This window comes from Cellvibrio fibrivorans (genome assembly GCF_031457055.1).
GTDB classification, from domain to species: Bacteria; Pseudomonadota; Gammaproteobacteria; order Pseudomonadales; family Cellvibrionaceae; genus Cellvibrio; species Cellvibrio fibrivorans.
In genome coordinates this window covers 57,672-519,044 of sequence record NZ_JAVDVX010000002.1, presented here as the reverse complement: position 1 = coordinate 519,044, position 461,373 = coordinate 57,672, and the positions used below count along the sequence as shown (strand labels likewise).

The following is a 461,373-nucleotide window of genomic DNA, read 5'->3' as shown; positions in this document are numbered from 1 at the left end:
CCCGTCATACCAATTGCTAAACACCAGCACATTCAAGCCGGGCTTTTCGAAATAGTCTTTATCATTAAGGGTGAGATCGTCTTTTGCTTGGGCAGGCAAGGCGAGAGAAACAAACAAAACGGCGAGCAAACCCCGCCATTGACCGAGTTGATATGCCATGTACATCTCCAGTTTATTATTGGTGCAGACTTATAGTCTAGATGCACATAACCTACTGGTATACGAGATTTACACTTAATAACGGAGGTTTACTCGCTGCAAAATGCAGGCTGGGCTGACGACCAACCTACATTTAGTTAACCACACCCGAATGAAACCGAAACTCCTCATCCCCACCTTCAATCAACGTTTTTTCGAGTGCTAAAAATTCCTGCACTCGCGCAGAAATATCCGCGCCTTCAGCCGCACGTTTGGCGAGCGTTAGATAGTCTTCGTAGTGGCGGGATTCTGATTTAAGTAGTGAGAGGTAAAATGTTTGCAGTTCGTGATCAAGGTGCGGTGCGACTTTGGCAAAGCGTTCGCAGGAGCGGGCTTCAATGATGGCGCCGCAAATGAGTGTATCTATATAGCGACCTGGCTCTGAAGTACGAACCAATTTGCGCAACTCACCTGCATATCTGCCTGGAGTGATTTGATCATAGCTCACGCCCCTCGCCTTCATAATAGCCATCACCTGTTCGTAGTGACGAAGCTCTTCGCGGGCGAGGCGGGACATTTTGTTCATCATGTCAAAATCGCCCACGTAGCGGAACATTAAATTAAGCGCAGTGGATGCTGCTTTTTTTTCGCAGTTGGCGTGATCGAGCAATAACAGTGCTTGATTGTCCAAGGCATTTTTTACCCAGGCATCGGGAGTTTCGCAGTGCAGGAATTGCTGGATTTTGGTGAGAGCATTCATAAAGTAAAAACTATTTGTGTTGTTCGAGGGTTTCAGCGGTGACGAAACAAGGTGATATGTAGCGTTCATAGTGAGCGCAGGATAGTGCGTAAAAATCCTTGTCGATATTATCGCGAATCACCGTCAATGGTGTACCGACCCATTTCATTTGTAATGCAAGACCGTATTGAGATAAATCCTGAATCTGGCTGGCGCCTGCGCGCAATAAATCGAATACCCAGCAATAGGGATTTTGCTCGGGCTTGAATTGGATTTGCTGGTGTTTAATTTGCGTGAGCAATAACTTTTCGTCATTGACTTGAATCATGTTCTGCACAATTTGTGCGAGAAACGCTTCCAGCCGCTGCGCAATTAGCAAACGCTGCTCATGGGTGTAACTATTCCAATCGATAACTTCGTGGCCAAAACGTTTGCAGCCACGGCAGACACTGTCGCCAATGCCGGTGGAGCAAATTCCCACACAGGGAGTTTTTACGGGTTTTAATACAAGCATAATAATCGCGTTATAAGCGAACCGGTTTAACAACCGGCTCGCAGGTGTATAAAAATAAAAAACGAAGAAAATTAATAGGCTGAACCAGTAATATTTAATTCAATTTTCCACAATGAACCTGCGCCAGTCAGGTACAGGGTTTTCCCTTCCACCCCACCAAATGCCGCATTGGTGAGATTGGCATCGGTAGATGCTTGCGCAATTTGCTCACCCGCTGGGGTGTATACACGCAATTGACGTGCGATGTGTTCAGTCAAATAAATATTGCCCTTACAATCAATCGCCATGCCATCGGGAATCGTTAATCCAGTTACCAAATCTTTTCCTGTTTGTGGAACACCATCTACGATTGGATAAGCGCGCAGTAAACCTTGTTCACCACCGCCGTTTACGTAAAGCACATCTTCTGCGGGTGATAAAGCGATACCGTTTGGATTGCTAATGGTGTCATCAACCAAGGTCACTGTGCCATCAACTGCTACACGGTAAACACCGGTTTTTTCCTGGCCGCCTGGCGCAGCATCGCGCTGGAAAGCAGGGTCGGTAAAATAAATAGTGCCGTCTTTAGCGATGGCAATGTCATTCGGCGAATTAAATACGTTGCCGTTGAATTGTTCGACTACTGAACTGCGCTCGCCCGTTGCAGGATTAAAGCGCGAGAGACTTTTGTATTTGTGTGTTCCCGCAACTAACAGACCGTTGCTGTCTACTGCGAGGCCATTGCTGCCCGAATCTTCAATTGCAGTCGTCACTGCGCCACTCGCATCCAACTTTTGAATACGCGATGAAAATCCGTTGGTGAAAACAAAATCAGAAAAATACAGTGAATCTTTAATCCAAACCGGGCCTTCAAATAAACCAGGTTCTGTGCGAGTGGTATTCGCCGCTTCGATGCGTACCGGGGTCAACTCACCGGCGGGCGCTGTGCCATCGCAGGCTGCAACTGCAGGAGCAGCAACAGATATTTCTGCCGCAGCGGATGACACTACCGCATCACTCGCTACCGGAGCATCAGCTGGTTTTTTATCGCAACCCGCCAAGGTGGCGAGCAAACCAACCATCAGGCTGGAAATTAACAGGTTTTTTTGTGCCGCTTTCTTTGTCGCTATCATAGTGTCCTCATTTTTATTGGCAGGAGCCATTTTTATCGTTGCCATAGGTCATGTTGGGGTCATCAAACAAGCTCGCCACCTTATCACAATCGACTTTAAATACCGATTCCCACTGAGCGAGACACATGCCTGTAAACCGGTATGAGTTGCTTTGGGCGCATTAACAGGTTGCGCGGCTTGAGGTATACTTCCCGCCCGATTTACCGCTCTCACGAGCTTTTTTAAGGGCGCTGTTTTTTTGAGCGCACTTAGTCATCCATGAAGGCCATGGATAGTCTCCGGAAGCAGAGATCCTGCCGAGGGAGTAACCCCTACACTAATGAGGATAAAACCGTGCTTGAAGCCTATCGTAAACAGGTCGCAGAACGCGCCGCAGAAGGTATTCCACCAAAACCATTAAACGCCGAACAAGTTGCTGGATTGGTTGAACTGTTAAAAAATCCCCCCGCTGGTGAAGCTGAAGTATTACTGGATTTGATCACCAACCGCGTTCCGCCCGGCGTTGATGAAGCCGCCTATGTTAAAGCCGCTTTCCTAAGCGCGATTTTGAAAGACCAAGCTTCCTCCCCCCTGATCGATAAGCCTCTCGCGATAAAACTGCTCGGCATGATGCTCGGTGGTTACAACATCGAAACTCTGGTTAGCCTGCTTGACGATGCCACTTTGGCACCCCTGGCTGCGAAAGAGCTCAAGCACACCCTGTTGATGTTTGATGCATTCCACGATGTGGAAGAAAAAGTAAAAGCGGGCAACCCGCATGCGAAAGAACTGATGCAATCCTGGGCTGACGCCGAATGGTTCACCAGCAAGCCTAAAGTTCCCGAGAGCACCAAGCTCACCGTTTTCAAAGTCACCGGCGAAACCAATACCGATGATCTGTCACCAGCACCTGATGCCTGGTCACGCCCTGATATCCCTCTGCACTCACTGGCCATGTTCAAAATGGCACGCGATGGAATCACCCCTGATGAGCCAGGCAAAATTGGCCCGATCAAACAAATCGAAGCACTGAAAACCAAGGGTTATCCACTGGTATTCGTGGGTGATGTTGTGGGCACCGGTTCTTCACGTAAGTCAGCAACCAACTCTGTACTCTGGTTTATCGGTGAAGATATTCCGGGCGTACCTAACAAGCGTACCGGCGGTGTGTGTATCGGCAGCAAAGTCGCGCCGATTTTCTACAACACCATGGAAGATGCTGGCGCACTGGTGTTTGAAGCACCGGTTGATAACCTGAACATGGGTGATGTAATTGAGATTCGCCCTTACGAGGGGAAAATCCTCAACGCCACTACCGGCGCTGTGCTGTCTGAATTCAGCCTCAAATCAGACGTATTGTTGGACGAAGTTCAAGCTGGCGGTCGTATCCCATTGATCATCGGCCGTGGCCTGACCACCAAAGCGCGTGCATCATTGGGCTTGCCTGCAAGCACTTTGTTCCGCCTGCCAGAAGCACCGGCTGATAGCGGCAAGGGTTATACACTCGCACAGAAAATGGTAGGAAAAGCCTGCGGCGTTAAAGGTATTCGCCCAGGCACTTACTGCGAGCCCTACATGACTACCGTAGGTTCACAGGACACTACTGGCCCTATGACCCGCGACGAGTTGAAAGACCTGGCGTGCCTTGGTTTCTCGGCCGACCTCACCATGCAGTCCTTCTGCCACACTGCTGCGTATCCAAAGCCAGTGGATATCGAAACCCAACATACCCTGCCCGATTTTATTATGACTCGCGGCGGTGTTTCCCTGCGTCCGGGCGACGGCATCATCCACAGCTGGTTGAACCGTATGTTGCTGCCTGACACCGTAGGTACTGGTGGCGATTCACACACCCGTTTCCCAATCGGCATTTCCTTCCCGGCCGGTTCTGGCTTGGTAGCCTTTGCTGCGGCGACTGGCGTTATGCCACTCGATATGCCGGAGTCTGTTCTGGTGCGCTTCAAAGGCGAATTGCAACCAGGCATCACCTTGCGTGATCTGGTAAACGCGATTCCGCTTTACGCAATCAAAGCCGGTTTGCTGACAGTTGAGAAAAAGGGTAAGAAGAATATTTTCTCTGGCCGCATTCTTGAAGTTGAAGGTTTGCCTGACTTGAAAGTAGAGCAAGCGTTTGAAATCTCTGACGCATCGGCTGAGCGTTCAGCAGCTGGTTGTACTATCAAGTTGGACAAAGCGCCCATCATTGAATACATGACTTCCAACATCACCATGCTGCGCTGGATGATCGAACAAGGTTACGGCGATATCCGCACCCTTGAGCGCCGCGCACAGAAGATGGAAGCCTGGATTGCCAACCCTGAACTGATGGAAGCCGATAAAGATGCAGAATACGCGGCCGTTATCGACATCGATCTGGCCGATATCAAAGAACCAATCCTCGCCTGCCCTAACGACCCGGATGATGTGAAAGTATTGTCTGAAGTTCAAGGCGCGAAGATTGATGAAGTGTTTATCGGTTCGTGCATGACCAACATCGGTCACTTCCGCGCTGCAGGTAAATTGCTTGCCTCAACCAAAGACGAGTTAACGACCCGTCTGTGGATTGCCCCGCCCACCAAAATGGACGAGCATCAGTTGATGGAAGAAGGCTACTACAGCATCTATGGCGTTAAAGGTGCCCGCACCGAAATGCCAGGCTGCTCACTGTGCATGGGTAACCAAGCGCGTGTAGCTCCAAAATCCACCGTGGTATCTACCTCTACCCGTAACTTCCCCAACCGTTTGGGTGAAGGCGCTAACGTGTATTTGGCTTCTGCTGAATTGGCGGCTATCGCTGCGGTACTCGGCAAGCTGCCAACACCAGAGGAATACCAAAGCTACGCGAGCAAAATCAACAGCATGTCTTCCGAGATTTATCGCTACCTCAACTTCAACGAAATTGAGAGCTACCAAAACTCGGCTAACGAAGGCAAGCGTATTGCTGCGGTAGAGATCCAAACTGTTGCTGTGTAAGGCCGGGGAAAAATAAGACGCAAGTCTTAAACGAAAAAAACCCGCTTTTTAGCGGGTTTTTTTCATCTGCAATATATTGTGCCGCAAACCGGTTTTATTTCTCGAAACTGATGTCATGCAACCGCACTTCTGCTGCAGTCTTCTGTTCAGGTTTTATGTTGATATACAACTCGGTGAAGCCGCTGGTTTCTTTTAAGGGAATACTGTTGCGCCCATAGGTTTTTAGCTTGGAAGGTGAAATGGTACCTGAAGCCAGCACATCACCTTCGGCATTGCCACGACGAATTTCGAACAGCCATGTAGTCGGCTCTTTAAAAAACAGCGCTCCTATTTTTACGGATTTCACCGCGGTCAAATCATAGTGGCCAAACGCGAACCCAGAGACTTCTTCACTAGCGGGAACCATAATTGACTTAACATTATAGAATGTATCTTGCTTGGCTTCTTTGGTAGCAGAAGTTGGTACATACACACTATAAAAATCCAACCGCGCCGGAATAAGTTTGATTTGTTTACTTACCTCAATTGACGAGAAATTATTTGCGCCCTTGTCCTTGTACTTTGCAGTAAAAATATAAGCCTCACCACTTAAGGTGTAGGGTTTATCTGCTTTTAAAGATGCCGAATTTTTTTGATGAGATTTAAGATCAAAGGTGCCTGCCAATGCCAAACCTTTAGGCGAATGATCTTCCGCCAGCGATAACACATAAGTAGCTAGTGCGGTGCGTTCAGCTTCGCTCAAACCGGAGAACGCCGGCATATTCATTTCACCCCACACACCTGCGCCGCCATTACCGAGTTTATTCACCAGATACGCGATTGCTTTGGAATCTTTTTGATATTTTTTAGCAACATCGCGGAATGCCGGGCCAACCATTTTTTCATCCAGTTTGTGGCAACCCAAACAATTATTTGCATCAACCAACGCTTTACCTTGATCAACTAAATTAACGGCTTGATGCCCAAGTGCGGATTTTTTCTCCGGCTCTACATAAGTAAAAGTAACCAGTGGATTACCATTTTCTACCTCACCGACAGCACCATCCTCTTTATCATTAACAGAGAACGCATAATTGAACTGTTTGGTGTCAGGCCAGAAAAACGATTGGTTTTCTGTAGTAGAGAAACCAATCACTGGCGGCTCGTTACCAATTTCAAGTGGCGCAGTGAACAATGACTTTGCCCCCTGTGCATCGGTTACTGCTAATTCCAGATTGTATTTCCCCGGTTTATCCAACGCCAAATTCAATTCAACGGCATCACCTAAAGCACGTTCAGGACAGGCTGTATCGGCACAGTGCAACTTCCATGCATAAGTAATTTTGTCGCCATCCAAATCCACAGATTTATTCGCTGATGCATTAATGGTTGCCGGGACGCCAAATTGGGTTTTCTCTAACGTAATTTCCGCAACAGGTGGACGGTTACCGGCACCCACATATTCAATCCGAGCAAGGCGCGCATCCGGATTGCCAGTAAACCAAGACATACCATATTCAAGTACATACAAAGTACCATCGGGTGCAAAGCGTGCATCAATCGGCAATGCGTAATTAATTTGTGGGGCAAAAGGCTCAATTTTTTGAATGCGCCCTTGCTCATCAAAACTCACCACTTTTACCCAAGCGCGCATAAAATCGAGGATAAATAGTTTATTGTCGTAATACGCAGGATAGCGATTTACCGATTCAGGATAATCACCAGAGCGATAAATATCGGCCACCAGAGCAGTACGCCCGCCAGTACCCATTTCAGGAAAGACATCGGATGTTCCGTAGGGATAAGCGATAAACGCTGGCTGCGCGGGTGGTAATTGTTTTGCGCCGGTATTATTGGGCGAGTAGTTAACCGGATTGTTTACATCAACCAGATCACCTGGTTTTTTCGCAACATAATCGTACTGGTTATAGGGTTCGTTTTGTCCGATAACCAACGGCCAACCGAAATTACCTGGCGCCGTCACGCGATTAATCTCATCGTAACCACGCGTACCTTTTTCGTCGGAATCGTTGCTTGCATCGGGACCAACATCACCGTAAAACAACATGTTGTTACGTTTATCAAAGGTGATGCTATACGGGTTGCGCGCGCCCATTACATAAATTTCCGGGCGACCTTGAGTAGCGTCAGTGAATAAGTTTCCGGCAGGAATATCGTAACCACCTTCTGCTTTAGGCTTTATGCGTAACACTTTCCCGCGCAAGTCGTTGGTATTACCGGCACCACGCAACCCATCGTTCTTTTTCATGCCCGTGCGAAAATCGAGCGGTGCATAACCATCCTGATCGTGCGGATTGGTATTGTCGCCGGTAGAAAAAAACAATTCGCCGTTGTTGCCAAATTGCAAATCACCGCCGGTGTGGCAGCAGTTATTATCGATCGGGTACTGCAGGACTTTTTGTTCGGTTGTGGCATCGACTTGGTTGTTGCGCCACAAAAAATGTGACAACCGCTGCGCAACATTCCCGGCCTCATCCTTCACCGTGAATGCCGCATAGATGCGCTGGTTTTTATCAAAATCAGGATCAACCGCCACACCAACCAAACCCCATTCCTGAAACTTATCGTAACCAACCACCAACTTGCCCGCATCGCTGATTTGGCCGGTTTTATAATCAACGCGCTGGAAGGCGCCAGGGCGCAATGCAATTAACGCATCGCCATTCGGGAAAAATGCCAGCTTCACTGGCTCATCTAATTTTTCGACCAAGGTCTTTTTAATAAAGCGATTATTTTCCGGTCTGGATTTCGTGTAATCCAAACGCGGCTTAAAACCAGGGCGATGATTCAAACCTACCGCATAAGTCATACCGCCAAGCAAGTGCTGCAACAGGTTAGGATCAGAAAATGATTCACTGGTGTGCCCCATACCCGTATAAAACGCGCGGCCACCATCGTAATCGTGATACCAGGAAATGGGATGATCATGGCCGTGCCCGCCACCTTGGTAAGTTGACTCATCAACCTTGGCAACCACGTTGATAAATTCATACATATCGCGATAGTTGTACCACTCATCGGCCACGCTGATAGAGTCCGGCAAAGCCTCTGTTGATGCATGCTTTTTATCGACAAAATTCACTGTTGCTTGTTGCACATTACTTGGGGTATTGGGATGATCCTTAAAAACAGCACCCACTAAATTGCGATACCAAAACCATTCACCCTCCCATTCGGTATCTGCAGCAGCGTGGATGCCTACAAAACCACCACCCGCTTGAATGTAGCGCTCCATTGCCAATTCCTGATTTTCATCAAGCACATTGAGCGTAGTATTTAAAAATACGATTGCATTGAATTGGCTCAGTTCGGCATCGGTAAACACTGCCGAGTCTTCTGTCGCCACCACCGAAAATTGTTGCTCATTAGCCAATTTTTCAAACGCGGCTATGCCAGCGGGAATTGAATCATGGCGCCAACCAGCCGTCTTGCTAAACACCAAAATACGTGCGCCGCTAATGCTCTGCACCTGGCTTGCCGACGTAGTGGGTAGTGCAGTATTTGGCTGCCCTTCAGGTGCTGCTGTATCTGATGTCCCTTGCCCGCAACTGGCAAGTAAGAGAAGAAAAGTTAATCCGAGTAGCTGTTGAGTTTTAACAAGGGTGTACTGGCCGAATATACGCATGACCGAACCTTTTTTTAGATGTATTTTTAGTAGTGGTGATAACTAGTGAACAAGTAAAACCATAGGACTGGTATAACAAAAACGCACATCCCTGAAAATGAAAATGCCGCTGATAATATCAGCGGCATTTTGTTTTAGCCTGCAGGTTTACGCTTATAAACGCTTCTTATCCTACAAGTGTCAACTTACTTACACGCGGGAGTTTTCCAGCCAGCGCTGCAAGCGGCTTTCCAGATCATCGTAACGGATTGGCTTACTAATATGGTCATCCATTCCTGCAGCTAAGACTTCTTGATCAGAGTCGGATTGTGCTGCGGTTACTGCCACAATCGGCAAATGCCGGAGACTGTTGTTAGCACGTTCATATGTGCGGATTTTTTGAGTGGCAATTATGCTCTCCTGCTCTTTCATGTCGTAATCCATTAACACCAGATCAAAGCGCTCTTTTTCAACTATCTCAACCGCTTCTGAACCGTTATGCGCTATTTGTACATAGCACCCCAGCTTTTTGAGCATAGCGCTAATCACCATTTGATCTACACGATGGTCTTCAACCAGAAGCACGCGCGGCATCACCACCAATCCCAGTGTGTCCCGCTCTTGGAGTTTACGTTCGTCATCGATATTCAGGTTCAATAATTTTTGCACCGCAACGTCGTGTAAACGTCTGCGCATAATCGGTTTTTCAATCACACAGATTTGTGGGTGGCTGCGCAAATGCAACTTCATTTCCGGGCTATCGCTCTGCAATATACTCATCGCGATAATTTGTTTTACATCGGCGATATCGGGGTGGGCGGCAATTTCGCGCGATAGGGCCAAACCATTCATATTATTGAGTTTAGTAAAAATCAACACCAAATCGAAGGGCGTGTTGTTCGCAGCTTGTTCACGCAATTTTGCAATTGTTTGCTCCTGCCCCGATACAATGGTGGTACTCATACCCCAGGCATTAATTTCGTCGGCCAGTGCATTGGCATTGCTATCCGGCAAGTCAACCAACAACGCGCGCTTACCGCGCAACTTCTGCTCCGAGCCAAAACGGCGGTCTTCATGTGATACCACCTGCAGTGTGACATTAATAAAAATGCGATTGCCGCGATTTTTATTTTCACGCAAATGAATACTGCCACCCATACATTCTGCCAAGCCTTTACAAATCGACAGGCCTATGCCTTTTTGGTTGCTCTCATGGGCTTCAGGATCATTTTCTCCCGCGACATTTTTTTCGCTATCGCTGATGATCACTTGCAATTCACCAAGATCATCCTGCTCTTGATGGAATCGCGCTTCGATAAACACATGCTCAATCCGGCTGGCTTTGAGAGTGTGGTTAAGCAAGGTCGCCAGAATTTGGTTCAAGCGCGCCACATCCCCTTTTACACGCAGAGGCATATTCGGATCAAAACTGTAATAGAGTTCAATGCCTTGCTGATGTGCATCGAGCGTAAAATCCTGTACAAATTTTTCCAGCACACGGCGCAAGTCAAATTCAACTTCATCGAGCACCAGCGTTTTCGTGGTGATCTTGGAGAAATCAACCACGTTATTTACCAAATCGATTTGTCGGCCAGTCGCTTTGTTCGCAGTAGTGAGCAATTCACGGTGATGCTCGGAAAGTTGACTGTCGTCGATCAATGAAAGCGTGCTCATCACATCGCTAATTGACGAGCGAATCTCCTGCCCAAGGTTTACCAAAAACTCATTTTTTAATTCAATCTGCGCTTGCGAGGTACGCTTTTCATTTTCCAAACCTTGCGCGCGTTCACGCAGAGAATAATGTGCTTCCAGCCGCTCCCAGTAAGCAAGCGAGGTAACCTTTCCCTGATGGCTGAGCATCACGTAAAACACCAACATAATGCAGCCATATAAGGCGCCTTCCGCAGTGCCGAGCATAATGGCGGTGATAGCAGCGGGCACTTGCCCTATCGCTAAATACAAACTCAGAAAATGGCGATAAGGTGCAAAAACGTTGGCGACACTGGAGTAAAAAACAACGGAATAAAGCCACATCACCAAAGTTTCATCGCGCATCCCCTGCACCCAGGTAAGCGTAACCAAAATCACACTCCACCAGGCAGCGCCAAGGCAAGAGGCAAAAAAGTATTGGTTGCGCCAGCGCGTAGGAGCGCGGGCGTAAAGCGTATCGAAACGAAATAAATAATAACTGCGCACCAGTGTCACCAGCAGTAGCCCGGTCACCAGCACTATCGCCAGATTGTGTTCTTTTTCCTGAAAGTCGCCGAACGCAAGACAGAGAACAAAGACAATAAAATTGAGGATTAGACCGCGACGGCTGTATTTAGCAACGCGCGCATCGGTTTCGCGCATGATGGCACGGTCTTTTTGAACCTTGGTGACGGGGACAAAAAAATGGAACATGGTTAACCCACATTGATAATGATTGGAATCGGCGCTAACCCAGCAAGGCTAGCTGAGTACGTGCACAAATACTTCTTTAATCACAAATACCATAATCGCAAAACCCAATACACCAAACAGAATGAAGGTGCCAAACCGGCCCGCTTTGGATTTTTTGGCGAGATCCCACACAATAAAAAACATAAAGATAATCAGCCCGCCGCCACAAATGTACATAGCCCAGGTTTCAAATTGTTCGAGATTCATGGTCGATTAAGCCTGATAAACGCGTGAAGAGGATGAATGGGGCGGCATTGTAGCGAAAAAAACAAAAAGCCGCTGTATTAGCGGCTTTAGGGTTGAGGTTAAGCGTATTTGTTACAGCACTTTTACAAAAGCGCGATCAACTCGGGCACCGCATCAAATAAATCAGCAACCAAACCATAATCTGCCGCTTGAAAGATAGGGGCATCCGGGTCTTTGTTGATCGCCACTACTACCCGCGAATCGCGCATGCCCGCCAAATGTTGCACTGCGCCTGAAAGCCCTATCGCGATATACAGCTCCGGTGCCACCACTTTTCCGGTCTGGCCCACCTGCATATCGTTGGGGGCAAAACCCGCGTCTACTGCTGCGCGGGATGCACCAACTGCAGCACCTAGCTTGTCGGCCAGGCGGTAGAGCAGCTGAAAGTTCTCGCCGGCTTGCAACCCACGCCCGCCCGACACCACCACACGCGCTGAGGCAAGTTCAGGCCGCTCGGCCTGTACCTGTTGTTGCTCAATAAAACGGCTCATGTTTTGCGACGGAGGCGGTGTCATGGGCACTATAGCCGCACTGCTTTCTCCCAAAGTAACATCAGCAAAAGCACTCGCACGCACACTCAAGAGTTTCGTGAGCTGCCCGGTACGCACGCGGGCAAGCGCGCTTCCCGCATAAATGGGCCGGGAGAATTCGCAGTCTGAATGTATGGCAACCACATCAGTAACCGGCTGGATATCCATCAACGCCGCCACTCGTGGCAACAGGTTTTTACCGAAGGTAGTCGCACCCACACAGAAATACGTGTAGCCACCTGAGAGTTCAGCCAACCAGGGGGCAAGTGTTTCAGGCAACTGATGCTCACCGCTTTCGCCATCGGCAAGCAACACCTGGCGAACACCCGGAATACGCGCGGCCATACCAGCAACCGCAGCACAATCCTTACCGACCACCAATAGATCCACCTCAAGATCAACAAAATGACGCAGGCGCTCAATGGCGCCCATCACTTTGAGATTGATCAAGCTGAAACCACTAGTATCCTGCTCCACCAGCACCAATGCGCTTACATTATTCGATGACCTCATAGCACCTTGGCCTCCTGCCGCAGTTTATCCACCAGTTCCGCAACACTGCTCAACATGACGCCTTGCTGGCGCAGCTTGGGCGCTTCGAGCGCAAGAGTTTGAAGACGTGGTTGCAGGTCCAACCCCAGATCTGCCAAGGGGATTACTGCGAGCGGCTTCTGGCGCGCCTTCATAATGTTGGGCATGGTTGGGTAGCGCGGCTGGTTGAGACGCAAGTCGGTGGTGATCACCGCGGGAAGTCTCAGCGCAAGAGTTTGTAAGCCACCATCCAATTCACGCGTTACCCAGACCTCATCGCCTTTGCATTCAATACGGGAGGCAAAGGCACCCTGTGGAAAGCCACAGAGCGCTGCCAGCATCTGTCCGGTTTGGTTGTGGTCACCATCGATGGACTGTTTACCCAGCAACACTAGTTGAGGCTGCTCTTGCTGCACCAGCACATGTAGCACTTTGGCGATGGCGAGCGGTTCAAGGGGGGAATCAGTACTGATATGAAGCGCCCGGTCTGCACCCAGGGCGAGCGCACTGCGCAATTGCTCCTGCACTGCCTGTGTACCGATGCTCACCACCACAATTTCGGTGGCCACTTGTTGCTCTTTCAGCCGAATGGCAGCTTCAACGGCAATTTCGCAAAAGGGATTCATCGACATTTTGGCATTGGTGATATACATACCACTGCCATCAGTTAAAGGGCGCACGCGGACACCGGGGTCCACTACGCGCTTGATTGCCACTAAAATTTTCAAGGCGCTTTCCTTGTGATTAACGAGTTAAACAATTTGTATTGTACGGCGCAAATCACATTGCGTACACTGCCCGACGGCAACATTAACCCTGGCTGTTTATCGGATTTTTTATGCGCACTACCAAATTCATCTCTATCGCGTTTATGTGTATTTTTCTGTCCGCTTGCGTTTCATCGCTGCTTATCGGAAACCAACTGCAAAGCAAATTGATGTGGTCATTTTTAAAACCCTTGGTGGGCTTTGACCCCAACGAAGTTGACCTGTTTGAAACGCCCATGGTGAAAGACCGCATGACTGCACTGTTAGGTGATAAATACGAACCCACCATGAAACTTCTGCGTACCGCGCAAACTATCCAACAGGAAGGTGCCCTATTCTATGTCGCTTCGCGCTACGCACCGCCGAAAGTGCAAGAAATTACCGATAAAGCTGCCATGGTATGGAATGCCGACACCAACCAAATGGCAGTAATGTTAATTAAGGATGGCACGCCGGAAATTATTTCCGAGCAAATCGAAGGCGCCAAACAAGCCATCACCCCAGTACTCCCCAAAGAATTACAAAGTGCTTACGACAAAGCTCAGGCAGCCAAAAAATCCCTGGAAGAAAAACAAAAAGCACTGCTGGATGTACAAAAGATAGTAGAGAATCCCGTTGAAGCTGTAACCGACAATATCACTAAAAAAATCGATGAAGCGGCAAATAACTCAGTTGAAAAAGTCAAAACACAAACCACGGAGAATCTTCAGCAAGCACTGCCTGTTGCGCCAAAGGTAGACCAGGAGCAGCTGGAATTTGATGAAGCTTTGAAAAAAGAAGCCGAAGCACTGGAGAAAAAAGCGCAGTAAGCCCATGCCAATCGATACCCGGGCCCCACCGGAATATTTGTAACAAACTCGCCACTCAGGCATCTATAAGTTTATTAATACTTATGGATGCCTTCTATGCTTAACTTTACCTCACTTTTCCGCCTGCACAACAATCTAATAAACCATAGCGCCAATCTCGCTAGCCTCGCATTACGCCTATATCTCGCACCGATTTTTTGGATGGCGGGCATGAGCAAACTAAACGCCTTTGATAGCACCGTCGAGTGGTTCGGCAATTCCGATTGGGGCCTAGGCCTGCCCTTTCCATTTTTAATGACGGTGCTTGCAACAGCGGCCGAACTTATTGGCGCCGTGTTGCTAGTGCTGGGCTTGTTCACCCGCTTGATCAGCATTCCACTGATGATCACCATGCTCATTGCAATCCTTTGTGTTCATTGGGATAACGGCTGGCAAGCCATTGCCGATGCCAATGCGCCTTTTGCCAATGAGCAAGTGTTAGCGGCGCCCGAAAAGTTGGAGCGCGCTCGCGATATTTTACAAACACACGGCAATTATGAATGGCTCACCGCCAGCGGAAAATTTGTGATTCTTAATAACGGTATTGAATTCGCAGCAACTTATTTCATTATGTTACTGGCATTGGCAGGTTTGGGCGGAGGGAGATATCACAGCCTGGATTATTGGTTAAACCTTTATCTTGGCCGCCAATATCCTTTGTTAAAAAACGTTTCGTTAAATAGATAATCCGGTGTGCAAAGTGATTATGGTGAGTGTTAAGCTGGTGCCCATTGCGCAAACTGCGATGCGCAATTCGCCTCAGCCCACAATGAGCAACCGGATGACCACAACCACCTCAACCGATGAAAGCGAACTGATTGCACAACTGATTCACGGCGACGACCAGGCATTCCGCCACGTAATTGCACTGCACCATTCGCTCATGTTGAATATTGCCCGCGCCATCGCTGGCGATATCTTTGCTGACGATATAGTGCAAGAGGCCTGGGTTTCAGTGTATAAAAATATCGCCAATTTTGAACGGCGCTCATCGTTAAAAACCTGGCTGCTTACCATCGTGAGCAACCAGGCAAAAGCGCGTTTACGCAAAGAATCGCGGCAAGTATCACTGGAACAAATGGATGGTGAAGCTACAGGAAGCTATCTTGACGGCGCCAATTTCAAAGCAGATGGCCACTGGCAGCAGTCAATACCGCAATGGAATATTGAATCACCCGATGCGCTTTTAGAAGAGCAACAATTACAACACTGTATTAACCGCACGCTAAATCTCTTGCCACCCGCACAAAAAGCGGCGTTTATTTTGCGCGATATTGAACAACAATCGTTTGAGGATATTTGCAGTATCCTCGCCGTCAGCGCAACTAATGTAAGAGTGCTGGTACACCGCGCCCGCCTCACGCTCATGCAGGTAATTGACCGCTATCAGGAGACTGGCTCATGCTAAGTTGCAAACAAGTCGCCACAATCGCCAGCGATTATCTTGACAAGAGCACACCGCTTAAATGGCAAATTCGTTTACATTTATTGATGTGTGCCAATTGCCGCCGTTTTGTCCGGCACATGAAAATCACCCGCGAGCTAAGCAAACAAATGGTGCTCAATAAAACAGCGGATGATGTGGATACTATTTGGAATAAGGTGCAACAACAGATAAAGCAAGATTCACAATCTGACTAAATGCTCAATGGCCGGCTTTTGCACAGCATCACCGCCCCCCCAGCATGCTCACCGAAGGCGCTCAAGCCAAAAACGCGTGCACTACTGCAAATCACATCTATACTTCTGGCATAAAACCTGCTGAATCAACCTATTACATTCACACTGTCAATGCATTGACGGCCAATTTAGGGGGCAAACCCACAATGGACCAACTACAACAACTCATTCGCCAGGCGGAATTACAGCAAAAAAATTTGGAACTGGATTTACTATTCCGCAAAAACATGGACTTCTTTGAAAAGGCCGAGCCAAATATTTTTAATAAATATCACAATTACACACCTACAGAATTACAATTAATTTTTAATAACGAAGGCTATATCAACCTCTACAACATGGGCGAGAATACGCACGCGGTATATAGCAAAGACCCCTACGAGTTTTGCAAAGAGTATGTAGAAAAATATCAGGAGATGCCGACTTTTTACCGTGTTACTGCGCGCACTACGAAAGCCATAGATCCTGAAAATGATGCACATATCCACAACATGAATCCACTCATCGAATTCATGAATAGCAAAGAGGAGAAACAAACAAGCTTTTTACCTTTAGAAGCAAAAACCCAATTTATGCTGGTACATGGCATTGGTATTGGCTACCACATACCGATGATATTAGAGAAAACTGATGTGCAGCACATGTGCATTATTGAGCCTCACGAAGACAATTTTTATGCATCGCTGCACACCATCGATTGGCGAGCCATCTATGATTATTTTGATCGTGAATATAGTACATTCAATCTGATACTTGGCAAAACAGCCAACGATAGCTTTCATCTCATTCGCCAATATTTGAATCAAATAGGTCTGTTCAACTCAGCAAAACCCTATGTATTTGATCATTTAAGCAGCCCGGAGATGAGAGAATCAACCACTGTGTTTTTCGAAAAACTCCCAACAATGCTGGGAGCAATGGGATATTTTGATGATGAACAAGTGAGCCTTTCACATACCGTGGCAAATTATTCTGAACAAAGAAATATCCTACGTGACCACGTACAACTCAATCATCAAACAATTAACCGCCCCGTATTTGTTGTTGCCAATGGCCCGTCACTCGATCACTGTGTTGATTTTTTACGCACACACCAACATGAAGTCATTATTTTTTCATGCGGCACTGCCTTGGGCTCACTGCGCAAGGCAGGAATAAAACCCGACTTTCACATTGAAATGGAGCGCACTCGCCCAGTCGTTGAGTGGATTGAAACGTCTACCACACCAGAATACCGTGAGGATATTATTTGTCTGGGGCTTAACACCGTTCACCCAGACACCTACGCACTGTTCAATACCACAGGCATGGGAATGAAAAGTAACGATCTGGGAACGCATTTTATTTGCCAATACATTGGCGACAATGAATTCGTCGTGAACTTTGCACTATGCAATCCCACAGTTGGAAACACTGGAGTTGCTTACGCAGCGGCACTTGGCTTTAAAAATATTTACTTGGTTGGCCTGGATCTCGGCTTTGCAAGCGATGGAACCCATCACTCATCCTTAAGCAAACACTATGATGTTAAAGATGAGCATCAGGAAAGCCTCAATCTATACAAAGCTGAGACTGCTGGCAACAAAAAATTTCCCGGCAACTTTGGCGGCGAAGTTATATCAACACCCGTTTACGCACACTCACGCATCAGTATTGAAACCCTACTCAAGCAGTATCCACACATCAATTGTTATAACACTAGCAATGGCGTTTACATTCGCGGCACCACACCAATGCCTATTACCGACATCACAATTGAACCAAGCGAACCTATCGACAAAAAACTATTCAGCCACAATTTATACGAGAAATATTTCAACATTAAAGGATTAAGAAAAATTGAATCAATGGAAAAAATCGCAGAATATTTTAGACCTGCAATTGATTTTTGTGATGAGATGGAAAAATTGTTTTCCTACAAAGCTAAAAGCCGCGCAGACGCATTTAAAATGTTAGCCAAACAACATAAACGCGCCCTGCAAGTTGGCCTAAATAGCAAAACACAATACGCCTACTCCATCATGAAAGGCAGCGTTCACTCATTTGACTTTGTATTAGCCAAGTGCCTTTATAATGGAAAAAGCCAGGAAGAAGGGGTTGAGATATTCAATAAAGGAGTGGAACATTATCGACAATTTCTTGCTCAGGCAAAACAAAAAATTAAATCCAGCCTACTGAAAAAAGATGCAAGATCACGCAATTTGTCGCAAAAGCTAAAGCATTAAAAATACGCAGTTAGTAAAAAAACCGGGCTTGTTCTTCTTATGCAAGCCCGGGTTACGGTAACAAATCTTTAACCTTGAAAAAAAATTCTGCTGACAACCTATTGAACCCCTTGGAAATTTCATTGTTTTTTGACACCACATCACCGGGGCTTCTAACGACAGCTGTTATTACTTTTGTAAGATCATTCACAAAGCTGTCGCGGTTAGCATAAACTGCCCTTTCAAGCAGCCCTATTTCTTCATAAAGATCCCAAAGTTTTGGATAACTGATCAACGGAATAGCAGGGATATTCATCGCAATAGAACAGACATTGGTATGAAAGCGCATCCCCATGACCAACTCACAACGCTGGTACAATGAAAAGATATGATCACATGCACGCCAGCCACAAGCGAAGGGGGCAACGATTATCCGGTCACGACATAGACGGTCATCCAGATAGGTCATAAATTCACCAATGGACAACACATCGCGAAAAATATGCGGAAATAAAATAATTCGCAAATCAGGATTAGCGGCAAGCGAAGACTCTAAAAAGCGAGCATATTGCGTTAAAAATTCTTTCCAGGTAATACCGCCATCGACTCCTGCAGGAAAACGTAATGCCTCCATGTCAGAGGCAATATTAACCCCCCAAAAGCGCCCTTCCGGTAAATAAGAAGCAGACTCTGATTTACCTTTATAAAAAAAGCCACCATCGGGAACAATATCGACACCGGCCCACAAATCACTTCGATCCGGATAAGCAAGCTTGAGATTTTTTAGCGAACCATCATTGCGAAATGAAATAAGAACATTAGGCTGACGAATACATTGCGCAAGAAAACTGGAAAATTTAGCAAGATTTGCTGGCGTGCAACCTTTGTGAATATCAAAACCCACGCCATAAAACATTATTGGTGTAGCGATGGATTGTAAGTGCTCATTAGTAATATTGATGGTAGTTGCAGTGGCAGATTCATCCAACCAAGGCTCAAAGAAGTTGCCACCACCAACAATCACTAAATCATGCTCATTAGCCAGCGCAACAAAGTGTTCATCAAATGCCCAACGATGCTCGCCCGTATAAATACGATAACAATATCTGATTTCCAGTTCGGTGTATGTTGGCTTAACATCTAACACTGATTCAAGGCGTGAGCGCATTCCTGAGTGATTGGCATTATCGCCAATATTGCCTGTAAAACTTGCAACATGAAGTACTTTCATTAAATTCACATATCCACAAATGTTTTTTGCTTATTGATTTCCCATAATTGTTCACTTTGCAAGATAGCAAAGAATTTTTTACTGCTGTCACCCTCACCAAAATGTTGAATTGGCTCCCTGGGCAAGCTCTCAACAGAAGCAATTGCATTTTTGATAGCAGCAAACTCAGAAAAACAATTAATCACACTGGGTAGATTGGCACGATTGGCTTGGCGTGTACCTATATTAATTGCAGGCACCCCATAGTAAGGAGCCTCCATTAATGCAGAGCTGGAGTTACCAATAATAAACTCCGCATTTTTCAGTAATGTCAGAAAATAATCAAAACGCATTGAGGGGTATACTTTAAAACTTAAAGTATTATTTTCAATACGGCCATATTCATTGATAATTCGCTCACTACCGCTGTCGTTATTGGGATAAATGACAACATAGTTTTTTTCCGAATCAACAACTGCATTGACCAATTCGTGAATTTGCCGCTCTACATCGTGCACTTCCGTGGTGACGGGGTGGTATAGAAGAATAGAATATTTTTCGAAAGGAATACCGTACCAATTTTTGACTTCATCCAGACTAGGTAAATCGGGAGAAAATAAAGAATCCACATCAGGAGATCCTATAGGGTAAATATTTTTATCGATCTCCCCTAATTGTATTAGCCGCTGCTTGGCACGCTCATTAGTCACAAAATGCAAATGTGACAATTTGCTCACGGAATGACGGATTAAATCATCAATGGTACCGGAGACCTCACCCCCCTCAATATGCGCGACCAATATATTATTAAGGCTTCCAACAATAGCACCGGCCAATGCCTCTACTCTATCGCCATGAACAACCAGCATATCCGGCTGGATTTCTTTAACATAGTCAGATAAGCCAGCAATAGTTTTGGCTAAAACAGAATCCATGGTATCGCTGTAATTTTGATTGATGTACTGATAAATATTTTTATAGCCACGCCGCTCAATTTCCCGACAGGTATAACCATATTTACGTAGCATGTGCATGCCGGTTACAAATATATGGGCTTCAAACTCTGTGGAATTTTGAAGAATATCAAGCAAAGAACGAATTTTACCGAAGTCTGCACGGGTGCCCGAGAGGAATACAATATTTTTTCGCACGTATTAAATGACTCCTTTGACAGGTATAAACCCCTCAATTTGACGATATGCAAGCAACTGATCCGCTTCTATATCTTCCGCTGCCACTTTACCGATCACATCATCATAAAATTCGGCAAGGATTTCTCCAGTGCCTGGGCGTTTGACCCACAGATTATCTTCCGTAAATTTCTCACCTTTTTTCACTGGCTTGATGGTAACGACTGTGGCATATGCAAAATTAATGGTCGGCTGCTCTTCTTTAACAATACCTTTTCGACCACCGCGCATTTTGTGTAATAACGCAGAACCTTTTATTAGCTCACTCATCGCTTGAGGATCCATTGAACACACAATGTCAGGACCTTCGCGCGTCATCGAATCAGTGAAGTGTCGCTCCAGTAAATCTGCTCCTAAGGCGACAGCACCAAGACATGCATAATTTCCCAATGTGTGATCAGACAAACCAACAACGGCATCTGGGAATTCCTGTTGCAGTTCACGCACCGCCTCCAAACGCACCAGCTCCGGCGGCGTGGGATAAATATTGGTACAGTGCATTAGCGCATAGGGAATTTTGTATTCTCTAAAAATCGCTACCGCTTTGCGAATACTCTCGATGGTGTTCATACCAGTACTGAGAATAATCGGCTTCCCTTTTTTAGCAATGTGTTTGATTAGCGGATAATTGTTGCATTCACCCGAACCGATTTTATAAGCCTGAACATTCATCCGTTCAAGACGTTCAACGGCTGCACGCGAAAATGGCGTACTAATGAAGATTGCGCCTTTAGCTTGTACATATTCTTGCAGTGCAATTTCATCTGCTTCATTAAGCGCGCACTCTTCCATAATGTTATAAATCGGCTTGTCTGCATTACCAGGCTTTATACGTTTTGCTTCGCCAGCCATCTCGTCTTCAACAATATGGGTTTGGTGCTTAATGACTTCTGCACCCGCGGCAACGGCAGCATCTACCATTTGTTTGGCGACAACCAGAGAACCATTGTGATTGATGCCGATTTCGGCAATCACTAATGGCGGATAATCTGGCCCCACTAAACGGCCACCAATATTTACAACATTATTTTTCATTCTGTACTGCCCTCTCACGCAAACGCTGCTCTGCAATAACCAAATCCGCTGGAGTATCAATATCAAGACTGTCGAGATTCGACATAAGATACGGAATGATATGAGTGCGTGGAATTTTTTCTTCACGCATAAAATCATCCACTTTAAAAATATAAATTGCCCCATTGGGCATGTAGAGCGATGGCAGATCCTGGCGACGAGTATACGATGTATGCTCTCCAGCTAAGGGGTGCAAAAACTCACTGCCGCCCACATAGGCTTTCATATATTTATTACTGATTTCATAGACACTAATCAGACTATGACAGGTGGGGAAATCACGAAACTCTGCCAAGGCTTCGCGGATGTGCGCTGCCGTGCGCAGAGGCGATGTAGGCTGCAATAGCACAATAATATCTTTGCCTGCCGGTTTTATTCGGTGAATAAATTCGGCAATCACAGGATCGGTTGGAGACTCGTCGCGAGCGAGATGAGGGTCGCGTTTGAGACGCTCAGCGCCATAGTAATGAGCTACCGATAAAATCTGATCATCATCTGAAGAAACATAAGTGGTATCAATCACTCCGGCTTCCTGGGCAGCCTGCAGTGTATAAGCCAACAGCGGCTGATCGAGTAATGGGGCAATATTTTTTTGCGGAATGCCTTTTGATCCTCCGCGTGCAGGAACGAGCGCGAATACGTTTGGCATAGGAGTGTCCAACTTTTGACGTTTGCAATAGTAATTAGTTATATAGCAAAGGATCTGCCAAAGGTCACGGAATCGATCAAGATTAATTTGATAATGCGAATAGTTAACCCATCCTAAAGACTCTAGACGGGTTAACCATTAGCCACTTTTAGCAGTAAAGGGGAGACGATCCAAAATGCCGTCTAAAAAGTCACCAGTTGAATTTAGGCCGCGCACAATAGACTCCATTGCCTGGAACTGTGCCATTAATCGCGCACGATAGGCTTCACTGCGACGGTTCAGTGTTTCCTCATCATCCTTAACGTTATCAATATCTTTATTGATATTTGCTTCACGCTCTTTGATCAAGCCGGAGGTTTTAAGGTAGTCATTGATCATTGTGGTCATAGTGCCGGCAAACCCGCGGGAGAAGGTAATACTGCCGGAGGTAGTGCCTGGCTGCACTGTCATACTCAACCCTTCTGCCTTAGTGTTTAACGCAGGCAGCAACACATTGCCATAACCGAACGCCACTTCACCATTCACCGTTCCGCCTACGTTAGTACCTGTGGTACCAGCGCCAACGCTAATACCCAAATCAGTCATATCGGCACCAATAGTAGAAAACTCCACTTTGCTAGTTGAGCCATAAGAATCGGATGTGAATACCAACTTGCCTGCATCAAAACTGACTGCAAGAGTAGATTTAACAGCTTTGAGATTCGTATCCAAATTGATAAGACTTTGTAACTCAGTGGCCAGTTCTGCACCGGATGTATAGATTTTTCCAGCCGGAAGAGTGATGGTTGCCGTTTCAATATCATTCAGCTTGAGTTTAAAACTGTAATCTTTACCCGTGGTATCCAACGGAAAAGTCGCAACCATTGCACCTGCGGTCAGCTTACCCTTACTAGGTTGCTGGGTAATAACAACGTCGTACGTGCCAGGCTGACTTTTCGCGGAGTATTTAGTTACTTCAATCCCTGAAACGGATGCAGAGGTTTTAGGTACAAACAAATCCCTGACCAGAGCAAAATTATTGTCGATAGCCGCGCGAAAACCTGTATTACCTTCACTCTCGGTAATTTTCAGGGAACCATCCAATTCTGTGCGAATCCCCAAATTGGATAAACTGGTAAAACCACCACTTAATCCGGGAACCGATGCAGACAAAATATTGCGCAGCCCTTTCATCATGCTGGAAGCCAAAGGGTCCCGGTGCAGACTGCCATAACCTTTCGCCTCAGTATCAAAACCCACCAGTTTTTCTACTTCGGTTTTAAATGTATTGTAGGCAGTCACAAAATCACGGATGGTCTGTTCCGCAATAGATTTATCTTCGTTGATGGTGACGCTAACGGTTTCAGTGAGTGAGCTGGCAAATAGATCAAACTCCAGCCCCTCTACCACATCTTTGATTTGGTTGGATTCGCGGCTGACCAACAAACCATTCACTCTCACTTTCGCATCCAGGCCTTCCTGTAATTGCGTAAGGTTGCGAGTAGTTTCGTTAAAGTTAAAACTGGCAAGGCCAAGGGCTCCTGCATCTTCTGCAGCAGTAATTTCAATTTCATTTTTAGCGCCTGATTTGGAGGCTAATAATAATTTGAAAGAACCGCCATCACTCACAATACTGGCAGAGACGCCGATATTGGCCTTGTTTATGGCATCACGTAAACCGGTTAAAGAATTGTTGGTATCGTCAATAGTAATAGTGGCGCCGGTCTTGGTCGAATCTACTTCAAAATCATTTACTGCTGCATTCCATTCACCCAAACGGATTGTCAAAGTACCTTTTCCGATGGGGGCTGTCATGGAGGAGAAAGTGCCTGAGCTGAGCGATTGCGCCTGGGCAACCTGCTCCACTTTTAATTGGTAGCTTCCGGCGACTGCTTTGGCATCCAACTTGGTAATACCCAGCAACGTAGTCTCGGGAATCGAAAGGGCTTTCGCATTAAAGGTGTCTGCACTGCCCAGAGCTGCTGCGGCAGTTTCAAGTTTGGATAAGGAGCTACGCAGCAAGCCAAAATCAGAAATCTGGGTTTCAAGCAGGGTCTTTTTGGTGGTCAAGCGCTCAGCCTGCACCATTTTACTGGCTTCAGTTAGTTGGTCGGCCAATTTGTTGGTATCAATACCCGACCCGGTTCCCAATGCACTAATAATGCTGGAACCCGTCGAACCATTGTTGCTCGTTGTACTTGATGTACCACTCACCATTAATACCCCCACGCCATAAATTACCGCTGGCTATCTTAAATTACATAAGGTTAGCGGCAACCCATGGATAAACTTTAGCCGGTTTTGCCGCTTTTTTAGAGAAAACATTCTACTAATATAAGCTGAGCATAAACTGAGCCAATCTATTGATTTTGTTATTGATAATTAGCCTAACAAGACGGCCTGTTACTTCGCTATTGGCAGTGTGAAATAGAATCGGCTTCCCTTGCCTACCGTCGATTGGTAATCAATTTTACCCCCCATACGCTCGATAATAGATTTGGTGATACTTAACCCAAGGCCAGTGCCGTCGCGGCGGCGAGTATCAGACGAATCGACCTGCGCAAAGCGCTGAAAAATACGCTGGCGGAAATCGTCGGCAATGCCCTGCCCTTCATCGATAACTGACACCGTTAGTTCCTGCCCATCCACTGTTAGCTGCACGCGCACCACACCATCCAAGTACGAAAATTTGACGGCATTGGAAAGCAAATTAGCCATCACTTGCAGAAAACGATCTGTATCTATATTCGCTGCACATTGCATGGCGGCATCGTCGGTGGCATTCAATTGGAGGTTTACACCATAACGTTCGGCGTAGCCTTGATTGTGTTCAATAGACTGCTGTACGAGCGGATAAATAACACTGCGTTTTATATTTAGCACCAGATTGCCGAACTCCAGCTTATCCACATCCAAAATATCATTAACCAAACGCGCCAGACGTTCGGCATTATTGCTGGCAATGACGAGCAAATCCCGGATCTTGTCTGTCATCTCCCCCAAGCTGCCACTCAAGACTATTCCAAGCGCACCTTTAATGGAGGTAAGTGGTGTACGCAGCTCATGGCTCACCGTAGAAATAAATTCACTTTTCAAACGATCCACTTTTCGCTTGGCGGTAGCATCATGAATGATGAACGTGAAAAATTTTCGCTCTTGAATAGCAACCGGACTAATACTCAATTCAATTTCCAGGTCGCCACCATCGCTACAGCGCCCAAGTGTTTCTCGCATATACGACGTTGTGACGTCATCACCTTGCACGTTAAAACTATGTCGTAATACCGGCACTAAATCGGCGATATGTAAAGCGGAAAATTGCAGCAATGGGTATTTAAATAACTGCGCTGCCGCAGGATTGGCCTTTTGGATAAGCCCTTGTTCATCGACCACCAGAATGGACTCCACCGCATTTTCCAAAATAGCAGCCAATTCTTTAGTGCGTTGTTCAACCAGATTACTGATGTGCTGCGTACGCCCACTAATAAGCAGTAAAAAGCCACCGAGCAAACTGCAGAACAGTAAGCCGCCCGCCAGCACAAACCAGGATTGCAAACTGACATGTTCAGTTAAAAATTTTTCTGTTGGGCTAATGTTGATCAGCAATCGTCTGCCGCCTACCAAAATCTCCTGATTGAACACTAAATCTCGCGCATAGGCAGGCATATCGAATTCACCTGCACGATAAAATACTTGCGGTTTCTCCGGCTCAGTAACATCGATAATATGGAGTTGATAATCACCCGATGAAAAAGGTGTGAGCACCGAATAAATTAAATCATTCGTGCGCACTATCGCTGTAGCATAACCAATGAGTGACTCACGTCGTTCAAGTGTGGTACTCGTTGAACTAGTACGTTCATACACGGGGTAATACACCACAACACCCGGCGACATGAATTCATCCTGCAATAATTGCAAGGGCTGCGTCATCGCAAAATGGCCGCTATCCCGAGCGCGAATTAATGCTTCGTCGCGCACAGGATCAGATGCAACATTAAACCCGAGGATCACAGCATTTTTTTGCCAAGGTTCTACATAGGTAATGGAGGTATATTCCGGACGCTCAGGCGCGATAATAAAAGCACCGCTTGAGTCTTTTTCTTTGATAGAAAAATTTGCAGAGAGCTCAGTGCGCATAGTGGATTCATAGTCAGCACGATCCGCATGACGCACCCGCTGGTTCCAGGAAAATCCGGAAACGCCATGCTTCTCAATAACTACCTGATCGACATAATGGGAAAACTCGGCGCGTGTTACATGCTCAGACGCAACAAACAAACCGCGCAAAGTTGCCAGGGTATAGACCACTGAAGACAAACCAGTATCAACAGCCCCCGAAACCAAACGCGCCTGCTGTTCAAATTGGTCGTTAAGTTTTTTTTGTTCGTTGTTGCTGGACATAATAAATACCGCAACCACAACCAGACTACTTACAACCAACGGGACACCTACAGTAAGACGACGGCCGCGCCAAAAATGTCGTGGTTCCGCAAACAACACACACACCAAGGGCGTGGCAATTAACACACCTATTGCATCGCCAATCCACCAGGTCCACCAGCTGTACAGCATATGCTCCGCTGGAATAAGTCCGTTTCCATACAGGGTGAACACACCGATACTTGCACTCAAGCTCGTCGCCACTGGCCCGCCCAGCGCGAAAAATGCAAAGATTTTTCGCTCATCCGTCAAACTATTGGGGAAGCCGACATAGCGGCGAATCAACAATGTCCCCGCCAGACTTGCCACCGTACTGCCGCAGGCGATTTCCGCTGCAATCAACACAACTGGCAGAGATATTGAGCTTGCGGGACTGATGGAAATATTCAGCAGTGTCGACCCAAGGAAAACGCCGATTGCCATGGGAAAACCCCAGATCAATACCGCTCCCAAGGCAATTCCCATTGGCAAAAACAGACCCGATACAAATCCGGGAGGAATCGCTAGCAACAGTGATAGACGCCCGGCGGCAACGTACGCCAACGCAAGTAATAAAATGCGCAGCACAACCACTGTTGCTGGCGAGCGCAAAACTTTGGTGTGTAAACCCATAACCATTCAGCAAACCTGACTTTAAATTTACTTAAGCCTAGTCGACAGAAGCTCATATCAGGTCAAAAAGAATAAAAAAAACCGCAGCAAGCTGCGGTTTTTCAACTCAATCGACGAATCATATTTAGCGAAGCAACTGCAACACCTGCTCTGGCCGCGCGTTCGACTGTGCCAACATCGCTTGCGCTGCTTGTTGCAAGACTTGCGCACGGCTAAGCGCTGCAGTTTCTGCCGCGAAGTCCGCATCCACAATACGCGAGCGCGATGCGGATGTTTTTTCCGAGACGTTCGCCAGATTAGACATGGTGAAGTCCAACCGGTTGTTGATTGCACCCAATTGCGAACGGGTATCGTTGATTGTTGTCAGTGCCTTGTCGATAACACCAATGGCTTTTTGGGCTTTCGCTGCAGTATCGATACTGATAGAAGCGATTGCTGTACCAAATGAACCACCGCCGACAGAGTTGGCCTCCAGAAAACCAATTTCATCAGCAGTCGCATTATTGCCAAGCTCCACACTGATGGGATTACCATTAGCGTTAGTTAACTTTATGCCTGCCTCAACCACAAACCCTGCTGCGGCAGAACCATCAACCGAGATAGCAAGACCCGAGGCCATAAACTTCTCAAACGTAGCACCTGCAAAACCCTCTGCTGTTACACCAAAGGCACTATCAATAGTGGCAGTTGTAAAGCGAATCGCGCCCTGATCCGTTTCAAGTACGATTCTGTTACCTAACAAAGAAGCGGTCACACCAGTGGTATTACTCGCAGCATTGAAGGTATCCACTAATTGTTGTGCGGTAGTGACAGCCGACAAATTAACACTAACGCCGTTAAGGATAATACTGTCAGCAGAGCCTGCGAATGCGGTCTCAATACTCATACCACTCGTATCAATAGTCACTGTTGAAAAGGCATTTGCAGTAACACCTGTTTCTTCAGTTGCTTTATTAATTGCGTCTATTTTGCCAATCAGACTGTCGGTATTTTTATTGCTGATTACGACACCATTGATAGTGACATCACCCACTCCCCACGCTACCTCTGCAGCGGCGGTCGAAATGCTTGCCCCTTCAATTACTCCACCCACCTGATTTTCACGGAAGCCTAAATTGTGTAAGTCAGCAAGTACGCCAGTATTACCGCGGCTGATTTTGATTGGGCGATCATCTTCCGAGGTCAACACAATTTGCCCACGTTGGCTCAGGCCATCACCTACTGCTGCATCCATACCCAAAGCAGCTTGCAAATCAAGACCTGTACCGCCGTCAGACACAGTAATGGTGGCGCCAGTGTTATTACTGAGTGTGAGGACACCGCTATCGTTGACAGTTGCCTGCACTTCTCCACCAGTAATGCGAATAATGGTTTCTACCAACTCATCCATACTGGTCGTGTTTTCACGAATTTGGTAAACCTGCGTGGCACCATTCAATGCTGACACAGTAATGTTCAAGCCTTCACCGGCGTCATTATCAATTACGCCATTACCAAGTTGTGATGCTTGCAACTGCGTCATTGCGGATGCAGTTATACCGCTCACCCGTTCATTGATTGAAGCCAGGAATTCTGCAAGTGTATTCGTTTCTGCAGTGGCAGCCGAATCAAACTCACCAATAGACTGGCCATTAATTAAAATGTCCCCGTCTCTGATATCGGTCGGCGCAGTACCGGAAGCAAACATGGACAACGCGAACTCAGCACCCAATACATCCACGCTGACGGAACCCATTCCCAATGTTTTGGCATCCATCGCCTGCACTTTTAACTCGATGGTCTGGTTTGCATCAGAACCCACTTGCAGCTGAACTTTACCCAGGGAACCGTCCAGCAGTTTCTGGCCGTTGAATGATGTGCTTTTGGCGATGCGATCCATCTCCAAAATAAGTTGTTGTACTTCCGCATCCAGTGTTTTGCGGTCGGCATCTGAATAGATACCGTTTGCAGATTGGATAGAAAGTTCGCGCATACGCTGCAGGATATTGGTAGTTTCCTGCAATGCACCTTCAGCTGTCTGAATTAAGGACACACCATCATTTGCGTTACGGATTGCCTGATCCAGACCACGAATTTGCGAGGTCATACGGTTAGAGATCGCTAGACCAGCAGCATCGTCTTTGGCGGAGTTGATACGTTGGCCAGAAGACAAGCGTTCGGTCGCCCGATCGAGCGCATTTCCTGAGTTCATCAATTGACGCTGTGAATTCAAGGAAGCGACATTGGTGTTAATGACTAAAGGCATAATAAATCTCCTAATGATTGTTCCTGTTCACAGTTGCGTTTGCTGTGACAAGCCGACTGATGAAGCCCAGTGACATCGGTAATCAGATTCCGGGGTCGGTGAGAACTTCGTGGCAAGACTTGTAAGAAATTTATTACCAGCAGGATTTCTATACGGGTCGCCTAAACCCGATTTTGCACAGACCGTGCCAATGCATTTTTACAGAGAGCGTTCAGCCCACCAAAAGGTGTGCAATCGCGAAAGATAAAAGCAGGAAGGGGACAAAAAAATTGATTGAAAATTTTTTTTAAAAAAAACCATTTTTAAAAAAAAATAGATGTGTGAAAACGAAAAAAAAGGGCAGCTTTCGCTGCCCTATTTTTTATTAAACAAACCACAAACTACTTTCACAAAAACATCATAACTAACTATTTTTAAAGGGTTTTATGCTTGCGCACTAAACAGTTGCCCAGGTTCGTCCGGACTGTGTTGTTGCGCCAAGCGCAGAAAAGTTTCATCAGGAATTTGACGAATAACTTCTTGCGTTGTGCGATCCAACACCTTGACTACTGTCTCACCAGAGCTTGGGTCATAAGTGAAATTCAGATCACGTTGTGTTGATTGAATATATTCATTCATTTGCGCAACAGCAGCCTGAATTTTCTCCTGGATCGCCTTGGAATTGACGGCTTCTGGTGGTTGAGACATTGCCGCATCAGCGGCAAGCGGCAAATCGTTGCCGGTTTTTTGACCTTTTGCACTGCCCGCCTGTGGCGAAACCGGCACAGGCATAACCGGTACCGGGGTCGCAGCGACTTTAGTGAATTCATTCATACATTAGTCCTCACCAGGGTTACCCCCAGACGCTTGGATTAACAAGCGTTTGGGGGAACTAGTCAACTTATCTCAACAGAGACAGTACTTGTTGTGGACGAGCGTTGGATTGAGCCAACATTGCCGATGCCGCTTGTTGCAATACTTGTGAACGGCTCAGGCTTGCAGTTTCTGCCGCGAAGTCAGCATCAGTAATACGTGACCGCGCAGTCGCTGTTTTCTCTGAGATATTCGCCAGGTTAGATACGGTAAAGTCCAAACGGTTGTTGACCGCACCGAGGTTTGAACGTGTATCGTTGATGGTAGTCAACGCGTTATCAATTACCTTGATGGCTTTCTGTGCATTTGCTTGGGTATCAATACTGATTGATGCAATCGCAGAACCGAACGCGCCACCAGCAGTATTGTTTGCTTCAAGAATACCTATTTCACCCGCGCTGGCATTAACACCCAACTCAAAGCTAATAGGGTTACCGCTTGAACTGGTCAACTTGATACCGGCTTCAACGATCGTAGCTGCGGCAGTACCGCCCATCGCTGTAGCAGCGGTAGTTACTGTACCCAGTGTACCGGCCATAAATTCAACCAAATCCACACCGGCAAAACCGTCCGCAGTACCATTGAACACTGAAGCAGTTCCCGCATTGAAAGCGATAGCACCTTGATCACTCTTCAGGATTATGGTGTTGCCGTTAAGATTGGCAGTTACGCCGGTATTATTGGCATTGTCGTTCAGCTCAGTAACCAACTCCGCCAGAGACGAAACAGCAGTCAAATCAATTTCAACACCATTAATGCTCAGCGTGTTGTTGGTACCGGCGAAAGTAGTGTTGGTAATTGACACACCATTGAAGTCCAGTGTCGCAGAGGCAAATGCATTAGCCGTTACGCCGGTTTCAGTGGTTGACTTATTAATCGCATTAATTTTGCCGATCAAACTATCAGTATCTTTATTGGAAATAGTTACACCGTTAACTTTTACATCACCTACACCCCATGCCAAATCAGCACCAAGGGTACCAGCAGCAATACCAGCGCCTTCGATCACACCACCTTTGGTGGATTCACGGAAGCCGAGGTTGCTCAGGTCTTCCAAAGTACCAGTGCTGCCGCGAGTAATAGTAATTGGTTTGTCGGTATCCGAAGTTAACACCACACGGCCACGTTGTGACAATCCATCACCCACACCGGTTTCCATACCCAACGCATCGCCCAAATCCAAACCGCCTGCGGCCGCAACAGTGATTGTGCTACCAGTATTGTTGCTCAGTACCAGGCGTCCATCGTCACCCACTGATGCATTCACCGCACCGCCAGTAACGCGATTGATGGCTTCGGTAAGCTCAGCCATAGAGGTGGTATTTTCGCGCAATTGATAAGTCTGGGTACCGCCATTTACTTCGGTAACCGTAATATTCAAACCTTCGCCAGCATCGTTATCGATGATGCCGTTACCATTTGATGAAGCTTGTAGTTCAGTTAAGGCAGAGGCTGTCACACCGGTAATACGCTCATTAATATTGGCAACCAAGTCAGACAAGGTATTGGCATCACCTGATGCGCCAGTATCGAATGTACCAATTGATTGACCGTTAATTAAAACATCGCCGTCTTCGATATCTGCACCGAGTGAAGCGGCAAATACTGTGGCAGCCAGATTGATTTCATCGCCCAACAAGTCCACTGCAGTAGAACCCATACCCAGGGTTTTGGCATCCATCGCTTGTACCTTAAAGCTGATGGTTTGGTTGGCGTCGGAGCCTACTTGCAGGTCAACCTTACCTAAGGAACCATCCAACAGGTTTTGACCGTTGAATGAAGTGGTTTTAGCGATACGGTCCAATTCTGATACGAGTTGTTGAACCTCGGCATTCAGTGTTTGGCGGTCGCCAGCGGTGTAGATACCGTTCGCTGACTGCACGGACAGTTCACGCATACGTTGCAGGATGTTGGTTGATTCGGACAGCGCACCTTCCGCTGTTTGAATCATAGACACACCGTCGTTGGCATTACGGATTGCTTGGTCAAGACCGCGCACCTGAGAAGTCATGCGGTTTGAAATCGCAAGACCTGCTGCGTCGTCTTTTGCAGAGTTAATGCGCGCACCGGATGACAAACGCTCAGTTGCGCGATCAAGCGCATTGCCTGAACTCATCAACTGACGCTGAGCATTCAGAGAGGCGACGTTTGTGTTAATTACTAAAGCCATGATGAATCTCCTGGATTAATGTCTGTTCGCAGTCTGGCTGCTATAACAAGTCGGTTGATGAAGTCTGAGGACAACGGACTAATCAGCACTTCTAAACAGGTTATCGACACATACGGGAGTAGCTTTAGAATTTTTTTATGGCAGGAACCAACTATTTACACTGAGAATTACTAAATTTTATTGCAAAGGGTTATAAAGAAAAAAGAATCGTCAATTTATCGACCATAAGCATCTATCGCTCTTGCTGCACGAGAATTTTGACGCAATTCCGACGCGGTATTTTCACGATTAGCCTCAGCTAATGAAGCGAGCGCTTTATTTATTGCTTGAATTTCCTGAATCAAGCTTGCCGCTTTGGCTTCGAGGTCAGCTTGGGCAAGGGATTGCAGGTACTCTTGATCGTTAAGGGATAACAACCCTTGCTGGCGTTGTTGAACCAGAGTTTCAAAGGACTCCCAGTCACCCGCTTGGGCAAGGGATAAAAGTGCTTGGGATTGGCTGAGCGCACGGGTCAGGGGGTCTAGCAGGGAATCGATATCCATAAGCCGCTCTTCATAAAGGGACAACAGCAGACTAACTCTATAGAACAAGATTAGCAAAAAATAATTGGCCTGCGCACAAATTAACACTTACAGGCTATTACAACAGGCCAAATATTTATTCTCAGCTAACGCGTTTACCACTATAGGCATCTACTACTATAAATAGGTGAAGAGGGACAACTGACTTACTTTTGCAAAACTTTGATGAGATGCATTTAAAATTAGTGTCTGCATGGACAGTTGAATACTAGCCTCGCTCACATCCACACTTTCAAGACTGGCCAATACAGTTTTACTCGATAATGTAATATCCAGATTCAAGTCTTTTGCGCTTTCAAGCGTATTTAACCTTGCCCCGACCTCCCCTTGCACGGCAACCAAATTAGTCACTGTATTTTCAAGATTTGTCAGGGTTTTAGCGATCAGCTTTGCGAGCTCAGCCTTACTTACTGAAGTGTCTTGTACATTTCTCATGGCATCACTAAAGCGCGATAAGGTAGTCAATAAACCTTGTTTATCGGTAGATTCAACAAAAAAACTATCTCCAGGCTCCACCAACAGGCCACGTGTCGATGATGTGCCGATGCCTTGCGTATTTAAGCCCGTTACATCATCTAAAAAAGTGTTACCCCCTTTTATAGTGACCTTCGCATTAGACCCGGAAATAATACCCTGATCAGTCACCGTTAAACCCAAACGCATCAATTGCGCGGCATTGGCAGGATCATTAAATGCATTAGCCAGATCCGTTGCATTGGTAATGTTTTGATTAAACGTAATAAATTCAGTTTTCCCATTCACCTCCAACTGAAATGTTAAGGGAGTAACACTAAAATCGTGCGCAGCGGTAAACGCAAACGGTAAATTGACCGAACTGGTTCCACTCCCCTGTGTTGCAAAACCCAATGCAGTATCCGTATCTGCACTACCGTTACTGATTGTGATATTCAAGCCTGTCGGAGAATGAAACCCCGTAGCATCAACAGTAATACCTAAATTAGCTAATTTATCGGCATTACTATTCGGGGCGCCCACAGCACTGTTAAATGCTGCAGCCAAATCTGTCGCGTTAGTGACGTTTTGATCCAACAGCAAGGTTTCCGTTTTGCCTCCCACAGAAATGGAAATAGTGGTGGGAGTTAAAGAGAAGTCGAAAGCACCTATTGCACCAAAATCCAGATCTGCTGCAATTGCAGCCTCCCCAGGATAAGGATTACCCAATACTTGAAAACGCGCACCCGCCACCTCTATATCCACCCCGGCAATATAAGGTTGATCAACTAATAACTGTTTACCATTCGATTTTTGTGTAACGGTATAATTGATAGCAGCAGCTGTTTTGGTAAATGACACCACCAAATCATCAGGATACAAAGCATCAAATTCTGCCTGATCAAAGACCTGCCCAACGGTAATAATCGCTGGAGGATTGGATTTATTGGAGGCACTGGCTGAAGTATTAAATGTATTATGGCCGCTGGGGATATCAACAAATGCTTTTTTACCTGAATCACTCACAGCGACACTCACGGATGCAGACGCCTGCAAGCGTAATTGCCCCTCATCACCCAAATAATGAAAATTGCCTCCGCCATCGCCCACAAAAGGTTGGGTACCACTTTGATAACCGGCAAAAATATATTGACCGGAAGCATTGCGCGTATTTTGTAAATTCATCAACTCACTGAGGCGTGTATCCACTTCTGCCGCCAGTGCATCGTAGTTAGATGAAGTCATCACTGCAGTGTTACCGGCAGATACGGCCATCTCGCGCATACGATGCACGAGGTCCACAATACTTTGGAGATTGGTCTCTTCCAGATTCAAACTGTTTTCTGCCACATCAATGTTTTTTTTGTACTGTTCCGTACGCGCCAATTCCATATTCAATTGTAAAATGGTAGCTGCTGCAACAGGATCATCTGCAGGCGACAACACACGTTTACCCGTTGCAATTTGCTCCTGGGTTTTGGTGATAGCAGCTTGCGCCTGACCAATACCCAGATTGGCAATATTATAAATTTGTGTGGTAGATACACGCATAATGCATTCCTCAATAGCGGCAAAAAAGCGGCAAGGAATTGCCAATATTTTGCTGATATGAAACTCAACGCACAAACTGTTCCAACTTTTACAGAAAAGATGACGGGACAGGAAATAGCCACAGAGGAATTAAACAAGAAATGACAGAGTCTCAGTCACTGACAAGACTCTGATAAGGTCATGCTGTAAGGAGAAATTAACAGCGTGAATTATTACAAAGAACTCAACAAGGTATCAAACAATTCCCGAGCAACGGATATCACTTGCGCATTAGCTTGATAAAGTTGTTGGAATTTAATCAAATCCGCTGCTTCTTCATCCAAATTCACGCCGGAAATACCCTCGCGCATAGTTTGTGTTTGTTCTAGCAAGCTTTTACTAGCTTCAGTATTAATTTTTGAAAGGCTACTTTTCGTTCCCACCTCCTCAACCAATTTTGAGTAGCCATCAGCAAAGCTTAGGGTGCCGTCCTGCAGCGTCTTGATTGAGTCAAGAGCGGTCATCGCTAATGCATTACGGTTATCATTTTTTCCGTTGCTATTGAAACCTATTGTAAATGTATCCCCTGCTTTGGGTTGGCCATTGATTGCAACCTGATACCCGAGAAAAGACGAAGACGCAAAATCGGACAAACTACTATCACCAAACAATGGGCTATTAGTTGGTGATGTTTGCAGACTAATGCCATTAGCCATAGTGATATCAACACGGCCACCCACCGTTACAGTGCTTTGCTCCACGGTTCCCACTGTTAAGGGATCATCTTGCCCGGTTAAACGCACATTGGGATTTCCAGTACCATCATTGACATCAATGGAATTGATTCCCGCATTTGACGCAGATAAACGAATATCCAAATTAACGCCTGACGACGCTACCAAACGCAATTCCGGCATACCAGTAATTGGATGGTTGGTACTTTGTGCACGAATACCCAACGCTTTTAGATTTTCATTGGAATTAATTCGCTCCGCAATATAATCGTTAAATTCCGCTTCACTTACGTTTGGATTGGGGACATCGGAAGCAAAGGCATTGTTAGCGAAATTGTATTCCAGCAAATTTTCACCATTAACGGAAAGCTGTAATGGTGGTGCATAAGTAGTGTTATCAAAATTAATATCAGTAATGGTTGCAGTAGTAAACGCGTTGGCAGAAACACCCGATAGAGCACTAATCCTCGCAGCGGTTTGCGCAGCCGAAGCCCCAGGGGAGGTAGTAATGGTTTTGTTGGTAATTGCACCGGTTTGTGGGTCGCGAATAGTGAATCGCAATTGCTCAGCCAAATAACCATTCGATTGCGGCAAACTGGCCGCTGTCATAGGCCCGGGTAAATCGGGCGGCTCAGTTGCTGTTTGTGCAATGCGCCCTGCCGGTAAACCAAGCCGATCACCACTACCGGTAACACGTGCCTCACCGATATCGGTAGTAAAAATATTATTGCTTGCACCGGGAATAAACGTTTGGTCGCGCATGGCGGGAACCAAATCTTTTGGATTTGCCGGATCAGAATTATCCAAAACGTCGTAGGTCGTTTCAGAAGTAAAACGAATAATGATTGGTGGAGACAAAGTGCCAGGAGTACTGAATGCAGGCAAACGATTGCCATCAATATCGACCAGACTTAATACTTCACCCGCATTGATCAAACCACTACCCGAGTTGCTAGTATTGCCAGCCGTACGGATTGGAGCTGCAAAAGCCAAATCTTCTGGTCGTTTTATTTCCGCATGTATATCTCTGGAACCTTGTTTGGTTGGCTGGAGTGTAAACGTATCACCACCCTGAAAAGAGCCGCTGGTTAAATTTACCGTAATGCCATCGAATGAAACAGTGGCGGGATAAGCTCCAGTCAAAGTGCCCTGCTCCACCACATTTTTATCTGACAAACGGGTAATTACATAATTGCTGGTGTTAGGGACTATCTCAAAACGATAATCGCTGGTGGTCATCTGACTAATATCGTCAATGGTGACGGAAATATTGCGATCATACGGCTGCGCATTTTGTCCATGCACAACGCGATTAGCTGCTGATACAGGATCATTGATATCGCCAAATAATTTTTGACCGTAATCGCCATCCAGATCGATACCTTGTTGCTGCTGGGTATTGAATTGATCAGCAATTGCCAGCGCAATGCGCCCCAGTTCATTCATTGAGGGGTAAAGAACCTGCTCACGAAAACTCAACAATCCACCAACCTGACCACCGGAAATTTGCGCAGTCACATCAGCACTAGATGCATTGCTCTTTAGTTGGATTTTTCCGTCATTGCTGACACTGAATGAACTGACTTGAGTACCAACCACCAGTGGCTGGCCATTACCTATAAATATATTGACATCACCATCATCTTGTTTAATGACTTGTAGCGATACCAGCTCAGACAACTTACGCAATGCCTCATCGCGTTTATCCATCAAGTCATTGGGCTGATTACCATCACCAGATGCGCGTTTATCCGCAATTGCCTGATTTAATGATGCAATTGACTGCGCAAGCGAGCTCATTTGCGATGTAACAGTATCTATTTCACGATTCACACTCTTCTCAACATCATCCATGCGCTGATACAAATTATTAAAACGAATACTTAAACTTTCCACCTCGGTCACAATGAGTTGGCGGCCAGGTGTAGACGAAGGATCATTTGCGCCGTTTTGCATAGACGCAAAAAAAGTTTGCAGCGCCCCTGTTAACCCGGTACTCACATCAGCAAACAATTTATCCAGTTTACCAATATTGGAGTTATATTTATCGAGCTGATTAAAAGTCGATGTATCCTGGCGTAATTGTGCCGTTACAAATTCATTGACTATTCGTTCAATCGATACCGTAGTAACACCAGAACCGATAAACCCCGCACTACCGATATTTTGTTCCGGGCGAGTAGCATAGTTAACTTCCTGCCGCGTATAGCCCGCGGTATTGGCATTGGAAATATTATGCCCAGCGGTTCGCAGCGCATTCTGGCTAGCTTGCAACCCAGAAATGGCATTGGAGAGAATTCCAGACATAGGACTACTCCACTAATTTTCGGCCAGCAATGGCCGCGGTAGACAGTAAAGTTTGCGCCGACTGAGCCAGTTCATTAATCGTACGAATGGCATCACTATTTAGCAAACCTTTAATTTTTTTCGCGTAACCAGGATCAGTTGCATAACCTGCAGATTGTAAAGCGTCTGCATAAGCTGACGAATTTTTACCTGCACTCAGCGCTTGTTGGTAGCGCGGATTGTTCTTCATAAGATTGACGTAATCAGAAAAGCTTTCTGCGTAATTGGTGTATTTACGAAAATCTGACTTTTCATTTGTTGCTACACCATTGCGATACTCAAGAGTAGTGACATTAACTTTATCGCCCTGCCAACCCGTATTCGCTTTGATATTAAACAAGTTAAAACTATTTCCGCCTTGTTTGTCATGAATAACATGTTTTCCCCAACCCGTTTCCAACGCCACTTGGGCGATCAATACATCCGGATTAATATTCAATTCTGCAGCAGCTTTTTCTGCATGGGGTTTAAGCAACATGACAAAATTTTCCTGAGTGTTGCTTATACTGGCTTTTTGACCGGCGCGAATGTTAGAAGGTTGAACCTTATTCAGTAAAGCCGGCACAGCTACATAGTTGACAGAGGATATTGCAGATAGCTCATCACTCTTGGCATTTTCACCACCTAATAATGATTGCAATTGGGAGTTATCACTCATGCGCATAAAATCATTGATCCACTCATCCAGAGTGTCCGCATTTTCAACTTCATTAGACTGTGTAGCTATCGGTGATGTTGTTTGATGCTCAACGGGTTCAGGCAAAAGCCCGGTGTCATTACCGAAACGGGTCTGAGCGTCTTCGGGTTTCATTCCACCGCCATAATTTTTCAGCATTTGCTGGTAAAAATGATCTGCCAGCCCAATACCTGAACCACTGGTCAAATTGAGCACCATTTGCTGGTCAAGCATATCGCGATGAAAACGTGTGGTCTGACTATCAAAGTAATTGCCATCCCCGAATGCATCATTTGCTTCGCGCATGGTTTTTAGCATTTGTTGTACAAACATGGCTTCAAACTTTTTAGCTACCTCTTTTAATGCCTGCGGATCTTTGTCGCGCCCCATGGCCTTGATCGAATTCAATGAATTAGGATCGAAATAAGAATCCTTTACTTGCGACGCGCCAGCGCTGGCATCAATAGGCAACATTTAAATCACCACCAGTTCTGCTTTGAGCGCACCGGATTGTTTCAGCGCCTCCAAAATTGCCATCAAGTCACTGGGTGATGCACCGACGTTATTTACCGATTTCACTATGTCATCCAGATTGGCGCCAGGAGCAAATTTAAACATCGGATTATTTTCTTCTTCTGCTTGCACATTGCTACTAGGTACAACAACTGTTTGTCCTCCCGCAAGTGCATTGGGCTGGCTTACAGTAAGGCTTTCTGCAACGGATACCGTAAGACTGCCATGAGTCACAGCAACCGGTGATACGCGTACATTTTTACCGACCACAATAGTGCCAGTACGTGAATTGATAATGACCTTGGCAACCTCTTCGCCGGGAGTGACATCGATATTTTCCAGCATGGAAATAAAATCTACGCGCTGAGCCGGATTAACTGGTGAGCTGACCATAATAGAAACAGCATCTAACGGGCGAGCAACATCTGGCCCGAGCATGGCATTAATACTTTTTGCCAGTGCATTGGCAGTAGTGAAGTCTGCACGATGCAAATTAAACACAATTGGCTGGCCGCCAGCGAAATTAGTTTCCACCATACGCTCAACAATCGCCCCGCTTGGAATACGTCCCGCACTGGGAATGTTCACGGTAATTTTTGAGCCGTCATTACCTGAGGCACTGAGTCCACCTACAACCAAATTACCTTGTGCAACCGCGTAAACTTTTCCATCAAGACCTTTTAAAGGGGTCATTAACAAACTACCACCGCGCAAACTTTTCGCATTACTAATAGATGAAACCGTAACATCAATAGTCTGGCCTGGTTTTGCAAACGCGGGCAACTCCGCCTGAATCATTACGGCCGCAACATTTTTCATTTGCATACGCGCACCTTCCGGTACCGTAATGCCAAATTGTTTAAGCATGCTATTGAATGATTGGGTTGTAAAAGGAGATTGGGTTGTCTGGTCACCCGTGCCATCTAACCCAACCACTAAACCATATCCAACCAATTGGTTGGCACGTACCCCTGCGACACTGGCAATATCTTTAATGCGCTCGGCTTGGGCGACACTGCTCAATGCCAGAGCCACACCAAACAGCAGAAACAAAAATTTACGCATAAAAATACCTCAGGTTAAAAAACTACGCTTATATCAAATCACAAAGGCCATAAATCGCTATTAAAGAAACGCGACAACCACCCCATGGACTGGGAATTGGCCAACTCACCGGTACCGCTGTAAGAAATCTTTGCATTCGCCAAACGGGTAGAAACAATAGTGTTATCCGGTGCAATATCGTCTGGGCGCACCATGCCGCTGATGCGGATAAATTCGTCGCCACGATTGAGTGTGATCCACTTTTCACCTCGAACAATTAAATTTCCATTAGGTAAAATCTCCGCAACAGTAACGGTGATATTACCTTGCAAGCTGTTGCTTTGATCTGCGTCGGAACTACCATCAAAGGTTCGATCCTGTTCAAGCGTGGTGGTTAACTCATTACCTTTAATCGTTGGATTAACACCTAACAATGGCCCCGCATTAAAATCCACTGTGCTTTTTTTACCCGTTGCAACGCCAGAGGATTTTCTCGATACGGTCCGCTCGCTCAAGGTGACGGTAATAACGTCTCCCACAAAATGTGCTTTTCGATCATCAAATAAATTAAGACCATAAGCAGCCTGATACAGGGAGCCTTCAGTGCGTTGCGGCATCGGCATATTGGCTGCGATTGTCGGCGCATAGGCAGGATCATCTGGCATGGGTTTTTTGTTAGTAAAACAACCACCAAGACCGATAGAAACTAAAACCACAATCAGTTTGGTGAGGAGTTTTTTACGAAACAAAAGAGCGCGCATAATCAAATCACTCAATTAGAGATTTTGGGTAATGTATTGCAACATTTGATCGGCCGTAGAGACCACCTTGGAATTCATTTCGTAGGCGCGCTGGGTGGTAATCATATTCACCATTTCCTCTACAATATCCACGTTGGAATTTTCCAGCATGCCCTGCTTGATTACGCCCAAACCATTTTCACCAGGAGTGCCTTGAACCGGGTTTCCACTCGCTACAGTTTCCACAAATAAATTCCCACCAATTGGTTGCAAGCCAGAATGGTTAATAAAATCTACCAAGGTAATATCACCCAATTGTTGGGGTTCTACCTGACCGGGAGTGTACGCATTCACTGTACCCGTCGTGCCAATCGTAATTTTGTTGGCCCCTTCCGGAACAATAATCGCGGGCTCCAATAAATAACCATCAGCATTGACTAATTGACCTTCACCATTAATTTGCAGCTGGCCATTACGGGTGTAGGCAATAGTTCCATCGGGTTGGAGCACTTGTAAAAAACCATGGCCATCAATAGCAACATCCAATGATTGTTCGGTGACTTGCAATGTACCTTGGGTAAATTCTTTTTGGGTTGCAACAACCCGCACGCCCGCACCCAATTGCAAACCCGATGGCAATTCAGTTTCCTGGGTTTGTTGTGCCCCCGGTTGACGCTGGTTTTGATAAAGTAAATCTTCAAAAACGGCACGGTCACGCTTAAAACCGATGGTGCTGGTATTGGCCAAATTATTGGAGATAGTGGTTAACTGACGATCTTGTGCTGACAAGCCGGTTTTACTGACATAGAGTGCGGCATGCATGATATTTTCCTCGGGTTAATTACTTGTTATCTGCACAAGTATTAAAAAATGTTTGCATCAATTACGACATCTGCAGCAGCTGTGCAGAACTGGCTGAGTTCTCTTCCGCAGTCTTCATGATTTTTACTTGCATTTCATATTGGCGAGCGAGGCTGAGAATTTGCGTAAATTCCTCAATCGCATTGACGTTACTGCTTTCGAGCATGCCGCTACGCAAAGTGACTTCCACCGCTGGTAATGCAAGTTGCCCATCGCGCTGGCGAAATAAACCGTCATCACCTTTTTCAATCGCTTGGATATCGGGATTTACCAATTTGATTTGCCCGACCTGCACCATGGCTTCAGGCCCCTGCCCCTGCCCAACGATAGAAATAATGCCGTCGGCGCCCACCTGAACTTTTTCATTTTCGGGAATATTGATGGGTCCACCAGCACCCAACACTGGCAATCCATTGGCTGTACGCAGCATGCCGGTAGCGTCCACCGTCATATTGCCAGCACGGGTATAGGCCTCAGTGCCGTCAGGTGCTTGCACTGCGATGAAACCATCTCCCTGGATAGCCACATCAAGAGGATTGTTGGTAGCGATCATTGCGCCAGGAGTAAAGTCTGCGCGTGGGGATTCAGTCATCGCATAGGCTCGGGTTGGCTGGCCATCGCCGTAATACACTCCCATGCTGCGCGACTGCTCAAAGTCAGCACGGAAACCGGTTGTACTGAGGTTGGCGAGATTATTGGCGCGGTTGGCTTGCGCCAGCATGTTGTGCTTGGCACCGGTCATGGCGATAAAAAGCGCTTTGTCCACGATATGTCTCCAGTCGCTAGCAGTCTGGAACCTGGTAATTCAGGTGCTGCTAGTTTTTTGGCGGATTTGCCGTTACTGGAGGTTTTGCAAGAGCGGTGCCAATCTTTGCGATAAAACTAACACATTGAAATAAAAGGATATTTTTATAATTTTCTATGACGGCACAAGGTGATGCGCCTGTCTAACTTTAAGGAAAAATAGAAAGCGGCAAAGAGCTTCCGCTCTTTGCCGCTGTTTATTCTGATGGTTGGCCGCAATTTGTCGCGCCCTAATTGATTACCTCAAATTAATAATTGTTTGTGTAGTAGCGTTTGCCGTCTCAATGGTTTTTGCGTTCGCCTGATAGTTACGTTGCGCAATGATCAGGTTTACCAACTGCTCCGACAAATCCACGTTAGACTCCTCCACTGCACCGGCCGTAATATTGCCCAACTGCGCAGAGCCGGGTGCGCCGATAATCGCTTCGCCCGTTTCGAAGGTCTGCGCCCACATGGTATCACCCACTGGTTTTAAACCTTCAACGCTACTGAAGTTGGCCAATGCTACCTGTCCCAAGACTTGTGCCTCGCCGTTAGTGAAACGCGCAAACACAATACCGGTATTACTGATATCCAACCCGGCCAAGCGACCAGTGGCATAACCATTTTGATCCAATTCTTCTACCGCAAATACGCTGCCAAATTGCGTACTACCCGCTAAATCAATTAAAAAGTTGGAGCTTGAAGGCGGCTCTGCCACCGGGATTGTTCCACCTTGCAATACATTCAATGGAGCCAGCGCACCTATGGGTTCACCATCCTCACCTAACGGAGTCCAGTTAGAAATGAGCATCGCATCGGTTGCGAACTCATCAATCGTACCGTCCGGGGTGAAGTGGAGGTTAAATTCAGCCATTGTTGGCTCAGTATTTTGGGGAGACGGCAAAGACGGATCAGGATCACCTACATTTTGGCCATCAATTTGTACGTACATTTTCCAATGGTTAGCGGAGGTAGCAGGGTCTGCCGAGTCATAAGGCTGTTTTACAAAGTACTGGCGCATAACATGCGCATTTCCCAAGCTGTCATACACAGTAGTCGATGTTGCATGGTTAAAGGTTTTCTGATCAGTGGGGCTAAATGCATTGATGGGAATTGGGGTGAAAAAGTTAGGGATATTAATAGAACCAAACATGCTTCCACCAAAGACTGGCACTGTGGGGGCACTACTCAAAACGGAATATCCTTCTTGCATGGTGACAGTGACAGTACCGCCAACAACTACAGCGTTAACATCATCATTCACAATCTGTGATGCGCCTTGTGAACCTTGAACTTCAGCCGAACCACCGGCAGTGTCGAATGCAAATTCGAGGTCGCGCCCAGTCGCGGAGGTCACCACCAAATTGCCGTTGGTGTCCACTTCCGCAGAGATCCCAAAAAGAGTTGATGAGCTTAGATCATTAATCTCATCCATCAAGACTGACATATTGGTAGAGTCACTCAGTAACACCCCATTCAACTTGAATGAGCCATTATTGGAAAATACCTTGGGCGGAACAGCTAGAGGATCATCGGCAAATAAAGTCGCTGTGGTAGTAGCAGTGGCCGAAATTCCTGCCAATGCATTCAATGCCGATGCAGTTTCATTAGCACCCGCACCATATTCACTGATAAAGGGAAGATCAGTTCCGTTTGGACCGCGAATAATCAATGTCTGCGAACCATAATCATTGGTAACCTTGGGAATACCCTGGGTATGCGCGGTAGGATGTGCAACACCGGGAACGGCACTATCCACAGCATTTAGTGCCGTTGTTAAGGGGTTAACATCCGATGTGGGATCTACAGTGATAGTGATAGTAGAAGCAACACCGGTTGCCATATCGCGGAACGATAACTCACCTGTTATATCGTCCACGAAGGCTTGTACGTTCACAGCTGATGGACTGTCAAAGTTGGCAGAGTTAATTAAATTGGCCAGCGCTGCAGGAGATGTTGCGGCACCTGAATTTAAAATCAAATCCACATCATCAATAACCGTTCCTGTTGGATCTATGCGGGTAATATTAAATGATGTCGTATTGGTGGGACTAAAAGTAATAGGTACAAAACCGGTGGTGATATCGCCGACATTCAAGTTTGTGGTGGTAGCAACCTTAGCACCCACTTTTGCCAAATTGATGCCAGCACCATTAGTCGTAAATTCAGAGCCGGTAGTTTCCAAAACCAATTCATTAGAATCGAGATTGAGCGATGCACGCACAGCCGTTGTCTGACGAGGCTCCTGCGAACTTACATCAACACGTAAATCACCCAACACCCCGCTAACATTACCATCAGCATCCGCAGCGAAACCTTGTAACAGCGCATTTGTACCGTTAACGATGTAACCGTCTTTATCCAATCCAAAAGTACCGGCACGGGTAAACAAACGTTCACCATTTTTTTCCACTACAAAGAAGCCTTCACCATTGACCGACATGTCCAATTCATTTTGCGTAAATTTCAAATTACCTTGGGTAAATTGCTGGCGGATATTTTGAATAGTCACACCACTACCTGCAGTATTTGAACCGCCACCAAGCAAGGTGCTGGTATATACATCGCCAAATTCCGTGCGCGAGGACTTGAAACCAATGGTGCTCGCATTGGCGATATTGTTACCGGTCACTTGCAGATCGGTATTAGCCGCACGAATTCCGCTTAACGCTGTATTGAAAGACATAGTACACCTCGACCATAACGATTAATGGCTAAAAACTTAGTAAGTTATGACGCAACTTTTAGAAACTATTTAGTCAATTTTTAACGTAACTATTTTTAAACCAAATAATTTTTAAACCAAATAAATTTTAAACCCAACAAATATTAATTAAATTGTTTAACATCTTTGGCATCCACTGCGCCTATACCTGCAAGATTCAAAATAAGCGCACCATTCTCGCCAATAGTCACACTGTTCACATTAGCGCTGAGTGATGTATTCAATGCTTCAGATTTTCCATTTTGGGTCGCTGTGATTTCAAAACGGTACTTACCGGCGGCGGCAACTGAATCTTCATCGGCCTCCCAATCCAGCAATTCACCATTCACTTCCAGATTCTGACCATCCCAACGGAATACAGCTTCACCGGCTGGCACATCGCCGACAGGGATGGCTTGTACAAGTGAACCGGTGCTGTCATAAATACTGACTTTCATATCTTTGGTCGGATAGGTTAGGTCAACACTGCCCGCTACAATTCCACCTTTGACCAAGGTGCTGGTATCCGATTCCACCGTCACACTGCGACCAACCAAGGACGATGCTTGCAGCGCATTATTAGACATAAAACTATTGAAGCTGGTATTTAAACGCTCCAAACCTTCCACCGAACTAAACTGTGCCAGTTGCGCCACAAATTCACTGTTGTCTTGCGGACTTAATGGATTTTGGTTGTTCATTTGCGTGATCATCAATTCAAGAAACGCAGCCTGACCCAATTCGTTGGTGTTCTTTTTTGTTTCTTGTTTTTTAGTGATGCTGAGATTGTCGGTAACGTTGTTAGTTGCTGTTGCATTAGATACAGTCATGATTCAGCCCCTTATTGACCAAGCGTTAAAACGCGTTGAACCATTTGTTTGGCTGAATTCATCACTTCCACATTCATTTGAAATGAACGCGACGCGGCAATCATATTCGCCATTTCTTCAACCGGATTGACATTGGGGTAATACACATAACCTTCGTCATCCGCTTTTGGATGCGTAGGCTCGTAACGGCGTTGCAGCGGTGCATCGCTCTCTACAATTCCGAGCACTTGCACTCCCGCAGCAGCATCAACTTCGTTATCGCTGTAAGCGCCTTCAGTAACGCTGGCACGCATGGCATCTTGCTGGATGGCAGCAAACACAGGTTGGCGGCTGCGATAGACTTCATTCACACTGGAGCTGGCCGATTGCGCATTCGCCAGGTTGCTGGCGGTGGTATTTAGACGCAAACTTTGTGCGTTCATACCGGTCCCGGCGATATCAAAAATATTTCCAAGTGCCATGATTCAATACCTACAAAATGTGTTCAGAAAAAATGCTCACCAAAAACCAATAGCGGCTTTACTCGCCGCGAATCGCTGTGCGTAACCCGGTAAATTTACTGTTTAGAAATTGAAAGCTCGCCTGAAATGCCAAGGCATTTTTCATGTATTCCGCGTGCTCAATTTGATCTTCAACTGTGTTGCCATCAATGGATGGCTGTTGTGGTGTGCGATAGAGAACATCGCCTTCATCTGCCGAGAAACCACTAGCATCAATATGACGCGATTGGGTGGTAGAGAGATCAAAGCCTTGGGATGCATTCATCTTCTGGTTCAACGCTTGCTTAAAATCCAGATCTTTTGCTTTGAAATTCGGGGTATCAATATTGGCGAGGTTATTTGCAAGTACGCCCGCGCGCTCAGAGCGAAAGTGCAGCGCTGATTCGTGGATACCAAGTGCTTTGTCGAAAGAGATAGACATATCAGGTTCGCCTTCTTGAGATGACAGGTGGCAACCAAAGTGGTTGTAACCTTTTGTTATCTACAACAAAGCAACGCCTGTGCCAATGAACAAAAATAAGCATAACCTATTGTTTTTAAAGGATTATAAAAATCAAAAAGAAAGGTTTTTAAAAAGCGGCAACAGGCAAGCGGCAAAGGTTTTCCGCTCATGGAGACGAGCTGCAAGGGAACGGCAAATGGCGCCCAAAAAAGAAAACCGGGCTAATAGCCCGGTTTTAAGAAAATTCTGGCAATCCAAAAAACTAAATCGCTTTGTAGAGAATACCCGGCTCACAGCGCACCATTTCAAACAAGTCGGCCGCACCGGCCAAACCTTCTGACGAACCGAGAAAAAGAATGCCTTGCGGCTTTAAGGAGGCGTGGATTTTTTGCAGGATCTGCCGCTTCAAATCGGCATTGAAATAAATCAGTACATTGCGGCAGAAGACAATATCGAACTTGCCCAACGCAGCGTAGGAATCCATCAAGTTGAGCGAGCGGAAATCAATGCGCTCTTTCACCAGGCTTTTCACTCGCCACACGGTTGGCGTCGGGTTATCGAAATAACGCTCCAACCTTTCGGCAGATAAGCCGCGCAGTACCGATAGTTTATCGTATTCACCGCGCTTGGCCTGATCCAGTACAGTCGACGACAAATCGGTAGCAACGATTTGTACCTGCCGCACCAAATTACCCATCGCCTGACGCTTGTACTCCTCCACCATCATGCTGATGGAATAAGGCTCCTGCCCCGATGAACAGGCGGCAGACCAAATGCGCACCGGACCATACATGCGGTTATTGCCCGCCATTAATTGCGGCAATAAGGTATTTTTAAGATGGTCGTAGGGATAGTTGTCGCGAAACCAAAAAGTTTCGTTAGTGGTCATGGAATCAACCACCTGGTCTTTCAATTTGCGGTTGATCCCCAATTTTAATACGCGCACCAATTCACCAAACGAGGCGATATTATTTTCTTCCAGAATGCGGCGAATACGGTTGGTTACTAAATATTGTTTGTTATCGCCTAGCGAAATACCGCAGGCGTCTTCGAGGAATTGACGGAATTGATCAAACTCGGCTTGGTCAATATTGTCCCGACCTGCCGGCTTGGCAAAAGGTGACTCTTTATTAATCATAGGCTTCCAATGTAAAACAATTGCCGCGCGTCAATTCGCAACGGCAATACAAAGTCAGGCTTGCTCCGGTGGCAACAAACTTTCACCGGTAATCGCCAGAACGCGATCGTTCACGCGCTTTGCCAGCTCATCCGGATGGAACTTCGCCAGAAAATCATCTGCACCCACCTTCCGCACCATGGCTTCGTTAAATACGCCACTGAGTGATGTGTGTAGGATGATATGCAGCTTTTTCAGTTCCGGATGGTTGCGCACCTCAGCAGTAAAAGTGTAACCATCCATTTCCGGCATTTCGATATCGCAGATAATCATGATGAGTTCTGCGTAAGGATCTTTTCCTTCTTTGATCAAGTCTGTCAAATATTGGAAACCTTCCGCTCCATCTTTTTTGACGGTGGTTTTAATTCCCATGCCCTCAACTACCCGCTGGATTTGTTTGCGCGCAATAGTCGAGTCATCAATGATCAACACATGTTTTTGTACGACGCGGTCAGCTATGCCATCTTCAATTACACCCGCACTGACTTCTTCACGCGCAGGTGATACTTCGGCAAGAATTTTCTCTACATCAATAATCTCTACCAACTGTCCATCTACCTGGGTCACCGCAGTGAGGTAATGCTCGCGGCCCGCGCCTTTGGGTGGCGGATGGATATCACCCCAATTCATATTGACGATGCGCTCGACTGAACGCACCAAAAAGCCCTGTGCAGTGCGATTGTATTCAGTGATGATCACAAAACAGCTTTCGATATCCGGCAACTCGCGACGGCCGATCGCAAGATTCATATCCATTATTGGTATGGTGCCACCGCGGATATGGGCAACACCACGCACAACCGAGCTGCGACCGGGGATCGCATTAAGTTGTGGGCACTGCAGCACCTCTTTCACTTTGAAAACGTTAATGCCGTACAACTGCTGACCGCCAAGCCGAAACAACAGGAGCTCCAGACGGTTTTGCCCAACCAGCTGTGTACGCTGATTGACACTATCCATTACACCAGCCATGCAATTACCTCGTTTATTCTCAAATTTCCGGCTCAGGTCATCTGCAAATTGGCCACAGCTATACGGCACAGTATTTGCTTTGATGCTTAGTAAAGCAGCTTAGCGGCAAAAAAGTGTCAGGCTTTAGTCGTTAATGATCCAGACTGGCACTCAGTTCTTACCCTTGAGGATAGGACAAAATATGGAACTTCCTAGTTTTTATAGAACTTTCTTGCGGAATATTTTGCGCCATAGCCCGGGCGTAACTGCAGCATCAGCTCTATTGTTCGCCTACTCGTCTCCAATTGGTGCCGCACCAGTTTATCCACCACTGCAATTGAAACAGGACATAGCCAGTTTTTTGACGAAAGCATATTCAACGATTGAGCATGAACGTATCGACATCAGCGTAAGCAATCTGGACAACCGCCTGCGCCTGGAAACCTGCGCATCACCACCCATATTCACCACTCAGGACACGACAGGTTACGGGGGAAACATTAGCGTTAAAGCCACGTGCGAAAGCGGCAAGAAATGGTCAGTACACGTCCCGGCACAGGTCAATATTTACCGCCCAACGCCTGTGGCGCAGGGCAATATAGCTCGCGGCGAGCTAATCACCGGCGCGCACATCACCACCCAAGTGATGAATATCAGTGATATTCGCCAGGCTTTTCTGGCCACTACGAGCGACATTATTGGCAAACAAGCCAAGCGGAATATTAGCCGGGGCGAACCCTTTAAATCTGCCGCTCTCGATGCCCCCACTGCGATTAAGCGCGGTGAAATTATCATCTTGGAAGCGCTCGCGGGGAGTATCAAGGTCAGTAGCGCAGGCACCGCAATGACCGATGGCCGCATAGGTCAAACAATCAGGGTGCGCAATAACTCATCTGAGCGGATCATCAGCGGAATAGTTGTTCGGCAAGGGGTAGTCCAAACCCTCTGAATTGTGAAAGTTTTTTTAATTTATTGCTAAAGTTAAGCAACAGCTGGCCGATAGCCTGCTAGGGACTCTTTAAATACACAGCGTTGGGCTAAATTAAAGAGGATCCTTTGTCACGACATAGCAACCGCGGCATTTTTACAGTTAATCGCTGATGGGGTTAATCGCCATTGGCAAACAGGGGAACAAAATGAACTTTAACACCAACAACTCACTGGACTCTGTGGGCACCAAAGGTACCCGCAGCAAGCCCGCAACACCGAACACGGCTGAGGCAAAAGCACCTGTCCCTGCCGATATTGCCCCCTCAAACAAGGGCGTTGGCGATCAGGTGGTGCTGAGCCAAGAAGCGCAAACTTTGGGTCGCTTGCAGGCCAAAATCAATAATGCACCAGATGTTGATATGGATAAAGTCGCCGAAATCAGACGCGCCATTGCAGAGGGACGCTTTGAAATCAACGCTGAGCGAATCGCTGAAAACATGCTTAATCAAGAAAATCTGCTGAGTTAATACTCCGGATCGGATCGACTGAGGCCTTATAAAAGCTCTCCCCCGGCGCTTTTTATTTTGCCCCAGTCCGCGTTACGTTGTTTATGTAAGTTGCTTTTCCCACATGAAGAGGTTGCTATGTCTCTCGATATCACTTTACTGCGCCAGATGATTACGCAGGATTCTGCTGCTATTTCCCAACTCAAACACTTGTTAGCGCAAGAGCGCATCTTGCTTGAACAGCGCAAACAAGATGAACTCCCACAAATTATTGAGCAAAAGGCCATACTGGTCGAGCAGCTAAATAACAGTGCCAAGCAACGTCAACAAATACTAAACACACTCGGCTTACCGGCTAATGCAAATGGTTGGGATTTATTTTTGCAGCGCAATGCAGCTACCCTACCGCTGTGCGATGAATGGAAAATACTGGTGAGTGAGTTTGAAGATTGCCAAAAAATGAACGATATCAACGGCAAAATGATCGCTCGGTCACAACAAACACTAAGTCATCTGCTTGGCTTGCTACGCGGCAAAGTTGCAGCACCAGCACTGTACAATGCACAGGGTGCTAAAACCCAGCACACATCCTCCTACACAGTAGCCAAGGCGTGATAACCGCATAACAAAAAGGGCACAACCACGGGGTTGTGCCCTTTTTGTATTTAATGAAAAGCCACCTTGGATTCTGTAGCAAAACTTCTTACAATGCCCGCCGCTTAGCGCATCCGGTAACCCCCTACGCCGGTTCTTTCGCGTTAACCCATTCAGTCCTCATAGCTTAAACGGATAGAGCACCTGCCTCCTAAGCGGGCGATCCAGGTTCAATTCCTGGTGGGGACGCCACTTTATTATGGCTGTAAAAAAATACCTCATCGCCGAAAAACTTCCTTCATCGCCTTCTCCTGTGCAAGCTTATTAAACAGCTCATCCAGATAGAAGATTTTTTGTATTAACTTTTATCCAGTGTGATCGAAGTTAAATTCAGGCGCGACAAAAGTGAAACAACTAATTCCTCAGGCTCCGCAGATACATCAAATAATTCTCCAAGACACCCATTGGCACCCGCTTGCAAAAGAGATCGCTCTTCCATAACAGTCGTCATCTCGAATTCCGATTCATTAAGCGCGCGTGCGCCTTGCCTAACCTGAATACGACGAAGATTTTCCTTCAGAGACAAAGTAAGTAGAAAGCAACACAGTTTACTGTGGGGAGCGATGACCCTCAGTTTCTGTTGCAAATCATGAAGCTCCTCCGGCGAGCGCCAGATATGATTGATAACAAAATGTTTATAGCCATTGCCCTGATGGTGTTCGATTAGTAGCGACAACATCGTATTCAGATATTCAACTTCATCGGGCGGTGGCGGGTTCATGGCGATAACATAATCGCCATCCAGCATCACACATCCCTCTATTTGCTCCATGAGCGCTTCCGCAAGTGTTGACTTACCTATACCAAGAGGACCGTTAAGAATAATAATCATGCCGTTACTCATACTTTATTTTCACGATAACTATAGGTATTTTTTGTAAATTGGATTAAGCAAAACCCATGACCAAAAATTATGATGCTGTATTATTGTCAATATCCTGAAGTGGACGAATATCAATAACTCCTCGTGCGCGGGCACAAGGAGTATTTGAAACGAGTTCGATCACATCTTCCACACAGCTTGCTTCAATTACCGAAAACCCGGCAAGCGGGAGCTTGCGCACGGCGTATTCCTCTTCGGTAATTTCAAGATTGTAATTCCAATTGCGTACCGATGTAACTGCAGTTGTTACCGGCGCTACAAGATTTCCGCGCGCCCGAATTATGTCGTCGTAGGCGAGCGCTTCCTGCTTTTCATTGTCGTTCAACGAATTCCATCCGTCTTCATCGCCATACGCAAGGCACAAAAATCTCATATGGGTAAACTCACGGCCAAGGCGCGGGAGTAACGCTCACGTATTGGGCTCCGCCCTCAGAAGGCTCAGGCTCCAAGGTTTGCGCATCGAGCCCACAAGCAATTTTGCGAAACTCCTCCTGCACACGAGCAAAGGCCTCCTTGTGTAGGGAATGTTCCTTGTTAGGGTTATTTTCAATAACCCATTCGATCAGCGTGTTTATTTTACTGTTTAACTCCATAGCAAATGCCACTTTTTCCGGTGCTTTAGACATCACCTACTCCACTATCAATGAATGTTAATATCCGGCAAATATTCTTGCCGCATAAAATCCTGCCAACGCAGAAATGGCACTGACAAAGGCGCCCCACGCCATATCAACTAACGTGAGGGATAAAGACCAACCTTTTAATGTCGCCATATTGGTCAAGTCATAACTGCCATAGGCAATAACACCTAATCCCAAACCCAGACCGACAGCCATCAACCAGTTTTGCTCACGCAATGCCGGGCTGATCGCAAATAAAACCAACCCCGCGAGATACAGCATATAAAAAATTATTGCCGGAACGATTCTGATTTCTACAGCCATGAGCTCCCCCATGTGTGATTGATAGAAACTTTTAGCGATAAGGGTTAACCAAACAAAGTCCATTACACAAAATACAACCGCCGCACCGAGATAAGCAGCAATGTAGGGCATAGAAATTCACCATCACAAATTGATAATGATCGCAGCCGGGAGAAAAAAGGTCTGTGCGGTAGCTAACGTGAAAGGAGAAATCGACTCATTCGTTGCAGGTATTGATAGAGAGAGTAAATACTAATGAAAATCGCGCGATTTTAACGACAATGAATCAATACGCGCTGAACAGTCATGTAATTGGCCTGCGATAACATGAACCACCGGGCTGGAAACATTATCGTTATTCACTTCAACTGTGCCTTTGATTAACAATAATCTGGACGTCAGTAAAGCTTGGCGAAAGGTTTCCTGGGTGCCCTTCCAGATAATGACATTAATATTGCCTGTTTCATCTTCCAGCGTTAAAAACAAAGCACCACTGGCAGTGCCGGGGCGCTGCCGCCCGGTCACCAAACCGGCGACGCGGACAAAACTGCCGTGGCGGAGATCTTTAAGTTCGGCGTATGTTTTACAACGGTTAAATGGATATTCATTTCGCAACAATGACATCAAATGCGGGCGCAGGCTCAAGCCAAGCGTATCGTAGTCATTCAACACATCCTGCTCAACTGTGGGGGCAGCCGTAAACAAATCATCCTGATCAGTAGTTTCTGCATGATCCAGGAATTCAGAAAAAGAATTAATTGCCGCTGCTGCCCAACGCGATGCATGCCTGTCACCGGTTAAGCTGCGCAATACATCGGCAGATGCAAGATATTGCAAATCGATGGCCGTTAAAGTTGAGCGCCGAGAAAGATCTTTCAGCGAGTCGAATGGTTTTTCAGCTCGCCAGACCTCCAACAATTGTGCCTTATTGTGATCCAGATTTTTTATTTCACAAAAACCCAAGCGTATTCCAAATGGATGAGAGGAAACAGAATGTGCAACCTTTTCCAATCGATGCTCATAGTGACTGCAATTAATATCCACCGGCAATACTGCAATATCATGGCGCCGCGCATCTTGAATCAATTGCGACGGCGAATAAAATCCCATCGGCTGACTATTTAATAACGCACAATAAAATGCTGCAGGATGATGGCATTTTATCCAGGATGATGCATAAGCCAGCAGCGCAAAACTCGCAGAATGAGACTCAGGAAATCCGTAGCCACCAAAACCTTTCACTTGCTCAAATAAGCGAACAGCAAAATCCATTTCGTAACCACCTTGCAACATCCCATCAATAAATTTTTTCTCAAATTTCATTAACGTACTGTTTTTCCCCCAACTCGCCATTGCGCGACGCAACTGATCTGCTTCGCCACCGGTAAAACCGGCGGCCACCATCGCAAGGCGAATGACCTGCTCTTGAAAAATAGGAATTCCAAACGTTGCGCCTAATACTTCTTTTATCGCATCGTTGGGCGAGTCGTCGTCTTCAAGTCCATTCCTACGCCGCAGATAGGGATGTACCATGCCACCTTGAATTGGACCGGGGCGAACAATCGCAATTTGTACTACCAAATCATAAAACTTTCTCGGCTTCAAACGCGGCAACATCGACATTTGCGCACGCGACTCAACCTGAAAAGTTCCTACGCTATCGCCTGCGCACAGCATTTCATAGGTAGCAGGATCTTCAGGTTCAATATCCTTTAACGATTGAATTGCCGGATTGTAGCTGTGGATATAATCGAGTGCCTTGCGCAATACCGTCAGCATCCCCAATGCCAGCACATCAACTTTGAGCAAACGCATAGCTTCCAGATCTTCTTTATCCCATTGGATTAAGGTGCGATCTGGCATGGATGCATTTTCAATAGGAACCAAATCGCTAATTTTATCTTGCGCAATAATAAATCCCCCCACATGTTGGGATAAATGTCGGGGAAAACCGAGAATCTGGCTTACCAAAATAAAAAAATGCTTCAACACTTGTTGTTGCACTTGCAAACCGGAAGCTTCAATTCGTTTAACAAGATCGACAGGCTTATCCCACCATGCGAGCGACTTTGCCAGTAAATCAACCAATGTATCTTCCATGCCCAAGGCTTTACCCACATCACGCACAGCACTGCGTGAACGATAAGTGATAACAGTCGCTGCAATAGCGGCGCGCTCACGCCCGTATTTAGTGTAAATATATTGAATAACTTCTTCGCGGCGGGAATGTTCAAAATCCACATCAATATCCGGTGGCTCATCCCGCTCTTTGGAAAGAAAGCGCTCAAATAGGACCTTGATTTTGTCAGGTGAAATTTCTGTAATGAACAAGCAATAACACACCACACTATTGGCTGCAGAACCTCGCCCTTGGCATAAAATATTCTGCTGACGAGCAAACTGCACAATGTCATAAACGGTTAAGAAAAAATATTCGTAGCTTTCTTCTTCAATTAAACGCAATTCTTTTTCAATTGTTTCTTCTACATGAGAAGGAACGCCATTGGGCCAACGATCATGTTTTCCATAGTCGACTAGCTTGCGTAAATATTGAATGGGCGTGTAATTTTCAGGAACTAACTCTTCAGGATATTGATAACACAACTCCTCCATAGAAAAAGTACATAAATCAGCGATTGTGCAAGTTTCCTGCAGTAACGCATCTGGATACAGGCGCGCCAATTGCTCAAGGGATTTAAGATAAGCCTCGGCATTAGGTTCAAGCCGTGTGCCCAGCTCATCTATAGAAGTATTGTGCCGAATAGCAGTGAGTGTATCTTGTAGTGGTTTGCGCTCTTTGCTGTGCATCAACGCATGGCCACAAGCCACCAGCGGAATATTTTTCTTGCGGCTGAGCGCTAACCAGCGCGGAAATACTTCTTGCTCACCACCCCATAATTGATGATCAATACCAATCCATAACCGATGTTTAAAGGCGTTATAGAGTTGATCGATCACCGTTTCCGGTTCGATAATATCGCTGCCTAACTGCCCCAACCAGATGATTAAACAATGCTGCAAGCGGAAGCGCAGATCTTCAAAATGCGCTTCATATTCGCCCTTGGATGCACGGCGACGCGCAAGCGTGATAAAACCAGAGAGTTCCGCATAAGCAGTGCGCGTCGGAGCAAGTACGACCAAACGCATGCCATTACTGAGCGTAAAACGGCTGCCTACAATTAATTTAACATCCAATTCTTTCGCTGCAACAAAGGCTTTTACAACACCAGCCAATGAACACTCATCGGTAATCGCAATCGCGTCATAACCTAATTCAGCAGCGCGATGCACATATTCCGGCGGATGCGAAGCACCGGTCAGAAACGTAAAATTGGTCGTACTGAATAGATGGGCGTAGCGCATGGAAAACTACCCGTAAATACCTTGCACAAACCACTGCTTTTTGTGCAAATCGCGAAACACCCAGAGGCGCACATAATCGTTGCGCTGTGCTAAAAAATAATCGCGCGCACTTGGCGCTTTCCACCAATTACCTTGCAAGCGCTCAGGGCCAGAGAGCAAGGTTAAATATCCACGCCAATACAATCCCCGCTTGCGCACTTCAATTTCAATCGGCGATTTAAATAACCAACACGGCCGCAGCGATGCTAAATGGCGATCTGGCAATTTCTGGTTAGATGGCTGGTTAAGTGCAATGAGCTGATTGCTTTCTTCGGGAATATAACTATCGCGGTAGCTGAGCTTGTAAATGCAGGCATCACCCAACCGGGCTTTTAACTTTGCAGCAGTCGTCGTAAATGCCTGGCTATTATGTTTGCGCCTGGAATCAAACTCCAACAATTGCGAGTGCGTTTGAATGGGCTGGATATTGCGACAACTCAATGTGAGCGTATCCACCTCAAAAGGAAGGTCGCGGTTTTCCAATTGGATCAAGGTGAGGTCAAAAAATAATTGCCAGTGGCTTTGCGCTGTATCGGCGTAAATCGCCATAACCTCTTTGCTGTGATAAATATCGGCCAGCGTCCATTCAATTTGATGGGTTTCCCATTGGCGCTTGCGTAAAAAATCGGCTAATTGCTGCAACAAATGTTCGACCGGCACTTGCAGCTGGTCAATTTGATGGATGGGATATTCAAACTGGATTTCTTCATTAAAAAACTCCTGCGGCTTGTACATCACCACCGGTTTTTCAAATAGTGACGATTGCTGAAAATCCTGATCGATACCAAAAATATCGCATAGTGTTTTTGCAAACTCTTGCCCGAACCGTTTTTTGATACTGCTGATCGATTGCGCCGCAATTTGCCGAGCAATATCACCGAAAGTTATAAAACCGGTTTTTTCCAGCGTATCAACTTGAGCGGGATAATCATGCAACAACTGAATCGGCAATTGCTGCAATCGCTCCACAAAAACCGGTTTGCTTTCATTGCCGTGAATATCGTAATGAACAAAGGATAACAGCCAAGCCGCTTGCGCCGAGTGCGCCAAGCCTATCGCCAAAATCAGATTTTTTGCGGCAAAAAATTGCAGGACTTTTTCAACAAACGCGTGTACACCACCAAACAACATTAAGCAGCTGGAAATTTCCAACAACAAGCCCGACTGGGGAACCTGTTTGCTCGTATAGGTTTCGATATAAGGGGTAAACGCGTACAGCTGCGCTGAAAGTTCTGCCAATAATTTGTGTTCATGCCCAAGATTACGCTCTTGGTGAATGCATCCACTTAACAGCTGCGCGGTCGATGCATCCATGCCCTGCACTACACCTCTGGCTATAGCTGCAGCATTTGCCCAGATCACATGCCGCTGCTCAAGAATTGCTAAAGCGGCATCATGGTGGAGATCAATCGCAAGCGCGTGGGCAGGTAAATCCGGCAAGCGCAGTGCAAGCCAAAGGCGATCTGGACGAGAAGTTGCTCGCATAATTACTTACGGCCACGCCGCCCTCCGCGCTGGGGCCGAAGATGAACCACATTGGATTTGGGCTTGCCGGTTTGATCCAGCAAATGATGCGGCGCAAAACCTTGCCAATTATGTGGCAGCGGCAATAACACCGGCTGCATAAGCGCAGCCAGCTCACCTTTTTGTTTGAAGATACGCACCTGCAAATCCTGCGCTTGCAGGCTAATGGTCAGGCGCAAACTGGCTGGTGAACTTTGCTCGGCAGCTGCCGCCGGGCGAAATAACACATACAAACCCTGCCCTTCTGTCGCCGCCAATTGGCATTTGCGCAGCTCCGTGTAATTCAAAGATTGCGTTGGCTGCCACGCCAACACCGCCTCGCAGGCAGTGGCGCGGGTCAGCTCAATAAAACTGAACAGGAAATCAGCCTTGTTGCTGCTCTCCACTACCAATACCCGTTCCAGATCTATCCCCGCCTTGATCAAGGCTTGCGCAAAAGGCATGCAGGGAGGGTTGAGCAATACAATCAAACCCTGTGTATCAGTTAATGCCGGAGTCAACAAAAGCCATTCCGATTGCACAAAACCCTGCTGACAGACCTCAACCAAATTAGCGGACGGCCAGCCGCCACCCAACAACTGCGCATTCAGCGCGCTATAACCCGTATCCCGTGCGGGTGATGACGCGAGCCTGTGCGAGCCACCGCGCCAGATATCGCGACGGCAAAGCAATTGCTCCAAATCCGGGACGCTTGCCTGCGGATTATCGGGGGGATTGGGGGTCATAGTGGAGATTTTTCAGGGCTCGATAACTGTATTGATATACAGTATAGTGGCAACCCCCTGATCAGCGTCAAGCAAAAGCATTAGACTATTTTGCGCTAATCGAATCGCTCAATTGGGGTTGTATTATTTAACGTTCACAAAATGTCTTGTGACAATATGTTTTATAAATAAGGCCTTCGATCGCCTGGATTTACGCAGCAATGAGCCAATCAACAACAAACACAGCTGATCTCGCAGCGGATTATTACCTGACTAACTTCCAGTTTTTGGTGGATTGGGTATCGCAGCGCTATGCGGATTTACTCAGCGCCGACGAACTCCATTTTCTTGCTTGCTTCCAACAATTACCGCGCACCAGCCAATGCTTATTAGTGCGCTTATCCAGCCGTAAAGGCCCGTTATTTCGCTACGATAAATTGCACTATGCCGAGATAGAATCCATCGAACAGGCGGCGACTGAATTAATTGCAGTCGGTTTGCTCAGCGATAACGCCTTGCTCAGTATTGATGAAGCCGCAAACCTGCTTACCAAAGCCGAATTGCTCAGCCTGTTCATGGAGCATTTGCAGGGAGCAAAACAGGCGCGCAAAGAAGAATTAATTGCACAACTAAGCGCACAATTGCCTGAATCAAAAACCTGGGAAGACTGGACGAACCATCAACTTGGCAAAACTTATCGGCTGGATAACCAAGCCATTATCAGCACCTTATTGTTATTATTTTTTGGCAATGCCTATCAAGACCTCACCGAATTTGTATTGCAGGATTTGGGCTTGTATCGCTATGAAAATTACACTATCGATCACCAGCACCGCATTTTTAAAAATCGCGCCGAGTTGGAACAATACCAACAATTAATCCAGTTGCGCGATGAACTGCAGCTCGCAGCTGAAGTAGAACATTTGGCGAATCTTGCCAATCGCATTCCCGCGCAGCTAAACCATGCAGGCTTGCAGCGGCGCCGTGCGCGCTTGTGCAATCAATTAGCCTATGAACTGGAGCGTGCAAACAAGCACACACTCGCACTCCAACTTTATTGCCAGAGCCATTTACCGCCTGCGCGCGAACGTCGAATCCGCCTACTGGAAAAACAGGGTGATATTGCGGGTGCATGGCAACTGCTTGGTGAAGTGTTGAATTCACCTTGCGATGAACATGAGCTACAAGTTGCCCAACGGATGGCGCCGCGCCTTGCTAAAAAAGTGGGCGAAACTATTGCCAAACAAACACGCGCTCCGGTTATTGAGCAACAATTAATCCTGCCACAATTAGTTGATGAAAATAACAATATTCTGCGTGTTGAAGAAGTCGTTCGGCAATTTGCCCACACCGACGAATCGCCCTGCTTTTATGTCGAGAATTTATTACTGACCGGTTTATTTGGTTTGTGGTTATGGCCGGAAATGTTTCGCGGCATTGATGGCGCTTTTGCCAATCCGTTTCAAGCGGCGCCGCTGGATTTGTATCAGGAAAATTTTGTTAACAATCGCCCCGGCATTCAGCAATTGTGGCAATTATTGGATGACAACCAACATCACGATCATATCCGTGAATTCTGGCGCGATAAAAACGGCGTGGCCAATCATTTTGTGAGCTGGCAATTTTTAGAACAGGAGCTGCTTGATCTCGCGCTCCAGACAATTCCTGCCGCACATTTGAAAGCCATTTTTAAACGCTTGCTATTTGATATTAAAAGCAACCGCAGCGGCTTGCCCGACTTAATCCAGTTTTTTCCTTCCTCTAATAACTATCGAATGATTGAAGTGAAAGGCCCGGGCGACCGCATTCAAGACAACCAGCAGCGCTGGCTGGATTATTTTGCCGCAAACACAATCCCAGCCGAGGTTTGGTATGTTAACTGGCAATAAGCCCAAGGCGGTTGCGGTAAAAACATTGGTCGCATTTGCAGCCAAAAGCGGCAGCCTCGACCGCCGCTTTACACCATCACCGACAGGCCAAGAAGGGATCGAAGGCCATCAGCGGGTAACGAGCAATCGCTCATCCAATTATCAAACCGAAGTGAGCTTGAGCATCACTTACGGCGATATTACTTTTCGCGGCCGCGCCGATGGTTATGCACCCTCAGATCATTGCATCGAAGAAATTAAAACCTTTTATGGCGATGTATCGCGCATACCGGAAAACCATCAAGCACTGCATTGGGCACAGGCAAAATGCTACGGCTGGATGTATTGTGAAACCCACGGCTGCGATGAAATTAATCTCGCGCTGATTTATTTTAATTTAACCAATGAAAAAGAATATCGACTGGAAGAAACCTGGAGTGCCGCAGAGCTAAAGGAATATTGTGAAAATCTTGCCGAAAAATATTGCCAATGGCAGGCACAGATCAATCAACGCTTGGAGCGGCTCAATCACTGGATTGAACAGCTACAATTTCCCTATGGCAGCATGCACAGCTCACAACGGGTAATGGCAGAAGCTGTGTACAAAGCCGCTGCAATCGGGCGAGTGGTATTAGCAGAAGCGCCCACAGGCACTGGCAAAACCCTGGCGGGATTATTTCCTGCCATTAAATCCATGCCCCGCACACCGGTCGATAAAATTTTTTATCTCACCGCCAAAACTACCGGCAAACAATTAGCGTTGGAAAATATCCACCTGATTGCCAGTGATAAAAACGGCTCAGCCACACCACTGCGCACATTGGAATTAACCGCACAAGAAAAAGCGTGCCTTGAACCCGACAAAAAATGCATGGGCGATTCCTGCCCTTACGCGTTTGATTTTTACACCAAACTGGAAGCCGCCCGCCAAGCGGCTTACGCAACGCCCTTATTAGATAAACAAGCACTCACGGCACTCGCTTATGAATTTGAAATCTGCCCGTTTTATCTCAGTATGGAAATGAGCCGTTGGGTCGATATAGTGGTTGCCGATGTAAATTATTATTTTGATGGCACACCACTGTTATTAGGGCTTACCAACGAATTCGATTGGAAACCCTACTTGCTGGTCGATGAAAGCCATAACCTGATTGATCGCGCACGCGGTATGTATTCCGCCGAGTTAAACAGGGGTGACTTGATCAGCGCAAAAAAGCATTCGCCCGCACCGATTAAAAAAACATTGGATAAAATCAATAAACTCTGGCTTGCGCTGTTAAAACTCCTCCCGGAAAGCCCGGATCAATTTCTGTTACTGCCGGTATTACCAGAAAAATTGGGCATGGCGTTAACCGAGTTCACCAATAGCTATATTGAGTTCCTGCAGAAAAATCCCGACCATTCAGTGCAAGAAACGATTGCGCAAGAATTTTTCTTCGCTGCACTAAACTACCAAAAAGTGGTAGAAGTATTCGATGAAGACTTTTGTATTGATATGCAAGCCATGGGTACAAAAGAAGAAGTACTGACCCTGCGCAACCTGATACCGGCAACACCACTGGCCGCACGGTTGAGTTTTGCCCATTGCGCCTGCTATTTTTCGGCCACGCTGCATCCTGCGCATTATTATCAATCGCTGCTGGGTTTGCCTGATGATACGGTACATATCAATGTTCCCTCACCGTTCAAACCCGAGCAACTGCACGTCCAGATCGCAACCAATTTATCCACCCGCTACAAAGATCGCAGTGCAGCCATAGAACCTATTTGTAATTTGATCGAAGATCAAATCCACGCACAACCAGGCAATGCCTTGGTGTTTTTCTCCAGCTATGAGTTTTTACAAAAAGTAGAGACCGCTCTTCGGCCGCGATTGATCAACAGTAATATTCAATTGGTAGTGCAATCGCGCCGTATGAGCGAAGAGGACCGGCAGGAATTTATCGAGCAATTTAGCCAGCACAATAATTTATTGGGTTTGGCGGTATTGGGCGGCGCTTTCAGCGAGGGAGTGGATTTGTCGGGCGATGCATTAAAAGGGGTTTTTATTGCAACGTTAGGTTTACCACAAGTGAATCCGGTAAATGAGCACTTGCGTGCAGTGATGCAGGGTAAATTCGCGCAGGGATATGATTTTACTTACACCTATCCAGGAATCCAGAAAGTGATCCAGGCAGCCGGGCGCGTAATTCGAACTACATCAGATGAAGGTTATTTGTGGTTGCTGGACCAGCGCTTTCAACAACCGGAAATACGCCCTTTGCTTCCAGAGTGGTGGTTGATAGCGCAGGCCTAAACCGGCGTAAACCTACATCGCTCCGAGGCAATTGTTGCGCAGCAATATATGACAAGACATTACCGCACGTGGTCTAATGCCCATATTTTTCCACTTACCTCTATTTCTACACATTATGAATCTGATTTTATTATCGCCAAACGATTTACTCACCGATAACCGAGCCTGTATCAAAAATCCACGCCAGCTTGCGCATATTAAGCAAGTGCACGGCGCTACAGTGGGCGATCAATTAAAAGTCGGCCTGATAAACGGCAATCTGGGTATTGGGCTAGTTACAGAACTCAATGATACTGCGATATATCTGGATGTAGACCTGCACCAAGCGCCGCCGCGCGCATTGCCATTAACACTGGTGCTCGGTTTGCCGCGGCCAAAAATGATGCGCCGTATTTTACAAACGGTTGCAACCCTCGGTGTTAAACAATTGCATTTGATTAATTCCTACCGCGTGGAAAAAAGCTACTGGCAGACACCTTTTTTGGAAGCAGAAAACATTCGTGAGCAGCTAATTTTAGGATTGGAACAGGGTTGCGACACCCATTTGCCGGAAGTGCATTTACACAAACGCTTCAAGCCATTTGTAGAAGATGAGTTGCCAGCAATTGTTGCCGATACGCGCGCATTGGTTGCCCACCCTTACACAGAAACCGCCTGCCCCTGCCAAATAGAGTATTCGCTGACACTGGCCGTAGGCCCTGAAGGTGGTTTTATTCCGTACGAAATTGATTTATTGGAAAAGTGTAACTTTGAAGCCGTGCAGGTAGGCGAGCGCATTATGCGCGTAGAAACAGCGGTGCCTTATTTGCTGGGAAGATTGTTTTAACCTGAAAATACGTTGAAAAAAATGTCGATTCCAACGCATAGGTATCGACAATATTTATTTACTCACCCACTTTTTCATCATCAGCCAATATCACTTCAAATTCCGCCAAAGGCACCGCTTGGCTCGATAAATAGCCCTGATAGTAATTGCAACCGAAGGATTTCAGAATCGCTAGTTGCTCTGCTTCTTCCACACCTTCTGCCACCAATTCCATATCGAGCAAGCGCCCCATGGTAATAATGGTTTCAACCAGCACACGGTCGTTTCGATCATCGATAATATCGCGCACAAAACCCTTATCGATTTTTAAAGTGCTCACAGGTAAACGCTTGAGATAACTAATCGATGAATATCCGGTACCAAAATCATCCAGTGAAAAACTAATGCCGCGTTCACTCAACGTCGTCATGGTAACAATTGCATCATCAACACGCTGGATAACAATCCCTTCAGTAATTTCCATATCCAATGACGCTTCCGGGATGGGATATTTCTCCAAAGTCGCAATCACATCATCCACAAATGCAGCGCGACGGAATTGGCGCGGGCTGATGTTAATACTCATCTTCATACCCGGTTTCCATAAACCGGATTGATGCCATTTAACCAGCGTTTTACAAGATGCTTCCAATACCCACTGGCCTACATCGATAATCATGCCGGAGGTTTCCAGCACCGGAATAAAATCGACCGGCGACACCATACCCTTGGTAGGATGATTCCAGCGTAGCAGCGCTTCCGCACCCACGACCCGGCCGCTTTGGATATCAATTTTAGGTTGATAATACAATTCAAATTGCGATTCATCCAAGGCGCGATGCAGATCGCCTTCCATCGTCAATTGGCGGCTAACTTTATCGGCCATCTCTTCATTGAAGAATTCAATGGAGTCGCGCCCTTTTTCTTTTACTTGATACATCGCCGTATCGGCGTAACGCAACAATTCATGCACCGAATTATTTTTATCGGGATAAACCACCACACCCACACTGCAAGTAACGCGCAATTCCATGCTGTCGTACATATAGGGCTGGGAAATAATGGTGCGGATTTTTTCGCTGATTTCGCCCGCGCGCAATGCCGCTGTTTCGATATTTTGGTCGAGCACGGTAAGCACAACCACAAATTCATCGCCGCTCAAACGGGCAACCAAATCTTCTTCGCGCACTGACTGTTGTAAACGTGTGGCAACCACTTCCAACACTCGGTCACCCACTGGATGGCCGAGCGAATCATTAATAGTTTTAAATTGGTCGAGATCGATAAACAACACCGCACCAAAATAACCGTGACGTTCAGCGCGGCGCAATTCGTGCTCAAGGCGCTCAACCAGCTGCAGGCGATTAGGTAACCCGGTAAGGGCATCGTGGTGCGCCATAAACTCCATCTTGGCCTGCGCATTTTTGCGTTCGGTAATATCAACCGATACGATTAACGCGACTTTTTCATCGTAAAACGCGAGCGGCATAATGTGGGTTTGTAAAAATAATTGTTTACCGGTCGACGTGACAAAACGCTCTTCAATCACATCCAACTCTTCATTGCCGCGAATTACGCGGTAATCATTTTGCAGCATGGTATCTATATCAAATACCGAATTTTTTAACAGTTGGCGCACATGCAAATTACGCATTTGGTCAGGTGTATAACCCAGTTCATTGGCGAGGGCTTTGTTAGCAAATAAATAATAACCAGCGATATTGCGCGCACCAATCATTACCGGCAGGTGATCAATAATCTGACGCAAATGTTCTTCACTTTTACGCAACGCCAGCTCAACCGCACGGCGCTTGGCGAGGGAAAGTTCGACTATGGCCAATAATTGATTGGAACTGGCAATTAGCTGTGCCAATTCATCCTTGCGCTGCGCAGGCAATTGGGTGAGGCGATTTACGCCGGGATGATCAGGATTGATATTGTTAATTTCGCGCGATAATCGCACCAAAGGTTTAGTGAGGGTGTAATAAAACACTACGAACAATAGCAACACCAAAAACATGTTGCGCAACAAGCCGGTCATGAGCGCAGTTTGGGAGCGGTTATAAAAACCTTCCAGAGCCAAATCCATATCCACTGAAAAACGGATACTGCCCGAAGTGCCATCACTGTAGCCGGGTAATAATAAATTGGCGGTGTATTCGCGCGTATTTTCGGTGATCTTATTGGTGAGCCAGCGGGTTTTTACTTCCGGGCGCGTGCTGCTGCCTTGGGCGAGTACATTGCCGGTATCATCGTAGATGACTACTTCGTAAATAAATCCGTAGCGCAGCAAACCGTTCACCACTTCATAGGAAAGTTCATCATCGAGTGTGGATACGGAGCGTACAGCAGGAGGAGTTGCCACTTGTATAACGCGGTCAATGAGCGTTTTAAGTTCTTTTTCCTGATTTAAAAAATCGAGGTATAACTGTACTGAACTCAATAAAAAGCTCAACACAAAAGCCAAAATGATGCCTATTTTGGCAAGCTGGAATGAGATGCCATTAAAAAAGGAAGGCGCTTTATCTCTCATCGACCTAAGGTTTCCGGGAACTGAATCTAGTTATATGAAAGTGGGGGCAGATATTGCTCCGAGGCAGGTAATCTACACTTAACTTGGCGTGAGTATAGATCACTATTTTCAGTGGCGCCGAATCTATCGTGTTATTTTCTATAAGGAAATTCACTTTCCAACGACAACGATGCAGTCTCACTAAACGGCATTCCAAAAGTTTCAGCGACCCCGGCATGAGTAAGCTGGCCGCGATAAATATTCAATCCACCACGAAAACCGGCATCCGTTTGTAACGCCCCGATACCCGCATCCGCCAAGCGAATGACGTACGCGAGGGTCGCATTAGTAAGACCGAGGGTCGCCGTTCTACCGACTGCGCTGGGGATATTGGCAACGCAATAGTGCACAACACCCTCTTCAATATACGCTGGATATTGATGTGTAGTGGGTCTTGAGGTTGCAAAACATCCCCCTTGGTCGATAGCCACATCTACCAACACACTACCCTTTTCCATCTGCGCGATCAGAGCGCGGCTCAATAGCTTTGGGGCACCGGCACCAGCATTGAGCACACTACCAATTATTAAGTCTGACTGGAGCGCCAGCGTATCGATGCGCTCTTGCACTGCATATTCACATACAACACGGCCACGCCACAGCTCATCCAAATGGCGTAAACGTGCGATGGATTTATCCAGAATACGCACTTGTGCCCCCATACCAACAGCCATAGCAGCGGCATTTGCACCCACCACTCCACCGCCGAGGATCAACACATTCGCCGGTGCAACGCCGGGAATTCCACCTAATAAAATACCTTTTCCACCCTGCGCCATCTCAAGGTGATGCGCCCCCGCCTGCACCGCCATGCGCCCGGCAATTTCCGACATGGGCGCCAACAGCGGCAAACGCCCCTGCGCATCAGTCAAGGTTTCATACGCGATGCAACTGGCACCCGATGCAAGCAATGCATCAGTTAGCGCGCGATTAGCCGCGAGGTGTAAATAAGTGAACAACAGATGGCGGGCACTGAGCAGCGCATATTCTTCGGGTTGCGGCTCTTTGACTTTGACAATCAAATCGGCGCTGGCATACACATCCGCCAATGAATCGAGCAATAACGCACCGGCATGCTGATAGCGCTCATCGCTAAATCCCGCGGCCTGCCCTGCACCGCGCATCACGTAAACGCTGTGCCCACGCTGATGTAACTCGGCCGCACCTGCGGGAGTCAATGCAACGCGATTTTCGCCGGGTTTTATTTCTTTCGGGATACCAATACGCATCACTAATTCCCTCCTCAATTGCACTTCCACTAAATCGAGTATAGCCGAGGATGTTTATTCGACTCGTTCAGCCTGCAGCAAGTTGGCGCAACTTATGCTGTGTCTATCATGTACAGTTTATGTACAGTTTTTTTGACGCAACCTGGAACAGAAACCGTGCATAAATTGGCTGTTAGCATTTAGCTGCTGACAATTTGGGGCACTGCTGTGACAAAAATGGGGCGCATTGAGGTAGTTATGGGTATTTATGCGAGTGATCTACGCGAGTTAATCATCAAACCTTACTTACAGGGCCTGGGAGAATATTCAGAAGTTGCCGAAAATTTGTTGCTTGGCACTGCTGCGCAAGAATCTTTACTGGGATTACATTGTTATTGTGCCCAAACTAAAGGCTTGGGTTTATATCGCATTACCGCAGAAAAGCATCTAGAACTATGGGATACCTATTTAGTGCAGTTTCCCGAATTGGCTTCCCAGCAGCGCGGCTTGGCCAGCCAACAGCAATTCCTGAAGAATCCGCACGGCGAGTTGATGGGCAATTTAACTTACGCTACCGGTATGGCCTGGATGCTGTATCGCCGCAGTGCGATTGACACCAGCAAGCCCGCTGACATTTCTGCGCTCGCGCAATTCTGGGCGAACCATTTTGATAATGGTACAAATTGCCTCCGCAATGCAGATGACTTTATACAAACCTATCGTACCCTGGTGATGGACGGTTCGAAAAAACTGGTAGCTTAAGAGATCTCATTTAAAGGTATTACACGCCTCTACTTTACCCAGCTCAAAACCGCGCTTAAACCACTCCATCCGCTGCTTTGAGCTACCGTGGGTAAAACTTTCAGGACGCACAGCTCCACCGGCTTGTTGTAATTGATCATCACCAATCGCCGAGGCGGCATTTAAGGCTTCTTCGATATCGCCATCTTCCAACATTTGCCGTTCGGTATCAGCGTAGTGTCCCCAAATTCCTGCATAACAATCCGCCTGTAGCTCTAACTTTACTGAGAGCTGATTCGCTTGCGCTTTTGACATTTGCTGTTGCGCCTGTGTCACCTTCGCCGATGTTCCCAATAACGTTTGCACGTGGTGCCCAACCTCGTGGGCGATGACATAAGCCTGTGCAAAATCGCCGGGCGCGCCAAGCTTATTTTTCATATCCTCATAAAAAGCCAAATCGATATAAAGCTTGTTATCGCCAGGGCAATAAAATGGCCCCATTGCCGATTGCGCGTAGCCGCAAGCAGAGCTCACTGCATTGCGAAATAACACCAGCTTTGGCTCTTGATAAGTCAGCCCCAACTTTTTGAATTCCAGATGCCAGGTAGATTCAGTATCCGCGAGTATCACCGATACAAATTCAGCCAGCTCCTGATCTTTGGGGGAAAGTTGCCGGGAACTCACATCCATTGAACCTGGTGGCGCGGCCAGCTGAAGCAGATCGTAGCCCAAAAATTTGGCTCCAAAATACACCAAAACACCAATGATCAATAAAGCACGGCCAGTTTTCGTGCGCAGCAGAAAAGGCAAAATCCGCGCTATCGCTGACACCCCACCCATCGCCCCCATCGCACCTGGACTGGCGCTGCGCATATCTTCCACATTGTCACTGCGACGACCTTGTTTCCAACGCATAATTTATCCCTCGTGATGAATCAGTGGTTATGTGAATATTTAAGTGAGTAATTGAACAATCAAGTAAGTAGTTAAGTGAAATCAAAGCGCGCTACTATAGACTCTGACAACATCATAATGACAGCAACGCATTTCAAGCAGCTAATCCGTACAATTCAGGAGTTTTTATGTCTACAAGCCCCCTGGCTGGCCAACTCTTACCCGCAGACCTACTGGTAGATCTGCCCAAACTTATCGATGCCTACTACACCAATAAGCCTGATGTTGGCATTGCCGAACAACGCGTCAGCTTTGGCACCTCCGGCCATCGCGGCTCGTCATTTAATACCAGTTTCAATGAAAACCATGTGCTGGCCATTAGCCAAGCGATTTGTGACTACCGCAAACAGGCCGGTATTACCGGACCACTTTATGTTGGTATCGACACCCACGCGCTCTCTGAGCCAGCCCAGATCAGCGCTGTAGAAGTGCTCGCTGCAAATGGCATTGAGATTATGCTCGCTAAAGATGGCGAATACACACCTACACCCGCAATTTCCCATGCAATCCTCACCTACAACCGCAACCGTACGTCTGGTTTAGCCGATGGCATCGTCATCACCCCGTCACACAACCCGCCGGACAATGGTGGTTTTAAATACAACCCACCCAATGGCGGCCCAGCTGATAGTGACATCACCAATTGGATGCAAGCCCGTGCCAATGAATTGCTGGAAAATAATTTGCGCGATGTAAAACGCATGGACTACCACCAGGCAATCAAATCCGCGACAACCCATCATCACGACTATGTACACAACTACGTAAAAGATTTGATTAACGTAGTGGATATGGAAGCGATTCGCGGCGCAAATGTGCATATGGGTGCAGACCCTCTCGGTGGCGCTGGCGTTAATTACTGGAGCGCTATTGCCGATCACTATCAGGTAAATTTAAAAGTATTGAACACTGCAGTCGATAAAACCTTTTCGTTTATGACGGCGGATTGGGATGGAAAAATCCGTATGGATCCATCCTCAGCCTATACCATGCAAGGCATGGTGGAGCGCCGCAACTTATTTGATGTCGCCTTCGCATGCGATGCCGACCACGATCGTCACGGTATAGTTGCACCTAGCTGCGGCCTGCTGCCGCCAAATCATTATCTCGCAGTCGCGATTGAATATTTATTTCAAAATCGCCCACAATGGCGCGCCGATACCGCAATTGGTAAAACTGTTGTGAGTAGCGCGATGATCGATAAAGTCGCAAGAAAAATTGGCCGCCGTTTATATGAAGTCCCCGTTGGATTTAAATGGTTTGCGCCGGGTTTATTTGACGGTTCACTCGGTTTTGGGGGTGAAGAAAGTGCAGGCGCTTCTTTCTTGCGCATTGATGGCAGCGTCTGGACAACGGATAAAGACGGCATCATTCCCTCGCTTCTTGCCGCAGAAATTAAAGCAAAAACCGGCCGCGACCCTGGCGAGTGCTATAAGTTGCTTGCCGATGAATTTGGCCATGCAGCTGAAGCCCGCGTAGAAGCACCGGCCAATACAGCGCAGAAAAAAGCGCTGTCAAAGTTATCACCCGAGCAAATTACGTCCACTGAATTAGCAGGCGACAAAATCGAAACCATCCTAACAAATGCACCGGGCAATAATGCCAGCTTTGGCGGCATTAAAGTGATGAGTAAAAATGGTTGGTTTGCGGCGCGTCCATCGGGCACTGAAGAGATTTATAAAATTTATGCGGAAAGTTTTAAAGGAAAAGAACATCTGCAGCAGTTGATCGAGGAAGCCCAGGTGATCGTGGATAAAGCAATTTCGTAAATTTTTTTCTTTTTTCGCAGATAAAAACGCCCGATAATGTCGGGCGTTTTTATTTTACTCTTAGCTTTATGCAGGGCATTTTCTTGTTCTCAAACGAAGCTTGAAAGCGAGATGGCGGCATCATTAACTAATCGTCGGCAATGGAATCCAATCAGTTTCACCCGGCACCATCGCAAAACCACCATTCGTCCAACGCTCTGCAGCCGCACGTACTTTTTCACGGGATGAGGCAACAAAATTCCACAAAATAAAGCGCTCACCTGCCAAAGGTTCACCACCCAATAACATAATATTTGCGCCGCTCACTGTAGCGATCACCGAATCTTTATCCAGTACAGCCATGTGAAACTCTGGCACCAACTCGCCATTTACCGTGACACTCCCCCAGACAACATAAATCGCCAGTTCCTGCTGAGGAAAATCCGGCGAATACTGCGTATCAGCCCCAAGGGCAATATCAAGATAGGTCGTCACACTCGCAGTTTTAACTGGTGATTCAACATCAAATGCTTTACCAATAAGCACTTGGACACTCATGTTCGGTAGATTGATCGAAGGGATAACTTCCGCAGGATAATGTGCAAACGAAGGTTCGCAATCTTCCACCTCCGTTGGCAAGGCCAACCAAATCTGGATTCCCTCTACGCTCGTATTTTTTTCGCGCACATCATCAGGCAAACGTTCGGAATGCACTATTCCATTACCCGCAGTCATTAAATTAATCGCACCCGGTTCAATACGCTGATGAAAACCTAAACTATCTTTATGCATCATCGCGCCAGAAAATAAATAGGTGACTGTTGCCAATCCAATATGCGGATGCTGGCGCACATCACCAGCAGTTGTTCCCGCGTCAAAATGCGCAGGCCCCATGTGATCCACAAAAATAAAGGGCCCAACACGTTGCTGTAAACGTGATGGCAATAAACGTTTTACGGTGAAACCTATATCTTGTACGCGGGGAGGAATTAATAAAGTCATTGGAATCTCCTCTAACCAGTAATATTAGGGTTGATGATACGAGGTGATGTTGATAGTGGCATGGGACAACAATTTATGGATCGGACATTTTTCAATAATACCCAACAATTGTTGTTTCTGCTCATCACTTAAATTGCCCACAAAGTGGATATTTAAAGCGAGATTGTACTCACCACTTTTTTCTTTGCTGTCATCCCGTTCGATATCTATATTTATTCCTTCCAACGGCATACCGCGGCGCTTCGCATACATACTCAACGTAATCGCGGTACAAGCGGCAAGCGATGAATCCAATAAATCATGTGGATCTGGCGCCGAATCTTCACCGCCAATGCTGTCATCTACATCGGCGAATAATTCATGTGCATCAACACTGATGCGCTGGCGATAAGTACCCGAACTGTCTTTTTGTAATTTAATCATTTACTCACCCGACTCCCGATTTTTACTTACTGATTAACTCACTTGGAATTACAATTTGAGCAGCGCTTTCATTGCATTGGGATCATAGCCGCGCAACACTTCGCCGCGAATAACGATTAGCGGAATCCCGCTGCCGCGCAGTTGGTCATATTGCGCCTTGCCCTCAGTCGATTTCTCAATATCGTATTCCACAAAAGCAACATTATGCTGCTTGAAAAATTCGCGCGTCTTTTTACAGTAACCGCACCAATCAGTCGCATATAAAACCACACCTTCAGGATGCTGAGCAGAAAAATCGGGGGGAGGACTAAACTCATCACGCAACTTATTCCAATTAAAGAAAATACCCAGCGCTATAAGAACTAACAAATATTTCTTCATCGATTAAATCCGACAATTTAGTGGCATGTCTTTCAATTCCAAATCCGTGCGATTCTCCCCAACCGCTTTCATATTCAGCGGGACTGCCGCTTTACCACAAATCCAGGAAATTGGGCTTTCAGGGGACCCCTGCACTGTAATCGGCTGCACACTTAATGTCTTCCCCTTTATATTGGGATGCGCCTTGTTGCCAAAGTGAATATGAAATGCGCCGTCTTTATAATCGATGCGATCCACATAATTACCTAACAATTTATCGGCAGCAGGAATTCCGGCTTCTTTATTGTCTTTCAAAAAAACCTGCGTACTCTTGTGATAAAAAGCGACGAGCTTTTTATAATCTTCAATTAACTCCATTGACTCTATCACTTGCTTGCGCGCAATGGTCGGGTCGGGTGATGGCATTGCGATCATTGCCAATATGGCGATAATGGCAATCACCACCAGCATTTCTATCAGGGTAAAACCGCTATTTTTTTTCACACGGATTCCTTTACGTTTTTATCGAATAAATTTTGCTGCATACCAGCAGCTCGCATGTAACTCGTAACCCTGCTCTTTTGCCCACCTGATACCGGTGCGCACCAATTTTTCGGCAAACCCCTTGCCGCGAAATTCCGGGGGCACATAGGTACTATTAAAATCGATCGCCGCTTTAGCACCATTATTAAACAAGCGGTAAGCCAAAAGTGCTTCGCGACCTTCGTGCACAATCACAAAACGCTGCTCATCGGGTAAATGCTGGACATCAGCCATACAAAGTTCCAGAAATGTTGTACCAGTGTAGAGTAGACCATAAAAAAATCCCCCAGTGCTTGCGCAAATGGGGGATTTTTCCGATCAAAGACGATGCACCTTTATCCAATGCTACTTAGACCTTGCTACCCCAAAGATCATATTCATCCGAGTGCTCAATCAATACGTTGACCAAATCACCGGGTTTTACATTTTCTTCACCATTCAGGTAGACGCAACCGTCAATCTCAGGAGCATCCGCAAAACTGCGACCAATTGCGCCTTCGTCATCTACTTCATCGATCAATACCTGCAAGGTCTGCCCTACTTTTTGCTTCAGGCGCTCAGTTGAAATTTGCTGTTGCAACTGCATAAAGCGATCGTAACGCTCTTGTTTGATGTCGTCAGGCACATGATCCGGCAAGTCATTCGCCTTGGCACCTTCAACCGGCGAATACTGGAAGCAGCCGACGCGATCCAATTGCGCTTCCTGCAAGAAGTCGAGCAATTGCTGGAAATCATCTTCTGTTTCGCCGGGGAAGCCGACAATAAAGGTCGAGCGGATGGTCAAGTTAGGCACCTGCTCGCGCCAGCTTTTAATACGCTCCAGTGTTTTCTCAACTTGACCTGGGCGACGCATTTTGCGCAGCAAGGTCGGACTGGCATGCTGGAACGGGATATCCAGATATGGCAGCACTTTGCCCGCTGCCATCAATGGCATGACGTTGTCCACGTGGAGATAGGGATATACATAATGCAAACGCACCCAAACACCCAATTCGCCCAGCGCTGCAGCAAGCTGGTACATATCGGTCTTGAGCGGGCGACCATCCCAGAAATCGGTGCGGTGTTTGATATCAACACCGTATGCCGATGTATCTTGCGAGATCACCAGCAGCTCTTTCACACCCGCTTTCACCAAACGCTCGGCTTCACCCAGCACCTGGCCTATCGGGCGGCTGACCAGCTTGCCGCGCATATCGGGGATGATGCAGAAACTACAAGAGTGGTTGCAACCTTCTGAAATTTTCAGATAAGCATAGTGACGAGGAGTTAACTTGATACCTTGCGGTGGCACCAGATCAGTAAAAGGGTTGTGGGTTGGGTTCGGTGGCAAGTGCTCATGTACTTGCGACAACACCTCTTCATAAGCGTGAGCGCCAGTAATGCCCAACACATTTGGATGAACCTGAATGATTTCGTCTTTCTTGGCACCCAGGCAACCAGTTACCAGCACTTTGCCGTTTTCGGCCAACGCCTCGCCAATCGCGCCCAAAGATTCCTGCACCGCAGAATCAATAAAACCGCAGGTATTCACAATCACCATATCGGCATCGTTGTAGGTGGGCACAATGTTGTAGCCTTCCATGCGCAGCTGGGTGAGGATTCGCTCGGAATCCACTAGATTTTTGGGGCAGCCGAGCGACACAAAACCAATGGTATTTCCCTTGCTACTGGCGATCAGCGACTGGCTGGCGAGCGACTTAGCGGGAGCATCCAGGGTGGTGGTTTGCGACGGGTCGAAGGTATTTACAGTCATAGTGTCTCGTGAGAATGCTGGTACAAATGAGGGGGGCTTAAAAAAGTGGGCGGATTGTACCTGAAGCAAGCAAAACTTCCACCCAATATCGATTAAAAAACAACCAGAAAATAGCCTATGGTGGAAATACAGGCGTTTAGGCGAGCCAATGGCAAACCCTCACCCGTGGCGAGCACTTATATCAAGCCTGATAGCTCGACAACTGCCGTTTGATTTCCCTGTTAATTGCGAGACTCCCTCGGCTGAGCGGGGAGGCCGAAATTTCCTGATTCAGATCATCAAGCTGGAAACTGCCGACAATACTTGTTGGATTGGTTTGCCCGAGCCATCGCCCGTCGCAACGTGGCCTATTAAGATGGCGAAGACGATGAAGGGAATTAATAATGTAGACTACGTAGGAAAACTGTCATTACATCCGTTCAACTTCAACAAATTCACTATAAAGACCATCAACATCAAATACGGCAATTTTAAACTCATATTCACCGCGCAAGTCATCTAAGTAATAAGTGGCCGCATCTTTATCATTAATAATAACGCTTGTGAAATAGTTATCAATTTCTCGTTTATAGCGCAACTCATAACCACCTATTTCACCAATATCCATATAGTCACCATTCACGCGCTGATTCGGTGTAACCCAGTGGATTTCTACAACATTTTTTTCAGAAGATGCAGCGCTACTGGAAATTTCAGAGATAACACTGGAAACCAGAGATGAAGTTGTCGATGACATAGAACTACTAGCCATAAGCGAAGACACAGCCCGGGAGCTTTGCCCAACATAGCTTGTACTGGTCGTACCCGCACTATCGCTTCCACCACCACAAGCACTCAGAGCAAGCCCGGCCACAACAACCATGGTCGTTGAATAGCGCTTAAAAAAGGGCGTTTTTAGCCCAAAATTGATAAATAGCATCTAATTAACACCTCAATAAATATCACACTCATTCACTTGATGTTATTTAAATATTACATTCACCTTTGAACATTAATTTTAATAACATAAACAACAATCAGTGCAGACACCTATTAATTATAATTATTTACAATGCCATTTTATTAAAAGCACTACTCAATTTTACAATTCATTGCTTCTTGAAGGAATATTTTTCAAAATACTATTCAAAGCATTAATAATAACTACACTACGCGCACCTATGTTCATCCGCATAAAACCGCTACCGCCCTCACCAAATACCGTACCGGGATTCATACCTACTTTGCATGAACGTACAAAAAAATCGCGCAGTTGCGCATCGCCCATACCCAATCCCCTGCAATCGAGCCACAACAAATAAGTCGCTTCAGGTTTTATCAATTTAATCTGTGGAATTTCCCGTGCGATAAAATCGGCGGCAAAATCCCGCGTCGTTTCCAGATACTGCATCAACGCATCCAACCAATGATCACCTTCGCGGTACGCGGCCTCAAACGCCGCAATACTCAAGGGGTTGTAATTACCGACATGCAGGGTTTCAAACATATGTTTCATGGCATTGCGTTCGGCTGCATTGGGAATTACCAACGCCGACAAACCCAAACCGGGAATATTGAAACTTTTATTAGGTGCAATGGTGGTGATAAGTTTATCGCCCGGCTGTGCTAGGCGGCCAAGCATGGTGTGCTTAACGCCGGAATAGACCAGATCGCAGTGGATATCATCGGAGAGAATCGTTAAATCGTAACGACGACTAATCTCCAATACTTGTTGTAATTCGGCTTCGCTCCACACGCGCCCCACCGGATTGTGCGGTGTGCAAAGCATCAATAATGTTGCACCCTGCTGCGCGCACTGCTCAAGGTGTTCAAAATCCATTTCGTAGCGGCCATTAATTTCACGCAACGGATTATTAATCAGTTTGCGATTATTGGTCGTCACTGCTGAAAAAAATGGAAAATACACGGGGGATTGTACAATCACGCCCTCGCCCTCTTGAGCAAAAGCCTTAGCTGCCGCAAATAGCGATGGAACAACACCCGGTGCAAATACAATCCACTCCCGCTCAATCGTCCATTGGTGACGGCGCTGGAACCAATCAATAATCGATTGATAAATGCTTTCAGGGTAAAGCGTATAACCAAATACCGGATGATTGATACGTTCTTGCAAGGCCCGCGTTACACACTCAGGCACCGCAAAATCCATATCGGCAACCCACAGCGGCGACACATCGGTAGTCCCGAAATATTGTCGGCGCCCATCGAATTTTACAGAGTGAGTATTTTCGCGCTGAATTTTTTGATCAAAATTAAAATCCATTAATAAACCTTTAGCGATTATTTTTACAAAGTGGCCACAAGACAGGACCGATAATTTTATTTATGTTTAAACACGCTGCCGATATAGCAGCCAAACCCCTCTGAGATAACCAGCCGCCAAAAACAAGCAAATCACAGATGTAACCAGCATAAAAACCATTTTCTCTTTTAGTTCAGCCATATAAGGCGAATCGGAAAAAAATAACAAAGGCACCGCCAATAAGCCACGCAATAAAAAGATAATGCCTATTATCAGCAAAGCTGTTTTTAATAATGGCAACCGACGAATTGACCCAGCGCCAGAAAATGCATAGAGCGACCATATAAATAGCACTGCTGCGATACAAGCAGTTACGATAGCGGGATACCATAATCCCTGCTCGCTCATCATCGCCATAGGCTCGCCAGCGCCAAAAAAACGATACCAATCAGGGCCACCAACAATAATTGCTAGATGCAAAAGCGCCGCCGCAAACACCAGCCAACCAGTAATTTTTAAGAATGTCATTATTCGCATCTCCTTCGATTATTTTCACACCTCGGTTTGTCACCTCAACCGAAAATTGTATCGCTCTTATAAAAATGTCTCCGTGTCTAAATTTGAAATTACTTTAGCAGCAAAACCCGAACTATTAGTCTCGCGTCAAAAGCACATACCAACCACTAACATTTTCTTTGCCCGTATCAAAACCATGGGCGCTGCTAGATTGGAACTTCCACCAATCCTGTAAACTCATCTCGGCCTGAATATAACTCCAAACACCGGACTTGCTTTCATACAACCGGATCTCACAAAAGTTGGCCTTGCACTGAAAAGACTCAATATTTAAAAACTTCGAATAGGGATTACTGGCAATAGCATCTGAAATTTTATTCGAAATATCGCTATCTTGACTTGATGGGCTCTCTTGCTCAGAAAACTTTCGATATTTTTTAAGCAATGCTGAGTCATGACCTTTTAGATATTGATTAAATGGAGCCGGTACGAGCTTATCGATTTGTTCATCGGTTAACGGTCGCTTCTTGTCCGAACCAGAAGCGTTATTTGTACCAACGGGAGTTGGAGTCGACTGAGTGCTTGGAATTTGAGTTGATTCTGTTGACGATTGCGAATTGGTAGCAGCATCCACTTTCATTTCTGAATTGCTTTTAGATGCTGAAATTTGATCGGCTTCTGCAAACTCTTCCATATTTTGTGGAATATCATCACGCTGAATTATCGACTCAGAATTTTTAGTAGATGTTATTTCAGCAGCAACACTACTTGCCGGCTCTTTTGCGGTAAAGTAACCCGCAACGTAAGCGGTTAATACCATAATTAAAACGACAATATATTTCACATAATCTCCTTAATATTATTGGAATAAAAATCCACTTATAAACTTATTTGAAGCAGTAAGAATTTAATATGCCAGACATACCGTCCATCACTTGGATTGATAGACATTAGGCTCCCATTTTTCCATGTAATCGTCCGGATGAGAAATGGCGCCGAACCCAAATTGCTCATATAAGCCGTGAGCATCTTTAGTAACCAATACAAAGCGCCGAAGATTTTGCAAATCCGGGTGCGCAACAATTTCCTCCATTAACCACTTACTCAAACCTTTGCCCCGATGAGCATCCAGAATAAACACATCTGAAAGATAGGCGAAGGTTGCGGTATCAGTGATCACCCGAGCAAAACCAACCTGTTCATTTCGATCAGTGAATACCCCAAAGCACATCGCATAATCGATTGCCTTCTGCATAGTTTCAGCAGGTATTCCTTTTGCCCAGTAGGTATTTGAAATAAAAGAGTGGATAACGTTGAAATCCAGGTCGGATTTGTTGGTACTGATTTTATAGCCGGATACCATTTGCAAGATACCTTTAAAATTTTTTGATATGACAGCTCAGCATTTATCGATCTAGCAGATAAAAACGGCGGAAGCACATAGTGCATTCCGCCGTTTATACACACGATTACAATAGATTACAACTAACTGATCCGCTCCCAAAACGTAACCTCAGAAAGCGTATGCTGAAACTTGCGCTTGGTCTCTCGAATCACAAACGGCACCTCATGTGGACCTTTGATTAAGCGGAAGTGTGCTTTCAAATGCGCCTGCAAACCATCTAACGTCGTAAAACTCTCGCCGTCTTTTTTGAAGCCGCCGATCCATTCTTCACGCGGAGTGTGATCAGTCAACCACGTATAGGGCGATGTGAGCATAAGCACACCGCCGATATTCAGGCGCTCGTGAATACCGCTAAGGAATTTCGCAGGGCTGTAGAGGCGATCAATTAAATTGGCGGCGAGAATAAAATCGTAGCCGGTGAATTGGGGTTTAAGGTTGCACGCATCACCTTGCGAGAATTCGACTTTTTCTTTGAATTCACTCAAACCTAAATCGTTAAGTGACCGGGATTTGTAGGAAACCAATTCACCTTCATCGACAAGTGTATAACGCAGAGTCTCGCTGTTGGCGAGCTGTACACCTTGGCCGATAAAACGGGCAGAAAAATCAATGCCGTTAACGTGATCAAAATACCGCGCCAATTCAAACGTGGCACGACCGGATGCACAGCCTAAATCCAGCGCTTTTACTCTGGGTTTATCGCCCAGCTCTTGCACCGCCAAATCAACCAAGGCTTTGGAGAAATTGGCTACGCCAAAATATTCATCGCCGTAATGGAACTCAGCGTATTCAGACATTAATTTATCGGTTTCGTAATGGGAACTAGGCAAGGGTTTTACATCTCCGGAAACAACATAGCGGAAACCCGCGTGTTGGAAAAAATGGCGGCGGAATGCGTAGCGCGATGAGCGCAGGGTTTCATTGCCGCAGGAAATCCATGAGCCGCCTTTGATTAAATTGTGGCGCTCATCGAATGTGGGTGTGGTGAAGTCATCGTAAATTGGATGTACTTCAAAACCTTCAAACGGGTAAATCGGTGTTTCAGTCCATTGCCAAACATTGCCGACCACATCGTAAAAATCGCCATGGGCAAATTTGCTTACCGGAGAAGATGAAGCGGCGTAATCGAGATGAAGATTGGCAGCTGCCTTTTCTGCGCTGACTTCTTTTATTCCCGATTCATCATAAATGCGATACCACTCATCTTCAGTAGGTAAACGTACGGACAAACCGGTTTCCGATTTTTTCCAATTACAAAAAGCTTTGGCTTCGTGATAATTCACTTCTGCTGGCCAATCCCAAGGCATAGCAACTTCTTCGGTCATTAAACGTAAATACCAGCCGTTGGTTTTTTTAACCCAGAATGTTGGATGCTGGGCTTTGGTAAACGCGAGCCAGCCTTTACCCTCTTCTTCCCAGTTGTGGGAATTCAAATAACCACCGGCTTCTACAAATTGTAAAAATTCCTGATTGCTGACTAAAAACTTAGCAGCTTCAAATGCGTTTACTTCCGCTTCATGAACGCCGTATTCATTGTCCCAGCCATAATGCGGGTCGGTTTTATCTTTAGCCAAACACACTTGGCCAGCGCTAACTTTCACTAAGCTATTATTCGGAGCGAAACCAGATTCACGCAGCGGTTGCCAGTGCGGAGAAGTTTTCACGAACTCCAATTTATGTTGGCGGATTAGTACTGAAGAAGTTTCAAGATGAATGCGCTCATGCTCAATTCCCATGATGATTGCCCACCAGGGGTTTTCCCAATCAACCGGCATCTGCAGCGGCGCGTTATCGATTAAATCCAACACCAGAGCGCGCACCTGATCGCGATAAGCTTTTACCTCTGCAGGTGTTGGCCACTGGTAGTGCGCATCATTTAAATCATCCCAACTCATTTCATCCACACCAACAGCGAACATAGATTCAAAGCGGTGGTTGATGCGCTCGCTGATCATGCGCGTCAGTAATAATTTATTAACAAAAAATGTCGCTGTATGGCCAAAATAAAAAATCAGTGGATGACGCAAACTAATGGGTTTGGTGTAGAAGGCTTTATCGTTAGCGAGGCATTCAAACAGTGATTCGTAAGTGGTGAAAGTATCCAAAAAATAATGGCGCAAGGCGCGGCGCAGGCTAACTTCGTCGCCATCGCGGAGATTGGGGGTTCTGGCAAACAATGATGTGCGGGAGAATAAACGTGGGCTTGTTGGCGATAATTCGGTTGCGGCTCCTGATGATCTAGCCTCAGTGGTCTTGCGCAGCGTGGAATGTCCCGTATGCATCATAAACTCCTGATCAATATGGTCTTCTGGAAAAATAATCAGGGGAGAGCGTAGGCTTCCCCCCTGTAAGATGCTGTCAACTGTAAATGCAGTTTCAATAAACGCGAAAACCACTCAATTCGATCAGTCGCGCCCGACAAAATCCCGTGCAAACTGCCAAGCCACCCGCCCGCTCCGCGCACCGCGTGTTCTGTGCCACAACAAAGCGGCATTTTCGGCCTGCTTATTCCATTGGCCACCCAATTGGCTTACCCAATAATTGGCAGCAGCCAGATAATCATCTTGCGAGAAGGGATAGAAACTCAACCAAAGGCCAAAACGCTCAGAGAGCGATACCTTCTCTTCAATGCTATCGCTAGGGCGCACTTCGCCATCCTCATCGCTTACATCCAGATTGTCGTGCATCTTTTGAGGGATTAGGTGACGGCGGTTGCTGGTGGCGTAGAAAAGCATGTTGGCAGTAGGTGCTGCAATGGAGCCATCTAATACGGATTTCAATGCTTTATAGCTAATCTCACCCTCTTCGAACGATAAATCATCGCAAAATATAATGAATTTTTCCGTTCGCTCACCGACCAAATCGACGATATCGGACAAATGCAGCAAATCCGTTTTATCGACTTCGATGATTTTCAATCCCTGCCCTGCAAACTCATTCCACACAGCCTTGATTAAAGTAGATTTGCCAGTACCCCGCGCTCCAGTCAAGAGCACATTATTGGCTTCACGACCGGACATAAATTGGGCGGTGTTACGAACAATTGAAGCCTTCTGAGGCTCTATATTTTTTAACGCATCAAGGCTCACACGATGCGGATGCTTAACTGCTTGCAAATAGCCAACACCATTTGCCTGTGTCCGCCAACGAAAGGCGCTGGCACTCCAATCAGCCTTGGGGGGGATGACAGGTAAAACCGCTTCAACACGATCAAGTATCTGTTCCAGCCGGGAGATTAATACATCAATATTGGACACGCTTATTTCCTTCGGTAATTAAGAACTCAACTAGCCAAGCGACGAGTCTGGACTATATTGAAAGAAGTTTATTATCTCTACAAGTACAAGGTTTTTTATGTTTACCAAACAAGAACTACAGGTGATTGGAAAAACATTGGCGCAAAAGCGTGATTGGATAACTAAAAACCTGAACAATGCAGAAATTGAGAAAGCCAAGGCTCAGCTGATGCAAGACCTGCCACTGATTGAATCCACCTTACAAAAAGTGAGCGATAAGCTGCGCTCCTATGATGAACCGATTACCGAGCGGATCAATCATTACATATCAGCCAAGGCAGTATCTCCCATCCGCCAAGCAGCATTTGGCCGTCGCCAGGAATTGTTGCCAGGGCAAATCCGAGTGCTGGTTGTAGATGATGACCAGTTGATATGCGAGCTGATTAACGCATTTTTACGCGCATCAGGTATGTATCAGATTGATTTTGCCAACGATGGTTTGAAGGCGATCGGCGCCATGTACGACGCGAACCCTATTTATGATCTGGTACTCTGCGACTGGAATATGCCTACTAAATCCGGCATGGATGTGCACACTGCTATGCGCGCCGCAGAGCGCTACCTGGGTACTGTATTTATGCTGGTCACTGCAGTGACCGAAGCCAAACAAATCCGCGCAGCGATTGAAGACGGTGTAGACGATTATGTCGTCAAACCATTGGAGCAAGACAAACTGATCAAAAAAATTGCCCGCTTTTTCCCACAAGTTAAACTCCCCGATGCGGACTAGACAGTCCGCATCGGGCATCGCTAACCTTCCACTTCAAGCATAAAATCCAAGGCTGCCTGTTGACGAATAGCGCGGCGATGGTTGGCCATCAGCTTCTTAATTTTCTCCTGATCACACACTTGGCGATCCAGCATCACACGGCTTTTTAATTCACCGACCGGTTCAGCAGTTGGGCATTTGCTGAATACAAATTGGTTAGAAATCAAATCCATAAAGGGGCCGGATTTGCTACTCGGCATAATAAATAGCAGCTGCAAACCAAGGCTCTCGGTTAAATAGTTAATTACTTCGCGCGAGCGGTGTTCGTCCATTTTGGAAAAAGCTTCATCCACCAATACCATACGCAAATGGCTGTTGCCTTCATTGAACCGGAATGCCGACGTAATGGCCGCACTGCGGATGATATACGCAGGCGTTTCTAACTGCCCACCGGAACCAGTACCGTATTGGCTCAGCGCAATTGGCGCCTTGCCTTCCGGTTCCTTATAAATTTCATAGCGGCGATAATTGCGATAATCCGCGATACGCGTTAATTCGCGCAGGGCTTTTTGTTCATCCTCATCGAGCAACATTGTCATCAAGCGCTCGCGCACTTTCTGGTGTTTCTCATCGAGCTTCATGTTGAACAGGGTTTCACCTTCATCCAAGCTTGGGCTATCAATGACTGCCTTGAAGAACTGCCAATAGTCTTTAAATTCCGGAACCCACTCCCAATCAAAACGGAATCGTTCGCGGTCAGCACCAAAGCGATGATGCTCCAGCTCTTTGTTTAACTCTTCGAGAATTTTTTTACCGTCGTTGATTGCCTGGTAAATCGAATGACAGAGATTGGTCACAAAGGCGTTATTGAAACTTTCACGCAGGGATTCAATCTCTTGATGGCGTTGAGCAAGAATGTGGTTTTTATCGCGATTATAGAGCGCATCAAACTGGCGACGCATATCGCAGATAGCACGGAAATTCGCACTACCCAAATCATCGTTGTAATCAATATCAAACAGAATCGCATCGCTAGTGGAGCAGAACTGGTTATGCACCATTGCCGCTTGTTGCAAGCGATGTAGAATCGTTTTTAACTCAGCATTCACGCCCGCCAACTGGGATTCAAAATACTGGACGTTATGTTGCTCCACAGCTTCGTCAGCCGCTTGCAAACGGGCATCCGCATTAAACTCCGGCCAAAACGCAGTAATACCCTGCACATTAGCTTCGCAGGTATCCGCTTGAGCAAGGGTTTTATCTTGTTCTGCATCCAACTTGTGGCAAAGGTTATCGGCAAGCTTTAAATCTGCACGGCAATCAACCTGTGCGCTATTCAAGCGAGCATAAAGCTGATTTTGCTCCTGCAAACGCCGTTGCAACTCCTGCAATTCAGCCTCCAATGCCTTGGTATCACTTAAATCCAACTGTTGTAATTTGGATTCAATCGCCTGGATTTTGTTTTGCGCCGCAAGGATAGTTTGCAATGTTTCGGCGTACACAAGCGGTTTGAGCTTATCGATTGCTAACAATAATTCTTGCGTCTCTTCGGCGTAAGTCGTCGAGGCTTGCCATTCACTTACCAATGCATGAAATTCATTGCGCTTGGCTTCAAGTGCGCGTTCACGAGCGCCCTGGCCAAAGACCAATTCAGAGTCCGCCATATCACAGCGGAACATGGCGTAATTTCCGGAACCCATTGCATCTTTCGTAATGCCACGGCGGGTATTTTTTAATTCTTTGGCGTTTTCCACTCGCTGTACATTGCCATAGCTGGCTTTGATGTAAGCCTCTGCAGTGGCATGCGAGAAAGTCATTACCTGAATAATTGAGTTAGCAGGAACGTCATTGGTTTTATCCAAATCCTTGCGCGCTTTTTCACCCTGGATAATACGTGCGCGGTTGCCCTGCCCCGCCATATTGCGCACTATCGCAATAGCTTCCGCTTCATATTCTGCTTCAACGATAATACCGAAACGCGCTGCGCCGATATAACCTTCAATTGCTGCTTGCCATTCGCGATCAATCACATCCACATAATCGCACAGCACGCGCGCATCTGCTTTGGGGCATTGCACTGCGATGGCATCCAGCGCTGCGCGAACAAAACCTGGATAACTGACTTGACGGGATTCCAGCGTTTGAATTTCACGGCGTTTCACTTCAGTTTGTTTTTGCAAACGCTCTGCCTGCGCTTTGCGCTTATCGCGTTCTTGAGCCAATTGATCACGTAAATTGGTGCGCAATACCGCCGCATTGGCATCTACATCAAACAAGGTGGCAACAAAGGCATTGTGATGTTTTTGTAGTTCCAGCACTTTCGCCAGTTGCGGTTCAAGCGGACTCACTTCAATCAGATCGCGGTTTAGCAACTGGTGAATATCCAGAGTGTCTGTTTCACTGCACAGCATTTTTACCAAATTGGCCAGACTCGTTTCTTTTAATGCAGGCAATTCAACTGCAATAGAGGTCTGGCGCAGAGCCTGGGCAAATTGCTGCGCTGCCTCCAAATTGGTTTGCAATTGCTGATGCTGTTTACGCAACTCAGGAACTTGAGTCTGGATGAGTTTTTCTTGCGCGTGTTTTTCTTGCTCTAATTGATCCTTGTCGCGCAGTGCAGGCACACCCAAACGGCGCGCTGTAGCTGCAAGAATCAATTGATTAATCTCATCGCGCTGCGCTTCGCAGGTCGCCAACGTTTGTTGATGACTTGCCGAGGTTTCACGCAATAATTGTTGTTTGTGTTTTGCTTCCAAATACAGGGATTGCGAATCCGTATAGCGACGCTTTGCCACCGAATATTGCAGCACCTGCTGCTCCAACCAACTCGCGATAAAGTTGTCTGACCACTGGCGTCCCTGCGCCATACGCTCGATACCCTGACGCAGAGTGCGCGCATCTGCTTCCATGGTATGGATACGTTTCAACATGGTGGAAACAGTGCGGATCGCCTCGCCCAGGTCGCGATATTCCAAAATTTCATTGGCTACAAATTCATCGATACCTTTAATCGGTTTGTAAGCCATAAAGCGAGAAAATGCGCGCGCAGCATTCATGGATTCGCGTTCGGATATAGCATCTTTTTTTCCGCGCAAAATTCCGTACAAACGACACAAATAAGATTTTTTCTTATCGTATTTCTCAACTTGTTGTTGCCCGTACTGACGACGCAACCCGGCGTAGAGTTTATCTAGCGGCACGACGTACTTGTGGGTTTTCTCTTCTTTCAGTAAATCTTTTAAACTGAGTTCAACATCGCTCAGGATATAAAATTGCGCATCATCAAGGCGCGCTACTTTTTGCAGCGATGCGCCCTGCCCGGTGGTTTCCAAAAAGGCACGCATACCGATCAAGGCAGTAAACGGTTCGCTATTCTCGCCTTGCGTTGGATGGAACACCGCCGCCAAATAACCATCGCAGCCCTGCGGACGCGAATAAGCACCGTCATCGCAACCCAACACATAGGATGCAAGCGTACGCACCAACTTTCCACCGCGTCCGCGCTGACTGGATTCGTCCTGACCGGGGTTAAAGTGGAATAGATTGTCATGGGCAGCGGTCATGATGGTCTGGATCGCATCTGCTGCTGTCGTTTTACCGGAACCATTGCCGCCCGAAAATAAATTGATCGGGCCAAAATCAAATTCGGTATTGGGGACATTACCCCAGTTAACATAAATAAATTTTTTAAGGTACATAACTATTCTTCAGCCGCAAAAAGCGAACGGTTCAAATGCGGAGCGGATTTACGCGCTTTGGGTTCTGCAGATTCATCTTGCTCTTGCCCATCGGTTTCTTCATCAACCAGCAACAAGTTTTCAGCAAGATGATTGCGAATTTGTTCCAGCCATTCGTTATTCACAAGGTTGATAATCAGCGGGCGGATTTTGATCCAGCTTTCACTGGAATCAATATCGGACTCAGCAAAGAAGTTAATCAAGCGCAATTGACGCAAACGTTTAAATGCCTGGCGACGCTCCCCCAGATTCTCTGGCAAACTGCGGCGCAATAAACTCTTCATCGCCATCGCAATGGCTTCCAGCGATAAAGTCGCGCAACCCTGCTCATCAATACTGCCTTCGCGTAATGCCTTGTCATATTCGGCACGCAACACCAGCACCAGTGCCACTTCATGTTGGTTTAACCGGCTACGCAAACCGGCGTTGAATGGCTCGTCACTTTCATCATCCATACCCGGCAAACGCGCACCGGGCGGCAATATGCGCACAAAACGGAAATGGCTATCATGTTGGAACCTAACGCCCATCAAACTGAGATAATCATTCACTAATTCATGGATGCGAACAAAACGGTCATAAAGTTCAGCTTCCACTTGGCTGTCGTCACGGCAAAGCACACCGTAATCCAACAAGCGTTGCACAAGTTCACGCCAGTTATCCAAACTCAAATTATGCTTTTCAAGCTGCTCTTGCAGCAACGAACTTAATTGATCACTCATGTTCTACACCATCGTCGATCAAGCTAATCACAAACTCGTCGCGCTGTTTAAAATATTTATCGTTATTGACCAAGGGCTGCGCGTGCAGCCAATCGGCGTTTTGAGTAATCGCAAAACGATAACGGGATGACAAGTTAGCCGCAGCGCCCACCTCAATTGCGTGGGATAAATTCAGCAGCTCCTGCATATTCTTTGCCTGTAGCTCACTACTGTTAATTTGCCCTTTTTGGACCAGGGCGGTGTGTACGTAATCGCGCAGGCTGCTGGATTGCAAAATAAACGCTTTATCCAATGCCTGTTGTACAAAGAGCGCTTTCTGGGCTTCTGCATCAAGGGCTCTATCTTCATCAAGCATAGAGCGCACAACCTGGATATTGCGCGGCGCACGCAATTGAATTTGTGCGGGATCAATAAATCCTATCTGGATACTGGCAATCGCCTCACCCTGCTCCAGCAATACCTGATCCTGCTGCTCTGCCGTTAGATTGCCAAGCGATCGGTAGATATCCATCAAATCATCTTGCCCGCGGCTATTAATGTAACTGAGCTGGCGAATGATAATATCGGCGCGCTGGGTAAAGGTATTAAGCGCTCGGCGCAACGCGGGCAACATAATGTCGCAGGCATTCTTTAAACGGGAATCAATTGTTTGCAGCAGGGTTTCCAACAGCGAAATACCGGGCACGACTTTTTGCGGCAAGGCTTTGCGCAAACGGATTTCCATTACTGCCCGCCAATCTTTTGTAGCAGTTTCCGCATCGCCCAAACCGTATTTACGCTTGCGGCGAATCTTGGTGACGATGTCAGAAATTTGGTCGCGATATTTTTCTACGCTGTCAGCAGATAAACGAACTTCCAGATCCGGCTTAAACACCGTCTCCATAAAATCAAAAAACTCGTCACTCGCCTGTTGGATTAATTGACGCGATTCAACCTCGCGCACCAACTGGCGTTTGCGCTCTTCCAGCTCGGCAATCACATCGGTAAAGTCGCTGATAATGCGTTCGGAATATTCATACGCATCGAGCAAATCATTGATCTCGCCCTGATCGTAAAAGGCTTGCAGGCTATTGCGGGTATTGCGAGTGTTGCGATTGCGCGTGCGGAACTGGTTGGCATCATTGTCGGCAAAGGGCTGGGTAAACAAACGCCCCATGCGGCTAAACCCATAGCTGCTCTGCAAGCTGGTCTCATCGACTTGTTTTTCCAACCAACCATTTTCAATCAGGCGATTGATAATAAAACTGGCAAGATCGCGCTGGGTTTTAAAGCGGCCTTCGCTAGTATCATCTGGATCACTGACATCGGCATCAAGAATAGGCGCGCGGGCAATCGCCTCTTTAAAAATATCCACTAACTGTTCGCGGTTCATGGCGTGGCCATAATCGCGCAAATCGGTATACAGGCGTTGGTATAACAGGCGCAGGCACTCCGCCACCAGCTCACGGTATTTACCCGTGAGTGGATTAAAAAAGTGCTGGCGGGAATCGCTAAAAAACATCAGGAATTTTCACAAAGAATAAAGCGGCAAATAGATAACAACATTAGATGCAGTTTTTAGCAAACAGCGACTGCTCTTCTTTGGTCCAGTCTTTAGCATCTTTAACCATCATTACCTCGCACCAATCAGCGCTGCCCTCTTCTGGAATACGGCCATTTAATGCCGATACTTTCGCAACAGAATCTTCCGGTTTTACATCGGTAATAGGTACATCAGCGTACACGACGGTTTTTTGCAACTCCTCACTCGCGCTATTGGCAATCACATTCAAGCGCTGCAAAGTCGCTTCTGTTTGTGCTGCTTCTTTGGCTGCATTATTTGAATAGATGATTAAACCAACACCGAGTAAGAGCACTAACAAACTGCCCAACAACAAACCGGTAAGTAATTTTTGTTCGCGAAAAAAATTCATCATGGGTTGAATGTCCATCAATAAGCATTAAAGCCAGTCGGCCAGCTTTTCTGCGTAGTAAGTAATAATTAAATCGGCGCCCGCACGTTTAAATGCGGTCATGGTTTCCAGCACTATGGCTTTCTCATCAATTACACCGGCCGCCGCACCGGCTTTGATCATGGCGTATTCACCACTTACATGATAAACCGCAAGTGGACGCGCAGAATTCGCGCGGATATGCGCCAGCACATCAAGATAAGCGATGCCGGGTTTAACCATGAGAATATCCGCACCTTCAGCTTCATCCTGCATGGATTCAGCAAGCGCTTCACGGGCATTGGCAGGGTCCATTTGATAAGTATTGCGCGTACCTTTAAAACTGCTATCTACCGCATCCCGGAACGGCCCGTAAAATGCCGAGGCAAATTTGGTAGAGTAAGACATCACCGGAATATGCGTAAAACCTGCAGCGTCCAGCGCTTCACGAATGGCGCTGATCATGCCATCCATCATTCCTGATGGGGCAATCATATCCACACCCGCTTGCGCAGCAAGCACCACTTGTTTTTGCAAATTCATCAGTGTCTGATCATTATCAACATCGTCATGCGCCACTACACCGCAGTGGCCATGGTCAGTGTATTCACAAAAACAATTGTCGCTAATTACCAACATTTCCGGCTGCGCTTGTTTTGCGGTGCGGATCATTCGCGCAAGCAAACCATGCTCACACCAGGTATCTGAACCTTCGTCATCTTTATGGGTGGAGACACCAAATAAAATGACCGCTTTGATTCCTTTACTCCAGGCGCGTTTTACGATTTCCGCCAGCTGATCTTCCGGGTAACGATATACATCAGGCATGGATTTAATCGGTACAGGCTTAGTGATTCCCTCTTCGATAAATATCGGCAGAATAAAATCGCTCATCCGCAGATGAGTTTCGCGCACCAGCTCACGCAATGCAGCGGTTTTACGCAGGCGACGAAAGCGAAAATCCGGTGTCGTTAAAGGGATTTGCATAAATAAATGCCTGATCAAAAATGAATTTAAATACCCAATCAAAAAATAATTTAAATACTCAGCGAACCTTCATGGCTCCATTCACAGCGCACACGCATATCACCCGAGCCCGGCTTGTGGAAATTGCCATTCGCTTCCCAAGTAAAGGTGTGGGTGCCAGACAATTCCGTCTCCAAATGCACTGTGGCCGATACCCAATACATACGGCTAAGCAGGGATTCAAATTGTGCGATCCATTGATCCCATTCGTATTCCACAGCTTTGTAAGATGCTCCGAAGTGCATAACTTCGGTTTGATAATTAAAAAATGGTGAATCCACATTAGGAATTGAAAACATTTCCTGACTTAAAAAGGGCCACTCATCTGCGTGCGGTAGCGACAACATCGCCGCGCGGTTTATCCGAATACGCTCAGATTCCACCATAGACGGGGATACATCCTTAATACAACCGTAAACAATTGATTCTTGATCCATACCCACTCCGATATTGGTTATCGACTAACAGGATTTCATTCAAACTATATTAAAACGGCCACCACCAACTGCCTTTAAAACGCTCTTCACAGTTGCGCAATTGATATTCGTATTGCTGGGAACGGTCTTCCACTTTGCGCGCGGTATTCATTAGCCAATTTTTTTTACGATAGGTTGCACGATTATAACCACCATGCCCTTCGTGATACGCCAGATAAAGGTTATAGCTATCATTCAAACCAATTCTGCTCCGCTTTTGGCTTTGCTTGTTGTACCAACCAATAAAATCAATCGCATCGCCAAAATTATCGCGTCGCGACCATCCGTTGCCACTCTGATCCTGGTATTCATCCCAAACATCGTCTTTAGCTTGCGGATAACCAAAAGCATCACTCGGCCTAGGCCCTGGAATCACCCATAAAATTTTAGTGCGTGCCGGCCGTGCATTGTGCTTGAACTGGGATTCCTGATACATGATCGACATCATAACTGGCACCGAAGATCCCCAGTGCTTCTCAGCTTTTTTGGCGTCTTTGTACCAAGAAGGTTTTTCATCGAAAATATCGCAGATATTATTGGAATTTGCCGGTGGTAAACTGGAGCAGCCCGCCAGTGCCAGTAGCATACCCAATACAAAAATTTTACACGTCGAATACATCATTTATATCTGCCGCCCGTGTTCACGCAACAACTCAAGCAACCCTGCCTCGTCCATTACTTTTAAACCCAACTCCTCTGCCTTGGCGAGCTTGGAGCCAGCCCCCGGACCTGCGACAACATAATCTGTTTTGGCAGAAACACTGCCTGCCACTTTTGCTCCTAATGCGAGCAAATGTGCCTTGGCATCGTCGCGTGATAACGCCTCTAGCGTGCCGGTCAATACATAGGTCAGCCCGTTTAAAGGCAAGGCGTCAGGGCTTGCAACTTCAATGTTATCCCAGTGAATTCCCGCAGCGCGCAGCGCAGAAACTGCAACGCGATTGGATTCTTGTTCAAAAAATTCGGCGACAAAATGCGCGACGACTGGACCAACATCAGGCACTCGCTGTAATACCTCCTGATCCGCAGCAGCCATAGCCTCAAAACTACCGAAGTAATTGGCAAAATTGCGCGCAGTAGACTCCCCCACTTCGCGAATTCCCAGCGCATAAATAAATTTTGCCAAGGTAGTTTTTTTTGAATTTTCCAATGCCGCGAGAATATTATCCGCCGACTTATCGCCCATGCGCTCCATAGCGGATAATTGTTCGCGAGTGAGCGAATATATATCGGCCAGATTATTAACCAAACCCAAATCAACCAGCTGCTCAACCAACTTATCGCCAAGCCCTTCCACATTCATGGCCTTGCGCGAGGCAAAATGCTTAATCGCCTCTTTGCGCTGCGCTGCGCACACCAAACCACCGGAACAACGTGCAACCGCTTCATCCGCAACAGTTTCTACAGGGGAATTACATACCGGACAATGTTCCGGGAAAAGGATATCGCGTGCATCAACCGGGCGCTTACTTTCCACAACCTGCACAATTTGCGGAATCACATCACCCGCGCGACGCACGATAACCGTATCGCCAATTTTTATTCCAAGGCGATTAATTTCATCACGATTGTGCAAGGTTGCATTGGAAACAGTAACACCGCCGACAAACACAGGCTGCAACCGCGCTACGGGAGTGACGGCGCCGGTTCTGCCCACCTGGAATTCAACATCAAGCAATATTGTCGACTCTTCTTGTGCGGGAAATTTATAAGCAATTGCCCAGCGCGGCGCGCGAGAAATAAAACCTAATGTATCCTGTAACAGACGGGAATTGACCTTAAAAACAATACCATCAATATCGTAAGCCAATGCATCACGTTTTTCGCCAATGCGCCGATAGAATCCCAACGCTTCCTGAATATTTTTTGCAACACGGGTTTCGCGATTGGTTAAGAAGCCCCAGTTTTTTAAAGCAGCCAAAATTCCGCTATGGGTTTCAGGTAATTCACCGCCATCAACCCAACCGACACTATAGGCACACATTTCCAGCGGGCGACTTGCGGTAATACGGGAATCCAACTGGCGCAATGAACCAGCCGCTGCATTGCGCGGATTGACAAACAATTTTTCGCCCGCCATACGCGCTTTTTCATTCAGAGCATTAAATCCCGCTTTGGGCATATAAATTTCGCCGCGCACTTCCAGTACGGCGGGATAACCACTGCCCAACAAGCGCAATGGAATGGAATTAATAGTGCGCACATTCTGCGTAATATCTTCCCCGTTAGTGCCATCACCACGGGTTGCACCGCGCACTAATAAACCATCACGATACAACAAACTCACAGCGATACCATCAAGCTTCAATTCACAGACGTATTCAATATCTTCTGCACTTTTTAATCTGTCCTGCACACGCTGGTTAAATGCGAGTAAATCACCGTCACTGAAAGCATTGTCCAATGACAGCATAGGCATTTCATGCACAACCGTTTGGAACGTTGATAAAGGAGTAGCACCAACACGTTGCGTCGGTGAGTCAGGTGTGACAGATTCAGGATACTGGGCTTCGAGTTCACGCAGTCGCTGCATCAAGCGATCGTATTCAGCATCCGTAATCTGTGGATCATCAAGCGCGTAGTACCGATAATTGTGATACTGGAGCTGTTTGCGCAAATCAGCAATTTCTTTGGCAACCTGAGACGGCAAATCATCGAACAAGGAGAGAGTAGACATGAATTAAATTACCTGATGATTCGGGCTTGGGGCGATGCGCGATTCATGCCTTAGCGTGCAGTTTTCTTACACGTCCCTGTGCAGGATTAATGACTAAAGAGAGCTGCGAATTAACGCGGTGCTGGGCGACGGAATAAACGCATACGTTCGAAATTGCGAATGCGCTCGCGACAATGATCCAGCGTTTGCCGCGTCATGACGCTACGCTGTTCATCTTTTAATTCACCATTCAATGTCTCGGCTATGGCGCGCGCCGTATCGGCCATCAAATCAAATGATTGCATAGAATCAGCATTAATAGGCAGCGTCATAAACAAGCTGACGCCCGGCGTTTCAAACTCGTCCATTGCATCCAGATCAAAAGTACCCGGCTTAACCATGTTTGCCATACTGAAAAGCAAAGCACCCTCGCCTTTGGTATCGCTGTGGCGATGGAAAATATCCATGCTGCCATAGCGCATACCGCACTGCAAAACGATATCGAGCAAATCAGCACCGTTAAACATTTCGCCCTTGTGCGCCATGACGTTAATGATTAAAACTTCTTCCGGTTCTGCGGGTTGTTTTTCCGCAAAATTGTTTTGCGCTGTTGATGAAGATTGAGACTCATCACCTTCATAATCTTCTTCAGAATCATCCTCGTCATATTCTTCTTCATGACGGTATTCATCATCTTCAAATCCTTCGTTTTCTTCCGGACTCAAATCTCGCTCATCTTCATAATCGCTTTCATCTTGCGCGAGAATATTGCGATCTTCGCCATCATCCAACTCACGGGTATAAGGATGATCATCGCGCTCATAATCTTCACCTTCATAATCATCATCCTGACGATCATCGTAATCATCATTGAGATCTTCGTCGCGCGAAGCAGAGAAGCTGGGCTCAATACGCTCATTATTGGCAACAGCAGATACTTTGTTATCATCAACCGACTCCATCAACATCGGAACCGATTGACCAAGGTTTAAACTGGTTTGCTGCGGCTCGCGTTGTGCACGCAGGCTTGATGGCGGTGCAACTGGCTCAGGTTGCTGATGCTTTTCCAAATAAGATTTGGCTTGCGGCTTTTTTTCAATACTGGGGACGCGCGCAGAAGGATCACGCTGACCAACAACACGAGCGCCGCCATTCGGCAATTCACTAGTATAGCTAGGAGCTTCTGCAGGAGGTTCATCCTCATATTCCGCTTGCTGCTTTAAACTTTTTTTGAGCGAGCGCGACACCTTGATATTGCCATTGCGCTCGTTGCGCTTGCGCCTGATCCCATCCGCTAATATCAGCAGAATCAGTAAAAAACCAACAATGATGACCCAATCTTTCCACATAAGGTTATCCGTATTAATTAGTTCAATGTTTAAACCGCAGCTAATTCTGCGGCTTCGTCCACATCTACTGTGACCAAACGCGAAACGCCCGGCTCGTGCATGGTAACGCCTAACAATTGGTGTGCCATTTCCATCGCGTTTTTATTGTGCGTGATGTAAATAAATTGCACCTGTGCCGACATTTCCTCAACCATACGCGCGTAACGCCCAACGTTGGCGTCATCGAGCGGCGCATCAACTTCGTCGAGCATACAGAAAGGTGCCGGATTCAAACGGAAAATCGAAAACACTAACGCAATCGCCGTCAAGGCTTTTTCACCACCAGACAACAAATGAATAGTGCTGTTACGCTTGCCTGGTGGGCGCGCCATAATCGTAATACCAGTGTCGAGCAACTCTTCGCCAGTCAATTCAAGATAGGCGTGACCACCGCCAAATACTTTGGGGAATAATTCCTGCAAACTTTTGTTAACCTGGTCAAAGGTTTCTTTAAAACGTGTACGGGTTTCGCGGTCGATGCGCTTAATCGCATTTTCCAAAGTCTCAAGCGCTTCCATCAAATCAGCATTTTGTGCATCCAGATAATTTTTGCGCTCGGACTCTGTTTTATATTCGTCAATTGCCGCCAGGTTAATTGGACCGAGGCGCGAGATTTTACCCGCGAGACTTTCCAATTCTTCTTCCAAGGGTTTTACTTCGGTACCTTCTGGCATCTCTGCCAAAATAATATCCAGGTTTAATTCTTCTTCTTGTAATTGCTCAACGATACCTGCGCGTTGCACTTCAAACATTTGTGCAGCTAACCGCTCTTGCTCCAAATGCGCGCGCACGGCCTGCACTTCCTGTTCAGCTCGGTTGCGTGCCTGTTCGGAGTTGCGCAATTCATGCTCGACAGTTTCCAAGGCGCGGCGCGCCTCAGTCAAGGAAGCCTCAACCAAGAGACGCTTGGATAAACTGGCTTCCAACTCTAGCTTATATTCCTCAACCGGATCGCGGTTATCGGCAATGCTGGCCAGCAATTGCTCACGGCGCTCTTGCAAACGTGAAGCCTGTTCACGCAAACGGCCAATACCCAAGCGAATAGAATCCAACTGCGTTTTTACCGATTGGTAACGCATGGCGATTTCATGGGCTTTATCTTTATCGTGGCGCGCGCGCTGACGGGCAGTATCCAAACCGGTGCGGATGTCATCGCGCTGTTGTAGCAGCGATTCGCGCAGGTCGGTATCCTGCTCCATCATCTCGATGGCTTCACTCAAAATCATGCGCGCTTCGGACAAATGTTCAGCTTCCTGCTCCATTTGTTCACGCGCCTCGCGGATTTCATTATCCGCGCGCTCGCGGCGCATATTCATTTGTTCAATGCGAACTTGTTTGGCACTTAATTGTGAACGCAATTCACCGTATTTGCGGTTTTCTTCATCAACCTGACGACGCAGTATTTCACGGTCTTGCTCCAGGCGTTTAATTGCTGCACGCCCTTCTTCCAGTTGGGCATTGAGTGTTTCAATACTTTCTTCTGCAGTTGCAATTGCAGCTGCTAATTCTTCCAACTCTTGACGACGAGCGATTACACCCGAGCTTGCATCTGTGTCGCGGGTAACACGCACCCAATGTGGACTCAACCAAATACCATCGCGGGTGATAACGGATTCATTTGCGGCAAGCTGTTTGCGCAAAGCGAGCGCGGCAGATAAATCATCCGCAATATAAATTCCGGCGAGCAGACCTTGCGCATCCCAAGGGGCAGTCACTTTTGCACTGAGCAATGCGGCTTTTGTCGATGCAGCAGAGGTTGATTTTGCATTGGTATCAAACAACACCAATTCACCCTGGGTGAGATTTTCCAGTAAGCCAGTCACTGCATCGACTTGATCTACGCAGACGGCTTGCAGTGCATTACCCAAGACAGTTTCGAGTGCTTTATCCCAGCCATCAGCCACGCTGATTAAATCAGCCAGACGGGATTTATTGGTTAAATCATTTTGTGCCAACCATTGAGTAACGGCTTTGTTTTTTTCACCCATTGCGGCTTGTTGCAATGCCTCAAGCGATGCATGGCGGCCGCGCATTTTTTGCAATTGACTGCGCGCCTGATCCAATTCATTTACAAAACGATTGTTGTCATTGCGAGTGCTATCCAGCTGCTCAACAAATGCATCCAGCTGCATACGTTTTTCATCGGCAACCAAATCCAATTCAGCGAGTTGTTCAGTCAACTCATGAATAGATTCGTCTTCCGAACTATCTTGCAAGTTGGTTTTTTCTTCGCGCAACTTTTCAATACGCTGCAACAAACGTTGCTGTACTTGTTCAAGATGTTGGATACGCGATTGTTGCACTTCGGCACGTTGGCGGGGCTCGGCCGCACGCTGGTTAAAACTGTCCCAATCATTCTGCCAACGCTGCATTGCTTCTTCAGCATCAATCAACGATTCGCCCGAGGTTTCTTCCGCTGCTTTCACCATTTCCAGCTCGGGTTCAAGCTCTAACAGCTCTTCTTCCCAGGCTTCGGTTTTTTGTGTATCGATTAATAAATTTTCTTCAGCTTCTTTGCTGTCGCGGCTGGTTTGATCCAGATCCGCCTGCAGTTGACGCGCGCGTTCACTGGCGTGTTGGATACTTTGCTCAAGGCGGGCGATCTCCGCTCCTATGGCGTAATAGCGGCCTTGGACTTCATTGAATTTATCGCCCAACTCAGTGTATTGGCTGCGATACTTTTCAATTTGGGTGTCTTTGTTTACTTGATCGGTGACAAAAGATTCCATTCGCAGTTCAAGATCGCGAATACCTGCCTGTTTGGCTTTCGCTTGCAGATCCAGCTGCTGGAATTTAAGTGCCTGCAATTGTGCTTTTAGCAAACGCTCTTCTTTTTTGTACTCTGCGTATTTTTCAGCAGCCTGTGCCTGACGCTGCAACCGCGATAGCTGGCGCTCCAACTCATCGCGAATATCCGTCAAACGCTCCAGGTTTTCCTGTGTGCGGCGCATACGGCTTTCGGTATCGCGGCGGCGCTCTTTGTATTTGGAAATACCCGCCGCTTCTTCGATATAAACACGGAGATCTTCCGGCTTTGCCTCGATCAGCTTGGAGATCATGCCCTGTTCGATAATAGCGTAGCTACGCGGACCAAGACCTGTGCCGAGGAAGATATCGGTAATATCACGACGGCGGCATTTGGTGCCGTTAAGGTAATAGCTATTGTCACCATCGCGGGAGACTTTGCGCTTGATACTGATTTCAGTGAAAGCGGCGTATTCGCCTAAGAGGGTGCCATCAGAGTTGTCGAACACCAGTTCGATAGAGGCCTGACCGACAGGTTTACGGCCGCTGGAGCCGTTGAAAATAACGTCAGTCATGTTTTCGCCGCGCAAGTTTTTGGCGGAGGATTCGCCCATAACCCAACGCACGGCGTCGATAATATTGGATTTACCGCAGCCATTCGGGCCAACAACAGCGCAAAGGTTGCTGGGGAAGTTGACCGTTGTAGGATCAACAAACGATTTAAAGCCAGCCAGCTTGATGCACTTTAGCCGCATAGGTCCATACACTCATATTTCATCAGGCTTGTATGGTTCGAGCGCCCTACCCCAACCCGCCTGTTCAATAAATAAATCGCCAGCAACCACACATTGCCTAGCTGTTTGATTTTGTTAATTTTTTTAGCTTTTATAAAATTCCCGAAAGATGCCAAAAAAACCTGTAAGGGCGGGATTCTACACATTTGTGTGCCGCTTTACACCCGCCCCCTCCAGCAAAAATCATAATGCCGGACGGTCTGTTTAATTTTCACCCAGAAACTTGGTAATTCGCTAAAGCACCAGGATTATTGCGTTACTTTTTGATCAATCTTGACATTGACATCAGGCGGTACCGCCTTCATATCCACAGGGCCAAAACTGCCTTGCCAATCGCCCGCTTTTGCTGTTGCTGTACCGTCTTGCGAAATGCGGGCAACTACTTCCACATTGTCCACCGAGCCCAAACTCATCGCTGGTGTCATTGCCATAGCCTCGGTCAGCACTACCCGCTTGGGCAGCTCGGAAACTGGTACGCGCGTAATCGCCAGTGGCATTTTGGCACCCTGCCAGGTGCGTGCGTACACAAACACGATCTGCTCAGGGCTCGCGGTCACACCCTCGGCCAAACTAACGTTGATAGTTAATTGCCGGCCGGCACGAGCAGCAGCAAGCGACGCTTCAGTGCCGCCCTCAGCAAAATACAAGGTCGCAGCGCGCTCAATACCGGCAACTAATGCCTGACTACCCGGGGAATCCTGCCCTGTTAACTTGACGGTGCGTTCCCAGTATTTGATGGCATTGACGTAATCCTTCTTCCCGAACGCATCTATCCCTGCCAAGCCTAACGCCATAGTGTTGTCGGGTTCAGCCTTAAGCGCTTTTTCAACCAAATCGGTAATCGGCTGACTCATCTTTCGGTCATCGCGCAAAAACATCGCCTGCGCTAATTCCGCCATCACCATCGCGGAACTGGCATCGCGCTGCAGTACTTGCTGATAGGCATTAACGGCCTGGCCAAAGTCATTCAAATCCATCTGCATACGCGCAAGGAAAAACCAGTATTGAAGTTGCTCAGGCTCATCGGCTAAGCGAGCCTGAATCAGCCGCACCATTTCACGCGCGCGCACCGGATCAGGATTGCGGCCAGCCTCATAGTCCTTGTTATCCAACTCTTGCTTGAGCTCCTGCGCCAAACGAATCTCTACATCAGCACTACTACCCAAATGCTGATAAAGCCCCCAGCTCACTGTAATGAGCAAAACGCCAATAATACTGAGTGTTTTGAGTCCAGCGCCCAAGGTGCGACTCTGCTGTGCTGCACGAATATCTGCTTCATCCTCCAGCAGCGCACGCTCTTGCTCCAACTTCAATTGCTCAAACTGCTCCTGGTCGATACGACCTGCAGTTAATTGCACCTCCAACTCCGCAATATGCTCGCGAAACAAGCGCACATTTTCAGCAAGACGATCAGCAACCACTTCATTCGACTGACCATTTTGCTGCTTGCCGTAACGCACCAATGGCCAAAAAATAAAACCCAACGCCAACACACTCAGTAGCGCAACCCCAACCCACAAGGACATCATTATTGTTTCTCCTGTTTGGATTTTTTATCCGCGTTTTTAGCAGTTTCTTTATTAGATGGGGGATTTAGCAAACTTGCCAAACGCTCGCGCTCAGTAGACGACAGACCTGCATCCCCCGCCACATCAAGGCGACGGCGCTTGCGTACTATAAGTAGAAGCATGATTACGCCAAAAACCAGTAAAAGGACCGGAGCGCCCCAGAGCAACAGGGTGGCAGGCGATAAACGCGGGCGATACAAAATAAATTCGCCGTAGCGCTCCACCATAAAATCCACAATTTCTTTATCCGATTTGCCGTCTTTTATCATGAAAACCAGCTCACGCCGGAGGTCTTCAGCGATGGGCGAATTGGTACCGGCAAGATTCTGGTTTTGACATTTGGGGCAGCGCATTTCATCAATAAAGGTTTGGTAGCGCTGGCGATCAACATCGTTATCAAACTCATGTACTTCGATGGCGGCAAAGCTGGAAAAAGAGAGGAGTAACAATCCGAGACAGGTGCAAAGTCTTATTAGAGTTGCGCACATAAACAGGCTTCCGCGGCATTGGATGAAAATTTTGCGCGAGTATAACAACTCATAAGCGAGAGCGGGAAATTTTGCCACCAAGAGCAAAAACCGATCACAAGTGTTTGTTTCGCAACCGCTTTTTGAATTTTCAGGAGAAATTTAAAGAATCTGTAAAAAAAAGGTTGACCCAAAGTTTTACATGATTAGAATACGCGCCACCAACAAGGTGAGCGCTGAAAAGCGTGAAATCTTGGGCGGTTAGCTCAGTTGGTAGAGCAATGCCCTTACAAGGCATGGGTCACAAGTTCGAGTCTTGTACCGCCCACCACTCTTACTCACAAGGTAGCTGTGGTTTTTTGTGACGCTGCGGACCGGTAGTTCAGTCGGTTAGAATGCCGGCCTGTCACGCCGGAGGTCGCGGGTTCGAGTCCCGTCCGGTCCGCCACTATTTAGTAATAAAAAAAGCCCCACATCTGGGGCTTTTTTTATGGCTGTAATTTCATAGCGACTAAACATCGCTACCACTACCAAACACTATGCCCATCAAACCTCACTCATTAGATCGATTTCCCCAGTCAACTTAATCAAATTCCTTTCTGTACTGTGCAGTTAAGTAATTTAGAAAAATCTCCAAAAAAGACCCCAAAAGGAATCTTCGCGGATATTTCGCTGGAGATCAAAGCTGATCATACCGCCTTGTTGCTTATCCCCTGATCCGCCTTTGCAGAATCTTCTTTGATATGTTTGTAGGCGTAGATACCTACATAAGTAATCATGATGCAAGCCAATGCAACTATCACTAGACCATAAAGAACGATTGAATCGATATACATAGAAACCTCCATAGACTGACACTATCAGTCTATAAAAGAGTGGGGGTGCTAAAATTGATTCAAATCAACATGGGGCTAATCATCAAGCTCGAATGTGAAACGATTCTTTACTCCACGAGTGACTTTGGGCACACCATTTTCAATGGAGGGGATATAGACAAATTTTTGTGCAGCACTAATTGCCTCCTCCTCAAAATATCCTTGCGGTTCCGCGCTCACCACTTTGATGTTGGTCGTAGTACCGGAATCTGTAACATCGTACTGAACCAATACAATTCCCTCTTGTTTCTCATCCAGAGCTTTGTAAGGATAATTCGGTGGAGTTTTAATTACCGGCATAGCTTCTGTTGCAATAGCATGTGTACTTAATGATTCCACCCAAATCTGATTTGACTTATAGGCAGCAAGCCTTTGTTGCGCTTTCTCAGCAGCAACACCAAACAAATCTTTTAAAGCATCAGATTGGGTTTTTATACTCAGATCAAACTCACCATTAGCGGCGTAAGCAGCTGCAAGTACTTCACGGTTAGCAGGAGTGTTTTGTTTCTTTAAGACTGCACGGATGATTTTTATCGCACGCTTTGGTTTAAGCAGTTCATTATCATCTACAACAGATAGAAGCCAAGCTAAACGCACTCCCGCAGCCAAATGCCCGGATTCATAAGCTTTGTTGTAAAAATATATCGCCCGCTCGTAATTTCGGGTAACGGAGTTGCCGCTCTCATACAGTATTGCAAGTGCATAACTCCGCGCTCCAGACTCATCACTTTCATAGAGCAAATTGACTAACCGTTCAACCATTGTATAGATATTGTTCTTTTTATATTTAATTCGATCTTCAGGTAAAGGAAAAGCTATTCTCAGCTCCTGCCTGACTTTTTCCATTGACCAGTTTTTTTTGAGCTGATTATAAAACTGCTTATGACCATCAGCCTCTTTTGAAACATACAGAATAAATTGTTCACCATCCTCAGGATAAATCTTTACTACTGCATCATTTGAGTCCTCTGCCTCTTGCGAAGATAGTTCAATATCTTTTACCTCTGCCAGTGGTAATGACTGATGTTGCAATTCGCCCTCTTCTTCCCAATAAGAAAAAACACTGGTATTGGTAAAGCCATTACCGTCTTTGCGTATATCAAGGAGTGCCGAGCTGTAAAAGCGCTGAATGGTTTCGTCTTCCTCAATTAAACCTTTACGCTGCATAAATTTGACGTGATATGACCACAACTGCTTTCCATCTATTACTTTTGTATTGGCAAAAAAACCGGATTCCACACCTATGTAAAGCAACATAAAGGGCAAAAAAAACAAAATGATTAGCAAGTGTCTCCAACGAAATCGCGAGTTATATGCATAAATATTGGCATCTTTTTGCGGAATTCTATTGATTTGGATAACCAGGGGGAGCACCAGCAAGATACACACCAAAATAGCTGCCACATCGTAAATAGCAGGGGCTTTATTCGCTGCAATATTGGCAACAAAAAATAGCAATGCCAGTGCAGCCGCCAAACCCAATGAAGCCGGTAAATAGAGTCGGTTTTTTACCTGCTCATTCGAGATCAAAGCTTGATAGAACGGGTAATACCAAAATGGAGAAAAAAATGCACGCGCAAAAGGTAAAATTGAACTGTTATCGTAGCGCTTCACATAAATCCAATTGCGCCAGAACCAATAAGATAGATAAATCCCAAAGGTGAAGACAGATAATACAATAAATTTCACCACGCTTACCGGAAAAAAGACGGCCGCTAGATTGTACTCTTGCCTTTTTTTATCCCGATACCAACCAATAAACGCCAGCACCAGCAATAATAAAAAAACAACACATAATGACCAATACAGATAATCTTCGTAGTGAAAACTATTTGCCTGTGCAACTGCTGGCTGGTAAACATTGTAACCAATGTCATCCATAACTTTTTTTCTTGCACTGGCATACTCATTGATTTTCTCTGCCGGAACATGATCCTTCTTGGTTTCATATTTATAGATCAAATTCAGAACATTTTTTTCTGAATCAAAATTGATATTGCTAGAGTAATGAAAAAACTCATTATCCTCGACAACAGTCTCTTGCTCAAAACCCCAGTCGTCTCTTACTTTTACCTGGATTTTTTGAGTAATCGAATCTGGGTAACGAAGCGCAAAAGGTGAATTGCGATGTAACTCATCGGGTTTAAGAACATTAGTTTCAATAATACTTGCATACACGCCGGCATACTTTTGATTCTGGTTTGATTCGCTAGTCTGCCAAATATTGGCAATGGAATAGGCCTCTCGCACTTGAAAATGACTTTCACCTGGGTAATCTTTAAATTCAACCGGTGCAGATGAGTTTATAGTTGGATAGTAGCCTTTGTAAAAATTAAGATATTGATCACCAGTTGAACGGAGATTGGTTTCAGCTGCTTTATTTCGCTGGGTTTCAGCCTGGAGTCCTCTGTAATTTGTGGTGATGCGATATGATGCAGGTTTATCAAACGCGCCCGAAAGATCCAACTCCTCTTCAATGATCTGTGCTGATATTCGTTTGTGAGTCATTTTCGTCAACGAAGTCGAACCCGGAGCAACTACCAAGGCATAGCCATAATCTGGCTGATAAATATCGGCAAGACTGGATTGTTGATGCTGCCTTGTAGGATCTAGCCAGTAATTTTTACCATTCAACTCCACTTTGGTTATGACATGATTAAATGCTGTCGCCGCGGGCAAGCGATGGATTATCTCTTGCTTATCATCTGTATCAACTAAAGCAGGATAGGCCGCAATTCCCATCTGCCTAAGCAAGGAAATAAACAACACCGTTTTATCTTTACAATCGCCGTAGCGCCGCTGCCACGTCTCCCCAGCTTTTGATGGCTTGTGAGAATTTACACCGGTTTCAATACCTAAATAACGAACTTGTGACTGGACTGCATCCAATGCAGCCTCAATTTGATCTTCCTTAGTGCTGTGTTTGCGCTGGATATCTGCTACCAACTGATCAATTGCACCATCACTTTCAATTGCGGACTCGTAGAGTGCCTGGGCCCAGACCACAACATCTGCCCAGTGCGCCACATCTGAAATTTCCACTCTTCCATAAGGGTTATACCAATCAGGGGTCTGATTGTTGGTCTGCAAAGGCTCAGTGTTTGCAGTCTGATAGATAAATTCTTTTGCGCCACCCAATTGCTTGATAACCGGCTTCAGTGCCGAGTTATTAGTTTTAACATAAAGTTCATTTTCGCGCTCCCATAACAGCCTGAAATATAACTGGCGCAAGGAAACTGTCCACTGTGTGTAAAACCGATAATAGAACGCCCCTGCGTGTATAGGATTATCACCAGTGATGGAATAACTATATTCAACTACATCACCAACACGCAGGTCGCTGATAATAATGTTGGCGGTCAAACTGCCATCGTAAAGGGAGTTTTCCAACTCTTGTTCACGTTGCAGAACCGAGTATTTTATCTTGGGCAAAGCATCAAAAGGTTTGCCATCGCGATGGATTAATAGAGTATGAAATGTGAAGGTTTGATAACTTGGATCGTAATTAATGTTAACCTGCGAGGATTCCTGCAAACCGGACTGGTTAACAATTTTCTCCGCGTAATGTGAATAGAAAACATTCTTTCCCTGCTGTGGAACACGCAACTGCTCATCCACCAAGAGGTAATAAACACCGCTATTAATTTTATCCTGAGGTATTACGTCGACATGAGGCAGAGCTTGGGGATTGATCCATGACGCATGAGGAGCCACTTGAAGCTGATCTTTTTGCTCAATTGCAAAACCTTCGCAACTCAACAAAACCACAAACAGAAATGCAAATTTTATACGCATTATCAATACATCCATTTATCTTAACTGGCAGATCGCAACTGAACTTATTGTGTCTGCAATTCTTTTATTATCGGATCCAACACTTTAGTCCATACATTCTGATTCACATCACCAATATGCTTGTAACGAATCACACCCTTTTTATCTATCACATAGGTTTCCGGTGCACCAAACACACCGAGATTCAACCCTAAACGACCTTCTTCATCGACCACGCTAAACACATAGGGATTATGCAATTCCGCCAGCCAGCGCTGCGCATCTTCGGCGTTATCTTTGTAATTAATACCGTAGATAAGAATACCCTGCGCTTTGAGCGTATTAAGGAATTCATGTTCTTGCCGACAAGTAGTACACCAGGTTGCCCAAACATTTAACAAGCTGACTTTGCCTTTTAACATGTCCTGATTTGCACTGACCAACCCTTGCGGATTTTCCGGTGCCGGCAACACTGGCAATTCAAAAACAGGAACGGGTTTATTCAGCAATGCAGATGGCATCTCGTTAGGATCTAACGAGAGGCCACGCCAAAATAAAACACCTAGCAATACAAAAATAGCTAAGGGAACAAATAAAAGTAAACGCTGCTTATTCATTGACTAACTTTCCCACTGGAACTTCTACTGCGGGTGATTCCTGCTTAATCGCTTTGCGATAACGTTTATCGGCGACAGCTAGCACTGCTCCAAAGCCCATCATTAATGCCCCCAACCAAATCCAGCGCACAAAAGGTTTGAGGTGCACGCGCATCGCCCAAGCGGTCTCGGTTAAGGGTTCACCCATGGCGACATAGAGGTCACGGAATAAACTCACGTCCAAAGCGACTTCTGTCATAGTACTGCCACTTGCAAGATAGCGGCGTTTTTGCGGTTTCATTTCACGCAAAAATTTGCCGTCTTTCATTACAGTGATCAGCGCTTCTTCTGCGGTGTAATTGGGGCCGTCAATATGGGTAAGTTTATTGAGGATAAAATCGTATTCAACAACAGTGACTTTCTGCCCTACTTCCATACGAATATCGCGCTGCTCTGTGTATATACTCGTCAACCCAACACCTACAGTAGTCACCGCAATTCCAGCATGTGCAACTACCATGGCAAAGTAACTTAAACTCAGTTTTTTAAGGCCAGCAAAAAACGAATCACTGTTGCGCAAGCGATAAAACAAGTCCGCAAGCAATGCGGTAACTATCCAACTTGCGATAAAGACAGTCAGCGCGGCGAGGATTTCATATTTGTCGCGATAGATGAGCGGGAATACCAAACCAATCACCAGGCTAATTGCCCAGGGCTTCCACAAGAGGTTTACCAATTGCAAACCTGTTGTACGCTTCCAATTGGAGAGCGGACCAAATGCCATTAACAAGCAGAGCAACCCCATCAGAGGCAAAAAGAACAAATTAAAGTAAGGTGGGCCTACGGAAATTTTACCAAGGCTAAGCGCATCAGCAACCAGTGGATAAAGCGTACCCAGCAACACCATAATCATAATAATGGTGAGCAAAATATTGTTGGCCAGCAAAAACGTCTCACGCGATAACAAATTAAAACCAGCGGAGCCTTTTACGACAGGAGCGCGCAAAGCAAAAAGTGTTAGCGAACCACCCACCACCACCAGGAAGAAACCGAGAATAAATACGCCGCGCTCTGGATCATTAGCAAAAGCGTGAACAGAGGTAAGCACACCGGAGCGAACTAAAAATGTTCCCAGCAAACTTAACGAAAACGTAAAGATGGCGAGCAGAATTGTCCAGCTTTTAAATAAGCTGCGCTTTTCTGTCACTGCAAGCGAGTGAATTAATGCAGTGCCAATCAACCAAGGCAAGAAAGACGCGTTTTCTACCGGATCCCAAAACCACCACCCACCCCAACCCAATTCGTAATACGCCCACCAGCTTCCCAGTGCGATACCAACGGATAAAAAGCCCCAGGCCATGGTTGCCCAAGGACGTGACCAACGTGCCCAGGCACTGTCTAAACGACCGGTTAATAACGCGGCAATCGCAAATGCAAACACCACACTAAATCCAACATAGCCCATATACAACACAGGGGGATGAATGATCAGACCAATGTCTTGCAAGAGTGGATTTAAATCGCTGCCATCTTGTGGTGGAATAGGAAGAATGCGATCAAAGGGATTAGAGGTAAATAAAATAAACGATAGGAATCCAACTGCAACAAAACCCATCACTGCTAACACGCGCGCCTGCATATCCAGCGGGAGTGAGCGGCTAAATATAGCAACTGCAAACGTCCAACCGGCGAGCATTAAAATCCAAAGTAGTAATGAGCCTTCATGTCCGCCCCAGACCGCACTGATTTTGTAATAGTAAGGCAGCAGCGAATTGGAATTAGAGGCAACATATTTGACGGAAAAGTCATCGTGCAAAAATGAATAAACAAGGCAACAAAATGCAAAGGAGACAAAGATAAAAAAACCAGTTGCCAGTGAGCGGCCGGATTGCATCAACACATTGCTACCGTAATGCGCACCCACTAACGGCAATACAAATAGCGCTGCACTTAAGCACAAGGACAATATCAGGGCGAATTGCCCCATCTCCGGTGCTAGCTGAACGAAATCAAGCGCCATACTTCAGGCCCTCGCAGGTTTTTTGATGTTCGCCTTTATCTTTCATTGCTTCAGCAACTTCAGGAGGCGTGTAATTTTCATCGTGTTTGGCGAGGACTTCACTGGCATTTATCTCGCCCGACTCAGTCACTATGCCATTGATCACCGCGGCCTCACCTTCAGCGAATAAATCCGGCAATATTCCATTGAAGTTAACTTTTACATCTGAAATACCGTCGGTAATTAAGAAGCGAATTTCCAGTGAATCACTGGCGCGCTGTACGCTGCCCGGTTTCACACAGCCCCCCGCGCGGATACGGGTATTGTGCGGCACATCGCCCGCTGCAATTTTACTGGGTGGATAAAATAAATTGATATTTTCACGCAAGGCGTAGGCCATTAGGCCTACAGCGACGCTGGAGAAAACCACAATAAAAATAACGATCATCAAACGTTGTTTGCGAAGCGGGTGCATAGGTGTCGCGCTCTATTCAGCTAATACGGAAAGTTATTTATTCAGTCAATTCACTGGCGGAATTATTCGCTTGTGCCAACTTTTGTTGTTTTATCTGTTGTTTTACAAATGCCTTTTTTTGCAATAGCGGACTGACCAATAAAAAAATCAGCACAGCGAAGGTAATTGCATAAGAAGCCCACACATAAGGGCCGTGGCCGTTCATGGCGATAAAATCAGCAATTGATTCAAACTGGAATTTCATTATCACGCCCTCTTATTTGTCGTGCTAATTAAATCATTGACCCACTGGGTGCGATTTTCACGGCGCAGGATTTCAACACGCGTATTGAGTAACAACACCAGGGCATAAAACACATAAAAACCAATCACCATAGTTAACAGCGGATACAGCATCGACGGATCAATACTGGATTTGCTGGTGAATTTAATCGTTGCAGGTTGATGGAGCGTGTTCCACCAATCGACTGATTTGTAAATAATCGGGATATTCACCATACCGACCAAGGCTAATACGGCACTGGCTTTATCGGCGGTATCGCGGTGTTGAAAGGCCTGCTGCAGGGCGATCATGCCGAGATAGAGGAAAAATAAAATCAGCATAGACGTAATGCGCGCATCCCATTCCCACCAGGTTCCCCAAGTAGGCTTACCCCAAATTGAGCCGGTAACCAGGGATACAAACGTCAACAACGCACCAATCGGTGCAGCAGATTTCATCACCATAAACGGCAACTTCATTTTCCAGATAAGACCAACTGCACCGGAAATCGCCATGATGTAATAACCCGCCAAGGCTAAAAATGCGGCGGGAACATGAATATAAATAATGCGGTAACTATTGCCCTGCTTAAAATCGGCCGGTGCAAATGCCAGCCCCCAAACGGCAGCAGTCACAATAAGTGCGATGCTGAGTGTGGCTAACCACGGCAGCCAGGGAGTTGTTTTTTCGTAAAACCAACGGGGAGAACCTAACCGGTGAAACCATTGCCATGCCATAGTTGTGAGACCTTGTCGCTGAAGCTGTTAGCTGATCGTTATTATTAGTTAACCATTTGTACTGATACGCAAAGCGCCCAGTGCTGCGATTGGAGCAAGCACTATCGCCAATGCGAGAAATGCACCCAACACTGCGAGTTGCATGCCAATTGCACCGCCCTGCACAGCAGTCTGTACTGCGCTCGCACCAAAAATCAATACGGGAATATACAGGGGCATCACAATCAGGGACAACAACAAACCACCCTTGCGCAGCGAAACTGTTAAGGCTGCACCCACCGCGCCGATCAAGCTCATGGATGCGGTACCCAATGCCAAGGATGCCAACAGTGGCAGATAACCTTCGATTGGCAAACTCAACATTAAACCCAACACTGGTGCCAATAGGGTTACAGGCAACCCTGATACCAACCAATGCACCAACACTTTTGCCATCACCGTAAAGTACAGTGACTGTGGGCTAATCAACATCTGCTCCAGGGAGCCATCGTCGTAATCGCTGCGAAATAACCCATCGAGCGACAAGAGCGTGGCCAGGAGCGCCATCACCCAGACAATTCCCGGTGCGAGCAGCGCCAATACCGTTTTTTCCGGGCTGACCCCCAACGGAATCAGGGTTACTGCAATCAGGAAAAACACTAGCGGATTGGTCAGCTCCGCTTTATGTCGCGCAGCAATCAATAAGTCGCGACGAAAGCTGGCGATAAATCCACCCAATAGACTCGCCGCTGGGGAATTATCACGCATGATATGCATCCCCGTCGCTCAGACTACCAAGTCCAATTTTAGTTTTATCGCGTGCGGATTGATAATCCTGCAGATTCACCATACGCAGCTGAGGCAGACTTAAATCCTGATGGGAGGTAAGGATCACCACCCCACCCTTGGCTGACTGTTGGGCGATAAGCGCCTCCAACTGGCTGACGCCCGATTTGTCGATAGCGGTAAAAGGCTCATCGAGAATCCAGATACGCGCACAACTTAAATGCAACCTGGCCAAGGCAACCCGGCGCAGCTGCCCTGCCGATAGCTGGTAGCAGGGCGTATCCTCATAACCATAAAGACCGACCGCTGCCAAAGCATCACCGATAGAAATAGCAGCGCCACTTTGGGCTTTATACCACTCCAGGTTTTCAGCAGGTGTTAAAGCCTTTTTTATACCCGGTAAATGACCCAGATAAAGACTATCGCCAGCAAACTCCCAAGCTGCTTCCGGCAGGGCCTGTCCAGCGTAGCGAATCTGGCCATGAAAATCCGTGCTAATGCCCGCAAGGGCACGCAATAAAGTAGTTTTCCCCGCGCCGTTGGGGCCGCCGATTTGCACCACGTCACCGGGAAATAGTTGCACATCCAACCCAGAAAATAGCAATCGCTCATCCCGCTCACAGCCAAGATTACGCAGTTCAAGCAGCGGAATTGCCGCCTCAGTTACCGATTCGGTCATGCTTATTATTTGCCTTGGCGTGTATGGTAGCTACAGGAAACGTCTTATGAGCCGCTATACTCTGCAAATCGACCCAGCAAAACGGCTTTTCGAGGCCGTCGATTATAGCGATCTGCGCATCGGCATAGCACCCCAATTTACGTTTTTGATCACATTAATATCTATTCGAGATAAGCCATGGAGCTGAGTTCCATCACCGACAAGCTGGTACAAAACGTCCAGCGCGCGCAGATCGAACAAATAATGTCGATTACCAAAGTGCTCGGCTTAAAAGTAGGCAGCCAATTCCTGGCAGATGTCCAAAAAGTAACCCAGGCAACACCGGAAGAGCGCGCTCAACTGGTTAAATCCATTGAAGCCAATCTAGCGCAACTCAATAAAAATTCCGCCGCACCTGCAATCAAGGCATTGATCAGGGAATTAGAGACACAAAAAAATATTGCGCAAACTCCAGGCGTTAAACTTGTCACTCTCACGGTGAATACCCTAGCAACTGTGATCCCAAGTGTTCCAGCTACAACAACTCCGCCGGCACCTGTAGCGGCAACACTGCTCACTTACACCAACCAACCTCTGCAAATCGGCCAAACGTTATTGATGCAATTAAGTGAAGGGCAAAGACTGCAATTGTTGCAACCTTTGACTAAAGCAGAAATTGCTACTTTCAATGCACTTTTGCAAATCGGAAACTTGCCAACTACAACAACGCCCAACACCACACAAGCCAACACAAATCCAGTAAATACAAATAACCTTAACCATTCACAATTAGCTACTAGCACCCTATTGAATGATGGTGTCATCACCAAAGAAAATGTCTCTGCAGTGCTTGAGCAAAACAAACTTGCAGCAATTAAAACGACTGACGCGATTGGCGAAACGCTGCGCCGCTTGTTGCCACAAAAAGATAAAGGGCAAGATTTACTAGCGAGCCTGCCAAAAATCACCCAATTCATTCAACAGCTACCACTTGCAGAGCGAAAAGAGTGGCTCTCCAGCCAAGTGCAGCAATCACTTAAAACCCTGGCTAACCATATTCGTTTATCAGATCAGCTCACTAATCCCAAATTAGTGGAGATGACACTAAAAAATAACGGCCAGAGTTTTGAACACAAATTAGCGCAACTCGTTACCGGCAAACAAAGTAGCGAGCCAGTATCAACATTATCTACTGGCGCCCTATTAGCGCCAAAAAAATCACCACCCACAGCGACCACTCCAGCTAATCCGGCATCCACTGCGAACTCTGCCTTATTAACAATCAATACGTCACCCGGCGCCAACAATAAAACCACAATATCCACGCAAAACCCTGTCGAAAAAATAGCAAACCAGGATTTAAAAGGCGCGCTGCTAGGATTATTACATCAGTTGGATACCGAACTGGAAACCACAAAACCTGCATTACCCGGATCCCCCCTGGCGACAGAAATTAACAAAAATGTATTGGCAATCGCCCTACCCCAATTCCTGGGAATGCTCACCCACAGACAACAAGGCGAGCTAAGCCAAAAACAATTGCGCACGCAATTGGTCATGCTGATGCATCAATACGCCTTGGGCAGCATCGCAAAAATCCAACTGCAACAAGTGCACGCATTGAATCACCAATTAGGCCAGGCCGATCAAGCACAGCCAACACAATCATGGCAATTTGAAATTCCAGTGCGCCAAGGGCAAGACGTGCACCCATTGCACATCCAAATGGAACAGCAGTGGGTTGAAGAGCAAAATGAAAATGCGGAAAAAAACAGTGCGCGAGTACGCCAGTGGAATGTCATGCTCAGTTTTGATTTGTCCTTAATCGGCCAGTTCTATGCACAGCTCACATTACTCGGTGATAAACTTTCAGCAAAATTTTGGGCAGAAAATGAAAACACATTACAAGAAGCAAAAAATAAAATTGACGGGTTAAAAGCACAATTAGAGCGCGAAGGTATTCAGGTTGCACAAATGCAATGTGTACCTGGCCTGCCGCCCAAACCCAAAATGTCATTTAGCTATTCGCTGGTGGATGTAAAAACCTGAGGTTATGCATTATGGCTTCACAGTATTCAACAGCAGAACTGCAAAAAGCAGTCGCACTTTATTACGATGGAAAAAATGCACCCCATGTCAGTGCCAAAGGTACCGGCGAAGTGGCCGAACAAATTATCGCCATTGCACAGGAACATGGTGTTCCCCTGTGCGATAACTCCGCACTTGTTGATTTGTTGGTAACACTGGAGTTGGGCGATGAAATCCCCGAAGCCCTGTATATCGCTGTTGCCTACATCATTGCATTTGCCTACCAACTTGAAGGCAAAATCCCCGATGCATGGCAAAACCATTAGCCCATTCGTAAATACCTCCCCCTGCGACTAATCATCTTTTCTTAGGCAGACAACACACAATTTTTACAAAAAACACACAAAGCGTTCGATTTCCACCCTTCCCAAGCCACCGCTATGATGCGATTATGACGTCACTTTTTTGACATCTCCCATACCCATTGCGCCGCACACTAATGAATCACTTTATCACTAGCGAACAACTCAAAACACAACTGGGCAAGGTTGTGATCTTCGATTGCCGTTTTAACTTGATGAATAAAACCCTCGGCAGAGAACAATATCGCGCAGGGCATATTCCGGGCGCCTATTTTCTGCACTTGGAAAAAGATCTCTCCAGTGAAACCGGTACCCACGGCGGCCGCCACCCCTTACCCGATACAGAAGCGCTCAGTAAAAAATTGCGCTCTGCCGGCGTCAACCAACATTCCCTGATTGTGGTTTACGATGATTCACGTATGGGCTATGCCGCTCGTGCGTGGTGGCTGTTACGCTATTTCGGGCATTCGCAGGTATTGATTCTCGATGGTGGTTTCACAGGTTGGATTAGCGCCGGTGGAGCAATAGATAGACGCGAACCCACTATCAAAAATGGTAATTTTAAAGCGAGCCTGCAAGCAGACTGGATTGTAAACCGCGACGATATTTTACAAGCAGGCCCAAGCTTCACGCTGATCGACTCGCGCGAAACCAAACGCTACCTCGGTGAGGAAGAGCCTATAGATCCGGTGGCAGGCCACATTCCCGGTGCGCTCAATTATTTTTGGCAGGATGCTACGACTGAGCAGGGTTTTATTCAATCGGATGAAGTACAGCGTAAACGTTGGGCGGATTTAACCGGGCGCGATAATCTGGTGGTGTATTGCGGCTCTGGTGTGACCGCTTGTGTGAATCTGCTGTCACTGGAGATCAGTGGAGTAAAAGCAAAACTCTATCCGGGGAGCTGGAGCGACTGGTGCTCATATTTACCGCAATAGCGCTGCCCATTATCAAAACAAGACGATATAAAAAAGGCGAGCAACGTTGAGATTGCTCGCTTTTTTTATTCAGTCAATTCAAACTAGTTCGTGTACTCATACTCAATTCGCACATCCTGTGGGCCACCATTATCATCATCGATATTAGAGCGCCCATGAAAGCGCATAAGATATTTTCCATTTGGATCGTAGGCAAGATTAATAGGATCCGCAAAAAGCGAGATAACTTTTTGCGCTGGGGTTATGCGGAAATAGATCCACTCACTGCCAAAGTTGGTGTCATACACTGGTGACTCGGGCCCTTTTATTTTGCGCACTTCTAGCTGCAGACTGCTTAAGCGATTGGGCATTGCAAAATCAAATTTCAACCGCTTGCCGGCAACCAACTTATCCCAATTGAGTTGAATGTACGCATCAAACCCGGCATCAATTACCATGCGGGCATTATCGTATATGACTTTTTCATTTTGCGCGCTGTTCATGCCATGGGTAAGCACCAAGCGCGCACCTTGAAATTGCGCCGAAACATATTCGTTGTCCCGCGTGTCTTCGTAATTAAAACTGGGTTGATAGGGTTCGCCCTGATACACCAGTGTTTTTGAGGCAAAAGTGTTACCCTCTGGCGTTACATAATCCACTCGCACCGATTGATTTTCATCAATGCCGGTATAGAGCTCGCGATAAATCAGCTGGTTATTTTCAAGATTGTACGCGCTGCCTGCTACCACATAATTTTCTTCAGCCAATGCTGTAGCTGCAGAGAAACCTGTAATAAGGATATACAGGCTACGAACGAGAGTGTGACGAAGATAATCCTGTCGTTTTACGCTGGACATAAGATAAAACCCTTAAGCTAAGAAAACGATGCAGTGGCAGCACTACCAGCCACAAGATCGCTATTATAGGTAAAACTTCAACCAAGGGGCTAGACCATTCCGCCGAAGATAAACTAACTCCCGCAAGATAACTTAAAGGCGCAGCAATAGCCCCTAATAAGCCAGACCACAGGGGACGCGAATAGATCCATACCAGAGAGTGATTAAGGGTGATGCCCAACAGTGCCCACAAGCAGACTAACCATAGCGGAGGCAGATAAGCAGATTCAGCAAACTGGATTTGGCCGCTGTGCAAAAGCAGCGAATCATGAAGCAAACCAAGTGCTATTGCTATGAGTACAGCAACCGCATCATCGCGTCGTTGCTGCACAATCATGAAATGAAAAGCGATGGCCGCGAGCGTAAATACCCCAGCCCAAAAACTACCGCACAAAATACAAACGAACCAGCCGACCTGAAACAATACGGCATTGGTGATGGTAAAAACAAATGCGCTGTTTATCATTGGAAATAGCCGCTGCGGTACTGTGGTTTTGCTAACAGTACTTGTGCCGTGCCTATACTGCGCTCGATAAAGCCCCCCTCGCAGTAACAGAGATAAAATTCCCACATACGGATAAAACGATCATCGAAGTCTTGCTCCCGCACTGCTTCCAATTTAGCGTTAAACGCTTCGCGCCAATGTTTCAGCGTCTGCGCATAATGCGCTCCTATATCTTCAATATGCAGAATATTCATATCCGTTTTACTTTTTGCAAAATCACTGATCACTGCGATGGAGGGCAGCGAACCACCTGGGAAAATATAGCGTTGGATAAAATCCACTGTCTTGCGCGCCATGTCATAACGCTGATCAGCAATCGTAATTGCCTGCAACAACATGAGCCCATTAGGTGCCAACAAGCGCGAGCAGGTAGAAAAATATTGATCGTAGTGCTCGTGCCCTACTGCTTCAATCATTTCGATAGAAACCAGTTTACTAAACTGGCCGCGTAGATCACGGTAATCATCAAATAACACGGTAATGCGGTCACTTAAACCAGCCTCGGCTACTCTAGCCAAAGCATATTCACGCTGTTCACGAGAAATAGTTGTAGTAGTAACACGACACCCATAGTGTTGCGCTGCATAAATTGCCATGCCACCCCAACCTGTGCCTATCTCAAGCAAGTGATCGTTCGGCGTCAGTTGTAATTTTTCACAAATACGTTTCAACTTATAAACCGATGCTTCCGCCAAAGATGCGTCAGGTGTTGGATAGATCGCTGCTGAATACATCATGGTGCTGTCGAGAAATAAGCGAAAAAAGTTATTGCCCAAATCGTAGTGAGCAGAAATATTTTTTCGCGATCCCTCTTTGGTATTGCGATTAAACCAATGAAACATCTTTAACAGATACTGCCCAATAAAAGATTGCTTTGAGTCCATTGCATCAAGTGCATCGATATTGCGCACAAATAAGCGGGTGACTTGAGTGAGATTCGGCGTTGACCAAAAACCACTCATATAGGCCTCACCTGCGCCAACAGAACCGCCAAATATTACATCTGAATAAAGCTGCGCATCGTGTACATAAATATCGGCCACCAAATCTGTGTGATCTGCTTGTTGGCCAAACTGGAACAGCTCGCCTTGCTCATGGATGCGCAGGCAACCCTGCTCCAAATCGCGCAGCAATTTAAATAACATCGAACGAGCGATGCTTTGGTTGCGAGTTAAAGATGACACTCGATGTTTTGGCAACAGCCTGATACTAGTGGTTTTCACAATTATTCCCCTGTCGTTTTAAGTTCAGTGCTGCTAGCAGCAGGCAAAGGGTTTATGGATTGATGTGTGTAAACAGGCACACCTTTAACAAACAGGCGCACAGCTTGCCAATAAATGGCAACAGGAACTTTTATCGCAGCCCAAGGTTGCAGCCACAATATTTTATGTAAAAGCGATTTGGACCAAGGCTGGCGTTTGAGCGTCAGGGTTGCATCCATATGACAGCTGGTGTGCTGGGTAGAATGATTTTGCGGATCCAGAGCGCGCACATGGTTTTCCATGTGCACCAACACATTTTCTGCAGGTACGGAACTAACCCAGTGATATTCCATATCCAATGGGTTAAAAGGCGATACATGGAATTTTTTATCGAATTGCGAATTGGCTTTACCGGTTTTTTCATCGCAATGAATGAGATAAGTGTGCCGTTCATTCCATGGAGTGTTGTTGACCTGTGCAAGAATCATTGTCGGCTTATTAGCACCTGCGTTAAACAGGTAATAAAAAGTGACTGGATTAAAACAAAAACCAAAAATACGTAAGTTTGTCAGCATACGTACGGCGCCATCAGGGCAACGCAGTAAATTTTTTTTATCCGCCGTCAACAATGTATTCACTTCACTGCGCACGGCATCTTTCAGAGGCACGGCGGGATCGCCCAAAAAATCCGCACGCCGGAAGCTACCAAAATTGGTACCGTTGTATGACCAGCCTCTTACGCCGTCAAACAGTTCGGGCAATTCATCGAGATCGATATAAAACAAAGTCGATGAATAACTAAATTCATGATGCTTTGGAAAGAAGCGCCGGTGGCGCAAGTTACCCTGATAAATTGCACTATGCATAGCGGAACTCTGATCGAGACTGTAACCGATTCATTACCACATCTCCCCTAACATCTCTGCAACGCGGATCGCTGATACTACGCCATCCTCGTGGAAACCATTACGCCAGTAGGCACCGCAAAAATGCGTATGATTGACTCCACTAATCTCCGCCCAGCGCGCTTGCGCAGCAACTGACTCGCGGGTAAACATCGGATGGCTATATTGATATTCACCGTAGATTTTTTCAGGATCTATCGCATTGCCCGCATTGACTGTCACGCAAAATGTTGTTGCCGAATTCAATTTTTGCAAAATGTTCATGTTGTACGTCAAGGCGACAGTTTCACTAACTGAATCGGCTTCGCCATGCTGTAGCAACAAGTAATTCCAGCTCGCCCAACTGCGGCGCAACTTGGGTAGCAAGCGAAGATCACTGTGCAATACTACCTGATTGGATTGGTAGGGAATTGCAGCGAGAATCTCATTTTCAGCCGATGACGGATCGGCAAGTAATTTCAATGCCTGATCGCTATGGCAGGCAAAAACAACCTCGTCAAATAATTGCTCACCGAACAAAGCTGTAGTGACTGCGACCGAGTCAGCATTGCGCTTTACCTTGAGTACCGGACAGTTTGTATAAATGGTGTCTTTATATTTTGCTGTTAACGGTTGTAAATATTGGTTGGAACCACCTTTGATGGTGTACCACTGTGGCTGTTGGGTAACAGTCAATAGGCCATGGTTGTGGAAAAACCGCACAAAAAATGTCAGTGGCATAGCTGCCGCTGTACCAATGGGCGATGACCAGATCGCCGACACCATGGGTAAGATATAAAAATGAATGAATTTTTCGCTGTAGCCTTGTAGCTGCAAATATTCGCCCAGCGTTTGGTCTTCAGGAATGCAGTTATTCTTATAGAGCAGGGTGCAGGCCGTATTGAATTGCACAATTTCTTTCAACATGCGCCAGTGGGAAAGATTGAAGATATTTTTGCGCTGGGCAAACACAGCATTCAATGAAGTACCACTGTATTCAAACCCGGTACGTTGGCAGGCAACACTAAAACCCATTTCAGTGGGCTGATAAGAAACATTCAATTGCGCAAGCAATTTTAGAAAATTGGGATAAGTGCGATCGTTGAATACGATAAATCCTGTATCAACAGCGAGCTTGCCTTCAGGTGCAATAACCATTTTGGTAGCCGTATGCCCACCAATTTCATTCCCGGCTTCAAATACACTCACATCGTGGCGGCGTGCCAACAAGTAACCGCTCAGTAATCCACTGATTCCCGAACCTATGATAGCGATTTTTTTTCTGGCAACGACAGTCATGCGTAGACTCTTAATGTGAAGTGCGTGAGATTTTTTGCAATAGCCACACTTGCGCGCGTAGCGGCAAACAGGCGATAGAATTCATCAACCACACCAACGGCCAAGGGAATTGCACCAGCCAATGGCGCTTGTTGATGCCCTTCATAATACTGTCTGCGGCTTCGGCTGTTGTCTGCGCAAAAGGCATGGGAAAGTCATTGCGGTCAGTGAGTGGGGTTTTAACAAAGCCTGGACGAATGATGGTGATATCGATGGGTTCGTTAGCCAAATCTACGCGCAATGAATTAAATAGATATTCCATGGCAACCTTGGATGCGCCGTAAGCTTGCGAGCGCGGCATAGGCAAAATACTAGCCATACTGGATACACCCACCAGTTGCGCTGGTGCTGTCTGCACACTGTTGTCTTGCAACTTTTTTTTACGCAGCAAAGGTAAACAAAACAGCAGACTGTTGATAGTGCCCTGCCAATTAATTGCCATTACCTTGTCAAACGGCTCGTGCGACAAATTATTTACATCAACATATTCGCAAGTACCCGCGTTTAAGATAGCGAGATCCAAATATTGTGTTTGTTCATCGATCCATTCACCTGCGCGTTGACTATCACCAGCATCAGAAAGATCAACCTTTACTGGCAAACACTGCTGCGGAAATTGTTTGGCCAACTGCTCCAATCGGTCTTCAGAACGCGCCAGTGCAAACACTCTTGCACCCTGCTCCAGATAACGCAGTGCCAACTCATAACCAATCCCGCTAGAGGCGCCGGTTATTAATACAGTGTAAGGCGCAAGACTGGTATTCATAAACTAACTCGGTTAGTGCGCTACGGGCGTCAATTGGGCGAAAAGTGCTATGGTTTCTTTACGGCTCATATTTAAATCAACAATTGGGCGCGGGTAATTATCCACTGGTGGCGGATTGTGAATCTGTTTATTCGACAAATGCCCTAACTCTGGAATCCAATTACGTATAAAATCACCATTCGGATCAAAACGTTCAGATTGGCTAATAGGATTAAAAATGCGGAAATAGGGAGCTGCGTCAGTACCCGTTGATGCGCTCCACTGCCAGCCCCCATTGTTGGCTGTAAACTCACCATCAATTAACTGTGACATAAAATAATCTTCGCCCCAACGCCAATCGATTTGGCAATTTTTAGTCAAAAACATAGCAACCACCATACGCAAACGGTTATGCATCCACCCGGTGGCATTCAATTGGCGCATAGCCGCATCGACAATAGGAATACCGGTTTTCCCCTCACACCAGGCAGCGAAAAGCGTTTTGTCATAGCGCCAGGGAAAAGCTTCCGTATGGGCCTGCATAGCTTTACGCTTACAGACCTGCGGATAATCCACCGCTACATGCTGATAAAATTCCCGCCAGATTAATTCGCTAATCCAGCAGTTTGCGCCCGCATTGCCACCCTCCCACTCGCCATGGGTGTAGGCGAGTACAGCGGCAATTGCCTGGCGGGGGGATAGCGAACCTACCGCAAAATACGGGGATAAACTGGAAGTGCCATCAATGGATGGAAAATCGCGCTGATCCAGATAGCGGGTAATGGATTTTTCAATAAACAAATCCAACCGGCGATAAGCCTCAGCTTCACCCGCAGGCCAAAGCTCCGACAAATCGCGCAATTCATGTGCAGAAAATAACTGATTAATATCATCGATAGATACCGTAGTTACATCAGAGACTGCCGCTTGTTTGGCAGGCGAAGCCAGCGGTTTTATCGCAACCGGCATCATGGTCTGCAGCCATTTCTTTTTAAACGCAGTGAAGACTTTATAAGGATCACCTTGACCATTGCGAATCATACCGGGCGGGACTATGCAACGATCGTGACACCGCTTCACCAGAATTCCGTTGTCACGCAGTAATTGGTTAACCGCAATATCGCGATTCAATTCGTTCACGGGATACTCCGCGTTGAAATAGCAATGCCCCGCCTGCACTCGCTGTGCTATGCGCAATAATTCTGGCGCAATTTCAGCTGGTTTTTGTACGCGAACAACCAACAGTGGAATATTCAAGCTGGTCAGGTCTTTCGCCATTATATGCAAATGGCGACGCACGAAGTCCAGTTGCGCAGGTGCAATGGTATGGAGGCGCACGTATGCATCACAATGTACGTAAACAGCTACCACACCTTGCCCTGATTCTGCCGCTTTAAACAAAGCGGGGTTATCATGCACACGCAAATCATGACGCAGCCAAACTAACGCGGTCATTTTGCACCCACTTTTTTCTTTATCTGCCGGATCGCAAAACCCACCAGTGGAATATGCTCATAGAGCATTGAGCCTGCATCAAAATAATCGCGATGGTAATAAACTTTTTCGTTGAACAGCAGGTGGGTATTACCAGTCAATTCTAAAAGTTTTCCTCCAGCTAGTTTGTTGTGGCGGTAGTGCATGGTCCAGAAAAGAATAGCCTCGCCACGGGCAGTCATTTCCATAGAATGATGGAACTCAAAACGGCACTCAACCAAATCATCCATCATGCCAGCATAATAGTCGGTGAGATTTTTGAGGCCATTGACCGCATGGAGCGGATCGCGAAATTGAACGTCGTCGCTGTAAATATCAACGAGAGAGCCAAGAATTTTTTTATCAAAACGCAAGTACAAATTGCGTACTTTTTGCGGAACCGTAAGCGACATACAAATGACTCATCCCTTTAATAATTGGTTTATTGTGGTCAGTACTTGTTGCTGGCTGTCGCAAGCATAATAGCCAGTGCTGAATTCAGGCACTAATGCACGAACAACCCGCGCTACATTTCCCGTCAACACAACAGCCGTAGCAGAACGCTCCTGCAACAGACTCAAGTGTAGCTGTAGCTCGCTGGTATTTACGGTTTCACTACCAATAATCACCACTATTTTTGTAGCTAGCGCTTCTGCAGCCAGTAACGACTCCTTTGCACTCAAATACCCCAAAAATTCAGCCTGATATTGGTTCACCAGAAGCCCATAATTCAACACCGCTGGCAATAAGGGATCCTCGTCCGGAGCAGCTGACACCATCAGGATTTTCTCCCCTTGGGCTGCATGCCGTTGGCGGCTTTGGGCGGCTTGAATATACTCCAGCAGCACAGCCGTAAAAAACGCTCGGCGCACCGGTCTACCCGGCTCTTCCCCTTGCAGTTCCGCTATTAATGGCAATAACAAATAATCAGCAATCATTGGCACCGGATAAAGCGAAAACGTTTCTTCGATCAGACGTTCCAGCTGGTTGCGGTTAAATGCAGTGATTGTCATTTGAATTTGCTGCGCCAGTTGCAACCAAATTGAATCTATTTCAGGGACAAGATCGCCGCGCTGTTCATCGGCAAGTAATGCCTTCACTTTGCCAATCGCCAACCCGCGCCCTAACCACACCTGAATTTCTTTAACGCGATCAATATCGGAACGGCTATATAACCTGTGCCCTTTGGAGGTTCGCTGTGGGATTAATAAACCATAGCGTCGCTCCCATGCACGCAGTGTTACGGTATTCACACCCGTCACGCGTGAAATTTCACGAATGGGTACTGCGTCCTCTACCAACACACCATCCCTTTCAGTTTCAACAATAATACTCACTAGCTATTCTCTACGATGTGATTACGCAACCCGAGCCGTTCCGGATGAGGCGACCAAAAAGTTTGGGATTTTAAATAAGGGTTATCGAGTTTTAACAAATGGTGCTTTAGTAAGGTAAGCGGCACAACCAAAGGCACCATGCCCGCTTTGTATGAATCAATCAGCTGCGACAGCTCTTGTTTATCCTGAGTGTTTAAATGCTCTTTCAAATAACCACGCAAATGCATAATTGCATTGGTATTCCCTTTACGCGAGGCATGGTGCGCAAGCGCCTCCATAAATAAACGGAAAAACTCATCGCTGCTTGTCTGTATATCCCGCCCCGACAAATTGGACAGATAGCGACCTATGGTGAAATAGCTGGGCACATGATGCGCCATCACCTGATATTTGTAGCGAGAGTAGAAATCAATCAGTTTTTTTGCAGTGGGGGCAGCAGCAACATTCGTTTTAAAATCATGATAAGCAAAGACCCGCGCCAGAAAGTTATCGCGCAAACCGGCATCATTCAAACGCCCTGCTTCCTCCACGGGTAACAGCGGCATCAATTCCATAAAGCGTTGAGCATAGGCACCGCGACCCTTGCCATCAGCGGTGTAGCCATTATCGCGATAGCGCTTCATGCCAAATACGCCGCAACTGGGCGAATTTTGCATGAAAACATAACCACAGATATCGGGCATTTGCTGTGCTGCAAACTCTGCCTGCTCGACCAGCGCATCGGTCACATCCAAATCAGGGTTTTGAACGCCGCGCACGCGGGTTTCATCACCGATGATCACCAACCGGATTGGCTTACGCGGTATACCTAAACCAATAGCAACTTCCGGACACACCGGGCGAAACTCGATGTACTCACTGAGGACATCAGTGAGGTAACGGTTGCGTTTATGACCACCATCAAACCGGACCTGTTCACCAAGCAAACATTGACTAACACCGAGAGGAATTTTGCTCATATTAACCCTATACAAATTATCAACTCTGTATAAGTTTTACATCCAAAACTTGTACAAAGCAATAAAATTGTATAATAAAAGGCAAAATAAATAACACGAAGGAAAACTGCAATCGGGATATGAAAATAACAAACAGCATTAACCAGGGCGGCTAACAAATTGATAATTAATAAAAAAGCCGAACAAGTGTTCGGCTTTTGGAACAATCATTTCGATCAATGGGTAGGTATTTCTATGTCCTCAAACAACTCGTCCAGCTCCGCTCGCGAATGACGGTTGAAGGCCTCATTAATGATGTCTTTCGTCAAATGCGGCGCAAACTTTTCGATAAAGTCATACATGAATCCACGCAGGAAGGTACCACGACGGAAACCAATCTTGGTTACACTCGATTCAAACAAGTGGCTCGCATCCAAAGCAACCAGATCGCTATCGGTCGTTTCGTTGTAGGCCATACTGGCGATAATTCCCACGCCCAAACCGAGACGGACATAGGTTTTAATCACGTCAGCATCCGCAGCAGTGAACACCACTTTAGGTGCAAGGCCACGATTGATGAAGGCCTCATCCAATTTTGAGCGTCCGGTAAAACCAAACACGTAGGTTACTATCGGATATTTGGCGACCTCTTCAAGGGTCAGGTTGGATACCTGTGCAAGAGGATGATTCTTGGGAACCACAACACTACGGTTCCAGCGATAGCAAGGCATCATGATCAGATCACTGAACAGCTCCATCGCTTCAGTGGCAATTGCAAAATCCACAGTGCCGTCAGCAGCCATTTCGGAAATCTGCATCGGCGTACCCTGATGCATATGCAAGGCAACTTCTGGATATTGCTTGATGAACGAACCAATCACGGGCGGCAATGCATAGCGGGCTTGGGTATGGGTCGTCGCTAAGGTCAAAGTTCCTTTCCGTTCATTACTGAACTCTTGGGCAACCTGTTTGATACTTTCCACTTTACGCAAAATTTCGCCCGCGGTCTTGAGAATTGCTTCACCGGCCGGGGTTATGCGGGTTAAATGCTTCCCGCTGCGCGAGAAGATTTCAACTCCCAACTCGTCTTCCAGCAAACGGATTTGTTTGCTGATACCCGGTTGCGAGGTGTACAAACTCTGTGCAGTAGCTGACACATTCAAATCGTGATGCGCCACTTCCCAGATATAGCGTAGTTGTTGCAGCTTCATAAGCCCTCCGATTGGCTCACTCACTGGAGGAATTTGCCAAAGGCATTCACCAGAAAAACCCAAGAGCGAACTCAGGGTTATAAAATCAAATTAGATTATTCACTTCTAGAATAGATCACATTACCCGTCTGTGCCCAACAATTATTAATTGTGCTACAGGCCAGCCTTGTTACAACTTTAGACTATATCCCGAAAATTCAAAGTTTTTGACAAAGGAATATTACAAAAACACCAAGAAATAGCAGATGCACACCCTATATTGGGTATATGTCATGAGCCGCCAACACTCAAGAAGCTGGTCGATTGGCTATTCCGTGCGGTACGTGACCGGTAGCAACATGCTCGCGTGCTGACTCGCAATGCATAGGTTGATCATCAAAAAAAACGTCTGCACCGTAGGCTTTGAGGAAAGTACCTTTGGCGAGCCCACCCAAAAATAATGATTCATCTATACGGATATTCCAGGCGCGCAAGGTACGGATTACCCGCTCATGTGCAGGTGCCGAGCGAGCAGTAACCAATGCAGTACGTATCGGACAGTTTTCACCAAACTCGGCTTGTAAACCTTGAAGCGCGGCCAAAAATTGTTTGAATGGGCCTCCGCTCAACGGTTCTTTTGCAGACGCTTTTTCGCTTTCAGTAAATGCGGATAGTCCTTGTAATTTATATACCTGCTCTGCCTCATCAGAAAAAATAACTGCATCACCGTCGAAGGCAAACCGCAATTCATCTTCATTATCAACCTGGTTATTCGATGCAATTAAGGTCGCTGCCGCCATGCCGTGGTCGAGCGCTTGCCGGACATCATCCGGCTCTGTCGAGAGAAATAAGTGGCAACCAAATGCAGAAGCGTAACGATAAGGTGATGTGCCGCCGCAAAACGCAGCGCGGCTGATTTTAAGGCCGTAATACTCAACAGAATTAAACACGCGCAAACCCGTATCTGCACTGTTGCGTGAAAGCAGAATCACTTCCACACGCGGCTCACCACCTAAACGCTCATTGAGTCGCAACAATTTTTTAACTAGTGGGAATGCATCACCAGGGGCAAGAATTTCATCTTCATGCTCAATTTGATACTGGGCATAAGCAGCCAGTCCTTCATTCACATAAACCTGATGACTCTCATCCAGATTAAACAATGCACGCGATGAAATCGCTATCACCAGTTTATCGCCGAAACCTTTAGGCATGATCAATATTCTCCGTTGAGACTCGAATTCATCACGGCAATATAAACTCATCCGCATCCAAATGGGCCGGAAATCGCTCGCGATATTCAGTTAATTTTTCAGTGTATAACTCAACCGTTATTAGTTCAGCCTCCTGACTCGTTGCAATCAACTCGCCCGTTGCTCCATACACACTGGAGTCGCCAGCATAATGCTGCCCTGCCTCATCCATTCCTACCCTATTGACACCCACCACATAACTTAAATTTTCTATTGCACGCGCTTGCAATAACCGGTTCCAATGTAAAGCGCGCACACTCGGCCAGTTGGCAACATAAATCGCCAGATCGTAATCGTTGCGGTTGCGACTCCAAACTGGAAAGCGCAAGTCATAACAAATTAATGGCAGCACCCGCCAACCTTTTACATTGACCAACAGACGTTTATTACCCATGGCATAACGGGTATGTTCGCCGGCCATCCTGAACAGATGACGTTTATCGTATTCTGTGTAACTGCCGTCTGGGCGCATCCAAACCAAGCGATTGAAATATTGTTCACCCACCTTAACCACCAAACTTCCAGTGACAACAGCATTGTGCTTAGTGGCTTGTTGTTGCATCCACTTGTAGGCACGACCATCAACTGCTTCTGCATAACTGCGCGCACTAGCGCAAAAACCAGTGGTAAAAACTTCCGGCAATACAATCAAATCAGTTTTGGTAATTGCTGCCATCGATTCAGCAAACACATCGAGGTTATATTGTGGATCGTTGGGAACAATTACTTGCTGCACCAGAGTCACGGTCAAATTATTCACGATGAACCTCTCTTCCAACTTGATGAACAGGATGCAACCAAAAATAACAAAGTACGAACGCAACCAACACTGACACGGCAGCTAACAAGAATGTTGTTGATGCACTATAGTCCCACAGCAAGCCACCAATCAATGCTCCAGCGGCACCGCCTGCGCCAAAACTGAAAGAGCTATACATTGCCTGCGCCTGCCCTTGATTAGCACCCATAAAATGAGTGCGCACCAGCTCAATGGAAACTGCATGGGCGATACCAAAGCTGCACGCATGGAGTAGCTGCGCAAAGAGCAGTACCGCAAGTGATTCAGCACCATAAGCAATTAACAACCAGCGCCCGCTGGTCACTATCAAGCTAAACAGCATTAAGGAACGCAAGCTAAACCGGTTCAATAATTTATGCATGACAATAAAAATGGCAACTTCAGCAAGTACACCCAGCGCCCACAACAACCCTGTTGCAGTGCTACTGTAGCCGTAATTTTCGACAAGATAGAGCGTATAAAATGTGTAGTAAGGACCGTGACTGAGTTGCAATAAAAAACTGGCCGCTAAAAAACACAGAATGGTTGGCTGCCACACCAGGCTTAAAAAATTCTGCCGCTGCCCATCAGATTTTTTTGCGCTCACGTCTTGTAAACTAAGGCTGGAGAGCCAAATCAAAATCAAAAAAGTGAGGATAAACAACGGTAAAAACCGGATTGGCATCACATCAAATACCAACCCAAGCCCTACCACTGCCGCCATAAAGCCCACCGAACCCCACAAGCGGATTTGACCATACTTGTGATAGTTATTGGCTAAGTATCCCAGCGTAATCACTTCAAATTGTGGCAGTACCGCATGCCAGAAAAAGGTATAACAACTCACCACCAACACCAGCCACCAATAGCGCTGGTCAAGCAAAATTCCGGCAAAAATAATACTCGCCGCCAAACTGCCGAGCCGAATAATGCGCAGTCGCTGTTGCGTGTGATCAGCTAACCAACCCCAAAAATTCGGCGCGATAATACGTGTCGCCATAATGATGGAACTGATGATGCCAACATCCTGAGAGGAATAACCGAGGGATTTGAGGTAAATTCCCCAGTAAGGGATCAGAGTCCCGACGACAGCGAAATAGAAAAAATAAAAACCGGACAGGCGCCAATAGGGAATTGCTTGCTGCGCAAAAGAAAGGGACATATAGAAACAACAGAAGGAGTGAATCAAACATTGGATTAGTCATCACGAAGATGACTAATCCAACACACCCTTGGAGAATTTATTTCACGCTGGCAGGAATGACCGGCACAGAATGTTTAACAGCACCATTTTGCCCGCGCTGACGCAACAGATGATCCATTAAAACCAACGCCAACATCGCCTCGGCAATTGGCGTTGCACGAATCCCAACGCAAGGGTCGTGACGGCCTTTGGTAATTACTTCAACTGCGTTGCCGTGCACATCCACACTACGCCCGGGAATATGCAAACTCGATGTCGGCTTGAGTGCAAGATTCGCAATAATATCTTGCCCGGAAGAAATACCACCTAAAATGCCACCTGCATTATTAGATAAAAAGCCCTCAGGGGTCATCTCATCGCGATGCTGGCTGCCACGCTGGGCAACACAACCAAAGCCCTCGCCGATCTCAACCCCTTTTACCGCATTAATGCTCATCAATGCGTGCGCAATTTCAGCATCTAGGCGATCAAAAATCGGCTCGCCCAATCCGGGCGGAACATTGGTGGCCACTACGGTTATTTTTGCACCAATAGAATCGCCTTCTTTGTTGAGCGCCTGCATAAAGGATTCCATTTCCGGCACCTTGCTGGCATCAGGACAGAAGAAGGGGTTTTGATGAACCTGATCCCAATCCACGCTTTCAATTTTTATCGGACCAAGTTGCGACAAATAACCGCGCACTTCAATACCGTGAAAATCTTTCAAATATTTTTTAGCGATGGAACCCGCTGCAACACGCATGGCTGTTTCACGTGCAGAAGAGCGACCACCACCGCGATAATCGCGCACGCCGTATTTTTGCATGTAGGTGTAATCCGCATGCGCGGGGCGGAATTGGTCTTTGATATTGGAATAATCTTTGGAACGCTGATCCGTATTTTCGATCAGCATGCCGATTGGTGTACCTGTGGTTTTACCTTCAAATACACCGGATAAAATTTTCACCGCATCTTCTTCGCGACGCTGGGTGGTATAGCGCGAGGTGCCTGGCTTGCGACGGTCCAGATCAATTTGGATATCGGCTTCGGTCAATTCAAGGCCGGGTGGACAGCCATCTACGATTGCGCCCAAGGCCACTCCGTGGCTTTCGCCGAAGGTAGTCACAGTAAACAATTTGCCGTAAGTATTGCCTGACATTAGGGATTTCCTGACAGTAAGATCCAACAAAGGATCAATAAAAAAGTGCGCTGATTATACGTGACTTGCCCAGCCGACGCATCGACATGATTGGCCTAGAGCACACCCTCCACGTGCGCATTGCGCAAATCCTGAGCGGTCAATACAAATACACCATGACCGCCACGCTCAAACTCTATCCAAGTGAAGGGCAATGCTGGATAAACACCTTCCAATGCTGGCCAGGAGTTGCCCACTTCCACTACCAAAAGTCCATCTTCCGTTAAATAATCCGCCACTTCCTTCAGCAGGCGGCGGGTGAAATCCAAACCATCATCGCCGGATGAAAGCCCCAATTCAGGTTCCGCATGGAATTCATCGGGCAAGCTCGCCATATCCTCAGCATCTACATAGGGAGGATTGGAAACAATCAAATCAAAACGCTGCCCGAGCAGGTTTTCAAACAAATCTGACTGCAGTGCAAAGATGCGCTCCGTCATGCCGTGCTGTTGGATATTCTCCTCGGCCACCGCCAAGGCATCGTAGGAGATATCGCTCAATTGCACTTCAGCATCGGGAAATGCGTGTGCGCAAGCGATGCCGATGCAACCGCTGCCAGTGCATAAATCAAGAATTTGCTGCGGCTCGTTCACCAGCCAGGGCGCAAAGCGTTTTTCGATCAACTCGGCAATCGGCGAGCGAGGTACCAGCACCCGTTCATCAACCACGTAGGGCAAACCCGCAAACCAGGCCTGGCCGGTGATATAAGCAGCCGGAATACGTTCTTCGATACGACGCTGGATATTGGTTACCACCCGCTCACGCTCGCTACGGGTCAAGTGAGCGTCCAACCATTCATCGCCTAGGGGAGGCGCCAAATGGATTGCATGTAAAACCAGTTGTTCGGCCTCATCCCAGGGATTATCAGTACCATGACCGTAATAGAGTTTGGCCGCGATAAACTCACTGGCTGCCCAGCGTAAAAAATCGCGAATCGTTAATAACTCATCGCGTGCTTGATCAAAAATTGTAGTGGAAGCAACCATAAAAAACCTCGGACTGGGCAGAGAGCGGGCATTCTACCCAATAAATCGGCCAAATCAGGATTTATGTTTTCTAGAAATTGGCTGAAAGCGGTAAACTGCCGTTTTGTGACAGGCAGAGCACTGCTGCCGCTTGAGGAGATTCCAATGAGAGAACATTTTGCGAGCATTATCGCTGGCGTTGGTGAAGATTTAACCCGCCCAGGCCTTCTGGATACGCCGGATCGTGCTGCCAAGGCCTTTCAATTTTTAACCCGCGGCTACCACCAAACACTCGATGAAGTCGTCAACGATGCGCTCTTTCCGTCTGACTCGGATGAAATGATTATCGTAAAAGATATCGAACTCTATTCGCTGTGCGAACACCATCTTTTGCCATTTATTGGCAAAGCTCATGTTGCTTACATACCAACCGGAAAAGTGCTGGGTTTATCGAAGGTTGCCCGAATTGTTGATATGTTTGCCCGCCGGTTGCAAATACAGGAACAACTTACCGTACAAATTGCCGAGTGCATCCAGGATATTACCGGGGCCTCCGGCGTAGGTGTGATCATCGAAGCAAAGCATATGTGCATGATGATGCGCGGTGTTGAAAAACAAAATTCGTCAATGAAAACATCCGCCATGCGCGGAACATTCCGCAGCAACCAGGCCACGCGCAATGAGTTTTTATCACTGCTGCGCTAATAACTTTCGAATAATTCTTACCCAACAAAAAGGCGGCATCATTGTGTGATGCCGCCTTTTATTTTCATCCAAAATAATTAATCTACTGTAGATCAATCATTTACTTTTACAACTTCCACGCGGGCGCTTCTATCCCCCCTACCCGCTGGTGCAAGGCTACCAATACCGTATGTCGTTATGCGCGCAGCAACTATGCCTTTTTCTTGCAGCGCCGCTTTCAGTTGCGCAGCATAAAGCAGTGAATCTTTTTGTTGCTGTGCAAGAGGGACTGGTGCGTAATCATGCCCGACCAGCGCAAGTCTCCAATCGACTTTTTGTGTAAGCGCATCAATGAGTGCTTGCAGATGTGCCTGTTTGATTTGGATATTCGTACTGCCCTGCGCATCTTCAGCAACCAAATCGGGGAATACATAATAGCCGTTGGTTTCAAGTGATTTAATAATCGATTCGGGACTTGACGCTATACCAAGCTCGATAATTTTATCGACATGCAGCACATCCAACTGCACATATACGCGCTTGTTACCGCGCTGCACGGCGTAAAGCGCGACATAGAAAGGTTTTTCATCCGCTGTCGTCACTTCATAAGCGCCGTATTGCTGGAACTGATCTAACCCGTAGAGCATCTGAAGCTTGAAATGATTATTGGCCCAGGAGTTACTGGTTCCGCAATCGCGGCTCTTGCAATGGAACAACTCGCGAAAATTAAAATTTTGTAATTGATCCAGATAAAAATCAAAACCGTTACTGGCACTGTGCCCCTCCGGTAACTCCAGCGTGTAGCGTGCAAGCGTTCCACTTAAACGCTGCTGGCGATCTACCCGCCAGCTGCCGGCGATTTTTTTGTAACTTCCTAGCGCCAACACATATTCATCCGTTTCTGCATTGCTTTCAAATATCACTCTGGCATTGTGATAATTTTGCACAGGCAATTCCGCTGCAGATAACACACCGGCCATCAATAACAAAAACGCCCCACTGATAAAACGTACAAAATTCATAAGCTCTCACTAAACAATAGCCGTTATTGTTAACTGGGTTTTACTTGATGAATTGAGAAAAAAAACGGTTAAGTTTTTCTGCGACCAAATCCACCTCTCGCTCCATATGCAAATGGTGCCCACCGGATAAGACCTCATAATCCACCTGCGGGAATTGTTCAACTTCGTGTAAATAATTTGCATAGAGCTTTGGCAGACCATCATGTGCCAAAAGCAATTTTATCGGTGCACTAACTTGATTGACAAACGCGTGGAGATGCTCGCGCGATAATTTAATCATTGAGGGAGCCAGTAAGCGCGGGTCAGTACTCCATGAAACGCCACCTGCTTGCGCAACCACACCGCGCTCCGTCAACGCCTTGGCCGCCGCATGCCCAAGCGGAAACATACCACGCTCACGCGCCTTGATTGCAATACTCATATCAGGATAAATAGAGGGAATTTTTCGCTGTTGGACGCGCAAACCCTGAATAGCGCTAGCCAGTTGTTTGGGGGCTTCCTCCGCGCGCGCAGGCTCAGGTAATAAACCTTCAACCAACCCTAGCGCGATAAATCGCTCAGGAAAAGTACCTGCGGCAAGAGTGCCGATAATTGCTCCGCGCGAGTGCCCTAGAAGTACAAAACGCTCCCAACCAAAATGATCGGCAACCGCGAGAATATCGTTGATATCATCCCAAGGGGTGTAAGCCATTTGACCGGGGCGATGTTCACTTTGGCCATGGCCTGCCATATCAAGCGCAACAATATGCAGATTTTTCAAGCGCGGTGCCAAAGCAAAGAAGCTTGCAGCGTTATCCAACCAGCCATGTAATGCAAGTACAGGTAGCTGTGTTGAATCGCCCCACTCCTGCGCAGCGAAATTCATTCCATTGACGGTAAAACGCAATTCGCGCGGACCGGGTGATTGCGCCATAAAAAGATCCACAGAGGAAGTAAGAAATAAAACACGGTTGTTTTATTTTAGGCGTGATCCAGCCAAAGTAAATCGCCCATATCGGCGGCAACCACTTGCGCGCGGATCGCCGCGAGGGAACTGGTACCCATTGGATAATAATCACCAGGTTTACCGCACAGCAAATTGACGAGCGCCCCCACCAATGGCTGGTGGCTCACCAGCAAGAGTGATCGATCAGTGCCAATAAACTGCGCATTGAGTTTATCCAACCAATTCATTAACACTTGCGGATTGGCCTCAGGTACTAACAAATCGGTCGTTTGGATTTTTAACCCGGGAAAATAACTCAACGCAATTTCTGCTGTTTGTTGTGCACGCACCAAGGGACTCGCCCAGATTTGTACAAGGGGCATATCCGCAATGCGCTCCTGCACAATTCTGGCGGTATCATTGCGGCCTTTATTAGTCAGTTGCCGCGCATCATCGGAAGTGATCTGCGCTTCCGCCTGACCGTGACGCAAAATAAAAATCGTCATTTACTTTGCGGCTTCTTCGGGAGCATCAGCCACAAGTGCAGGCTGGACAGCAACTTCCGGTTCAGCACTTGAGTTCGCAGGCCAATCAGCAAACGGAAACGGTTTTTCTTCGCTGCTGTAACACAAAAATTTTAATACATTGTAAATGTACGTAGACAGTGAATGACCAAAGCGACGCAGGTGTTGATTGTCTTCACCGGTAATCAATGAAAATACAAATTGCACTGCGACCAACACCCACATCACCAAACTTGCCAGTTGCAACACTGCCGCAAACAGCAACATAAACACCAAACGCAACCAGTGTTTACTGGAGGTGAGATTGGATTTTAATTGTTCATTGTCCATTAATTTCCCCTTAAATATTCAACGTCATCCGCTTGCTCGCCCACCATTAAGCCACGGGCGACCTCGGCAATCGCTTTTTGTTGGAAGAGCACCGCATAAAGCCCCGATACCAAGGGCATATATACCTGCAACTCATCGGCCTTTTGCTTCACTTGGCGAAGCGTGTTAACACCTTCGGCAACTTGCCCCAAGGAGGCCACTATCTCATCCAGTTTTTGCCCTTGCCCCAATGCAAATCCGACGCGGTAATTCCGGCTCAAATCCGACGTACAAGTGAGAATTAAATCGCCCACACCCGCCAAACCTAAAAACGTCATGGGGTTGGCCCCCATCATCTGCGCAAAACGCCCCATTTCTGCAAGGCTGCGGGTAAGCAACATTGCCTGGGTATTATGGCCAGCACCCAGTGCCGCTGCCATGCCGCAAATAATAGCGTAGATATTTTTCAGCGCGCCGCCCAACTCTACACCATAGCGGTCATGATTGGCGTACACGCGGAAGGTGGACGACTTCAAGGTTTCCTGCACGCAGCTGATAACACTTTGGTTTTCGCTAGCGATAACAGTTCCGGTCTGCTGCTGTTGCACAATTTCTTTCGCAAAGTTGGGTCCACTCAATACACCGATAGGATGGCCAGGCAGCTCTTGCTCAAGAATCTGGCTCATCAGGGTAAACCCTTCCGGCTCTATCCCCTTGGCAGTGCTTACCACCATAGTCTCATCACCCAGCAACGGTTTTAACTGTTGGGTTACCGCACGAAATGAATGGCTGGGGATGGATACAAATACCAGATCAGCCCCTGTCACCGCTTGCGCCAGGTCAGAGGTAATTATCAGCTGCTCATGGAGCATATAACCGGGTAGATAGCGAGCATTTTGGCGCTCGGATTCACAGACCTCTGCCTGCTCCGCAGAGCGCATCCACAGGTAAGTTTGATGGTTGTTACAAGCGATGATGTTGGCAATTGCCGTACCAAAACTACCACCACCAAGCACGGCAACCTTCAATCGTTTACTCATAAATAAATCCACTTTTTTGAACAAGAAAAAACGCTAAAAATTTCGTCACCTGTTACGGCACAAAAGATACAAAACACACAAACTGTAACTTTTTTGCACAAAAACCTTCATCAAAATTTTGTCCACATTTTCTGTGGATAACTTGGTGGATAGTTTTTGGGAAACCGCCTCAAAGGCTTATAAAATCAGTACCAATGACAAATTGATCAAAATTTAATCTATATGAAAATATCTTTATTTTTCATAGTGTTACACAAAAAAACCAGATCAAAAGCTCATTTTTTCACGTTTTTGATCAAGCCATGAACTGCTTGGGCGCTTAAGCACATGAGGTGTGCATAAAGAGTTAGTGGTTATTAACCTTAAACAACCGATAGACACGAAATATTCATATTGCAAGGTAAATTTTTGCTAAATGTTTGCGTCATTTTGAACCACAAGATTTAACAATTTCCTTCAGTTAGCCCAACGCTCAGTCGATTGCGCTGCTAGCACTTCATAACTGGATTCTATTGGCGCAAAAATGCACCATAGCTGCCATCAGCGTAGAGTAATGGATCTACCTCTGCGCTATTTAGAATCACTTTGTGGATGACACCAATAATGATCTTATGAGTTCCGTAGGTGGTTACTTGATCGGTTTGGCAGACAAAAACGGCCTGGGCATCGGCCAACACGGGTAAACCGGTTTCGTCCTCTTCCCAATTGCCCACTTCAAAGCGATCACGATTGGGTTCACGCCCAGCGCAAATATTGGAAACATCCTGATGATGAGTAGAAAGAACATTAACAGCAAACTGACTACCTAAAGTTGCCAAATGCCCCTGTTGTGACACTAACTGATTAATGCACACAAGAAGTGATGCGGGTGAATCAGATACTGAAGTGACGGAAGAGACTGTCATCGCAAAACGTTGATTGCCGGGCAATGTCGTCGATAACACACAAACACCAGATGCCAGACGGCGCATACCCAACTTCATTGAAACCGCTAAATTATTGTTTTGCATAAAATCTCCCAAACGATAGTTGCGTATTCTGACTAGCTGCTGGGCGACACACAAGCCTAAACAAAGACTTAGCACCCTGTTTCGCCAGCAGATTGTCAGGGTCACACAAATACAGCCATAGGCAAAGCTCAATGGGCTGGCGGGTAAAATGCTATAACACCGGCAGTTGTTACTCCTTTATCAAATATCATAAGTGCCATAGTAAAGGCATTTATTGCGAACACCGGAATCAAAATCCAGGGCTCTTTTATCTATCTGAACACGGCTTACACAAGCTGATTAGAATTTAACTCGATGCGCTAAATATTTTATTTTGTTGTGTTTTTTCCGTTGACGATACAGGAACTCACCGTTAATATGCGCACCACTTGAAACGCAGTCAGTTTTAAGTCGTCGGAGTGTAGCGCAGCCCGGTAGCGCGTCTGTTTTGGGAGCAGAATGTCGGGGGTTCGAATCCCTCCACTCCGACCATCTTTTTATCGAACCTGCGAAGGTTTGTTCCAGCATGTGCCCGTAGCTCAGCTGGATAGAGCACCCGCCTTCTAAGCGGGTGGTCGCAGGTTCGAATCCTGCCGGGTGCGCCATTTGGGCTATTAATTACTCGCCCACACTTCACTTGATAAGCTTTCTGTTGGGATCTAATCCCATCATATGGATGTGTTGTTTGTTCTCGCTACGGTGGCTGTAGCTCAGTTGGTAGAGCCCTGGATTGTGATTCCAGTGGTCGTGGGTTCGAGCCCCATCAGCCACCCCAATCCCCCCTCAAAAAAAACATCTCTAAAATTCCTCACTTAAGCTATCAAGCAACGCCCTTCAGAATCTTCATTTTTATAATATGTTCACATTGCTTTTCCCCACATCTACCATTCGCCACCCGACTTGTTACTGAAAATTCTCAACCATGAATAGTGAACCGAAATATCCGTTCATTGTTACTCTACGCCGCTAGCACCTGACCCCTAAAACGGCGCCCCCTTTCCCATCGGCCAGTATTTGCATCCCCCTACCTTAATTCCCTTGGCGCCCCACCCTCACTGTGGGAAAATGCGCGACCTCAGACTTATACCCCTTCTCATTTACTACACAGGTAATTAGCGCCCATGTCCGCACTTGTATTGGATGGCAAAGCCCTTGCCGAAAAAACTGAACAGGAACTCTCTGCTCGCGTTGCTGCATTAAAGGCGCGTAGCAATGGCCAAACCCCTATTCTGGCGACCATTCTTGTTGGTGATGACCCAGCTTCAGCGACCTACGTGAAAATGAAAGGCAATGCCTGTACCCGTATTGGTATGGAGTCATTGAAGGTGGAGATGCCTTCATCTACCACTACCGAACAATTGCTCGCCAAAATCCATGAATTGAATAACAACCCTAACGTGCACGGTATTCTGTTGCAGCACCCGGTTCCGCACCAAATCGATGAGCGCCTGTGCTTTGATGCAATCAGCGCGGAAAAAGATGTGGATGGCGTAACCTGTTTAGGTTTTGGCCGCATGAGCATGGGTGAAGAAGCTTATGGCTGCGCAACACCAAAAGGCATTATGCGTTTGCTGGAAGGCTACGGTATTGAACTCGCAGGCAAACACGCTGTAGTGGTCGGCCGCAGCCCAATTCTCGGCAAACCAATGGCGCTGATGCTGCTTAATGCCAATGCCACTGTCACCATTTGCCATTCACGCACCCAAAACTTACCGTCACTCATTAAACAGGCCGATATTCTTGTGGGCGCCGTGGGCAAGCCGGAATTTATTAAAGCCGAGTGGATTAAAGACGGCGCAGTGGTAGTTGATGCTGGCTATCATCCCGGTGGTGTGGGCGATATCGAATTGAAGCCGTTGGTTGATCGGGTTGCTGCTTATACACCGGTTCCCGGTGGTGTTGGCCCAATGACCATCAACACCCTGATTTACCAAACCGTAGACTCGGGCGAAAAGAAAATCGGTTAATGTTTTCTGTTGCATCGCTGTAATAGTGCTGGCCATTATTGTTCGTATCGCTATTTAACTTTTAAGGAGTAAAAATCAAATGCGTAAATTTCTTTTGCTGGGTAGTTTGTTGGCAGTGAGCGTTTCTGCCACTGCAAATGATGCGGTTAAATATACTTGCAAGATGGGTAATGCCGAGCGCGTTATTGAGGTCGTTTATGCATCAGCTGACAAGAGCGTTCCTTGCTCAGTAAGCTACACCAAAGACGGTGCAACACAAACACTCTGGAATTATGAAAGTACCCAAGGCCAATGCGAAGCCAAGGCAGCAGAGTTTGCCGAAAAGCAAAGCGGCTGGGGATTTAGCTGTACCTCTGAATCCAGTGGCAATGAAACCAGCAGCGATGCATCTGAAGCAACAACAAGCGCGCAATAATTTTTAGCGCTGCTTATAGCTTCACCGATAAAAGCAGGCACTCGCCTGCTTTTATTTTTATAGCCCGATATGTTTAAAAACCAACGCCATTTTATAAGCGCTAACGCAATGACAGACATACTGCCGATTATTTACCGCGATGAATACCTGGTTGCTATAAATAAACCGGGGGGCTTGTTGGTGCATCGCAGTGAAATTGATCGGCATGAAACACGTTTTGCTGTGCAGTTGTTGCGCGATCAAATCGGGCAGATGGTTTATCCAATCCACCGTTTGGATAAACCCACCTCCGGGGTATTGGTATTTGCATTCTCGTCAGACGTTGCACGGCAATTAGGCGATATTTTTAGCCGTCATGCACTAACCAAAACCTACGTGGCATTGGTGCGCGGCTTTGCACCAGAACAAGGAATTATTGACCACCCGTTAGTTGAAGAACTGGATAAATACACGGATAAAAAAGCGCGTGCAGATAAACCAGCACAAGAAGCCATAACTGAATTCAAAACGCTGGCACAGATCGAATTTCCGTTTAGCATCGATAAATATCCCTGCACCCGCTATTCATTGGTGCAATGCAGCCCACACACAGGGCGCAAGCATCAAATCCGTCGCCATATGAAACATATCAGCCATCCGATTATTGGCGATGCCAAACACGGCAAGGGTAATCATAATCGATTTTTTCAGGAACAATTCGCTTGCGATGGATTAATGCTGGCATCAACTACAATGGAGCTCATTCATCCGATAACGAATGAAGCACTGACATTGACTGCACCACTCGCCACAAAATTTACTAACATTATTCGCCAGTTTGGCTGGGAAAGCGCCCTGCCCGCCAGTTGGATTACCACCCAGGATCACTAATGCGTCTCGACAAATTTCTCAGCCAAAACAGCGACTCATCGCGCTCACTTATCCAGCAAGCCATTAAAGCAGGCAGAGTCAGTGTGAATGATGTTATTGCTAAAAAAGGTGACCAAAAATTACTGGGTGACGAAATAATTACGTTTGATGGTAAACAGGTCGAAGCATTTCAAACCCGCTATTTAATGCTGCACAAACCCTTGGGTTACGTGTGTGCCAACAGCGATAGCGATTACCCGGTTGTGATGGATTTAATCCGCTTGCCGCGCTGGCAGGAGTTACAAATTGTGGGGCGCCTGGATATCGACACCACTGGATTAGTATTACTCACGGATGATGGGCAGTGGAATCACCGCATCACTTCACCGCGCCACGAATGCGATAAAATTTATCGCGTTACCACGGCCAACCCGATCAGCACCGACACTGCTGAACTGTTTGCTGCCGGGGTGCAATTACACGGGGAAAAAGCCCCCACGCGCCCGGCGCAATTGGAATTAATATCCAGCCATGAAGCCCGTTTGAAAATTCATGAAGGCAAATACCATCAAGTCAAACGTATGTTTGCGGCGGCAGGTAATCTCGTGGTGGCGTTGCATCGCGAAAGCATTGGCAACATTCAATTGGATCCCGCATTAGCGCCCGGTGAATATCGCGCATTAACAGCAGAAGAAATAAAGAGCGTAGCACCATGAATGATTTGGCACTCAACTGGATCACCCAGGAATTGACCAGCATCCACGCCGATAAGAATGCTCGCATTCTGTGGTGCACCGATGAAAACGCACTCAATACATTGCCCGCCGTATTACACCATGAACAATTACTCGTGCTAACCAATCGCTGGGATGTTGCCGAGCAGGCAAAAGCGCGCGGCTTCACCACAGAATTTAATGATTTTGATTGCAGTGAAATCACCGATAACAGCCTCGATAAAATTTTTTATCGTGTATCCAAAGAAAAACCGGTTGTGCATCACGTGCTTAACCAAGCCTGGCGCTGCTTGAAACCCGGCGGGCAATTATTGCTGGCGGGCTATAAAAATGAAGGGACAAAAACCTATATCGAAAAAATCGCCAAGCTGCTCGGCAGCGGAAAAAATATTGTAAAACATGGCCCGGTTTATTCTGCCGAGCTCAGTAAATACAACGAGTATGATGCGGCGGAGTTGTTGGATGATAGCGACTATCGTCAGCCGCGCCCGATCGCCCCGGATTCAGGGCTCAGGCTATTCAGCAAACCGGGGTTATTCGGCTGGAACAAACAGGATGCGGGCAGCGCCTTGCTTATCGAACAACTCAAGCACTTATTGCCTCTGCCAAATCCGTTCAATAGCGGCGTGGATTTGGGCTGCGGTTACGGTTATTTGACTATCGCAGCCGCAAGCCTCGACATCTGCAAAGATATTAACCATTGGATACTGACCGACAACAACGCTGCCGCGCTAGAGCTTGCCCGGCAGAACCTGCAACACAATCAGTTGAATGGAGAGGTTATCGCCGCCGATGCGGGTAAAGGCATCCGCACCAAGGCCGATCTGCTGTTGTGTAATCCACCCTTTCATCAGGGATTTGGCATAGATGGCGATCTGACAGACAAATTTCTCCTGAGTGCCAAGCGCCTTTTGGCGGCCCAGGGTATTGCACTTTTTGTGGTAAACCAGTTTATCCCGCTGGAGCGCAAAGCGGCACCGCTGTTCAGCCAGATTAAAGTGATAATCGATAATGGCAGCTTCAAGGTGATCCAACTGGGACTTTAAGCAAGAACACTGGTGAAAAAACAACCTGCACCCGATATCCATGCGGTACATTTTGGATAGCGAAAATACAGCTTGCAGGATTAATAAACAGCCTTGAATTTATTGAGGTTTTTTTGCCGGAAAAGTTAACGAAAAGGACTAAAAAACGGTTGACCAACCAAAACTGCCTCTATATCATGCGCACCACTTCCACAGAGGAAGTCACCGTTCCGCCTTAGCTCAGTCGGTAGAGCAAATGACTGTTAATCATTGGGTCGCTGGTTCGAGTCCAGCAGGCGGAGCCAGATTTAAAGAAAAAGGTCGCATTTATGCGGCCTTTTTTGTGCCTGTACTTTTTGTTTTTAATGTTTTGTGCTGATAAAAGGCACTTTATATCCACTACCCACCTTGAGCGGAGCATCCCATGTTTAAAGTTAACGAATACTTTGGTGGCGCAGTTAAATCTATCGCATTCCAAACCGAAACCCTGCCAGCCACCATTGGCGTAATGGCCAAAGGGGATTACGAGTTCGGTACCAGCCAAAAAGAATACATGACTGTAGTAAGCGGTAGCCTGACCGTGGTACTGCCAGGTAGCGACAAAGCAGAAACTTTTGCAGCAGGCCAAACGTTTATTGTTGAAGCCAACCAACGCTTCAAAGTATCAGCCGACGTAGAAACTTCTTATTTGTGCAAATACGAATAAACCGTTCGTTATCTGCAGATTAAAAAGACGCTTCGGCGTCTTTTTTGTTTTTTATCCCGATAAAAAACAAACGCGATTTATTAAAACGGTTGACCGTTATTTTTTGCCTCTATATCATGCGCGCCTCTTCACGATGAAGAACACAATTCCGCCTTAGCTCAGTCGGTAGAGCAAATGACTGTTAATCATTGGGTCGCTGGTTCGAGTCCAGCAGGCGGAGCCAGATTTAAGCACGATAAAACAAAAAGGCCGCACTCAGTGCGGCCTTTTTTTATTAGCCATGAAAATAATGCACCTGCTAATTTTCGATTTCTTTCGCACAAGCAGTAAATTTCATCTCGGGTTGATTAAAAAATTCATCGAGATGCTCCAACAAACAAACATCGCTCCCCAAAACTGAGTGGGCGATTTTTTCACGCACACGCAGCTGGCTGTATGGCCATTGTTGATTAACACTTTGCGCCCAGCTCACCGGTGTTATAGGGTCTAATGCACCAGCGAGTATTAGGGTTGGCAGTTGTGGGGCAACCTTTTCCAATGGCGAATCACTTGGCAGGCTGTGGCAGAGCTGATAGCGCCATTGGTCGCGAGTGTACTCTTGCAATAATGGATACTTTACTAATGCCGCTGTGTAATCTGTTTCCGATAGAACAGGATTATCCGCACAATCCACTGCCGTAAAAGTCAAACTATTAAAATCGCTCGTCATGCTGTTATTAATAAACGGCTCCATCAAGGGTTTTAATAAATCTGAACGCCCCTCCTCTACCGCATTAATTGCATCAATAATGGTTGGCCAATCGCTTGGATTATAAACAGCGGCAAAGGTGGCTGATAAAAAACGATGGTCATTTACCACAAAATTTACCGGCGCTTCACCATCCCAACGCTTGATAGTGATTGAAATGGGATTGCGCTGTAAATTGCGCAGCGCTTGCATAAAGTGTTGTTCTAGCGAAACAACATCACCTATTGAAGATTCATTTAATTTTTTTATGCATTCATGCTGCGCACTGCAGCCTTTAAAAAACTGCTGCATCCCCTCATCCAATACCTGCGGCCAGGTTTGTACGCCGCCAAAACCGGCCGGATAAACTGAATCCAGCACCATAGATTTCAATTTTACTGTCTGTGGAGTTTGCTGCTCTTGTAAAGCGATTTCCAGTGCAAGCCGTGTTCCGTAGGAGACGCCTAGAATATTCCATTGTTGATAATCAAGCTGCGCCATTAATGCGCGCACATCCCGCGCTGATTTTTGAGTGCTAAAATTGCGATAATCCAGCTGCGGATTCGCTTGCGCTGAGGATGCAAAACATTGTGCCGCCACATCGTAGCCCTGCGCCAACTCATCGCCCAAGGCGATATTCTGACGCAACAGCTGCTGATTAAATTGATTGTATTCACTACACACGAGCGCCGGTTTGCTCCGTCCGGTGCCGCGAGTATCGATCAAAATCAAATCACGCTTCGTATTGCTATAACGCATCCAATTCAACCAGCTTTTTATTCCATCAGTATGCAATCGTGCACTCGCACCTGGCCCACCCTGCAAATATACAATCGGATCAGCGCGGCGCTGTTCGGCATCATTGTGCAAAATAACAATAGCTAAACGGAATTGTTCCGGTGTTTGCAATTCACCGCAGGTAATAGTGGCCGTCCAATCAGCGTCGAACCAACAGGCAGTTTTGATGAAACGGTAATCGCTATTGGGTAAAGGTTTTTCTGCCGTCTCCGATGATGGGTAAAAATATCCCACTACCGTTACCGATAAGGCCAGCACTATTGCTATACCGAGTCCAATTAAAAATCGCATCAGGATTTATCCATTTTCTGTGTACGGGATAATAATTGCGGCCAAGGCAACAACCATGGCTCGCGCCATTCCTGTATCGCGGCAGTAAAAAAATCATCGCAAAAAAAATCGCCTTCGCGCGGCAATTCGGTAAATCGGTAATGTTTTCCACCCAGCACAAACGTTAGACTGTAAGCGTGTAAATAACAGCGGTCATAACCTGCACTTTGTATTGAATCGCCATAGAGTGAATCGCCCGCAATAGGCGAACCAATGCTTTTTAATGCGACACGAATTTGGTGTGTTTTTCCGGTGTGAGGTTTCACCATAAACAAACGATGGCCCGGACTAATACTTTTACTAAAGAATTGGGTAATAGCAGGGTTGTCTTGAGCGGTGATTAGTTTCCATGCACCGCGACGTGCAGGCGCCATATCACCTTTTATCAACCCTTGTTTTTTATTCGGTTTTTTTGCGCTAACTGCAAGATAATACTTTTGTATCTGGCGCCGGCTAAAAGCATCGGTGAGCTGCCGATTGATTTCCGGCGTTTTCGCCATCACCAATAAACCCGAGGTAATTTTATCGAGCCGGTGCACAGGAAATAGCTCGCAAAATCCTTCTTGTTGTTTAACCGTTTCAAATAGACCAGGTTCACCAGATTCGCTGTGAAAACTGGCGCCCGGCTTTTTATAAATCACTACAAATTCCGGATTATTTTCAACAATGTCATACATGAGAAACAGCTCAATTGGAGATGGCGCGCAGGTTATCAGCCACAGATTATTTCGGCTATAAGATTATTTTGGCTATAAAAAGCCACTACTTGTGACTTAAAAAACTAATGTAGGTGTAGCGTCAAGAGTGGGCGTAGCTATAATCAGTTCAGGTGTCCGCTTCGGTTGTCGTAATGACGGGTTTCCCCTAAGAGCGCTCATGTCAGTGCTCCATGTTTTGAGTTGTGCCCAGCTTTTTGCTTAAGCAAAAGCGCCAGCGGCCAAGCAAACAAACCAATCACCAACAGCCGGCGGGCACCTTTTTATTACCCACAATTTCCTGTTTGCTCTACCTGCCCTCTATAATTCCGCCCTCGCTTTTACCTATCGCTATTTTCTATGAATGATCAAAATACCGAACGCTATCGCCAGCAACACAAACTGCGGCTGAGCTACATGCCCTGGCTTTATGCCGGTTTAAAACCTGCACATCGCAGCTGGGCGCAGGCTTGGCAGGATGAGTGGCAGACTTATCTAACGGCAATGGAAACCATCATCATCGGTAAAGATTGTTTTATCGCTCCTGAAGCGCGGATATTTGCCGAACCCGGCCGTCCGATCCTGATTGGCGATAATTCTTACATTGCCGCTGATTGTGTCCTGCACGGGCCAATTACCCTGGGGCAAGGTGTTTCAATTAATCACCACGTAAGCCTGGATGGCGGCCGCAAAGGAATTGTGGTTGGCGATAATACGCGTATCGCAGCTTACACCTATGCCTACGCGTTTAACCACGGCATGGACAGTGACAGATTAGTTTGCGATCAGGCCGTCAAATCACAAGGAATCCGTATAGGTAGCGATGTATGGATTGGCGCCAACACGGGTATAGTAGATGGCGTCTCTATTGGCAACCATGCTGTTGTTGGCATGGGCAGCATAGTGACCAAATCCGTAGCCGATTACACCAAGGTCGCAGGTAATCCGGCGCGCATCATTGGCAACCGCACAACCGAAGTCTGAATACCCCCCACGCGCAACACCCGGTGCATGAACTAGAATCAATTAACCCCAGCATATTAGGTTCAGCAATGCGTTATTACCTACCCTTTCTCACGCTCCTGCTGACCCTGCTGCTGGCACCATCAGCCAGAGCCACGCAACAGTTAAAAGTACTTGCATGGGATGGATACGCCGATACTGATCTCGTGCGGGAGTTCGAACAGCAACATAAAGCTAACGTTGCAGTAACTTATGTCTACTCTGACGATGAACTCTGGAGCAAAGTTAACGAAGCAAAAAATGGGGGCTATGACTTGCTGGCAGTGAATACCGCCGAATTGCAGCGCTATATCCAGAAAGGCTTGGTACGCGCGATTGATACACAGCGGATTACCAACATTCCCCAGCAACTACCGCGCTTCCAACAACGGAACTCTATTCCCGGGCTGGTTAAAAATGACCGGACCTATGCCATTCCCTATACCTATTCCGAAATGGGACTGATCTACAACCGGAAGCTGGTGCATCAACCACCCGCTAGCATCAAAGCATTATGGGACCCAGCCTACACCGGCAAGGTGCTGGCATTTAACACCAGCAACCACAACTTCACCTTGGCTGCGCTCAGCCTAGGCATCACATCGCCGTTCCATCAATCGCCCGAACAGCTACAGCTATCTGCACGCCGCCTGATTGAATTGCGCCGCAATATATTGACTTTTTATTCGTCACCACAGGAGGCGGTGAAACTGTTTAAAACTCAGGAAGTCGCACTTATTTACGCCAATTACGGTAGCCAACAACTAAAAGCACTCGCCGATATCGGCGCCGATGTAGGCTACGTAATGCCGCAAGATGGCACACTTGCCTGGTTGGATTGTTGGGCCATTGGCCAGCATGCAAGCCCTCTTGCCGAACAGTGGATTAATTTTATGCTGGAAGAAAAAGCAAGTCTCCGCTTAACCAACGTGCACGGGCTTGCCAATACGCTCGATGAATCCAGTGCGCACCGCGACGCCAAACTTATTTGGCTCGAACCTATCGAAAATGCAGATGCACGCATTAGATTGTGGGAACAAATTATTTCTGGCGATGTAATGGAACGGTTTTAGTTATGGGATCAAGGATTGTTATTAAACTCACTATCTGGATTGCCCTGCTCAGCCTGTTGAGCGCAGGGATTAGCGTGTATTTTACTTACACCCATAGCCGCGCCCTGTTGATCCAATCTTCCAAAGATAAATTAGCTACTGCCACGCAGGTATTAGCCAATCGCTATTCTTTTTTTATCGCCGATATAACCAAAGATTTATTATTTATTGCGCAACTCCCTGCCATTGAAGAAATTGCCTCCAGCCATTCACCACAGACCGACAAACAACGCATGCGCCTGGCGAACGCGCTGTCAGGATTTCTTCGCTCCCATGAGGAATATAATCAAGTTCGATTTATCGGCGCACACAATCACGGTCTGGAGTTGGTGCGCGTTGATAAGACCCAAAATGCTGTGCATATCGTTGAAGGTATGGCACTGCAGGAAAAAGCCCACTATTCCTATGTGTACAACACGCTGAAATTAAAACAGGGCAGCGTTTTTGTATCAGGTATCCGGCTCAATAAAGAGCGCGGGCTGCTTGATGGTTATGGTAAACCGAGCGTCATTGTTGCTACACCAGTGTATGGCACGAACGGCAACGTGTTTGGTGTTATTGTCATTAACGTTGACTTGGAAAAAATGTTTGCATTAATTGAAACTGATATTCCCGCCGGAATTGATGTAATCGCCACCAACTCCGCTGGCGATTATATTTTGCATCCAGACGCGGAAAAAACCTTCGGTTTTGATAAAGGTGCGCGCGTACTCATGCAAAACGACATCCCCGTCACACAGCATATTTTTTCCGGTGAGGTATCAAGCTTGGTGGCAGAAGTGCACGATTTTCGTTTCCCCGAAAAACAGGCCGTTATTTCGTTAACCAAAGTCCCTTTTGCCACGGAATCCGATGAAAAATATATTGTCCTGGGTTTAATCAGTAATCTCGACGCCGTATTGGAAGACAGCCGCCAACTCGGCATTACAAGCCTGCAAATTTCACTGGCCTTTGGTGTTTTATTTGTGTTGCTCTCACTCATACTTGCACGCAAAATCACCACCCCACTGCAGCGTATGGCCACTACCTTTGCACGTTTTAAACAGGGCGACCCTGTGCCCGAACTCAGTACAAACCGCGATGATGAATTGGGTTTGCTCGCGCGAAACTTTTCGATTATGGCCAAAAAATTAAATGCGCAGTTAATGGAGCTCAATACCCAGCGCCAGTATTTACACAAAGTAGCGCACCACGACGGGCTGACCGGATTACCCAATCGCATCCTGCTTGAAGACCGCATTGAACAGGCATTGATTAGTGCCCGGCGCGATAAAGCCGAGATCGCGGTAATGCTTATAGACCTGGATGATTTCAAACCGGTTAATGATAAATACGGACATGATATTGGTGACAAGTTATTACAAGAATGCGCTGCTCGTATGCTGACCTGCATCCGCGAAACTGACACAGTCGCACGCTACGGCGGCGATGAATTTATGACTATTGTTTCTGCGCGGGAATTGCAATTACGCGGTATGAGCGCGCGCCATATCAGCCGCCAGGTTGCCGATAAAATCCGCACTGCGTTAAACCAGCCATTTAAGATCGACAATTTTTTACTTAATATTTCCTGCAGTATTGGTATCGCGATTTATCCACAAGACGGGGATGACAAAAACACCCTGATCAAACATGCCGACCTTGCGATGTATTACGCGAAATCAACAGGAAGAAATAACGTAAAGCTGTACACTGATACCCAAACAGATTAGGAATTATAAGCACCATGATTGATTCACACTGGGCACTTGAGCTGCTGACCTGGCTTGAAGTCAGCTTCATTGTATTGGTCGGCGCCGCGTTACTCGTGGTAGTCTTTATGTATGTCACCGACATCACTCAAAACACCCACACTATCCGCAAAAATTATCCTGTTATTGGCCGCTTCCGTTATTTTTTTGAACATCTAGGCGAATTTTTTCGTCAATATTTTTTTGCCAACGACCGCGAAGAAATGCCCTTTAATCGTGCCGACCGCTCTTGGGTTTATCGCGCCGCAAAAAATATTGATAGCAATATAGGGTTTGGCTCAACGCTTAATTTAAATGAACCGGGCACGCTGATTTTTTTAAACGCCGCTTTTCCCATTATGGAAAATGATGCGCTTATGCCTTCCCCCGTCACGCTAGGCCCTTTTTGCAGAACGCCCTATACAACTAATTCAATCTTTAATATTTCCGGTATGAGCTATGGCGCTATTTCCAGCCCCGCTATCAAAGCCTTATCACATGGCGCTGCAAAAGCTGGCTGCTGGTTAAACACCGGTGAAGGCGGTTTGTCGCCCTACCATCTTGAAGGCAATTGCGATTTGGTATTTCAAATCGGCACCGCCAAATACGGGGTGCGCGACCTGGATGGCAATTTGAGTGATGCACGCTTATTGGATTTGGCGGCAAAACCGCAAATCAAGATGTTTGAAATAAAGTTAAGCCAGGGCGCAAAACCCGGGAAAGGCGGCATATTGCCAGCAGAAAAAGTATCCGTTGAAGTGGCTTTGATTCGCGGTATCCCTGAGGGACAGGCATCGATTAGTCCTAATGGCCACACCGATATTCGCTCGGTTGCCGAGCTGTTAAAAATGATCGACCATATCCGCACTGTCACCGGTAAACCGGTTGGTTTTAAAGCCGTACTCGGCGAAAAGAAATGGCTCATCGATTTAATTAACGAAATCCGCATTCACGGCATTGAAGCCGCACCGGATTTTATTACCCTCGATAGCGCCGATGGCGGCAGTGGCGCTGCACCGCAACCACTGATGGATCATGTAGGGTTACCGATCAAAGAAAGCCTGCCCTGGGTAACTGCACTGTTAACGGAAGCGGGTTTAAAAGAGCGGATTAAAATTATCGTCGCCGGGAAACTGATCACACCGCACATGGTGGCATGGGCACTTGCGAGTGGCGCTGATTTTGTGAATAGCGCGCGTGGATTTATGTTTGCACTGGGCTGTATCCAGGCACTGCAATGCCACAAAAATACTTGCCCTACCGGTATTACCACCCACAACAGCAAGTTGCAAAAAGGGCTTGACCCAACCAACAAAGCAGAGCGCGTAGCGGCCTATCAATACAACATCACAAAAAGCGTTGCTATGATTGCGCACTCCTGTGGCGCAGCTGAGCCGCGCCAATTAAAAAGCGAGCATATTCATATCGTCAATGCCAATGGATTTTCGGTACCGCTGGATGATTTCAATCCGCAACCCTTGATTTTTGCACCTCATAATCCCCATTTTTCAGAAAGTAAAACGCTGACAAAAAATTAATTCTTAATGTAGATGTTGCGAGGACACAATGAATTACATAAAACCACTTATCGCGTTAACACTCACTTGTAGTGTAGCCATCACCAATGCTCAAACACCGCTGAATGTTGTGTCTGAACCCACTCCCGTTGTACCACCAAAGGATGTCACCATTAATGACTTAGGTTGGATGGATAAGAACAAAATGGAGCAGGAAATTACCGAGTTGAGCGAGCTGACACAAACCAAACTCGGCACACCGATTCGTAAAGATCTCAGTGATTTAGACACTATGCAGCGCCTTGTCGATAAAAACCTTGTCGAGCAAGACGATTATGAAACCCAACAAGCAATGGGCTTGGTCTTGGGCAACCTGATCCTGGCTGATTTTCCCAACACCTTTGAATGGAAAATTTATGAGGATGAGATTGGCCGCAGCCGTGCGCTTTGTGTCAAAAAAACCAGCGACTGCCTGTTTCCAATCACCATGCTTTCACGCCGTATGGAAGTGGGCACAAAACCTGATGTGAAAAAAATTCACAATGATGCCATTATGCGCATGGAAAAACACCTGCCCAAACTGCCTTATGACGGTGGCATAATGTACAAGTTTCCACGCTAGCAAATATCACCCACCTGTAATCTTTTACCTTCACCGCAGGGAAAATTGTCCCTGAGGTGAAGGTAAAAAATAATATCGATAGCCTCTGTCGATTTAGCACAACCTCATTCGACTAACTAACACAACTCCGCTCATGAGGGCGGCATGAACATTTACTGACAGATGCTGGCATGAGCATTTGGGTATGATCCATTCTTGCGTTAGTTTATTTATCACGGAAGCCACTCTATGTCTGATTACTCAACCCACCCCACGCCTTCGCGCATTTCCGCGCAGGAATTTACCCTGCTGGTTGCGCTCCTGATGTCGATTGTGGCTATGTCGATTGATGCACTGCTCCCGGCTCTCGGATTCATTAGCAACGATATCCCACTCTCGCATAGCAATCAGGCGCAATACATTATCAGCGCCTTGTTTCTGGGGATGGCCATAGGCCAATTAGTATGTGGCCCCTTGTCCGATGCAACCGGGCGTAAAAAAATTCTCTATGCCGGTATCGCGTTGTTTTTTTGCGGCAGTTTGATTTGTTTTTTTGCGCAAGATATTAATACCTTGCTCATCGGGCGCTTCATTCAAGGGCTTGGTGTTGCAGGCCCTTATGTTTCAGCCATCTCCATTGTGCGCGACAAATATGCGGGCAACGAAATGGCGCGCATCATGTCGCTGGTAATGATGATTTTTATTATGGTGCCTGCACTCGCCCCCAGCATTGGCCAGGCAGTATTGTTGGTGAGCTCGTGGCGTTACATCTTTGTAGTTTATATTGTTTATGCGCTGATTATCGGCATATGGATTTTTATACGGTTGGAAGAGACGCTCCCCAAACAGTATCGAATACCCTTTAGTACACGCGGTTTTATCGATGGCTTCAAAGAGGTTATCAGTAATTACACCACCATGTGTTACACGCTGTGTATGGGTTTATTTTTTGGTAGCTTTCTAGGTTACCTCAATTCATCGCAACAAATTTTCCAGGATTTATTTCAAACCGGAAAATTATTCACCATCTACTTTGGTGTATTAGCGTTAGTGTTTGGTGTTGCATCACTGGTTAATTCACGCTTTGTGGAAAAGTGGGGAATGGATTATTTATGCAACCACGCCGTTTGGGGAATTATTCTTAGCTCGGCTATTTTTTTTAGTTGTTCTGATGTTACTGCCTGCCAACCTCTGGCTATTTATGATTTATGCCTCAGCGTTATTTTTCTGTTTTGGCTTGGTCTTCGGTAATGTCAACGCCATGGCGATGGAACCCATGGGGCATGTAGCCGGCATCGCATCAGCTATTATCGGCGCTACATCATCAATCATGTCCATGCTGATCGGCACTGCGATTGGCCAAATGTACAACGGCACTCTCGTGCCAGTCACCAGCGGTTTTTTAATACTCGGTGCCATGGCATTGGTGATTTTACAACTCGCACGCAATAAAAAAGCGCTCCTCGCCGAGCCCGCTGGCGAGTAACCTGATGAACAACGCCTTTTTGCATATGCAGAAAGGCGCACATTCAGCGTCACAACCAAACAAAAAGTCACTGGCATATTATTCACCAACTGCGTACCATGCGCGCCGACACCCTTAAGGTCAGTGTCGCCCTCCTCTGCTGTCAAACATCTATGTGTGTTTGCCACATCTCAGCTCGCCAGACCTTGCCCGCCACGCGGGAGGCCGAGCAACAGGAAAATCTTATGTCATTTGAAACTCTCGGTCTTCGGGCCGATATTCTGCGTGCTATTGCCGATAAGGGCTACAGCACCCCTACTCCTATTCAATTACAAGCTATTCCCGCCGTATTAAAAGGCGGCGATATCCTTGCTGGCGCCCAAACAGGAACCGGTAAGACTGCAGGCTTTACGTTGCCTTTGCTGGAAAAACTGAGCCAGGTTCCAGTTAACCAAGCCGGTGGACGCCGCCCGGTGCGCGCCCTGATTTTAACGCCCACGCGAGAGCTTGCCGCACAAGTCTATGAAAGCGTACGCGATTACGGCAAACACCTGCCATTGCGCTCTACCGTTGTATTCGGTGGTGTCAGTATCAATCCACAGATGATGAAGCTGCGCGGTGGTGTAGACATTCTGGTAGCAACTCCCGGCCGTTTACTCGACTTGGTTAACCAAAATGCGGTGAGCTTGCGTCAAGTTGAAGTGTTAGTTCTCGATGAAGCTGACCGTATGCTGGATATGGGCTTTATTCACGACATCAAAAAAGTATTAGCACTGCTGCCCAAGCAACGCCAAAACCTGCTGTTCTCAGCAACCTTTTCCGATGAAATCAAAGCACTCGCCGACAAATTATTGAATCAACCAACTCTGATTGAGGTTGCGCGCCGCAATACTGCTTCCGAGCGAGTGACTCAATGCGTGCATCCGGTTGATCGCAACCGTAAGCGCGAGCTGTTATCACATTTGATTAACCAAGGCGATTGGCAACAAGTGTTGATTTTTACCCGTACCAAGCACGGTGCAAATAAATTAACTGAACAATTGCAAGACGATGGCATCAGCGCCGCTGCAATTCACGGCAATAAAAGCCAGGGTGCACGCACCAAAGCGCTGGATGATTTTAAGCGCGGCACTATTCGCGCATTGGTTGCAACGGATATTGCGGCGCGTGGAATTGATATCGACCAACTGCCTCACGTTGTCAATTATGAATTGCCCAACGTGCCGGAAGATTACGTGCATCGCATTGGCCGTACCGGCCGCGCTGATGCTGAGGGTATTGCGGTTTCGTTAGTCTGCGTCGATGAAATTAAATTCTTGCGCGATATCGAAAAACTGATCAAACGTGATATTGATAAAGAAGTCATTGCCGGTTACGAACCAGACCCAAATGTTAAACCTGAACCCATTGTATTAGGTCGTCGTATGACAATTGGTGCTGGCGCAGGCAAAAATGGTGGCGGTAGATCTGCCACGAAAAAACCAGTGCTTGGGCAAAAACCCAAAAACGGCAATAGCAGCAAACCGCAACAGAAGGATGGTGCACAGCGTAAACCCCAAGGCCAAGGCGGTGCAAAACCACAAGGTGCTGCGGGAAATCGCAATGCGTCCGGAAAGCCACAGCAGGCTCGTCGCCCTCAGGTTGCAAACTAATTATCAGCGAATCGCATACCTACATAAAAAAATCCCCGTGATGAACAATCACGGGGATTTTTTATTTAACCAAGTAACAGCAACTAATTAGCGTTGCATTTCATACTTACGCATTTTTTCCACCAAAGTAGTACGGCGCACACAGAGTTTATCGGCAGCGCGCGCCACAACACCTCCACAATCATTAAGCGCCTGTTGGATCAAACTCATTTCCAGATTGGTAATATACTCGCGCAAATCAATACCTTGTTCCGGTAGCAGCGGTGTGTCATTCATATTCACGTAGCTGGTGCTGCCCGATGCAGCTACACCATTGGCTTTTATCGGTGTATGTACAAAGTCTTCGTCGGTCACATCAACATGGCGATACTTTGCCGGCAAATCCTGCACTCCAATGACACCAAAAGGATGCATGATCGCCATGCGTTCCACCAGATTCGCAAGTTCACGCACATTGCCACTCCATTCATGCTGGCAGAGCGACATTATCGCTGCGGAGTTAAACCGAATAGAACCGCGCTGCTCACTCTCCATCCGCGACACCAACTCATTCATTAACAGCGGAATATCTTCAGAACGCTCTTTTAAGGAAGGTAATTCAATGGGGAATACATTCAGGCGATAAAATAAATCTTCGCGAAAGGTATTTTCAATAATCATCTGTTCAAGGTTGCGATGGGTAGCAGCGATAATTCTCACATCCACCGGCTGGGTTTTATTGCTGCCTACACGCTCAAAACAGCGCTCTTGCAAAACACGCAAAATTTTAACTTGCATATTGAGCGGCATATCACCAATTTCATCCAGAAATAAGGTACCGCCTTCTGCCATTTCAAACCTACCCGCGCGCGAGTTAATTGCACCGGTAAACGCACCTTTTTCATGGCCAAACAATTCGCTTTCCAGTAGCTCCGCTGGAATAGCACCGCAGTTAACCGGAACAAAAGGTTTATCACGGCGTGGGGAGTTGTAATGCAAATTGCGCGCAACCACCTCTTTACCTGTGCCCGACTCTCCCGTAATCAGTACCGATACATCTTTATCGGCCACCTGCGCCATCATCTCTCGCACGTTTTGAATTTCACGGCTGGTCCCCACCAGGCTACGGAATAAATGTACTGGGCGGCGCTGGGGCTGACGCTTGCTGGTAGATTGCGCCTCACGATACAACTGGGCGCGGTGCAGCGTATCAACCAACTTATTATAAGTAGGCGGCAGCGAAAGGGTTGCAATGATCATAAAGCGGTAAAGGTCATCTAAGCCGTCATCAGCATTTTGGTTTTCATCGCCAATTAATACGATAGCCAATTCATCATTCCAGGAGCGGATTTCTTTTAGGAGTTGCGCGAGGGATTGATTGCTGTCGCGGTAGTCACCAATCAAAATGGCAACATAATCTTCACCATTGTTTTCTTCGGCGACTGCCGCTTGCCAGGTATCGCTGGCTGCAGTAAGTGTGGTTTCGCTGAGAAAATCCAGCAGAATTTTTAAATCGTGTCTGCGTGACTGATTGTCGTCAATAACAAGAACTTTATTGTTGCGCCACATACCCCAAGACCTTTTTTCATTTCATGCCAAAATCTTGAATACGGGAAAAACTCATTCAAGACGGCGAGACGGCTTATTGGAGTAAGTAATAGACGAGGCAGTAGTCTTAGTCAAATTTATGGCGAAATGTTTTTGGCGTTTTAACAACATTCACTCAAGTAGAATAAATATTCGCCAAAAATATGCCTTTTATTTACTTTTTATCCAACAATATTTCACATCATTCTTCATGAGGATACCGATTAGGAATTACACAAAATATTTTTATGATTGCTCGTTTTATGATTGCGCAATTTATGGCTGGGTGGATGAAACCTGCGGAGCGATTTCATCCCATCCTGATTTAATGGTTTTTAGCAGTTGAATTGCCTCATTCACCTTTTCAGCATCATTTTGCACTGAGGCTTCCAATAACTTCAAATTGATGTATTCATAGAGCTGATCAAGACGCTCGGATAACTCCCCGGCACTCATATCCAGCGAGCTGCGCAAACCACCAACAATACTGATAGCTTTGCCCAACAGCTCTCCTTTGGCTGCCGGATCACCACGCTCGATAGCCCCTTGGGCAGCCGCCAAACGCGCCAATGCACCCTCAAACAACAGTTGAATTAAACGATGCGGTGAAGCATTGCTGACTTCGGATTCAATACCCAATTGACGGTATTGCTTCAGTGCTTCTTGCGGATTGTAGTTAGACACAGACTATCCCCTGCTAGCAGTTATGTTCCTTAAGGCTAGCAGGGCTAAGACGTTTTTGCGAGTTTTGCTATAAGAGAGTTGTTTTAAAAACCTTATGAGCTAGTACTTGTTAACACTTTTTATCACAAACGAACACAATGTTGGGTCGAAGCCCACGCCTCAAGTCGCGTGCAGCAGGGTCACCTCGCGCTGACATTGCGCAATCAGCCCTGCATAAACCCCCTTCAATTCACTCAGGGCACATACCAAAGTAGATCTGTCATCACGATTAGCAGCAATGACTTTATCAATCAACACCACGCAGATGCGATCCAGATGTCGCACTCTATCCCAATCCTCAACTTGTAGCGCTTTGGTTAATTCCTGCTGTAGGTTGCGCATCGCCGTAATACCAGCCTGACCACAATAGTCAGGCGCAGACACCAACTGAATCGCCATAACAAACTCCTCATTACACTTGACTGCCAATCGCATCCCAAGCGGTTTTTATCTCACCCAGCAAACGACCACATTCATCAAGGTACTCAACGTTGTTTTCGTAATTTGCCTGACTCAAGCGACGAATAATGTAGTCATATAGGCCATCGAGGTTGGCAGCTAAAGCTCCACCCTCTTTGTCATTCAGACTTCCTTGCAATCCTCCGACAATGGCTACCGCTTTACCAATCAGCTCGCCCTTGCGTGCAACCTGATTTTGCGCCATAGCACCTTTAGCTTGAGCAATACGTTCAAGTGCACCTTCAAATAACATTTGAATCAATCGGTGCGGTGATGCAGTTTCAATACTGGAATGTACTTTAACACTGGAATAATTTTGCACGGCAGAGTAGGAATTCATAAATCACCACAGAGTGTTTGAATTTTGTTTTGCTATTATCGGAGCTAACAGAACAATTCCCGACCCTTAAGCTAACGGCAAAATACCTAAAACCTTTAACCAGAAACTGACAATAATGCAAAAAACTATTCTTATAACCGGCGCATCAACCGGCATAGGCTTTTACGTTGCACATGAACTAAAGAAAGCCGGCTATCGTGTTATCGCCTCCTGCCGATCGATAGCAGATGTGGCGCGTTTGCAGCAAGAAGGACTGGAGTGCGTGCAACTTGACCTGGCGAATTCAACATCAATCCAGATAGGGTTTGCACAGGCAATGGAACTTACCGGGAACGAGCTTTACGGCTTATTTAACAATGGCGCTTATGGCCAGCCGGGAGCAATAGAAGATTTACCAATTAACGCGCTGCGCCAGCAATTCAATACAAATTTTTTTGGTTGGTGCGAACTGACTAATTTAGCCCTGCCTATTATGCTTAAACAGGGCTATGGACGAATTATTCAAAACTCTTCTGTACTGGGTATTGCAGCCATGCCTTTGCGCGGGGCCTACAACGCCAGCAAGTATGCTATTGAAGGAATTAGCGATACGCTGCGACTTGAGCTTGAGGGCACCGGCATCTACGTCAGCCTGATCGAACCCGGCCCGATTGAAAGCCAATTCAGAAAAAATGCTTTGGCAGCACTGCGAGACCATATCGATATTGAGAAGAGCCGTCATCTCGCAACCTACCGCAACGCAATCGCAAGGCTTGAAAAGACTGAAACAACAACACCTTTTACATTAGGCCCTGACGCTGTATATCAACGCGTCATTCACGCACTGGAGTCCAAGCAGCCGCAGGCACGTTATTACGTCACCGTCCCCACCTATCTGGTGGGTTTTATGAAACGCATTTTACCAGCGTGCTGGCTAGATAAATTATTGCGCAAACTCAGTAGTTAATTCATTTCTCATTCAGTTGTGACGGCTAGAGTTGATGAGACCACATGCAGGAGAAAATCATGAAGAAATACGTTACCGCACTATTGTACACAGCCATTTGCGCAAGCTTTTCCAATATGAGCGTTGCTGAATCCCTGCGCTGCAACACCAAACTTGCGCAAGTGGGAGATACCAAAGCGGAAGTGATTGATAAGTGTGGCGATCCGGTAATGACCGACAATTTCTGCCAACCCGTAGCAGCAACCACCCAACCACAGGGAATACAAAATGGTAACAACAACGTACAAAACAATATCGCTATCGCCACATGCGAGAACATAGACATCTGGACTTACAACCCCGGTAAGGGCAAGTTTATGACGCACTTGTATTTTGCACGGGGCCAATTACAGAGCATACGCTACGGCAACAGGGTGAAATAAGCAGCAGATTGAAAAACTATTGCACAACCTGAATTACTGTATATAATCACAACCACTGTACAAATAAACAGATTCAGGAGTGCGCCATGTCTGACTTAACACCCCGCCAGGAACAGGTACTACAGCTCATCCGCCAATATGCGGAAGAAACAGGTTATCCGCCCACGCGTGCGGAAATCGCCCGGATTCTCGGCTTTAAGTCAGCTAATGCCGCCGAAGAACACATCAAAGCCCTTGCCCGAAAAGGTGCTATCGAAATCATCCCCGGTGCTTCACGTGGGATAAAACTACCTGAACTGCAATCCGGCATCCCTATTATTGGCCGCGTTGCAGCAGGTAACCCGATACTTGCGCAAGAACACATCGAAGACTACTGCAACATTCCACAGAGCTTTTTTTCACCCACCGCAGATTTTTTCCTGCGTGTTCACGGCATGAGCATGAAAGATGCCGGTATTCTTGATGGCGATCTACTGGCTGTTCATAAAACCGATCAAGCGCGCAACGGGCAGATTGTTGTTGCACGTATCGGCGAAGAAGTGACGGTCAAACGGTTCAAACGGATAGGTAATAACGCACAGGTTGAATTGTGGCCAGAAAACCCAGAGTTCGAGGTCATCCTGGTAGATATGCGCGATCAGGAGTTTAGTATTGAAGGCCTTAGTGTAGGAGTGATTCGTCGTGACTAATATCGCCCGTGTAATACCCGCAACCACTACAACTCGCCAACAACCTGCCAGTGGTGTTACCGAACTGGTATTGACTAGTGATTCGCCTGAGCAAGTTGCGCTGCTGTTACCCATGATTGCATTTCTTAGCAACGCTTGCAGCGACCGCTGGATTACCTGGATAGCACCGCACAATATCAGCCGTGAGCTGCTGCAATCCTACGGTGTTAATACACGTTATATTCGTGTGATTCACTGCCAGAATCCGCAAACACTATTGTGGATCACTTGGGAAGCACTCTCTGCAGGCAATAGCCATACGGTGATATCAAGCCCGGGGAAATTGACAGATAAAGAACTTACACAGCTTGAATTGGCTGCTAAAACCGGCGGGTGTCAGGGATTACTGTTGCGAGTTCGTTAAATTTGCTGAGATTATTTAAATAATCAAATTTTTAAGGTAGGACAGATTACTTTGAAGTATTGAAGTAATGCAGGGAGGCAAGACCTCAATAATTGAACAAATAAAAAATTAAACAGACAAAACCATTCACCCATCGGTTAGTGCAACATCAGTTTTTCGGTATCACTTAGCTCTTCTACCAAATCATCCAGCATAGCTTCCGCCTGTTGATCAGCAATATCCCCCGCAGCCTCCATTCCCGCCTCAATCATGGCTTTGGCGACCATGAATTTTTCCTCGCCTAAAAAAGCCAGGGATTCTTCCGAAAAACGAATGGTTACCAAGGGTTCATTGCTCTCATCGTCAGCTCGCGCCAAAGCAACATCACCATTCAGCAATTCAATAATTTCGTAAAAAGACGACATAACTACCTCTGCGGCCTCAGCGCGAAACGGGCGCGCATTCTAGCACCCAATTATCTCAAAACCTATTCAAGAGATTTTTAGCTGCAAAGGCCTTTAATAGCTTCCTAAACCCAACAAAAAAACAAAAGGCCAACACAACGCTGGCCTTTTTCGCCCTAGACACGGTCGTGTTGCAGATTAGTTCAAACGCTCCAACACTGTCGTAATCCCCTGCCCCAGACCTATACACATGGTTGAAACGCCCAGATTCAAATCCCGATCCTGCATCACTGTCAGTAGTGAACCGGTAATGCGCGTACCTGAGCAGCCAAAAGGATGACCAAGGGCGATAGCACCACCGTGCAAATTTACTTTATCGTTCATCACGTCCAGCAATTTTAAATCTTTCAATACCGGCAAGGCCTGGGCTGCAAATGCTTCATTAAGCTCAACAGCGTCTATATCGTCGATGGTTAGATTGGCAGCTTTCAGCGCTTTCTCTGTTGAAGGCACGGGTCCATAACCCATGATGGATGGATCGACACCCGCAAGCCCCAGTGAAACCACTTTAGCGATAGGTTTTAATCCCAAGGATTTTGCACGCTCAGCCGACATCACCAGCATTACCGATGCTCCATCACTTAACTGTGAAGAAGTACCCGCTGTCACTTGACCATTTTTAGGATCAAATACCGGCGGCAATTTGGCCAAGGCCTCAACTGTAGTTTCCGGGCGGATAGTTTCATCCTGATCAACCGAGATTAAAAATCCATCGCTGTTATGCCCGTCGACCGCAATAATTTCGCGAGCGAATTTACCCGTCTCACGCGCTTTGGCTGCGAGCTGATGCGAACGCGCGCCGAACTCGTCCATTTGCTGGCGATTGATGCCATGCAAGAGCGCAAGATATTCAGCAGTCATTCCCATATTGCCTGCCGCTTTAGCGACGGATAAGCCCAGCAAGGGGTTGATGCTGACCGATTCATACATCGGCAAATGCCCCATATGTTCAACACCGCCAATCAAATACACATCACCCTGCCCGGCGCGAATATTCACCGTTGCAGTATGCAAAGCCGACATCGAAGAACCACAGAGGCGGTTAATCGTTTGCGCAGGAATTGTGTGCGGCAAGCCGGCCAATAATAAAATATTACGCGCTACGTTAAATGCCTGCTCTTCGCGCTGCATTACGCAACCCCAAAGTAAGTCATCAATGGTGTTTGGATCAAGTTTTGGATTGCGTGCAAGCAAGCCTTTAATAATTGCAGCAGAAATATCATCTGCACGCATATGGCGGAAGCAACCATTTTTGGAGCGCCCCATGGCGCTGCGGGCGTAATCAACAATAACGGCATCGCGTGGTTGTAAGCTCATTAGAATAACTCCTTAGCCGTAAAATTTTTGGTTGCTAGCCGCTTTGGCTTTGAGACTATCAGGCGCTTGGTAAAGTGCACCCAGAGCGGTAAATTTTGCAGCCATATCACAAAAGGTTTGCGCACCAATAAAATCAATCCAGCGGAAAACGCCACCACGGAAAGGTGGGAAACCTGTGCCATAAACCAACGCCATATCGGCTTCAGCGGCCGTCTCCACTATGCCCTCGTCAAGGCAGCGGGTTAGTTCGGTAGCCATGGGAATCATCATGCGTGCGATGATATCCTCGTCGCTTATTTCAATTGCACCCTGGATAGTAGGCTTGAGAATATCAGCCACTTCAGCGGCCGCCACTTTCGCAGGTTTACCTTTTTTATCCAGCTCGTAATTATAAAAACCTTTTTCATTTTTCTGACCGAGACGGCCCGCTGCAAAAAGCGCATCAGTGCAGGAAGTAAAATCGCGCTGCATACGATCAGGAAAACCATTAGCCATAACTTTTTCGGCGTGCACTGCGGTATCAATACCAACCACATCGAGCAAATAGGCCGGCCCCATCGGCCAACCCCAGGTTTCCATCAGTTTATCGATGCGCTGGAAATCCACTCCATCGCGCAGCAACATCGCAAAACCTGCCAAATACGGAAACAGTACGCGATTTACTAAAAAGCCGGGGCAATCTTTTACCACGATTGGTTTTTTACCCATGGCATTAGCATAGGCTACGGTGCGGGCGACAGCGTTGTCCGATGTCTTTTCGCCACGAATCACTTCTACTAACGGCATCATATGTACCGGGTTAAAAAAGTGCATGCCGCAGAAATTTTCCGGGCGCGCCAAACCTTCGGCAAGATAAGTGATAGAGATGGTAGATGTATTTGATGCGAGCACAGTATCGCTGCTGACTTTTGTTTCAACTTCAGCCAGTACGGCTTTTTTTACTTTAGGGTTTTCAACAACGGCTTCGACCACAATATCAACGTGCTCAAAACCATCGTACGTCAACGCCGGTTCAATGCGGTTCAACACATTACCCATTTCAGTCGCGGTTAATTTTTTGCGTTCGACTCGTTTACTCAATAATTTATTCGCTTCTGCAAGACCAAGATCAATCCCCTGCTGGGCAATGTCTTTCATTTTAATCGGCACACCTTTTAGTGCCGATTGATAAGCGATGCCACCACCCATAATCCCAGCCCCCAGAACAGCTGCGCGCGCGATTTTTTTATCGGCCTTTTTCTCCCAACCTTTGGCTTTTTTACCAAGAATTTGCTCATTGATAAAAATGCCCACCAGCGATTGTGCGACGGGGGTTTGTGCCATTTTTGCAAAATTCTCAGCCTCGGCCTGCATTGCTTCATCGCGACCTTTGTCAGCGGCTTTTTGCATCGCTTTAATAGCAGAAACCGGAGCTGGATAATTGCGCCCTGATTGCCCTCCCACAAACGCTTTTGAAGTTTCAAAAGCCATCATGGATTCAATAAAATTTAATTTAAGCGGCGATTTTTTTTGCGCGCGACGCGCCTGATAATCAAACTTGCCACTGATACACTGCTGCAAACAATTCAGCGCAGCGTCATGTAATTTTGCCGGTTCAACAACGGCATCAACCACCCGCGCAGTCAATGCAGCCTCGGCGTCATTCTCTTTACCAGCAGCAATCCACTCAACCGCAGTATCGAGGCCTGCCACTCGCGGCAGGCGCACTGTGCCGCCCCAGCCTGGGATAATCCCCAACTTGGTTTCAGGCAAACCCACTTTGGCAGCAGTGCTGGCAATACGGTAATCACACGCCAAACAAAACTCCAAACCACCGCCCAATGCAAAACCGTTAATCGCCACAACGGTAGGAAATGGCAGATCTTCAAGGCGGCAAAAGTTGCGATTATTGGTTGCCAAGTGGCCAGTGATTTGTTCGGGGCCAGAAGCGAATACTGCACCGAACTCCATAATATCGGCGCCCACGATAAAGACATCTTTGGCGCTCTTGATCAGCAACCCCCGAATATCATTTGCTTTTTCAAGTAGGTCGAGTACTTGCTGGAGTTCAGAAACGACGAGCAAACTGAATTTGTTCACCGATTCACCTTGCAAATCAAAGGTCAGTTCAGCGATGCCATCGGGCAACAGGGAAACCTTTAGGGCTTTTCCTTGAAACATAATAAATCTCTCTTTCTAGTAAGGAACGAGGAGGGAAAATCTGGCTTTGAGTGTAGCAGGCTGGCGTGGACTTGCCTTATAGGAGTGCAGGCTGCTGGGTTATAACGCACAAAAAATTGCGTGAATTACCCCTTATGCACAAAAAGCGAACAGCGGAACAGGCTCGCATCATGCCCGGAAAGGTTAATCAAGCGGAAGAGCTGGTTGGCTGGAATATAAAAGCTCTCGCCTTGCTTCAACAATTGATTACCACCCAGCAATGTCAGTTGTAAACTGCCGTCAAGTACCACACCACAAGAATCTATTGCGGGTGCACTAAACGCAGTGGACTGCCCGGCTGATAAATACTCAGTACGTACATCCAATTGTTGGTGATTGTAATTTAGGGTGCGAATATCCAACCCCCCAGTAGATGGGGCACAAATATCGCCAGAGAGTTTGAAACTAAAAAAATCAGCCAGACTTATGGGAAATGCAGCCAAAATACGCGAAAGGGATTGAACGCTAGGACTAACCTGCCCCTGCTCAATCATTGATATGCTGCTATTAGTAACGCCAGCGTGCTTTGCTAGCTCGCGCTGAGAGTAGCCTATAGCATCGCGAATCAATTTTAGCCGGATTGCCACATCCAAAACTGAACTACAGGGATTGGTATCAGCCGAGTCACCGGGAAGTATCGTAATATTGAGGGAAGAGTCCATACCAGTTGCGTCATTCGACATGCTTGGTACCTGAGCAAAGAGAAGCACTGGACACGTTTGCCCAGTGCTACTAGCGGAATTTACTTTTTGGAGGCGAGCAACTGATCTCGCTCAGCGGTCGGTAGATTATCGACGATCAACTGGTAAGAATGGTCAATCATTCGCTGAATCTGATCGCTAGGAACAGAGCCATCCAAAATAATAGTGTTCCAATGTTTTTTGTTCATCTGAAAGCCTGGGCGCACCGCTGGGTATTGCTCCCGCAACTGCAACGCAAGATCAGGGTCGCATTTCAAGCTAATACGCGGAACACCGCCCTCTGCGGTCAGTGTGGAAAACATTTTATGGCAGACTTTATAGACCGCCATATCGGGGCCAGAGGGAAACATCTCTTTGGCTTGGTGCTTCGTTAAAAGGTATTTCTGTGCGGAAAGAAAATCCATGTTTTAGTCCTTTATCGAACAACTCAGGTCGATTAAAAAGCTATAAATTTGGGTTAAGGTCGAGCTAATACATTGATAATTTTTTGCTTCTGCCGCAAGTTCCTACATGCAATGCCTTTCAGTATAGGTAACAAGAAACGAATATGTGCTTATCATCACCTCTGTAATCAGCCTCGCTCCCTCACCTAACGCCTATTCTGCATCAGCTACAGCAGAAACGATAGCAAGAATGGCGCAGAAGTCATCATTTTTTACTTGTGTGGCGATTTTATGGTCAACATGACCAGTTGTCACCCCTTTCCTTCGACAAATCCAATTAGAATCACACACTCTCGGCTATCGGATTGATGTGTCGCTATTTCTTACAATCTCTGCAGAAGCCTAGCATATAAGAGCCAATCGGGTCATTGCATATATTATTCGCCGAACCAGGAAATCACCTCTAGCCCTAAAAAGAGGTGCGCCGATACTCCCTATACTCAGGCTGCCAAAAATTCTTTTCGATTTTTTCATCAATAACTTCGTGAGGTATCGGCAAGGCTACCCCATCGGCTATCGCCTGCAAAATGACCGCTCTAGCAATCAATTTGCTCACCTCTCTGATGTCACCCAATGGCGGCAACAAAGCCCCCGCCCCGAACTGAACAGCGGGCGATGCATCAGCCAATGCTTTGCTCGCAGTCATCATCATATTATCCGTGATGCGTGCTGCCTTGGCAGTGATAACTCCCAGACCAATGCCCGGAAAGATGTAACTATTATTGCATTGGGCAATCTCAACGAGCTGCTCCCCCATGTGAACGGGTGGAAATGGGCTGCCGGTTGCAACCATTGCCTTACCGGATGTCCAACGCAGAATATCCACCGGCTGCGCTTCTGCCTGTGAGGTTGGGTTTGAGAGTGGCAATATCAATGGCCGCTCGCAATTTACCTGCATTGCTTCGACAACCGCCTTGGTAAACAAACCCGCCTGACCGGAAACTCCAATCAATACCGTAGGCCGCGCATTGCTCACCACATCCAATAAATTGATGGCGCCATCAATGCGGCTGTGCGCCAATGTCCAACTGCTCACCACATCATCAGGAGTACAAAAGGGAATCTGGAAATCAAATAAATCCGGCATATTGCGCTGTAACAATCCATCGCGGCTAATCAAAAAAATCTTACTGCGCGCTTCCGCATCGCTCGCGCCTTCTGCTTTCATTTGTTTAACGATTTGATCTGCAATTCCACATCCAGCCGAACCTGCACCCGCAAACACGATGCGCTGATCTCTTAGCATTTCACCTTTCGTTTTACAGGCCGCAATCAAGGTACCGACCGCAACAGCTGCAGTACCCTGGATGTCATCATTAAAACAACAGAGTTGATCGCGATAGCGATTCAACAGTGGAGTCGCATGGTCCTGTGCAAAATCCTCAAACTGCAGCAGCACATTTGGCCAGCGCACCTTAACTGCTTGCATAAACTCATCGACAAACCGGTAGTAATCATCACCTGTGATGCGCGGGTGACGCCACCCCATATACATAGGGTCATCCAGCAATGCTTGATTATTGGTGCCTACATCGAGCGTTACGGGCAATGTATAGGCCGGGCTGATACCTCCGCAGGCTGTATAGAGCGCAAGCTTACCGATAGGAATACCCATACCGCCGATGCCTTGATCACCCAACCCTAGGATACGCTCGCCATCGGTAACGACGATCACTTTGACATTTTGTTTAGTTGCGTTTTGCAGCATATCCTCGATTCGGTCACGATCAGGATAGGAAATAAACAAGCCGCGTTTGCGTCGGTATATTTTGGAAAACTGCTGGCAGGCTAACCCTACGGTAGGGGTATATATCAGCGGCATGATCTCTGTGAGGTGATCAGTTACCAGGCGGAAATACGCTGTCTCGTTGGTATCTTGAATATTGCGCAGATATATATGTTTATCGATCGGTGATTCAAATGAACAGAGCTGCTGGTAAACCCGCGCTTCCTGCTCTTCAATTGTTTCAATGTTATAGGGCAGCAAACCCTCGAGATTAAACTGCTGCCGCTCACGCTGGGTAAAGGCACTGCCTTTGTTTAACAGCGGTGCTTCCAGCAATGCAGGACCAGCAAAGGGAATATAAATAGGACGTTTTTTCGCCATGGCATTCACTGACAAATTCTGTGGATATAGTGCAACCATAGCGCAATTGCAGTCGAACAACCAGCAAAGGAATAACAATTATTATTTTGTCCATAGTGTGGGTAAAATGCTTAGCATTTTTACTTACTGGTGAACCGATATGACTCTCAATACTTTTTTTGCGACACTTAACTCAGCACCAGACACGATCCAATTTAGCGATACCATTGCCGTTATCGAGGCCCATTATGAGTTCACACCTACAGTATTCCAAAATGGATCGATAAAAAATGAAGCCGGGCAAAATTCAGGCTCTTGCAAATTATTTTCGTTTGCTAAATTACACGAATTAACCGAACAGCAAACACTCGCCTGCTTTGGCGATTATTACCGCGTCGATGTATTACAACATCCCGATGCCCAAGATCATCAAAACATTCGCAATTTTATGCAATATGGTTGGAGTGGTATTCAATTTGATAACCAAGCATTAACTAAAAAATCTTAAGCAATTAATCATGTGGACACAAAAAGAATTCAGTTTAACTGCTCGCACCCGGGGCTTTCATTTGATTACCGATGAAATCTTGCGGCAGTTACCTGAGCTGGCGAGCTATAAAATCGGCCTGCTGAATATTCTGCTTAAACACACATCCGCATCGCTAACCATTAACGAAAATGCCGACCCAACCGTGCGCAAGGATTTTGAAAGCTTTTTTAACCGCGCAGTGCCACAAGATGAGCCTTATTACTTGCATAACGATGAGGGTAGTGACGATTTACCCGCACATTTAAAAGCCAGCATTCTTGGCGCCAGCGTCAATATTCCCATCACCAATGGACGTTTAAACCTGGGAATCTGGCAAGGAATTTATCTTACACATTAGTTGCCATATTGACATTACTACACATAAGTTTGATTATCACCTGACAATACCTCAATCTGTCGGGTCACCCACTTTGGCACACCTCGAATCCTACGCAGCGCTACCTTACATCCGCATCGACGGAGACTGGGCTCCGCGCGAATCCAGTAAACCTAAGACCAAGTACACCATTTTCTGGTCTGATGGCTCGCTGTGGATGGAGGCTCATCGTTACTTGGCAGAAAAGCGAGTAAAGTCTCCAACGATTCGTAGCAATGCTTACGATTTAAAGGCCTATGCAGATTGGTTGGAGGAAAACAATCTTCACTGGCTCCACTTTCCCATTAAACGCGAGGATCGCTGCTTGGAACGATTCCGCGGGCATCTTATAAATACCTCAACTAAGACAAGCTCATTAGCTTCGCGACGAATAAATGCAGTCGTCAACTTCTACAAATGGGTCAAGGCGAGAGGATTAATAGATAAACAGCTTGAGATGTGGGCTGACCAGCAGATTGCAGCTACATATTTCGACCAGACAGGCTTCAATCGCACGTTAAGTGTGTGGACAACCGACCTAAGAATTCCACACCGAAAGGCAAACATCACTAGTGTCGAAGACGGCTTAATGCCACTCTCTACCGAAGATAGGGATACCCTGTTGAGGTATTTGAAGCAAAATTCCAGTGAACAAAACATAATTTTACACGCCATGTTTACTCTGGGGTTCTTCACAGGAGCGCGCATCGGATCAATAAGGACACTTCGGATTGAAAATCTTAAAAGCGCTATAGTAGATCCGACTTCCATCTCAATCGGTGAGCACCCAGATAGTTTCATACTACTAATTGCTGCCGGACCGGGCACAGGGATCGATACAAAATTCGATGTCCGAGGTTACCTCCGCTTTCTGAAACCAGTACACGAATTCATACTTGAGTATGCTGAAACAAATGTCACTAGGCTTAAACGTCAAGCCAAAGCATCAAAGGCAAACAAGTCTTTGGTGTTTCTGACAAAAGATGGAAATCCCTACAGCGAAGCAAGCATCAACACAGCTCTTTCCGATTTAAGAAAGGCTTTAGTTCGAGACAACTTGACGCAGTTTCATGACCTTAAATTTCACCAATCCAGGGCAACCTGTGGAACCGAGCTTGCGCGTTTATATATGAGCGTAAGTGACGCAAATGCAATTGAGCATGTTAGAGATTGGTTGATGCATAAAAATGCAAGCACAACTTGGAAATACGTAAAGTTTTTAAAAACATCCAAAACAGCAAGAAAGGTGAACAAAGAGTTTACCAATCAGTTCTTAGGCCCAAACTTTTTTTAGTGGAGTGAAACGAACTTGAAGAAGCCGGAGCATCTAAAAATCAAAGAAATTGAAGGTGCATGGACCGACCTCAGTCGCTGGCTCATTAAAGGAGGAGCAGCGACAGAATCCCGATGGTTTTATCGCGATGCAACAGCTGAAGCTTGGCATGGCATTATTAAAGATCGCTTACCGTTCGTAGAAGCAATTAAGGATCTTTTAAACCTCGAAATTACGCGGGGCACATCACACGCATCAATCTACACCTACTATCACATTATCAATAAATTTATAAAATGGATCGATGTAAATGATATTCAGCTATCGGTGGAAGATAAGGCGTTAGAAACAGTGTTCCTGGCATACGATGAGTACAACTATTCTCAGGCATACGTCAAAAAGGATATCAAAGGTATAACGGCCTATAAAAACGTTCTCGATTTGAGCCAATATATATCCGACATATTGGAAAGACCCCCTCACCTGCTACTGAAATATCAATCTAAGACGATCAAATCCTATAAGGCTCCTCGTAAGACACTTATCAGTCGTGCGGCAGAGAAGCAGAGCTTAGGGGACGCAAGAATACTTGGACATTACTGCGTCGATATTTCTAACGCCATTACTGTTGAGTCGATTCATGGCCAACTACCAATAGCCCTAGACATACTGAAACCTGATGGTTCAAGACATTCAATTAGAATGCCATCTGGACTAACGGGACTGCTCAACCATCAAAACAACGTCATATCGCGAAAGGCTGTAACGCTTTGTAAACCAACCACAACGATAGATATGTTCAGAGGGAGCTTGATAAGAATTCGGCTGCTTGCTGAGATTGTGATCTTCGTATATCAAACTGGCATGAGTATGTCACAGGCTACCCAGATTGAACGAAAAGGATTTACCTATAAGCTACAGGGAAACAATGATTGGCTTGTGACATGCTACAAGGGGAGAAAAAAGGGGCCCGTCAAATTTACGATTTATAAAGAGTATCGAGAGCGATTTAAGAATTTAATAAAGTTTGTCGATTTTTTTTATCCTGAAGATTCTAAACTTTTCCCTGTCCTCTATAAGAGCACCAATAATGGCAGCGTGAACTACGGAGTGCTCAAGGCACAAGCAAAACAGGATGGGATCCCATGGATTCCACCGAGGGTGACTCGCAATACTCGTGCAAACTTTTTAGATCGCATGAGTGGTGACCCAAATCTGAGTGCTGAGATGAGCCAGCACACACGAGAAGTATTTAAGCAGGCGTATGAAAGGCCGTCACAGCAACGCGCTATGACTGCACTGACGAAATTTTGGAATAAAAAACCAGTTAGTTTGATAAACAGCGGTTGTAACGCGCAACCTGAATCCACACACGACAGACCATCAGGAGTAATTAACCCCAACTGCATCAATGAATCTGGTTGCCTGTGGTGCAAAAGCCATCGCGACATCGATTCCGAGGATTATGTGTGGTCGCTTACAACTTTTAGATACCTAAAAATTATTGAAGCTGCTCAACCAGTAAAACGTGCGATACCTGCAGACCTGGTTATTAAGCGACTGTCGGAAAAGCTGGACGCCTTCAGAGAACGCAATACGCGATCACAACAATGGGTAATTGAGTCTCTTATTCGCATTGAAGAAGGTGTCTATCACCCAACATGGAAAAACATCATTCAATTCTGGGAGTCCAGATGAACGCCTCAACTCTTCGATTTTGCGACACCCATATATCATTAATAGCTTCAGAGCTTTGCAACTACCAGCCAATAACTTACCCGCCACCAGATGATTTTTATGTTTCTGTTGACTCTGACGGCAAACCACTTTCCAAATATTGTGATGAACGGTGGGATTTTCATGCCTATAGCCGTTCTTCCTTTAATTTCAATATTCAGAAGCTTACCCCAAAAAACAAGGATCTTCTCAAGCAGGTTACATTTCTATATCTGTACCACATGCCTTTGTTTCCAGGAACGGTAAAATCAATTCAATCAACATTCAAATTGTTGAGTAAGCTTTGCAAATTTGCAGACTTACACAACATCACCATTAATCAAATTTACCGATTTCCGCGCTTGGCAAGCGATCTTATAGATTTTCTTTCACCACCACAGCACAGAAGAGTGCTTGGGATTCTTAATGCCTTATTGAGAGCGGAAAATGTTTTGGGTTGGAAAATTGCTGATGTTGCATTCATCGAAAAATTAGTTCAACTCCAAATCTCTCATATACCAGTCCAAAACGCTTATATACCCCCACGTATTTGGATGTCGCTCATTCGATCAACCGAACTCGTGATGGACGCATTTGAAATGAAGCAAGCCGCTTTTGCAAAGGCTTGGACATGGGTGCATGACGCGTATCGACACAACATTGAAAATGGTCACTCTCAAAAGAGCCCATTCGTAAATGCAGGGCGGGACACTAGCGTCAAGGGTCAAATGAAACCATCACGAGCCAAAAGACGGATTTATCGAGGAGGAGCAACAGTATTTTTTGAAGACTATGGAATAGCTGATCTCTTAAACCGATGGGTAGGCTATATACCTACTCAGAAATACGAATTACAAGCGCTCTCTGTCTATGCAAACCTCGTAAGGGATTGTGCATTCACGTTTATATTGGCACACAGTATACAGAGGCTCGGTGAAGGGCTTTCCATGCGTTCGGATTGTTTTATCGAGGACGATGACCCAACTCTCGGTAAGGTAGCGTTGCTGGCGGGTGAAACAACAAAAACTGATCCTGATAGTGATGCGCGCTGGGTCGTACCAACTTCAGTCGAACGCGCGGTCAAAATTCTTAATTTCTTCTCACGCTTGCGGTTAGACACTACGTTCAAAGTCGTCCCTCAAGATGTTCAAATAAATCCATATCTAATGACAGGCAAGATAGAACATTGGGGTTCGGGCACGAGCTCTATCAAAGTATACCAATGGGACTTAGGTAAGTTCGTAGAACTCAATCCGTTAGCATTCCCTGAAAAGGAATTTATAATTACTAAAGACGACTACAACATCGCATACCAGCTTACACCGACGCTAACGGAGAAATTATGGTTCAAGGTCGATGGCAGCTGGTCGTTTAACGCCCATCAACTAAGACGGACCTTGGCCGTAAATCTGTTTGCCTCAAACGTACCAGATGAAATTATACAGTGGATGATGAAACATAAAACCGTTTATCAAAGTTATTACTATGGACGTAATTACACGCGCCTTATAACGAATGCCAACGCTAGTGATGCAGTTACTGTCGAGGCCAATAGGTCAGCAGTACGGGAGTTAATTGAGATAGCTGAAAACAGTATTGGTGACAGCGTTCACGCCACAGGAAAAAATCTAATCGCAGTGAACACGCTCAAACTTATTGAAGATCGCGATTACAAAAAGCTGGAGGAACTCGCAAAGAGCGGCGAAGCATCTTGCCGACGCACCCTACTTGGTTTTTGCATGACTCAATCTTGTGAGTACGGCGGGGTTGAATCGGCAGTGCATTGCGCCGGAGTGGATGGAAAAGGTCCATGCAAAGATGCGGTGTTTTCCAAGCGAAATGAAAAGGGACTTAAAGCGTTATACGACGCCAACGCCATTGAGTTAACAAATCTTATAAAGAACACCCCTCGGCACTCAAAACTCAAAGCCGAGAACGAAGCTATTGAGGTCTACTTTCATGCCACGTCCCAAAAGTGTTGAAGCAGAAATGCGTGCCGCATTTGAGCGACTTAAGCTCGATGAACCAAAAAACCTACCTAAAGGCACCCGCGTGTCATTAACCAACGTGGCGAAAGAGGCTGGCATGCTGCCAGTAAGTCTACGAATGGATCGATACCCAGATTTACATAGAGAGATTACTGCGTACTCGGAGATTCATTCGACCTCTACCGAAAAGGGCAAACCCAAGAAATCAAGACAATCGGATTCAAAACGCATACAGCGACTTCAGAGTCAGAACGAAAAGCTTTTGAATATCGTAAATACACTAATCACCCTTAACGAAGAACTGGTACTAGAGAACGAGATGTTGAAAGAAGGCAAAGTAACTCGCTATACGCCATAATTTCGGGCTGAAATATTCAATTGATGAGCTTGGCATGATTTAAAACGTGCCCATCTATCAGGCTTCTACTGGCAATTTAATAATGAGGATCTGAGAAACCGCTCGAATACCGTGTCATCAGTTAACTATCTAGCGCCAGCAACTGCAAAACTTCTGTTAATAAGGCAATGCTATTCATCCCTGAAGATTGGCCTCTGACCAGATGTTTAGCACGGAAACCAAATTTAGTAGGTCCCTCGCAGTCGGCCAGTGATGTATCACCAATGAAGAGGATTTGCTCTGGTATTAATCCAGTATCCGTTAGAATCGACTCGTACATTTCTATGTCAGGTTTTATTGCACCAATTTCATAGCTGAGGTGCCGGGTGAAGTTAAATTGCGGCAATAGCTGGTCAATCACCGCGCCGTAGGGTTTTGCCAAATTAGAGCAAATGGCCAGAGGAACTCCTCGGCTGGTCAAGAAATCTAGGGTTGGTAGCACATCATCAAAGAGAGTCAGGCCGGCTAACTCTTCCTGAATTTCTTGATGTAATTGTGTGAGCATATTGGCAGGAGGAAAAATCCCAAGTGTTGCCAGCAACTCACCGCAATCCTTGTCTACCGTCATCAATTTTCGTGCGTCATCTGGTTTTGGGCTGCGCCCCTGCTCCCTAGCCCAAAGTAGAATCTTTCGGAAAGGATGATGCTTAATCCCAAACTGAACCAATGTCCCATAGAGATCAAATACAATTAATGCTGGGAAAGTATTCACTGTGAATCCTGCCGTTGATTTTTAGAGCGAACTCCATTTTGAGGCGAAGTAACTCTGTCTCATATGATCCACAGCAAACAAATTTAGTTATGCTTGGTTATGGAAAATCGTTTACTCGTCTGATAGTTGCCATCGTTCGCTCTTTTGCGGCCAGTCAGGCTGTATGAATTTTTTTCTGCGCTTACTAACATCAGCATCGACGTTTAATACCGCCTTACTATTAAGCAACTCCTTCATTGCCTGCTGAAAGTCAGTTGGATAAAGGTCACTCTCTTCCAAAAATCTAGCGAAACGTTCGTTATCAATTAATAAGGGGGTGCGTGTTAGTTTTGTTAGCAAAAATACTTTTGCGGAAAGGCGATTGTCAGTTACAGGAATACACTGTGTTACGTCATCCTCAGCCGCAAATAAGTCAGTAATAGGAGCAGCGTCAAACTGTTTTAGCAGCAAAGTTTCGTTATGCGTTATACGCTGCACAGAGATCATTTTCTCCGCCGCTTCCTTAAAGACAATGATACCTTTCGGATGTCGCGTCAGGTAAACAAGAAAGTAAAGTAATTTATTGGTGCCGGGTCGATTGATGGGAATATACGTAGACCTACCGAGATAAATCGAGTTTATATTCTTTTGATACTGGGAAAGAAATGCCCGCTGGCGATCAAAAACTGTTTCACAGCCATTATAATTAGGTTTTGTACCCAACAGTTCAATCATGTCCGGATCATGTTTTTCGATTCCAGTAGCTCTGTTGGCAAAGTCGTACATTAGGTTGATAAGAAATTCTGTTTTGGGTCGCTCTAATAACAACCTCATTGTCGTTGCACCAATAATATTTTTCCAGCCTTTAGGGTCAACAAAAAAGAAGGTGAAATGATCTTGTGTCCATTCGACTATATGGGGTATTAGTTTGGTGTAATCACCATGCATACAAGCAACTGTAATAGCAGGATCTCGATGTTTATCTAAAAATGCCTGCAGACGTGAAAATGCCTCATTGTCTTTTTCTATATAAAGCGCTCTGAATTTAACATCTCTTTTGAACGTTTTTTTGAAAATGGCTACACTTTTCCTCATTTGCGCGATGGATATACCAATAGATGTATCTGTTAACGCTTCATTTTCGTCTGACCAAGGACCAGCAAAACAATCCACATAGTTAATAACAATTTCAGACTGGCCAATAATCATGAAAAGACGCTCAAGATACGTTTTCAATATGGTGTGCTTTAAAAAGGCTTGGGGTCTACCAATATATTCCTGGGGCAAAAGCACTAATTATCTCCTTATGTAATTAAAAAAACAGTTGTTTTTGATTGTATCTGAGAATATCAGAAGGCCCAATCTGGTTAGCACTTCGGCGAGTTCCCCCATCTTTTGTCACAATCATTAATTCTTTATTGTCTATAGAAGACTGAAGTGCAGCTTTGATTTCTATTGTTGAGGCGGGCGTCAGGCTGCCGATATTGTCGGTCAGCTGTGAAAATGGCATTTGTATATTGCAATTGTCCAATAGACGGGGAATGGATTCTGACAGGCACTCAATACAGCGCTCTTTTGCTTTTGATCCAAAATCGAATACTTCTCCAAAATCAAGCGTGATTTGGCCTGCTGTTTGAGTAGCTTGGTAGCCCAGTGTAAATATACCTTCACCCAAATGATGCTCAAACCCTGCACTGGTATTAGAATGTTTCCAATGAAGGCCCATCATGACATCCCGAGCAATAAATTTTTGCGATAAATGCACCAACCAATAGCACCATCCTTTTTTAGGCTTTATAAAAAACAAAGTCATGTGGTTTGCGCCAGATCCTTTTAGAATGGCATTTGCCAACTGCTCTTGAATAGCGTGTTGCCACATACCTGCCTCCTTAAAAAGCGCCAGCCGATTCCAGTCGATATATTGTGAAAGATTGATATTTTCGAGTGCTTTTTTATTAGTCGAATTCTCTGCCAGAAAACTTTGCAGAGTGTCGAAATTAAAGGTCAAAATAACCTCGCTGGCGGTACTAGAAAAAATATTTCTAATAATGCTGAACGGAACATCTTTATAGGCATATTGATCAAGAATAAAAATAGCACGCATACCCTTATTGCGCTGTTGAATTCGCTTGATCACATCAGTAGCTACTTGATCAAATTTTTTGTTATACAGATGTATTTTTGAACCAAGTAAATGCGCAAATTCCGACAAATGTAGTTCTTGCCGCAGGAAGTCGAGATGGGGAGCATCTTTTTCAATGAAATGATACTCAGCATCAATAGAACGAGGCTTCCGTCTACCGATATTGAGTAGTGCTTCCGCCTCTTGGATTGATTTCAAGATCAGAAAAGGAGAACCATCGGTTGTCTCTTCGCGATTGAATGCGCGGTATTTTCCTCCACCAGCAAAGCCATCTACAACGGTGAGTGGCAATCGCTCAATCGTAGCATTTGCCATATACACTTCAACATAGCGCTTTAAATAATCGGCTATGATGAGATGTTTAGTTTCGCTATGTTCGTCAAGTTGCGGAAGTTCTGATCCAATTTCCCAATCATATTTTTTATTTTTATGGCTCACACGGAGTTTCCTTTTCCTATTATTTTAAATGGCAACGACTGGAATCATATCCCACACTTGGCCTTGTAATTGTCGGCCATTTGCACTTTTATTACGCTTGACGCCATCTTGCCCCCAGGAGCCCCACTGTTTGAAGAAGAAATCAATTTCATTGCGCTGACATTGATCTCGCAATTTTAGTACCCAAGATTCTTCCATCGGCCTGGCTTTAACGCCCGATTCACCGCCAACAATAACCCAGTGGATACCCTTGAGAGAAAAGCGCCCCAAATCCTCTAATAACGGCTCAATAGACAGAAACCGGGTTTTGGCTTTGATGGCTTGCAAATAGCCGATCCGAGGAATTCCGTACTTTTTATCCTCGACAGAAACACCCAGCCAAGCATTATCAGGTACCTGTCTAGTCTGGAAATAATCATTCATTCTTTCCGCGCGTTTGGTCAGAATTTGATAGGCATGCTGTGGTGTCGCACGGATAGTGTCAAATATGCGATCAATAAAATCATAAGGCACCGCCTCATGAAATAAATCGCTCATGGAGTTTACAAAATAGATGGTCGGCTTCCTGCGATGTAGAGGCTGATCCAATCGTTCATACATCAGCGTAATGGTGTCAAAGCCAAGTTCGTAACCCGGAGCTCCCATTGCCTTCAATCGCTTTGCCATTACCTCCGCGTAGCAATATTTACATCCGGGAGAAATCTTAGTGCAGCCCGTAACCGGATTCCATGTTTGTTCGGTCCATTCAATTTTACTGTTTGTAGCCATAATAGATCTCCGTGAATCACGTCAGTGTAATTGCCCGCAGCCGGATCATCAATTGGCGTGTAATGGGATATTATTCAGGCTGCGAAAGCTGACTTAAAGCATCAAAAGTTGTATTACCGTTAATTCGGTTCTAATACTCACTAGCAGGGTGACAATAGAAGCGCCAAATCGCAGACATCAAGCCCCACTCGAACCATGCATCAAACCACTTCTGCATCGCCTACGCCTCTCTTTAGTACTTCAGGCAGCTTTTAAATCCCGCGTGTATCTGATGCCCTTAATGCTTATCATTATATGAAATGCTACGACGACCTGAACCACCGAAAGAGAACCAATCACCGCTGGGATCATTTACGGAAAGAGACCATCTCGACCACAATATTGGCCAGGCACCATCAATAGATGGTGCACTTTTCAAAAAGAGCTTTCGTTGCGTAAAGCTAATCGTCTATTTCAGCTGGTGAATTTAATTCGTCGCCAGCAACCCGTCTCTGCAGCCAAACTCGCCGAACAGCTACAGGTGTCTGTGCGCTCGATATACCGTTATATCAACGACCTTTCGGTTACAGGAGTTCCTGTCTATGCGGAGCCGGGTCTTGGGTACCGTCTACAACCGGGCTTAGAGCTACCGCCATTGCATCTATCGCCTGAAGAATTAGATGCGTTACAACTCGCGGTGAGCTTTTATCGCGCGTAACCAGGCGAGAGATGGCAGGCGCGGCGCGCAGTCTTTCCGCCATAATTCTCGCCAGTCTGCCCGACGAGCGCCGCTACAACAGTTGTGCAGGCACCAAAATAGAATCATTTGATAAATGAATGCGCTTACTAAAATCGTAAGAATCTCTGCACCATAAAAAAGGCCCACACTAATTACAGTGTGAGCCAAACGAGCGAGGGGATTTTTAAACGATTAATTTACTGGGATAAACTCAATGCGATCTGCATTCCACTCCCAGGTTGAACTGGTAGAACCGGCAGAAATGATCCGCACTGTGTGAGCACCCTGACTGAGCTGAACACTGCTGCTTACTTCCAGCAAAGCAAACACATCCCAATTGTTATTGTTGGGCACGGTCTTTTTCGCTACCGACACACCATCCACCAACACTTCTATAGCACCGCCAGTTTGAGTGGTGCCGAGATAAGCATTGATACGATAGTTAGCGGTTGCAGTCACATTGATGCTGTAGTCCGCCCAGTCACCGGTTTGGTTGTAGTTAATAGCGCCTACACCCGCCGCGGTGGTGTACTTTTGGAAGCCTTGATAGCTGCCGCCAGTCGTAGCATAAGACTCCGCCTGCATTACCACCGGTGTTGCCACTGCCGCCGAACTTGAAGCGCGCGATGAAGAGGAAGGAGCAGCGACCGCCACTTGAGTGAACTCAATACGATCCGCATTCCACTCCCATGTCGATGCGGTAGTACCGGCCGAGATAATGCGCACGCTGTGTGCACCTGCAGTTAATTGCACACCAGTCGCTACTGCCAACTTGGCAAACACATCCCAATTGTTGTTATTGGCAACGGTCTTTTTCGCTACAGATACACCGTCAATCAACACCTCTATAGCACCACCGTCTTGTGTGGTGCCGAGGAAGGCATCAATACTATAGGTACCCGCACTGGTGACATTCAGGGTGTAATCGGCCCAATCGCCACGTTGGTTGTAGTTGATAGCCCCTACTCCAGCTGCCGTTGAGTATTTTTGGAAGCCTTGGTAAGTACCACCCGTCGCGGTATATGCCTCAGCTTGCAACACCAACTTCGAACCACCTGTTGCAACACTGGATGCCACACTGGATGCAACTGACGAGCTTGAGGATACAGGTATGGATGAGCGCGATGATGAACTCAATGAGACGAAAGAAGACAGTGGTGTCGATGAACGCGATGAAGATGACAACGGCATTGATGAAGGTGAAGAAGATGCCGGTGTCGATGAAGCAATTGACGATGCCCCACCAGTCGTCGCTTTCAAAATACGATAACCAATCTTATCCAGATTCCACTGATAGGCACCGCCAGCACCCACACTAAGTAAACGCAGCGTATGAGTACCCGCAGAATTAACCTGCAGACCATTGGTCACTACCGTTGTCACGTGCTGATCCCAATTGCCATTGTTGGGCAAAGATGAGCGGCCATTGGAAACACCATCCACCAGGAACTCCACACCAGCGCCATCCAAAGGTGTACCGGTTGCCAGCACCAACTGGTAAATACCCGCCTGCGCAAAGTTAATATCAAATTCCACCCAGTCACCGGTTTGGTTGTCATTGATATTGCCGGCACCGGTAGTGCTTTTCACAAAACCGCCATAGGCTCCGCCGGTGCGATTAAAAGCTTCGGCTTCGATGTAGGTCAACGTGGTATTGGAGGCAACAACTTCCACCTGGGTTTTACCGGTAAAGCCACCATCGTTACTGCGCCCGGTAATCTCGGCCACACCCAACCCAACACCTTTCACCAATCCGGTACTGCTCACAGTCGCGACTGCGGTATTGCTGGAGGTCCAAGTGACCGACTTATCGCTGGCATCAGCCGGAGTGAAACTGGTCTGGATTTGCAGGCTGTCATTTTGTGGGATCAAGGTGCTCGCGGGCGATATGGCCATCCCGGTCAACAACTTGGCTTTCACCTGAATGTTTGCCGTGCCCACTATGTTATTAGCGACTGTTTTTGCGGTAATGGTGACATTGCCTGCCTTAAGGCCAGTGACTACCCCTTGGGCATCCACCGTTGCAATGGTCGGATTAGAGCTGCTCCAGGTCACTTTACGGTTAGGCGCATGAATTGGCGTAACTGCCGCACTTAGCTGTTTGCTCGCGCCTATATAAAGAGGGTTAGGCAAACCCACCACAGAAACTGCAGCAGGCACCAACTGGCTGACAGATACCGAAGCCGTAGCAGTTAACGCACCGTCCACTGTTTTTGCGGTGATAGTGGCAGAACCTGGCTTGTTACCGGTCACCAAACCATTTTGATCAACACTGGCCACACTGGGGTTAGATGAAACCCAAGTGACGTTTTGGTTGGAGGCATTAGCCGGGCTAACACTTGGTTGAAGCGCTACCGATTGAGTTACCAACAGATTGCTGATGCTGGTTTGGCTCAGGCTCAAGCCAGTAACGGCCGTGCATGGGCTGCAAGCAGCGGGAATACTACGGGTAACTTGAGTATCCATATCCCACACCTGCACACTCACCGCCGCGACCTCACCCTGGGCAATCGTCGTTAACTGAATGTTGTTATTGCCGCTTGCACTTAAATAACTCACATCAAACGGAATCTCCAAAGTTGCCATGGAACGCCCGTTTCTTCTCGACTCATCACCGCGCCAATCGGTTTTCACCGGTACTGTATTGCCGTTAATGGTGAGCGATACGCGACTGTCGGACGAACCCGTCGCTATGCCGTTATTCATAAAGAAGGCGCCAGTCACACGCAGTTGCGCTTCACCTTTAGCCGGTTTGGGCACACCGTTCACCTGCGCATTCACACTGGCTGCCGATACGCGATAAGGGGCGTTGGCGGTCAGTGGTTCAGCCGGGTATTTCTGCTCTTTGCTATTGAGTGTTGGCGTTGGGTCATTGGTGTACTCAATATCCAAAATCACCGTTGCATCTGCACCAATGGTGATGTTTTTAGGCAGGCTGGTCAGAGTGGCATCTGCCAGAATCGGCTTACCTACGCCGTTGGCTGGATTGCTATCGTCATCAATGGCCTCATCCAGATACAAGTGGCGCATTTTGATGCTCTTGATCGCATTGCCGGTAATGCCCGCAAAGTTCATATCAACAGTGGTCGCCTGGGCTTCCAAGCTATTCAAAATGACATACATGTGTTTGCCCTTCACATAGGCATCCACTTGAATGTCGCGGTCACTGGCATAGGTATCTACACGGGTGCCGTCAACGTCACGCCACAATTCATACCATTTAATAGAAGGGTTAAAGTTCCATGTACAGTTAGTATAAGCCGTAGGTGTTTCGGTACAGGTTGAGTAGTCGCGATCCAACAGACTTTGGCCGTAAGGATGGGTTTTATCCTCATCGCCCCACTCACCCTTAACCACGATGAACGGCATAGACAAGGTGACGTAATCAGGGCGCTCCATAAATTGCATCATCATCTGCGAGAAAGGCTTGAGCACTTCCCAGCGCATACGCTGACGATCCAGCTTGGTGATATCGGTGCCAGTAATATTGCCGTATTCGGACATCACCACTTCTTTATGCTGGCCGAGCATTTTCATGTCGTACCATTCGAGCAAATCCAAAACACCTTCAGATTGGAAACCCGTGCGCAATGCGCCAGTGCGAGTCGATGCTCCATCCCAAGATGCCCAGTCATACAAATGGACTGAATAGAAATCCATATTTTTACCGGCGGCATCCATAAAGCCTTTCCAGATTACATCCCACTGATACCAGTCCGAACTCGGGCTTGGGCCATTGAGTGACATAGTGGGCGATTTATTGAAGCTGTTGATACGGATAGCATTTTTAATCGCTTCACTGCCTGCATCTGAGCCATAAAACATATTTAATAATGCATCGCCACGATTACGCGGCGAGCCTGTTGCAGTTGCATCACCCTTTTCCAAATCATGCAGACCCCAGGTCATACCGCCGATTTTGGGTGCCTTGTTGCCCAGCTTGGCGCGTACGGTATCGGCGACCACATTGTGAAACTCGAACAGATCTTCCCAAGTAGAAACATGCCCCTCGTGACTGGGGACGTTCATCAACATATCGGGTTCATTAATTACCTCCCAATACTTGGGCATAGGAATTGCAGTGGGGTCATTTTCGTATTGCACAAAAAATTTATTTAAAAATTCCGCATACCATTCTGCTGCATCCTGTGCAGTGCGTGGTCGCCAAGGTGTTTCACTGGTCAAGCCACCACCAAACCAGGAATACGAACTCCAGTTAGGGTAAGCAGGTCTGGGTTGCGAGCCCATAATTAATGAAGAGGTGCGCCCAAAATATTCCTGTGCATCGGCGTATTTGGTATCCAAATTTTCTTTGTATTGAGCAGAGAGGCTAGTCAACTGTGCCAGATTAGGTTTGTTGGCATAACCAAACGGAAATGGACTGGGTGTATCGGTAGAGCGCGCCTTATCACCACCGGTTTGACTGAAATAATACATAGACAAACCGTTATCGCGACCAAAGGTCACACCCAGACTCATGAGGTAATCGAGTTTGTCTTTTTCACCCAGGAAATCATTTTCCATTGGGCTGGCATGAATTGTAATGCGTCGCTCACGCCCAAAATCAGAGACACCATTGACTGAGTGTTTAATATTCGCGTTGATATCGACTTTAACGTTTTGCGCCAATGCTAAAGACGCCATGCTACCTAAAACCCCAGTAGTAATAGCGGCAATTGCAAGGCGGAGTTTATGTTGTTTAAACATAATTGCCTCTTTGATGAAATGATAATTATCGTTATTGGAAAAAGTACAACAGTTGAAGCACATAATTATTGTTATTAGTAATCGACCAAGACGACTCTTGTTACAGCGAATCACAGGCCCCCGCCGGTTGAATCCGCGCCAATGGCAGGCACTGCAATCTTACCTTGATAATTTTGCCATTAACATAACTTTGTTAACATTTTACATTTAATTATTAACTTTTTATTAAAGCCCCCCCCCTTCCGGGAGCCTGTTTCGCAGGGAATATACCCATAACGCTATTACACGCCCCCGCCATATACCCTGCCTTTATAGATACTCTCCGCCATAACTTTTGTTAACAATTAATATTTGACATTAAAAGAGAGTGCGCCGATTATACCTGCGCAAGGTAATGCGCAGTCATCAGGTTTTTCCACGTTTATACGGCTGCACCTTACTTTTGCTTCAACCATAAGACCTGTTTTGACCTTGAAATGGCTAAAACAACAAGTCGATAAAGACTATAAAAATGAACAACCAGTTAGGAGAGCGTTGTATGGCGATGATTATTCAAGACCGCTTTAAGCTAAAAGTGCTTTCAGCCGCAGTGATAGCTGCATCCAGTATCAATATTTATGCGCAAGATTCCGGCCCAATTGAAGAAGTCCTGGTGACAGGTATCAGAAGCTCACTCACCGGCGCAATGGAAACCAAGCGCCAAGCCAGCGGCGTAGTAGATGCCATCAGTGCCGAAGACATAGGTAAATTTCCTGACACTAACCTCGCTGAATCTTTACAACGCATTACCGGTGTATCCATCGACCGGAGCAACAATGAGGGTAACCAAGTGACCGTTCGGGGCTTCGGCCCCAGTTTTAATTTGGTGACGTTAAATGGCCGTCAAATGCCTAACTCATCCGCTTTGGACAGCACACCAATTTCGCGCAGTTTTAATTTCCGTGAAATTGCAGCAGAAAGTGTTTCCGGCGTAGAGGTGTATAAAACCGGCAAAGCAAATGTGGCCTCCGGTGGATTGGGCGCAACCATTAATCTGAAAACTGCCAAGCCGTTTGATTTTAATGAAATGGTTGCTCACGTGAGCGTGAAAGGTGTGATCGAGCCCACCGTTGAAACGGGCGATGAAGTAACACCGGAAATTTCCGGCATGATTAGCAATACTTTTGCCGATGGAAAATTTGGCGTACTTGCGTCCTACTCCTATGCAGAGCGCAACTTCCATGTCGATCGCATCGGCACACAAAATGGTTGGAGTCGCGGCTATCCCGGCCAACAAAACCCTGACACTAGCGCCATCAATACTGAGCGCAATCCCACTAAAGCAACCTGGCGTATTCCCACGGTTGACTTGGAAAATGCCAACTACGAGCGCACTCGTCAAAATGGCCAACTGGTATTGCAATTTGCCCCAATCGACAACCTGACCGCTACCCTTGATTACACCATGTCACGTCTTGAAGAAGACGGTGCGATGAATCGTATGAGCTTTTGGTTTGATGATGTACAAACTGGTAAAGCCGATGCCAATGGCACCATCATTAACCCGGCGCGCAACAACGATGAGTTGAACTTTTGGGCCTGGGAATACGGCTTTAATACTGAAAATGATTCTTTCGGCGCAAATGTAGAGTGGGACGTTAATGATCAACTGTCTTTCACTCTGGATGCACATGACTCCACCTCTCATGCAAACCCGGGTGCACAACCTGCCGAGCGCATCGCCAATACCAAAAACCCTTTTGGCGCAGTGGATATAGCAGCGGATTTCTCAGGCAAATTGCCCAGTGTTTCCTATGACGACTCAGGCTTAGCTGGCGGCGCCTACAACAAAGCCAATATTGTTGGCGATCTCTATCAAGAGCGCGGCCATGAACTGGAAAACAATATTCAACAAGTTCAATTGCACGGCGTATGGGAATTAGAAAATGCCGGGGCACTTTCAACTGTTAATTTTGGTGTAGCGCAAACCAAAAATACTGTCGATGTAAAAGACATTTACAGTGCTAACTTTGCGTTAAGCGGCATGGACTTGAGCAATCTGGATCTCAGTTTTGATAAAGGTGATATCGGCTTTGAATTTGTGCCGGTATTTAGCGCCAATGAGTTTATTGATTTAGTGTACGCACAAAATCTAAATAACCCAATGAACTACGGCACCAATGGTATTGAGGAAGAGACCAACGCGGCTTACTTGTCCTTTGATTTCGATACAGAACTTAATCAAATGCCAGTTAAAGCCAATCTTGGCCTTCGTTATGAAGAAACTGATGTTAGCTCCTACACCATCACCAAACCGGTGGTAGGTTTTAACTGGGTATCCCCCTTAGAGATGTCGAAGATTTACGCTGATACTGAGCAGTCAGACACACTCAAAGGTAATTACGATAACCTTTTACCAAATTTGGATCTCAGCCTGAATCTGCGTGATGATTTGGTAACACGTTTCTCGTACAGCAAAACCATTGCGCGCAGCAATATCGATGCAATGTATCCAGGTACTGACTTGGTTACTCACTTATCAACTGGCCCATTCAAAGCCAATCAAGGTAATCCAGGTTTATTGCCATTTGAATCCGAAAACTTTGATCTGTCTCTTGAGTGGTACTACGGCGAAGGCAGCTATGTGTCTGGTGGTTACTTCCGCAAGAAAGTGGATAACTTTATTGCGGTAGGCCAAGAAGATCGCATCATCAGCAGCCCTAATGGCCCACTGACCAACCCCAGTGCCAATCCGCGCCCCGGTTGCCCAGGCGGCTCAGTGGCCAACCCAACTCCAGCCTGTACATCGCAACCTGGCGATCAGGCAATTGTCTGGGAAGTTTCCACACCGCAAAACCTGAACGACTCTTTGGTTGATGGTTGGGAATTTAATGTGCAGCACATGTTTGGCGAATCAGGCTTCGGCACCATTGTTAACTACACCATGGTAGATAGCGATGACAGTTACGATGTCTACAGCTTGGAAAATGATTTGGCACTGCAAGGCTTGAGCGATTCCGCTAACTTTGTCGGCTTCTACGAAAAAAATGGTTTCCAAATTCGTATTGCCTATAACTGGCGCGACAAGTTCCTCTTGGCATCCGGCAATGAACCCGTCTTTACTGCGGCCTATGATCAAATTGATATCAACGCAAGTTATGAAATCAATGAAAATCTATCCGTCTTTATTGAAGGTTTGAACGTAACCGATGAAGCTACCCATCGTTACGGCCGTTGGACTAATCAAATCAAAGATTATGAGCAATACGGCGCTCGCTACAATGTAGGTGTACGCGCAAAATTCTAATTGTCAGTGTTTAACACCCAATGATGAATTAGCGCAAAAAAGGTCGCCTACTACTGGCGACCTTTTTTTTAACAACAAAACAGATCAAACAGATAATAAAAATAGCGGTGCAAATATGACAACAGCCATAAAATCCATTGTCATTGTTGGTGGTGGCGCAGCCGGTTGGATTACTGCAGGCACACTTGCAGCCAAAATATGCAACCATTACAGCGAAGGTATAAATATTTGCCTGGTAGAATCCCCCAAAACGCCGATCATTGGTGTGGGTGAAGGAACCTGGCCTACGATGCGCAACACCTTAAAAAAAATGGGGGTGCGTGAGACAGATTTTATTCGTGAATGTAACGTATCCTTTAAACAGGGGGCAAAATTTGTACATTGGTGCACCGGCCAACAAGACGATTTTTATTATCACCCGTTAGTTTTACCACAAGGTTTTTCCGATATTAATCTTGCGCCCCATTGGTTGGCCAACTCGCATAGCCAATCTTTTTCCAGCGCGGTCTGCGTACAGGAAGCGCTTTGTGAAGCTGGCTTAGCGCCAAAATTAATTACCACACCGGAATATTCCGCCGTTGCAAACTATGCCTATCATTTAGACGCAGGTGCATTTGCCGAATTTTTGAAAAAACACTGCACAACTAAACTCGGTGTTACCCATTTATTGGCCGATGTTATTCATGTAAATGCCGCCGACAATGGCGACATAACCTCAATTGCTACCGACACACAGGGCGATATTGCAGGCGATTTATTTATTGACTGCAGTGGCTTTAATTCCCTGCTGCTTGGCAAACACTACCAAGTGCCGTTTATATCCTGTAAAGATGTACTCTTTATCGATACTGCCTTGGCAGTCCACCTGCCCTATGAAAATGACCACAGCCCTATCACCTCGCACACCATTTCTACCGCGCAGGATTCCGGTTGGATTTGGGATATTGGCCTGCCAAGCAGACGCGGTATAGGCCACGTATTTTCCAGCGCGCACACCAGCGCAGATCAAGCCGAAGAAAAATTACACCAGTATCTCCGGCAATACTCTGCCAATACCGAACAACTGTCGGTGCGAAAAATTCCCATAACACCTGGGCACAGAGCAAAATTTTGGGAAAAAAATTGTGTCGCTGTGGGCTTATCCGCAGGTTTTCTTGAACCGCTAGAGGCATCGGCATTGGTATTGATCGAAATATCCGCCGCGATGATTGCCGACCAACTACCCGCAACACGCACTGCGATGGACATCATCGCAAAACGATTTAATGAAACATTTTTATATCGCTGGCAACGCATTATTGATTTTTTGAAGCTGCATTACACCCTCAGCAAACGCGACGACAGCGATTTTTGGCGAGACAATCGGCACCCCAATAGTATTCCAGAAAGCTTGCAAGAATTAATGACCTTATGGCGTTATCAACCGCCTTGGCATATGGATTTTGATCGTGCGGCTGAGGTATTTCCCGCCGCCAGCTATCAATATTTACTGTACGGAATGGGCTACACAACAGAGGCAAGCCCACAGGGAATGTCATCACGCAACCGACAACTGGCGCAAGAATTATTCAACAAAAATACAACTCTAGCGCAACAACTAAAAAATCAACTGCCCAGCAACAGAGAACTCATCAACAAAATAAAAGACTATGGCTTACAGCCCGTTTAATCCAACAACTCTTACCAACAATCGCGAGCACCTATGAGTAACTCCATTGAAATATTGAATTACCCAGCACACGCTCAACTGAAAGTCATTACCGGGCGTGGCGCTGAATACGGTGAAAATATTAATAACATTCCGGTGTTGATCCATGAGCTAAAAAATTTAGCCCATGAATACCCCCTGTGCTTTATGAAAGATCCAGACACAGGTCAATTTAATCTATATTCCCTATTAGGTTTTGCACCCGAAGAGAACCTCTATTTAGATAAAAATATATGGGACGCCAATTACATTCCACTGCATATCCAACGTCAGCCATTTATTGTTGGGCGCCACCACACAACTGAAAATGCTGAACAACCTAGCAAAGCACGCAACGATGGTTTTATTAGCATCAATACCCAGAGCAAACGTATTAGCCACACACAGGGAGAGCCGCTCTTTAATAGCGACGGCACACCGACCGCTTACTTAAATTCCATCAATGAATTACTGAGCCAATTAACACCCAGTGAAATACTGACAAAAGCATTTATTACCCAACTACTAAACCATCAATTGCTGGAAGCGGCACGTATTAATATCGCCTTTAACGATGGATCAATTTTTAGTTATGAAGGTATCTATACCATCAACACCGACAGATTAAATAGTTTAAGTGAAAAGGAAATAAACCAACTACAAGAGCAACATTTTTTAGCACCGACACAGCTAATTATCCATTCATTAAAGCAACTCCAACGACTTATCGATTTAAAAAACAATCGCTTACAAGGTAAGAAAAATGAAACGGCTTAACCTAATTACAACGCTTTTTATCATGACTTTCGCCATTACCGCCTGCACGCTAAAAAAACAGGAAAAAGCCGAAGGGTACTTCGCCCCGGAACTAAATCAAGCAATAGGATCAATTGAGATTATCGATAGTCGCGCCTTGCAGTTAATCGATCCAGCACAAAAAATCTTTATTCGCGCCGATGGATTTCGTTGGACTGAAGGGCCCTTATGGGTTGATAAATTACACGCGCTTTTATTCTCTGACATCCCCAACAATCGTATTATGCAATATCAACCCGGCACAGGAACTCTGCTCTATTTAGAGCCCGCTGGTGCAACTGCACTCTTCCCTGGCGATGACAATGGCGGCTCCAATGGATTGCTGCTCAATAACAAACAGGAATTAATTCTATTGCAACAGGGCGACCGGCGCGTTGCACTTATGACTACTCCATTAAATCACCCTGCCCCAAAGTACAAAAGTATTGCCAGTGAATTTCAAGGAAAACGGCTCAACAGCCCTAACGATGCCGTGCTCAGTCGCAGCGGAAATTTATACTTTACTGACCCACCCTACGGCTTGGCAGGTGGCATGAGCGACCAACGCAAAGCCTTAGGATTTCAGGGGATTTACAAAGTTACCAACTCGGGAGAACTGGCACTACTGGATGATCAAGTGAAATTTCCCAACGGTATTGGCCTCTCAACAGATCAGAAGACTTTATATATAGGCGTATCAGATCCAGAGCATCCCCATTGGTTAGTCTACGATCTGGATGAGCAGGGAAACACACGGAACAAACGTGTTTTTTATGATGCGAGTGAATTCAAAAATAATGCCAAAAACCAAGGCGTGCCCGACGGCATGGCAACACATTCATCCGGTGTTTTATTTGCGACAGGCCCCGGTGGCGTGTGGGTCTTTTCTCCGGCGGGTGAAGTGCTCGCTAAAATTCACACTGAAAAACTCACCGCCAACTGCACACTTTCCAGCGATGAAAAAACTTTGTTTATTACCGCGCACGACACCTTAATGAGCCTGTCATTAAAATAATGTGGCAACTTTTTCTATTAGTGTTTTTAACCGTTCAACCAAGCGCTGCGCTTCTTCTGGTGTACGCACCGGCGCAGCCAAACTCCCACCCACACCGATTCCTTTAGCACCTGAATTCGCCCAGCGTTCGATATTGAGCTCATTAATACCACCGACCGGAAAAAAAATCGTGTCGTTAAATGGTCCAAAAGCCAGAGACTTTAAATAATCAGGGCCCATTGGCTCAGCCGGGAATAGTTTAACAATATCAGCTTGCGCTTCAATTGCTGCCACAATTTCCGTTGGTGTGAATGCTCCCATCACAACTGGAACTTCTTGCTCATGAGCAACCTTTACAACCGCCGAACTGGTATTCGGCGTCACTAAAAATTGGGCGCCCGCAGCCATCGCTTGCTGCGCAAGCAATACATTGGTAATAGTACCCGCCCCTACCAAAACCTCAGGAAACTCGCTACGAATACGACTAATCGCCGCACAAAAGTTGGGCGTATTGGCAGTTACCTCTAATGCCTTTATTCCCGCAGCCGCCAAACATTGCACAATGGGAATAATATCTTCTGAGTGTTTTACTCGTAAAATGACAATTAGCTTTTCGGCAAGTAATTTGTTGACTCGTTCAAACTTCATCGCTGTATTCCACTATTAATCCAGCAGCCTCAGACTTTGGCTGCATCTACTACTTGCGCTCAACAAAACACGAATTAACGCACCACATAACCAGCAGTATTACCCCGCGCCACCTCATTAATTTCTGCCTCGCTCATCCAAGCCTGATCGCCATAACAATTGTGCGCCAGCGCAAAGGCGGCATTGGCAAAATCAATAGTTTGCTGCGCTGACCAGGCTTGCTGATAGCCGTACAAAACTCCTGCGGCGAATGCATCCCCTGTGCCTAATCGATCAAGAATATCTACCCGCAACTCGGTACTCTTAAACGAGTCGGCATTTTTCCTTAACAGTGAAGTGAGCGAATTAACTGAAGCGCTGTGATGAATACGGCTAGTAACGGCGGCATCTACATTAAATTCATCACCTAAAAATTCAGCCACAGCCTGAGCTTCTGCAAGTGCATCAGAATTAAAAAAATGATATCCAAATACATCACTGATAACACCTGCATTGGCAAATACCAAATCGCAATACTGCATAATTTGTTTAAAATAGTGCTTGGCAAATGCCGGTTCTGGCCAAAGACTGCGTCTGAAATTGAGATCAAAACTTACCCTGACCCCCATGCCATGTGCAATTTTTGCAGCTTTGATTGTCTCCAGTGCACATTGCTCTGAAAGTGCTGGCGTTATGCCACTCAAATGCAATCGCTGTTTACCCTGTAATATTTCATTCCAATTAAATTCATTTTCAACGATAGTTGAAATAGCGGAATATTTGCGATCATAAATCACTCGCGTTGGACGAAGCGAAGCACCCAATTCGATAAAATAGGTCCCCATGCGCTCTCCACCGAACAAGACATTATTCGTAGCTATACCGCAGCGATGGAGACTGGCAATAGCCTGTTCCGCAATTAGGTTGTCTGGCAATTTCGTAATGAAATCCGTCGCCACACCTAACCGCGCCAAGGCGGCCGCAACATTCGCCTCAGCCCCTGCAAAATCTACCGACAATTGCTGTGCCACCATGAGCCGCTGCTGTGGTTGCGCTGGGGTTAAACGCAACATAAGCTCACCAAAAAATGTAATGCTCAATTTATTTCTCCAGATTATCGGCTGATATGGGAACAATTTTTCCCACCAAAAAAACATAGGAAAATAAGCCTGCCAATGCCAAACCGGTAATCAATAATAGCGCAGGCTTAAAGTCACCATCTTGTACCAAATAACCAATTGCAATCGGCACCATAACGGCTGAAAGTCCACCAATAAAATTGAAGCATCCACCGACTAACCCCACCATTTTTTGCGGGGCAAGCAGTGACACAAAAACCCAGGCGATAGAGGTTAATCCATTACCAAAAAAAGCGATTGACAGGAAAAAAGTTGCCCAGGCAATACTATCGACATAATTTGCACCAATAACACCGGCAGATAATATAAAGCCAAGAATAATAGGCGCCTTTCTTGAAACCTCAGTAGAAACACCACGCCGCACCAAATAGTCTGACAAAAACCCAGCAAACAGAACGCCGCAAAAAGCAAATAAAAACGGAATAGACGCATAAATTCCAGTTTTTAAATCACTCAAGCCACGATATTCGGCTAAATAGGTAGGAAACCAGGTTAGAAAAAAAATTAAGGTTCCACCCAAACAGAACTGACCAATATAAATCCCCCAAAGTTTACGATTGGAGAAAGCTAATTTGATATTGCCCCAAGGAATTTCGATGGGTTCTTTTTTTGTTGTAGCCGGTGATGGTATGACTGCAGCGGGAGACTGAATTATTTTGTCACGATAAAAGTAGCGCCATACCAGTGCCCAAACAATTCCGATTAAGCCTGAAACAATAAATAACCCACGCCAGCCAAATAAATCTTGAATGAACGCTAATACAGGCATTAAAAATGCCAGCCCAATAAATTGACCTGAGGTATAAACAGCAATAGCGCCAGCACGCTCTTGCTCTGCGAACCATTGCGTCACAATTTTGTTATTGGCGGGATAGGATGGCGACTCAAATAAACCAATCGCCATACGGCACCCAACCAAAGTGGCAAAACTACTTACAACACCTTGAACTAAAGTCGCTAATGACCAGGCAACCAAAATAATGGGATATAAAATTCGAATGCGCAGTGCATCAACCAATAATCCACCAGGAATTTGCATAATTGAATAAGTCCAACCAAATGCCGAGAAAATAACTCCCATTTGCACCTTAGTTAATTCAAGATCTTGCGCAATAGCATTGGCAGCAACCGATATATTGGTTCTGTCCATGTAATTTATAACTACTGTTAAAAACAGCAGAATCAAAATTCCACTTTTACTTGCAGGTGCATTTTTTTGCATTATTTTATTCACCAATTGGTATAGGAGCCGTCCGGCTTTATAAGTCGCGGCGGCTCCCAATATTTGAAGGGAAGATTTTTGATCAACTGCTCATTTACATCTACACCCAACCCAGGATCGGCGGGAATACTGAAGCCATTAGCTTCCACTAATGGGCGATGAGTAAAAATTCGATCGAATTCAGACATGTCACCGTCGTAAGGCGACAATTCCAAACTCGCGAGATTGGAAATAGCGGCACAATAATGAATGGAGGCAGCCGTACAAATAGGGCTAAGTGGATTGTGTGGCATCATGTCCACATATTTTGCTTCACATAACGCGGTAATTTTCATCGCCTCAGTAAAACCACCCGCATTACAAATATCTACGCGAGCAAACTGGGTTAACAGCGGCTCCAAATAGCGAGAAAAATCCCACTTGCTGGTGAATTCTTCACCAATAGCAAAGGGTACATCTACCATAGTGCGCAACGCTTGATAGGCCGCAGGGGATTCATCGCGAATAGGTTCTTCAATAAAATCCAAAGTGCCGGCTGGCATCCGCTGACAAAAAGAAGCCGCTTCGGCCACGCTCAAACGGTGGTGATAATCCACCCCTAACATTATTTCACTCCCCAAAGCTTCGCGTGCCTGCGTGAGCCAATGAGATGATTTAGCAATCGATTTACGCACGTCAAATACAGTCGGCCTATGACTTACACCATGCTCACCGGTAGTCGCCCGAATGGTTTGCCAACCATCACTTTGTAATTGCAGTAGATGGTCAACAAAAGCGGGGCCAAAATCCAAGGTAGAAGTAACAAACAGCGGAATGCTGTTGCGCTGCTTGCCACCCAGCAACTGATATACAGGCACCTTCAAATATTTTCCGCAGGCATCGTGCAGAGCAATATCCAGGGCAGAAATTGCAGCAGCCAATACTCGCCCACCTTCAAAATAATGGCTCCGATACAACTCTTGCCACAGTGCACCTATATCTAATGCCGAGCGACCAATCAGAAATTGTTTAAAATGTTCAATAGCGCCTATTACCGCTTTTTCACGCCCTGATAAGCCTGACTCGCCCCAGCCATAGATACCCTCATCGGTCTCCACTTTAACCAAACAGACGTTGCGAAACCCCAGCCAAAAAGCATAGGTTTTAATATCCACTATATTCATTCTTTGCTCTGTATTAACGAATTAATTTTGACCAGTAATCTTCACTGGAAGATAAATGCAACGCTAATGCCTGCACTGATTGCGCCCCCTTGCCCGCACGCAGTGCGTCAATTATCTGCTGGTGCTCACCAATTGAATGCTCAATACGCGTACGACTGACCGCTAAATTTCCATGCATCGCAAGCAGCATTAACCGTTTTGTTTTCCAAATCTTTAGTGCACTCTTGTTGTAGTGATGGCGATACATTTCCCAATGAAATAAATTGTCTAAATGCAAAAAACCCACCCGATCATTAGTCGTTAAACCACGCATCTGCTGCAATAGTTGATCTAGCCTTGCCACATTTTCATCACTGTAATGATCCACAAACCAAGCCATAAAATACGGTTCGAGCAATTGCAGAATCTCAAATAGATCACGCATGCTGGTGTATTCAAAACTTGCCACACGCGCACCACTATTTTTTTGCGAGGTCACAAACCCTTCACCTTCTAGCTGCTTAAGGGCTTCGCGCACAGGGTTTACGCCGGTTCCATAGCGCTCGGCCAATTGAGCCGTAACCAAGCGATTACCACTTACAAAAGTTCCCAGAGCGATATCTGCCAATATTTGCTCTACCAGCCCCTGCTCCCGCCCCAAGAGCACCGAAAAAGCCAATTCCGTATCTACCAACGCCATCATTGCGCCTCATATTGCATACAATTAACATACTATTGTATACAATCTTAAATAATCAAGAGTTCTTTGGGTTGTCCGATAAATAAGTGCAACTTACAAAACCTTACATTGTAAATTGTTGACATAACCACCATTAACTAAGAAGAATCCAACTCTCTGAAAGATCACGCGAGCCACTACCAACCCAAAAGAGGAGATAAAAATGAAAAAAAATCAACTACGTTTAATCAAGCAGATACTTGCTGGCACTCTGGCGGGGTTGTCACTCAGCTGCGCCGCCAATCAAGATTCCCCAATTGGCAGCGTCGAAAACTTTGATAGTTTTTCGCTGAATAAAGCTGTGGAAAATAACGTCAAGGCAAGCTTGATAGAGGGACAAGAGAAAAAATATGGCAAGGCATTAAAACTGGTATTCGAGCCGCGCGAGGAATCCACAATTGAGCTACCTACTCCCGCACAAGGTTATTGGAATTGGGAATACGCAGGTGATTTAAATCTGGCACTGGATGTTACCAATCCAGGCAGCCAATCATTTCAATTTTGGCTGACATTAATGGATGCAAGCGGCCGCAAACAAGAGCGCAGCGCAGTGATTAATGCGGGGCAATCTGCCCGTTTTTATGCACTCTTAACCGGGCGTGTTGCCAATGCGCAAACCGGCATGCGTGAAACTCCACCAGCATGGCAAACCAGCGAAGAGAAATTGGCGTGGCGCTCAGGCGATCGCGATTTTGATTTCACTAAAGTGACTAAAATTATTTTCAAAGCTTACGCCCAATTTGAAACCAATACCTTAATTGTGGACAACCTAGAGCTGCGTGTTAATCCAGCCCAAGATCCTGAATATCTGGTAGGGATAGTCGATAAATTTGGTCAAGCCGCCAAAAAAAATTACCCCACTAAAATTCATTCAGAAAAACAATTAAAAGCAGCGGCAGATGCCGAGTTAGCCAGTTTGGCCAATGCCAAACAACCGGAAGACAGATCGCGTTTTGGTGGCTGGAGCAAAGGCCCTAAATTGGAAGGCACAGGTTATTTCCGCACCGCAAAAGTAGATGGCCGCTGGTGGATGGTAGACCCGGAAGGCTATTTGTTTTTTTCCAGCGCTATCGCCAATGTACGTATGGCCAATTTGGAAACCATCACCGGTTATGATTTCAACGATGCCAGCGTGCGCAAAATAGATCCGGAAGAATTAACCCCGGAAGACTCGCGCGATATTATTCCTGTCGGTAAAAAATCCTTGAATTCGCGCTTTCTCGCGTCGCCTTTGCGCCGAGAAATGTTTGAATGGTTGCCTCCTTACGATCACGAGCTGGGCGAACACTATGGCTACCGTCGCACAGTGCACCAAGGCGTACTCGAACAGGGCGAAGTCTACAGCTTTTACAAAGCCAATCTGGAACGCCGCTACGGCCAAAGTTCACCCAATTCCTACATAAAAATCTGGCGCGATGTGACTCTGGATCGTATGGTCGACTGGGGCTTTACCTCATTTGGCAATTGGATTGATCCCATGTTTTACGACAACCAGCGCATGCCATTTTTTGCCAACGGTTGGATTATTGGCGACTTTAAAGTGATCTATTCCGGGCAAGACTATTGGTCGCCGCTACCCGATGTTTACGACCCGGAATTTAAACGTCGCGCGCATTTGACTATTAAACAAATTGCTCGCGAAGTAAAAAATACGCCCTGGTGTGTCGGCGTATTTGTCGATAATGAAAAAGGTTGGGGCTCGATGAAAAATGACCGCGCTCACTTCGGCGCTGTCTATTACGCACTCAGCAGAACTGCCGATGAAAGCCCTGCAAAGAAACAATTTACCCAATTGCTCACTAAAAAATACGGCGATATAGCGACGCTTAACCAAGCCTGGGGAACGAAGATTGACTCATGGTCAAGTTTTGCAACTGGCATCACTATGGACAAGTTGAATGATGCTTCTCGCGCAGATTTTTCTATGCTCTACGCCGATTACGCAGAAACCTATTTCCGCATTGTCAGCAGCGAACTAAAACGCGCCCTGCCCAACCATATGTACATGGGTGTAAGAATCGCCGCCGAATGGGGTATGCCGACTGAAGTGGTCGCCGCTGCAAAAAAATACAGCGATGTATTGAGCTTTAATAATTATCGCGAAGGCATGCACCCTGACACTTGGGAATTTTTAAAAGATTTGGATTTTCCCACCATCATCGGTGAATACCACATAGGCTCAACGTCGGATACAGATTTTTATCATCCAGGATTAGTGATTGCTGCCGACCAAACTGACCGCGCAAAAATGTATGAAAACTACATGAATAGCGTAATCGACAACCCTTATATGGTGGGCGCGCATTGGTTCCAATATATTGATGACCCAGTCACCGGCCGCGCATATGATGGCGAAAATTACAACGTAGGCTGGGTAAGTAATACCGATATTCCCTATCAACCCATGGTGGATGCTGCCAAGCGGGTGAATAAATCACTCTATAAACGTCGCAGTAAAATAGCGCCCATACAATAATTACCGAAAATCATTGCGGCAATAAAAGCGTCAGACCTACGACTGACTCAATCATTGAACTTGAGCAAGTTGTCGGTCTGGCGTTTTTTATGAACTGTAAACATCGGCAATATTTAAACAAACGCTTACACAATAAAAAACCTGAACTTAAATTGCCACCCGCGGTACTAGGTTGGTCGCAATTTAAGCTCAGGTAGTTGGTAACTTAATTAGCTAAATAACAGTATTTTACCTTAGCGAATATTCGCTTTGAGCGCAGCAGTTGCTTCGCGGATATTGTCTTTGCGCAATGCATCACTAATCGCCCTATGCTCATTAACGCAATCCACTGGCTTGGTGATTCGTTTGTAGTTCATGCGCATACGCAAAATAATAGGCTGCCATAAGTTAACCAGCTCTTCCCCACCTGCTTTCATAACCAGATAGCGATGGAAGTCCATGTCAGCCTTTGTCACTTCTGTATAATCTTCGTTATCAAAAGCATCTTGTAGGCGATCCAGAATTGCATCAATTTCAGCAAAATCTGCTTCCTGCAACTTGCCCTTCAAACTTTTTAACGCGTGAAGCTCAATTTTGGTTCGGATATCGATCATCAGCTCCTGTAGTTCTGGTGAGAGCACGCTATTCACTGAAACACCGCAATTATTTTTGGCGACCAGCAATCCTTCTTTGGTGAGTTGCAGCAATACATCGCGAACTGGGCCGCGTGAAACACCAAAGCGCTCAGCCAAAGCCACTTCATTTAATTTGGCGTTGGGTGGCATATCCCCCGCAATAATGTCCGATCTGATTTGATCAGCAATTTGATCCCGAACCGGAATGATTTTTTTTGTTTCTTTCATGATCTGGATGACCTTTCGCAAATAGCCTTATTGGATAGTGATATAAGGCTAAGCTATTTGCAGACATTAGACAATAATCTCTGCAAATAACAATGGGTAGATGTGACTATTTGCTTCCAAAAAGCACACCTACCCATTGAGCCCGGCCATTATAAAACGGCAGATTAACGACTTATTTCTCACTTAAATAAACAGTTTTCTTTTCCAAATATTGTTCCAAACCGTACTTGCCATCTTCACCGCCAGCGCCGCTCATTTTCCAGCCATTATGGAAGCCTTGATGCTGCTCGCCAATACCGCGATTGACATAGACCTCCCCTACTTCCATTTCCGCGATAGAACGATGGATGTAGTTCAAGCTCTGGGTAAATAAATAGGCCGAAAGACCGTACTCACTGTCATTAGTGTAAGCGATGGCCTCATCAATACTGCTAATTTTCACTATCGGTAAAATAGGACCAAAGGTTTCTTCATGAACCAAAATATTATCTTGTTTCACATTCACCAAGACTGTTGGCTCATACCAATTACCCTGTTCAAAACCAGGCACTATCGCAGGTTTACCGCCACAGGCTAATTCAGCCCCTTGCGCCAAACCCTGTTTTACCAACCCATCGATTTGCTCGATTTCACGGCGATTAACCTTGGGGCCCATTTGCGTCGCAGGATTCATTGGGTCGCCCACCTTCAAGGCCTTCACCTTGGGCACAAACTTGGCAACGAAATCATCGTACACATTCTCATGTACATACAAGCGCTCAGCACAGGTGCACACTTGTCCGCAGTTGGCAAAACGGGCCCAGAGCGCCTCTTCGGCAGCCAACTCCAAATCGGCATCTTCCATCACAATAAACGGTGCTTTTCCGCCCAACTCCAACATCACAGGGGTTAAATGCTGCGCACTGGCTTTATAAATAATTTGCCCAGCTCGCGTACTACCGGTCATGGTAATTAAACGAGTGATCGGGCTTTCACACAAATGCTGCCCCACCACCGAACCAGAACCATTGACGATATTTAACACCCCCGCAGGAATGCCAACATCATTGGCAATACGACCCAACTCCATAGTAGTTAACGGAGTTTCCTGAGTCGGCTTAATAACAATGGTGTTGCCTGTTATTAACGCAGGGCCAATTTTTCGGCCTGCCAATGCCAGTGGAAAATTCCAGGCAGTAATCGCCACCACAACACCGCGCGGCACTTTGTGGATGTAGATTTTTTCATTGGGTTTATCGGAGGGCAAAATATCGCCTTCTATCGTGAGTGCATTGTCGCAGGCGTATTCGATAAACGTGGCCGTTGCAGTTACTTCACCGCGCGCCACATCGAGCAACTTGCCCTGCTCTTGCACCAACATAGTAGCCAGCAATTCAGTTTCATTGCGAATAGCCTGCGCAAATTTACGCAGCAATGTTGCACGCGCACGCGCGGTAAGGGCAGCCCAAGGCTTTTGTGCTGCCTGCGCAGCCTCTAATGCATCTTGTGCATCCTCTTTGCAACCTTCGGGGATGCGGCCAATTTCAGCACCCGTGCTTGGGCTGTAAACAACAATATGCCCAGCCGCTTTTGATGGCACATATTGGCCATTAATAAAGTTGAGATCATTTTTCATGGTGCTTATCTCCCCATCCAGCCACCGTCAACCAACACGGTGCTGCCATTCATATAGTTAGAGGCGCTTGATGCCAAAAAGACAACCGGCCCTTTAAAATCTTCCGGTGTGCCCCAGCGGCCCTGCGGAATACGACTAAGAATAGACGCAGAACGATCTTTGTCATTACGCAAAGCTTCTGTATTATCGGTAGAGATATAACCAGGCGCAATTGCATTCACATTAATACCCTGTGATGCCCACTCATTTGACAGCGCCATCACCAACTGGCCTAAAGCACCTTTACTTGCCGCATAGCCAGGCACAGTCACACCACCCTGATAGGTTAACAATGAAGCAGTGAAAATAATTTTTCCGCTTTTGCGCGCAAGCATGGTTTTACCAATTTCACGGCTCAAAATAAATTGCGAGTTCAGATTTACATTGATCACCTGATCCCAATACTCATCGCTATGCTCGGCCGCAGGGGCGCGCAAAATTGTACCGGCATTATTGACCAGAATATCAATTACCGGATGCTCTGCTTTTACTTTTTCAATAAAGGCATAAAGACTGTCGCGATTACCAAAATCACATTGATAAGCACTGAATTTTTTTCCGGTAGCCGTTACCGCTTTTTCAATCTCTGAGCCTTGCAACTCCAGTGATGCAGATACACCAATAATATCTGCACCCGCTTCTGCCAAGGCCACCGCCATTGCTTTACCAATGCCGCGCTTGCAGCCAGTGACCAAAGCGACTTTACCGTTTAAGCTAAATTGTTCCAACATAATCGTGATTACTCCGCGCAAGACACAAGGGCTTTCATACCAGCAGGATTGTTATCCATGCTCGCAAAAGCGCTGCCAATGTTGTTCAAGCTAGATACCGAACTAATGAATGGCTCCAGTTTGACTTTACCGGATGCAACCAATTCAATGGCCATATCAAAGTCAGCCGCTTCGTAAACGCGCGCGCCCACTAACTCCAGTTCTTTCCAGAAGAATTGGAACAAATCCACTTCAGGCTTTTGTGAGTGAATCGCCACCATACAAATACGACCGCGCACCGAGGCAATCTTGGTCATAGCTTCAATCGCCGCTTTCACACCAGACACTTCAAACACAACATCTGCGCCCTTGCCGTTGGTCCACTCTTTGACAGCTGCATCTAAATCTTGCTCAAGCGGATTAACGGTTTTAATACCATTTTTCTGGGCAAATTCATTGCGCACCTGATTCACTTCCGAAATCATGACCTCAGCGCCAACACTTTTTGCTACCAATGCAACCAACTGACCAATGGGGCCGCCACCAATCACAACCGCTTTTTCACCAGCCGTTAAACGCGCACGGGAAATATCGTGCACCGCTACCGACAGTGGCTCAATCAGCGCACCTTGTTTTAAGTCAATATTCTCAGGCAGTTTGTGCAAAGTGCGCGCCTTTACAGTCCATGAATTTTGGAAAGCGCCCGGGCTATCGATACCCATAAATTTTAATTTGTGGCACACATGGCTGTGGCCTGCAGCACACGCAGGACACTCGCCACAATAATCGAGCGGGCGCACAACAACGCGATCACCAATGGCAAAACCTTTTACATTGGCTCCCATCTCAACAATGGTGCCCGACATTTCATGGCCGATAATTTGCGGCGGTGCAACGCGCTGATCCATAACACCGTGATAAATGTGCATATCCGTTCCACAGATACCTACAAACCCTACTTGCAAACGCACTTCATCCGCAGCAGGAGCAACCATTTGACCTTCAACAACCTGAAAGCCTTTATTACCAACATATTGAGCAGCTAACATAATTTCGATCCCCTCAGGATTGTTTGATTAAATGTGGACGTAATAATTTTTCATCAAATGTCACACCGGTTCCCGGCTCATCGGAAGCGATTGCAAGGCCATCGGCGATCACAATTGGACGCGTGGTGTAAACATCAATAGGAAAGGAGTGAACTTCTAGATAACCCGCGTGCGGCTGGGAAGACATCAGCGATACATGCAACTCATGCATGCCGTGACTGCAAACAGGCAAGTTGTGCGCGTAAGCAAGCTCAGCGACTTTTAACCAGCCGGTGATGCCACCGATATTGGATGCATCTGGCTGCAAGAAACCTAATTTGGCTTGTCTGATGGCATAGGTAAACTCATGGATGGTGTGCAGATTTTCACCCATCGCCAAAGCGATGTTAATGCTGTCTGCAATCCGGCCATAACCTTCATAGTCATCGGGAATGGTTGGCTCTTCAAACCAGGTGATATCGTACTGCTCTATCGCCCGGCCAAAACGAATAGCTTTTTCAACGGTCATTGAATAATTGGCATCGACCATAAAGGTGGTCTGCTTACCAATTAGTTCACGAACCGCAGCAACGCGCGCAACATCTTCTTTGTAATTGTCTTTACCGACTTTGATCTTTACCGCGTTAAAACCGCGATCCAAATAACTATCGATATTCTTCAATAGTTTTTGTTCGCTGAAATTCAAATCAATTCCACCCGCATAGCAGCGGGTTTTATTACTGGCGGCGCCAGCCAATTTCCACAAAGGCAAATTCAAGCGCTTACAGCGAATATCCCACAGGGCGATATCGACCGCAGAAATTGCAAAACTAACCAAACCGCCGCGACCCACATAGTGCAGGTGCCAACCCAAATCCTCCCAAATTGCATGAATATCCGATGCATCACGACCAATCAGCATTGGCTTTAGTTCGTCATCCAAAAGTGAGTAAATGGCGCGTCCGCCCTTGCCGCCGGTATAAGTGTAACCAACACCTTCGGTGCCATCCTGACAATAGATGCGGCACACCAGCAATTCAAAGCAGGTGTGATCGCCGTGTTTTGCATCGGATAACACCTCGGCCAGTGGCACTTGGTAGTATTCAACTTTGACGGCTTTGATATGTGTTGCAGAGAGTTCGTTGTGACTCACGCAAGAAATTGTATTTAGCATAGACCTATCCTGATGCATTTGTTTATTGTTAACAATCTACACTCAGGATAAACACTTGTAAAGGAGAAAAGTCTGATAATTTCAAAAGTGGGATACGGAAATGCAATAACGATAGAAAAGCACTAAAGCGCGAGGTAATACTTACCAATACGGCCAGATGGCGGCACTTTTTGCCTACATCTGGCGAGCGATAAGAGACTAAACAGAAGAGATAAAAACAGCGGCGATCAATAACCAGGGTTTTATTTGACGGCGACAAGTTGACTCTCGATTTCCTCCAAACTTTTCCCTTTGGTTTCCGGCACCATTTTTAGAACAAAAATAGCACCCAACACGCAAAAGCAGGTATAGATCAAAAATGTGACCGCAACACCCTGAACCTCTATCTGCCACGGGAACAATGTAGGCACCAATACGCCACCAAAGAGTGTACAGACCAGCGCACAAACAGGAATGGCAACACCCCTGATGCGCGTAGGAAATATTTCGGAAAACAAAATCCACATGACTGGGCCTAAGGAAAAGTTAAATGCCGCCACAAAACTAATTAATCCAATAAACACCAGCACACCCTGCATATGCGCAGCCGTATTCAGCAAATCAACCTGAAGTGAACCCAGCGCTGCCGATCCTAAATGAGTCACCAATGCCCCTTTAAATTCCAGATCACTGGCATACTCAACCCCAAACATAGGGGCCAATAGTGACGTATCAATCCGATCAGCGAAGGCTGCGACGGATTCTGCGCTCAACATATAAGTCGCCCCCGCAAAACAATAAGTCACCACTCCCATGCTCACAGCAGCCCAGACCGAACCCCAGAGCAAAATAGGACGGCGCCCCATGCGATCAATCATCACCAGCGCCAGAAATGTAAAGAACAACCCTATAGCACCAACCCATACGGTTTGCTGAAAGGCGCTTGCATCGCCACCGCCCACCTGCGAAAAAATAAATGGCATATAACCTAAAACAGCATTCATACCGCACAAAGATTGCAACATGGCCGCACCAGCGCCAATGAATAGCGCGATACGCAACCTGGATTTAAACAACAACCCCAGCTGCTCACTCACACTCAGCGAATGCTCAGCACCTTTTAAGTTGTCACAAATCTGATTAAATTGCTGGGCAACCATGTCAGCGGGTGCAATTTTGACAATTACCGCTTCCGCCTTATGCTTCTTACCATTCATCACCAGCCAACGCGGGCTCTCCGGAATCAAAAAGAGCAATAAAAACCAAACCAGCGCAGGTAAAATCTCCAACCCTAACATCCAACGCCAACTGGTCAGCTCGGTCAAACCAATCCAATTTGCCCAAGCCGGTTGCGAACTAATTACGGTCACTATGTAGAAATTTAATAGCTGCGCAATAAAAATCCCCACAACAATATTCATTTGATTCAGGCCAACCAACTTGCCACGCAAGTCTGGTGGGGCAATCTCACCAATGTACATTGACGCAAGCGTAAGCGACGCAAATGCTAAACCGCCTAAAAAGCGCGCAGCAAAAAGCGTCTCAAAACTAACAGCAAATGCCGACCACAACGCAGAGATTAAATACAATGCAGCAATGAACAACAGGGTATTTTTACGCCCAAATCGCTCACAAAAATAACCCGCACAAAGAAGTGCAACAATTGACCCAAGCCCCGTAGAACCACCAACAATGGCACCCACTTGAAAAGCGGTTAAATTAAATTCAGCAATAATGTATTTAATGGTGCCGGAAATCAGCGCTATATCCAGGCCAAATACAAATCCACCCAGAGCCACAATAAAGGAAAAGAAAAATGCGTTTCTATTTGCTCTCTGCATATCTAATTACCACTCAATAGTTATTATTTGAACTGATCGCCCAGCCCATAAACACCGATTAAATCAACCCACCGCAAGGCTATCGCCGCCCTCCAATAGAACGACTTCAATTATTCTGGTGCATCCGGACAGATCTGCAGAACACACACCGCTTCGATAGAAACCATGACTTAAGTGTAACATGCGCCATTTTTGTTAACAATTAAATATATACATTAAAGTATCCGCCTGCTAATCTTTGCAATACAGCCAATCAGTTAGTCAAATAAACATAATCATTGCAGGTGGATATGAAACTCACTCAACTAATTAGCGTTGCAACCTATACCCTTATTTTAAGCGGCTGTGGCGGTGGCGGTGGCGGAACATCAACTCCTCCAGCATCAAGCAAAGCCAGTGTCAGCCCCACACAATCGTCCACCTCCGTTAGCAGTTTAGTCGCAAGTAGCAGCACTAGCCTGTCGAGCACACCGAACAGCTCAGTCGCTTCAACAGACAGCAGGCCGAAAATCAGTTTCAATAGAGACATCAAACATATTGTTGGCGATATCCACAGTTTTGATCGGCGCAAATTCATCACCATTCACTCGTCCAACACCGAAGCCGACTGGTTTGGTTCAAACGCCCAAAGTTTGGGAGCCCCCAACGCCTCACCTGACCTGATTACCGAAGTCATGGACGGCTATGACGTGTATTTCGGCCGCGATACCGGCGGCATCACCTGGCAACTCGGGGAACTCAATCAAGACCCCGCTCGCCCGGGTTTTGTCAGCGAGAGTCACGCCCAAACCAAAGGTGGCGACGCACGCTGGGTGTATAGCAACAACGCCAACAGTGCCAAAATTCGTCAGTTTGAAAACCGGCTAACAGATATGATTATAGGGGCGCAGCAACACCCCTTCTGGCCAGATGGCAAACTGACCCGCAAAGGCTGGGCACTCTCACAGACCGATACCCCCAGTGAACCTTTTGGAACTGCCACTGGCCACTACATGGGGCAGTATCTGGCAAAATACTTTAGTAAAGGCGCTGGCGATTTATTTGGCCAACCCAAACCACTCTATGTTGAAGTGATGAATGAACCTCTTTATGACCTGGTGGATGCTAGCGCATCACCAGTGCCAGTAGAAAAGGTGTTTCAATTTCATAATACGGTGGCCGCAGAAATTCGCAAAACCAATAGCGATGTTTTAATTGGCGGCTACACAGTGGCCTTTCCCGATTACGATAAAAATGACTTTCAACAATGGCTAAACCGCGACAAAGTTTTTATTGATCTGGCCGGTGCCAATATGGACTTTTACTCAATCCATCTCTATGACTTTCCGGCGCACAATAATCGCGAGAAATATCGTCGCGGCAGCAACGTCGAGGCAACCCTCGATCTGCTCGAGCAATATGACACGATTAAATTTGGCAAGATCAAGCCCTTAGTGATATCGGAATATGGCGCCAGCATTCACTCCATGTTTTCTGATCCCTGGACCCCACAGCGCGACGGATTACGCCTGATTGCATTTAACGGTCTATTGATGAGTTTTCTTGAACGCCCCAACAATATTGCTAAAACGATTCCGTTTCTGCCGATAAAAGCCGAGTGGGGCCGCGTTAATGGCATACCCTACAATGACCGCCTTATGCGTCAACGCAAAGAGGCACCCGGCGAAACTGGTGACGAATGGGTTTTCACTGACATGATCAAGTTTTATCAATTGTGGTCAGACGTAAAAGGAACACGTATTGATATTACCTCTAGCGATCCCGATCTGGTCGTCAATGCTTATGCCGACAATAAGCGGGTGTATCTCATCATTAACAATTTGGAATTTAACGCGCAAGAATTCACACTGAATGATTATTCATTAAATAATCCTGCCTTTGCCAATGCGACGATTAAACACTTACATCTGGATAGCCAAAACGCGCCGGTCTTAAGCGAAACGGTTAGCGACAAGTTTCCAGATTCGTTAAGCATTGGAGGTAGTGGCACCATGATCATTACCATGAACTATGAAAGTGCAGTAGTAATCGATCAAACTAAAGTTGAACAGAAAACATATGCAACAAATTATTTGCAGGCAATTAAAACCAATAGTCCCCTTAACTTTGCGATAAACGGCATCACTCCAGCAGCATTTGGAGAGGCTACGTTACGCTTGGGCATAGGTAGGGATCACGGAAAATCCTTGCAGCCTAAAGTGACCATTAATGGCACCGAAGTAACTGTACCAAAAGATTATCGCGGCTATGATCAATACCACCAAGGCAAAGGGCGGGAAAACTTTTTTGGTGTAATTGAAATCCCTGTGCCCTATTCAATCCTCAAAGCTAACAATCAGATTGAGGTGACCTTTGCGGATGATGGCGGCCACATAAGCTCAGCGGCATTAAGAGCATTTCACTACAGCCGAAACTTTACCCACTAAACATTCTTTGTCGTGCCGTTTGCCATACTCACCCGAGTATGGCTTTTTTATTTTTAGCGATTATTTTTTGGAAGAAGTATCAATTGCCTGGGTAATCTCTGGCAACGGAGCAAAGTATTGTTCGTAGGCTGGATTTAAATGACTGTTTAATGGATTATTGAGAGCAAACTTTTTCCGCTTATCCAGTTGTATAAACCTCAAACTAGTTAAAAAATTTTTATCCCATAGTGCTTGTAGGCTTTGATCCTGATAGGCAAGCAGCAACCCCTGTTCAATCCTCCTTTTTAATACCTTGCTCCGGGAGCTAAGGAAAAAAAAGCGCGGCAATTTGTAATAAAAGTAGAAACTATCATTAATACTTAGCTGCAAGCCCGTATTGTTATTCAGGTATTCATTCATAATTTGACTGGCCCCCAAACAAAACAAATCCGCCCGACCAGACGCCACCATGCGAAAGGAGCTTTTATAAGCAAACACCTCAAGTGTTTTAAATCCATTGGCATTCAGAACTTTCGTATCGGCCCAGTGAATGCCCTGCAAAATACGGTAACGCTTCAATTCCTCCAAGGTTTTAGCCGCAGCCACTACTGGAGCCACATCTGGATTCACAAAACATACTCGATAACTCAAAACACCTAAATCGATGGGAAACTCTATATAACTTACATCAGCACTTTCAGATCCATCATAACTATCCTCAATAACCAAATCAGAATACTCATTACTAGCAAGCGCTTTTTTAGCCCTAAGCCTATTAACTCCTTCAGGCAAAGGTCGGAGCTGATAGTCACCGTAGCTAGCGCGAGTTTTTTCGAGCGCCAGCCTCAGCACCTCAATAGTGTAATTTTCGTATTGATCGATAGGGGTGCTGGGAATGCGATAATTGACAACTTGCATACCCAAACAGCTACAAGAAGCCCCTACTCCCGACAACAGTACAATCCCGATTATACGGCGCAGATGTAAACACACAATTTTTCTCCCACTGAATACGCTGTTAACCAGCAATATCATCCTAGAGAAGAGTAGATCATTGCTCATCAACTGAAAAAGCATAGCTTGGATACTGTAATTCTACCAACATGCCTCATACCACATTTGTCAACATTTTACATAAAAGGCATAGCTCTATAGAATAGAAAGCAACCCTTTAACCCTACCCCAAACAAGCGAATATGCGATGAAACGAATTGTGATTATTGGCGAAAGTATGCTGGAACTAAGCCCCGCTAGCCCAGATTTATGGCAACAATCATTTGCGGGGGATGTGCACAGTTTGGCGGTATATTTAAAACGCTGCGCCCCTGAAGCAATACAAGTATCGTTTATGAGTGCGGTCGGGATAGACGCCGCTAGCACTAAACTAATCTCCAGCCTGCAGCAAGAGGATATAGATACCTCTTTGATCTATAAGCACCCGAGTAAAACGTTGGGGCTCTATATGATCAACAATACCCCCAGTGGCGAGCGCAGTTTTCAATATTGGCGCAATGACTCAGCGGCAAAACAGGTCATGCATTTACATCAGGCGCAAGTTTCCGCTGCGACTTTCACAGCTCCCGATCAAGTGTTTTTTTCGGGCATTTCTTTGGCCATATTAGAAAAAGACAGCCGCGACCTCTTTTGGGATTTTATCCATCGATTAAAACAACAGGGCACACAAGTCATTTTTGACCCTAATTATCGCGCAAAATTATGGGGCTCCATTGAGGATTGTAAAGCCCAATACGAACTCGCTTTTCATGCAAGCAATTTGGTTTTACCGAGTTTGGAGGATTTCACCAATCTTTATCAGCTAGACTCCGCAATCGCGGTTAGCAAATTTTTAAGTGCCTATAATATTGATGAAATTATTATTAAAGATGGCCCTGCCCCTATTATTTATCAGTCAGGCCAAGATCATTTGGAAGTCGCTATAGAACCTGTCACTCAGGTTATAGATACAACTGCAGCAGGTGATTCGTTTAACGGCAGCTATCTGGCGGCGCGCGCACGCGGGCTAAACCCCGAAAATGCCATTCGTTTTGCAGCAAAAATATCTGCACTGGTGATTCAGCACAAAGGGGCCATTCTTAATCGCGAACTTTTCAAGCGTCACATCAGCAAATTACATTATTAACATTAATTATTGCTGCTCCTTTTTTGTCCCCAAAAAAAGTAAATAGGCTCCAGTTCAACTGGAGCTTTTACAGTGCAGATCACAAATAAAATAATTATAAATCGGCATTATTTATTCATTCTTATACCTGCGAACAACAACACAAAATAATTCCATCATAAGCATAAACTCAATCTGTTAGCGGCTTCCGCTACATCTATTCAAACACACCCATCTACTGTCAGCTTTAGCTAAAAGGAGATAAACATGAATAAAATAAAATTTTGTTTTTCTATTTCTGCATTATTGTTTTCAAGCACATTATTGGCACAGGATCAGTGCAACACTACTAGCGAGTGTAAAAACATCTACGGCAGCTCTGCGACAGATTGTGCCAACAGCAAATCCAGCCTTAGTATTTGCATGTGCGGCGAACTGCGCTGCGACAGTTTTGGCCACCCCACTATTAACTACACTAATGTCCCAGCCAACATTCAGGCAGAGGATTTTTTTACAGCATTTGATACAACACCCGGCAATCAAGGCGGACAAGGGCAATCCGGCAATGTTGATATTCAAGCGACAACTGACACTGGCGGTGGCCTCAATATCGGCTGGATTAATAGTAGAGAATGGCTGGAATACCCCATCAATATCACTAGTTCAGGCGAATACCAACTTCAACTCCGCGTTGCATCGCCCGATACTTCCGGCACACTCAGTATTGATATTGATGGCGCTCTGTTGGGTAGCACGCTGTCTATTCCAAACACAGGCGGATGGCAAAGCTGGCAAACACTCAGCTCGGCTAAAAAAAGTCTGACCGCAGGCAAAAAAATGCTGCGTTTAAATATGCTCACAGGTGGATTCAACATCAATTGGATCGACATTAAAAAAGTAGAACCAGACACCAACAATCCACCAGTGGATAATGTCATTCTCGGAAAATTCAATACAACCAAGGATTTATTGCTCGCCCACTTCGATCAAAAACCTGATCTAGATGATGTGCACGCAGTTGCTGCCCTAGCCACCATGTTGCGCGATTCACGCTTTAATAATGTGAAATACCATGCAGTAGCTGGAACTATCGGCACTCAAGGTGGCCGCTATATAGATGCGCCACAACTTTTTAACTTAGCGTTTGGAAGCAATTGGTCTAACGCTTCTACCAATTGGAATGCTGCCGTTAATAACGTCACGCAAAAAACCTTGGCAACATTGAATGCCGGCGGCGATATTTGGGTACAAGAAGCGGGTCAATCGGATTTTACCGCCGATGTACTCAGAGCCATTCAGCAGACTAACCCCGGCATTAATTTGAAAACGCGCTTTCATGTTGTTCAACACAGCAACTGGAACGAAGATAAAACGACACCCGCCGATTTAACCTATGTGAAAAATACCGCGCAATACAACAAAATTGCTGATGGTAATTCGACGGGTAACGGCACACCGGGATTTAACACCAAAGACGGTAGTGATTGGCAGAGAGCAAAAGCCGATGTTGGTGTAGGCAATATCTGGAGTGAAGCGCAACGAGTTGCGGATGCAAACAACAATATCAGCGGATACGAAAACCCCTCAATTAAAGCCGGTGGTTTTGATTTTTCCGACTGCGTTGAAAATGCCTGGATATTTGGATTCTTAACACTTAACAACTCCAAAGCATTTTTTGATGAATTCTTAAAAGAGTAAAATGTTAAATAAATTGCTATATTGAATAAATTAACGACACTTTCAGCTAGCCGTTGAAAGTGTCGTTTTTACTACTCGCGGCGAACAAGCAACTCTGTATTAGCTCAACTAGTCCATTGAAGTTCATGTCAAATTTCTGATACTTTTTCACCTTATCTGTGTATTAGCCGCAAGGTCTCCGCTCTATCATAAAAGCCATCAATGATCGCTTGGAGACTCCCACCATGAGTAAGTGCCCGTTTAATCACACTGGTATTCCCGACCCTTTTGAGCAAGCTCGCGCAAAGCAAGGCGTTGGGTTTATTGATGATCAAAATGACCCGGTGATGATGGTGCTGCGCCATAAAGATTTACGCAAATGTGCGCACGACTGGAAAACCTTTAGCTCCGCTGCCACCCCCGGCAGAATTGTGGTGCCGTCCGAAGTCAACATTCGCGATATTCGCCAGGTTCCCTTTGAAGTAGACCCGCCCCTACACGGCGATTACCGCGCTTTTTTAGAGCCTTGGCTTAAACGGCCACTTGAAGAAACTTATCGCCAAGCGTTGCGCCAACAAATTTCGGCATTGGTGCAAGAATCTCTACAACAGGATTCAATTGAAGCCATTTACGATTTTGCGCTGCCCTTACAATCCCGAGCATTAACCATATTGCTCAACATTCCTTATGAAGAAGCAGATTTATTTATCAGTTGGGGAACACACGTTTTCCGCAGTGAAGATAATCCATTAGATGGCAGCAAAGCTCAGGTACTTTATAACTATATTGATAAAAAAATCGCTGCGGCAGAAAAATCAACCAGTGACGATATTTTTTCCGTTTTATTAGCCACTGAATTACAGGGCAGAAAATTAACTCACGACGAAATTAAAGGCATCATTGTGCTCACCTTTGCTGGCGGTCGCGACACAGTAATTAATATGGTCACCAATACTCTCGCTTACTTGGGTGAAAACCCCGAGTCGCTGACACGTTTACGCAAAGAACCTGAAATTCATAACCGTGCAATTGAAGAATTAATTCGCTATTTCTCACCACTCACCCATATGGGAAGAGTTGCGACTAAAGACAGTGAAGTTTGTGGCCATGCAGTCAAAAACGACACCCGAATTTCACTTTGCTGGGCCTCCGCCAACCGCGATGCAACCGTTTTTGAAAACCCCAACGAGGTAGTGTTGGATCGTAAATTAAACCCGCACGTCGGTTTTGGTTTTAGTCATCACAATTGCCTTGGTGCAACTCACGCGCGGGTAATCATGCAAATTCTGTTGGATGAGCTGTGCCAACAAGTCGATAAAATAACCCTAGGTGATGCACAGGAAAATATTGAAAACTGGGGTGAATTTCAGCGCAAGGTGGGTTACCACAAGTTGCAGCTGCAATTATCAAAATAATCTCTTACTCGAACAATTCTTGAATATAACATTTTTACACGAGAAACCAAAATGGCCAAAATTACCTTTATTACTCCCGGTAAAGACAGCATCACTTTAGAGGCAACTTCAGGCAATGCAATGGAACTGGCGGTTAACAACGGCATTCCAGGTATTGGCGGCGACTGTGGTGGCGTTTGCTCCTGTGCAACTTGCCATGTTTATGTTCCAGCAGAGCATGCCAGTAAATTAACCGCTGCCAGTGACATTGAGAAAGACATGCTGGAGCTGGACGACAATGTAAATGAGTTCAGTCGTTTGTGTTGCCAAATTGAAATCACCCCTCAGGTAGATGGCTTGGTACTCGAAGTTGTTGGCTAAACAATCCAAACCAATCAACAACATTCAAACAACAATAAACAATTATTTGTGGGTTAAAGGCTATGACTAAGCATCCGCTTACAACAGCAACTTGTATTATCGTCGGCGCCAGTCACGCCGGTGTTAACGCCGCCTTTGCACTGCGCAAAGAGGGCTGGGCAGGAAAAATTGTACTTATCGATAGTGACCCAAGGCTGCCCTATCACCGCCCGCCACTATCAAAAACTTATATCACCAGCAATGATCCAATCGAAAAACTGGCGCTCAAGCCAGAAGCCAGTTACACACAAGATGACATCGAATTATTGCTGGGAGTTACAGTCACCCAGCTGGATGCTAAGGCAAAAAAAATCTCTACCTATAGTGGTGATGAACTCTATTACGACAAATTAATTCTAGCGACCGGCGCAAGCCCTATAGTGCCGGCGATCAGTGGCTTAACTGATGCGCACAATCTTTTTTTTATGCGCAATCTGGAAGACAGCCTAGGCATCAAAGTCGCCATTCACCAGAGCCCGAACAAACGTGTCGTAATTATTGGTGGCGGTTATATTGGCTTGGAAACGGCCGCTTCACTAAAAAAATTGGGCGCATCTGTGGTGGTACTAGAGCGCGAAAATCGCATTCTCGCCCGTGTCACCGCCCCTGAAATGTCGGCCTTTTTTTTACAATTGCATGAAGCTCATGGTGTAAAAATTGTTACCGAGAAAAATGTTAGTGCCATCACCACCGATGCTGGCGTTAATAAAGTACATACCAGCGACGGTGCAGAATATCTAGCCGATATTATTATTGTGGGGGTCGGGGTGCGGGTCAATAAAACCCTCGCAGAACAAGTTGGTTTAACCATTGAAAACGGCATTTGTGTCAATGCACAGGCGCGCACTAGCAACGAAAACATCTATGCTATTGGCGATTGCAGCTATCACTTTAATCCACACTATCAACGTCACATACGTTTGGAATCGGTACAAAATGCTGTCGATCAAGCCAAAATTGCGGCGCTGGATATCTGCGGTAAAGCGCAAGATTATAATGCCCTACCCTGGTTCTGGTCGGATCAGTACGATGTAAAATTACAAATGGTAGGGCTCTCCAGTGGTTATGATCAAATCATAATTCGTCGCGAAAACACCACTGAACAAAAGTTTTCCACTTGGTATTTTGCAGGGGATGAATTGCTGGCGGTAGATGCGATCAACAATGCCAAAGCTTATGTTTTCGGAACCAAATTGATTAAAACAAACAGCAAAATTAACAAAATCAACCTTGCTAATGCTCAGTACGAATTAACACAAGAAAATTTACTAACAACAGATTAGGTATTATTGATGAGCGCGCATACCTGCGGCACTGAAACGTCTGCGCATTGAGTTTATCGGCGCGAGTGAAAGTGGCCAATGGGAAATTAATTACATCCATATTCGATAACTACCTGCCCTCCCAACCCCCTCAAAGGCAATAAAATGTTACCTGAGTAGCATTTTATTGCCTAAAAATACCAATTACTTGCCCTACCCCCTGCATGTGACTTACAGTGTCAGCCCCTGCCAATTGTCAACATTTAACTATTTAATATTTGTCTCGTGCGGTTTTAACCTCAATGAAGCATTTGGCAGCCGGCGTTAATAATTAATAATACCTGGAGCCAACTGTGAAAAAACTATCTCGCCCCCTATTCTGTGTGGCGCGATCACTCGTTGTGATTGCCGCAAGTACAGCCATATTACCCACCGCGTATGCAGCAAAATCTACTGCGTGGGAAGGTAACTTCCACGATTACCGCGTTGAAAGTGTCAATTATTGGGACCAAGAAAACCCAGCAGCCAAAGCCGATGACTTTAGTGGCGGTGATCCTTGGTCTTATAAATTCAAGTGCGATGGCTCCCCTTGGAATCTCAACACCTATTGGGATAAAGACGGCCACTCAGTCACCGAAGCCTATGAATACCCTTATATGCGTATTCGCTCACCTTGGTCTGCTACAGAAGCCATAGTGCGCGATAACACTCCCGCCGCACAAAGCTTCCCGCTGTCTGATTTGAGCAACAAAGCGGGTTGGCGTTTTGTTCCAACCGCAAGTGATGAATTTAATCAAGCCACCTTAGATGTACTTAAAAGCCCAAGTGACAGCACCGGTAAATGGGTGACTAATAACCACACATGGGGCGGGCGTGAGCCAGCGCCTTTTTTGCCAAAAAATGTGCGCCAGGAAAGCGGCCTACTAAAACTCAGCCTTAAACAAAAAGTAGAGTCGCAAATTTATGGTTTTTTGAACGCTAACTTTATGAATGGTTGGAGCGCAGCCACCGCCATGAACGCTACACCTGTGCGTTATGGTTATTTTGAGGTGCGCTCTAAAGTAGGGGTCGGTTCTAGTGCTTTTTGGTTGTATTCAAAATCAATGGAAGATGTGCGCTACATCAAAGGCGAGCGAGTATTTACCAAAGCCTTGGTAGACCATAATCTTGAAATCGATGTATACGAACAAGCGGGGCGCCGTCCTGAATGGGCCCCTTATTACAATATGAATACTTGGGTATTTGAATACCAAGGTGACGATCACCGTATTTTCAGTAAAAAAGCTTCTGGTCAAAGTTGCGGTCGTGAAGGCTGGCAAGGTGGCGATGATCTGCTGCCCCATGCAGCTGGGCTACAAAACGGCGGCCACTGGAAAGCCGACATAGATTTTGCTGCCGACTTCCACGTATATGGACTCTATTGGGGTCCAGATGAACTTCGCTGGTATGTAGATGGTAAATTAATTCGTTCGATGAAAAACCGTTATCACCATACTCCGCTGTATATTTTGCTCGACACCGAAACCATGCCCGATTGGTTTGGCTTGCCTACTCCAGCTGAACTACAACATGACCACGAAATTGATTATGTGCGTGTATGGACAACCGACGCCCTCGAAAATCACAACGGTAAAGGCTGGCGTGCAATTCAAGCAGACGGTAACGCACGTTACAGCATGCGCGTTGCAGCTCGCGATGGAGATGGTCATCAAAACGGCAAAGGTGCCAATCAACCATTAGAATATTTACAACAACATAGCAAACCCTTTGGCACGGTCGAAAGTTATATTGGCAGCGCAACATCTGGTACCCAAAACCCGGTAAAAGCCACTGCAGTGAATTTTAAAACAACGGATTTGTTAGTGCTTTCTGAGCGCCGTCTTAGCCCTTATCGCGCAGCAGCTGACAATATTCGTTACTACTACGCGCATTACGGCCACGTGATTGATGCCATCATCACGCCAAGTAATGCCACCAACAAAAATATTAAATGGGTTTCTGACAACCCCGCAATCGCAACAGTGACTGCTTCCGGTGTGATAGTTCCTGCACAAACTTATGATGCTGAAACCGGTAGCCTTACCCATATCGCATCAGGTGAAGTTACATTAACCGGCACTCATGCAGATTTACCGGGTAACGTTTTCACGCTGCGCGTTAAATTGGTTGAAGTGGGCAGTGAAAATAGCATCACCCTTGCGAACTTTAGCACCACTGGGCGCAATGCGACCGTTGCTGAAGGCTATGCAGCGAGTGCTGTGGGTTGGGGTACAAAAGGTTTTCCATCAGCCATCACCGACAATACTCGCGGTGAGTTTGGTAGTTATCAAATCGATTTTGGTAGCGGCGGTAAATTTAGTTTTATGCTCAGTGCTGGCACGCCTATTCAAACTGGCACCGGGGTAAAAGTATTTATTGATGACGAAGAAGTGCTGTCTGAAAATTTAAATAATATTTCAGGCGATTGGGATGCACACTTTGAAAATTGGTTTCCAACTACCTTTACAGTAAGCCCAGGCAAACATTGGGTGAAAATTATGAGTGCGGGCGCATCGGAATGGCAGTGGTTTGGTCACAGCGCGCAATTTTTACAATTATTGGACGGCACAAATTCTCCTTCCAGTTCAGCGGCAAGTGCATCAACAATGTCATCGCGCTCATCCGTGGCACAGTCTTCCGTTGCAGCATCGTCAGTACCTACGTCATCGGCAGCTCCGTCCTCAATAGCTAAGTCATCCATTGCGCCATCCTCAGCCGTTAATTCGTCAGTTGCATCAAGCATTGGTGGCATAGGCGCTAAAGTGATTGTGCAAGCAGAAAACTTCATTGCAACGGGCGGCACTTATCAAGGCTTCCAAAAATACACCACTGCAAATGGTATTGGGGCAATCAATTATAACCAACGTGGTGATTGGGCTGATTACAGTTTCACTATCGGCAGTGCCGGCACTTACACAATTAATGCTTTCTTAGGTACCACACTAGCGGATAGTGCAATTGAGCTTTTCATCGACAATGTTTCGGTCGGTAAAAAGACAGTACTCAATAACAATAATTGGGATGCGTTTGTGCCATTAACCCTAAACACCGGTGTGCAGTTGAGTGCAGGCACTCATACGCTGCGCGTTGTGTCGGCAGGCACTACTGCCTCAACGTGGGAGTGGAATGCAGATCGCATTGAATTTACTCAAATAGCGGCAACATCTTCATCACGCTCATCAGCCGCGTCTAGCTCATCTGCTACTCCAACTCCGATAGTGGTTCAAGCCGAGTCTTACACCACTACCGGCGGCGCCTATCAAGGCCTACAAAAGTACACCACCGCAACGGGCGTAGCTGCAGTTAACTACAACCAACGCGGTGACTGGGCTGACTACACCATCAATGTCACCGCAACCGGCAACTATCGTATCAATGCTTATTTGGGTACCACTCAAGTTGGTGGTGCGATAGAGATATTAGTTGATGGCATTTCGGTCGCGAAAAAGACAGTACCGAATAATAACAATTGGGATGTGTTTGCCGCCTTAGAAGTCAGCAACAGTGTTCGCCTCACGCAGGGTATGCACAACGTGCGTATTATTTCTGCAGGCGCCACGGCTTCAACTTGGGAATGGAATGCAGACCGCATTGAGTTTGTGCCAGTAAATTAAATGTAGATAAAAATTAAATTGAGGTATTTTCCCGCCTCTTGATTGAAGCGGGAATTTTTATACCTTTTAAAAGAGCAGGATAATATCCCGCAATGTTTAAATGCAGTTAATAGATAATAAAGAGGAAAACATTAAAATGAAAAAATTAACACAAAGAAAGTTGTTTTATATACTGACACTAACATTGTTCAGTACCAGCATTTTTGCTCAACCAACGCCTCCTGCGGGAAAAATGTGGCAGAAACAAAGTAATCTTTCGGATGATTTTAATAGTGGCTTTGACACGAGCAAATGGCAGAAGCCTTTATGGAATTATGGCGAACCCGTTAATATGGTGGCTGAAAACTCTGGTGTTTCAAACGGAAACTTATGGATCAAGGGAACGCTTGGCACTGGTGCAAGGTGGTTTAATGGTTCTCGGGTAATGTCTAATGCACAAATTAAATATCCCTACTACACAGAGGCTAGAATTAAAAGCGCGAACATTTCTGCGTACAGCACCTTTTGGTTGAATAACGGGGACATTAACAATCGCGATGAAATAGACATCATCGAAAACAATCCTAACCCTTCGTGTAACTGTCAGCCTAATTTTCCATGGCAAATGAACTCTCAGTATTTTCATGTTGTAAATGGCGATACCCAAAGAGCCCATGGCAACTTTGATAACCGAAACCTGCCGGATGGCGCGCCAGGAAAAGGTGTTAGATGGAACGAGGCTTATTTTACGTTCGGTGTATGGCAAAAAGATGCCCGAAATATTCAATTTTATTTAAATGGTTATCCTGCAGGTAGCGTTGTTTCTGCACGGGATTTCACCAGAGATATGAATATTATTTGGGATTTATGGACTGCCGATTTTTCTTGGCTGGGTGGCCTTGCTGTTCAAAGCCAACTCAACGATGATTCAATGAATACCATGTACGTTGATTGGATTAATACTTACAAGTTGGTCGATGGTGTTGCAAGTAGTTCATCCAGCTCTAGTGCACAATCAAGCTCTAGTGCCAACAGCAGTGTTGCCAGTGGCGCTACACAAACCATCGATTTCGCGAATTATTTTGATACCGGTAAAGCAACCAGTGCGGTAGCGGGCGATACCATTATCGGTTTCAATAAATCCGGCGGCGGCAATATTAATTACAATTCTGTTGGTGATTGGGGCGATTATTTAGTCACACTGCCAACAGACGGCCAATATAAAATTGAAATTGTTACCGCATCACCTATGACCAGCGGCATTGGTGCAAAACTGAGCATTGATGGTATTGCGGTGGGTACAATTACCCTGGGCACAACCGGCGACTGGGAAACATACACTACAACCACACTTGTCAATAATCTGTCTATTGGCGCAGGCACCCATACTCTGCGTATTGAAAGCACAGGCACCAGCGCATGGCAATGGAATGGTGATGTAATTCGAGTGACCAAAGTAGGCAGTGATCCTATAGGTTCACCGGTTACTCCCACCCCCGTAAGCATGACCTTACAAGCCGAAAACTTTGCCGCAACAGGCGGTGTATACGATGGTTTTAAAATCTACACGGTTAATGGCGTGAGCGCGGTTAATTACAATCAACGTGGCGATTGGGCGGATTACACCGTGAATGTAGCTGCCGATGGTAACTACAGTTTTAATGCTTACGTAAGTTCACCTATGACTGGCGCCGCACTGGAAGTGACCGTAGATGGCGTAAAAGTATTAACCCAAGCTGTGCCGAATAACGGCAGTTGGGATAACTTTCAAAAAATAAGTTCAAGTAACAAAATCGCACTCACCAAAGGCACGCATACCATTCGTGTGGCCAGTGCGGGTACTACCGCATCTACATGGGAATGGAACGCGGATAAATTTGAATTAGTACCCTAGTAAATTTCACACACGTAGAAATTACCCATTATTTTATTGGAAAATAACTGACCCGCTCCAACAGGATAGAGATTTATTCTGTAGGCGCGGGCTTTTTTTAGAGTTTCTTTAAACGCTTCAACTCCTACCACCTAAGTTCTTCATCAACGATGAACCCTTATTTATCTCTGTGTGTTATTTTTAAGTCATTAAAATTTTTATGTCTCCATAAAAACCAGAACTCTCCATATCCAATGTTTATTCCCTTATCTGCATACGGCTAAGTTTATCGCCTGCCTCAGAAAACGTGCTAATGAAGACTCACCAATGAAAAATAAATTAGCACCACCAAGATCAACTTTGCCGACAATATCGGTAACAAAACAAAAAGAATGGTATCTATGGGAATATCAATCATAAGTGCTACAACTTTCGTAAAAATAAGAAACGCATGGTAGAGCATCTACACAGGCCAAGATATTAACGTGACCTTTTGAACCCTGCGGCGCAATGAGACTTACCCAACAATAAAATACATATGGATATATGCATAAGTATCTTACTCTCTAGCTAAACCTTACCCCCTATCTAAGTCTCCATACAGGATCAGGGGAGCTCCCGCATAAAAATATAAATTTTTCATAAAATTATGTGTCAACTGAGCAGAGCCAACACACTAAGGTAAGTATTCGCTATTCGAAATAGTGCATTTGTGAAGATTTATGCCATGAACCTGCGTTCAGCGCCTCCATGATAAGTCTAACAATAGGGTTTCAGCTCAATTAATTCAGTTACTATATTTTTATATTAATGCGAGGTTAACCGGTGGTTAAAAAAAGTTTTTTTACTATAAATATGCTGGTAGTTGTATTGGCATCATCAACAGTACTCGCCCAAGAAAGTCAGTTAGACCTTAAAAAGTGGAAGCTTGAATGGAGCGACGAATTTAATTATAAAAACTCGGATTTGGAGAATAATTGGATCAGTCAGAATGGTGCAACTGAAAATGAGTGGGTGTTGAGTAGCCGCTGGCGTGAAAACGCAGTGGTGAAAAATGGCGTACTTGAATTACTGAGTAAAAAAGAGACTCGTGCAGAATCGCAGCCCTGGACCACGGGAAACATTTGGAGCAAACGAACTTTCCATTATGGGTATTTTGAGGCGCGTTATAAATATGCCGGTGCCTACGGTACGAATAATTCATTTTGGTTATGGCCGAAACAAGGGGTTGCGGCAGGACAAAAGGCTTGTGAAATCGACATTAATGAAGGCCATTATCCCAATATCATTAATACCAATGTGCACAATTGGACCGATACTTATACTCTGCCCGATGGTCAGGTAAGCCATGATGACAATCAATTGCACCACACCTTAGATGGCGAGCCGGGACACAACATTGTGCTAAAGGCCCCGATCAAAACAACCAAAATTCGTCTGCGTAGCACTAGCCCAGAATCAATACACATTCATGAATTTCAAGTATTCCCCCCTGCGACCAAATATCCCGATGTAATGACCTCATTGGACTCAACAAGTGTTACAAATTATGCGCTTGCCAAAGATGCCAATCTCAAAACCAGTGGTGTATTCGATAAGCTCCCCTCAAAAGAAAGCTTTGCAATTGATAATCGCCTAGATACACGTTGGGTGTCTGGCAAGCATGGTCTCAAATGGTTGGAGCTGAGTTGGGATACCCCTAAGGAAATTGGAGCGATCCAATTCGCCAATGGTTGGCTGCAAGAAAGCGGTCCGTCACTAGGAAAATATCGCAATTTAATTACCGACTATACGCTTGAATATTTTGACGGAAAAAAATGGAAGCTTATCAGCCAGTATGATGCCGCCGATGTTGCTGACTACTCTAGTGATTGGCACACCTACGGCATGGCGTGGGACCAAGATTATTTCCATTTTTATATGGATGGAAAATTGTATTACAGCATGCGCAATGATGTTTGCTTCAGTGAGCAGACAATATTATTTAGCTTGGCTATTTTAAAAGCTGAAATAGCAGGGCCCGTTACCGACGCCATCAATGGTACCAGTATGAAAATTGATTATGTGCGCTATTACACACGTAAAAAATAATGTACTTATGCGATCTCTCTGCCGAAGGAGATCCTAGTGGGGATGAATCAGTGAGAATAATAAAATGGGTGTAATTGATTTAAGTGTCATTGCCATATTTACGTTTATTGTAGTGTCTTGTGGCCTTAGTTTTTCCGGTGCAGGGAAAAGCCTCAGTGGTTTTTTCTCCGCCGGTGGCGCGCTGCCCTGGTGGATGAGTGGCTTATCGCTATTCATGAGTTTTTTTTCCGCCGGCACCTTTGTTGTTTGGGGTTCTATCGCTTATAGCTACGGATGGGTAGCTATCACCATTCAATGGACTATGTGTATAGCTGGGCTTTTAATTGGATTTTTTATCGCGGGAAAATGGCAGGCGACTCAGGTCTTAACAGCAGCCGAATTTATTAAAATTCGGCTTGGTTTAAGAGTGCAAAAAGTATATACGGTAACATTTTTAATTATTAGCACATTCTCTACCGGAACATTTTTATACCCTGTCGCTAAAATTGTACAAGTATCTACAGGCATTCCGATCACTGAAACCATTATTATTTTAGGGCTAATTATTCTCGCTTATACTGCAGTGGGTGGTTTGTGGGCCGTCATTGTGACCGACATTTTACAATTTGTAGTGCTGACGGCGGCGGTATTAATTGTAGTACCCTTAGCGCTTGATCGTATTGGCGGATTAAATGAATTTATTCAACAGGCGCCAGAGGATTTTTTTGCACCTGTTGCGGGCGAATTTACTTGGTCATTCATCTTTGCATTTGGATTATTTAATTTATTTTTTATTGCTGGGAACTGGGCCTACATTCAACGTTTCACCTGTGTATCCACACCTAAAGACGCAAAAAAAGTAGCATGGTTATTTGCCGCACTCTACTTGGTTAGCCCCTTAATTTGGATGATCGCGCCTATGGCTTATCGTTTGATAAATCCTAATTTATCCCTCAGTGAAGCCGAGGGAGCTTACTTATTGATGTGCCAAGAAGTTTTACCGGCAGGCATGTTAGGGTTAATTGTTGCAGGTATGGTTTTCGCAACCTCAAGCTCAATCAATACTGCACTCAATATTACTGCAGGCGTAATCACCAATGATGTGTACCGTATTCTTAGACCCAAATCATCAGAAAGTCATTTAGTATTTGTGGGCCGACTAGCCACTGTTTTATTAGGGTTTGGCACTATTACAGTTGCACTACTGGTGCCCTTTTTAGGCGGTGTGGTAAATGTAGTTATGACCATGGCAGCACTAACGGGAGGCGCATTATTTTTGCCTCCGGTATGGTTGTTATTTTCTCGTTTTCAAACTGGCGCGAGCATTTTGGCAACCACATTCATAAGCTTATCTGTCAATATCTTTTTTAAATTTATATCCCCCACTCTGTTCAATATCACCTTAAATCGCACCGAAGAAATGTTATTAGGCGTGCTCCTGCCTGCGCTCCTACTAGCTATATTTGAATGGCGGCTTAGAGTGCGTGGCTACGAAGCGCCTGGCCATAAAAAGATAGGCGAGTTTTCAGCTGAAAAAAATCATGAAAAAAACTCCTCTAACTTAGAAACAAAAAACACAACTGAAAATAACCGCGGTATTCGGGTGATTGCTATTGGAATTTCCGCCGTTGGTTTAACGATGTTTATTTTAGGTGTAACAGCTGAAACTGGCACCCTTATTATTACCACCATGGGCTTAGCTATTACTGCAATTGCTCTGATACTTTTAGGTAAAGATAAATTGTTTTCAAGGAGCAATTAATGAGCGACCAAGATTCTGGCGGATTTCCATGGGACATTCCTCAACAGCGCCCTAAGCGTGAGTTAAGTGCCGCAATGAGTAGACTCTATGATAATTACCAAAGCCCTCGCCCAGAGGACAATGATCTATTCAGCAGTTTTAAATATACGCGAATAGAAGGTTTTGATTACCAAGGTGATACAGGGAGAGTTTCTCGTCGAGACCCCTCTAAAATCATTAAACACAATGAAATTTTTTATGTTTGGTATACCAAACGTCACACCATCGCAGCACCCCAAGGGCCGCTTAAATGTAGCGATGAAATTCCATCAACAGATTGGGATTTAGCAGAAATATGGTACGCGACAAGCAAAGATGGCTTTAGTTGGCAAGAACAAGGAGTGGCAATCAAACGCCCACAAAAACCTGAGCTTGGCTGGCGCTCCGTGAGCACTCCTGACATTCTAATTTGGAAGGGTAGATTCTATCTTTATTATCAGGCGTTCATGGAAGCAAGTGGACTTAAGGGTGATCACTGCCCGGTAACCATGTCGATGTCTGATTCACCCAATGGCCCCTGGCAAGCCTGCGGCAATGTGGTGGTACCTAATGGTGCACCCGGTGAGTGGGATCAATACTCCATTCATGATCCTTATTTACTTATCTATAACAATAAAATTCATCTTTATTACAAAGCCGCCTTTGGTGATAGGCCTGAATATTTAGTGGCTAATGGTTTGGCTATCGCAGAATCACCATTGGGACCCTTTAAAAAACACGCCTTAAACCCCGTATTAAATTCAGGGCATGAAACATGTTTTTTCCCCTTTAAAAAAGGTATTGCTGCCTTAGCTACACGCAATGGCAATGAAAACAATACGATTCAATATGCAGAAGATGGCGTGAACTTTAGCTTAGCGGCTGTCAGCTCTTTAATGCCGATTGCAGCAGGCCCCTATGTGCCAGATGCGTTTGATGACTCCGGTAATGGGCAAGGAATCCGCTGGGGGCTAGCACATTTTTGCGACAAAGAAAAATCTGATAAAAAATTCAGCTTTCTCGGCAGATTTGATTGTAATTTAATCCCCGGCAGCAATAACACTGACATGAAAGAAACAGATCTGGTGCATAAACCTGAGGTATATTTCTATCAGAGTCTAAGCCCCGATCAAATAAAAGCTAGAAAATCCAATCCATAATTTAAATTTTAAAACATAGAATTTTCAGAGTCCCTTCATGATTACTACACCCTTTAGTTCAACATCACGTTTAAACAAAGAAATAGTTATTAATACCGACTTAGTGATTGCAGGTGGTGGTTTAGCGGGAGTTTGTGCAGCTATAACTGCAGCGCGCGCGGGCAGCCGTGTAGTATTAGTACAAGATCGTCCTGTGCTCGGTGGCAATGCCTCTTCCGAAGTTAGACTCTGGGCCCTCGGTGCCACCTCTCACATGGGCAATAATAATCGCTGGTCGCGTGAGGGAGGCGTGATTGATGAGATCATGCTTGACAACTTAAAACAAAATCAACTGGGTAATGCGCTAATTTTTGATAGTATTTTGTTAAATAAAGTTGCCGCTGAAGCTAATATCACTCTGCTGTTAAACACTGCAGTATTTCAAGTGAATAAAACCTTAGCTACAAACATAGACAGCGTTTTAGCCTTTTGTAGCCAAAACTCTACTCAATACCATATTAATGCCCCGTTATTTTGTGACGCAAGCGGTGATGGCATACTGGCTTTTAATGCTGGTGCAAGTTTTCGTATGGGTGCAGAGTCTTGCGATGAGTTTGGCGAACTCATGGCGCCTAAAAATGAAAGTACCGACTTACTCGGTCATTCGTTATTTTTTTACAGTAAAAAATTAGACCGCCCAGTGGTATTCACCAAACCTGACTTTGCTTATAGCCACGAAGAAATTGCCGCTATTCCTCGCTGCAAAAATATTAATGGCAATGATTCCGGTTGTAAGTTTTGGTGGTTAGAATTTGGCGGCGTGCTTGATACGATCTACCAAAGTGAAGATATAAAGTGGGAGCTTTGGAAAATTGTTTATGGCATTTGGGATTACATAAAAAATAGCGGAAAATTTGAAGACGTAGAAAACTTAACCTTAGAATGGGTGGGCACTATTCCGGGCAAGCGCGAAAGTAGGCGTTTCGAAGGGCATTACATGCTGAAGCAACAGGATATTGTGACGCAACACATTTTCGACGATGCAGTTTCTTACGGCGGCTGGGCGATTGATTTACATCCAGCCGAAGGCATCTATAGCGATGAGCCTGCATGCTCGCAATTTCACTCTAAAGGGGTTTATCAAATTCCCTATCGTTGTTTTGTGAGTCGTGATATTGATAATCTATTTTTAGCGGGACGCATTATCAGTGCAAGCCATATGGCTTTTGGATCCACTCGCGTAATGATTACCTGTGCCCATGGTGGTCAGGCAGTTGGCGAGGCTGCCGCCTTTTGCCGTGAGTTGAATTGCAAACCCGCTGCACTACTTGTGCCTAAACACATGCGAGAACTTCAACAACGCTTGAATCTTAATGGACAGTCAATCCCCCTGATTCCGATATCACCTTCTCTTTTAATGCAAAAAGCCAAGATTAAAGTCAGCTCCACATTCGAATTAAATGATTTGCGCCCTAATGGTGAATTCAAAACATTAGACCAAAGTTTGGCGCAATTACTCCCATTGAACGCAGGCCCGGTGCCAAAGATAAGTGTCGATGTGCGCGCACAAACGGAAAGCATTTTGATCTGCGAATTACGCATAAGCAGTAAAACCGGAAACTATACGCCCGATATTTTAGTGGAAAGAATTGAGTTACCACTTACACCAGGTGAACAAAATATCGATATAGAATTTACGGCTGAATTAAGTCAGCAACAATATGGGTTTTTATGTTTTATGCGCAATGACACCCTGAGTCTGGCGTTGAGCGACCAACGTATAACTGGGTTATGCACACTGCTTAACAAAGTGCATAAGGCTGTTTCAAACACTGGGCGCCAAGACCCGCCCGAAAATAGTGGTTTAGACGCATTTGAATTTTGGACGCCTGAGCGCCGCCCCAATGGACATAATCTTGCCTTACGCCTATCGCCCGCACTTAAACCTTATTCTGCAGAACATTTACGCGGTGGATTTACTCGTCCTTATCTCGGCACAAATGCCTGGGCTGCTAAGCTTGACGATAAAAACCCCAAGATCGAATTATCTTGGCCAGATAACGTTAAAATAAGTGAACTAAAACTGTTCTTCGATACTGATGCTGACCATGCCTTAGAGACTGTGCTGATGGAGCATCCAGAAACTCAAATGCCTTTTTGTGTACAGACTATCCGCGTACTGAATGCACATGGCGAAGAGCTATATGCCTGCGCGGGAAATTATCAAAGCATAAAAGTTATTCATTTTAACCCCCCATTGCTTTCTAATTGTTTGAATATTGAATTCTCTCATACTGAGGCTGGTGCTCCGGCCAATCTATTTGCAATTGAAGTTCTCTAAAGGTGTCACTTTTACATGCTAATGACCTTAATTAGAATCAGTAATAGATTTTTAAAAACTCGTACTTTTTCGCAAATTGTATGAGTTAGCTAAGAGTATCTTTATGGAAAATAAAGCAGACGAAAAAGATGTATGCGCCCATGTAAAGGCGGCTCAGGCGGGCGATCGATCTGCTTTTAGTAAACTGGTGCAGCTAAATCAACGTTATTTGCGCGCATTTATAGCCAGCCGCACTGAATACACTCAAGATGTAGATGACCTCGCACAAGAGGCATTTATATTGGCCTATGGGAATTTAAAAAAAATAGATGATCCTGCCGTTTTTCGTTCATGGCTTACAGGTATTGCGTTAAATCTTATCCGCAATCATCGCCGAAAGCATCTGCGCTCCACACCTCATGAACCCGACATCATTCAAGAGTTACTAGACGCACAACAATTAAGCGGGAGTATAAGCACGGAGGATACAACTGATTTTACCGGGCTTTCAGGATGCTTCTTGATGCTTGAGCCTGATCAACAGGCTATATTACGCGATCATTACGTTGAGGGTTTTAGTGTGAAACAACTCTGTGAAAAATTTACCGTAAAACATTCAACAATGACCATGCGGCTATATCGCTGCCGTGAATGGCTGCGCGATTGCATTATTAAACAGCAGCAAGGAGAAAGCGAATGAGAAATCATGATGAACAATTAATAGCGGACTATATCGCAGGCGAAAAAGTTGAGTCGCAATTAGCAGAAGCCATTGCTAAAAATCCAGATCTGTTAAATAAGCTGGCTAGTCAACGCGTCATGCACAGGCAATTGAGTCACTTATTAAATGAAAACTCAACAGATGACTTTGGGCAAAAACTAGAACAGAAACTTAATAGTCGTTATGGCGATAATAGCCAATCTGCCATACGCGACCAAACTGTAAAGATATTCAATATCAAGCGACACTGGTATGCACTAGCTGCAGCCATTAGCTTTCTTTCTTTTCTGTTTTTACTAAAGATTTTTTCCCCGGAAATTACCGAGGTAGGTGCGGTATATCGAGTTGTTTCCGCCATTTCTTCAGGCAAACCATTGACTGAAGGGCAGAAAATATCATCAGGCCCTTTTTCCTTAAACCAAGGTTATGCCGAAATCACGCTGAAAAATGGTGTTCGTCTTTTATTAGAAGCACCAATGAGTGTAGATATACTATCGGATGAGCACCTATTGTTAAGGCGCGGAAAACTAGTCGCCAATGTACCGCCAGCCGCCACCGGTTTCAAAGTTGACACGCCCAGTTCGAGCATTATTGATTTAGGTACAGAGTTTGGCGTTAGTGTTGAAGATGATGGAAAAAGTCAGGTGCACGTACTTACCGGTGAAGTAAAAGTAAGAGCCAGTACCAATCAACCCTACCAATTATTAGTTAAAGATCAAGCTCGCGCGTTTGATTTACAACAACAAGTTATTAACATTCAAAATAACCCCAATCGTTTTATGCGTAGTCTCCCTGGCCGATCAATAGCACAACCCAATTACCTGCACTGGTCTTTTGATGATTTATCACAACAAGAATTTTCCTGTATCGGCACGGGAATAGACGGCAAATGCTACAACGCAAAAGTAAATTCACTAAACAAGAAACTTGCAGGCATATCAACCGTACCAGGTAAATTTGGGAATGCCGTTAATTTTGATGGTGAAAACAGCTGGCTGGCCACTGCATATAAAGGGATCGGCGGGCACAAACCTCGAACTGTGGCTTTTTGGTTGAAAGCACCTAAAGATTTTTCTTTATCACAAGGGTTTGGAATCTTGAATTGGGGTTTGAGCGATGTGCAATCCGCATGGCAAATTTCATTGAATCCATTAGCTGTTAGTGGCCCCCTTGGTCGCATCCGTATAGGAACGAATCAAGGTGAAATAGTGGGAACTACCGACTTACGCGATGACAATTGGCATCACTTAGCAATTGTTTTATTTGGTGGCAAAGACGCAAATCTTAGTACACATGTCCTTATTTATGTAGATGGCAACTTAGAATACAGCGATCACAAATCTATAGCTAAAGTCTTTACCGACCTTAATCACCCAAATTCAAAACCATTAACCATGGGTCGTAATATTGCGTTTGATGATCAAAACACCAATCAAAATAATCGTTTTTTCCGCGGGCAATTAGATGAACTATACATCTTTGACTCGGCTCTTGATGAACCACAGATTAAAAACCTAATGAAAAAAAATACTGTTGGCCATTAGCACCAGGAACCTACCAATGAAAAACTCACAACATCTTAATCAAATTATATTGTGCATAATTAGTCTATTTTTAATAGCATCCTGCGCTGAACCAAAACACAAAAAAGGCAAGAATGATAAAATTAACCTGCTTGAAGTTAAAGAACGCATTCTGCTTGATTTTGAAAACGAGAGCGACATAAAAGCAATTGAGCTACAAAACGCCAGATCGAAACTCATTGTTAATGAGGGAAATCACGGGTTAGAAATCAATTTTGACTCACTCAACAATCATGATTCATCGGTTTACATCAACCCGTCAAACACATGGAATTTTAATGATTATGAATCAGCAGCTCTCGTGTTAGATATTGAAAATTCAACAAAAAGTTCAACCCACATCTACATATATACTTACGATAAAAGCGGAGCATTTCAACTAAGTAATGTCGCCGTACCAGCTGAATCAAATAACAGTTACTTAATTGAACTTAAAGTACCATCTTTTCTTCTTAATACCGGAATTCGCAACGACCCACCCAGTTGGCCCCATAACTATATTTCAACTATTTGGCGAGGCGGCACAAAAACACTCGACACTAGTGCAATCACATCTATTCGTCTGCTTATTTCAGGCGTATTAGAAAACAAACAATTAATCATTGATAACCTCCGCGTAGTTAAACCTAATAATTTTGACCCAGAATACCTCACTGGTTTAGTTGATGAGTATGGCCAAAATGCAAAACAAGACTTCGCTGGGAAGGTTTACAGCGCCGATCAATTACGTAGTTTTTCACAACAAGAGCAAGAAAATTTAACTGACCAACAATTCCCATCCCGTTCAACATTTAATGGCTGGATAAATGGCCCCAAGTTAAAAAGTACCGGTTACTTTCGGGCTGAGAAATATCAGGGTAAATGGTCTCTCGTTGATCCAGAAGGATATCTATTTTTCTCGAATGGTATTGCCAATATTCGCATGGCGAACACCTCAACCATTACCGGTTATGATTTTGATGCGGCCCTAATCAAACAACGAGATGCTGGCGATTACACCCCCGAAGATTCGATAGGTTTAAACACTGCCCCGAAACAAGCTTGGTCATCGCGTCATATAAGCTCCCAATTGAGGGCTGATATGTTTACTTGGCTGCCCAGCTACAGTGAAGCTGCAGGCGCCAATTATGGATATCGCCGCAGCGTACATTCTGGCAGCTTAAAAAAAGGCGAAACCTTTAGTTTCTATAGAGCTAATTTAGCCCGTAAATACGCCACGCAAAATGAAGAAGCACTAATGCAAGACTGGCGCGACACCACCATCAAACGTATGCATAATTGGGGCTTTACATCCTTTGGTAATTGGGTGGACGCTAGCTTCTATCAAATGAATAGACTTCCTTATTTTGCTAATGGTTGGATTATTGGTGACTTCAAAACAGTTAATTCAGGCAACGACTATTGGGGTGCCATGCCCGATCCATTTGACCCAGTATTTACACAGCGCACCAACAAGGCCATTAAAAAAATAGCCGATGAAGTAAAAAACAACCCATGGTGTGTAGGCGTATTTATTGATAATGAAAAAAGCTGGGGGAGCATGGGTAGCCCTTCGCTCCAGTATGGAATTGTTATCAATGGATTAAAAAAGAATGCTAATGACAGCCCCTTAAAACAGGAGTTTATCAATCATCTGAAAAATAAGTATCAGAATATAGAAAGTTTAAATACCGCATGGGATTTAAAACATACTTCTTGGGCACAGCTGTCTCGGCCGGTAGAGCTGACATCTTATAATGCACAAATGCTGGGTGACTTCTCTGAATTGCTTTATCTTTATGCTGATGCCTACTTCAGTCGCGTAGATAAAGCACTAACAAAATATATGCCGAATCATCTGTATATGGGCCCACGCTTTGCGCATTGGGCTATGACACCTGAAGTACTAAAAGCCGCCGCAAAATATGTAGATGTGATGAGCTACAACTACTATAGGGAAGGTATTGATCAACCTTATTGGGATTTTTTAGCTGAGTTAGACAAACCCAGCATTATTGGTGAATTCCATAATGGCGCCATTGACTCTGGCCTCTTAAACCCTGGGTTAATACATGCAGAATCTCAATTTGATCGCGGTGAAAAATATAAAAGCTATCTCAATAGTGTGATTGAAAACCCCTATTTTGTGGGGGCACACTGGTTTCAGTATATTGACTCGCCATTAACTGGGCGGGCTTATGACGGTGAGAATTATAATGTGGGTTTTGTAAGTGTTGCCGACATCCCCTACACACCCTTAGTAAAGGCGGCGCAAGAAGTCAATAAAAGCCTTTACATTAAGCGTTTTGGAAAATAATAAAAGAAAAACTATTTTTTTAACAATAATCGCGATCGCGAGTGTCAAACCTATTGTCGAGCTGAGGCTGTATTTATTTTCCCCGGAAATTAATGCAGCCTCAGCATCTTCATTTTGATAGTTGATATGAGAGATTCTGTATTTATGCCTTCCAGTATCCAGATGCGTAAGTTTGGATTTTACTATAACCTGGCTGACTCTTTACATATAGCTTTATCGCTTGCATCTGGGCTGATTCAGCAGCAATAAATATAGCAGGCTCACCCGCTTTCCATTCGATTTTCTTAAGGTTTTCCAGCAACAGATTACGTTTTTGATAAGGGCCAATCACCCACCTTAGTTATTTGGCTTTTTTTAATTGCTCCAACTTTTCTTGTCGCAGAGCTTCATCAGCCTCACGCAATTGCTGTTCTTTTAACAGTCTATTTTTTACATACTCATCATCAACCTGGGTTCCACATTGCAAGTAGCTAATATCACTGGTGTTACTGCAGTATTTATCTGCTTCAAATTGAGCCACACCGGAGACAATCTCCCGCCCTGTGCAAGCAGAAAGCATTAAGATAACGCAAGGTAATATGAAGATATTTTTAATATTCATTTATGAAATCCTTAAGTTTTATCTTAATTAGATTTACCACTACAAGCTAATTGCAGGGATTCATCCAATTCCAAAAATCCTGTTTAACCAAAAAAAAGATCCAACAATTGAGATATAAACATATCGCGATTGCTGGATCTTTTTATCATTGATTATTTAATAGATATTTAAAACTACGCGCGCAAAATATTATTAGGGTATCAATTCAAACTTGTCTGCATTCCACTCCCAGGTCGATGAGGTGGTGCCAGCACTAGTGACGCGAATAGTATGCGCGCCTTTGGTTAGGGCAATTTTGCTGGCAGAGCTGACTTTTTGGAAACTATCCCAACTGCCATTATTGGGCACGGCTTGAGTTAATACTTTTACTCCATCAACACTGACTTCCAGCGCAGCACCCGACATGGGTGAACTGACATAAGCGTTGAAGGTGTAGCTGCCGTCGGCCGCTACATTAACGGCGTAATCCGCCCAGTCGCCACGCTGATTGTAATTAATCGCACTTACTCCATTTACGCTATAGGTCTTAAAGCCATCGTAAACACCGCCCGTTGCTGAAAAACTTTCCGCTTGTATGATCATGGCCACCGGTGCTGGCGTAGTCGGCGAACCGACAGGTGCGCTGCCTACTTTGGTCACGCGAATTTCATCACCATTCCATTGCCATGCACTAGTACCGGTACTTTCAATGCGAACCGTATGGGTGCCTGCACCAATCGACAAATTATTTGCCAGCGTGGAGGCACTATATAACTCCCAACCACCGGTTGCAGCCAAGCTAGTGGTGCTGACATAAATACCATCAACGCTGAGCTTTGCACCTATACCGCTAGTCATTGGCGATGCAGTGGTAACTTCAATTTTGTATTGCCCATCACTCGGCAAAGTAACCAAATAGTCAGCCCAATCACCGGCAGTATTATAATTAATATTGCCGCTACCGGACTTATTAAAACCAACATAGGTATCACCCGCTACACTTGCTGTTGATTTACCTGTATCAAAATAATTTGCAAAATCAATAACCGTAGTCGCACTACTGCTACTTGAGTTGCTCAGGCTACTACTTGAAGAACTTACACTATTACTGGAGCTAGTCGCGCTGCTGGTAACCGGCTTGTATACGCGAATCCAATCCACAAACATTATGCTCTTACTAGTATCAGCCAACTCTGCTGCTGTTGGTCGTACATCGCGCCAATCTTGATGCTCCACATCAATAATAATGTGCAGCGGTTTATTGATGCCTGTGCCATTGGTAAAGTTATATGGATCAATCATCGCAGGACCGGAAACTGTACGAACTTTTACGCCATCAATGTAGTAGTCCAAATTCCAAGGGTCTTTCCAGTGCACTCCGTAAACATGCATAGCGCCACGCCAAGTGCCACCCGCCGGATTTACAACCCATGATCCCTCATCTTTTGGCTGATAGTCTTGAAACGGACTGCGAATAAATACATGGTGGCTCACATGCATACGCTGATCAAACCACTCTTGCCCTGCACGATCGCTACCATAGGATTCCATGGCATCAATTTCTTGCGTTGAATCAGCACTTAGCATCCACACCGCATTTGCCAGAGTGTTGCCGGTATGTTTTACCCGCGCCTCTAAATACAACGGATAAGTAAACGTTTCCTTGGACGAAATAATGCCGGTATAGATTTTGTTGGTGCCCGCCTTTGCACTTGATTGCAAGGCCAAAGAACCTCCCGAAGTATAGGAATGACCAGCGTTAAATTCACTATCGCCTGGGCCAGTCCAACTATTAATAAAAGAGGGATTCCAGCGTGTATTAAATTCCGCCGGTTTAACGGTGGGGCTAGCAGTGTAATTAAACTCGTCTGATATTGACTGCAACTGCCACGTTTTACCTGTTCCAGCTGCTGCAGGAATAGGAACTGAATCCCAATCGGCAGCGAATGATGCCAAAGGAGCCGACAGCAACAAAGCTGCAGCAATACATGAAGTGATTTTTTTCATTGCAAAAACTCCAAAAGTTATTTTTATATTAACGAAACCGTAAAAAATACAATCATTATTTAACAAGCTAGCTAAAGGTTAGAGTGAGCCAACTCGAGTAATTCGAATTTGATCGCCATTCCATTGCCAGCTGCTGCTACCAGTGCTTTCAATGCGCACAGTGTGGGTACCAGCACCAATGGAGATACTATTAGCCAGCGCAAATGCGCTATACACCTCCCACCCACCGGTAGAACCCACACTGATGGTTCCCACATAAATTCCATCAATAATGAGTTTTGCACCAAGGCCGCTGGTCATAGGCGATGCGGTAATAATTTCAAATTTATATTTACCGTCGTTAGGCAGCGTCACTAAATAATCACCCCAATCACCGACCGTGTTGTAATTAATATTGCCGCCACCGGACTTATTAAAACCAATATAGTTATCGCCAGAAACACTCGCCGTAACCTTACCTGTATCAAAATAATTGGCGAAATCGATCAGCTGAACTGTATTGCTTGAAGCACTGCTAGCAGCGCTACCATTACTAGACGATGAACTGGTTGTTGCGGTTACAGGCTTATAAACACGAATCCAATCCACTTTAAAGGTGTGATTACTTGCATTAGTAATTTCAGCATCCGTAGGTTGGCGCCCTTGCGCTGCATTCCAATTTTGATCTTCCATATTGATAATGATATCCATCTCTTTAGTAATGCCTTTACCACCCGTGATATTCCACGGATCTATACCATCAATGCCGTTGACGGTATTCAGTTTGTCCATCACTTTAACTAACTGGCCATTTACATAATATTCAAGGCGGGTTGGACTAACCCAATTCACACCTATACGAACCCAATTATCAGCCCAATAAGTTACCCCTGCCCCTGCGTACCAAGTGCTGGCATCGCGCGGTTGGTAATCGGTAAATGGATTGCGAATAAATAAGTGATGGCTTAAATGCAAGCGTTGCGCGAACCAATCATTGCGCGCCGCTTTGCCACCATAAGCCTCAAGAATATCAATTTCTTCTGTGTCGTCAGGGCTGAGCATCCAAACATCAGATGCCATTACCGCATTGGCAATTTTTACCCGCGCTTCAATAAATACCGGATATTTCACTCTAGTCGTTGAGGTGATGCAGCCAGCACGCGTAGCAGGAGAAGTGAATTGCTCATTAACCCCATCGAGATTTAAATCCACATCGTAGGTTTTGGTTTCACCCGCAACACGTGTTGCTTTTATTTGCAATTGCCCGCCAGACACTGAGGTGTTTTCGCGCATCCAACGAGTAGGCCCCGGCCCTTCCCAAGTGTTGTGATAAAAATTAGTCCACTTACCACCGAAGGTTGCAGCAGCTGCTGTAGCAGAAAAGTTGTAATTAAATTCATCCGACTGAGACTGTAGCTGCCAAACTTTCCCAGCACCTGCACTAGCGGGCACAGGATATGCATCCCAATCAGCAGCCAACGAAGCTACTGAGGTCAACATTAATGCAATACAGCATGAAATATGCTTTTTCATAACAAGGCTCCACGTGATTATTTTTATACTGGACGGAAAACGTTTTTTGATATGGCTTTAATTGAACTAGGTTAATTATTATTTTTATAAGTCAGGCGACATCTATGTCTAATCAATACAATCCAAATATATGTTAATTGTTAACATTATTCAATAGACAGGAAAATAACCTTTTCGTCTAAACGAAAAAAGCCGCGGTATAAGGCCGCGGCTTTGGGAATGGAAAAACATGTGGAAGATCAGCTATAGCAATTAAACAATTAGCTCAAACTATTCACCCCGATATTTTCGTCTTGATGAATAGTCACCGGCCAACCTAAGAATTGATTATTCGGACTGTTATCTGCCACATCTATTAAAAATTTAAAGGCTTGAGTGGTATAAGTTTTTGCAACCGTATCAAACACAATAAAACCAAAACCACTGCCCTTTTCATGAGCTTGAATATAGCGATTATTGGACTTGCCCACCTCGGGATTACCAACCGCATATACATAAATTTTATTACCGAAACTATCCAAATATTCACCGGTTTGTGAGTGCCCATGGGCAGGGCGATGTGCAAAAGGAATTTTTATATCGTCAGGGCGCCACCATCTCGGCCAGCCCGCAGCAATTGCCGGTGTGCAAAATGCCCAGTTACTATCGCGCTGTGCGTGAACACCATATTGCGACAATGTTCCTAAATGCGTATCGCCACAAATGTGCAATGCTTTTGAGGTGCGCATGATTTCAATTGCGCGATTGCGTGCACTGGCAGGCCAACCACTGGAGTCAAAATCATATTTTAAATATTTGGTGGGCAACGGCTGATGCGTTGAGATGCCAGCAAAAACGGTTTGACTCAACACGGCTTTTAATGAATGTCCACGCCAATCATTCGCCCATTGCGCTAAAAACTCTTCTTGCCTTGTACCTAAAAGCTGTAAATCAGAACGATCAAAATCAGGGTTAACAAAGGTTGGAGCTTCACCGTTACCGGTCACGCCTACAACAATATTCAATCGATCAGGACCGCTCTTCCACTGGCGATCCGCCAGAATAATAAAACCAACATCGCCATACACTAAATCGGTGTAATACACATTCATGCCGCGCAGTGAAGGGGTTGGATCATGGGGGTCTGGAAGATGTGCCGTATTAGTTTTATGTACGGTATTCACTACACGTATCGGAAGCGCATAACCGCCCCACATATCCACGTTGCCATCAATAATAGGGGCATCAGATGAAACCATTGCGCCAGCTTCGCCCCATAAATTGCCCTGCATAATATCGTGATCATCGGGCAAACAAAGAGTGGGCGCATTGCGCATTACATCGCGAAACGCCCAACCGAATTGATAAAACTTGCGCAGATAATTTAACAGCGCTGGCTCAGCAGGCGTGCGAATTAAACCAAAACCACCGTGGTTCTCATAAAGTTGGTCACCCGAAAAAAATACCAAATCCGGGTTTAACTTGGCAACATTTGTCGCAACAGGGGCATAGGGAAAAGCATAATCATTTTGGCAAGTCAGTGCTGCCATGCGCAAATTTCTACCCACTGGATTGGCTTTAATAGTACCGGAAAAATAATCCGACACCTGACTACCATCCCGACGCTGCTCGCGATAAACCACACGATACGCAGTAACTTCTTTTTCATTCCAGTGCGAAATACGGAATGTAGCCACCCAAGCATCTGAATCTAACGGCGCCTTGGCTATAGTTTTCCAACTGCCAGACTTCTGCACCTGCAATTCAACTTCATGGCTATCTTGCGCCCCCATAGGGCCAGTCAAGGCGCTCAACTTCAATACAAAACCTTCATCGCTGCGGCTATCACTTAGGCTGTACATAGTCCATAAAATGGGACCAAATTTTTGTTCGGGTAGATTGCTAAATGCATTGCCTTGCAGTGTCCATTTTGAAAACCGATAGGTGGTCCCTTTTGGGTTCGCCGCGATTTCCGAAGAAATTGCAAAGTTACTGACCACAGCGACATTACCCATGATGTGATCGGTTGCAACCAAATCATCTATTTGGCCAATTAGTTTGCCTGTGTCGACCAACCTTGCTTCAAGGGTCAATGCATATACACCAATACGCGGCTCACCAGAGAGCTTCAATTCAACTTCAGCATCACCCAAGGATTGCAGTAATTCGACGCGCTTAGCGCCCAATGCAAGTTGATTGTGGATAATTCCGGCATCAAAGCCTTTTTGCACAAAACAGTTACTGCGATACTCTTTAATATCGCTATTCACACCAATGCGAATACCGGCACCGCCATCTTGCTCGCCGACAGTCAATTTTTTTATGCGCACCGCAATAGAGAAAATACCTGATACATTTGCTAATTGATGTGTTAACGAATGTATGCTGCGATTTCCGCCGGTACTCAAACACTCAGCCCCACCATTAACAATACGCCAATCCTCCATTGGGTTAGCCCAATAGTCGCCGCCGATCCATACCCGATCATGGCTATTGCTCCAAGTATCAGCTACCGATGAATCAAGCAGCTGTTGTGTTACTGGCTTATCATTGCTCGTGTTTACAGAACAGCCAATAGCACTAGTTGCCAGACCTGCAACTGCCAGCTTTAATGCATCGCGACGTGAAAAAAAATCATTCATAAAACATCCGGTATTTATCAAATATGGGAATTGGAAATCTGCATTGCATGTAGTGATTACATATTTCATCGTTAAAAAAAGAGCCAGCCATTACTGACTAGCTCCTTCGTTCTGAAACGATCATAAACACTATTATTTTTTCGCGCGGCGAGTATACATTTCACCGTGCAGCTCTTTGGCGGCTTTCACCATAGGTGCATAGGGTGTATCAGTCACCGACACAAAACCTACATTGTAGTTTTCACCATCATAGGAGCGGCCAGTTACCGGTGAATCCATATACTGGAACCAATGTGCACCAATAAAATAAGGATTATCGACAACCGTTTCCATGTACTCTTTATACATTTTTGCACGATCTTCCTGATTGGCCGCATGCACCAAGCCTGGGTGGAACAAACCTGACTCCGTTGTGCCTACATGGAATTCACCGATTATGCTGGGTTTATCCAGCTCCGCTAAAAACGTCCATTTATTTTTGGTTAAACCTTCTTTATAGAAGTTATAGCTAACAACATCGGCGTATTTTGCCGCTGCTTTAACTACATCTTTTGGCATTCCCCAATCTGCAAAACGCACACCCAAGTACAGGTGATTAGGCATATATTGTGTTAAGGCGCCCTCAACAATTTTGAAATACTCTTCAGCATACTGGGTAAATAACAGACTGAAATCTTGCAATTGAACATCGTTGTTAATGCCAGTTTTTACACCTTTTTGAAATGCATCCCAGGATTCAACTGAGGTTCCCCATGCGGTATTTAATGCTGCTATATCCACATACTTTTCTTTCATCAACTGCGTAAATTTATTTTTAGTTGGCGAATCTGCGCCATCGCGAGTCAGTGTATTTAACACTATGCCATATTCAGACTCTTTGCTTTCTGAGCGCCCCCAGCTTTTTTCGTTATCAATAAATACGCCGACACACCAAGGGCTATTTTTAGTTTCTTCAGCAATAGCCTTGGCCGTGGCAAGTGCGCGCTCTTTAAATACCGGATCAAATGGATCAGGCAAACCACCCCAAAAATCATTGCCACTGGAAACTGTTTTGAAGTTGCCAATAATCCAGCCATTGGCAAAATAAGGAATGCGTTGATTGCTGTAGAATTTTGGATCAGTCCAGTTTCCTAGCGAGGTGAAACCCCAATTCAACATGCGATCCACAGTAACTTTTTCCCATTGGCGCAAATAGGAATCAGGTTCTGTTTCACCGTATTTACGCTCAAGATTGGCACTATAGAAACTAAAGGCTTCACCTTTTAGCAGTGGGCCTGAGTGGGCATCGCGATTGTAATCATAGTGATTACCCAAAGGGTCAGTATGCTTGGGCAACCACTCAAACATGTCGGCGCGAGTTTTAGAAACCAAATGACGGGTTTTTTGCGCCTCATCTGAGATAAGGATTTTTCCTTTCGAATCTTCGGGAGTCAAATCATCGGCACTGCGCTGTTCAATAGTTGTAGCATCGTAATCATAGCCGGTCATAGTGTATGCATTAGCCAAACGTATGATGTCCAATCCTGTCGCAAAATAGAGATACCCTTCTGGATCAACCAACCACCATTTTCCATCGACTTTTTTAGGATAAAAATAGCCTGTTGCAGGTTGTTTCGGGCCATTTTTCCAACCGCCAAATGTAGATCTATCGGCTAATGGCGCACCGTTATTTAGCTCTTTTAACTCGCTCTGGGTTGCTGCTTGCAACTCTGCCTCAGAATGAATCTTACCGGCAAAATCCACTTTGGCTGGCTGGCCAAACTTATCGACCAGATTGACCAGGAAATCTTTATTCATTGCAGGGCTTTTAATAACCCGAATATTGTCGAGGGTGATTTCTTTATTGTGCAAAGCATATTGAACACTTAAGGATATGCGCTTAATAGCGGACAAATCCAAATTCATAACGCCCCACATCCAAATGAACTGCACATCGTCGCCCGACCAAGTCGGCGGGTTGCCACGCAATCCTGAGGCCGCATTTAACTCCACCTTGGAATCCGGATTTGCACTGACCATATCGTGGCCACTTAACTTGGAATAATAAACGCGGGACTTGCCTACCGGCACACTGACGCTGCGGGTAAAGTTGTTGCCTTTTGCGTCAGACACGTCCAGGAATAGCTGTACGGAATGTTCGCCATCATTGGCTATATCAAAGGCAAGGCTGGCATCGCCAATATCACTCCAATTCCAGGCATCTGATTTTGGCTGGATAACTAAGGAGGTGTATTCATGCTCAACAGAGTGAAACTTTACTTTTAATGCTTGTGAGGCAGAGCTATTGTTCGGCGATGTTTTTACCAAGCTACCTTCAGCGTTAAAAAAACTGATTTCCGCTGGTAACTGCTCGCCCTCAAAATCAAACAACACTTTATCCGCGGGCGTTGATTTAACCTCGGATACAGCAGCGCCCTTGTCTGCCGCCTCTTCCTGACAGGCGATTAAGAACAGCGCAGCCACACTAAGCACACTGGTTTTCAGAAAGAATGTAATGGATCGATCAAGCTTATAACTCGAGCTCATCATGAATCACCTGTTTTTAGTTTATATATTGAAGTGTTATTGATAATCGCGATTTCTTAAAAAAAACCTTATGAAACAACCAATTTCCCTAGTGCCGCAGCCTCTTTTGTCAACAATAAACAATATACACCATGCTGGAATTTTATCAACCTCGCTAAACGCCCCCCTTAACAAATCCAGACATAGGCATATGCTGCATGTCAAATAAATGACATTCCTGGTTTTATTCGTGCCATTTATAACCAATACAATTTGCTACATTAATTCGACTTAGTGTGCCGATCTATTGCAGCGCATCAATAATGACGTACCAGACCTAGGGTTCAGCAACCCGCTGCAGCATGGTGGTTTTGAATTTTTTTGGCGTCACACCAAAGAGCTTTTTAAATTGGGAAATAAAGTGCGAGGGGCTGGAAAAATTGAGCTCATAACTGATCTCAGTGATGGAAAACTGGCTTTGGCTTAACATTCGCGCAGCGCTGTAAAGCCGATGTTTAACATTGTAATCAGAGTAATTACAGCGAAACACGGATTTAAATAAGCGTGAAAAATACGCGGGCGAGACACAACACAACTCCGCCGCTTGCTCCAAGGAAAGCTCAACACTTTTATTGTGGCGAAACAAATTAATTACCGGCTCCAGTTTTACATAGCCGGAGGATTTTAACAGCGTGTCATAGTGCGGTGGTTTTAATGGCGTTGCGCGCTCTGCCACCCAGGTTAATAGCGCGCGCAATAATGCCTGACTGCGATTGCCGGAGGGTGATTCACGATAAGAATCCAGCAACCATTTTGACAGGGTTTGAATAGCACTTGCATCCTCAGGTTTCAGGCGTAAGTGCATTCCATATTTAAAGAAATCCTCTGCCTGCTCTAGCCCAGGGGCCAGCAAAATGGCAGGTAAAAACTGGATGATATACCAGGATTTATTGCGCGATGACAGCTCAAAATCATGGGTTTCCAGTGCGGGAGTGAAGACGAGATCCTGATCACATAAAGCTGACTTGCCCTGACTGTAAAAAAAAGTTCCCTCAATAGAATCAAAGACGATAAGTTCGTGAACTTCATGAAAATGCATAAAACAGGAATAGGGAGAGTCCTCCGAATACACCACATGATGGATTTCAAAATCATAACCATGCTGTATGCAAAACGGCTCACAATATACGTTGTTTTTGCCCATGCTCATTTTCCAGTAGTCAATATTTTTGAAGCAAAGTTGATTATATTTTTAATGCGATAGCAATATTTTTTAGCTGTAGCCGACCATCAACAATGAAAATCAAATTAATTCTAGTCTATATATTTCGTTTTTAACCCATTGAACACCTACTTCACGAACATTACTGGAGCTAACTTTCATGATTCATTCAAAAGCCATATTGTCTGATGGCAAAGGAAATTTCCACTTAACCACAATTGCCATTGGTACTCCGGCACAAGACGAGGTGCTGATTAAATTAAAAGCATCAGGCATTTGCCACACCGACTGGGACTCCATCAATACTTGGAACAAACCTTTTATTGTTGGCCATGAAGGTGCTGGTATTGTTATGGCCGTTGGTTCAGCAGTAGCCAAAGTAAAAGTTGGTGATAGAGTCATCTTAAACTGGGCAATTCCCTGTGGTCACTGTTTTCAATGCCGCGAAGGCAATACTCATATCTGCGAAATAAATTCACCGGTTTGTGGGCAAGGTCTTTGCGGGCACGCGCACCCAGATGCTGCAAGCCATCAAGGCGCGCCGATTGAACGCTCATTTCATCTCGGCACTATGTCTGAACATAGCATTGTTAAAGAATCTGCAGTGGTCAAAATTCACTGCGACATCCCCTACGCTACCGCATCAATTATTGGTTGCGGTGTTATGACGGGCTGGGGCTCCGTAGTCAATGCCGCCAACGTCAAGCTGGGTTCATCTGTCTGTGTAATTGGCTGCGGTGGTGTCGGCTTAAATGTTATTCAAGCGGCGAAATTGTCGGGCGCCAATAAAATTATCGCCATTGATATCAATAGCGGGCGTTTGGATCAAGCTAAAAAATTCGGCGCGACCCACGGTGTCATAGCGACACGAGAAGATAAGGATTTTAACGAAGTGGCCGCGCAAGTACGTGCGATCAACGGCGGGCGCGGAACAGACTATGCTTTTGAGTGCACCGCTGTTCCCGCGCTTGGCTCAGCACCACTCAAACTTATTCGTAGTGCCGGAACGGCGGTGCAAGTCAGTGGCATTGAGCAGCGCATTGATTTTGACTGTGAATTATTTGAATGGGACAAAATATATATCAATCCACTTTATGGGATGTGCAATCCCGACCGGGATTTTCCACGCATTTTGGATTTATATAGTGCGGGCCAATTAAAATTGGATGAGTTGGTCACTAAAACCTATCGCATTGAGGATGTAGCACAGGGTTTTGATGATTTAATTAATGGCCGTATCGCCAAAGGTGTTGTTGTCTTTGATGACGAGGAATAATACAAATGGCTGTTATTAGAATTGAACAATCCAACCCGGAATATCTTGCTGAACATTTTCAATTACTCACCGTTCAGAGCTCACACCTAAACCGACGCTGCGATATCAGCGTCTTTAACGCTCATCCCGACAGCAAAGATTTACCAATTGTAATTTTGTTGCACGGCGTTTACGGCAATCACTGGGTATGGTCGGGCTTGGGTGGCGTACACAAGGCCTATAGCGATGAATACGCCAAAGGTGGTCTCAGCCAAATGATATTGGTGATGCCTTCCGACGGCGGATTTTATGGCGGCTCAGCTTATTTGCCGCTGGCAAACGGTGAGAATTATGAAAAATGGATTGTGGAAGATGTGATTGCTGCGGTTATAAAGTGCAATCCGTCCGCCTCACTCGCCTCCAACGTTTATATTGCTGGCCTATCAATGGGCGGTTATGGCGCACTGCGCCTAGGAGCCAAATTCCCTACAATTTTTAAAGGCATATCGGCGCACTCATCAATAACAGACATTCGAGAAATGGCGCAATTTGTCGCTGAAGACTTATCGCTTTATAACACTCATTTAACTTATGAAAGCGATATAGTGCATTGGTTACAGGTGAATAAAAACCACCTTCCACCAATTCGATTCGATTGCGGAACTGAAGACACGCTTTATTCAGGCAATCAGAGGTTCAACCAGAGGTTACAACAACTTGGCATTACTGCTGAACTGGAATCATTATCCGGTGAACACAGTTGGGATTATTGGAATCGTAATGTTCGTAAAACATTCGATTTTTTTAGTCAAATTCAAGAATTAAATTATCAGTAATTATATTAAAAACACCTCATTCAAATGCCCTTACCTACCTTCTCAACTCCTTTTCCTCACAAGAAAAGGAGTATCCCCACCAAGTTCGCAAACTAAACCACAGCACCCGTTTAGAAAAATTATTCTTACCGACAATTTCTGTACCACATAAAAAAATCGCCCTTAACCATAAGGTTAAGGGCGTAAAAAGTAGGGAATATTAACTTAAAAGTTACCTAGAGCAACATCAGGCCTATTGAATTTCAAATAACCGTACATTGTCAATCCGATAATTGAAACCTTGTCCCCACACATTGGTACCTACATGCAACTCTTGTGCTCTGGTTGCCCAATCGGTAACCGTCGAATCGCGAGCAACATCAAGTACAGCAGCAAAGGTTTGTTTCGCTTCCGAGAGCCAGTAGACCCCTTTAAATGCACCACCAATCACCGTTGCATCGAAATTGGTTGGATCCACAACAGAGACACGGAAGGTGTGACTGGCTGATTCAAATCCAACAATCTCCACATCCATAGTAACCAAATAACGTTTACCATTTTTAATAGCGCCAGTTGCTAACGGCAAAATATTTCTAATGTCACCTGCTTTCCCTGACTCCAAGCTCATTGCTCCTGAGATCGGACTATTAGCACTCACCATTGCGCCAGCACCAAGCTTCCAATTGCCCACACCAGACTCAAAAGTGGAATCATTTTCAGAAATAAGATTGTTCGCTTGTTCAAAACCGTATTTATAAACACTTACATCATCCAACTCAGTAGCTTGGTTTGCGGTAAATGCATAGGTCATTCCCTGCCCACCAGTAAATGCCACAGCATTCGTACGTGCACCTCCGCCATGTTCATACATAGAATTACCGGTAATCCGTGTGCCAGGAACACCTGCCACTGTGCCGAAGATAGCGCTGGTTGCTGCACTTCCCCACCCATCGGCATGTTTTACACGATTTTCAACTATGTAGGTTGCCCCAACTTCTAAACCAGTAAGATTTGCGGTAATTGTATCCGCACCAGAAAAACTGGCCAATTGTGCACCTTTAAAGTCAAGCCCCAATGCCGAGGTAGTTTTTACTGAAGCAATACCGCCTTTTTCTGCAACCCAGCCGACTAATCCACTTTCAAATCCACCATTAGCTATGCGCGATATTGTAGGGGCTCTAGTAACGGTTAACTCTGCAGTGGCAGTTGCTTTACGGCCGGTAGAATCAACCACATCATAAGAGTAAATAAACGTCTTGGTATCTGCCACATGCTGGTAAAAAGCAGCAGGCTCAATCACCAGCTTGCCATTAGCAGAGCCAGAAAACTTAAATGCAGGAGCATCGCCAACTGGTTTTAATGTATTGTAATCAACACTGATTGCATCACCATTCCAATCCACCACATTGGGTGCAGCAATTAAATCCAAATTTACTTTTGTACCAGCAGTTGTAAAAGTGGCTTTTTGTGGCCCATAAACAGTGGGCGGTTCAGGCTCTGTAGAAACACCATTAATCGTGATAATAGCTGTGCGCGGCAAACTGTGATTGTGATCATTAACCTTGTATTCATAACTAAATACACGAATATCACCACCCTTAATGGAATCCTTAAACGATCCAACATTTATGGTGACAACAGAACCGACCAAGGTTGCTGCCGAGTCAGGATTGGAAATAACCTTGACATCAGTGATTGATAATGGCTCTTCATCAGCATCAATTACATTTTGCAACAAATCAACCGAAACCACATCTGCCGCATCTTCTGCAGAGGTGAGCACTATATTTTCAAACTCCGGCGCAGCATCTTCACCCATTACTGAAAAAGTTGCGGTTCGCTGCACATTATTGACACCATCACTAATGTTATATGTGTAAGTAACTGTACGCACATCACCCGTATCTAAATGAGGCGCCAAAGCCGAAGGGCGAACACCAATACGAACACCGGCACTCTCAAAACCCGTGGTATCAGCAATATCAGCAGTCAGATTGCGCACCAATAGAATGTCACCATCTGTATCGACAGCTCCACTCAATAATTCAACAAATTCAAACGCATCTTTTTCACTATAAACCTTGGATATATTGCCGCTGTGCGTTGGTGCTGCACTGCCACCTGAAGCCGTTGATTTTTTATTATCATCGCCACCACAGGCAGTTAACGCTGATACGATCATTAAACCAACAAACAATCTGGATCTTTCATAGAGTTTCATATTAAACACCACTTATTTATTTTATTAGCGAAAGGTGCGGAAAAATCCGCACCGGTCTTAATGGATAAGTTAGAAGTTCACACGCACACCCAAACGGAAGGTAGCCCCTACCTTATATTCAGTGTAAGTGCGGGATTTGGTCGCCTCACCATCTAATGGATTACCTTCTTCGTAGGCAACAAACTCATAACCCTTTGCATTATCTGCACTGTAAACGCGCTGCACTTCCAATTCACGGCTCGTAAAATAGGTGCGATATACTGCATCAGTCAGATTGGTTGCCTGAAAGGTGAAGTCCATGTTTTCGCTAAATGCATAGGTAGCAGAGAAGTCCAGCGTATCGCGCCCCTCATTCCAGATTGACCCCTGATTCCAGGTACGCCCTTGCAGACCAGTGTTGTAATCTGTTCCCACCAAAGAATCACTAGACCCACGATAACTCAAGCGCACTTGATGACCATCTTGCTCCCAATAGGCGGTCAAGTTGTAACTGTGCTCAGGGGTATCCGCCACAGGAAATGCCGGTAAGTTTTTAGTTGGATCAATAGTCGATTTATCTGGCTCATACTCACTATTTTGATAGGTATAGTTAGCCGACATACCTAAACCACTCAAAAAGTAGCCAGGCAAGAAATCGTAGGATTGGCTATAGCCTAATTCCACGCCGGTGATCGTTGCACCTTTGCCGTTAATAATTTTATTTACGCTGTATTGAGCACAAAGATCGCGCAAATCATTACTAAAACGATTAGGGTCTGTTGCCCACCATCCATAATCCGCTGTTGCGCGTAATGGCATACAGCCCTGCAAGCCATAATCATTAGCAGCGTCATCTGTTGGTAACTTAATCAGCGTGGAAGCATCGACAGGCCCATCAACATTGCGCAAGTCAGAGATATAGGTTTTTGCACTTTCTACATCGGTAAAATTGGTCATGTCTTTATTAAATACAGCGACACTCAACATGCCCGAATCAGTGAAATACCATTCCAGTGATACATCAATATTTTTGGATTCCAATGGATCCAATTTGGTGTTGTACATACTCACTTTACTACCGGTATCACCCGATGCCCAGTAACCATTTTCAACGACCTGAAAGCCAGGGCGTAGCTGATCAATTTCCGGGCGAGTCATAGTCTTTGAAATAGCAAACCGGCCAACTAAATCATCACGGAATGCGTAATTAAGGTTTAAACTCGGCAATACATTGCTATAAGTGTGTGAGCCTCGAGCTTCAAACGATTGGAGCTCTTTATTTACTTGCGTTTCAAAATTAAATTGATTGGCATTATTCGTTGCAATAGGTGATGTACCATCATAAGAAATGGGTGAACCCCAACCATTTTCACGAGTCGTTGATACATCTGCATAACGCCACATGGTTAACCAGTTAATAGTTACACCTGGATCAGGCAAGGTCGGATCTTGTTGATAGGCAACCCATGCAGCGTAATCAGGATCATGGCATGGGCCTTGATCAGGAATAGGTGTCCAACCAGCGGGATCGCTACCACTGGAGGTGTCCCAGCCAAGCCCATCAACACGCTCAAACTTACCTTCATAGCCAGGGCGATTCGTAGCGGTACTATAGGGGCGGCACTCGGGCAAAGAGGTGTCGCGCAATTCTTTTAATTTCACTAAATCAAATTCACGCTCAAGCGATTCACTGAACTGCCAAAAATCTGCACCCGCATAACCCTTGGATTCCACTTCTGTTTTTACATAGCGCACACCTATGTCACCGGTGAGGCGTTCATCCAAAAATGAGAAGTTGGTTTTTAAATAAAAGGCTTCAGTATCAATATCTGTGGTGCGCGATTCAGTATTATTAGGTGTGCGAACAGTGTTCTCATCATCCAATACCAAACCTACAGCCGCGCGCGCATCAATAGGCAGCCAACCTTTAGTAGCATTGTCACGACCATAACCCAATGAACTCATAAAATCGTTATAGTCCAGGCCATCACGCGCAACTAAAGAAGCAGTAACATCAAGTAAAGCGCCACCCGGAACGGCGACAGGATTGCCATTTTTATCGGTAACAACATCCGTTTTGGTTACGGAATTAAATTGATAGCGTTGGTTATCTACCATTTTTTCACGCTGGGTAACTTTTGCACCAAATTCGATCGTAGTCAGACCAAATGTATCTAAGTCAAAGTCAAAATCAACCTGCGCATTTTGCAACGTATCTTCAACAGTCACATCGGTTTCAGAGAGATATGCCAAATGGAATGTATCTGTATCCAATGGATTAAAACCCGTTTTAACAATGTTATCCTCATAACCAGGAATCAATACACCATCAACAGTTTTATCTAATAACTGATCGCCAAAATCGACAAATGACGTACCAAACACTTGCACACAACGTCCGCTCGTGCAGTCATAACCCACAGGCTCAACGTCAGCACCCGCATCAAATAATTTACTAGCAGGAATATTCTTGTAGTTTTGCAAGGCCGCATATGCATTAGGCAAGCTTTCTGACGTACTTTCCGAATAGCCAATTTGCGCTTCCATACGGAAACGATCAGTCAACGTTTGTTTTAACTTCAAACTCGCACTGGCATTTTCTTGATCGTCCCCACCCTCAGAGCGAGTCATGTCCCCAGCACCAAATCGATTGACCATTTTTGTCATAGTATTGGTGCTAGTATCCACGCCATACCAATCCGCCTGCGGATCAGTGAATGATGCCGCCGGGCGCAAATCGCCCAATGGCTTTTTGCCTTCAACAAAATTGGCGTTGCCTGGGTAGCGTGTTTTCAGTGCATCTAAACTACGGGTTTGCTTTTGCTTGCTGTAAGTCGTATCCAGCATCAGCTCGGTATCTGCAGTAGGTGCCCACTGCACACCCAATGTCATACCTTGTCGATCAGATGCGTTTTGATGTAGTTCGTAACCGGTATTTTGATGATAGATAGCCTTGATGCCTGAAACTATTTCACCGTTTTGATCTGTTGCGGCCGCGATTTCAGGAGAGGCAATAAAATTCTCTACGCGATACTGATCTTTGCGATAATTGTTTGTTTCATCGTATGCACTAATGGCAACACCCAGAGTGTCATCCAGAAATTTTTGCGTCGCAGAAATTTGCAACTTATGATCCGCCTCATCAGCGAAATCGTTATAGCGCCCCTGCACTGTAATCGAGCGAGAATCTTCACGCTGGTCCAGTGGACGAACAGTTTCCAAATTAATATTTGCTCCCAATGAACCTTCATCGTGATCGGCACTTGGGGTTTTGACAACTTCCAGCTTAGAAAGAATGTCTGCAGAAAATGAACTTAAATCAACAGATTGGCTAAAGTCCGTACTGGTTAGCTGCTGGCCATTCAAGGTGATAGTGTTTTGCGCAGCAGTTGCACCGCGAACCGTCACACTGGCCCCCTCACCATCCCGGCTTACAACCGTCACCCCTGTCACTCGCCCTAAAGAGTCTGCAATATTCTGGTCAGTGGTTTTACCCATGTCCTCAGCATTAACAGTATCGGTAATGTTTTTTGCATTGCGCTTATCATCTATCGAGCGCTGAAGCGCACCACGGATACCGGTTACGGTAACCTCTTCCACTTCCTGTTCTTGCGTGGATGCACTGTTAACTGGCTGTGCATAAATAGCACCGCTGTTAACTGCACATATTGCCGCTGACAACGCCGTAATTTTAAGGCGGTGAGTGATGTTTGACATCGTAAAGCCCCCATGTAGGTATTTATTGTTTTGTCTCATGCCATCCGTCCATTCGAAGCAACATGAATCGGCACAAAAAAGCAAAGTATTTAACGCCAATTACAATACTACTCAGCTATTCATCATTGTCAATAATCAATTGTAGATTGTTAGCAATTTACACTTTGAACTTAAGTAGTGTGAAAAAAGGTAACCATAGCGCATGCGCCACTATAGCGATAAAGACAAAAAGCAGACAAAAAAAGGGAGGCACAGGCCTCCCAAAGAACACAACAGCAAGCACAGAAAAACCTTATTCAGCAAAACCATTTGGGTTGCGCGACTGCCAGCGCCAAGTATCCGCCATCATGCGTTCAACATTGAATTCAGCAGCCCAACCTAAACGCTCCTTAGCCAGAGAGACGTCGGCATAACAACTGGCGATATCGCCGGGGCGGCGCGCGCTGATCACATAGGGTATAGATTTGCCGCACGCCAGCTCAAATGCTTTCAACATCTCCAATACGGAATAGCCAGTGCCAGTACCCAGATTATAGGTTGAACAACCTCGCGACTGCTGCGTCAAACCATTGAGTGCTGCCACATGACCTCGCGCCAAATCCACGACATGTATGTAATCGCGCACGCCAGTGCCATCAGGGGTCGCATAATCATTGCCATAAACGGTAAGCGCCTCACGCTTGCCCACTGCGACCTGGGCGATATAGGGGATCAAGTTATTAGGTATCCCCTTGGGGTCCTCACCGATTAAACCTGACTCATGAGCACCCGCAGGATTAAAGTAACGCAGGATTGAAAAGTTCCACTGATTGTCTGGCGCCTTGGCCATATCACGCAGAATATCTTCTACGATCAACTTGCTGCGACCATAGGGATTGGTGGCTGACAGAGGAAATGATTCGTCAATGGGTACAGATACGGGATCGCCATAAACGGTCGCCGAAGAACTAAATACAAAATTAAAAACTGAGTGCTCCTCCATGACCTCTAGCAAAGACAAAGTACCCGCCACATTATTCCGGTAATACTTGATAGGTATTTGGGTAGACTCTCCCACCGCTTTCAAGCCCGCAAAATGCATTACACAACCTATCGCATAATCAGAAAAAACTTGATGTAACGCGGCTTTATCATTGATATCCAACTGAAAAAAATCCGGTTTAACACCGGTAATTTTTTCAACTCTGGCCAGCGACTCTAATTTTCCATTTGATAGATTATCTACCACTACCGGAAAGTAACCATTATTGATTAATTCGATGCAAACATGACTACCTATGTAACCTGCACCTCCGGTTACCAAAACCTTCCTAAGATACGATTTCATTACCATTTCCCAAATACGGAGTTCATATAAACCTTACTTAATGCAAACAATTTCGAAAATATTGCCATCAACATCCGTATAAAACAAATTTCCAGTTGTGGATTCAATCTGAAAAAGCTCCCGCGCCTGAATCAAGCTATCAACTATGGAAAATATATCCTTCTCTTTCATGCGCAACTCAATTCGCTGCTGTGAATCTGCATTGACACAAGGAGCAGCGGCCAGCTTTAGGCACGCCCCCCCTAAATTCATATAAAAACTACTTTCGCCAAGCGTATTTTTTAACTCCATAACATGAGCAGAAAACAAACGCTGGTAACGCTTAGCTGACTCAATAGGATCTTTCACACTTAGTGATTGCCAGCGCATGAATAACCTCAAAAATTATAACAATTCAGGATTTATAACAAATCGCTCATAATCTTTACCTAATGCATCAATCAAGGGATTATCAAAACGGAATATTTTTCGTTTTTTCAGCTCAGAAAATCTCACAGCATCCCCGTAATATTCATCCCACAATTTCCTAACAGCACCCGACTCATAAGCAATGTGAAGCCCCTTTTCAATACGCTCAGCCAGTTTGATATTTTTTTTGTTTAAGAAAAAGAATTTTGGCAAAGGATAATAAATACATACGTTTTGGTCATAATTTAAATATTCAACATCCTGATTTTTCTTCCACTCCCGTTCCAGCTCATTTGCACCAATCAAAAAAATATCACCACGATCATTGGCGGCCATATAAAACAAACCTTTGATATTACCGCCCTCAACAACTTTAAAACCAATTTTTTTGAGTATTTCGCTATCTAACCAACCACGCCCCTGAATGATCGTCAGTTTCTTCAATTCTTCCAAGGTTTCAATTTTTTCCAACTTACGCTTAGAGTCTGGCGACACAAAACCAATACGGTAGCCAGTAACACCCAAATCTACGGGAAACTCCACGCCATGCAATTTTTCAATGATGTCATTGGACGCCGAATCTTTATAAACAAAATTTTCGAATTGATTATCCTCAGCAAATACTCGCAAACGTGAGTAAGTGGGCACATCGCCTTTAGGCAAATCTCTAATTTCGTAGTCGCCGTATTCCGCCTTGGTAGCATCCAGTGCCAGGCGCAACAGGTGGTACTCGTAGATTTCCTCTTTTGGCGCTATCTCCCCCGAACCAAAGGTGATAACGGTAGGAGCCGCTGCAAACACATTTAGCGCAAATATGGCAATACTTAAAATTATAATACGCAGCATACACCACCTGTTAATTGTTAACATTTTACACAATGCTAGCGCCAATACAGGTAGATTGCAATGCCATAAGCGAGAAGTTTTTGCGGCAAATTAAGAACGTTTACGCGAATTTATAGGAAGATAAAGGGACGGCGGGAATAAGCGCAGAAACAAAAAGCGCTGCGAAACAAGCTATCGCAGCGCTTACGAAAATATCAGGCGGAGATTATCAGGATGCTACATTCTGAAAGGTGCCAGGATCCAATATCTGCCGACGGGTTTTAAAACGGCAAATATAATTCCAGTTCCATGAAGAATCATACTTGTGACACAGCCCCCACGCCAATCCAGCCATAGGGTCTTGAGTGTCCGCAGCGGGGTCGCGATATAAACCCAACGCCTCTGGTGCACCTTTAATATGCGCCATGATGTCAAAGTTAATACCATCCGGTGACCATTGGCAGGTATTTTTTTCTGGCCCATCGGTAGTCAACAAACTGGCAATTCCACCATTCACATGCCACACAACAACCTCATGCCCACTGTTGGTGATCGGATTAAATTCCGATTTCACATAAGGCCCTTCAATTTTATCGGCAATGGCAACCCCGTGTTTTATTTCACGTCCACCAAAGTTCATACGCTCCCCCATAATTTCACCTTTGTAATAAAGATAAAATTTATTTTGATAAAACATCAAACATGGGTCATGCACTTTATGGCTATCAAAATCGCCGCGAATTTTGCAATGAAAGCGGTTGTCTTCATCACCATCCCAGACACCATTATCGGCTGGCGTTAAAATGGGAGCTGGACTTTTAACCCAAGGGCCATAAGGCGAGTCTGCACTGGCGAGTGCAATGCATTCTTTGGTGCGATTTAAATAAGGCGCTTGGACAGTTTGATAAACCAAATAATAGCGACCTTCATGGGCAAGAACCTCAGGCGTAAATACCGCGCGATCATCATAGGCGCCAGATGCACCGGCTACGATCGCCGCACCCTGCTCTTTCCAATCCCAACCATCGCTGGAGGTTGCATGCCACACTTCAGTTTTATCCCAGGGAAACACTTTATCCTCAGGATTATTGCTACCAAAACCAATAGTTTCACCTTCACCTTTGGTGTACCAAACATGATAAACACCATCGACACTGATAACCGCTGAAGGGTCACGGCGAATCACTCCCTCTTGGTAGGCAAAATCACCGCCCAAGGGTTTTACATCAAACTCAAATACCCAGTCGGCATTTTTTTGATCGTAGCCACGTTCAATAGCGCGCAAACTGGCTTTACTTAATTTTTTTTCTGGAAGATCACCCATATCTCACTCACTTTTTAAAATGATGACTTGAACTATTTTTATCAGGTACAGCGTTTATCAGGAACAAGATTTATCAGGCGCGACGCTCTAGCGAATGATTCATGAAAAATCGATTCGCCAATAACATTGCCCCCTGCGCCGCCATCAAAGCTCCCTGATACTTAACCGATTTGCCTTGGTAAATTTGTATTGCTGTAGCATAGCTATCCACTAAATGATCGGCACCGATCAAATGTATTTTTTTTCCCTCACCATAAAGATGCATTGCTGCTTTTACCTCAGCACCAATCAATACACCCGATAAGTATGCGGCACTCACATTTTTTTCATGCAGACCTGCTAACACTCTGGAGCGGGCACTGAATATCAAATTCAATAAAAAAGCATCTCTCGTATTGGCCTTAATGCCTTGAACAAATGCAGCCTCATCATGAATTTGTGTACCGCTCACCAACAAACTCTGCGCACATAAATTGCCAAAGAGCTCGCCCGAAAATGCGGTGTAAAAATCAACAATTTTTCCTCGCTTAAGTAACACCCATTTTGAGTGGGTTCCGGGTAAACATAAGAGCGCCTCTTTTAACTCTGCTTTACTCGCCTGCTGCATCCAGCCCAGCACCTGAGTTTCCTCCCCGCGCATAACATCTGGCAAGCCTGTTCGCACATGGGTTTTCACGCCTGGGACTATATAGGCATGCACTGCGCCCACTTGAATGTTGATTAACTGCTCAGCCAATTGATAAGGATTCACGGGGCATTCAATATAAGGCGTTTCATACAAGCCAACATTGGAACCCACCGCCCCGCTCATTACAATCGGCACATTCACATACTGCGCAGGCAACTGCGCAATCGCATTCATTAAACATTGCTCAAGTTCAGCGCGCGATGAATGATTAACACCTATAGGCAGGGTAAGGCTATACACAATATCACCCAGGGTATTTACCACCTGCAGCCGAAAATTGGTGCCGCCCCAATCAATGGCAATCATGTCACCCAAGATATAGCCCTCATGCACGCAGTCATTAGTACAAAAATAGCGAGGAGAATATTAACTTTCCAAGGCCACTAAACTAGCGCCCTGCTCTGGCGTACAAATAAAAGGCGTTGCGATTAAACCCGTTTTTAATTGGTAATCAGCAAGAATGGGTTCCACTATAGACAATTTTTTTTGTGGCACCAAAGCGACAATACAGCCACCAAAACCGCCACCGGTCATACGCACACCGCCGTCGCTGCCCAATTCTTTATCCAGCGCTGCCACTAAATAATCAATCTCAGTTGTGGTGATCTCAAACAAATCGCGCATGGACACATGGCTCTCCGCCATCAGCTGACTCAACAGTGCGACATTATTGGTTGCCAATGCCCCAGCTGCTTTCAAGGTTCGCTCATTCTCTTCAATCACATGTTGTGCGCGCTTGCGCACCAGCTCTGGTAATTGATCGGCAGCAGCAAAAAATTGTTCTTTGGTTACATCGCGCAAAACGGATTGATTAAAAAATTTCGCCGCCTCTGCACACTGCTCACGACGTAAATTATATTCGCTGTCAACCAAGCCTCTTTTTACGCCCGAATTGATAATAACAATCGACAATTGTGACGGCATAAGGATTGGTTTAGTTTCCAGACTGCGGCAGTCGATGAGTAATGCATGACCTTGTTTTCCGCCAGCCGATACCAGTTGATCCATAATGCCACAGGCACAGCCGACATAATTATTTTCCGCTGCCTGGCCAATTAAGGCCAATTCGGTGGCCGGAATTTGAATGCCAGCAACCGTTAAAAGCGCCTGCGCTAAGGCAACCTCCAATGATGCCGAAGAACTTAAACCAGCGCCCTGCGGGACATTACCTGACACTACCAAATTACAGCCCTTGAGCTGATAACCGCGATCTACCAGTGTGCACACTACGGCGCGGACATAATTACTCCACATCTGGGTGGGATGAGCTTCATAGAGAGAGCTCAGTGCAAACTCATCGGTCTGCCCGGCGTAATCCAGCGCAATCACTTTAATTAAATTATCTTGCCGCGCAGAGGTGGCAACCAGCGTGAAAAAATCAATTGCTGCTGGCAATACAAAGCCATCGTTATAGTCTGTGTGCTCGCCGATCAAATTAACTCGACCCGGCGCTTTGGAAACAAAATCCGGCAATTGATTAAAATACTCGGTAAAACACTGGGTAACATTTTCCAACATACTCATAACCAATTACCTTTTAATCTGTAGATGCCGCATTTTTATAGTGAATAGCGGGTTGATCGCGCAAATACTGCGCCGCTTGTTCAGGAGTAATATCGCGCTGAACTTCACCCAGCATTTCGTAACCCACCATGAATTTTTTGATAGATGCCGAGCGCAATAACGGTGGATAAAAATGGGCGTGCAACTGCCAATGGCTATGGTCTTCTGCGGTAAAAGGTGCGCAATGCCACCCCATGCTGTAGGGAAAGGAGGTTTTAAATAGATTGTCGTAACGCGTTGTTAATTGAATCAGAATATCAGCCAGTGATTCGCGCTCCAACAAAGAAAGGCTCAACATATCAGGCACATGACGCAGCGGTAACAGCAGCGTTTCAAATGGCCAGCTAGCCCAATAAGGCACTACCACCAACCAATCCTGATTTTGCACCACAATACGCTCTTTAAAGGCCAGCTCTTGCTGCGCATAATCCAGCAGCATGGGGCGTTGATGCTTATGTTGATAAGCCAACTGCTTTTCATCTTCCCGCTGCGGCAATGTCGGCACCGAACCTGTTGCCCAAACTTGTCCATGGGGATGAGGGTTAGAGCAGCCGTTGATCGCGCCTTTATTTTCAAAAATCTGTACCCAGGCATGATCTTCACCCAATTCGCGATACAAATCACACCAGGTATCAATAAGCTCTGTCACTGCCGTCTGGGACATTTCTGGCAGGGTTTTATTGTGACTTTCGGAATAACAAATCACACGGCTGGTGCCGCGCTCACTCTCGGCACAAAACAAATCGCTACTGCTTTGATAATCCCTGTCTTCCGGCCCCAGCGCCGCAAAGTCATTGGTGAATACATAAGCACCCACGTAGCTGTCATTCACTGCACCATTGATGCGGGTATTGCCCGGGCATAGATAACAAGCTGGGTCATAGGCAGGTTTATCATCCGCCGCCAGCTCCTCAATTTGACCCTGCCAGGGTCGTTTGGCTCTATGGGGCGAGACCAATACCCAGTCACCCGTTAGCGGATTAAACCGACGGTGCGGGTGATCACTCAATACAAACACTGGTTTCATATACCTATCCAACTAATGCTAATTATCGGGTTAACTGGCGCCATCATGTAGACGTGCTACAATTTATTAAAATTGCCTATTGTTAACAATCTACACCATTAAGATAGAATATGCACCCATAATAAACCGATAAATCACATATTTTTACCAACCTATATTTCGCACGCTACCTTTTCACGCGCTACCAAGGCTGCTCTATGAAGACCATCATGCTTGTCTGCGCAACCCGCAAAAAGGATGAATAATGACGAACAACCTCATCCAATCAGTCGTGATTGTCGGTGGCGGTACTGCTGGCTGGCTAACGGCAGGAATAATTGCTGCTGAGCATCAACACAAAATCAAACAAGGTGAGCTCCAGATTACGCTCTGTGAATCACCGTCGATACCTATTATTGGTGTAGGTGAAGGCACTTGGCCTACCATGCGCGCAACCTTAAAAAAAATAGGTGTATCCGAAACCGCATTTATTCGTGAGTGCGATGTTGCGTTTAAGCAAGGGTCAAAATTTTTACGCTGGAAAGATGGTTCAGAAAAAGATTTTTACTATCACCCTTTTTCCGTCCCGCAAGGTCAATCCAGCATTAATCTGGCAGAGCATTGGTTGAATACCAATGACCCTATGTCATTCTCAACCGCATTTCATCCGCAAGAAGCCATATGCGAAGCAAGTTTGGCGCCCAAGACGATTACCACGGCTGAATATGATGCCATCGTTAATTATGGCTACCATTTAAATGCTGGCCGCTTCGCAGAATTTTTACGAAAGCACTGCCTAACCAACCTTCACGTAGACCATATTCTTGCCGAGGTAACAGAAATTACGCAGCAAGAAAATGGACACATTCAATCATTAATAACAGACCGTGCAGGCATAATTACCGGTGATTTATTTGTTGACTGCACAGGTTTTACAGCAATGTTATTGGGGGAAACATTAGGCGTTGAAAAAATTTCAATAAGCGACATTTTATTTACCAACTGCGCACTCGCCACACAAATTGCTTACCCATATGAGGATAGCCCTATAGCATCTGCCACTCTTTCGAGTGCGCAGACAGCTGGCTGGATTTGGGATATAGGCCTACCCACTCGTCGCGGTGTGGGGCATGTATTCGCCAAGGAATATCAATCCATCGATCATGCAACGCAACAATTAATTGACTACATTCATGAAACTGGCGGTAATGGCTCGCAAATCAGCATACGAGAAATTCATTTTAACTCTGGTTATCGCAAAGAATTCTGGAAACATAATTGTGTGGCAGTAGGCCTTTCTGCTGGTTTTTTGGAACCCTTGGAAGCCTCAGCATTGGTAATGGTTGAACTCTCGGCATTAATGATTGCCGAACAGCTACCCAAGACCACTTCCGCTATACCCATTATTGCCAAACGGTTTAATGAGCGATTTAGTTATCGATGGGAGCGAGCAGTAGATTTTCTCAAACTGCACTATCTTTTAAGCCAACGAAATGACTCGCCTTTTTGGCAAGACAATCGCCAACCAAGCACCGCTCCACTAGATTTAAGTGAGCGCCTTTTACTCTGGCAAAACACCTCGCCTCAACACTATGACTTTGACCGCACCGGTGAAATATTCCATGCACTAAGTTATCAATATGTTTTATATGGTATGGGATTTAAAACCAACCTCGTTTTCAGCACGCCCTTGGAAACACAAAAAATGGCTACCGAACTGGTAATGAAAAATAAAATGATTACCAGACAATTACTGGACATTTTGCCGACACAGCGCGAACTACTACAAAAAATTAATCTATACGGCCTTAGCAGCATCTAAGGTTTTATGAGGAAAATTTCATGAACACTGGAAACATTGTTTTACTAGACCCCGTTACGCACAATAAACTAGGTGTAAACACCACCAAATTAAACAGCACCCACCATCAAGTTAATCGTGTTTACATTAATATTAATGAACTCTCAAACTTGGTACACGAATATCCCATATTCATTAATAAAAATAGTGTTACGGGGCAATTTCAACTAAATGCCATTCTAGGTTTTGAAACCGGCGAAAATTTGTATCTACAAAATGAGCAATGGAACGCACGCTTTATACCTATGGATCTATTAAGGCATCCATTTCAGGTGATATTTTCTGAAAACAACCCAAAAGCCACAGGCCAAATAGCCATTAATGAATCCAGTGAACTGCTGGAAAATATTGCCCATGAGAAAGCAGAAGCGATATTCGACCATAATGGAAATCCATCCCCTTACCTCCTGCGAATCCAAAAAATGATTACACAGCTTATGAGCGGCGCACAATTATCGCGCATCGCCTTACAAGGATTGCATCAACATAAGCTATTAATGCCTATTACGTTGGATATAACACTCAACAACGGCGCACAATCAGCCTTGGAAGGTTTTTATGGTATAGACGAAAATGCCCTGCAAAAGCTCAGTGGTGCAGCACTTGAAGAGTGCCATAAAAAAGGCTATTTAAATCTTTGCTATTTATTACTTAGCTCAGCCACACATTTAGAAAAATTGATTTCCTGGAAAAGCAATCTCATTACCCCACTGGCGTAGGGCGATATTATTGTGCAGGAATAAAATTCAGTAATGGCAAAGAGAACCAATATTTAGGATCGGCCGGAAGAACATCCCTATTTATTAAAGGGTTATTAATATAGATGACCTTACGCGCAGAAAGGTTAGCGTGCTCAACTACAGCCTGAATCATTCCGGACTGATAGAACAAGCGATCATAACTGCCATCGTTAATCGCAATTTCCATACCGGACAAAATCAAATCATAAAGCACTTTATTATCTGGCGACACATAAAAAAACAATGCCGACGGGTAAACCAATAGCAGGGTTTTTTCCACTTCAAGCTGAAGCTCGGCGCGATGCTCAAGATCCAGCCAAGGTTCATGCACCGCCAAGGACATATAATCAAAACGGTGACTGGCCAACATCGACCATAGGTTCCGCCCTTGTGCTGCGGTAACAACCGGAATTCCAGCGGTTTGCAGTATTTTTGTATCGCCCCAAAAATAACCCTGCCCCGCCGTTAACTTACGCAAATCTTCAAGTGTTTTTATATCGTTAAATCGATTTTGATCGCCCTTACGAATCACAAAAATACGATACCCCAGCAATCCTTTAAAAATAGGAATTTTTATCGGACGAAGATTTTTCTCCAAAAGATTAGAGGCAGATGACCATTTTAGGCTTAAGGTTCCCTTTTCTACGCGGCGAGACTTTCTCGCATCAGTAATAACTTGATCTAACTGATTTAAACAAACCTTAACCCCCGTTTTTGATAAAGATAAAGCCAAAAGATCATAGATAAGCTGATCCTTCTCTGATTCAATTAATGGAATTGTTGCGGTTACACTGCAGGCAGTGCAGATATAACTGTTACATAAGAAAATAGCCACTAAAGCATGCTTTATTATTTTAATTTTACGCATCACTAACAATTGACCTTTGTGATATTTAGATCATCTATAACTCTTATGAATACACATTAACTTTTTACCCTTACAGAATATACCTGAATAGTAATTTATTGAAATTTTATATTGTTCATTCCAAGTTCGAAAAATATATAAAATGGAATAACACCCAATAATGAAGCTAATAACGCTTACAACCGCTCCAATTTAAACGGATAGGTTTGATTTGCTCGCCACTGCCCCACATACAAGTTTTCATCTTCATCCACGCAGAGCGCGTGACAGTGGTTGAATACATCCCAAGTGCTGCGCATAGGCTGCAAAACACCATTGCGATATTCAGGCTGAGTACCACCAAGATTAGCGACGACACGATTGTCGCGATCAAACACACTAATAAAACCTGAATCGTCGGCATTTTTTCCATCGATGTGCGACCAGCATACCGGGGCAAAAAAATGATCGCCGCTAAACACCGGCCCACCTATGTAAGCTCCGGCCACATCGATTGCTCCGCGATAATCGCCATTGAGTTCAAATAATTTTAATGCTCGCTCTGCGCGTGAGCTCACCATCAAATGCGGATCTTGCGGATTGCGTAAATCCACTTCTATGCCGTGGGTGTTTTTTAAATTGTGTGCAGGGTTGGCATTATCGCCGCCACCCCAGTGACGAATGTAACGCCCGTTGGCGTCGTACTGCAGAAGATAATCCGAGCCGTAGCCATCGGTAATGTAGAGATCGCCATTGGGCGCCACGGCTATGTCGGTCGGGCGAAAAGGTTGATCCGGGCGATAGACCCCAATGGTTTGTGGATGGCCAATGGTATAAATCAAACGGCCATCCAAGGTGAGCTTGGCGATGAAGCCACTTTGCGCAATCACTTTATTGTAGGGTGATGCCCAATCATCGGTAGATTTGCCATCCCAATTGCGATTCAGCACCCAGCCACTATCCACCAAATAAATAACATCTTCACCGTTTTCATTAACAATGCGCAGCGCATGTGCTCCCGGAAATTGCGTGCCCCAGGCATCGAGCAATTTGCCATCCTTGTTATACACAATCACGTTATTGCGCGGATGATCGGTCACCATCACTATGCGCCCCTGTGAATCCATCGCCAAGCCATGACAATTTTCTACCGGCGTTTTTTGCGCATCAAGCAAACCCCAGTGACTATTAACCCGATATTGAAAATCGCCCTGCCCTACAATCAGACCATGTGGATCAATATTGGATTTGGGCAAGGGAATATTTTGCTTAATCATTGGCGGGCAAGCTCCGAATAGAACAATAAAAAAGCTCTGCCGAGCACTACTCCGGCAGAGCAATAATCAACAACACGACTGAAAAAGTTATGCAGCCTTCCAATTCAGAATGGCGTCATCATCAACGGGATACAAAGGATAATAAATTGCTTCGTTTTCCTGGAACGCTTGATTGGTGATGGCGTTATAGGCACAAATCATGGACCAGCGCGGTTCGGATGAGCGATTTTCATTGGATTTGTGCAGCAAATTGCAATGGAAAAACAAAGTATCACCCGGCTCCAATTCAACATTGATCAGCTCGTGATATTTCATTGCTTCGTTCACAAACAACATATCAGCACCTTTTTGATCACCGGTTTTGCTGTGATCCAAACGCCCTAAATGATGCGACCCTTTCAACACTTGTAAACAGCCGTTCTCTACCGTTGCACGGTTAATCGCCACCATACAGCTGAGTGATTTTGGATACAGCATAAGGTTGTCGCGATGCCAGTAACCAAAATCCTGATGCCACTCCCAAGCGCCGCCCACAAAGGGTTCTTTCATCATAATTTTGGTACTGGTGTGATAAATCGGCTCGCCAATTAAGGTTTCTGCGGTATCTACCAAACGTCGACCACGCGAAAACATGCTGTAAAAATCATCGCCCGTTTGTTGCCACAAGCACACCTTGCTCACCTTTCCAGTGCCATCTTTTTTCTGCCAGGCGCGCTCATTTAATGAATCGTCATTAAAGGCGGCATCCTGTAAGCGCTTGATTTCTTCTGGCGTGTAGTAGCCACGCACAATCACATAGCCATCGCTGTGGTAGGCATCAATCTGTTCTTGAGTCAGTTTTCTTGCGTTCATTATCTGGTCTCCAAGGGTTATGTCTGCATGCTCGCATTGTTAACAATCATCATTCAGCAAAAAATAAAAGGCAAGCATTTTATTTATATATAAATACTTTATTTCTATAAAAATAAGCAGGCCTATGCTCAAAACCGGTAATTTCTGTTTATTTGACGGCGGATAGGGTATTTTTGCGAACGAACTAATTTGCGGGTACGCCAGTTGATGGGCAAGAATGCATGGCTTGCTTCACCCTGAAAAATCGAGCTAGAAACCAGACAATAGGACCGACCGACTTTGACTACTGCCACCAATAAATACGCGGTTCCCGCGCTGGATAAAGGGCTGGATATATTGGAATACCTGGTGACTCAGGAGCTGCCCAAATCTCAAACTGAGATCGCCCAAGGTTTGGGGCGCAACCCCAATGATATTTATCGGGTGCTGATCGGCTTGGAGGCGCGGGGTTATTTGGTGAGAGATGAACTATCGGGGCGCTATCGGCTGTCGCTCAAGCTGTACAACCTATCGCGCAGTATTTCGCCTATCGATCAAATGCGCCAATGCGCGCTGCCCTATATGGAAGATCTGGCGGTCAACATTGGCCAATCCTGCTATTTGGCGATGCTCTACCAAAGCCAGACCATGATTATTGTGCACGCGCGCGGCCACAGCCCTATCTCACTCAATATGAGCGAAGGCTCCCTATTCCCCACCATGACAACCACGGCAGGCAAGGTGTTACTTGCCAATAGCAACCCAGCCGTGCGCGATATGATTTTGGAGCGCGACGCCGACTACGCCAAACTCAGTAAAAATAAACGCACTGCCCTGATCAACGAATTGGAACCGATAAAACAAAATGGCTACCTCGCGGCACCAAGCCCTTTTATCGAAGGCGCCACCGATTTTGCCGCGCTCATTGGTAGACCAGAGGGTAAAGTGATTGCGGCATTGGCTATTTCGCCGCTCAAGTCACACTGGAGCACCGCTATAGCACAGGAAGAACTGCACACACGGGTAGTGACCACTGCAAATAAAATTGCGCAGCAGCTAGGGGATTTGTAACTCGCGCCCTCCTTTCATCAAATTTTGTCAACATTTAACTATCACCAATCCGAACACTGAGTTAAAGTTTAGGCTCGGCCGCATCAAGTAGCACATTAATGCGCTGCGTGATGCCGCCATACCTACCGTTATAACTTTATGGTGAGTTAGATGATGATAAAAAAAGTACCCTATTCCTGCCTTCAATACCTATCGTTTCTCTGCACGGTTTTGCTCCTAAGCGCAATCAACAGTCAGGCTGCCCCCCTTGTCAGTGATATTGACCTCGAACCTGCAACGCCGAAAATAATTCAATATCAGGCTCAAGGCAGTTTGATAAAAAAAATGGTGTTAGTCGTCGACAACCCAAAAAATTATGCCAACTTTAGTCTTTACGCCAACGATGAATTACTGCTCGACAGCATCGATATTCCGCACTCTGGTCAGCAGCAATTAACCGCGCTCATCAAACTTCCTGCGCTGGGAAAACTTAAGCTCAGCCTTAGAGCCAACAACGCAATACTCAACATTCAGCGTCTTGAATTTATAGACCTCCCCAATCAGCATCTACCTCAATTCGAAGACATCTCCGTTAGCGCAGGCATAGATAAAGTCAGCTCAATTAAATACGGGGGCCCCACAATCGCCGACATAGATAACGACGGCGATTACGATTTTATTGTGAATAATCACAATGAAGAGAGCAGCAAACTTTATTGGAATAATGGCAACGGCACTGTAACCAAACACAGTCAAAATCTGGCGCGCTGGTTTATGCATGATCTGCACGGCACCGCTGCTGGCGATTACGATAATGATGGCGATCTGGATTTGGTTGTCACCCAAGGTGGCGGCAATGGCACAGATCCTTCCAAAGCCAATTTCTATACCAATGACAATGGCACGATGATACTCACTACAGGTGATGTAGGTATCAACAAAGGAGGCCGTGGCCGCGCCGCGCAATGGTCAGATATGGATTTGGATGGCGATCTGGATTTAATGCTCATTAACGAATCCAGCCTTACCCATGAAAAGCCGCAACATTTTTTTTACGAAAATAAAGGTGATGGAACCTTTACGCAACGCACAATCACAGGTTTGCAAGATCAGGAACCATCGCGCTCTTTGATAACGGATTTAAACCACGACAACATTGATGATGTAATTTTATTTGGCCCACTTTCTGTCTGGCTGGGCAATGGCGATTTCACTTTCACCGATATTACCGCGCAATTCCCCGCCGATGTTATTGCCTTACACAACATAATGGCAGTCGCCGATTTGGATATCGACAATGATGGCGATCATGATCTTTACCTCGCACGCGGCAAAGAAGTTGAACACGGCAAAGGTGAAGCACCCGCAGTCGATCACGACCCCATCACGCAGGAGTTTTCGATCAAACCACGCGGCTTTAAAGGTGTGGATAAATTCGAATTCACCGCTGCAGGAAAAATCAAACTGCACAATTATTATTTTCTTGCGCAGGGTGAATTCAGAGGAAAAGATTATCCTTTTTTTCTGGGCAGTAAAAAAACATCGAAAGTGATTTCTGCTGGGCAGGAGCTGGAAATAGACCCAAGCGAAGCGCAAGGCTGGCCGGATAATATTGCGGAAAATGGTGTTTATTTTGGTTACTTGGGCAAAGGCCACTGGAAAGCCGCATTAGTTCGCAATGGGGATATTTTTTGGAATTTTAAATTTAGTCTCTCTGGCGTTACTAGCACCACTACCGAATTTATTCCAGAGAATCGCAACATGAATGACATTCTATTGCGCAATGACGGTGGAAAATTCACTGACGTATCACGCGAATGGCAGATTCAACCCGGAGGCAATACATTGGGTGTCACCACGGGTGATTTTAATAACGACAGTCATCAGGATTTATTTCTTTATCGCTGGGGGAACATTGGTGCGCGCATTTCTGATTACATACTATTAAACGATGGCAAAGGTCATTTCTACACTCTGACACAACACGGCGCCAATGATGTTGGCGGCCCCGGCAATGGTGATATGGGCCAAGCCTTTGATTTTGATTTGGATGGCGGCCTGGACCTATTAAATGGCAGTGAAGGTGGTGAGTGGTATCTTTATCGCAACAAAAAAAATGAAACCGGACATTACGCATTAGTACGAGTGGGCTACTCGCCTAAAGCCCATGTGGATGCCATAGGCGCTGAAGTTAAAATCACCACCGCGCAAGGTGTTTATCGCAAACGGGTAGGTTCAGCGGGAGGCGTTTTTTCCCAAAGCCTGTTAAACATTGTGCATTTTGGTTTAGGGAGTGCACAAACAATTGAGCGCATTAGTATTAGATGGCGCAATGGTGAAACACAACATTTCACCAACAACCCCGCCAATCAATTGTTTGATACCGACAAAGTAGATGTAGAAAGTCTGCAGCTTGAACCGGCACAAACAAATCTGCGCCAAGGTACAAAATTAAATCTCTCCAGTCACTTAACTCCAGCGAATGCGGACACCCGGCTGCAATGGTCATCCAGCGATGAAAATATTATCGCTGTAGATCAGCAAGGCCAAATCACCGCGTTGGGTAAGATTGGCCAAAGCGCGACCATAACAGCCACCAGTCCCACTAATGGAGTAAATGCGCAGAGCAACATTACCATTGAGCCTTGGTTTGCCGTGCCCGCAAAATCGCTAACACTCGAACCATCACCGACAAAATTATTGGTGGGTAAAAGCTTTACACTCACTGCAACTTTATTTCCAGCTCATGCCGACAACTCGGAACTCATCTGGAGTAGTAGCAATAAAAAAGTCGTGCGGGTAGATTCAGCAGGAACAATCACCGCACTACAACCCGGCACTGCAACTATCAAAGTAGCTTCCGCAAAAAAACCTACTGTGAAAGACACCATAAAACTGCACGTGGCGCCGACCATCGCACCCTTTATAAAATTTACGAATGAGAAAAAATTGCGCGATAAGGTATGGACTCAAAAGGATAAAATTACTTTAACCGTCGAGTACCACGCCGGATCAGGTAATAAAGTCATTGCGTCAGATGAAGGAGGAATTCGCTTTTGGCTGCGCCATTTTCAATCCAAATGGGTCCCAGTGAAAGACAGAGTCTTAATAGATGCAAGCGCCCTAAAAACCGAATCAGGAAAATCCACCATGACCTTTTCGCTTGAAGATCTAACCCCCAACGCCGAGTTGCCCGCAGGCCAGTTTTACCAACTGCGCGCTTCATTTGTATCCAGTAATGGCAAGATGTATGACGCCACTATTGATGATATAAAGATTGTTCCCTCTGTCCACTAAACACTTTCAATTTTTATTTATGTCCAAGGACGGATTTACTCACAAAAGATTCAAATTAAACGTTTGAAAACTATTTGGTCTTTTGACAGTTCATCGAATTTATAAAGACACTCTCTCAATTCAATTTTTCAATATTAATGAACCAATAATAAACATTATTTTCATCAATGAAATATCTCACTCTTTTTTGTTAACCTGATCAAAAAGATAACCCACTTCGTGAGCTTCCCTGTCTTCCTTAATTTTATCTTTACGCTGCTGCTCCAATTCTTTTTTCTTTTTGTTTACTTCTTCCAGAATAGGCAGCGGATCAAGCCCGCGCCAGAGCGGCAGCATAGACATCATGGTTAACAATAGACTGCTCGCGCGCAAAGACCACACCAGCAAACCGGTAGTGACAGAAAAAGTCAGACCAGCCACCACGGTCCTGCGATCCTGCTCTTCTACCATGGCCTCATCCATTTGGGCGCGCAAACGGCGCACTTCATTATCAAAATCTGCCTCTTCCCAAGGGGCAAAACCGGCGTCTGGCGCAATCAAGCCTGCCAGATTAGGTGAGGCGGTTAAGGTGGTAAGCGGAACATTGCCATCGCTATTGACCTCCTCAGCACGTTCATAATCGCGGCTGGACTTATCGTTAATCACCGTGTCAGTGTGGTTGCTATCGCCGGTTTCCACGATAATTCGTTGGGCGTCCAAGCCATCGGGAAGCAGTGGCTCAAGGCTGTTATTGCCACCCTGATTTGGCAATTCACCGGGAATCTCTGGCAGATCTGTATCTGCACCATCAGGGGCTTTTGGCCCATCTGTGGTAGGCGGTGTTGTTGGAGGTGTGGTAGGCGGTGTTGTTGGAGGTGTGGTAGGCGGCGTTGTTGGAGGGGTTGGCGGCTCTACCGGCGGCACAGTAACGGGTGGCTTTTCCAACGCAGCTACAGTGACTTTAAACGAGGTTTCTACCCAAGCACCATCATTGTCTTGCGCGCGCAGAGTAATGGTTGACTCGCCACCGATTTGAGAGGCAAACGAGAGCGTCATAAGGCCAGTAGCCGGGTCGATTTGAATACTGGGAACCGCGCTATTATTGCTGTTTTGCATCAGTGTCCAGCTGAGCGTGGTGCCATTTTCCACATCGCTAAATACAGTGCGCAGATTCATTTGCTGGGGTGCAGCACCGGCCTTAACGCTGATATCCGCCATACCGCTTGACACAGGCACATCGTTTACCGAGGCGATATTGATGCGTACCAATGCATCAACCCAAGCGCCCTGCTCATCTTGTGCACGCACCACCACATCGCTGCTGCCAAATTGATTGGCGCCATAGTTCAACTGCAATTTACCGGAGGCAAGATCAATACTCGCATTGCTCACCAAGGCCGGGTTGCTATTGCTAACGACAGAAAACACCAGATTGCGGGTGGCAGTTTCCTCATCGCTAAACAAGGCCCATAAATCAACCTGGTCGCCAGCCGCATCTTCAATATTATTGATAACGACATTGCCAGTGGTTTCAGGTACATCATTGACCTCTTCCACGGTCAACTCAAATTGAGCTGTCGCAGCGGCCATGCCATCACTCGCGATAATTTGGATACTTAGGTTTCCAACGTCCGCCTGGCTAGGTGTGCCACTAAAACTCAGCGTCGCGGCATCAAATACCAACCAGCTTGGCAAGGGCGCGCCGCCAGCTAATTGCGCGCTATAGACTAAGGTGGTGCCCACATCGGCATCAGTAAACATGCTCGCGGGGAAAGTTACACTGAACGGCACATCTTCCAGCGCGGTTTGGTTGGCCGGAGGATTGGCCAGCACCGGTGCGTCATTAACGTTGTTCACGACAATAACAAAGCTATCGCTAATAGAGCCGCCATTTGCATCACTCGCCGTCACCAATACATTGATGCTGCCGATATCGCCCGCCGTCGGAGTACCGCTAAAACTGCGCGTCGCGGCATCAAAACTTAACCAGGCAGGCAAAGACCCACCGCCTACCAATTGGACGGAATAACTTAACGGATCACCCTCCGGGTCAACAAAGGTCGACACGGGAAAACTGAAATCAAAGCGTTGATTCTCAGCAGCTACTTGATCGGCAATAGCCAACTGCACAAACGGCGGGGCATTGACCGGCAAACCAGTAACAGTGAGCACAAAAACATCGCTCACTGAACCGCCCTGTCCATCATTCGCAGTGACTTCAATATTGATACTGCCCACATCACCAAGCGCAGGTGTACCGCTAAAAGTACGGGTGGCAGGATTAAAACTCAACCAAGTGGGCAAGGGTGCGCCGCCAGCAAGTTGCGCGCTGTAAGTCAGTGTGTCGCCAACATCGGGATCAGCAAATACATTGGCGCCAAAGGTGAAGTTGAAAGCGGTATTTTCAGTTGCACTCTGGTCTGCAATTGGGAAAGCAACCGTAGGCGCATCGTTAGTGTTGGCGACGACAATATCGAATGTGTCAGTCACTGTTCCGCCATTGCCATCATTGGCGATTACATCAATTGATACAGTTCCGACAAAAGCATTCGTTGGCGTGCCACTGAAGGTGCGCGTTGCTGCATCAAAACTTAACCACGCGGGCAATGCCCCGCCACCGGCAAGTTGCGCGCTGTAGCTGAGCGTATCGCCAACGTCAGAATCTGCAAATGTATTAGCGGCAAACTGAAAATTAAACGCGGCATCTTCAGTCGCATTTTGATTGGGGATCGGATTGGCAACTGTAGGTGCATCGTTGGTATTGGCGACAACAATATCAAAGGTCTCAGTTACAGTGCCGCCATTGCCATCATTGGCAATTACATCGATTGATACAGTACCGACAAAGGCATTAGTCGGTGTACCGCTAAAGGTGCGTGTGGCCACATCAAAACTTAACCATGCAGGCAGCGCTCCTCCACCGGCGAGTTGCGCGCTATAACTGAGCGTATCGCCAACATCTGGATCGGCAAATGTATTGGCGGCAAATTGAAAATTAAAGGCTGCACCTTCCGTGGCATTTTGATTGGGAATCGCATTGGCAACCGTGGGCGCATCGTTAGTATTGGCGACAACAATATCAAAGGTGTCAGTTACTGTGCCGCCGTTGCCATCATTGGCGATTACATCGATTGATACAGTGCCGACAAAGGCATTAGTCGGTGTACCGCTAAACGTGCGCGTTGCTGCGTCAAAACTTAACCACGTGGGTAAGGCACCTCCACCGGCGAGTTGTGCGCTGTAGCTGAGCGTATCGCCCACATCGACATCGTTGAAGGTATTGGCCGCAAACTGAAAATTAAACGCGGCATCTTCCGTCGCATTTTGATTAGGGATCGGATTGGCAACCGTAGGCGCATCGTTGGTATTGGCAACAACAATATCAAAGGTGTCAGTTACAGTGCCGCCATTGCCATCATTGGCGATTACATCAATTGATACAGTGCCGACAAAAGCATTCGTTGGTGTACCGCTAAAGGTGCGCGTTGCCGCATCAAAACTTAACCACGCGGCCAATGCCCCGCCACCGGCAAGTTGTGCGCTGTAACTGAGCGTATCACCTACATCGACATCGTTAAAGGTATTGGCGGCAAACTGAAAACTAAACGCGGCATCTTCCGTCGCATTTTGATTGGGAATGGCATTGGCAACTGTGGGGGCATCGTTGGTGTTGGCGACAACTATATCGAAAGTGTCAGTGACCGATCCGCCATTACCATCAATCGCAATGACACCAATTGATACAGTGCCGACAAAGGCATTCGTTGGTGTGCCACTGAAGGTGCGCGTTGCTGCATCAAAACTTAACCACGCGGGTAAGGCACCTCCACCGGCGAGTTGTGCGCTGTAGCTGAGCGTATCGCCCACATCGACATCGTTGAAGGTATTGGCCGCAAACTGAAAATTAAATGCGGCATCTTCCGTCGCATTTTGATTAGGGATCGGATTGGCAACCGTAGGCGCATCGTTAGTGTTGGCAACAACAATATCGAAGGTGTCGGTCACCGTACCGCCATTGCCATCATTGGCGATTACATCGATTGATACAGTGCCGACAAATTCGTTAGTCGGAGTGCCGCTAAACGTGCGTGTGGCTGCATCAAAGCTTAACCATGCAGGCAATGCTCCACCACCGGCTAGTTGTGCGCTGTAGGTGAGCGTATCGCCAACATCGACATCACTAAACGTATTGGCAGCGAAAGTAAAATTAAATGCGGCATCTTCAGTCGCGTTTTGATTGGGAATTGAATTGGCAATGGTAGGTGCATCGTTAGTGTTTGCAATCACCAAATCAAAGGTATCTGTTGCCGGTGTTCCGCCTTTTGCATCATCTGCAGTTACTTTAATCGAGATAGTGCCCACATCTGCATTGACGGGAGTACCCGAAAATGTGCGGGTTGCGGCATTAAAACTTAACCATGCTGGCAGCGCGCTTCCATCGGCCATAGTTGCGCTGTAAGTCAATGGATCGCCATCTGCATCACTAAACGTATTCGGGGCAAACTGAAAATTAAACGCGGCATCTTCCGCTGCGTTTTGATTGGGAATTGGATTGGCGATCTGAGGATTATTGTTTACGCCACTGGATACCTGAAACGCCAAATCACGATCCGGATCGGGTGTGCCCGTGCTGGAGTGAAATGAACCATTGGGGTAAACATTCGTATTGTGAATGCCCACGCTTACTAGGCCATCATTGCTGGTGGTTTCAACCCTTATAAAATAAATTTGATTGTCGTTTAGCGCGACGCCAAAAAAATTAAATGCTTCCCAGCTTAACGTAGTATTCAAGCCGGCAGATGACTTAGTGTCACTGGCAATCACCGTACCATTATAAGTCGATGATATTAATGAGACGGTAATAGTTTGCATACTGGCGGAGGGATCCTTCCTGACTTGCAAAATAATTGAATCGATTGTGTAAGTTGCGCCTACGCTGTCATGTGCAAACGATTGAAAAAGAGGCACGCCCGCAGAAATTGACTGAGTGTTTGTCGCAGCACCAGAAGATTCGTAATTAACATTGGTGGCACCAACGTTGTGAACCTGCAAATCAAAAAAATCCGACATAGTGGTGGTGCCGTCATTTGCAATTACCTCGATGGTGACATTACCAACATCGCCATTGGAGGGTATACCACTGAATGTACGGGTTGCCGCATCGAAGGTAAGCCACGCCGGTAATGGCGCCCCACCGGGAATTTGCGCGCTGTAGGTTAACGTGCCCCCTACATCTTGGTCATTAAACGTATTGATTGGAAAAGTGTAGTTATACAGCGAATTTTCGGTCGCGTTCTGATTCGGTATTTGATTTACCACCGTCGGCGCATCATTGGTGTTCGCGATGAGGATATCAAAATTGTCAGAAACCGTTGCCCCTGCACCATCATTCGCGGTGACTCTTACCGAGAGAGTGCCTACATCGTCATTGACCGGTGTACCCGAAAATGTGCGCGTAGCCGAATCAAAACTCAACCCCCCAGGCAATGGGCTGCCATCAACTAACGTTGCGGTATAGGTAAAACTTGTACCCAGATCGCCATCGCCAAATGTATTCGAGGGAAAAGTGTAACTGAACGCTGCGTCTTCAGTGGCGTTCTGATTGGGAATCGGAATATTGACAAAGGGCAAGTCATTAATATTGACGATAGTTAGATCAAAGGTGTCATTTACGGCTCCACCAAAGCCATCGTTAGCCGTAACTCTAATACTGATGGTGCCAATATCGCCGTCATCAGGGACGCCACTAAACGTACGCGTACCCGCATTGAAATTGAGCCACGCAGGAAGTGGATTTCCATCCGATAAAGTAGCGGTATAGGTCAGCGTATTGCCATCAACATCGTTAAAGGTATTGGCTGGAAATGTATAACTGTAAAGTGACTCTTCATTGGTTGATTGATCGGGAATTGCATTGGCAACGATAGGTGCGTCATTAACTGAAGTTACGTTGATGGCTACTGTGTCTGTATCTGTTTTATCAATGTCTCCAGTACGACCTGCACCTTTATCATTGGTCGCTATGGTGAAAACATCGGCACCAAAAAAATTACTGGCTGGGGTGTAGTTAAGCGTAGCGGCAAGTGTTGCATTAATTTGCGCCATAGTGCCGGTTAATACCACGGTGGCGGTACCACTACCTGAAATAGCGGCTGAGCCACCACTAACAGATAAAACACCGTGACTAACACTTAAGGTTACTTCCACATCCCAAAGATTGTAGTCGTCGATATCGCTAATACTAACACCCGAAATAGCAACAGTCGTGTCTTCTACTGTAGTAATCGGCCCCGCCGGAACTGTATTAACGGGATTGTCATTCACGTAGCTCACGTCAATTTGAAGGTTATTAGCACTTTGGTCGGTATCCACACCACCGCCCGCAGTACCGCCATCATCTCTAACCTGAAACGTCAATACCGCATAATTCGTAGCATTTTCATCGGCTGCAGGGGTAAAAATTAACTTTCCCGCATTGATATCAGCAATAGTAACAAATTGATTTACGCTTACAGAGCCACTTCCCGTAACCGAGAATGTGCCACCACCACTTATAGCAGTAATTTTTACACCAGCAAAACTATTGCCGTCAGGATCACTAAAACCAAAATTAGCCGCTGTTAAAACTTTAGGCGTATCCTCCTGTGTATCGATTACGTTATTTGTCCCAACTGGAGCCTGATTAACGGCCCCTGAAATTGTAAAACTCATGGTATTGGGGGTCATGTCGAGAGTATTGCTCGCACCATTATCTTGCACTTGAAAGGTATAGCTCAAAGCGCCAGCCGCTACAGCGGCTGCATCCGGCGTATATTTCAAAAAACCAAAATCGATATCGCTTTTTGTAACCGTTTGACCAGCTGTAATCGCAATGCCGCTAAGGGTTAAGGTGCCATCAGCAGGCAATGTAGTAACTTTTACTCCCGCCATAACATCCCAAGGGCTATCAACGGTTTCATGAAAACCAAAGGAAGCAGCATAGATGGTGTAGGCACTTCCTGCAGAGATAGGAATAGATATATCGGTACCAGTAGGAGGGTTGGAACCAGCCAACAACCCCTGCCACTCAAGATATGACTTGGCAGAAAAAAGTTCGGGGGCATCTATCTGCCCATACTTAATCTCCAATACCCAATCCCCACCTTCACGACTATTACCGGTAAGGTCATTGCTTGCCGCTACATCAGCGCCGGTCAAATCACTTAATTGGCGCAATAAGTTGATACCACTTTGGTTTGCCGCCAAATCACAGCCATACAAGAGAATATCGGCCTCATCGCTCAACGCCATGTTCCAAGCCACAAATTGCTGGGCGTACTGGTCAATATTATTTTCATTAAGTACTTGATTTCCGAGCATTAGATTACCGGTCACACCATGAGAAATCACATGAATGACTGAAATGCTGCTAGCACTAGCAAGATAATTGCTGATTTGAGCAATGCCGTCTTGGGTGGTATCGAGATAGACGATGGCGGTGGAGTCGGCATATGTACGGTTGCGGATATCTTCAACCAAAATTTGGTAACCATCGACCCCTGTATCAACAAATACCAGCGTAGTAGCGGAAGATTGAGTGTTGGGTGCAATATCGGCCTGAGGATCTGTATCAGGAACGGATTGAAGCCCAGAATCCTGGCTTTCCATCATCGGCGGGGTATCTGGCATATAGATACTAACCAGATCGACCTGCTGTGCCGCCTGCGCTAAAGACAGCCAATCAGAATTGCCATCATCGAAGACAGCAATATCTGCGGTGGCAGAGAACAATAATCTTGGCTCCAGAGCTTCAATTAAAGGGCGACGCGGTGACCTTGACATAGATATCGAACCTATTTTAGGACTAACACCTGAGGACAAGAATATGCGTGTTGACCACATGCTGGCATTGTTAACATTTTACACCAAGATAGGATGAGTGTCGCAAAAAAGTCCCAAGATGCCCGACAACAAACTTGTTTTGAGCGCGTGCAGATGAGCGCCCTTAGACTAATTGCCCGGAAATTGGGTAGCGCAACCCTGAAAACACAACTCAGAAATGGATTAGCCGCAGTAACAATTCCCTGCGCTTATGTACAGGATTTACCGACTAATTTTTAAATTGGACATGCTCACAAGAGGCAGTTAAGGATCTTTTTATAAACATATAACAGTACAGCTCTTGCGCCTCTATTGAGCTGAGTCAACTTCGGATTGGGGTTTTCAACGTTAATTATTTCTAATTGTTAATGCCTCTGGCTACACACCTCAACAAAGACCGCTCTATCTGTCGATGAAAATCGATTGGCGGTAATATCTATGTCAGTTTCATCAAGCCTCAACCAAACATGTCGATGTGATTTTTTATAGCGATTTTCGCCGATGACTATTTCCAGAGATGATAAACCAATTTTTTCAATCAGGAATTTTGCTAATAGATTCGAGGAAAACTCGCAGCAATTAATTGGAAAAAGATCAAATGAATCTAATTGAAATCCAACTACTTTTGCTTTCAGGATTGCTTTTCGAAACAGGAAAGCAGATGACTGTAAATCATTTGTCGTAGAGATGGACGAGGCTAATTTTATTGCGATGTATCAATCTCGTCTTTGAGAGAGTTAATGACGATCTCCAAACCGTCATGGGGATCAACACCCAGTACCTGGCAGTACCTTACAAATTCAAGCACTTCAATTTTCCGTCGATCCTGCTCCATCTTGCCTAGCACAGAATGGTGCCGTCTCATGGCGAGTGAGGCCTCACGGAGTGTCAAACCACTGGCCTCCCGCTGTTTTTTTAGCCAGAACCGTAACTTTTCGTAGTGAGGTGAGTAAGGAGATGATTTCATTGTCTCGATGATAGAGACAGGATAGAATGGCGCGAAATTCGAGACATGAGGCGTCAATTTCTATCATGAAATCTCTCACAGTTAAGTCCGGGCTACTCTCGGCATTCTCATTACTGGTAAACCGAGAATTCACCGTACACGATCTCACAAAAGCTTATTTGAACAATTCGGCATGCCTTCATAGTTCCAAAAAAGCCGCTCGACAGTTTGTTTATCGCAACATGCTCCGCCTTATCGATAATGGGGAATTGACTAAGGTCGTTGTCGATAGCGGCTGGCCCTTATATCGACTAACACCCCTGTTTAAAACGCAGGAGTGCGCAACCACAATAGTGACTACAGCACCATCGGCGGCTCCGGTAAGAGCTACAGTTACAAACGATATTCCTCGCCAGAGCCTGCAAGAGCGGCTAAATCGGCACAAATTGGAAATGTTGTCCGCAATGGGCGAGACCGAGGAATATGATGCAATTTGCAGCGAGATTCCCGAGCTGCAAGATGATATACAACCTCTGTACAACCAATCCCGTGACAAGTGCTCCAAATTGCTCGGGCGAGTGAAAGCCCTTGAAAGCCTGTTGGCGAGGCAAACAGGTTTGGCGCAATGAAGTTACGACGCTGGCAATTCCGATGTGTTGAACAGGCTCTGTCGAAATTCAAGAATGAAGATAATCACTTCCTGTGTCTCGCGACCCCCGGCGCAGGCAAGACCGTCATGGCGGCAACGTTGGCGCACCGGCTTTTACAGCAGGGCATGGTCGATTTGGTATTGTGTTTTTCGCCCTCAATCATTGTGTCGTCCGATTTTCAACAAGCGCTGGAAGTTCATACCGGCTTTCGGATGGATGGTCGCCTCGGATCAAGGGGACAGTCTTTAACATATCAATCGATGTTGAGTTTGGGAGATGCATTTTGGGCATTGTTTCAAACCCATCACGTGCTAGTAATTTTTGATGAGATACATCACTGCGCAGGTGATAATTTTGAAAACGCCAATGCGTGGGGGCAAACCATTATTCAGCATATTCAGGGGCGCGCGGCATATACCATTGCCTTGACCGGCACACCTTGGCGCTCTGACCGAATCCCCATCGCTTTATCCAGTTACTGTCAGCACAACAAAATCCGCTGTGATTTTATTTATGGAATGGCGCAGGCTATTCAGGAAAAGGTGTGTCGGGCTCCCAGCATCACGTTGGTGGACAATGATCGCATAGTCGTAAAACGGGGTGATACAACAGAGAAATATTCATCTTTCGCTGAGTTACTCAAACTATCAGATTGCTCATACCAACAACTGATTGGTATCGATGCACTGATTGTGTATCTACTAAAACAATCCTCAAAAAAGTTAATGCAAATTCGCAAGCAGCACGAGAATGCGGGCGGCCTTATCGTCGCCGCATCAGTAAATCATGCTTATAAGATTGCGACACTACTGGAACGTCACTTAGGCCAGCGAGCCTGTGTTGCTACTTACATGGATGAAGATGCCCACGGTACTATAAATTCTTTTAGAAACAGCACCCAGCCTTGGATTATTTCCGTAGGGATGGTGAGTGAAGGCACTAACATTCCACGACTGCGCGTGTGCTGCCACCTGACACGAGTCAAAACAGAATTGCATCTTCGGCAAGTATTGGGACGTGTTTTACGTATGGGCGATGTTCCCGGTGAAAGTTATTTGTATTTACCGGCCGAACCCAATTTAGGGGAATACGCGAATCGTGTGGCAGAAGAAATACCGGAATCTGCAACTATTCGACGCGAAACAATGCCAAATAGTGACGATGAAAAGCCATTAGCGATCAAACTACAAGAACCGCAACAATTTGAAGACATAACAGAAATTACTTTTGAAAATATGCCTGTAGGCGAGTTGCAAACCAATATAGATGATCTACCACCTATCCACATTTCAATGTTGGCAAAATCCTATGATACCACCATCAACGTATTTGGTCGGTTTCGTAAAGAATTGCTGCAATTGCATCAGCTTTATACGCAAGAATCTAGCAGCCCCTTTTGATTAGAGTAGAATGGAAAAAACACAATTATCCTTTCTAACCACATTTTTTATAGTGGTATAGCAAAGCATCGTTTAGCGTTGATAAAACATGACAATCCCCCACCATAAGATCATTAGATTAATACTGTCAAGGGAGACAACAGACGAAAAATTTACCAATACTGGATGCACGGAAGTTCAACGAGGGGGGATCTTTTCCTGCAAAGGTAGGTTTAATAGCTGCAGTGATAAAGAAATTTGAACCCTCTATGTCACTAGCTTTTGATTGTAAATACTGGCAGGCTTTTAGAATGGTAAGCGGAGTTTGAACCAGAAGTCTCGCTGGAATACTTCACTCTGAAAGTAATACTTTATAATATGGTTCAATGTTATCGGCTCCTATTGTCCACACGATTTTGGTTTTCAAGTAAAAGCGTTAAAACCTGACATGTGATATAGCAAAAAAATAGGCCTAATTATGAGAATCTACATGACAAAACGTTTCACAAAAATAACCTTACTATTCAATGAATTACATTTGCCATGTGTTTTGTCACTTAGGTGTACCTTTTGTGCGAGCATCGCAACCATGGCGGTAGCCGCACATTAGTCGCAACACTTCAGGGCGACACCTTTTAAATACTACAGACAATAAAAAACCCGCTGGTAGCGGGTTTTTTATTAGATGGATCAACATTTATTTACGGAAGCCCGGGGGTAAAACACCGCCAGGTGCTGCACCGCCGCCCGGCATCATACCGCCGATACCGCGCATCATTTTCTGCATGCCGCCGCCTTTCATTTTGCCCATCATTTTTGCCATTTGTTTGTACTGTTTTAACAAACGGTTGAGATCCTGAATTTGTGTGCCCGAACCTGCGGTAATACGGCGTTTGCGCGAGCCACTTAAATCATCCGGATTACGGCGTTCTTCCGGGGTCATGGAATTAATAATCGCTTCCATGGTTTTAAACTGCTTGCCCATGTTGGCGGTCTGCGCCATTTGCGCTACGTTGCCAAGGCCAGGCAACTTATCCAGCATTGAGGTTAAACCGCCCATGTTTTGCATTTGCTGCAATTGATCGCGCAAATCTTCCAGATCAAATTTTTGACCTTTGCTGACTTTCTTGATCAGTTTTTCCGCTTTCTCTTTATCAACTGTACGCTCAACTTGTTCGATCAGCGAGAGCACATCACCCATACCTAAAATGCGTGAGGCAATACGGTCAGGATGGAAAGGCTCGAGCGCATCAACCTTCTCGCCCATACCCAAAAACTTGATTGGCTTGCCAGTGATGTGACGTACAGAAAGCGCCGCACCACCGCGCGCATCGCCGTCAGCTTTGGTGAGGATGACACCAGTCAATGGCAGCGCATCATTAAATGCTTTTGCGGTGTTCACTGCATCCTGACCGATCATAGCGTCGATCACGAACAGGGTTTCAATCGGGTTAATCGCAGCGTGCAGGTCCTTGATTTCAGTCATCAAGTCTTCATCGATATGAAGACGACCAGCGGTATCTACAATCAACACATCAAAGAATTGTTTCTTCGCGTGATCAATCGCATTGCGTGCGATATCCAGTGGTTTTTGCTCGCCGGTGGATGGATAACATTCAACACCCACTTCTGCCGCCAAAGTTTGCAATTGCTGAATCGCCGCCGGACGATAAACGTCGGCGCTGACCACCAAGACTTTTTTCTTTTCCCGCTCTTTCAAAAAGCGCGCTAGCTTGGCCACCGAGGTCGTTTTACCCGCACCTTGCAAGCCCGCCATCAACACAATGGCCGGAGGCTGTTGGGCAAGGTTCAGCGATTCATTCGCTTGCCCCATAGTCGCAATCAGCTCGGCTTCAACGATCTTGATAAATTGCTGGCCGGGATTTAGTGCCTTGCTAATCTGCTGGCCCAGAGCGCGGCTGCGCACCTGGTCGATAAATGCTTTAACAACTGGCAGCGCAACATCTGCCTCCAGCAACGCCTTGCGCACGTCGCGCAACGCATCCTTAATGTTGTCTTCACTAAGGCGCGCCTTGCCGGTGATACTGCGCAGCGTGTGGGATAAACGGTCGGTTAGATTCTCAAACATAGCCTGTCTCGAACAAACGGTTGATTCGCGGCGGGTCAAACCCAGTGGATTACTCCGAGCCCAGCCCATAAAAAGTGGCGGCGATTATACCCCCAAAGCCAGTGTAATTGGTGCAATCTCCTACAGAATCCCGACGCCTACCGCGATTTGCGTAATAAGGACTCTTCTCATCTACCCTTCTCTTTAAGGGTACCTTGTGACACACTTGCGGCCTTGGTTTAGCCTATGAAAACACCCTACGGACCAGCCCTATCAGTATGATAACCCTAAGCGCCAACCTGATCGCCATTCTTATCTATACCGCCGCAGCCATTTATTTTGGCAGCCAGTTCGCGCGTCAAAAATCCTTTCAGCCATCGCAGCTGCTCAGCACTGCAGCATTGGGACTTATTGCTCACGGCATAGGGGTTTACGGTATCAGCGTGAACGGAAGCAGTTTGAACTTCAGCTTATTCTCCGCTTCATCGCTTATTTTCTGGGTAATTAACGCGATTGTACTAATTAGCAGCCTGAAAAAAGAATTGCATAATCTGTTTTTATTATTGTTCCCACTCTCTGCAATATCCGTTATCGCCTCCATTACTGCCACTAATCCCGAATGGCAACACTCACTCAGCTACACCATCGCTGCGCACGTTATCCTCTCCATACTCGCTTACAGCTTGCTGACGATCGCCAGCTTGCAGGCATTGATATTGGCCTACCAAAACCATGCCCTTAAAAACAAAAGCCGCATAGCAAATGCGCGCTTGTTGCCACCGCTGCAAACGATGGAATCACTACTGTTTGAATTGTTGTGGGTAGGTGAAATATTACTGACGCTGGCAATACTGTCAGGTTTTTATTTTCTGGAAGATATGTTCGCGCAGCACCTCGTGCATAAAACCGTATTCGCACTCAGTGCCTGGTTTATTTATGCGTTGCTCTTGTGGGGACGCCATCAAATGGGGTGGCGCGGGACTAAAGCGATTCGCTGGGCACTGGCAGGATTTATCTGTTTGATGCTCGCTTATTTTGGCAGCAAGCTGGTGCTGGAAGTTATATTAAACCGGGTGTAGCTTCTAATCGCGTTTCGTTTGCTGATCTTCGTTATTCTGTTCTTTTTCATCGTGATCCTCATCAATCTTAGTAGTGGCTGCGGGATAAGTATTTTCCCCGCGACTCATAAACTTGCGCAACAACCAACCCAGCAAAGCAGCAAGTCCAATCAAGCCGACCAGGAATACAAGGATAACGAGTAAATAGCCACCCAAGTCTTCCCAATCCAAGCCCCAGCCATACACCGCCAGCATCAAAAAACTGAAGCCGGCAATCAGGTTTACGCCCAAGCCACGGTGTTTGAATAGTCTGCGAAAAATCATATTAAGACCGGATTTATACTAGAGATTTAAATGGTTTAAGGCGAAAGCGACACCTGCCTCATCTGCAGTTTTAGTTACCCAATCAGCGACAGATTTTACATTTTGATTGGCATTACCCATGGCAACACCAATACCCGCCATCTGCAGAAAATCCATATCCGACTCTGCATCGCCAAAGGCAATAACTTGATGGGGTTTCAACTGATGGTGATGCAACAAACAATCAAACGCACGCTGTTTGGTCGCAGCACCAGAAATGACGCTGGCGAATTGCCAATCAGGATATGCCGCCAAGTAAGCACGAGCAAAAATCAACTGCGGAAACTGTTTTTCTAGTAGCGAGACTTTATCGTCGTTAACTGCGCGATTAACTCCCACCAACAACTTGGAAACGCTGCTGCGCATAACCACAGCAAGCAAATCGTCAACTTCAGGATTTACACGCAGGTGCGCAGCATGCACACGGCTAATTTCAGTCTGCTCGTGCACATAAAAACCACTTGGTGTATAGACTTCCGCATACAAATCCAATGCTTGCGCAGACTGCACAACGGCCAGTGCATCAGCAACTGGCAAAGGCACCTCAAGCAATGTCTGTTGCGCACAAGGATCAAATAAATGCGCGCCGGTATAAAACATACCTGCATCGCTAATATCTAATTCATCCACTAAGAAACACGCTGCAAAATAGGGGCGCCCTGATGCAATCGCCGTTTTTATTCCTTTGGATTTCAAGCGTGCAATCGACGGATAAAGCTGGGGATGAATTTGTCCGTGCGAATCAAGCAGCGTACCGTCAATATCAAAAAATGCGAGGCGAATATCAGCCGCTGCCGCAAGCAAATGTGCACCTGCTTCCATCGCACTCATCCAACCATGAACTGAACAAACACATAGGCCAACCCAAAGCCCCCTATTGCTATCAGTTTTACCAACACACTTTTTTGGATGGGTGATAAAAACTGAAAGCGTGGATGTTTGGAAACCAGCAGCTGCGCCAATACATAAATCAGTAGAAACCCACCCGCCCAATGGAGCGCATATTGATTAAATAATTCTGCTTTCATAATCACTCATTAACTCAGACTGATTCACGGCGCCACTGCGTAGTACCATCGCGGGAATCTTCTAGCACCACACCTGCAGCAAGTAACTCTTTGCGAATTTCATCTGCACGTGCATATTGTTTGTCTGTTTTGGCCTGGATACGTTCAGCAATCAAACGCTCAACATCGGCAGCAGCGATTTGACCTGAACCGCCCGCCTGCAAAAATACTTCCGGATTTTCTTGTAGCACACCCAGAATCAGGCCAAATGCCTTTAACTGGCCAGCGAGATTTTGAGCCAGTTCCGGATTGTTTTTGGCATTATTTAAATCGCGTACCAAATCAAACATACCAGCCAAAGCAACACGTGTATTGAAGTCATCATTCATGGCTTCAACAAAGGCTTTGTAATAATCGCTATCTGCCATTGCAGCTAAAGATGTTGGCACCACATCAGCATAGTCACGCAGAGCGCCATAAAAACGTTCAAGCCCAGTACGCGCCTCAATCAAATTATCTTCAGCATAATTAATCGGACTGCGATAATGGCTACTGACCAATAAAAAACGCACCACTTCCGGATGATATTTTTCCAGCACATCACGAATGGTAAAAAAATTGCCCAGAGATTTCGACATTTTTTCGCCATCAACACGCACTGCGCCAGCATGCATCCAATAATTTACGTACTTGCATCCGTTCGCCGCTTCGCTTTGGGCAATTTCATTTTCATGATGAGGGAATGGCAAATCGGGTCCACCGCCATGAATATCAAAGGTCTCGCCGCAGCAATTTTTGCTCATCGCCGAGCATTCGATGTGCCAACCAGGGCGACCATTACCCCAAGGTGATTTCCATGCAGGCTCACCCACTTTTGCCGCCTTCCAAAGCACAAAATCACGCGGATCTTCTTTTACCTCATCAACTTCGATACGTGCACCAACCAATAACTCATCAACGTTTTTGTTAGTGAGCTTGCCGTAATCGGCAAAACGCGTTACTCGGTAATACACATCACCGTTACTAGCCGCGTAAGCAAATCCTTTGTCGATCAACGTTTTGTTCATGTCAACAATTTGATCAATATAGGCAGTTGCGCGCGGCTCAATATCGGGGCGGGCGATTCCCAAACGAGCTTCATCCTCATGCATGTAGTCGATAAAGCGCTTGGTTAGCATAGAAAACTCTTCACCGTTTTCATTGGCGCGTTTGATGATCTTATCGTCGATATCAGTAATGTTACGCACATAGCTAACATCCCAACCCTGGCTGCGCAGGAATTTGGTAATAACATCAAAAGCGACCAGCACGCGTGCATGACCAATATGGCAATAGTCGTACACGGTGATACCGCAGACATACATAGAAATCTTGCCGGGGTGAATCGGTTTAAAAATTTCTTTTTGGCGCGTGAGTGTGTTGTATATCTGCAGCATGTTATTCCTGATCTTCTGTTTTGCCGAAGCTGTCTTTTAAACTGATGGTACGGTTAAATACCGGCTTTCCAGCGGAACTGTATTTGCTATCCAAACAGAAATAACCTTGGCGCTCAAACTGGTAGCTATTGCCAACAACTGCACCGGCCAAACTGATCTCTGCTTTACAACCCTGCAGAATTTCCAAGCTGTCGGGATTGATACAATCGAGGAAATTTTTACCACCGGCATCCGGTGCTTCGTCGGTAAATAAACGGTTATACAAACGCACTTCGCAATCGAGATTGTTGGTTGCCGATACCCAGTGAATAACGCCCTTGGGCTTTACACCATCCGCAGGATCTTTACCCAAAGTGCCTTCGATGATACGCGCACGTACTTCAACAATATTGCCAGCAGAATCTTTGATCGCCTCATCAGCTTCAATTACATATGCCCCACGCAAACGCACACGTTTGCCGGCAACCAAACGCTTGTATTTTTTATTGGCCTCTTCGCGGAAATCTTCTTGCTCAATAAATACCGTTTGCGTAAATGGAATAGTCCGATCGCCCAAGTCATCTCGATTTGGATGATTGTGAACAACCAAGGTTTCGACTTGTTCCGCAGGATAATTGGTGAGCGTCACTTTCAAAGGTTTCAATACACACATAGCGCGCGGGGCGTTTTTATCCAAATCATCGCGCACACAAAATTCCAGCACACCAACATCGACAATACCGTCCGAGCGGGTAACGCCGATACGCTCGCAAAAATCGCGCAACGCAGCGGGTGTAAATCCACGGCGACGCATACCGGATATAGTCGGCATGCGCGGGTCATTCCACCCATCCACATGGTTTTCATCGACCAATTGTTTTAATTTACGCTTACTGGTTACCGAATAATTAATATTCAAACGCGCAAATTCATATTGGCGCGGCACCGCTGGCACCGGCAAGTGTTGGATAAACCAATCGTACAAAGGTTTATGGTCTTCAAATTCAAGGGTGCAAATCGAGTGGGTAATACCTTCAATTGCATCGCTTTGGCCATGTGCAAAATCGTATGAAGGATAAATGCACCACTTGTCGCCGGTTTGATGGTGATGGGCTTTTTTAATGCGATAGATAATGGGATCACGCAAATTAATATTGGGCGATGTCATATCAATTTTTGCGCGCAACGAGCAGGTACCTTCCTCAAAAGCACCTGCGCGCATTTTTTCAAACAGCTCAAGATTTTCGTCCACACTGCGCTCGCGAAATGGACTGTTCTTACCCGGCTCAATCAGTGTGCCGCGATACTCACGCATTTGCTCTGCACTTAAGTCACAAACGAATGCAAGACCACTCTTGATTAAATGAACCGCCCATGCGTGCAATTGATCAAAATAATCAGAAGTGTAGCGCACAGCGCCATCCCATTTAAAACCTAACCACTCTACGTCCTGTTTAATGGAGTTTACGAACTCTTCGTTTTCTTTTTCAGGATTGGTATCGTCAAAGCGCAAATTGCAGGCACCACCAAATTCTTCCGCCATCCCAAAATTCAGGCAGATAGATTTTGCATGGCCGATGTGCAGATAACCATTAGGCTCGGGCGGAAAACGCGTGACAATTTTTTTATGCAGCCCTTGTTCCAAATCTTTGCGGATAATTTGCTGGATAAAATGCAAAGGTTTGGTTTTTACTTCTGTGCTGCCAGCATCGGCGGCACCAATCGTTGAATGATTGTCGCTCATGGGATAAATAGATCCGTTAGGTGTGATCGTAGATCAGTGGTGGTCATCGGGAATTGGGGCTATTGTACTGAGTCGAAGGCGCTTTTCATACCGCGAAAAATAGCGCGCAACGCGCAAAAAACACTCAATTTCCCACTGCAGATGGCGGTGCCGCACGGTAATCACTTCGCCGGTTCAACTGATAGCGCCTGACAGCCTGGTTGTGTGCATCCAGCGTATCGGAAAACTCGCTGGTGCCATCGCCTTTGGCGACAAAGTAGAGCGCCCTGCCCGGTGCTGGATTGAGCGCAGCTTTGATCGAAGCCGCACTGGGAAGGGATATTGGCGTAGGTGGCAATCCCGGGATCACATAGGTGTTATAGGCTGTTGGCTCTTCGAGGTTCTTACGGGTAATGCGCCCTTTGTAATTGTCGCCCATACCGTATATCACCGTCGGATCAGTCTGCAGTTTCATACCCTGTTGTAAGCGGCGAACAAAAACACCGGCAATTTGGTCGCGCTCACTGTGATGCCCGGTCTCGCGCTCGACTATGGAGGCCATAATCAGTGCCTCATAAGTGTTTTTATAGGGTAAATTCGGTGCACGTTTTTCCCACTCGGTCTCAAGCAGGGTTTGCATCTTGCGATAAGCATTTTGCACAATTTCTACATCCGAGGTATTGCGGCTAAAGCTATAGGTGTCAGGAAAAATCCACCCTTCCAGATCTTTCACCGGCAGCGCTAATAATGCCAACTGATCAGCAGAAGATTTACCCGCAAGTAGGTGCTCAATGCTATCCATTTTTTCCAATGCAGCCAGCGCCTGCTTTACCGTCCACCCCTCTACAAAAGTGACTTGATACAAAATCACATCGCCCTTAATGAGTTTTTGTAGCAAGCTTTCCGGCGTTGTGCCCTGCGGGAAAAAATACTCGCCTGCATGAACTTTGTTGGCGTCATTCAACCGCGCATAAAGGCGCAATAAACGCGGATGGTTTAATACACCAGCCACACCCATATCATTGGCCAAATACCCCAGGGATTGCCCCTGCTTTAATTCATAGACATAACCTGCATCCGATATTTGCAGTGGCGTTTTCAACCAATTCTGTACATAAAACCACGCCGCCAATAGGCTCAAAAAAGCAGCAAGAAAAACTCCCCCCGCCACGCCCAATAACTTCACAGTAAACGATAATTTTTTGCTCATAAGGGATTCGTTGTTATTCACCCAGCAAGTGCGCTAATTGTTGCTGTAAGGTCCGGGTAATCTGATGGCTGCTGTAACTAGTGTGTGTTGCAGTCACTGATTGCCGGTCATCGACCAACATATTTACCGGCCAGATACCATAGACACTATTGCACAGAAATATTTCATCGGCCCCGCGCACAAAATCCAATTCCATATTCACTATCTGGCAAGCCAATCCCAGCGCGGGCGCCAATTCTTCAGTAATGTTGCGACGCATAACGCCAGCAACACCGGCAGCGGATAAATCTGGTGTATACAACTGATTATTTTTTACAACAAAAAGGTTGCTGACCGTTGCTTCAACAACCCTGCCCTGTGCATCAAGCAATAGACCTTCCGCAAATTCATCCTGCCACTCAGCACGCGCCAGAATGTACTCAAGGCGATTTAAATGTTTCATGCCCGCCAATGCTGGCGCCTGCGACAGGCGCAAATCGCAAATACGCACAGCAACTCCATTTCGGTATTGCTCAGTCTGTAATGGAGTACACGGAAAAATACCAATGCAATAGGTTGGCACAATCTGATCAGGCAGACGATAGCCGCGCCCACCAACACCACGGGTCAGGATAATTTTTACCACTGAGTGTGCGATATTCGCATTGCGGAGATACGCCAGCATGGCATCGAGGTACTGCGCCAATAAACTCTCATTGAGTGGGATTTTTAATCGCTCGGCGCTACGCGACAAACGCTCGCGATGGTAGTTCCAAAGCGGAATCGTGCCCCGGCTATAACGGCAGGTTTCAAACACACCATCACCATAGGAAAAACCTCGATCAAGTGGCGATATGGCCGAATCGAGTATACCGTTGACGCTGATCAGGGGCAGATTGATTGACATAGGTGGAGTCTATACAAAAACGCCGGACTGTCTCCAGTCCGGCGCCATTTTTTAACTCAAAATAAACAAGAATTACAACTTGCGGAAAATCAACGAGCCGTTAGTGCCACCAAACCCAAAAGAGTTGGACAACACTGCATCAATTTTGCGCTCTTGCGCTGTGTGCGGTACCAGATTGAGATCCGCACAGGAATCTTCCGGATTATCCAAATTGATTGTCGGCGGCGCAACTTGATCGCGAATCGCCAACACACTGAATATCGCCTCAACTGCGCCCGCAGCACCCAGCAAGTGCCCAATCATGGATTTGGTAGAGCTTACAGCGACTTGCGCCGCCGCCGCCCCCATAACCGACTTCACTGCCTGGCACTCCGCCTTATCGCCAGCAGGTGTTGAGGTTCCATGAGCGTTGATGTAATGAATTAACTCGGGCGATATGCCCGCATCCTGAATTGCATTGCGCATAGAGGCTGCTGCACCTGAACCGTCTTCTGGTGGTGAGGTCATGTGATAGGCATCGCCGCTCATACCAAAGCCAATCAGCTCGGCATAAATTTTCGCACCGCGTTTTTTCGCGTGCTCGTACTCTTCTAACACTAATACACCGGCACCATCGCCAAGTACAAAGCCATCGCGATCTTTATCCCAGGGGCGGCTTGCAGCTTGCGGATTATCATTGCGTGTTGAAAGCGCACGTGCAGCAGCAAAACCACCTAATCCCAATGGTGTGGTTGCCATCTCTGCGCCACCGGCCACCATCACATCAGCATCGCCATACTGGATCATGCGCGCGGCAAAACCAATACTGTGCGTACCAGTTGTACAGGCAGTTGTAATCGCAACATTAGGGCCACGCAACCCAAACATGATCGACAAATTGCCTGAGATCATATTGATGATGGCGCTGGGCACAAAAAACGGGGAGATACGGCGCGGCCCCTTGTGCTCAAGTGTCGATGAACCCTCTTCAATGGTTCCTATGCCACCTATACCCGAACCAATCGACACACCAATTCGTCCGGCATTGGCTTCAGCAATCTCCAATCCGGAATCGCGAATTGCCTGAATACCAGCAACCATGCCGTATTGGATAAATGGATCCATTTTGCGTGCTTCTTTGCCGGGGAAATAATCATCCACCACCAAACCTTTCACCGATGCACTAAATTGCGTGGTAAAAGCCGATGCATCAAAGTGGGAAATAGTTGCCACACCACTTTTCCCGTTGACAATGCCATGCCAAGTATCTGCAACGGTATTACCCAGTGAACTGATCATACCCAGACCAGTAACTACAACTCTTCTACGCGACACGATTGAGGTTCTCCTGCGAAAGATGATTGAGTGCAATAAGGAACACCCCAACTATCTTGGTGATTCGTAAGAAATCGAAAAATACGATTGGACAATGCCTTGCGGCAAAAGAAAAAGCCGTACTATTTTGCAATAATACGGCTTTTCGAAAACAGGTATCAGCTGCCGGTTAAATAACTACAAACAAGCAGGTTATGCCAGATTGGCATTGATGTAATCGATAGCTAATTGAACGGTAGTGATTTTCTCGGCTTCTTCATCCGGAATCTCAGTTTCGAATTCTTCTTCGAGAGCCATTACCAACTCTACGGTATCCAAAGAATCAGCGCCCAGATCTTCGACGAAAGAAGCTTCGTTTTTAACTTCGTCTTCTTTCACACCCAGTTGCTCAGCAACGATCTTTTTTACGCGTTCTTCAATGCTACTCATGATGTTATGTAACTCCTAGTGGTTATATGTTCGAAACACCTGACTGATCAAGCCAAAAAACAGCTGAGTCGAGCGTTCCGGTCAAAATCGTCGCGCATTTTACATCGATTTTCAGGTTGTTGTAATGCCAAGAGGCAAATTTCTTTGATTTTTAGAATATAACCCATAAAAAACAACAAGTTATAAGCAAAAAATTACGCCATATACATGCCGCCATTGACGTGAATTGTCTCTCCACTGATGTAAGCACCCGCATCACTGGCGAGGAAAACAACAACAGAAGCAATCTCTTCAGGTGCACCAAGACGCCCTAACGGAATACGGGATAAGAGCTGTTGTTTTTGCTCTTCTGGCAACACTTTAGTCATATCGGTATCGATAAAACCTGGCGCAATGGTATTCACGGTAATATTGCGTGAACCCACCTCTGCGGCCAAAGAGCGCGCAAAACCGGCGACACCAGCCTTGGTTGCCGCGTAATTGGATTGCCCTGGATTACCCATTGCACCCACAACCGAACTAATATTAATAATGCGTCCCCAGCGGGCTTTCATCATACCGCGCAACACACCTTTACTCAGGCGATAAATTGCGCTCAAATTGGTATTGATAACATCAAACCACTCTTCATCACTCATGCGCATCAACAAATTATCTTTAGTGATGCCGGCGTTGTTAACCAGAATTGCAGGTGCACCGAATTCATCACCCACTTCTTTCAGCAAAGTCGCAACAGAATCAGCATCGGTTACATTTAATACTTTACCAGCACCGCGAATACCCAGCTCGGTAAAACGCGCAGAAATTTTCTCCGCACCTGAGACACTGGTAGCAGTGCCGATCACAATCGCGCCCGCCTTACCCAACTGCTCAGCAATAGCTGCACCAATACCGCGGCTGGCACCAGTAACCAATGCAACTTTATCATTTAGGTTCATCATTTATCGTTCCCTTATAAAAATCTAGAAAGTAGCAAACTAAAAACAGATTAAAAAAATGGAATATTCAATTAGCTAAACAAAACTGATTAAAGCTGCCTGCAACTCTTCCGGCTTTTCAACTGAAGTTGTTATTAGTTCGGCTTTGATGCGCTTATTCAAACCAGAAAGCACCTTGCCTGGACCACACTCCAGCGTAGCTGTAATTCCTTTTTCAGACATAGCATTAACGCATTCAACCCAACGAACAGGACTATAAATTTGCTCGATCATTAGTGCTTTAATTTTTTCCGGATTCACTTCAGTTTCTGCTGTCACATTGTGAACAACAGGCGTTTTGGGCACAGAAAAAACCGTTGCGATAATTTGTTCTGCCAAACGCTCTGCTGCGGGACGCATCAACTCAGTATGAAACGGCGCGCTTACTGGCAAAGGCAATGCACGCTTTGCACCAGCTTCTTTGCAGAGAGCACTCGCACGCTCTACTGCCGATGCTGAACCTGCAATAACAACCTGACCAGGTGAATTAAAATTCACTGCAGCAACCACTTCACCCTGCTCTGCTTTTTTGCAAGCCTCAAGAATCAAAGCATCATCAAGACCGATAATCGCGGCCATAGCACCCTGCCCTGCAGGAACAGCCTCTTGCATAAATTTTCCGCGCTGCTGCACTAGCTTTACTGCATCTTTAAATTCCACTACGCCGGCGCACACCAACGCTGACCACTCACCCAAACTATGGCCAGCCATCAGCGCAGGCTGACTACCATTTTTTTCTTGCCACGCACGCCATACTGCAACGCTCGCCGTTAACAAAAGCGGTTGGGTGCGCTCAGTTAAATTAATTTCGTCTTGCGCGCCGGTTTGAACTAACGTCCACAAATCGTAACCCAGAACACTCGATGCCTCAGAAAAAGTTTTTTCTACTATTGAGAACTCGGCCGCCAGTTCTGCCAGCATGCCAATTTTTTGCGAGCCCTGACCCGGAAATACAAAAGCAAGATGTTGATTAGCCATAATGATTAAACGCTTCTCTTTTTGGGGAACATTAAATTTTTAGAAATGTAGATTTTACTAAGCTTTAGCAATGCCTTCAGCTTCACACAACACCCGCTGGATTCGTGCAGGCACTTTATGGATAACTTGTTCACGCGCCACAACAAGTGCCTGTAAAAATGCTTTTTCATCTGCGCCGCCATGACTTTTAATGACAGTTTTTTGCAACCCTAGAAAACTCGCACCATTATATACCGATGGATTCAACTCGTGCTGTAAGCGCTTAAGTAAAGGCAGCGCCAACAGACTCAAACATCTATTAAATAAATTTTGTTTTACAATCTTTGAAATTTTATTTGCGATAAATAGTGCGACACCTTCGCTGGCTTTTAACGCAATATTGCCGTGAAAACCATCACAAACTATAACATCTACCGCTCCGGTAAAAATGCTATTTGCTTCGACAAAACCGACATAATTAATGCGCGGATCTTCTTGCAAAAGCAATTGTGCAGCTTTTAACGTATCAGTCCCTTTTTGCTGCTCGGTGCCAATATTCAAGAGTGCAACACGCGGAGATACTTCACTTGACGCACCAGCCAAGACACTTCCCATCAACGCAAACTGATGAAGGTAGTCCGGAGGGCAATTAATATTAGCGCCCAAATCCAATAAATAGGTACTTCCTGCTTCCACAGGCATGGATTTACAGATAGCCGGGCGCTCAATAGCTGGAAAGGTTTTAATCAGGAATTTTGCTATAGCCAACAATGCTCCTGTATTGCCCGCACTCACACAGGCATCAACGTCATTATTGCGTAACAAATCCAATGCCATCCACATTGAAGAATCTTTTTTCTGACGCAGTGCCAGCAAAGGATCATCATGCATGCTGACCACATCAGCAGCATGCACCAGCGTAATCCGCGCGTGTAATTTTTTGGATTGGGAAAGCAAAGAAAGAAGCTGGGTTTCATTGCCAACCAACAGCAAATCCACATCAGAAAATTGTGTTAAAAATTTTTGAGAGGCTGAAATAGCAACGCGGGGACCTAAGTCCCCGCTCATAGCGTCAACCGCTATTCGAATTCTTGCCGACAAGGTGCAGTCGTCTTGAGTAAATAATTACTCGTCGCTGCCTTTGTCAATCACTTTACGGCCGCGATAGAAACCGTCAGCAGTCACATGGTGACGCAGGTGTTTCTCACCGCTGGTAGCGTCAACTGACAGGGTTGGACCGGTCAGGGCATCGTGTGAACGACGCATGTCGCGCTTGGAACGAGATTTTTTGTTTTGTTGAACTGCCATGGTTTGCTCCTATTTACTTACTCGTTGGAACCGAGGCGCCTCAGGGTTTCGGCGAGCTCTTTAATTGTTCCAACACCTGAAATGGGTTTTTCTCTCTTTTTACTTCCACCGGTTTGCCACTCGAATAAAGCTTGCTATCGATGCAAGGCTCTTCGTGATAAGCAACGGCAGGTAAACTTAACAACAGCTCCTCTTCGATCATATCGTAGAGATCTGTAATGCCCTCGCCCGTAATCCAAGGCTCAAAGTGTGGCGGCAATTTATTTGCCCCCTCTTCGTCCCATACAATTCCGAGTGAGATATCGCTTTGAACAGGCACTGTCACTGGCTCCAAGCAACGCTGACAAATCAAAGACAATTCAGCATGCGCAGTTCCAACAACAACCTTTTTCTTTTCCTCACTAATCTTAAACTCAAGCTTTACTTGAACTTCTCCACCTGAACTTTCTGTAGCCTCTGTAACACGGGCGAGGTCAGAAACAGCAATATAACCCTCCAAAACGACGCCGTGTTGGGCGAATTTTCGTGGGTCACCCTGCCGAGGCAGAACTTTGTTAGAAGGGGTCTTAAACATAAGCGCGCCATAATAGGGATATCACCCTGCGGTGTCAAAGAAAAACTGGTCAAATAGCGCTATTTAGTGGCTTGGGAGTAGAATCGCCCCCTTATTTAGCGTTTCACTACCCATAAATTACGGCCATTTCATGACACCCCCCAAAATACTGCTTGCCTCAAGCTCTATCTATCGCCGCCAGTTACTACAAAAACTGGGACTAGCCTTCGACTGGGCAAGCCCAGATATAGATGAAAACCATCAACCGGAAGAGAGCCCCGCGCAACTGGTGTACAGGCTCGCCGAAGCCAAAGCTCACCGCCTTGCAAGCACTTACCCAAACCACCTGATTATCGGCTCAGATCAAGTCGCAACACTCGACAACTGCATACTGGGCAAACCCCACACACATATAAATGCTGTTGCGCAACTCAGAAGTTTTCGCCAACGCGAAGTCACATTTTTGACCGGCCTGTGCCTATTCAACGCGACAACAAACCGCACCCAAACCAGTGTTGAGAGCTATAAAGTCAGATTTCGCAACCTGTCTGATGAGCAGATAGAGAGCTACTTACAGCGCGAGCAACCCTACGATTGCGCCGGTAGTTTTAAATCGGAGGGATTGGGGATTTGCTTGTTTGAGCAACTTGCGGGCGATGACCCAAACACGCTAATAGGTCTGCCGCTAATTGCCCTTACCCGGATGCTTGCCACAGAAGGAGTGGATCCACTAAGTCAGCCAGCCAATTTTTTCCATGTAAGCAATTGATCAAACCGATCCAGGCACAACTCCGGCTGATAGCTATGCAATCGGTCAACATGGTGTGCCCCGTAGCTAACTGCAATACGCGGCATATGAATACGGCGCGCCATCTCCATGTCGTATTCAGTATCGCCAATCATTACTGCTTCACCCGCAGCCACACCAAATTCACACAATAACTCTTCCAACATCAAGGGATCAGGCTTGGATGCCGTTTCATCGGCACAACGGGTAGCATGAAAAAAATCAGCCACACCCAGCACCCCGAAAATACGATCCAGCCCCTTGCGGCTTTTCCCTGTAGCAATAGTCAATGTATGCCCATCAGCCTTAAGGCGGTGCAACGTATCCATAACACCCGGAAAGAAATCGGACGGACGTACCTCATCAAGTGACAAAAAATGGGTTGCATAGGCATCGCGCAAACGCTGACGCCCAGACAAATCAACTTCGGGATACAAACGGTGAATGGCCTCCGGCAACCCAAGGCCAATAATGTTGTGAATATGATGATCAGCCAATGGCACCCACCCCATATCCTGCGCAGCAAGCTGCATAGCCTTGGTAATTTTGGCCTTTGAATCACTCAGGGTGCCATCCCAATCAAAAATAAACAGCAATTGCTCTCTCCACAATACAGGCTAACTAACCACAAGCAGCTTTCCCAAAGGGATGGCCAAATCAGGCGGCAAGGGAGCATCAACATGCGTAAGCTCGTCCGACTCGGGCAAATAAAACGATAGCGCAGAGGCATGCAAAAACAAACGCTTTATACCCTGCCCGCGCATTGCTTCATTGATCTCATCATTGCCATACTTTTCATCACCCACTAGCGCACACCCTGTGTACTGAGCATGCACCCGAATTTGATGAGTCCGGCCAGTAATCGGCCGCGCCTCAACCAAACTAAAACCATCAAAACGTTGTAACAACTTAAACTCAGTCAAGCTTGGCTTACCTTCGGGATGAACCCGCACCACCCGCTCTCCACCTGCCACCTCTGTTTTCAACAAAGGCGCATTGACCTGATGGGCGCGCTTGGGCCAATCACCAATCACCAGTGCCTGATACACCTTGGTTATACCCCCCGCACCTGCAGACTTGTCGCGCAACGCAGCTTGCAGGTGACGCAAATAGCTACGTTTTTTAGCCACCATAATGCAACCAGACGTATCCCGATCAAGGCGGTGCACCAACTCCAAATGACGAGCTTCGGGGCGCATCTGGCGCAGCGTCTCAATTAATCCGAGCGTAATGCCGCTACCGCCATGCACTGCCAAACCCGGCGGCTTGTTGATAATCAATAGGCCATCATCCTCAAACAGGATGGATCTGGCCAGCAGCGCCATCATTTGATGGCTCGCTTTAGCCTCAGTCCCCGCCTCCGCAGTCCTTATCGGTGGAACCCTGACCGAGTCGCCCGCCATTAATTTGTATTCAGGCTTTATCCTTCCCTTATTAACACGTACTTCGCCCTTTCGAATCACATTATAAATTTTCGATTTGGGCACACCTTTGAGACGTGCAATCAGGAAGTTATCGAGTCGCTGACCAGCCTGATCTTCATCGATAGAAATGATCATCACCTGTGCAAATGGAGAGGATTCGATAGTTTGAGATGTATTTTCAGGGGATATTTTCATAACCGCCATGATACCCGATACCACCTGATAACCGAACCAGCCACACCATTTACAGAGCTAAAAACTTATGTAAATCACTGATTTAATTGCCGCATATGAAGAGAGCTGCTATATTCAGGTAGCTGATACAGGCTGGTTTCCGGATCGCGCGCAAAAGACAGGCGCATCATTAGGAAATACCGCTGACAGCAGGAGCGCCTGCTTCAATACACTATTAATGTATGAAGCTCCCGCTCTTGATGACACTGACAACGATAGAACGCAAGCCAAGCTTGCCAACTATCCTAACAATCGCGTCAACCAACGTTGCACTCATTGTTAACACTGTTTTTGTTTTGCTGAACTCAAGAAAGCTCTATTTGTAAATTCCGGATAACAGCGTCGCATGCGATGCACAACTGTATCCGATGCTAATTTTGCAGGTTGCCAAATTAAATCTTGTGGTTTGACTGTTAAAGCTAACCGCCTGATTGAGAAGCCGATTTGAAGATCGATTATCTTCACACTGTCACTCGATCAACCGAGATCAATAGATGAACAACCCGGCCGCAATAGGATGGAATACCGCCTTGGCCGAGCACCACAATAAGCACTACAAATAGGAAAGCCGGAAACTCCGGTGTACATGAATGAGCCAAATGGGCCATCTGGTTATTAAAGGCTAGTATTGCAGCCGCTGTAAAGCGATCACACTGCGCAAGCCAACAGGTAGACCCCACCAACCGCTAGTACGAGCCCATCATCAATCGGGTAGCGCATTAGTCCACAAGGTTGCGCAAAACATCGCCGTGTTCACCTTGATTGTCGCGTCAGCCAGACGCTCACAAACAATTAGGTAACACATGAAAAGAATGCTCATCAATGCAACTCAGCCTGAAGAGTTGCGCGTGGCGCTAGTCGATGGACAATGGCTTTACGACCTAGACATTGAAAACCGCAACCGCGAACAAAAGAAATCAAACATTTATAAAGGCCGCATCACACGCGTAGAACCAAGCCTCGAAGCAGCGTTTGTTGACTATGGCGCAGAGCGTCATGGCTTCCTCCCACTGAAAGAAATCTCTCGCGAATACTTCACCAAAAACTCTGGTGATTCAGACGGCCGCATAAAAATCAAAGATGTGCTGAAAGAAGGCACCGAAGTCATCGTGCAGATCGATAAAGAAGAGCGCGGCAACAAAGGCGCCGCCCTCACCACCTTCATCAGTCTTGCCGGCCGCTATTTGGTCTTAATGCCCAACAACCCGAGAGCCGGCGGCATTTCCCGCCGCATTGAAGGCGAAGACCGCGCCGAATTGAAAGACGCCCTCGGCGAAGTAGAAGTCCCTAACGGCATGGGTGTAATCATCCGCACCGCCGGTGTTGGCCGCAGCTCCGAAGAATTGCAATGGGACCTCAACTATCTGTTACAACTATGGGAATCCATAGCAACAGCAGCAAAAACCTCCCCCGCACCTGCATTTTTATTCCAGGAAAGTAACGTTATTATTCGCGCAATCCGCGATTACTTACGTCAGGACGTCGGTGAAGTAATTGTTGATAATAAGGAGGCTTTCGATCTTGCAGCAGGATTTATCCAGCAGGTAATGCCGAACTACCGCAGCAAAGTAAAGCTATATCAAGACGACATCCCCCTGTTTAACCGCTACCAAATCGAGTCTCAAATTGAGACCGCATTCCAACGCGAAGTTAAATTGCCATCGGGCGGCTCAATTGTTATCGACGCGACCGAAGCCTTGGTTGCAATCGACATCAACTCCTCGCGCGCCACCAAAGGCGGCGATATCGAAGAAACCGCACTGCAAACCAATCTGGAGGCGGCGGATGAAATCGCACGCCAATTGCGCTTGCGCGATATGGGTGGCCTGATCGTAATCGATTTTATCGATATGCAACCCGTACGCAACCAGCGTGAAGTTGAAAACCGCGTACGCGACGCATTGATGATGGACAGGGCGCGCGTACAGATCGGCCGCATATCCCGCTTTGGTCTGATGGAAATGTCACGCCAACGCCTGCGCCCATCACTGGGCGAAACCCACTCCAAGATCTGCCCACGCTGTGATGGTGTAGGCAACATTCGCGGCACCCGCTCACTTGCCCTATCAATTCTTCGCCTGGTTGAAGATGAAGCGCAAAAAGAACGCAGCGCAGAAATCCGCGCAATTTGCCCGGTATCTGTTGCCACCTACCTCTTGAATGAAAAACGCAAAACAATCTCCAGCATTGAATCCCGCAACAACACCCGCGTAGTGATTGTACCTAGCGCCGAATTAATGACACCGCATTTTGAAGTCCAACGCTTGCGCGATGACGACGAAGGCACTCTGGAAACCAGCTATAAAATTGTTGCGCACACTGACGAAACCAAAGCTGACGAAGAAGACTTCAAAGCAAAACCCATCAATGCGCCCAAGCCACTTGTACAACCAAGCAGCCCAAGCCAACCAGCACCTGAGCCGGTTAAAAAGCCCGGCTTGTTAGCGCGTCTGATTGGTTCAATTAGCAGCATTTTTGGCGGTGAGAAAAGCGAAGAAAGCAAAGGCAAGCGTGAACATAAACGCGATACTCGCCGCAACTCAGGCCGCAATAACCGTCGCGATGGCCGCAATAACCGTCGCGACAAAGATCGCAAAGAAGACCGTGAAATTATCGACAATCTGGATCACCGTCCAGCCGGCGAAGCAAAACCTGCGCGCGAGCAAGAAAAACGCGAAAGCGGTAGAGACGGCGAAAAACGCGATAACTTTACTCGCGATAGCAATGAACGCAGACCGCGCAACAATCGTGACCAACAACGCGAACAGCAACCACGCGATTCACAAGCTGGCGATGATGAACCACGTCAACCACGTAATCGCAACCAACGCAATGAGCGTGACAATAGTCGCCGCCAAACGATTAAAGAAGAGCCTGCGGTTATTGCTGAAGTAGCTATCAACAACAATGATGCAATCAACACCCAGGAAGAAGGGGATGATCAACGCCCATCCAAGCGCCCTGCTGGTCGTCGCACCCGTTCGCAACAACGTCGCCGCACTCGCCATGGCGGTGAGGGTATAGAAGGTGAAAACACTTCATTCAATACCGAAGAGGAGGCAGTGATCACACCAACGGTATCCGATGAACCAAAAGTGCTGAGCGAATCTGCACAGCTGGCACAACAAATTTCTGCCGCTATCGCAGAACACGCTCAACAAGCTCAAGCCACCAAAGTTGAGCCCGAAACTGGTGCAGAAGAAAATGTACCGGCTGCCGAAACCTCAAACACAAGCAGCGCTGAGCCGGGTGTCGATACATTTGCCAAACCGATTGAACCCCATATCGAAGCCGCAGCTGTAATTGCCATAAGCGAGGAGAAAGCTGCACCTGAGGCCATTTCAGCTCCCGAACCAGTAACCGCAGAAACCATTGTCAATGAGCCTGCTGCAGCTACAACTGACGTGGAGATTGAGACATCCGAGAGAAAGACTATTACTGAAGTGAATCTTGCCCCTCCGGCAAGAGCCAGCAATGATCCACGCAAAGCGCCCAAACCCGTAAGCCAGGTAAGCATTATTACCGAAACTATCGAAAGTCAGGCATCGCGTGCGCTGGACACCAGCTTGCCTCCAAGCGTCGACCACAACCCCCGCCCACTGGCCAGGCCATCAAATGATCCGCGCCTGAATAAGCGCAGCACTACCGAGCAATAATCTTAATTCAAAAAATAAGATGGCCGAATTGGAAACAATTCGGCTTTTTTATACTCAGCAATCAGGGTTAGAAAAAATTAAGTGCAACATTCAGCTATAAAAATAACTTTTTACACTTGCCCAATAAAAAAAGCTATGTATAATTTGCCGCACTCGGAAGGGTGGCAGAGTGGTTTAATGCACCGGTCTTGAAAACCGGCGTAGGTGCGAGCCTACCCAGGGTTCAAATCCCTGCCCTTCCGCCATAATCAAAAGGCGCTAGAAAAACATCTAGCGCCTTTTTTATTGGTCTTTTATTTACCTTTTTCGCAGTGAACACCGGTCACTTTCTCTGGTCAAACTCTGCAAGCCCACCTCAACTAAAAGCCCGTAAATAAGAAGTAAAATCGTAATAGCTTGGCTTTGAGGTTGCTTATTTGTATTATCGCCCAAATCTACTTAATACTATTTCAGTAATTTTTAATTGGAGGGTTTTATGCAAGAAGTTTATAGCACTGACACAGCTCAGCCACTAAGCCAGACCGAGACGAGTAAAGTCCTGCGTAATACTTATATGCTGCTGGGTTTGACCTTGGCATTTAGCGCCTTGGCAGCAGGAGTATCTATGGCAATGGGCATTGGCCACGGTGCAGGACTGATCATGAGCCTTATCGCGATGGCACTTATCTGGTTTGTGCTCCCACGCACAGCCAACTCAGCCACCGGCCTGCTCGTTGTATTCGCATTTACCGGTTTGATTGGTGCCGGCCTTGGCCCAATCATTAATCGCTATCTCAGTATGGCGAATGGTTCGGCAATTATCATGCAAGCGCTTGCGGGAACCGCAATCGTTTTCGTTGGACTATCCGCTTACGTATTAACTGCTCGTAAAAGCTTCAATTTCCTCGGTGGATTTGTTGCCGTTGGCATGATGGTAATGCTCGCGGTAATGGTATTCTTGTTAGGTGCATCATTTTTTGGCTACCAGTTTTCCGGTTTGCAATTAGCGTTCTCTGCTGGCATCGTTTTATTAATGTCCGCATTAATTCTCTACCAAACCAGCGAAATCATTCACGGCGGCGAAACAAACTATATTATGGCGACCACCAGCCTGTTTCTTTCTATTGTGAACCTATTTACGAGCTTGCTACATTTACTTGGCGTTACCAGCGACGAGTAAGATTATCCAGACGTTCACCCAAGGCTCCCTTCGCGGAGCCTTATTTTTTGGGCTTCATCTTAATCATGATTTTTTCACTAGCGGTTTATGCTGCCCCCTATTCATCACAAGCAAGCCACAGTGCTTATCAGTTTGCATTGGCGGCCCTGCTCCAAGGACACAGCGTACACCGTGTATTTTTTTATCAGGATGGAGTTCATAATGCGACCAATCTGGCAGCGCCTCCTCAAGATGAATTTAATTTACAGGAAGCATGGCAGCGCTTGGCGAATGATCACAAACTGGATTTAGTTGTATGTGTAGCGGCTGCTTTGCGACGAGGAATCCTCGATGAAGCTGAAGCTAAACGCTACGACAAGCCTTCACACAATCTCGCCAGTGAGTTCACAATTAGCGGCTTGGGGCAATTGGTCGAAGCCGCCGTCGTATCTGATAGATTAATTAGCTTTGGTTAACTGGTATGAACAAGAAAATGTTACTGATTAGCCGACAAGCTCCCTTTGGCAAGAGCACTGCAAGAGAAGCGATCGATATCGCACTGGCAGCCTCTGTCTACGATCAGGACATAGGAGTTCTATTTATGGACGATGGCGTTTTTCAGCTACTGAAAAGCCAAAAAAGCCAAAATATAGATCAAAAAAATATCGCCTCTATACTGTCTGCGCTAGCTTTATACGGAATAGAGAATATTTATGTACATCAAGAATCTTTAGATGCAAGAACAATAAGAACTGATGAACTAGTCATTGATGACTTACAACTGTTAAACAATAAGGACATAGGACACCTGCTAAACCAGCAGGATCAACTCCTGAGTTTTTAATATGAGCATTCTGCATACCGTTAACAAATCACCTTTTGCACACAACACCCTATTCTCTTGCCTTAAGGTATGCACAGAGCGCGATGGGATTTTACTACTGGAAGACGGTGTATTCGGAACAATCACTTCCGCTCCAGGGGCAGATGAGTTACAGCTGCTAATCCAACGTGGGGTTAAGGTTTTTGCATTGATAAATGATATAAAAGCCCGGGGATTGGAGGAAAAACTGGCACCGAACATCGAGCTAATTGACTACAACACATTCGTGCAATTGACGCTCGATCATCGCTGCGTGCAAAGCTGGTATTGATATGCAGCTCAATATAGACGGGCGCATTATTGCGTTAGATAAAGATGGCTACCTGATCAACCTTAATGACTGGGATAAGGAAGCAGCCGAGGCACTTGCAGCACAAGAAAATATTTCACTCACACCTCAACACTGGGAGATTATTTATCTGCTGCAAGAGTTCTATCGGGAATTTGAATTGTCGCCAGCGATGCGCGCACTTGTAAAATATACCGAAAAAAAACTTGACCCAGAAAAAGGAAAAAGTATTTATTTACTACAACTTTTCCCCCCCAGCCCCGCTAAAATCGCCAGCAAAATTGCCGGACTGCCACGCCCGACAAATTGCCTGTGACTATTTAGCGCTATTTGAATCACAATTTATTTTTATCAAAATAGTCTTTCGTTAATCTCAACACCACAGGGCTCAACAACAGCAACGCAACCAAATTGGGAAGCGCCATAAGTGCGTTTAGCGTATCCGCCAACAACCACACAAAATCTAACTGAAACACTGCACCACCAAATACAGCCAACACCCAAAGGATTCGGAAAGGCAATACTGTTTTACGGCCAGCCAAATATATCCAGCATTTTTCACCGTAATAGCTCCAACCCAAAATTGTTGTAAAGGTAAAAATCAACAAGGCTATTGCCACCAAGTAACCACCAATACCCGGTAGCGCAGACTCAAACGCAGCAGTCGATAAAGTTGCACCCTTTACACCACTAGTCCAAACACCAGAACAAATAATTGCCAGCCCCGTCATACTACAAATAATAATAGTGTCGATAAAAGTACCAATCATCCCTATCAAACCTGAACGCACCGGGCTATTTGTTGTCCCGGCAGCTTGGGCGATACCCGCTGTGCCAAGACCAGCCTCATTGGAAAAAATGCCGCGAGCAACACCATACTGCATCGCCATCATCACTGCAGCACCAGCAAATCCGCCAGTTGCAGCAGAAGGAGTGAAAGCACTGGTGAAGATCAGCACGAAGGCATCAGGTACACGATCAATATATATTCCCAATACAACAAGGGACATCACCACATAACCGACACACATAAATGGCACCAGCGAAGCGGATACTTTCGCAATGCGTTTAATGCCGCCTAAAATGACCAATGCCACAATAATCGTCGTCACCAAACCAGTAACCCAACGCTCAATGTGAAAAGATGACTCCATGACTTCAGCCATACTGTTAGACTGCACCATATTGCCAATACCAAAACCGGCCAAACCACCAAAGATAGCAAACGCAAAGCCCAACCATGCCCAAGACTTACCTAAACCATTTTTGATGGCATACATGGGGCCACCGATGTATTCACCACGCTCATCCTTCTCGCGATAATGCACCGCCAATACTATCTCCGAATATTTGGTGGCCATACCTACAAGTGCCGTACACCACATCCAAAACAAAGCGCCCGGACCACCCAAAAAAATGGCCGTAGCAACACCCGCAATATTCCCTGTACCCACAGTGGCAGAAAGACACGTCATCAATGCCTGGAAGGGACTCACATCACCAGTATCGGCATCCCCTTTAACCCTACCACCCCACATTAAACGGAATCCCATCAAAATCCGTAGCAATGGCATTCCCTTTAACGCCACCATCAAAAACAACCCCGTACCGAGAATCAGGATTAGCATGGGCACACCCCAGACCAAGCCATTTAACAAGGCTACATAGTGATGAATAAGCTCCATAAAGACTCCGGAATAATTATAAGGATGGGTAGTCAGGGCAATAAAAAAGGGGCCTAAGCCCCTTTCTGGTTTCTTAACTCCTAGGCTGCATCAATAGATTTGATGGTGCCTTTTGGAAGTACTGCGTGCACAGCTACTTTTTGGAATTTGAGCTCTACGTTATTTCCCGTTTCGATGACAACATAGTTATCGTCAACTTTGAGAATCTTACCCAGCATGCCACTGGTCATTATCACCTCATCGCCTTTCGCCAGAGCTGAAACCAGATTCTGATGCTCTTTTTGACGCTTACGTTGAGGACGAATAATCAGCAGATACATGAACAGGAACATGCCACCAAACATCAATAAAGTAATCATAGGATTACTCTGTGGCGCCGGTGCCGTTTGAGCCTGAGCCATTGCGGATGCTATAAAGAAACTCATGAAACTAACCTCGTAGAATAAAGAGCGCTAACTGTACCTGTTTTGAAAGGCACAGGCAATTAGCACTCTTTAATCGAACGAGGTCGTTGGCTGGGAGCAAGAAAACTACGCGTAATCGCGGAATAACTTTCTAAAAACGCTGGGTGACAAGCTGGTCCACCGCTTAAACGCATTAGTGAAACTAGTGCGATCAGAAAAATCCAAGGCCTTAGAAACAGTATCAACGCTCATATGCTCATCAATCAAATACTTGATCGCATAATGAAAACGCAAGACATCACGCAGCTGTGCAAAATTCGCGCTCTGTTGCTGCAATCGACGTTGCAAGGTCCTTTTCGACAGCTTTAAGTCCTCAGCAATTCGATCAATAGACAAATCATCGCGGCCGACTCTCTGCTTCAGAGCATCGATCACTCGGGCCGAAACCCCTTCAAATTTAGGAATATCAGCCATAGCAAGATATTCCGCATAAGATCTGACCTCAGACCCTTCAAAGGAATTTTCAGAAAAATGTTCGCTGTTACGGTAAATTCGCTGTAATTGGATCATCCAGGCGTCTCCTTTGCCAATTAAGGGCGTTTATGAAATCAATCAGGAGTGTTTTTCCTTGGTAAAAGCACAAGTTACCAAATTTTCAAGCACCATCCATGATTTTTTCAAATTACACTCAGCTAATAGGGATTATAGACGAACTATTTTTGAATCAAAGAGAAATGCGTATAATTTCCAATCAAAACAGAAGTTTTTTATCACAAGAAATTATATTAAAGACGGTTTAAATGCCATTACGCAAAATACTGAGTACTTCTTGATCATGGGTCTTGGTATTGACCTTATCGAGGATATGTTTCAAGCGCCCGTCTTTGTCGATAATAAAACTAGTACGCAATATCCCCATGAATTCGCGCCCCATAAATTTTTTGAGCCCCCAGACACCGTATTTTTCTGCCAACGCGTTGTCTTCGTCCGATAATAAATCAAAATTCAAATCGTACTTATCAATGAATTTTTGCAATTTTGATGGTGCATCTGGGCTAACCCCCAACACTACCGTATCTAATGCATCAAATTCTGCATACGTATCCCTGATACCGCAGGCTTGAACCGTACATCCTGGCGTTGAAGCTTTAGGATAAAAGTACAAAACCACATTCTTTTTACCTTTGTAATTTTTTAGCGCAACATCAAGCCCTGTCTGATTCTTCAGGGTGAATGTTGGGGCGAGATTGCCAATCTTGGGAAACGTCATTCGCTTGTGAACCTTCGACTATGTTGTGTATAAATTATTGGGAATTGAGATAAAACTTTACGCCTTATCAAGACTCCTCGATCAGTTCAGACTTTACTACAGAACAAAATAATAAAGATCCAAACTGCGAAATCATTCATCTGATCCAAACGCACCAAAGAGTGCATCTTTCTCCTCAGTTGTTACGGTAGTTTTGACATCCGCCGACTCAATAACAGGGCCTTTCACGCAATTGCGGCCAGCATGTTTGGCCTGATACAACCAGGCGTCTACACGCTCGATAAAACCTTCAGGGCTATCACTGTGACTACCCCGGTATTCATCTACACCCAAACTCGCCGTTATAGTGATTAACTCTTGCTCGTGCACCAAGGGAGTGATTGCAATGATTTCACGCAACCGCTGAGCAACACTCATTGCCTGCCGTAGGTCAGTATTTGGTAACAAAATCACAAATTCTTCACCGCCAAAACGACAGGCAAAATCCAATTTCCGAACAGTCAATCCAATTAATTGGGCAATATGGGACAGAGCTCTATTCCCCAACTCATGGCCCCAGCAGTCATTAAAACCTTTGAAATGATCTATATCCAAAATGATGAGTGATAGCGGCTGAAACGAACGGCTTGCACGCTCCATTTCTAACGGCAAGGCATCGGAGAAAAAACGAAAATTATAAAGCCCTGTTAGCGCATCGGTACGTACTTGCTCTTTCAGTAAACCGACCTCTTCTCGCAAGGTTTGCAGCTCCTGCAAAAATTGGCAGGGAGCATCGCCAAGCGGACAGGAGCGTGCAACAAAATCGGAAGGAGATGCAGGAGAATCCATAAACAGTGCTTTTGTTCAAAAGTATTAATAGATATGCCGGATCAAGTCTAGCCGAAGTAATCCGCCATAACCAGAAACTATTTTTTATGTAATCCCCAAAAAAAAAGCCGTGAAAAATCACGGCCTTTCATCAATATCAATCACGATAGATCTTTACCAAATCACTATAGTGATCAATTCGCCTATCGCGCAAATAAGGCCACATGCGTCGCACCTGTTCGCTGCGTAGCAGATCAATTGCAACTACCGCGGTCTCTTCCTGATCAACACTTGCACACAACAAAAATTCACCCTGGGGACCGGCAACAAAACTGCTACCCCAGAAATTCAAGCCAGCGCCACCTGCTGGATCAGGTTCATGACCTACGCGATTGACGCTAATGACTGGCAGACCATTGGCAATTGCATGGGCGCGTTGTACCGTAATCCATGCGTCACGCTGACGCACTTTTTCATCCGCAGCTTCGTTAGGACTCCACCCAATAGCCGTTGGATAAATTAATAACTCTGCTCCAGCCATTGCCATTAAACGTGCAGCCTCAGGAAACCACTGATCCCAACACACCAGGATTCCCAATTTACCAACTGATGTCTGGATTGGCTGAAATCCCAAATCACCCGGCGTAAAATAAAATTTCTCGTAATACCCAGGGTCATCGGGAATATGCATTTTGCGATACTTTCCCGCGACACTGCCGTCGCGCTCGATAACCACAGCCGTATTATGATGCAGGCCCACAGCGCGCTTTTCAAATACTGACGCAACAATAACGATATCCAGTTCTTGCGCGAGCGTACCCAAAGCTTGAGTACTCGGCCCCGGAATTGTTTCCGCCAAATCAAAATGCGCAGCAATTTCCTGCTGGCAAAAATACAATCCGCGATGCAGCTCTTGCAACACCACCAACTTTGCGCCCTGCCCGGCAGCAATACGAATCTGCGCAATAGTTTTTGCAAAATTAGCAGCGGTATCTGCAGTACAGGATTGTTGCACAAAACCCACTTGTAAGGTTTTTACGACAGAATTTTGCATCAAATTTGCTCCCGCACACCTTCAGGAATTTGCATGGTAATGCAGTGTAAACTTCCGCCCTGCTCTATCAAGGATAAACAGGGAATGCCAAAAATTTCATAACCAGGAAACGCTTGTGATACCACTTCCAATGCATCTTCATCCATCGGCAAACCATAAATAGGAACCAGCACCGCCTCATTGGTAATTAAAAAATTTGCATAGGTTGATGGCAGGCGCTCATCACTCTCATCACCTAACACTTCTCCCGCCCAAGGCAATGGAAGTAATCGATAAGGCTCACCCTGTGCATTCGTAAAGGATTGCAACTGAGCTTCCATTTTTTTGAGCTCGCCGTAATGCTCATCTTGCTCATCATCGCACGCAGTATAGACAATTGTATTATTGGGGCATAAACGCGCAAGCGTATCAATATGGCCATCGGTATCGTCCCCTGCGAGATAACCATGATCCAACCAATTAATTTTTTGCACACCAAACGCAGACATTAAACGTGCTTCAATATCCGCCTTTGATAAATTGGGATTGCGATTTGTATTGAGCAGGCAGGATGAAGTGGTCAGCAAAGTACCCTGCCCATCTGTCTCAACAGACCCTCCCTCAAGTACCCAATCCTGAGGTTCGATCGTCGCGTACGGAAACGCATTTTGCGCGAATAGTTGGCGGGAAATTTGATCATCCAGATCATGGGGGAACTTATTTCCCCAACCATTAAATTGGAAATCCAATAGTTTATATCCATCAGGCGTTTCAACCGTTAATGGACCGTGGTCGCGCGCCCAGCTGTCATTACTCGCGCAGGGATAAAGATGAATATATTCCAGCGGAGCCCCCATAGCTTCAAGACGGGCGCGGACTTCATCTACCTGCGTTTCAGGCACAGCGATAATAACGTCGGCATAATCACAAATCACCGTCGCCAATGCCTCATAGAGCTCAACAACGTCATCCAGAATCCAATCCCAAGGAGAGTTTTTATGCGGCCAGGTCAACATGACGGCATCTTGTGGTTCCCATTCAGCGGGCAATCGTTGGCTTGACATAAAATTTCCTCATTAAAACGCAAATGGCCAGTCACTGGGCTGGCCATTATAAACAAAGCGGCTGCCGCAATGAATTAGCGTGGTGAAATAGTCTCCTGTGCGGGCAGGGAAATAACTGTCTCTACTTCTTGCCCTGCTCCCTTTGTCGAGGCTTTTTGCGCTTTCACACCAGGTTCACCCACCTGCAAAATAGCAGCGATAACACGCGAGGACTTCTGCCCATCAGCTGTAATCGTTATATGCAGCTGAATATAAAAGCGCCCTTCGGCATTGGCGTTGATTGTCAGTGGCACCCCATATTCACCACCCTCGTGTAACTCAAATTCAAAATGATGCGCGGAGGAAACAATCGCAAGTCCATCGCTGGTCGATACATCTACCGTCATTTTACCTTCATGGTTGGGCGACAATAATTGCAACTGGTATTCATACACGCCGGGAACAGTAGCATAGAGTGGCTCGCTATTTTTTAAACTGACTGCGGCACCGGGTTTTGTACGCTTGTGTTGTTGATGCTCACTGTATTTTAAATGTAGATTTTTTTCGTTAACAGACGAGCTTATAGCTGCATTTTTAGCATTCGGCTGTGATTGCTCGGGAGCGTCCGTTGTTTTTTCTCGCGTACTTAAAATCACAATGCAGGCAAAAATAATGATTGCAGCGATAAATTCCAGGTAACTAACTGACATCTTATTCACAATTCAAGCCTCCACTTTAGTTGAGGCGCAGCGCGCGCACGTCAAAACAGGCAGTAATTTCATCTGTATTCTCTACGTCCATCGCCCTGTCATCGACAATTTCAAGGACATAGGTTCCTACCGACAAAAATCGAGATAAACTCTCCTGATCAATCTGTGTCCCTTCAGCGAAATCCAGCAGATTACCGCGGCGATAGAGATACACATCCGGGTCAGAATCGCCGGAATCATCAATTCCCTCTTGAACACTGATTTGATAAGTACCGGAAGATGCCACTTCCAACAACAGGAATTGCGCAACCGCCAGTTTGTTATAGGCACCAAAACGATTGGTACTGCATACATTTACAGGACTATTGTTTAACGGTAGAGGTTTATAAATTGGCAAGCTACCGGTGTAGCCACCGCTGTTACTTTCATCTACACCGAATGCATCGGTAGTTTCGATATTTTGTTCCAGCAAGAGCGTATTAAAATTGGTAATCTGCGTTGGGACAAGGTTGCGCAATGTATCAGCAAACACATAAATCGACGTCATTGCGGTGTTGTTAGCGTAGCCCGTCGAATTCAATGTTTTAAAGATGTCGGTAAAATCCCGTGCCGCTTTTCCATTATTGCTAGTGTAAAAATTGTAAAGTACTGACTGCACTGATGCCTCTGAATACCAACCACGCACCGTATGATTTTTACGGCTGACATTATTCGTAAAGCCATCCGCTTGTTGCAGACCACTAGCATCGCGATAATTGGGGTCATCCAGCATCATCGCTGAAAATGCGTTGGCAAAACCTTCCGACATAGCGACACGCATATCTAATTTATCGCCATATACATGGTCACCACCAACACTATCCGAGCGAGAAAAATCACTCTCAAGATAATGCCCCCACTCATGCAAAATAACATGGCGATCGTATTCATCTGTATCGTTGTTTTCATCACCTAAAATATAAATCGCAGATCCGCTATAAAAACTGGTGCCGATTTCACCCAACTCCAAATCACCATCAGCGGCTTTATTCTTAGGGCTCCAACGCAGCTCCAGCGAGGGAAAATCAATGTCATTCCCCGCCGCCATAACCTTTTCAACACCAAGCAATACTGAATCCAATATTGCAAAGGGTGCAGCAACACGTGTTTGCGTATAACCCGTGCCGGTCCAACCAGAGGCAGCATGTAAATCGCGCACTGCAGTTGCATTACTCGCCGCCACCAAACTGCCTTCCATCGCATAAAGAATGTTGCCATTGGTGTTGTCAGTCACTTTGAAATTCCAGGTTGGCAACTGGGTGCGCAAGAGCTGCGCTTTTACACGCACCTTCACGAGCTTATTGTTTTCAAAGGTAAAACTGTAATTACCAAGATTATCGCTATTGGTAGTAGCCAGAATCAGGTTATTGCTATCGAGCAATTCAACCACCAATCCACGCCCGGCACTTACTTTTGTAGCCGAATAGTTCAAACCAAATTGATTATCGTTGTGCGGGACAAAATCATAGGTCACTTTGCCACTTAGAGTGATCAAATCAGGCAGAGAAGAACTCGCAGCTGATGAGCTCGCTATTGATGAACCGGGGGTAGATGCGATTGACGAGGATATTGGCGATGAACTTGCATCGGAAAGCCCCATTGAACTGCCTGCTGAAGATGCAGGTTTACTGCTCGCCTGCATAAACCCGGATGATCCGCCGCCACCGCCACCACAAGCGAGGAGCAATGTGCAGACGCACACCAGTAGTGTTCGTCCACTCCAGGACAATATTGGTAGAGCCATAGTTGTTCTAAATTCGCGCCCCATGAGGCATACACCTTTATTGATACAAACTGATGAGATCAAGCATAGCCAAGATCACCTGAGAGCACAAAAATGAGGCTATCGACTAGCAGCCCTTGTGCCTATAATGGCGATCTATTTACTGGAGGCGTTATGCTCAAAATTCTGTTATTTGCCGTCATAGTGACCTGCATTATTATTGGCAGTGCCCGCTATAAAAAAATGGATCCAGTGCAAAAACGTAAAGCGTTATGGCGTATGGGCACCGGCGTATTCCTCGGTATTCTGATTTTGTTGGTTGTCACTGGAAAAATGCATTGGATTGGCGCTGCTTTGGGCGCTTTACTGCCTTTTCTCCGCAACGCCTACGGCTTGGTTAGCCAACTATTGCCACTCTGGTTGCAGCGCAAAAATGCACAACACAATCAGACTGACGAATCTCCGCCACTCCAGCACCCTCTGGTGCCCATGCCAATCCAGGAGGCACTGGAAGTCTTGGGCCTGTCGGGAGCAATCGACAAAGGCGAAATTACCGAAGCGATGATTCAGGATGCACATCGCCGTCTGATCCAAAAACTTCATCCTGATCGTGGCGGCAATGATTACCTCGCCGCAAAAATAAATCAGGCGCGCGATCTGTTGCTTGAAAAAATCAAACACTAATATCAGTTGCGCAACAAAAGGTGAACATAGCGCCCCAGCGAGCGATAGGGTTCTTGTTGCGAAAACTCCAATTCCAGCTGCAACAATGTCTGCGGTTCGCGCGCGCGATGCTCTTCATTAAAAATGTAATCGTGAAAAACACGAATACCACTGTGGCTGAGTAACTGCAATTGCAAATCACCAATCCAACCTAATACCTGTTGCGGGTCCAGCGGATTAATCGGAGTCAAACTACCCGCAGAACCCCCATAATCTTTGTTAATAATTTTCTTAAAATTGGTGCGCAGTAAATTTTTGTAAATCAACGAGTGAATATTATAAAATGTGAGAGATAAATAACCCTGCGGCTTGAGGTACCGGAGCAAGCACGGCAGTAAGGATTGCGGCTCCTGCATCCACTCCATGACTGCATGGCAGATCACAAAATCAAATTGCAGCTGGTCAGCAGGCAAATGTTGCGGCAAATCCTGTAGCGCGCAGTGAACCAACTGCACCCGCTCCGCTAGCCCTAATTGATCAACCTGCTCTTGCGCGAGCTTGAGCATCTCCGCCGAAATATCGCAAATCACAACCCTGTGCCCGGCTTGCGCCAATTGCAGTGAAAACTGCCCTTGCCCACCGCCAGCATCCAGGATTGTCCAGCACCCGGTAGAGACCGTAAAAGGCGCGACGGGAACATGCGCCGCACAATCGCGCTCCAGTACTGCAAGGCGAATATCGCCTTTTAAGCCTCCATAGATATTTTTTTTAAACCGTTTGGCCAGATCATCAAAATTGCGATCCTGACCGGTTGATTCTTTTGCCATATAATTCTCTTCACCTAACCAACAGCTGCTGCAGCGATATGACCTCATCGAACCACTGGTTTGTCTACATGATCCGCACAAGCGATGAGCAAGTGTACACTGGAATTACCACCGATATGGCGCGCCGCTGGCGTGAACATGAATCGGGGAAAGCGGGCGCACGCTACTTTCGCGGGCGCAAACCTGTGCAACTTTGTTACCTGGAAGCAGACCACACTCGCTCCACTGCGAGCCAACGTGAATATGCGATTAAATCCCTGAGCGCCAGCGTAAAAAAACAACTGATTGCCGAGCAACTAACACAAACACACAGGCTTATTGGCCTCCATCAACTGGAGCAATTGCCACATTGACCACTACTCCAGTGACTAAGCGCCCGATCTGTAACAAATGTAATAGACCCGTTCGCAACTGCATTTGTCCCCTGATTACCCCTATTACCAATCAGGTTGAAATCCTTATTTTGCAACATCCCGATGAAGCACCTAATGCAAAAAATACGGCGGGATTATTACATCTCAGCTTAAAAAACAGCCAACTTAAAATCGGCGAACAGTTTGACACGGAGGATTTGGATCGTTGGTTATTTGCCGACCAAAAACGACCACTGCTGCTCTATCCCGAGATAACTGAACACCAAGCGCTTGGGTTAACCGCACCGCAGCCACTTCCAACCCTAAATCCAGCCACACCTCATCAGCTACGTTTGGTGATAATTGATGGAACCTGGCGCAAAAGCCGTAAAATGCTCTACCTGAATCGCGCGCTGCAGAGCCTGCCCCGGATGATGCTGACGGAAACACCGCCATCCATTTACAAAATCCGCAAAGCGCATAGCGAAAATCAGCTTTCCACGCTGGAGGCAAGTTGTTACGCTCTACGGCAACTGGAACAACAGCAAGTGGACTATGCTCCGCTATTGACCGCAATGGGTCTGTTCGTTGCACAACAAAGCGCGTTTGTTCCCCCAAATTATGTTCAGCATGACTTACAAAATCCCTTTGCTCCCGACGAGAGAAATCCACACCTATGAGTTATCCAACGTTTGAATTACTGCGCAGCCAATCTATCGATGCGTTAAAAATCCGTGTTGAAGAATACCGCCACAAGGTGACTGGCGCACAACATATTCATTTAGCTGCCGACAACAATGAAAACGTTTTTCTCGTCGCCCTGCGTACGGTTCCACACGATTCCACCGGCGTCGCCCATATTCTGGAACACACTGCGCTCTGCGGCAGCCAAAAATATCCGGTGCGCGATCCGTTCTTTATGATGGTGCGCCGTTCGCTCAATACCTTTATGAATGCCTTCACCAGTTCTGATTGGACGGCTTATCCGTTTGCCAGCCAGAATCCAAAAGACTTTAATAATTTGCTCGATGTGTATTTGGATGCGGTGTTTTTCTCGCGTCTGGATGAATTGGATTTTGCACAAGAAGGCCATCGCGTTGAATTTGCTGAAGCGGATAACCCCAATTCTGATTTGGTGTTCAAGGGCGTGGTATTCAATGAAATGAAAGGTGCGATGAGTTCAGTCTCATCGCAAGTGTGGCATACACTCTGTAAATATCTCTACCCAACGTCTACTTATCATTACAACAGCGGCGGCGAACCGGAAGATATTCCCAATTTGACCTATCAGCAACTGCAAGATTTTTATCGCACCCACTATCACCCCAGCAATGCAATTTTCATGACCTACGGTGATATTCCTGCCGCAGTCCATCAAGAAAAATTTGAAGAGCAAGCATTAAGCAAATTTGAAAAACTCGACGAAATTATTAGCGTTGGCGATGAAAAACGCTATCACGCACCCATCGCTGTAGAGGAAGCCTATCCGCTCGACGAAAATGATGCGGATGATATTGAACATAAAAACCATGTTGTGGTTTCCTGGCTATTGGGTAAAACCACTAATCTGGATGAATCACTGGAAGCACAATTAATTTCCAATATTTTGCTCGACAACAGTGCCTCGCCATTACAGCAAGCACTGGAAACCAGCGAGTTGGGCCAAGCGCCCTCGCCACTCTGCGGCTTGGATGACTCATCGCGCGAAATGGCATTTGTATGCGGCCTTGAAGGCTGCGCATTGGAAAATGCAGCAAAAGTTGAAGCGATGATTTTGGGTATCATGCAAAAAGTCGCTGATGAGGGCGTACCACAAGAGCAAATCGAAGCATCACTGCATCAGTTGGAATTATCTCAGCGCGAAGTTGGTGGCGATGGCTACCCTTATGGATTGCAGTTGATCTTGACGGGCTTAACTTCAGCAACCCATCGCGGCGATCCTATCGCATTGTTGGATATGGATGCCGCACTGGAAAATTTGCGCCTTAAAACGCAGAACCCACACTTTATTCAGGAAACCGTACGCAAATGGTTGCTGGATAACCCACACCGTGTGCGCTTGACTATGCGCCCGGATTTAAAAATGAATGGGCGCATCCAAGCCGCTGAAATTGCACGCCTCGCGCAATTAAAAGCCAGCTTAAGCGAAGATGAAAAACAAACCATTATCGCGCGCACTCACGCCTTGCAAGAGCGCCAGTTGCAACAAGACGATGAAAGTATTTTGCCCAAAGTCGGCCTGGAAGATATTCCGGCAAACTTGCATTACACCGCTGGCAGCCACGAAAGTTTTCACAACTTTCCATTGCGCCGTTATAGCGCTGGTACCAATGGCTTGGTGTACCAGCAAATTACTTGCAAATTGCCCGCACTCACCGATGAACAAATAAGCCTACTGCCCTATTACAGTATCTGTCTCACTGAATTAGGCGCGGGCGAAAAAGATTATTTAGCTAACCAGCGCTGGCAATCCCAGGTTGTCGGCTCAATCCATGCCTTTAGCAGCATTCGCGGTGCAGGCGATGATGTGCAAAAAATTGATGCCTATTTAACCCTCTCATCCAAAGCATTGAGCCGCAACAGCGCAGCCATGAATGATTTGATGAAAAATACCTTATTGCATGTTCGCTTTGATGAACTTGGGCGCATACGTGAATTAATTGCACAAAACCGTGCACGTCGCGAGCAGAGTATTACTGGCCACGGCCATAGTTTAGCGATGACTGCCGCTTGTGCGGGAATGAGCCCCGCCGCAAAAGTATCGCATCAACTGGGCGGGCTTGAAGGTATCGCCGCTGTAAAAGCACTGGACAACTCGCTGGAGGATGAAAAAAATCTCGCTAATTTTGCGACGCAATTAAACGCAATCCATCAATTGGTTTTACAAGCGCCCAAGCAATTTTTAATTGTCGGGGAACAGGAACATTTGGATAGCTATCGCGATGACCTGCAAGCGCGCTGGACAAATGAAATAACGCGCAATGATTTCGCTTCATTTGATCTCGCCCCTGTGAGCGAAACGATCCGCGAAGCCTGGATTACCAATACCCAAGTAAATTTCTGCGCTAAAGCCTATCCCACAGTGCCGAGTGAACACCCGGATGCCGCTGCACTTACCGTGCTCGGCGGATTTCTACGCAACGGTTATTTACATCGCGCGATTCGCGAACAAGGCGGCGCTTACGGCGGCGGCGCAAGCCAGGACAGCAACAGCGCTGCGTTCCGTTTTTATTCCTACCGCGATCCACGCTTGAGCGAAACTTTGAAAGATTTTGATGATTCATTGGTCTGGCTGCAGGAGACTGATCACCAATGGCAATCCGTTGAAGAAGCCATTCTTGGTGTTATCGGCAGTATCGATAAACCCGGCTCCCCAGCCGGTGAGGCCAAATCGACCTATCAGGCAGAATTATTTGGCCGCACACGCGAGAAACGCGAGCTGTTCCGCAATCGCGTATTGGCCGTCACAGTTGCCGATCTGAAGCGCGTGGCTAATACCTACTTGGTACCAGAGAAAGCCAGCATCGCGCTAGTCACGCACGCCGGTCACAAAGAGTTGGCAGAAAAAATGGGGCTCACGCTCAAGACTTGTTAAGTAACAACCTGTAACCAAGTGTGCCGGGGCGCATAGTTTTCCCCCGGCCACATAGTTTTCCCCACTAAAGTCATCTAGTATTGCTCGATAACGAATTGCACAACAATTTCTACAATAAGCTGCATTGATACCTGCCGACACTTATGACCATCAGCCCGCTGGAATATAGCGCCGCTTCCCACCCGGGATTACTGCGCGACAACAACGAAGACTGTTTCCTCAGTCGGCCTGAACACGGGCTATGGCTAGTCGCCGACGGCATGGGTGGTCACGAAGCTGGCGAAGTCGCTAGCGCCATCGTGCGCGATACCATTGAACGCGAAACCCAAGACAACCCTAACATCTCTCTCCTCGATTCCATCCAACACGCCCATTCCAGCATCCTCACTTCGGCGGCACGAGGGATAGGCGCGCCCGGTATGGGCTCAACAGTGGTTGCACTAAAAAGTAATTCCGAAAAATATCAGGTGGCCTGGGTCGGAGATAGCCGCGCCTATTTGTGGACCCCCACGCGCGAGGGCGGACGCTTGGAGCAATTGAGTGTCGATCACTCTTATGTGCAGATGTTGGTAGAGACCGGCGTGATTCGTCCGGAAGACGCCGAATTCCATCCGGAAAAAAATATCATTACCCAATGTTTGGGGATGCAGGAGTTGGCGCAGGTCAGGGTCGATGTTGTCGAACACGAGTGGCAAAAAGATCAGTGGATTTTATTGTGTAGTGATGGACTGACTGATGAAGTCAGCGATAAAACCATCGCGCAAATTTTATGTGAGTCACAGGATTGTTTAGCGGCAGTGGATCAATTGCTACACGCCGCACTGACCAGCGGTGGGCGCGACAACATCACCTTACAAATTATTGAATCGCCCTTACGCGATAATTTCGCGCGCAAGGGTTTGTGGCAATGGGTGCCCTATCTCACCGGTAAACCCGGTACCGATGCCTGGATTTTCGGCACAGCACTGGCATCACTATTAGGGCTATTAGTTTATGTAGTACATTTTTAACAATTTCCGACACCTGTACGATTTCTAACAACATCGCACAGCAGCAAAAATTACACTAAAAATTTTATACAGATACTGATTTGTTATGGCAATGCATATTCCCGGCTATCGGGTGATAAGAAAAATTAACCAGGGTGGGATGTCCACAGTTTACCTCGCGATCCAAATCAGCGTGGGGCGTGTTGTCGCGTTAAAAGTAATGAACCCGCAACTCAATAGTGACCCCGCTTTTAGTGAACGTTTCCAACGCGAAGCCACTATTGTAGGGCAATTGTCTCATCCTAACATTGTGGCGATTTACGATATCGGCCGCCATGAAGATTTAAATTACATCGCCATGGATTACCTGCCCAACGGCTCAGTACACGACAAAATGAGCACAGGGTTAAGCGGTGAAGAAGTGCTACGTATAACGCGTGAAATTGCGAGCGCACTTGATCACGCACACGAGAAAGGTTATATCCACCGCGATATCAAACCGGAAAATGTTTTATTCCGCGCCGATAATTCTGCAGTGCTGTCAGACTTTGGTGTAGCACGCGGCCTGGCCGCCAATTCGCGCATGACCCATGTAGGTACAGTCGTCGGCACGCCGCACTATATGAGCCCAGAACAAACTAAAGGCAATAGCGTTGATGGTCGCTCTGACCTCTACAGTTTGGGCATCGTCTTTTATGAAATGCTCACCGGCACGCTTCCCTACCAAGGTGATGAAGCCGTTACCATCGCCCTCAAACATATCAGCGCACCCATCCCCAAATTGCCCATGCAATATTTGGCTTACCAGAAAATTCTGGAAAAATTATTAGCCAAAGACCCGGAGCAGCGCTTTCAGCGCGGGCGTGATTTAATTGTTGCAATCGAGGATTTGGAAAAAAATTACCGCGCGCCCAGTACAACGGTAACCCACCCGGCTGATCTTACGGTGATGAATTTGGCGCGCGCACTTATATCGGCAACCTACAATGCCGTGCGTTGGCGCTGGAATAAAATTCGTGCCTTGCGTTGGAATCCGAGCAGGGGCTTTTATCAGCGCCCCTCTACCAAAATCACTGAAATTTTTTTTAATGAACAACACACACCCGCACTGACAGTGCGGGCAGAAATTGAAACCCAAATCCATAAAGCCTTTAGCCAAAAAAATGCAGCCTTTGCAAAACTGGGCACAGCGGCAAGCATTATGATAATTGGTTGGTGTGGCTTTAGTATTTGGTATGCCAAAACGACTAACGCTAACGCAAACGCTTCTTTTACTGGGAAACTGGCACTGGCCACTGCCGATTTTTTTATTGAATTGCCCACCGCAACGCCATTAAACCCGGCGCTCAATACAGCAATCGTATCAAGTAGTGCGCAATCCAGTAGTACCCAAACAGTAAATGCAGTAACACAGGATGCCGCCGCGAATACCACTGCGACGCTGACAACTACCAGTGAGGCAACACTGGCCCCCATTGATATGGCCACAACTGCGTCAGCCAGCAGCAGCGATGCAATCATTAGCGGTGGTTCGTCCAGCAGCTCACCACTTATCACCTATGCACTCACCGTAAAAACCTCACCTGCACAAGCGCGTGTGCGTATATTAAATATTCCTGACCGCTATCAACCGGGCATCCTGTTACCTGCCGGGAGTTATCACATAGAAGTCAGCCAAACGGGTTACGATACACAACGCACCTGGATTGATATTGTCGACCAGGATCTCACCCCTACATTTTCATTAACCGAGAGCATTGCACCGGGAGATGAAATTAGCAGTCAGGTAATTACCTCCATAAAAAGCGACGGCCCGGAGATGATCAGCATCCCCACCGGCACTTTTTTTATGGGGAATAAAGATGACCCGCTAACAATGCCCGTGCATAAAGTCACCATCAGTAAACCTTTTGCGATGAGCAAATACGAAATCACTTTTGACGATTATGATATGTTCGCGCAGGCAACCAATCGCGCATTACCGAGCGATAATCGCTGGGGACGCGGCAATCGCCCGGTGATCAATGTGAGCTTTGACGATGCGAGCGCCTACGTGCGCTGGCTGAGTGAAACTACTGGCAAAAAGTATCGCCTACCAACCGAGTCCGAATGGGAATATGTCGCCCGCGCCGATACCAACTCATTATTCTGGTGGGGCAATGATGTGAAAGAAGCCAGCGGCCGCGCTAATTGCCGCCGCGGCTGCAACAGCAAATTTTCCGGTTTATTCGGCGCGAAAACAGCACCAGTGGGCAGCTACCCTGCTAATGGTTTTGGTATTTACGACACCGCTGGCAATGTCGCTGAATGGGTGGAAGATTGTTTTACCGACAACTACACACTGCACCCGAAAAATGGACAGGCAATGTTAGTAAAAAGCTGTGATTCACATGTGGTGCGCGGTGGCTCGGCAAAAGACAACGCCGAGCGTCTTGCTAATCACATTCGCGATTATCACCGCACTGAAATTTTTGATGTGCATTTAGGGTTCCGTGTAGTGATGGAACTGAAATAGATATGAGCAGCTAAACGTTATGCTAACGGTTCTCAGCCAATGGATGATCGGTTTTTCGTTTGTGTGCCTTGTGCTTTTGTGGCTGGTTTACTGGTCAGTGTTTAAGGCATTTGAAAAAACCTGGCTCTCTAAAATGGCATGCACTTCAATGTTAATTGCACTTGCGCTATTGCAATGGCATCACTGGCAATGGATTGCTCTGGATGAGTCCATTTTCAATAACGCTGCATACTTGGCAATATTGTTTCTTGCCGCTCCGTCGTTTTACCTGTTTAGTCGTGAACTCCTGCAATTCAATACACGCAATCATCCATTATTACTATTGCATTTTATCCCATTAATAATCAGTCCCTGGCTAAGCGGTGTAATCGGTATTCCCATTGCATTTAGTATCGGCTGCGGTTACGCGCTTTGGTTGTGTCTGATCATTTTCAAACTGCGTGGTCAGCGTCAGCATTTCTCACTCGAGTTCGTAACCTTTGCTGCATTTGCAGCCATAGCGCTATTTATTTTATTAATTGGCCTGCTGGCGCCTTGGGTGGGCGAGTTCTGGTTTGTAATTGCCTATAGCAATCTAATCGGGCTGGCTCTACTGGCGATGCTCTACCTACAACTGCGTTTTCCTGATATCACTCAAAAAACCTGCGATGCCGTCGCCGCCAGCTATGCAGCATCCACACTCAAAAACACCGATTGCGCCGCATTGGTGAGCCAGCTAAAACAACTGCTGCTTGAGCAAAAAATCTATCGCAATGAAAACCTGAACTTATCTACCCTCGCCGACAATCTCGCGTTAAGCAGTCACCAAACCTCTGAGCTTATTAATACTCACTTCGGTCAAAGTTTTTCCCGCTTGATTCGCGAACATCGGGTCAATGAAGCCAAGCAGCAGTTAGTTAATGAACCCAAGGCATCGGTGCTATCGATTGGGCTAGCAGTAGGGTTCAGCACCCAGTCAAACTTTTACTCTGCATTCCGTGAACTGACCGGTGAAACGCCGGGCCAATTTCGCAAACGCATGGGGATCGCAGACACTTAACCCTCATCAATTCCTTTAAACGGTATTTCAATCTCTCCATTCACTCCAAAATGATCATTCTGGAGTTTTATAAGCCATTGTTTTTTATAAGAAAATAACGACAGCATAAATACTTATTACAAAACGATAAAAACGGAAGCCCCACCTCTCCCGGATCGACAAAATCCCTGTTGTGCGCTGTAACCGCAGCCAGTACTCACCACACAACAGGAGCTTTTTATGCTGAATCTTGCCATCTACTGTTTTTACCTTGCCATTAGCCTGCTGATCACCATCCACATCGGCAAACTGCTCAACCAAAATGGAGTGATTTTTCTCACCAATCAATTGGTGGGCAATAAACCCTTGGCGCTGGCCATTAACAACCTGCTACTTATCGGCTACTACCTGATCAACATTGGCTACATCTTACTGGTACTGAACCTGGGTACATCGGCCATGGCGAATGGCGAACTGAATGGTCAGCTTTATTTTCTCACCCGCAATCTTGGACTGGTCACTCTCATGCTCGGCGCGATGCATATGATTTTGTTGTACGTACTGGCCAATTGGAAGCCAGATGTTCAGGTCACCGAAGAACAATAATTTCACCACAACCTATTTCCGATTGGAGCACACCATGTCCTTATTTAATTCTGCCTGTTTACGTTTACCCATTGGCCTGTTGTTAGTCGGCTTACTGGTTCCTGCCATTCTTGCGCTGGCTGCACCGCAATTTATCGATGTTTTTGAGGGTTTGCCTCACTGGTTATCCAGTTGGATTTATTTAGCACTCTCATGGCTCGCCGTACGTCTTACCTGTAAACAATTATTGGAATCCAGCTTACCTGCAGATGAATGCCCTAACGGACCCGCGGGTTTACAGGCACATACCCGCACCGCCGAGCTCCTCATTATGGGCACAGCACTGCTAAGCCTGAGCTGGGGATCAGGCCCTGAATACATTGAAGAAGCGATGTTATTTGTGAGTATGCGTTTGGGAATTACGCTGCTGTTACTAGGAGGAATGGTGTTGGTGTTTACCCATATCAAAATGCGGGGACTGCAGGAGTAATAGTGATGAATTCAATTTGGATAAAACGTTTTTCGCTAACACTCATTGCAATTTTATTGCTCAGTGTATGCAAAGAATTCTACCAGCAAAAATCGCCACGAGAACAAATAATCGAATTCTGTGAAGAGTATTACAGCACCGGTAAAAGACCGGCCCACATTGAGTTACCTTGTCACTAATAGGAAATAGATCATGAAAAAAATCATCAAACCCATGCTCGTTATTGAGTTTATCGCCTGCTTCAGTTGCATCGCATTATTGTGGGGAACCGGATGCTTTTTTGCATTTTACTGGCTATTTGATCTCTTTAATAATATTGAGGACAATCTGGCTGGCTTTTTATTCTTACTGTGGATAATCGCCGGTGGTATTGGATTAGCTGGTGCTATCACATTGCTAATCCACCTTCTGCAAACTCAGAATGGAGACGCAAATCCCCGGCAACTAAAAGCCATTATTTATGTCTCGATTATTACTGGCATGATTGCCAATATTATCCTCAACTTTATGTTTAGCGACATTTGGCAAGATGTCACAGTGCAGTTCACATTGAGCGGATTATGGGTAATAGTCATACTCAATGCGCCAATAATCTGCACACTACATTTTCTTTGGCTCAATTGTCGTCACAACCGAGATGTAAGCAAGCGCTGCTGGCTTAAGAATTGTTTACCAACACCGCAACAAACATAGTATCCGAATCCAATTCCGGCACACCTAAAATGCGTTGGGATTGGATGCTAAATTCTGGATGCTGTTGCACAAACCATTCAATTTGCTCTTCGTTTTCACTTACTTGCCAACTGCATGTAGCATACACTAAATGCCCACCTGCCCTTACCGCAGGTGCGGCATTGGTGAGCAGTTGTTGCTGCAACTGAATTAATTCATTGGTGTCATTGGCATCAAAACGCCAGCGGGCATCCGGGTTGCGGCGCCAGGTTCCAGCGGAACTGCAAGGTGCATCAATCAACACCCAATCAAACCCGCGTTGCTGTGCAATTTCTTTCGGCAAACGCAGCGGCTCCAAACCTGTCCAGGTAAAAGCGCGCACATTAAAAATATCCGCGCGTTTCACACGGCGTTTTAATTCATCCAATTTGTATTCATGCAAATCGGTTGCAACCAATGCACCTTTGTTATTCATATGCGCGGCGATCGCGAGCGTTTTACCACCGGCACCAGCGCAAGCATCCCAGACTTTTTGGCCAGGTTTTGCAGCGACCGTTAATGCAATCTGTTGACTGGCGATATCTTGAATTTCAACTGCACCAGTTTTGTATTCATCCGTTGAATGAACACCCAAACCACCGCGTGCCGATAACCGCTGTTGATCATCGAGTTGTGCTTTTACACCTTGGCGCTGCAAGCTCTCGCACACATCAACCACATCCGCATTCTTTTGCACACGCAACCAGAGCGGCGGCGTAGTGACTTGCTGCTGGATAAAATGTTGCAGGGTTTTATCATCCCAATTGCTCACAGTTTTGCGTGCGCTTAATAAATCTGCCCACTGCGGACGCAAGCCATACCACAATAAATAGATGTGAAAATTCTCGGGCGTTGCCTGCGCAGCGAACTGGTTAAAAAATTTGCGTCGATCTTCTGCGTCGCGCAATTGCGCCTGATTTTTTTTCGGTTGATCGCCATTCACACGCAACTGAACCCAGTACCAAAATGACACTGGCACTATGGCCTGGACATCCCGATGCTGCCACTCCAAGTCCCACTGTAACCAATCAATCGCCGTTTCCTGATTGCGGTAGGCAAACTCCAGCGCCGTCGCTAATTGCTGAAAGCGCAGCGCAGAAAACATTGCAAGGCTCAGTGATGCACTTTCGACCGCTTCCGGTTCGGCATTAGGGGCAAAGGTTTTGGGGGTTTTGAATTTATTGTGCTTTTTGACCTCATCATACTCAGGCATGGAGGTCGGCCCGGAATGAGCATATTGGCGCACGGTATTTTTTAGCCACTTATCCAGCGGCATGCTGCCCGCCACCTCTAACCACGCGCGCCAGAGCGGAACCAAGCGGGAATCTTCATACTGGGCGGCGGAAGCGGTTTGTTTGGAGCTGGAGGATGGAGATTGCATAAGAGGCGCCACAATTGGGATCGGGATCAGGAAGACCCAAAAAGTGGCGCATTCTACCAGTGATAGGGGTGCCGATGCAGCTTAACGCTCGGCCGCATCGGCCAGAATATCCAGATTGACCCCAATGGTCAGGGCACCAATGGTTCTGCCACTGGATTTGACCGGTACCGACACCTGGATCAGGTAGGCATTGGCGCTGTCATCAAACTCGGGCGCAGCAATAAATACCTCACCCTGCCCGCCCTTGAAGGTTTCGGTAAATTTCTCTTCGTCGCCCTGCCAGAAATCCGAGGTTTTGTTAGTCATGGCGACATTTGCACCCTGATTGTCCACCACAAACATTTCAACATAATAAGGTTCGGATTTTTCGATAGTCCGCAGCGCCTTGGCTGCATCGTTCTCCATAATTTCACGCATACCTTCGTCGATTCCCTCTTTATTCGCCATCCATTCAGCATCGCGTTTTTTTATGTCATCCATCGACATTCCACGTGAATTGCGCGCCTCAACCGCCGCCACAATCACCGGGTTCTCGCCCAACTTTTCAATTTCAGCGAGGCGGGCATTCAAGGAGTTGGGTACCTCTTCAGCTGCAACTGCCCACGCCTGATGCACCGAGCAACAAGCACCAAGAATAAATAACGTCGTTTTAAGCAAACTTTTATCTAATCTCACGTTTTAATCCCCTATTTCAAATAGGCTCGGGTAACTTATGCGCCACAATCGCCTTTTAAGTAAAGAGGATAAACAACCCATGTCAAGTTAACGCAAAGCAGGATAAGTACCCCATTGATATTTTTAGATTTTTTAACGTAGGGTAATTTTTTGTTTAGCCGTTTGCGCGATGAGGTGATGGGGCTTACAACTAGATAGATAAACTTGTCTGGAGACACCTCAATGGCTCAACTCAACCGCCGCGAACTGCTCAAAGCGCTAGCCGCGCTCGGTGTCGCCGCCCATGCAGCGCCATTATTTGCCAGTTCTGCACCGAACAAACGTGTAGGTGTTGCACTTGTGGGGCTTGGATATTACAGCCGCGACCTGCTCGCCCCGGCATTGCAACTCACGCAACATTGTTATCTTGCCGGCATAGTGACTGGCTCACCGGAAAAAATTCCCGTGTGGCAAAAACAATATGGACTAAAGGATTACAACATCTACAACTACAGCAATATGTATGAATTGGCCAACAACCCGGATATTGATGTTGTTTATGTTGTCACGCCCACCGGCACGCACAAAAAATTTACGGAAATTGCAGCTAATGCGGGCAAACATGTGTGGTGCGAAAAGCCCATGGCGATGAATGCAAATGAATGCCAAGCGATGATTGATGTATGTAAAAAAAACAAAGTGCAATTGACAATTGGCTATCGCATGCAGCACGAACCTAATACGCAGCGCATCATGCAATTCGCCAAAGAAAAACCTTATGGAAAAATCCAAACGATTATCGCTGAAGCGGGCTACAACAGCGGCAATGCAGGATATAGCTGGCGCGCCGATCCAAAACTCGGCGGCGGCGCTATGTATGATATGGGCGTCTATCCACTGAATGCCGCGCGTTATACCGCTGGCGAAGAACCTATCGCCGTAACCGCAAAAATGGAGAGCACGCGTGAGCTTTATAAAAATGTTGATGAGACCACTGAATTTGAACTGGAGTTCGCAAGCGGCTCACGCGCGCGATGCGCAACAAGTTATGCACGATCGATGAATTTACTACGCGCCGATTGTGAAAAAGGTTGGTATGAACTAAATCCTTTCCAATCCTATTCGGGAGTACAGGGTAAAACCAGCGATGGTATTCAACTCGCACCATCCCCCGCCAACCAACAAGCACGACAAATGGATAATGATGCACTCGCGATTTTAAATAAATCACCGCTTATTGTTCCCGGCGAAGAAGGCATGAAAGATATCGTCATTCTGGAAGCTATTTTTAAAGCGGCAAAAGAAGGCAAGCGAATTACGTTGTAATATTTAAATCCTCGCTCCCAAGCTCCACTTGGGAGTATACCTCCCAATTAAAACACGCTCATCAACCGCGACTGAAACCACATAATCACCGGAAACGCTGCCGGCCAAATCCAGAAAAAACGATTCAACCCAAACAAACACGCATTGGCCAAATGAAATAGCGCCGCAATTCCGAGAGCAACTATTAACAATGTTTGATTAAACAAGGCCAAAGGGAACAGCAACTCAAATATCATCACCGACCAGGACATAGCCAGCAACACCTGCGGCCGCCGCGCCCACAAGCGCACACTTTCACTCACGGGATAAGCACTCAACGCAAACACCTGCTGCAACGCTCGGCCGCTGCGCCATTCCGGATTAACTACTTTCACCCAACCGGATTGAAAATAAGAGAGGATTAATTGCACGGTCAAATATCCCAATGCAATTTCCTGCCAATAGCGTGAAGGCGCCAGATGCGATAGCCATAAACATAGCAGCACCAACATAGTCATAGTATCGCTGCCACCATTGTAGGGACCCTGAAAACGCTGGATTAACATTATCGCTGTCACCAACAATGCGGATTCAACCAGCAATGGTTGAAAGCCCAACATCAATAAAATCGCCAGCACTATGCGAATAAATCCCAGCGTTTTTTCTGATTGTTGTCCTCGTATAAATTCCAGGCTTTGCTGGAAAATTGCAAAGCCTAAAATAATCTCAGCGAACCGAACAGCAAGCTCAAGCGTCATTGCCCGTCACCCACATTCCGCAACGCAAACGGTCTGGAAACAAACACAACTTCATCACGCACCTGCCCTGCTTCGGACTCAAGCGCGCGAATACGAAACACCAAATAGTAAAATTCACTACCGACAACCATCTCCTGATTTAAAGCAGCAGCTACCAATCGCTGGCCAATTTCCCGTTCACGAAACTCTGAATAACCTTCGAACAAATGTTCCGCGCAGGTATTGATATACAAACGCTCATTCCACAATGGATTGTGAAATAATTGCTGTAGACCAAGAGTGAAATTGATTCTTTTAGGCAGAGGACGGAACGGCAACCACATATGCGGTTCGGAGTTTCGATCCGCCACAAATCCCACTTCAATACGCGGCGAAGGACCAATGCTGCTGAAGAAACGCCAGGAGGGGAACAATATGGGGAGGAATAGTTTTAAAAACATGGAGATTTTCCCAGATAATATTGCATTTCTGAATGTTTGCACCTAGATTTGCAAGAGCTCATTTTTTGTGTGCACAACAATTAACCTGAGATCAGGTCATAACCTAAAAAAGGAACAACATGAGTTCGATATTAACCAAGCACCCGGCCCGTTATACCACTCTACTATTGGGGACATTCGGATTGCTTTTTACTACACCGGTTTTCGCCGAAATTTATAAATGGACGGATGCACAAGGTAAAGTGCACTATTCAGATAAAAAAATTGCCGATTCTGCCCAAGCCCAAAACCTCAACTTAGGCACTATGCCGGCTGCAAAACCAGTGGATACACTTTCCGCTAAACGCTACAACAATACACGCCCCTCACTATATTTATTGAGAAGTGAATTAGCACTTGAACAATTAACATCTTTACGCACCCCTGACAATTTTGCTTATTTTTATTTTGGTGGAGATTGTGTTTCACCCACCGCTGTAAGCTACGCCGAGTATATAAAACGCTATAAAAAAAGCCTTCCTGAGTCAGACGATCTTTATCGCGATGAAGGCCGCATATTTGAACAATATAACTTTCGTACTCAAAACGCGCTCTATGCACTCAACAACCCCACACGCTCATTAGATGAAGAAGGAAATCCCCCGCTCAAGCTGCAGATTGAGATAATCGATATGCGTATTAATGCCTGCACGCAACGACTGCAGAAAGCAACCATTTCCGGGAATTTGGATAAAATTAGCGGCTATAACTTTGAAAAAGCGAATGTATGGCTGCAAACGCGTTTCACCATTAGCAACTCTACCGACGATGTGGTGCTGCTCAACATCATTACTGAGGGTTCGGCCAATGAAGTGGATGGTTATCAAGGCAATATTTCTCGATTGACTACTGCCGCCTATGAGCAAGCTATTAACAATTTAATTGCCAATCAAAAATTTGCTGAGTTACTTACACCAAAATCCAAAATTCAAAAAATCAATATTCCCGAATCAAAGCCGACCGAGCCAACCGAAACCAGTGGGTTACTGAGTCGTCTCACTGAAAAATTCCAACTCAATTCCGTTAAAAAGTCTAGAGTAGCTGAAGCGCTATCCTTGGTGAATCCTGTCCGTATTAGCATAGTGCAGTACTATGCAGATACTGGAAAATGGCCAAATAGTTTTGCTGACATCAATCTAAACGCTAGCGAACTGCAACAAAAGGATCTAATCGACAGCGCCGAACTACGCTTGGGCGGGGTACTACATTTACGCTTGGCAAATTCGACTTTTGGAGAAAATGAGGTACTCCAGCTAATACCGAAACCTATTATGAGCGGACAATCTATCGACTGGGACTGCCGCACCTCTCTTGATAAGGCATTTTGGGTAGGCGACTGCCAAGGGCAATAAAACTCATTTTAGATATTGGGTTCAATTTATTGAGCCCAATATTGCGACTTAAAAATAGCTAGTACTGGTGCAGCCTTTTTACACCACAGATCAAATCGCCTTTTTCTTCAACTTCTCAATCTCATCGCGCAGTTTAGCCGCAACTTCAAATTCCAAATCTTTTGCCGCCTGGAACATTTGTTTTTCCATTAACTCGATGGTTTTCCAAATATCTTTTGGATTGACGTCAACATTATATTTACCTGAACGCTCGGCGATAGCCATTGCCTTGTTGCGTGCGCTGCGGCCGCCAGAGCCGGGGGCAACTGAGCCCTCCATGATGTCGGCGATGCTTTTGTTGATGCCTTTGGGCGTAATGCCATTTTTGAGATTGTGGGCAACTTGTTTTTCACGGCGACGATCCGTCTCCCCTATGGCACGCTCCATAGAACCGGTGATGCGGTCTGCATAGAGAATCGCTTTACCATTAACGTTACGCGCGGCGCGGCCGATGGTTTGGATAAGTGAGCGATCTGAACGCAAAAAGCCTTCTTTGTCCGCATCCAAAATGGCGACTAAGGATACCTCTGGGATATCCAAACCTTCACGCAGCAAGTTGATACCGACCAGCACATCGAATTGCCCTAAACGCAAATCGCGGATAATTTCGATGCGCTCAACCGTATCAATATCCGAGTGCAAATAACGCACGCGGATGCCATGTTCCGCGAGGTATTCTGTAAGATCTTCTGCCATGCGTTTGGTGAGTACGGTAATTAAAACGCGTTCACCTTTTTCAACCCTTAGACGAATTTCAGAGAGCACATCATCCACTTGAGTAGTCGCGGGGCGAATTTCAATTTCAGGATCAATCAACCCCGTCGGCCGCACCACCTGCTCAACCACTTGCCCTTGATTTTCCGCTTCGTATTTTCCAGGCGTTGCCGAAACCATAATCATTTGCGGTGCGATGCGCTCCCACTCATCAAAACGCATGGGGCGGTTATCCAATGCGGATGGCAAACGGAAACCGTATTCGACCAGGGTTTCTTTGCGCGAGCGGTCACCTTTGTACATAGCGCCGATTTGCGGAATAGTCACGTGGCTTTCGTCGATCACTAACAAAGCTTCGGGCGGCAAATAATCAAACAAAGTCGGCGGTGCTTCGCCGGAATTGCGGCCGGATAAATAACGCGAATAGTTTTCGATACCATTGCAGTAGCCTAATTCTTGCATCATTTCCAAATCGTATCGGGTGCGCTGTTCCAGCCGCTGCGCTTCAACGAGTTTGTTATTTTCGCGTAAGTATTCCAAGCGCGTTCGCAATTCTTCTTTGATGTTTTCAATCGCATCCAGAATTTGTTCGCGCGGCGTTACATAGTGGGATTTTGGATAGACCGTAAAACGCGGCACTTTTTGCAGCACTTCACCGGTGAGCGGATCAAAAATCGAAATCTGATCAACTTCATCATCAAACAATTCAATGCGCACGGCTTCGATATCCGAATCAGCGGGATAAATATCAATCACATCGCCGCGCACGCGATAAGTCGCGCGGGAGAATTCCATATCGTTGCGTGTGTATTGCAATTCAGCGAGGCGACGCAGAATTTGGCGCTGATCAATTTTGTCGCCGCGTACGATGTGCAGCAACATTTTCATATAAGCTTCTGGATCACCCAAACCGTAGATCGCTGAAACTGATGCGATGATGATGGCATCCTTACGCTCCAGTAGCGCTTTGGTTGCGGACAAACGCATTTGTTCGATGTGTTCGTTTACTGCGGAATCTTTTTCAATAAAGGTATCAGACGAAGGCACATAGGCTTCGGGCTGATAATAGTCGTAGTAGGAAACGAAATATTCCACCGCGTTATTGGGGAAAAACTCTTTGAACTCACCGTAGAGTTGCGCCGCCAGCGTTTTGTTGTGCGCCATGATCAGCGTTGGGCGCTGCACCTGCGCGATCACATTGGCGATGGTGAAGGTTTTACCTGAGCCCGTAACACCCAACAGGGTCTGGTGCGCCAGCCCCACCTCTATGCCTTGCACAAGGCCAGCAATAGCAGTGGGTTGGTCACCCGCAGGCGCGAATTCACTATTTACAACAAATTGCTTGGACATAAGAACTCAATAATGAATTAAAAAAGGGATTGTAACTAAAACTGGTTCAACCCAGCGACCATACTTGCTAATGGACTGCAGTATTTCTTCTGGGACACGCCGTGAATACATCCCTGTAGGCTCATCTTCGACATCCATGTCTCAGACGGTCCCAGAAAAAATACTCCAATCCATTACGCGACAAATTGCTAAATAGGATGGCTAGCAGATGCCATTACTAGCTAGACTTGAACACCACACAGCCTAATCCCCGCAACTGACAACCTATGTCAGCAGCACCCTTAATAACTGAAGGAGGCTTATATGAGCGAGTTCCGCACCGAACACGACAGCATGGGCGAGGTACAAGTGCCCAAAACCGCGCTCTACGGCGCCCAAACCCAACGCGCACTCGACAACTTCGCCATCAGCAGCCTTACCCTGCCCCCGCGCTTTATCCACGCTGTAGTCCATATCAAAAAAGCCGCTGCCCTCACCAATCGTGAACTGGGTTTGTTGGATGAAGACATCGCTTGGGCGATTTGCGCCGCCTGCGACAGCATAGTTGCAGGGCATTACGTGGACCAGTTCCCGGTAGATGTGTTCCAAACCGGCTCAGGCACTAGCACCAATATGAATGTGAACGAGGTGATTGCTCATATCGCCAGCGAACTGGCAGGGCAAAAAGTGCATGCTAATGACCATGTAAACATGAGCCAAAGCAGTAACGATACGATTCCCAGCGCAATCCATGTAAGCGCTGCCCTAGCCCTTAAGCAGCAACTGTTTCCCGCACTGGAAGAATTACATACCAGCTTACTCGGAAAAGCGGAAGCGCTGGCCGATACAGTGAAAACTGGTCGCACCCATTTAATGGATGCTATGCCCGTGACATTTGGGCAGGAAATAAATAGCTGGGCGAGTCAAATTGAAAGCAATTATGTGCGCTTGCAAATGGCACTGCCGCAATTATTACGCTTGGCACAAGGCGGCACAGCCGTGGGAACCGGCATTAACGCTCACACGGAATTTGCAGAAAAATTTGCAGCGCATTTAAGCGAAGCAACTGGATTGATGTTTGAGCCTGCAGATAATTTTTTTGCACTCATGAGTGCTCAAGACACGTCCGTTGCAATTTCAGGACAATTAAAAACACTCGCCGTCAGCTTGATGAAAATCGCCAATGATTTGCGCTGGATGAATTCTGGTCCACTCGCCGGTTTGGCAGAGATCAGTTTAAAACCACTACAACCCGGCTCATCGATTATGCCAGGCAAAGTCAATCCGGTAATTCCTGAAGCGGTGACCATGGTGTGCGCACAAGTCATGGGGAACGATGTAAGTATTGGTATTGCCGGGCAATCCGGTAATTTCCAATTGAACGTGATGTTGCCATTAATTGCCTACAATTTATTGCAATCCATTGAATTACTCAGCAATGCGAGTAATGAACTGGCCGATAAAACTATCGCCACTTTTACCGTCAATCACACCAACCTGCAAAAAACGCTCGCGCAAAATCCGATTTTAGTGACCGCATTGAATCCGATTATTGGGTACGAAAAAGCCGCAGCAATTGCCAAAAAAGCTTATAAAGATGGGCGCGCAATTATCGATGTTGCACAGGAAGAAACTGATTTGAGCCGTGACGAATTGGAGCAATTACTAAATCCAGAAAAATTAACTCGCGGCGGTTTGTAAAAAGCTGTCTTTTAAACGATTGAATGAGATAACCCCACAATGGATTTTGCTGTAGAGACACTGTTATTTTTATTTTTCGCTGCCACCGTTGCAGGTTTTATGGATACACTCGCTGGCGGTGGTGGTTTGATCACTATCCCTGCGTTGGTTGTATCCGGCGTACCACCACTCGCAGCCTTGGGTACCAATAAATTACAAAGTAGTTTTGGTTCAGGAACATCGAGTTTTTTATTATTTAAACGCAAAAAAATCCACTGGCAAGAATTGCGCCCCATGATGGTTGCCGCTTTTGTTGGCTCGGTCGCCGGCACAATAATTGTACAATTTATTGATGCCAAAGTACTTGGATTTATGATCCCACTGGTACTAATCATCATTGCCGCTTATTTTATTACCGCACCCTATTTACAGCTTGAATCGACTGAACCAAGAATGTCGAATAATGTTTATCAAAAAACTGTGCTGCCTGTTATTGGAATTTACGATGGTATGTTCGGACCCGGCACAGGATCTTTCCTTGCAGTTGCGGGTGTCAGTTTACGCGGACTGGAATTAATCAAAGCCACAGCGATTGCGAAGCCACTCAACTTCGCCACCAATATCGCCTCGTTAATTGTTTTTATCTTTGCAGGTCAAATTATGTGGCTTGCGGGGTTCGCTATGATCGTCGGACAAATGCTCGGAGCTTGGATGGGTTCGCACTACCTTTTTAAAGTTAACCCAAAGGTATTGCGGATACTGATTGTTACAATTTGTTTGATCATGTTAGGGCAGTATTGGTACAAACAAATCGCTGTTTAAGGCTTTTACCAATAGCATCAGGAATCACACATGATGAACTTCTCCAACATAATCAGTCGATTGGTGTTGATACTGCTGAGCAGTACCACCGGCGCTTGCGTGGTCACCCCTAAAAAAGGGGCAAGCTATGATGAAAAATGCATGGTATCTACGCAGAAAATTGTACTCACCACAGAGCAAATGCGAACGTTCGATGAAATAGACTGCCTTACCAGGAGTTGTAAAGAAGAGGTAACGGGTGCCTTGGTCGTCGCGACCCTAACGGCTACCACAAGTGCAATAGTATCGGGATCTGTCGCATTAATAGGCAACACACTCTATTGGCTAGAGAGCCAAGGCGAGTGCCCGAATAAAAATCATCAGAAAGAAGATAAACTTCAAGTATTACCAGAGGGCACAGATGAGACCTACTTGATCAGAGAAGAAGTAATTACCGCTAGATCCTGATTTTATTATTCACATCACGATTCGCCGCAATTGGACGCTGCTCAATCACTTCCCGACCTGATTTTGCCATACGATCGTAAAGCACAACATGGACTGTAGCGGCGAGATTCATACAGCCAATGGTCGGGATGTAGACCACGTGCTGGCAATGATCTAACAACTCTTTTTTTATCGAGCCATCTTCCGGGCCGAAAATATAATAGGCGTTATCGGGATGCACAAAATCCATCAGTGGAGTTGCACCTTCAATTAATTCGATGGCGACCAGTGTGGCATTTTCCGGAATATCATCCAGTAAATTTTCCACACCTACTAACGCAATTTTTCGGCCAGCATCTTTTGTATCGGTCGCAAATTTTTGTGCACGCTCAAAACGCACTCCGCTATAAAAAACGGTAGTGGCTTCGTAGCAGCCAGCCGCACGCATGACCATCCCAACATTGGCAGGGCTCTTAGGGTTGACGAGACCTATGTGTGCGGATTTTTTGTACATAGCAAAAACCTGAAAAAATAGTAACTATTAAAAATAGGATAGTGGTGTTTTGGGCGCAGCAATCGGCGCACCTACGATCAGGAGAGGCGCTGTTTAAAATCGGTGTAGCCAAATTCACGGATAACGTCTAACTCATCAGTGCGTGAATCCCAAATGGCAATAGCGGGTAAATTAATACCATTGAACGTGGTGGTCTTCACCATTGTGTAGTGAGCCATATCGTCAAACATTATACGTTGGCCAACTGTTAAAGACGCGCGGAAACTGTAATCGCCTATCACATCACCTGCTAAACAGGTCATCCCACCCAAGCGATAGGTATGTGCAAACTCATTGGGCATTCCTGCCCCCAATACATCGGCGCGGTATGGCATCTCTAATACATCCGGCATATGGCAAGTTGCTGAGGTATCCAAAATAGCCTGCGCAATACCATTCCAGGTAATATCTAATACCTCCGCCACCAGCACACCGCTACGCAGTGCAACCGCCTCGCCCGGCTCTAGATAGACATCTAATTGATGGCGAACACGGAAAGATTTAATCAGCTCAATTAACTCATCAACTTGGTAATCTTCACGACTGATATGGTGGCCGCCCCCAAAATTGATCCATTTAATTTGCGGGAAATATTTCCCAAATTTTTCTTCAACGGCAATCAATGTGCGCTGTAATGGAGGGAGATCTTGTTGGCAGAGCGTATGAAAATGCAAACCGCTAATGCCATCAAGAATATCTGGGTCATCACTCACTGCCTGTTCAAATTGCGCAACAGTCACTCCCATACGCGAACAGGGTGCACAGGGATCGTATAGTTCAGTTTCACCTTCAGAATGCTCAGGATTAATGCGAATACCAAACTGCAATTCAGGGCGTTGTTGTTGTGCAGTTAACGCACGTGATTTAAATCGTGACCACTGCGAAAACGAATTGAATAGCACATGATCGGCAACCTTCAAAATTTCGATTAAATCGGACTCTTTATAAGCGGCTGAATAGCAGTGTACTTCTCCACCAAATTCTTCTCGCCCCAAACGCGCCTCATGCACACCACTTGCACAGGTACCCGAGAGATGCTGACGAAATAAAGGAGCAAGATTCCAGCAAGAAAAAGCTTTTAATGCAGCAAGTACTTTTGCACCGCTTTCGCGCTGTACGCGGTTGAGGATTTTTAGATTATCTTGCACAGCCGCCTTGTCGATCACATAACAAGGTGATGGAACGCGTGCTGTATTAAAGTGCGTGAAATATTCGCGCTTTTGCATTACTCACCCTTCAATCGCACTTGGATCGACTTCCACAACTTGCCAAGGCAAACCGTATTTATTGAGATCCTCCATAAATGGATCCGGATCATACTGCTCCATATTCCATACCCCCGGCTTTTTCCATTTGCCTTCCAGAATCATTTTTGCACCAATCATGGCGGGCACACCAGTAGTGTAAGAAATCGCCTGGGATTTTACTTCGCGGTAGCACTCCTGATGGTCGCAGACATTGTAAACAAACATAGCCACAGGCTTACCATCTTTAATACCTTGCGCAAAACAACCTATACAGGTTTTGCCTTTGGTTAAAGGACCAAGGCTTGCAGGGTCAGGCAGCAATGCTTTTAAAAATTGCAGCGGGACTATTTCGCGACCTTCAAACATCACCGGCTCAATGCCAGTCATGCCGACATTGCCCAGGACCTCCAGATGTTTTAAATAATTATCTGAAAAGGTCATCCAGAAACGCGCGCGTTTAATTTCTGGAAAATGTTTAACCAGCGATTCAAGTTCTTCGTGGTACATCATGTAGATTTTTTTAGGCCCAATCTCTGCCGGAAAATCAAATACTCGATTAATGCTGAGCGGCGCAGTTTCAACCCAATTTCCATTTTCCCAATAGCGGCCATTGGCTGTAACTTCGCGAATATTGATTTCCGGATTGAAATTGGTCGCAAACGGCAAGCCATGGTCACCAGCATTGCAATCGATAATATCCAGATAATGAATTTCATCGAAGTAATGTTTTTTCAAATACGCGGTATAAACGTTAGTTACGCCTGGATCAAAACCGGAACCAAGTAACGCCGTCAGACCGGCATTTTTAAATTTATCCTGATACGCCCACTGCCAGGAATACTCAAATTTTGCCGTATCCAATGGCTCGTAATTCGCGGTATCGAGATAATCCAAACCAGTTTCCAAACAAGCGTCCATAATCGTTAGGTCTTGGTAAGGCAATGCCACATTAATTACCAAGTCCGGTTTTTCAGCCTTAATCAGAGCTACCAGTTGCGGCACATTGTCCGCATCTACCTGTGCGGTTTTAATGGGGCGATTTAACTGCGCTGCAATTGTTTTACATTTGGATTCAGTGCGACTTGCCAATACTATTTCTGAAAACACCTCGGGTAACTGCGCGCATTTATGTACCACAACACCACTCACACCACCCGCCCCGATAATTAACACTTTTGCCATTAACACTAACTCCAAACCATTACTTCAATTATTTTTCAAAATAGGTATAGCCGCGCAGGCCTTCGGAATAGGCAGCAAGCATAAGTTGGCGATCTGCCAGGGTGATAATGCCATCGCGCACGGCATTTTCTGCTGTTTGACGAAATTGCTCGTAGAGTGCATCGGGATTATATTCTACATAAGTCAACACATCTGAAATGCTATCACCATGCAACTCATGAACAAAATCAATGCTGCTGTCAGGATTTATACGCACACTGGCAACATTGGTATCGCCAAATAAATTGTGCAAATCTCCCAGGGTTTCCTGATATGCACCCACCAAAAACACACCGATATAATATTCCTCGCCATGCTTGATGGGGTGCAGCGCAAGAGTGGTAGATTCCCCTTCCGGACTGGCGAACTTTTGCAACTTTCCATCGCAGTCACAGGTTAAATCGGCAATGATAGCTTGGCGCGTCGGCTCTTCATTTAAACGATGGATTGGCATCACCGGAAATACTTGCCCTATCGCCCATGAATCCGGCAAGGACTGGAATACGCTGAAATTGCCGTAATAAATATCGGCCAGCATCTGTGGCAAACTTTCCAATTCAGCAGGAATGCGCTTGACCTGAGGCAGGAGTGAAGCAATTTTTTGCAACCCGGCCCAATAGATATTTTCACCTAATACACGATGACGCAGGTTAATATCACCTGAATTAAATAGGTCGCGGATTTTATCGCGATAGTAAATAACATCGTTGTAAGACTCTTGCAAATTGGCGACACAAATTACATTGAGTGTGTGCCATAAATTGGCAATCATTTCATGACAATTTGCTGGCAATTCCGCAGGTAATGCTGTTGGTTCAAAGTGGGTGACATCGAGAATATTAAATAACAATACTGCCGTATGTGCGACTGTCGCGCGGCCTGATTCAGTTACAATTGTTGGGTGCGCGATCCCATGGGCATCAAGACTTTCCTGAATTGATTCCACCACATCAATACAATATTCTTGCACCGAATAATTGCGACTGTGGCCGTTAGTACTGCAAGTACCATCGTAATCAATCGCCAAACCGCCCCCCAAATCCAGATAACCAAGCGGCGCGCCCTCACCTACTAGTTCAATGTAATAGCGGCAGGCTTCCAGCACACCCGTACGAATACTGCGAATGTTGGGAATTTGTGAACCCAAATGAAAATGCAGCAATTGAAAACAATGCAACAAATTGGCATCGCGCAAGGTATCAATAACAGTTACCAGTTCATTGGTATTTAAACCAAATAAACTGCGGTCACCACTATCCGCACTCCAGTGGCCTTCCACCTTGGTAGACAGTTTTAGGCGGACTCCAATCAATGGTTCTATGCCGAGAGCGCGGCTGCGCTCAATGACAAATTGCAATTCAGTTAGTGTTTCCAATACAAAGAAACATTTAAAACCTAATTTACGCGCTTGCAAACCCAGTGAAATAAATTCGGCATCTTTGTAGCCATTACAAATAATAACGCTTTCGCGATTGGTAATCGTCGCAAGGGCAATCATCAATTCTGCTTTGCTGCCCGCTTCAAGGCCGTGATTGTAGCGCTCACCAAACCGCGCGATTTCGGCAATCACATGTTTTTGTTGATTGACCTTAATCGGAAAGGCTCCGCGATATTGGCCGCGATAGCCACTCGACTCAATCGCGTGTGCAAACGAATCGTTGAGGATGCTAATACGTGAGTCGACAATATTTTCAAGGCGCAATAACACCGGCATCTGCAAGCCGCGCTGCTGCAAACCGTCGACGATTTCCATTAGCGATACATTAGCTTCACCTTCTGGAGTCGACGCTCGCACCACAACGTCTCCTCGTGGTGAAACGCCAAAATAACCACTGCTCCATTCATCAATGCCATAGAGATCAGCCGATTGGCGCACAGACCAAATTTTGGATTCTTCTGGGTTATTCAAAATAGTTCCGTCCTGTGTAATTAACAGTTTGCAAATATTAATAGCCCCCTCAATAACTGGGGCAAGAATGGAAAATGGCGCGCAATTTTCCACATTTTCTGTGAAAAATAAAGCATCACACCATTATGGACAGAAATTAATCTGCAACAAATGAGCCTATTGCGCAGATTGTTGTTGAAGATACTGAATAAGTACACCCATATTTTTGATGTAGGCGCCAGTGGAAATCCCCATGACGGGATCATCTACCGGAAAAGGGGATGTATCCCATTCATCGCCGACCATAGTAGCAGCATACTCGTTAGTGGCCTTGGTTATCGGTGCGACGCCTTTGTAAGGGTTGGTAGTGTAATAAAGTGGCGTTGGCCAATAACCTTGCTGATTGAGCGCCCCAATTAATGCAGCCGCTTGCTCGGTAAGATTTTTTGTTTCAGGTATTTTTTGTGCGCGAAAATTTAGATCTGACACACTGACTTTGCCAAGGGTAAAATATTTGGGTAGCGCAATATTAGTCATCGCCTTCAACGGTGAGTTTACAGTCACCTCTTTCGGCGTGAGCCGTAACACCTGCTCATATGCCGCACGCAATTTGGCAAGATCAATTGTGCTTGCCGATTTGTAGTGCGCCAGCATATTGCCGGGCGTGTAATCAACATAATATTCGCCATTACTCACATTGGCGCCGCGCCTGTGGGTAAACAGAGCCTTGTTAGTATCCAGTTCAATAAATGATGGATGGCTGCGCCCCTCATATTCTGGCTTGATAGGTAAGGTTAAACTTTCTAACCAGGCCAATGCTTCTGGAATTCGCGCAAGGAATTTTGTTTCGCCCGTCATGCGATAAAATTTAATCAACTGCTGAATATTTTCAGCAGTCGTCGGGGTATGCAGTGATTTGGGTTCATAAGAGCGTGCACCTGCAGGAACTAATTCAGGTGTGTACTGCAACGCCCAACCCGGCTGCGGCTGCCCCATTTGCGTGACCAAAAAACTATTCATCGCACGAATCACCGGTTCACGCACACGCGCCTCGCCGAGGATTTGGTAACACATTAATAGGAAATCGATATTTTCAGCGGCAACATCGTCATTGAAGGTGATGAACGATGAATAATCTGCATGATCTTTATAAGGATGGTCGTACATCAACGGAAAGCGCTGCGGCCAACCACCAATGGGATATTGGCTCGCCAGCATAAAATGGATGGCTTTATCGAGTGCTGGGCGATATTTGGAATCACGTTTTTCACTATATAAACGCAATAAAAATTTTGCCGCTTCTGCTGTGCCGACATCATCAAAGGTCGCATTGCCGTAATAATGTTGGAACTCTTCCAGGCGCCAGGCATTTTTGCCAATAGTGGCATACCACTCTTTAAGTGCGGTCTCCCCGGCAAAATCGGCAACATAATTCCAACCACCGCTCGGATGCTGGGCGTAAATAATTGCACCTGCAACCTTTTCGGCAGCTACGTAATAAAACTCATCACCCGTAGCGTGATAGGCATCAAGAAACAAATGCCCCACACTTGCAGTACCCGGTGGTTGCATCCAAATCATCGAACGGCGTGCTTCAAGCTCGCCCCACTGGCGGGAAAAATCCGGCAAGTAAGACCACACAAAACCACCGCGATAACTCACCTTTTCCAACATAAATTGACTGGCAGTTTTCATGGTGTGCCGTGTTTGCTCAGGCGTGGGCGTCGCAGCTATTGCCTGGGTGAAGTGAGTGCAGAGAAAAACATAGCTGAAAAAAAACAGGTTGATGATGCGCATAGCCACTCTCTAATTATAGATATCCAATTACGGATGCTATTTGTTATGGATTTTGCGACCGAAAAAAATTACCGATAAAAACGTTCACTGACATCAGGTTAGCACTGTTTTTAGATGTAATTATTGAAGTGCAGCAGAGCAATCATAAGTGTCTTGCCGAAGTAGTTATAGGCGATTAACACTTTTTATCCAGCCAGGCAGGAAGGCTACTCAGGAAACCAATTGCGGAAACAGCCCTTTAATACCTCCCGCAATAAACTCCACCGCAATTGCCACCAAGAGCAAGCCCATTACCCGCGTAGACATGACAATACTGCGCTTACTCAAATGCTCGCTAAACCAGGGCAGGAATTTAAAGCAGAGCATCAATGCAGCACTTACCAATAAAATACACAGGGTGATCGACAAGTAATGCGTAACCGAATTGGATTGATGGGCATAAACAATGACTGCACTCATCGCTCCCGGCCCAGCAAGTAGCGGCATAGTGAGTGGCACCAGTGCGATGGTTTCATCTTGTGCCGCCTCGATATCTGCAGGCGTATGGCCACGGGATTGCAGCATCCCCAACCCCATCAATAACAAGATCACACCACCCGCACAGCGGAAAGCATCGACACTAATCCCAAACGCCCAGAGTATCCACTCACCAAACAACAGTGCCACCATCAATGCAAAAAATACCGAAACAACCGTAAGGCGAGCGGTTTTTAGACGCTGCTCTTTATTCTGATGAACGGTAAGTGCAATAAAAACGGGGATGGCCCCTAGAGGATCGACAATCGCCAACAGGCCGACCAGGAATTTGGTGTATTCGGTGATTTCCAACATGATCATGCTCTACCGCTGACAGTCATTGCTCAGAGTGTAGGCTAATTTCGCGTGCATAGCATCGCACCAAGATCAGACACCAAACAAATCAATTTGTTTAGCTGCTGGCACCTTGGCATCAAGTTTGTGTATTTTTTTAGTTCGTTTTTGTTTCATGCGCGAGCCATGTTTAACCAATACGCGCTGTGCGCTTTCCTGACCTTCATCACTCTTGCGTATGACACTAATTCGCTCTTTCATGATACGAATATTATGTTCCGCGTCCACCAAGGGGGCGGGATAACCTGGCAGTGTTATTGATTCGTGACAGGCAATTTGCTCTGCACTGAATCCTCGTAATTCGGGTACCCAACGCTTGATAAATTGGCAATCAGGATCCTGATCCATCAACTGCTTGAGCGGACTATAAACGCGAATGGTGTTGATACCGACAATCGCCGCTTGCATTTGTATTTGGGAGAAATGAATACCCGGCTCGTAATCAGTAAACAAACGCGCCAGCGGGTATTGCAGATCGCGCCAATGGATGTGCAGACCAAAACACGCAAAATTTACCAGCATCGCGCGCATCCGAAAATTTAAAAAACCCGTCGCCTGCAAACACCGCATACAGGCATCGATCAAGGGGAAACCGGTATGGCCATCAATCCATGCATCTAGCCTCGCTGCATCCCGTGAATATTCCAGCTGTTCATACGCAGGGTTTAGGGCGCGCGACTCCATCCAACTCGCCGATTCCAATCGCTGCACAAAATGATCGCGCCAAAATAAACGAGCGCTAAAACCCTCCAAACTTTTGTGCCAACGCTGAGCAAGTTTATTGTCAGGCTGCGCGTTTAATAGTTCTTCTAACTCAGTTAAGCGCCGATGGAGGCGTGAAAAAATCCGCCGCAAACTGATGGTGCCCCACGCGATATGGGGTGATAAACGCGATCCGTAGAAAAAAGCTTTGTTAGGCGATGAAATACCGCCGCGATAGCCAATGCCGCGATCACTCAAAAAACTATCCAGCGTGCGCTTCGCCCTGCGCTCATTCACCACTTGTACACTCGACCATTGAATGCGCTCATCCAACAGTTGAGGAGCCAGCTCTTGCAGCTGTGGAATTTGATAACAATCATGCTGATTAATAGTGAGTGAGGGCAACAACGGTTGTGGTACCACTTCCGGCACTGGCAGTGGTTCACTATCAAATAAACGTTCAGCGATATATTGTTGTCGGTTGTCGCGCGAACGCAAAGCTCGCACCACACCAGATTGCGGAACTTCTTGCCAAATCACCGATTCAGCATCACACCATTTTTTTACTGCAATATCACGTTTAAACGTAACTGCCGCGCCGGTTTCTTCGTGTGAAAAAATATGAGTGAAATGAATATGCTGTCTTAAAAGAGAAAATCCGAGTGGCAAATTACATCGCACTATCAGCAACTCAGCCCCACGCAGTCGCAGTGAATTTTGTAGATCAGCCAAGGCAGTAAGCTGTGCGTGTAGATGAAAGGCAGATGCGTCTTGGGCAAGATAAATATCTGACTCAAGAAAAAAAACTGGAATGACTTGGCCACACTCAGTCAATGCCGCATGTAACGCAGCATTATCATCAAGGCGAAAATCGCGTTTTATCCACCAGAGCGCGAGCATGCAAAAACCAAAATGAAAGAGGTTTTATGCATACGTTAAACGTTGACGGTTAGATCTGAGTGAATAGGAAAAATGTGACGATGAAAAAAATGGTAATAAAAAAGGCGATCCGAAGATCGCCTTTTCGAAACAACCAAACCGGAAAAATTACCAGCCAGTGATTTCTTTCAGTGCTTTACCGATATCAGCCAAGCTCTTAACAGTCTTAACACCTGCATCTTCCAGTGCAGCAAATTTCTCGTCAGCAGTACCTTTACCACCAGAAATAATCGCACCAGCGTGACCCATGCGCTTACCAGCAGGTGCAGTTACACCGGCAATGTAAGATACAACAGGCTTAGTCACGTTAGCTTTAATGAACGCTGCCGCTTCTTCTTCTGCAGAACCACCGATCTCACCAATCATTACGATTGCTTCGGTTTGTGGGTCAGCTTGGAACAACTTCAGGATATCGATGAAGTTGGAGCCTGGGATTGGGTCACCACCAATACCGACACAAGTAGATTGGCCGAAACCGTAGTCAGTCGTTTGCTTAACCGCTTCATAAGTCAAGGTACCTGAACGCGATACGATACCTACTTTACCTGGCTTGTGGATATGGCCTGGCATGATGCCAATTTTACATTCGCCCGGAGTAATAACACCTGGGCAGTTAGGGCCAATCAAACGCACGCCCAACTCGTCACACTTCACTTTTGCGTCAAGCATATCGAGGGTTGGGATACCTTCAGTAATACATACAATCAACTTGATGCCACCGTTAGCCGCTTCAAGGATTGAGTCTTTACAGAAAGGAGCCGGAACGTAGATAACTGATGCGGTTGCGCCAGTCGCTTCTACTGCTTCAGCAACAGTGTTGAACACTGGCAGGCCGAGGTGAGTTTGACCACCCTTACCTGGAGTTACACCACCAACCATTTTGGTGCCGTAAGCAATCGCTTGTTCAGAGTGGAAAGTACCTTGCGCGCCGGTGAAGCCTTGGCAGATTACTTTGGTGTCTTTGTTAATTAAAACGCTCATGTTCTTGGCCCCTTATTGATTCGCAGCAGCTGCAACAACTTTCTTGGCTGCGCCAGTCAAGTCGGTATCGGCAATAATGTTAAGGCCGCTTTCGCCCAACACTTTTGCACCCAATTCAGCATTGTTACCTTGCAGACGAACAACAACAGGTACTTTTACGCCTACTTCTTTAACTGCACCGATTACGCCTTCTGCGATCATGTCGCAACGTACGATACCGCCAAAGATGTTGATGAATACGGCTTTAACCGCGTCATCAGACAAAATGATTTTGAACGCTTCAACTACGCGCTCTTTGGTAGCACCACCGCCTACGTCGAGGAAGTTAGCCGGTTGGCCGCCGTGCAATTTAACGATGTCCATGGTACCCATCGCCAAACCAGCGCCGTTTACCATACAACCGATATCACCACCGAGCGCAACGTAGTTCAGTTCCCAAGCAGCAGCATGAGCTTCACGCGCATCTTCTTGTGATGGGTCTTGCATTGCTTTCAGTTCTGGATGACGGTACAGAGCGTTGCCGTCGATTACCAATTTGGCATCCAGGCAATGCAAATTACCTTCCGGAGTGATTACCAATGGGTTAACTTCCAACAGCGCCAAATCTTTCTCTTTGAAGAGTTTGGCCAAGCCGAGAAAAATGTTAACGAATTGGTTAATTTGCTTGCCTTCCAAACCGAGCTTGAAAGCCAGATCGCGACCTTGGAAAGGCTGTGCGCCTACCAGTGGATCAACAGCAACTTTAAGGATTTTTTCAGGAGTGTCATGAGCAACTTTCTCAATCTCTACGCCACCTTCGGTAGAGGCCATGAACACGATACGACGGCTTGAACGATCAACTACAGCGCCCAAGTACAACTCTTTGGCGATGTCGGTGCAAGTCTCAACCAAAATGCGGCTTACTGGTTGGCCTTTCTCATCAGTTTGATAAGTCACCAGATTCTTACCCAACCACTTTTCAGCGAAAGCGCGGATATCTTCTTTGCTCTTAACCAGCTTTACGCCGCCCGCTTTACCGCGGCCGCCAGCGTGAACCTGAGCTTTAACGACGAACATATCGCCGCCGATTTGATCCGCGGCAGCAACAGCCTCTTCAACAGTCGCAGCAGCAATGCCCTTAGAAACAGGCAGACCATATTGGGCAAACAGTTGCTTACCCTGATACTCGTGCAAATTCATGGTGTAGTTCCATTTGACGATGGTTGGACATGCAATTATCGATAAACATGCCAACTGGGTTATCGATGGAGACGAACCTTATGAGTTCGCCCCCGCCTAAAAAACGAGGACTCTATGGTTCTCTTAACGCTTCTTCTTGTTGGCTACGTGGATGGCATGACCATGCACCGCCAATGCTGCTTCGTGGATAGCTTCAGACAGGGTTGGGTGACCAAACACCATCATGCCCAAATCTTCCGCACTGGAACCGAACTCCATTGCAATCGCCACTTGCTGAACCAAATCTGCAGCGCTTGGGCCAACAATGTGGGCACCAAGAATGCGATCAGTTACGGCGTGAGCAATAATTTTTACCAAACCCTGGGTTTCGTTAGCAGCCATAGCACGGCCAGATGCTGCAAACGGGAAAGTACCAACGTTATAAGGTTCACCCGACGCTTTAACTTGCTCTTCAGTTTTACCCACCGAAGCAACTTCCGGGTGGGTGTAAATTACGTTAGGAATAATGTCGTAATTAATTTGTGATTTTTGGCCAGCGATACGCTCGGCAACCATCACACCTTCCTCCGAACCTTTGTGAGCCAACATCGGGCCACGCACTACATCACCAATTGCCCATACACCTGGCGCATTAGTTTCGCATTGTTCGTTTACAAAGATAAAACCGCGCTCATCCAAATTAACGCCGCTGTCAGCAGCCAATAGATTTTCTGTGAAAGGGCGACGACCAACACACACAATCAACTTATCAAACGTTTCTTGCTGCTCTTTACCTTCTTTATCCAAATAGGTAACGGTCACTTCTTTGCCGTTTACTTTTGAACCGGTAACGCGTGAACTGGTACGGATATCCAAACCTTGTTTGGTGAGGATTTTTTGGGTTTCTTTCGCAATTTGCTGATCCATAATTGCGAGGAAACTATCCAATGCTTCCAACACAGTGACCTTGGAACCACAACGATTCCAGACAGACCCCAATTCCAAACCAATTACGCCAGCGCCGATTACACCTAAACGCTTTGGCACTTCGGTGAATTCCAACGCACCAGTAGAATTAACGATAATATCGTTATCAACAGGTGCCGGTGGAATATTGATGGGGCTGGAACCTGAAGCCAAAATAACATTTTCAGCTTCATACACAGTTACCTTGCCCTCAAAGTCAGTCACTTCGACTTTCTTGCCAGCAAGTAATTTACCAGTGCCGAACAAGCTGGTAACGCCATTTGATTTAAACAATCCAGCAATGCCACCCGTCAAATTTTTGATGATTTGATTTTTACGCGCAATCATTGAAGAAACATTCAACTCTACGCCTGAAGTGGTAATACCATGAAGGCCAAGATCTTCTTTTGCTTCGTGGTATTTGTAAGAGCTATCGAGTAATGCTTTAGAGGGAATGCAACCTACGTTCAAGCAAGTACCACCGTTAACACCCTTGCCTTCTTCGTTTTTCCATTTCTCAACACACGCAGTTTTCAAACCTAATTGCGCGGCACGAATGGCAGCAACATAGCCCGCAGGGCCAGAACCGATAACTATCACATCAAATTTTTCAGACATAACAATGTTCCTAAATTATTAACAGTCGGCTACAACCTTGTGAGTGGTAACCCTTCACATAAAAACGCTCCTGGGTTGCCAGAAGCGTTTCAAAAAAGCAGATTAGATTTCCAACACTTTATATTTCTAGAAGAATGCGCGCTGGATCTTCCAACAAATCTTTGATGGTCACGAGGAATTGCACAGCCTCTTTACCGTCGAGCAAGCGGTGATCGTAAGACAGTGCCAAGTACATCATCGGCAGAATTTCTACTTTGCCATTGACCGCCATTGGGCGCTCTTGAATTTTGTGCATGCCCAAAATTGCAGACTGCGGCAGGTTCAAAATCGGCGTAGACAAAAGTGAACCGAACACACCACCGTTGGTGATGGTGAAGGTGCCGCCAGACATTTCTTCAATACCAAGTTTGCCATCACGTGCTCGCAGACCAAAATCGCGGATAGTATTTTCGATGGTGGCCAGACTCATATTTTCGGCATTGCGCAACACAGGAACTACCAAGCCTTTTTCAGTCGATACTGCAACACCGATATCCTGGTAACCGTGATAAACAACATCGTTGTTGTCGATAGAGGCGTTTACAACAGGGAAACGACGCAGCGCTTCAGCAGCGGCTTTTACAAAGAAACTCATAAAGCCCAAACGTGAACCGTTATGCGCTTTTTCAAATTGGTCTTTGTATTTTGCACGCAGTGCCATTACCGGAGCCATGTTCACTTCATTGAACGTGGTCAGCATTGCCGTAGTGCTGGATGCTTCAAGCAAACGCTCGGCAATACGCTTACGCAAACGCGTCATAGGTACGCGCTTCTCAACACGATCACCTACGGCTTCGATTGCGGCAACAGGTACAGGCGCAGCAGGAGCGATCACCGCTGGTGCTGATTTCAAATGATTGGCAACATCTTCTTTGGTAACACGGCCATCTTTACCGCTGCCAGCGACAACTGCAGTATTCACATTGTTCTCTTCAGCCATTTTCCGTGCTGCAGGATTTACCAATTTTTCAGCGGTTGCGGCAACAGGCGCTGCTGCAGGAGCTGGAGTACTTGCTGCAGGAGTACCTGCTGCCACGGCACCCTCAACAAAACGGGCAATCACTTCATTACTCAATACAGTCTCGCCTTCACCTTTAATAATTTCAGCGATACTGCCATCTGCAGGTGCAACCACTTCCAACACAACCTTGTCGGTTTCAATATCAACGATCAACTCATCGCGCTTGACGGCTTCGCCTGGTTTTTTGTGCCAGGTTGCTACCGTGCCATCGGCAACGGATTCAGGGAAGGTAGGGGCTTTGATTTCGATACTCATGCTATTCCATCTCTCTGTAGCGCTAGGATTATTTGATCATTTAATCAGTTAGTAAAAGCACTCAAACAGTGAGCGCTTTATTCACAAAACGTTTTTCTTCTTCAAGGTGCGCAGACATGTAACCGCCCGCTGGTGCTGCCGATGGATCACGACCCACATAATCCAAATACATTTCTTTGCCGTACAACCCCTGCACTACATGGCGCATATGGTGTTGACTGCTATACCAAGCTCCCTGGTTCATTGGCTCCTCCTGGCACCAGAAGATATCTTTGATATCCTTGAATGGCGCCATAGCAGCTTTCAATTCTTCTTCAGGGAATGGATACAATTGCTCCAAGCGGATCAAGGCCACATTTTCCTGCTTGCGTGCAGTTCGCTCTTCAAGCAGCGTGTAATAAACCTTACCACTACACAAAATTACCCGCTCAACTTTGGACGGTTCGACGGTGCTATCGCCAATCACATTTTGGAAGCTGCCGTTGGCCAATTCTTCCAGCGTAGATGTTGCCAATTTATGACGCAGTAACGATTTCGGACTCATTACCACTAATGGACGACGCATCGGGCGAATCGCCTGACGACGCAGCATGTGAAATACCTGCGCGGGTGTAGTTGGTACACAAACCTGAATATTGTGTTCTGCACACAATTGCATGAAACGTTCAAGACGCGCAGAAGAGTGCTCCGGCCCCTGCCCCTCATAACCGTGTGGTAATAACATGGTCAAACCGCACAAACGACCCCACTTGTGCTCACCACTGGTAATAAATTGGTCGATAACGACTTGAGCGCCGTTAGCGAAGTCACCGAACTGCGCCTCCCAAATCACTAAACCGGTTGGCGATGTTGTTGAATAGCCATACTCGAACGCTAATACGGCCTCCTCTGACAAATAAGAATCGAACAACTCAAAAGACGGTTGGTTAGGGGCCATATTCGCCAGAGGCACATAAGAAGAACCGTCTTTCTGACTGTGAACTACCGCATGACGATGTGAAAAAGTACCGCGACCAACGTCTTGACCAGTCATGCGAACCTGATAACCCTGTTCAACCAGAGTAGCGTAAGCCAATGTTTCGGCCATACCCCAGTTAAGCGCCAAAGCACCAGCGGCCATTTTGCGGCGGTCTTCGTAAATTTTTTCAACTTGTTTTTGCAGCACGATTCCATCAGGAATTTCGCACATTTTATTTGCTGCAGCCTGCAGTGTTTTGAGTTCACAACCGGTTACTGCCGGCGTCTCCCAATCGTGGCCGATATAGGGCGACCAATCTACAAACAAGCTGCGATCCGGCTCGCTTACCAAACCACTCGCAACATTTTCGCCACGATCCAAGGCTGCGCGATACACGGTAGTCATCTCGTCAGCTGCCGCTTGGCTGAGCAGGCCCGCTGCAACCAACTTATCGGCATAGAGCGTGCGAGTAGTTTTGAGATTGCGAATAATTTGATACATCAACGGCTGAGTTGCAGAGGGCTCGTCAGTTTCGTTGTGACCGCGACGGCGATAGCAAACTAAATCAATTACCACGTCCTTCTTGAACTCATAGCGATAATCCATCGCCAATTGCGCCACAAACAATACTGCTTCAGGATCATCACCATTCACATGAAAAATCGGGCACTCGATCATTTTGGCGACGTCGGTACAGTACTCAGTTGAGCGTGCATCTTCACGTTTGTTAGTGGTGAAACCCACTTGATTGTTGATCACAAGATGTAAGGTACCACCAGTACCGTACGCGCGAGTCTGGGACATTTGGAATGTCTCCATCACTACGCCTTGGCCTGCAAATGCAGCATCGCCATGCACATTGATAGGAACAACTTTGGCACCGGTTTTGTCGTTGCGACGATCCTGACGGGCGCGCACAGAACCTTCAACCACGGGTGATACGATTTCCAAGTGCGACGGGTTAAACGCCATCGCCATGTGTAACTCTCCGCCAGGAGTCATTACGTTGGAAGAAAAACCTGAGTGATATTTCACATCGCCAGAGGTATTCAATGAACGCTTGCCATCAAATTCTGCAAACAATTCTGCAGGGCTTTTACCAAACACGTTGATCAACGCATTAAGGCGCCCACGGTGAGCCATGCCCAATACTATTTCTTTTGCACCGTAAGTACCCGCGCGCTTTACCAAGGCATCAACTAACGGAATAAAACTTTCGCCACCTTCGAGACCGAAACGTTTGGTGCCTGGATATTTACTATCGAGATGACGCTCAAGGCCTTCCGCAGCTGTCAAACGCTCGAGGAGGGCAAGGCGCTGCTCTTTACTGAATTCAGGATTCGAGCGCACGCTCTCAAGACGCTGTTGCAACCATTGTTTTTCAGCAAGGGGCGTAATGTGCATAATCTCGGCACCGATATGACCGCAATAGGTCTTCTCTAATGCCTCAACAATTTCACGCAGGGTCGCCTGCTCTTTGCCGATAAACAAGCTGCCAGTGTTAAATACAGTATCCAGGTCTGCATTGGTCAGGCCGTGAAAACCTAATTCCAAATCGGCGACCGGATCGCGCTTCATCAATCCCAAAGGATCCAACTGGGCCTTTTGATGACCGCGGAAACGGTAGGAACTGATCAGTTGTACTACCTTGATTTGTTTTTGCTCGTGCTCAGCACTAACCGAGCCACCTGCAACGGCAACGGTGCGCACACGGGATTTACCCAATTGCTCGAATTGAGCGCGAATGACCGAATGGGGAGTATCTTGAGTCAACACACCGTTGATACGTGGTAATTGATCGAAGTAATTGCGCCATTCTTCAGGAACGGCATTAGGATTGTGTAGATATGTGTCGTAGAGCTCTTCGACATAAGCAGCGTTCCCACCAGAGATGTGAGACGTACTCCAAAATTGCTCCATAATGCTGTCTTGCATTCCACTCACCTTAATCATTGGGGACTCAGGCAAATCCCCTGCTATCAACTAGCGGTTAGCTACCAAACGTTTTCAACTTGTGATTAAAAACGCCGCTTTTAAGTTGCTGCAACACCGGGTTACAACAAACAGTTCTTCAACGCAGCGAGCACCAAAGTGCTCACTTTGTCATCAAATTTTTGCCAGCTTCAGATACAGAAAAGCGCCACCTTAGGTAGCGCTCTGTAACAACATATTGCGAATATGGCCGATGGCTCTTGTCGGGTTCAGCCCTTTGGGACAAACCGCCACACAGTTTTGGATACCATGGCAACGGAATACGCTAAAAGGATCGTCCAGATTGGCAAGTCGTTTCTCGGTCGCCAAATCACGACTATCAGCCAGGAAACGATAAGCCTGTAATAAACCAGCCGGACCGATAAATTTATCGGGATTCCACCAGAAGGATGGGCAGCTGGTTGAGCAGCAGGCGCAGAGTATACACTCATAAAGGCCATCGAGCTTCTCGCGATCTGCAGGTGATTGCAAACGCTCAATTGCTGGTGCTGGCGTATCGTTTTGCAAGTATGGCTCTATTTTCTTGTATTGATCGTAGAACTGGGTCATATCAACTACCAGGTCACGAATCACTGGCAAACCGGGCAACGGGCGCAAAATCAAAGTATTGTTCTTAATGCACTCGGAGATTGGCTTGATGCAAGCCAAACCGTTTTTACCATTGATATTCATGCCATCAGAACCGCACACACCTTCGCGGCAAGAGCGGCGATATGCAAGACTTTCGTCTTGTGCTTTCAGTAATTCCAATACATCCAATACCATCAAATCTTTACCCTGAGTATCCAGCTCATAGGTTTTCATATAGGGCGCATTATCTGTATCAGGGTTGTAACGATAAACTTGTACTTTCAACATGACTTCTGCTCCCGATTGTTAGTAGGTACGTTTTTTAGGTTGGAAAGCTTCCATAGTGCGCGGTTTGAAATTTACCGCACGCTTGCCAACACGCTTATCAATGGGGAAATACATGGAGTGACACAACCAATTAGCATCGTCACGATCTTCAAAATCTTCACGCGCGTGCGCGCCGCGCGATTCTTTACGCTCTTCCGCTGCAATCGCCGTTGCTTCTGCGACTTCAAGCAAGTTTTGCAATTCTAATGCTTCAATACGCGCAGTATTGAATGCATTGCTCTTGTCAGTAATAGATACATTTTCAATACGCTTGCGCAGCTCAGCCAGTTGCTGGATACCTTTTTGCATAAACTCACCTTTACGGAATACACCGAAGAAGTTTTGCATAATGGTTTGCAACTCTTTACGCAGTACTGATGCGCTCTCACCGCTATTAGATGTATTTATTTTGTTTAGGCGCGCCATCGCTTTATCGATATCAGATTGAGTGGCATCGCGATGCTCAATACCCTCACGCAATGCTTTCTCAATGTACAGACCAGCTGCACGACCGAACACAACCAAGTCGAGCAATGAGTTTCCACCCAAACGGTTAGCGCCGTGCACAGACACACAAGCAACTTCACCACACGCAAACAAACCATCAATCACCACATCATTTCCATCAGCATCGACGGTCAACGCTTGCCCATTCACGTTAGTTGGAATGCCACCCATCATATAATGGCAAGTTGGAACTACAGGGATGGGAGCATATACAGGGTCAACGTGTGCGAAGGTGCGCGACAACTCGCAAATACCAGGCAATTTACTCTCGAGCACTTCTTCACCCAAGTGATCGAGCTTCAGCAGTACGTGATCCTTATTAGGACCTACACCACGACCAGCAATAATCTCCTGGATCATGGAGCGCGCCACTACGTCGCGACCAGCAAGATCTTTCGCATTAGGAGCATAACGCTCCATAAAGCGCTCGCCATCGGCGTTGATCAAGTAGCCACCTTCACCGCGGCAACCTTCAGTTACTAATACACCGGCACCGGCGATACCGGTTGGGTGGAACTGCCACATTTCGATATCTTGCACAGGAAAGCCAGCGCGCAACGCCATACCAACACCATCGCCAGTATTGATGTGAGCATTAGTAGTAGAAGCGTATATGCGCCCTGCACCACCGGTTGCCAACACAGTTGCCTTGGCTTTTACATAAACTGTTTCGCCATCTTCGATATTGATCGCGATAACACCAACCACTGCGCCGTCTTCATTTTTCACCAAATCAACTGCAAACCATTCATTAAGAAATACGGTTTTGTTTTTCAGGTTGCCTTGGTACAGAGTGTGGAGCAGTGCGTGCCCGGTACGGTCTGCCGCAGCGCAAGTACGCGCCGCCTGGCCACCTTCACCGAAGTTTTTAGATTGGCCACCAAATGGACGCTGGTAGATACGGCCTTCATCTGTACGGGAGAATGGCAAGCCCATATGCTCCAATTCAAATACCGCTTCAGGGCCTACCGAACACATGTACTCAATCGCATCCTGGTCGCCGATATAGTCGGAACCTTTGATAGTGTCATACATGTGCCAACGCCAATCATCATTTGGATCAGCACTGGCGATCGCACAAGTAATACCGCCCTGGGCAGATACAGTGTGCGAACGCGTTGGGAATACTTTTGTAATTACTGCTGTTTTGTAACCGGATTGTGCCAACTGCAAAGCGGCGCGCATACCAGCACCGCCGCCGCCAACCACAATACCGTCAAAAGAAATCGTGCGCATATTAGCCATTAATTAATACCCCAAATTACTTGAACACCCCAGACAAGATAGGTGACTGCAACTGCACCCAGCACTATCTGTGCGAATATACGAAGGAAAGTCGCTTTGGAGCCTAATAGACGGGTAGTTAAATAATCAGTGAGCACAGCCCACAAACCGATCCACGCATGCGATATAAAGGAAAGAAGGGTAACAAGGGTAAACACACGCATCCACAGTTGGTTATAAAGGGATTGCCACTGTTCGAAAGTCAATTCAGGATTACATGCAAGATAAGCCACGATAAAAATAGTGTACGCCGCCATGACGGCACCACCGACGCGTTGGATTAGCCAATCATAAAGGCCACTGCGTCCAAAACTGGTTACTGAAGTTACCATACCCACACCCCCGCCAACACGATCAACACAATGGCAATAGCCAGTGCGATTTTGGCACCAGTTTGACCACCTTTAAGAGATTCACCGATACCGAAATCCATAATCAAATGACGGATACCGAGCACCATGTGATACGCCAAACCAGCCAAAACTGCCCAGAGAACAAATTGGCATACAGGGTTTGCGGCGAGATCGCTAATGCTGTTAAAACCTTCTTGCGAATCAAGACTGGCATCCAGCATCCATAAAAGGACAGCTACGCCTGCAAAAAGGAAAACGCCGGAAGCACGATGAAGAATGGAAACGTAAGCAGTGACGGGGAGTTTAATAGTCGCTATATCTAGGTTGACAGGTCTTTTCTTGTTCACGGTCTATCTCACCTTTATGCCCATCGCGGGCAGGTTTAAGAATAAGCGCTTCACTTTTTATCATTTAAAAATGACCTTAAATGAAACACGCCCTGCAAGTCGCGCAGCATTATAGAGATTGGACTCTGGAAACACAAACAAAAAGCCGTGCAGAATTCCCTTCACGCTGGCAAGGAAAAATATTACTGCACTTTTAACGATGTTTTTACACAACACATTGATTATATTGAAAGATTTTAATAAAAATGCACCGCAAGCGCGCGTTTTTACCATTGCCGCTCCACATAAGTGCAGGCACATCGGTGAGTTTTTCAGCAATGTGAGACGCCACCACATGAGCACTCAGCTATGGCGCGAAAATTTCCGAAAAAGATAAAAGAAATTGCCCCAGAGATGTGCCAAAAACTTTCGCCTTAACAATTAAGTCATCTATAATGCCGCTCGCAAACGGCAGTGTCGGCCCACCATAAGAAACCGACTAGTCCATAAAAAACATAGCCGGCCTATGACGCTATTAAAAGTAGAGCTATTTGCACAACGCAAAGCTACCTACAGTTTTTATCAGTTGAGTAGAGCGAAACATGCTTTTCTCAAGCCTTTAGTCTTAATCAGTAAGCACAGGAGTCAGTAATGACTGACAAGAAAGCACATCTCTCGATTGATGGCATTGATTCGACAATTGAATTACCAATCTATGCCAGCACAATCGGACCTGACGTTATCGACGTCACCAGTATTACCAAGAATGGCTTTTTCACGTTTGACCCGGGCTTTATGTCCACCGCCTCATGCGAATCCAAGATTACGTTTATTGATGGCGATGAAGGCGTGCTACTCCACCGCGGTTACCCGATTGAACAACTGGCTGTCTCTTCTGATTATCTCGAAACTTGTTACCTCTTATTAAACGGCGAATTGCCAACTCCGGCGCAAAAAGACGAATTTACTGCCGCGATCAAAAAACACTCCGCTGTCGATCCCTCCATTGCCAATATCATCAAGAGCTTCAAACGCGAATCCCATCCGATGGCGATTTTGTGTAGTGCTGTCGCAGCCCTGGCCGCGGTATACAACGATGAAATCGATATTACCAACGCTGAAAGCCGCAAGCTGACCGCTTACCGATTGATTGGTCAAATGCCAACCTTGTCGGCAATGGTGTACAAACACCGCAAGGGCGAAGAGTTTATTGCCCCGGATGACAGCCTGAGCTATGCCGAGAATTATTTGAACATGACCTTTGGCACGGCGGGCAAAGCGCCTAACGTGAGCAAAACGATTGCCAAGGCCATGGATCGTATTTTTGTATTGCATGCAGACCATGAACAAAACGCATCGACATCTACCGTGCGCCTGTCCGGCTCTTCAGGCACCAATCCATTTGCCGCTATCGCTGCTGGTATTTCAACCTTGTGGGGCCCTGCCCATGGCGGCGCCAACGAGGCGGTATTGGAGATGCTGGAAGAAATCGGCACTGTGGAAAATATCGAAGCTTGTGTTGCACGCGCTAAAGATAAAACCTCTGGCTTCCGCTTGATGGGCTTTGGTCATCGTGTTTACAAAAACTTCGACCCTCGCGCCAAAGTAATGAAGCAAACTTGCGATGAAGTACTGGCCGAATTAGGCCTGGAAAATGATCCACTGCTTGCAATTGCAAAACGCCTCGAACAAATCGCACTGGAAGATCCATACTTCATATCCAAAAAGCTCTATCCTAACGTTGATTTCTACTCCGGCATTATCATGAAAGCAATTGGTATCCCAACCGAAATGTTTACCGTGATTTTTGCTTTGGGTCGTGCGGTGGGTTGGTATTCCCACTGGGATGAAATGGTGAGTGGCCCTTACAAAATTGGCCGCCCACGTCAGCAATACACTGGCAGCCCGAAACGCGACTATCCAAAAAAGTAAGGCCAAAAAAAGTAAGTCATAAAAAGTAATCACTGTAAAAGCTACAAACAAAAAAGGCCGCACTGAAAACTGCGGCCTTTTTTATTGACGCTGCCCCCGAAACGCCCCCACGCACCGCAATTCAATCAGTTCGCGCACCATTTCAAACAAATGCTAAAGCGCCGGTTCAGAAATTCCCTCTATACTCCCACCACAGATCACACAGGCTTTTGCAACCACAAGTTTTTATTACACGAATAATCATCGCTTTTTTATCATAGGGAGTTGTTATGCCGCACACCTTGGTCCGCGCTCTAATTAGCCTTTTTCTGTTGGTTGGCAGCCATTTACAGGCAGCAGAAATTCCTACTGTACTGCAAGATTGGCAGGGCTGGGTCTTAAAAAAGCACCCGGAAATCCACTGCCCGTTTTTATATAACGATGCCCAACGCTCTTGCGTCTGGCCGAGTGAATTGCACATTGATGCCAATACACAGGGAGTACAGTTTACCCAGCGGATAGAAACATTTACCGAAAGTTGGATCAGACTGCCTGGCGGCACCGGCTTCTGGCCTGAGAATCTGCGCGATACCAGCAATTCACTCATGCAGGATAAATTAGCCATCCGCGAGCGCGGCGGAATCCCCGAAGTTCTCCTTCCACCTGGCCGATATACATTGCAAGGCGATATCCGCTGGACCGGTATTCCGCGCACACTGAGCATCCCACCCGCATCCGGGATCATCAAGCTGCAACTCAACGGCACGAGCGTAGCCACTCCATCACTCGAAAGCGATAGCCAGCTCTGGTTGACCGCAACACAAAATGCGCAGGAAACCCAGCAGCAAGACAGTTTGCAAGTACGCGTTTTTCGTAAACTGGATGATGGTATTCCTCTGAAAATCAGCACCCGCCTACAATTGGATGTGAGCGGCAAAGAGCGCGAAATACAACTGGGGCAGATGTTGCTCACCGGCTTTAATCCAATTCTGTTCAACAGCCGCCTACCTGCCCGCCTCGAAGCCGATGGCAAGCTGCGCGTGCAAGTTAAACCGGGCAGTTGGGAGATCGAACTGCATATGCAGTCCACCCAACCACAGCCCCATTTGGGCTACAAAGCGCTGGATGAGCACTGGCCGCAACAAGAAATATGGGTAGTCGCCAGCCAGCCAACACTGCGCAGCCTGCAAGTTTCCGGCGTATCCAGCATTGACCCAAGCCAGACTCAATTACCTGACGAATGGCGCGAACTACCCGCTTATTTGGTCACTCCGGACACCACCATGGAATTGCAGGAGTTGCAGCGCGGTGCGGGCGATAGCAGTAACCAACTGGTACTTGATAAAGAAATCTGGCTGGATTTTGATGGTCAAGGTTTTACGCTGCGCGACGAAATTAGTGGACAATTTCAACAAGGCTGGCGCATGGAAACGCTGCCACCCTATGAGTTGCAAAGTGCCGCCCTCAATGACGTACCCCAGTTGGTTACCCGCCTTGCCGACAACGCCAACACCGGCGTAGAAGTTCGCACCCGAGAACTTGACCTTACCGGCATCAGTCGCCTGCTGCGCAGCACAGCAATTCCGGTCAGTGGCTGGTCCGTGGATTTTGCGGAGGTTGATGCACAACTGCATTTGCCTCCGGGCTGGTCGCTACTTTCGGCGACTGGAGCCAGTTATGAATCCGGTAGCTGGGTATCCAAGTGGAGCCTGTGGGATATTTTCCTGGTACTGATAATCACCTTTACGGTAGTGCGCATCACCAACCCATTCTGGGGCGGATTGGCGCTGCTGACTCTGTTGCTCACTTTCCATCGCGCCGGCGCACCGCTGTTTATCTGGCTAAATATCGCTGCCCTGCTGGCCCTACTGCCCATGGTCAGCGGCAAGTTCAAAACCCAGTTGGTGCGCTATGCCTATGCCAGCTTTATTTTGCTCGGCTTATTTTTGCTGCCGTTTAGTGTGCAGCAGGCGCGGCAGGTGTTTTATCCCCAACAGGAGTTTTCGGGGCGCAATATCAGCGAGAGTTACTACGACGATAGCCAGAACAGTTGGGGCTTTGGCTTGGTAATGATGAGTTCGGATAACAAAGGAGTTGAAGCACCCCAAACAAAATACCGCGCAGATCAAGCCGATGCGGTAGAAGAGGTAGTTGTCACCGGCGTCCGATCCTCGCTCTCCAGCCCTAAACAACAAGTATCCCAGGAATACGATTTAGGCCAACAAGTACAGACAGGCCCGGGAGTTCCCGGTTGGAATTGGCACAATATCGATTTGCGCTGGAATGGGCCGGTAAAACCGGATGAAGTTACCCGCCTGTATCTACTGCCACCCGCCATCAATCGCGCAGGCAGCGCCTTGAGCCTATTGCTCCCTCTCCTGCTGGGTGCGCTGTTGCTGCGATTATTCTTACGGCAAACCGGACACACTCTACCGAGCTGGAAAATGGGCAACCGGACGCTGTTACCCACCCTTTTGTTGCTTGGCTGCGGCATCAGCCAAAGCGACAACAGCCAAGCTGATGTGCTGGTTTCCACTGCTTTACTCAAAGAACTGGAAACGCGCCTTACCCAGCCCGCGTCCTGCCTGCCGGATTGCGCCAGTATCGAATCCCTGCAAGTGAAAGCCGATGGCGAACAGTTGGCAATGGATATCATCATCCACAGCGCCGATGCAATCGCCCTGCCCCTGCCTGCCCAACGGCAGCAGTGGTGGCCAAATCAGGTGCTGATAGACAATAAACCGGCATCACTGGTACAAAATGCCAATGGCCAGCTGCTGGTCAATCTGCGTAAAGGGCGCAACTTGCTCCACCTTGAGGCAGTGATTAAGGGGCGCGACAGCCTCACCCTCAGCTTCCCCTTGCCCCTCCATAACCTGGGCAGCCAATTAGATGGCTGGCAATTGACGGGAGCACCAACGGCAAACCAAGCCAGCAGTTCACTGCAGCTCAACCGTATTCAGCGCAGCGAAGCATTGACCAAAGCTGAACACCTGCAACCCGACCCTATCGCTCCCTTTGTGACCGTGACGCGCCAACTACAATTGGGGCTGGAATGGCGTGTAGAAACACGCGTAGAGCGGGTTGCTCCTACCCAGGGAATGATTAATCTGGAGATCCCCTTATTGCCCGGTGAGTCGCCTATCAGTGGAGATACCAGCATCACTGGTGATGAAACCAGCAAAGGCAAAATCACCGTACAACTGGATTCCCATCAACAAACGACCTTCTGGTATTCCACCCTCAAGGCAGAGTCACCACTGGAACTGAAAGCACCGGCAAATCCGGCTTGGGTGGAAACCTGGGTCTTGGACACCTCGCCCATCTGGCACACACAGGTAACCGGTATACCTGCAGTGCAAACCAGCAACCTGCCCGTCTGGCAGCCCTGGCCAGACGAAAGCATCAGCATTATCGTCAGCCGTCCGCAGGCAGTAACAGGCAGTGCGATGACAATTGACCAGGCCCAGCTGAAATATACGCTGGGCGATCGCGCCAGCAGTTCCACCTTGAGCCTGTCCCTGCGCACCAACCAGGCAGGACACTACGACTTTGCCCTACCGGAGGGAGCCAGCCTCGAAGGTGTTAGCATCGATGGGGATGAGGCGCCCTTGTTGGCAGTAAATGGCCGGGTAAAAATCCCGCTGCACCCCGGCGAGCAAGAACTGGAAATTCGCTGGCAAGATGACAAGGGCACCCGCCTTAAAACCATAAGCCCGGCAATCGACCTGGGCAGCAATAGCAGCAACCTGACGATTAATATTGATTTGCCGGGTGATCGTTGGCCACTGCTGGTAGGCGGGCCCAGCATGGGGCCAGCGGTATTGCTCTGGGGAATGTTGGCCGTGATACTGCTGCTCGGGCGCAGTCCACTGACACCACTGAAAACCCATCAATGGGTGCTCTTAAGCCTGGGGGTGGCGACAGTCAATCTCTATGTACTCGCCCTGATCGCCATCTGGCTGATCCTGCTCACCAAGCGCGGGACATTGGTACAGATAAGCTCAGCCAGAACCTTCAAGTGGATGCAGCTGGGATTATTTTGTCTATCGCTGGTGACCTTGTTGATGTTATTGGGCAGCATTCCCTACAGTTTGCTATCCAGCCCGGATATGCACATCACCGGAAATGGTTCCAATGCGCATTACCTGCGCTGGTACCAAGACCAGAGTGCGGGTGAGTTCCCGCAAGCCTGGATTATTTCACTCCCTTTGTGGAGCTATAAGTTGGCCATGCTGCTCTGGTCGCTATGGCTGGCGTCGGCATTATTAGATTGGATTCGCTGGGGGTGGCAGCAACTGAGCTGCCATGCGTTATGGTATGCCCCGGATTCAATTTTGCCAGCTACACCCAAAGGAGAAAATGATTTACTGGAGAATAAAACCGAGGCGAACAAACCCAATTCGGATGCTCATCCCAAATAACTTTCAGTTTGCCAAAAAATAAACCCTCACCAAATGGCGAGGGTTTATTAAAAAAATTTGAATATCCTTTTCCAATAATCCATTCAGCGAAAATTTTTAAAATATTGCATTAAAAATTCCAATCCGCCATTACCCAAAATTTATCAGTGTCGGTAATTTTGGTGGTAGCATCGCCCATTGCGTACTGCGCATACTTTGCAGTCCACACAACGGCACCTACTTTTTTGCTGATGCTCAAATCAATTTCATCACCGTAATCGGCGCTGCCAAAATCTGCATCGTATTTGTGATAGCTCACCAGCGCTTGTGCACCTGCAAACGTAACACCCAGGTTTACATATTTATCTTCAAGACCATCCTTAGGTGTAGCTAAAAACTTATCTGCCCAACCATTAAATGCATGCAAGGTTGCCAAGGGAGTTGCAAAACCATAAGCACCATTATCAGAGCCCAAAACTTCATAGCCCAAACCAATGCTGTAACGTGAAACCGTATAGGTTCCTTCAGCTAACAAATAATCAGCATCAAACGCTTTTTTTGCACCTGCATCTTGTTGAGCTGCATATTCAAGGTTGTAGGTAAAGGTTTCACCCACTGTACCCTGCCAACGCGCACCAAAGGTATCGCTGGTTAAACCAAATTGGGCGATGGGGTTTTCCACATCCAACAAATAGGCATAGCCAATTAGTTTACCTGCATCAAAGCCGGTGTAGCTGGCATTTAGCACGTGGCTATTCATATTTAAATCGCCCAATCCGGCATTGGCCTCACCAAAAACACGATTCACGTTTTTGATATAAGCATAAGTAAAATTGGTGTAGCGAATTGCTTTGTTGGTGAGCGAGACACCATCGTATGTCTGCTCGTTCTGGCGCCAGCCTACATTACCGATAAAACGGGCGTTGTCGAGAATCAAACGCTGGCGACCATATTTAATTTGATTGTTAAATGTGGTGTAAGAAATAAAGCCTTGATTGACTTCAGTACCGATGGGATCAGCAATGATTGCTTTATTGGTATTCAGTGGATCATTGCCAGCAGTGCGATAATCGACTTCATTCGTCATCTCGCTCACATTGTCCATTTCCGCGGTAAAACCAAAACCATTCCATGCACCAGACTGATAAGACAAGCGCGATCTGGTTGTCCAGGCATTCGCTTCTTTCTCACCAGATTTATTTCCCTGCGCATTTAGAACATCTTCAGTTACATCTTCATAGCGTGTACGAAAATTTACCTTGATCACACTGCCCTGCTGCATAGATTCGGTGAATGTTTTTGCTGAAATACTTGGAGCAGCACAAAGCAGCGAACTTGCCGCAGCAACAAGAAGATGAATCGTATTTTTTTTCATAGAGCCTTCTCCAAAGATTTTCATAAATGTGTGTAGTTAATCCGCACCCTGCCAATAAATTTGAAATATAAAATTTATATTTGCTATGCACTAAAAAAGTTTCTTGTATGTTTATGGGCATAACATGGCGGTGACTGAAATCCATTAGAGCAAGGCTTATGCCAATTGATTTTCTAAACCATCCCCAAAGGAATAAATCATTATTAATCAAAGGGATATAAAACGTTAAAAAATACACCACGAAAAAATCGCATTTTTTTACGCGCACCCTTATGGGGACATCATAATTTTTTACGCGCCAATTAAATCCAACACGATAAAATTTATCGCACAATAAACGCCCACAAAAATGCACGCCGCTTTTTCACTTTGCACAAACTTGATGCAACCACAAAAAATAAGTGAATGGGTGCCTAAATAGCAGGCACAAAAAAGCCGCACAATTGCTTGTGCGGCTTGCATGTTAACGGGCAAAAAAGACTTAGTTAAGGCGTACGCTGGCGCCTTGCGCCAAGCCTTTTTCAATACGCACCTGTGCGAAAGTAACATCCAATTTATTATTGGCCACCAAGGTAAATGGCTCAAGAATGAGGGCAAACAACTCCTGTGGCGTGCGCTTCAATCCAAAGTCAGTGCCGGCGTCCGGATAGCATTTCAAATCTACGGTTAAGGTTTTCCAACCAGCCCCAGCAATACTGGTAAGCTCCCGGGTTATATCCACTTGTGAATAACAAGAAGGACCACATCCAATGCGCACCCAAGCCTTATCGACAGGTGCAGCATCCACTTTTATATCAAACACCAACGAAGAATCTGATTCATAGTAATCACTCAACACCTGACGATTCAGCGTTGAGATGGCAACCAACCCCTCACCTTGACCATTCCACACAGCCCGACGCGCATCTTCCTGCACATCGCGGTCCACACAAGTTACCGTTAGCGTTGACACACTGGCGATATTGCCATTTAGATTGGCGCGATCGTTATTTTTACCTTCTAAAATAATGCCGTACGCCCCCATGGGGCGACGATTGAATAATTCCAATATCGCAGAACTGGACTCAAATACTATCCCCTCTTCTGACAAGTCATCGCCCAACGTATCAGTATCGCCATAATTCAAACCAAAACCATAGGCAAACAATGGATCATAATTTTCATCGCCAATATTCAACGTGCCCTGATCCGGCGATTTGGGCCATGAGAAGGCTAAGCGCCCCTTTACGGGATAATTAATTTGATCATCGGCATTTTTGAAGATCACATCAGCGATACCTGCACCTTCTGTACCCGGCTGCCAAATAACTGCAAACGCATCAGAGGCATTAAGTTCGCGGTTCACCCACATGGGGCGACCAGTGACAAACAATGCCACAACGGGAATTCCTTGGGATTTTAATTTCTTGAGCAAATCCAAATCGCTGGTATCGCCAGCTTTCAACAATTGGTGTTGGATATCGCCCTGCATTTCGGCATAGGGATCTTCACCAAAAATAACGATAGCAACATCCGGTTTCTCACTGTAGGAACCGTCGACACTCAATGTAACTTTACCGCCCGCACTGGCAACGGCATCCTGAATTCCCGCCCACAAAGTGGTAGCACCGGGGAAGTCCGCCATAGTATTGCCGGTACCCTGCCAGTTCACCGACCAACCACCAGTTTGCTTGCTGATATTGTCTGCGCCATCGCCTGCAACGAGAATATTTGCTTTGGCAGACAGCGGCAGAATATTGTTTTTGTTTTTTAACAATACAATGGATTCGCGTACAGCTTGGCGAGCAACAATACGATGCTCACGTGCACCAAGCAATTCATCTTTACCTGCGAGTGGGCGAGTTGATGGAAGACCTTTCTCCCACAGATTCGCACGTAATTTCACACGCAGGATACGGCGCACTGCATCATCGACACGCGCCATCGGAATAACACCGGTACGCGCTTGCTCAACAGTATTGTTAAAAAGCTGCTTCCAGTCAGGATCGGGCACCATAAAGATATCCAATCCTGCATTAATTGCCTGTGGGCAATTCAATACCGTTGCGCCTGCAACAAAACCGTGGCCATTCCAATCGCCCACCACCAAACCGTCAAAACCCATTTGATTTTTTAATACATCAGTCAGTAAATAGCGATGCCCATGCATGTGTTCGCCGTGCCAGCTATTAAAGGAAGCCATCACACTTTGCACACCGGCTTCGATTGCGCTGTAGTAACCAGCTGCATGAATACGACATAAAGTCTCTTCATCATCGAGACAGTTACCGCGATCGATACCGTTGTGGGTACCACCATCGGCGATAAAATGTTTTGCAGTGGAAATAACGCGATATTTAGAGAGGAAGCCTGAGTCATGGGCTTCACCTTGCAACCCCTCAACCATCATGCCCGCATATTCGCGCACAAGATCAGGATGTTCGGAATAGGATTCGTAAGTGCGCCCCCAGCGATCATCGCGCGCAACCGCAACAGTGGGAGAGAAATCCCAATCCAATCCGGTCACCGCAATTTCAGTCGCCGTGATACGACCGATCTCTTTAATCAATTCAGGGTTGCGCGCGGCACCCAGCGCGATGTTGTGCGGAAACAGGGTTGCACCAACAATATTGCCTACGCCGTGAACTGCATCTGTGCCCCACATAATCGGGATAGCCACTTTGCCATCGCTGGTATCCATAGACGCCTGATAATAAGCATCTGCAATCGCCAACCAATCTGCAGCTTTTGAGTAACGGTTGCCATTGGGCACCGAGCCACCGCCATTCAACACCGAGCCGATGTGATAATCCTTAATATCCTGCGGAGTCAAGTGGCGAATCTCCGGCTGGATCATCTGCCCCACTTTTTCCTCAAGAGTTAACTGCGCGAGCAATTCGTCTATTTTCGCTTCAAGCGCTGGATCTTTTTTCACCTTGCTGGTGATGCTGGGCCACTGCACGTTTCAACCTCCGTCGGGGGCATCTAAAAAATCATTGTAGGGACAACACTGTGTAACGCCGAAAATCCTGACGGTTAAATAACACCAAGTGGCGCCAAAGCCCCACTCAAAGAGTGTAGCCGCCAGAATAAATGAACGGAAGATTCCTTGAGATAACCCCCGATACACCGCTCGAATCAGGGTAACTTGTGCGGGATGCCCATCTTGAGCACCTGTGTGACATCACTTCTCTTATTAAATTGCGGCCAATCAATCGAGCCAGCAACCCCTTCCAAGCTGGCGCAAACTACTATTTGCTGACAGCGCTGTCAACAATAGGGCGCGCCAACCTGCATGCAAATCAATATTAAACCTGAGAAATCGTATTTATTCGTAAAATTAACAAATAAACCCCTGTATGAGCACCAGATATGCGCATGAAAAAGTGTGCAAAATCAATTTAGCAATCGGGCGTAAAAAGTGAATTTCCGCCCATCCAGTTTAATGTTATCCTCCTGAGCCTAACCACTATATCCAACACATTCCCCTATAACTATTTGATCTTCATATAAAAGAAGCTGAGGAGTCACATGAGCCTTTTACTGGTTGCAGATATCGGCGGCACCAATGGCCGTTTTGGACTGGTCGAATTTGATGCAGAAAAGATCGGCACAAATGGCCAAATTAATTACACCGCAGAGCGCCAAATCACGCTCAAGTGTGCCGACTATGTTGATATGGCCACCATGATTAGAACCTGCTGCGCAAAATTTGGGGTTGATATACCTGATTATGCTTGTTTAGCGATTGCCGGCCCAATCGAAAATGGCCAGGCATCCATGACCAACCTGAATTGGAAATTTTCAATTCACGGCCTGCGCGATCAATTGGGAATGAAAACCCTGCATGTCATCAACGATTTTGCCTCTCTTGCATATGCAGTTCCTTTCCTCAAAGAAAATGAATTAGTCACTCTCTACGAATCCAATAAATCCAATCCTGACGCACCGATTGTCGTGATGGGACCTGGAACAGGTTTTGGTATGGCAGCGCTGGTTCCCAGCCAAAATAATTGGAAGATTATCCCTACCGAAGGTGGCCACGCCAGCTTTGCCCCAACAAATGAAAAAGAATTGGATATCAAATCATTTCTATTGAAAGAGCAAAGTCACGTATCGGTTGAAAACATTTTGTCAGGTGGCGGCCTCGTGACACTGTATCGTGCCCTTGCACACAATTCAGGTGTTGAAGCAAAACCCTATTCACCTGCTGATGTCAGCACCAAAGGCCTTGCGAATGAAGATCCCCTATGCCGCGAAGCCGTACTGACTTTCTGCGATGTATTGGGTGAAGTAGCAGGAGATAAAGCACTTTCCGTCGGTGCGCGCGGTGGTGTTGTTATTGGTGGTGGACTCACGCCCAAACTGATGGGCTTGTTGCCGGAATCCCATTTCCTTGAGCGCTATAAAAACAAAGGCCCTATGGCTGGATATGTTAGCGATATATCAATTCGCTTGATTGTTAATGACAAAGCGGCATTGGTTGGCTCTGCCGCCTGGCTTATTCACAATACACCAGAATTAAAAGCACACTAAAATAATCAAATATCTCGCCCATAAAAAATGCACCCTCAGGTGCATTTTTTATTGGGACGGCAAGTTGAATTTTTAATGCTTATCTTTAGGTTTGATTAACGGTCCGGTAGATTCGCGCGAAATAATACTGGAGCTCAGCATACTGGCAGGTAATTGGATCTCGCGTCCTTTTAATTGTTTGAGCAACAAATCGGTCGCTTTTTTTGCCATCTGCCGAATAGGTTGGCGAATTGTTGTCAAGGCCGGCCAGATTTGGTGAGCAACAGGTGTATCGTCAAATCCTGCTACCGATAATTGTGCAGGAATTTTAATTCCCATCTGATGGGCAACCATCATTACCCCTGCCGCCATATCATCGTTCGCCGCAAAAATAGCGGTCGGCCGCTGGGCATCCGCCAACAATTTTTTTCCGCACATCTCACCGGATTCAAATGAGTTATCGCCCTGCTCTACCAAATTTTTTAGCAGCGGCAAATCATTTTCCACCAAGGCCGCTTTATATCCTTCATAGCGTAATGACATAGCACGATGATCAGGATGACCACAGATAAACCCAATGCGCGTATGCCCCAACGCGATAAGTTGGCAGGTCATATCGTAGGATGCTTCTTCATCATTTGTTTCAACGTAGGGAGAAGCAGATTTATTTTCCGTCGGTGCAACACGCACAAACGGAATATTCATTTTTTTCAATAAATTGATAACGTTCATATTGTCAGATAGCGGCGGCGTCAGCATTACACCATCAACCCGCTTTTCCAAAATCATATCGGTCACTTCATTAATCAAATTAGGATCGCGATGAATGGCCGGATGCACCAATAATTCGTAGCGTTGCGGGCGACAAATTTCCAATACCCCTTCCTGGATATCCAACACATAGTGCGCACTGGGATGCCCATAAATAAGCCCCAACAAATAAGAGCGGTTGCCTGCCAAACTGCGCGCCGATTGATTGGGGCGATAATCCAGAGCGCTGATCGCCGCCTCAACTTTTTCACGAGTTGCAGGGCGCACATTAGGTTCGTTATTGACAACACGAGAGACTGTTTTCATGGACACGCCCGCCAGAGCGGCCACATCGTCGATGGTTGCTTTTGCCACAGTACTCACCTCAAGGTTGATTTTTATCGCTATTGTTATCGCGCACTCTGATTGGATGCCCGTGCGCAGTTATCCGTTAATATTTAACCAAACAAATATGAGTCAAAATGACTACAAGATGAATAATGCGCGTGTGATTGTAAACCGGGAACAAACAATGTGACAGCCTTATAGGCTTGGATTATAGTACCGCGCGCTTGGCGCACGCTTTTAATCGGCAATCGTCAATTTAAGACCACGACAACGACAGACCATTTTTATAACAAGAGGTAGAACCATGGCCAGCATTCCGCAAGGCTCATCAACGCAACACAGCTCGGTGGACGCAGGTAACAATACTGTGCCCCTGATTATCATCACTATCCTGTTTTTTATGTGGGGCCTATTAACATCAATGAATGATGTTTTGATTCCACACCTGAAAAGTGTCTACACCCTGAGCTACACCCAAGCAATGTTGGTGCAATTTTGCTTCTTCGGCGCCTACTTTGTTATCTCTTTACCTGCTGGTGCACTCATCAAAAAGCTGGGTTACCAAAACGGTGCCGTGGCCGGTTTGATTATCGCCGCGTCAGGTTGTGCGTTGTTTTACCCTGCAGCAACCAGTGGCTACGCCATTTTCCTGCTTGCATTATTTGTACTTGCCTCGGGCATCACTATTTTACAAGTTGCTGCAAACCCCTATGTGACGGTGCTTGGCCCAGCCAGAACCGCATCCAGCCGCTTAACCCTGACCCAAGCATTCAACTCCTTAGGCACTACCATTGCCCCGTGGTTGGGTGGGATTTTAATTTTGGGCGGTGCGGTGTTAACGGCAGACCAACTCAATTTATTACCCGCGGCAGAAGTTGCTGAATACCGCGCAAAAGAAGCGGCATCTGTTCAAGGCCCCTATCTTGCACTTGCTGCTGCATTACTTGGCTTGGCATTATTTTTTGCCTTTGCCAAATTGCCAAAAATTCAACACGAAGACGAACCGGGTGTATCCGGTGATATGGCCTCCAACAAAGAATCTGCACTGTCACATAAACATTTGGTACTGGGTGCAATCGGGATATTTTTATATGTTGGTGCAGAAGTCGCCATCGGTAGTTTATTGATTAACTTTTTTGGCGAAGAAAATATTGCCGGCCTGAAAGAAGCAGACGCAGCACACTTGGTAAGTTATTACTGGGGCGGAGCAATGGTTGGCCGCTTTATTGGTTTTGCAGTCATGCGTTATATCAGCCCAGGCAAGACCCTGGCATTCAACTGCATCTGCGCTGTATTGCTGGTATTAACCGCAACCTTCACTGAAGGTAAGTTGGCTATGTGGGCGATTATCGCGGTGGGTTTGTTTAACTCTATTATGTTCCCAACCATTTTCAGTATGGCATTGCACAACCTCGGCAAATTCACTGGCCAAGGTTCTGGTGTTTTGTGTATGGCAATTGTTGGTGGTGCATTAGTTCCTTTACTACAAGGCGCTTTAGCCGATACCTTTGGCTTGCAAATCTCCTTCTTGCTGCCTGCTGCCTGCTATTTATACATCATGTATTTCGGTATTAAATATGCTGGAATATACAAAACTGCTCCGGCTTCAGAGCCAGCACATTTGTAATTTTCCGATAATAAAAATGGGCGCAGTAGCGCCCATTTTTTTGCGTCGAATATAGCCATTGAACTCACCAACGCTTGCTTGCATCAACATCCTTAACATTTTCTTCAACCCACACAGACCCTTGTGTAGTTAGCTCCTTCTTCCAGAAAGGCGCCTGTGTTTTTAAAAAATCCATCAAGAATTCTGCTGCCTGAAATGCATGTTCACGATGTGCACTGGTAACACCGACAAAAACAATTTGATCACCCACCTGCAATTCACCAACGCGATGCACGATATGTGCAGCAATTAATTCCCAACGCGAGTTAGCTTCATCCAGAATGTTCTGCAAAATATTTTCTGTCATGCCGGGATAATGTTCGAGCGACATACTTTTTACATCGCGCGCATGATTCATATCGCGCACCCGCCCCACAAAAAAAACCACTGCACCTGCAGCAGTATCACCTGCAACCAATTCAGCGTACTCGTGCCCGATATCAAAATCCTGCGTTTGCACTGCAATCGAAAAAGACATATCAGCCTCCGGTAACAGGTGGGAAAAAAGCAACTTCATCACCTGTTTTTAGTGCCACATCAGCTTTTGCATATTGGTGATTTACCGCGACTAGCAGTTTGCTATTGGAAAGAAATTGTTCCCAATGCGGATGACCAGCCACAAGGTATTGTTTGAGGGTTGCGATGCTAACAACATCTTCAGCCACAACTTGTAACTCAGCAGCGCCCAATTGCTCGCGCAGTTGGGCGAGAAATAAAACCCGGATCATTGCTCACTCTCTCCCCTAAGATAACGCCCACGCCGACCGCCAGATTTTTCCAGCAGGCAAACCTGCTCAATGACCATTTCCATATCGACAGCTTTACACATGTCGTAAATCGTTAATGCGGCAATGCTGGCTGCCGTCAGCGCTTCCATCTCAACGCCCGTTTGCCCGGTGAGTTTGCAATAGCTGGTGATTTCCACGGTGGAATGCTGGTCATCAATTACAAAATCTACTGCGACCTTACTCAATGCCAATGGATGACAAAGGGGAATCAAATCCGCACACTTTTTTGCTGCTTGAATTCCAGCAATGCGGGCAACTGCAAGTACATCACCTTTTTTAAGGCTATTGGCTTTAATTTGCGCCAACGTCTCCGGCTTCATCAAGACTCGCGCAAAGGCGCGCGCCTCGCGTACGCTGGCAGGTTTTTCCGAGACATCCACCATGCTGGCGTGCCCTTGGGAATCTATATGGGTTAGTGACATAGAGAACTTATCCAATGCAATGAACTGCAGTTTACCGTGCAGCAGGAAGTAAATATCGTTATCATAAAACACCTGTCGGCTATGGCCGCATTTTTATTTCCCTCGCAGCAGAATTCCACCAACTAATGACTTCAACCAAAACTCTTGATCGTCGTTTTACCTTGGCACCCATGATGGAGTGGTCAACCTCTGACTGCCGCACCTTCTGGCGCTTGCTGACCAAAGAAGCAGTGCTTTACACGGAGATGGTTACCACTGGCGCGCTCTTGCACGGCGATAAGTCGCGGTTTCTGGATTACAACGCTTGCGAACATCCGCTGGCATTGCAATTAGGCGGCAGCGATCCCATCGCCCTCGCCGAATGTGCCCGTATTGCAGAAGATTGGGGATACGATGAGGTGAATCTCAACTGCGGCTGCCCGAGTGATCGCGTGCAAAATGGCATGATCGGCGCCTGCTTGATGGCAGAGCCTGAACTGGTTGCCGATTGTATCGCCGCTATGCAAAACGCCGTCAAAATCCCTGTCACCGTCAAACACCGCATCGGTATTGATGATATGGACGACTATGAAGGCTTGGTTAAATTTGTCAGCACTATCGCAGAAACTGGCTGTCACACGTTTATCGTCCATGCGCGCAAAGCCTGGTTAAAAGGCCTAAGCCCCAAGGAGAATCGCGAAGTTCCACCATTGCAGTACGATAAGGTGTATCAACTGAAACAAGACTTTCCGCACTTGAATATCATCATCAATGGTGGCGTCACTACATTGGAGCAAAGCAAAAACCTGCTGGATCATGTAGATGGAGTGATGATCGGGCGCGAAGCCTATAGCAACCCTTATCTTCTCGCGCAGGTCGATCAACAGATTTACGGAATCGACAAGCCCGTGGTGAGCCGCGCTGAGGTCATGCAAAAATTTATGCTGTATTGCACTGAAGAATTGGCCAAAGGAGCTCGCCTTAATCACCTGACCCGCCATATCCTGGGGCTCTACCAAGGTCTGCCGGGCGCGCGCCAATTCCGCCGGATTATCAGCGAACAGGCGCATAAACCCGATGCAGGAATTGAGGTACTTGAGCGCGCCCTTGCTGCATTAAATGAGTTACCATTAGCAAATACAGTTGATGCCGGGAATGCTTAAGGCCTCCGACACTATTGAATTATCAGCTTATAAAAAATGACTGCTTTCCGCATAAAGTCATAACGACTATAATATATCTGACGGCAATAAAACGAAGATCAACCACTTGTACTTTCAGAGATAGGATTACCACTGTGACTAGCAAACTTGAACAACTGAAAAAATTTACCGATGTAGTTGCCGATACCGGCGACATCGAAGCCATCCGCCTGTACAAACCGCTGGATGCCACCACTAACCCATCCCTGGTATATAAGGCTGCGCAAATGCCGCAATACCAGGATTTGCTCACGGCATCGATAAATGCCAGCAAAGGCATCACCAATAGCGCCCAACAATTAAGCGCTGCTTGCGACCATTTAGCAGTGGGTATTGGCTTGGAAATTTTAAAAATCGTTCCCGGCCGCATTTCAACCGAAGTCGACGCACGCCTGTCGTTCGATACCAAAGCTTCTATTGCCAAAGCCCACGAACTCATCAGCCTTTATGAAAAAGGTGGTGTGGATAAATCACGCGTTCTGATCAAACTCGCTTCTACCTGGGAAGGTATCCGTGCTGCTGAAGTGCTGGAAAAAGAAGGCATCAATTGCAACCTCACCTTGCTGTTTGGTTTTAACCAGGCTGCTGCCTGTGCAGATGCAGGTGTGTTTTTGATCTCTCCGTTTGTGGGTCGTATTCTGGATTGGTACAAAGCCAATACTGACAAAAAAGAATACACCGCTGAAGAAGATCCAGGTGTAGTGTCTGTGCGTCACATTTACAATTACTACAAACAAAATGGCTACAAAACAGTAGTGATGGGTGCCAGCTTCCGTAACATCGGTGAAATCGAAGCACTGGCCGGCTGTGATCGCCTGACCATCAGCCCACAATTGCTGCAAGAGTTGGAGCAGGACAAAAACGAATTGAAACGCGTTTTATCACCGGACAACACGGGTGACGCAATTGCCAAACGCCTTGAAACTGAAGCGAGCTTCCGCTTTGGCTTGAATCAGGATGCCATGGCGACCGAAAAACTGGCTGAAGGCATTCGCGGTTTTGTCAAAGACCAGATCAATCTTGAGAATTTGTTGAAAGCCCGTGCTCAATAAACTCTCGCGCTTTATCGAGCGCCACCTGCAACCCGCAGGTGGCAGTTCGCCCGTATTATCTGATCACCAGAAACAATTGGCGGTAGCCTCATTGCTGGTTGAAGTAGCAATGGCTGACCATCAATTTTCCGAGGTGGAGCTGCACAACCTCACTCTCATTCTTGAGCGTAAGTTTTCACTATCGCTTGACGAGCTTACAGAGTTGATTAGTCTTGCTAAAAACGAAACTAATCATGCAACGTCCCTGCATCAATTTACCCAGCTTATTAATCAGTATTGCACGACAGAAGAGAAATTTAAGCTGATGAAAGCCATGTGGGAAATGGCTTATGCCGATAATGATCTGGATAAATACGAGGATTATATTATTCGCAAAGTGGCCGATTTGATTTACGTGCCACACACCGAATTTATTCGTGCCAAAAGTCTGGTTAAAGCGAGTTTGTTAAGCGCAGAAAATTAATGCAGCGTTCAAATAAAGGAGGGTATTAGCAGCTCTCGAGCATATTGACCAAATTTCGGAAAGTATCGGCGTTACTAGCGTTCAGCCCCATCAAAATTTTGTGCGCTTCCAGCACTTTTTCTTTCACTTCCTGTTCATTACAGTTAACACAATTCAGCGGTTGCTCGGCTAACACAGGGGCATCCAATTTATCGACAATGGTGAAAATATCGCCGAAACCCATAGTCTGCAAAATACGCTGGATACTGGGATTACTCGCCAGAATCACCGGCATAATGCCGTGACGCTCTTGCCCAAGGATAGAAATTTTCGCCATCAGCCCCAGAGTAGTACTATCGATAGCCTCTGCCTCCGACAGATCAAAGAGTACCGAGATAAAACTCTCACTCTTGAACATGGCATCGATAAATTGATCAAATGAGATGCACAATGTCAGGCGTACATCGCCCACCATTTTGATCACATAAACACCATTGTGGTCGGCAACTAAAATCTGGCCGGCTTTCATCAACTAACACCTCGGGCGATGGACAAGACTGCAATGTCATCCGGGTTATCACGAACTTCTTTTATAACTAAAGTATTACAGACAGAATCCAAACTGCCACTACTTGAAGCAATTAGTTTTAATAAATGGGCTTCTTTGTCTTGTAACTCCGTTTGTGGCAAGGTTTCCAATACACCGTCAGAAAAACAGACTAAAGCAAATTTCTCTGGTAACTGCCGTTCGTAAACCTCCCAGTTAACTTCCTTGAAAATGCCGACCGGCTTGCCGCGCCCGGTCAAATATTCGACGCCAGCATCAGTGAGTAAAATGGGCATCGGCAAATGACCAGCCACAACGTAATGCATTTGGTGGGTAACCGTATCGATTACGCCCACAAAAAGCGTCAGGTGGTGGCTCAGGCGTGTGTCATGCAACTCGCGATTAATCTGCCGCAACATGACATCTGCACCTTGCGCAAAAGAGCTTTCATCCCCAAACAACCCCTCTTCCCGCACCATACGGCTAACCAGATGTTTAAGCCAGATAGTCACAAAAGCAGAAGATGCGCCATGCCCGGAGACATCGGCCAAATAAAATGCGAGATAGCGTTTTTTGATGTGGGCGTAATCAACAAAATCGCCGCTGAGGAACAGGGATGGGACGATGGTATGGGCAGCAGTATAACCTTCTTCAGTTGTGAAGCCCGAAGGCATCAAACGGCGCTGCACCCGTCGACCGGCAATTTGGTCGCGCTCAAGCACGCGCAGATTTTCCTTTAACTCCCGATTAGCGTCTTCCAATTGAATTCGATAGCGCTGGTTTTCCTCTTCCAAATCCTGTCGGTCGAGCACTTTGTTGATCGAATGAACCAGCACTTCCAAATCGACCACTGGTTTTATCAAATAATCGCGCGCACCTAAACGTAGCGCAGTTACCACATCATTCATCACACCGGCGCCGGAGATAACAATCACCGGCAGCGAAGGATGGCGATCATGCAATAGCTGCAGTAGTTGCAAACCATCGCCATTCGGCATACGCAGATCAGTGATGATTAAATCGGGAAGGGAATGGTCAGGATTAGCGAGCAAATCAAGTGCAGCGGTGGCATCAGAGGCAGAACACACACAAAAGCCACTGTCCGTCAGATAGGTCACAATACTCTGGCGGACAAGGGCATCGTCATCGATGATAAGCAGCTTGCGGCTTGCGGGTGTCATCTTATGCTCGGACTTTTTATGGCTACAGTTGAGTTAAGGGCAATCGATAAGGCGCGTAACACTACTCCTTCACCTTAAGGAGCGCAAGCCATAGCAACTAACGCCCTGCCTGCTTAGCTAATTAAGTTTTGTTTGCATTCTATTTGCACCGCCAAGGGGCAACAATCGTTAAATCTTGGACTATTTCGGCTTGCTACGATTTTTGTCGCGTTCAGCTTTACGTCGCATCTCGACCAGTTGGCGCTGAGTCATTTTGCTTTTGCGCTCAGTATAGGGGTTTTCATTATTGCGATATTCAATCCTGATCGGTGTGCCATGCAAATCGAGCACACGCCGGAAAGTTTTTTCCAAGTATTTGGTGTAATGGCTAGGTATATCGTTCGTCTGGTTGCCGTGGATCACAATAATAGGAGGGTTATGCCCGCCCGGATGCGCATAGCGTAGCTTGATGCGACGCCCTTGAATCATTGGTGGCTGATGCTCGCGCACTGCATCTTGCAGGATACGAGTCAGGAAATTGGTGCTGAATTTATCGGTGGCGGATTGGTAAGCTAGCTCAATCGATTTGTACAGGTTACCCACGCCAGTGCCGTGGAGGGCTGAGATAAAGTGAATAGTCGCAAAATCCACAAAACGCAAACGGCGTTCAAGTTCGCTTTTGACATACTGCTTGTGCGCATCATCCAAGCCATCCCACTTATTCAATGCGATAACCAGCGCTCGCCCCGCTTCGATAGTCGTGCCCATCAAATGCAAGTCCTGCTCGACTACACCTTCGCTTGCATCCATTACCAACACCACGACATTAGCATCTGCAATAGCCTGCATAGTTTTAACAATAGAGAACTTCTCTACCATCAAATCAATATTTTTACGGCGGCGCACACCGGCCGTATCAATCAGGGTATAAGGCTTATCAAAGCGGGTGTAATTGATATACGTACTATCGCGCGTGGTACCCGGCTCGTCGTAAACCACTACCCGCTCTTCACCCAGCAAGCGATTAACCAATGTTGATTTACCCACATTAGGACGGCCAACAATCGCGATTTTTATCCCGGTTGCCTCGTCTGATTGATAGTCCTCAGGCAGTTCAGGAATATCAGCCAGCACCTCCTCCATCAAGGACCTAACACCGCGACCATGGCTGGCAGTCGTAGGGTGAACCTCACCCAGACCCAACTCATAAAAAGGTGCAAGTGCGATGTCAGGATCCATGCCATCGATTTTATTAGCGACCACATAGGTTTTTTTGTTGTTCACCCGCAAATGCTTGGCAATCATTTCATCAGCAGGGTTTAAACCAACACGACTATCAACAATAAACAGCACTATGTCAGCTTCCTGAATTGCAAGAAGAGACTGGCCAGCCATCATGCTATCAATGCCCTCTTCTTCTCCGCTTATCCCACCGGTATCAATGACGATAAACCGGCGATTCTCCAATACGCCCTCGCCGTATTTACGGTCGCGGGTCAAACCGGGATAGTCTGCCACCAATGCATCACGCGACTGGGTGAGACGATTAAAGAGTGTGGATTTACCCACGTTAGGGCGGCCAACAAGTGCTATTACGGGGATTATCATAAAAGTATCAATTGAGATGAAAAATCATGGGATTGCAGCAACGGATCACCGCATAAATTCATGTACGTAAAAAAACAAAACCAGCCGCTGAGAAGTTTACCTTATTCGATTCAGGTAAATTCAAGCGGCTGGTTGGTGTTAATAAATAAAGCTGGAAACTATTTGTCCTTTTCCGCCCTAAATGCAATTAGTTTGCCGCGATTGGTATAAACATAAAGTGTCTCGCCATCCGTTAGCATTGGTGCTCGGGCACCCTTTCTATCTACGCGAGTGCGCGCAACAAATTCACCATCACTTTGGTTAACAACATGCATGTAGCCTTTAAAATCAACCACTGCGACATAATCACCAAACACTTGCGGGCCATTTAACAGACGACGCAGCATTTTTTCGTTACTCCACAGCTGCTCACCCGTGACTGAGTTGTATGCAACCAATTTTCCGTCGGCATGGGCGACAAACAACTTATCGCCCGACAGCGCCACACTCTCGCTGGTAGAACCATCCTGACCCCAAAGAGGTTTGCCAGTACCACGAGCGAGGGCACTGATACGCCCTTGATAAGTACCTACATAAATCACACCATCTTTAATCAACGGGCTTGAATGGATATCAACCATACGCTCCAATTCGGAACGTCCTTTAGGTGACGCAATACGCTGCTCCCACAATATCAATCCATTGGCCGGATTAAATGCCATCATACGACCATTGGAAAAACCGGAATAAATAGCGGTATCTGTCACTATGGGTGATGGAGTTCCACGCAAGGTTAATACCGGTGGTGGATTGTCATAAAACCACAACTGTTCGCCGGTTTTTGCATCCAGCGCAAACAATTTGCCATTCACGGTTTGTGCAGCAACAACACTACCATTAGTGCGCGGAGCAGAAACCACTTCACCCGGTAATTGTCTACGCCATACTTCATCACCTGTTTCTTTGGAAAGCGCCATCACTTCGCCCGCGTAAGTTGCGACCAACAGCAGGCCATTCTCTGCCGCTATACCACCTACGATTTGGCGATTGGGGTCACCTGCAACAAAAAAACTTTTTAACCAGGTCCACAGGCCTTGTTGCGATTTATTAACTTTGCGCGACCACTGCTTTTTACCGGTTTTGCTGTCTAACGCAACAACCAGACCTTCATAATCCACTGCATAGATAGCATCGCCATCCAATGCCGGAGTGAGGCTACTAAACCCTTTGTTTTGGCCTTCACCGATGCCGCGTTTCCATACCTTGTCGAGATCCAATGTCTCTTTAAAATCGACCAACTCCATGGGTTCATTCCCGGTTTTTTTACTAAACCAGGAACAGCCGGACATAGCGAATGCACAAAGCAATACCAAGCAGCTCAAGTGCCTCACAGAGACTTGCATCATTGAGCCTTCTCCTCAGCCGGAGCTGCAGGTACAGGGCCATCCACTTTCAAATCATCAACTTTCATTTGCAATAACATGTAGCGCTCTTGTTGTTGAGGGTCGGTTGCTGCGAGTGCTTTTTCGTAAGCAGTACGTGCCGCATCCAAATCACCTTGCAATTTCAGGATATCACCGCGCGCTTCTGCATACTCGGAAGTGAACGCAGCAGCAGGCTCGGGTGACAATTGTGCCAATGCATCGGCATAAACTTTTTGTGCCGTTAATACACGAGCCAGACGCAAACGAGCAAGTTGCTCAGTCGCAGCATCGGGTTTGGCAGACAAAACCCATTTAAGTTCACTCACAGCAACATCCAATTTATTATCTTCCACCGCTAACTTGGCCAGGAAAAATGCAGCGCTGTGCGCATACATACTTTTACTGTTGCCGTCTTTCAACTCGCTAGCGAGGTGAGCGATAGTTGCTTTATCTGAATCCGTCAGGATTTTACCTGGTTCAGCATTAGTCAGTTTGAGCAATTGCTCATACACTTCTGACGCTTTTTCCGCTTTCTGACGTTTTTGGTCCTGCCAAGTGGTGTATCCAAAATAACCAACCACAGCAACCAACACGGCGATAATTACGGTTTTACCGTAATCCTTCCACCAGCGCTTTAATACTTCTAATTGTTCTTCTTCTGAAAGATGTACGCTCACAATTGACTCCTGTAGACCTTAGCGCAATGCGCAAAAAATGAAATAATTTTTAAAACGTTATTTTTTTACTCGGCGAACTGCTTTACTCAAGAGCAAGAAGGTAAGCAATTGCCTTATCAAAATCGAGTGTTTGCTGCTCGATTTCTTCACGCAAAAATTTGATCGTCACTTTACCTGCTTTGACTTCATCTTCACCTAAAATAAGTGCGATATCTGCACCACTTTTATCGGCTTTTTTCAGCTGGTTTTTAAAGTTGCCTCCGCCACAATTGATTAACAATCGCACAAAAGGCAACTCATCGCGAATCCGTTCTGCCAATTGCATAGCAACTGATTGCACATCACCCACAGCAACCAAATAAATATCCGCCTGCTGATCGAGCCCCTCGGGTATTGCTTCTACCGCCTGCAACAGTAAAACCAAGCGCTCAAGGCCGATACCAAATCCAACCGCTGGCGTTGATTTGCCGCCCAATTGCTCGACTAAACTATCGTAACGACCGCCTGCACACACTGTACTTTGAGCGCCTAATTTGTCAGTCACCCATTCGAACGCCGTTTTACCATAATAATCGAGGCCGCGCACCAAGCGCGGATTAATCTGGTAACTAACACCAACAGCATAAAGCAAGGATTTTAGACCCTCAAAATGCACACGCGATTCTTCATCCAGATAATCCAGCAATACTGGCGCTGCATTGAGCAATGCCTGGGTGTTTGCATCTTTGGAATCGAGGATACGCATCGGATTTGTAGAGAGGCGGCGTTTGCTGTCCTCATCCAACTGATCCTGCACATTACTCAGATAAGCAACCAGGGCATCTTTATAGGCCGCTCGCGCTTCTGCACTACCGAGCGAGTTAATTTGCAACTGCACGTGTTCAGCAACACCAAGCTCGCGCAAAATACGCGCACTAAGAACCAACACTTCGGCATCAATATCCGGCCCTTGAATACCAAAGGTTTCTACACCAATCTGGTGAAACTGGCGGTAGCGACCTTTCTGGGGGCGTTCATGGCGAAACATAGGCCCCATGTACCAAAGGCGTTGCGTTTGATTGTAGAGCAAACCATTTTCTTCGCAGGCGCGAACACAACACGCAGTACCTTCAGGGCGCAGGGTGAGGCTGTCACCGTTGCGATCATCAAAGGTATACATTTCTTTTTCGACGATGTCGGTAACTTCACCAATCGAACGTTTAAATAATTCAGTTGATTCAACAATCGGAAAACGAATTTCCTGATAACCGTAACGCGCCAAAATATCAGTGACGACACCTTCAACGTATTGCCACAACGGCGCATCTGCCGGAAGCAGATCGTTCATACCGCGAATTGCCTGGATTTTTTTCAATTTCGAACCTTAATTGTTGCAAGCCAGAAAGCGATTAGCCTTTGGCAATAATATTCCTGGCGTCAGCATCCATCTGTGCTTGTTTTTGCGCCGCTTTTGCGCGGATCAACCGCTCTAAATTATCAACCAAATTTTCATTGGTTAACTTTTGGTTAGGTTCACCGTCAATATAAATTAAATTGCTTGGTGTGCCACCAGCAAGCCCCAAGTCTGCCTCTTTGGCTTCACCCGGGCCATTAACCACACACCCAATAACAGCGACATCGAGCGGAACAGTAATATCTTCTACTCGCTGTTCAAGATCATTCATCGTTTTGATCACATCAAAATTTTGTCGCGAACAACTAGGGCAAGCGATAAAATTTACGCCCTTGCTGCGCAAACGCAAACTGCGCAGCATGTCCCAACCAACCTTAATTTCTTCAACAGGATCAGCAGCAAGCGACACGCGAATCGTATCACCGATACCATCCATTAACAGCGCGCCCAAACCTATAGAGGATTTCACTGTCCCCGAGCGCAAACCACCTGCTTCGGTAATACCCAAATGCAATGGCTGCTCAATCAATGTAGCGAGTTTGCGATACGCCGCAACCGCCATAAACACATCGGACGCTTTTACACTGACTTTAAAATTATGGAAATTTAGCGAATCCAGAATTTCAACATGGCGCAATGCAGACTCCACCAATGCATCAGGTGTAGGCTCGCCATATTTTTTTTGCAAATCCTTTTCAAGCGAACCCGCATTAACGCCAATCCGAATCGGAATATTGAGATCGCGCGCCTTATCAACCACAGCTTTAATACGCTTTTCACGTCCGATATTACCGGGATTAATACGTAAGCAATCCACACCCAAGTCCGCTACTCGCAGCGCGATGCGATAATCAAAATGGATATCCGCCACTAACGGAATATTGACTTGCTTGCGAATTTCACCAAACGCTTCCGCCGCCTCCATCGTTGGTACAGACACACGAATAATATCGGCACCAGCCAATTGAATGCGACGAATTTGCTCTACTGTTGCCGCAACATCAGTAGTTTCGGTATTCGTCATACTCTGTACTGAAATAGGCGCATCACCGCCAACGGGAACATTACCCACCATAATCTGGCGAGATTTACGACGTTTTATTGGAGACTCGCAGTGCATAACTATTCCTGATCAATTTTACGCAATCATTCGCGTGTGGGCGCACCCACTTTTATCGACAATACATTGGTACCCAAAGCAGGCACTATAGCGACCTGATCGCCATTTAATTCTATCTTGGCTGCAGGTGAATTACCGAGCTTCACATCAAATGGAGCTGTACCCTGCAATTGCAAACTACTACCTGCAGATTGCAAATCGGCTACCAATACATCACCGCGCGCATCACTGACTTCAAGCCAACACTCTTCGGTAAAAGAAAAAGCAATTGAATCCAATTGATTAGCATTAGCCTGTTTTGCCGCCAATTCAGAATGTGCAGCCGAAGACATAGACAAACTCGCTGCAACAGATTGAATTGCACTGGAGAGACTTGAATTCTGCACCGGTTTTACGGAACTATCTGATGTAACATTCACCGGCTGCTGACTTCCAATAAGTTGTTGCTCCACTGTGACCAGCGCAACACTACTCACCGCTGCCTGTCGTGCATTGGATTCGCTTAGCGATTGTACATTTAGCGCAGTTTCCACAGGAGGAACCACTGCCATGGGCCTGTTGTATGTTGGTTGCTGACGATTATCAAAAAACCAAATCGATACCAACCAAAGTACTAACAAGGCAAGCAGAACCATTACAATAAACTGCCACAGGGGTTTATTGGCAGATTCTGTGCGACGCGGTAAAACCTGCTCAACCAACCCATGTTTTTGCGCATGACGATCATAGGCTGCAAGCACCTGCACTACATCAAGCTTTACTAAATTTGCGTACGCACGTAAGTATCCACGGGTAAATGTGTCTGAACCCATATGGCGATAATCATCTGACTCAAGGGCACGCACCTTGGTCAACGTCATATAGAGTTCTTTCGCTACTTGCTCCTGAGTCAAGCCTGCACGCTCACGCGCCCAAACTAATAATTTACCAGGTGAAAGTTCGCGAAAACGACTATCGTCGGTAGATTTTTTTTCGTCGTCAGCTGCCATTAAAAGCCCGTTAATTTAAATATCGCTTGTGGTTTTACATCATCGTTTGTTTGTATTCCAAATACTCTTTGGAATAGGGAAAGCGATTCTTTAATACCAACAAATAACTGGCTTCTTTATCCTTGTTGCCAAACACGCGCTCTAAGCGAATCCCAAGCAAGAGCGCACGTGCAGATTGCTGCCCAAGTGCCTGATAGCGATCCAAATGCCTCTTGGCTTCAGCGTATTCCTGGTTTTGGAAACTCATGGCGGCCAATTCAATATACGGCTCAGAAATTCCTTTATCCAATATTGATGCATGTTCAAACGCGGCCTTGGCACGCTCGTTTTTCCCAAGCAGCAACGCGGTCCTGCCGACATTTACCAGAGCAGAAGCACGGCCATCATAATCGAGATCGCTGGCAGCCAGTTCGAATTGCGCAAGCGCCTCTTCATAGCGTTTCAGACCAAATAAAAATACTCCGTAATTATTATTGGCCAACGTAAAATTCTTTTTACGCTTGAGTGCTTTCTTGAAGGTTTCTTCCGCAAGCGCAGGTTCACCCTCTAACTGATAAAGACGCGCCATCGCTTCAGTAGCATCAGCAGAGTTTTTATCAATTTCTGATGCTTTGCGTAAGTGATGACGAGCAGCTTCCCTATTACCATTATCAATATATCCTTGAGCCAACTTAATATGTAATTCCAAAGATTTCGATTTATCAACTTTCCGTGGCTTGCCACTTTTTACTTCTGACGCACAACCAATGAGAAGTGCAACAGCAACAACAGACACTAGGGTTAATTTCAGCAATCTTATAAAGTTATTCATTTGCATCATTGACACCATTGTATTTGGAATTATTGGCTAACAATTTTTACCGCTTGTACTTCATCAAACTGCGCGCGGTAGCGTTCGCTACGGCGCGTCACATCATTCACCTGTCCTGCTAACTGACCACAGGCTGCATCGATATCGTCACCACGCGTCGTGCGTACAGTAGTAATGTAACCTTCCCCCATCAAAATATCCTGAAACTTGCGCAACGCGTTGTTACTGACTCTTTTATAATTCGATAGATTAAATGGATTAAATGGAATCAGATTGATTTTTACCGGAACATCACGCAATAGCTCAGCCAGTTCACGGGCGTGATGGGGGCGATCATTCACTTGATCAATCAACGTGTATTCAATGGTAATTTTTCGATGGGTGTCCGGCATTGCTTCGATGTAGCGTTTGGCAGAATCAAGCAACATCGCAATTGGATATTTACGATTGATTGGTACTAATTCATTGCGCAATTCATCGTTAGGTGCGTGTAGCGAAATAGCAAGGCAGGCATCGGTATACTGGCTTAAACGATCCAATTGCGGCACCACACCGGAAGTGCTCAGCGTAACGCGACGCTTAGAAATTCCGTAAGCGTTGTCGTGCATCATAAGGCTCATGGAATCGACAACATTATCGAAATTGAGCAACGGCTCTCCCATGCCCATCATCACCACGTTGGTGACTCTGCGCGGGCCATTAGCCTGCAATTGACCAAAGGATTTGGCCGCAATCCACACTTGTCCAATAATTTCAGCTGCTGTTAAATCGCGATTAAATCCCTGCTTGCCCGTTGCACAAAAACTGCAATCCAATGAGCAGCCAACTTGCGACGACACACACAAAGTACCGCGGTCGCCATCGGGAATAAATACGGTTTCAATAACATTATTGCCACTGACACGAATTAAAAACTTACGCGTGCCATCAGTTGAATCAAATTGCTGCACAACTTCCGGCATACGTATTTCCGCAATGTTTTTCAACTTTGCACGCAAATCTTTGCTGACGTTAGTCATATCATCAAAGTTGTCAGCGCCAAGCTGATGGATCCATTTCATCACCTGAATAGCGCGAAATTTTTTCTCGCCAATCGATTCAAAAAATGCCACCAGTTTGGCTTCTGGCAAGCCCAACAGATTCATTTTGGCAGAGCCCTCTGCAACCTCCGCGCTAGCGGTGTTAGTGAAACTGGAAACTTCAGTCATGGCTCTATTACCTGGTGAACTACGTTGGGAATAACAGTGATTACAAAATTAACGGACAACAACTTCATTGCTGGCAAAGAAATAAGCGATCTCGCGCGCAGCTGAAGTGGGCGAATCTGAACCGTGGACAGCATTGGCATCAATGGCTTCCGCAAAATCAGCACGGATAGTACCCGGAGCCGCTTTGGCAGGATCAGTAGCGCCCATGAGTTCGCGGTTAGCCGCGATAGCATTTTCACCGGACAGCACTTGCACAACCACAGGGCCAGAGGTCATAAAATCGACCAAGCCAGCGAAGAATGGACGGCCTTTGTGCTCGGCATAGAAGCCTTCCGCTTGAGCACGGCTCAACAGCATCATGCGCTGGGCAACGATTTTGAGGCCAGACTTTTCAAAACGAGCGACGATTTCACCGATATGGTTCTTGCTAACAGCATCGGGTTTGATAATGGATAAGGTTTGTTCAACAGCCATGAGACGCTCCACACGCGATTTTCCGGTTACTGCAGGCTCGGATTTCACCACCCAAAAGCGGATTCAATGCCTACAAAATACAAAACCCGCGAATTATACGCGGGTTTACATTATTTTTATATCCTAGCTATTTGATTAATAAACAAAATCGGTTAGCAAACCTGCCCCGATATTCCATCCGATTTGGATTGGCTTAATTAGTTTGGCTGGCACGATCCTTAATCCGCTTCACCATCGCCCTAAGGCCATTTCCCCGGGTAGAACTCAGGTGCTGCAAAAGGTCCAGCTGTGTAAAATAAGCATCTATATCAAATGCAAGAATTTCCCCAGGGGTCTTGCCGTTAAAGGCAGCCAAGACTACGCCAAGCAAACCCTTAACGATAAATGCATCGCTATCTGCCTGGAAAAACAACTTGCCCGCACGCCATTCATCCACCAACCACACTTGGCTTTGGCAACCGCGCACCAGATAATCTTCGGTACGCAAACTGGCATCCATCTCGGGCAGCTCCTTGCCCAGATCGATAATGTACTTGTAGCGCTCCTCCCAGTTATCAAAAAAACCGAGACTGTCGATAATGTCATCGACGGTTACATCTATGCCAAATTGGGTCATCAAAATTCTCAATACAGGGTCATCAATACACGGAAATCAATAGAACATACCGGTTTGCAACTGGGCCTCTTCGCTCATCATATGGCGCTGCCACGGTGGATCAAACACCAACTCAACCTTCACCGTTTTAACGTTGGGCACCTTGCGCACGCGATATTCGACGTCGCCAACCAATACCGGCCCCATACCGCAGGCTGGCGCAGTTAACGTCATTTGGATATCCACCTGCTTTGCAGCCTGATCCACCTCAACACTGTAAATCAGCCCGAGATTCACTAAATCTACGGGAATTTCCGGATCAAACACCGTGCCGAGCGCTTGCCAGACCTGCTCTTCGACAATCTGGTCATTGGCAGGCTCGGGGAAGCTTATGGTCTCGGACTCAAGCCCCAGCAAATGCGCATCAGTACCATCTACCCGCACCATCTGGCCGTGATAGGTCAGCGTGTAATTACCGCCCAAAGCCTGGGTGATAGTAACGAAGGTTCCTTCAGGGATAGTCAGTGGTGTACCGTCAGGGACACGCCGCGCCGGACAATCAGCTTGGGCGACCACCATACGTCTTTCAGACATAGTAATTCTCTACGCAAGGCGTCTTAGTTAACGCTAAAACTTTCACCGCATCCGCAATAGTCTTTGACACGCGGATTATTGAATTTAAGCTGGCGGTTAACGCCTTCAGTGACGTAATCAATTTCAGTGCCGCTCACAACTGACAGACTTTTAGAGTCAACCAATAACTCGACACCAGTCTCCAGTTGCATGTGCACGTCATCAGCTCTGGCTTCATTGACCAAATCCACAACGTACATCCAGCCAGTACAACCACTTTGCTTTACACTCAAGCGCACCGCTTTCGCGTCTTTAGCAGAACCCAACTGCCGCTTGAAATGTTCAACCGCCGTTGGGGTGACCTGCACAGGTTGCTGCGGATCAAATGATGCGATACTCATAGCAGTCTCCAGGGTTAACTCATCGCTCGTTAAAGCATGTTTCGTTACAACACGTTCGTTACATTAAAAGGCGTTACAACAAAAAGGTTTTCGCTTTTTCAATCGCTGCGAACAGGCGATCCACCTCGGCAAAGGTGTTATAAAAACTGAAACTCGCGCGCACTGTGCCGGGAATTCCATATTGATCCATAATCGGTTGCGCACAGTGATTACCCGTGCGCACCGCAATTCCCTGCTTATCCAATAAGACACCGACATCGGCCGGATGTGCACCTTCGAGCAAAAAACTCATTACTGAGGTTTTATGTGCGGCAGTACCAACCAATTTCAAGCCAGCGGTTGCACGCGCTTTTTCCTCAGCATAATTTAACAGTGCCTGTTCATGCGCAGCGGCAGCGGTACGGTTGATTGAATTTAAATAGTCGATCGCAGCACCCAAACCTATAGCGCCCGCGATATCTGGCGTGCCCGCTTCAAATTTGTAGGGCAACTGATTAAAGGTTGTGCCTGCAAACGAAACGGTTTCGATCATCTCGCCCCCACCCTGATAGGGCGACATGGCATTCAGCAAATCTTCTTTACCGTACAACACACCCAAACCCGTCGGACCAAATAGTTTGTGTGCAGAAAACACATAAAAATCGCAATTGAGTTTTTGGACATCCACCGCCCAATGGCTCACTGCTTGCGCGCCATCAATTAACACGCGCGCGCCAACTGCATGCGCAAGCGTAATAATTTTTTCGATGGGATTAATCGTGCCCATTGCATTGGATACATGACCTACGGCGACCATTTTTACATGGGCGTCAAGCATGGCATCAAACGCCAGCATGTTGATATTACCGTTAGCATCGACAGGAATCGGTTCAACTTTCGCACCGGTTGTCTGGGCGATTAATTGCCAGGGAACAATATTGGAGTGATGCTCCATCGCCGATACCAGAATACGGTCACCCGGCTGCAAATTGGTTTTGCCCCAAGAGGCGGCAACCAGATTAATACTCTCGGTTGTACCGCGAGTCCAAATAATTTGTTTTGCCGCTGGAGCATTTAAAAACTGTGCAACTTTTTCGCGCGCCGCTTCAAACTTTACCGTGGCTCGATCAGCCAAGGCATGAGCACCGCGATGAACATTGCTGTTGTCATTGCGATAATAATCACTGATTGCATCAATCACCGCATTGGGTTTTTGGGTGGTAGCCGCATTGTCGAGATACACCAGCGGCTGCCCATTCACCTGTTGGTGCAAGATAGGGAAATCAGCGCGGATTGTTTCCACATCAAAATGCAACACGTCAATATCACCCAAAGATTTAGTCATCCGTCAACTCCGCCAATGCGCTGGCAGCAATCAAACTGTTGTCACGGCCAAAGAGTTTCGCCAAACGCGGCTGCAAATAATCGTGCACTACGGGTTGCGCAATTTGTTCCAGCAGTTCATTGATAAAACCAAAACTGAGCATCACATCGGCTTCGGCGCGCGACAAACCGCGGCTCTGCAAATAGTAACGCGCATTGGCATTTAACTGGCTTATGGTTGCACCGTGAGCGCACTTCACATCATCCGCGTAAATTTCCAACTCCGGCTTGGTATTCACTTCCGCCTTGTTGGAGGTCAGCATGTTTTTGTTGCTTAATTCCGCGAGAGTTTTTTGCGCGTCTTTATGAATATAAATACGGCCATTAAAAATGGCCTGTGCCGAATCACTCACAATTCCGCGAAACACTTCATTCGATGTGCAATGCGGAACCCAGTGGCAAATATTGGTGTGATAATCAACAACCTGTTGGTTGCGCGGCAGATAAATCCCTTGCAGATCCAACTCGGCCCCCTGCCCGCGATGATTTAATTGGTAATCGACACGCATCAGGCTTGAACCCAATGCCAACGCGAAGCCACGCAGACGCGCATTGCGCTGCAAATCCACATGCACTGCCCCAATATGCTGCGCATGCTCTTCTTCCAAATTCAAACGGTAGTGATGCAAGTTGGCGTTATCGCCCAGATGAACTTCAGTCAATGCATTAGCGAAACCATTTTGCGTATCCGCATTGGAAAAATAATGCTCTACAACTTCAGCCTGAGAGTTCTCATCCAATACAATCAACAGTCGTTGATTGCTTGCCGCTGCAACTGCGGTCACTATATTGACAATATAAACCGGCTTTTCCAAACGCTGGTTGCGCGGCACATGAAGCAAGACACCATCATCAAGCCAGGCATTATTCAGCGTCGCAAATAAATGGCGCTCACCTTCTACAATCTTACCCAGATGTTTTTCAATCAACGCTTGTTGCGCAGCATTGGCTTGCGAGAAACGCACAATCGATTCCGGTAGATTGCTTGAATGTTTTGCATCAAATACACCGTTGATAAATATCAAGCGATAGGCATCAAGCGGAATCAATTCATCCTGCAAAGTTTTATCTAACGATGGGTTTGCAGCCACACCCCAGGTATGCAACAGCGTTTTTTGCAAACCCTGCATCGGTGTATATTTCCAATGCTCGGTTTTGCGTGTTGGCCAAGGTTGTGCCAACCACTCATCAGTTGCCTTATTGCGCAACCCTTCCAACCAGGTCAATGGTTGCTGCTGTGCAGTGAGCCGTATCGCTTGATGTTGAAAATCACTCATGCTTACACAGCCTCGTTTTCAAGCCAGGCGTAGCCTTTTTCTTCCAGCTCCAGCGCCAATTCTTTACCGCCGGTTTTCACAATTCGGCCATTGGCCAATACATGCACATAATCCGGCACTATATAATCCAGCAAGCGCTGATAGTGAGTGACCACAATAAAACTGCGCTCGGCTGAACGCATCGCATTCACGCCGTTGGCAACCACTTGCAGGGCATCAATATCCAAACCAGAATCGGTTTCATCGAGAATGCACAGGCTCGGCTCAAGCAACATCATTTGCATAATTTCGTTGCGTTTCTTTTCACCACCCGAAAAGCCTTCGTTAACACCGCGTTTTAAAAAAGCCTGTTCGAGATTAACGCGTTTACTGGTTTCACGTGCGAGCTTCATAAACTCAACTGCAGACAATTCCGCCTGACCATTATGCTTACGTTTAGCATCAACAGAGGCTTTTAAAAATTCCATATTGCTTACGCCTGGAATTTCTACCGGATATTGGAATGCAAGGAACAAACCTTCGCGCGCACGCTCTTCAATTTCCAGATCAAACAAATCCTTGCCATTAAACTCAACACTGCCGCCAGTTACTTCATAACCATCACGGCCAGATAACACATTACCCAATGTACTTTTGCCCGCACCGTTTGGCCCCATAATGGCGTGAACTTCGCCGGGCTTGATGGTCAGATTTAAACCTTTAAGGATGTCTTTCTCTTCAACACGGGCAAACAAATCAGTAATGCGTAACATAAATTTTTTAGTCCGATAATTTTCTAACACGGTAAATTCAATTTTTTAATCGTTCTTGTTGGGCCATGTCGCTCGCTGAACTCGTGGCCAGCCCAACCTGCAAAATCACTCTGAGCGATTAGCCTACTGAGCCTTCGAGGCTTACTTCCAACAACTTGCCGGCTTCAACCGCAAATTCCATTGGCAATTCTTTAAATACTTCACGGCAAAAACCATTCACAATCATAGAAACGGCTTTTTCTGCATCCAAGCCACGCTGCTGGCAAAGAAACATTTGGTCTTCACTCACTTTTGATGTGGTGGCCTCGTGCTCAATCACAGCACTCGGATTTTTACTTTCGATATACGGGAATGTATGTGCACCGCATTTATCACCGATCAACAGCGAATCACACTGGGTATAATTACGCGCACCTTCGGCACCGGGATTGATACGTACCAAGCCACGATAGGCATTAGAACTTTTACCTGCTGAAATCCCTTTGGAGATAATCGTTGAGCGGGTGTTTTTGCCGATATGAATCATCTTGGTGCCGGTATCGGCCTGCTGGTAATTATTGGTCAGCGCAACAGAATAAAACTCGCCGACGCTATTATCACCACGCAAAATACAACTAGGATATTTCCAGGTCACCGCAGAACCGGTTTCAACTTGGGTCCAGGAAATTTTGGCATTGGTGTGGCATACGCCGCGCTTGGTCACAAAGTTGTAAATACCACCCTTGCCTTCTTCGTTACCGGGATACCAGTTTTGTACGGTGGAATATTTGATTTCTGCATTATCGAGCGCAATCAATTCAACTACAGCAGCATGCAACTGGTTTTCATCGCGCATAGGCGCGGTGCAACCTTCTAGATAACTGACATGCGAACCTTCATCGGCAATAATTAACGTGCGCTCGAATTGACCGGTATTTTGTTCGTTGATACGGAAGTAAGTAGACAACTCCATCGGGCAGCGCACACCTTTGGGGATATACACAAAGGAGCCGTCGGAAAATACTGCTGAATTCAATGCAGCGTAATAGTTGTCTTTTTGCGGTACAACTGAGCCGATATACTTTTTCACCAGCTCGGGATACTTATGTACCGCTTCGCTGATCGAGCAAAAAATAACGCCCACTTCAAATAATTTTTCGCGAAAAGTCGTTACTACCGATACCGAGTCAAACACCACATCCATTGCCACACCAGCGAGTGCCGCTTGCTCATGTAACGGAATGCCCAGTTTTTCATAGGTGCGCAATAGTTCCGGATCAACCTCATCCAGACTTTTGGGCTTTTCATCCATCGATTTGGGCGCTGAATAATAGGACACCGCTTGAAAATCAATATCCTCATATTTGACATGTGCCCATTCCGGCTCGGTCATTTCCAGCCAGGACTGATAGGCTTTCAAACGCCATTCCAGCAACCACTCGGGTTCATTTTTCTTCGCCGAAATAAAACGGATAACATCTTCATTCAACCCCGGTGGCAGGGTTTCCGAATCGATGGTGGTATGGAAACCCGCCGCGTATTCTTTTTTAATGAGATGTTCGACTTGTTCAGACATGGGCATTTACCTGTTTTTGCAAAGGGTTAGCAAACCAACACTAAGCCTTGTGCAGCTTGGCGATCACACCGCGAAGGTGTTCAATCGCATATTCAATTTCGTCGGCAGTGGTGTAACGGCCAATACTAAAACGCAGCGAGGCTTGCGCTGCTTCATCATCCAAACCAATCGTTTGCAGTACATAGCTGGGCGACATGCTCGCGGAATTACACGCAGAGCCGCTGGAGATCGCCAAATCGCGCAACGAGAGCAGCAACATTTCGCCGTCGGCATTGCTAAACGCGAGATTTAAAATACCGCTGACGCAATCAATACTCGATCCATTGCGTTTAATTCCCGGCAAATCCGCTATGCCTTGCCATAAACGGTCGCGCAATCTTGCAATACGCTCGCAATCTTCATCGAGATGTACAGCCGCTAATCTTGCAGCCTCACCCATACCCACTAATTGATGTGTAGGTAAAGTACCGGAACGCATACCGCGCTCATGGCCACCACCGTGAATTTGTGCAGCGATTTTTACGTCGCCTGAACGGCGCACGTAGAGCGCACCAACACCTTTGGGCCCATAAAATTTATGCGCCGATAGCGACAGCAGGTCTACACCAAGTGTTTTGACATCGACAGGAATTTTCCCCGCGCTTTGTGCAGCATCACAATGAAATAAAATACCGCGCGCCTTACAGACTTCAACTAAATCTTTGATGTCATTAATGCAACCCAACTCATTGTTGACTTGCATGATGCTGACTAAAAATGTATCTGCTTGCAGCGCCGCAGCGAGTGCATCCGCAGTGATAATCCCTTCTGGTGTAGGTTGTAAATATGTGACGCGAAAACCTTGCGCCTCCAACCAACTTGCGGGATCAAGCACGGCTTTATGTTCAATGGCCGACACAACAATATGGCCACCAGCGTGGTGATTGGTGCGATAAGTTTCTGCAACACCTTTGAGCGCAAGATTGTTGGCTTCGGTTGCGCCACTGGTCCAAACGATTTCACGCGGATCTGCATTGATTAAACTGGCAACCTGCGCGCGCGCTTCTTCTACCAGTTCCTCAGCTTGCCAGCCATACACATGGGAGCGGGAGGCAGGGTTGGCGAAGGTGCCATCCAATGTCAGACACTCAACCATCCGCGCCGCCACTTCAGGGGCAACGGGTGTAGTCGCGGCGTAATCTAAATAAATGGGCTTGCGCAAAACAGTGGGTACCTTAACGGTGAAAAACTACAGTGTGAAAAATGGAATTGTAAAAACCAGCTACAAAATTTCACTAATCGCAATATGAGTCTCGTCATTGTGACTGCTTACCACACGCAAATCCTGGCGCTTGCGGACCGATTGGATATCGTTACGTGCAACCAGATCAGCGAGGGTGATATCACTCAAAAACTGATGGATTTGCGCACTTAAATCTTCCCATAAATGATGGGTTAAACAGACTTCGCCTTCATGGCAATTGCCCTTGCCTTCGCAGCGGGTTGCATCGAGCGATTCACTGACCGCATCGACTACCTGGGCGATGGAGATATCGGTAGTGCTGCCCATCAGGCGATAACCACCACCGGGACCCCGTACGCTTTTCACTAATTTAAAATGACGCAAACGCGCGAATAATTGCTCGAGATAAGAGAGGGATATGCCTTGGCGTGCGGAAATATCCGCCAGACTAACAGGCCCCTCATCGCAGTGGAGCGCCAAATCCAACATGGCGGTCACGGCATAGCGGCCTTTGGTGGTAAGTCTCATAGCAGAGAAGCCTCGCTGCAAAATCCCGGTATTAATCTATTGTCGCGAGCGGGAAATAGCACTCAAGTCCAGACGCGACGCCAATTCCGAGTATTTTACTCAAGTATTCACTTTTTTCCAACGCCCAATCACCATAGCAACAAATATCGCCCGGATTACCCAGCCTATTCTGCAGGTTTATCGTCCTTTGTTAGCTCGCGCATAGACTCCAAACCCGGCGCCTTGCCAAATTTAGTCATCACCTTGCCGCTGTAATGGATATAGTTCTGCACCGCTGTGAGCACACCACGCAGGATATTCAGCTCCATCTGGTCCATACGCACACGGTTGTAGAGACGACGCAGGCGGGTCATGGTCTGCTTGGGATTATCACGATCAAGGAAGTTTAATTCAGCAAGGGTTTGCTCAAGATGTTCGTAATAAATTTCCATCGCCTGGGCCTCTACCGGCGGCATATCCCACTGGTGCTGCGGCAGGGTATTGCCTTCGGCCGCCTGCAAATATGCCATGCGGACTTCATAAGTGATGACCTGGACCGCCGTTGCGAGGTTAAGCGAGCTGTAATCTGGATTGGCCGGGATATGCACATGATAATTGCATTTATGCAGTTCTTCGTTGGTCAAGCCGCGATCTTCACGTCCAAATACGATGGCCACCTCATGACTCGCCGCTTCTGCCCACACATTTTCACCGCATTGGCGCGGATCTAACAGCGGCCAAGGGATACGGCGCTCGCGGGCACTGGTGCCCACTACCAGACTACAGCCTGCGATGGCCTCATCCAGTGTTTCAACCACGACGGCATCATCCAAAACATCGGTAGCACCAGCCGAGCGCCACACCGCTTTGTCTGACGGATAATCCTGCGGTGCAACAAGATAAAGGCGAGAAAGCCCCATATTTTTCATCGCCCGCGCCGCGCCGCCAATATTGCCGGGGTGGCTGGTATTGACCAAAACGATACGGATATTGGCAAAAGGCTGGGCTGACATAGGCAAATCTCGGTAACTAAGGGAATATGACGCAGGCGAAGCGATAAAAAGGCGCGCAGTATACAGTCACTTATCACTAGCCTCTAGTGATCACTTGCCGGTATACTGCGCGCCCTCGGCGAGAGGCGCTTATGCCGCCTGCGGTCATGTTCTTTTACAATCCCTACCCCCTGAACAATCAGGTCTGCTGATATCCATGCGATATCCAGTGGCCCATTTAATTGGTGCTTTATGGAACCCATGTTAACGATTGCCTTGCGCGCTGGTCGCAAAGCTGCCGAATTGATTGAGCGCGCATTTGAGCGTGTTGATTTATTAACGATTGAAACCAAAAGCCGCAACGACTATGTCACTGAAGTCGATAAGGCCGCCGAAAAAGAAATTATTTACCACCTCCGTAAAGCCTACCCCGACCACAGTATTCGCGGTGAAGAAGGCGGACATCAACCCGGCAAAAACCCCGATTACGAATGGATTATCGATCCACTCGATGGCACTACCAATTTTATTCACGGGGTACCGCACTTCTCTATCTCCATCGCCTGCAAATACAAAGGCCAGATCGAACACGCCGTTGTTATCGACCCCATCAAACGCGAAGAATTTACTGCCAGCCGTGGCCGTGGTGCTGCATTGAATGGCCGTCGCCTGCGTGTTTCTACCCGTCGCAACCTTGAAGGCGCGCTGATAGGTACTGGCATCCCCTTTAGTGGCTATGCGCTCGAACATATCGGCCCTTACCTCGCCTGCGTGCAAGAAATTGCCGGGCAGACCTCCGGTATCCGCCGCGCCGGTTCAGCTGCATTGGATTTGGCTTATGTAGCAGCTGGCCGCTTTGATGCATTCTGGGAAATGAATTTAAACGAGTGGGATATCGCGGGTGGAATCTTGTTAGTAAAAGAAGCCGGCGGTTTGATCAGCGACTTTAATGGCGGTGCGGATTATTTGGAAACCGGTCACATTGTATGCGGCTCGCCCAAAGTATTTAAGCCGATCCTGCAGATCGTGCAAAAAAATCTGGGGCACCTGAAATAAGTTTTTTTAGCAAACCCAAATGAAAAACGGCGAGCCTTGGCTCGCCGTTTTTCATTCATCCAAACTGATTTACCGCTCAGGATGCAACGCAATCGAATCCCAGCTTGCACAGATAATGCGATCCAACATCGCATCATCAACGGCAACAAACCCTTGCAGCGATTTGCGCGCAATTTCAAAATAGGGTTCAAACGCTAGCGAAAATAAAATTTCGTCTGGAAAGTTTTTCAGCATCTGCTGTTCGCGCCCGCGCAGGAAAAAAGTAAAGAGCGGCTCCAATACCACCTTCGCCTCTTCATGGCGGCTGCGCAGCAAATCCGCAGGTAGATGATCAAACTGCCCCTTGCTCAATATCATCGCTGGATGACGTTTAAATAGCGCCCAAAAGTTCACGCACATTTGATGGAATTGCTGCTGCAAGCTTAGCTCCCTCCCCAATGAAACAAACACTTCCCGCCCCACAGTTTCAATAATCTGGCTGTGCAATTTTTTAATCAGATCTTCGCGATCCTCAAAATATAAATACACCGTACCCGTGGCGACGCCCGCCTCTTTGGCGACATCACGGATTGAAAAACCGTGGAAGCCGCGACTCGCCAAGAGGTTTAATGTTGCATCAAGAATGATATCGCACTTGTTCATGATGACACCGAATCATCCGGTTTCGGAGCAGCGGGAAACCAGCGCTGCGCCAAACGGAAGACCACCACAAAAAATACCGGCACAAAGAAAATGGCAAGCACAGTGGCAGAAAACATTCCACCAAACACCCCGGTACCAATCGCATTCTGGCTACCGGAACCAGCGCCCGAACTAATCACCAAGGGTGTTACGCCGAGCATAAACGCCAGTGAGGTCATAATAATCGGGCGTAGACGCATACGCACCGCCTCCATAGTTGCTTGCACCAAATCCATTCCCTCCTCATATAACGCTTTGGCGAACTCCACAATCAAAATTGCATTTTTTGCTGCAAGGCCGATGGTGGTTAACAAACCCACTTGGAAATACACATCGTTGGATAACCCGCGCCCCATTGCAAATAACACCGCCCCTATTACACCGAGAGGCACCACCAGAATCACTGCAAAAGGGACTGACCAACTTTCATAAAGTGCCGCCAAACATAAAAATACAATCAGGATGGAGAGCGCATACAACAGCGGTGCTTGATTACCAGACTCGCGCTCCTGAAATGACATCCCCGTCCATTGATAACCTATACCCGCTGGTAATTTCGCCACAATTTCCTCTGCCGCCAGCATCGCATCGCCCGAGCTAACACCTGGTGCGCCCTGCCCGATAATATTGAGCGAAGACACACCGTTGTAGCGTTCAAGACGTGGCGACCCATAAATCCAACGGCCCGATGTAAACGCCGAGAAAGGTACCATTTCACCTTTGCTATTGCGCACGTACCAATTTTTTACATCTTCCGGCAACATGCGGTATTGGGCATCGCCTTGCACAAATACTTTTTTCACGCGGCCTTTATCGATAAAGTCATTTACATAAGATGCAGCCCAGGCAGTGGAAAAAATGCTGTTTATATCGGTCAACGAAACACCCAGTGCCGTCGCTTTTTCCTGATCGACATCCAACTTAAATTGTGGGTTATCTTCTTGCCCATTGGGACGCACACCGACTAAACGTTTGTCCTGTGCCGCCATTCCGAGAAATTGATTGCGCGCTTGCATTAATGCTTCATGCCCCAAACCGCCCAAATCCTGCAACTGCAAATTAAATCCGGATGAAGTGCCCAACTGGGTAATCGCAGGTGGCACAAAGGGGAATACCATTGCATCTTTAATTTGGGAGAAGGCACCCATCGCACGCGCCGCAATACTTTGCACGTGCTGCGATTCATCGGTGCGCTCGCTCCAATCTTTCATGCCGACAAACGCGATGCCGTTATTTTGCCCACGCCCGCTAAAACTGAATCCAATTACCGAGAAAACAGAACGCACATTATCTTTTTCGTTTTCAAGATAATGTTTTTCAATTTGATCCATAACCACCATAGAGCGCTCTTTGGTTGCGCCAACTGGTAAGGTCATTTGGGTAAACATAATGCCCTGGTCTTCATCCGGCAAAAATGAACTTGGCAGACGGGTGAATAAAAAACCGAGCACCAATACAATCGCCACGTAGATCACCATGTAACGACCGGTTTTACCCAACATCGAACTAACACCAGACTGATATTTAGTGGTCGCATTATTAAAATTGCGATTAAACCAGCCGAAGAAACCCCGCTTTTCGTAGTGATCGTGTTTTACTGGTTTTAGTAGAGATGCGCAGAGTGCAGGTGTGAGCGTGAGTGCAACAATCACTGACAACACCATCGCTGACACAATGGTGATGGAGAACTGGCGATAAATAACTCCGGTGGATCCACCAAAAAATGCCATAGGCACAAACACGGCAGATAACACCAACGCAATACCAATTAATGCACCCGTAATTTGCTGCATGGATTTGCGTGTTGCCTCGCGCGGTGAAAGCCCCTCCTCTGCCATCACTCGCTCAACGTTTTCCACCACTACGATGGCATCATCTACCAACAATCCAATTGCTAGCACCATCGCAAACATGGTGAGCGTATTAATGGAATAACCAAATACGGACAGGACAGCAAATGTACCGAGCAACACTACCGGCACCGCAATCGTGGGAATTAAGGTTGCGCGGAAATTTTGCAGGAATAAATACATCACTAAAAACACCAACACAATCGCTTCGATGAGCGTGTGCACCACCGCTTCAATCGATAGTTTTACAAAGGGCGTGGTGTCAAAGGGATAAACAACTTCCAAACTCTGCGGAAAAAAGCCTTGCAGCTCAGCGATACGTTTGCGCACCACATCTGCAGTGTCCAGAGCGTTAGCACCCGCGGCGAGGGTGATCGCCAAACCAGTGGCAGGACGATTATTGTATTCCGTTTCAAATTGATAATTTTCACCACCGAGCTCAACGCGCGCCACATCACCTAAACGAATTTGCGAACCATCCTGATTCACACGCAATAAAATATTGCGAAATTGCTCCGGCGTGGAAAGACGGGTTTGCACCACGATACTGGCGTTAATTTGTTGCCCCGGCAGCGCTGGAGTACCACCTAATTCGCCTGCAGCAATTTGCGCATTTTGCGCTCGTATCGCCGTAGCCACATCGACAGTAGTGAGTTTGTAAGTGGCAAGTTTATTGGCATCCAACCAAATACGCATCGCGTATTGCGAACCGAACAATGTTATCTGCCCAACACCATTAACGCGACTTAATTGATCCTGCACGTTGGCGGCCACATAGTCAGCAATATCGTATTTATCCATGCTGCCATCAGCAGAAACAAAACCGATCACCATCAAAAAACCGGCTGATGATTTTGTAACGCGAATGCCCTGCTGCTGCACTTCTTGCGGCAACAATGGCATAGCCGTCTGCAATTTATTTTGCACTTGTACCTGCGCAATATCTGGATCAGTGCCCGCTAAAAATGTCAGCGTCACTTCACCGCGGCCACTGGCATCACTGGTCGATGACATGTATTGCACATTGTCGATACCGGTAAGGCCCTGCTCAATAATTTGTATAACCGTATCTTGCACAGTTTGCGCGGAAGCTCCGGGGTAAGAAGCGCTAATACTCACTGCTGGTGGCGCCACTTCCGGATATTGCGCTATAGGCAATTTAAAAATCGACAGCGCGCCCGCCAACATAATGATGATGGAAATAACCCACGCAAATACGGGGCGATCAATAAAAAATCTGGCCATGTCGTTTACTCCCCGGCCTTGCTGCTAGCCGCCGCCGCTTTGGCGGGTGCTCCCGGCTTCACTTTTTGCAAGCCTTCAACAATCACCTGATCGCCCACAGCCAAACCTTCCAACACCAACCACTGGTCGCCCACTGCACGGCCGGTTTTTAATTGGCGCAGCTCAACCACGCCTTCTTTATTAATCACCATGGCAGTTGCATTGCCAGTGCGATCACGCGTAATGCCACGCTGAGGTGCCAGCAAAGAATTAGCGCGCACACCTTCGTCCAATTGCGTGCGCACAAACATGCCAGGCAATAACAACCGATCCGGGTTGGGAAATTGCGCGCGCAAAATAACGGTGCCCGTCGATTCATTTACACCCACTTCGGCAAATTGCAAACTGCCTTCGTGCTCGTAGACTGAACCGTCATCCAACAGCAGGCGCACTTTGGCGCTCTCTGTCTTTGCAACATCGCCTTTAATCATTTCACGGCGCAGTTGTAACAATTCCTCTGCCGATTGGGAAACATCGACATAAATGGGGTCCAGCTGCATGATACTGGCCAACACATCGGCCTGACCTGCATTAACCAAGGCACCTTCAGTCACAGACGATTTACTGATAACACCATCAATCGGAGCCAACACTTTGGTGTACTTAAGATTGATCTGCGCCGTCTCCACTGCAGCTTTTGCCGCTGCAACATTCGCTTTGGTCTGGCCGAAATTAGCTAAGGCATCATCGTAGTCTTGCTGGCTGATAGCCTTCATTGAGTTCAGATTTTTGTAACGAGCCTCCTTCGCCTTTGCGGCGGCCAGATTGGCATCTGCGCGGGCCAGCTCTGCTTGTGCACTACTCAGCGCAGCTTGGTAGGTTGCAGGATCTATTTGGTACAAGGGTGTACCCGCCTTGATTTCAGCACCTTCCACAAACAAGCGTTTCTGGATAATTCCACTCACTTGCGGGCGCACTTCCGCCTTGCGGTAAGCTGAGGTGCGACCCGGCAATTCAACTTGCAGAGGCACATCAGACGCACTCAAAGTCACCACTCCTACCTCAATTGGTGCCGGAGCAGCCGCAGTTGCCGGTGTCTTGGTGTCGCATGCAGATAGCGCCAACCCCATGAATCCTATGGCAAAAATTGCCCGATACCGAATAACTGGGAACATGGTGAACTCCTTAAAGTGCGTTAATGCGAGACTGAATAAAAGGCTGGACTGAGGGGGAAACGATATACCTTCTGAAAAATGAACAAATGTTCATTGCTGGATAATAGACAGCTTTGCCGCTAAAACCACGAACATTTGCATTTGTTAACGATTGTGATTAAAGGCTGGAAGTGAAAGAGGAAAAACCGGTGCTTAAAAAGAATAAGCACCAGTTAAAAGAGCTTGGGAATCAATGGTCATGCAGGAGCTTGTTAAATACTTCAATCAAACGATGAATATCCACCGGTTTGGTCAGGTAATCGTAAAAACCCGCATTGCGCCCGCGCTCAACATCGTAAGGCATGGCATTCGCCGACAAACCAATCACCGGAACTGCACGTGTATCAGGATCATTTTTTAATACACTCAGGACCTCGTAACCATCCATTCCCGGCAAGTTGATATCCAATATCACCAAATCCGGCTGCGTACTGCGCGCTTTATAAATACCCAAAAACGCCTCTTCCGCAACATCTAATTCAAGCTGAGGATAGCGCGCGAAGATTTGCTGCAGTAGACGGATATTGGTTGGGTTATCTTCTACATACAGGACTTTGCAACGACGTTTTACATTGAGCGATGCGGGAGTGTAATCCTTGTTGGTCGAGGTGCGCACAATTGAATCAGCATTCCATTCTGTGGCCATTGGTAAGTCGATCCAGAAAGTAGTCCCCATACCTTCAGCACTGGTGAAATCAAGATACCCCTGCATCATCTCCACTAATTGTTTGGTGATCACCAACCCCACTCCTGAGCCCTCAATATTGGTATTTTCCGCCGTCAAACGGTTAAAGGGCTGGAAGACTTCACTTTGGCGCTGCAGAGGAATACCGCGCCCGGTATCGCGCACACTGATACGCAATTGCTGCCCGGGTTGCGCAATAAGTTTTACTTCAACCTCGCCGCCCACATAATTATATTTCACCGCATTACTCAGCAAATTCAGGAGCGCCTGCTTAAAACGGACGTGATCGGCAATAACATAGGTATTGGAAAATTCAGCAAGCAATGAAGATAAACGAATCCCTTTGGCGTCCGCTTGTGGCTGCACTAAGGTAAAACATTCAGTAATCAAGCGTGAGACCAATACCGGCTCAAGCGATACCGTCATATTGCCCGATTCGATTTTGGCCAAGTCCAACACATCATTAATCAACTGCAGTAAATGTTCGCCCGCTTTGCGGATTTCGCGCACGTTATCAATTTGTTGGGTTTTTAAATTGCCGTCGTATTCAAATAATTGGGTGTAGCCCAAAATTGCATTGAGCGGTGTGCGCAATTCGTGGCTCATACTCGACAAAAAATCGGACTTGGCGCGGTTGGCTTTTTCAGCTTGTTCTTTGGCCTGGATAACGCGCTCTTCTGCACGCTTTACTTCGGTAATATCCATATTGCTACCCGACATCATAATCGGCTGGCCTTTTTCATTAAACACGGCGCGTCCACGACCGCGAATCCACCGAATTTCACCCTGGGTGCTGATAAGCCGGTACTCCACATCAAAGGGCGCGCGACCAGCCATGTGCTCAACCAGTGCATTATCAAACTTGGATAAATCTTGCGGATAAATATGTTTGCGCCAAATTTTTAAGCGGTCTTCACCCTCGGTGAGTACATCATCCAGATCGTCATAACCTAATAATTCCCAGCAACGATGGGAAAAGTGGAAGCCGCCGCGATCGGCATACCATTCCCATATACCATCACTGGATGCCTGGATAATCCGCACCTGACGCGCCTCACTCTCGCGTAGTGCTGCCTCTACCTTTTTAATTTCAGTGATATCAAAATTCACGCCCGACATAATCCTCGCGTGGCCATGTTCATCGCGAAGCGAGTCGGCACGGACTTGCGTCCAAATATAATCGCCCATTTTAGTTCGGATGCGATAGGAGACATCGAGCGGTTTGCCACTACGCAAATGCTGGCGCGCGGCCTCGATTGCAAATTCGCGATCATCGGGATGCATATAAGTCAGCACTTTAGAGGCATCGCTAATACTTTCCGCATCCTCAGGACCGTAACCTAAACGCTCCCAGAACCCGCCCGACCATTCGATGTGCTGGGTTTGCAAATCCCACTCCCAAAAACCATAACCACTACCATTAAAAATACGCTGGAAACGTCCCACAGTGGTACGTAACAACTCAATATCATCACTTAATTGCAGCGCTGGACTAAAACTAATGTGCTCGATCATAGAAATTATTAGCGAGTTAAGGGAAATTGGTTGGACGATACCCGAGATATCCCGATTGTACAATCGCAGTAAAAACGAGGGGGCATAAACAACAACAGCGCCTATTGGCGCTGTTGTTTGATGACATTAAAAAAGCTGAGGATTAGGGGATTTCATCAAGCTCAGTACCATCTTCTGCTTTAGCTTTTGGCATCAAATCTTCTTTGGTGATACCCAATGCCGCAGTGATATTTGCACAGATATAAACTGATGAGTAAGTACCGGCAACAATACCGATAATCAGCGCCAGAGCAAAACCTTGCAAGACTTCACCGGCGATAAAATACAAACAAAACAACACAATAAACACCGACGCAGACGTCATAATAGTACGGCCAAGCGTTTGGGTGATGGAGATATTGATCACCTCGTGTGGATCTGTTTTACGCAGGATGCGGAAATTTTCACGGATGCGATCGTAGATAACGATGGTATCGTTGATGGAGTAACCGATCAGCGCAAGGATTGCCGCCAGCACAGTCAAATCAAAATCCCAGTGGAAAAATGCGAAGAAACCCAAGGTAACAATAACGTCGTGAACCAAACCAATAATAGCGCCGGTTGAAAATTTCCATTGGAATTGTACGGCAACGTAAAGGAATACCAAGGCAAAGGCCACCAGCATTCCCAAGCCACCTTGATCGCGTAACTCATCACCAATTTGCGGCCCAACAAACTCGCTGCTGCGCAATTGAATTTTAGCGCCGGTTGCCTGTTCAATATCAGCGATTATCTGATTCAGATAGACAGAGTCAATTGAGTTTTCAACTACTACCAAGGTTTTACCTTCACGAGACTGGTATTCAACACGGCCATAAATTTCCGCAGAAAACAACGCTTTTTGTTGCAGCGCCTCTGCACTCACATTGGCAATCACCAAGGTATCTGCAAAACCTTCAAGCTCGCGTGCCGGACGCTCGATACCTTCCAATGCTGCCCCGGAGCCCAAGGCCGCAATTTGCGTAGTGAGTTTTTCCTGCGCTTTTACTTTCATTTGATCCTGGGTGCGAATCATGACTTCCTGATCGGAACCGAAGAGCACCGCGACCGGGCTTTTCAGTTCCTCTTTTTCCAGCACATCGCGGATTTTATCCAAATCTGCAGGGCGATCGAGTAACAGCTCAAGCTGTGACCCACCGGTAAAATCCAAACCCAGTTTCAAACCATTAATCGCCAATGATGCAAGAGAAATAATGACTATGATGATGGACAAGGCGGAGGTGTAGTGTCTAACCCCCATAAAATCGATAATGCGTAATTCCTTAGTCATAGCAGTGATCTCTTAAATCGAAATTTTCTGTAAGTTTTTACGGCCGCCATATACCAAATTGGCAAGGGCGCGACTGCAGCTGACCGAGGCATACATAGTAGTGAGAATACCTACAATCAAGGTAACCGCGAAACCTTTGATCGGGCCTGTACCTATCGCAAACAAAATCACACCCACAATCAAGGTAGTCAGGTTGGCATCGAGAATGGTAATGAATGCACGTTCGTAACCCGCATAAATTGCTTGTTGCGGCGAGGCGCCATTTTTAAGTTCTTCACGGATACGCGAGTGAATTAACACGTTGGCATCTACCGCCATACCAATCGTTAATACGATACCGGCAATACCAGGTAATGTGAGCGTTGCGCCAAACATCGACAACATAGTGATCATCAGCAGCAGGTTAAGTGCCAATGCAATGTTGGCGAAAATACCGAACATGCGATACACCACGAGCATAAACAGCACTACCAGACCGAAGCCCCACAGAGTTGCATCAACACCATTTTTAATGTTTTCTGCCCCGAGCGATGGACCAATTGTACGCTCTTCCACAAAGTGCATAGGTGCGGCCAAAGCACCGGCACGCAGCAAAAGCGCAAGTTCTGATGCTTCTGCGGGGTTATCCAAACCGGTAATGCGGAACTGCACACCCAACGCACTTTGAATTGTCGCAAGGCTGATAACTTTGCGCTCAACGTATTGCGTCATTTTTTCTACATCTTCACCCGCTGCATTTTTGACAATTTGCGTTCGGGTTTTGTATTCGATAAACAGGATACCCATTTGACGGCCAACGTTATTGCGGGTCACGCGGTGCATATGCGTTCCACCCAGGCTATCCAGCGTAATATTCACTTGGGGCTGATTGGTTTCCGGATCAAAACTGCTCGTAGCATTAGCAACGCGATCACCAGTTACAATAAGTTGTTTTTCCAAAACTGCATTGCCGCGCTGCATTTGCATCAGCTCGTCTTTGAAGGGGAACTCTTCTTTATTGGAAACCAAGGTATCGGGCGATGCGCCCAAACGGAATTCAAGGTTGGCGGTTTTACCGATCACACGCTTGGCTTCTGCAGGGTCTTGAATACCGGCGAGCTGCACGATAATCCGGCTGCGTCCCTGGCGCTGAACCATTGGTTCAGATACGCCCAATTCGTTAACGCGGTTGCGCAAAGTGATCAGGTTTTGGCTAACAGCATAATCTTCAATTTCGCGCACGCCTGCTTCGGTAAAATTAGCAGCAAAGGTAAATTCACCTGCGGTTTGCTCGCTATCGGGAGTAGTAAACAGCATGGTGGGATAATCACCGCGCAACAAACTTAATGCTTCGTCACGCGCTTCTTCTGAGCGGAAGCGCGCGGTGATTTGATTATCTTTCTGCGCAACAACCGATGCGTAACGCACCTTGGCTTTGCGCATCTTGTCTTTCATATCGTCAGCATTGATCTCCTGACGTTTGGCGACTGCAGAAGCGGTATCCACCTCCAGTAAAAAGTGCACGCCGCCCGCAAGGTCAAGGCCCAACTTTAGGGGCGAAGCACCCAAAGACTGCAGCCATGCTGGTGTAGTTGGTGCTGTATTTAAAGCGACCACATAACCATCACCCAATGCTTGCTGCACAATTTTACGCGCAACCATTTGTTGCTCAACATCCTTAATGCGCAACATGGCGGTCTTGGCAGTCACTTCTCCACCAAACGCTTCAATGTTGGCGGCTTTTAGCGCTGCCTCCATTTTTGCCAGTACAGGTGCATCGATAACTTTTGCACTCGAATCACCCGAGACTTGCAACGCGGGATCTGGCGCATAGAGGTTAGGGATTGAGTAGATAATACCGATCACAGCAAAAAACAGCAGCAAGAGGTATTTCCAGAGCGGGTAGCGATTTAACATAGGTTTTCCCAACTTATCAGCGGCGGGTTTTAAAGTCGTTTCGATTCGCTGTACCGCTCAAATCGTGCACTTCTCATTCGCCTTATTTCTACTTGCGCACAGCAACAGAAAGTTACTGCGGTATGGTCAAGGGCGCCGGATTATACCCTTTAATTGGCGTACAACAACGGTGCAGCACTCATTGTGTGGGTTCTGGCGGTACTTCCGAGCCCTGGCGACCATAAAAGTCGACTAAAAAAGCATCAAAAGTGTTATCGCTCAATGCCTTGCGCATATCCGCCATGATTTTTTGGTAGTAGCGCAGGTTATGAATTGTGTTCAATTGTGCGCCCAGCATCTCGTTGCATTTGTCCAAATGGTGCAGATAAGAACGCGAGAAATTTTTGCAGGTATAACAGTCACATTGCGCATCAAGCGGACCGGTATCGTCGCGATATTTAGCATTGCGCAGCTTGATCACTCCTTCGCTGGTGAATAAGTGACCGTTGCGCGCATTGCGAGTAGGCATAACGCAATCAAACATATCCACACCGCGACGCACACCTTCCACCAAATCCGCTGGCTTGCCCACACCCATCAAATAGCGCGGCTTGTGCTTAGGCATTTGCGGCGTAAGGCTTTCGAGAATGCGCAGCATATCTTCTTTGGGTTCGCCGACCGACAAACCGCCAATCGCATAACCATCAAACCCAATTTCCACTAAACCGGTCAGGGATTCGGTGCGCAGATTTTCATACATGCCACCCTGCACGATTCCGAATAACGCCGAGGGGTTATCACCGTGGGCGATCTTGGAACGCTTGGCCCAGCGCAGCGACAATTCCATCGAGTCACGCGCTTCATGAATAGTCGCCGGATAGGGCGTGCACTCGTCAAAAATCATAACGATGTCAGAACCCAAATCGCGCTGCACTTGCATCGACTCTTCAGGCCCCATAAACACTTTGCTGCCGTTAATGGGCGATTTAAAAGTCACACCGTCTTCGGTAATTTTGCGCAACTTACCCAAGCTGAAAACCTGAAAGCCACCGGAGTCGGTCAGGATAGGGCCTTTCCACTGCATAAAATCGTGGAGGTCACCGTGCGCCTTTATCACTTCAGTACCGGGGCGCAACATTAAATGAAAGGTGTTACCAAGAATGATATGGGCACCTATGTCTTCCACATCGCGCGGGGTCATACCCTTCACAGTGCCGTAGGTTCCTACAGGCATAAATGCCGGAGTCTCGACTGTGCCGCGCGGAAACTTCAAACGGCCACGACGCGCCCTGCCCGTCTGGCTATCTAATTCAAATTCCATAAAACATTGGTTAGTCACGATCTTCTCTCTCGGCTCAGATAAGTAGTATTCAAACAGACCCGCCAACTGGTTGCTGCGCGGCCGCAGGATTGCGGGTGATAAACATGGCATCGCCATAACTGAAAAAACGGTATTGCTGTGCAACAGCTTCTTTGTAAGCAGCCATGGTAAAACCATATCCAGCAAAAGCCGACACCAACATAATCAAGGTAGATTCGGGCAAATGGAAGTTGGTCACCAACGCATCGACCACCTGAAACTGGTAGCCAGGATAAATAAAAATACTGGTCTCACCCTGATAAGGATGGATCGCGCCTTTTTGAGAAGAATCCGCATATCCCTGCGCGGCCGATTCCAAACTGCGCACGCTGGTAGTACCTACGGCGATAACGCGCTTGCCCGCCGCCCTGGTTGCGCGCACCCGCTCACACACCTCGGGTGACACATCCATAATTTCCGAGTGCATCTGGTGCTCGGCAATATTATCGACACGCATATTCTGGAAAGTGCCCGCTCCCACATGCAAAGTCACAAACGCGATATTCACGCCTTTTGCACGCAGCTGCTCCAACATCAATTCATCAAAATGCAAACCGGCGGTAGGTGCAGCAACAGCACCCTGCTCTTTGCTATACACGGTTTGATAGCGCTCGCGGTCGGCAGCAACATTGTCTCTATCTATATAAGGAGGCAATGGCATATGGCCGATACGATCCAACACGACCAACGCCGAATCATCACCCAGAAATTCCCACTCGAACATCGCATCGTGACGGGCAACCAATTGCACGCGGGTGCCATCCTGCAATATCACCTGCGAATCCACCTTGGGTGCTTTGCTTGCACGGGTATGGGCGAGCACGCGGCGATTATCCAACACGCGCTCCACCAGAATTTCCACCTGCCCGCCCGATGTTTTCTGACCGAACAAGCGCGCCGGAATCACGCGGGTATTGTTAAACACCATCAAATCACCCGGCTCGACCAGATTGAGCAGATCGGGAAATTGCCCATGGGCAAGCTGCCCACTCCGGCCATCCAAATGCAATAAACGACTACCCCGCCGCTCTGCAGCAGGTGCACGGGCGATAAGGGCATTAGGTAACTCGTATGAAAAATCCTGGCGGCGCATAACAGTCAGATAGAGTAAATAAGGTTGGCGTGAAAAAGGTCGGCAGGGTAACCCAATTTAGGGCTCTTGCAAAATCAAGCGCCGAGGGAATCGCTCTAATTAGGACGCCGGATTTTGAATCCGACGCGTCTCCTGACTCTCAGGATAGACAGTGGAAGGCGGCAGCAACCGTAATAATCAACCGCTTTTTGATCAACTTGCCTAGTAATTGAATCAAATGGATTACTGATTAAGGGCTTTATGAAGTTTTCGTAATTAGTGTTTGACAGACAGGCGCAAATCATTAAAATGCGCACCACTCGCCAGTGTGGCGGAATTGGTAGACGCACCGGATTCAAAATCCGGCGCCCTTAAAGCGTGTCGGTTCGAGTCCGACCACTGGCACCAAATCCGAAAGGGGCTTACAGCAATGTAAGCCCCTTTTTTTGCTTTATATCTACAACCTGTGGCAGTGGAAGTCGCCCGGCCCGCCGGGGAAAAATCTCGCAACGTCAGACTAGCGCTCAACCATGCACTAAAAAGTCCATTCACGGAGAGATGTAGAAAAACTCAGGTGCGATCGAGACAGGAATGATCGACAGCGTAAAATTTAATATTCCAATTGCAGATTGCGGTGATAGCGAACCAATGACTTCTTCGTTTGTCGGGATGCTAACGCCGCTTGTGCATAATGCTCAGCAACGGCAATCGCCGCACAGTTAATAATGTCTAGATTACCCGCATACTTAGGCAAATAATCACCCAGCCCCTCGACACTTAAATCAACCCGAATACCTCCTTCAATCACAACAGGCTCTCCCTCCAACTTGTAGCCAGGTACATACGCCTGAATCTTTTCCAACATTGCCAATAGTGGGGAGCGCAATGCATCTGTATCAACTGCATCACAATAGGCCGTCACACTGGTCAGCATACGCGTTTCAGGATTCACTTCATCTACAAACAACTCAACATCAAAATCTTTGACACCGGTATATTTTTTCAAACCCGCTTTAGTGTTGTGATAATACTCATCAAGGTTGGCCAGAGTTCCGGGGCCAATAGAGTTGGGAGAGACAATCGATCTAACCGCGATTTTTTGTACCCCGGGAATTGCGCTGGCCAATACTTGCGCAACAGGAATAGATGACTGGCCGCCGCAAGAAATCATACTGATATTTTTATTTTCGAGTACTTCCCTCATTCCGAATGCTGGCACACAGCACTCGCCTATTTGTGAAGGGGTCATATCTATCGCAAGAATACCCAAGCGATCAAATACTTGCGCATGCTCAATGTGATTGGCTGCGGATGTCGCATCAAACACAATATCACAGCGATAACGTGGCTCAAAAAACGCATTGATCCCTTGATCTGATACCGGAACACCCAATTCCGAGGCGAAAGACATTCCTGCCGATTGCAAATTTCTACCAGAAAAAATGACGCACTCCATCCAGGGGGAACGCCGTACTTTCACCAGTAGATCCACACCAATTTTTCCTGTCCCGATGATTCCCACCCGCAAACGGCCAGATGTAGATTCACTCGTACCCTTATTATTCTGTAAAAAGTTGTTCGTTAAAAAGCTACCCTGTAAAAAATCACCACTCAATAACGCTTTAATGAACTGCATAATTTGATCCTTGAAAATTATCTCATTAACCGATTTACATCTCGGGGGTCAGAACACAGCTCAAAGATTTCATAATCATTTTGTCAATGAAATACCAAATATTGATTTTCGCGAACCACATCTCAGATAAAAATATTAATTTGTAAAGAAAAAAATATAGGCTAGAAACAAAAATTTATTGACCAATTACCACGCTTCAATAGATTCGTTTAATACGATAAATATGCAACACAAATAAATCCAGATTAATTTTTAATCAAGGTTATGACTCAAAAAACTGTCTCACGAAACTTTAGGCGACACATTTTTTTTAAACGACTGAAAAAGCCTATTAAATAAATGATGAGGTCGTCATAATCGTCCGCCCGTTAACAATTATTAACCAAACATTTCACAAAAGAATTAATGCAGCAATGTGCATGGGCTGCCTTGTCGTTATGTTGCTGCTGTTAATACAACAAAAATCCTGACAGCTAACATAAATGTTTGTTAGCTAATCATTAGTAGCAACCAATAACAGTGAAGCGATACTTTGATCTGAGGTTTTGTCGAAGTAAAAGGTAAATTTTTGACAGTTGACAACCAAAGGAGCATCAAGTGGTTAAACAACCCAAGTATTATTTTGAGGCCATTTTGGGAATTAATGCGCCGTGGTCAGCACATGATGTGAATATCGACGAAAAGAATAAAATAATCCAAATTACACTTTCCCATCATGTGGAAAAATCGCGGTTTTCCTTTTTTTCAAAGGGAAACGATACTGATAATAATAAAATAGTGGATACCGGCTTAAACAAACGCTGGCTTCACAGCAGCATTGGCTATTACAGCTGTCATATAGTCTCATCGTTTTACGACCCCAGTATTTCGGGAGCAGGCATTAGTAGAGAAGCACTTTTGCAACCCAATTTTTTGGGTGACCCCAACCGCAACTATACTCATCAATTACGCCAGGAAGTCGCACTCGCGCACATTCGCGGCATTGCACCTGACGCTATCGCCAATATGTTGCGACTTGACCAGTCCCTGGTTGATGAAATTTTAAATGACATTGAAAAAACCCCGGAATCCTATCGTCTAGCAACCTGTCTGCCGTGCGAATCCGATCCCATCTGGGAAAGTATGATTTACGATAAATTTCATTTGAAAACCCAGCTGTTCCCATTAAAACTCATGCTGTCCAAACTAAAGCTCAGCATGATTGATCCTAAGGTTGAAGTGAAGCTATCGGACTCGGTCAACGAGTTGCGTAAATTTTTTATTTCGCATATCAATGCGCTGGATGCTGAAATTAGCCAAATATCGGCACTTTCAATGAAGAAACAATCTGTTGAAGAGCGTCGTAGCGTCACCACCAAATTGGTTTTACCTGCATTGAAGAATAGTATTTGGTTAAAGCTGGTTACCGGTAAAATTGACCTTGGCTCAACCAACATGCCGCTGAATCTGTTTTTGGTTCGCCTGCGTCATGCGTTCCAGAATACCGACGATAATAATGCGCGGGTCTTTGCACTTAACTCCTTGCGCGAGTTTTTCCGCAAAAACGCACGCAACCTCAAAAAAGAATTGGTGCAGATTAATCAATTAATGAATGCGCCAGAAGAAGCCCAATACTCACTGCCCGACGAGCGCAGCGAAATATGGAAGCGCATCTTAAAAGATGACAGTTTCATCCCGAGTTCACATATTGCCTATAAGCTCTTACTCTCCAATTTGCGGTCACAGATTCTCATGAACCCGGATCCGGTAGTCGAGCTTAATGCCGTAAGACGCGTAAGGGATTTTATCAAACACAACCAGCGATTTATGCAACAAGAGCTTCGCATGGTTTTAAGCAATAGCCGCTAAACATTCATTAGATCGTTCAGGAGATCTTGCATGGCACAAGACGCCGACATCAGCATTCGCAGTGCGCTCATCAACCGCGATCAGCTTATTGAAAAAATTAACAAAGGTGAATATCTGGTCATCGCTGCTGATGAATCAGTGTTGACTGATCTTCCTTCAGGCAATTGGATTGCAGGAACCATCCCCTACTTTATGACTGCTGAGGGCGGCAAAGTAGATCGCGAAAAGATTTTCGTAAATACCATTGAGGGCGTGCAACCGAATAATGCACCACGTATTACGTTATACGATGGCAACTCTATCGCACGTATTGCACAAGAAGCACCTGAGCACGGTTTCACCATCATCATTTTACCGGCTATGTCAGAAGTACATTTGTCCTATGCGCAAAATGCACCTGACTATCCCAATATGTATTTTTCACCCATTATTGGTTGGATTTCCGGCGTACACCTGGATGATATTGGTAGCCGCAGTGCCAAAGTGGGTTTTGGCCCCGCACGCGGTATGCTCTTCGACCAACAAGCGGTCGCGATGCATATTCCGCTCCCCACAAACCAACTGGCGAATATCAATATCGTCAACCTGTTTAGCCAGGGTGATGGGCCTGAAATCAAATTCAAAAGCACCGGCTTCAGCGTAAGCGATTGCACCATCAACGGTGAAGCAGCGAATCTGGCGGACTACATTAAATACGCAAAAGTCGATACCCGCCTGCCATTAGTGGCAAATTACTCGGGTGTGATGATTAACGTGAGCATCCAACAAGTAAATGAATCCAATAACAAGGTGGATCTCTACGCACCAGTATTTGCCGATATCAGCTATCGCTTCGCAAAACCGGTGGAGAATTATATTGAGAGTTTTAATAAAGAGCTTTCAGCATCAGCAAGTGAGGGAATTTCATTCTCGTGCAACTGCATACTGAATTATCTTTATTCAGAGCTGGAAGGTAAAAAGACCCGCGATTTAACCGGCCCCATTACCTTTGGGGAGGTGGCCTATCAGCTGCTCAACCAGACACTGGTTTATCTCAGTATTAGTGGCGGATCACGCTAACGACATGACGTAAGAAAGCTTGGTGTAATAAAGAAAGGCGGATGCTTATCACATCCGCCTTTTTTATCGCATCAACTTTTTTATTGAATAATTAATTGGAAGGAGCGGCAACATTCTATCGCCCTGCCCCATAGGCTTGAATATATTTCTGTAACGCCTTTTCATTGTTCTTAATAAAATCGATATCGCTTTTTGGCACAGCCAGGACAGCAGGGTCCGCTTTTTCTTTGAGTTGCTTTTCCTGTTCTTCGGTCACCTTACCCAAATCGCCAAACAAAAAATAAGCGGCTATCGCATTGCCCAGCTTGGTGCTCAAGCGCATATATTCGCCCACGGATTTCCAACCATGTTTTTGCGTAATCTGGTTAGCACTTTCCAGAAGATTGTTGGATTTCAGCAGCGCATTAATTTTCTGGTCTTGCTCTGCAGGCGGCAAGGCCTCAAAAGCCTTAAGCGCAGCATCTGTCGCATGCATTGCATCCACAACCTGCACAATCGGCGCTATATCGCGGTTGCTTTGCATCCAGCGCGCTACAGACTGTGCATTCAGATTTTTATTATCAGGCAATAATTGTGCACTTGCAGATGCACAACAGACACATAACACCCAGGTGATGTAGTTTAAAAATACTCTGCCCATTAGCATGTCCACACACTCAAGATAAACGCAGCGTAATCGCTGTCGTCAACGACCAGACCCAAAAGAAAAAGAATACCAAGAAGGGCGTTAATATGCCGAGCGATAAGCCCGCAACACCTTTGCCCTCATAAAATGGATAAAATACAAATAGCTGAATCAATGTAGGAATTAACGCGATCACAAAACTGCGCGCGAAAATGCTGCTGGCAAAAATGGGTAATAAAAATAAAAAGCCCCATAAGCCACCCCACACAATTCGCGGATACATCCAGTGCGGCGATACAGATCCGGCCAATTGAACATTAAGGGATTGGGTAATCCCATAGCGGGAAAACAGCCACATCACTACACACATCACCAAGCCACCGAGGCAACCAGCAGCAAACACAACCAAGCCATTTTTCATAGATTTATCCCGACTAAAAAATACTACTGCCAAGTGTTGGCAGCCGACTTCATTAATACTGACCGCCAGTTTATCACCGCGGCTTAACACTTGGTTACACGAATATTGATGATTGAGCTGCTACAATAACGGCCTAAAATTTAGCCAGCCCCTCTTATTTCTCACCGGCGATTGCACTATGTTTCGTTTTTTTGAAAGCCTGATTAAACCTTTCCCTCCGCAAGACCCAACAGAACCACCCAAAACCCTGTATGCGTTTTGCCGTCATTACAGCCGGGGGGCAGAAGTATATTTATTAGGCATGGCCCTGTTTACCGGTCTGATCGCGATAATGGAGGTATCGTTATTTGGCTTCCTTGGGGATCTAGTTGATACACTCAACAAACATACACCAGACACTTTTTGGAGTGAATCCCATACGCAGTTAATCTGGATGGGCTTTATTTTGCTCATCGCTCTCCCCGTTTGCGTGTTGCTGCATTCACTGTTAATGCACCAGACGCTGCTGGGAAACTTCCCTATGCGTATTCGTTGGCAGGCACACCGTTATCTACTCGGCCAAAGCTACCAGTTTTATCAAAATGAATTCGCCGGGCGCGTAGCCACTAAAGTCATGCAGACCGCCCTTGCAGTGCGCGAAACCATCATGAAGCTACTCGACGTGCTCTTGTATGTAATTGTGTATTTCACCGGCATTCTGGTGCTTTCGGCTTCGCTCGATTGGCGTTTGGCAATACCGCTGGTTGCGTGGTTTATCGCTTATTCTGCGTTGCTTTATTATTTTTTGCCGCGTCTCGCCAAAATATCTGCCGCGCAAGCGCACGCGCGCTCCGATATGACCGGCCGCTTGGTAGATACCTACACCAATATTTCTACCGTGAAATTGTTTTCCCACTCCAATCGCGAAGCCGATTACGCCAAAAAAGGCATGGAATATTTTTTAACGACTGTGCATCCGCAGATGCGCTTGGCAACACTCTTGGGTAGTGCCGTATGGGCGATAAATGCCCTGCTGATTTTTGCAATTGCCGCCGTATCACTGTGGCTCTGGTCAAGCGCTGCAATAACCACCGGCGCCATTGCAGCCGCAGTCGGTTTGGTATTGCGCTTGAATGGAATGGCACAGTGGATTATGTGGGAAGTCTCGGCACTGTTTGAAAACATGGGCACAGCACGCGATGGTTTAAATACACTGTCGATTCCACGTGAAGTACAAGATAAACCCAATGCGCCCCCTTTACTTATCCAGCAAAGCCAGATCGATTTTAAATCCGTGCGTTTTAATTACGGTAAAAAAGATGGATTACTGCAGCAGTTTGATTTGCATATTAACGCCGGTGAAAAAATTGGTTTGGTCGGCCGCTCCGGCGCGGGCAAATCCACTTTAGTAAATTTATTATTGCGTTTTTATGATGTCGATGACGGGACAATTTTAATTGATGGCCAAAACATCGCGGACATCAAACAAGAGAGCCTGCGCGCGCAAATCGGCATGGTTACGCAAGATACATCGCTACTCCACCGCTCCATTCGAGACAACCTGCTCTATGGCAAACCCGATGCAACCGAAGAAGAGATGATCTGCGCCGCCAAGCAGGCAGAAGCGCACGATTTTATTATGAGCCTCAGTGACAATGAAGGCCGCAAAGGCTATGACGCCCATGTAGGTGAGCGCGGTGTGAAATTGTCCGGCGGCCAGCGCCAGCGCATCGCCATCGCCCGCGTACTGATAAAAAACGCACCGATTTTAATTATGGATGAAGCGACCTCCGCGCTAGACTCGGAAGTGGAAGCCGCCATCCAAACCAATTTAAATACGTTGATGCAAGGCAAAACGGTGATTGCTATTGCGCACCGTTTATCCACTATTGCTGCGCTGGATCGTTTAATCGTATTGGATAAAGGCCAGATTATCGAGCAGGGAACACACAACGAATTGATCGCTTTGGGCGGTGTTTATGCGCACTTGTGGGCGCATCAGTCAGGCGGATTTTTGGGGGAGTTTTAACAAGCATTAAAAAAGCAGCAAGTCTATGAGTTTTCTTGCTGCTTCGGGCAAAGTGACTAAGCAGGTGTGTCATCCGGCTTGTCGTACCAAACACCGTATTTATCGCCCTGCCATACCAATAGGTGGAAAAAATACGCGGTTAGTAAAAATGCCAAACCACCGGGTAATGCTTTAGGGTCAAACCACGCCAACGCACAGAGTGCGAATCCGCAAGCATGGCAAAAAAACATACCCCTCACACTGGATTTACGCAAAGGTTTAAAACTTAGGTAATTAATAAAAAACCACCATTTCAACCACAACGGCTGGTTACGCCACACATCAGAATTTTTATCTATCATCATTCGCTCCTGGTTCAGGGTTGCTACATCCACTTCAAGCACAGAGGCGAGGCATTTAAGTGATTCCACACTGGCGTTATTGCCGCTTTCAATCCGCTGAATGGTTCTGACATTCAAGCCAGACATTTGCGCTAATTGCTCTTGGGAGAGATGGCGACTAATACGCAGTTCTTTAAGAATCATTTATTTACTCCAACCTGTGTGAACCCGGATTATTACTAATAGCACACCTTGTCGGGTACGGCAGCTACCCGACTTTCACCCGACACAGATGCTGATTAGATTGCGAGGATTCTTTTTTGGCGAGAATTCGTGCGGCGTTATTTTTTTGCGAAATACACATCCCAAATTACCAGCAGGATTCCCACAAAAAATCCTACATGGGCAAGCATTGCACCTATGGCAAACAACCAGCTCAGCAATACGGGATTGCCATCAGCAGGGCCGAAGGCGCTATAAAGCATAATCGGTGCGGCGCAGACGAGAACCAACATTAAACTCAGTGCAATAATTTTTATACCGCGCAATGATTTACTGCGCAACACGGCGCGGATTGGATTCCACATAAGGGTTACCACATAAGGTCGTCGGGAATAACGTAATCCTTGTAGGGATCATCTTCGTCAACCTTGCTTTCGGTTTTGGTATTGGCGACCACGACAAATTTTTCGTCGCGCTGCGCAATTTTGTCAGCAACTATGCGCGGTACAACTTCATACCCCTCGCCCAATTTCACTACTGCCAATAACCCACGCACAATTTGCTCAAGTACCAAGGGCGATACACGCATTTTTTTGATGAGTTTGCCATCGGTAAAGTTATATTCCACATCGCCATTGCCTGCACCTTTGGGTTGGCGATGGTTTTCGATGAGCTGTTTGATTTGGGCGGCTATGGCTTTTTGTTGCAGTTCCAAATCGCGCTGGCGATTTAATTCGCGGTCGCGTTCAACTTTTTCCAAGCGGGCTTGTTCAGCGGATTGTTTTACTTCATCGACCACTTCTTCATTGGAGCGACGCGCAACATTGGTTTCTTTGCGTTTTTCTTTATTGGCCTGTTTGGCTTTTTTGGTGTCTATCAAACCGGCTTTGAGCAGTTGATCTTGTAGAGAGGCCATAAAAAATTCCGATCAAATATAGTGATTAGCAGGGTAATGCGCCCTCACCCATTGCGCGCGCCTAGCGATGGCAGCGCGTTTGTCTTCGCTCTGGTTATCCAGATGCTTGACTTGTAAGGCCAAGCGAGGATGCTGTTGAAAACGCGCTCGGTGCTTCTGCAAAAATTCCCAGTACAGGGTGGTAAATGGGCAGGCGTTTTCTGTTTCAGCCTCGTCCGGCTTGTACCGGCAGTGATCGCAATAATTGCTCATTTTGGCAATGTAGCGACCCGTGGCGATATAGGGCTTGGAAGCCATTATGCCACCATCAGCGTATTGGCTCATCCCTAATACGTTGGGCAATTCAACCCATTCGACGGCATCGACATACATGGCCAAATACCATGCATGGATTTGTTCGGGGCGTGATTGCCAAAGCTGGGCAAAAAGGCCAGTGACCATTAGCCGCTGAATATGATGACCATAGCCTGTGTCCAATACCTGCCGAATACTGTGGCTCAGGCACGCCATGTCTACGTCGCCGTGCCAGTAAAAATCCGGCAGATTATGTTGAGCATCCAATGCATTCATCTCCTTCCATTCCGGCATTAGGCTCCAATAAAGACCGCGCACATATTCGCGCCATCCCAGAATCTGGCGAATAAAACCCTCCACGGCATTGAGTGGCGCATGGCCGCGGCTGTACGCATGCTCTGCCACCTGCACAACTTCCATTGGCGATAACAATTTAAGATTGAGTGCTGCCGAGATCCGCGAATGGTAGAGCCAGGGCTCGCCAGTCCACATGGCATCCTGATATTCACCGAACAGCGGTAAATTTTTTTCGACAAAGAAATCCAGCAGCGCAAGCGCTTGCTGGCGATTCACTGGCCAACCAAAACTCAATAAATTACCGGGATTGTCTGGGAAAAACGCTGCGACAGAATCGATCGCACCCTGGGTAATTTTATCGACCGGAAAAACCAAAGCGCTGTCCAATAACCCCGGCCCTGCTTTGCCAAAGGTGCCGCGATTGTCTTTATCGTAATTCCAATCGCCGCCGACGGGCACATCGCCGTTCATTAATATTCCCGTGCGTTTACGCAACTGACGATACCAATATTCCATGCGCAATTGCTTTTTACCTTTTTTCCACGCGCTAAATTCACCCGGCTTGGCGATAAAATGATTATCGGCCAGCACATCAAGGGTCAGGTTGTTATCGGTACAACAACGCTTTATTTCCTGCAGTACACGATAATCACCGGGTAACACAACGCGCAGTTGAGTCACCGCATAATGTCGCAGAGTTGCGTTAATCGCCGCGGTGAAATCCGGCTGCTCATGCTCTTCAAGCGAGTAGTAAACCAGCGGTAATTTTTCATCGCGCAGTTCTTGGGCGAAATGGCGCATGGCGGCAAGAAACAAGGTGCTCCGCTGTTTGCTTGAGTGAACATGGGTACTTTCGCCGAGGGTTTCTGCCATCCATAGGAGATCCTGCGCAGGATCGAAACCGGCAAAAACAAGGCTGTCGCGATTGAGTTGGTCGCCGAGTATCAGGCACAAGTGACGTATTTTTTTCATTGGGGGGATTGCTTCCTGTTACTACGAGCGGCTGTGCTGCAGGCGGTGGAACAGTACTTGACCTCCAACCAAACCTTTTCCCATTTTTTTCGCCAGGTGTATGGACGCTGGCAATGCTGGCAAATTTTTTGAGGCAAGTGCTGTTTTTTCATACTGCGCGCTTTTTCGGAAATAGGCTTTTTGATTCTATCTGTCCATTACGAAAAATATCGGCGCTGGTATCATTCGCTGCCCACTTAATTCGACTGAACAGACCAATGCCATCACCACACATCAAAACCTGGGATATCTTCTGCCGTGTCATCGACAACTTTGGCGATATAGGCGTCTGCTGGCGACTGGCGCGGCAGTTGGCCGAGGAACACCAACAAGCGGTAAGGTTATGGGTCGATGACCTGGATTCGCTGATACGCATATGGCCTGAAACCCTCCAGTTGGAGCAACAACAGGTCGCGGGCATTGAGGTATGCCGCTGGAACACGGAATTTGACGCGGATGTGCAGATTGCAGACGTGGTTATCGAAGCCTTTGCCTGCGATATTCCGACTCTTTATTTGGACAAGATGGCGCAACTCAAACGCATCGGCCAAACGCCTGTATGGATTAATCTCGATTATTTGAGTGCAGAGAGTTGGGTCGAAGAATTTCATGGCATGCCTTCCGCCCACCCAACAACTGGCCTGCGCAAAACCTTTTTCTTCCCCGGTTTTACCGCGCGCACCGGCGGGTTGTTGCGCGAAGGGTCATTAATCAGCGCACGCGATTCGTTTGACGCGGCACATTGGCTGATCAACATGGGCATTGAGCCGCAACCAGAGGCGCTGCTTGTATCCCTTTTTGCCTACGAAAATCCAGCCGTTGCCAGCCTGCTGGCGGCTTGGGCAAACTCAAACAAGCCGGTTCACTGTCTGGTGCCCAGCGGTAAAATCCTGACCAGCATCAACGAGACGATCAAGCAGGAATTAGTCGTTGACGATATCTACCTGCAGGGGAACCTGCGCTTACAAGTCATCCCTTTTGTCACCCAGACCGATTACGACAAGCTGCTTTGGGCGTGCGATATCAATTTCGTACGCGGCGAGGACTCATTCGTACGGGGGCAATGGGCGGCCAAGCCAATGCTCTGGCATATCTACCCCCAGGACGAAGAGGTGCACATCACCAAACTCAATGCGTTTCTTGATCACTACACGGCGCACTGCAGCAGACCGCTGGCGAATACTATTCGTGCGACATGGCTGGCGTGGAATCAGGGCGAGAATATAGAGAGCTACTGGCATCAGCTTATACCCCAGCTAATCGAGTGGCGCGGACACAGCCAAAACTGGTGCGATTCACTGCGGAACCAGCCTGATTTGGCGACTCAATTAGTCACTTTTTCCACGAATCGCCAAGGCTAAAAAAGCACTACAGAAAAGTGATAAAGGACTGTATAGTAGCGCGCCGATTTCAAACTCGGGACGCCTGAGGGCTTTTATGCCCGCGCGCCATGCGCATCAAGGCCTCCCTCTTATTCGTTAACCTCTGCAAATACTGGGATTTACCATGAAAAATGCTCAAGAAACCCGCGCTGGCAACGTTCTGATGATCGACGGCTCACCTTGGGTTGTTCAAAAAGCGGAATACAACAAGTCTGGCCGTAACTCTGCTGTTGTAAAAATGAAGCTGAAAAACCTGCTGAACGGCATGAACACCGAAACCGTTTACCGCGCCGACGACAAATTCGAAGACATCCAATTGGATCGTAAAGAAGTAACCTACTCTTACTACGCTGATCCGATGTACGTATTTATGGATCCAGAGTTCAACCAATACGAAGTAACTGCTGAAGAGCTGGGTGACTTGCTCCCATGGATCGAAGACGGCATGGAAGATGTGTGTGATGCCGTATTCTACGAAGGCAAAGTTATCTCTGTAACTCCACCAAACGCTATCGTCCGTGAGGTTGCCTACACCGAACCAGCAGTCCGTGGCGACACCTCTGGCAAAGTGATGAAAACTGCAAAACTGGTCAATGGCACCGAATTGCAAGTTGCTGCGTTTGTTGAGATTGGCCAAAAGATCATCATCGACACCCGCACTGGCGAATATAAGTCTCGCGCTTAATTCTCCTACTTATTCAGCGGCCGTCTTGGCCGCTGAATTCAATTCCCGCGAATCACACCCTTTCTTTACTCGATTTGTTTTAGCGCCGCCTATCACTTTTAAAAACCATTCAGCACCATTCCCACTCAAGATTCAGATAAATTGCAACAATACCTCCACATTAAAAAGGAGCTATTGTTATGTACAGATTTATAAAAGCCATAATTACCTTTGTTTGCCTGATCGGATTTTCAGTACAGGCCGATGAACCAGTACCGCAATCACTTGAAGAATTAAAAACAGCCATCGAAAAAATTCGTCAGGATACCAACACTCCTGCCCTTGGCATTGCTCTGGTCAATAAAGATGGCCCTTACTGGATTGCTGGTTTAGGTGAGGCCAATATCGAAACGCACACCAAAGCCGATGAAAACACGCTGTTTCGCATAGGTTCAGTTTCTAAAATGTTTGCCGCACTTGCCGTGCTGAAATTACAAGAGGAAGGAAAACTCAATCTGAACGACAAGGTACGCGATCTAGTACCAGAAATTCAGTTTGAAAACCCTTGGGAAGAAACCCATCCCATTAAAGTTGTTCACCTACTTGAGCACACCACTGGCTGGGATGATATCCACCTTGCTGAATACGCCTTTTCAGCACCGGATACCATGAGTACAAAAGAGGGTCTTGATTACCATCCTGATTCACGCAAATCTCGCTGGATTCCGGGTACACGTCATGCTTATTGCAACGCAGGCGCGGCAGTAGTCGCTTATATTGTAGAAAAGATAACAGGCAAAAAATACGAAGACTATATTGAAGATACTTTTTTCAAACCACTGGATATGCAATCCACCAGCTATTTCCAAACCGATTTGTATCAGCAAAAAGGCGCAACACTTTATACCAACAATAAACCGGAAAATTATTGGCATATCATTCACAGAGCCGCAGGCTCCATTAATTCATCTCCCAAAGATATGGCGAATTTTGTGCAATTTTTATTATTGCGCGGAGCAACGCCCAGTCAGCAAATAGTTTCAAGTACCGCTATTGATCGCATGGAAACACCGGAAACAACACTTGGAAATCTTTCCGGTATTAAATCAGGTTATGGATTGGCAAATTACACAAGTGGCCACAAAGATTTTCATATTGCATTTCGCGGCCATAACGGCGGGGTGTTCGGTGGACTTACTGAATTAAGTTACAACAATGAACTAGGCACTGGTTATGTCTTTATGATCAATGCAGGAAACTGGCTTGCATTCGATAAAATTTCAAAAACTATTCGCGCTTATTTACTGAAAAATCATAAGGTTAATAAACCGCAACCTATAGCACTCCCAGAAAAATTTAAATCTCTCGGCGGCTACTATGTACCTATTAATCATCGCAATCAGCTGATGCGATTAATGAATGTGACTTTTGGTGTTATGAAATTTCAGACTGATGATACTTACTTGCACCGTCATCCTCTACTGGGAGGATGGGAGCACCCGAGTCAAGACTATGCAACAAATGAAGATTACTTGATTGATAGCTGGACTGGATTACCATCAATCGCATTGGTAGATGATCCCATTGAAGGAAATGCAATTCAGGTTAACACAGATTTATTCAAGCCGGCCTCAGCCCTCCAAGTATTTGGCATGATCGGTCTCTACGCCGCACTGCTTATTACTACTTTATGCAGTTTACTTGCAATTGTTATCTGGGGCTTTCGCAGGCTAGCCAAAAAAACACCAGCTGACCCTAGCGTCTGGATTCGCATTTGGCCATTAGCTGCAAGCCTGATATTTATTGGATTCGCAGTCAGTCTTTCTCTCGGTGGATTATTCATACAATCTTTTGCAAACATCTCGCCCTTATCAATTACTATTTTCTTGCTAAGTATTACGTACCCAATCGTGTCAATTGCTAGTGCAGTCATATTATTTAAGTATCGCCAACATTCAATATCAAGCTGGATATTCTGGTACGCATTTATATACACTGGGTTAAATCTATTGATGGCCACTCACCTGGCTTATTATGGATTGTTCGCACTCAAAACCTGGTCCTAACTGATGAACTTTAATTTTTTCCCGCGCAACAAGACATTTTGGATGTACCACGGATCTATCTTGTTGATTATGACGTTGGCACAAACCGTTATTATCTTGCTGTGGCGGGAAGAAATTCTTTTTAACTTTGTGGGTGGGCTACTATGGCTCCCCCTGTTTACACTGGCAACACTCTATTATCGATACCTATATAAAAATCATCAGTGGCAAGAACTAAATACGGCAAAAAATATTTTAGTTGTAACGAGTTATAGTTTAATTGGCGGCCTCATTGTCACCGTCATTATGCTTGGCTCGATTATTCCGTTTTTTTGGGAAGATATGAATAAAGCGGCTGCTGAACATAAAACAACTGCCTCAACAATAATCACGCAAATGCTTATCGGCAATTGGCTTCAAACCCAACTATTTATTGGTGGATGGATTTTTGTCTACATCAGCATCACAACCAAGCAGCGAATTAAAGAAGCCGATGTAACCAACTTAAAACTTCAAAATAGCCTCAAAGAAGCTCAACTCGCCAACCTGACCAATCAACTCAACCCGCATTTTTTATTTAACACACTCAACAACATTAAATTCACCGTGCGTAAAGACCCCTTAAAATCCGAAAAAATGATCACAGACTTATCAGATATTTTGAGATATTCATTGGAATCCAGCAAAAATGAAAAAGTTCAGCTTTCTGATGAGCTGGAAATAGTTAACCGTTACATTGCCATCATCAAAGTACACATGGAAAACAGATTACACTTTGAAAGTGACATACCAGAAAACCTGTATTCTAATTTTATTCCTCCTATGATTTTGCAAATGCTTATAGAGAATTCGATTAAGCATGGTATAGAAAAATTGCGCTATGGTGGAAAAGTTCAGTTGATGGCCGAAGCCACTGCACATTCCATCACCTTCAAAATCACCAATGATATTCCGCATACAGAAATACCAACAACGCAAAGCACAGGTATAGGCTTACGCAATATTGAGCAACGGCTTAAACTGCTGTACGGCAACGCCGCAACCATAAGCACCCATGGACACGACCAACAATTTATAGTCACACTGACCCTTCCGCGAGAAATACGCTAATGAAAGCTATAGTGGTTGAAGATTCCCGCATCGCCCGCGAAGGATTGATAGAAATGCTGGGTGAATTTGCAGAAGTAGACATTGTCGGTGAAGCTGAGCACCCTACCCCGGCACTTGAACTTATTCGGGAAAAACGTCCTGACGTTATTTTTTTAGATATCCATATGCCCGGAGAGACTGGTTTTGAGTTGCTGGAAAAGCTGGATTATATACCGCGCATTATTTTTACAACGGCTTACTCTGAGTACGCAATCAAATCCTTCGACTACCATACTATCGATTACCTATTAAAACCTATCAGCCAGGAGCGACTGGCCTTAGCTATTGCAAAACTTAACACCAGCACTGATGAAACAGCGCAAGGAATCAAACCTGCGCTGGAAATGAATAACAAGATATTTGTGAAAGATGACGACAAGTGCCACTTGGTAACACTGGAATCTATACGTTATTTTGAAAGCTGCAAAAATCATGTGCGGATATTTTTCAACCAGGAATCAGCCTTTGTCAAAAAATCGCTAAGTCAAATTGAGGAGCGCTTACCCAGGAAATTTTTCTTTCGCGCCAATCGCCAATTTATTGTTAACTTGCAAGCGATTAGCACCATCGAAGAAGGCATCCGCGATGGCTATGTGATCACCATGAATAACGGTACAACTATTGATATTTCACGCCGGCAAGCAACAGACTTAAAGGATATATTGAGTTTTTAATTGACCATATTGTTATTATTTTCGAACCGCCCAATACAATCTCGGCAACAGCAACGCCAACAAAATCACACCAAATAACACCGCCTCAAAATAACTTGACCGCACCTGCATCAACACATGCACCCAGGCGAGGATGGCAATCAGGTAAATACTTTTGTGTAAACGCAGCCAGTTTTTCCCCAGCCTCCGCATCATCGCCTTGGTTGAGGTGACACCCAAAGCAATCAGTAAAATTACAGCGGGAATTGTGACCAGAATATAAGGCCGCTCAACCAATTCTTTACCGAAACGCGAAAAGTCCAATCCTAAAATAAAAACTAAAAATGCGAGCACATGCAAAATGGCATAAAAAAGCGTAAACAACCCCAGCATGCGCCTATGGATTTGCAACCAGCGGAAATGGAAATTTGTAAAGTTAACTAAACGCCGCAACGGCGTTACAGCGAGAGTAATGAACAAAAAGTAAATTGTCCATTCTCCCGTAAATAGCACAATTGTTTTAGCTGGGTCAGCGCCCAATTGATTGGCAAGTGTTTTATAGACAATAAATACCAGCGGTATCAATGCAAGGAAAAAAATCAGAACCCGTCGCCACAACACAGGCATAGCAATTACTCTCAATAAAATTTACGCAAATCCATATCTTTATACAGATGTGCTACCTGCTCCGCATAACCATTAAATAATTGTGTGGGAATAATATTCGGGCGTAACAAACCGCTTGGCAGACGACGCTCTTCCGCTTGGCTCCAACGCGGATGGCTCACTTGTGGGTTTACGTTGGCATAAAAGCCATATTCATCTGGCGCGATCATGCTCCAGGTGGTTTTGGGTTGCTTTTCAGTAAATTCAATTTTCACAATCGATTTGATGTATTTAAAACCATATTTCCAAGGCACCACCAAACGCAAAGGGGCGCCGTTTTGATTAGGCAGAACTTTGCCGTACAAACCAACCGCCAAGGTCGTTAACGGATGCATAGCTTCATCCATACGCAGACCTTCGCGATAGGGCCAATCAATCGTGCTAAACCGGCTTTTCTGTTCAGGCATCTCCGACGGACGTTCGAGTGTCGTGAATGCAACGTATTTTGCTTTGCTGGTCGGTTCGACGCGTTTGATTAAATCAGCGAGTGAGAATCCAACCCAAGGCACCACCATCGACCAGGCCTCAACACAACGCAGGCGATAAATTCGCTCTTCCAGTGTCACGCCTTTTAATAAATCTTCCAAGCCAAAAGTGCGGGGTTTATTTACCTCACCAACGATCTCAACTGTCCATGGATGCGGCTTTAATATATGAGACTTAGCGGCCGGATCAGTTTTATCGTAACCATATTCGTAAAAATTGTTATAGGCAGCAACATGTTCATAAGGTGTCAGAGGTTCGCTGATTTTTTCCTGATTGGCTATGGCTCCGGCAATCTGCATTTTTAACCAATCCGGGCCGGGTAAATCCTTATCAGCTACCTGCGTAGGGGTAGCAAATACATCGATTGCACTTGCGCTGACACCCATAGCTGCAACGCTCATGGCGCCACGCATAAAATCGCGCCGGGCATTGTAGATAGACTCGGGGGTAATTTCAGAAGATGGGATATCGGTGGGCTTTTTGATCAGCATACTGACCTCGATAGACAAGATGGTTGGCTTATAGACTTGCGCCATTAGGATTTGTTACTGCAACTCAAAAATATAATTTCTACCCTGATAGTCGCAGACATAGCGAGTATCAGTTAGCGCGCCGCAATCCTGCACTGATAAACCTTGAGGAACACGGGATGACTCGCTCACGCCCATATTCGCCTTATCTTTTTTCAGAAAGCCATACATGATTTCAAAGCGCTGGGGAAAATCCAAACCCTTGCTGTGTAAATCCTGATAAAGATACGCAAATTTTCCGTAAGTCATTGTGACACCGCAAAGACCAATGTCGCACATTTTTGCAACGTAGCGCGCATAAGCATGGCCGAGATATTGACTCAAGGCGCCGCCTTGATACCGCGGCAAATCCATTTTGTTGTGGATTGATAAGGCATTAGTTGCCAAGCGATGATTGGCTTTGTTGCCAATCAGTTTGAATACCTGCCCTCCACAGTGAATCTGTCCGGCAAGCAGGTCACAACCCAGGATATTTTTTGGCTCACTGACGGGTTTACGCAACGGTCTGGAATCTGGTTCATTTACAACAGTTTCCGGCAGGTTAACCTGTGGCCTATTAATTATTTCTGGCGGGGCAACGGTTGTTATCGGGAGTTGGACTTGGCGCACTGGTAATTTAATCCCGTTGCGCTCTGCTGGCCGTTTTAGCAAAGACGCCTGCACTGCTTCATTATTTTTCTTGAATTGATTAAAGGGCGGTAAGCCTTTGGTTTGCGCCTTGGCTTGCAACTGGCAGTAGATTTGTTCGTAAAAGGTTTCAGCGAGGGCAAAGCAGAATTGGTCGGCCTTTGCGCCAGCGGTCAGTACACATAGAATGTAAATACTGAACCGGGCGTAGCGCATAGCAATGACCTTTATTGACTAGTGGGTAATCAACCAACACTGATGGATTTTAGGATTGCGCTTAAAATCTTCATCAATTGTTTGCGCACTAATATCCTTGATGGTGTATGCACTCAATGCATCAGCATCCAATTTAAAACTGCGCAGGTTATTGGAGAAAATCAGTGTGCCACCTTCCGCTAACGAGCGCATCGCATTGTTAATCATGCCGACATGATCGCGCTGCACATCCAATACATCTTCCATACGTTTGGAATTAGAGAAGCTTGGAGGATCAAGCAAAATCAGATCAAATTGTTGGTCGTTATCTTCCAGCCATTTTAAACAATCGGCTTGCTCCAAACGGTTGCGCGACTCACTCAAACCATTTAACGCATAATTTTTACGCGCCCAGTTTAGATAAGTATTGGACATATCCACGCTCACCGTATAACGCGCACCGGCCATAGCCGCGTGCACACTCGCGGTTGCGGTGTAACAGAACAAATTTAAAAAGCGTTTATCTTTGGCCAGATCCGCAATCATCAAACGCACCGGGCGATGATCGAGAAACAAACCCGTATCCAAATACTGCCACATATTAATATGCAGCTTCGCTTGCCCTTCCTGCACACTGAATACATCACCGGTTGGACGCTCGCTGATTTTTTCGTACTGGCTGGTACCCTTATTGCGACGGCGCTGTTTGTAGCTGATATTGGAAGCGAGTAAATCCAGCGCAAACGGCACCGCCATTTCGATTTCCGCAAAACGCTGCGCAGCGCGATCTTCATCGACTGATTTGGGTGCTGCGTATTCCTGCACATGGGCGTAAAGTTGCGGAGCACGATTGGGCTGGGTTTGGCCGCGATAAATATCAATTGCCGCGGAATATTCCGGCATATCAGCGTCGTATAAACGATAGCAACTGATGTCGTTTTTCTTTGCCCACTTCTCTAACTGCTTGAGATTTTTTTGCAGGCGATTCACTAACATCTGTGCACCATTGGAAAGTGCATCAGCCTGTTCTTTTTTGTTTTCAACTTTAACCCGCGCTTCAGCTTCTTTGCGTTCTTCATCGTCTTTACTAAAGCGCGCATCTTGTTCGACACGGCTTTGTACAAATGCATCGCTGCTGATGCTGAACATCAACAATTCGCTCGCGATAGTGCCGTTAAAAAATTTGTATTTTTTATCCGCACGCAAACCCATTTGTTTACCGAGTTCAGGATTGCCGGTAAATACACCCGCACGCCAACCCTGGAATTCATTGCGCAAACGCTCTCCCAAATGGGCATACAATAATTTCAGCGATTCAATTTCACCCAAACGTTCGCCGTAAGGTGGGTTGCTGATGACGATGCCAAAATCCATCGCTTTGTGCGTCGGTTTTACGAAATCTTTTAATTCTTTACGACTCACACGCAACCAGTGATCCAACTCGGCGCTGACAATATTGTCTTCCGCTGCGCGAATCACGTTGACATCAGCATCGTAACCGCGAATTTCTGGCAGGTTTTCGCGCGCAAGACCTGCTTTTTTGCGCGCAAACGCTTCTTCGCGTAACTCCAGCCAGATATCGTTGCGATGGTTGAGCCAGCGTTCGAAACCAAAACTGCCGCGCAACAAACCCGGAGCAATATCCGCAGCGATCAAGGCGGCTTCAATCAGGATAGTTCCCGAGCCACACATAGGGTCTAGCAGTGCACCACCTTGCGCAGCTATCTCCGGCCAGCCAGCACGAATCAAAATGCCCGCGGCGAGGTTTTCTTTCATCGGCGCACTGCCCTGCTTCACGCGGTAGCCGCGGCGATGTAGGCTGTCACCCGAGAGATCGATACTGACAATCACTTTGCTTTTGGATAAGCGCACATTCACCCGCAAATCCGGGTCGCGCTTGGCGACCGAGGGGCGTTCGCCGCTGAAATCGCGCAGGCAATCCACAATCGCATCTTTGACTTTTACGGCGCCAAACTGGGTGTTGCGGATAGTGTCGTTGGTGCCGATAAAATCCACCAACAGCGTGCCATTGGGGCTTAAATGCTCCTCCCAACGCAACTCGCGTACACCGTCATAAAGTTCTTCCTGGCTATCGGCTTCAAAGCTTGCCAGCGGCAGCAGTATTTTATTAGCCAGACGCGACCACAGGCAGGCACGATAGGCCATCCCTATATCGCCCGAGAAATAAATACCGGCAACCGTCTCGCGCAGATCTTCTGCACCAAGGGTTTGCAGTTCGGTATAGAGCAAGCCTTCCAAGCCTTTGGGGCAAGTGGCGAAATATTGATGTGTCATTAAGCTTTCCAACAAGGGATTTTCCAAAAAAAGGTTTCCTGATGAACTTTTCTGAACAGAACCTGACTAACGAAAGGTGTGTGTCATCAAGTTGTCAAATACATTTGCTAGGCCGATATGCCATATAGAACGGCCTATGTATAAAAATTTAATCGTTCACGAGGCCAGTTAAATCTGGTGTACTCACCCAACCTGTCAACGCTAAGGAGAATGTAAAAACCAGTCAGACATGCTAGTGAAAGACCGCAAGACCGCTTCCGTCGATAAGTAACACCCTATCGATAAACCACAATATAGAGGTGCAATAACTGATGAAACGTCAAAAACGTGACCAAACAGAACGCGCATTTGTTAAAGGGTATCAAGCAGGTATTGATGGGCGTTCCAAAAGCCTTTGTCCCCATGAGACCGGCCAAGCACGCCAGCAATGGCTCAACGGCTGGCGCGAATCGCGCATCGATCAGTGGGACGGCTATAGTCGTTTGGCACAGGTTCAAAAAGTGAACAACATCCAACCCATGGCCATGAGTGGCTAGCTTTCAACGCAAGACCAACAGAATTTTCCCAGCTAAATCATTTTTGATTCTATAAGCCCGCTCTTGCGGGCTTCGCTGTTTTAGCGCCTTAAAAAAACGGAATTACAGCCCTTTGTGATAACTGGCTATTCCAGCTGCAGCCCGGCCAATCAGGCTTGGCCCCTCATAAATAAAACCGCTATAGATTTGTACCAAGCTGGCACCAGCGCGGATTTTATCGGCAGCACTCGCGCCATCAAAAATCCCGCCCACACCTATAATCGGCAATTTTCCACCCAGACATGAACTGAGCGTTTTGATCACATAGGTGCTCTTGTCGCGCACGGGTAAACCGCTCAACCCGCCGGTTTCACTGCCATTCTCATATTCTTCTACACCTACACGGGTGATGGTGGTGTTCGTGGCAATCACGCCGTCCATACCTTCCTGCAGGAGAACGCCGGCGACCTGGTGGATTTCACTCTCATCCATATCCGGTGCAATTTTTACCGCGATAGGTACATAGCGGCCAGTTACCTGTTGCAGCACAGCCTGCTCCTTTTTCAGCGGTGCCAGCAGCTGCGAAAGCGAATCGCCAAACTGCAAGTTACGCAAGCCTGGGGTATTGGGCGATGAAATATTCACAGTGATGTAATCCGCGTGTTCATACACCTTACGGAAACACATCAGGTAATCATCCACCGCATTTTCCACAGGGGTAGTGGCGTTCTTGCCGATATTGATGCCCAACACACCTTTATAGCGGCGGTTTTTAACCTGCTCGACCAAATGGTCTACGCCTTTGTTATTAAACCCCATGCGGTTGATGATCGCCTGGGCTTCCGGGATACGGAACAGACGTGGCTGCGGATTGCCAGGTTGCGGACGCGGGGTAATAGTGCCTATCTCCACAAAACCAAAACCCATGGCGCCCAGCGCATTGAAGTAATCGCCGTTTTTATCCAAACCTGCGGCCATACCTACCGGGTTATCAAAGGTCAGACCCATCACGTTTACCGGTGCGCTGGGCACACTGGAGGTAAATAATCCCAGCAAATGTAAACGCTCGGCAGCGCCCAGAAGATCGAGACTAAGTTCGTGGGAAGTTTCGGCATCAAGGCGGAATAAAAGATCGCGGATAATGTGGTACATGGCAGGCTCTTTAGCGGTCTGGATGGGTGACGATAAATAAGGCGGCAAGGATACTGGATTAACGGGTACAACGCACCCCGAACCTTGCCCTTTTTCTTGCGCTAATGACTACACCAAAGGCTAAGCCAATCGATGAACAGATTGGAAGCGATTGTCCTCATCAAAATCGATCTGAAAGGTACCGTGGATACCGTTGTGCAATACATATGGCCGCAGGATTCCCGCAGGGAAACGGATACTACGGCCATCAATACTGTGCGCGAAAACGGTTTTAACGCTGCCCTCATACAAACGTTGAAACTCTTCCGTGGAAATAGACAAATTAACGATAATACTTTTCAAAAAAATAAATCTCTTGTTAAAAAAGCGATAGGGTTATTCCGGCAAAGGGCAGTTATCCAACGCCTCACAATGCTGACTCGCCTGCGCAAGGTCTAGCAAATCGCGCAGGGCAACCGACACCATCGCAAAGTCAGTGCCATTTACCGCCTGCAATTCATTCACCATGGTTTTCCAACGTGCGATGAGTAATTGATGCTGATTACTCCAGCGTTGGATCAACTCATCCAGCGACAAACGCACATCCACAAAACGGATGAGCGATACACTCAAGCTGCGCAATTGCGATTCCAAGTCTCCCAGATAAGTCTCTCGCGCCATGGCTTGCCAGATGTTATCAACCGGTAAATTGGAAATTTGGTTTGAAAACCAGGGCAAACTTAAATAGTTACCCAGTGCAAAATAAATTTTGGCAAGTTGGTTAATATCCTGGTTGGCGATACGCGCTGCCTCCACCACACTTAAGCCTGAATATAAATCTGCGGGTCGCGCCACGCAACTGACCAGATTATCGGACAGCCCAAAAGCGCGAAGTTTCTGTACAGACTCCTGCCATTCGGCCAACGCATCACCCACCAATAGTTGCGGCAAATGTGCATTGATGGTTTGCATGCCTGTAGCAAACAACTCCACTTCACTTGCAGGATGCAAATAGCTGCGGCGATTGCGTAAAAACCAGCGCGCGGCACGGCGGATTTTACGCATCATCATATTGATCAACTGTAATTGCCGCTCCGCAGGTACCGCAGTGCCGGCGGCATCGAGTGCAGTTAAAAATTCCGGCATCGCATAAATATCGCGCGCAATCACGTAAGCTTTCGCCACATCACCAGCGCTTGCACCTGTCGACTCCATCAACCGCTGTGCAAAACTGATCCCCATGGTATTGACCATATCGTTGGCAATTTGGGTGGCGACAATTTCGCGGCGCAGGCGATGGTTGCGCAGCGCTAAAGGAAATAGCTGCGCAATTTTATGTGGAAATGCAGTTTCAATAAATTTTGCCAGATAGTCATCATCGACAATGTTTGCGGTGGTTAAATCGTCTTTTAACACGGCTTTGGCATAGGAAATTAATATGGCCAACTCCGGACGTGTGAGCGATTTTCCGTGTGTTTGACGCTCTAACAACTGCTCATCTGAGGGCAAAAATTCCAATTTGCGATCCAGCCGCCCTTCGCTTTGCAAGGCATTCATAAAGCGGCGATATTCAGCACTGCGCTGCAAGGCATCTGATTGCGCCACACTAATTGCCTGGGTTTGCCGCGTATTATTGTGCAGCACTAACTGTGCAACATTGTCGGTCATATCCACCAACAATTGGTTGCGCTGCTTTTGGGTGAGGTCGCCATTAGCGACAATTTCGTTTAATAAAATTTTGATGTTCACTTCGTGGTCAGAACAATCAACACCACCGGCATTGTCGATAAAATCGGTATTGCACGCGCCGCCATTCAAACAATACTCAATGCGTCCGCGCTGGGTCATACCCAAATTACCACCTTCGCCAAATACTTTGCAGCGCAACTCTTCGCCATTGACGCGCAGGCTGTCGTTGGCTTTATCACCCACATCTGCATGGGTTTCAGTGCTGGCTTTTACATAGGTGCCAATACCACCGTTCCAAATTAAATCCACCGGCGCCTTAAGCAGTGCATTGATCAGCTCCGTTGGCGTTAAGCTGGCTGCATCCAACGCAAAGCGTGTGCGCATTTGCGCCGAAATCGCAATGGATTTTGCGTTGCGATTAAATACGCCGCCGCCCTCGCTGATCAGCGTTTTATCGTAATCATCCCAGGTTGTTTTGGGTGTAGTAAACAATCGCTGCCGCTCGACAAAACTGCGTGCCGGATCGGGATTGGGGTCAATAAAAATATGTTGGTGATTAAATGCAGCGACCATCATCGTCGCTTGCGATAACAACATGCCATTGCCAAATACATCACCTGCCATATCGCCAATACCCAACACGGTTACAGGTTCGGTTTGCACATCAATATTTTTTTCGCGGAAGTGGCGCTGCACTGAAATCCACGCGCCACGCGCGGTAATGCCCATACCTTTATGGTCATAGCCCTGGCTGCCGCCCGAGGCAAATGCATCGCCGAGCCAGTGATTGTATTCAGCCGAAATGGTATTGGCGATATCGGAAAAACTCGCAGTGCCTTTGTCGGCAGCCACTACCAGATACGCATCATCTTCATCGTAGCGCACGACGTTTTTAGGCGCACAAATACTGCCATCAACCAAATTATCAGTTAAATCCAGCAGACCACGAATAAGCCACTGGTAGCAGGCAATACCCTCTTGTAATTGCTGATCACGATTAGCATTGGGTGGCATTTTTTTACAGACAAAGCCACCCTTGGCACCACTGGGAACAATCACTGCATTTTTTACCTGCTGGGCTTTTACCAAGCCAAGCACTTCCGTGCGGTAATCTTGTAAACGGTCAGACCAGCGCAGGCCGCCGCGCGCAACTTTACTGGTGCGCAAATGCAGACCTTCCATCCGCGGTGAATAAACAAAAATTTCAAATAGCGGGCGCGGCGCGGGAATATCCTGCAAACTACGTGGAGAAAATTTGAGGGAAAGATAAGGCTTGCGATTGCCCTGCGCATCCACTTGATAAAAATTCGTGCGCAAGGTGTTATCAATCAAGGCGAGGAAGCGGCGAATAATACGGTCATCATTGAGGTTTTGCACTGCATCCAGGCGCGCAAGAATATCGGTGCGCAGCGTAGCAATTCGCTCCGGCGTTTTCTCGTCTACCAAATCCGGATCAAACTTCAGGGTAAACAACTCGACCAGCTTATGTGTGATAGCCGCCTGATTTACCAACGCTACCGCCATATAGTTTGCGCTAAACGGGAACAAGGTCTGGTGCATGTAGCCGGAATAGGCGCGCAACATGACTACTTCGCGCCAAGCTAAGCCGGCCGTAGTAATCAGTGCGTTAAACGCATCGCTATCGGCTTGGCCGTGCCATATAGCGGCGAAGGCACTCATAAAATTTTCTTTGAGTGCAGGCAAATCAATGCTGCTGGAAAATTGATGGGAAAGCTTAAAATCGTGCAGCCAAAACAATGTACCCGAGGAGGTATTGATACCGTAAGTGCTTTCGCTTACAACACGAAAACCGAGATTTTCCAATACCGGAATCACATCGGACAAGGCCAGCGTAGTATCGCGATGGAAAATTTTGAATTGCACGAATGCACCCTGCTCACCCACAAGCGAATGGTACATACTGAGGGCAATTTTCTGTGCATCAACCTGCCCATTATCCGCAGGATTTCCAGCAGACAATTCGGCAATAGAGTGGATATCCTGCACTGCCGTAGGTGCATCGTATTGCTCTTGATAGGCAGCCGAAAATGCATCGCGATACTCGCGCAGTAGCTGGGCACTCACTTCCTCCCCATGCGCCTCCATCAACGCCGTATGTAAATAATCCTCCCATGACCGGGTGATATTCACTATCCCGGCCTGCAGAGTCGCCACGTCCACCTGCACTGGCATAGCGGAATCCAATTTAAATACCAGATAGACGCGCGCGAGGATGGACTCAGAAAAATACGTAGTAAATTGGCTCTCATGCGAACCTATAGCGTTGCCGATCAATTCCTGTATCGCCAGACGCACTTTGGTAGAAAAATAATCGCGTGGGACATAAATAATAAAATTAATAAATTTTCCAAACGGATCGCGCCGCATAAACAATCGCACCATAGAGCGCTCGTTGATTTGCGCTACCCCCACAAGTGTTTCGTAGAGTTCAGTGCTGCTGCTTAAAAATAATTCATTGCGCGGAAAGGTTTCCAATAACTGGCGGAAATTTTTCCCATCGTGGCTCGCCTCGTCCAATCCGGTAAGTTCAAATACTTTCGCAACTTTAGTGGCGATCAGCGGGATCTCGGTCGGACTCATCAAATAAACGGCCGAGGTGTAAAGCCCAAGAAAACGCACCTCCCCTATTACCTCGCCCTGTGCATTAAAACGTTTAACCACTACATAATCGGAATAGGCATTGCGATGCACGCGCGCACGCGCGGAGGATTTGGAAAAAGTAATGACCTGAGGCACCAAATGAAAACGTGCCATGCCTTCGTTAAATAAATCTACTGCGAGGGAGGCCTTGTCAGTGCTTTTACGCAAAGTGAATATACCCAAGCGTGAGGCAGGAATTTCACAGAGAGTCTTCTGGCCAGCAACATCTTTAAATTCATACTCGGCATAACCGAGAAAAGTAAATTTATCCTCCGTCAGCCAATGCACGAAGGCTTTAGTTTGCTGGATATTGGCCGCAGCCGGGGCATCTTTAGCAAAATTGAGGTTTTGCTCTGTCGCAAGTGCAGCAGCACGCATAGGCTGGTAATCATCAACAACGCACTCAACTTCCGCCAGAATATCGTGCAAACTCTGGCAAATTTCTGCCAGCTCGTGCTGATCAGTATGGACGCTGACTTCCATTACAATCATGGCTTCTTTAATTTTATTACCGCTGAGCTCTTGTATTACCTCACCGTTATCGCCGTCAATTAATTCCACTAGCTTATGATTAGCGTCCCGCACCAAACTAAGCACCGTGCTTTTGATGGTGTAGATCGCTATGTTGCGTCGGTTTAATTCGATGCGGATTGAATCCACCAGAAACGGCATGTCTTTTTGCAATACCACCAGCGCCGTGTGTGGGCACACCCAGCCATCCTCAGCGAGACCGGGATTAAACAGGCGCACCTTGGGTTGCTGCCCGTCGTACTGCTGGATAAATTGCCACCACTGGTAGAGGCTGCCGAATACATCGCTCAAGCGGCGTCCAACCAGCTCCTCCAATGGGTAATGGTTAAAAAATTTTTTCGCCAGCTGCTGCAACGGTTCCAGCTCAGAGCCCGTCAATTTGGACGCGCTGTAATTATTAAATTCATCTAAAAATTCAGTGAGCCTGTGCTGGCTGACTAATGGGCTGTTCACAGTTTGAACTCCTGCCAAAAATGGAACTGATGTTCCTTAAGCCTAGTCGAAAAATTCCTGCAAACAGTTGAAATTACAGGGAACCGTCACCACCTTGCGCAGTCTATCGAGCACTTTTGTCGCGCTGCCAATGTCTTTTGCAGTTCGTCAGCCTTGAATCAACCCATAATTGCTACCCCATCAGCGAAAAGGTATTCATTTCCATGCAGGCTTTTCAACAAATCCAATCATTGAACACATGGCTGAACGACCAAATTATCGGCCAGGAACATTTGACCCAGCGCTTATTGATCGCCCTGCTCGCGGATGGCCATTTACTAGTAGAAGGCGCCCCCGGTCTCGCCAAAACCAAGGCGATTAAAACCTTATCCCAGGCAATAGAAGGCAACTTTCATCGTATTCAGTTCACTCCGGACTTGCTGCCCTCCGACGTAACCGGCACCGATATCTATCGCCCGGAACAAAATCGCTTTGAATTCCAACCAGGGCCGATTTTCCACAATCTGGTATTGGCCGACGAAATCAACCGCGCGCCCGCCAAGGTGCAATCGGCATTATTGGAAGCCATGGCCGAGCGCCAGGTGAGTGTGGGCAGCAAAACCTATCCCCTGCCCGGCCTGTTTATGGTGATGGCTACCCAAAACCCGATTGAGCAAGAAGGTACCTACCCGCTGCCCGAAGCCCAGCTCGATCGCTTTTTGCTGCATGTGGTGGTGGATTACCCGAGCATCGAAGCCGAGCGCCGCATTTTGCAACTCGCGCGCAATGAAGCTGCCTCAGTCGCCGCTGTACAACCGGAAATGATTACCCAGGCCACTATCGATGCTGCACGCAATCAAATCCTGGCGATTTACATGGCCGAAAGTGTGGAGGACTACATAGTCCACCTGATCAATGCCACCCGCCGCCCCGCGCAATATTCTGAAGAGCTAGCTGGATTGATCGAGTACGGCGCCAGCCCGCGCGCGACTATCGCATTGGATCGCTGCGCCCGCGCCCACGCCTGGTTAAATGGCCGCGATTTTGTCAGCCCCGATGATGTGCAAGCAGTCGCTCACGATGTATTGCGTCATCGCCTGATTTTAAGTTTTGAAGCAGAAGCTACTGGCACTACACCCAATCACGCGATTGATAAATTGCTGGCCGCCGTGCCACTGAGCTAAGTGGAACGCAATGCTATGAGCAATTTGCAGCAAGACTTGAATCCGCGCGGTGCTTACACCGAACTCGCCGCCCTTTTGCGCTGCCGTTTTTCCGCGCAGGATTTAAAACTCTTTGCCCACCAACCAGCGCGCAGTTTGTTGTCTGGCGGTGAACGCACACGCTTTCGCGGACGCGGAATGGATTTTGAAGAGGTGAGGCTTTACCAACCGGGCGATGACATCCGCTCTATTGATTGGCGAGTGACCGCACGCACTCAAGTCGCGCACACCAAAATTTTTCGCGAAGAGCGCGAGCGTCCGGTATTTATGTTGGTTGACCAGCGTTCGCCGTTATTTTTTGGTAGCACGCGCTGTTTTAAATCTGTACTGGCCGCCCACATAGCGGCGCTGCTCGGTTGGGCTGCGCTCGCCAATGGCGATCGTTTAGGTGCATTGGTATTTGGCGATTACAACCAGCGCGATGTGCGTCCACGCCGTAGCAAACATGCCGTGTTGGAATTATTGTATCAGCTGCAAGATTACAATCACCGTTTAACATCGCCAATTACTCCCGCTCCAACACAATTGCCGTCAGGCGAAATGCAAAAGCCCAACTCGTTGAATGAAATGCTGGCGGATGCACGCCGCATTGCCAAACCCGGCTGCGCGCTATTTATCATTAGCGACTTCCATGACTTGGATAACAATGCCGAACAACAATTATTTGAATTGGCGCGGCACACCGATGTAACCCTGATTCATGTTTATGATCAACTCGAACGCCAACTGATTAGCAATTCACCATTGACCATTAGCAATGGCCGCGAGCGTTTGCAGTTAGCCGCTAACGAAAAGGCATTTCAGCAAGCCTATCAACATCAGTTTGATCAGCAGTTAACCCTGCTCACGAATATTTGCAAACGCTTGCGCATCCCACTGCTGAGTTACGCTACGCAAGACGATATTCAGGACGGCTTGCGCAAAGCGTTTGGGCGAAAGAAATAGTCATCACTTTTAACATTAACTACAACTTATTGAAGAATAAAAGCAGACTATGCAACCAACCTCTTCTCCCCTGGATCAATTAGCCGATATCCATTTACCCGATGGTGTGAGCTGGTGGCCACTAGCGCCTGGCTGGTGGATATTGTTCGCTTTACTGGTCATGGCCATTATCGGATTTTTTATCTGGCGTCAGCGTAAACAGCAAAATCATTATCGTATTATTGCCCAGCATCAACTCGCCGGTATGTATGCAGATTATCAACAAACACAAAATGCAGGAGCTTATCTGCAAGCACTGAGCCTGCTACTGCGTCGCACAGCACTTACCGCTTATCCACATAGTTTTAATGCCAGCATTAAAGGCAGCGACTGGTTGCAATGGTTGGATGAAGTTTGCCCGACACTGAACGAAAAATTTTCCAGCGATCTCGGGCAAAGTTTATTAAGCAGCGCCTACCAAAAAAATCCGCAATTAGATGTGAGTGGATTACACCAAATCAGTTCGCAGTGGATCAATATGCACCGCAACTATCGCCAAAGAATTCCAGCCTCGAAAAGGGTAAAAACAACAGCGGAGGCCAGCAATGTTTGAAATGCAATGGCCATGGTTATTGTGGCTCGCACCGCTGCCGTTATTAATGGGTTTTATTACACCCAAAAAACGTATTGAAGCTGCGCTGCGTGTACCGTTTTACCAACACGCTAGTCAACTAGAACATCAAAATCGTTTGGGAGTGGGCAAACGTCCGGCAAAATTATTATCGCTCTGGCTGATGTGGCTATTCTGCTTATTGGCCGCCACTAACCCGCAATGGGTGGGCGAGCCTACCAGCATGCCATCGAGTGGCCGAGATTTATTAATGGCGGTCGATATTTCCGGCAGTATGGAGCAGACCGATATGGTCGCCAATGGCCGCAAGATCACGCGGTTGATGGCGGTTAAAAAAGTGATTGGCGATTTTGTTACGCGCCGCACTACTGATCGATTAGGTTTAATTTTGTTTGGTGCGCAAGCCTATCTGCAAGCACCACTCACTTATGATCGCAATACCGTCAATCAATTATTGCAAGAAGCACAAATTGGTTTTGCCGGGCGCGAAACCGCAATTGGCGATGCTATCGGCCTCGCCGTGAAACGCTTGCGCGATAGGCCCGATGCAAGCCGCGTGTTAGTGGTACTTACCGATGGTGCCAATACCGCCGGTGTACTCGCACCCGATAAAGCAACAGAACTCGCACAGAAAGCCGGCATTAAAATTTACACCATCGCCTTTGGTGCAGAATCGATGGAAGTACCGGGCATTTTTGGCTCGCGCACCGTCAATCCTTCAGCCGATCTGGATGAAGGAACCATGATGGCTATTGCTGAAAAAACCGGTGGAAAATATTTCCGCGCACGCGACCTGGAGGAACTGGATAGCATCCATCGCGAATTGGATCGACTGGAGCCGATTGAAATGGAAACAGAAACCTTTCGCCCGGTGCAGACATTATTTTATTGGCCATTGGCGTTTGCATTTTTTCTCAGTTTGATTTTTGCCTTGAGCCATATCTGGCAAGGCCGTGCAACACCTTTAGCAAAAAATACAGTGGAGGCGAAATAATGTCTGCTGTGGATTTACTCATCAGCCAATTTCATTTTCTGCGCCCCTGGTGGCTGGTGGCACTCGCCCCTGTGCTCGTTGTCGCACTCTTGCTGTGGTATCAAAAACACAACGCTCGCTCATGGCAGCAAATGGTTGCACCGGAATTATTGCAGTATTTACTCGACGGCCAGACTACTCGTATCAGACCCTGGCAACTTATCGCACTATTACTGGCATGGATTATTAGCTGCATTGCGCTCGCTGGCCCCAGCTGGGAAAAACGTCCGGTTGCCGTTGAACAAAATCAGCAAGCATTAGTGCTGTTACTCGATCTGTCCCCTTCCATGATGAGTGAAGATGTAAAGCCATCACGTTTGGTGCGCGCGCGGTTAAAAATTGCCGATTTACTGCGCTTGCGAAAAGATGGTCAGACAGCATTATTGGTTTACGCGGGTGATGTGCATGTGGTCACACCGCTGACCGACGACACCGAAACGATTAACAATATTATTCCTGCGCTGCACCCTAACATCATGCCCGCACAAGGTAGCAATACCGAGGAAGCAGTTTCGCGCGCAATCCAATTATTAAAAAACGCAGCCATCACCCAGGGTGATTTACTGCTGATTACCGATGGTATCGATAAAGATGCGCAATACAACATCAGTGAGATTATGACTCGCGAAAGCCAATACCGCTTGTCTATTCTCGGCGTCGGTGGAACTGCGCCTACCCCCATACCCAGTAGCAAAGGCGGGTTTGTGCGCGACAACAAACGCAACATAGTCACCACCCAACTCAACGCGGGTGAATTGCAAAATCTCGCCAACCAAAGCCGTGGCCGCTATCGCACCCTGGCCAGCACCAGCAGTGACATAGATTATTTAATGGATTTACCCACACCGAAAAAAGAAGAAACGCAACGGGTCGAGCGCGATTTTGATAGCTGGTACGACCGCGGCCACTGGTTGGTGTTGTTACTATTGCCCATTATTCTCTACTGCTTCCGCCGTGGGGTTTTACTCTGCTTATTCATCGTTCCTCTCACCGCTTTAACACCCAATAAAAGTTATGCGTTTGGTTGGGATGATTTGTGGAAAAACAAAAACCAGCAAGCCTACGAAAAATTGCAGCAAGAACAAGCCGCTGAAGCAGCGCAACAATTTGACCACCCAGACTGGAAAGCAAGCGCCCAGTATCGTGCGGGGGATTATGAAGAAGCCGCAAAAAACTTTGCCCAGTCCGACGATGCTGATGCTCATTACAACCGTGGCAATGCGCTAGCTAAAGCCAGCAAATTACCCGACGCAATCAAGGCCTATGATCAGGCCCTCAAGCTCAACCCTGAACTTGAGGACGCAAAGATAAATCGCAAGTTGGTAGAAGAATTGCTCAAACAGCAGCAACAAAACCAGGATCAGCAAGACAAAGACGAGCAGGATCAAAAAGACCAAGATCAACAGAAACAAGACCAAGGTAATAGTGATCAGCAGAAGGACGAGCAACAACAAGATCAGCAACAGCAAGACAAAAACGATCAACAAAAACAACAGGACCAGAACAACCAGCAAGATCAGAATCAACAACAGAATCAATCAGACCAGCAGTCACAACAGGATCAGCAATCCTCTGCTGGCCAGAACGAGCAGCAAAAACAATCTGAACAGGAAAAGTCAGACCAGGAACAATCCCAACAAGAAAAAACGGACGAAGAAAAAGCCGCTGAAGCTGCACAGCGCGAACAGGAAGAGCAGCAAGCCGCTGAAGAAAAAATGCAGCAGATGCAAGCTGGAGAACCAAAGGATGATGGTTTGACAGATGAAGAACGCCAAGCAATGGAACAGTGGTTGCGCCGCATACCGGATGATCCGGGTGGCTTATTGCGCAATAAATTTAATTACGAACACTATAAACGCAATCAGGAAATACTGAATGGCGATTGGGAACCGGCAGAAAATGGAGCCGAAGATCGCTGGTAGTGGATACACTTTTTGTACTCACAATATCCAGATTAGACAGTAGAGCACTTTACGAAACATTTTACGGAACCATTAACGGTAGAACGCAATGAAAAAAGCTTCATTTAATTTCCAAAAATACCTCAGCCGCTGCGCAGGTTTTTTGTTAATGATTACCGGGCTCAACGTCTATGCGGGTAACTTGACCGCTAGCGTTGACCGGGATGTGCTGGGACTGGAGGAAACATTTACCCTCGTCCTGCGCTATGACGAGCAAATTAATACCACGCCGGATTACGAATTGCTGCGCAAAGACTTTGATATTTTAAATACCCAAAGCGGCACCCAGATGAGCATTATCAATGGCAATATGGAAGCTTCTACCGAGTGGAAAATTGCACTGGCGCCTAAACGTATTGGTAAATTACTGATTCCGTCGTTTACCATTGATGGTGCAATTAGTGATGCAATTGAAATAACGATTGAGGGCAAAAGTAAATCGCCCAAAAACACCGACAACAATGTCACTGTAGAAGTTGAAACCAGCAAAGATACCAGCTACGTACAAGAGCAAATTATTGTCACACTGCGCCTCTATACCACTGTGGGTCTGAGTGGTGTAGACCTGCAACCACTGCAAGTTAAAGATGCATTAGTGGTCAATATCGATGAAAAACAATACCAAACCAAAATTAATGGCCGCCCGGGTGCCGTGGTAGAAACACGCTATGCGGTATTTCCACAACAAAGTGGCGAATTAATTATTCCCAGCATGCTCTACCAGGTTTCAGTTAATTCAGGCCAGCGCGATCTGTGGGACCGCTTTTATGGCAACAGCCAAAACAATATTTTGCGTTTGCGCACCGATGAACAGCGCATCAATGTGCTGCCTGCCCCCGCATCAGTCAACGCAGGCGATTGGCTGCCCGCACTCAATGTCAGCATGAGCGAACATTGGAGCACCAGCCTCGACTCCTTAAAAATAGGTGAACCTATTACCCGCAGCATCACCATTAAAGCGGATGGGCTAACCGCAGGGCAAATTAACCCCCTGCAATTAGCTCCCATTGATGGACTCACTTTTTATAATGACCAGGCGCAAACCGACGACCAAAAATCGGCCAATGGTGTTGAAGGTTCACGTATTGAAACCATTGCGATAGTGCCCACCAAAGCGGGGCATTTCACCTTGCCGGAAATAAAACTCAATTGGTGGGACACAAAAACGAACAGCATCCGCACCGCCACCCTGCCCGCTGTTTCCCTTACTGTTGGACTTGGTGATATGACCCAACTGGCAGCACCGACGAATGAAGTTGAAGAACCCACTAGCGTGGATATCAATACCGACTTAAGCACGATTGAACCGCAGCAAACAGTTATTCAGGAAAAAGTGCCACTCTGGCTATACATCACTAATGCACTTGCATTATTAGTTGCCGCAGTTTTTGCACTGCGTTTTTGGCAAACCAAGCGTGAACTCTCAGCCATTTACGCAACAGAGCGCGATGAACTTAACGAATTAAATCAAAAAGAAACTGAAGCCTGGAATAATTTCAAGCGTACCCTGGCCGATAAAAAATTAACGGGGCTGCGCAAAGCCTTGATTAACTGGGCGCAGGTGTATTGGAAAAATGCATCCATTACCAGTCTGCAAGCAATCGCCGCACAGACACAAGATTCAGCGCTCGCAGATGAACTGCGCAAATTGGACGAAGCGATATTTAGTGCTCACAACAGCGCACCTGACACTGAAGTACTATTGCAACTCCTGGTCAATCTACGCAAAACCAAACATAAAAAAACGGCCGACAACAATAAGTTGCAGCCGCTCTACAGAGTTTAATAAAGACCAGATGACCGCAACTGAACTAAACAGCAGTTGCGGATTTCAGTTTCTGCCTGCTTCGGTTTTAATTGCGATAATACTGTAAACGATCAATCTGGCGATCAAACTGATCGAGCACATGCTCAATGCAGCGGGTCGCCAATTTAAAATAATCGCCTGCCTGGATACTCGGATGATCAACAATTAATTGGGTTTCAATGCAGCGCAAGAGCTGCTGGATTTCCACACGAGATTTATCCGGCCAGGAAGAGTCCACGCTCGATGCAATTTTATTGCGCAAGTGATTGAGTTGGATACGCAATACGCTTGAACACTCACCTTTCGCTGCTACCCCCGTACCTAATGCGCGCACCTGCCCGATATATTCGGCAATCGATAACAGATAGCGCCAATCAGTATCCATGGCATCGCCCGTTATTTTTGAAAGATGGTGGACATCAGCCACATCGTCAATCAGGTACAACAGGTTGGCGATCAGAATATTGTGCTGCTTGAAATTTTTATCGGCATCTCCCTGCAAATAGGTTATTCCCAAGCGGGTCCAGTGGTCTACCAGGCTCGACCACTTAACATTACTGCGTATCCAATCACCAGCTTCATCAAGCTCGCCCATGATCCGCTTAATTTTTATAGCAATTTTTTCTATATCTGGTTTTGCACCAAGATTGCCATTAATAAAACCAGTCGTTAAACCGCGATGCTGTTGCACATAGGTTAATAAAGTACGCAACAGTTTTATATATTCAATACCTTGGGTAAACAACAGGTTCGCTTGACGTTTTTTACGGCTCAATGAAACCATTAGAAACATCAAAAAACCCACTGGAAAAGCCAATAAAATAATCATTAGCGAAACAGGAGTTTCCATAGTGCTACTCCGATTGATGAGTCAATCTATGCAAGTGGTCGGCAATTTCAGCAGCTTGACCGGCGCGATAACTATTTTGATTCGCCAAATCCGCCACTGTTTCTATATGTTTTGAAATTTCACGCGCTGCGACACTCTGTTGACCTGCAGCAACGGCAATTTCATCGATCAATCCAAAAACATCATCGGTTGTTGTTAATATTGACTTTAAAGATTCATCTGCACTGAATACACCTTGCAATGACTTATCTGTTTTTTCTACTACGTTTTTCATACTTACTAACACCTGCTGCATGCTCTCCTGCACACGCGCAATATTGGTTGCAATCTCACTGGCCGAACCTTGGCTGCGTACTGCCAGCGCACGCACCTCATCTGCCACCACCGCAAATCCACGCCCATGCTCACCTGCACGAGCAGCCTCAATCGCGGCGTTGAGTGCAAGCAAATTGGTTTGTCCTGCAATATCGCTGATAATTTGTGACATGGCCGTAACATTGTGCATCAACGTTCCCAACTGGCTAACACGCACTTCCGTTTCACGCGCAAGATTAGCTACTGCACTGACCTCACTACTAGCCCCCGCCAAAGCACCTCCACCGCTTTTACTATAGTCACAGGCTTTGGTTGCTGCATCGCGTGCTGCCACAATACGACTACTGATGTCATCAATGCTGTGACTTATTTCCGTGATTGCCGCAGCGCTGGATGCCGTTGCACTGGATTGATAAGCCGCACTTTTTGAAACCTCTTTTGCATTCGCCGCCAGTTCAAATGATGAGTGGCCCATTTCCTTTACCGCATCTTTATATTCTGCATTGCGCCTCTGCCGCGATTTGAATACCTCGATAAAAGTATCGTGCAAACTATTGAGCGGCCCAGCGACTAAACGATTCCAATCGACCAGCTCATCCTTATCGACAGCCGATAAATACTGTTTAATTCCCTCTATATCCTTAGTCACACCACCGACTACACCTAGAATCAAAATCACCACTAACAGCAGAGGCACCAGTAACCAAAAGCTGCTGCTATCCAGAAAAATAGCGCAAGCCACGAGGAGCAAATTACAAAAAATAGCTACCAATAATACCCAGGACTTTACCGAGGCAACCGCCTGCCCCAAAAAACGCACCATCACGCAACCTCCAGCCTCACCTTACAAAACGGCATCAGACAAAAACGAGCACTCAATCAGTGCAAGGAAATTTCCCAGCCTTATCAATGCAACAAAAAGATGCACATCCCATTGCGGTTTTTTACTTATGGGTAATATCCGACGTATATCTATCAACATTCATGCCAGACACAGGCAAAAAAAACGGGCATCACTTGCGCGATGCCCGTTCTTTGTTTTAATTATAAGATTTCACTTACACCAAACTTTTGCTCACCACTTCAAACACATCTTTGGAAAGACCTGGTGTAGCCATAATTCTTTCCAATTCGGTTTTCATCAAGCGCTGCCGATCAGGACTGTATTTTTTCCATTTAGTGAGAGGTGTTAACAAGCGTGAAGCAATTTGCGGGTTTTGTGTATTCAGCACAATGATTTGGTCGGCCAGAAACTGATACCCGGCACCTGCATCGGCATGAAAATTAATCGCATTGCCATTGCAAAAACTGGCAACCAGTGCGCGAATTTTATTGGGATTTTTTCCATCATAAGCGGCATGGGTTTGCAGTGTTTTTACTTTAGCCAGGGTATTGGGCAACACGCAGGTTGCTTGTACGCTGATCCACTGATTGACCACCAGCGATTCGTGCTGCCAGCGCTGATAAAAATCAGCGAGCGCCACTTCTGCCAGCTGCTGTGCTAAAGGAGCCTCTGCGTTCACCAACTGGGTCAAGGCGGCTATCACGTCGGTCATATTATTGGCAGCGCGGTATTGCTGCTCGCAGGCGCGAACCACTGTCTCGTCAACCAACACCATTAAATAGCCCAATGCGACATTTTTCAAACTTCGTGCGGCAATAGCATCGGCAGTTGCTGCATAGGGCTGTGCGTGATCATACGCCCGGTAAATACGGGCAAAATCATCGCGCAATTCGCGCGCAATCATTTTACGGATTGCAGTGCGGCTGTAATGAATTGCCTCTACATCGACAAGATCGGCCAATTCACTGAGATAGGCTTCAGATGGCAAGCTGAGCATATAAGCTACCATCGCTTTATCGAGGCTATCGTCTTGCAGCACACTGCGGTAAGCGGCAACCAAATCTACATCGAGCTGCAATGCAGCAAAGTCCTCACCGCGCTGATACGCCTCCATCGCACGATGAATAGCTTGCAAGCCCAATTGCTGGCTCGCCTCCCAGCGATTAAAACCATCGCTATCGCGGCTCATGAGCACAATCAAATCATCTCGACTGTAGTCGTAATGCAACTTCACCGGCGCAGAAAAACCACGCAATAAACTGGGCACCGGTTTTTCTTGTACGCGTTGGAATACGAAAGTTTGCTCTGCCGCTGTTAACTCCAACACTTTATGAGTGTTATCGCCAGTTTCAAAATCAGGTTCTGCATCCTTTAAATACAGCGGTAAATCCCCTGCACTACCTAACAAGCCTATTGCAACAGGAATATGGAAAGGGAGTTTTTGCTGGCACTCAGGTGTTGGTGGGCAGGATTGTTTAATAGTGAGTGAATACTCCTGTGCATCTTCATCGTAATGATCACTAACCTGTAAACGCGGTGTGCCTGCTTGAGAATACCAACGTTTAAATTGGGTGAGGTCCCGTCCCGATGCATCGGAAAGTGCTGCGACAAAATCTTCAGTCGTCACCGCTTGTCCATCGTGACGTTCAAAATATAAATCAGTGCCTTTGCGGAAATTTTCTTTGCCGAGCAAAGTCGCCAACATACGAATTATTTCTGCACCTTTTTCGTAGATCGTCATGGTGTAGAAATTGGAAATTTCAATATAGGATTCCGGACGAATCGGATGCGCCATAGGGCCGGCATCTTCCGCAAACTGCAAGGTGCGTAACAGGGTTACATCTTCAACGCGCTTTACGGTGCGCGAGCCCATATCGGCCGAAAATTCCGAATCGCGATAAACCGTAAAACCTTCTTTTAAACTCAACTGGAACCAATCGCGACAGGTGACACGATTGCCGCTCCAATTGTGGAAATACTCGTGTGCCACTACGCCTTCAACACGTTGAAAACCACCGTCGGTAGTCGTTTCCGGTTTTGCCAGCACACAGGAGGTATTAAAAATATTGAGGCCTTTATTTTCCATGGCTCCCATATTGAAATCATCGACCGCCACAATCATAAAAATATTGAGATCGTATTCGCGACCATAGACTTCTTCATCCCAACGCAGGGAATTTTTGAGCGAGGTCATAGCGTGGTCGCATTTATCCAAATCCTTTGGCTCAACAAAAATTTTCAACGTGACTTCGCGCTTGGAACAGGTCGTAAATTTATCTTCAATGTGCGCAAGATCGCCTGCAACCAACGCGAACAAATAAGCCGGTTTTTTAAACGGATCATGCCAGGTTGCATAGTGGCGATTATTCTCTGCATCACCCTGGTCAATTAAATTACCGTTGGACAAAAGTACTGGGTATTTTTTATCGGCCACAACGGTGGTTGTGAATTCGCTCATCACATCCGGGCGATCCAGATAATAGGTAATCTTGCGGAAACCTTCAGCTTCACACTGGGTGCAATACATAGTGCGCGAGCGATACAAACCCTCCAGCGATGTATTCGATTCAGGCTTGATTTTGGTAATACTAAGCAGCTTGAATTCAGCCGGCGTATTGAAAATGGTTAGACTTTCTTCGCCAAATTCGTAATCACTGCCTGTAAGAACTTTTCCATCCAGAGCGATAGAAATCAATTCCAGATCAGCGCCATGCAAGGTCAATTGTGTTGCAGGTGTAGATGCGGCAGGGTTGCGATACAAATGCAGCATCGCACTCACAATAGTTTCACCCTCATAGATTTCAAAACGCAAATCCGTGGTTTTGATGAGGTAGCCGGGAACCTGGTAATCTTTTAGGTAAATGGTTTTTGGTTGCTGTTCTTTGGCAGGCAGTGATTGTTCAACGGCAGTCATGGCGAAATCCTTAAAATTTATTCAACCCACTTGATCGGTTTATCTTGTGGCTCATGGTCGTGCTCATGATCGTCATCACCACAATAGGTGTGTGGTTCAGGCGGGATATAACCAGTGTGTTGTTCGGGGGGCAGATTTTTGTGTTCATAAGCAATAACCGCTTGCATGCACAACTGGCGCTGCTCGGCTGACAACCGGTTACCATCAGGCCATTTACCCAATTCAACAGCGCGTTTTAAATTCTGGTAAATTTCCGGCGTAAGGCTGGAAAGCAATTGTTGTAAATCCATAAATCTCTCACTCAATTACGATGACATTAAACTGTTAACGTCGATAACGATTTCGTGTCGCAAATGCATAAATAGCACCGGCAACCAAGCCGCCCACATGTGCTGCATTGGCGACGGATCCTGAAATAAAATAATCCACAGCTCCAGTCATACATAACACCAGCCAGAAGAGCATAAAACCAATGAGTGCGGGAGGTACTGTAACAAGCGGGTGAGGAGCCAAACGTTGGCGCACGGCGATAAAACCTACCAGTGCATAAACCACACCTGACAGACCGCCAAAATTAGCGCTGCCACTCCAAACATATTGCACAACATTGGAAGCGACAGCAGTGATCACAAAAAATAACAGGAAATGCCATCTGCCCAGGAAAAATTCCAGGCGCCGGCCTAAATCCCACATCCATAAACTATTAAACAACACATGAAAAATACCAAAGTGTAAAAAAGCAGGGGTGAGCAACCGCCAGATTTCACCGCGCGCCAACGAATCGCTTAATGGTATATACGTATTTCCGGCAAAATCCTGAAACGTAAAATAGTGAACCCAGGATTTAGCCAGATTACTTTCAATCAGCAATGCGCCCAAACCACTGAGAATAATCAGGCATACAACAACCGGCACATGTGCCGCCTGCGTCAATAATGTTGGTCCATTATCTGCGGGTTGCATATCGGCAGTTGCTGCCGGGTGCAACTCCACGCGCCCCTGCAAATATTGATCAAGAAATTCCTGTAAAGCTGGAATCACCGCGGCATCCATGACAGACAAACATTGTTGGCCATTCTCTTCAGCTATGCGGTGCTGCAATCCGCGCTCGCGCAAATAGCCGCTGAGCACACTTAAATCCTGATCAAGTGGAAAATATTTAACAGCAATCCAGTTCAATGATGGGTTCCGGTGTAGAGGTGAGTAATAACAGATACGAGCGTGAATGATAAGGGATCAATACCATCGGTTTGGTTCGACACTTACGGATCAACATAGACCCACACAAATTTGTCAGGCTGCAATTGTGCCTCACCATCCATGCGGTACGCCACCAATCGCCCGAATTTAACCGCACTGTAGTCGAGGCAAGCAAGGTTCGGTGCAAGTGGGCGCGGCTGGCCTTTGAGCCAGTAGTGGCCAATAAATAGCGGCGGTTGGGATTTATCGTAGTACACCATTTGTGAACGGTGATCAGGGGAAATTTCTGCCTTGGCGATATGTTCCGGGATTGGATCTGGCTGGAACAACAACTGCCCATAGGTGCGCGCCGTGTGCCCCCAAAATTTGGTACGAAACGCGCGGCGCACATAACCATCTGACGATACCATGGTTTCGCCCTCGGGTAAGGGCAAATCCACACCCCCCGTCAGACGCTGCTTGGTTCTGGCTTCCAAACTGCCCTTTTGGGCAGAACGATTGATGAACAACCAATCGATATGGCCATCGCCATAGGTGGCCCGATGTAAGTCGATCAGCTGTTGATCCCAACAGGCGTGTACCGCACGAAATACTTGTCGGGTCTGCGGATGCTGGATTTCCAGAAACAGCGGCAGCTCGACAAACCAGCGCAAAAACGCCTGCCACTCCTGCGGGTGATGAGCAAATTGTTCAAGTGTCTCGCTGATTTGGCGGGCATTCGCAGGCGTGTGAGGGCGCAAATATTCGCCGGCGATACCAGCAGGCGTGGAATAGGTAATCGCATTAAATTCGTGATTACCCAAAATCATCTGGGCACTGCCCTGCTCCACCATGTCGCGCACCAGATGCAGGGCTTCGCGGATACGCGGGCCGCGATCGACAATATCACCGAGGAAAATCACCTGCCGCTGCTGTGGGTGACGATAGGTACCGGAAATTTTTTGATAGCCCAGCAACTGCAACAAGCGCTCAAGCGACTGGGCGCAACCGTGCACATCGCCAATCAAATCATAACCATTCGCCGTTCCCATCACCGGCGGATAGTAAGATTGGTTCGGCGCGGTTTCAGTCATATTATTCCTTCAGTAAATGACCGCCCCAGCCCAGCTTGGAACGGCAGCGCTCATAGAAGTTGTAATCGAGTGGGTGCAGCAATTCGAGCAGCTGCGGCTTTTTGCGGATACAAATTTCATCGCCCGTTTGCACATCCACATGGGAATGGCCGTCGCAGGTGACCATAGGTTCAGCGCGATTGTGCTCACCAACCATAATACTGATCGCACTATCCCCTGCCACCACAATCGGGCGGCTACTGAGTGTGTGCGGGTTCATGGGAACGACCACTATGGCGTCGAGCGCCGGGTGCAAAATCGGGCCGCCACCACTCAGTGAATAGGCCGTAGAGCCAGTCGGTGTGGACACTATCACTCCGTCGGAGCGCTGACTGGTAACGAATACGCCATCGACAGAGATTTCAAATTGCAGCATATGAATAAATTGACCGGGATGCAGCACCACATCATTCAATGCATCCGCCGTGGCGATCACTTGCCCCTGCCGCTTGACCTCCATATCCAGCAGGAAACGCTGCTCGGATTTAAATTTGCCCGATAAGACTTCATCAACTTTGTCTTCAATATCTTCTGGCGTGATATCGGTCAGAAAGCCCAAGCGCCCGCGATTCACGCCCAACAGCGGTACACCGTACTTGGCTAGCGCGCGGGCACCGCGCAGCAAACTGCCATCGCCCCCCACCACAATCACCAGATCGCAGACTTGGCCTAGCGCCTCCATATCCATGATTTGTTGTGCAGAAGACACCATACTTGCATCAGTGATTAGCGCAGCCGTCTCGGCTTCAAGCACAAACGCCTTTTTACGCTGCTGCAAAAAACGAATCAATCGCTTGATGGAATAGACCGCGCGCTCGTTGTTGAGATGGCCAATCAAGCCAATGGTTGAAAAATGAGTCATAGAAATTCACTGAGTGAGCGGTTATGAAAATGTGCAAATAGTAATCAGGTTTGTAAGCTATTATAGCCTGCAGATCAACCAAGACTTCATTTTATGCCAGAAACGAAAAACGAATCGTTCAATCAGCGTGTGCACAAACTGCAGCACCAAGCCGTACGCGACCTTGCATGGTGCTGTTTTAGTGCGCCCATGATGCAGGAATTGCCAGAATCAGGTGCTGCTATGCTGCTAATCGGTAATGATCGACTGTGGCCGTGGTTGATCGCACTGGATCAACAGCCGAATGAACTTATCGAGCAAATTGCAAAAGTCAAAAGTACAAGACTGGGTATTTATTACGAAACACTTTGGCGCTTTTATTTTTCGCAACAGTCCGATTGGGAATTACTGAATCACAATTTGCAAATAGAGCGCAAGGGAATCACGCTCGGTGCTTTTGATTTTTTGTGTCGTCGCGGCAACGAATATTGGCACATAGAAACAGCTGTAAAATTTTATTTATGCAACACCAGCAATCCCGATGAAGCGCGCGATTGGCATCACTGGATTGGCCCCGCCAGCCATGACCGACTGGATTTAAAACTGTCGCATTTGCACAAGCACCAATTGCCGTTGCACCGAACTGCAGAGGCAAGAACACAATTGCAAACCTTGTATCCGGAAGCAACCGAATGGAAAACCGGCCTGTGTTTGCAGGGTTATTTATTTTCACCTGTACCGACGAAATACAGCCCCGCTTTTAGCAACGAAAATCACGGCCACGGATACTGGTGGCATCTGCAGGATTTTTTGCAATACCTGCCGGAACATGCCGATATGCAATGGATTATTTTCGAACGCAAGCGCTGGTTATCGCCCGCACATGTCAATGACAAAAATGAATTGGTACAAGGGGTCGAATTAATAAAGCAACTACAAAGGCAGATTGGTGAAATGAAAAAGCCGCTATTATTAGCGGCCTTGAAAAAAGCGGATTGTACGGATAACTTTTGGAGCGAAGCCTGGCGCGGTTTTGTCGTACCAGACAACTGGCCACAACCCCAATCAATCGCGTAAAGTTACCTCTGCCCGAGCACTGCCACCCCATCGCGCAATACATAATTGTTGGTGTCCTTCAAAAACTGTTGCACTCCCGCAGGGGTAAACAATTGCGGACAATTTTCCAACGCCAATGTGTTATAACCGTGCTGCGCCAATAAATGTGCAGCAGCGCGGCTGCGGCGACCGGTATCGCAATAAAAAATATAGAGATTATCTTTAGCAAGCAAACGCGACTTTATCGCAAGAATATTCAAGGGAATATTTACCGCTTGCGGCAAATGCATTTCGCTATATTCTTCTTCACTGCGCACATCTACCGCCACAATACCTTTGGCGATATGAGCTTCCAACTCACTCAATGCCAGAGTGGCAACACTCGGCTCTTTCAGCAGACGATAAAAATCCTGTTTGTCCAAGCGCATCAGTACACCATCGGTACGCATCATCACAGTGGCGTTGCGCACGGTTTCATTTACAAGGGCATCTTCGCCAAAACAGCGGCCGACACTGATCGTTGCAAGGTGCTGCCGCTTATTATCACTGTGGCGAGTTACGTCAGCCTCACCCTCTTTAATGAAGTAACATTGGTCACCCATTTCACCCTGACGAATAATCACATCACCGGCATAGACGACTTGCGGGGTGAGACGCGAAAAAATTTGCTCGACATTGAGTGGCGGAACTTTGAAAAACAAATTGGATTTTAAAACAATCATCATCCAATCAACGTCTTCATCAAGATCGCGCTCACGCGAAATAATTAACTGTAGATAATCTGCCACCTGGCTCCAGGTCAGCATTTTATCCAGACGTTCGCTGTCGATGCGCAACACACTGCAATCTGTTTCGGCTACCGCCGTAAACTGACGGGGTTGTTGATGTGCAATGGGAAAAAGCGAAGACCGACCTTTAATTCGGGTGCAGGTATCATCTTCAGCGGCCAAAGAAACATCACCATGCAGTAGATATACGTGCTGTGCGTCGTAGTTACCGGCGGTAAACAAAGTTTGTCCTGCGCAGACCGTCTCAACCACAGCATCATCCAACAATGCGAGCAAATGGCTTTCGCTCATATCTTTTAACGGCACCAGTGTGCGCGTTAAATTCAGATCGAATTCAACCGGCGGCACCTGGGTCGTCGTTGGAGATGAGGTAGTTTTCTGAGCTTGCATAACAACATCCTTCAAGATGACAGCGACAACTTAAGACAACGTATTCACACAACTTTTCAATCACACAACACTATCCAGTACAGAATTCATTACGGCTATTACAAACCATTACGGGCAAATAAAACCCCGTCGCCCCTGGAGCCCGCCAGAATGTATTGCAACAATCCGCGAGCCACGAGGCCAATACCCCTGTTGCGCGAGGGAATTCATTCCCCAAAACAGTTTTAGGGTATAGACAGGATCAAGTGGTATACCGCTACTGCGCTCAAAATCTTGCCAAAATTGTGTCAGGTATTCAGGGTGTTTTTTTCCATAACCACCCGCATGAAAGCCGGTAATCAAACGCCAGTTAGCATCGATACCAGATTTACAAATCTGGCGATAAGTAGTGGATATTGCGTCACCCAAACCACCCTCACCTTTTAAAACCGAAAAGCCCAGCGCCAGTTTGGTGCTATCAACTCCTGCCGCCAGACCTGCCACACTAGTCCCGGTTCCGCAGGCCATGCATACCGCAGTATAGTCACCTTTCAACTGATGCTCTAGCGCCCGCCCCAGCAGCTGCATGCCACGCGCTCCAGCCAGATTGGCTCCCCCTTCGGGGATAAGATAAAACCCGCCATAGCGGGACTGTAATTCAGCAAGCAATTCCGGTTCACTTTTATGGCCGTAATCCGTTCGACTAATAAAAACCAGCTGCATCCCCCAAGCTTCAGCGTCGCTGAGCGTTGGGCTTAATTGTGCAGGCCGCTCGCCACGTACAACGCCAAGCGTATTGAAACCATGACGATTTCCGGCTGCCGCCAGCGCATGCAGGTGATTGGAATAAGCGCCACCAAAACTTAACAGGCGGGAAAATCCTTGCTCACGCGCAGCACGCAGATTAAAAAATAATTTGTAAAACTTGTTGCCTGATAAATCTGGATCAATCAAATCGTCCCTACGCACCAAAACTTCAATCCCTGCATCAGTAAATACCTTATGCTCTAGTCGCTGCATAGGAACTTTTCGGGCGATATCCATTAATTCATCCGCCGAATCGATCAACACTATATCTAACCTTCAACGTCGCTCTGCCACCAAAGAATAAGCTACCGCTTGATGCTGGGCACAGCGGTCGCTCTCGCCAGGGTGGAATTCTAACGGAGTTTCAAGCGCAGGGATGCTTCTACCGCACAGCTTGCCACGAGGATCAACTGCGTTGCAGCATGGCGATTTATGGTGCTCAAGCCACGCGAGGTAGATCACTTCACTCACACCAGCCTTGTCCGCGGCATAAGCTTGTGGATCTTCGAGATAGCGGCCAATATCATCCAAGGCAATCGCTATTTCCCCCAGCCCCGGCAAGAAGACAACCAAATTGACACCTGCCTTAGTCAAGCGCCCCAGCAATTGATCACCGCTGTTTTTCAACAGCTGCTGATTTTCTCGCTTGAGGTTCACAATCTCGTCTTTCAATGCGCTCTCATTTTGATGGCGATAAAACAGTTCCACCTCGCGCATATCCAACATTTCGCGCAGCTCAGCAGTAGCAGCGCGAATTTTGGCGTCCAACTCCAACGCAAAATTTTCTTGCAGTACCTGCACTTGGCTGGATTCATCCTGCTGCGCCGCTTTGAGCTTATGCGCAAAATATTCGCGCATCCCCTCAATTTTGGTCGCCTGTACGTCCAGGGTATCTTTGAGATTGCGGTTGCGCTCAGTCAGCTCTTTGTTTTGCTGTTCAAACTGCTGATGCTTTTGTTGATAGGCCAGTAACCGCTGTTGATGTTCGTGTTGAACGGCATGAAACTTGGCTTGGTGCTGATTCATTATGGTAGCAATGCGCAGGCGCTGTTCTTTAATCAGCATTGCCATTTTGTCGCGCAGCTCTTGTGCATAGTGATCGTGGAGTTTCTGCTCCAATGCCACTTGCTCGCGCTCTGCCTCCTGCGCAGACCTCACCGCCTGTACAGCTACAGCAGGTTTTGGCTCCTCCACAGGAGTGGGCTTAACAATCAGCCCCAGGCGATTCGCCTTTACCGCTTTGCGCATAGCAACAAAACTATTATTGCCTCGCTGCATTAGCGGGTCCCACAAGCTTTTTTGGTGCCATGCTATGGAGCACTGGCTGTAACACGCCAAACGGATAGCACCTGCGCCCATATCCGGTCCAGAACCGGCCGTTTCGATCAACTGGCGTAGTGGCACGTTCCAGCGACGGTCAACCATCCCTTTTGCATCAAAACCCAACAAAAAAAAGACCGCACCTGTAACACACAGAGAATGATCAATCTGCACATAGACGGCTTTAGCTGAAGCATTGGCAAAATCAGGAACCGGGATAAAACCATCCAGGATGGCTTCAAATTCGGGATAGAGTAACTCACGGGAAATCTGCTCTTCCTGAAACAGAAAGACCGCCTCGAGTTGCTCTGCGGGAGAATTGGGCATAGGCAATCGTCTCAAACCAAGCGGGTTATTACCGGGGAAGTTGTTGCAGTATAGAAAACCAACTACCACGAAAACGTGAACAACCACCCGCAATAGCGACTTTTAGCCAGATTTGCGGCCTACTCGACGTAAATTACCGTTAAGGTAGATGTCATCAAAAACCACTGGTTATAGGGATCTGAAGGAAGCAGGAAAAGAGTTATGAGGAAACGGGGTAAACAGAAAGCAGTCTTGTGAGAGGAAATTACCGCGAGCCTTGCAGCAAATTGCTGCAGCAGCCCGGGTTAGATATCTGAATAGTCCTCAGTGATTTCATCGTCAGAGTCGTCGTACTGAACATCCAACAGGTCTTCTATATAGTCTTGCATGGTTTATTACTCCTTTAAGGGAATGATTTTACGATGAGGCGTAAGCCTCATCAGAGACAGCCAAACAACCCGGCTGTTCACGAACTTTACTCCTCGAAACCCAAATTACCAATTGAAGATGACAATTTTATGTATACCCAATATTTATTAGCTAATAACCAAAAGTACGAGGGAATAGCATTTGAGCAGGAAACAGGCAGGACTAATGGCAGGCAGTTACATCAGGCAATAAAAAACCCGCAACAAGTGCGGGTTTCTTGAATAGTGGCGGACCGGACGGGACTCGAACCCGCGACCTCCGGCGTGACAGGCCGGCATTCTAACCGACTGAACTACCGGTCCGCATATTTCTCAACACCTGCATTTTTACTTTATTGCCCTTGTTCATAAGAGCGTAAAAATGTGGTGGGCGGTACAAGACTCGAACTTGTGACCCATGCCTTGTAAGGGCATTGCTCTACCAACTGAGCTAACCGCCCCTCGTTGAGAGGTGCGCATTCTATCGAATCTGGCTGGGCTGTCAAACATTTTTTAGCTAAACATTTAAACTTTTTCAGATTCGCTTAAAAGCTCATCAATGGCGGATAAAAATCCAGCAAAAAAGATTCAGGAGCACACAAACTGAAGGTCCTGTACAGAAATCAAGTCGATAAAATCAAAAGCAAAGAGTAGATTATCGATACCCCAATCCAAACCCCACACATACCTTATGACCGCAGACCCGTTCATCACCAGTTTCTCCCACAGCGATTCCAGCCCCTGGATGGGCATAGTGGTGATATTGCTGCTCGTACTACAAACATTATTAATTATTGGCTTACAGCGCAGCCGCCTGAGCAATAAGCGAGCGCGCAAAGCATTAAAAGAATCGCAAAAAGCACTGGAAGAAAAAATTCGCGAACGCACGGAAAGCCTCTACACCACCAATAACCTATTGATCGATGAAGTCGCGCGGCACGAGCAGACCGGACGCCAATTGCGCGAGACCAAACTTTATTTACAAAGTATGATCAACTCCATGCCATCCATTATTATTGGTGTAACCGCTAACGGTGATGTAACCCATTGGAACGCAGCTGCCGAAAACACCTTTGAAATTTTTTCCAATGAAGCGCTCGACCGAAAAATAATGGATTTATTACCGCTCTTCCCCGTTACACTTCACGCAATAAAAAATTCCATCCGCAGTGGCGAACCTCACGCAATACAACACACTCAAAACGATGAAGACGAAAAAAAACGTTACTTTGAAATTACCATCTACCCATTAATTTCCAGCACCCAACAAGGCGCTGTTATTCGTGTGGACGATGTCACGCTAAAAGTGACTATCGAAAACCTGATGATACAAAATGAGAAAATGTATTCACTAGGCGAGGTAGCAGCAGGCATCGCACACGAAATCAATAATCCACTCAGTGTGATTTTGCAAAACGTGCAAAATATTGCACGTCGAACAGACGCCAACTTTCCCGTCAATCAAACTCGCGCAACGGAATTAGGAATTGATTTTCCGCAAGTAAATACCTATCTACACGCACGCGAAATTCCCCAGATGCTGGATTCCATCCGCGAAGCGGGCGAACGCTCCGCCACTATCGTGCGCAATATGCTGGAGTTTTCCCACAATTCACAGCGTAAAACCAGCTTGGTCGATATCAAACATCTCATCGAACAAACTATCGCACTTAACCACAGCAGCTACTCCAAGCCGCAAAGTGAGCATGCATTGCAGATCATCACCGAATTTGCCGACCCAATGCCGCCCCTGCATGCTTCTGCCCCCGAACTGCAGCAGGTATTGCTAAATCTGTTGCGCAATGCAAAACAAGCGCTCGCAAGCAGCGCGATAGAACAACCTTGTATTTGGATTAGGACCTATCCACAAAACCACCATCTTGTGATCGAGGTTCAGGACAACGGCCCCGGCATGGCCGATACTATTCGCCAACACATCTTTGAACCCTTTTTTACCACCAAGGAATTGGGTTCAGGAACAGGCTTGGGGTTATCTGTTTCTTATTTCATTATCACCGAGCGCCACCAGGGAACGATTGATGTAAAAACTGCGCCCGGCAAAGGCAGCAATTTTATTATCCAATTGCCTTTGCAGTAGCAAACAATCACGCAATTTATCGTTTACCAGGAAATAATAATGATCAACACACACTATTTTTACCTTGCAGCATTGAGTGCTGTATTCATGAGTGGCTGCGCAACCCCACCCACAATCCCGGATGCCACCAGCATTGAAAAAGCAGCAACCCACGTACTGAGTGAAACGGTTTATTTTTCCACACTGTTTTCTACCTGCTCAGCCTTGGGTGGCGATACCGAGCTGGATGCAATCGACATTCAACAAAATTGGATAAACACAAACGCAAATTTGGTCGCTGCCGCCGATAGCTATTACAGCCAACAGCAAGCCAGCAATACATTTACTTATGATGGCAAAACACTAGCGCCTGCCGCTATTCGCCTTGTGATGGATGCGCGCAACCGTGCAACCAATGAACTAGCGTTAGCGCAACGCAGCCCGGTCAATAAACAAAAAACCTGCCAATTTCGCCTGGCGCAAATCAACGGCAACAAACTCCCATTGGCAAATGATCCACTGATCGCGCCCTACCAGGCCGAGCTGCTTACCCATGTACCGCTCGACCTCAATATTGCCGATGCACCACAACTCGCTGGCGGACTATCAGGCGCATCTCAAGGTGCAACTTATTTCACCATTGCCAAAGCGCATGAATCCAGCTGCACCGCCGCTTATACACTGAGCATTGCCAATCAATGGCCGAAGGAAGCTTATGCCAATTTCTGTGGTGAAAAAGCCGTGGACATCATCACCTGTGAATGGGGCAAATGTGAGACGAAGAAGTTATAATGGGCCATACCAAGCCGCAGCCACCTGCGGCTTGTTTCTTATTTTATGAGCCCCAGTATGACGCCCACAGATTTCTCCACCGCCAGCTACCAGCAGCAACTCGCCGAAAAACTTACAAAAATCCAGCAGGATTTTGCCGAATTCTCGCTCCCGGAAATCAGCGTTTTCAGCTCCTCCGAAAAACATTACCGCATGCGCGCAGAGTTTCGCGTATGGCATCAACAAGAACGCACCGAATATGTGATGTTCACCCAGGACGAATTCAAACGCCCCTACCCGATCCATGAATTTCCCGTTGGTTCTGCATTGATGAACCAATTAATGACGCGCGTATTGCAGGAAATTAATAGCGATGATTTGTTGCGCCGCAAACTCTACCAAGTCGATTTTTTAACTACCCAAAGTGGCGAAGCACTGGTGACTTTGATTTATCACAAACCGCTGGATGAAGCCTGGGTAACCAAAGCACAATCACTGAAACAGTTGCTGGGAATCGATGTTATCGGCCGCAGTCGTAAGCAGCGGTTATTGGTTGAACGCGACCATGTTATTGAACGTCTGAGCGTTGCAGGGCGCGAATATGCTTATCAACAAGTGGAGGCCAGCTTCACCCAGCCCAATGCAAAAATTTGCGAAGCTATGCTGACATGGGCGGTCGAAAATAGCAGAGGCTTGAGCGGGGATTTATTAGAGCTCTATTGCGGTAACGGCAACTTTACCTTGCCTCTTTCACAAAATTTCAGCAAGGTTTTGGCTACCGAAGTATCCAAAACTTCTGTGGAGTCAGCGCAATATAATATTGCTGCAAATCAGATCGACAACATCCAGATTGCCCGCATGTCGAGCGAGGAATTTTCCCAAGCGATGGATGGCGTGCGCGAGTTTAATCGCCTGCGCCATGTCAATTTAGCGAATTATAATTTCTCTACCATTTTTGTCGATCCGCCGCGCGCCGGGCTTGATCCACACACCACCAGTATTACCCAGCGCTTTGATAATATCCTGTATATTTCCTGCAACCCGGAAACACTGCGCGAAAATTTAAAAACAATTACTCAAACGCACAGCATCAAAGCCTTTGCAATTTTTGATCAGTTCCCCTACACACACCATGTGGAATGTGGTGTGGTGTTGCAGAAAAAATAATTGGAAAAATTAACCAGCAAGCTCGCGCGTCATATAAATTGCAGGACCAGAATAGGATGCAAGGTTGTGTTGCTGGATCTCATCCAGCTGATCGCATTCATTAAAACCTAATTTCTGCCAAAAGGATTTGGAGTTTTGCACCGACACCAAAGCCGCCGCGCGCAGTTCACGCTGCTGCGCTTCCATCAAAGCATGATTCACCAGCAACGGCCCCAAGCCGCAACCTGCGACCGATTTGCTAATGGCGAGGTCGTGCAAATACAACGCGGTTGATTCAGGCTTGTGCGCAAACTCGCTACCCCAAGGTGATACCTCACCCAGCGCTGAATGATAACCAACCAGATAACCACAGACTTCACCCGCGCGCTCGACGACCCAGGAAGTATCCGGTGTTTGCGCAAAGCGGGCGAGAATCACCTCGTCAGTTTCGAGAATTTCATCGATATAAGCTTCGGCCTGAATACGAATCACATCCGCAATATCGCTCAATCGCATAGCGCGACAAATAAATTCTACCGTCATGTTCAAATAGCCCTAAAAATCCCGCCCCTGAATGCGCTTGGCGGCATCCATCACAAAATCATTGAAGGTGGATTCGTGACGCAAACGTTCAAGATCAAATTTTTTCTGCTCGGCATCGGAAAGGTGTTGCCAGGCTTCCAAATAAGGAATGTGACTGGTTTTTTCACGCAACTGGTAAAAAGCGGAAAATTCAGTTTTTATATCGGCATTTACGTCGAGTGAATCTAATAGACCGGAAATGCGAATACTGGCTTCAGTCAGCGTCAATTCGTCTTTATGAACTGCCTGTGCAAGAATTTGGATACTTTTATTGACCCATTCGCGCCGTTCAATTTGCGCTTTTTGATTAGCGGCTTCCAGTGCTTGTAGTTTAACTGCGCGATCTTTTTTCTGAAGATATACTTTATAAACCAACCGGCCGGCGATGGCCGTCAAGACCAGAATAATTAACGCACCCAAAATAATTAATATCGACAACAGACTCATTGTTACTACGCTCTCAAAAAGTGTTAACGCCCACCTGCATCATCAGGCTGATCCATATCCAATAAAAGCTCTTCGGTCTCAATCTCAGCACCGGCATTTTCCAATAAATGGCCAGCAATGGATTTTTTGGTTTTTGCGCCCAAGCGGCGAATATCATCGACACGCTTTACCAGATTGCCGCGCCCGGTTTGTAAACGATCACGCGCTTTGCTGTAAGCCTCCTGGGTTTTATTGAGCGAGTTGCCAATCGCATCCAGAGATTCCAACAGCAATACAAATTGGTCATGCAAGGCGCCCGCTTCTTTAGCGATACGCTCGGCGTTTTTGTTTTGCTTTTCGTAGCGCCAAATATTCTCGACTGTGCGCAAAGTTGCCAATAACGTTGTCGGGCTTACTAAAATGATATGGCGGTCATAGGCCTCGCGGTATAAACCCGGCTCATGCTGCAAGGCAAACATAAACGCTGCCTCAATCGGGATAAAAATAAATACAAAGTCGAGCGCTTTAATACCATCTAACTTTTCGTAATCCTTAATGCTTAAACTTTTGATATGGCTGCGCAACGAATTTACATGGGCATTCAGATAATATTTACGCTCGGCTTCATCATCAGAGCTGCAGAATTTTTCATAATCAACCAGCGAGCACTTTGCATCGATAACAATGTCTTTATTTTCTGGCAAATGAATAATTACATCTGGCATCAAACGCGAGCCATCACTGCCAGTGAAATTTACTTGCGTGTCGTATTCGCGACCTTTTTGCAAACCGGATTCCTCCAGCAAACGCTCCAACACTACTTCACCCCAATTCCCCTGGGCTTTGCTATTACCTTTGAGTGCTTGCGCCAGATTAACCGCGTCTTCGCCGATTTTTTGCGCCTGCTTTTGCAGCTCTACCACTTGCCCAGAAAGGCGATTACGCTCCGCATTTTCTTTTTCGTACACGTCCTCTACTTTTTTGCGGAACTCTGTGAGCTGTAGCTTCAGAGGATCGAGCGTATTGTCGAGCAGACTTTTGCTATTCAAATTAAATTGCTGCTGCTTGTTCTCAAAAATCTTGTTGGCAAGGTTTTCAAATTCTTTAGCCAATTCCACTTTGGCATTTTGCAAAAGCGCCAACTGCTCAGCGAAATTTTTGCGTTCCTGCTCCAAACGGGTTTTGAGTTCGGTGTTTTCTTTAGCAAGATGTGTAAGCTGCTCATCTTTACGCAGAGATTGTTGTTGCAGCTCATCAAAGTGACGGGTTTTCTCTCGCAGGCCGGCTGCATCCTGCTGGGAAACACCCAGAGATTGCTGTAATTCATTTGCATGTTGCAGGGTGGATTGCAACTGGGTTTTGATGTCTGCCACCTGCAATTTGAGCTGATTGCCCTCTTGTTGCAGTGCCGCTTCGCGCAGCGCATGGCTGTGCTGTAATTGCTGCAGGGCGGATTCAAGCTCGTGAGTTTTGGCAAACACGGCTTGATCGAGGCGACGACCAACAATCCAATACACAATAAGGGCGCCGATAGCCAAGCCAGCCAGGGCGGCAATAAGAGTTAATACCGATGGATTCACAAGAAAACTCCAGAATGTAAAACGCAGCTAGGCATTATCAGCCATGGCCGTTAAAATCGCGGCCATTTTAGCAACATATCGCCGTATTCAGGCCATTGATTTAACTCATCGCTGATTAACTCGCTTATGACCAATTCCACCCAATCCTTTCAAGCTCCCCGCATTCTGGTATTCGATTCCGGTGTCGGCGGCTTGAGTGTCGCCCGCGAAATCCAGCAACGCTTGCCGCTGAATCCGCTGGTATACGCCTCGGATAACGCGTTTTTTCCTTACGGCACCAAAGGTGAAGCTGAACTGATTGAACGAGTGGATTTGGTTATAAACGAACTTTTATTACGCTATCCGGCCGATATCCTCGTTATCGCCTGCAATACCGCCAGCACCCTCACCCTGCCCCATTTGCGCAGCAAGTTGAATGTGCCAATTGTCGGGGTTGTACCGGCAATCAAACCGGCGGCGCTGATGAGCAAAACCGGGGTGATCGGCCTACTCGCCACCCCCGCTACAGTTGCGCGCCCCTACACCCATGAATTAATCCGCGAGTATGCGGCTAATTGCCAGGTAATTTCGTTGGGCAGTAGCGAACTGGTACAAATCGCCGAACAAAAATTGCGCGGCGAAGCGATTGATGTAAATGCCATTGGCAGGATCGCGCAGGAATTGATGCGCGCAGATCAAGCAGAACAAATGGATGTATTGGTACTAGCCTGCACCCATTTCCCGCTATTAAAAGATGAATTGGCGCAATACCTGCCCACGCAACTGAAGTTGATTGATTCAGGGGCAGCGATTGCAAGACG

General features: G+C 46.5%; 382 protein-coding genes, 12 tRNA genes and 1 pseudogene (2 of these 395 running past the window's edge). 134 read left to right on the top strand and 261 right to left on the bottom strand.

Annotated elements, in window-relative coordinates; genetic code table 11:
* From J2X05_RS07105 to J2X05_RS07090, 4 genes are all read right to left on the bottom strand, one after another.
* A protein-coding gene (locus J2X05_RS07105) for a glycoside hydrolase family 9 protein (protein ID WP_310070556.1) crosses the window boundary here: on the bottom strand, positions 1-159 show its 5' portion. Its footprint begins 2,316 nt before the window's first position; the window shows 159 of its 2,475 coding nt (coding positions 1-159); it begins with the start codon at positions 157-159; its stop codon lies off the left edge, out of view.
* A 133-nt stretch (positions 160-292) separates the two neighbouring features.
* Positions 293-898: a MiaE family protein gene (locus J2X05_RS07100; protein WP_310070553.1), complete on the bottom strand. Its 606-nt coding sequence runs from the start codon at positions 896-898 to the stop codon at positions 293-295.
* Positions 899-908: 10 nt separating this feature from the next.
* On the bottom strand, positions 909-1,391 hold the full coding sequence (locus J2X05_RS07095; protein ID WP_310070550.1) for a DUF1289 domain-containing protein: 483 nt from the start codon (positions 1,389-1,391) through the stop codon (positions 909-911).
* A 71-nt stretch (positions 1,392-1,462) separates the two neighbouring features.
* The gene (locus J2X05_RS07090; RefSeq protein ID WP_310070547.1) at positions 1,463-2,503 is read right to left on the bottom strand and encodes an SMP-30/gluconolactonase/LRE family protein; all 1,041 of its coding nucleotides are present in this window, start codon (positions 2,501-2,503) and stop codon (positions 1,463-1,465) included.
* A 333-nt stretch (positions 2,504-2,836) separates the two neighbouring features.
* Here J2X05_RS07090 and acnB point away from each other — a divergent pair, with 333 nt between their 5' ends.
* Positions 2,837-5,455 (top strand): bifunctional aconitate hydratase 2/2-methylisocitrate dehydratase, encoded by a 2,619-nt coding sequence (gene acnB, locus J2X05_RS07085; protein ID WP_310070545.1) that lies wholly within the window; start codon positions 2,837-2,839, stop codon positions 5,453-5,455.
* Between the two features lie 94 nt (positions 5,456-5,549).
* Here the strand turns inward: acnB and J2X05_RS07080 are convergent, their stop codons facing one another.
* From J2X05_RS07080 to J2X05_RS07060, 5 genes are all read right to left on the bottom strand, one after another.
* Positions 5,550-9,080 (bottom strand): ThuA domain-containing protein, encoded by a 3,531-nt coding sequence (locus J2X05_RS07080; RefSeq protein WP_310070542.1) that lies wholly within the window; start codon positions 9,078-9,080, stop codon positions 5,550-5,552.
* 189 nt (positions 9,081-9,269) lie between these two features.
* Positions 9,270-11,462 carry a response regulator gene (locus tag J2X05_RS07075; RefSeq protein WP_310070540.1) on the bottom strand — a complete coding sequence of 731 codons (2,193 nt, stop codon included), beginning with the start codon at positions 11,460-11,462 and terminating at the stop codon, positions 9,270-9,272.
* A gap of 48 nt (positions 11,463-11,510) precedes the next feature.
* On the bottom strand, positions 11,511-11,708 hold the full coding sequence (locus J2X05_RS07070) for a DUF2788 domain-containing protein (RefSeq protein WP_310070538.1): 198 nt from the start codon (positions 11,706-11,708) through the stop codon (positions 11,511-11,513).
* A 122-nt stretch (positions 11,709-11,830) separates the two neighbouring features.
* Entirely contained in the window at positions 11,831-12,790 is a 960-nt protein-coding gene (locus tag J2X05_RS07065) for an FAD-binding protein (protein WP_310070536.1), read from the bottom strand.
* A complete protein-coding gene (locus J2X05_RS07060; protein ID WP_310070533.1) occupies positions 12,787-13,536 on the bottom strand; it encodes an electron transfer flavoprotein subunit beta/FixA family protein in 750 nt (249 codons plus the stop codon). Before J2X05_RS07060 ends, J2X05_RS07065 begins: the two co-directional genes overlap by 4 nt.
* A gap of 110 nt (positions 13,537-13,646) precedes the next feature.
* On the opposite strand from J2X05_RS07060, the gene J2X05_RS07055 reads away from it, so the two are divergent.
* The 5 genes from J2X05_RS07055 (at position 13,647) to J2X05_RS07035 (ending at position 18,328) form a co-directional block, all read left to right on the top strand.
* The gene (locus tag J2X05_RS07055; RefSeq protein WP_310070531.1) at positions 13,647-14,384 is read left to right on the top strand and encodes an Ivy family c-type lysozyme inhibitor; all 738 of its coding nucleotides are present in this window, start codon (positions 13,647-13,649) and stop codon (positions 14,382-14,384) included.
* 96 nt (positions 14,385-14,480) lie between these two features.
* On the top strand, positions 14,481-15,110 hold the full coding sequence (locus tag J2X05_RS07050) for an HvfX family Cu-binding RiPP maturation protein (protein WP_310070528.1): 630 nt from the start codon (positions 14,481-14,483) through the stop codon (positions 15,108-15,110).
* Positions 15,111-15,204: 94 nt separating this feature from the next.
* The gene (locus J2X05_RS07045; protein WP_310070526.1) at positions 15,205-15,831 is read left to right on the top strand and encodes an RNA polymerase sigma factor; all 627 of its coding nucleotides are present in this window, start codon (positions 15,205-15,207) and stop codon (positions 15,829-15,831) included.
* Positions 15,825-16,064 (top strand): zf-HC2 domain-containing protein, encoded by a 240-nt coding sequence (locus tag J2X05_RS07040; protein WP_310070523.1) that lies wholly within the window; start codon positions 15,825-15,827, stop codon positions 16,062-16,064. Before J2X05_RS07045 ends, J2X05_RS07040 begins: the two co-directional genes overlap by 7 nt.
* Before the next feature lie 44 nt (positions 16,065-16,108).
* On the top strand, positions 16,109-18,328 hold the full coding sequence (locus J2X05_RS07035) for a motility associated factor glycosyltransferase family protein (protein ID WP_310070521.1): 2,220 nt from the start codon (positions 16,109-16,111) through the stop codon (positions 18,326-18,328).
* A gap of 52 nt (positions 18,329-18,380) precedes the next feature.
* Here J2X05_RS07035 and J2X05_RS07030 read toward each other — a convergent pair whose 3' ends face one another.
* The 23 genes from J2X05_RS07030 to J2X05_RS06920 all read right to left on the bottom strand — a co-directional run bounded on the left by J2X05_RS07030 (position 18,381) and on the right by J2X05_RS06920 (position 49,620).
* Positions 18,381-19,538 (bottom strand): polysaccharide pyruvyl transferase family protein, encoded by a 1,158-nt coding sequence (locus tag J2X05_RS07030; RefSeq protein WP_310070520.1) that lies wholly within the window; start codon positions 19,536-19,538, stop codon positions 18,381-18,383.
* A 5-nt stretch (positions 19,539-19,543) separates the two neighbouring features.
* Entirely contained in the window at positions 19,544-20,668 is a 1,125-nt protein-coding gene (gene neuC, locus J2X05_RS07025) for a UDP-N-acetylglucosamine 2-epimerase (RefSeq protein ID WP_310070517.1), read from the bottom strand.
* Positions 20,669-20,671: 3 nt separating this feature from the next.
* On the bottom strand, positions 20,672-21,742 hold the full coding sequence (locus tag J2X05_RS07020) for an N-acetylneuraminate synthase family protein (protein WP_310070514.1): 1,071 nt from the start codon (positions 21,740-21,742) through the stop codon (positions 20,672-20,674).
* Positions 21,732-22,430, bottom strand: a complete 699-nt coding sequence (locus J2X05_RS07015; protein ID WP_310070511.1) for an acylneuraminate cytidylyltransferase family protein — start codon at positions 22,428-22,430, stop codon at positions 21,732-21,734. The genes J2X05_RS07020 and J2X05_RS07015 overlap by 11 nt, the downstream gene beginning before the upstream one ends.
* Before the next feature lie 138 nt (positions 22,431-22,568).
* Entirely contained in the window at positions 22,569-24,638 is a 2,070-nt protein-coding gene (fliD, locus tag J2X05_RS07010) for a flagellar filament capping protein FliD (protein ID WP_310070509.1), read from the bottom strand.
* Positions 24,639-24,812: 174 nt separating this feature from the next.
* On the bottom strand, positions 24,813-27,470 hold the full coding sequence (locus J2X05_RS07005; protein WP_310070506.1) for a CHASE domain-containing protein: 2,658 nt from the start codon (positions 27,468-27,470) through the stop codon (positions 24,813-24,815).
* A gap of 118 nt (positions 27,471-27,588) precedes the next feature.
* Positions 27,589-29,709 (bottom strand): flagellin N-terminal helical domain-containing protein, encoded by a 2,121-nt coding sequence (locus tag J2X05_RS07000; RefSeq protein ID WP_310070504.1) that lies wholly within the window; start codon positions 29,707-29,709, stop codon positions 27,589-27,591.
* Positions 29,710-30,132: 423 nt separating this feature from the next.
* Entirely contained in the window at positions 30,133-30,522 is a 390-nt protein-coding gene (locus J2X05_RS06995; protein WP_310070502.1) for a flagellar protein FlaG, read from the bottom strand.
* Positions 30,523-30,589: 67 nt separating this feature from the next.
* Complete coding sequence (locus J2X05_RS06990) at positions 30,590-32,731, bottom strand: flagellin N-terminal helical domain-containing protein (RefSeq protein WP_310070498.1); 2,142 nt, start codon at positions 32,729-32,731, stop codon at positions 30,590-30,592.
* Positions 32,732-32,946: 215 nt separating this feature from the next.
* Positions 32,947-33,273: a flagellar protein FliT gene (locus tag J2X05_RS06985; protein ID WP_310070495.1), complete on the bottom strand. Its 327-nt coding sequence runs from the start codon at positions 33,271-33,273 to the stop codon at positions 32,947-32,949.
* Positions 33,274-33,429: 156 nt separating this feature from the next.
* Positions 33,430-35,316, bottom strand: a complete 1,887-nt coding sequence (flgL, locus tag J2X05_RS06980) for a flagellar hook-associated protein FlgL (RefSeq protein WP_310070492.1) — start codon at positions 35,314-35,316, stop codon at positions 33,430-33,432.
* 212 nt (positions 35,317-35,528) lie between these two features.
* Positions 35,529-38,336, bottom strand: a complete 2,808-nt coding sequence (gene flgK / locus J2X05_RS06975) for a flagellar hook-associated protein FlgK (RefSeq protein ID WP_310070489.1) — start codon at positions 38,334-38,336, stop codon at positions 35,529-35,531.
* A gap of 4 nt (positions 38,337-38,340) precedes the next feature.
* The gene (flgJ, locus tag J2X05_RS06970; protein WP_310070486.1) at positions 38,341-39,525 is read right to left on the bottom strand and encodes a flagellar assembly peptidoglycan hydrolase FlgJ; all 1,185 of its coding nucleotides are present in this window, start codon (positions 39,523-39,525) and stop codon (positions 38,341-38,343) included.
* Positions 39,526-40,629 (bottom strand): flagellar basal body P-ring protein FlgI, encoded by a 1,104-nt coding sequence (locus tag J2X05_RS06965; RefSeq protein WP_310070483.1) that lies wholly within the window; start codon positions 40,627-40,629, stop codon positions 39,526-39,528.
* Between the two features lie 38 nt (positions 40,630-40,667).
* Positions 40,668-41,369 (bottom strand): flagellar basal body L-ring protein FlgH, encoded by a 702-nt coding sequence (gene flgH / locus J2X05_RS06960; RefSeq protein ID WP_310070480.1) that lies wholly within the window; start codon positions 41,367-41,369, stop codon positions 40,668-40,670.
* A gap of 15 nt (positions 41,370-41,384) precedes the next feature.
* A complete protein-coding gene (gene flgG, locus J2X05_RS06955) occupies positions 41,385-42,170 on the bottom strand; it encodes a flagellar basal-body rod protein FlgG (RefSeq protein ID WP_310070478.1) in 786 nt (261 codons plus the stop codon).
* Positions 42,171-42,231: 61 nt separating this feature from the next.
* Entirely contained in the window at positions 42,232-42,975 is a 744-nt protein-coding gene (gene flgF / locus J2X05_RS06950; RefSeq protein ID WP_310070473.1) for a flagellar basal-body rod protein FlgF, read from the bottom strand.
* A 276-nt stretch (positions 42,976-43,251) separates the two neighbouring features.
* Complete coding sequence (locus J2X05_RS06945; RefSeq protein ID WP_310070471.1) at positions 43,252-45,681, bottom strand: flagellar hook-basal body complex protein; 2,430 nt, start codon at positions 45,679-45,681, stop codon at positions 43,252-43,254.
* 143 nt (positions 45,682-45,824) lie between these two features.
* The gene (locus J2X05_RS06940) at positions 45,825-46,529 is read right to left on the bottom strand and encodes a flagellar hook assembly protein FlgD (RefSeq protein WP_310070470.1); all 705 of its coding nucleotides are present in this window, start codon (positions 46,527-46,529) and stop codon (positions 45,825-45,827) included.
* An 11-nt stretch (positions 46,530-46,540) separates the two neighbouring features.
* The gene (flgC, locus tag J2X05_RS06935) at positions 46,541-46,990 is read right to left on the bottom strand and encodes a flagellar basal body rod protein FlgC (protein ID WP_310070468.1); all 450 of its coding nucleotides are present in this window, start codon (positions 46,988-46,990) and stop codon (positions 46,541-46,543) included.
* Between the two features lie 58 nt (positions 46,991-47,048).
* The gene (gene flgB, locus J2X05_RS06930) at positions 47,049-47,450 is read right to left on the bottom strand and encodes a flagellar basal body rod protein FlgB (protein WP_310070465.1); all 402 of its coding nucleotides are present in this window, start codon (positions 47,448-47,450) and stop codon (positions 47,049-47,051) included.
* 283 nt (positions 47,451-47,733) lie between these two features.
* Positions 47,734-48,609, bottom strand: coding sequence for a CheR family methyltransferase (locus J2X05_RS06925; protein ID WP_310070463.1), 876 nt, complete (start codon positions 48,607-48,609; stop codon positions 47,734-47,736).
* A 54-nt stretch (positions 48,610-48,663) separates the two neighbouring features.
* A complete protein-coding gene (locus J2X05_RS06920) occupies positions 48,664-49,620 on the bottom strand; it encodes a chemotaxis protein CheV (RefSeq protein ID WP_310070460.1) in 957 nt (318 codons plus the stop codon).
* A 181-nt stretch (positions 49,621-49,801) separates the two neighbouring features.
* Here J2X05_RS06920 and flgA point away from each other — a divergent pair, with 181 nt between their 5' ends.
* From flgA to J2X05_RS06900, 4 genes are all read left to right on the top strand, one after another.
* Entirely contained in the window at positions 49,802-50,548 is a 747-nt protein-coding gene (gene flgA, locus J2X05_RS06915; protein ID WP_310070457.1) for a flagellar basal body P-ring formation chaperone FlgA, read from the top strand.
* Positions 50,549-50,735: 187 nt separating this feature from the next.
* The gene (gene flgM, locus J2X05_RS06910; protein ID WP_310070454.1) at positions 50,736-51,056 is read left to right on the top strand and encodes a flagellar biosynthesis anti-sigma factor FlgM; all 321 of its coding nucleotides are present in this window, start codon (positions 50,736-50,738) and stop codon (positions 51,054-51,056) included.
* A gap of 117 nt (positions 51,057-51,173) precedes the next feature.
* Complete coding sequence (locus J2X05_RS06905) at positions 51,174-51,650, top strand: flagellar protein FlgN (protein WP_310070452.1); 477 nt, start codon at positions 51,174-51,176, stop codon at positions 51,648-51,650.
* 155 nt (positions 51,651-51,805) lie between these two features.
* Positions 51,806-51,881 (top strand) — tRNA-Arg (locus J2X05_RS06900).
* 106 nt (positions 51,882-51,987) lie between these two features.
* On the opposite strand, the gene J2X05_RS06895 is transcribed toward J2X05_RS06900, so the two are convergent.
* From J2X05_RS06895 to imuA, 7 genes are all read right to left on the bottom strand, one after another.
* On the bottom strand, positions 51,988-52,533 hold the full coding sequence (locus J2X05_RS06895) for a Gar/GrdA family gentamicin resistance ATP-binding protein (RefSeq protein ID WP_310070449.1): 546 nt from the start codon (positions 52,531-52,533) through the stop codon (positions 51,988-51,990).
* A 67-nt stretch (positions 52,534-52,600) separates the two neighbouring features.
* Positions 52,601-52,945, bottom strand: coding sequence for a YciI family protein (locus tag J2X05_RS06890; RefSeq protein ID WP_310070446.1), 345 nt, complete (start codon positions 52,943-52,945; stop codon positions 52,601-52,603).
* A gap of 10 nt (positions 52,946-52,955) precedes the next feature.
* Positions 52,956-53,198 carry a hypothetical protein gene (locus tag J2X05_RS06885; protein WP_310070444.1) on the bottom strand — a complete coding sequence of 81 codons (243 nt, stop codon included), beginning with the start codon at positions 53,196-53,198 and terminating at the stop codon, positions 52,956-52,958.
* 24 nt (positions 53,199-53,222) lie between these two features.
* Positions 53,223-53,627, bottom strand: coding sequence for a DUF2177 family protein (locus J2X05_RS06880; RefSeq protein ID WP_310070442.1), 405 nt, complete (start codon positions 53,625-53,627; stop codon positions 53,223-53,225).
* Between the two features lie 120 nt (positions 53,628-53,747).
* Positions 53,748-56,858, bottom strand: a complete 3,111-nt coding sequence (locus J2X05_RS06875; RefSeq protein ID WP_310070440.1) for an error-prone DNA polymerase — start codon at positions 56,856-56,858, stop codon at positions 53,748-53,750.
* 6 nt (positions 56,859-56,864) lie between these two features.
* Positions 56,865-58,382, bottom strand: a complete 1,518-nt coding sequence (locus J2X05_RS06870; RefSeq protein ID WP_310070439.1) for a Y-family DNA polymerase — start codon at positions 58,380-58,382, stop codon at positions 56,865-56,867.
* 2 nt (positions 58,383-58,384) lie between these two features.
* Positions 58,385-59,146, bottom strand: a complete 762-nt coding sequence (imuA, locus tag J2X05_RS06865) for a translesion DNA synthesis-associated protein ImuA (protein ID WP_310070437.1) — start codon at positions 59,144-59,146, stop codon at positions 58,385-58,387.
* A 200-nt stretch (positions 59,147-59,346) separates the two neighbouring features.
* Here imuA and J2X05_RS06860 point away from each other — a divergent pair, with 200 nt between their 5' ends.
* From J2X05_RS06860 to J2X05_RS06850, 3 genes are all read left to right on the top strand, one after another.
* Positions 59,347-61,014, top strand: a complete 1,668-nt coding sequence (locus J2X05_RS06860) for a VRR-NUC domain-containing protein (protein ID WP_310070434.1) — start codon at positions 59,347-59,349, stop codon at positions 61,012-61,014.
* On the top strand, positions 60,998-63,289 hold the full coding sequence (locus tag J2X05_RS06855) for an ATP-dependent DNA helicase (RefSeq protein ID WP_310070433.1): 2,292 nt from the start codon (positions 60,998-61,000) through the stop codon (positions 63,287-63,289). The genes J2X05_RS06860 and J2X05_RS06855 overlap by 17 nt, the downstream gene beginning before the upstream one ends.
* A gap of 115 nt (positions 63,290-63,404) precedes the next feature.
* Positions 63,405-64,115, top strand: coding sequence for a 16S rRNA (uracil(1498)-N(3))-methyltransferase (locus J2X05_RS06850; protein WP_310070430.1), 711 nt, complete (start codon positions 63,405-63,407; stop codon positions 64,113-64,115).
* Positions 64,116-64,173: 58 nt separating this feature from the next.
* Here the strand turns inward: J2X05_RS06850 and J2X05_RS06845 are convergent, their stop codons facing one another.
* Both J2X05_RS06845 and ald read right to left on the bottom strand, forming a co-directional pair.
* A complete protein-coding gene (locus tag J2X05_RS06845; RefSeq protein WP_310070426.1) occupies positions 64,174-66,627 on the bottom strand; it encodes a putative bifunctional diguanylate cyclase/phosphodiesterase in 2,454 nt (817 codons plus the stop codon).
* 131 nt (positions 66,628-66,758) lie between these two features.
* Positions 66,759-67,895 carry an alanine dehydrogenase gene (ald, locus tag J2X05_RS06840; RefSeq protein ID WP_310070424.1) on the bottom strand — a complete coding sequence of 379 codons (1,137 nt, stop codon included), beginning with the start codon at positions 67,893-67,895 and terminating at the stop codon, positions 66,759-66,761.
* Positions 67,896-68,102: 207 nt separating this feature from the next.
* Here ald and J2X05_RS06835 point away from each other — a divergent pair, with 207 nt between their 5' ends.
* Positions 68,103-68,636, top strand: a complete 534-nt coding sequence (locus J2X05_RS06835; protein ID WP_310070423.1) for a hypothetical protein — start codon at positions 68,103-68,105, stop codon at positions 68,634-68,636.
* A 6-nt stretch (positions 68,637-68,642) separates the two neighbouring features.
* Here J2X05_RS06835 and ypfJ read toward each other — a convergent pair whose 3' ends face one another.
* Positions 68,643-69,530, bottom strand: coding sequence for a KPN_02809 family neutral zinc metallopeptidase (gene ypfJ / locus J2X05_RS06830; protein WP_310070422.1), 888 nt, complete (start codon positions 69,528-69,530; stop codon positions 68,643-68,645).
* 167 nt (positions 69,531-69,697) lie between these two features.
* On the opposite strand from ypfJ, the gene pgm reads away from it, so the two are divergent.
* On the top strand, positions 69,698-71,338 hold the full coding sequence (pgm, locus tag J2X05_RS06825) for a phosphoglucomutase (alpha-D-glucose-1,6-bisphosphate-dependent) (RefSeq protein WP_310070419.1): 1,641 nt from the start codon (positions 69,698-69,700) through the stop codon (positions 71,336-71,338).
* 123 nt (positions 71,339-71,461) lie between these two features.
* On the opposite strand, the gene J2X05_RS06820 is transcribed toward pgm, so the two are convergent.
* The 13 genes from J2X05_RS06820 to J2X05_RS06760 all read right to left on the bottom strand — a co-directional run bounded on the left by J2X05_RS06820 (position 71,462) and on the right by J2X05_RS06760 (position 82,818).
* Positions 71,462-72,319 (bottom strand): pirin family protein, encoded by an 858-nt coding sequence (locus J2X05_RS06820; RefSeq protein ID WP_310070416.1) that lies wholly within the window; start codon positions 72,317-72,319, stop codon positions 71,462-71,464.
* A gap of 24 nt (positions 72,320-72,343) precedes the next feature.
* Positions 72,344-72,742: an OsmC family protein gene (locus J2X05_RS06815; protein ID WP_310070414.1), complete on the bottom strand. Its 399-nt coding sequence runs from the start codon at positions 72,740-72,742 to the stop codon at positions 72,344-72,346.
* 48 nt (positions 72,743-72,790) lie between these two features.
* Positions 72,791-73,123, bottom strand: a complete 333-nt coding sequence (locus tag J2X05_RS06810) for a glutaredoxin domain-containing protein (protein WP_310070413.1) — start codon at positions 73,121-73,123, stop codon at positions 72,791-72,793.
* Between the two features lie 3 nt (positions 73,124-73,126).
* Entirely contained in the window at positions 73,127-73,606 is a 480-nt protein-coding gene (locus J2X05_RS06805) for a pilin (RefSeq protein ID WP_310070410.1), read from the bottom strand.
* An 18-nt stretch (positions 73,607-73,624) separates the two neighbouring features.
* The gene (locus tag J2X05_RS06800; RefSeq protein WP_310070408.1) at positions 73,625-73,879 is read right to left on the bottom strand and encodes a GNAT family N-acetyltransferase; all 255 of its coding nucleotides are present in this window, start codon (positions 73,877-73,879) and stop codon (positions 73,625-73,627) included.
* A gap of 115 nt (positions 73,880-73,994) precedes the next feature.
* Positions 73,995-75,398, bottom strand: coding sequence for a 30S ribosomal protein S12 methylthiotransferase RimO (rimO, locus tag J2X05_RS06795; RefSeq protein ID WP_310070405.1), 1,404 nt, complete (start codon positions 75,396-75,398; stop codon positions 73,995-73,997).
* A gap of 409 nt (positions 75,399-75,807) precedes the next feature.
* Entirely contained in the window at positions 75,808-76,317 is a 510-nt protein-coding gene (locus J2X05_RS06790) for a fibronectin type III domain-containing protein (RefSeq protein ID WP_310070402.1), read from the bottom strand.
* A 162-nt stretch (positions 76,318-76,479) separates the two neighbouring features.
* Positions 76,480-77,661, bottom strand: a complete 1,182-nt coding sequence (locus tag J2X05_RS06785; RefSeq protein WP_310070400.1) for a MalY/PatB family protein — start codon at positions 77,659-77,661, stop codon at positions 76,480-76,482.
* Positions 77,662-77,727: 66 nt separating this feature from the next.
* Complete coding sequence (locus tag J2X05_RS06780; protein WP_310070396.1) at positions 77,728-78,168, bottom strand: hypothetical protein; 441 nt, start codon at positions 78,166-78,168, stop codon at positions 77,728-77,730.
* A 124-nt stretch (positions 78,169-78,292) separates the two neighbouring features.
* Complete coding sequence (locus tag J2X05_RS06775; protein ID WP_310070393.1) at positions 78,293-79,000, bottom strand: hypothetical protein; 708 nt, start codon at positions 78,998-79,000, stop codon at positions 78,293-78,295.
* Between the two features lie 87 nt (positions 79,001-79,087).
* Positions 79,088-79,519, bottom strand: coding sequence for a GNAT family N-acetyltransferase (locus J2X05_RS06770; RefSeq protein ID WP_310070391.1), 432 nt, complete (start codon positions 79,517-79,519; stop codon positions 79,088-79,090).
* Between the two features lie 122 nt (positions 79,520-79,641).
* Positions 79,642-81,846: a 5-histidylcysteine sulfoxide synthase gene (gene ovoA, locus J2X05_RS06765; RefSeq protein ID WP_310070389.1), complete on the bottom strand. Its 2,205-nt coding sequence runs from the start codon at positions 81,844-81,846 to the stop codon at positions 79,642-79,644.
* Between the two features lie 120 nt (positions 81,847-81,966).
* Positions 81,967-82,818 carry an ATP-binding protein gene (locus J2X05_RS06760; protein WP_310070387.1) on the bottom strand — a complete coding sequence of 284 codons (852 nt, stop codon included), beginning with the start codon at positions 82,816-82,818 and terminating at the stop codon, positions 81,967-81,969.
* A gap of 97 nt (positions 82,819-82,915) precedes the next feature.
* Between J2X05_RS06760 and J2X05_RS06755 the strand changes: the two genes are divergently transcribed.
* Positions 82,916-83,587, top strand: coding sequence for a response regulator (locus tag J2X05_RS06755; protein ID WP_310070384.1), 672 nt, complete (start codon positions 82,916-82,918; stop codon positions 83,585-83,587).
* A 20-nt stretch (positions 83,588-83,607) separates the two neighbouring features.
* Here J2X05_RS06755 and J2X05_RS06750 read toward each other — a convergent pair whose 3' ends face one another.
* The 12 genes from J2X05_RS06750 to J2X05_RS06695 form a co-directional block, all read right to left on the bottom strand.
* A complete protein-coding gene (locus J2X05_RS06750; RefSeq protein ID WP_310070381.1) occupies positions 83,608-87,264 on the bottom strand; it encodes an ATP-binding protein in 3,657 nt (1,218 codons plus the stop codon).
* A gap of 2 nt (positions 87,265-87,266) precedes the next feature.
* On the bottom strand, positions 87,267-88,025 hold the full coding sequence (locus tag J2X05_RS06745; RefSeq protein ID WP_310070378.1) for a DUF4194 domain-containing protein: 759 nt from the start codon (positions 88,023-88,025) through the stop codon (positions 87,267-87,269).
* The gene (locus J2X05_RS06740) at positions 88,018-89,526 is read right to left on the bottom strand and encodes a Wadjet anti-phage system protein JetA family protein (protein WP_310070375.1); all 1,509 of its coding nucleotides are present in this window, start codon (positions 89,524-89,526) and stop codon (positions 88,018-88,020) included. Before J2X05_RS06740 ends, J2X05_RS06745 begins: the two co-directional genes overlap by 8 nt.
* Positions 89,527-89,569: 43 nt before the next feature.
* Positions 89,570-89,941: a DUF3012 domain-containing protein gene (locus J2X05_RS06735; RefSeq protein ID WP_310070372.1), complete on the bottom strand. Its 372-nt coding sequence runs from the start codon at positions 89,939-89,941 to the stop codon at positions 89,570-89,572.
* Positions 89,942-89,965: 24 nt separating this feature from the next.
* Complete coding sequence (gene hemB, locus J2X05_RS06730) at positions 89,966-90,943, bottom strand: porphobilinogen synthase (protein WP_310070368.1); 978 nt, start codon at positions 90,941-90,943, stop codon at positions 89,966-89,968.
* Between the two features lie 50 nt (positions 90,944-90,993).
* Positions 90,994-91,419 (bottom strand): hypothetical protein, encoded by a 426-nt coding sequence (locus tag J2X05_RS06725; protein WP_310070364.1) that lies wholly within the window; start codon positions 91,417-91,419, stop codon positions 90,994-90,996.
* A 49-nt stretch (positions 91,420-91,468) separates the two neighbouring features.
* The gene (locus tag J2X05_RS06720; RefSeq protein ID WP_310070362.1) at positions 91,469-92,080 is read right to left on the bottom strand and encodes a transglycosylase SLT domain-containing protein; all 612 of its coding nucleotides are present in this window, start codon (positions 92,078-92,080) and stop codon (positions 91,469-91,471) included.
* Positions 92,081-94,135 (bottom strand): NAD-dependent DNA ligase LigA, encoded by a 2,055-nt coding sequence (ligA, locus tag J2X05_RS06715; protein ID WP_310070360.1) that lies wholly within the window; start codon positions 94,133-94,135, stop codon positions 92,081-92,083.
* Between the two features lie 110 nt (positions 94,136-94,245).
* Positions 94,246-95,463, bottom strand: a complete 1,218-nt coding sequence (gene zipA / locus J2X05_RS06710; protein ID WP_310070357.1) for a cell division protein ZipA — start codon at positions 95,461-95,463, stop codon at positions 94,246-94,248.
* A 29-nt stretch (positions 95,464-95,492) separates the two neighbouring features.
* Positions 95,493-99,002 carry a chromosome segregation protein SMC gene (gene smc / locus J2X05_RS06705; RefSeq protein WP_310070354.1) on the bottom strand — a complete coding sequence of 1,170 codons (3,510 nt, stop codon included), beginning with the start codon at positions 99,000-99,002 and terminating at the stop codon, positions 95,493-95,495.
* Positions 99,003-99,289: 287 nt separating this feature from the next.
* Positions 99,290-100,570 carry a c-type cytochrome biogenesis protein CcmI gene (gene ccmI / locus J2X05_RS06700; RefSeq protein ID WP_310070352.1) on the bottom strand — a complete coding sequence of 427 codons (1,281 nt, stop codon included), beginning with the start codon at positions 100,568-100,570 and terminating at the stop codon, positions 99,290-99,292.
* A complete protein-coding gene (locus J2X05_RS06695) occupies positions 100,570-101,058 on the bottom strand; it encodes a cytochrome c-type biogenesis protein (protein ID WP_310070349.1) in 489 nt (162 codons plus the stop codon). Before J2X05_RS06695 ends, ccmI begins: the two co-directional genes overlap by 1 nt.
* A 273-nt stretch (positions 101,059-101,331) precedes the next feature.
* Here J2X05_RS06695 and J2X05_RS06690 point away from each other — a divergent pair.
* Positions 101,332-101,407 (top strand) — tRNA-Val (locus J2X05_RS06690).
* Positions 101,408-101,447: 40 nt separating this feature from the next.
* A tRNA-Asp gene (locus J2X05_RS06685) sits at positions 101,448-101,524 on the top strand.
* Positions 101,525-101,987: 463 nt separating this feature from the next.
* On the opposite strand, the gene J2X05_RS06680 is transcribed toward J2X05_RS06685, so the two are convergent.
* The 8 genes from J2X05_RS06680 to ccmA are packed head-to-tail and all read right to left on the bottom strand — an operon-like array spanning position 101,988 to position 111,238.
* Positions 101,988-105,761 (bottom strand): TonB family protein, encoded by a 3,774-nt coding sequence (locus J2X05_RS06680; RefSeq protein ID WP_310070346.1) that lies wholly within the window; start codon positions 105,759-105,761, stop codon positions 101,988-101,990.
* Positions 105,762-105,790: 29 nt separating this feature from the next.
* On the bottom strand, positions 105,791-106,342 hold the full coding sequence (locus tag J2X05_RS06675; RefSeq protein ID WP_310070343.1) for a DsbE family thiol:disulfide interchange protein: 552 nt from the start codon (positions 106,340-106,342) through the stop codon (positions 105,791-105,793).
* Positions 106,335-108,341: a heme lyase CcmF/NrfE family subunit gene (locus tag J2X05_RS06670; RefSeq protein WP_310070341.1), complete on the bottom strand. Its 2,007-nt coding sequence runs from the start codon at positions 108,339-108,341 to the stop codon at positions 106,335-106,337. The genes J2X05_RS06675 and J2X05_RS06670 overlap by 8 nt, the downstream gene beginning before the upstream one ends.
* Positions 108,331-108,795 (bottom strand): cytochrome c maturation protein CcmE, encoded by a 465-nt coding sequence (gene ccmE, locus J2X05_RS06665; protein WP_310070339.1) that lies wholly within the window; start codon positions 108,793-108,795, stop codon positions 108,331-108,333. Before ccmE ends, J2X05_RS06670 begins: the two co-directional genes overlap by 11 nt.
* A gap of 37 nt (positions 108,796-108,832) precedes the next feature.
* Entirely contained in the window at positions 108,833-109,039 is a 207-nt protein-coding gene (gene ccmD, locus J2X05_RS06660; RefSeq protein ID WP_310070337.1) for a heme exporter protein CcmD, read from the bottom strand.
* Between the two features lie 2 nt (positions 109,040-109,041).
* Positions 109,042-109,794, bottom strand: a complete 753-nt coding sequence (locus tag J2X05_RS06655) for a heme ABC transporter permease (RefSeq protein ID WP_310070336.1) — start codon at positions 109,792-109,794, stop codon at positions 109,042-109,044.
* A gap of 48 nt (positions 109,795-109,842) precedes the next feature.
* Complete coding sequence (ccmB, locus tag J2X05_RS06650; RefSeq protein WP_310070334.1) at positions 109,843-110,541, bottom strand: heme exporter protein CcmB; 699 nt, start codon at positions 110,539-110,541, stop codon at positions 109,843-109,845.
* Positions 110,534-111,238, bottom strand: coding sequence for a cytochrome c biogenesis heme-transporting ATPase CcmA (ccmA, locus tag J2X05_RS06645; RefSeq protein WP_310070331.1), 705 nt, complete (start codon positions 111,236-111,238; stop codon positions 110,534-110,536). The genes ccmB and ccmA overlap by 8 nt, the downstream gene beginning before the upstream one ends.
* A gap of 177 nt (positions 111,239-111,415) precedes the next feature.
* On the opposite strand from ccmA, the gene fliK reads away from it, so the two are divergent.
* The 3 genes from fliK to J2X05_RS06630 all read left to right on the top strand — a co-directional run bounded on the left by fliK (position 111,416) and on the right by J2X05_RS06630 (position 114,545).
* Positions 111,416-113,266: a flagellar hook-length control protein FliK gene (gene fliK / locus J2X05_RS06640; RefSeq protein ID WP_310070329.1), complete on the top strand. Its 1,851-nt coding sequence runs from the start codon at positions 111,416-111,418 to the stop codon at positions 113,264-113,266.
* 11 nt (positions 113,267-113,277) lie between these two features.
* Positions 113,278-113,571: an EscU/YscU/HrcU family type III secretion system export apparatus switch protein gene (locus tag J2X05_RS06635; RefSeq protein WP_310070326.1), complete on the top strand. Its 294-nt coding sequence runs from the start codon at positions 113,278-113,280 to the stop codon at positions 113,569-113,571.
* A 173-nt stretch (positions 113,572-113,744) separates the two neighbouring features.
* The gene (locus J2X05_RS06630) at positions 113,745-114,545 is read left to right on the top strand and encodes a sulfurtransferase (RefSeq protein ID WP_310070325.1); all 801 of its coding nucleotides are present in this window, start codon (positions 113,745-113,747) and stop codon (positions 114,543-114,545) included.
* An 83-nt stretch (positions 114,546-114,628) separates the two neighbouring features.
* On the opposite strand, the gene J2X05_RS06625 is transcribed toward J2X05_RS06630, so the two are convergent.
* From J2X05_RS06625 to prmB, 16 genes are all read right to left on the bottom strand, one after another.
* Entirely contained in the window at positions 114,629-115,381 is a 753-nt protein-coding gene (locus tag J2X05_RS06625) for a hypothetical protein (RefSeq protein WP_310070323.1), read from the bottom strand.
* Complete coding sequence (locus J2X05_RS06620; protein WP_310070321.1) at positions 115,332-115,886, bottom strand: DUF2878 domain-containing protein; 555 nt, start codon at positions 115,884-115,886, stop codon at positions 115,332-115,334. The genes J2X05_RS06625 and J2X05_RS06620 overlap by 50 nt, the downstream gene beginning before the upstream one ends.
* The gene (locus J2X05_RS06615; protein WP_374725258.1) at positions 115,883-117,148 is read right to left on the bottom strand and encodes a class I SAM-dependent methyltransferase; all 1,266 of its coding nucleotides are present in this window, start codon (positions 117,146-117,148) and stop codon (positions 115,883-115,885) included. The genes J2X05_RS06620 and J2X05_RS06615 overlap by 4 nt, the downstream gene beginning before the upstream one ends.
* A gap of 2 nt (positions 117,149-117,150) precedes the next feature.
* Positions 117,151-117,993, bottom strand: a complete 843-nt coding sequence (locus J2X05_RS06610) for a DUF1365 domain-containing protein (protein WP_310070315.1) — start codon at positions 117,991-117,993, stop codon at positions 117,151-117,153.
* Positions 117,994-118,026: 33 nt separating this feature from the next.
* Positions 118,027-119,310 (bottom strand): NAD(P)/FAD-dependent oxidoreductase, encoded by a 1,284-nt coding sequence (locus J2X05_RS06605; protein ID WP_310070311.1) that lies wholly within the window; start codon positions 119,308-119,310, stop codon positions 118,027-118,029.
* 10 nt (positions 119,311-119,320) lie between these two features.
* Positions 119,321-120,115 (bottom strand): SDR family NAD(P)-dependent oxidoreductase, encoded by a 795-nt coding sequence (locus tag J2X05_RS06600; RefSeq protein WP_310070309.1) that lies wholly within the window; start codon positions 120,113-120,115, stop codon positions 119,321-119,323.
* Positions 120,116-120,127: 12 nt separating this feature from the next.
* On the bottom strand, positions 120,128-121,549 hold the full coding sequence (locus J2X05_RS06595) for a cryptochrome/photolyase family protein (RefSeq protein ID WP_310070307.1): 1,422 nt from the start codon (positions 121,547-121,549) through the stop codon (positions 120,128-120,130).
* Positions 121,546-121,980: a nuclear transport factor 2 family protein gene (locus tag J2X05_RS06590; RefSeq protein WP_374725257.1), complete on the bottom strand. Its 435-nt coding sequence runs from the start codon at positions 121,978-121,980 to the stop codon at positions 121,546-121,548. Before J2X05_RS06590 ends, J2X05_RS06595 begins: the two co-directional genes overlap by 4 nt.
* A 9-nt stretch (positions 121,981-121,989) precedes the next feature.
* On the bottom strand, positions 121,990-122,904 hold the full coding sequence (locus J2X05_RS06585; RefSeq protein ID WP_310070302.1) for a MerR family transcriptional regulator: 915 nt from the start codon (positions 122,902-122,904) through the stop codon (positions 121,990-121,992).
* Entirely contained in the window at positions 122,904-123,863 is a 960-nt protein-coding gene (locus tag J2X05_RS06580; RefSeq protein WP_310070301.1) for a YbgA family protein, read from the bottom strand. Before J2X05_RS06580 ends, J2X05_RS06585 begins: the two co-directional genes overlap by 1 nt.
* A gap of 215 nt (positions 123,864-124,078) precedes the next feature.
* Positions 124,079-125,053, bottom strand: coding sequence for an HTH-type transcriptional regulator CysB (gene cysB / locus J2X05_RS06575; protein ID WP_310070299.1), 975 nt, complete (start codon positions 125,051-125,053; stop codon positions 124,079-124,081).
* 287 nt (positions 125,054-125,340) lie between these two features.
* A complete protein-coding gene (locus J2X05_RS06570) occupies positions 125,341-126,246 on the bottom strand; it encodes a 5'-nucleotidase (RefSeq protein ID WP_310070297.1) in 906 nt (301 codons plus the stop codon).
* 31 nt (positions 126,247-126,277) lie between these two features.
* Complete coding sequence (locus tag J2X05_RS06565; RefSeq protein WP_310070295.1) at positions 126,278-127,045, bottom strand: amidohydrolase; 768 nt, start codon at positions 127,043-127,045, stop codon at positions 126,278-126,280.
* The gene (locus J2X05_RS06560) at positions 127,038-128,225 is read right to left on the bottom strand and encodes an MFS transporter (protein WP_310070290.1); all 1,188 of its coding nucleotides are present in this window, start codon (positions 128,223-128,225) and stop codon (positions 127,038-127,040) included. Before J2X05_RS06560 ends, J2X05_RS06565 begins: the two co-directional genes overlap by 8 nt.
* 79 nt (positions 128,226-128,304) lie before the next feature.
* Positions 128,305-129,405, bottom strand: a complete 1,101-nt coding sequence (gene aroC, locus J2X05_RS06555; protein WP_310070287.1) for a chorismate synthase — start codon at positions 129,403-129,405, stop codon at positions 128,305-128,307.
* Positions 129,406-129,500: 95 nt separating this feature from the next.
* Positions 129,501-130,430: a 50S ribosomal protein L3 N(5)-glutamine methyltransferase gene (gene prmB, locus J2X05_RS06550; protein WP_310070284.1), complete on the bottom strand. Its 930-nt coding sequence runs from the start codon at positions 130,428-130,430 to the stop codon at positions 129,501-129,503.
* A 144-nt stretch (positions 130,431-130,574) separates the two neighbouring features.
* On the opposite strand from prmB, the gene folE reads away from it, so the two are divergent.
* Complete coding sequence (folE, locus tag J2X05_RS06545) at positions 130,575-131,114, top strand: GTP cyclohydrolase I FolE (RefSeq protein WP_310070282.1); 540 nt, start codon at positions 130,575-130,577, stop codon at positions 131,112-131,114.
* 92 nt (positions 131,115-131,206) lie between these two features.
* Here the strand turns inward: folE and J2X05_RS06540 are convergent, their stop codons facing one another.
* From J2X05_RS06540 to J2X05_RS06515, 6 genes are all read right to left on the bottom strand, one after another.
* Positions 131,207-132,115, bottom strand: coding sequence for a DUF4892 domain-containing protein (locus tag J2X05_RS06540; RefSeq protein WP_310070280.1), 909 nt, complete (start codon positions 132,113-132,115; stop codon positions 131,207-131,209).
* Between the two features lie 40 nt (positions 132,116-132,155).
* Entirely contained in the window at positions 132,156-133,028 is an 873-nt protein-coding gene (locus J2X05_RS06535) for an alpha/beta fold hydrolase (RefSeq protein WP_310070277.1), read from the bottom strand.
* A gap of 47 nt (positions 133,029-133,075) precedes the next feature.
* Positions 133,076-133,546, bottom strand: coding sequence for a phosphohistidine phosphatase SixA (sixA, locus tag J2X05_RS06530; RefSeq protein ID WP_310070274.1), 471 nt, complete (start codon positions 133,544-133,546; stop codon positions 133,076-133,078).
* Positions 133,547-133,894, bottom strand: a complete 348-nt coding sequence (locus J2X05_RS06525) for a DUF4389 domain-containing protein (RefSeq protein ID WP_310070273.1) — start codon at positions 133,892-133,894, stop codon at positions 133,547-133,549.
* Entirely contained in the window at positions 133,894-134,913 is a 1,020-nt protein-coding gene (locus tag J2X05_RS06520; protein ID WP_310070270.1) for an NAD(P)H-dependent glycerol-3-phosphate dehydrogenase, read from the bottom strand. Before J2X05_RS06520 ends, J2X05_RS06525 begins: the two co-directional genes overlap by 1 nt.
* A 509-nt stretch (positions 134,914-135,422) precedes the next feature.
* Positions 135,423-135,923 (bottom strand): flavin reductase family protein, encoded by a 501-nt coding sequence (locus tag J2X05_RS06515; RefSeq protein WP_310070267.1) that lies wholly within the window; start codon positions 135,921-135,923, stop codon positions 135,423-135,425.
* A gap of 394 nt (positions 135,924-136,317) precedes the next feature.
* Between J2X05_RS06515 and J2X05_RS06510 the strand changes: the two genes are divergently transcribed.
* The 11 genes from J2X05_RS06510 (at position 136,318) to J2X05_RS06460 (ending at position 141,821) form a co-directional block, all read left to right on the top strand.
* A tRNA-Pro gene (locus J2X05_RS06510) sits at positions 136,318-136,394 on the top strand.
* 36 nt (positions 136,395-136,430) lie between these two features.
* A tRNA-Arg gene (locus tag J2X05_RS06505) sits at positions 136,431-136,507 on the top strand.
* Positions 136,508-136,601: 94 nt separating this feature from the next.
* A tRNA-His gene (locus tag J2X05_RS06500) sits at positions 136,602-136,677 on the top strand.
* A gap of 346 nt (positions 136,678-137,023) precedes the next feature.
* Entirely contained in the window at positions 137,024-137,869 is an 846-nt protein-coding gene (gene folD, locus J2X05_RS06495; protein ID WP_310070264.1) for a bifunctional methylenetetrahydrofolate dehydrogenase/methenyltetrahydrofolate cyclohydrolase FolD, read from the top strand.
* A 79-nt stretch (positions 137,870-137,948) separates the two neighbouring features.
* The gene (locus J2X05_RS06490) at positions 137,949-138,284 is read left to right on the top strand and encodes a hypothetical protein (protein WP_310070261.1); all 336 of its coding nucleotides are present in this window, start codon (positions 137,949-137,951) and stop codon (positions 138,282-138,284) included.
* 108 nt (positions 138,285-138,392) lie between these two features.
* On the top strand, positions 138,393-139,154 hold the full coding sequence (gene truC, locus J2X05_RS06485; protein WP_310070259.1) for a tRNA pseudouridine(65) synthase TruC: 762 nt from the start codon (positions 138,393-138,395) through the stop codon (positions 139,152-139,154).
* On the top strand, positions 139,154-139,849 hold the full coding sequence (gene rsuA / locus J2X05_RS06480; protein WP_310070255.1) for a 16S rRNA pseudouridine(516) synthase RsuA: 696 nt from the start codon (positions 139,154-139,156) through the stop codon (positions 139,847-139,849). Before truC ends, rsuA begins: the two co-directional genes overlap by 1 nt.
* Positions 139,846-140,913 carry a class I SAM-dependent methyltransferase gene (locus J2X05_RS06475; protein WP_310070253.1) on the top strand — a complete coding sequence of 356 codons (1,068 nt, stop codon included), beginning with the start codon at positions 139,846-139,848 and terminating at the stop codon, positions 140,911-140,913. The genes rsuA and J2X05_RS06475 overlap by 4 nt, the downstream gene beginning before the upstream one ends.
* A 208-nt stretch (positions 140,914-141,121) precedes the next feature.
* Positions 141,122-141,197: transfer RNA gene (locus J2X05_RS06470), tRNA-Asn, on the top strand.
* Between the two features lie 119 nt (positions 141,198-141,316).
* Complete coding sequence (gene ppnP / locus J2X05_RS06465) at positions 141,317-141,598, top strand: pyrimidine/purine nucleoside phosphorylase (RefSeq protein WP_078042810.1); 282 nt, start codon at positions 141,317-141,319, stop codon at positions 141,596-141,598.
* Between the two features lie 147 nt (positions 141,599-141,745).
* Positions 141,746-141,821: transfer RNA gene (locus J2X05_RS06460), tRNA-Asn, on the top strand.
* Between the two features lie 75 nt (positions 141,822-141,896).
* On the opposite strand, the gene J2X05_RS06455 is transcribed toward J2X05_RS06460, so the two are convergent.
* Together J2X05_RS06455 and J2X05_RS06450 are read right to left on the bottom strand one after the other, a co-directional pair.
* The gene (locus J2X05_RS06455; protein ID WP_310070249.1) at positions 141,897-143,414 is read right to left on the bottom strand and encodes an alpha/beta fold hydrolase; all 1,518 of its coding nucleotides are present in this window, start codon (positions 143,412-143,414) and stop codon (positions 141,897-141,899) included.
* Positions 143,414-144,130, bottom strand: a complete 717-nt coding sequence (locus J2X05_RS06450; RefSeq protein WP_310070246.1) for a TIGR01621 family pseudouridine synthase — start codon at positions 144,128-144,130, stop codon at positions 143,414-143,416. Before J2X05_RS06450 ends, J2X05_RS06455 begins: the two co-directional genes overlap by 1 nt.
* A gap of 378 nt (positions 144,131-144,508) precedes the next feature.
* Between J2X05_RS06450 and J2X05_RS06445 the strand changes: the two genes are divergently transcribed.
* The 8 genes from J2X05_RS06445 (at position 144,509) to rhlE (ending at position 153,227) form a co-directional block, all read left to right on the top strand.
* A complete protein-coding gene (locus J2X05_RS06445) occupies positions 144,509-145,132 on the top strand; it encodes an acyltransferase (protein ID WP_310070243.1) in 624 nt (207 codons plus the stop codon).
* A 68-nt stretch (positions 145,133-145,200) separates the two neighbouring features.
* Positions 145,201-146,223 carry an extracellular solute-binding protein gene (locus J2X05_RS06440; RefSeq protein ID WP_310070240.1) on the top strand — a complete coding sequence of 341 codons (1,023 nt, stop codon included), beginning with the start codon at positions 145,201-145,203 and terminating at the stop codon, positions 146,221-146,223.
* Positions 146,224-146,225: 2 nt separating this feature from the next.
* On the top strand, positions 146,226-147,974 hold the full coding sequence (locus tag J2X05_RS06435) for a diguanylate cyclase domain-containing protein (protein ID WP_310070239.1): 1,749 nt from the start codon (positions 146,226-146,228) through the stop codon (positions 147,972-147,974).
* Positions 147,975-147,988: 14 nt separating this feature from the next.
* Positions 147,989-149,530 (top strand): FMN-binding glutamate synthase family protein, encoded by a 1,542-nt coding sequence (locus J2X05_RS06430; protein ID WP_310070237.1) that lies wholly within the window; start codon positions 147,989-147,991, stop codon positions 149,528-149,530.
* A 28-nt stretch (positions 149,531-149,558) separates the two neighbouring features.
* Positions 149,559-150,131, top strand: coding sequence for a DUF3806 domain-containing protein (locus J2X05_RS06425; RefSeq protein ID WP_310070234.1), 573 nt, complete (start codon positions 149,559-149,561; stop codon positions 150,129-150,131).
* 228 nt (positions 150,132-150,359) lie between these two features.
* Positions 150,360-151,361 (top strand): multidrug effflux MFS transporter, encoded by a 1,002-nt coding sequence (locus tag J2X05_RS06420; protein WP_310070232.1) that lies wholly within the window; start codon positions 150,360-150,362, stop codon positions 151,359-151,361.
* Positions 151,312-151,596 (top strand): MFS transporter, encoded by a 285-nt coding sequence (locus J2X05_RS06415; protein ID WP_310070230.1) that lies wholly within the window; start codon positions 151,312-151,314, stop codon positions 151,594-151,596. The genes J2X05_RS06420 and J2X05_RS06415 overlap by 50 nt, the downstream gene beginning before the upstream one ends.
* 224 nt (positions 151,597-151,820) lie before the next feature.
* Complete coding sequence (gene rhlE / locus J2X05_RS06410) at positions 151,821-153,227, top strand: ATP-dependent RNA helicase RhlE (RefSeq protein ID WP_310070227.1); 1,407 nt, start codon at positions 151,821-151,823, stop codon at positions 153,225-153,227.
* Between the two features lie 87 nt (positions 153,228-153,314).
* Here rhlE and J2X05_RS06405 read toward each other — a convergent pair whose 3' ends face one another.
* The 4 genes from J2X05_RS06405 to fliS (J2X05_RS06390) form a co-directional block, all read right to left on the bottom strand.
* The gene (locus J2X05_RS06405; RefSeq protein WP_310070224.1) at positions 153,315-154,775 is read right to left on the bottom strand and encodes a sigma-54-dependent transcriptional regulator; all 1,461 of its coding nucleotides are present in this window, start codon (positions 154,773-154,775) and stop codon (positions 153,315-153,317) included.
* 294 nt (positions 154,776-155,069) lie between these two features.
* Complete coding sequence (gene fliS / locus J2X05_RS06400; RefSeq protein WP_310070221.1) at positions 155,070-155,477, bottom strand: flagellar export chaperone FliS; 408 nt, start codon at positions 155,475-155,477, stop codon at positions 155,070-155,072.
* A gap of 159 nt (positions 155,478-155,636) precedes the next feature.
* Positions 155,637-155,915 (bottom strand): hypothetical protein, encoded by a 279-nt coding sequence (locus J2X05_RS06395; RefSeq protein WP_310070218.1) that lies wholly within the window; start codon positions 155,913-155,915, stop codon positions 155,637-155,639.
* Positions 155,916-155,928: 13 nt separating this feature from the next.
* On the bottom strand, positions 155,929-156,315 hold the full coding sequence (gene fliS / locus J2X05_RS06390) for a flagellar export chaperone FliS (RefSeq protein ID WP_310070216.1): 387 nt from the start codon (positions 156,313-156,315) through the stop codon (positions 155,929-155,931).
* A gap of 115 nt (positions 156,316-156,430) precedes the next feature.
* Between fliS (J2X05_RS06390) and J2X05_RS06385 the strand changes: the two genes are divergently transcribed.
* The 4 genes from J2X05_RS06385 (at position 156,431) to J2X05_RS06370 (ending at position 158,775) form a co-directional block, all read left to right on the top strand.
* Positions 156,431-157,261 (top strand): SDR family oxidoreductase, encoded by an 831-nt coding sequence (locus J2X05_RS06385; RefSeq protein WP_310070213.1) that lies wholly within the window; start codon positions 156,431-156,433, stop codon positions 157,259-157,261.
* Positions 157,262-157,320: 59 nt separating this feature from the next.
* Entirely contained in the window at positions 157,321-157,683 is a 363-nt protein-coding gene (locus J2X05_RS06380; protein WP_310070210.1) for a DUF2845 domain-containing protein, read from the top strand.
* Between the two features lie 86 nt (positions 157,684-157,769).
* Entirely contained in the window at positions 157,770-158,372 is a 603-nt protein-coding gene (gene lexA / locus J2X05_RS06375) for a transcriptional repressor LexA (RefSeq protein ID WP_310070207.1), read from the top strand.
* The gene (locus tag J2X05_RS06370; protein WP_310070204.1) at positions 158,365-158,775 is read left to right on the top strand and encodes a cell division inhibitor SulA; all 411 of its coding nucleotides are present in this window, start codon (positions 158,365-158,367) and stop codon (positions 158,773-158,775) included. The genes lexA and J2X05_RS06370 overlap by 8 nt, the downstream gene beginning before the upstream one ends.
* A gap of 137 nt (positions 158,776-158,912) precedes the next feature.
* Here the strand turns inward: J2X05_RS06370 and J2X05_RS06365 are convergent, their stop codons facing one another.
* From J2X05_RS06365 to J2X05_RS06340, 6 genes are all read right to left on the bottom strand, one after another.
* Positions 158,913-159,179, bottom strand: coding sequence for a hypothetical protein (locus tag J2X05_RS06365; protein ID WP_310070201.1), 267 nt, complete (start codon positions 159,177-159,179; stop codon positions 158,913-158,915).
* A 177-nt stretch (positions 159,180-159,356) separates the two neighbouring features.
* On the bottom strand, positions 159,357-160,535 hold the full coding sequence (gene fadA / locus J2X05_RS06360) for an acetyl-CoA C-acyltransferase FadA (RefSeq protein WP_310070199.1): 1,179 nt from the start codon (positions 160,533-160,535) through the stop codon (positions 159,357-159,359).
* Between the two features lie 12 nt (positions 160,536-160,547).
* Positions 160,548-162,698, bottom strand: a complete 2,151-nt coding sequence (fadB, locus tag J2X05_RS06355; RefSeq protein WP_310071333.1) for a fatty acid oxidation complex subunit alpha FadB — start codon at positions 162,696-162,698, stop codon at positions 160,548-160,550.
* 122 nt (positions 162,699-162,820) lie between these two features.
* Complete coding sequence (locus tag J2X05_RS06350) at positions 162,821-163,417, bottom strand: helix-turn-helix domain-containing protein (protein ID WP_310070195.1); 597 nt, start codon at positions 163,415-163,417, stop codon at positions 162,821-162,823.
* A gap of 59 nt (positions 163,418-163,476) precedes the next feature.
* On the bottom strand, positions 163,477-163,839 hold the full coding sequence (locus tag J2X05_RS06345; protein WP_310070192.1) for an MmcQ/YjbR family DNA-binding protein: 363 nt from the start codon (positions 163,837-163,839) through the stop codon (positions 163,477-163,479).
* A 448-nt stretch (positions 163,840-164,287) separates the two neighbouring features.
* The gene (locus tag J2X05_RS06340) at positions 164,288-165,985 is read right to left on the bottom strand and encodes an NAD-dependent malic enzyme (RefSeq protein WP_310070191.1); all 1,698 of its coding nucleotides are present in this window, start codon (positions 165,983-165,985) and stop codon (positions 164,288-164,290) included.
* Between the two features lie 139 nt (positions 165,986-166,124).
* Here J2X05_RS06340 and J2X05_RS06335 point away from each other — a divergent pair, with 139 nt between their 5' ends.
* The 6 genes from J2X05_RS06335 (at position 166,125) to J2X05_RS06310 (ending at position 172,204) form a co-directional block, all read left to right on the top strand.
* Entirely contained in the window at positions 166,125-166,472 is a 348-nt protein-coding gene (locus J2X05_RS06335; protein WP_310070189.1) for a HopJ type III effector protein, read from the top strand.
* 10 nt (positions 166,473-166,482) lie between these two features.
* Complete coding sequence (locus J2X05_RS06330) at positions 166,483-166,851, top strand: secondary thiamine-phosphate synthase enzyme YjbQ (protein WP_310070187.1); 369 nt, start codon at positions 166,483-166,485, stop codon at positions 166,849-166,851.
* A 73-nt stretch (positions 166,852-166,924) separates the two neighbouring features.
* The gene (locus J2X05_RS06325) at positions 166,925-168,163 is read left to right on the top strand and encodes a tyrosine-type recombinase/integrase (RefSeq protein WP_007640824.1); all 1,239 of its coding nucleotides are present in this window, start codon (positions 166,925-166,927) and stop codon (positions 168,161-168,163) included.
* A gap of 15 nt (positions 168,164-168,178) precedes the next feature.
* The gene (locus tag J2X05_RS06320; protein ID WP_007640822.1) at positions 168,179-169,840 is read left to right on the top strand and encodes a hypothetical protein; all 1,662 of its coding nucleotides are present in this window, start codon (positions 168,179-168,181) and stop codon (positions 169,838-169,840) included.
* Positions 169,837-171,840: a hypothetical protein gene (locus tag J2X05_RS06315; RefSeq protein WP_151030862.1), complete on the top strand. Its 2,004-nt coding sequence runs from the start codon at positions 169,837-169,839 to the stop codon at positions 171,838-171,840. The genes J2X05_RS06320 and J2X05_RS06315 overlap by 4 nt, the downstream gene beginning before the upstream one ends.
* Positions 171,818-172,204, top strand: a complete 387-nt coding sequence (locus J2X05_RS06310) for a hypothetical protein (RefSeq protein ID WP_050976986.1) — start codon at positions 171,818-171,820, stop codon at positions 172,202-172,204. Before J2X05_RS06315 ends, J2X05_RS06310 begins: the two co-directional genes overlap by 23 nt.
* Positions 172,205-172,325: 121 nt before the next feature.
* On the opposite strand, the gene J2X05_RS06305 is transcribed toward J2X05_RS06310, so the two are convergent.
* The 4 genes from J2X05_RS06305 to J2X05_RS06290 form a co-directional block, all read right to left on the bottom strand.
* Entirely contained in the window at positions 172,326-172,955 is a 630-nt protein-coding gene (locus tag J2X05_RS06305) for an HAD family hydrolase (protein WP_310070181.1), read from the bottom strand.
* Between the two features lie 111 nt (positions 172,956-173,066).
* Positions 173,067-174,227, bottom strand: coding sequence for a three-Cys-motif partner protein TcmP (gene tcmP, locus J2X05_RS06300; RefSeq protein WP_007640815.1), 1,161 nt, complete (start codon positions 174,225-174,227; stop codon positions 173,067-173,069).
* Positions 174,228-174,246: 19 nt separating this feature from the next.
* Positions 174,247-175,515, bottom strand: coding sequence for a three-Cys-motif partner protein TcmP (locus J2X05_RS06295; protein ID WP_007640813.1), 1,269 nt, complete (start codon positions 175,513-175,515; stop codon positions 174,247-174,249).
* A gap of 24 nt (positions 175,516-175,539) precedes the next feature.
* On the bottom strand, positions 175,540-176,283 hold the full coding sequence (locus J2X05_RS06290) for a phage Gp37/Gp68 family protein (RefSeq protein WP_040391652.1): 744 nt from the start codon (positions 176,281-176,283) through the stop codon (positions 175,540-175,542).
* A 430-nt stretch (positions 176,284-176,713) separates the two neighbouring features.
* Here J2X05_RS06290 and J2X05_RS06285 point away from each other — a divergent pair, with 430 nt between their 5' ends.
* On the top strand, positions 176,714-176,980 hold the full coding sequence (locus J2X05_RS06285) for a helix-turn-helix transcriptional regulator (protein ID WP_007640809.1): 267 nt from the start codon (positions 176,714-176,716) through the stop codon (positions 176,978-176,980).
* Positions 176,981-177,193: 213 nt separating this feature from the next.
* On the opposite strand, the gene J2X05_RS06280 is transcribed toward J2X05_RS06285, so the two are convergent.
* Complete coding sequence (locus J2X05_RS06280) at positions 177,194-181,708, bottom strand: Ig-like domain-containing protein (protein WP_310070173.1); 4,515 nt, start codon at positions 181,706-181,708, stop codon at positions 177,194-177,196.
* 511 nt (positions 181,709-182,219) lie between these two features.
* Here J2X05_RS06280 and J2X05_RS06275 point away from each other — a divergent pair.
* The 4 genes from J2X05_RS06275 to J2X05_RS06260 all read left to right on the top strand — a co-directional run bounded on the left by J2X05_RS06275 (position 182,220) and on the right by J2X05_RS06260 (position 188,491).
* Entirely contained in the window at positions 182,220-184,994 is a 2,775-nt protein-coding gene (locus J2X05_RS06275; protein ID WP_310070171.1) for a TonB-dependent receptor, read from the top strand.
* A gap of 115 nt (positions 184,995-185,109) precedes the next feature.
* Positions 185,110-186,663 (top strand): tryptophan halogenase family protein, encoded by a 1,554-nt coding sequence (locus J2X05_RS06270; RefSeq protein WP_310070168.1) that lies wholly within the window; start codon positions 185,110-185,112, stop codon positions 186,661-186,663.
* 33 nt (positions 186,664-186,696) lie between these two features.
* Positions 186,697-187,458, top strand: a complete 762-nt coding sequence (locus J2X05_RS06265; RefSeq protein ID WP_310070164.1) for a SapC family protein — start codon at positions 186,697-186,699, stop codon at positions 187,456-187,458.
* Positions 187,445-188,491, top strand: a complete 1,047-nt coding sequence (locus J2X05_RS06260) for an SMP-30/gluconolactonase/LRE family protein (RefSeq protein ID WP_310070161.1) — start codon at positions 187,445-187,447, stop codon at positions 188,489-188,491. Before J2X05_RS06265 ends, J2X05_RS06260 begins: the two co-directional genes overlap by 14 nt.
* Here J2X05_RS06260 and J2X05_RS06255 read toward each other — a convergent pair.
* The 5 genes from J2X05_RS06255 to J2X05_RS06235 all read right to left on the bottom strand — a co-directional run bounded on the left by J2X05_RS06255 (position 188,483) and on the right by J2X05_RS06235 (position 193,303).
* Complete coding sequence (locus J2X05_RS06255) at positions 188,483-189,118, bottom strand: bifunctional 4-hydroxy-2-oxoglutarate aldolase/2-dehydro-3-deoxy-phosphogluconate aldolase (RefSeq protein ID WP_310070159.1); 636 nt, start codon at positions 189,116-189,118, stop codon at positions 188,483-188,485. The two genes, J2X05_RS06260 and J2X05_RS06255, sit on opposite strands and share 9 nt — an antisense overlap.
* Before the next feature lie 74 nt (positions 189,119-189,192).
* Entirely contained in the window at positions 189,193-190,254 is a 1,062-nt protein-coding gene (locus tag J2X05_RS06250) for a sugar kinase (RefSeq protein WP_310070157.1), read from the bottom strand.
* Complete coding sequence (locus J2X05_RS06245; protein ID WP_151030854.1) at positions 190,199-191,458, bottom strand: MFS transporter; 1,260 nt, start codon at positions 191,456-191,458, stop codon at positions 190,199-190,201. Before J2X05_RS06245 ends, J2X05_RS06250 begins: the two co-directional genes overlap by 56 nt.
* Before the next feature lie 8 nt (positions 191,459-191,466).
* Complete coding sequence (locus tag J2X05_RS06240) at positions 191,467-192,621, bottom strand: mandelate racemase/muconate lactonizing enzyme family protein (protein ID WP_151030853.1); 1,155 nt, start codon at positions 192,619-192,621, stop codon at positions 191,467-191,469.
* 13 nt (positions 192,622-192,634) lie between these two features.
* Positions 192,635-193,303 (bottom strand): GntR family transcriptional regulator, encoded by a 669-nt coding sequence (locus J2X05_RS06235; protein WP_151057329.1) that lies wholly within the window; start codon positions 193,301-193,303, stop codon positions 192,635-192,637.
* A 199-nt stretch (positions 193,304-193,502) separates the two neighbouring features.
* Between J2X05_RS06235 and J2X05_RS06230 the strand changes: the two genes are divergently transcribed.
* Positions 193,503-195,815, top strand: a complete 2,313-nt coding sequence (locus J2X05_RS06230; protein ID WP_151057327.1) for a beta-galactosidase — start codon at positions 193,503-193,505, stop codon at positions 195,813-195,815.
* A gap of 233 nt (positions 195,816-196,048) precedes the next feature.
* Here J2X05_RS06230 and J2X05_RS06225 read toward each other — a convergent pair whose 3' ends face one another.
* The 6 genes from J2X05_RS06225 to J2X05_RS06200 form a co-directional block, all read right to left on the bottom strand.
* The gene (locus tag J2X05_RS06225; RefSeq protein WP_151057326.1) at positions 196,049-196,657 is read right to left on the bottom strand and encodes a GntR family transcriptional regulator; all 609 of its coding nucleotides are present in this window, start codon (positions 196,655-196,657) and stop codon (positions 196,049-196,051) included.
* Positions 196,658-196,829: 172 nt separating this feature from the next.
* Positions 196,830-198,272, bottom strand: coding sequence for an aldehyde dehydrogenase (gene aldA, locus J2X05_RS06220; protein ID WP_151057324.1), 1,443 nt, complete (start codon positions 198,270-198,272; stop codon positions 196,830-196,832).
* Between the two features lie 5 nt (positions 198,273-198,277).
* On the bottom strand, positions 198,278-199,042 hold the full coding sequence (locus tag J2X05_RS06215; protein ID WP_049629444.1) for an SDR family oxidoreductase: 765 nt from the start codon (positions 199,040-199,042) through the stop codon (positions 198,278-198,280).
* Positions 199,043-199,050: 8 nt separating this feature from the next.
* Positions 199,051-200,070 (bottom strand): zinc-dependent alcohol dehydrogenase, encoded by a 1,020-nt coding sequence (locus J2X05_RS06210; RefSeq protein WP_151057322.1) that lies wholly within the window; start codon positions 200,068-200,070, stop codon positions 199,051-199,053.
* A gap of 13 nt (positions 200,071-200,083) precedes the next feature.
* A complete protein-coding gene (locus J2X05_RS06205) occupies positions 200,084-201,223 on the bottom strand; it encodes a mandelate racemase/muconate lactonizing enzyme family protein (protein ID WP_040391650.1) in 1,140 nt (379 codons plus the stop codon).
* Positions 201,224-201,465: 242 nt separating this feature from the next.
* Positions 201,466-203,043, bottom strand: coding sequence for an MFS transporter (locus J2X05_RS06200; RefSeq protein WP_310070145.1), 1,578 nt, complete (start codon positions 203,041-203,043; stop codon positions 201,466-201,468).
* A gap of 290 nt (positions 203,044-203,333) precedes the next feature.
* Between J2X05_RS06200 and J2X05_RS06195 the strand changes: the two genes are divergently transcribed.
* Positions 203,334-205,469 (top strand): agarase, encoded by a 2,136-nt coding sequence (locus tag J2X05_RS06195; protein WP_310070143.1) that lies wholly within the window; start codon positions 203,334-203,336, stop codon positions 205,467-205,469.
* Between the two features lie 60 nt (positions 205,470-205,529).
* On the opposite strand, the gene J2X05_RS06190 is transcribed toward J2X05_RS06195, so the two are convergent.
* Positions 205,530-206,366, bottom strand: coding sequence for a transporter substrate-binding domain-containing protein (locus tag J2X05_RS06190; RefSeq protein ID WP_310070141.1), 837 nt, complete (start codon positions 206,364-206,366; stop codon positions 205,530-205,532).
* Positions 206,367-206,649: 283 nt separating this feature from the next.
* Here J2X05_RS06190 and J2X05_RS06185 point away from each other — a divergent pair, with 283 nt between their 5' ends.
* The 14 genes from J2X05_RS06185 (at position 206,650) to J2X05_RS06120 (ending at position 229,734) form a co-directional block, all read left to right on the top strand.
* Complete coding sequence (locus tag J2X05_RS06185; RefSeq protein WP_151057318.1) at positions 206,650-207,588, top strand: sugar kinase; 939 nt, start codon at positions 206,650-206,652, stop codon at positions 207,586-207,588.
* Positions 207,589-207,834: 246 nt separating this feature from the next.
* Positions 207,835-209,265, top strand: a complete 1,431-nt coding sequence (locus J2X05_RS06180) for a carbohydrate-binding protein (RefSeq protein WP_310070137.1) — start codon at positions 207,835-207,837, stop codon at positions 209,263-209,265.
* Between the two features lie 224 nt (positions 209,266-209,489).
* Positions 209,490-210,659: a cytochrome P450 gene (locus J2X05_RS06175; RefSeq protein WP_151057314.1), complete on the top strand. Its 1,170-nt coding sequence runs from the start codon at positions 209,490-209,492 to the stop codon at positions 210,657-210,659.
* A 51-nt stretch (positions 210,660-210,710) separates the two neighbouring features.
* Positions 210,711-211,019 (top strand): 2Fe-2S iron-sulfur cluster-binding protein, encoded by a 309-nt coding sequence (locus tag J2X05_RS06170; RefSeq protein ID WP_151030841.1) that lies wholly within the window; start codon positions 210,711-210,713, stop codon positions 211,017-211,019.
* Positions 211,020-211,081: 62 nt separating this feature from the next.
* Complete coding sequence (locus J2X05_RS06165) at positions 211,082-212,341, top strand: NAD(P)/FAD-dependent oxidoreductase (RefSeq protein ID WP_310070131.1); 1,260 nt, start codon at positions 211,082-211,084, stop codon at positions 212,339-212,341.
* Between the two features lie 332 nt (positions 212,342-212,673).
* Entirely contained in the window at positions 212,674-215,973 is a 3,300-nt protein-coding gene (locus tag J2X05_RS06160; RefSeq protein WP_310070129.1) for a carbohydrate-binding protein, read from the top strand.
* Positions 215,974-216,073: 100 nt separating this feature from the next.
* On the top strand, positions 216,074-217,846 hold the full coding sequence (locus J2X05_RS06155; RefSeq protein ID WP_310070126.1) for a carbohydrate-binding protein: 1,773 nt from the start codon (positions 216,074-216,076) through the stop codon (positions 217,844-217,846).
* Between the two features lie 804 nt (positions 217,847-218,650).
* Complete coding sequence (locus tag J2X05_RS06150; protein WP_310070124.1) at positions 218,651-219,916, top strand: family 16 glycosylhydrolase; 1,266 nt, start codon at positions 218,651-218,653, stop codon at positions 219,914-219,916.
* A 64-nt stretch (positions 219,917-219,980) separates the two neighbouring features.
* Positions 219,981-221,657, top strand: a complete 1,677-nt coding sequence (locus J2X05_RS06145) for a sodium:solute symporter family protein (protein ID WP_151030837.1) — start codon at positions 219,981-219,983, stop codon at positions 221,655-221,657.
* Entirely contained in the window at positions 221,657-222,835 is a 1,179-nt protein-coding gene (locus tag J2X05_RS06140; protein WP_310070120.1) for a glycoside hydrolase family 117 protein, read from the top strand. Before J2X05_RS06145 ends, J2X05_RS06140 begins: the two co-directional genes overlap by 1 nt.
* A 37-nt stretch (positions 222,836-222,872) precedes the next feature.
* Complete coding sequence (locus J2X05_RS06135; RefSeq protein WP_310070118.1) at positions 222,873-225,155, top strand: FAD-dependent oxidoreductase; 2,283 nt, start codon at positions 222,873-222,875, stop codon at positions 225,153-225,155.
* 103 nt (positions 225,156-225,258) lie between these two features.
* The gene (locus J2X05_RS06130; RefSeq protein WP_310070116.1) at positions 225,259-225,834 is read left to right on the top strand and encodes an RNA polymerase sigma factor; all 576 of its coding nucleotides are present in this window, start codon (positions 225,259-225,261) and stop codon (positions 225,832-225,834) included.
* Positions 225,831-227,399 carry a LamG-like jellyroll fold domain-containing protein gene (locus tag J2X05_RS06125; protein ID WP_310070114.1) on the top strand — a complete coding sequence of 523 codons (1,569 nt, stop codon included), beginning with the start codon at positions 225,831-225,833 and terminating at the stop codon, positions 227,397-227,399. The genes J2X05_RS06130 and J2X05_RS06125 overlap by 4 nt, the downstream gene beginning before the upstream one ends.
* A gap of 16 nt (positions 227,400-227,415) precedes the next feature.
* Complete coding sequence (locus J2X05_RS06120) at positions 227,416-229,734, top strand: beta-galactosidase (RefSeq protein ID WP_310070111.1); 2,319 nt, start codon at positions 227,416-227,418, stop codon at positions 229,732-229,734.
* 142 nt (positions 229,735-229,876) lie between these two features.
* Here the strand turns inward: J2X05_RS06120 and J2X05_RS21155 are convergent, their stop codons facing one another.
* The 7 genes from J2X05_RS21155 to J2X05_RS06090 form a co-directional block, all read right to left on the bottom strand.
* Complete coding sequence (locus tag J2X05_RS21155; protein ID WP_151030832.1) at positions 229,877-230,065, bottom strand: SIP domain-containing protein; 189 nt, start codon at positions 230,063-230,065, stop codon at positions 229,877-229,879.
* Positions 230,066-230,074: 9 nt separating this feature from the next.
* Positions 230,075-230,335: a BON domain-containing protein gene (locus J2X05_RS06115; RefSeq protein ID WP_151030831.1), complete on the bottom strand. Its 261-nt coding sequence runs from the start codon at positions 230,333-230,335 to the stop codon at positions 230,075-230,077.
* Between the two features lie 192 nt (positions 230,336-230,527).
* Positions 230,528-232,321, bottom strand: a complete 1,794-nt coding sequence (locus J2X05_RS06110; protein ID WP_151030830.1) for a carbohydrate-binding protein — start codon at positions 232,319-232,321, stop codon at positions 230,528-230,530.
* Positions 232,322-232,399: 78 nt separating this feature from the next.
* On the bottom strand, positions 232,400-233,833 hold the full coding sequence (locus J2X05_RS06105; RefSeq protein WP_151030829.1) for a carbohydrate-binding protein: 1,434 nt from the start codon (positions 233,831-233,833) through the stop codon (positions 232,400-232,402).
* A 260-nt stretch (positions 233,834-234,093) separates the two neighbouring features.
* The gene (locus tag J2X05_RS06100; protein WP_151030828.1) at positions 234,094-236,454 is read right to left on the bottom strand and encodes an alkaline phosphatase D family protein; all 2,361 of its coding nucleotides are present in this window, start codon (positions 236,452-236,454) and stop codon (positions 234,094-234,096) included.
* Positions 236,455-236,586: 132 nt separating this feature from the next.
* On the bottom strand, positions 236,587-238,983 hold the full coding sequence (locus J2X05_RS06095) for a beta-galactosidase (RefSeq protein WP_310070105.1): 2,397 nt from the start codon (positions 238,981-238,983) through the stop codon (positions 236,587-236,589).
* 313 nt (positions 238,984-239,296) lie between these two features.
* Complete coding sequence (locus tag J2X05_RS06090) at positions 239,297-240,163, bottom strand: AraC family transcriptional regulator (protein WP_310070101.1); 867 nt, start codon at positions 240,161-240,163, stop codon at positions 239,297-239,299.
* A 178-nt stretch (positions 240,164-240,341) separates the two neighbouring features.
* Between J2X05_RS06090 and J2X05_RS06085 the strand changes: the two genes are divergently transcribed.
* Positions 240,342-241,457: a Zn-dependent alcohol dehydrogenase gene (locus tag J2X05_RS06085; protein ID WP_310070099.1), complete on the top strand. Its 1,116-nt coding sequence runs from the start codon at positions 240,342-240,344 to the stop codon at positions 241,455-241,457.
* Positions 241,458-241,462: 5 nt separating this feature from the next.
* Complete coding sequence (locus J2X05_RS06080) at positions 241,463-242,272, top strand: alpha/beta hydrolase (RefSeq protein WP_310070096.1); 810 nt, start codon at positions 241,463-241,465, stop codon at positions 242,270-242,272.
* A 232-nt stretch (positions 242,273-242,504) separates the two neighbouring features.
* Here the strand turns inward: J2X05_RS06080 and J2X05_RS06075 are convergent, their stop codons facing one another.
* The 9 genes from J2X05_RS06075 to J2X05_RS06035 form a co-directional block, all read right to left on the bottom strand.
* A complete protein-coding gene (locus J2X05_RS06075) occupies positions 242,505-244,472 on the bottom strand; it encodes a hypothetical protein (protein ID WP_310070093.1) in 1,968 nt (655 codons plus the stop codon).
* 69 nt (positions 244,473-244,541) lie between these two features.
* Entirely contained in the window at positions 244,542-248,168 is a 3,627-nt protein-coding gene (locus J2X05_RS06070) for a TonB-dependent receptor (RefSeq protein WP_310070089.1), read from the bottom strand.
* A 292-nt stretch (positions 248,169-248,460) separates the two neighbouring features.
* Positions 248,461-249,495: a UDP-glucose 4-epimerase GalE gene (gene galE / locus J2X05_RS06065; RefSeq protein ID WP_310070086.1), complete on the bottom strand. Its 1,035-nt coding sequence runs from the start codon at positions 249,493-249,495 to the stop codon at positions 248,461-248,463.
* Positions 249,496-249,528: 33 nt separating this feature from the next.
* Positions 249,529-249,864 (bottom strand): hypothetical protein, encoded by a 336-nt coding sequence (locus J2X05_RS06060; RefSeq protein ID WP_007640742.1) that lies wholly within the window; start codon positions 249,862-249,864, stop codon positions 249,529-249,531.
* A 15-nt stretch (positions 249,865-249,879) separates the two neighbouring features.
* Positions 249,880-250,749 (bottom strand): transporter substrate-binding domain-containing protein, encoded by an 870-nt coding sequence (locus J2X05_RS06055; protein WP_151057278.1) that lies wholly within the window; start codon positions 250,747-250,749, stop codon positions 249,880-249,882.
* 208 nt (positions 250,750-250,957) lie between these two features.
* Positions 250,958-252,052, bottom strand: a complete 1,095-nt coding sequence (locus J2X05_RS06050) for a glycoside hydrolase family 117 protein (protein WP_151057276.1) — start codon at positions 252,050-252,052, stop codon at positions 250,958-250,960.
* 73 nt (positions 252,053-252,125) lie between these two features.
* Positions 252,126-253,046, bottom strand: a complete 921-nt coding sequence (locus J2X05_RS06045) for a 2-dehydro-3-deoxygalactonokinase (protein ID WP_310071330.1) — start codon at positions 253,044-253,046, stop codon at positions 252,126-252,128.
* 60 nt (positions 253,047-253,106) lie between these two features.
* Positions 253,107-254,264: a galactokinase gene (gene galK, locus J2X05_RS06040; RefSeq protein WP_310070077.1), complete on the bottom strand. Its 1,158-nt coding sequence runs from the start codon at positions 254,262-254,264 to the stop codon at positions 253,107-253,109.
* A gap of 13 nt (positions 254,265-254,277) precedes the next feature.
* Complete coding sequence (locus J2X05_RS06035; protein WP_310070074.1) at positions 254,278-255,330, bottom strand: UDP-glucose--hexose-1-phosphate uridylyltransferase; 1,053 nt, start codon at positions 255,328-255,330, stop codon at positions 254,278-254,280.
* 244 nt (positions 255,331-255,574) lie between these two features.
* Between J2X05_RS06035 and J2X05_RS06030 the strand changes: the two genes are divergently transcribed.
* Positions 255,575-257,131, top strand: coding sequence for a tryptophan halogenase family protein (locus J2X05_RS06030; RefSeq protein WP_310070071.1), 1,557 nt, complete (start codon positions 255,575-255,577; stop codon positions 257,129-257,131).
* A gap of 20 nt (positions 257,132-257,151) precedes the next feature.
* A complete protein-coding gene (locus J2X05_RS06025) occupies positions 257,152-257,889 on the top strand; it encodes a SapC family protein (protein ID WP_310070069.1) in 738 nt (245 codons plus the stop codon).
* A gap of 7 nt (positions 257,890-257,896) precedes the next feature.
* Here the strand turns inward: J2X05_RS06025 and J2X05_RS06020 are convergent, their stop codons facing one another.
* The 3 genes from J2X05_RS06020 to J2X05_RS06010 all read right to left on the bottom strand — a co-directional run bounded on the left by J2X05_RS06020 (position 257,897) and on the right by J2X05_RS06010 (position 260,886).
* On the bottom strand, positions 257,897-258,778 hold the full coding sequence (locus J2X05_RS06020) for a transporter substrate-binding domain-containing protein (RefSeq protein ID WP_310070067.1): 882 nt from the start codon (positions 258,776-258,778) through the stop codon (positions 257,897-257,899).
* Positions 258,779-258,954: 176 nt separating this feature from the next.
* A complete protein-coding gene (locus J2X05_RS06015) occupies positions 258,955-260,034 on the bottom strand; it encodes an NHL repeat-containing protein (protein ID WP_310070064.1) in 1,080 nt (359 codons plus the stop codon).
* An 87-nt stretch (positions 260,035-260,121) separates the two neighbouring features.
* Complete coding sequence (locus J2X05_RS06010) at positions 260,122-260,886, bottom strand: phytanoyl-CoA dioxygenase family protein (RefSeq protein ID WP_151057260.1); 765 nt, start codon at positions 260,884-260,886, stop codon at positions 260,122-260,124.
* Positions 260,887-261,165: 279 nt separating this feature from the next.
* Between J2X05_RS06010 and J2X05_RS06005 the strand changes: the two genes are divergently transcribed.
* A complete protein-coding gene (locus J2X05_RS06005) occupies positions 261,166-261,936 on the top strand; it encodes an IclR family transcriptional regulator (RefSeq protein WP_310070058.1) in 771 nt (256 codons plus the stop codon).
* Between the two features lie 150 nt (positions 261,937-262,086).
* Positions 262,087-265,212 (top strand): FG-GAP-like repeat-containing protein, encoded by a 3,126-nt coding sequence (locus J2X05_RS06000; protein WP_310070056.1) that lies wholly within the window; start codon positions 262,087-262,089, stop codon positions 265,210-265,212.
* A 177-nt stretch (positions 265,213-265,389) separates the two neighbouring features.
* Here J2X05_RS06000 and J2X05_RS05995 read toward each other — a convergent pair whose 3' ends face one another.
* Both J2X05_RS05995 and J2X05_RS05990 read right to left on the bottom strand, forming a co-directional pair.
* On the bottom strand, positions 265,390-273,012 hold the full coding sequence (locus J2X05_RS05995; protein WP_310070053.1) for a putative Ig domain-containing protein: 7,623 nt from the start codon (positions 273,010-273,012) through the stop codon (positions 265,390-265,392).
* A 742-nt stretch (positions 273,013-273,754) separates the two neighbouring features.
* Positions 273,755-274,018, bottom strand: a complete 264-nt coding sequence (locus J2X05_RS05990; RefSeq protein WP_225318874.1) for a helix-turn-helix domain-containing protein — start codon at positions 274,016-274,018, stop codon at positions 273,755-273,757.
* A gap of 26 nt (positions 274,019-274,044) precedes the next feature.
* On the opposite strand from J2X05_RS05990, the gene J2X05_RS05985 reads away from it, so the two are divergent.
* Positions 274,045-274,626, top strand: coding sequence for a VspR family transcription factor (locus J2X05_RS05985; RefSeq protein WP_050976983.1), 582 nt, complete (start codon positions 274,045-274,047; stop codon positions 274,624-274,626).
* Positions 274,623-276,047 carry a DEAD/DEAH box helicase gene (locus J2X05_RS05980; RefSeq protein WP_040391637.1) on the top strand — a complete coding sequence of 475 codons (1,425 nt, stop codon included), beginning with the start codon at positions 274,623-274,625 and terminating at the stop codon, positions 276,045-276,047. Before J2X05_RS05985 ends, J2X05_RS05980 begins: the two co-directional genes overlap by 4 nt.
* A gap of 676 nt (positions 276,048-276,723) precedes the next feature.
* On the opposite strand, the gene ffh is transcribed toward J2X05_RS05980, so the two are convergent.
* Entirely contained in the window at positions 276,724-278,115 is a 1,392-nt protein-coding gene (gene ffh / locus J2X05_RS05975; protein WP_310070045.1) for a signal recognition particle protein, read from the bottom strand.
* 257 nt (positions 278,116-278,372) lie between these two features.
* Between ffh and J2X05_RS05970 the strand changes: the two genes are divergently transcribed.
* Complete coding sequence (locus tag J2X05_RS05970) at positions 278,373-279,173, top strand: cytochrome C assembly family protein (RefSeq protein ID WP_310070042.1); 801 nt, start codon at positions 278,373-278,375, stop codon at positions 279,171-279,173.
* A gap of 3 nt (positions 279,174-279,176) precedes the next feature.
* Here J2X05_RS05970 and J2X05_RS05965 read toward each other — a convergent pair whose 3' ends face one another.
* From J2X05_RS05965 to J2X05_RS05900, 14 genes are all read right to left on the bottom strand, one after another.
* Positions 279,177-279,476, bottom strand: coding sequence for a hypothetical protein (locus J2X05_RS05965; protein ID WP_310070040.1), 300 nt, complete (start codon positions 279,474-279,476; stop codon positions 279,177-279,179).
* 18 nt (positions 279,477-279,494) lie between these two features.
* Complete coding sequence (locus J2X05_RS05960) at positions 279,495-280,337, bottom strand: HAD family hydrolase (RefSeq protein ID WP_310070037.1); 843 nt, start codon at positions 280,335-280,337, stop codon at positions 279,495-279,497.
* 5 nt (positions 280,338-280,342) lie between these two features.
* Positions 280,343-280,543, bottom strand: a complete 201-nt coding sequence (locus tag J2X05_RS05955) for a hypothetical protein (RefSeq protein WP_310070035.1) — start codon at positions 280,541-280,543, stop codon at positions 280,343-280,345.
* Positions 280,544-280,557: 14 nt separating this feature from the next.
* A complete protein-coding gene (gene cysS, locus J2X05_RS05950; protein ID WP_310070032.1) occupies positions 280,558-281,958 on the bottom strand; it encodes a cysteine--tRNA ligase in 1,401 nt (466 codons plus the stop codon).
* Between the two features lies 1 nt (position 281,959).
* Positions 281,960-283,681, bottom strand: a complete 1,722-nt coding sequence (locus J2X05_RS05945; RefSeq protein ID WP_310070030.1) for a glutamine--tRNA ligase/YqeY domain fusion protein — start codon at positions 283,679-283,681, stop codon at positions 281,960-281,962.
* A 124-nt stretch (positions 283,682-283,805) separates the two neighbouring features.
* Positions 283,806-284,870, bottom strand: a complete 1,065-nt coding sequence (gene mltG, locus J2X05_RS05940; RefSeq protein ID WP_310070028.1) for an endolytic transglycosylase MltG — start codon at positions 284,868-284,870, stop codon at positions 283,806-283,808.
* Positions 284,871-284,883: 13 nt separating this feature from the next.
* Complete coding sequence (gene pabC, locus J2X05_RS05935; protein WP_310070026.1) at positions 284,884-285,756, bottom strand: aminodeoxychorismate lyase; 873 nt, start codon at positions 285,754-285,756, stop codon at positions 284,884-284,886.
* A 72-nt stretch (positions 285,757-285,828) separates the two neighbouring features.
* Positions 285,829-287,070: a beta-ketoacyl-ACP synthase II gene (gene fabF / locus J2X05_RS05930; protein ID WP_310070024.1), complete on the bottom strand. Its 1,242-nt coding sequence runs from the start codon at positions 287,068-287,070 to the stop codon at positions 285,829-285,831.
* A gap of 192 nt (positions 287,071-287,262) precedes the next feature.
* Positions 287,263-287,499, bottom strand: coding sequence for an acyl carrier protein (gene acpP, locus J2X05_RS05925; RefSeq protein ID WP_007640684.1), 237 nt, complete (start codon positions 287,497-287,499; stop codon positions 287,263-287,265).
* Between the two features lie 194 nt (positions 287,500-287,693).
* Entirely contained in the window at positions 287,694-288,437 is a 744-nt protein-coding gene (fabG, locus tag J2X05_RS05920) for a 3-oxoacyl-ACP reductase FabG (protein ID WP_310071325.1), read from the bottom strand.
* 75 nt (positions 288,438-288,512) lie between these two features.
* Positions 288,513-289,454, bottom strand: a complete 942-nt coding sequence (fabD, locus tag J2X05_RS05915; RefSeq protein ID WP_310070013.1) for an ACP S-malonyltransferase — start codon at positions 289,452-289,454, stop codon at positions 288,513-288,515.
* Positions 289,455-289,511: 57 nt separating this feature from the next.
* Positions 289,512-290,534, bottom strand: coding sequence for a phosphate acyltransferase PlsX (gene plsX / locus J2X05_RS05910; protein WP_310070010.1), 1,023 nt, complete (start codon positions 290,532-290,534; stop codon positions 289,512-289,514).
* 24 nt (positions 290,535-290,558) lie between these two features.
* Positions 290,559-290,741, bottom strand: a complete 183-nt coding sequence (gene rpmF / locus J2X05_RS05905; RefSeq protein ID WP_310070006.1) for a 50S ribosomal protein L32 — start codon at positions 290,739-290,741, stop codon at positions 290,559-290,561.
* A 40-nt stretch (positions 290,742-290,781) separates the two neighbouring features.
* Complete coding sequence (locus J2X05_RS05900) at positions 290,782-291,315, bottom strand: YceD family protein (RefSeq protein WP_310070003.1); 534 nt, start codon at positions 291,313-291,315, stop codon at positions 290,782-290,784.
* 130 nt (positions 291,316-291,445) lie between these two features.
* On the opposite strand from J2X05_RS05900, the gene J2X05_RS05895 reads away from it, so the two are divergent.
* Entirely contained in the window at positions 291,446-292,063 is a 618-nt protein-coding gene (locus J2X05_RS05895) for a Maf family protein (protein WP_310070001.1), read from the top strand.
* On the opposite strand, the gene J2X05_RS05890 is transcribed toward J2X05_RS05895, so the two are convergent.
* Both J2X05_RS05890 and rluC read right to left on the bottom strand, forming a co-directional pair.
* A complete protein-coding gene (locus tag J2X05_RS05890) occupies positions 292,030-292,677 on the bottom strand; it encodes an HAD-IA family hydrolase (protein WP_310069998.1) in 648 nt (215 codons plus the stop codon). The genes J2X05_RS05895 and J2X05_RS05890 overlap by 34 nt on opposite strands.
* A 21-nt stretch (positions 292,678-292,698) precedes the next feature.
* The gene (gene rluC / locus J2X05_RS05885) at positions 292,699-293,700 is read right to left on the bottom strand and encodes a 23S rRNA pseudouridine(955/2504/2580) synthase RluC (RefSeq protein WP_374725255.1); all 1,002 of its coding nucleotides are present in this window, start codon (positions 293,698-293,700) and stop codon (positions 292,699-292,701) included.
* Between the two features lie 842 nt (positions 293,701-294,542).
* Here rluC and rne point away from each other — a divergent pair.
* From rne to J2X05_RS05850, 7 genes are all read left to right on the top strand, one after another.
* Positions 294,543-297,395, top strand: a complete 2,853-nt coding sequence (gene rne / locus J2X05_RS05880) for a ribonuclease E (RefSeq protein ID WP_310069995.1) — start codon at positions 294,543-294,545, stop codon at positions 297,393-297,395.
* A 155-nt stretch (positions 297,396-297,550) separates the two neighbouring features.
* Positions 297,551-297,640: transfer RNA gene (locus tag J2X05_RS05875), tRNA-Ser, on the top strand.
* A 230-nt stretch (positions 297,641-297,870) separates the two neighbouring features.
* Positions 297,871-298,554 (top strand): Bax inhibitor-1/YccA family protein, encoded by a 684-nt coding sequence (locus J2X05_RS05870; RefSeq protein ID WP_310069992.1) that lies wholly within the window; start codon positions 297,871-297,873, stop codon positions 298,552-298,554.
* A 65-nt stretch (positions 298,555-298,619) separates the two neighbouring features.
* Entirely contained in the window at positions 298,620-299,009 is a 390-nt protein-coding gene (tusD, locus tag J2X05_RS05865) for a sulfurtransferase complex subunit TusD (protein WP_310069988.1), read from the top strand.
* Between the two features lie 5 nt (positions 299,010-299,014).
* Entirely contained in the window at positions 299,015-299,377 is a 363-nt protein-coding gene (tusC, locus tag J2X05_RS05860; RefSeq protein ID WP_310069987.1) for a sulfurtransferase complex subunit TusC, read from the top strand.
* Between the two features lies 1 nt (position 299,378).
* Positions 299,379-299,687, top strand: coding sequence for a sulfurtransferase complex subunit TusB (tusB, locus tag J2X05_RS05855; RefSeq protein ID WP_310069983.1), 309 nt, complete (start codon positions 299,379-299,381; stop codon positions 299,685-299,687).
* A 1-nt stretch (position 299,688) separates the two neighbouring features.
* Positions 299,689-300,021 (top strand): TusE/DsrC/DsvC family sulfur relay protein, encoded by a 333-nt coding sequence (locus tag J2X05_RS05850; RefSeq protein ID WP_310069980.1) that lies wholly within the window; start codon positions 299,689-299,691, stop codon positions 300,019-300,021.
* A 19-nt stretch (positions 300,022-300,040) separates the two neighbouring features.
* On the opposite strand, the gene J2X05_RS05845 is transcribed toward J2X05_RS05850, so the two are convergent.
* The 9 genes from J2X05_RS05845 to J2X05_RS05805 all read right to left on the bottom strand — a co-directional run bounded on the left by J2X05_RS05845 (position 300,041) and on the right by J2X05_RS05805 (position 308,440).
* Entirely contained in the window at positions 300,041-301,390 is a 1,350-nt protein-coding gene (locus tag J2X05_RS05845; protein WP_310069977.1) for an alanine/glycine:cation symporter family protein, read from the bottom strand.
* Positions 301,391-301,470: 80 nt separating this feature from the next.
* Entirely contained in the window at positions 301,471-301,815 is a 345-nt protein-coding gene (gene yajC, locus J2X05_RS05840) for a preprotein translocase subunit YajC (RefSeq protein ID WP_310069973.1), read from the bottom strand.
* A gap of 105 nt (positions 301,816-301,920) precedes the next feature.
* Positions 301,921-302,364 (bottom strand): helix-turn-helix domain-containing protein, encoded by a 444-nt coding sequence (locus J2X05_RS05835; RefSeq protein WP_310069968.1) that lies wholly within the window; start codon positions 302,362-302,364, stop codon positions 301,921-301,923.
* A gap of 226 nt (positions 302,365-302,590) precedes the next feature.
* Positions 302,591-303,064 (bottom strand): thioredoxin-dependent thiol peroxidase, encoded by a 474-nt coding sequence (gene bcp, locus J2X05_RS05830; RefSeq protein ID WP_310069965.1) that lies wholly within the window; start codon positions 303,062-303,064, stop codon positions 302,591-302,593.
* 132 nt (positions 303,065-303,196) lie between these two features.
* Complete coding sequence (locus tag J2X05_RS05825) at positions 303,197-303,892, bottom strand: GGDEF domain-containing protein (RefSeq protein WP_310069963.1); 696 nt, start codon at positions 303,890-303,892, stop codon at positions 303,197-303,199.
* A gap of 136 nt (positions 303,893-304,028) precedes the next feature.
* Positions 304,029-304,925, bottom strand: a complete 897-nt coding sequence (locus J2X05_RS05820; RefSeq protein ID WP_310069960.1) for a carbon-nitrogen hydrolase — start codon at positions 304,923-304,925, stop codon at positions 304,029-304,031.
* Positions 304,925-305,968, bottom strand: a complete 1,044-nt coding sequence (locus J2X05_RS05815) for an agmatine deiminase family protein (RefSeq protein WP_310069957.1) — start codon at positions 305,966-305,968, stop codon at positions 304,925-304,927. Before J2X05_RS05815 ends, J2X05_RS05820 begins: the two co-directional genes overlap by 1 nt.
* Before the next feature lie 74 nt (positions 305,969-306,042).
* Entirely contained in the window at positions 306,043-306,666 is a 624-nt protein-coding gene (locus J2X05_RS05810) for a hypothetical protein (protein WP_310069953.1), read from the bottom strand.
* A 16-nt stretch (positions 306,667-306,682) separates the two neighbouring features.
* Positions 306,683-308,440: a hypothetical protein gene (locus J2X05_RS05805; RefSeq protein ID WP_310069949.1), complete on the bottom strand. Its 1,758-nt coding sequence runs from the start codon at positions 308,438-308,440 to the stop codon at positions 306,683-306,685.
* Between the two features lie 153 nt (positions 308,441-308,593).
* On the opposite strand from J2X05_RS05805, the gene J2X05_RS05800 reads away from it, so the two are divergent.
* On the top strand, positions 308,594-309,103 hold the full coding sequence (locus J2X05_RS05800; protein WP_310069947.1) for a J domain-containing protein: 510 nt from the start codon (positions 308,594-308,596) through the stop codon (positions 309,101-309,103).
* A 2-nt stretch (positions 309,104-309,105) separates the two neighbouring features.
* On the opposite strand, the gene J2X05_RS05795 is transcribed toward J2X05_RS05800, so the two are convergent.
* Positions 309,106-309,909 carry a methyltransferase domain-containing protein gene (locus J2X05_RS05795; protein ID WP_310069944.1) on the bottom strand — a complete coding sequence of 268 codons (804 nt, stop codon included), beginning with the start codon at positions 309,907-309,909 and terminating at the stop codon, positions 309,106-309,108.
* 38 nt (positions 309,910-309,947) lie between these two features.
* Between J2X05_RS05795 and J2X05_RS05790 the strand changes: the two genes are divergently transcribed.
* From J2X05_RS05790 to J2X05_RS05750, 9 genes are all read left to right on the top strand, one after another.
* On the top strand, positions 309,948-310,262 hold the full coding sequence (locus tag J2X05_RS05790; RefSeq protein WP_310069940.1) for a GIY-YIG nuclease family protein: 315 nt from the start codon (positions 309,948-309,950) through the stop codon (positions 310,260-310,262).
* 11 nt (positions 310,263-310,273) lie between these two features.
* Positions 310,274-310,942, top strand: coding sequence for a tRNA-uridine aminocarboxypropyltransferase (locus J2X05_RS05785; RefSeq protein WP_310071320.1), 669 nt, complete (start codon positions 310,274-310,276; stop codon positions 310,940-310,942).
* Complete coding sequence (locus J2X05_RS05780) at positions 310,939-313,857, top strand: insulinase family protein (RefSeq protein ID WP_310069937.1); 2,919 nt, start codon at positions 310,939-310,941, stop codon at positions 313,855-313,857. The genes J2X05_RS05785 and J2X05_RS05780 overlap by 4 nt, the downstream gene beginning before the upstream one ends.
* Before the next feature lie 143 nt (positions 313,858-314,000).
* The gene (locus J2X05_RS05775) at positions 314,001-314,867 is read left to right on the top strand and encodes a PP2C family protein-serine/threonine phosphatase (protein WP_310069934.1); all 867 of its coding nucleotides are present in this window, start codon (positions 314,001-314,003) and stop codon (positions 314,865-314,867) included.
* Between the two features lie 85 nt (positions 314,868-314,952).
* Positions 314,953-317,361 (top strand): bifunctional serine/threonine-protein kinase/formylglycine-generating enzyme family protein, encoded by a 2,409-nt coding sequence (locus tag J2X05_RS05770; protein WP_310069932.1) that lies wholly within the window; start codon positions 314,953-314,955, stop codon positions 317,359-317,361.
* Positions 317,362-317,494: 133 nt separating this feature from the next.
* On the top strand, positions 317,495-318,400 hold the full coding sequence (locus J2X05_RS05765) for an AraC family transcriptional regulator (RefSeq protein ID WP_310069928.1): 906 nt from the start codon (positions 317,495-317,497) through the stop codon (positions 318,398-318,400).
* Between the two features lie 219 nt (positions 318,401-318,619).
* The gene (locus tag J2X05_RS05760; protein WP_310069925.1) at positions 318,620-318,985 is read left to right on the top strand and encodes a hypothetical protein; all 366 of its coding nucleotides are present in this window, start codon (positions 318,620-318,622) and stop codon (positions 318,983-318,985) included.
* A 34-nt stretch (positions 318,986-319,019) separates the two neighbouring features.
* On the top strand, positions 319,020-319,454 hold the full coding sequence (locus tag J2X05_RS05755; RefSeq protein WP_310069922.1) for a hypothetical protein: 435 nt from the start codon (positions 319,020-319,022) through the stop codon (positions 319,452-319,454).
* Positions 319,455-319,646: 192 nt separating this feature from the next.
* Complete coding sequence (locus J2X05_RS05750; protein WP_310069920.1) at positions 319,647-320,147, top strand: hypothetical protein; 501 nt, start codon at positions 319,647-319,649, stop codon at positions 320,145-320,147.
* Here J2X05_RS05750 and J2X05_RS05745 read toward each other — a convergent pair.
* Both J2X05_RS05745 and J2X05_RS05740 read right to left on the bottom strand, forming a co-directional pair.
* Positions 320,113-321,546 carry an RsmB/NOP family class I SAM-dependent RNA methyltransferase gene (locus J2X05_RS05745; RefSeq protein ID WP_310069917.1) on the bottom strand — a complete coding sequence of 478 codons (1,434 nt, stop codon included), beginning with the start codon at positions 321,544-321,546 and terminating at the stop codon, positions 320,113-320,115. The genes J2X05_RS05750 and J2X05_RS05745 overlap by 35 nt on opposite strands.
* A gap of 81 nt (positions 321,547-321,627) precedes the next feature.
* Positions 321,628-322,221, bottom strand: coding sequence for a cache domain-containing protein (locus tag J2X05_RS05740; RefSeq protein ID WP_310069913.1), 594 nt, complete (start codon positions 322,219-322,221; stop codon positions 321,628-321,630).
* 222 nt (positions 322,222-322,443) lie between these two features.
* Between J2X05_RS05740 and J2X05_RS05735 the strand changes: the two genes are divergently transcribed.
* Entirely contained in the window at positions 322,444-323,526 is a 1,083-nt protein-coding gene (locus J2X05_RS05735; RefSeq protein ID WP_310069910.1) for a Gfo/Idh/MocA family protein, read from the top strand.
* A 47-nt stretch (positions 323,527-323,573) separates the two neighbouring features.
* On the opposite strand, the gene J2X05_RS05730 is transcribed toward J2X05_RS05735, so the two are convergent.
* Positions 323,574-324,263 (bottom strand): HTTM domain-containing protein, encoded by a 690-nt coding sequence (locus J2X05_RS05730; RefSeq protein ID WP_310069907.1) that lies wholly within the window; start codon positions 324,261-324,263, stop codon positions 323,574-323,576.
* Complete coding sequence (locus tag J2X05_RS05725) at positions 324,260-324,703, bottom strand: hypothetical protein (protein ID WP_310069904.1); 444 nt, start codon at positions 324,701-324,703, stop codon at positions 324,260-324,262. The genes J2X05_RS05730 and J2X05_RS05725 overlap by 4 nt, the downstream gene beginning before the upstream one ends.
* 119 nt (positions 324,704-324,822) lie before the next feature.
* Here J2X05_RS05725 and J2X05_RS21150 point away from each other — a divergent pair.
* Together J2X05_RS21150 and J2X05_RS05720 are read left to right on the top strand one after the other, a co-directional pair.
* A pseudogene (locus J2X05_RS21150) lies at positions 324,823-325,014 on the top strand (DUF4124 domain-containing protein); the annotation flags it as partial.
* Positions 325,015-325,026: 12 nt separating this feature from the next.
* Positions 325,027-326,094: a pilin gene (locus J2X05_RS05720; RefSeq protein WP_310069901.1), complete on the top strand. Its 1,068-nt coding sequence runs from the start codon at positions 325,027-325,029 to the stop codon at positions 326,092-326,094.
* Between the two features lie 90 nt (positions 326,095-326,184).
* On the opposite strand, the gene uvrB is transcribed toward J2X05_RS05720, so the two are convergent.
* Positions 326,185-328,197: an excinuclease ABC subunit UvrB gene (gene uvrB, locus J2X05_RS05715; protein ID WP_310069900.1), complete on the bottom strand. Its 2,013-nt coding sequence runs from the start codon at positions 328,195-328,197 to the stop codon at positions 326,185-326,187.
* Between the two features lie 303 nt (positions 328,198-328,500).
* Here uvrB and J2X05_RS05710 point away from each other — a divergent pair, with 303 nt between their 5' ends.
* From J2X05_RS05710 to J2X05_RS05700, 3 genes are read left to right on the top strand one after another with little or no spacing between them, the layout of a single operon-like run.
* On the top strand, positions 328,501-329,877 hold the full coding sequence (locus J2X05_RS05710) for a class II fumarate hydratase (RefSeq protein ID WP_310069897.1): 1,377 nt from the start codon (positions 328,501-328,503) through the stop codon (positions 329,875-329,877).
* Between the two features lie 39 nt (positions 329,878-329,916).
* Positions 329,917-330,678: a TSUP family transporter gene (locus J2X05_RS05705; RefSeq protein ID WP_310069895.1), complete on the top strand. Its 762-nt coding sequence runs from the start codon at positions 329,917-329,919 to the stop codon at positions 330,676-330,678.
* Between the two features lie 30 nt (positions 330,679-330,708).
* Positions 330,709-331,125, top strand: coding sequence for a hypothetical protein (locus tag J2X05_RS05700; protein WP_310069893.1), 417 nt, complete (start codon positions 330,709-330,711; stop codon positions 331,123-331,125).
* Here the strand turns inward: J2X05_RS05700 and J2X05_RS05695 are convergent.
* The 17 genes from J2X05_RS05695 to J2X05_RS05615 form a co-directional block, all read right to left on the bottom strand.
* Entirely contained in the window at positions 331,115-331,618 is a 504-nt protein-coding gene (locus J2X05_RS05695) for an RNA methyltransferase (protein ID WP_310069889.1), read from the bottom strand. The genes J2X05_RS05700 and J2X05_RS05695 overlap by 11 nt on opposite strands.
* Positions 331,619-331,695: 77 nt before the next feature.
* Positions 331,696-332,883 (bottom strand): carboxynorspermidine decarboxylase, encoded by a 1,188-nt coding sequence (gene nspC / locus J2X05_RS05690; RefSeq protein ID WP_310069886.1) that lies wholly within the window; start codon positions 332,881-332,883, stop codon positions 331,696-331,698.
* Between the two features lie 3 nt (positions 332,884-332,886).
* Positions 332,887-334,086 (bottom strand): saccharopine dehydrogenase family protein, encoded by a 1,200-nt coding sequence (locus J2X05_RS05685; RefSeq protein ID WP_310069884.1) that lies wholly within the window; start codon positions 334,084-334,086, stop codon positions 332,887-332,889.
* A gap of 28 nt (positions 334,087-334,114) precedes the next feature.
* The gene (speA, locus tag J2X05_RS05680; RefSeq protein ID WP_310069883.1) at positions 334,115-336,034 is read right to left on the bottom strand and encodes a biosynthetic arginine decarboxylase; all 1,920 of its coding nucleotides are present in this window, start codon (positions 336,032-336,034) and stop codon (positions 334,115-334,117) included.
* A gap of 156 nt (positions 336,035-336,190) precedes the next feature.
* The gene (locus tag J2X05_RS05675) at positions 336,191-337,708 is read right to left on the bottom strand and encodes a pectate lyase (protein WP_310069882.1); all 1,518 of its coding nucleotides are present in this window, start codon (positions 337,706-337,708) and stop codon (positions 336,191-336,193) included.
* A 312-nt stretch (positions 337,709-338,020) separates the two neighbouring features.
* Entirely contained in the window at positions 338,021-338,641 is a 621-nt protein-coding gene (locus J2X05_RS05670; protein ID WP_310069879.1) for an NAAT family transporter, read from the bottom strand.
* Positions 338,642-338,713: 72 nt separating this feature from the next.
* On the bottom strand, positions 338,714-340,282 hold the full coding sequence (locus J2X05_RS05665) for an FAD-binding domain-containing protein (RefSeq protein WP_310069876.1): 1,569 nt from the start codon (positions 340,280-340,282) through the stop codon (positions 338,714-338,716).
* A gap of 147 nt (positions 340,283-340,429) precedes the next feature.
* Positions 340,430-341,302, bottom strand: a complete 873-nt coding sequence (sucD, locus tag J2X05_RS05660) for a succinate--CoA ligase subunit alpha (protein WP_310069873.1) — start codon at positions 341,300-341,302, stop codon at positions 340,430-340,432.
* 12 nt (positions 341,303-341,314) lie between these two features.
* Positions 341,315-342,481 (bottom strand): ADP-forming succinate--CoA ligase subunit beta, encoded by a 1,167-nt coding sequence (sucC, locus tag J2X05_RS05655; protein ID WP_151057411.1) that lies wholly within the window; start codon positions 342,479-342,481, stop codon positions 341,315-341,317.
* A gap of 123 nt (positions 342,482-342,604) precedes the next feature.
* The gene (gene lpdA, locus J2X05_RS05650; RefSeq protein ID WP_310069868.1) at positions 342,605-344,044 is read right to left on the bottom strand and encodes a dihydrolipoyl dehydrogenase; all 1,440 of its coding nucleotides are present in this window, start codon (positions 344,042-344,044) and stop codon (positions 342,605-342,607) included.
* A 118-nt stretch (positions 344,045-344,162) separates the two neighbouring features.
* The gene (gene odhB / locus J2X05_RS05645) at positions 344,163-345,359 is read right to left on the bottom strand and encodes a 2-oxoglutarate dehydrogenase complex dihydrolipoyllysine-residue succinyltransferase (RefSeq protein WP_310069865.1); all 1,197 of its coding nucleotides are present in this window, start codon (positions 345,357-345,359) and stop codon (positions 344,163-344,165) included.
* Between the two features lie 61 nt (positions 345,360-345,420).
* On the bottom strand, positions 345,421-348,252 hold the full coding sequence (locus J2X05_RS05640) for a 2-oxoglutarate dehydrogenase E1 component (RefSeq protein ID WP_310069862.1): 2,832 nt from the start codon (positions 348,250-348,252) through the stop codon (positions 345,421-345,423).
* 210 nt (positions 348,253-348,462) lie between these two features.
* A complete protein-coding gene (locus tag J2X05_RS05635; protein ID WP_310069859.1) occupies positions 348,463-349,167 on the bottom strand; it encodes a succinate dehydrogenase iron-sulfur subunit in 705 nt (234 codons plus the stop codon).
* A gap of 18 nt (positions 349,168-349,185) precedes the next feature.
* The gene (sdhA, locus tag J2X05_RS05630; RefSeq protein WP_310069857.1) at positions 349,186-350,958 is read right to left on the bottom strand and encodes a succinate dehydrogenase flavoprotein subunit; all 1,773 of its coding nucleotides are present in this window, start codon (positions 350,956-350,958) and stop codon (positions 349,186-349,188) included.
* Positions 350,958-351,329: a succinate dehydrogenase, hydrophobic membrane anchor protein gene (gene sdhD / locus J2X05_RS05625; RefSeq protein ID WP_310069853.1), complete on the bottom strand. Its 372-nt coding sequence runs from the start codon at positions 351,327-351,329 to the stop codon at positions 350,958-350,960. Before sdhD ends, sdhA begins: the two co-directional genes overlap by 1 nt.
* Positions 351,323-351,697, bottom strand: coding sequence for a succinate dehydrogenase, cytochrome b556 subunit (sdhC, locus tag J2X05_RS05620; protein ID WP_310069852.1), 375 nt, complete (start codon positions 351,695-351,697; stop codon positions 351,323-351,325). Before sdhC ends, sdhD begins: the two co-directional genes overlap by 7 nt.
* Before the next feature lie 60 nt (positions 351,698-351,757).
* Positions 351,758-351,970, bottom strand: coding sequence for a hypothetical protein (locus tag J2X05_RS05615; RefSeq protein ID WP_310069849.1), 213 nt, complete (start codon positions 351,968-351,970; stop codon positions 351,758-351,760).
* Positions 351,971-352,327: 357 nt separating this feature from the next.
* On the opposite strand from J2X05_RS05615, the gene J2X05_RS05610 reads away from it, so the two are divergent.
* Positions 352,328-353,608, top strand: coding sequence for a citrate synthase (locus J2X05_RS05610; RefSeq protein WP_310069847.1), 1,281 nt, complete (start codon positions 352,328-352,330; stop codon positions 353,606-353,608).
* A 269-nt stretch (positions 353,609-353,877) separates the two neighbouring features.
* Positions 353,878-358,011: a hypothetical protein gene (locus tag J2X05_RS05605; protein ID WP_310069844.1), complete on the top strand. Its 4,134-nt coding sequence runs from the start codon at positions 353,878-353,880 to the stop codon at positions 358,009-358,011.
* Positions 358,012-358,120: 109 nt separating this feature from the next.
* On the opposite strand, the gene J2X05_RS05600 is transcribed toward J2X05_RS05605, so the two are convergent.
* Both J2X05_RS05600 and J2X05_RS05595 read right to left on the bottom strand, forming a co-directional pair.
* The gene (locus tag J2X05_RS05600; protein WP_310069841.1) at positions 358,121-359,365 is read right to left on the bottom strand and encodes an alginate export family protein; all 1,245 of its coding nucleotides are present in this window, start codon (positions 359,363-359,365) and stop codon (positions 358,121-358,123) included.
* A gap of 481 nt (positions 359,366-359,846) precedes the next feature.
* Positions 359,847-362,306 carry a glycoside hydrolase family 3 protein gene (locus tag J2X05_RS05595; protein ID WP_310069838.1) on the bottom strand — a complete coding sequence of 820 codons (2,460 nt, stop codon included), beginning with the start codon at positions 362,304-362,306 and terminating at the stop codon, positions 359,847-359,849.
* 569 nt (positions 362,307-362,875) lie between these two features.
* Between J2X05_RS05595 and glk the strand changes: the two genes are divergently transcribed.
* Positions 362,876-363,880, top strand: coding sequence for a glucokinase (glk, locus tag J2X05_RS05590; protein WP_310069835.1), 1,005 nt, complete (start codon positions 362,876-362,878; stop codon positions 363,878-363,880).
* Positions 363,881-363,952: 72 nt separating this feature from the next.
* Here glk and J2X05_RS05585 read toward each other — a convergent pair whose 3' ends face one another.
* On the bottom strand, positions 363,953-364,984 hold the full coding sequence (locus J2X05_RS05585; protein ID WP_310069833.1) for a LacI family DNA-binding transcriptional regulator: 1,032 nt from the start codon (positions 364,982-364,984) through the stop codon (positions 363,953-363,955).
* Positions 364,985-365,261: 277 nt separating this feature from the next.
* On the opposite strand from J2X05_RS05585, the gene fucP reads away from it, so the two are divergent.
* Complete coding sequence (gene fucP, locus J2X05_RS05580; RefSeq protein ID WP_310069830.1) at positions 365,262-366,584, top strand: L-fucose:H+ symporter permease; 1,323 nt, start codon at positions 365,262-365,264, stop codon at positions 366,582-366,584.
* Positions 366,585-366,648: 64 nt separating this feature from the next.
* On the opposite strand, the gene moaE is transcribed toward fucP, so the two are convergent.
* From moaE to moaC, 3 genes are read right to left on the bottom strand one after another with little or no spacing between them, the layout of a single operon-like run.
* Positions 366,649-367,101 carry a molybdopterin synthase catalytic subunit MoaE gene (gene moaE / locus J2X05_RS05575; RefSeq protein ID WP_310069827.1) on the bottom strand — a complete coding sequence of 151 codons (453 nt, stop codon included), beginning with the start codon at positions 367,099-367,101 and terminating at the stop codon, positions 366,649-366,651.
* Position 367,102: 1 nt separating this feature from the next.
* Entirely contained in the window at positions 367,103-367,351 is a 249-nt protein-coding gene (gene moaD / locus J2X05_RS05570) for a molybdopterin converting factor subunit 1 (protein ID WP_310069825.1), read from the bottom strand.
* Positions 367,348-367,833 carry a cyclic pyranopterin monophosphate synthase MoaC gene (gene moaC, locus J2X05_RS05565; protein WP_310071317.1) on the bottom strand — a complete coding sequence of 162 codons (486 nt, stop codon included), beginning with the start codon at positions 367,831-367,833 and terminating at the stop codon, positions 367,348-367,350. The genes moaD and moaC overlap by 4 nt, the downstream gene beginning before the upstream one ends.
* Before the next feature lie 125 nt (positions 367,834-367,958).
* Here moaC and dusA point away from each other — a divergent pair, with 125 nt between their 5' ends.
* The 3 genes from dusA to J2X05_RS05550 all read left to right on the top strand — a co-directional run bounded on the left by dusA (position 367,959) and on the right by J2X05_RS05550 (position 370,529).
* Positions 367,959-368,975: a tRNA dihydrouridine(20/20a) synthase DusA gene (gene dusA / locus J2X05_RS05560; protein ID WP_310069821.1), complete on the top strand. Its 1,017-nt coding sequence runs from the start codon at positions 367,959-367,961 to the stop codon at positions 368,973-368,975.
* Positions 368,976-369,109: 134 nt separating this feature from the next.
* Positions 369,110-370,066 (top strand): transaldolase, encoded by a 957-nt coding sequence (gene tal / locus J2X05_RS05555; protein WP_310069818.1) that lies wholly within the window; start codon positions 369,110-369,112, stop codon positions 370,064-370,066.
* Positions 370,056-370,529, top strand: a complete 474-nt coding sequence (locus tag J2X05_RS05550) for a tellurite resistance TerB family protein (RefSeq protein ID WP_310069816.1) — start codon at positions 370,056-370,058, stop codon at positions 370,527-370,529. Before tal ends, J2X05_RS05550 begins: the two co-directional genes overlap by 11 nt.
* A gap of 25 nt (positions 370,530-370,554) precedes the next feature.
* Here the strand turns inward: J2X05_RS05550 and J2X05_RS05545 are convergent, their stop codons facing one another.
* The 21 genes from J2X05_RS05545 to trmJ all read right to left on the bottom strand — a co-directional run bounded on the left by J2X05_RS05545 (position 370,555) and on the right by trmJ (position 391,155).
* A complete protein-coding gene (locus J2X05_RS05545; RefSeq protein ID WP_310069813.1) occupies positions 370,555-371,037 on the bottom strand; it encodes an STAS domain-containing protein in 483 nt (160 codons plus the stop codon).
* Positions 371,037-372,236 carry a PP2C family protein-serine/threonine phosphatase gene (locus J2X05_RS05540; RefSeq protein ID WP_310069811.1) on the bottom strand — a complete coding sequence of 400 codons (1,200 nt, stop codon included), beginning with the start codon at positions 372,234-372,236 and terminating at the stop codon, positions 371,037-371,039. Before J2X05_RS05540 ends, J2X05_RS05545 begins: the two co-directional genes overlap by 1 nt.
* 180 nt (positions 372,237-372,416) lie before the next feature.
* The gene (gene der, locus J2X05_RS05535; protein ID WP_310071313.1) at positions 372,417-373,820 is read right to left on the bottom strand and encodes a ribosome biogenesis GTPase Der; all 1,404 of its coding nucleotides are present in this window, start codon (positions 373,818-373,820) and stop codon (positions 372,417-372,419) included.
* A gap of 161 nt (positions 373,821-373,981) precedes the next feature.
* On the bottom strand, positions 373,982-375,208 hold the full coding sequence (gene bamB, locus J2X05_RS05530; protein ID WP_310069808.1) for an outer membrane protein assembly factor BamB: 1,227 nt from the start codon (positions 375,206-375,208) through the stop codon (positions 373,982-373,984).
* Entirely contained in the window at positions 375,205-375,903 is a 699-nt protein-coding gene (locus J2X05_RS05525) for a YfgM family protein (protein ID WP_310069805.1), read from the bottom strand. The genes bamB and J2X05_RS05525 overlap by 4 nt, the downstream gene beginning before the upstream one ends.
* An 82-nt stretch (positions 375,904-375,985) precedes the next feature.
* Positions 375,986-377,257: a histidine--tRNA ligase gene (gene hisS, locus J2X05_RS05520; protein WP_310069802.1), complete on the bottom strand. Its 1,272-nt coding sequence runs from the start codon at positions 377,255-377,257 to the stop codon at positions 375,986-375,988.
* Between the two features lie 34 nt (positions 377,258-377,291).
* A complete protein-coding gene (gene ispG, locus J2X05_RS05515) occupies positions 377,292-378,416 on the bottom strand; it encodes a flavodoxin-dependent (E)-4-hydroxy-3-methylbut-2-enyl-diphosphate synthase (protein WP_310069799.1) in 1,125 nt (374 codons plus the stop codon).
* A gap of 26 nt (positions 378,417-378,442) precedes the next feature.
* Complete coding sequence (locus J2X05_RS05510) at positions 378,443-379,405, bottom strand: RodZ domain-containing protein (protein ID WP_310069795.1); 963 nt, start codon at positions 379,403-379,405, stop codon at positions 378,443-378,445.
* 34 nt (positions 379,406-379,439) lie between these two features.
* Positions 379,440-380,225 (bottom strand): type IV pilus biogenesis/stability protein PilW, encoded by a 786-nt coding sequence (gene pilW / locus J2X05_RS05505; RefSeq protein ID WP_310069793.1) that lies wholly within the window; start codon positions 380,223-380,225, stop codon positions 379,440-379,442.
* A gap of 20 nt (positions 380,226-380,245) precedes the next feature.
* Entirely contained in the window at positions 380,246-381,424 is a 1,179-nt protein-coding gene (rlmN, locus tag J2X05_RS05500; RefSeq protein ID WP_310069788.1) for a dual-specificity RNA methyltransferase RlmN, read from the bottom strand.
* A gap of 48 nt (positions 381,425-381,472) precedes the next feature.
* Positions 381,473-381,898: a nucleoside-diphosphate kinase gene (gene ndk, locus J2X05_RS05495; RefSeq protein ID WP_310069785.1), complete on the bottom strand. Its 426-nt coding sequence runs from the start codon at positions 381,896-381,898 to the stop codon at positions 381,473-381,475.
* A 193-nt stretch (positions 381,899-382,091) separates the two neighbouring features.
* Positions 382,092-382,514 (bottom strand): SufE family protein, encoded by a 423-nt coding sequence (locus tag J2X05_RS05490; protein WP_310069783.1) that lies wholly within the window; start codon positions 382,512-382,514, stop codon positions 382,092-382,094.
* Between the two features lie 36 nt (positions 382,515-382,550).
* Positions 382,551-383,087 (bottom strand): putative Fe-S cluster assembly protein SufT, encoded by a 537-nt coding sequence (sufT, locus tag J2X05_RS05485; RefSeq protein WP_310069781.1) that lies wholly within the window; start codon positions 383,085-383,087, stop codon positions 382,551-382,553.
* A 23-nt stretch (positions 383,088-383,110) separates the two neighbouring features.
* The gene (locus J2X05_RS05480; RefSeq protein WP_310069780.1) at positions 383,111-383,467 is read right to left on the bottom strand and encodes a HesB/IscA family protein; all 357 of its coding nucleotides are present in this window, start codon (positions 383,465-383,467) and stop codon (positions 383,111-383,113) included.
* A gap of 73 nt (positions 383,468-383,540) precedes the next feature.
* A complete protein-coding gene (locus J2X05_RS05475) occupies positions 383,541-384,791 on the bottom strand; it encodes a SufS family cysteine desulfurase (protein WP_310069778.1) in 1,251 nt (416 codons plus the stop codon).
* A complete protein-coding gene (sufD, locus tag J2X05_RS05470; protein ID WP_310069776.1) occupies positions 384,784-386,106 on the bottom strand; it encodes a Fe-S cluster assembly protein SufD in 1,323 nt (440 codons plus the stop codon). The genes J2X05_RS05475 and sufD overlap by 8 nt, the downstream gene beginning before the upstream one ends.
* 2 nt (positions 386,107-386,108) lie before the next feature.
* Entirely contained in the window at positions 386,109-386,858 is a 750-nt protein-coding gene (gene sufC / locus J2X05_RS05465) for a Fe-S cluster assembly ATPase SufC (protein WP_310069775.1), read from the bottom strand.
* A 118-nt stretch (positions 386,859-386,976) separates the two neighbouring features.
* Positions 386,977-388,413, bottom strand: coding sequence for a Fe-S cluster assembly protein SufB (gene sufB / locus J2X05_RS05460; protein ID WP_310069774.1), 1,437 nt, complete (start codon positions 388,411-388,413; stop codon positions 386,977-386,979).
* A gap of 40 nt (positions 388,414-388,453) precedes the next feature.
* Positions 388,454-389,614 (bottom strand): IscS subfamily cysteine desulfurase, encoded by a 1,161-nt coding sequence (locus J2X05_RS05455; protein ID WP_310069772.1) that lies wholly within the window; start codon positions 389,612-389,614, stop codon positions 388,454-388,456.
* 60 nt (positions 389,615-389,674) lie between these two features.
* Positions 389,675-390,163 (bottom strand): Fe-S cluster assembly transcriptional regulator IscR, encoded by a 489-nt coding sequence (gene iscR, locus J2X05_RS05450; protein ID WP_310069769.1) that lies wholly within the window; start codon positions 390,161-390,163, stop codon positions 389,675-389,677.
* Between the two features lie 164 nt (positions 390,164-390,327).
* On the bottom strand, positions 390,328-391,155 hold the full coding sequence (gene trmJ / locus J2X05_RS05445) for a tRNA (cytosine(32)/uridine(32)-2'-O)-methyltransferase TrmJ (protein WP_310069768.1): 828 nt from the start codon (positions 391,153-391,155) through the stop codon (positions 390,328-390,330).
* Positions 391,156-391,386: 231 nt separating this feature from the next.
* Between trmJ and J2X05_RS05440 the strand changes: the two genes are divergently transcribed.
* On the top strand, positions 391,387-392,190 hold the full coding sequence (locus J2X05_RS05440) for an inositol monophosphatase family protein (RefSeq protein ID WP_310069766.1): 804 nt from the start codon (positions 391,387-391,389) through the stop codon (positions 392,188-392,190).
* A gap of 69 nt (positions 392,191-392,259) precedes the next feature.
* Here the strand turns inward: J2X05_RS05440 and J2X05_RS05435 are convergent, their stop codons facing one another.
* The 8 genes from J2X05_RS05435 to queA all read right to left on the bottom strand — a co-directional run bounded on the left by J2X05_RS05435 (position 392,260) and on the right by queA (position 404,996).
* The gene (locus J2X05_RS05435) at positions 392,260-392,832 is read right to left on the bottom strand and encodes a TetR/AcrR family transcriptional regulator (protein WP_310069762.1); all 573 of its coding nucleotides are present in this window, start codon (positions 392,830-392,832) and stop codon (positions 392,260-392,262) included.
* Positions 392,829-395,966 carry an efflux RND transporter permease subunit gene (locus tag J2X05_RS05430; protein WP_310069759.1) on the bottom strand — a complete coding sequence of 1,046 codons (3,138 nt, stop codon included), beginning with the start codon at positions 395,964-395,966 and terminating at the stop codon, positions 392,829-392,831. The genes J2X05_RS05435 and J2X05_RS05430 overlap by 4 nt, the downstream gene beginning before the upstream one ends.
* 5 nt (positions 395,967-395,971) lie before the next feature.
* The gene (locus J2X05_RS05425; RefSeq protein ID WP_310069757.1) at positions 395,972-397,120 is read right to left on the bottom strand and encodes an efflux RND transporter periplasmic adaptor subunit; all 1,149 of its coding nucleotides are present in this window, start codon (positions 397,118-397,120) and stop codon (positions 395,972-395,974) included.
* A 229-nt stretch (positions 397,121-397,349) separates the two neighbouring features.
* Positions 397,350-399,359: a hybrid sensor histidine kinase/response regulator gene (locus J2X05_RS05420; RefSeq protein ID WP_310069756.1), complete on the bottom strand. Its 2,010-nt coding sequence runs from the start codon at positions 399,357-399,359 to the stop codon at positions 397,350-397,352.
* A gap of 142 nt (positions 399,360-399,501) precedes the next feature.
* Positions 399,502-400,668 carry a protein translocase subunit SecF gene (secF, locus tag J2X05_RS05415; RefSeq protein ID WP_310069754.1) on the bottom strand — a complete coding sequence of 389 codons (1,167 nt, stop codon included), beginning with the start codon at positions 400,666-400,668 and terminating at the stop codon, positions 399,502-399,504.
* A 12-nt stretch (positions 400,669-400,680) separates the two neighbouring features.
* A complete protein-coding gene (gene secD, locus J2X05_RS05410; RefSeq protein WP_310069753.1) occupies positions 400,681-402,564 on the bottom strand; it encodes a protein translocase subunit SecD in 1,884 nt (627 codons plus the stop codon).
* A gap of 178 nt (positions 402,565-402,742) precedes the next feature.
* A complete protein-coding gene (gene tgt / locus J2X05_RS05405) occupies positions 402,743-403,864 on the bottom strand; it encodes a tRNA guanosine(34) transglycosylase Tgt (protein WP_310071309.1) in 1,122 nt (373 codons plus the stop codon).
* 49 nt (positions 403,865-403,913) lie between these two features.
* Positions 403,914-404,996, bottom strand: coding sequence for a tRNA preQ1(34) S-adenosylmethionine ribosyltransferase-isomerase QueA (queA, locus tag J2X05_RS05400; RefSeq protein WP_310069750.1), 1,083 nt, complete (start codon positions 404,994-404,996; stop codon positions 403,914-403,916).
* Positions 404,997-405,297: 301 nt separating this feature from the next.
* On the opposite strand from queA, the gene J2X05_RS05395 reads away from it, so the two are divergent.
* Positions 405,298-405,383, top strand: a tRNA-Leu gene (locus J2X05_RS05395).
* Between the two features lie 202 nt (positions 405,384-405,585).
* Here J2X05_RS05395 and J2X05_RS05390 read toward each other — a convergent pair.
* Positions 405,586-406,611, bottom strand: coding sequence for an acetylating acetaldehyde dehydrogenase (locus tag J2X05_RS05390; RefSeq protein ID WP_310069749.1), 1,026 nt, complete (start codon positions 406,609-406,611; stop codon positions 405,586-405,588).
* Between the two features lie 597 nt (positions 406,612-407,208).
* Between J2X05_RS05390 and J2X05_RS05385 the strand changes: the two genes are divergently transcribed.
* Together J2X05_RS05385 and J2X05_RS05380 are read left to right on the top strand one after the other, a co-directional pair.
* On the top strand, positions 407,209-408,459 hold the full coding sequence (locus J2X05_RS05385) for a hypothetical protein (RefSeq protein ID WP_310069747.1): 1,251 nt from the start codon (positions 407,209-407,211) through the stop codon (positions 408,457-408,459).
* Between the two features lie 30 nt (positions 408,460-408,489).
* Complete coding sequence (locus J2X05_RS05380) at positions 408,490-409,518, top strand: DUF6976 family protein (protein WP_310069744.1); 1,029 nt, start codon at positions 408,490-408,492, stop codon at positions 409,516-409,518.
* A 115-nt stretch (positions 409,519-409,633) separates the two neighbouring features.
* Here the strand turns inward: J2X05_RS05380 and J2X05_RS05375 are convergent, their stop codons facing one another.
* Together J2X05_RS05375 and J2X05_RS05370 are read right to left on the bottom strand one after the other, a co-directional pair.
* Complete coding sequence (locus tag J2X05_RS05375) at positions 409,634-410,158, bottom strand: hypothetical protein (RefSeq protein ID WP_310069741.1); 525 nt, start codon at positions 410,156-410,158, stop codon at positions 409,634-409,636.
* Between the two features lie 16 nt (positions 410,159-410,174).
* Positions 410,175-410,564, bottom strand: a complete 390-nt coding sequence (locus J2X05_RS05370) for a hypothetical protein (protein WP_310069738.1) — start codon at positions 410,562-410,564, stop codon at positions 410,175-410,177.
* A 178-nt stretch (positions 410,565-410,742) separates the two neighbouring features.
* On the opposite strand from J2X05_RS05370, the gene J2X05_RS05365 reads away from it, so the two are divergent.
* Complete coding sequence (locus J2X05_RS05365) at positions 410,743-412,572, top strand: ABC transporter ATP-binding protein (protein WP_310069734.1); 1,830 nt, start codon at positions 410,743-410,745, stop codon at positions 412,570-412,572.
* 56 nt (positions 412,573-412,628) lie between these two features.
* Here J2X05_RS05365 and J2X05_RS05360 read toward each other — a convergent pair whose 3' ends face one another.
* The 5 genes from J2X05_RS05360 to J2X05_RS05340 form a co-directional block, all read right to left on the bottom strand.
* Positions 412,629-413,096 (bottom strand): helix-turn-helix domain-containing protein, encoded by a 468-nt coding sequence (locus tag J2X05_RS05360; RefSeq protein WP_310069732.1) that lies wholly within the window; start codon positions 413,094-413,096, stop codon positions 412,629-412,631.
* 137 nt (positions 413,097-413,233) lie between these two features.
* Positions 413,234-413,479 carry a hypothetical protein gene (locus J2X05_RS05355; protein ID WP_310069729.1) on the bottom strand — a complete coding sequence of 82 codons (246 nt, stop codon included), beginning with the start codon at positions 413,477-413,479 and terminating at the stop codon, positions 413,234-413,236.
* 5 nt (positions 413,480-413,484) lie between these two features.
* Complete coding sequence (locus J2X05_RS05350) at positions 413,485-414,030, bottom strand: DUF2058 domain-containing protein (RefSeq protein ID WP_310069725.1); 546 nt, start codon at positions 414,028-414,030, stop codon at positions 413,485-413,487.
* A 12-nt stretch (positions 414,031-414,042) separates the two neighbouring features.
* Positions 414,043-415,593 (bottom strand): cryptochrome/photolyase family protein, encoded by a 1,551-nt coding sequence (locus J2X05_RS05345; protein ID WP_310069722.1) that lies wholly within the window; start codon positions 415,591-415,593, stop codon positions 414,043-414,045.
* A complete protein-coding gene (locus J2X05_RS05340; protein WP_310069719.1) occupies positions 415,590-415,745 on the bottom strand; it encodes a DUF2256 domain-containing protein in 156 nt (51 codons plus the stop codon). Before J2X05_RS05340 ends, J2X05_RS05345 begins: the two co-directional genes overlap by 4 nt.
* A 105-nt stretch (positions 415,746-415,850) precedes the next feature.
* On the opposite strand from J2X05_RS05340, the gene earP reads away from it, so the two are divergent.
* The 5 genes from earP to J2X05_RS05315 all read left to right on the top strand — a co-directional run bounded on the left by earP (position 415,851) and on the right by J2X05_RS05315 (position 421,546).
* On the top strand, positions 415,851-416,993 hold the full coding sequence (gene earP / locus J2X05_RS05335) for an elongation factor P maturation arginine rhamnosyltransferase EarP (RefSeq protein ID WP_310069716.1): 1,143 nt from the start codon (positions 415,851-415,853) through the stop codon (positions 416,991-416,993).
* 145 nt (positions 416,994-417,138) lie between these two features.
* Entirely contained in the window at positions 417,139-417,699 is a 561-nt protein-coding gene (efp, locus tag J2X05_RS05330) for an elongation factor P (protein ID WP_310069714.1), read from the top strand.
* Between the two features lie 179 nt (positions 417,700-417,878).
* On the top strand, positions 417,879-419,744 hold the full coding sequence (locus tag J2X05_RS05325; RefSeq protein ID WP_310069711.1) for a serine hydrolase domain-containing protein: 1,866 nt from the start codon (positions 417,879-417,881) through the stop codon (positions 419,742-419,744).
* Positions 419,745-419,747: 3 nt separating this feature from the next.
* Entirely contained in the window at positions 419,748-420,833 is a 1,086-nt protein-coding gene (locus tag J2X05_RS05320) for a sensor histidine kinase (RefSeq protein WP_310069708.1), read from the top strand.
* Positions 420,833-421,546 (top strand): LytR/AlgR family response regulator transcription factor, encoded by a 714-nt coding sequence (locus tag J2X05_RS05315; RefSeq protein WP_310069707.1) that lies wholly within the window; start codon positions 420,833-420,835, stop codon positions 421,544-421,546. Before J2X05_RS05320 ends, J2X05_RS05315 begins: the two co-directional genes overlap by 1 nt.
* A gap of 15 nt (positions 421,547-421,561) precedes the next feature.
* Here J2X05_RS05315 and msrQ read toward each other — a convergent pair whose 3' ends face one another.
* From msrQ to rlmKL, 4 genes are read right to left on the bottom strand one after another with little or no spacing between them, the layout of a single operon-like run.
* Positions 421,562-422,152 carry a protein-methionine-sulfoxide reductase heme-binding subunit MsrQ gene (gene msrQ, locus J2X05_RS05310; RefSeq protein ID WP_310069706.1) on the bottom strand — a complete coding sequence of 197 codons (591 nt, stop codon included), beginning with the start codon at positions 422,150-422,152 and terminating at the stop codon, positions 421,562-421,564.
* An 11-nt stretch (positions 422,153-422,163) separates the two neighbouring features.
* Complete coding sequence (gene msrP, locus J2X05_RS05305; RefSeq protein ID WP_310069705.1) at positions 422,164-423,168, bottom strand: protein-methionine-sulfoxide reductase catalytic subunit MsrP; 1,005 nt, start codon at positions 423,166-423,168, stop codon at positions 422,164-422,166.
* A 54-nt stretch (positions 423,169-423,222) separates the two neighbouring features.
* Positions 423,223-424,050: a hypothetical protein gene (locus J2X05_RS05300; protein WP_310069703.1), complete on the bottom strand. Its 828-nt coding sequence runs from the start codon at positions 424,048-424,050 to the stop codon at positions 423,223-423,225.
* 18 nt (positions 424,051-424,068) lie between these two features.
* Positions 424,069-426,324: a bifunctional 23S rRNA (guanine(2069)-N(7))-methyltransferase RlmK/23S rRNA (guanine(2445)-N(2))-methyltransferase RlmL gene (gene rlmKL, locus J2X05_RS05295; protein WP_310069701.1), complete on the bottom strand. Its 2,256-nt coding sequence runs from the start codon at positions 426,322-426,324 to the stop codon at positions 424,069-424,071.
* Between the two features lie 311 nt (positions 426,325-426,635).
* Between rlmKL and rmf the strand changes: the two genes are divergently transcribed.
* A complete protein-coding gene (rmf, locus tag J2X05_RS05290; RefSeq protein WP_007641871.1) occupies positions 426,636-426,860 on the top strand; it encodes a BatR family protein in 225 nt (74 codons plus the stop codon).
* A gap of 102 nt (positions 426,861-426,962) precedes the next feature.
* Here rmf and J2X05_RS05285 read toward each other — a convergent pair whose 3' ends face one another.
* From J2X05_RS05285 to J2X05_RS05275, 3 genes are all read right to left on the bottom strand, one after another.
* Positions 426,963-427,991: a quinone-dependent dihydroorotate dehydrogenase gene (locus tag J2X05_RS05285; protein ID WP_310069694.1), complete on the bottom strand. Its 1,029-nt coding sequence runs from the start codon at positions 427,989-427,991 to the stop codon at positions 426,963-426,965.
* Between the two features lie 120 nt (positions 427,992-428,111).
* Positions 428,112-428,333 (bottom strand): DUF2835 domain-containing protein, encoded by a 222-nt coding sequence (locus J2X05_RS05280; protein ID WP_310069690.1) that lies wholly within the window; start codon positions 428,331-428,333, stop codon positions 428,112-428,114.
* A gap of 33 nt (positions 428,334-428,366) precedes the next feature.
* A complete protein-coding gene (locus J2X05_RS05275) occupies positions 428,367-433,304 on the bottom strand; it encodes an NAD-glutamate dehydrogenase (RefSeq protein ID WP_310069688.1) in 4,938 nt (1,645 codons plus the stop codon).
* A gap of 203 nt (positions 433,305-433,507) precedes the next feature.
* Between J2X05_RS05275 and J2X05_RS05270 the strand changes: the two genes are divergently transcribed.
* The 6 genes from J2X05_RS05270 to J2X05_RS05245 all read left to right on the top strand — a co-directional run bounded on the left by J2X05_RS05270 (position 433,508) and on the right by J2X05_RS05245 (position 440,841).
* The gene (locus tag J2X05_RS05270; protein ID WP_310069684.1) at positions 433,508-434,467 is read left to right on the top strand and encodes an AAA family ATPase; all 960 of its coding nucleotides are present in this window, start codon (positions 433,508-433,510) and stop codon (positions 434,465-434,467) included.
* Positions 434,468-434,482: 15 nt separating this feature from the next.
* Entirely contained in the window at positions 434,483-435,451 is a 969-nt protein-coding gene (locus tag J2X05_RS05265; RefSeq protein ID WP_310069681.1) for a DUF58 domain-containing protein, read from the top strand.
* Positions 435,452-435,500: 49 nt separating this feature from the next.
* Complete coding sequence (locus J2X05_RS05260; RefSeq protein WP_310069679.1) at positions 435,501-436,043, top strand: DUF4381 domain-containing protein; 543 nt, start codon at positions 435,501-435,503, stop codon at positions 436,041-436,043.
* Entirely contained in the window at positions 436,036-437,055 is a 1,020-nt protein-coding gene (locus J2X05_RS05255) for a vWA domain-containing protein (protein WP_310069677.1), read from the top strand. Before J2X05_RS05260 ends, J2X05_RS05255 begins: the two co-directional genes overlap by 8 nt.
* On the top strand, positions 437,055-439,016 hold the full coding sequence (locus J2X05_RS05250) for a vWA domain-containing protein (protein WP_310069673.1): 1,962 nt from the start codon (positions 437,055-437,057) through the stop codon (positions 439,014-439,016). The genes J2X05_RS05255 and J2X05_RS05250 overlap by 1 nt, the downstream gene beginning before the upstream one ends.
* An 88-nt stretch (positions 439,017-439,104) precedes the next feature.
* Positions 439,105-440,841 carry a BatD family protein gene (locus J2X05_RS05245; protein ID WP_310069672.1) on the top strand — a complete coding sequence of 579 codons (1,737 nt, stop codon included), beginning with the start codon at positions 439,105-439,107 and terminating at the stop codon, positions 440,839-440,841.
* 67 nt (positions 440,842-440,908) lie between these two features.
* Here J2X05_RS05245 and J2X05_RS05240 read toward each other — a convergent pair whose 3' ends face one another.
* The 7 genes from J2X05_RS05240 to J2X05_RS05210 form a co-directional block, all read right to left on the bottom strand.
* Positions 440,909-441,712 (bottom strand): nitrate- and nitrite sensing domain-containing protein, encoded by an 804-nt coding sequence (locus J2X05_RS05240; RefSeq protein ID WP_310069670.1) that lies wholly within the window; start codon positions 441,710-441,712, stop codon positions 440,909-440,911.
* A gap of 4 nt (positions 441,713-441,716) precedes the next feature.
* On the bottom strand, positions 441,717-442,850 hold the full coding sequence (locus J2X05_RS05235; RefSeq protein WP_310069667.1) for a methyl-accepting chemotaxis protein: 1,134 nt from the start codon (positions 442,848-442,850) through the stop codon (positions 441,717-441,719).
* A gap of 235 nt (positions 442,851-443,085) precedes the next feature.
* Positions 443,086-445,785 carry an aminopeptidase N gene (gene pepN, locus J2X05_RS05230; protein WP_310069664.1) on the bottom strand — a complete coding sequence of 900 codons (2,700 nt, stop codon included), beginning with the start codon at positions 445,783-445,785 and terminating at the stop codon, positions 443,086-443,088.
* A 17-nt stretch (positions 445,786-445,802) separates the two neighbouring features.
* Positions 445,803-446,075 (bottom strand): YeaC family protein, encoded by a 273-nt coding sequence (locus tag J2X05_RS05225; protein ID WP_310069661.1) that lies wholly within the window; start codon positions 446,073-446,075, stop codon positions 445,803-445,805.
* Positions 446,076-446,109: 34 nt separating this feature from the next.
* Complete coding sequence (locus tag J2X05_RS05220; protein ID WP_310069658.1) at positions 446,110-446,964, bottom strand: rhomboid family intramembrane serine protease; 855 nt, start codon at positions 446,962-446,964, stop codon at positions 446,110-446,112.
* An 83-nt stretch (positions 446,965-447,047) separates the two neighbouring features.
* Positions 447,048-448,058 (bottom strand): metallophosphoesterase, encoded by a 1,011-nt coding sequence (locus tag J2X05_RS05215; RefSeq protein WP_310069656.1) that lies wholly within the window; start codon positions 448,056-448,058, stop codon positions 447,048-447,050.
* A 1-nt stretch (position 448,059) separates the two neighbouring features.
* Positions 448,060-448,959, bottom strand: a complete 900-nt coding sequence (locus J2X05_RS05210; protein WP_310069652.1) for an NAD(+) kinase — start codon at positions 448,957-448,959, stop codon at positions 448,060-448,062.
* 93 nt (positions 448,960-449,052) lie between these two features.
* On the opposite strand from J2X05_RS05210, the gene J2X05_RS05205 reads away from it, so the two are divergent.
* Complete coding sequence (locus J2X05_RS05205; RefSeq protein WP_310069650.1) at positions 449,053-450,015, top strand: DUF1853 family protein; 963 nt, start codon at positions 449,053-449,055, stop codon at positions 450,013-450,015.
* A gap of 2 nt (positions 450,016-450,017) precedes the next feature.
* On the opposite strand, the gene J2X05_RS05200 is transcribed toward J2X05_RS05205, so the two are convergent.
* The 5 genes from J2X05_RS05200 to J2X05_RS05180 all read right to left on the bottom strand — a co-directional run bounded on the left by J2X05_RS05200 (position 450,018) and on the right by J2X05_RS05180 (position 454,452).
* Entirely contained in the window at positions 450,018-451,172 is a 1,155-nt protein-coding gene (locus tag J2X05_RS05200) for a cyclic nucleotide-binding domain-containing protein (RefSeq protein ID WP_310069647.1), read from the bottom strand.
* Positions 451,173-451,280: 108 nt separating this feature from the next.
* Positions 451,281-452,222, bottom strand: coding sequence for a 1-aminocyclopropane-1-carboxylate deaminase/D-cysteine desulfhydrase (locus tag J2X05_RS05195; RefSeq protein ID WP_310069645.1), 942 nt, complete (start codon positions 452,220-452,222; stop codon positions 451,281-451,283).
* A gap of 12 nt (positions 452,223-452,234) precedes the next feature.
* A complete protein-coding gene (locus J2X05_RS05190) occupies positions 452,235-453,605 on the bottom strand; it encodes a coiled-coil domain-containing protein (RefSeq protein WP_310069639.1) in 1,371 nt (456 codons plus the stop codon).
* 633 nt (positions 453,606-454,238) lie between these two features.
* Positions 454,239-454,315: transfer RNA gene (locus J2X05_RS05185), tRNA-Asp, on the bottom strand.
* Between the two features lie 61 nt (positions 454,316-454,376).
* A tRNA-Val gene (locus J2X05_RS05180) sits at positions 454,377-454,452 on the bottom strand.
* Between the two features lie 230 nt (positions 454,453-454,682).
* On the opposite strand from J2X05_RS05180, the gene J2X05_RS05175 reads away from it, so the two are divergent.
* Genes J2X05_RS05175 through trmA form a run of 3 tightly spaced genes read left to right on the top strand, consistent with a single transcriptional unit; the run spans position 454,683 to position 458,006 of the window.
* Entirely contained in the window at positions 454,683-456,089 is a 1,407-nt protein-coding gene (locus J2X05_RS05175) for a two-component system sensor histidine kinase NtrB (protein ID WP_310069636.1), read from the top strand.
* A 39-nt stretch (positions 456,090-456,128) separates the two neighbouring features.
* Positions 456,129-456,860, top strand: coding sequence for a hypothetical protein (locus J2X05_RS05170; RefSeq protein ID WP_310069633.1), 732 nt, complete (start codon positions 456,129-456,131; stop codon positions 456,858-456,860).
* Positions 456,861-456,917: 57 nt separating this feature from the next.
* Positions 456,918-458,006, top strand: a complete 1,089-nt coding sequence (trmA, locus tag J2X05_RS05165; protein ID WP_310069630.1) for a tRNA (uridine(54)-C5)-methyltransferase TrmA — start codon at positions 456,918-456,920, stop codon at positions 458,004-458,006.
* 9 nt (positions 458,007-458,015) lie between these two features.
* On the opposite strand, the gene J2X05_RS05160 is transcribed toward trmA, so the two are convergent.
* The 3 genes from J2X05_RS05160 to J2X05_RS05150 are packed head-to-tail and all read right to left on the bottom strand — an operon-like array spanning position 458,016 to position 460,573.
* On the bottom strand, positions 458,016-458,528 hold the full coding sequence (locus J2X05_RS05160; RefSeq protein WP_310069627.1) for a GNAT family N-acetyltransferase: 513 nt from the start codon (positions 458,526-458,528) through the stop codon (positions 458,016-458,018).
* Positions 458,529-458,540: 12 nt separating this feature from the next.
* Positions 458,541-459,014, bottom strand: coding sequence for a DUF2489 domain-containing protein (locus J2X05_RS05155; protein WP_310069625.1), 474 nt, complete (start codon positions 459,012-459,014; stop codon positions 458,541-458,543).
* 23 nt (positions 459,015-459,037) lie between these two features.
* Positions 459,038-460,573: a DNA recombination protein RmuC gene (locus J2X05_RS05150; RefSeq protein ID WP_310069622.1), complete on the bottom strand. Its 1,536-nt coding sequence runs from the start codon at positions 460,571-460,573 to the stop codon at positions 459,038-459,040.
* A 126-nt stretch (positions 460,574-460,699) separates the two neighbouring features.
* Between J2X05_RS05150 and murI the strand changes: the two genes are divergently transcribed.
* A protein-coding gene (murI, locus tag J2X05_RS05145) for a glutamate racemase (RefSeq protein WP_310069620.1) crosses the window boundary here: on the top strand, positions 460,700-461,373 show its 5' portion. It continues 154 nt past the right edge of the window; 674 of the gene's 828 nt are visible here — the first part of the coding sequence; it begins with the start codon at positions 460,700-460,702; its stop codon lies beyond the right edge, outside the window.

What these genes read in the sequence shown, in the direction of transcription:
- J2X05_RS05895 (WP_310070001.1), top strand. Translation starts at nt 291,446, where the DNA reads ATGACACCCCCCAAAATACTGCTTGCCTCAAGCTCTATCTATCGCCGC.
- J2X05_RS06245 (WP_151030854.1), bottom strand. Translation starts at nt 191,458, where the DNA reads ATGCAAAAAAATGCACCTGCAAGTAAAAGTGGAATTTTGATTCTGCTG.
- J2X05_RS06405 (WP_310070224.1), bottom strand. Translation starts at nt 154,775, where the DNA reads ATGTGGCGCAACAATAAAGTTCTTGTTATTGACGACAATCAGTCACGC.
- ypfJ (WP_310070422.1), bottom strand. Translation starts at nt 69,530, where the DNA reads ATGCGTTGGAAACAAGGTCGTCGCAGTGACAATGTGGAAGATATGCGC.
- J2X05_RS06085 (WP_310070099.1), top strand. Translation starts at nt 240,342, where the DNA reads ATGATTCATTCAAAAGCCATATTGTCTGATGGCAAAGGAAATTTCCAC.
- moaC (WP_310071317.1), bottom strand. Translation starts at nt 367,833, where the DNA reads ATGTCACTAACCCATATAGATTCCCAAGGGCACGCCAGCATGGTGGAT.
- J2X05_RS07040 (WP_310070523.1), top strand. Translation starts at nt 15,825, where the DNA reads ATGCTAAGTTGCAAACAAGTCGCCACAATCGCCAGCGATTATCTTGAC.
- J2X05_RS06580 (WP_310070301.1), bottom strand. Translation starts at nt 123,863, where the DNA reads ATGAGCAAAATTCCTCTCGGTGTTAGTCAATGTTTGCTTGGTGAACAG.
- J2X05_RS05755 (WP_310069922.1), top strand. Translation starts at nt 319,020, where the DNA reads ATGTCCTTATTTAATTCTGCCTGTTTACGTTTACCCATTGGCCTGTTG.
- J2X05_RS06535 (WP_310070277.1), bottom strand. Translation starts at nt 133,028, where the DNA reads ATGGCGCAATCACCCGGTCCGCGCGAATTGCGTTTTACCGTCAATGGA.
- J2X05_RS06885 (WP_310070444.1), bottom strand. Translation starts at nt 53,198, where the DNA reads ATGTCTAAAGCACCGGAAAAAGTGGCATTTGCTATGGAGTTAAACAGT.
- earP (WP_310069716.1), top strand. Translation starts at nt 415,851, where the DNA reads ATGCCATCACCACACATCAAAACCTGGGATATCTTCTGCCGTGTCATC.
- flgA (WP_310070457.1), top strand. Translation starts at nt 49,802, where the DNA reads ATGGAACTTCCTAGTTTTTATAGAACTTTCTTGCGGAATATTTTGCGC.
- J2X05_RS06850 (WP_310070430.1), top strand. Translation starts at nt 63,405, where the DNA reads ATGAATCTGATTTTATTATCGCCAAACGATTTACTCACCGATAACCGA.
- J2X05_RS05365 (WP_310069734.1), top strand. Translation starts at nt 410,743, where the DNA reads ATGTTTCGTTTTTTTGAAAGCCTGATTAAACCTTTCCCTCCGCAAGAC.
- J2X05_RS06435 (WP_310070239.1), top strand. Translation starts at nt 146,226, where the DNA reads ATGGGATCAAGGATTGTTATTAAACTCACTATCTGGATTGCCCTGCTC.
- J2X05_RS05670 (WP_310069879.1), bottom strand. Translation starts at nt 338,641, where the DNA reads ATGTTGGAAATCACCGAATACACCAAATTCCTGGTCGGCCTGTTGGCG.
- J2X05_RS05765 (WP_310069928.1), top strand. Translation starts at nt 317,495, where the DNA reads ATGGCATGCACTTCAATGTTAATTGCACTTGCGCTATTGCAATGGCAT.
- J2X05_RS06155 (WP_310070126.1), top strand. Translation starts at nt 216,074, where the DNA reads ATGCAGTTAATAGATAATAAAGAGGAAAACATTAAAATGAAAAAATTA.
- J2X05_RS06475 (WP_310070253.1), top strand. Translation starts at nt 139,846, where the DNA reads ATGAATGATTTGGCACTCAACTGGATCACCCAGGAATTGACCAGCATC.
- J2X05_RS06620 (WP_310070321.1), bottom strand. Translation starts at nt 115,886, where the DNA reads ATGATAAACAGCGCATTTGTTTTTACCATCACCAATGCCGTATTGTTT.
- J2X05_RS05725 (WP_310069904.1), bottom strand. Translation starts at nt 324,703, where the DNA reads ATGTTTTTAAAACTATTCCTCCCCATATTGTTCCCCTCCTGGCGTTTC.
- J2X05_RS06425 (WP_310070234.1), top strand. Translation starts at nt 149,559, where the DNA reads ATGAATTACATAAAACCACTTATCGCGTTAACACTCACTTGTAGTGTA.
- msrQ (WP_310069706.1), bottom strand. Translation starts at nt 422,152, where the DNA reads ATGCCTGTGTTGTGGCGACGGGTTCTGATTTTTTTCCTTGCATTGATA.
- J2X05_RS06020 (WP_310070067.1), bottom strand. Translation starts at nt 258,778, where the DNA reads ATGCGTAAAATTAAAATAATAAAGCATGCTTTAGTGGCTATTTTCTTA.
- J2X05_RS06635 (WP_310070326.1), top strand. Translation starts at nt 113,278, where the DNA reads ATGGCTTCACAGTATTCAACAGCAGAACTGCAAAAAGCAGTCGCACTT.
- moaD (WP_310069825.1), bottom strand. Translation starts at nt 367,351, where the DNA reads ATGATCCGGGTTTTATTTCTCGCCCAACTGCGCGAGCAATTGGGCGCT.
- J2X05_RS06100 (WP_151030828.1), bottom strand. Translation starts at nt 236,454, where the DNA reads ATGAATGATTTTTTTTCACGTCGCGATGCATTAAAGCTGGCAGTTGCA.
- J2X05_RS05420 (WP_310069756.1), bottom strand. Translation starts at nt 399,359, where the DNA reads ATGATCGAGCACATTAGTTTTAGTCCAGCGCTGCAATTAAGTGATGAT.
- J2X05_RS05355 (WP_310069729.1), bottom strand. Translation starts at nt 413,479, where the DNA reads ATGTGGAATCCAATCCGCGCCGTGTTGCGCAGTAAATCATTGCGCGGT.
- galK (WP_310070077.1), bottom strand. Translation starts at nt 254,264, where the DNA reads ATGAGTATGTTGGAAAATGTTACCCAGTGTTTTACCGAGTATTTTAAT.
- J2X05_RS06940 (WP_310070470.1), bottom strand. Translation starts at nt 46,529, where the DNA reads ATGACTGTATCTAATGCAACAGCAACTAACAACGTTACCGACAATCTC.
- J2X05_RS06590 (WP_374725257.1), bottom strand. Translation starts at nt 121,980, where the DNA reads ATGTCGCTTACGGTTCCGCAAAAAGTACGCAATTTGTACTTGCGTTTT.
- J2X05_RS05980 (WP_040391637.1), top strand. Translation starts at nt 274,623, where the DNA reads ATGAAGTTACGACGCTGGCAATTCCGATGTGTTGAACAGGCTCTGTCG.
- J2X05_RS06655 (WP_310070336.1), bottom strand. Translation starts at nt 109,794, where the DNA reads ATGGCATGGCAATGGTTTCACCGGTTAGGTTCTCCCCGTTGGTTTTAC.
- ald (WP_310070424.1), bottom strand. Translation starts at nt 67,895, where the DNA reads ATGCGTATTGGTATCCCGAAAGAAATAAAACCCGGCGAAAATCGCGTT.
- J2X05_RS06095 (WP_310070105.1), bottom strand. Translation starts at nt 238,983, where the DNA reads ATGATGAGCTCGAGTTATAAGCTTGATCGATCCATTACATTCTTTCTG.
- J2X05_RS06165 (WP_310070131.1), top strand. Translation starts at nt 211,082, where the DNA reads ATGACTAAGCATCCGCTTACAACAGCAACTTGTATTATCGTCGGCGCC.
- J2X05_RS06990 (WP_310070498.1), bottom strand. Translation starts at nt 32,731, where the DNA reads ATGGCTTTAGTAATTAACACAAACGTCGCCTCTCTGAATGCTCAGCGT.
- J2X05_RS06890 (WP_310070446.1), bottom strand. Translation starts at nt 52,945, where the DNA reads ATGAGATTTTTGTGCCTTGCGTATGGCGATGAAGACGGATGGAATTCG.
- J2X05_RS05200 (WP_310069647.1), bottom strand. Translation starts at nt 451,172, where the DNA reads ATGCAAGCTCAGAAAACTACCTCATCTCCAACGACGACCCAGGTGCCG.
- J2X05_RS06195 (WP_310070143.1), top strand. Translation starts at nt 203,334, where the DNA reads ATGAAACTCACTCAACTAATTAGCGTTGCAACCTATACCCTTATTTTA.
- J2X05_RS05990 (WP_225318874.1), bottom strand. Translation starts at nt 274,018, where the DNA reads ATGAAATCATCTCCTTACTCACCTCACTACGAAAAGTTACGGTTCTGG.
- J2X05_RS05995 (WP_310070053.1), bottom strand. Translation starts at nt 273,012, where the DNA reads ATGTCAAGGTCACCGCGTCGCCCTTTAATTGAAGCTCTGGAGCCAAGA.
- trmJ (WP_310069768.1), bottom strand. Translation starts at nt 391,155, where the DNA reads ATGTCAGCCCAGCCTTTTGCCAATATCCGTATCGTTTTGGTCAATACC.
- J2X05_RS06570 (WP_310070297.1), bottom strand. Translation starts at nt 126,246, where the DNA reads ATGCCTAAAGGTTTCGGCGATAAACTGGTGATAGCGATTTCATCGCGT.
- J2X05_RS05675 (WP_310069882.1), bottom strand. Translation starts at nt 337,708, where the DNA reads ATGAAAACTGCCAGTCAATTTATGTTGGAAAAGGTGAGTTATCGCGGT.
- flgL (WP_310070492.1), bottom strand. Translation starts at nt 35,316, where the DNA reads ATGCGTGTATCTACCACACAAATTTATAATATTGCCAATCTGGGTATT.
- J2X05_RS05695 (WP_310069889.1), bottom strand. Translation starts at nt 331,618, where the DNA reads ATGTACAAAAAATCCGCACACATAGGTCTCGTCAACCCTAAGAGCCCT.
- J2X05_RS06945 (WP_310070471.1), bottom strand. Translation starts at nt 45,681, where the DNA reads ATGTCTTTCAATACAGCGTTAAGCGGAATTCGTGCGGCTAATACCGAT.
- J2X05_RS06080 (WP_310070096.1), top strand. Translation starts at nt 241,463, where the DNA reads ATGGCTGTTATTAGAATTGAACAATCCAACCCGGAATATCTTGCTGAA.
- J2X05_RS05430 (WP_310069759.1), bottom strand. Translation starts at nt 395,966, where the DNA reads ATGGCCAGATTTTTTATTGATCGCCCCGTATTTGCGTGGGTTATTTCC.
- rimO (WP_310070405.1), bottom strand. Translation starts at nt 75,398, where the DNA reads ATGACTGTAAATACCTTCGACCCGTCGCAAACCACCACCCTGGATGCT.
- J2X05_RS05215 (WP_310069656.1), bottom strand. Translation starts at nt 448,058, where the DNA reads ATGACTGAAACCGCGCCGAACCAATCTTACTATCCGCCGGTGATGGGA.
- J2X05_RS05235 (WP_310069667.1), bottom strand. Translation starts at nt 442,850, where the DNA reads ATGGTGCGTTTTTTGGGGCAGGCGGTTGCCTCGGTAAAGTCCTGGGTA.
- J2X05_RS07070 (WP_310070538.1), bottom strand. Translation starts at nt 11,708, where the DNA reads ATGAATCTCGAACAATTTGAAACCTGGGCTATGTACATTTGTGGCGGC.
- J2X05_RS07090 (WP_310070547.1), bottom strand. Translation starts at nt 2,503, where the DNA reads ATGATAGCGACAAAGAAAGCGGCACAAAAAAACCTGTTAATTTCCAGC.
- J2X05_RS05440 (WP_310069766.1), top strand. Translation starts at nt 391,387, where the DNA reads ATGGAACCCATGTTAACGATTGCCTTGCGCGCTGGTCGCAAAGCTGCC.
- J2X05_RS06455 (WP_310070249.1), bottom strand. Translation starts at nt 143,414, where the DNA reads ATGCGATTTTTAATTGGACTCGGTATAGCAATAGTGCTGGCCTTATCG.
- J2X05_RS06450 (WP_310070246.1), bottom strand. Translation starts at nt 144,130, where the DNA reads ATGTATGACATTGTTGAAAATAATCCGGAATTTGTAGTGATTTATAAA.
- bcp (WP_310069965.1), bottom strand. Translation starts at nt 303,064, where the DNA reads ATGACGTTTCCCAAGATTGGCAATCTCGCCCCAACATTCACCCTGAAG.
- queA (WP_310069750.1), bottom strand. Translation starts at nt 404,996, where the DNA reads ATGCGCCGCCAGGATTTTTCATACGAGTTACCTAATGCCCTTATCGCC.
- J2X05_RS06440 (WP_310070240.1), top strand. Translation starts at nt 145,201, where the DNA reads ATGCGTTATTACCTACCCTTTCTCACGCTCCTGCTGACCCTGCTGCTG.
- tusD (WP_310069988.1), top strand. Translation starts at nt 298,620, where the DNA reads ATGATTTTTTCACTAGCGGTTTATGCTGCCCCCTATTCATCACAAGCA.
- J2X05_RS06055 (WP_151057278.1), bottom strand. Translation starts at nt 250,749, where the DNA reads ATGCTGCGTATTATAATTTTAAGTATTGCCATATTTGCGCTAAATGTG.
- J2X05_RS06225 (WP_151057326.1), bottom strand. Translation starts at nt 196,657, where the DNA reads ATGAAAGAAACAAAAAAAATCATTCCGGTTCGGGATCAAATTGCTGAT.
- J2X05_RS06310 (WP_050976986.1), top strand. Translation starts at nt 171,818, where the DNA reads ATGCCACGTCCCAAAAGTGTTGAAGCAGAAATGCGTGCCGCATTTGAG.
- fadA (WP_310070199.1), bottom strand. Translation starts at nt 160,535, where the DNA reads ATGAGCTTACAACCACGCGATGCCGTTATTGTTGATTACGCCCGCAGC.
- J2X05_RS06995 (WP_310070502.1), bottom strand. Translation starts at nt 30,522, where the DNA reads ATGAATGAATTCACTAAAGTCGCTGCGACCCCGGTACCGGTTATGCCT.
- J2X05_RS05390 (WP_310069749.1), bottom strand. Translation starts at nt 406,611, where the DNA reads ATGCAGTTCATTAAAGCGTTATTGAGTGGTGATTTTTTACAGGGTAGC.
- J2X05_RS05850 (WP_310069980.1), top strand. Translation starts at nt 299,689, where the DNA reads ATGCAGCTCAATATAGACGGGCGCATTATTGCGTTAGATAAAGATGGC.
- flgM (WP_310070454.1), top strand. Translation starts at nt 50,736, where the DNA reads ATGAACTTTAACACCAACAACTCACTGGACTCTGTGGGCACCAAAGGT.
- J2X05_RS06110 (WP_151030830.1), bottom strand. Translation starts at nt 232,321, where the DNA reads ATGAAAAAAATCACTTCATGTATTGCTGCAGCTTTGTTGCTGTCGGCT.
- J2X05_RS06540 (WP_310070280.1), bottom strand. Translation starts at nt 132,115, where the DNA reads ATGAATTTTGTACGTTTTATCAGTGGGGCGTTTTTGTTATTGATGGCC.
- J2X05_RS06175 (WP_151057314.1), top strand. Translation starts at nt 209,490, where the DNA reads ATGAGTAAGTGCCCGTTTAATCACACTGGTATTCCCGACCCTTTTGAG.
- J2X05_RS05665 (WP_310069876.1), bottom strand. Translation starts at nt 340,282, where the DNA reads ATGCTCGCGCTCTGGTGGATAAAACGCGATTTTCGCCTTGATGATAAT.
- J2X05_RS06205 (WP_040391650.1), bottom strand. Translation starts at nt 201,223, where the DNA reads ATGCTAAATACAATTTCTTGCGTGAGTCACAACGAACTCTCTGCAACA.
- fliS (WP_310070216.1), bottom strand. Translation starts at nt 156,315, where the DNA reads ATGAATTCCTACTCTGCCGTGCAAAATTATTCCAGTGTTAAAGTACAT.
- J2X05_RS05370 (WP_310069738.1), bottom strand. Translation starts at nt 410,564, where the DNA reads ATGAAAAATGGCTTGGTTGTGTTTGCTGCTGGTTGCCTCGGTGGCTTG.
- J2X05_RS06365 (WP_310070201.1), bottom strand. Translation starts at nt 159,179, where the DNA reads ATGTCGTCTTTTTACGAAATTATTGAATTGCTGAATGGTGATGTTGCT.
- J2X05_RS07035 (WP_310070521.1), top strand. Translation starts at nt 16,109, where the DNA reads ATGCTCACCGAAGGCGCTCAAGCCAAAAACGCGTGCACTACTGCAAAT.
- J2X05_RS05985 (WP_050976983.1), top strand. Translation starts at nt 274,045, where the DNA reads ATGGCGCGAAATTCGAGACATGAGGCGTCAATTTCTATCATGAAATCT.
- ispG (WP_310069799.1), bottom strand. Translation starts at nt 378,416, where the DNA reads ATGCACTGCGAGTCTCCAATAAAACGTCGTAAATCTCGCCAGATTATG.
- J2X05_RS05770 (WP_310069932.1), top strand. Translation starts at nt 314,953, where the DNA reads ATGGCAATGCATATTCCCGGCTATCGGGTGATAAGAAAAATTAACCAG.
- J2X05_RS05760 (WP_310069925.1), top strand. Translation starts at nt 318,620, where the DNA reads ATGCTGAATCTTGCCATCTACTGTTTTTACCTTGCCATTAGCCTGCTG.
- J2X05_RS05350 (WP_310069725.1), bottom strand. Translation starts at nt 414,030, where the DNA reads ATGGCCTCTCTACAAGATCAACTGCTCAAAGCCGGTTTGATAGACACC.
- ligA (WP_310070360.1), bottom strand. Translation starts at nt 94,135, where the DNA reads ATGTCTACTCTCTCCTTGTTCGATGATTTGCCGTCTCAGGTTGCCAAA.
- sixA (WP_310070274.1), bottom strand. Translation starts at nt 133,546, where the DNA reads ATGACGATTTTTATTTTGCGTCACGGTCAGGCGGAAGCGCAGATCACT.
- J2X05_RS05270 (WP_310069684.1), top strand. Translation starts at nt 433,508, where the DNA reads ATGCAGGCTTTTCAACAAATCCAATCATTGAACACATGGCTGAACGAC.
- fabD (WP_310070013.1), bottom strand. Translation starts at nt 289,454, where the DNA reads ATGGCTAATCAACATCTTGCTTTTGTATTTCCGGGTCAGGGCTCGCAA.
- J2X05_RS06430 (WP_310070237.1), top strand. Translation starts at nt 147,989, where the DNA reads ATGATTGATTCACACTGGGCACTTGAGCTGCTGACCTGGCTTGAAGTC.
- J2X05_RS05255 (WP_310069677.1), top strand. Translation starts at nt 436,036, where the DNA reads ATGTTTGAAATGCAATGGCCATGGTTATTGTGGCTCGCACCGCTGCCG.
- J2X05_RS06985 (WP_310070495.1), bottom strand. Translation starts at nt 33,273, where the DNA reads ATGGATATCGATTCCCTGCTAGACCCCCTGACCCGTGCGCTCAGCCAA.
- yajC (WP_310069973.1), bottom strand. Translation starts at nt 301,815, where the DNA reads ATGAGTTTCTTTATAGCATCCGCAATGGCTCAGGCTCAAACGGCACCG.
- J2X05_RS06315 (WP_151030862.1), top strand. Translation starts at nt 169,837, where the DNA reads ATGAACGCCTCAACTCTTCGATTTTGCGACACCCATATATCATTAATA.
- J2X05_RS06515 (WP_310070267.1), bottom strand. Translation starts at nt 135,923, where the DNA reads ATGCAAAACAATAATTTAGCGGTTTCAATGAAGTTGGGTATGCGCCGT.
- J2X05_RS05870 (WP_310069992.1), top strand. Translation starts at nt 297,871, where the DNA reads ATGCAAGAAGTTTATAGCACTGACACAGCTCAGCCACTAAGCCAGACC.
- J2X05_RS06415 (WP_310070230.1), top strand. Translation starts at nt 151,312, where the DNA reads ATGATTTATGCCTCAGCGTTATTTTTCTGTTTTGGCTTGGTCTTCGGT.
- J2X05_RS05325 (WP_310069711.1), top strand. Translation starts at nt 417,879, where the DNA reads ATGTACAGATTTATAAAAGCCATAATTACCTTTGTTTGCCTGATCGGA.
- J2X05_RS06560 (WP_310070290.1), bottom strand. Translation starts at nt 128,225, where the DNA reads ATGTCCCTTTCTTTTGCGCAGCAAGCAATTCCCTATTGGCGCCTGTCC.
- J2X05_RS05510 (WP_310069795.1), bottom strand. Translation starts at nt 379,405, where the DNA reads ATGGCAGCTGACGACGAAAAAAAATCTACCGACGATAGTCGTTTTCGC.
- J2X05_RS05210 (WP_310069652.1), bottom strand. Translation starts at nt 448,959, where the DNA reads ATGACTCATTTTTCAACCATTGGCTTGATTGGCCATCTCAACAACGAG.
- sucD (WP_310069873.1), bottom strand. Translation starts at nt 341,302, where the DNA reads ATGAGCGTTTTAATTAACAAAGACACCAAAGTAATCTGCCAAGGCTTC.
- J2X05_RS06395 (WP_310070218.1), bottom strand. Translation starts at nt 155,915, where the DNA reads ATGGCGATTCAGTTGGTGTCTGCGCCTGACTATTGTGGTCAGGCTGGT.
- iscR (WP_310069769.1), bottom strand. Translation starts at nt 390,163, where the DNA reads ATGAGACTTACCACCAAAGGCCGCTATGCCGTGACCGCCATGTTGGAT.
- J2X05_RS06235 (WP_151057329.1), bottom strand. Translation starts at nt 193,303, where the DNA reads ATGATGGCGTTGGTAGATACGGAATTGGCTTTTTCGGTGCTCTTGGGG.
- J2X05_RS05945 (WP_310070030.1), bottom strand. Translation starts at nt 283,681, where the DNA reads ATGAGCGACAATCATTCAACGATTGGTGCCGCCGATGCTGGCAGCACA.
- J2X05_RS05745 (WP_310069917.1), bottom strand. Translation starts at nt 321,546, where the DNA reads ATGCAATCTCCATCCTCCAGCTCCAAACAAACCGCTTCCGCCGCCCAG.
- J2X05_RS05960 (WP_310070037.1), bottom strand. Translation starts at nt 280,337, where the DNA reads ATGGAAGCAGGTGCACATTTGCTTGCGGCAGCGGCTGATATTCGCCTC.
- sdhA (WP_310069857.1), bottom strand. Translation starts at nt 350,958, where the DNA reads ATGGCTAATATGCGCACGATTTCTTTTGACGGTATTGTGGTTGGCGGC.
- J2X05_RS05835 (WP_310069968.1), bottom strand. Translation starts at nt 302,364, where the DNA reads ATGATCCAATTACAGCGAATTTACCGTAACAGCGAACATTTTTCTGAA.
- J2X05_RS05780 (WP_310069937.1), top strand. Translation starts at nt 310,939, where the DNA reads ATGAGTTATCCAACGTTTGAATTACTGCGCAGCCAATCTATCGATGCG.
- J2X05_RS06780 (WP_310070396.1), bottom strand. Translation starts at nt 78,168, where the DNA reads ATGACATTCTTAAAAATTACTGGTTGGCTGGTGTTTGCGGCGGCGCTT.
- J2X05_RS05825 (WP_310069963.1), bottom strand. Translation starts at nt 303,892, where the DNA reads ATGGATTCTCCTGCATCTCCTTCCGATTTTGTTGCACGCTCCTGTCCG.
- J2X05_RS06845 (WP_310070426.1), bottom strand. Translation starts at nt 66,627, where the DNA reads ATGAGAGATAAAGCGCCTTCCTTTTTTAATGGCATCTCATTCCAGCTT.
- J2X05_RS05300 (WP_310069703.1), bottom strand. Translation starts at nt 424,050, where the DNA reads ATGCGCTACGCCCGGTTCAGTATTTACATTCTATGTGTACTGACCGCT.
- ccmB (WP_310070334.1), bottom strand. Translation starts at nt 110,541, where the DNA reads ATGCGTGATAATTCCCCAGCGGCGAGTCTATTGGGTGGATTTATCGCC.
- J2X05_RS06675 (WP_310070343.1), bottom strand. Translation starts at nt 106,342, where the DNA reads ATGAATAAGCAGCGTTTACTTTTATTTGTTCCCTTAGCTATTTTTGTA.
- J2X05_RS05600 (WP_310069841.1), bottom strand. Translation starts at nt 359,365, where the DNA reads ATGAAAAAAAATACGATTCATCTTCTTGTTGCTGCGGCAAGTTCGCTG.
- J2X05_RS06755 (WP_310070384.1), top strand. Translation starts at nt 82,916, where the DNA reads ATGTTTACCAAACAAGAACTACAGGTGATTGGAAAAACATTGGCGCAA.
- J2X05_RS05640 (WP_310069862.1), bottom strand. Translation starts at nt 348,252, where the DNA reads ATGCAAGACAGCATTATGGAGCAATTTTGGAGTACGTCTCACATCTCT.
- J2X05_RS06870 (WP_310070439.1), bottom strand. Translation starts at nt 58,382, where the DNA reads ATGCGAGCAACTTCTCGTCCAGATCGCCTTTGGCTTGCACTGCGCTTG.
- J2X05_RS05475 (WP_310069778.1), bottom strand. Translation starts at nt 384,791, where the DNA reads ATGACTAAATCTTTGGGTGATATTGACGTGTTGCATTTTGATGTGGAA.
- J2X05_RS06190 (WP_310070141.1), bottom strand. Translation starts at nt 206,366, where the DNA reads ATGCAAGTTGTCAATTATCGCATTCCCAGCACCCCTATCGATCAATAC.
- J2X05_RS06600 (WP_310070309.1), bottom strand. Translation starts at nt 120,115, where the DNA reads ATGAATACCAGTCTTGCGCCTTACACTGTATTAATAACCGGCGCCTCT.
- J2X05_RS05170 (WP_310069633.1), top strand. Translation starts at nt 456,129, where the DNA reads ATGATCAACACACACTATTTTTACCTTGCAGCATTGAGTGCTGTATTC.
- J2X05_RS06720 (WP_310070362.1), bottom strand. Translation starts at nt 92,080, where the DNA reads ATGATGTATTCGACGTGTAAAATTTTTGTATTGGGTATGCTACTGGCA.
- J2X05_RS05340 (WP_310069719.1), bottom strand. Translation starts at nt 415,745, where the DNA reads ATGAAAAAACAGCACTTGCCTCAAAAAATTTGCCAGCATTGCCAGCGT.
- J2X05_RS07000 (WP_310070504.1), bottom strand. Translation starts at nt 29,709, where the DNA reads ATGCCTTTAGTCATTAACACCAATGTCGCTTCCTTGAATTCACAGCGT.
- J2X05_RS06030 (WP_310070071.1), top strand. Translation starts at nt 255,575, where the DNA reads ATGACGAACAACCTCATCCAATCAGTCGTGATTGTCGGTGGCGGTACT.
- bamB (WP_310069808.1), bottom strand. Translation starts at nt 375,208, where the DNA reads ATGATGCAAGTCTCTGTGAGGCACTTGAGCTGCTTGGTATTGCTTTGT.
- J2X05_RS07055 (WP_310070531.1), top strand. Translation starts at nt 13,647, where the DNA reads ATGCGCACTACCAAATTCATCTCTATCGCGTTTATGTGTATTTTTCTG.
- J2X05_RS06745 (WP_310070378.1), bottom strand. Translation starts at nt 88,025, where the DNA reads ATGAGTGATCAATTAAGTTCGTTGCTGCAAGAGCAGCTTGAAAAGCAT.
- J2X05_RS05250 (WP_310069673.1), top strand. Translation starts at nt 437,055, where the DNA reads ATGTCTGCTGTGGATTTACTCATCAGCCAATTTCATTTTCTGCGCCCC.
- sufC (WP_310069775.1), bottom strand. Translation starts at nt 386,858, where the DNA reads ATGTTACGCATTACTGATTTGTTTGCCCGTGTTGAAGAGAAAGACATC.
- ccmD (WP_310070337.1), bottom strand. Translation starts at nt 109,039, where the DNA reads ATGAAATTCCAGTTTGAATCAATTGCTGATTTTATCGCCATGAACGGC.
- J2X05_RS05480 (WP_310069780.1), bottom strand. Translation starts at nt 383,467, where the DNA reads ATGAGTATCGCATCATTTGATCCGCAGCAACCTGTGCAGGTCACCCCA.
- J2X05_RS06680 (WP_310070346.1), bottom strand. Translation starts at nt 105,761, where the DNA reads ATGGATGTATTGATAATGCGTATAAAATTTGCATTTCTGTTTGTGGTT.
- J2X05_RS06345 (WP_310070192.1), bottom strand. Translation starts at nt 163,839, where the DNA reads ATGGATTTTCTTTCCGCACAGAAATACCTTTTAACGAAGCACCAAGCC.
- J2X05_RS06060 (WP_007640742.1), bottom strand. Translation starts at nt 249,864, where the DNA reads ATGCGCTGGCAATCACTAAGTGTGAAAGATCCTATTGAGTCAGCTAAG.
- msrP (WP_310069705.1), bottom strand. Translation starts at nt 423,168, where the DNA reads ATGCTGATCAAAAAGCCCACCGATATCCCATCTTCTGAAATTACCCCC.
- J2X05_RS05285 (WP_310069694.1), bottom strand. Translation starts at nt 427,991, where the DNA reads ATGTACCACATTATCCGCGATCTTTTATTCCGCCTTGATGCCGAAACT.
- J2X05_RS07005 (WP_310070506.1), bottom strand. Translation starts at nt 27,470, where the DNA reads ATGGTTATGGGTTTACACACCAAAGTTTTGCGCTCGCCAGCAACAGTG.
- J2X05_RS05970 (WP_310070042.1), top strand. Translation starts at nt 278,373, where the DNA reads ATGATAACCCTAAGCGCCAACCTGATCGCCATTCTTATCTATACCGCC.
- J2X05_RS05320 (WP_310069708.1), top strand. Translation starts at nt 419,748, where the DNA reads ATGAACTTTAATTTTTTCCCGCGCAACAAGACATTTTGGATGTACCAC.
- acpP (WP_007640684.1), bottom strand. Translation starts at nt 287,499, where the DNA reads ATGAGTAGCATTGAAGAACGCGTAAAAAAGATCGTTGCTGAGCAACTG.
- rpmF (WP_310070006.1), bottom strand. Translation starts at nt 290,741, where the DNA reads ATGGCAGTTCAACAAAACAAAAAATCTCGTTCCAAGCGCGACATGCGT.
- J2X05_RS06895 (WP_310070449.1), bottom strand. Translation starts at nt 52,533, where the DNA reads ATGAGTAACGGCATGATTATTATTCTTAACGGTCCTCTTGGTATAGGT.
- J2X05_RS06210 (WP_151057322.1), bottom strand. Translation starts at nt 200,070, where the DNA reads ATGTTAGCTGCTCAATATGTTGGTAATAAAGGCTTTCAGGTTGTTGAA.
- J2X05_RS06145 (WP_151030837.1), top strand. Translation starts at nt 219,981, where the DNA reads ATGGGTGTAATTGATTTAAGTGTCATTGCCATATTTACGTTTATTGTA.
- J2X05_RS06240 (WP_151030853.1), bottom strand. Translation starts at nt 192,621, where the DNA reads ATGAATATAGTGGATATTAAAACCTATGCTTTTTGGCTGGGGTTTCGC.
- J2X05_RS05540 (WP_310069811.1), bottom strand. Translation starts at nt 372,236, where the DNA reads ATGACACCCGCAAGCCGCAAGCTGCTTATCATCGATGACGATGCCCTT.
- rsuA (WP_310070255.1), top strand. Translation starts at nt 139,154, where the DNA reads ATGCGTCTCGACAAATTTCTCAGCCAAAACAGCGACTCATCGCGCTCA.
- J2X05_RS06025 (WP_310070069.1), top strand. Translation starts at nt 257,152, where the DNA reads ATGAACACTGGAAACATTGTTTTACTAGACCCCGTTACGCACAATAAA.
- tusB (WP_310069983.1), top strand. Translation starts at nt 299,379, where the DNA reads ATGAGCATTCTGCATACCGTTAACAAATCACCTTTTGCACACAACACC.
- flgG (WP_310070478.1), bottom strand. Translation starts at nt 42,170, where the DNA reads ATGCATGCCGCACTCTATGTCAGTAAAACCGGCTTGTCAGCACAAGAT.
- J2X05_RS07080 (WP_310070542.1), bottom strand. Translation starts at nt 9,080, where the DNA reads ATGCGTATATTCGGCCAGTACACCCTTGTTAAAACTCAACAGCTACTC.
- J2X05_RS06200 (WP_310070145.1), bottom strand. Translation starts at nt 203,043, where the DNA reads ATGCAGAGAGCAAATAGAAACGCATTTTTCTTTTCCTTTATTGTGGCT.
- aldA (WP_151057324.1), bottom strand. Translation starts at nt 198,272, where the DNA reads ATGAAAAATGATCTCAACTTTATTAATGGCCAATATGTGCCATCAAAA.
- pabC (WP_310070026.1), bottom strand. Translation starts at nt 285,756, where the DNA reads ATGTCAATCAATCTGCCCCTGATCAGCGTCAACGGTATACTCGATTCG.
- J2X05_RS05815 (WP_310069957.1), bottom strand. Translation starts at nt 305,968, where the DNA reads ATGTCAAGCCAACGATTGCCCGCTGAATGGGAACCACAAGATGCCGTC.
- sufT (WP_310069781.1), bottom strand. Translation starts at nt 383,087, where the DNA reads ATGTCTGAAAGACGTATGGTGGTCGCCCAAGCTGATTGTCCGGCGCGG.
- efp (WP_310069714.1), top strand. Translation starts at nt 417,139, where the DNA reads ATGAAAAATGCTCAAGAAACCCGCGCTGGCAACGTTCTGATGATCGAC.
- J2X05_RS06520 (WP_310070270.1), bottom strand. Translation starts at nt 134,913, where the DNA reads ATGAGTAAACGATTGAAGGTTGCCGTGCTTGGTGGTGGTAGTTTTGGT.
- flgH (WP_310070480.1), bottom strand. Translation starts at nt 41,369, where the DNA reads ATGCGCGCTCTTTTGTTTCGTAAAAAACTCCTCACCAAACTGATTGTG.
- J2X05_RS06275 (WP_310070171.1), top strand. Translation starts at nt 182,220, where the DNA reads ATGAACAACCAGTTAGGAGAGCGTTGTATGGCGATGATTATTCAAGAC.
- flgK (WP_310070489.1), bottom strand. Translation starts at nt 38,336, where the DNA reads ATGTCTGGAATTCTCTCCAATGCCATTTCTGGGTTGCAAGCTAGCCAG.
- secF (WP_310069754.1), bottom strand. Translation starts at nt 400,668, where the DNA reads ATGACTAAGGAATTACGCATTATCGATTTTATGGGGGTTAGACACTAC.
- J2X05_RS05345 (WP_310069722.1), bottom strand. Translation starts at nt 415,593, where the DNA reads ATGAAAAAAATACGTCACTTGTGCCTGATACTCGGCGACCAACTCAAT.
- fucP (WP_310069830.1), top strand. Translation starts at nt 365,262, where the DNA reads ATGGCCAGCATTCCGCAAGGCTCATCAACGCAACACAGCTCGGTGGAC.
- J2X05_RS05360 (WP_310069732.1), bottom strand. Translation starts at nt 413,096, where the DNA reads ATGATTCTTAAAGAACTGCGTATTAGTCGCCATCTCTCCCAAGAGCAA.
- J2X05_RS06770 (WP_310070391.1), bottom strand. Translation starts at nt 79,519, where the DNA reads ATGGTATCCGGCTATAAAATCAGTACCAACAAATCCGACCTGGATTTC.
- J2X05_RS06385 (WP_310070213.1), top strand. Translation starts at nt 156,431, where the DNA reads ATGCAAAAAACTATTCTTATAACCGGCGCATCAACCGGCATAGGCTTT.
- tusC (WP_310069987.1), top strand. Translation starts at nt 299,015, where the DNA reads ATGAACAAGAAAATGTTACTGATTAGCCGACAAGCTCCCTTTGGCAAG.
- J2X05_RS06120 (WP_310070111.1), top strand. Translation starts at nt 227,416, where the DNA reads ATGAAAAACTCACAACATCTTAATCAAATTATATTGTGCATAATTAGT.
- J2X05_RS06725 (WP_310070364.1), bottom strand. Translation starts at nt 91,419, where the DNA reads ATGGATCAAGAATCAATTGTTTACGGTTGTATTAAGGATGTATCCCCG.
- J2X05_RS06115 (WP_151030831.1), bottom strand. Translation starts at nt 230,335, where the DNA reads ATGAATATTAAAAATATCTTCATATTACCTTGCGTTATCTTAATGCTT.
- mltG (WP_310070028.1), bottom strand. Translation starts at nt 284,870, where the DNA reads ATGAGCAAAAAATTATCGTTTACTGTGAAGTTATTGGGCGTGGCGGGG.
- J2X05_RS06905 (WP_310070452.1), top strand. Translation starts at nt 51,174, where the DNA reads ATGTCTCTCGATATCACTTTACTGCGCCAGATGATTACGCAGGATTCT.
- J2X05_RS07015 (WP_310070511.1), bottom strand. Translation starts at nt 22,430, where the DNA reads ATGCCAAACGTATTCGCGCTCGTTCCTGCACGCGGAGGATCAAAAGGC.
- J2X05_RS06090 (WP_310070101.1), bottom strand. Translation starts at nt 240,163, where the DNA reads ATGGGCAAAAACAACGTATATTGTGAGCCGTTTTGCATACAGCATGGT.
- lexA (WP_310070207.1), top strand. Translation starts at nt 157,770, where the DNA reads ATGTCTGACTTAACACCCCGCCAGGAACAGGTACTACAGCTCATCCGC.
- J2X05_RS06920 (WP_310070460.1), bottom strand. Translation starts at nt 49,620, where the DNA reads ATGGCTGGTGTAATGGATAGTGTCAATCAGCGTACACAGCTGGTTGGG.
- J2X05_RS05260 (WP_310069679.1), top strand. Translation starts at nt 435,501, where the DNA reads ATGCAACCAACCTCTTCTCCCCTGGATCAATTAGCCGATATCCATTTA.
- fabG (WP_310071325.1), bottom strand. Translation starts at nt 288,437, where the DNA reads ATGAACCTAAATGATAAAGTTGCATTGGTTACTGGTGCCAGCCGCGGT.
- J2X05_RS05605 (WP_310069844.1), top strand. Translation starts at nt 353,878, where the DNA reads ATGCCGCACACCTTGGTCCGCGCTCTAATTAGCCTTTTTCTGTTGGTT.
- truC (WP_310070259.1), top strand. Translation starts at nt 138,393, where the DNA reads ATGACAGACATACTGCCGATTATTTACCGCGATGAATACCTGGTTGCT.
- J2X05_RS05155 (WP_310069625.1), bottom strand. Translation starts at nt 459,014, where the DNA reads ATGAGTCTGTTGTCGATATTAATTATTTTGGGTGCGTTAATTATTCTG.
- ndk (WP_310069785.1), bottom strand. Translation starts at nt 381,898, where the DNA reads ATGGCTGTTGAACAAACCTTATCCATTATCAAACCCGATGCTGTTAGC.
- J2X05_RS06420 (WP_310070232.1), top strand. Translation starts at nt 150,360, where the DNA reads ATGTCTGATTACTCAACCCACCCCACGCCTTCGCGCATTTCCGCGCAG.
- folE (WP_310070282.1), top strand. Translation starts at nt 130,575, where the DNA reads ATGAGAGAACATTTTGCGAGCATTATCGCTGGCGTTGGTGAAGATTTA.
- J2X05_RS06790 (WP_310070402.1), bottom strand. Translation starts at nt 76,317, where the DNA reads ATGCTATTTATCAATTTTGGGCTAAAAACGCCCTTTTTTAAGCGCTAT.
- J2X05_RS05735 (WP_310069910.1), top strand. Translation starts at nt 322,444, where the DNA reads ATGGCTCAACTCAACCGCCGCGAACTGCTCAAAGCGCTAGCCGCGCTC.
- J2X05_RS05955 (WP_310070035.1), bottom strand. Translation starts at nt 280,543, where the DNA reads ATGAAAGCAGAATTATTTAATCAATATGCGCTCCATTGGGCGGGTGGG.
- J2X05_RS07020 (WP_310070514.1), bottom strand. Translation starts at nt 21,742, where the DNA reads ATGAAAAATAATGTTGTAAATATTGGTGGCCGTTTAGTGGGGCCAGAT.
- ccmE (WP_310070339.1), bottom strand. Translation starts at nt 108,795, where the DNA reads ATGCACCCGCTTCGCAAACAACGTTTGATGATCGTTATTTTTATTGTG.
- J2X05_RS06670 (WP_310070341.1), bottom strand. Translation starts at nt 108,341, where the DNA reads ATGGCGCTTGATTTCGTTCAGCTAGCACCGGAGATGGGGCAATTCGCC.
- J2X05_RS05380 (WP_310069744.1), top strand. Translation starts at nt 408,490, where the DNA reads ATGGCACAAGACGCCGACATCAGCATTCGCAGTGCGCTCATCAACCGC.
- folD (WP_310070264.1), top strand. Translation starts at nt 137,024, where the DNA reads ATGTCCGCACTTGTATTGGATGGCAAAGCCCTTGCCGAAAAAACTGAA.
- J2X05_RS06045 (WP_310071330.1), bottom strand. Translation starts at nt 253,046, where the DNA reads ATGATTGCCATTGATTGGGGCGGCACCAATTTTCGGCTGCAGGTGGTA.
- J2X05_RS05685 (WP_310069884.1), bottom strand. Translation starts at nt 334,086, where the DNA reads ATGGCAAAAGTGTTAATTATCGGGGCGGGTGGTGTGAGTGGTGTTGTG.
- J2X05_RS06820 (WP_310070416.1), bottom strand. Translation starts at nt 72,319, where the DNA reads ATGACTTTATTAATTCCTCCCCGCGTACAAGATATAGGTTTCACCGTA.
- prmB (WP_310070284.1), bottom strand. Translation starts at nt 130,430, where the DNA reads ATGGTTGCTTCCACTACAATTTTTGATCAAGCACGCGATGAGTTATTA.
- J2X05_RS06215 (WP_049629444.1), bottom strand. Translation starts at nt 199,042, where the DNA reads ATGTTGGAACAATTTAGCTTAAACGGTAAAGTCGCTTTGGTCACTGGC.
- J2X05_RS06350 (WP_310070195.1), bottom strand. Translation starts at nt 163,417, where the DNA reads ATGTCGAATGACGCAACTGGTATGGACTCTTCCCTCAATATTACGATA.
- J2X05_RS05820 (WP_310069960.1), bottom strand. Translation starts at nt 304,925, where the DNA reads ATGCAAAATTCTGTCGTAAAAACCTTACAAGTGGGTTTTGTGCAACAA.
- J2X05_RS05245 (WP_310069672.1), top strand. Translation starts at nt 439,105, where the DNA reads ATGAAAAAAGCTTCATTTAATTTCCAAAAATACCTCAGCCGCTGCGCA.
- J2X05_RS07075 (WP_310070540.1), bottom strand. Translation starts at nt 11,462, where the DNA reads ATGTTCCATTTTTTTGTCCCCGTCACCAAGGTTCAAAAAGACCGTGCC.
- fliK (WP_310070329.1), top strand. Translation starts at nt 111,416, where the DNA reads ATGGAGCTGAGTTCCATCACCGACAAGCTGGTACAAAACGTCCAGCGC.
- J2X05_RS07045 (WP_310070526.1), top strand. Translation starts at nt 15,205, where the DNA reads ATGACCACAACCACCTCAACCGATGAAAGCGAACTGATTGCACAACTG.
- J2X05_RS06170 (WP_151030841.1), top strand. Translation starts at nt 210,711, where the DNA reads ATGGCCAAAATTACCTTTATTACTCCCGGTAAAGACAGCATCACTTTA.
- J2X05_RS06490 (WP_310070261.1), top strand. Translation starts at nt 137,949, where the DNA reads ATGCGTAAATTTCTTTTGCTGGGTAGTTTGTTGGCAGTGAGCGTTTCT.
- J2X05_RS06250 (WP_310070157.1), bottom strand. Translation starts at nt 190,254, where the DNA reads ATGTTTTTTTGGTGGGAAAAATTGTTCCCATATCAGCCGATAATCTGG.
- J2X05_RS05435 (WP_310069762.1), bottom strand. Translation starts at nt 392,832, where the DNA reads ATGAACAAGTGCGATATCATTCTTGATGCAACATTAAACCTCTTGGCG.
- J2X05_RS05795 (WP_310069944.1), bottom strand. Translation starts at nt 309,909, where the DNA reads ATGGCAAAAGAATCAACCGGTCAGGATCGCAATTTTGATGATCTGGCC.
- J2X05_RS05315 (WP_310069707.1), top strand. Translation starts at nt 420,833, where the DNA reads ATGAAAGCTATAGTGGTTGAAGATTCCCGCATCGCCCGCGAAGGATTG.
- J2X05_RS05710 (WP_310069897.1), top strand. Translation starts at nt 328,501, where the DNA reads ATGAGCGAGTTCCGCACCGAACACGACAGCATGGGCGAGGTACAAGTG.
- J2X05_RS05205 (WP_310069650.1), top strand. Translation starts at nt 449,053, where the DNA reads ATGCCAGAAACGAAAAACGAATCGTTCAATCAGCGTGTGCACAAACTG.
- J2X05_RS05790 (WP_310069940.1), top strand. Translation starts at nt 309,948, where the DNA reads ATGACCTCATCGAACCACTGGTTTGTCTACATGATCCGCACAAGCGAT.
- rlmKL (WP_310069701.1), bottom strand. Translation starts at nt 426,324, where the DNA reads ATGACACATCAATATTTCGCCACTTGCCCCAAAGGCTTGGAAGGCTTG.
- pilW (WP_310069793.1), bottom strand. Translation starts at nt 380,225, where the DNA reads ATGATGCAAATGAATAACTTTATAAGATTGCTGAAATTAACCCTAGTG.
- lpdA (WP_310069868.1), bottom strand. Translation starts at nt 344,044, where the DNA reads ATGTCTGAAAAATTTGATGTGATAGTTATCGGTTCTGGCCCTGCGGGC.
- J2X05_RS05265 (WP_310069681.1), top strand. Translation starts at nt 434,483, where the DNA reads ATGAGCAATTTGCAGCAAGACTTGAATCCGCGCGGTGCTTACACCGAA.
- smc (WP_310070354.1), bottom strand. Translation starts at nt 99,002, where the DNA reads ATGCGGCTAAAGTGCATCAAGCTGGCTGGCTTTAAATCGTTTGTTGAT.
- dusA (WP_310069821.1), top strand. Translation starts at nt 367,959, where the DNA reads ATGACTTCAACCAAAACTCTTGATCGTCGTTTTACCTTGGCACCCATG.
- J2X05_RS06630 (WP_310070325.1), top strand. Translation starts at nt 113,745, where the DNA reads ATGAATCACTTTATCACTAGCGAACAACTCAAAACACAACTGGGCAAG.
- J2X05_RS05175 (WP_310069636.1), top strand. Translation starts at nt 454,683, where the DNA reads ATGACCGCAGACCCGTTCATCACCAGTTTCTCCCACAGCGATTCCAGC.
- sucC (WP_151057411.1), bottom strand. Translation starts at nt 342,481, where the DNA reads ATGAATTTGCACGAGTATCAGGGTAAGCAACTGTTTGCCCAATATGGT.
- J2X05_RS05490 (WP_310069783.1), bottom strand. Translation starts at nt 382,514, where the DNA reads ATGACCCAATTTGGCATAGATGTAACCGTCGATGACATTATCGACAGT.
- cysB (WP_310070299.1), bottom strand. Translation starts at nt 125,053, where the DNA reads ATGAAGCTGCAACAACTACGCTATATCTGGGAAGTGGCGCATCACGAT.
- J2X05_RS05190 (WP_310069639.1), bottom strand. Translation starts at nt 453,605, where the DNA reads ATGCCCAATTCTCCCGCAGAGCAACTCGAGGCGGTCTTTCTGTTTCAG.
- J2X05_RS05375 (WP_310069741.1), bottom strand. Translation starts at nt 410,158, where the DNA reads ATGGGCAGAGTATTTTTAAACTACATCACCTGGGTGTTATGTGTCTGT.
- J2X05_RS06330 (WP_310070187.1), top strand. Translation starts at nt 166,483, where the DNA reads ATGTGGACACAAAAAGAATTCAGTTTAACTGCTCGCACCCGGGGCTTT.
- J2X05_RS06800 (WP_310070408.1), bottom strand. Translation starts at nt 73,879, where the DNA reads ATGGCTGATGTCCAGCATTTACCCGATGAGCAGCGTTTTGTGATTGTG.
- pepN (WP_310069664.1), bottom strand. Translation starts at nt 445,785, where the DNA reads ATGACTGCCGTTGAACAATCACTGCCTGCCAAAGAACAGCAACCAAAA.
- aroC (WP_310070287.1), bottom strand. Translation starts at nt 129,405, where the DNA reads ATGTCAGGCAATACTTACGGCAAATTGTTTACTGTGACTACCTTCGGC.
- trmA (WP_310069630.1), top strand. Translation starts at nt 456,918, where the DNA reads ATGACGCCCACAGATTTCTCCACCGCCAGCTACCAGCAGCAACTCGCC.
- glk (WP_310069835.1), top strand. Translation starts at nt 362,876, where the DNA reads ATGAGCCTTTTACTGGTTGCAGATATCGGCGGCACCAATGGCCGTTTT.
- J2X05_RS05160 (WP_310069627.1), bottom strand. Translation starts at nt 458,528, where the DNA reads ATGACGGTAGAATTTATTTGTCGCGCTATGCGATTGAGCGATATTGCG.
- J2X05_RS06010 (WP_151057260.1), bottom strand. Translation starts at nt 260,886, where the DNA reads ATGAACGCAAGAAAACTGACTCAAGAACAGATTGATGCCTACCACAGC.
- rluC (WP_374725255.1), bottom strand. Translation starts at nt 293,700, where the DNA reads ATGAAAATATCCCCTGAAAATACATCTCAAACTATCGAATCCTCTCCA.
- J2X05_RS05700 (WP_310069893.1), top strand. Translation starts at nt 330,709, where the DNA reads ATGATGAACTTCTCCAACATAATCAGTCGATTGGTGTTGATACTGCTG.
- J2X05_RS06605 (WP_310070311.1), bottom strand. Translation starts at nt 119,310, where the DNA reads ATGACTGTCGTTGCCAGAAAAAAAATCGCTATCATAGGTTCGGGAATC.
- sufB (WP_310069774.1), bottom strand. Translation starts at nt 388,413, where the DNA reads ATGTCTGAACAAGTCGAACATCTCATTAAAAAAGAATACGCGGCGGGT.
- flgJ (WP_310070486.1), bottom strand. Translation starts at nt 39,525, where the DNA reads ATGTTGCCTATTGATGCCAGCGCTGGCGCGTCGCAAGTAAAGGATTCT.
- rmf (WP_007641871.1), top strand. Translation starts at nt 426,636, where the DNA reads ATGAAACGTCAAAAACGTGACCAAACAGAACGCGCATTTGTTAAAGGG.
- ppnP (WP_078042810.1), top strand. Translation starts at nt 141,317, where the DNA reads ATGTTTAAAGTTAACGAATACTTTGGTGGCGCAGTTAAATCTATCGCA.
- J2X05_RS06255 (WP_310070159.1), bottom strand. Translation starts at nt 189,118, where the DNA reads ATGAAGTTTGAACGAGTCAACAAATTACTTGCCGAAAAGCTAATTGTC.
- J2X05_RS06280 (WP_310070173.1), bottom strand. Translation starts at nt 181,708, where the DNA reads ATGTTTAAACAACATAAACTCCGCCTTGCAATTGCCGCTATTACTACT.
- ccmA (WP_310070331.1), bottom strand. Translation starts at nt 111,238, where the DNA reads ATGACCGAATCGGTAACTGAGGCGGCAATTCCGCTGCTTGAACTGCGT.
- sufD (WP_310069776.1), bottom strand. Translation starts at nt 386,106, where the DNA reads ATGAGTGATTTTCAACATCAAGCGATACGGCTCACTGCACAGCAGCAA.
- J2X05_RS05750 (WP_310069920.1), top strand. Translation starts at nt 319,647, where the DNA reads ATGAAAAAAATCATCAAACCCATGCTCGTTATTGAGTTTATCGCCTGC.
- J2X05_RS06290 (WP_040391652.1), bottom strand. Translation starts at nt 176,283, where the DNA reads ATGGCTACAAACAGTAAAATTGAATGGACCGAACAAACATGGAATCCG.
- J2X05_RS06075 (WP_310070093.1), bottom strand. Translation starts at nt 244,472, where the DNA reads ATGAAACTCTATGAAAGATCCAGATTGTTTGTTGGTTTAATGATCGTA.
- J2X05_RS05610 (WP_310069847.1), top strand. Translation starts at nt 352,328, where the DNA reads ATGACTGACAAGAAAGCACATCTCTCGATTGATGGCATTGATTCGACA.
- J2X05_RS05900 (WP_310070003.1), bottom strand. Translation starts at nt 291,315, where the DNA reads ATGTTTAAGACCCCTTCTAACAAAGTTCTGCCTCGGCAGGGTGACCCA.
- J2X05_RS05225 (WP_310069661.1), bottom strand. Translation starts at nt 446,075, where the DNA reads ATGGATTTACAACAATTGCTTTCCAGCCTTACGCCGGAAATTTACCAG.
- J2X05_RS07095 (WP_310070550.1), bottom strand. Translation starts at nt 1,391, where the DNA reads ATGCTTGTATTAAAACCCGTAAAAACTCCCTGTGTGGGAATTTGCTCC.
- J2X05_RS06125 (WP_310070114.1), top strand. Translation starts at nt 225,831, where the DNA reads ATGAGAAATCATGATGAACAATTAATAGCGGACTATATCGCAGGCGAA.
- J2X05_RS05635 (WP_310069859.1), bottom strand. Translation starts at nt 349,167, where the DNA reads ATGTTGAAAGTACAAGTTTATCGTTACAACCCTGATACAGATAATGCG.
- uvrB (WP_310069900.1), bottom strand. Translation starts at nt 328,197, where the DNA reads ATGTCCAAGCAATTTGTTGTAAATAGTGAATTCGCGCCTGCGGGTGAC.
- J2X05_RS06130 (WP_310070116.1), top strand. Translation starts at nt 225,259, where the DNA reads ATGGAAAATAAAGCAGACGAAAAAGATGTATGCGCCCATGTAAAGGCG.
- J2X05_RS06855 (WP_310070433.1), top strand. Translation starts at nt 60,998, where the DNA reads ATGTTAACTGGCAATAAGCCCAAGGCGGTTGCGGTAAAAACATTGGTC.
- odhB (WP_310069865.1), bottom strand. Translation starts at nt 345,359, where the DNA reads ATGAGTATCGAAATCAAAGCCCCTACCTTCCCTGAATCCGTTGCCGAT.
- J2X05_RS06185 (WP_151057318.1), top strand. Translation starts at nt 206,650, where the DNA reads ATGAAACGAATTGTGATTATTGGCGAAAGTATGCTGGAACTAAGCCCC.
- J2X05_RS06740 (WP_310070375.1), bottom strand. Translation starts at nt 89,526, where the DNA reads ATGTTTTTTAGCGATTCCCGCCAGCACTTTTTTAATCCACTCACGGGT.
- J2X05_RS05240 (WP_310069670.1), bottom strand. Translation starts at nt 441,712, where the DNA reads ATGGAAACTCCTGTTTCGCTAATGATTATTTTATTGGCTTTTCCAGTG.
- pgm (WP_310070419.1), top strand. Translation starts at nt 69,698, where the DNA reads ATGTCTACAAGCCCCCTGGCTGGCCAACTCTTACCCGCAGACCTACTG.
- J2X05_RS06880 (WP_310070442.1), bottom strand. Translation starts at nt 53,627, where the DNA reads ATGCCCTACATTGCTGCTTATCTCGGTGCGGCGGTTGTATTTTGTGTA.
- J2X05_RS06105 (WP_151030829.1), bottom strand. Translation starts at nt 233,833, where the DNA reads ATGAAAAAGCATATTTCATGCTGTATTGCATTAATGTTGACCTCAGTA.
- J2X05_RS06625 (WP_310070323.1), bottom strand. Translation starts at nt 115,381, where the DNA reads ATGTCCAGCGTAAAACGACAGGATTATCTTCGTCACACTCTCGTTCGT.
- imuA (WP_310070437.1), bottom strand. Translation starts at nt 59,146, where the DNA reads ATGACCCCCAATCCCCCCGATAATCCGCAGGCAAGCGTCCCGGATTTG.
- J2X05_RS06265 (WP_310070164.1), top strand. Translation starts at nt 186,697, where the DNA reads ATGAGTAACTCCATTGAAATATTGAATTACCCAGCACACGCTCAACTG.
- J2X05_RS05705 (WP_310069895.1), top strand. Translation starts at nt 329,917, where the DNA reads ATGGATTTTGCTGTAGAGACACTGTTATTTTTATTTTTCGCTGCCACC.
- J2X05_RS05545 (WP_310069813.1), bottom strand. Translation starts at nt 371,037, where the DNA reads ATGAAAGCCGGCCAGATTTTAGTTGCCGACCACAATGGTGTTTATGTG.
- J2X05_RS06785 (WP_310070400.1), bottom strand. Translation starts at nt 77,661, where the DNA reads ATGGATTTTAATTTTGATCAAAAAATTCAGCGCGAAAATACTCACTCT.
- J2X05_RS06815 (WP_310070414.1), bottom strand. Translation starts at nt 72,742, where the DNA reads ATGATTAAATTACAAAAAGACAGTTCGGGTACTTATCGCCAGCGCATC.
- J2X05_RS06140 (WP_310070120.1), top strand. Translation starts at nt 221,657, where the DNA reads ATGAGCGACCAAGATTCTGGCGGATTTCCATGGGACATTCCTCAACAG.
- J2X05_RS06180 (WP_310070137.1), top strand. Translation starts at nt 207,835, where the DNA reads ATGAATAAAATAAAATTTTGTTTTTCTATTTCTGCATTATTGTTTTCA.
- J2X05_RS05805 (WP_310069949.1), bottom strand. Translation starts at nt 308,440, where the DNA reads ATGGCTCTACCAATATTGTCCTGGAGTGGACGAACACTACTGGTGTGC.
- rne (WP_310069995.1), top strand. Translation starts at nt 294,543, where the DNA reads ATGAAAAGAATGCTCATCAATGCAACTCAGCCTGAAGAGTTGCGCGTG.
- J2X05_RS06380 (WP_310070210.1), top strand. Translation starts at nt 157,321, where the DNA reads ATGAAGAAATACGTTACCGCACTATTGTACACAGCCATTTGCGCAAGC.
- J2X05_RS06860 (WP_310070434.1), top strand. Translation starts at nt 59,347, where the DNA reads ATGAGCCAATCAACAACAAACACAGCTGATCTCGCAGCGGATTATTAC.
- J2X05_RS06015 (WP_310070064.1), bottom strand. Translation starts at nt 260,034, where the DNA reads ATGATTAAGCAAAATATTCCCTTGCCCAAATCCAATATTGATCCACAT.
- moaE (WP_310069827.1), bottom strand. Translation starts at nt 367,101, where the DNA reads ATGTCTTTTTCGATTGCAGTGCAAACGCAGGATTTTGATATCGGGCAC.
- cysS (WP_310070032.1), bottom strand. Translation starts at nt 281,958, where the DNA reads ATGCTGCAGATATACAACACACTCACGCGCCAAAAAGAAATTTTTAAA.
- J2X05_RS05425 (WP_310069757.1), bottom strand. Translation starts at nt 397,120, where the DNA reads ATGTTCCCAGTTATTCGGTATCGGGCAATTTTTGCCATAGGATTCATG.
- J2X05_RS05800 (WP_310069947.1), top strand. Translation starts at nt 308,594, where the DNA reads ATGCTCAAAATTCTGTTATTTGCCGTCATAGTGACCTGCATTATTATT.
- J2X05_RS06340 (WP_310070191.1), bottom strand. Translation starts at nt 165,985, where the DNA reads ATGGCGAAAAAACGTCCTATTTATATTCCCTTTGCTGGTCCTGCATTG.
- tgt (WP_310071309.1), bottom strand. Translation starts at nt 403,864, where the DNA reads ATGGAATTTGAATTAGATAGCCAGACGGGCAGGGCGCGTCGTGGCCGT.
- flgC (WP_310070468.1), bottom strand. Translation starts at nt 46,990, where the DNA reads ATGGCACTTGGAAATATTTTTGATATCGCCGGGACCGGTATGAACGCA.
- J2X05_RS07030 (WP_310070520.1), bottom strand. Translation starts at nt 19,538, where the DNA reads ATGAAAGTACTTCATGTTGCAAGTTTTACAGGCAATATTGGCGATAAT.
- secD (WP_310069753.1), bottom strand. Translation starts at nt 402,564, where the DNA reads ATGTTAAATCGCTACCCGCTCTGGAAATACCTCTTGCTGCTGTTTTTT.
- galE (WP_310070086.1), bottom strand. Translation starts at nt 249,495, where the DNA reads ATGAAATCGTATCTTAGGAAGGTTTTGGTAACCGGAGGTGCAGGTTAC.
- J2X05_RS06595 (WP_310070307.1), bottom strand. Translation starts at nt 121,549, where the DNA reads ATGACCGCGTTAGTTTGGCTGCGTCATGATTTGCGTGTGCATGATAAC.
- J2X05_RS07065 (WP_310070536.1), bottom strand. Translation starts at nt 12,790, where the DNA reads ATGAGGTCATCGAATAATGTAAGCGCATTGGTGCTGGTGGAGCAGGAT.
- J2X05_RS07050 (WP_310070528.1), top strand. Translation starts at nt 14,481, where the DNA reads ATGCTTAACTTTACCTCACTTTTCCGCCTGCACAACAATCTAATAAAC.
- J2X05_RS06270 (WP_310070168.1), top strand. Translation starts at nt 185,110, where the DNA reads ATGACAACAGCCATAAAATCCATTGTCATTGTTGGTGGTGGCGCAGCC.
- J2X05_RS05775 (WP_310069934.1), top strand. Translation starts at nt 314,001, where the DNA reads ATGACCATCAGCCCGCTGGAATATAGCGCCGCTTCCCACCCGGGATTA.
- J2X05_RS06035 (WP_310070074.1), bottom strand. Translation starts at nt 255,330, where the DNA reads ATGAAACCAGTGTTTGTATTGAGTGATCACCCGCACCGTCGGTTTAAT.
- J2X05_RS06610 (WP_310070315.1), bottom strand. Translation starts at nt 117,993, where the DNA reads ATGCATAGTGCAATTTATCAGGGTAACTTGCGCCACCGGCGCTTCTTT.
- nspC (WP_310069886.1), bottom strand. Translation starts at nt 332,883, where the DNA reads ATGCAAAAGCGCGAATATTTCACGCACTTTAATACAGCACGCGTTCCA.
- J2X05_RS06445 (WP_310070243.1), top strand. Translation starts at nt 144,509, where the DNA reads ATGAATGATCAAAATACCGAACGCTATCGCCAGCAACACAAACTGCGG.
- J2X05_RS06735 (WP_310070372.1), bottom strand. Translation starts at nt 89,941, where the DNA reads ATGATGAATTTTTTTCGCGAACAAAAATTACTTACCGGTTTGTTGTTG.
- J2X05_RS05845 (WP_310069977.1), bottom strand. Translation starts at nt 301,390, where the DNA reads ATGGAGCTTATTCATCACTATGTAGCCTTGTTAAATGGCTTGGTCTGG.
- J2X05_RS06230 (WP_151057327.1), top strand. Translation starts at nt 193,503, where the DNA reads ATGAAAAAAAATCAACTACGTTTAATCAAGCAGATACTTGCTGGCACT.
- ffh (WP_310070045.1), bottom strand. Translation starts at nt 278,115, where the DNA reads ATGTTTGAGAATCTAACCGACCGTTTATCCCACACGCTGCGCAGTATC.
- rhlE (WP_310070227.1), top strand. Translation starts at nt 151,821, where the DNA reads ATGTCATTTGAAACTCTCGGTCTTCGGGCCGATATTCTGCGTGCTATT.
- J2X05_RS07100 (WP_310070553.1), bottom strand. Translation starts at nt 898, where the DNA reads ATGAATGCTCTCACCAAAATCCAGCAATTCCTGCACTGCGAAACTCCC.
- rlmN (WP_310069788.1), bottom strand. Translation starts at nt 381,424, where the DNA reads ATGACTGAAGTTTCCAGTTTCACTAACACCGCTAGCGCGGAGGTTGCA.
- J2X05_RS06000 (WP_310070056.1), top strand. Translation starts at nt 262,087, where the DNA reads ATGATGATAAAAAAAGTACCCTATTCCTGCCTTCAATACCTATCGTTT.
- J2X05_RS06965 (WP_310070483.1), bottom strand. Translation starts at nt 40,629, where the DNA reads ATGCGTAAATTTTTGTTTCTGCTGTTTGGTGTGGCTCTGGCATTGAGC.
- J2X05_RS05730 (WP_310069907.1), bottom strand. Translation starts at nt 324,263, where the DNA reads ATGACGCTTGAGCTTGCTGTTCGGTTCGCTGAGATTATTTTAGGCTTT.
- J2X05_RS05615 (WP_310069849.1), bottom strand. Translation starts at nt 351,970, where the DNA reads ATGGTAAAAACGCGCGCTTGCGGTGCATTTTTATTAAAATCTTTCAAT.
- ovoA (WP_310070389.1), bottom strand. Translation starts at nt 81,846, where the DNA reads ATGATGCATACGGGACATTCCACGCTGCGCAAGACCACTGAGGCTAGA.
- J2X05_RS06810 (WP_310070413.1), bottom strand. Translation starts at nt 73,123, where the DNA reads ATGAAGAAATATTTGTTAGTTCTTATAGCGCTGGGTATTTTCTTTAAT.
- sdhD (WP_310069853.1), bottom strand. Translation starts at nt 351,329, where the DNA reads ATGGTAACTTCAGTAACCAGTTTTGGACGCAGTGGCCTTTATGATTGG.
- J2X05_RS06335 (WP_310070189.1), top strand. Translation starts at nt 166,125, where the DNA reads ATGACTCTCAATACTTTTTTTGCGACACTTAACTCAGCACCAGACACG.
- J2X05_RS06070 (WP_310070089.1), bottom strand. Translation starts at nt 248,168, where the DNA reads ATGTCAAACATCACTCACCGCCTTAAAATTACGGCGTTGTCAGCGGCA.
- J2X05_RS05965 (WP_310070040.1), bottom strand. Translation starts at nt 279,476, where the DNA reads ATGATTTTTCGCAGACTATTCAAACACCGTGGCTTGGGCGTAAACCTG.
- J2X05_RS06925 (WP_310070463.1), bottom strand. Translation starts at nt 48,609, where the DNA reads ATGATTAATAAAGAGTCACCTTTTGCCAAGCCGGCAGGTCGGGACAAT.
- ccmI (WP_310070352.1), bottom strand. Translation starts at nt 100,570, where the DNA reads ATGATGTCCTTGTGGGTTGGGGTTGCGCTACTGAGTGTGTTGGCGTTG.
- J2X05_RS06260 (WP_310070161.1), top strand. Translation starts at nt 187,445, where the DNA reads ATGAAACGGCTTAACCTAATTACAACGCTTTTTATCATGACTTTCGCC.
- zipA (WP_310070357.1), bottom strand. Translation starts at nt 95,463, where the DNA reads ATGTGGAAAGATTGGGTCATCATTGTTGGTTTTTTACTGATTCTGCTG.
- J2X05_RS06875 (WP_310070440.1), bottom strand. Translation starts at nt 56,858, where the DNA reads ATGCGCTACGCCCATCTATTCAGTACGACCAATTTTACGTTTCTGACC.
- J2X05_RS06525 (WP_310070273.1), bottom strand. Translation starts at nt 133,894, where the DNA reads ATGGACAATGAACAATTAAAATCCAATCTCACCTCCAGTAAACACTGG.
- J2X05_RS06750 (WP_310070381.1), bottom strand. Translation starts at nt 87,264, where the DNA reads ATGTACCTTAAAAAATTTATTTATGTTAACTGGGGTAATGTCCCCAAT.
- J2X05_RS06050 (WP_151057276.1), bottom strand. Translation starts at nt 252,052, where the DNA reads ATGGGTGATCTTCCAGAAAAAAAATTAAGTAAAGCCAGTTTGCGCGCT.
- J2X05_RS06135 (WP_310070118.1), top strand. Translation starts at nt 222,873, where the DNA reads ATGATTACTACACCCTTTAGTTCAACATCACGTTTAAACAAAGAAATA.
- flgB (WP_310070465.1), bottom strand. Translation starts at nt 47,450, where the DNA reads ATGTCTATCTCTTTCGACAAAGCACTTGGTATCCACGAATCAGCGCTG.
- hemB (WP_310070368.1), bottom strand. Translation starts at nt 90,943, where the DNA reads ATGCAAATCCCTTTAACGACACCGGATTTTCGCTTTCGTCGCCTGCGT.